This is a genomic window from Neisseria sp. RH3002v2g, assembly GCF_014596425.2.
GTDB lineage: Bacteria > Pseudomonadota > Gammaproteobacteria > Burkholderiales > Neisseriaceae > Neisseria.
This window is the reverse complement of the sequence record NZ_CP110721.1, coordinates 230,507-691,879: the sequence shown is the minus strand read 5'-3', so window position 1 is coordinate 691,879 and position 461,373 is coordinate 230,507. Positions and strand designations below refer to the sequence as shown.

Here is a 461,373-nt window from a genome sequence, read left to right as displayed (position 1 = left end):
GTCGCCACCCAACGCCCAAGCGTTGATGTGGTTACCGGTTTGATTAAAGCCAACATCCCGACACGCATGGCCTTTACCGTACAAAGCAAAATCGACAGCCGCACCATTCTTGACCAAATGGGTGCAGACGAATTACTCAAATACGGCGACTCATTGTTCCTGCAACCGGGCAGCGCAGAACCGACACGCCTACAAGGTGCGTTTGTTTCCGATGATGAAGTGCATCAAGTCGTCAATTTCATTAAAGAACAAGCGCCGACCAATTATGTGGAAGGCTTGCTCAGCGGTGAAGCGGCCATCGAAACCACCAATATTGTCAATCCGAACGCCAATAGCGATGAACTGTTTGACCAAGCCGTTGCCTTCGTATTGGAAAGCAGGAAGACTTCCATCTCCTCCCTACAACGCCAATTGCGCATCGGCTACAACCGCGCCGCCAATTTGGTAGATGCGCTTGAAAATGCCGGCGTACTTTCTCCGGCAGATGTCAACGGCAGCCGACGGATTCTGGCGCAAAAAGACCAGCTTTAAAAACAATGTCAAAGCAAAAAGGCCGTCTGAAAAGAATTTCCCACTTTTCAGACGGCCTTTTTATGTTATTCGTGAAACATTGTGTTATACTAAGCAGCTAAATTTTGACCTTATGCATATTCCCGGAATCCTTCGGGGGATTAAGCAGAAGGATAACCGTTTAACACAACAAATTTAAGGGCTTACGATGAGCGTAACTGTTGAAACTTTAGAAAATCTGGAACGCAAAGTAGTATTGTCTCTGCCTTGGTCCAAAATCAACGCAGAAACTGAGAAAAAACTGAAACAAACCCAACGCCGCGCAAAAATTGACGGCTTCCGTCCGGGTAAAGCACCGTTCAAAATGATTGCCCAAATGTACGGCGCAAGCGCACAAAACGACGTTATCAACGAATTGGTACAACGCGAATTCTACGATGTTGCCGTTGCTCAAGAATTGAAAGTTGCCGGTTACCCACGCTTTGAAGCCGTTGAAGAACAAGACGATCAAGAGTCTTTCAAAGTTGCCGCTATTTTTGAAGTCTTCCCCGAAGTAACCATCGGCGACCTGTCTGCCCAAGAAGTAGAAAAAGTAACTGCAACCGTTGGCGATGCCGAAGTTGACCAAACCGTAGAAATCCTGCGCAAACAACGCACCCGTTTCAACCATGTTGACCGCGAAGCCCAAAACGGCGACCGCGTCATCATCGACTTCGAAGGCAAAATCGACGGCGAACCTTTCGCCGGCGGCTCGTCTAAAAACTACGCTTTCGTATTGGGTGCAGGTCAAATGTTGCCTGAATTCGAAGCCGGTGTTGTCGGCATGAAAGCCGGCGAAAGCAAAGACGTTACCGTAAACTTCCCTGAAGATTACCACGGTAAAGATGTTGCTGGTAAATCTGCCGTATTCACCATCACCCTGAACAACGTTTCTGAAGCTACTTTGCCTGAAGTTGACGCTGACTTTGCCAAAGCTCTGGGCATTGAAGACGGCGACGTTGCCAAAATGCGTGAAGAAGTGAAGAAAAACGTCGGCCGCGAAGTTGAGCGCCGCATCGGTGAACAAACCAAAGAATCCGTTATGAACGCCCTGCTCAAAGCGACTGACTTGCAAGTTCCTGTTGCTTTGGTCAACGAAGAAGCGGCCCGCCTGGCAAACGAAATGAAACAAAACTTCGTTAACCAAGGTATGGCTGACGCTGCCAACTTGGATCTGCCTTTGGATATGTTCAAAGAACAAGCAGAACGCCGCGTTGCTTTGGGTCTGATTTTGGCTAAATTGGTTGAAGAAAATAAACTTGAGCCAACTGAAGACCAAATCAAAGCCATTGTTGCCAACTTCGCAGAAAGCTACGAAGATCCTCAAGAAGTTATCGACTGGTACTATGCAGAGCCTTCCCGCCTGCAAGGCCCGACTTCTTTGGCCGTAGAAAGCAACGTTGTTGATTTCGTTCTGAGCAAAGCCAAAGTTACTGAAAAAGCGCTTTCTTTTGACGAAGTAATGGGCGCACAAGCTTAATTGCTCTAAGGCCGTCTGAAACAGACAATCAAAAGCACCGAAGCGCTTTAAATGGCTTTGGTGCTTTTCCATCATTAACAGGAGACAAAAATGTCCTTCGATTTCAATAACTACCTTGTCCCTACCGTTATCGAACAAAGCGGTCGCGGCGAGCGCGCATTCGACATCTACTCACGCCTTTTGAAAGAGCGCATCGTTTTCTTGGTCGGCCCGGTAACAGACGAATCTGCCAATCTGGTTGTCGCGCAACTGCTGTTTTTGGAAAGTGAAAATCCAGATAAAGACATCTTCTTCTATATCAACTCACCGGGTGGTTCGGTTACTGCCGGGATGTCGATTTATGACACCATGAACTTCATCAAGCCTCATGTTTCTACCTTATGCTTGGGCCAAGCGGCAAGCATGGGCGCATTCTTGTTGTCTGCCGGTGAAAAAGGCAAACGCTTTGCCCTGCCAAACAGCCGCATCATGATTCACCAACCGCTCATCAGCGGCGGCTTGGCCGGTCAGGCTTCCGATATTGAAATTCACGCTAAAGAGCTGCTGAAAATCAAAGAGAAACTGAACCGCTTGCTTGCCAAACATTGTGATCGTGATTTAGCCGACTTGGAACGCGATACCGACCGCGACAATTATATGTCTGCCGATGAAGCCAAAGAATACGGTTTGATTGACCAAGTTTTGGAAAACCGCGAATCTCTACAAGCCTAATCTTTATCGGTTTAAATCAAAGGCCGTCTGAACGTATATATTCAGACGGCCTTTCTTCAATCCTACTTCGTATTGTCTTTATTATTCACTTGAACCGGATACAGCAAAATCAAAGGGTTGGCTTTTACTTGGTTCCAAAAGCTTTTCAGCAGATTGCGTATACTGCCCAAACGCGTACCGCGGGAACGGAGCGCAACAGCCAAAGCCAAAGAAAAGCTGACCACTAAATTTACCATACCGATTGCCAATACGCTTGCCAAGCCGAGTATAAACGTGAATACATCTGCATGGCCGCTGATCGCGGCATAACCTAAGTTTGCCGAAGAAAACGCCACATGTCGAATATCCAGCGGCAAGCCGAAAAGATGGCCAAAATAGCCGGTCATGCCTAAAAGCATACCGAAAATAAAATTACCCATAAGCGAACCATAATGCTTATGAATATAAGCGGCCAACCGACGGCGCGGCTCCGGAGGCATGATTTTTCGTAACAACGGATTAAACGGCAGGCGCTGACGCAGGTTCAGATAATCGGAACGGTTATCAAAGAAACCGGCAATAATACCCGAACAAAACAACCATACGCCGGCAATAGCAGCGTACCATAAGGTCGGTTGGGTAAAAATCTCAATGGATTTGAACTGATAGGCCGTAACTGCCTCATTCAGCAAGGGCTGACCATGCGTATGGGCATAGCCCAAAGCAATCCCTGCCGCCAACAATACCGCAATCGATACATTGCCAAACACGGCGACACTTTGCGAACGGCACACGTCAATCAGCAGTTTAGCCAATTTATTATCCACTGCTTTGCTGCCTTCATTCGAATCCACCTGTTCGGCAAAGCTTGCCGCCGTCATGGCAGGCTGCTTGGTTGCAACAGTGCAATGCAGCATATGAATCAGCATAAAGCCCAAACCATAATTCAGCCCGGCTAAGAATGCAGTAGTAAATTCGCCGAACCCCAAAGATGCAATATGGATTTTATTCAATGCCATCAAAGCAATAATTACGCCGCCGCCTGCTGCGGAATAAAACATTTTGAAATATTCGCTACGGTTGCGCGTAATGTAATGCTCGCCATGATGACTTTTGTTTTCCGTAATACTGCGTGCCAGCATTCGGATACTGCTTTTACGCAAGTGGCTGGTGCTGTATTGCTCCACCGCCGCATAAATCATCGCATTCATCAGATTGACAGTTAAGCGGGTGCGGCTGGTTTCGATTTGAATATTGGTCAATAATTTCAGGCGGTCTATGGTTTGTTGCAGGCGTTCGAGCAAATGGGCAACTTTTACTGACGAACCAGACCCTGCTCCGGTGCCACGACGGCGCAAATAGTCAATTTGCTTTTCACACTGGTCAAACATAACCTCCAAGTGCGCCGTGTCATAAGTTTCTTCACTATGGCGATAGTGTTCAACCATCTTCGCAACTTCGCGCTGTAAAGCGACAAATGCAGAATCCGCTTCCAACAAACGGGGGGCAATCCGTATTAAATCCGGCTCAATCGCTTCGGAAGCAATCCAGATGGACAACATTTCTACCGCACGCAAACGTGCATCTGTCAATTGTCGGCTGGCCGTCTGAAGCAAAGCGGGATCCGCCTTAGCCAACAACAATTCATACATACCCAGCCATTGTCGCAAACTCAGTGTTTGCAACCATTTATCATCGTTTTCAGAATGAAAAAGATACAAAAATACTTCGCGTAAGTTGGAAAAATCTTTATAAGACGGACTGAACCGCTCATAAATCCGTATGCCCATTTCTCGGGTAAAACTATGGCGCGAGAAAATACCCAGTTTAATCAGCGCAGGATAAATGTGAACTTTAGACAGCCAAGTATAAAAGCGCATGCTGAATTGACGGCATAAAGCATCGTCTTGTTTTAACGTAGATAAAATCAAATCAAAACGTTCGGAGGCCTTCTTTTTGCCTCCCCGGCGCAAAAATTTGATTAAGGCATTGAGGATAAGAACAAAGTCGGTATCGTTTAAGCGTTCCGACAAAATAATGTGAAGATTTTGATTAGTCAGTTTTTGCATTGTAGTATTATTACATTAAATTAGGTATTTAGCAAGAACCTTGGTAAACAAGTCGGATTATAGCGCATTCTTTATCAAACTAAGGCATAGGAATTTGATCAATTTCCCTAAAATTCAAAGAATAATCAAATTACATAACAATTATATAATATGAATCAATAATCAAGAAAGGCCGTCTGAATTCTTTCAGACGGCCTGTTACAACAAAATACTACATTAATTTAATCCTATGCAAACAAGAGTTTACCACCCTCTTCTTTAACATGGATTGTACTATCGGGCGCATATTTGCCTTCAAGCAAGGCTTTTGCCAGCGGGTTTTCGATTTCCGACTGGATGGCGCGTTTGAGCGGACGGGCACCATACACAGGGTCGAAACCGGCTTTGGCAATCAGATCCAAGGCAGCATCATCGACTTTCAGATGCAGATGTTGCGCTTCCAAACGTTTTTCCAAACCTTTAAGCTGGATCTTCGCAATGCTGCGGATATTGGCCTGATCCAAACCGTGGAACACGACGACTTCGTCAATACGGTTGATCATTTCAGGACGGAAATGTTCTTTCACATCCTCCATCACGACTTCTTTTACTGCTTCGTAGTCTTGAGTACCCATTTGTTGGATATGTTGGCTACCGATGTTGGAAGTCATGACGATAACAGTATTTTTAAAGTCCACTGTACGACCTTGTCCGTCGGTCAAACGGCCGTCATCCAAAACTTGCAGCAAGATGTTGAACACGTCTGGATGGGCTTTTTCCACTTCGTCCAAAAGAATCACGCTGTACGGTTTGCGGCGGACTTGTTCGGTCAGGTAACCGCCTTCTTCGTAGCCGACATAGCCCGGAGGCGCACCGATGAGGCGTGCAACGGCATGTTTTTCCATGTATTCGGACATGTCGATGCGGATGAGGTGGTCTTCGCTGTCGAATAGGAAGCCTGCCAAGGCTTTGCACAACTCTGTTTTACCCACGCCGGTCGGGCCTAGGAACAGGAAGCTGCCATAAGGCTTGTTCGGATCGGCAAGGCCGGAGCGGCTGCGGCGGATGGCATCGGACACGGCGCGCACAGCTTCGTCTTGACCAACCACACGGCGGTGCAATACTTCTTCCATTTTCAACAGCTTGTCGCGTTCGCCTTCCATCATTTTGGACACAGGGATGCCGGTCATGCGCGATACGATTTCGGCTACTTCGTCCGCACCAACTTCGGTACGGAAGAGTTTGTTTTGTTTTTTGCCCTCAGGATTGCTTTCCGCCGCCTGCAACTGTGCGCCTAATTTCGGCAACTCGCCGTATTCGAGTTCGGACGCGCGGGCAAAATCGCCTTGGCGTTTGGCCTGCTCGATTTTGACTTTGATGTCGTCCATCTGTTTCTTGATGTCGGCGGTGCTGGAAGATGCGGCTTTTTCGGCTTTCCAGATTTCGTCCAGATCGGCGTATTCTTTTTGCAGACCGTCGATTTCCTCGTCTATCAGTTCCAAACGTTTTTTGCTGGCGTCGTCGCTCTCTTTGGCAACGTGCATTTTTTCCATTTTGAGCTGAATGATGCGGCGGTCAAGTTTGTCCATCTGCTCGGGTTTGCTGTCCAGCTCCATTTTGATGCGACTGGCAGCTTCATCAATCAAATCAATCGCTTTATCGGGCAGGAAGCGGTCAGTGATGTAGCGGTCGCTCAACTCCGCTGCGGCAACGATAGCAGGGTCGGTGATGTCGATGCCGTGGTGGATTTCATAGCGTTCCTGCAAACCGCGCAAGATGGCGATGGTATCTTCCACACTTGGCTCGCCGACCAATACTTTTTGGAAGCGGCGTTCAAGTGCTGCGTCTTTTTCGATGTATTGGCGGTATTCGTCCAAAGTGGTCGCGCCGATGCAGTGCAGTTCGCCGCGCGCCAAAGCCGGTTTCAACATATTACCCGCATCCATCGCGCCGTCGGTTTTACCTGCGCCGACCAAAGTATGGATTTCGTCGATGAAAATCAGGGTGTTGCCGTCGTCTTTCGCCAAATCGTTCAACACGCCTTTCAGGCGTTCTTCAAATTCGCCGCGGTATTTCGCACCGGCAATCAATGCCGCCAAATCCAAAACCAGCAGGCGTTTGTTGCGCAGGGATTCGGGCACTTCGCCGTTGACGATACGTTGCGCCAAGCCTTCAACAATAGCGGTTTTACCCACACCAGGCTCACCAATCAGCACAGGGTTGTTTTTGGTACGGCGTTGCAGCACCTGAATCGCACGGCGGATTTCGTCGTCGCGGCCGATAACGGGGTCAAGTTTACCGTCACGGGCGCGTTGCGTCAGGTCGAGCGTATATTTTTTCAGCGCATCGCGTTGGTCTTCAGCATTGGCATCATTCACGTTTTGTCCTCCTCGTACCGCGTCAATTGCGGCATTGATGTTTTGTTCGGTTGCACCGGCATCTTTCAAGATTTTGCCGGTAGCGTCATTCTGCTGCACCAAAGCAAGCAGGAAAAGTTCGCTGGCAATATAGGCATCGCCACGTTTGGTTGCAGCCTTGTCCATCAAGTTCAATACAGCTTGCAGCTCACGGCTGGGCATAATATCGCCACCTTGACCGGAAACTTTTGGCAAGCTGCTCAAATGTTGCTGCAAATGCTGTTTCACCTGCGGCACATTCACGCCCGCATGGGCCAGTAACGCAGCAGCTCCGCTGTTTTGATCATCAAGCAATGCTTTTAAGATAAAGCCTGCCTCGAGATAGCTGCTGTCCGCAGCCAAAGCCAGGCTTTGACCTTCTTGCAGAGCTTGCTGAAATTTAGCAGTCAATTTATCAAATCTCATTTTACGTTCCTCTACAAATATATTTCCGCTGAAGCCTATATAGGCGCAAATGTGGATAACTCAAGAGTTATTTTTTCATTAAATAGTAAATTTAATTTATATTATTGTTTTACAATGATTAATTTTTATGATTTTATGTGTATAACTTTTCTTTTCCATTTGCTCCATACGTAAAAGGCCGTCTGAAAAATCAAGAAGAATCAGGTATAATCGGCAACATATTAATTTTCAGACGGCCTTTGTGCCGAAGGATACTTTCATGAGTAAAAAACGAGTTTTAACAGGCGTTACCACAACAGGTATTCCGCACTTGGGCAACTACGTCGGCGCCATCCGCCCGGCTATCCGTGCGGCGCAGGATGCCAATACCGAATCATTCCTCTTTTTGGCCGACTATCACGGCATCATCAAATGTCATGAGCCGGAAATGATTCATCAATCTACTCAAGCTGTTGCCGCCACATGGCTCGCCTGCGGACTCAATCCGGAACAGACCACTTTCTACCGTCAAAGCGATATTCCCGAAGTCATGGAATTGAACTGGATTCTGACCTGTATTACTGCAAAGGGTCTGATGAACCGCGCCCACGCTTACAAAGCCGCAGTACAGGCAAATACCGAAAACGGTCAGGAAGATCCGGATCACGGCGTGGAAATGGGCCTGTACAGCTACCCTATCCTCATGACTGCCGACATCCTTATGTTCAATGCCCATGAAGTACCTGTCGGTCGCGACCAAATCCAGCACGTCGAAATGGCGCGCGATATTGCCGGACGCTTCAACCACCGCTTCCAAGAGCTCTTTACCCTGCCCGAAGTAAAAATCGATGAAAATGTCGAACTTTTGGTCGGCCTGGACGGACGTAAAATGTCCAAATCCTACGGCAACACCATTCCGCTTTGGGAAAACGACAAGAAAACCCAAAAATCGGTTAACAAAATTATCACCAACATGAAAGAGCCCGGTGAACCAAAACAGCCTGATGAAAGTCCTCTGTTTGAAATCTACAAAGCCTTTTCCACGCCGTCTGAAACTGCCGAGTTCACACAAATGCTGGCCGAAGGCCTTGCTTGGGGCGAAGCCAAAAAACTCTTGGGCGCAAAAATCAATGCCGAACTTGCAGAACCGCGCGAGCGTTATAATGAATTGACAGCAAAACCCTCTCAAATTGAAGATATTTTGCAGGCCGGCGCACAAAAAGCGCGTAAAGAAGCACGCGAATTATTGGATAAAGTCCGCGATGCAGTAGGTATTCGTCCGTTGAAATAATAATAGTAAGGCCGTCTGAAAATTTCAGACGGCCATAATATCGTTTATTATTTGAAATATAATCATTTTTCTAGGGTTTCTCATATGAAAAAAACCTTTCCTCTTATCTTGCTCAGCCTTTCATTGGCTGCCTGCGGCGGCAAGTCTGAAGATACTGCCGCCAATGATGCTGCTTCAGGCAAAGCGCCTAAACCTACCTTCAAAGTCAAATACATCGATGAACAAGCCATAGCCGGTTTGGATTTAGGTACAGCTCAAGAAGGCGAAACTAAAGAAGGTAAAAAACAACGCACCTATCCGATTAACGGCATAGAGGGCGGCGTTATCAATCTGATTGGCAAGCACCCTAACGACTTAGAAGTCATCAGCGGCCAATGCATGGAAAAAAATGAAAAAGGCGTTTCAGCCGGATGGTCAGCCAACGGCGTCTGCCACACTGCCTTTGCAAAAATGGTGGACAATATTGCCCAAGACGGCGGCAAACTGACCGACTATCTGATTTCACACGCTGCTTTACAGCCTTATACCGAAGGCAAAAGCGGTTATGCCGCCGTCCAAAACGGCCGCTATATTTTGGAAATTGACAGCGAAGGCATGTTCTATTTCCGCCGCCGTCATTACTAAAACCCTGCCCACCCTATTTTCCCCTGACACAAGGACTGAATCATGGCTCAAGTTACTTTCCAAGGCTCTCCTATTTCCACAAACGGCAATTTGCCTGCCATCGGCCAAGTTGCACCTGATTTCACATTGGTAGCAGCAGACCTATCTGAGAAATCATTGGCTGACTTTGCAGGCAAACGCAAAGTGCTGAATATTTTCCCTAGCATTGACACCGGCGTATGTGCCCAGTCCGTCCGTACTTTCAACAAACGTGCCTCTTCGTTAGAAAATACCGTCGTCTTGTGCATTTCTGCCGATTTACCGTTTGCACAAGCCCGTTTCTGCGGCGCAGAAGGTTTGGAAAATGTAGTGACACTTTCTACATTCCGCAGCAGCTTTTCTAACGATTACGGTGTTACACTGACAGAAAGCCCATTACGCGGCCTGACTGCCCGCGCAGTTGTGGTTTTGAACGAGCAAAACCAAGTTCTCCACGCTGAGCTGGTTTCTGAAATTGCGAATGAACCTGACTACGAAGCAGCTTTGGCTGTTTTGTAATTAACCAAATAAAATCAGGCCGTCTGAAAATTTTCAGACGGCCTTTAGCTTATCTTCAAAATAAAAACGGTAGCTTAAAAGCTACCGTTTTCTGTTTCAAACCTTATACAGATTTATCTGTTTTGTCTGCTTCTACTGACTCAGTATTTTGAACCTCATTTTGCTCAACAGGTCCAGCAGCTTCAGCAACAGGCGCTTCAGGCTCTTCTACTTTGTCATCACGGACATTGTGGCTGTAATCTTTAGGCGGGCTAGGTTGTTTACCGGCCATAATTTCCAAAACTTGGTCTCGATCGATGGTTTCCCAATCCATCAGCGCTTTGCACATGGTTTCCATCTTATCGCGATTTTCATCCAAGATTTTGTAAGCGACTTGATATTGCTCATCCAAAATACGGCGGATTTCCGCATCGATATCTTGTTGGGTTTTCTCGGAAATATTTTGAGAACGAGTTACGCTGCGACCCAAGAATACTTCACCTTCGTTCTCAGCATAAACCATCACACCCATTTTGTCGCTCATACCATAACGCGTTACCATCTCGCGTGCCATTTGAGTTGCACGCTCAAAGTCGTTAGATGCGCCGGTAGAAATACGACCGACAAAAATATCTTCAGCAATACGACCACCAAACAAGATTGAGAGCTGGCTCAGCATTTGGTCTTTGTACATACTGATGCGGTCACGCTCAGGCAGTTGCCAAGTCAAACCTAAGGCACGGCCGCGCGGCATAATGGTTACCTTGTGAACCGGATCGGTAAACGGCAAGCTTTCCGCTACGATTGCATGGCCAGCCTCATGATAGGCTGTCGCACGTTTTTCATCTTCGTGCATTACCATGCTACGACGTTCCGGACCCATGTAGATTTTGTCTTTCGCATCTTCAAAGTCACTTTGATCGACCTTAACTTTATTACGACGGCCGGCAAACAAAGCTGCTTCATTGACCAAGTTTGCCAAATCCGCACCTGAAAAACCAGGTGTACCGCGTGCTAAAGAAGTCAAATCTACGGATGCATCCAAAGGTACTTTTTTAGCGTGTACTTTCAAGATTTGCTCACGGCCACGGATATCAGGCAATGGAACAACGACTTGACGGTCAAAACGGCCCGGACGCTGCAACGCAGGGTCAAGTACATCAGGACGGTTGGTTGCTGCGATCACAATAACGGTTTGGTTGCTTTCAAAACCATCCATTTCAACCAACAATTGGTTCAATGTTTGCTCACGCTCATCATTACCACCACCCAAACCGGCACCGCGTTGACGGCCGACCGCATCAATTTCATCGATAAAGATAATACATGGCGCGTTTTTCTTGGCCTGCTCGAACATATCGCGGACACGGCTCGCACCGACACCGACAAACATTTCTACAAAATCAGAACCTGAAATACTGAAGAATGGTACACCTGCCTCACCGGCAATCGCTTTGGCCAGTAATGTTTTACCCGTACCGGGGCTGCCTGCCAACAAAATACCGCGTGGCACACGACCGCCTAAGCTTTGATAGCGATTGGGGGCTTTCAAATAATCTACGATTTCTTGTACTTCTTCTTTTGCCTCATCACAACCGGCAACATCGGCAAAAGTCACTTTATTGGAATCTTTATCCAACAAACGCGCACGGCTTTTACCAAAAGAGAAGGCACCGCCTTTACCGCCACCGCCGCTTTGCATGCGCATGAAGTAGAACCATGCACCAATCAACAACAAAACAGGCAGCAGGCTGTAAAACAGACTGGCCAGCATGCTTGGTTTTTCTTCCGGAGTTACTTTGACGCGTACTTTGTTGTCCAACAGTGTTTTAACCAAGTTGTCATCCAAAGGCGCATTGGTATAGAAGGCAGTTTTATCGGTGCGCTCACCTTTAATCAGATAGCCGCTGACAACAGATCCTTCGATATTGACATTGGATACTTCGCCACTATTAACTTGCTGAATAAATTGAGAATATTCGATTTGCTGTTTATCTTCCTGCTTATCGCTGAGTGCATTGAATGCTGCTAAAAGCATAGCACCACCCACTACCCAGACTAATATGTTTTTAATGGTATTCCCCACTGAACAGGCTCCATGGTTACAAAATAAATAAAATCAAGGGAAAGAATTTTAAAGCACCCACCCTACATTGTCAGCGTTTATTTTTGCCTAATAGGTAAATCTCACTGGAACGATTGCGGGAAGCATCCGGCTTTCGAGTTTGCACACTGGCAAAAATTTCGCGCATTGCCGCCGTATATTTCTGATAGCCCGCGCCTTGAAACACCTTCACCAAAAAACTGCCTCCGGGTTTCAAATGCTGCGAGGCAAAATCCAAAGCCAGTTCACACAGGTAAAAACTGCGTGCCTGGTCTGTTACGGCATTGCCTGACATATTGGGTGCCATATCACAGATTACAAGGTCTAACGGGCGATTATCCAATAAGGCTTCAAACTGCTCCAAAACAGCATCTTCCCTAAAGTCTCCCTGAATAAACGACACGCCTTCAATAGCATCCATCGGTAAAATATCCAAAGCAAATACCGCCCCTGTTTTACCGACCAGCTTAGCCGCCACCTGCGACCAACTACCCGGCGCACTACCCAAATCCGCCAAGACCGTACCCGGCTTGATCAATTTATCTTTCTGATTGATTTCCAATAATTTATAAGCCGCCCGGGCACGATATCCATCCTTTTGTGCCATATGGACATAATGATCGTTGACATGCTCATGCAGCCATGCTTTTGAAGATTTTGAGCGTACAGCCATCTTGGTTTGAAATGCTTAAGTTAAAAACCAGTATTGTACGTTATTTCCCCCGTAAATGTTCTAAATCGCGTACAATATAGCCATTATTCTTTTTAATTGGATACTTACCAAAATGAGCGACAACAAACTAAGCACCAAAGAAATTTTGGCCTTGAAAGCCCAAGCACACCACCTCCATCCCGTTGTTATGGTTGGCCAACAAGGTTTGACTGACTCTGTCATTAAAGAAACCGACGCCGCATTGACAGCACACGAATTGATTAAAGTCCGCGTTTTTGGCGATGACCGTGCCGAACGTATTGAAATTTGCAATGCCTTGTGTGAGACACTGGGTGCCCAACTGGTTCAACACATTGGTAAATTACTTGTTTTATGGCGTAAAAAACCGGACGAAGAGTAATTCGAACTGAACAAACAGCAGAAGTATTTTCTCAACCCACTTTATTCCATCTTCTGTTGTATTTATGCAGCATAAAACAATTTATTCCATCATTCTAAGTATAAAAATACAAATACGGTTGCCTGTTTTTGTAAATAACCCCAAAATTACAAAATCATAACGGCCGCACCCTGTCGGCCGATTATTTTATCCTTGAATCCTTCATAAATATAAAAAACGATGAATGCTCAACAATATGAAGAATCTTTTCTTCTGGCAAAAAAATTAATTACTCAAGACCCGCCTGACTTTGCGCAAGCTATTCCATTGCTCTGCGAGGCCGCAGAGGCAGGACATATTGAGGCTGCATTTCAGCTGGCAGGATGCCTGTTTGAAAACCACGAAAACGAACAAGATTTGGCAATTGCAGTTGAATATTTAAAACAAGCGGCAAGAGCCGGTCATCCCTATGCCCGCTACAATCTTCTCCAATTACAAGAAAATAACGGCGCAGAAGTAGAAACGCTTATTTCAGCCTATCAAGAGCTTGCCGAAGAAGGCTTGGTCCCGGCCCAGCTGCGCCTGATGCGTTTATATGCGGATAGCGGCAATGAACAGCAAGCAGTCAAATGGGCATTGAAAGCTGCCGAGCAACAAAACCCTCAGGCGCAATATTTCTTAGCCCAACACTACCAATACTCAAGCACCCCCGATTTAGAATATTCCCATAAACTCTACCAGCAATCTGCCGCACAGGGATTTATTGCAGCACACTGGCAACTTGGTCTTCAATATAAATTGGGGCAAGGTGTCGCACAAAATCCTGAAAAAGCAATCGAACATTTACGCATTGCCGCCCATTACGACATTGTTCCGGCGCAAACTTCTCTTGCAGAACTCTTGGCGGCATCAAATCCTGCCGAGGCATTAGAATGGTTTGAAAAAGCGGCAGAACAAGGAGACAGCAATGCGCATGTAGCGCTTGCCGAAATCTATCTTTTGGGAAAAAACACCGAGCGAGACCCTCAAAAGGCCTATCAACACGCCAAGTTTGCTGCGGATCAAAATGACCCGGAAGGCTTGCGCCTTTTGGGAGATATCCATCGCTACGGATTGGGACGAGCAGTTGATGCAGACACAGCCCGTCAGTATTATCAACGCGCAGCCGACTTAGGCAATCTTGTTGCTTACCAAAAACTTCTATCTGACAGCGCGTTGAATAACCAGCAAAACTACGAGCTGACCAAAGAAATCGCCCTCCAACGCCAAGAGGCCGAGCGCCTATACAAACTGGCATTTGCGGCTCACTATGGTTTAAAACGCCAACAAAATTATGCCGAAGCACTGGAGCTATACCTTCAGTCTGCAGAACGAGGACACAGCAAATCACAAACCAATCTTGGCATGATGTATTACAGCGGACAAGGCGTACCTGTCGATTATGCCCAAGCGGCGAAATGGTTTGAAGCGGCAGCCAAACAAAGGGATACAATGGCTCAATATAATCTTGCCTGTCTGTATTACCACGGCCTAGGTGTAGAGAAAGACATCAATAACGCATGTTTTTGGCTGCAAGAAGCCATCCAACATGGACATGAGCAGCAAGATGTTCTCAAAGAGCTTTTAGCTCAATGGAAGCAATTTGCTCAAAAATCCTCTGCAGTTTAAAGGCCGTCTGAAATTCTCAGACTACTAATAAATGACATGCCCAGCTATTCAACTAGCCTGTGCGTGTCATTTTTTTTAATTTTCCCTTCCTCAATCATCGTCCTCTTAGAATTTCACTCTTTCTTAACCTCTTCCAAAATCTTCAGACGGCCCATTCGCTTGTAAAAAATGACACAGTCTAATTTTCTTTTCCAAACTCAAAGTTTAAATTTAATTTTCGATTTTAGACAAATTTTGAAAATTAATTTTCGTATTCGAATTTATTCATCAAAACAACAGAGTTTTTTTACCGTGTCTGTTTAATATTTCAATTTAAAAACCATCATAAGGGCACTCTCAAAAAATCATCAATTCAACCTCTACCCTCCTATTAATATCAACAGCGCGATTTGCCAGTTTGCCCAATTACTGATAGCATTTGCAGGTTAGCCAGTTTGCAAAAAATTTTAATTTTTCAGAATTTTCATTGCTTCATATAACGTATTGAAAATATTTAAATAATTAAAATTTTTTCGAATTTGACTCTTGGAATTTTCGTTTATAAGCCGTATTTGTTCACAAACGAAAATATCGGGGTACTACTCCGTCATTGAAAAACACTCAACACAAGGATAGATATTATGTCCACCCAATTACACGATGTTGACCCAATTGAAACCAAAGAATGGTTAGACGCGTTAAGCTCTGTTTTAGAATATGAAGGCAGCGAGCGCGCCCAATACCTGCTGGAAAGTTTGGTCAAATACAGCCGTGACAAAGGCATCCGTATGCCTCACGGCACCACTACTCCATACTTGAACACTGTTTCCGTTGAAGACGAAAAAGGCATCCCCGGCGACCAAAACATCGAACACCGCATCCGTGCATTCGTTCGTTGGAACGCTGCCGCTATCGTTTTGCGCGCGGGTAAAAAAGATTTGGAATTGGGTGGACACATTGCATCTTTCCAATCTGCTGCGACCATGTACGAAGTCGGCTTCAACCACTTCTGGAAAGCCAAAGGCGAAGGCGAAGAAGGCGATTTGGTATTCTTCCAAGGTCATGCTGCTCCTGGCATTTATGCACGTGCTTTCGTTGAAGGCCGTCTGACTGAAGACCAATTGAACAACTTCCGTCAAGAAGTTGCCGGTCATGGCCTGCCTTCCTATCCTCACCCTCACCTGTTGCCTGACTTCTGGCAATTCCCAACCGTATCTATGGGTCTTGGCCCATTGATGGCGATTTACCAAGCCCGTTTCCTGAAATACTTGGAATCTCGCGGCCTGGCTAAAACCAAAGGCCGTAAAGTATGGGTATTCTGCGGTGACGGCGAAATGGACGAACCTGAAAGCCAAGGTGCTATTGCTCTGGCTTCACGCGAAGGCTTGGACAACTTGGTATTCGTCATCAACTGTAACCTGCAACGTTTGGACGGTCCAGTACGCGGTAACGGCAAAATCATTCAAGAGCTGGAAGGCAACTTTGCCGGCGCCGGCTGGAATGTTGTGAAAGTCATCTGGGGTCGTCGTTGGGACCGCCTCTTGGCAAAAGACAAAGATGGCATTCTGCGCAAACGCATGGAAGAATGCTTGGACGGTGACTACCAAACTTACAAATCCAAAGACGGCGCATACGTCCGTGAACACTTCTTCAATACCCCTGAACTGAAAGCATTGGTTGCCGATATGACCGATGATGAAATTTGGGCATTGAACCGCGGCGGCCACGACCCTCAAAAAGTGTACAACGCTTACGACCGCGCAGTGAACCACGCTGACGGCAAACCTACTGTCATTTTGGCTAAAACCATTAAAGGTTACGGCATGGGTGCATCCGGCGAAGGCCAAAACGTTGCCCACCAAGCCAAAAAAATGGACAAAGCTTCTCTGAAACAATTCCGTGACCGCTTTGACATTCCTGTTACCGACGAGCAAATCGACAGCGGCGACCTGCCTTACCTGACTTTTGCTCCCGACAGCGAAGAATACAAATACCTGCATGCACGCCGTGAAGCTTTGGGTGGCTACCTGCCTCAACGCAAACCTACCCAAGAAGTTCTGGAAGTGCCTGAACTGTCAGCATTTGAGACTCAACTGAAATCCAGCGGCGACCGTGAATTCTCAACCACCATGGCTTTCGTCCGCATCCTGTCTACTTTGCTGAAAGATAAAAAAATCGGCAAACGCGTGGTGCCTATCGTTCCTGATGAAAGCCGTACGTTCGGTATGGAAGGTATGTTCCGCCAATACGGTATTTGGAACCCTAAAGGCCAACAATATACCCCGCAAGACAAAGACCAACTGATGTTCTATAAAGAGTCTGTTGACGGTCAAATCTTGCAAGAAGGTATTAACGAACCAGGCGCCATGGCTGACTGGATTGCTGCTGCGACCAGCTACGCAAACAACGACTTTGCCATGATTCCTTTCTACATCTACTACTCTATGTTCGGTTTCCAACGCGTTGGCGACTTGGCATGGGCAGCAGGCGATATGCATGCACGCGGTTTCCTGTTGGGTGGTACTGCCGGTCGTACAACACTGAATGGCGAAGGTTTGCAACACGAAGACGGCCACAGCCACATTCAAGCAGACTTGATTCCAAACTGTGTAACTTACGATCCGACATTCCAATATGAAGTAGCCGTTATCGTACACGATGGCTTGCGCCGTATGTATGTTAACCACGAAGACGTGTTCTACTACATCACCCTGATGAATGAAAACTACACCCATCCGGACATGCCTGAAGGCGTAGAGCAAGACATCCTGAAAGGTATGTACTTGCTGAAAGCCGGCGGCAAAGGCGACAAAAAAGTCCAATTGATGGGTTCCGGTACCATCCTGCAAGAAGTGATTGCTGGTGCCGAATTGTTGAAAGCCGACTTCGGCGTAGAAGCAGACATCTGGTCTTGCCCATCATTCAACCAGCTGCACCGCGATGCCATCGAAGTGGAACGCTTCAATCGTCTGAACCCATTGGAAACTGCAAAAGTACCGTTTGTTACTTCTCAACTTCAAGGTCATGACGGTCCGGTTATTGCCGCTACCGACTACATCCGCAGCTATGCTGACCGTATCCGCGCCTACATCCCTAACGACTACCACGTCTTGGGTACCGATGGCTTTGGTCGCTCCGACAGCCGTGCCAACCTGCGTAGCTTCTTCGAAGTTGACCGCTACAACGTTGCCGTTGCTGCATTGAGCGCCTTGGCCGAACAAGGCAAAGTCAGCAAAGAAACCGTTCAACAAGCCATTGAAAAATATGGCATCAAAGCCGATGCAGCTCCTAGCTGGAAACGCTAATTGATGTTTCAGACGGCCTGTTTGCTTCATGCCGACATTAGGCCGTCTGAAAACCAAATGCTTGAATGGTTTGAACAGACAAACTGTACCGATGCCGTATGAAACAGTTTTCAGACGGCATCAAACTGAAAATATTAAAGGAACTCAAATGAGTATCGTAGAAATCAAAGTCCCTGATATCGGCGGTCATGAAAACGTCGACATCATCGCTGTAGAAGTTAAAGCAGGCGACACCATTGCCGTTGACGACACCCTGATTACTTTAGAAACCGACAAAGCCACTATGGACGTACCTGCCGATGCAGCAGGTGTAGTAAAAGAAGTGAAAGTTAAAGTCGGTGATAAAATTTCCGAAGGCGGTGTAATTCTGACCGTTGAAACCGGTGCCGCCGCTGCCGATGCAGCTCCGGCTCCTGCAGCTGAAGCTCCTGCGGCTCCGGCTGCCGCTCCTGCCGCAGCCCCTGCAGGCGGTGCAACTGTAAAAGTCGTTGTACCGGATATTGGCGGTCATACAGATGTAGACATTATTGCCGTTGAAATCAAAGTTGGCGACACTGTTGCCGTTGACGACACTCTGATTACTCTGGAAACCGACAAAGCCACTATGGACGTACCATGTACAGAAGCCGGTGTGGTTAAAGCCGTATTTGTAAAAGTTGGCGACAAAGTATCTGAAGGTTCTGCCATTATCGAAGTAGAAACTGCCGGTTCCGCCGCAGCTGCTCCTGCTCCTGCCGCTCAAGCTGCCGCACCTGCACCAGCCGCTGCTCCGGCTCCTGCTGCTCCGGCTCCTGCTGCTCCCGCACCAGCCGCTGCACCTGCACCTTCTGCACCTGCAGCTGCCAAAATCGACGAAGCTGCTTTTGCCAAAGCTCATGCCGGTCCTTCCGCACGCAAACTGGCACGCGAATTGGGCGTAGATTTGGGTCAAGTTAAAGGTACCGGTCTGAAAGGCCGTATCATGGGCGAAGACGTTAAAGCCTTCGTTAAATCCGTTATGCAAAGCGGTGCTGGCAAACCTGCCGCTGCCTCTTTGGGCGGTGGTCTGGACTTGTTGCCATGGCCTAAAGTTGACTTCTCTAAATTCGGCAGCGTCGAAGTTAAAGAGTTGTCTCGCATTAAGAAAATCTCCGGTCAAAACCTGTCCCGCAACTGGGTTGTGATTCCTCACGTTACCGTACACGAAGAAGCGGACATGACCGAATTGGAAGAATTCCGCAAACAGCTGAACAAAGAATGGGAACGCGAAGGCGTGAAACTGTCTCCGTTAGCGTTCATCATCAAAGCCTCTGTTTCTGCGCTGAAAGCCTTCCCTGAGTTCAACGCTTCTCTGGATGGCGACAACCTGGTGCTGAAAAACTACTTCAATATCGGTTTCGCAGCCGACACACCAAACGGCTTGGTTGTTCCAGTGATCAAAGACGTGGATCAAAAAGGCTTGAAACAAATCAGCCAAGAGCTGACCGAATTGTCTAAAAAAGCCCGCGAAGGCAAGCTCAAACCGCAAGAAATGCAAGGCGCATGCTTTACCATTTCCAGCTTGGGCGGTATCGGCGGTACAGGCTTCACGCCAATCGTGAATGCTCCTGAAGTTGCTATCTTGGGCGTGTGCAAATCCCAAATCAAACCGGTTTGGAACGGCAAAGAATTCGCTCCTCGCCTGATGTGTCCGTTGAGCCTGTCCTTCGACCACCGCGTCATCGACGGTGCCGCCGGTATGCGCTTTACCGTATTCCTGGCTAACCTGTTGAAAGACTTCCGCCGCATTACTCTGTAATCCGAGCATTTTCAGACGGCCTTTTTACTCAGGCCGTCTGAAAAAAAGAAGTCCGAACATCATTCAGAAAGATTAGACATGAGCTTAGTTGAATTAAAAGTGCCCGACATTGGCGGTCACGAAAATGTAGATATTATTGCGGTTGAAGTAAATGTAGGCGATACCATTGCCGTGGACGATACCCTGATTACTTTGGAAACCGATAAAGCGACTATGGACGTACCTGCCGAAGTTGCGGGTGTCGTTAAAGAAGTTAAAGTTAAAGTCGGCGATAAAATCTCCGAAGGCGGCTTGATTGCAGTCGTTGAAGCCGAAGGTGCGGCTGCCGCTCCTAAAGCCGAAGCACCAGCTGCTCCTGCACAAGAAGCCCCTAAAGCTGCTGCTCCTGCTCCTCAAGCTGCACAATTTGGCGGTTCTGCCGATGCCGAGTACGACGTAGTCGTATTGGGTGGCGGCCCCGGCGGTTATTCCGCTGCATTTGCCGCAGCCGATGAAGGCTTGAAAGTTGCCATCGTCGAGCGTTACAAAACTTTGGGCGGCGTTTGCTTGAACGTCGGCTGTATCCCTTCTAAAGCCTTGTTGCACAACGCTGCCGTTATCGATGAAGTACGTCACTTGGCTGCCAACGGTATCAAATACCCAGAGCCAGAACTCGACATCGACATGCTTCGTGCCTACAAAGACGGCGTAGTTTCCCGTCTGACCACCGGTTTGGCAGGTATGGCCAAAGGCCGTAAAGTAGACGTTATCCAAGGCGACGGCCAATTCTTAGATCCGCACCACTTGGAAGTGTCGCTGACCACCGGCGACGTGTACGAGCAAGCGACTCCTACCGGCGAGAAAAAAATCGTTGCCTTCAAAAACTGTATCATTGCAGCAGGCAGCCGCGTAACCAAACTGCCTTTCATTCCTGAAGATCCGCGCATCATCGATTCCAGCGGCGCTTTGGCTCTGAAAGAAGTACCGGGCAAACTGTTGATCATCGGTGGCGGTATTATCGGTCTCGAAATGGGTACGGTTTACAGCACTCTGGGTTCTCGCCTGGATGTTGTTGAAATGATGGACGGCCTGATGCAAGGCGCAGACCGCGACTTGGTGAAAGTATGGCAAAAACAAAACGAATACCGTTTTGACAACATCATGATCAACACCAAAACCGTTGCTGTCGAACCTAAAGAAGACGGCGTTTACGTTACCTTCGAAGGTGCAAATGCACCTAAAGAGCCACAACGTTACGATGCCGTATTGGTGGCTGCCGGTCGTGCGCCTAACGGCAAACTCATCAGCGCCGAAAAAGCCGGTGTTGCCGTAACTGACCGCGGCTTCATCGAAGTGGACAAACAAATGCGCACCAACGTGCCACACATCTACGCTATCGGCGACATCGTCGGTCAACCGATGTTGGCACACAAAGCCGTTCACGAAGGCCACGTTGCTGCTGAAAACTGTGCCGGCCACAAAGCCTACTTTGACGCGCGCGTTATTCCGGGCGTTGCCTACACTTCTCCTGAAGTGGCATGGGTGGGCGAAACCGAGTTGTCTGCCAAAGCCTCCGGTCGCAAAATCACCAAAGCCAACTTCCCATGGGCAGCTTCCGGTCGTGCGATTGCCAACGGTTGCGACAATGGTTTCACTAAGCTGATTTTTGATGCTGAAACCGGCCGCATCATCGGCGGCGGTATCGTTGGTCCTAACGGCGGCGATATGATCGGCGAAGTCTGCTTGGCCATCGAAATGGGTTGCGATGCAACCGACATCGGCAAAACCATCCACCCACACCCAACCTTGGGCGAATCCATCGGTATGGCTGCGGAAGTAGCATTGGGTGTATGTACCGACCTGCCGGCTCAGAAAAAGAAATAAGTTCACTCAAATAAAGTTTGAACGAACTTAATGGAACAAAGGCCGTCTGAATGTTTCAGACGGCCTTTTCTCAAATAAGGAGATTTAATATGAAAAAAATCGAAGCCATTATCAAACCTTTTAAACTCGACGATGTGCGCGAAGTCTTGACCGAAATCGGCATTACCGGCATGACCGTCAGCGAAGTCAAAGGCTTTGGCCGCCAAAAAGGTCATACGGAAATTTATCGCGGTGCAGAATACGCGGTTGATTTCCTGCCCAAAGTGAAAATCGAATTGGTATTGGCTGACGACAAAGTCGATCAGGCTGTTGATGCCATTTTGGAAACCGCACATTCCGGCAAAATCGGGGACGGTAAAATCTTCATTTATCCAGTTGAAGAAGCTATCCGCATCCGTACCGGCGAACGTTCGGATGCTGCGCTTTAATAGAAATCACAAGATACAGAAACAAATGCCGTCTGAAAAAAGCCATGACTTGTTTTAATCAGGGCTTATTTTTCAGACGGCATTATTTAAATACCCCCCATTTTCTAAAATTTATCCAAGTAAACCTATTACCGAAAACCTCACGCTATCAAGCATGGATAAATTCAAGGCAATGCTTCCCTTGACCTTCATGAACGACTTTACCGTATTAAATAACTCTTTTCAAAGTAATACTTACCCAATCAAAACCTCAACGCCCTCCCTTTAAAATCAAATCCCTTATATTTTTTTCCTATTCTTATTGTTGTCTAACTTTTCAGACGACCCCTTTATCCAAACTCCGTTATAATGACGGCTTTACAATTAATTTATCCAAAGACAGTCTTATCATGAAACACATCCACATTATCGGTATCGGCGGCACATTTATGGGCGGCGTAGCAGCTATTGCCAAAGAAGCAGGTTTTAAAGTCAGCGGTTGCGACGCCAAGATGTATCCGCCGATGAGCACCCAGCTTGAAGCCTTGGGCATTGACGTACACGAAGGTTTTGATGCCGCTCAATTGGACGAATTTAAAGCCGATATTTATGTTATCGGTAATGTTGCCAAACGCGGCATGGATGTGATTGAAGCCATTTTAAACAAAGGCCTGCCTTATACTTCCGGCCCGCAATGGCTGGCTGAAAACGTATTGCATCGGCACTGGGTGCTCGGCGTAGCCGGAACACACGGCAAAACAACCACAGCCTCCATGCTGGCATGGGTCTTAGAATATGCCGGACTCGCACCGGGCTTCCTCATCGGCGGAGTACCGGAAAACTTCAGCGTTTCCGCCCGCCTGCCACAAACGCCGCGCCAAGACCCGAACAGCAAATCGCCGTTTTTCGTTATCGAAGCCGACGAATACGACACCGCCTTTTTTGACAAACGCTCCAAATTTGTACACTACCGTCCGCGTACTGCCATTTTGAACAATCTGGAATTCGACCACGCCGACATTTTTGCCGATTTGGGCGCCATTCAAACCCAATTCCATCATTTGGTACGCACCGTGCCGTCTGAAGGCCTTATCGTCTGCAACGGACAACAACAAAGCCTGCAAGACACTTTGGACAAAGGCTGCTGGACGCCGGTGGAAAAATTCGGTACCGAACAAGGCTGGCAGGTTGGTACCGTCCATGCCGACGGCTCGTTTGACATATGCCATCATGGCGAAACGGTCGGACACGTCGCTTGGGAACTGATGGGCGAACACAACCGCATGAACGCCCTCGCCGTTATCGCTGCCGCGCGTCATGCCGGCGTCGATATTCAGACCGCCTGCGAAGCCTTGAGCGCGTTTAAAAACGTCAAACGCCGCATGGAAATCAAAGGCACGGTGAACGGCATCACCGTTTACGACGATTTCGCCCACCACCCGACCGCCATCGAAACCACCATCGAAGGCCTGCGCCAGCGCGTCGGCAACGCCCGCATCCTCGCCGTCCTCGAGCCGCGCTCCAACACCATGAAACTCGGCACCATGAAAGCCGCCCTGCCCGCAAGCCTCAAAGGTGCCGACCAAGTGTTCTGCTACGCCGGCGGCGTGGACTGGGACGTTGCCGAAGCCCTCGCGCCTTTGGGTGGCAAGCTGCACGTCGGCAAAGACTTCGATGCCTTTGTTGCCGAAATCGTGAAAAATGCCGAGGCAGGCGACCATATTTTAGTCATGAGCAACGGCGGCTTCGGCGGAATACACGGAAAGCTGTTGGAAGCATTGAAATAAGCCTTCTCCAATAACCAAGGCCGTCTGAAACAGTTTCAGACGGCCTTTTACTTATCTAACCCTCTTTATTTAACCGCAACCACCGCATTTGCCGCAGCCACTGCTGCAGTCGCGTTTTTTCGGTTTGAACACGAATTTTCGCAAGAGGAAGAATACGCAGGCGAGCATAATCAAGCCGACGATAATATATTGAGTCATGACGATAGTATCCTTGAAGAAAGTTGGTAAACCACAAATGCGGCAAAATAAGCCATCAGGAACAAATAGCCTGTAATCATAAGCATATTTTTCGTGGATTTGGTTTCGCGTCTAATCACGGTCAAAGTCGCGGCACACATCGGAGCATACACATACCAAGCCAAGAAGGCAAAGGCGGTCGGCAAGCCCCAGTTGTTGTGTATGATGGGAATTAATGCGTTTTGTACGGCATCTTCAGACGACGCGCTGACGGCATAAACGGTACCCAATGCGGCAACGACCACTTCGCGCGCGGCAATACCCGGAATCATGGCGATACACATTTCCCAAGTAAAACCCAAAGGTGCAAAAAACGGCTGAATAGCATGACCAAGCGTACCTGCCAAGCTGTAATCGATGGCGGCACCGGTTGCGCCTTCAGGCGGTTGCGGCCAGCTTACCAAGCCCCACAGAACCACGGCCAACGCAAAAATGATGGTACCCGCGCGTTTCAGGAAGGCTTTTACCCTATCCCACAAGCTGGTCATGATGTGTTTGAAGTTAGGCGTACGGAAAGTCGGCAATTCCATCAAAAGTGGGAATTGTTGCACATTGCCTTTCATCCGCGCCAAGCGTTTCATGATATACGCTGCCAATGCGGCCGACAGAATGCCTACGATATAAAGAATAAACAATGTCAGGCCTTGCAGGTTGAAAATCCCACCCACTGTACGGTCAGGAATAACAGCGGCGATAATCAGCGCATACACCGGCAAACGTGCGGAACAAGTCAGCAACGGCGCAACCGCGATGGTAACAAGGCGTTCGCGCGGGTCGTTAATGGTACGCGCCGACATCACGGCAGGAACGGCACAGGCAAAGCTGGACAAAAGGGGAATAAACGAACGGCCGGACAAACCGCTTTTTGCCATGATGTTATCCAGCAGGAAGGCTGCACGCGGCAGATAGCCTGAGTCTTCCAATAGCAGGATAAAGGCAAACAAAATCGTAATCTGAGGCAGGAACACCAACACGCTGCCCAAACCGGCAATGACGCCGTTGACCAGCAAATCGTTGAGGATGCCCGGCTCCATGTTGGCGCCTATCCATTCGCCCAGCGCGGTAAAGCCACCTTCGATGGCGTCCATAATCGGCGCCGCCCATGTGTAAACCGCTTGGAACACCATAAACAGGATGACCAGCAGCATAATCATGCCCCAGACGGGGTGCAGCACGATGTCGTCGAGTTTTTTGTGCCATGCGGGCAGCGTCATCTGGGTGCGTACCACTTGTGCCAAAATCGATTCGACTTCTTGATAAAGTTTGTCGCTATCCAGCGCATCGAGCGTGCGTTCGGCAGAGGCGGGGTTTGCGGGGAAAGAGCGTTTGCGCGGCAGCTTCGCCACGGCTTCGCGTACAGCCTGTACACCCGACGCGCTCACTGCAACTGTTTCCAAAACAGGTGCATCCAACAACTCGCTCAGTTTGGCCGCGTCGATATTCAAGCCCCTTTTGCGGGCCACGTCGCTCAAATTCAGCGACACCACCATAGGCAGTCCCAGCGTTTTCAGTTCCAAAATCATGCGCAGGGTCATACGCAGGTTGGTCGCGTCGGCAACGGCAATAATGGCATCGGGCGGAATGCCCATCTTGCCTACCATTACATCTTTCGCCACCGCTTCGTCGGGGCTGGTCGTGCGTAGGCTGTATGTGCCCGGCAGGTCGATAATGCGGACGGCCTCGTCGTCGAGGAAGGCGCCCTCGCGCTTATCGACAGTTACGCCCGGATAATTGGCAACCTTGGCATGTGAGCCGGTCAAACCGTTGAACAAAACGGTTTTGCCGCAGTTTGGCGCGCCAATCAAGGCAAAATAGCTTAGTTCCATCATTTTTCCTTATTCTTTCAGACGGCCTTAAACGGCCTCAACGATACGACACATAATCTTCCCGGCCTCTTCCGAACGCAGGGAAAATTGGGATTGGTTACCCAAGCGTACTGCAAACGGTCCTCTTCCAAAACCGCCGACTGCAATCACTTGCAACGGCATTCCGCTGGAAAAACCCAAATCTGCAAGACGACGGGTTACCAAGGTATCCAAATCACCAAAAACAGGATTGGGAGCAATGGAATCAATATGTACGACTGCGCCTTTTTTCAGGCGCGACAAAGGAACAGCAGACATAAGTCTCTCTTTTCTTTTTGTTTTAAAAATAGATTATTGAAAAAACGTGAGAAGTATGATGAATGTGTAGCACATTTGAAAGATTGTTTACGAATGGCTATTTGCCCCTTCTTTCGATAAGTGCGGTTTGTTTTGAATACTGTTATTGTTTCCCTTAATGATAAGGTATATCAATATAAAAATCAAATGTAACAAGATAAACTAAAAAGGCTAAAATCCTTTTATCATTAGGATTTCAGCCTTTTTATGCACTCAACAAACTAAAGGCCGTCTGAAAGGTTTCAGACGGCCTTCAAAATAAAAAACCGAATCAAATCGGTTTTTTATTCCCATTCAGGGAAAGACTCTAAATTACAGAGCGTCTTTCAATGCTTTACCGGCACGGAATTTAGGAGTTTTAGCAGCAGCAATAGTCAAAGGCTCGCCAGTTTTTGGGTTGCGGCCTTGACGTTCGGCGCGTTCGCCGACGTAGAAAGTACCGAAACCGACCAGAGTAACAGTGTCGCCGTTTTTCAATGCGTTGGTTACGGCATTAGTAGTAGCATCCAAAGCTTTTTGCGCAGCAGATTTGGAAATGCCGGCTTCTTGAGCAATTGCTTCGATCAATTCAGACTTGTTCACAATTAGTCCCTTCCTATCGTATAAAGATGATGAAATGCCCGAATACTCGGGGCTTGAGCGCTTTCAAAGCACATACGCACTTTATAGCAATTCTGAAATTATCATGTCAAGTAAAAAATGTGGAATTGCCCTATTTTTGGGGCATTCAGGGCAAAACCACATTTTTTGCAACATCAGACAGCCAACTTAATGCTTGGTTGCTTTTGTTCTTGACTTTGTCTTAGGAGTTTGCACGGTCTCGGCAACTGCTAATTCGGCAACCCATTGCTCAGGCTGAGTTTCCAGACCCAAAGCCAACACTTCATCAATCCATTTGACCGGATGGATGGTCAGACCGGTTTTGACATTTTCAGGGATTTCTTCCAAATCTTTGACGTTGTCTTTCGGAATCAATACATGCTTGATGCCGCCGCGCAAAGCAGCCAGCAGTTTTTCTTTCAAACCGCCGATCGGCAACACTTCGCCACGCAAAGTGATTTCACCGGTCATCGCTACATCCGCACGCACCGGAATTTTAGTAAAGGCAGAAACCATCGCCAAAGTCATGGCAATACCTGCGCTCGGACCGTCTTTCGGCGTCGCACCTTCCGGTACATGGATGTGAATGTCTTTCTTCTCGTAAAAATCAGGAGCCAGACCCACTGATTCGGCACGGGAACGGACAACCGACCATGCGGCCGATACCGATTCTTTCATCACGTCGCCCAGTTGGCCGGTACATTGAATTGTACCCTTGCCCGGCAAGGCAACCGCCTCAACAGTCAACAACTCGCCACCAACTTCGGTCCAAGCCAGACCGGTTACCTGACCGATGCGGTTTTCGCTTTCGGCCACGCCATAGTCGAAACGGCGCACGCCTAGATAGTCATGCAGATTTCTCTCTGTAACTTTAATTGCTTTAGGCTTGGCCTTGCTTGCTGTTTTGGATTTGGACGCTTTTTTCTTGTCCTCATTCAAGGTAACCTGCATTACTACTTTGCGGCAGATTTTGGCAATTTCGCGATCCAACGAGCGAACACCTGCCTCGCGGGTGTAGTAACGGATAATATCGCGCACCGCACTTTCATCAACCACCAACTCACCCTCTTTCACACCATTGCGCTTCATTTGTTTCGGCACAAGGTATTGCATGGCAATATTGATTTTTTCATCTTCTGTATAACCGGACAGACGGATGATTTCCATACGGTCAAGCAGCGGAGTCGGGATATTCAAGCTGTTTGAAGTGGCAATAAACATCACATCGCTCAAATCGTAATCGACTTCGGCATAGTGGTCGGCGAACTTATTGTTTTGCTCAGGATCGAGCACCTCGAGCAATGCACTGGCCGGATCGCCACGAAAATCGCTGCCCATTTTGTCGATTTCATCAAGCAGGAACAATGGATTTTTCACACCCGCTTTTGCCATGTTTTGCAGGATTTTGCCCGGCATAGAGCCGATATAGGTACGGCGGTGGCCGCGGATTTCGCTTTCATCACGCACGCCGCCTAATGCCATACGCACATATTGACGGCCTGTGGCTTTGGCAATTGATTCGCCCAAGGAAGTTTTACCCACCCCCGGAGGGCCGACCAAACACAAAATCGGGCCTTTGAGCTTGTCCATACGTTTCTGAACGGCCAAATATTCCAAAATGCGCTCTTTGACTTTTTCTAAACCATAATGGTCGGCATTCAAAATCAAATCAGCCTTGGCAATATCTTTGCTGACACGGGATTTTTTCTTCCACGGCAACTCAAGCAAAGTATCGATGTAGTTGCGCACGACGGTAGATTCCGCAGACATCGGCGGCATCATTTTCAGTTTTTTCAATTCAGACAGACATTTTTCTTCAGCCTCTTTGCTCATGCCTGCTTCTTTGATTTTTGCTTCCAACGCGTCCAGCTCGCCGCGCTCGTCTTCTTCGCCCAATTCTTTCTGAATCGCTTTCACTTGCTCATTCAAGTAATACTCGCGTTGGGATTTTTCCATTTGACGTTTTACACGGCCACGGATACGTTTCTCGACCTGCATGATGTCGAGTTCGGCTTCCAACTGAGCCAGCAGAAATTCCAAACGTTCGACAATGCCGGCGGTCTCCAGCACATATTGACGCTGCTCCAACTTCAGCTGCAAATGGGCGGCAATCGTATCGGCAAGACGGCTGTTGTCATCGATACTGCTGATGGTACTGATGACTTCTGCAGGGATTTTTTTGTTCAATTTCGCATATTGCTCAAATTGAGTCAGCAAGGTACGGCGCAAGGCTTCAATTTCGGGATTGTCCTTGTCGCTGTTTTCATCAATCGCCTCAACATGGGATAAAAACAGTCCGCCTGTTTCGTCAACTGTCAACGCACGCGCACGACGGATACCTTCTACCAATACTTTAACGGTGCCATCAGGCAGCTTCAAAACCTGCAAAACTTGGGCAACCGTACCGGTTTGGTGCAAATCTTCAGCTTTAGGGTCTTCTGTATTAGGGTCAAGCTGGGCCAACAGGAAAACCGGATCATCATTAGCCATTGCCGCCTCAAGGGCTGCAATCGATTTAGGACGACCGACGAACAGCGGCAATACCATATGCGGATACACCACGACATCGCGTAAAGGCAAAGTAGCCAGCGCACTGTATTCCTCGAAATATTTGTCTTTTGTCGGCATAGTTAATAATCTCAATCATTGTTAAATCAGAATGTAGCTCAAAATTGGGCTGAAGCGCTCCATTTCAAGACTTGAAAACAGCTTATCCGCACCTATTTTCGAAAACATCATTTTTAATAGCCCGATATGGACGTTTACGATAAAATATATCGGATTTTGGGCCGTCTGAAAACTTTTCAGACGGCCCTGGCAAACCAAACAAGGTAGTAAACCATGACAGACTCAACCGAAAAAAAATCATTAATTGAATTCCCTTGCACCTTTCCTGTAAAAGTCATGGGCGCGGTTCATCCGGAATTTGAATCCGCCATCTTGGAAACTGTGCGCAAACATGCTCCCGATACCGAGCCGCACCACATCACTACGCGCCCAAGCAGCAAAGGCAACTATACCGGCGCGACTGTCCATGTAAATGTTGAAAATCAAGAGCAGCTCGACAATATCTACCGCGACCTGACTTCCCACGAATTGGTTAAAGTGGTGTTGTAATGAAAATCGTGCACAAAGGCTTGGTCGATTACCTGCCGACTTTCGAAGCCATGAAGGCATTCAATGCCTCGCGTGACGAAAATACCGAAGACGAATTATGGGTGGTCGAACATCCGCCCGTATTTACCCAAGGCTTGGCCGGCAAACCCGAACACCTCCTCATCCGCGACGATATACCCGTTGTCCAAATTGACAGAGGCGGTCAAATTACTTATCACGGTCCCGGTCAATTAGTCGTCTATACGATGATCAATTTCAAACGCCGTAAGACCAGCGTCCGCCATATCGTTTCCGCACTTGAAAACAGCATTATCGCCACATTGGCAGAATACGGCATTGAAGCAGCCGCCGATCCCAAACGCCCCGGCGTTTATGTCGGCGCGCGTAAAATCGCTTCCCTGGGCCTGCGTATTAAAGACGGCTCCGTTTACCACGGTTTGGCGCTCAACGTGAACATGGATTTAAGTCCGTTTACCTACATCAACCCCTGCGGTTATGCCGGTATGGAAATGACCCAAATTGCCGACTATGTCTCTCCGGCACCCAGTTTGGCAGAAGTTGCAGACAAACTGACCAAGCATTTACAAAAAGAGCTGGCATAAGGCCGTCTGAAAAAATCCGTCACACTGCCATCTTTTAACCGCCCTCTGAACTTGCCCATAAACTTTTAGGTACAAATCCTCCTATAAGCTTTTCAGACGGCCTTTATAACGACAGAAAGAACACATCACCATGAGTGAAGAAGTAAAAAACGACCCCAAACGCGGCATCAAACTGAAAGGCGCAGACAAAACTGCACGCATTCCGATTAAAGTGGTTCCATTGGAACAAAAATTGAAAAAGCCCGAATGGATCCGCGCCAAACTACCGGGCAAGAAATTCTTTGAAATCAAAAATATTCTTCGCGAACAAAAAATGCATACCGTGTGCGAAGAAGCATCTTGTCCCAATATCAGCGAATGCTTTACCAAGGGTACGGCCACATTCATGATTATGGGCGATATTTGTACCCGCCGCTGCCCATTCTGCGACGTTGGCCACGGCCGCCCGAATATGCTGGATCCTGATGAGCCTAAACATTTGGCAGAATCCGTCAAAGCCATGAACCTGCGCTATGTCGTCATTACATCTGTCGACCGCGACGATTTGCGCGATGGCGGCGCACAACACTTCGCTGACTGCATCAAAGCCATCCGCGAAACCAGCCCGAATACCAAAATCGAGATCCTCGTTCCCGACTTCCGCGGCCGCTTGGACATCGCATTGAAAATCTTGGCAGAAACACCGCCTGACGTGATGAACCACAATTTGGAAACCCATCCGCGCCTGTATAAAAAAGCCCGTCCGGGTGCCAACTACCAGCACTCCCTCGACCTTCTGCGCCGCTACAAAGAAATGATGCCGCATATCCCGACCAAATCCGGCATCATGGTCGGCTTGGGCGAAACAGACGAGGACGTGCGCGAAATCATGCGCGATATGCGTGCCAACAATATCGAGATGATTACCATCGGCCAATATCTGCAACCTTCAGACGGCCACCTGCCTGTCCTACGCTATGTAACGCCCGACCAATTCAAAGTTTTTGAAAAAGAAGCATACGAATTGGGCTTTACCAATGCCGCCATCGGTGCAATGGTCCGCTCCAGCTACCACGCAGACGAACAAGCAGCCGAAGCATTGCGTGAAACCCACGGCGGTTGCAGCCATCACTAAAGTTTAAATCATATAAGGCCATCTGAAAAATAAGAAAACTGTTTTTTCAGACGGCCTTTATTTGGTCATAACTTACTATACAAAATTTTTTAGATTTTCAAAGTATAAACCTTAGTTGGGCTCTATTGAGCCAATCTTAAGTAATACAAAAAAGCGGCAAAACAGGATAAACACTGTTTGCCGCTTTTTAATTTATTTCTTTATTTTACTTCTTCAACAATTTTGCCGCTTCAATCGCATAGTAAGTCAAAATACCATCGGCACCGGCGCGTTTGAATGCCAATAGGCTTTCCAAAATGGTTTTCTCACCATCCAACCAGCCATTTTGAATGGCAGCCTGAAGCATGGCATATTCACCGGAAACTTGGTAAGCATAAGTCGGTACGCCGAACTCATCTTTAACTCGGCGGACGACATCCAGATACGGCAAACCCGGTTTTACCATGACCATATCTGCACCCTCTTGAATATCCAATGCGACTTCGTGCAAGGCTTCGTTAGTGTTTGCAGGGTCCATTTGGTAGGTTTTCTTGTCTGCCTTACCCAAATTGCCGGAGCTGCCGACGGCATCGCGGAACGGGCCGTAGAATGCTGAAGCATATTTTGCCGAATACGCCATAATGCGTGTATGGATATGTCCGGCATCTTCCAAGGCTTCACGGATGGCAAGAATGCGTCCGTCCATCATGTCTGACGGGGCAATGACTTGTGCGCCTGCATCGGCATGACACAAAGCCTGTTTTACCAAAACTTCAATGGTTTCATCGTTAAGGACATAGCCATTTGCATCAGTTAAACCGTCTTGGCCGTGAATGGTATAGGGGTCCAAGGCAACGTCAGTCATGATACCCAGCTCTGGAAATTTCTCGCGCAGGGTTCGTACTATTGTCGGCACCAAGCCTTCAGGGTTATAAGCTTCCTCCGCAAACTCGGTCTTGTTTTGTGTTACCACGGGAAACAAAGCCAGCATAGGAATACCGAGATTCAGCGCCTCTTCAGCGGTAAACAACAATTTATCCAAACTTTGGCGTTTGACGCCGGGCATAGACGGCACTGCCTCTTCCTGGTTCTGACCTTCCAATACAAAAACCGGATAGATTAAATCATCTGCCGTCAAAGTATGCTCGCGCATCAGACGGCGTGAAAAATCGTCTTTACGCATACGGCGCATACGGGTGTTTGAGACATAACGCGGAGGGAAATTCATAACAATTGCCTTTCAATAATGAAGTCTTAAAATCAGTCTTCGACTTGACGTATGGCTTTGACCGAACGTTTGATTTCGCTGAGCGTACCGGTTTTATAACTATTACGTTCCTGCTCGGTCATACCGTTTTGATCCAATTTGGCGATATTTTTCAATGCCTCGGCATATTGGCCGTCTGAAAGTTTTTCCTGTTTGATGTGCCAACGGTTTTTCACTTCGGAAGCCGTCCACAAGCCTACTTTGTTGTAGTAGAACAAAATGCTTGCCGCCAGCGTCTTCATATCGCTGTCGGGTTTGGCACTGCCGATACTGCGGCCGATACGGTTGTTACGTTGATCGACCGCCTGGTCGGCAAGGTAACGGCTGAAATAATCGTCTTTACCTTCTCGCAACTCCATATCCGTCAGGCGTGCATTACCTGCTTTTTCGGCAATAATGCTGTCGAATTTAGAAGCAATCGCCGCCTGCCATAATGCTTGGCGTACGGCATTGACCTGTGTTCCCCTGCTGTCGCCGTTTGCTTTGTCATCCAAACCTGTACGCTCGGCAAAGCGTGTGGCATTACTGGTCATATTGATTAAGCCTTCATCCTCCATCCCGATGACTTGGGCGGCCACGGGATGGTTAAGTGCAAATTGTGCCATTTTACTGCGGCGGCTTTGATCTTCCTGATACGATTGGCAACCGGACAATACCAGCATGCCGAGAACGGCGCATTGAATGTGTTTTTTAATATGTTTCATGATGTAACTATCGATATTATTGTGTGAGTTCAACTTATTGTTTAACATAGAAACGCCCGTAAGCGCAAAATAATTCCCATACGGCCAAATCGGCGCATGAATGGCTATTTTATAATAAAAATAAGGCCGTCTGAAAATTTTCAGACGGCATAAGTATTTTTAACCTACCAAGCTTCGAATTTGCGGCCAATAAAACAGACAGGCTATCGAGCAAATAGCAATACTGATACCGGCTGCATTAATGCTGCTGATTTTTTCTTTAAACATTGCCGCACCAATCAGCGTACCCAAAACAATCACGCCGATGTTCATACCGGCAAACACCAAGGTCGGATTATCCTTCATGATTTGGTGTGCCGAGATGTAGGTAACAATATTCAAAAAGTTCAGGCAGCCTAAAATCATACCGCCCAAGATGCCTTCTTTAGTCCACTTGCTCCCTTTGGCAAACAGGTAGCCAAACATCAAGATACCGGCCAAACAAAATGCCACCAGCAAATTGCCGGCAAACGCGGTACCGCTCTTTGCCACTTGTTTGAACAAAATATCAATGACGCCATAGCCGCACCAAACGCCCAAAAGCAGCATCACTTGCGTACTGAGACCGCCGGATTTCTTACCGCCATCGCTTTTCCAAAGTAAGAAAAACAATGCTGTAAATGCCAATACCAAACCAATCAGACGGCCTTCGGTCAACTGCTCATGGAAAAGCGTGAATGAAGCTATAATGGGCAAAAACAGCGATAAGCGTTGTGCCGCGTCCGATTTGACGATACCTGCCGCATCGACGGATTTGCCCATAATGACAAACACGCTTGGCAACAAGATACCCAAAGCCGCAAAGAGCCACCAAGTCGGTAAAAACACCTGCGGACTACTCAAATCGGGTTTTAACACCAGCATGGTCAAAGTGACGGCAACGATATAGTTCACCGCCACCGCCTGCTCAATATTGATTTTTTGCTTGCGCGCCACTTTCAGCAATACGGAAACCAACACGCTGCAAACGATACTTGCCAATAAATATGCCATGCTTTAAAACCATCCTTGAGTAGGAACAGGCTTATCTTCATTCAGTTTAATCAGTCCGACGACTACGCGATAAATGAGCCAAATACCGGTTGCCACCAAAATCAGCCAACCGATTAAGATAAGTATGGTCAACATCCCGAAAAGCATACCCACCAAAGACACCCAAAATGTCTTGGTCAAATAGTCAATATGGCTGGCATAAATACTGCCTTGCGCCTCATCGCGTTTGACATATGCCAAAATCACACCGACAACGGGTGCAAACCAGATAAACAGGCCCAACGCATAGGTAATATAGGCGATAAAAACATAGTTTTTCACTTCAGAATTAGACGTATTGGCCATATTGGCCTCCGTATTATTGTTCCCTGTATTATGGTTTTCCGTATGATTGACCACCGTATTATTGAAGCCGTTGTCTTGAGCTTCCTGAGGCTCGTACTGCATCGCCGCATCATAAGCCAGACGTTTTTCCGGATGGGACAACACTTCAAACGCCTGTCCGATGGCTTTGAAACGCTCCGCATCTTTCTGAATATCCGGATTGGCAACCAATTTGCCGTAAGCCTCGCGGATAACGTTAATATCCGCATCCTGAGACACACCCAAGATTTCGTATAAATTTAATTGTTCCATCTTTATTCCTATCCTTTATGCATCCACTGCAACATGAACATCTTGCGGGTTGAGCGTACGCAGGTTTTCAGGCTTCATGCCCACGATAAAACCGCGTTTGCCGCCATTGATAAAAATCTCGTCCAAAGCCCAAATGCTTTCTTCCACATAAACCGGCAACGCGGTTTTCATACCGAACGGCGATGTCCCGCCGACCAAATAGCCCGTCCATTTCGCCGCCTGATCCGCCGTTGCCGGCTCGATGTGTTTCAAGCCCAGTTCACGCGCCAGATTGCGGGTGGAAATATGTTTGTCGCCATGCATTAAAACAACCAAGCCTTTTTTATGCTCATCCTGCAAAACAATCGTTTTGATGACCTGATGCTCGGGCTTGCCCGTGCACTCGGCAAAACGCGCCGTACCGCCATGTTCTTCATACGCATAAACATAAGGGACAAAATCGATTTTCTTACTGCGTAAAAAGCGCACTGCCTGCGTAACCGGATATTCTGCTTTACTCATGGTTGTTTGCCGCCACCCTTTTCAGACGGCCCCTCTTAAATGTGGAACGTAAACAACTGCAATGTTACCATACCTTCTTTTTGAAATCAGGAGACAACATGGACATCCGCTATCTTGGCACAAGCAAACGCTATTCGGAAGCCGTCGTAGCCAACGGCTTGGTTTTCCTATCCGGCATGGTTCCCGAAAATCCTGAAGCCGATGCCAAAGCGCAAACTGAAAATGTTTTGGCGCAAATCGATTCATGGCTCGCCCAATGCCAATCCGACAAAGCACACATTTTAGAAGCCACCATCTATCTGCCCGATATGAACGACTACGCCGCCATGAACGAAGCCTGGGACGCATGGACAGCCCCCGAGCGCGCTCCGGCCCGCGCCTGCGTGGAAGCAAAACTGGCCTCACCCGACTGGAAGGTTGAAATCAAAATTACCGCCCTTCAAATCAAATAAAGCGCAAATATCAGGCCGTCTGAAAATGCCGCATTGACCAAGCAAGCGCAGTTTTTCAGACGGCCTTTATTCTTTTGCGGTACAATACCGCCCTTAAATTTTTCTATTATTTCAAAGCACAAACAGCCATGTCCAAAAAAACCAAACAAGAATTAGAAAACAACAAACTCAGCAAACGCCTGCGCCACGCCGTCGGCGATGCCATTAACGATTTCAACATGATCGAGCCGGGCGACAAAATCATGGTCTGCCTCTCCGGCGGCAAAGACAGCTACGCCCTATTAGACATTCTGCGCCAGCTTCAAGCCAGCGCGCCGATTGATTTCGAGCTGGTTGCCGTCAATCTTGACCAAAAGCAGCCTGGCTTCCCCGAAGAAGTATTGCCGACCTATCTCGAAAGCATCGGCGTTCCCTACAAAATCGTTGAAGAAGACACCTACTCCACCGTCAAACGTGTGTTGGACGAAGGCAAAACGACTTGTTCGCTGTGCAGCCGCCTGCGCCGCGGCATCCTCTACCGCACCGCAAAAGAATTGGGCTGCACCAAAATCGCCTTGGGACACCACCGCGACGACATCCTCGCCACCATGTTCCTGAATATGTTCTACGGCGGCAAACTCAAAGCCATGCCGCCCAAACTGGTCAGCGACAACGGCGAACACATCGTCATCCGTCCTCTCGCATATGTCAAAGAGAAGGAATTGATCAAATATGCCGAGCTGAAACAATTCCCAATTATTCCATGCAACCTCTGCGGCTCTCAGCCCAACTTGCAACGCCAAGTCATCGGCGATATGCTGCGCGATTGGGACAAACGTTTTCCCGGCCGTATCGAGTCCATGTTCTCCGCCCTACAAAACGTCGTTCCTTCGCATTTGGCCGATACCGAACTCTTCGACTTTGTCGGCCTGGAACGCGGTCAAAACCTGAAACATGGTGGCGACTTGGCGTTTGACAGCGAAAAAATGCCGGAACGTTTCTCCGACGGCAGCGAAGAAGACGAAAGTGAAATCAAAATCGAGCCGCAAAAAGCCGAACGCAAAGTCATCAATATTCTGGCAAACAAACCTAAAACCTGCGGTTTATAATTCCATTTAATATTCAGACGGCCTTTCGGTAGCTATTTACCGAAAGGCCGTCTGAATATTCATATTTGAAATTTTTGCTATTCTTTTTTATCTATTCTTTCCCTGACAAACCGTGCAGCAGCAATCCCAATACGTCTTGCGGCAACTTTTGCGGCGCGGCGGCATAAAGCGCGGTCAGTTGCGGATGGCGCATCAATATATCCGCCTGACGGATGAACAGGTCGATGAGTTCCACCGACAAATCGGGCTGAATCAGGCGGCGTTGTTGCAGCGTGTGGAAGAATCCGCGCATAAAGGCGTATTTTTCTTCGTTCAACCCATGGAAAAACCGCTCCAACTCTAAATCGGTATTCTCTTCGATGTCGCGCAGGAAAGCGGCGGAATAAAGTTCTTCAAACGATTGTTTTTGCAGGGCAAACACAGCCTCAGCGGCTTCGCGCAGGCTGCATTGCCGTGCAAGCAGATTTTCAAATTCGGCACGGACGCGGTTTTTCTGCTCGGTAACAATTTCCTGCAAGAGTGCGTTTTTACCGCTGTAATATTTGTAAAAAGTGACGCGGCTGACGCTGGCCTCGGCGCAGATACTGCCTACGGATACGGCGGAAAAACCGTGTTCGCGGAACAGGCGGCGGGCGGTGTCGGCTATAGTTTGTTGTTTGCTGGCAGTCATGACGGTAGGAAGGTTTTGATTTTGTTTATAAAGGGTTCTCACTAAAGTTATCCGCAAATCGGATACTCATCATAATAGTGGATTAACTTTAAACCAGTACGGCGTTGCCTCGCCTTAGCTCAAAGAGAACGATTCTCTAAGGTGCTGAAGCACCAAGTGAATCGGTTCCGTACTATCTGTACTGTCTGCGGCTTCGTCGCCTTGTCCTGATTTTTGTTAATCCACTATATTTTCCCACGGCGGCAATGGCAATATGGTGGCGTTTCAGACGGCCTCTTTCCTTGTCCCTCGCTCCGCCCTACGGATGAGGACTGTCGGAAGTTTAACAGGCCAAATTCATGAAGATTACAGAATCTCCCTCCTCCAACCTCTCCCCCAAAATAGGAGAGGGATTTTTTTGGACGATTCACAAGATAAGAGGGGAAGTAAAGTGAATGATAAACACTTGCATTCCTGTTTCTTATTTCTTATACTTTACATTAATAGTTTGTTTTATGTAAATGTGTAAACACAAATATTTGCATACTGACGGAGCAATTGGATTGCCTGATGTTCAATCCGCCCCGATATATGCCGTCTGAAAGGATAAGAAATGCAGAAACACACCCTCCGCCGCCTCCCCCTATTGATTGCCGCCGCCTTTGCCTCCGAATGGATTTATGCCGTCGATGCGGCGCAAGACGCGGAACAGGTGCAGTTGGAAGAAGTCGTCGTCACCGGTGAACGCACCAATCGCAGCGGCTTTGAAACCGCCACGTCCAACCGCGTTTTCTCGACGCCGAACATCGACCGCAGCGGCCACAACCTTTCCGCAACCGACCTGCTCAAACAGACTGTGAACACGGTGGACTTGGGCAGCGGCAACGATTTGCCGACCGTGCGCGGCGTTGACGGCTCAGGCCCCGCCGTCGGCGCGGTGGCGTTTTTCGCAGGCACTCGGCCGCGCCTGAACCTGTCCATAGACGGCCGCTCCGCCACTTACAACGAATACGCCTTCGGCACGCAGTCGCTGTGGGACATGCAGCAGGTGGAAGTCTTGCGCGGGCCGCAAAGCCATGTGCGCGGGCAGAACGCGGTGGCGGGCGCGGTGGTGATGCGTTCCAAAGACCCAACTGACGAATGGGAAGGCGCGCTGCGCTTGGGTTTGGGCAACCAGAAAACGCGCAATGTCGCCGGCGTAGTGTCTGGCCCGATTGTGAAAAACAACCTTACCTTCCGCCTGAGTGCGGAGCGGCAGCAGCGCGAAAGCTACGAACCGTTCGTGTCCTACGAGCCGACCGGCAACCCACGCCGCGTAGAAAACACCAACGTACGCTTCAAACTCCTGCTCACGCCCGAAAACCATCCCGATTTTTACAGCCGCCTGACGCTGAACCACATCCGTTCGCGCGCACCGCAAAACGAAATCATGGGCAACACCGCCAGTCGCCGTTTTTTAAAGGAAAAGCCCGTGTTCGTAACCGGCTCGACATCGGGCATCTGGGACGTCTCGTGGCAGCTTAACGACTATCTGAAACTGGAAAACAAACTGGTTTACGGCCGCTACCACAACGAGCGGCTGCACCTGCCGATGACCGTCAGCCCGCAAGGCGTGCCTGCCGAACTCAAAGGCCGCGAACTGCAATGGGAGCCGGTATTGCATTTTTCCAACAAAGGCCGTCTGAAAGGCCTTGCCGGGCTGCACTACTTCCGAAGCAAACAAGACGAATGGGTAGATATCCGCAACGTTGGCGGCCGCAACACCTTTGACGACCGCAACAGCGTACGCGCCCTGTTTGCCGAAACCACATACAGCCCCAGCGAAAAATGGGACATCACGGCCGCCGCCCGCATTGAAAAAGAAACGCACAAACGAAGCGGCGGCAGCGGCGCACTGCACCTCGATTTAGACAAAGGCCAGACCGTCTTCCTGCCCAAAATCGACATCGCCTTCAAACCCACCGACCAATGGGTCAGCGGCATCAAAGCCGCGCGCGGCTACAATCCCGGCGGCGCGGGCATCACCTTCGACCGCCCCGTCGTAACCTACACTTATGAACCCGAATATGTGAATAACTACGAGTGGTACACCCGCTGGCGCAGCGCAGACCGCCGCCTGCAACTCTCCGGCAACCTGTTCCTGAACCACTACCGCGACATGCAGCTCCCCTTCTATCTCGGCACCAACTCCGTCGTCATCCGCAACGCCCAAAAAGTCCACACCTACGGCGCGGAACTCGCCGCCGACTGGCAGGCGACCGACAGCCTGAAACTCACCACCGGACTGGGGCTGCTCAACACCAAAATCAAAAGCTATCCCGACAGCAGCATCGAAGGCAACAAACTCGGCCGCGCGCCCAAATACACCGCCAACATCGGCGTGAAATACCTGAACGACAAAGGTTGGGAAGCCGGCGGCGACGTGCGCTTCTACGGCGGCTACTACTCCGCCGCCGACAATGCCGAATCAGGCAAAATCGGCGCATACAACCAAGTCAACCTCTACACTGCCTACAACTTCAAACAAGGCCGCGTCTCGCTCTACGCCGACAACGTGTTCAACCGCCGCCGACCCATATTCATTTCCAGCGCCGACCGCCAAGACGCACTCTACCAACGCCCCAGAAGCGTGGGTGTGAGCGCGGAATGGAAGTTTTAAATGAAACTGAAATGATCGAGGCCGTCTGAAAAAACATAGGTCGGACATTTATGCCCGACCTACTGTTTATTCCTCCAAAATACCCAAAGGAATCCCATGCACTACTTCACCCCCGCCAAAACCCTGCCCGAAGGTACCATCTACCTGACAGACCTGACCCACGTCGCCGACTTCGCCGACTGGCTGGCCGAATTCGAAACCCTGTTAAACCAAAACCCCCGCTTCGCCACCGTCTGCACCCCGATGCGGCGGCAGGTGAGCGACGAACAGCGCATTGCCGACCGCAAAACCTACATCGAATGGATAAAGGCACATCGGCCGCAACTGTCCGAACGCTGCGCCGCCATGCTCCTCATCGAACCCAACGCGGCGCAACTGGCATTTTTCCGCGAACAATCGTCCAAACTCGGCCCCGCGCTGGGCGTGAACTACATCGTCGAAGCAGATGAAACAACCGCCCTGCTTCGCGCAGAAGAAGCATTGAAGGCCGTCTGAAAAGATACTAAACCTATTTAAATACAAATCAAGTATTGCCACCCAATATGTTCAGACGGCCTTGTCCCTTTATTCGCCTCATCTTCAAAAGAATCATGTGATGTCCGACAATCAGACTTCTCCAAACTCACGCGACTGGCTGCTGCTTATCGGCGGCAGCACTTACAAATTCACGCTGACCGGTTTTTATCTGGTCGCACTGGTGGCCATTTTGAAAAATCACGGTTACAGCCTGAACCAACTAAGCTGGATTCATTTAATCGGCAGTATCGAAGCGGCGAAGGTGTTGTTTGCCGCGCTGATGGAGCGGCGGCCGGCGAGGCGGTTCGGGCGGTTTCGCGACTGGCTGCTGGCGGCGACGCTGGGGCTTTCGGCAGTGTTCGGGCTGATGGTCTGCACCAACATCACACAAAACTTCCCGCTACTTTTGACCTGCTGCGTACTGCTCTCGGCGATGTCGGCAGTGTACGGCTGCGCAATGTTGGGCTTGTCATGTATCGTCCTGCCGCACCGCGAACGCGGCTTCGGCGGCGCGATTCAAACGATGGCGGCACGCGGCGGCAAGATGATCGGCGGCGCGCTGGTGTTGTGGCTGTATCAGGAATACGGACAAACGGCGGCGGCCGGCTTTATGCTGGCGTTCAGCCTGTTGATGTTGCTGCAACTCTTGTACTACCGCGAGCCGGAAAGCCCGACCGCGCAAGGCAGTTGGACGGCGTTGGCAGCGCGGCTGGTTTCTTTTTGGCAACAACCTGAAACGGGCTGGCGGTGGCTGGTTTTGCTGTTTGCCGTTGCCGCGCCGTATGCGTTTATGGCGGCAACTTTTGTGCCCAAGCTGGCGGATTTGGGCTTCACTCCGAAACAGACGGGCGGAATTTTGGCGGTGGGTATTCCTGTTGCCTGCCTGATTGTGACGCCGCTGTCGGGCTGGTTTTCGCGCAATTATCCGCGCCGCAAACTCGTGTTCCTGCTCTACGCGCTGCAACTGCCGCTTTTGGCGTCCATGACCGCCATCAATGCGCTCGCCCGCATCCATCCTTGGCTGCCACCCACGCAAATCATCGCCCTGAGCCTGAGCTACACGCTTCTGCTGCCGGTGATACTGGCGTTGGTGATGGACAAATCAGACCGTGCCACCGCCGCACTCGACAGCAGCCTGCAATTTTCCGTCGTCCTGCTCGGCAGTTACGCGGCTGGTTTCGCCGCCCTGCGGCTGGCAAAGGCTATTGGTTATACAGATGCGTATTGGGTTGCAGTGTACTTGGCCGTATTGGTAGGCCTGCTTTTATATTTGAATAGAAATTTATTCAATCATTCAGAATGTGACTCACAATAATTCGCTCAGATATTTATCCATCGATTTTAATTGAGTGCGCCTCCGGATAATTTTTCATTTTATTGCACAATCCCTCATGAAAATATAACAAAACGTGCCCATAATACTGCCGTTATTACACTCTTACATTCAAAAGGAACCTCATGACTGCTGTTCTCATCGTTCTCGGCTTGATTGCCATTGTCGTCGGCATCTTAGGCACTATTTATCCCGCCCTGCCCGGATTGGGTTTGATGTTTGGTGGCGCATGGTTGTTGGGTTATGCCGGAGATTATCAAGTGTTTGGCTCGGGTACGCTGACCTTTTTGGCCATCGTTGCCGTATTCGGTACTGCGATGGACTATGTGGCAGGCGCATTGGGTGCAAAATATACCGGCGCAAGTAAAACTGCGGTTTGGGGCGCGTTTATCGGCGGCATCGTCGGCGCATTCTTCTCTATTCCCGGCCTGTTGCTCGGCCCGTTGACCGGTGCGGCCATCGGCGAATTTATCGCACGCAAAGACACTTGGCAGGCAGGCAAAGTCGGTATCGGTACGTTTATCGGCTTCATCATCGGCACCGTGGCCAAAATCGGCTGCGCCTTGACCATTGCACTGACCATTCTGTTTGTTTGGTTGGCCTCGTTGTTCTAAGACAAAACATTAAAGGCCGTCTGAATTTCAAGCATTCAGACGGCCTTTTCATTGCACTATTTATTTTTCTTATTTGCCGCAGCAGGCTTTGTATTTTTTACCGCTGCCACACGGGCAAGGATCGTTGCGGCCCACTTTTTCGCCTTCGCGGCGGACGGTTTGCGGTTTATTGATGATGGCCTGCCAGTACCAGTAAATATCTAGCAGGACGTGCGGCAAATCAGATTCCAGCTGGGTTAGCTCTTTTTCATTCAGATGCAAGATGACTTCGCCGTTTTCCTCGTCGTCATAGATGCCGCCCAAAGCCATAATCGGATAGAACAAATCTTCAAACTCTTCCTGATCGACTGCCTCAAACCAATCGGTAGGCACAATATCCAGTGAGTAAAGATAGGCGTTACACCAAGTGTAGAAATCCGGATTGCCGGCTTCGTCTTCATAAAACCACAAATCAGGCAGGATTTTCTCATTGAGCTTCATGCGCATATCGGCGGCCATTGCCATGACCAAACGCTCGATTTCGGTACGCTCTTTGGCATCAAACAAGGATTCTTCACCCAAAATTTCAGGCAGCCAGTTGGTCGGATTCAAAGCATCTGGACCGCTCAATAAAGCCATCATAAAACCCTGAACTTCATCACAACGCATGGTGTTGTGGGCTTCGGATTTGGCATCCAGCAATTCCATCAATCGGCTGCGTGCCGCTTCATCAAAAGTCAGTATTTGCATTTTCGTTCCTTAAAATAAAATCATATTATGGTTTTCAGACGGCCTGGGCATGGATACGTTGCCGCATTTGTTCAAACAGACAAACCGTTGCCGCCATCGCGACATTCAAGGATTCGGTTTGCCCCAACATGGGAATTTTGACACAGGCTTCAGCCTTCTCTTTCGTCGTTTCACTCACGCCGCTGCCTTCGTTGCCAAACACCCAAGCGCAGGGTTGACTGAGGTTCATCTCATACAACCCGATATTGCGGCCGCCCAAAGCTGTTGCCCAAATTGGATGCTGATACTTTTCCATCCAAGCGGATAATTCCACCCGGCTGAAAATAGACAGCAAAAAATGCGCACCCATCCCCGCTCGTAACACTTTGGGCGACCAGATATCCACGGAATCATTGCTGCACACGATTTGCTTGACTCCGGCCGCCGCCGCGCTGCGCAAAATCGTCCCTGCATTACCGGGGTCTTGTACCCGCTCCAATACCACGCAATCGCCGTCTGAAGGCAAGCCTGCCTGTTTCGGAATATCAATCCAAGTCATCACATCATCGGCATCGGTCAGACTGGTGATTTTAGACAGCGCTTCGTTACCAACCCATGTAATCAGCCCTTCGTCCAACTGCGCCGTAATCTCTTGAATTTCAGAATGCTGCTGTTTCTTTTCAGGCAGATAAACCTGTTTGGGCGTACCGCCGCTTTGCAAATAAGTTTGCAGCAGATGTACGCCTTCCAATACGGTTTCACCGCTTTCGCGCCTTGCTTTGGCCTGCGTCAAAAGACGGAATAAATGTTTGAGCTGTTCGTTTTGAGCAGAGGTAATCAGTTTCATGGAGCGCATTATAACTGTTTTGACTTCTTTGAAGCTATGCTTTCAGACGGCCTGACGGTTTTACTGCAAAAATAAAAACCCTTGCCATAAAGCAAGGGTTTTGCATGATTTCATTTTTTACTGAACAACAGTCTGCTGCTCATTTTTCTGCTCGGTACGGACAGTCGGACGGTTTTCAATTTTGCCGTCTTTTGCCGCATTCGGCACAACGGTCTCGCCAGGCTCGGAAGCCGCTTTATCGTCAGGCGTACCGCTTACCGGAATGATATCTTGTGCAGGCTGAACATTAGACTTCTCGGCAACCGGCATAGCGTCACGAGAAGTTTGCGGCGTAAACTGCCATGCCGTCACAGCAATGGCACACACACTGGCAGCAGCTGCAAAGAATTTAAAGAAGCCGTTATTGGCCGCTTCGCGATGAGTATATTTTTTCTGCTTGCCGGCAATCTCAGCTTGAGGCACTGTAAATGCTTTGCTTTGCATGGTTTCATCAGCCACCTTCGCCGCCGCACCCTGACGGATACAGTCGCCGATAATGTGGTACTCATGCCAAGCGCGCAATGCTTCCTCGTCTGCCAATACGGCATCCAGCATCTCATCAGTCAATGCTTCACCGTCCATCAATGCGGACACATACTCCAATGCTTTATTTGTTTTGTCGTTCATTCTATTACCACCTTTGATCTTCAGAAGTATCCAACAGCGGCCGCAAATCTTTTGCAATCAGTTCACGCGCTCTGAAAATACGCGAACGTACTGTACCTATCGGACAATCCACTACCCGAGCTATTTCTTCGTAAGACAAGCCGTCCATTTCCCTAAGCGTAATGGCTTGACGCATATCGTCTGGCAGTTGCGCAATGCTTGCTTCGACGGTCTGCAAGATTTCCCGATTCATCATCTCAGCTTCCGGCGTATGGTAATCCGCAATCTGATCAGTTAAATCAAGAACATCTCCTTCCTCATTGGCTGCTTCCGAACTGACAAAAAACTGACGACCCGAAGTAGTCAGGAAATTCTTTGCCGTATTGATACCGATACGGTACAGCCATGTATAAAATGCACTCTCACCTCGAAAATTAACCAGCGCACGATAAGCCCTAATCATTGCCTCTTGGGTTACATCGTGCACTTCATGCTCATCCTGAATAAAACGGGAAATCAGTCTGTTTAGCCGACGCTGATATTTGGACATCAGCATCTCGAATGCCTTATGGTCACCTTTCTGCGCGCGCTCCACCAAAACTTGATCTATTTGGCGATCGTTCATACTCACCCTTTAATCGTTTTACTGCTTTAAACCAAAAAATAGTAAAGCGTGCTGTGCACAATAAAGACAACACTGCTTTGAAATAGTTCCATAAGATTACATTTAATGGCAAAAATTTATTCGTGTAGGTACTCTAATATAAGCTGTATTGCTTAATATCCCTACACTTAGCACAAGTAGTTAAATTACTGATACTTACCAAATTTAGAGTTATTTACTTTACTTTTGCCATATATTCGACCAACTTTCTATGAACTGGCAGATAGCCTTGCTCTATTTGAACATCGCTTCCAACCCTAAGGTTAGCAACAGCAAGGCACTTGTTGCCCATACTTATGATAATCGGCCAATATTTACGCACGAGTGGCATGATATGACACTCTTGCAATAGTTTTTCGACTGATTTTTCCCTCTGCCCAGACTGAATCACGTCGCCCTCGGATACAGTTCTAAGCACAGCCGGCTTCTCCAACTCCTCTTCCGGCAAACCGCCTTGAAACGGTAATAAAACAAAACCGTTTTCCAGCAAAATATCTTTCAGACGGCCTCGAACTTCCCTACCATTACACCAAGGCAGCTGTTGAAATTCACTTTCTTGCCAAATAAACAACTGATCCCGATAGGCGACCAATTCGCCGTTTGGCAAACTCAACTGCGCCTGTTCTGCGGTTTCCAATACTCGGGCGAAATCGGCAATGCTGTGATAAGAAGGCAATGATTCTGTTTGCTTTTTCAAAAAATACCAAAGCAACCGACGACGTAAGAGCGGCGTACATTGCCGCCACAGACTGATATTGAATATTCCGTCCGGACTGATGCGCTGATATTCAGACTCAACCAATTCATCTAAAAGCTGCAAATCTTCCTGCAATAATCGGATATTGGCACAAATTTGCTGCTCAAAATTCGGAATACGCTGCTGCCATTGCGGCAAGGCCTGATTTCTCATCCAATTACGTAAATAGCCGGAGTCTTCATTACTCTCGTCTTCGACAAAAGACAACCTCCATTGTTGCGCATACTCAGCCAGTTCCTGACGGGAAAATGCCAAAAGCGGCCGCCAGATTTGGATCTCTTCATTTAGATCACGCCATACCGGCATGGCTGCCATACCGCGCACCCCCCCCCCGCGCACGGCCGACAACATAAATGTTTCGATTTGATCATTGCGGTGATGGGCCAAAACAATAATTTTCTTCAGGCCGTCTGAAAATGCCTGATATCGTGCAGCCCTGGCCGCTGCTTCCAAACCTTTTCCTTGTTTTTCCACATTGACACGGCATACCCTCAGGGCAACATTCAAACCCCAACAATAATCCTGACAAAATTTTGCCCAACTGTCGGCATTGGTGCTTAAACCATGATGAACATGGACGGCACGCAAATCAAAACGGCGGAATTCACGCATCCGGTGCAAAAGATGCAGCAGGACAACGGAATCCAATCCGCCACTCAAACCGACTTCAAAAACAGTATGGTTCGGCAAATCAGGAAAAGCTGCTTGAAAACTTTTAAATAGGGAATCAGGGGATAGTTGCGACATTTCAGACGGCCTGAAATTATGAATGACTCAAAAATAGAATACAAAAAAAGCAAGCAGCGCCATCTGCTTGCTTTTTCAGCAGTCAAACTTATTTATCGGTAAATTTACCGTAAGCCATGATGCGGTCGAAACGGCGGGAAAGCAAATCAGGCATGGTCATGCTTTGCGCTTCGCTTAATTGCTGTTCCAAAACGGTTTTAACGTTTTTCATCGTGGTTTCGTAATCACGGTGTGCGCCGCCCAACGGCTCGTCAATGACTTTATCGATGAGATCCAATTCTTGCAGGCGTTTGGCGGTAATGCCCAATGCTTGCGCGGCGTCTGCTGCTTTTTCGGCAGTTTTCCAAAGAATAGAGGCGCAACCTTCGGGAGAAATCACCGAATAGGTCGAGTATTGCAGCATATTGATGTAGTCACCGACAGCTACTGCCAACGCACCGCCCGAACCGCCTTCGCCGATGATGGTGCACAATACCGGTACATGCAGGCGGGTCAGTTCGTACAAATTACGGCCGATGGCTTCGGACTGGCCGCGCTCTTCCGCGCCAATGCCCGGATACGCGCCCGGAGTATCGACAAAGGTCATGACCGGAATATTGAATTTTTCGGCAGTCTGCATCAAGCGCAGCGCTTTACGGTAACCTTCGGGACGCGGCATACCGAAATTGCGGCGGATTTTTTCTTTGGTATCGCGGCCTTTTTGATGGCCGATGACCATCACACTTTGACCGTTGAAACGTGCCAAACCGCCGATAATGGCATGATCGTCAGAATAATGGCGGTCGCCGTGCAACTCTTCAAAATCGGTAAAAATACCATTGATGTAGTCCAAAGTATAAGGACGCTGCGGATGGCGGGACACTTGTGAAATTTGAGCCGGAGTCAGCTTGCTGAAAATTGACTTGGTCAACTCGTTGCTTTTCTTTTGCAGTCTGGCAATCTCGTCGGAAATATCGACGGCAGATTCATCTTGTACGAATCGCAACTCGTCGATTTTATTGGTTAATTCGGCGATGGGTTGTTCAAAGTCCAAAAAAACGGGTTTCATAAAACGAAGCTCTCGGTAATGGTTGCTGACATGATACGCTAATCAGACGTATTTGACAGCATTTCTCAAAGGGAAACTGCCATCTTTTGCAATAAAAAACTTTCAGACGGCCTTTAACAAAGAAATAGTATATCTGCACTAAACTCATGGAGTGCCGTATCTTATGATAAACTTCAATTCAGTTCAATCATTTCAAACAGGCTATGAAAAACGATCATGACAATTCGTCCATGCGCTTGGACAAATGGCTGTGGGCCGCGCGCTTTTTCAAGACCCGCGCGCTGGCACAAAAACACATTGAGCTGGGCAGGGTTTTGGTAAACGGCTCGAAGGTGAAAAACAGCAAAAATATTTCTGCCGGCGACACCATCGACATGACTTTGAACTCCCTGCCCTACAAATTCAAAGTTGCCGCGCTCAATCATCAACGCCGCCCGGCACCGGAAGCGCGTTTATTGTACGAAGAAGACATGAAAACGGCTGCTGAACGCGAAGCTCAAAAACAACTCGACCAAGCCAGCCGCATCAGTGCCGCTTATCCGGACGGACGCCCGACCAAACGCGACCGCCGCCAGCTTGACCGCATGAAGCGCGATAGCTGGTAAAGCGCTTTATCCATTTTTTCAGACGGCCCTATATTCATGCCGTCTGAAAACCAAAAACAGGCAGGACATCCTGCCTGTTTTTTATTTGTGATGATTAAAATTTATATTCTAACTGACCACGAATAACGTTCACGTCCTGCTTATCCGTACCAACGGTAGGCGTAACCTGTTTGCCGACCAAATAGAAGCCTTTGAGTTTCCAGTTTTTCCAAGGAATATAGGTTGCACCGATTTGCACGCCTTGGACGTTTTTGCTGTAATCCTCAACAGAAGAGACACCGGACAACGAGCCGACACGGCGGTAGTTCAAGAATACGTCGTAAGAATTACGGACGTTCCAGTCGGCCGATTTATAGCGCACTTCAGTGAACACGCCGTCATTTTTGATTTTTTGTCCGGCATCATTATAAGCTTTGATATTGGACTTGCTGACCGCGGCCATCCAACGCCAATCGTCATTAAATTTGATGTCCGTACCGATTTCCCCGAAGACCGCGTTTTTCTTCGCGCCGCGTACATCGATGTCTTTCATGTAGCTGACGGTTGCGCCAACGTTGATATTCTCATTCACAGGCAACACGCTTTGAATCGCGGCAAAATGTCTGCGGCGGCCGCCGATGCCCCATGCGTTGTCGTTCAGATTGCCTGTACGGCGGCCCGCATAGATTTTGGTCGGCAGGGTTTTATTGTCAAAGAAGATTTCACCGCCGGTAACTTCGGTATCCCATACGCGGCCGTATGAAGAGAATGCGCCAAATTTACCGACACGCGCTTTGATGTTGTTGTACACAGTCCCTTCGGCATACAGTTTATTGACCGGCACATCATGATCGCCGTTAAATTTACCGGTTTCCAAATCGATATTCGGCTCGATTTGCGCTACCAATTTCCAATCTTTGTACAGTTTTGCGCGTAACCAAAACTCCGCGTTGAAGTTGGCATTGGTGTCTTCAGGCGTCGGGTTAATGCTGCTGTTGTTGGCATTGATGTCTTTGGTATCCACACGTACGCGCAAACCGCCGTTCACAGTCAACAAATCATTGAAAATGCTGATTTTATCGTCATCTTTGCGAATGATGCTGCCGGAATTGACATAATCGTTGGTGGTGGCCAAAGCCGCCGCATCACGCCCGCCATCAGCGTTCTCTGCCAATGAATAAGATGATGAAGCCAATAAAATACAGGTTGCAATCAGTTTGGTTTGAAATTTCATGCCGACTCTCCAAAAGAAGGTATTGAAAGTGAAGTATTCGATAAAGCGTACAAAATCGTGGATTTTGTAAAAATTATTCATTTTGTTTACTAATTATTTTCATCGTATGTAAATTAGTGTAATCAGTCAAGCAGATTTAAACGCTTTATCCGCTTTCAGACGGCCTCTTGATTCAGGTCAAACAGAAGCCTGCATATCAGGCTGTTCAAACTGCCATTTCAAGGCATCGGCCAATGCCGTCCTGCGTTTTTGATGGCATCCCACAGCCTGACACAATTCCTCTGCATTTCCCCAAAACACAAAACGTTCACGCGCGCGGGTAATGGCTGTGTAAAGCAAAGCCTTATCCAAACCTCGGGCTTCCTCTTCGCTTTCCGTTGTTGCGGGCACTGACGGGGGCAACAGCCATACTTCCCGATATTCCGAACCTTGGCTCTTATGCACCGTCATGGCAAAAGCCGATTCAAAATCGGGCAAACGGCTGATGGCAATTTTTTTAAATCCATCTTTCTCAGGAAAATAGGCAGACAAACCATTCAACGATTCTTCATCTTTCATAATCAGCCCGATGTCGCCGTTAAACACTTCCAGCATGTAATCATTGTGGGTAATCATGATGATTTGTCCGGCAAACCAAGGCGTTTCGCCCGAAACCTTGCCTTGTCGTTGCAAATATTCTTGATAAGCCTGATTCAAATCATCCGCATCCTGCCGCCAAGCCGCCAATACCACCACATCGGCAGCATGACCGTAGGCGAGTGCAACATTATTCTCTGCCACAGCCTGCCAATAATCCTGTTGCTTTTGATACAGCAAAGCAACCTGCTCTTTCAGACGGCCTGATTTCATTTCCAACTCTTTGGGGAACTTGTCAAACTGTTCGACCGCAGTTTGCTTTTCCCCGGACACCACCGCCCTTGCCAAACAACCAATACCGCTGTCTGCGCCAAAACGATGGCTGAACGTCAATTTGGCATTGTTTTGCGATAAAGCCTGAGGCCGCTCTTTAATCTCAAAGCCATGATTGGGCAGGTACACTTCCAACTTTTCAGCAGTTTCTTTATCCAAAGCTGTCGGACGCGACAACGCCGCCAATACGGCACCCAAGCCAACCGACGGCAACTGGTTTTCATCGCCAAGCAACACCAGACGACAACCGGTCGGCACGGCGCGCAATAAATCCAACACCAGCGGCAAATCCAACATCGAAGCCTCATCCACCACCAAAACATCCAAAGCAAGCGGATGTTCATGATTGAACGCAGGGCGCATTTGTGGCGGCCGCAATTTCAACAATCGATGGACAGTCTGCCCTTCCAAGTTTTCCAAATGCACTTTAATGCTCGGAGACAAATCAAAACCGTCTAAAGCCCGCTGCAAAGCCCGTGCCATATGTGCAGCCGCCTTGCCCGTCGGCGCAGCCAACGCAATACGGGGCAGCTTCGTACTGTTATTGCAAATCAGGCCCAAAAGCTTTGCGACGGTCGTGGTCTTACCCGTGCCCGGCCCGCCGGTAATCAGCATAAAGTTTTGCAGCAAGGCCAACGCCGCAGCATCTCGTTGCTCTTTACTGTCTTTAGGGTCAAACCAGTCGCTCAGGCTTTTTGAAGCCGCCATGAAATTCACTTCTTCTGCCTCGGCACTGGCCAGCCGTTTGATTTCGACAGCCAAATCATGCTCCAACTGCCACATCCGCCCTAAAAACAATTTCCGACCTTGCAGGATAAGCGGTTTATCCGCATTGCCGACCAAATTCGGCAAGTTGCTTAATGCATCAACATCTGCTTTATCCAAGTAAATAAACGAATGCCCGTTTTGCAAGGCTGCAAACAGTCGAACCACATAAGGCTCAATAACGGATGCGCCCTGTACTTCACGGCGGCGGAAAAACACTATGGCCGCATCTGCGGCAGAGGAAAGGATAGAGTCGGTCGGATTCATGGCTCAGGATTGATGGATACGGAAAAAGAAAGGCCGTCTGAAAAACAGCGTTTCCATAAAGGAAAACCTATTTTTCAGACGGTCTCTATTATACCGTTCAAAGCATAAAATATTTTCCTGAAATAATAACCTTATTGCAGCACTTGCAGGCTGCCGTCTTTCATGGTCATTACCCGGTCGAAACGCTCAGCCAGCTCGTCATCATGGGTTACCACAATCAGGCTGGTGTTCAATTCGCGTTTCAAATCCAGCATCATATCCAGCACATTTTGCGCATTTTTACGGTCAAGGTTCCCTGTCGGTTCATCTGCCAACAGGCATTTCGGCTCATTAACCAAAGCACGGGCAATCGCCGCCCGCTGACGCTCGCCGCCGGAAAGTTCGCTTGGACGGTGCAGCATACGCTTATCCAAGCCGACCTTTTTCAGCATCTTGACAGCCTTCTCTTCAGCCATCGCCTTGGGCATTTTGCCGATTAAAAGCGGCATCATGACATTTTCCAAAGCAGAAAACTCAGGCAATAGATGGTGAAACTGATACACAAAGCCCAAATAACGGTTGCGCAATTCACCCAACTGTTTTTGGCTCAGACCGCCCAAATCCTGATCCATCAGTATTACCTTGCCTTCAGACGGCATATCCAAGCCACCAAGAAGGTGCAGCAACGTAGATTTACCGCTGCCTGATGAACCGATAATACTCACGCTTTCCGCTTCGGCAACTTCAAAATCCAAATGATTCAACACTTGTACATTCAATGCGCCGTCATTATAGCTTTTGCCAACGCCGATACATTTCAAAATTGTCTTACTCATAACGCAAAGCCTCCGCAGGTTGGGTTTTTGCAGCACGCCAGCTCGGATACAGTGTGGCGATAAATGCCAAGCCAAGCGAAATGCAGGCAATAACGGCGACGTCCTTCAAGTTCACATCACTAGGCAGGTAATCGATGAAATAAACTTGAGAGTTAATCAAATGCACGCCAAACAGGTCTTCAAAAAACGCGACAATCTTGCCGACATTCCAACCCAGCAATACACCGCATACCACGCCCACAAGCGTACCGAAGAACCCCGCGAAAGCACCCTGCACCAGGAAAATCTTCATGACGCCGCCCGGGGACAAACCCAACGTGCGCAAAATCGCAATATCGGCTTGTTTTTCCGTTACCGCCATTACCAAAGACGAGACGAGGTTAAACGCAGCAACCGCGATAATCAGCGTCAAAATGATGAACATCATGCGTTTTTCCAACTCAACGGCTTCAAAATAGCTGCGGTTATTAAACGTCCAGTCGCGCACCCATACTTCATCTTTTTTAGCATCGGGAATCAAATTGGCAATAAAAGACGGCGCATTCTGAGGATCAGCCAACCGCAAACGCAGCCCACCGACATTTTCACCCAGTCGATACAAGACTTGCGCATCCTTGATATGCGTCATGGCCAATGTGTTATCGACTTCATAGACACCGGTTTTTACCACACCGACCACATTAAACTGCTTCAATCGCGGCACTACGCCGGCAGGAGTGACATTACCCTCCGGCGTAATCACAGTAACTTTGCCGCCAAGCTCCGTACCCAATGCCTCAGCCAGCCCTTGACCTAAAATAATATCAAATTCGCCCGGCTTTAAATCGTCAAAACTGCCGGCCGGCATATCCTTGCCGTAATCGACGACATTTTTTTCTTCAGACGGCAAGATACCGCGTATCTGCACACCGCGCACTTCGCCGGCATTGGCAAGCAAAGCCTGATCGGAAACATAAGGCGCGCTGGCCAATACTTCCTTTTTGCCTTTTACAAATTCGCGCAAATTCTGCCAACCCGGCGCACTGCCGACATCGTAATAGCCGATTTCTGCATGGGGTGCGACGTTCAATAATTGACCGCGTATCTCTTTCTGAAATCCGTTCATTACTGATAACACCACAATCAGCGCCGTTACGCCCAAGGCGATACCGGCGATTGAAATCATGGTAATAAATGACATAAAGCCGTTGCGTTTTTTCGCACGCAAATAACGCAGGCCTATCCAAGTTTCTAAAGAAGCCATTCAAAAATGCCTCATTCGTTTGTCAAAAAAGACTTATTGTACCGTAAAACCGACAGGTCGTCCGATTGCCCGACTGATGTGGCATTCAGGGATAAATTGTATGTAAAACCATGTATCTTCCCGTAAATTCCGCCGAAAAACTTGCACAATCGTCCAATCGCCCTTATTCTGAAGCTGTGACTCGTTTTGTCACCATCAAAAAGGAAATACACTAATGAACAGCAAAAAATTCTTGGCCCTCGTATCCGTAGCTGTAGGTTTGTCATTCAGCTTCAATGCATATGCCGCCAAAGAAATCAAAATCAGTTCAAACAATACCGCTTACTCCGACGCCGATGTTCAAAAACTGGCAGCCACTGCTGTCGGCATGGGCGTAAAAGAACCTGTCAGCCTCAACAGCGGAAACGGTGTTGTTACCGTATCCGGCAGCAGCGCAACCAAATGCGCATTCAAAGTCGGCAACGGCGATACGCCTCAAATTCAAGGCGTGAGCTGCAAATAATCTGATTTCATCAATGAAAAGGCCGTCTGAAAAACATTCAGACGGCCTTTTTATATTGGCATTTAAGATTGGATGTTTCGTCTATCGTAAACGGCCTGAGCCAAAGTACCGGCATCCACATATTCCATCTCGCCGCCCAAAGGGATTCCCCTTGCCAACCGGCTGACTTTATAGGGAAGATTTTTAAACAATTCCGCCAATACATACGCTGTCGCGTCGCCTTCGGCTGTGAAGTTGGTTGCAATGATAATTTCCTCAATATCACTCGCCTGCAGACGCGCCACCAGCTTATCTAATGCGACTGCCGAAATATCCATCCCCTGCGCTGGGCTGACTTGCCCCATCAAAACAAAATACAGGCCATCATGGCAATTGGCCGCCTCCATGCTGGAGACATCCGCCGGCATATGCACAATCATCAAACGGCTTTTATCGCGTTTTTCGTCTGCGCAAATTTCACACAAATCGCCTTCGCAAAATGTGTTGCACATCCGACAATGCTGCACCTGCCTCAAAGCAAACTGCAAAGCGTCCACCAATTCTTGCGCTTCTTCGCGTTTGTACTGCAAAAGCTGGTAAGCCATACGTTGTGCGGATTTCGGTCCGACATTGGGCAGGATTTTTAATGCATTAATCAAGCGGACAAAGGCATCAGGATTTTTACTCATGATTTCAGACGGCCTTTAAAAAGATGGCTAAAAATAAGAAAACAGCCGGAATTCATCCGGCTGCCCTACTCTAATATTCTGCTTATTCGGCAGCATTATTAACTTGTTGTGCACCTTGCGTACGATCGATTTTCTTATCCAAATACTGGAGCAAGGCATCGAAAACATTGGCGGAAAGCTGCTGAACCAAAGCCTGTTTGGCAGCCGGAATCTGTGAATCTGCATTTTCAGGAGCAGAAACGCTCTGAACTTCCATAATCACCGGCGCAGGCATACCTTCCAACAATGTATACGCAGGTTTGCCGCCGACAGGACGCGCTTTCAACAAAGCCGCATAAGCCTCCGGAGACATGGTTTTACGTGCATCTTGCGCGCTCAATTGAGAAACAGGCGACCATTGAACATCGGCAGCTTTACCGGCTTTCAATGCGGCCAAAGTTTCCTGGGCTTTTTTCTCTGCCAGTTTGGCGGCTTCAGAGCGCTGATATGCTGCACGGACAGTATCTTTGACTTCCGCAAATGGTGCGATTTTCTCTTCGCGCACTTCTTTCGCACGAATGACCCAAACGGTATCGTTGTTGATGGCGATCACTTCAGAATTGTGTTTTTTCTTCAGTACATCATCACTAAACGCGGCATTAATCAACGCTTCAGGCAAGCCGGCTTCCTTCGCGCCCGCTTTGGTCACCCATTCATCCAGGCTTTCTACTTTCAAACCTGAATTGGCGGCTGCTTTTGCCAGAGAAGACGGATCATTGAAGGTATCTTCACCCAGTTTTTCTTTAGCGGCATTAAAGGCAGAAGCTGCTTTTTTCAGTTTCAAGGCTGCTTCGATACGCGCTTTGGCTTGTTCCAAAGTCGGCTCAGCTTCGACATTCAAAACTTTAATGACGTGATAACCCAAAGACGATTTAACGGTATCGCTGACTTCGCCTTTGCCCAATGCAAATGCCGCTTTATCAAATTCCGGCCCGAAGCCACTGCCGCCGCTTTTGCTCAGATAACCCAAGTTGCCGCCTTTATTGCTGCTGGACAAGTCTTTAGAATACTTGGCCGCCAGCTCGGCAAACGAATCCGGATGTGCTTTAAGCTCCGCAGCCATTTTGTCTACTTCGGCTTTAATTTCCGCATTGCTTGCTTCATCTCCGTTAGGCATAACCGGAATGAAAATATGCGCAATTTCGGCTCTTGGCGACAAATCTACGCTTTTGCTGTCGTAAGCTTTTTGTACTTCTTCCGCACTGACGGTTTGCTTGTCAGCCAAATCTTTGATGCTTAAAGCCACATATTCCAGCTTAACGGCTTGAGGAATCAAGTAATCTTTCTTATGCGCTTCATAATATTTTTGCAAAGCCGCATCATCTACTTTGACTTGTGCCACAAATGCTTCAGGGCTGAACGTAAATGAACGGATGGTACGGGTGGCTTGAGTCAGGTTAATCAACTGACGCGCTTGCGCATCGCTGACCACGGCACCGTTTTGCACCAAATTCAACAGATTTTGCAACTGGAACTGTTCGCGGATATCTTCAACGAACTGATCCTCGGTCATCCTGCGTTGATCCAAATATTTCTTGAGCAAATCCTGGCTAAATTTACCGGAAGCATCATGAAAATTCGGATCATCCACAATAACTTGCTTGATTTGTTCCTGAGACACAGCGATGCCCATCAGCTTGGCACCCTGCTTCAGATAAGCACGTTGCAATAACGATTGGAATACCGCATCACGCGAAGGCGCATTATTGCCGGCAGCCTGCTCGTTTTGTATCGCAATCTGTAAAGCGTGTTCGCTGACTTTCTCATCCCCGACTTTAACAATGTAATCAGAACCCGGCGAAGACAAATTATTGGCACCGAATCCGATAAAGGTCAGACCGATGATACCTAAAACAATCTGGGCGGGTGTTTTATATTTTTCAACAATATGGAACATATTTATCCGAAAGAAAAGTTTGGCGCGGCAGCCGGAAAATGCTGCCGCAAAAATCTTAAAATCCTGAAAACAGGCTCAAAGCGCGTATTGTAACGTATTTTTTCGAGGCTTGCTTTTTCAGACGGCCTAAAAATCTAAAAATGCCTTATCCGAAAATTTCCTGATACGCTTCTACTGAAAAACCGACATGAACCTGCCCTTCTTTGACCAATACAGGCCGCTTGATGATACTGGGATTCTTCACCATTAAAGCAATTGCACCTTCTTTTGTGGCAGCTGATTCTTGTGCATTTTTATCCAGCTTGCGCCAAGTCGTACCTCTTTTATTGAGCAAAATCTCCAAAGCCGCCTGATCCAGCCAGCCATCAATCAATTCAGCAGTCGGGGCGTTTTTCTTAAAATCTACAAACTCAAACTCGATACCGTTTTCCGCCAACCAACTGCGCGCTTTTTTAACCGTATCGCAATTAGGAATACCGTATAGTTTTATCATCTTATTTATCCTTGTTTTCATTCATGAAATCACAAACTCAGGCCGTCTGAAACCTTTCAGACGGCCTGAGTTGAATGCTGCTTATTTCTTAGCAGCTTTCTTCACTTTAATCTTCACGCTTTTGCCTTGGGCGTTATTTTTACGTCCTGCTTTGACAGAAGCTATTTTCGCCTGCGCCTTTTTCTTGCTTGCGGCTTTAGGTTTGCTTGGCTTGGCCGGCTTGGAAGCAGGTTTGCCTTTTACCTTACCCTTCTTTGCCTTCGCGGGAGCAGACAACGCTTCATCAATTTCTTTAGCCGAAAGTTTACGCTTACGTTTTTCGACAGGCTTGTCAGCAGCTATAGGCTTACTCGCAGGTTTTGCTTTTCTGGTGTCGCGTTTCTTACCGACTGAACCGCCGCTGATTAAGGTCAAATCAATCTTGCTGGTATCCAAATCGGCACGCGCGACTTTTACAGTAACCGTATCGCCCATATTGAAACGGACACCGCTGCGTTCGCCCTCAATCGCCATAATTTCAGGACGGAAGTTGAAATAATCCTCTCCCAAATCGCTGATGTGAACCAAGCCATCGATATGAATATCGTCCAGAGTTACAAAAATACCGAAGCTGGTCATGCCTGAAATCTTGCCGCTGAAAACTTCGCCGACTTTGTCGCGCATATAATAAGTTTTCAGCCAATTTTCCACATCGCGGCTGGCATCATCCGCTCGGCGCTCGCAGAAAGAGGTATGTACGCCCAAAGCCTGCCAGGTTTTATTGGGTTGGTAAGTTTGTCCGTTCAATACAGCTTTGATGGCACGATGGACCGTCAAATCCGGATAACGGCGGATAGGCGATGTAAAGTGTGCATATGCGCTATAAGCCAAACCAAAGTGACCGTCGCAATGCGGCTCATAAACCGCCTGTTGCATAGAACGCAACATCATCACTTGCAACAGTTCCGCGTCCGGACGGTTTTTAAATTGCTCGGCAAGCGCAGCATAGTCTTTCGGCGTCGGATTATCGCCGCCGCCCAAACTCAACCCCAGCAAACCAAGCTGCTCGCGTAAAGTGGCCAGTTTTTCGGGAGTCGGGCCCAAGTGATTGCGGAACAAAGCCGTATGTTTGTTTTTCAGCAAAAATTCTGCCGCGCAAACATTCGCCGCCAACATACATTCTTCAATCAGCTTGTGCGCATCATTGCGGACAACAGGAACAATCTTGTCGATTTTACCGTTGTCGTCAAAAATCATCTGGGTTTCAACGCTCTCAAATTCAACCGCGCCACGCTCGAAACGTTTTTTCTGCAAGATTTTAAATAATTTATACAGAGTATCGATTTGCGGTTTAAACGGATGATCCCGGCCGTCTGAAATCCAATCCCAAACTTGATTATAAGTCAGTCGCGCATGAGAGCGCATTACTGCCGGATAGAAACGGTATTCCTTGATATTGCCGGCATAAGTAATCACCATATCGCACACCATACACAGGCGTTCGACATCAGGATTGAGCGAGCAGATGCCGTTGGACAAATTCTCCGGCAGCATTGGAATCACACGGCGCGGGAAATACACGCTGGTACTGCGTTCTTGAGCATCTACATCAATCGCGTCATCCGGGCGGACATAATGGCTGACATCGGCTATCGCCACCACCAAACGGTAATTGCGGCCGATTTTTTCGGCAAAAACCGCATCGTCAAAGTCCCGCGCAGTTTCGCCGTCAATGGTTACTAGAGGCAAATCGCGTAGGTCCACGCGCCCTTTCAAGTCGGTTTTACGCACATGATCGGGAATTTTCTTCGCAGCTTTGGCACATGCTTCGCTGAATTGATGAGGCAAATGGTGCTTGCGCACGGCGATTTCAATTTCCATACCGCTGTCGGCATAATCACCCAACACTTCAATGATTTTCGCTACGGCAGGGCGGTTTTGCTCGGGGTAAGTCTCAATTTCACCGACAATGACTTGACCGGATTGCGGTTTAAAGTGCGCTACGCTTTCAGGTTCCAAAACAATGCTTTGATTCAAGCGTTTGTCTTCGGCCTCCAAAATCGCCACGCCGCGATCCATATAAAAACGGCCGACCACTTTAGACTGCGCACGCTCCACTACATCTAAAACCGTACCTTCGCGACGGCCTCTGCGGTCGATACCGGCAGGGCGCACGGTAACAATATCCCCATGCATCACGCCGCGCATCTGACGCTCATACAAGACGAAATCGCCCTCGCCTGTCGGCGTAAGCGGCACGGCAAAACCAAAGCCGTCTTTATGCGCTTCGACACGGCATTTAACCAATGCCAATTTTTCTGCCGCACATACTGCGCCACGTCGGTTGATCAACACCTGACCATCACGTGCCATCGCTTTCAGACGGCGTTCGAAGAATTCATATTCATCTTCTGCAATCGACAATTCATGCGCCAAAGCTTCGATTTTTGTCGGCACACCTTTTTGTTCCAATAATTCAATGACCCATTCACGACTGGGCAACGGATGAGCGTAACGTTGTTTCTCCCGCTCCAAATACGGGTCTTTTTCTCGTAAATTTAAAGATTTAGTATTTTTGTTCATTTTGATGGTTGACATTCTTTTTTTAAAATATATAATAGCTGCTTCTTCGCAGTTCAGATAGTCAACTCTACCTGAAATTGAAGAATAAAGCAAAGCCCAGGTGGCGGAATTGGTAGACGCGCTAGCTTCAGGTGCTAGTGTCCTCACGGGCGTGGAAGTTCGAGTCTTCTCCTGGGCACCAAATAATTTGGTGCTTCTTTGCTTAAGAAAATTTAAATTGCCCAGGTGGCGGAATTGGTAGACGCGCTAGCTTCAGGTGCTAGTATCCTCACGGGTGTGGAAGTTCGAGTCTTCTCCTGGGCACCATTGATAAATCAATCAGTCAAGTTTTCACATTATTCTGAATAACAATTCAGGATAATAGTCCACAGAGAGGTGGATGAGTGGTTTAAGTCGCACGCCTGGAAAGCGTGTATACGTGAATAGCGTATCGAGGGTTCGAATCCCTTCCTCTCTGCCATTTTCATTTTTATAAGTTTTTCATTACTTCTAAAACCGCATATTAAAGGCTAAGTTATCAACAACTTAGCCTTTTTTGTTATTCATCTTCTTTAAATTCATTTCGGGTATATTTCAATTCTTTTATCTTTTTTGTGGTATTTTATGTGTTATTACCCAAGGAGTAACACTTCATGCCAAAAATTGTAACGCCATTAAGTCTGTCTCAAATTAAAACAGCAAAACCTAAAGAGAAGGTTTACAAGTTACCAGATGGAGGTGGGCTTGCCCTATGGATTTTGCCTTCAGGTTCTAAGTCTTGGAGGCTACAATACCGCCGCCCTGATGGGAAAATGAACACATTGACGCTGGGTTTATTTCCACGTTTCGGACTAGCAGATGCGCGGGCATGGCGAAAGGAGATGTTAGAAAAAATCAGAAATGGAACTGATCCGAAGGCAATTTCTGCGGACGTAGGAGCAGAGTTTCGTTTTGAAAATTGCTTGGTACTTTGGTTTGAAAAATGGAAGAAATCGGGTGGCAAACAAGGGATGGGTAAAAATCCGCGTTATGCAGGGCAAGTACTGTCGGCTTTAGAATTGAATGTACTACCTTTTTTTAAGGGAAAGGATATTCGTTCGATCAAGACGGCAGATATAGTAGCAGTTTTAAGGAAAATGGAAGAACGCGGGGCGCTTGAATATTTACGTCGGGTTAAAGGTGCATTGGGATTGATGTTTGATTATTTTGTAGCAGATGGATCTATCACTATAAATCCAGTCAGTGTTATTGGAAAACAAGTATTCGATAGGCCACCTGAACGTCATTTCGATACACTGCGCTTTGATGAGCTACCACTCTTAGTGGAGAAGTTAGAAACATCGAAGGGAATTGGGGAACGAGCGCGGCTATTAATTTATTGGCAACTTTTGAGTATGACGCGGCCGTCGGAAGCAGCAGGGACTCGTCTGGATGAAATTAACTTAAAGGCAGGAACTTGGGAAATTCCAATTGAAAGGATGAAAACAAGGCCGCATGTTGTCCCATTAAGTTCCGCTTTGACGCGAATCTATTTTGAGGCATTAAGATTAAATGTGAATGGAGTATTCTTATTTGAAGGTTCAGGGTTTACCAAGCCATTGTCGTCCGAGACAGTCAGATTAAAGCTTCGTACTAAAATGGGGCTGGATACGACGGCACACGGTTTGCGGAGTCTAGCACGGACTTATTTGAGGGAGGTTTATAAGGTTCGCAGAGATGTGGGTGAATTACTGCTTTCGCATGGCATTACGGATAAGACAGAACGCGCTTATGACCGATCAGAGCTTTTAGAGGAGCGACGAGAAATGCTGGAAAACCTTGGTCGAGATGTGATGGCATTACGGGAAAAGTATCGGATAAAATAGTTTTGAGGTCGTCTGAAAAGTTTTCAGACGACCTTTTTCTATATCCAAAACTTAAAAAACCCACCTAAAACCCCATCTGCTTGCCCACATATTCACTCTTTGCCAAAATCAAATCGTCATCTGAAGTGATATGTTCCTTGTGATTGTTGAGTAATGACAGCCGGAAAGACGGCATCCCAAAAAGCCGCCGTTGCCACTCCACAACGGCGGCTTTCCAAAAACAGCAAAACCAAGACCATGTTCAAAGAACCCTGCCAAGTCATAGCAATCCACAGCCGCCCCTTATTTTTTTGCGGCTTATGGTTCATTACCGTCAGACTAAAAAATGAATACGGCTGGAAATTCGACCGCAAAGCCATGTTTGAAAGCAAAAAAGCAGCTGAAAGCCTAAAAATCGGAGACTACATCATCCCATGACCAGTCGCAACATTGAAAACCTCATAAAAATCGGCACAGTTTCCCAAACCGACCCTGTTGCCAACAGAATCCGCGCACAACACGGCGGTCTCATTACAGACTGGTTGCCATACTTTGTTCCTGCAGCGGGTGGCGTATCAATTTGGCGTTTACCTTCCATCGGCGAAGGTTGCATCATACTTTCTCCCAGCGGAGAACCCGAAAACGGAATTATTATTTGCGGCTTCTCAACCTCCCAACATCCTGCCCCATCCCAAAACCCAGACGAAACCATCATCCTCATGCCTGACGGAGCAGAGTTTAAATACAACCACGCAAAAAGCCATCTGCAAATCAAAGGCATCAAAACTGCCGATATTACCGTCAAAGAAAAAGCCACCGTACACACCAAACACCTGACTATCGACAGTCCCGAGACAGACATCAAAGGCAAACTAAACGTTGTCGGACTGCTTACATATCAGGGCGGCATGGCAGGAAGTGGTGGCGAAGGTGGAGCGGCAGCAGTTATCAAAGGCACAATACGCCAAGAAGAAGGCAGCATCATCAGTAACGGGGTCAACCTAACCACCCACACCCACCAGGGCGACAGCGGCGGCACAACAGGACAGCCTAGATGACCAACGACCAAACAGGACGCAACATCGGCTTAAAAGAACACATTGCCCAATCCATAAAGAACATACTCTTCACTCGCATCGGTAGCCGCCTCATGCGAGAAGACTACGGTAGCCTTCTGCCAGAGCTGATAGACATGCCGATGACCCAGACCGTTATAGCACTCTGCCATCAGGCTGCCGTCACTGCCATAGCGGCATGGGAACCGCGCATTACCGTCCGCAGCATACACTTTGACCCTACCGCCGCCGCCAACGGACAACTAGCCATTACCATAGTCACAACCCTGACCGACGGCACAGAACAAACATTCCAAATACAATAACGCAGAAACATGGCAGAAATTGACCTAACCCGCCTACCAGCCCCCAAAGTCATCGAAGAACTCGACTTTGAGACCATATTTGAGCGCAAAAAAGCGAACCTCATCGCCCTCGTCCCGGCTGGCATACGTCCAACCATTGCAGCCACCTTGAAACTCGAATCAGAGCCACTGACCATCGACCTTCAACAACAGGCATATCAAGAAATCATCCTGCGTCAACGCATAAACCAAGCAGCTGCAGCAACACTTTTAGCCTTCGCGCAAGGAAGTGATCTTGACCACCTTGCCGCAGCCAAAGGCATAGAGCGGAAAACCATCATCTCTGCCGATCCAACCACCAATCCCCCTACAGAAGCCGTTTACGAAACCGACGATGACCTCCGCCGGCGCGTCCAGTTATATCCAGAGAAACTCGCAGCGGCAGGGCCTCGTGCAGCATACGAAGCCCATGCCCTTGATGCCGCCCCCGATATTACCGATGCCCGCGCCGTCAGAGTGTCTCCAGGAACAGTCGCTGTTTATATCCAAACATCCAGCAACCAAGGCATACCTAGTGGCCGTACCCTTGAAACCGTCAATGCCTATCTTAGCGACGAAAGCCGCCGCCCACTCTGCGATACCGTAACCGTCCACGCCGGCACCCCGAAAGAAATACGCATATCCGCCCGTATTACCTATGAAGACGGCCCAGACAAAGAAATCGTCAAAGCCCGCCAGCTTCAAGACCTCAATCAAATGCTAGAGCAGCATAAAAGACTCGGCGCACAAATTGCCTTGTCAAAAATCATTGGCGCACTTGATACAGATGGCGTCAAAAAAGTAGAGCTGACAGAGCCAAGACAAGACATCCTGTGTACAGACGGCGAATTTATAAAAATTACAGAAACCATTCTGACAGAAGCCTAAGCCATGCCGACAGTCATCCCAACCAACAACACCGACCTCCTGCAAGCCCTTGCACGCCTGACATCGCAAGAACTGGCAACTGTCTTCGACCTCGCAGTCATTACCAAAAGCCGCATTCCCGACAGTTGCCCTCCAGAATTCATACCATGGCTTGCATGGGAACGCTCCATAGGCAGTGATGAAGGCTGGAATATTACCGACACCGAAATCGCACGCCGAAAACTGATAGAAAACTATATTCAAAAGCATCAGCACAAAGGGACCCCATCCGTTATCCGGCGCCTTTTCCGTGACCTAGGATACGGAGAAATACAAATCATCGAAAATACCGCCAATCTTTACTGGAACGGAAACGCCGTCTTTGACGGCACACACCTATTCGGAGGCAGCAACGGAGAATGGGCGAAATACAGCATTAAATTAAGCCGCCCGGTTACCAATAATGAAGCCCAAAAACTTCGAGAATGGTTGGAACGAATTGTCCCTCTCCGTTGCGAACTGCACAGCCTCGACTACCGGGACCACCCTATCTATTGGAACGGAGAAATAACATTCGACGGTAGTTACAACTTCGGCATAGCCTGACCCTAAAGGATAAAAAATGGCCAACGCAAAAGAACTCAACCAATACACCCAAAACGTCCGCCTCATCGAACCAGGCGACCGCGTTATAGGCGGCACTGATGCCCCAATCAATCAACCCCTGCAAGCACTAGCTAACCGCACCTTATACCTTAAAACCCAAGTCGAATCCAAGATTGGCAATAAAGGTACGCAAGTTATAGAAGGTCAGCTCAACATTCAAACCAACGCATGGGAAAAAATCCGTTTTACCAATGGCGACGGCAGCTACTGGCGTTTTGAGACCGCCCCCGTATCTGAAGGAGAAAACGGCGCACGCTTCAATTATGTTTTTACATCGGGAAGTCGAGAAATCGGGCGCGTACACTTCCCGCGCGTATCCGGATCGGAAAGCGTCGCCTATCAAAGTTGGGTCGAAGCCAATGCCGCCCGACTTGCTACTGACAAAATGAATGTCGCCACCACCAACTACTATGCAGACCAGTCCGGAGGCTATACCAAAAGCGGATTTTACCGATCCAATGGCCGTCAGCTTGACGGAAATGCTCTGCCAACAATGGAAATCCACATTGCCCATCCGGAAGTAGTGAACGGCGCACACGCCCGCGGCATCGGCTTCTCATACGGCTCGTCGTCCAATCCGTATCATCTCGTTACCTCTGCTTGGGATGCCAACGGTCGTTATATCGGCATGAGAACCGTCTTGACCGAAGAAAACGGCGTCATGCTATCAAATGACCAAACCGTCGGCGGTGTCAAAACCTTTACATCAAAAGCCGTATTTAATGCGGGATTGTCCGTATCCGGCAATGGAAAATCTGCCGACATCAATACTGGGGCAAAAGACGTTTATTTGCGCAACACGGCAAGCAATAAATACCTGCAACTTAAGGACGACGGCACCTTGACATACAGTGGCGTCAAAATTGCCCTTATGTCCGATAAATCTGATGCCGTCAATCTGGACAGTACCGACAGTCTTGCCACATCCAAGGCCGTCAAAACCGCCTACGACAACAGTATCCGACGCGGAGGTGCAGTAGGTTTGGGCGGGCAGAATCATCAAATTGCCATCGGTTGGGACACGCCCGGACTGATTGCGCGTGTCGATAACAACGTGATGAATGTAGGCGTCCCCGTTGGTGCCGTCGCCTACTTTGCCCAAGATGTCCCACCATTTGGATGGTTAAAAGCAAACGGTGCGGCAGTATCCCGTACCGTCTATGCCAACCTGTTCGCCGCCATCGGCGAACGTTACGGCCGTGGTGACGGACGCACCACTTTCAACTTGCCCGACTTGCGCGGCGAATTTATCCGATCATGGGATGACGGCAGAGCCATTGATAGAAATCGTGCATTAGGCTCATGGCAGGCGGATGAATTCCGCAGCCACAGCCACGGCATCGGCGTCAACCGCATGTCCGACACCGACAGGGGTAGTAATCCGTCAACCGTATCGGTTGACACTGTCGGCCAAACCGACCCGGCTGGCGGCATTGAAACCCGCCCTCGAAATATCGCCCTGCTGGCATGCATCAAGGCATAAGCCGCCTTAAACCACTTAGAAAGGTAAAAAAATGACCCAAAACATCCAATGGACAAAGCCCGTTTGCCAACTTGACGCCGACCATCTCTACATCGGCCAAACCACAGCCGATCTGGACATCATGGCACGCGACGGCAGCTATCTGATTCCCGCCGGTTGCATCGACACCGACCCGCCTCAAATCAGCGCAGGCAAAGCTGCCCGCTGGAACGGCGAAGGATGGGACTTCATCGAAGACCATCGCGGCAAAACTGCCTACCGAAAAACTGATCGCACAGCCGTTATCATCGACCAAATCGGCAGCCTTTCAGACGACCTGACATTTTTAAAACCTTCCTCACGGTTTGACGAATGGAATGGAGAAAAATGGATGGAAAACCAAGACAAAAAAGCACAAATTGAAGCCGAATTTTTAAACGCGTCCAAGGCTACTTTAATCCGTGCCATCAACCGTCAAGCCCAAAACATTGTTGCCCAAAAATCAGGAATGGACGACCTCCCCGCCTTTGAAGTGCAGAGCTGGCCTATCCAAGCGGTCGAAGCCCGCGCATGGTCGGTAGATAAAAGCGCGGCCACGCCCGTTTTAGATCAAATTGCCCAATCGCGCGGAATAGACGCAGACAAACTCAAAGCCGCCGCCCTGCGCAAAACCGTTGCCTATGAGTCCCTCTGCGCTACCGTTGCAGGCAAACGCCAAGCCATCGAGAAACAAATCGAAGCCGCCCAAAACTTAGACGAACTCAACGTCATCAACACCGAAATCAATATCTGATTTACAAGGCCGTCTGAAAATGAAATCAAGCATCAAAGCCTACTTCAAGAATCTTGCCATTGCTGCCGACCAAACAATTAATGCCGTATTTGGCGGCTACCCGGACGAGACCCTGTCCAGCCGCCTCTACCGCAAAGATGTCGAAGCAAACAAAAGTCACTGGACAGCCATCCGAAAAGCAGTTGACGCACTATTTTTCTGGCAGAAGAGCCACTGCCGAGCCGCCTATTTTCGCGAAAAACATAAAGCCCACTTCCCTGAAAGTCTCAAATGACCATCCAGACAAAAAACCTGACCTTATACAAAGGCGATACCCGTATTTTCAGAATCGGCTTTGACGGTGGAGGCCTGCCATTCGAGCCTAAATCCGCGCAATGGGCAATGACCGTACGCGGGCAGACAGGCGAAGAGCTGCGCCCTCAAATCAGTGTCAGCGGACAAGAAATAATTATTACTTTCCCCGCCCACTTGACTCAAAACACCGCATGGACATTAGGCCAATACGACCTACGCGCCGTTTTTGGGGGCATCGTCTGTACCGTCCTGCGCGGAGAAATCTACATTGCACCCTCCATTACCAACGTCAGCGGCATTATCGGCGAGAGTACCGAACCCATCCGCGTCAGCATCATGGAGCAGGGGCTAGTCGTCGTATCCCCTGCCGAAGGCACACCAACCGCCGGCGTATCTCCTGAAAAAATACGGGAAATCGTAAAAGAGGTCATTAAAGAAACACAAAACGGCAACGGCAACGGCACGGAGCACATACCGTCCACGCGACCTGAACAACCGGTTGCCCCTACTCCGAATCCAGCTGCATCCACTGACCTGACCGACGAAACACTGGCAGAAGTGTATAAAAAATTAGGAAATAAATAATGACATCAAAATTAGATCAAGCCGTATTAGCAATTGCCGATGCAGTAGTGGCAGCAAAAGAAGAATCCGCAAAAGCCAAAAAACTTGCAGAAAATCCAAACGTGACCGCCTCTCTTGACGAAGAAGGCCGTCTGAAACTAAACGACAATACGTCCGACATCCACCTCATTACACCCGCCAAAGTATCAGAAGCAGTAGGCAATGCCTTTGCCGATGTCAAAACACCATCACTGATTATTACCGAGCAGGCCAAGTTCGAGGGCGAACAAATCGAGGCTGCCGCCAAGATTGCCATTGAAAAAGGTAAGTTCTATATCGAGGACGCCTTGACACCCGAACTGCGTAAAAAAGTTTACGACGGTTGGTACAAAAACAATCCTTCTAAAGAAGACGCATTGAATATTGTCCGTCTGATTCAGGCATGGTACGACCGTCTGCCGTCTAACGTCTTTATTTCTTCGCGCGGCGGCTTTTTCCCGGTAACGAAGAACACAGGTTACAAGCCGGAATACTACGGCGCGGACGGACGGCAAATTTCCGTCGGCGGCATGGTGCTGACAGTCAACGGCCAACAGCCGTGTATTACCTTTCATCATTCCGTTTTTAATGTGTACGACTTCTCGTTGGCAGAATTTTGCGTGGAAGAAATGGGGCAGGACGTGTTCCACTTGTGCGGCAAATCAGAGGGCAACACCATTCTGCACGGCGGCAAAATTACCACACGCGCCTATAAGGACTATGGCTACACATCAGGCATGGCCGACCCTGACAAACGATGGATTCCGCATATCGACGGCTGGACGCGCGAAAAACCGCACATCGGCACAGGTATGGCGCTGAAAGGTACGGCGGAGGCAGGTTTCAATACCACCACACTGTCCCACGATGTTGCCCGTTACATGAACAATTCGGCTGATACATCAGGTGTACAACAACCTGAAGGATATACCCGCGAAAAAATCCGCCAACTGCACATTGACGAATCGAGCCAACGCTACCGCAGCGTCGGCGGCTACTGGAATTCAGACGGCCTGTCGCAATTCCCGCAAGATGACGGCACGGTTGCACCCACATTCGGCCTCTGGCGCGGTGGTCAGGTATGGAGTCGCGGTTACGGTTGGCGACTGTTCGACTGCAGAGGCACAGAAATCCGCTACTTCGACGTACGGGGATTTACTGGCGGCGCAGTGATTGCAGGTTTACATGGTTCTCCGTCCGGAGAGGATGTAGGCGGCGGCGAAGTCGCCAAGGCCTACGAAAAAGGCATGGTTGCCGTCAATACCCGCATCACGGGCGGATACTTTACCCACAACTATACCTGCGGTGTGGAAGCAGTCCGCGTATCAGGCTACGAACTTTGCGGCATCTTTGCCCCTGATTCTGTAGTCGGACACCCCGATGCACATCTGGAACATGTGCGTGGCTGGAATAATTCTATCGTCAGTCTCGATCCGGGTTATCAGCAATGCACATCCCGATACCTGCCAATGGACAACCTATTCATCCACGACAACGTGTTCGGTTTTGGCAAGCGCAAGGTAATGGATATTCATACCGGCAACAACGTCAAAATCGTAAACAACAGTGGCCGTGCCATGTACTACGGCATTTCCACCGTAATCGAAGAAGTATTTGCCGCGACGGATGGACGCGCCTCCAAAATTGCAGACCCGTACAGTTTCTATTACCAAGACAGCAATATCGAAATTACGGGGAATACCATTGTCAGCGGCAACATCGGCATTCATCCGATTAATGGTGCATTGGGAGTGCTTTCTCGCCGCAATCAGAAGAAATGGTGGCTGCGTTGCCGTCAACTGATTAACGACAATACGGTCTATGCCCCGCGCGGTTTGCAATGCAACTACGGGCACAACCACTTTCTGATTGAACGCAACCAGTTTACATTTGCCCTGCCGTTCGGCGATTTTTACGGCATGCGCTACGTTTCAGGATTTGCCGTTACCAATGGCGGCAGCGGCTATACCACCGCCCCTAAAGTCATCATCACAGGAGGCGGTGCGGAAGCCTTCGGTGCAGAAGGCGAAGCAGTAGTGAAAGACGGTAAAGTTACCGAAATCAAGCTGCGCCGCATCGGCAGCCGCTACGACACACCGCCAACCGTAACCCTCGAAGGAGGCGGTGGTACAGGTGCGACGGCTACCGCAACCGTCAACACATCGACATACGGCATGAGCGTGGGCGCAGAAGCGCGTTACGGCACAATGTTGGCTGCACAAATCCGTGGGAACTACATTCAAAATTCACCCGACGGCAACTTCATGCGCCAGATGATAATTGGTAAGTTGCGCGGCGCGTCCATTGTCGGCAATCACTGCGACATTACCCCGTACAAAAACGCCGAGCAGGGCAAAACCGAAGTAGGACAACCCTATACCGTTGACACAGTTAAATACCGAAACGGCCTACTAAGTGCAGGCTTCTACCCTATCGGCGAATTAGACAACTGCACCGTTGCCGAAAATTACATGCACAACCAACTGACCGATACAGTAGAAGTATGGACAGGTGCGCGTAACCACAAAAATACACAGACTACTGACTATGCCGCCACCCTGCTGCAGGCGAAGCTGACAGATTTAGAGGCCGAAATCACTAAACTCAAAGCATCGACAGCAGGCAAAGCATCTGAAACAGTCACACAGCCGACACCAGAAACGGTAGTACCAAAAGCTGATTCAGCAACGCCTAAAGCAGAACCTGAACAACCGACCTCCACTGCTAACGAACAGCCCGCACCTGCCGCCACAGAAACATCCATTAAATTCACATTTAACGGCCTCGAACCCAGCGCCACCGAAGCTGTTGGCAGCAATAGTGAGGCTCGTCTGAAGAGCGTCATCAATGCACTCCGCGCAGGAGAGCCTGAAGGATGGACAGGCGCATTCGGAGAAGAGGGCAACATCCGTTACATGAAGGCACAGGCCGGCGAAAACGGTAAAGGCCACCGCTATATCGAGAGTAGCGGAATTAGTGCCGCAACCGGTACTCCGACCACAGTCATTATGCCGTTTAAACTTGAAAAAGGAGGCACACCAGGGGCAGCGTTTATCCTGCTGCCGATGGCGGGCGAAAGTCCTGCCGTTGGCGGCGTGACAGCCACCCATGGCGAAAACGGTTTTACCCTACGCATGCCGGAAAATGCCACAGTGAATGGCAAAGTCAACCGAGCAGGCAATACCTATTCCTACGGTGAATGGCATATAGCCGTTGTACCTTGGAATACCGCTTTCGACAAAATCCGTATCGGTACCAGCCACGTTGCCAATACAGGCCGTACAATTCGAATCGGTGCAGGGTTTGAAATCGTACAAGGGAATGTGTCCAAAGCCGCCGACAAAGGCGCGGCATTGATGACAGGATTTGGCATCGCCGCCGCTTAAGACAAACAAAGGCCGTCTGAAAACTTCAGACGGCCTGAAAATCCCACTCAAAACCTCCACCGCTTGCCACCGATAAAAAGCAAAGCAACAATCAGACCATCCCCAAAGAAACGGACAGCCACATGACCGCAAAACGCATGCACGGCGTAACAGCCAACGAATTCACACACGGCGCGCGCCATATTTCCGATATCGCCACCAACATTATCGGCATCGTTGCCACCGCAGACGACGCTGATGCCACAGTCTTTCCCGCTACCAAACCCATATTTTCAACATCCGTCTCTGCCCTGATTGATAAAGCAGGCAGCAAAGGAACCTTGGCAAAATCCCTAGACGCAATTGCAGATCAGGCAGATGCCCAAATCGTTGTAGTCCGCGTTCCTGGCTCAACCAAAGCACCGGAGCAGAAAGCAAACGTTATCGCAGGTATCAAAGCACTGGCGAAAGCTCCCGCACATACCGGTTACAAACCAAAAATCATCGGTGCGCCCGAACTTGACGACGCTGACGTAACCGCCGAGCTGGTTGTAACCGCCAACGCTCTTGAAGGCTTCGTATATGCATCCGCCGGCGGCGCAGAAAATATTACCGCCCTGACCCAATATAAGAACGGGTTTGGGCAAAAAAACCTCATGCTGATTGACAACGAATTCATGACATTCGGCGCTTCCAAAACCCAAGAAACTGCCGCTACCGTTGCCCGCATCCTCGGCGCACGCGCCATGCTTGACCAAAAAATCGGTCCGCATAAATCCATTTCAAATACCGAAATTCAAGGCGTATCCGCCCTTAAATACCCACGCAGCTTCGGACTTCTGGACATCAACAGCGACGCCAATACCATCAACAACCTCAACATTACCACCCTCATCCGTGAAAACGGCTTCCGCGTTTGGGGCAACCGCACATGTTCTGCAGATCCTGCCTGGGCATTCGAACCGACAGTCCGTGTCTCTTCCGTAATTAAAGAGACCATCGCCGAAAGCTTTCTCTGGGCAATGGACAAACCAATGCACCCGAGCCTTATGATTGACATCATCAACAGCATCAATGCCAAGCTCGCCGAAAAAGTCTATCAAGGCTGGTTATTGGGTGCGCAAGTCTTCATCGACCCCAAAAAAATCGAAAAAGAACGCGTAGCTGGCGGTATCTTTGCCTTCGACTACGAATTTACCGTAGCCCCGCCTTTAGAGAATATCGAACTCAACCAACATGTATCAGACCGCTTTATCGTCAACCTGACCGACCGAGTTATCGAATTCGCATCCAACCTCAAACCGACCACCGTCTAAACTACCTTGCCTCCCAATAATTCCCCTCTCCCAACAAAGAGGGGTTAGGGATAGGTACCCCAAACACAAGTAATAAAGGACACCCCAATGCAGCTGCCACGCATCTTGAAAAGTTTTAACGTCTTTACCGACGGACTCAACAAAGACGGCGTCCTCATGACCGTCAAACGCCCGGACATCAAATTCAAAACCGAAGACTATACCCCGGGCGGCGGTATGGGCGAATTTACAGTTATTCATGGTATTGAAAAATTAGAGCTGGAGCTGACCAGCAAAGGTTTTGATCTTGAGCTGTTCAAATCCATCAGCCACAAAATCAATGGCAACCTCTTACGCTATCAAGGCGCATTGCACAAAGAAGACGAAGAAACCTACCAAACACTGGTCGGCGAAGCGCGTGGCCGAATTATCGAAACCACACGCAGCGAAGACAAAGCAGCCGAAGGTGGAGAGCAGACATTCAAATATGCCCTAACCTACTGGAAAGAAACCGTCGATGGAGAAGTCGTTTTTGAAGCAGACCTCATGGCGAACAAACTCATCATCGGCGACAAAGACGTTCGTGCCGGCATTCGCGCCGCATTAGGCCTCTAAACACATACAACAGGAACAAGTAAATGCAAGAACCAAAAATCAAAATCAACCCAGACGATACCCTGACCGTAACCCTGACCGACGGCAAAGCCTACACTCTGCGCGAACCGCTGGCCAAAGACATGGCAGGCATGGGACAAGACCTCATCAAAATCAAACACACCGAAACTGTTCAAAAGCTCCTCTCAAAAATCAGCACCCCAAAAATCGGCATGGCGCAATATGGCGTATTAGGTATGGCAGATGTACAAGCCCTCAATGCCGCTATTGATTTTTTTTCAGCCGCACCTTCGGCGAAAGCAGAGATTCAGGAAGCCTTTGCCGATTTGGGCTATACCCATGCTTCCGATACCGAGCCGGCCAGTTCGCCGACCTTATAAAAGCAGCGCCCGACATCTGGCAGGCTGAAGAAGATGAAGACGTTCCTGCGTTTTACCCAATAGACGACGCCCTTGCCCTCTGCGCCATTACTTTCAAAGGAGGTATCGGCTGGTTCGCAGGACTAAATCTTTTTACCCTTAACCGCTGGGCAGCCAAAGCCGCCGAAATCCAACGCGCACGCCAAGGAGACGGACAATAAAAAAGGTCGTCTGAAATCAATTCAGACGACCTTTTCAATCGACAAAATAATCAAGGAAGCATCCATACCATAAGGGCAATGACGGCAACAAAAAGCCAAAATAATGCGCCATACCACCAAATGACAGAATCGACTGCATTCAAAACCGAATCTGCCAAGATTTGATTTTTCATTTTCCGTTTCATCTTAAAGCTCGAGCCATGACAGACAAGACAATTAATATTATCCTCAAAGCCGCCGACAAAGCAAGCAAAACGTTTGACAGAATTAAAAAAAGTAGTAGCGGGCTGTCGGGCGAATTGGCGAAAAACAAAAAAGAAATGCGTGATCTTGAGCGCGCCCAAACCGCACTGGTAAAAATCGGCAAGGCAGAACAATATTTCAACCGTCTGAATGAGCAAATCATCCGTAATTCTGCCGCCACAAGCCGTCTTACTGCCGAAATCGACAAAACGGGCGTTGCCACAAAAAAACAGGCGGCAGAACTCAAAAAGCTGACCCGTGAAGGCGAAAGGCTGAATAACGAATACGAAAAACAATCCGCGCAGCTAAAACGCTACAAAGACCACATGGAAAAAGTCGGCGTATCCGGACAAAACCTTGAAAAAGAGCAGGCAGAGATTGCCGCCCGAATGCAAAAGACTACTGCCCAAATCGAAAAGCAGTCCACCGCCTTAGAAAAGCTGGAAAAACGGCAACAGAGTCGAATCAAGGCCGCCGCCATCGCAGGTATTGCATCGGGTGTCTCATCATGGACAAGTAGCAAGGCTGCCACCATGAGGCAAGGTGCAGGGCATGCCATCAATACAGCCATGTCAGAAGAAGATGCAATGCAGGGACTGATTCGCCAAGTCGGCAGCCTTAAAAACGCAGATGGCAGCCTCAATCATGCAGAAATCGCCAGAATGCGCACCGAAGTCCAAAAACTAAGCGATGGATTGCCTATGGCTACCGTCGAAATCATGAAAATGATGACTGCCGGCGCGAAGATGAATATCCCACGCCAAGAGCTTGCTGCCTATGTGACCGAAGCCGTCAAAGCTGCAAATGCCTTTGAAGCAGCAGATCCGGAGGCTCTTGCCGAAGAGTTGGGGCGCATTCGCCAAAACTTCAAATTATCCAAAGAAGCCGCTTCTGAACTAGTCAACGTCATGAACTATCTCGATGACAACGCACTGGTTTCAGGCGACCAGCTCATCAGCTACATGAACGAAGTATCAGGCAGTATGGGTTTGGCGAAGATGGGCGAAAAACACGTTGCTGCCTTGGGTTCCGCCCTTATTAGTACGGGCGTTGAGTCGAGTACAGCAGCAAAGGCCGTCGGCAGCCTCATGACAAGGCTGGGTACCGCGCCTGATATGAAACCCGTACGGGAAGCCCTGAAAAGCATAGGTATGGACGCAAAATCCGTCCAAAAAGGCATGGTCGAAGACGCGCAAGGTACGCTTGAAAAAATCATTGCCGCCGTCCAAAAAATGCCGAAAGAGCAACAAGCAGGCATCCTCAAAGGCTTGGCAGGCGGCGAATATAACCGCGTATTTGCCCAACTTGTCGCTAATACAGAGCTTTGGCGCGAGCAAATCCGCCTTGCCACCTCCCCGGACGCTTTAGGCAGCCTCGACAAAGAGTTCGAAATTCGTGTCAATACCATGTCGTCCAAATGGCAGATGTTCAAAAATAAGCTCTTCAATACCGAATCAGGCTTTGGGCGCAGTATGTTTTCAGGCTTAGAGTACGGCATGAATGTCATTTCAGGCTTATTGGATAAATTCAACGAATGGTCGGCAAAAAATCCAGAGGCCGCCGCCAAACTTGGAAAAATCGCATTTTATGCAACCGCAGCAATGACCGCCTTAGCAGGGCTGGCCGCAGTTATTGCCGCAGTTGCCGTCCCCTTTGCCGCCGTCCGCATTGCCTTTGGCGGATTCGGCATGAGTATTCTTAAAGTATTAGGCATTGCCCTACGTTTCATGACATTAAATCCCATAGGCCTTGCGCTGACTGCCCTAATCGGCATCATCTATCTCGTTTACACCAATTGGGATACATTGACTGCCGCCTTCATCAGAGGCTGGGAATGGATTAAAAAAACATTCGCCCAAAATCCCATCCTATACGCCCTGACCGGGCCGATTGGCGCAATCGTTGCACTGGCCACACACTGGGACCGCATCAAAAACGCCCTCATCATAGGCTGGGGATGGATAAAAAAAACATTCAGCGGCAACAACCCCATATCCTACGCCCTCTCCGCCGCACTAGGCCCAATCGGTATCCTCATCAAAAACTTCCAAATCCTCAAAAACGTCGCTACTAGTGCATGGGAATGGATGAAAAAAGCCTTTTCCACCAAACCGACCGCACCGGGAGGCAGCGCAGCCGGTTATGGCGTAGGCGCATACATTCCCAACAAAGGATATTCCACAGGCGGTTACACAGGAGCGGGAGGTGTCAACCAAGCGGCCGGTATCGTGCATAAAGGCGAGGTTGTCTTCAATCAACAAGATGTAGCCCGCTTCGGAGGATGGAGGGTTCTGGAAAAAATCCGCAAAGCAGGCTTGGGCGCATTGCAGAGCATTATCCCCGCCGCAGCTGAAGAACCGCGCCCTTCCCTTGTCGGAGCAGTTCCCGTATCGGCAGGATTCAATCACACAAACGCAGGCGGTATGACCGTCAACATTACCATCAACGGAGGCAGCCAAAGCCCAGCCGACATCGCCCGCGAAGTTGCCCGTCAGATTAAGCAGATTGCAGACCAAGCCGCACGTCGTGCCCGTAGCGCATTTTCAGATGACTGACACCAAAAAAGGACACTACCATGCTTGCCACATTAGGATTCTTCCCCTTTCTCATCCGTACCATCCCCTTTCAAACCATCAACCGCCAAAGCGGCTGGAAGCACCCAAATCAATCCACCGTCGGCGGCGGTATTAATCCCACCCAATACCTAGGGCCGGAAACTGACACCCTGACCCTGTCAGCCGAAATGAGGCCGGAAATCACAGGGGGAGACACCTCCCTGGCCATGCTCCACCTTATGGCAGAGCGTGGAAAACCATACAATCTCATCCTCGGCACAGGTCAAATAATGGGCGCATACGTCATCACATCCATTAAAGAAGACAGAAGCCAACTCATGCACGATGGCAAAGCCCGTTCCATCAGCTTCAGCATAGAATTAAAAAAAGTATCCGACAGCCCGCTGGGACTAAAAGGCAAAGCCCTTCAGCTTGGCGTATCCATCGCCCGCAGCATTGCAGGAATCTGACATGACCTCACTTACCCAAATCAAAGACCAAGCCGTCAAAATCTTCAACGCCATTACCGACACCGGCGGCAACCATCTAACCCCAGTCGCCAAGCTGTCCATAAACGGCAAGCCGTTCAATACCGCCGCCCTCTCCCGCATCATCTCCATCAGCCTGACCGACAAAAGCGGCTTCGAGGCGGACGAACTGACCGTCAGCCTGTCCGACCACGACGGCAAGCTCGCCCTGCCCCCGAAGTCTGCCGAGATAACCATCTCCCTGGGCTACATCGAAACAGGCATTGTCGATAAAGGCAGCTACAAAATTACTGAAGTAAGCTGGAGCGGCGCGCCCGACACCCTGCACATCACCGCCCAATCCGCCGACACATCAGACCGATTTTCAGAGGCAAAAGAAAAAAGCTGGCACAAAACCAGCCTGAAAGAAATCATCGAATCCATTGCCGCCGCCAACGGCTACACCCCAATCATCGGCAAAGCCTACCAAGACGAAAAAATAGACCACATCGACCAGAGCAACGAATCCGACGCCGCCTTCTTGTCGCGCCTTGCCGAACGCTACGACGCCATCGCAACAGTCAAACACGGCCGCCTCCTGTTTGTTTCATCAGGCGAAGCCACGACCGCCGGCGGGCAGCCGTTGCCTACAATCAGGATTACCCGCAACAGTGGTGACCAATATGCATTCAGATACAGCAATACCGAAAGCTACAACGCCGTCCGCGCCTACTACATCGACAAACAGACAGGTAAAAAGCACGAAGTCGTCATTACCGAAGACAACTACGACCCCGTCAAAAAAACCGTTACCACCACCAAAAAATACAAGACCAAACGCAAAGACGGCAAAACCCACAAAACCACCACCAAAGAAGTAACCGAAATCAAACAGGTGGATACTGCCGGCAAAAAAATCAAAACCCTGCGCCATACCTACCAAAGCCCCAAAACCGCCGCCACCGGAGCGCGCGCCGCGTACAAAAAACTAAAACGCGGCGCAATGGAATTCGATATTTCCCTAGCCATCGGCCGTCCCGACGTCGCCCCCGAAAGCCCCGTAACCCTGCAAGGATTCAAGCCCGAAATCGACGCAGAGAAATGGGTGGGTAAGGAAACCGTCCACACCCTCGACAGCAACGGACTGACGACAGCCGTCAAACTCCAAAGCCTGATAGACGTACCGATCGTCCTCTACGAAGGCGAAGTCAGCCCAAACTTTGCCGCCGCAGTTTCCAAACCCTGACCAAAACAAAAGGCCGTCTGAAAAAATTCAGACGGCCTTTTAAAATTTCAGCTTACATAGCGATAAACTTAAGGGAATTTCCAGTTGCCACAACATCCCCTACTACAAGTCGCGCATAAATTTTATCTCCGACTGATACAGGAAGATGATCCAAACTATGATGCACCAGCCCACTGAATACTTCAGGATTTTCCGATACTACAGGAGCATTATCGACAGGTGGCATTTCGAATACTGACAAAACATCGGCATTCCTAAGAATCTCCAAGCGCAAAGGCGCAAAACTTAAATCCTTTCTAGAAGTCGGAATCTCGAAATTCAGAGAAAGATTTAATTGAGCCAATACAAAATCACGCGACGGTAGCGGGCAGACCCCCGGATAAATGCCAATCAGACTGTAACGGAAATCGTCCGCATGGCGGATAATACTATCGCAATATTGAATATGCAGCGATACAGGCATCATGATTTGAGTCCTTCCACAAAATCCCATTGACGGTCAAAAGCCGCCCGTACATCAAGAGGGCCGATACCGAAAACCGTTGCCAGCTTATCGACTGTTTCATTACTCAAAGTACAGCGGTTGTTTTCAATGCGCGAAAGATAAGACTGTTTCAGACCAGTTTTTTCAGCAAGCGAAGATTGCGTCAAACCGTGTTTCAGACGCAATGATGCAAACGTTGCCCCCGAAGTATCCGCATCAAGTCTTGCTGCCAGCTTTTTAGCGGCTCTATCCATCGCCGCCGCACGGCGAGGATTTTTGCGAACACGTTCCACATAGCAGCAAGCGTCTGAAGCATCAGAAAGCGGCAAAACTTGGCCGCCTGCAACAAATACCGCAGAAGCTCTGACAGTCGCAGCAGCGGCAGGCACAGACAAAGACACCGCTGAAGCCGTAAACAGACAGACCGCCCCGAAGGCAGTCCAATTTTCAATATTCGATTTTTGCATAGTCATTTTGGATTCTCCGCATAATCGGATGATCGGGCTGATAATCGAAGCCCTCGGATTTGTCGGCAACCGCCAAAATATAGATTTTCCGGATAAACGTCCGGTTCGGCTGCATCTCATTTCGAACGCAGTACAAAATACGCAGCGAAAGCGCAGATTCCTCATCAAGCCGTAGCCGCATCACGCGTATATCCGCCCGCCACAACACCGCCACACGTTTGCATTCCATACCCAAAAGGCCGATGGGCTGATCGTAATCGCGACAGTTTTTTTCAGAAAAGAGCTTATCAAAAAGCGCAGGCGTATCATCGATAAGCGCAATCACACTATCGATATAACCGACCGCCTTCTCATTACTCTCGAAAAGGCGTCCCAAATCCGCTTCCGCATGATCGTGAACAATAAGTTGCATAATATATCTTTTTAGTTATATTCCGCAAGCGGCCACCCTGCCACTTGTCTCAAAATACCGACAAATACCAAATTAAAACGTACACCCTTATCAGAAAGGTCGTCTGAAACATTTCAGACGACCTTTTGTTGTTTTAGGAATGAAACTATAAATTGACCTCGAAAGCCGCCAAAGGATAGCGGGTGCGGATACCGAACTGATTCAGGATAGTGCTGATTTTGAAACGGACGGCTTGTTCGGTAAAGTCGAGCAAAATCCGCATTTTTTCCGGATTGTTTCCCATTTCAATCAAATCCACAAGGGGATCGGAAATCACATCAAAAGCCGCCAGGTAAGACATATTAATATCAATTAAAGGTCGTCTGACTTCATCATATTTGAGCAGATATTGATAGACCGCCAAGCATCTGACTTCGATGGCCGGTGCATTGACTGCCACCCTGAAGCCGTCCGCCTGAAGTTCAAGGCGTTCTTCAATATCAAAAGCTGGCGCATCAGGGACAGAACGCAAACCGTCAGCATCAATTTTCAGATTCAGTGGCGTGATGTCGGTTAGAACGATTTTCATACACCCTCCGCTTCTAAAGAGACTGAAATTTCCCTAAACTCACCGAATTTGGGTAAATCATTGACACCATCTAGGACAGTATTAAAAAGCACTCTTGTTTCACGGTAACTGATAAACTCTTTTTTGATAGCGGCAGGTGTAGCGGAACAATGCGGATCAAGTTCAAGGATCAGAGAAAAGCGCATATCCATAGCCGTCGCAAAATCCGCGATAGTGTTCAATTCAAGATTTTTTTCAGACATTGACAGCGTTTTAGATACGGCGGCGGGAGAAATACCCAGCTTTTCCGCAATATCTTTCTGTCTGATTCCTTTGCTTTCCATGGCTTCGCGCAGCTGGTCAACAGCTTGGATATTCAAGTCGGTACGGTTATGTTTTTTGCGGAAGTCGAAACGTCCGAGCAATTTATTGAGTATCGGCATATTCATATCAAAAGCCTCCATTACGATTGTAAGAATCCATAATCAAGCGCATTTTAAGATGGTCTTCACGGGTGAGTTTTTGAGTGGTTTTCTTGATGAAATGGCTGATGACCATATTGTTTCCGTCATGCCAAAAATAAGCCCGCAGGCTTTCGGGTCGGGCGGTTTTGACTGCCCAAAAAGGGAGTCCTTCGCAGTTGAGCTCAAAAGGCTCTTTCAGCGGCACCCCATCGCAATAACGGATGATGCGAACCCAAAGCTCTTCCGAGTCTTCATCGCAAATACGCTCCGGCAGGTTTTCCCCGTCGAATCCGATTTGTTCGACAGCCTCGTCAGACAGGACGCAGCCGTACACCGAACCCTTATAAATCAATTCCGCCATAATAGTTAACTTTTAAGTTAATTACAATTGTTTTTTACCATTACCAAATAATAAATATCCAAAAAATCCAACGGCCGCACCTTCCAAAACTTACCGTGAATTGAGCCGATTCACAAAATTCAAATCAAAATCCCGACAAATGCCATGCGCCGCGGACTTTGCCGCAGATGGTTAATTTTTCCAGTCCATCGCCTTCGATGGTTTCCGTTCTGTATAACGGGTTGTCGCTGATGACCAGCAGGCCGCCGCCAACGGAGGCTTGCAGGCGTTTGGCTTTTAGGCCGTCTGCGAAGGACAGGAGGTAAATGCCCTCTCCTTCGAATGAGTGGACGGAGGTATCGACGAAGAGTACGTCGCCGTCCTCGATGGTGCCTTGCATGGAATCGCCGCGTGCCGTGATGACTTGGATACGGGATAGGTTGCCGCCGAGTTTTTCGCGCGCCCATGCTTTATCGACATGGACGAAATCGACCACCTCCACTGCTTCGTTGTTGATGTAGCCGTCTCCAAGCGCGGCAACCACGTCCAACCGCTCAAAACGTATGCGGTCGTCAGCGAGGCTGTCTGAATCTTCAGACAGTACTTTTGTTTGGGAGACTTCCTGATAAGGCAAAGGGAATCCTGAAATTTTAGATATTTTTACCATCGTTTCAAAAGTTGGCTTGTTTCGTCCTTTTTCTATTGCATTAACGCTGGCTTTAGTTGAGAAGCCAAGCTCAAGTGCAAAGTCCTCTTGAGTCATCCCAGCTGCTTTTCTTGCCTCAGTAGCCCATTTTGCCAAATCGTAAGTCATAAAATTCTCCATGTTTTCAGCATTGTAAATTTTAAATAGACAAAAAACGGCTACTAAAAGTTTACTTTTCAGGTTATTTAAAATATACTTTCTCAAAATTAAGGAGATGTTATGAATTACCTAGAAAAAGCAATCAAAGCTGCTGGCGGTCAAGCAGCATTAGCCGAAAAACTTGGAAAAAAACGTTCCACTGTAAATAGTTGGGTAAAGGGTCGCAATAAAATGCCAGCTGAAATTGCAGTTGAAATTGAGAAGCTTGGGTATGGAGTTCGGCGGGAAGATTTAAGACCAGACGTATTTTTATAATTTACTTTTGAAAGACTGAATAATTTCAGACGGCATCAACCCCAACCAAGGAGTAGAAAAATGAAACATGTTGCAAATGTTATGAGAATGAATGATTGGAATACAAATCAGGAAAGCACGGTAGGGCGAATCTTTGTCAAAGGGCGCGGGAAAACCAAAAAGCACCTGATTGTATGGCTGAACGGTAACGAAGAAGTGTTTGGCGGTAACTATTACGACGCATGCGCTTCCGGACTGAGTGCCCATCCGTGGAATTTCATCCGCCCCGTCTAATATTTAACCTGAACGGTGTAACGGAGTGATGACAAAGCGGAAAGACGCTTGACCCGCCGGACAGTCGGCATCAACCCAAAAAGGAAACGTCATGTGTCAAAACTGTATTCACAAAATCGAAGGCAGACTGTCTCTCAAACAACACGTCCACGCCGAACCCTGCCCCAAAACAAGCGCGCCGGAAGAACTAGCCACTGCCGCCGTCGAGGTCAAATTTTTCGGCGAAGAGCTTGACCTGATGGAATCGGCGGCCTGCGCGGCGAATAAGTCATTGAGCGAATTTGCCGCCGAAGCTGCCTTGGAATATGCGGAAATGTATCTGCGTGCCTTTGAAGACGCATCGGCAGACCTGAAACGGAGAAATGAAAATGGCGCAGCGCAACATCAGTAAGGCGGAACACGGAAATATGCGGGTACAGATTACCTGCCCTTGCTGCGGCAGCCGCTGCAAGGTAACGGCGAGTCGGAAGATGACAGACCGCCTCCGTTATAGCTCGATTCAATGCCTGAATGCTTCGTGCGGCTGGTCGGGCGTGGCATCGACGGAAGTCATCAAAACCATTTCCCCGCCCAGCCCGCTGCATCAAAACCCCGCCTTGGTGCCACCGCAGATGACGGCAGACGAAATCATCGAACAACACGGCGGCAGCAGTCAGAGAAATTTGTTGTAAAGGGAAAGAAAAATGAACGGCGAAATCGTCCCGACGTGGAAGTCGGCACCGCAGCGGGTTCGCTTTTTTAGAACCAAAGCCCAAGCCCGCGCCATGTGGAATATCGGCAAAAAGCTGGCAAGCAGTAAAACTGAAAACGCAAAAATCATGAACGGCTTGGAGCGCGACGCGCTCTTGGAACGAAATACAGGCCGTCAGCCGTTGGCGGCTTACAACGATGCCGAAGTCGTCAGAAGTTGGCTGGTTACACCGGAGCAAAGCAAGGCTCTGGAAGATAGCCAGCGGTTGATAAAGGAAATCGCCCGACTGGGCAATATGTTGAATCAGCAAAACGTAGTGTACAGCTTGGGCTTGCCGGTTCTCCAGCTTTCCGAAGCCGCCAGACAGCTTGAAGGCATAGACGAAAAAATAGCCCGCGCGGTATATGCCGGCAGAAAAATGAAAGTAAACCCAGTTTCAGACGACCTTAAGGCTGCCTGAACCCGACCAAACAAGGAAACATCATGAAAATCAAAATCCGCTACATCATCCTCGCCCTGATGCTCGCCGCATCTTATTTTATGCTTGGTTCGACAGACGGAAACATACCGAATCCGCCGCAAACGCTGCCTGAAACGGACGTTGTACGTGCTTACGAATCGCCGACATTCGACCACATGGGCGGCGACGCTGAAATTCCGCAGGAGGTGGGGCAATGAGCATCATCGCAGTCATCGGCATTGTTTTTGCCGCCGCGCTCGCTGCTTGGCTCTATGTAGATTACAAAATTGAGCAGAAGAAGCTGGACGCGGAAATCGAAGAAAGAATTCAGGACTATTTTAAGCATTGAGATGAAACCATGCAGATATATGAAGCCGACCAGTACATATGGTGCGATACCGGTAATCGACTGATGGTATCCGAGCCTGAATGTTCAGACCGCACGATTGAAGAATTTGATATGGAGTTGGGCGAAGTCGGAAGCATCCGATTTCGCCACTTGGCAACGATTAGAGGCCGCCGGATATATCAAGCAGTTTCACTAAATCCGCGCCCTTGTCCAAAGCGAACTCAATCAATCGGGACGATAACCGCTTTAACCCCTCCTCCGGCAGAGAGCGAATAATTTTAAGCAGAGTTTCTTTTTGACCGGTCGGAATGTCTGCCTTGTCTATTTTCAAGGCGACCAATTCCCGCAGGGTTTCCGCATCCAGTCTGACCGTAACTACCCCTAAAACCGCAGAAAGACCGCCGTCTTCGGCAAGGAAATCAAAAGCCTTTTCGGTCGGTTTCACATAATCGATGGAATACGCCCCGCTTACGAAGTGGGTAAGTTTGACGTTGACCAGTCCGTGCATTTCCAAATACATCAGATTGCCGTCTGTTTCATCCTCGCCGTATTCAGCGCGTAAGGTATGAAGGAAATTCGGTGGAGGGTCTTGGGGGAAGCATTCTGTCAGGACAGACAATATTTTTCTTTGAAGTTCGCGATTGAGCTTCATTTCATTTCTCCGGGAAGGTTGTTTAGGAGCTTCCATTCTAACGGAGCAAAGACAAAGCGGACAGACGCTTGACCACCTGGACAGACAGGTATTTCAGACGACCTTTTCACTTAGGACAAATCATGGGCATATCAATTCAAACAGCAAATGCAAAGGCGGCGCAGCAAGACTACGCCGCCCAAGCCTTTTTGCTGATTCCGCCTGTGTTGCGCGAAGGATTTGAAAGCCTGAAACCTGCCGAGGCATCAAAAGCGCGTTCGTTCTTTACCGATTTAGTCGTCCGTCAATTGGACGGCGGCATTCAGCCTGCCGCTGCGCGTGTTCGCGCCGAAGATGGTCTGAAAACCCTGCTCGACAATCTGACCATTTTGCCGCCTGCCGTCCGTTCGGCAGGTTTGGATGCTTCGGACGACGACATCCGCGTCCTTGCTGATAGCGCAGCCAAGGACATCTATTTTAAAAAACGTATCGGCTGGAGCCTCGCCGGTCTGATCCACTATGTCGCCGCCGAATACGGCATCGATACCCAAAAAGTATTCAAGGACAAAATCCCCGAAGCCATCGAAGCCCGCCTGCAAGCCCCTAAATTCTGGCGTCGCCAGCTTCGCCGCATTTTCGCGCGCGCTGCCGAACGCTACCGCCGCGAGGCGGGCTTTGTATCCCGTAAAACGGGGCTTTATGCCTCTGATGAAGCGGTTTTCCGCCGCTTGTCTCAAAAGCGTCGCAATCTTGCCATGTTGCAAACCATGATTGCCATCAATGAGCTGGGGCAAGAGTTCACGCTTGAGGCCTTGTCTGAAGTCTCTGTATCCAATCCCGCCCTGCGTCGCGCCGAATTGATGGTGCGTATTCGCGGCTTCGAGGAAATCGCCCGTCTGAAAAACCACGTCGGCGAATTTTTTACGATTACCTGCCCTTCCCGCATGCACCGTATGCACCACTTCGGCAAGCCAAACGAGAAATTCAGCGGCGAAACGCCGACGCAGGCGCAGGAATACTTAAATAAAGTATGGGCGCGTGTCTGTGCGGAATTAGGCCGTCTGAAAATCAAAATCTACGGTTTCCGCGTTGCTGAGCCGCATCATGACGGTACGCCGCACTGGCACGGCCTTGTCTTCATGGAAGAGCAACACCGCCTTACCTTCCGCCGCGTCGTGGCAAAACACGCTTGCCGAGAAAACCGCGAAGAGCTGGGTTTGAAATACTTGGCGACTGCGAAAGAAGCGGACGCGGAAGCCCGCCGAATCCAATCGAAAATCCGTGAAGAACAAGGCAGCGCGCCTACGCTCGCTGCCATCCGCGCCGGTCTGAAAACCGAGAAGAAATTCTGGGAATCCAAATATTTTAAATTTTGGAAGGAAACCCCTGCCTCTGCCCGCGTTGACTTCGAAGCCATCAACTGGGCGCGCGGCTCGGCTGCCGGTTATATCGCCAAATATATCGCCAAAAACATCGACGGCAAAAGTCAAAGCGGCGATGGCTTGGGCGTTGACTATGAGTCTGACGCGCTGTTGAGCATGGCGGAAACCGCCGTCCGCGTAGACGCATGGGCAAGTCATCACGGTATCCGCCAGTTCCAGCAAATCGGCGGCTGCCCCGTTACCATTTGGCGCGAGCTGCGCCGAATCAACCCCGACGCTTCAGACGACCTTTTAATGCTTGCCCAACAGGCTGCCGACATGGGCGACTGGATGCGTTTTACCGTCCTTTTGGGCGGCGAGTCCGTATCGCGCAAAAACGTCCGTCTCGGACTATACCGCGAAGAGGCGAAAGAGCCGAACTGCTACGGTGAAATCCCTGCCGACCGCATCATGGGCGTTTACGAAAAAGCCACCGGACGCGTCGAAATTTCGCGCGTCCATTCGTGGGTTTTGAAAAAAAACGGCGGCACCGCCGCCGCTTGGACTTGTGTCAATAACTCTACGAAAATGAAATTCGACCCCGAATCTGCGCAAAATTTAATCAATCGCCCAGCAGCTGCAACCCTGGCCGACCTAGAAAAAACCGAGCCTGTAGAATGGCTTATTTGGAAACACGGATTTTCGGTGCAAACCGCCGTTGATTTAGTTCAGACAGGTTTAAGTCCTGAATTGGCGAAAGAATATAAAAAAGACATGCTCGATTTAGACAATATCGAAGAGCTGAGATACATGAGCCGTGAAACCCGCGAAAAAATCGAAAAAGCGGCGAAAGATAATGCCTTCCATAGCGAATCAGCCCGCAAAAAACAAAGAAACTACCGCGAATACATCCGCAGTATTGAAAAACTACGCCGTCCGCTCGCCAGCGGACTGACTCCGCAAGAACCTATTTTTGACTTCGCCGCCATCAAGGCCGCAAACGAAGCCAATATCCGCGCCAAAACCGTCCGCTACACCAAGCCGCAGTACGACACCGTTGAAAGCGCCATCGAATCTGCCCGCGCCGCCATTAAAGCGTCGCAGGCGATGAATGACAAATTGATTAACCGAAACTGACCAACAGGAAAGGAACAAAAATGGGTGAATACATCACGTTGGATGAAGTGAAAAAACTATGGACAATACCGGGCAAAAAGCCGCCGTCCACGACAACCATTTGGGCGCGCCGCCGGGCGGGGCTGATACCGCAGCCGAAGCTGCTAGGGCGGGACAACCTCTATAAGAAGGATGATGTTATCAGAATGAGGGATGAGTACTTCGCCAAATAAAAAAGGCCGTCTGAAAAGTTTCAGACGGCCTTATCCTATTTCTCCACCTTGGCCGTTGCCAAAGTGTACGGCTTAAATTTAAAAACCTCCGCGCCGAATGCGTCGTTTGCTTCGAGAAACGCCGCCTGTATCGGCTCGATTTCATTCGCGGCGAATACTTCCGCCGCCGTCCGGGCATCACCCAAGCCGCCCGCCGCCGTCGGGACGACCCCCATCAATGAAGGAGGCACGCGGTGTATTGTCAGCATATCTTGAGAGGTTACTCCTTTAATATTTAAAAATTCATCCTTGGCGGCGACCTCTGAAATCGGAATCAATTTGATACCTTCAGGTTTACCGTCAGGCGAGCGCAAAAAGACATTGCGGAAATTGCCTTCGCGTTGCGCTTTTTTAAATTGGTCCTTGAGATTATTCCAGTCATCGTTATTCATATTGTTGTCGGTTGCGTACACGATAAAGCCTGCATGGCTGCCGTTGTCGTAGTAGCGCCGTCTGAATGTCGTGGCCGAGTGGTTAAGCTCTGCCGAACTTAAACCCGCTAAATAATCGGGGATGCCGTAAATCTCCTGCACCAAATCCGGTTGCATCAAATGAATAATATCCGATTTCGGGATAAAGTCCGCAGTCTCAAAAACATGGTCGCGCAGGTAGAAATAGCCGTCTCTGTCGTAATTTTTCGAAGAGCGGCGCATATAGACGGACAGTCGGTTTTTAAATCCCAAGACCTTGCCGAATCGGTTGCGCTCCGCCGCCAGATAGCCGTTGCCGGTCACGAGGAAATTAAATGCCAGCTTTTTAAATTCGGCGCGGTTCAAAAGCGCGGTCGGTTCGAATGTGGAAGTTAGGACGTTCAGTTTGCAGTGCAGCGCAGACGAATGATGTACGCCTACTCGGAGTAAACTGATCAAGTCCTCCTGATTGACGGGCAGTTCATAATAATGGCCGTTGTCGGCGCATTCCCACGCCGCGCCGAGCCAAGACAAACGCTCGTCGTAGCCCCAACTGAAAATCTCTAAATCTGTGCGTGGTTCATTGCCTGTCGAATTTAAATCAGACATAAAAATCCTTTAACTATCAATCTCAAATCGTCCGCTGACAACATTGTCCAGCGGCTCTTGATAAAACAACATCATCGCTGCCCAAGCCAAGTCGCCATGACTGGCGGCTTTGCTGCGCGTCGATTCGTAAGTGATGTTCCGTCCGCTGGCGGTAATTGCGCGTCGGACGGACATAAACGCCATCTGCAAATCAATTTTGCCCGCGTCCCACTCGATACGTTTGTTTTTGAGCAGGTTCTGCGTTTTTAAAACCATCATCCCTTTAATGTCGGGCGTGTAGGTCATGCCGATGGCGGGCGGGTAGAATTTTTTAACAAGGTCGTACACCGCCGCGCCGATACCGTTTGCGTCGATGACGATTTTGGTAACGTTGAATTTCTCCGTCATGCCGCGAATGATTTGGGCCTGTGATTCGAAATCCGCCCCGTTAATCATGTGTGTTTCTAAAATTCGGAATGGTTCGCCGTTGCGTTGCGGCGGGACGGCGACCACCAAGCCGGACGCGTCGCCGGTATAGCTCGGGTCGTAGCCTATCCATACGGGGATATTCCCCGCCGGACGCATCATGTCAGGTTTGTACCAAGTCCAATCCCACGATTCGACACCGCAGGCTTGCAGGTCGGCAAAGTGAAACACGCCCTCGCCGTCCGGGACGAATTGACACTCAAAGAGCTGTGCGAACTTGTCGGGCGAGTTGCGCTGGCGCAGATAATCAATATCGAAGAGGTTGCAGCCCGACTCCTGCGCATCATGAATCGTAACGATTTGCCGCCATTGCGCGTCGGCATCCTGACGACCGTTTTTTAAAGCGGCATGACTCAAATCGAGCTTGATATGCTCGCTTCGAGGGCGGCCTTCGTTAAACATCGCGCCCGACCAAAAACCATAAGCGGGGTGGCCTTCGGATGACGGCGTGGAGAAATAGGTCGTCTTCAGGTGCTTTTGACTCGCCATCGGCTCGGCCAGTGTTTGCAACCGCTCGAAATCGGGAATCCAGAAGTATTCGTCGACGTACAAGTTACCGTTGCGACCTTGTGCCGTCCGTGAATTGGTGCCTAAAAAATGCAGTTCCGCGCCATTGTGCAAAGAAATCACATCCCCGCCTTTAAGCTCGACATCGACCATCTTGCAGAGGTTGAGGATGTATTGCTTGAACTGATAGGCCTGCGCGCGGGACGCAGACAGAAAAATGGAGTTGATGCCCGTTTTTAAGCTGGTCAGGAAGGCTTCGCGGGCAAAATAGAAAGTCGCGCCGATTTGGCGGCTTTTTAAGATATTTCGAAAACGGTGCGTCCGATAAATCTCGCCCCAATACCGCTGATAATCGAAACACTGCTCTTCAAAAATCTCTACCATGCGCTGCTGCTGCTCGGGTGCGATATAGTTTTTCGGCGGTTTTTCGACGGAGCGGGTGCGGCTGCGTTCGGTGCGCTCGGTACGTTCACGCGGTGGGCGGTCTATGGTCGGCACGCTGTCAAAAGGCGGCTTGTCTGCGCCGTCAAATCGGTTGTTTTTCGGCGTTTCCGATTTTTCAGACGGCCTTTTGCCTTCGCCGCCCATTAATGCGGAAAGTTGGCGCATTTCTTTGTAAACGCCGTCTGATTTGTTCGGCAGGTTGACGAGTTGGATCAGGCGCGCTTCAATAGATGAGGCAACACGCTGCATCGGTGTTCCGCCATCCCAGTTTTCCCGTTGCTTCCAAGAATGTACCGTGGCGGGCTTCAGTCCCAAATGCCGCCCGATGGCGGTAATTTTCCATCCCTGCCAGTAAAGAGACCGCGCAACAAGGCGCGGGTCGATATTTTGGGCAATTTCAATATTCTGACGTTTTTCCATGTCTTCAAAAAATAGCGGCAATACCCGATTTTCGGGCAAAAATGCCAATCCTACCCGCTCCGCATGACTTGAAAAACCCACCTAAAACCCCTGTCGCTTGCCGTCTTTTCCGTAAATGCCAAAATAAAACGGACAAACACCCGAGCGCATACGCATGAATAAATCCGCCAAAAATTCCACTGAAAAATTCAGCGACCGATGGTTCTGCATCGGCAAATCCGGTGCAACTGCCGACGGTCGAACGATCGAATCAGCCGACCTCATCGCCGCCGCAGAAGCTTACGACCCACAAATCTACGGCGCACGCATCAACCTTGAGCATTACCGCCCATATTCTCCCAAAAACGACTATTCAGGCCTGGGGGACGTCCTCGAGCTGAAAGCAGAGACTTCAGACGGTATTACCCGCCTTTACGCTCGTATCGACCCTACTGAAAAAATGTTGGGCTACATCAAAGAGCGCGAAAAAGTCTATACATCCATGGAAATCATGAAGCCATTCGCCGACACCGGCAAAGCTTATCTGGTCGGCCTTGCGATGACGGATAGCCCTGCATCTCTCGGTACGACCATGCTCAAGTTCCGTCAACTCAATCCTGAAGATACCAACTACACCGCCGCCTATACCGAAATGGAAAGCCTGCCAATGACCCAACCTGCCAACCAACCCCAACATGAGAAAAAAGGCTTTTTTGCCGCCCTCCACGACAAAATGTTCAATAAGAAATCAGATCCCGCCCCTGTCGAAACAGAAAAAAACGACTACACCCAAGCCTTTGCCGACCTGAACAAAGAATTGGAGCAGTCTGCCCAAATTACCCAAAAACTCGCCGATGACTACACTGCCCTGCGCAAAGAATTCGATGCCTTTAAGGCCGCTATTGAGTCCGCCCCGATCAATCAGGCAGAGCCACATACCGGCGCGAATACAAACCCTGCTTCCGAATTTTAAGAAAAGGTAAGCCATGCACCCGTATATCCAGCAATACATCAACGCCGTCGCCAAAGCCAACGGTACAACTGCCGAAGGCGTATCCCGCCATTTCAGTGTAACGCCCGCCGTTTCTCAAAAAATGCGCGAAGCCGTCCGCCTGGAGTCAACATTCCTGCAAAAAATCAACATCATCAGCAAAACCGAAATTGCCGGCTCAATCATTGGTTTATCAACAGGTCTGAATGCCTCGCGAACTGATACTAAAAACGGCGACGGTACTGTACGCCGTCAGCCCAAGCCATATCACAACCTGACCGACCGCCAGTATTTGTGTAAAAAAGTAAATTTTGACACTCAAGTCAGCTACGACGATATGGACTCTTGGAGCAGTCAACCTGAATACGTCAAGTTGATCAATAACCAGCTCGTAAAATCCAAAGCTTTGAGCCTGATTGCCATCGGTTTCAACGGTACGTCTGCCGCCGCCACATCCGACTTTTCGGCAAATCCTCTCTTGCAGGACGTACAAACCGGCTGGTTGCAGCATATGCGTACCAATGCAGCATCCAACGTCATGGGCAGCGCAACCAATGCCGTAGAAATCGGCGAAGGCAAATCCTATACCTCTCTCGACCACTTGGTTACGGACGTTGCCGAAAGCTTGATTGACGAAGAGTTCCACGACATGCCGGGCATGACCGTTATCTGCCATCAATCTTTGCTGTCTGAAAAATACTTTGCCGTTATCAAAGAAGCAGGCAACAAGGCAAGTGAGCTGCGTCCTGCCGACATCATCATGTCTGAAAAACGCTTGGGCGGTCTGCCGGTCGTAACTGCACCGTATTTCCCCAAAAATACGATTTTGGTTACTCCGCTGAAAAACCTGTCCATCTACTTCCACAAAGGCGGCCATCGCCGCAAGCTGGCGGACGAACCTGAATTCGACCGCATCGCCGACTACCAGTCAGAAAATATCTGCTATGTCGTCGAAGAGTACGGCGCAGCAGCTTTGGTCGAAAACATCAAAATCGTGAAGTAGAAAAAAAGGCCATCTGAAATTTCAGACGGCCTAATGAAAGGGATCCAATGACTCCAGCCCAGGCACACAAACAACAGGTTTTAGCAGAGAAGGCAGCAAAAAACGGCGAAAACATCCATGTCGCCGAACCCTACCGCCGACTGTTGGCAAGCCTTAACACCGATCGCGCCTTCCTACACCAAATTAAATCCGTATCCGACAAAATCCAAGCCAAAAAAGGAATGGTAGAAAAATATCTTCCATGGCTGGAAGACGTCTATCTCTCCGGTTCGGCCGCTGAAACCGATCCGATCTTCACTACCGCCCTGCTTTGGTTGATTGACATTGGCGAGCTTGACCAAGCCGTGCCATACATCCTATTTGCCATCGAGCATGACATGAAAGTCAAAGATGACTACCGTCGTGACCTGCCCGACCTCTTAATTGAAGAGCTGGCTGAACAGTATGGATACGGTGCTGACTTGAGTAAAGCCAACCATACTGATCTGCTCACACTCATCAGCACCGTCAACCCAGACACGGGTATGCATACCTTAAATCTGACAGACATCATCCGCGCCAAGTTCTACAAAGCCTCTGGAGAACGTGCGGAAGAAGCCGAAGACCTCGAAAGTGCGGCGAGTTACTACGAAAACGCACTGAAGTATTCTGAAAAAATCGGTGTCAAATCCCGCCTTGCAGCCATCAAAAAACAGCTTAAAGGCTGACCTAGCTCCCCTCGCCGGGCGCAAGCCTGCGGCAAGTCCTCCAGAAATATCATGGACGGCCTTAGCATGCAAAGCCTCTGCGCCTCCTTTCCAAAGCCCGCCTAAATATCGGGCAGGCTTCTTCCGTAAGGAAATGAATCATGACTATTGTTTTCGCCGACACCCCCGATCAAGGGCGGCAAGCATTAGACCAATCTGAAGTTCGCAGTATTCCTTTTTTCCCAATCATCGACCTTGCCAACTTTCGCGAAGTAATGAGGATTGAAGCGAACATTTCAAGCAGCCGTGTTTACCATGCCGTCCTCGAAGCCGTCGCACACGTCAACGGCCAGCTTAAGAAATACCGCATTGCCGCCGTACAGGTTGGCAGGGGCACTCTTGCCGAAACAGGCGATTCAGACGACGTCATTAATGGCGAATCGGTTAAAACCATCCATTACCGCCGCGCCGTCTATTGCTATGCCAAATCACTTCTGCTGGAAAAATACGCAGATACAGAACCATCGGGAAAAGCAGGCGAGCGTGCCGAAATGAAACAACATCAAGCCGAAGACTTCCGCCGTGAAGCACACTATGCCACCGCGGCAGTCATGGGCGAGCGCCGCTGCGATTCGGAATTAATTTGATGGAATACACGACCCGTGAAGGCGATACCGTCGCCAATATCGCTTGTAACCATTACGGGACGTCCGCAGGCTACACCGAACAAATCCTGACCGCCCCTGAAAATTACGGCTTATCGAAATATCCTGCCCTCCTACCTGCCGGTTTGACTATCCGACTGCCTCAAGCCAACCACGAAGAAGCACAACAAAAATCCACCCTGAATCTATGGGACTGAAAACGTCATGACCCAAGACAAAACTACCACTGCTGTCAACGCCGCCGTAATTATCATCGGCAGCTACCACGTCCACGCCTCCGTAGCCTTCGGTGCACTCATAGGCGCATCGCTGTTCGTATTAAGCCAAAAGGCAGAGCGACCGATTAATAAGGCATGGCTTTTTGCTGTGTCTTTCATCGGCGGCATTTTCGGTTACGACGGCGCAGAAGGCCTAATCAACTGGCTGCTGCCGGGTGAAACACTGACCATCAATAGCTTTACCGCCGCTGCCATTTTTTCTGCCGGACTGGTTTTAGGTTTACAGCGTGTCATGCGCCTGATTGAAAAAGGCCGTCTGAAAACCCTGGAAGAGGAAAAAGAATCATGAATACAGTCCAATCTGCTGCCGTCATTGCCCTGTCCCTGACCGCGGCCGTTCGTATCATCCTTTTTGACACCCGCGGGAAAAAACATAAGCCGTTAAGTGCGGCAATCGCCTATTTATCTATCGTATGGTTTTGCAGTCTCGCCCTGGCCGCTGCCTTTTCCATTAAATCACTGACTATATGGTTGCTTATCTTCGGACTGGCCCTGCACACGGGCGCAGTGCTATGGAGTGGCGGCAATATCAGCAAAATCCACCCAAAGAAAACACGCCCAAGCACAGAAAATCAAGGTTTTTTGAACCGCGTATCAAAAAAAATACCGCAAGAAAATATTTAAACACACGAATAAAAAAGGAAGAAAGCATGACTGAATTGCCCTGGATGGCAGAAGCCCGCCGACACGTCGGATTGAAAGAAATCGTCGGCGCGAAACATAACCCGATTATCCAATCTTGGCTCAAAGAAATGGGAAACTTTCCCAATGCGGCCAAAGCATGGTATGCGGACGATGAGACGCCATGGTGCGGCCTATTTGTCGGTTACTGCCTCGGTAAAAGCGGCCGCGGCGTTATAAAAGATTGGTATCGCGCCAAGGCATGGGCAGAGGCTGGTCTGACTAAGCTGGCTAAACCCGCCTATGGCTGTATCGCCGTGAAATCCCGTAAAGGTGGCGGCCATGTGTTTTTCGTCGGCGGCAAAAACGCTAAAGGGCAAATTATGGGATGGGGCGGTAATCAGGGCAATGCCGTATCTGTTGTGCCGTTTAACGGTGCAGACATTGATGGCTACTATTGGCCGTCTAAATTGGTTGATGGCAAGCCGGTTAAATCGTACCCATCCGCAGAGCGTTACAACCTGCCTATTGTTACCGGCACTGCCGCCGCAGGCGTGAGCGAAGCCTAAAAAGGAGGATGGTATGAAAACAGCTATTGTTGTTGTCGTGTCTTATATCCTGACCGTTGCCGTCCTCGGATATGGCTTGATACACATGCGAAAAAGCAATAAGGCACTGACACAAACAGTCGCCGAGCAAGAAGCCGCCATCAAATCAAAAGACGCCGCGATCAGGCTTTATAAAGAACGCGCCAAAAGTTTGCAGGAGCAGGTAAACCAAATCATGAAGGTTCAGGCTGAAAAAAACAGCCAAGTCGAAGCGGCACTGACTAAGCATCATGAATGGTCGTCTGAAAAACTGCCCGAAGATGTAGCCAAAACCATCAATAAAAAATAACAGCGGGGCGCATGATTGCGCCCTTTTAAACATCAAACTATGAAAGATAAAACATGAAACGTCTCTCTGTTCTCGTTGCCGCCGTTGCCCTTACTGCCTGCACCCATAATCCGCCGGTATCTGTACAGGCTGCCGAGTCATGCCCGCCGGTGCCGAAGTGTGAAGCCTACCCGCCCGAAGAGATTACAACCAATGCGGACATGGTTCGCGCATTGATTGCCTATCGCTCGGCGTTTGAACAATGCCGCCTCTATCGCGACGCTTTGTCCGCCTGCCTCAAAGGCGATGAAGAAGGGAAAGCCACACCATGACCGACATCATCGACCAAGCCTGCGACTTAGAGCAAAAAATGCGCGAATTCTGGCTGTTGCGCCAAAAGGAACAAGAATCCGCCGCCCCATCAGCCCAAGAGTGTGAAGAGTGCGGTGAAATCATCCCCGAAGCGCGTCGAGAAGCAGTACCGGGTTGCCGATTGTGTATTGACTGCCAACGTATCGAAGAGCAGCGGCAGCGGTTTAAAAAATAAGGTCGTCTGATAATGGAAAAGCCCAAAAGCCTGCGTCTTGCCATACAAGAAACGCTGCCGGAGTTTAAAGCCGCCCCTGACCGTCTGCGTCTGACGGTTTTGTCGGGGCAGATTATTCCGAAACGCAATACATTGAGTTATGAAGCGAAGTACACGCTCAATATTTTTATTCAGGAGTTCCATCGAGATCCAGCGTATCTCTTTTTGATTGTGAATAAGTGGCTGCAAGAAAATCAGCCGGATATTTTGTGCCCGGGCACAGACGCATCATCAAGAGCCTTTGTTTTCGAGGCAGAGCCGATAGAGTCGGATGTCTGGGATGTAATGATCGAATTAAAATTGACAGAAACAGTCATTGCCGGTTTGGATGAAAACGGCTTAGTCTCCTACAAAACAAAATCCGAGCCGCCGCGCCCCGTTTTTTAAACAGATAAAGGACGCATAATGCGTCCTTTACTTCAAGTGCAGGAGGAAATATGGAAGAACTGGAAGCACTCGTTGCCCAAATTGAACATTTAGCGCTAAAGATTCAGCCGTCTGCCCGTGCCAAACTTATGCGTAATATCGCGACGGAGCTACGCCGCCGCAACCGAAACCGCATTAAAGCAAATATCGAGCCTGACGGAAATCCGATGGCAAAACGTCAAGGCGACCGTTTTGCTTTCCGACGCCTACGGGATGGAGAGGAACTACACCGCCGCCCGTTTCGTTTTTTTGGAGAGAAATACGGAGATAGCTACACCGGCCGTATTGCATATAGTCGCACAGAAAACGGGAATGAATTAGTACGGTTCGAGGGCGAACGCAGGCTTTTGGGATTTCGGCGAGAATATTTGTACCTGAAAACGCCGACAATATCCCGTATGGTAATGTTCCGCCGTATCGGTGCCGCCCGCTGGCTGCGTCAAAAAGCAGATGAAAACCATGCAAAAATCGGATGGTTCGGCGGTAAAGCCGCGCAAATTGCAACAGAACACGAAGACGGTAGCACGGCAAAAAACCTGCCATCCCGCCTGCTATTGGGCTTACCGAAAGAAGACTTGGAGTACATTACAGACCAAATACTAAACGCCATAAAAATGGAGTAAAAAAGGCCGTCTGATTTATTTCGGACGGCTTTATTATTATATTTTACAAGTAGCGCATAAATCAGCATAAAAATGTCAAATCTTGCATAAAAACGCATAAAAAACCAGTGTTCGAAAATCGCCGAAAACCCTATGAAATATAAGGATTGCAGTAGGAGCCGCTGCTGCATAAAAAAACGCACCCCCACAGAGTCCCCGCGGAGGGAGGGGGAGCGCGCGCTACCTGCTGTCAGTGTAGAACAGAGAGACCTTCCTAAATTCAGTAAGGCTGGTTTAATCCATATCGTGGGAAATAAGATTTTATGTGTTACCTTATGTGTTACTTATACTTTTCAAAAAAATAATCATCAATAAATCATATAGGTATGATTAAATTTTAATCCCTTCCTCTCTGCCAGATACTAAAGACACCAGCTAACGGTGTCTTTTTTTATATCTGCTCTTTTTGAATATGGTTGATCCCGTCTATCCGAACAGGGTGTAATGTCTTATCAAGTATCTTTCCCTAGCAACATTTTGATGAAAATTCGTGATTTATCCTAAAATCCCGATACTATTTTCCCCTGATATAAAATCTGCCCTATACGTTTATTTCATCATAATGAAAGGCCGTCTGAAAGTTTTCAGACGGCCTCTTTCTTAAAACCTACCAAATCCCGAACCATTGTTTATCAGACTGCTTTTTATTGGTATTCTGCTGCTCGTGGTTTTGACGGCGAAATTGCCAAGGCGCTTGCGGATTGCCTTTTTTCCATAAGCCCTTACGTTTTTCCTTGGCTTGCTTTTGTGCGGCCGAATAGTCGGTGTAGGCGGTTTTACTTTGTTGTTTCTTGGCATAACTTTCATAATGCCATGCCGCACCATCCCGTATCTGCATTAAATTCAAGTCAATCGTGCCGACTGATACTTGGGCAACTTCGCGCTGATAGCGGTCGCTTTCAAACACGCGCACTTTGGCTTTTTTATTTAGTGCGGCATCAATCAGATTGTCTCGTGATTGCGTACCATAGGCCTGATTGATTTCCGGTGCATCGATATAGGCCATGCGAATTTTGTGTTTTCGGCCGTCGCTATCGATAATGTGCATGGTATCGCCATCATGGATTTTGATGATTTTTCCATTGTATGTGTAAGTTTGTCGCGATGACTTTTGTTTTTGTTTCTGTTCTTGCTTGGGTTCGGCTTCGGTTTTGGTGTCAGATGTGGCTTTGATGACATTTTCTCCCAGCCATTCATTGACCTTTTCCAAACCGATATTGTCGTTTTGTGCCAATGTTGCGGCAACGCTTACCCCGGTACGAATCAACTCGGTATCGCGTGAACTGTAACCAAGCGCGCCCAACACGGATAAAACAACAGGCAGCCATTTGATAATTTTACTGATTTGCATATTTTGCCAAATTGAAGGCCGTCTGAAAGACCTGATACGCTTTCAGACGGCCTTTTAAGATTGATTAATCTTCATTAATCCTGACAAGGCAGGATGACTTTTGCGCCTTCTGCCGTACCCAAAACCAACACATCGGCGGCATAGCGGGCAAAAATACCGTTTTCGACTACGCCGGTGATTTTGTTGATTTCGTCTTCCATTTTCAGGGCTTGGTCGATATTGAGGCCGTGAACATCAACGATTTGGTTGCCATAGAAAGTAGTATAGCCGACACGCAACTCAGGCTGTCCGCCCATGGCAAGCAGTTTGCGCGACACCAGCGAACGGGCATTTTCAACCACTTCGACCGGCAAGGGAAATTTGCCCAAACGGGAAACATATTTGCTTTCATCGGCGATACAGACAAATTTATCCGATGCGCTGGCCACGATTTTTTCATTCAAATGCGCACCGCCGCCGCCTTTAATCATTTGCAGCGCGTGGTTGACTTCGTCTGCGCCGTCAACATAAACCGCCAAACCCATCACATCATTCAGTGAAACTTCTGGAATTTCGTATTTTGCCAAAAGCTCGCTGGATTTTTTGGAAGTAGATACGGCGCCCTTGATTTTCTTACCGCTTTTACCCAAAGCTTCAATAAAAAAGTTAATGGTAGAGCCAGTGCCAATACCGATGTATTCGTTTTCAGGAACAAATTCCACCGCTTTCTCGGCGGCAATGCGTTTGAGTTCGTCTTGAGTTGCCATGTTGTCAGTCTTTCGGTTTGAATGATGAAACGATTTTAAGCCCTTAGGCTTTAATCAGCAATACTGCCGCTTGCGCTTCAATGGCTTCCATACGTCCCAGATAGCCAAGTTTTTCGTTGGTTTTGCCCTTGATGTTGACGCAGTTTTCAGACAAGCCCAAATCGGCGGCAATGTTGGCGCGCATGGCCGGAATATGTGGCGCGAGTTTGGGTTTTTGCGCAATTACGGTCGTATCGACATTAACCACCTTCCAACCCAATTCCTGCACGCTTTGATAAGCCTCGCGCAACAGCACACGGCTGTCTGCATCTTTGAACTCGACGGCAGTATCGGGAAAATGGCTGCCGATATCGCCCAAACCGGCCGCGCCCAACAGGGCATCGGTAATCGCATGCAAAAGCGCATCGGCATCGGAATGGCCCAGCAAGCCTTTTTCAAACGGAATGTTGACGCCGCCGAGTATCAAATCTCGCCCTTCAACCAACTGATGGACATCGTAGCCCTGTCCGACACGGATATTCATGTTTGTTTCCTTAAAATAATGGGTTTTGATTGTTCAGACGGCCTTGAGCAACAACCTGACAATGTATTCGTCTTGCGGCAGCGTCAATTTTAAATTACGCGTATCGCCCCGCACCAAGCGCGGCCGGATACCCAGTTTTTCAACCGCTGACGCTTCATCCGTAATTTCACTCAAATCATCAACAGATAAGGCGCGATTTAATAAGGCCGTCTGAAAAAGCTGCGGCGTTTGCGCCTGCCATAATCCTGCGCGCGCAACAGTTTCATCAATATGATGATTGCCGTCTGCCCGCTTGAGCGTATCGGCCACCGGTATGGCCAAAATACCGCCTTCATCATTCTCGCCTGCCTCATCAAGCAAACGCGTTAACGCTTCGGCAGACAGGCAACAGCGCGCGGCATCATGAACCAAAATGTTATCTTGCGCCTCGGCCAAACCTTGCTCCAATAAAACGGACACACCATTGCGTACCGTTTCGGCGCGACTTGCTCCACCTACTCGAAAGACGCGTACTTTCTCAGACAGGGCCGTCTGAAAAACCGAATCTTCCGGCGAAAGAATAACGGCAATTAAATCTATGCGTGAGTGTTGCTCAAAAATTTCTATGGTGTGTTGCAATACGGTTTTACCATTGATTTCAACATATTGTTTGGGTTTTCCCGCGCCAAATCGCGCCCCGACACCGGCAGCAGGAATCAAAGCGATATTGCGGCGCATCATGCTGACGCTCCGGCATCGGCCTCATCCGGCGTTTCAGCCTTGCGCCATACGCACGCTTCGCCCAAATCGTCCAAATATTTTTCATGTGCGGCCAGCTCGTCCGCATCGGCTTTGATGACTTTCAACTGCGACGTACGTTTGGTTTCGGCAATAATGGTTGGTTTGACTTCGCCCTCTTCTTCCGCCTCGCCGCCCATCAGGTCGAACTGCTGACGCGTCATGGCAAGATAGACTTCACCCAAAAGCTCGCAGTCGATTAACGCTCCGTGCAAGACACGTTTGCTGCGGTCAACGGAAAAGCGGTTACACAAGGCATCCAAGCTTGCCTTTTGCCCCGGAAACATTTCACGCGCCATAGCCAGCGTGTCGGTGACTTTACAACCCAGTTCCTCAATAGAAGGCAAACCCATGCGGCGGAATTCCATATTCAGGAAGCCGACGTCAAACTTGGCGTTATGGATAATCAGCTCTGCGCCACGAATAAAGTCGGCAATCTGTTTACCCACTTGGGCAAACGGCGGCGCATTCTTCGCTTCCAATACTTCAATCGTCAAACCATGCACCTTCGCCGCTTCCTCCGGCATATCGCGTTCGGGGTGGACATATAAATGAAGGTTGGAGTCGGTCATTTGGCGGTTGATCATTTCCAAGCCGGCAAATTCGACCAGACGGTCACCGTTTTCAGGATAAAGGCCCGTGGTTTCCGTATCGAGGATAATCTGACGTTGGCTCATGGTTGGTGGTTTCTGCAATTATCAAAACGTCCTGAATCATACTGAAGGCCGTCTGAAATGTATAGTCAGCAAAACTTTAGCTGCTTTTCAAATACCCTTTTAACGCTGGATTTGTTCAGACGGCCTTTATTATTTTTTCATCTATTGGCCGGCTATTACTCCAATTTTGAGTAGAAAACCCAATTTCTACAAAATTTTTTAAATTTAATTTCTTTAATAATGAATACCTTACTTATTATTTAAATAATAGGAACAATTATCATTTGCAAATTTAAAAAATCTCCGTATAATACAACCCATCGAAACGAAACAACCGCACCACAGAATAAAAGGAGAAGAAAATGCCCGAAAGTATTTTTAAGCAAGTCTCCCTTGACATTCTGAGACTGCACCAACAAGCCATCCGCTCTTTAATCGCCACCAAATGTTGCGATGAGTGCGAAGTACACGACGCAGTATTCATTACTTTAGATGGCCGCTATTATGTTTGGCTTCCTTGCATGGGCAAATCGCCCCAATCAGAAACCGGCATCCTGCTGATTGAAGATGAAGACGGCAATACGCGCTTAAGCTGGGTGGCCGACACACGCGAAGTCAAGCAAAAAGACAGTCTGTACAACCGCGTTGTTTCTGCCCTGCAACGAAAAATGCAGCGCACGAAAAACAAGTTCATCCAGTCGGCAAACGCCCGATTGCTCGAACTCACGCCTCAGCAAGGCCGTCTGACGACAAACAGCGAAGATTTCTCGCTTTCACCACATGACTTGATGAAAGCTCTTTATCCGGCAACACATCAAATAGGAGAATTTGCCCTGTAACAGTTTTTGGTAGTGGTTTGTGTTCCTTTTGCGCCCCTTAACATTTTAAAGGGGCGATTTTTTTGCCTCTGCTTTTCAGACGGCCTCAAAACCGGTTTTCCAGTACAATAAAGGCCGTCTGAACATTTCCTACTTTTTAACCATGCAACTGCTCAAATACATCCAATCGCAAGGCCTCGGCAGCCGCAAGCAATGCCAGTGGCTGATAGACAATGACTGTATCGCCATAAACGGCGAAATTCATAATCGTGCCAAAGACGATATCGATCCGTCTCAAGTGCACACCCTGTCTGTTGACGGCGAAGAGATTGCCGCCGTACCCATGCCCTATTTCTACATTTTGCTTCATAAGCCTGCGGATTACGAAACTTCGCACAAACCCCAGCAATATCCGAGCATCTTCAGCCTTTTTCCCGACCACATGCGCAATATCAATATGCAGGCAGTCGGCCGCTTGGATGCAGACACAACCGGCATTATTCTGATTACCAACGACGGGCAATTTAACCACCGCGTTACTTCGCCCAAACACAAAGTTCCGAAGCTCTACCGCGTTACCTTGAAGCATCCTGCCGACGATACCCTTTGCGCTACGTTGAAAAACGGCGTCCTCCTGCATGACGATAATGAAACCGTCGCTGCCGCCGAAGCAGTGTTGGCCGACCCAAACACATTGATGATGACCATTACCGAGGGCAAATATCATCAGGTCAAGCGCATGGTCGCAGCCGCAGGCAACCGTGTCGAGCAGCTCCACCGTGAAAAATTCGGCGACTGGAATGTCGACGATTTGGCCGCCGGAGAATGGAAATTCATCCAAATCTAAAAAAATTCCAAAATTTTGAGATATTTTTTTAAACAAAATGGATTTTTAATTTATTTAAAATCAACCATCTAAACCTTATTATTTTTATTTAACAGAATTTAACACTAGAAGGACTGAACTATTGTATAATTCGCCTGTCTGAGTAACACTTGCTTCGAGAGAAGTGAGTAAGTGAGTAAGACGTTTTCCCCGTAATGTGTTTGGCCATCTATACTTTCCCCTTAGTATAGATGGTTTTTTTTATCTAAAATTCGGCAGGTCTGCAAACGTACTTTCAGACGGCCTCTCCTTATCAAAGCCCATCATTTCCAAACCGTGCAACCCTATTCATTGCTTGCCATTATTCCCACTTAATTTCCGATTTCTTCTGCACCCATCCAAACCCGTTCAACTTCAAATGAATCGTTTCATAAAAAGAGCGCTGTCGGCTATCCAAACAGGTATAAACGTATGCCATTCAGACGGCCTCTGCTGATGCCGTTTATTCAATATTACCTTAGCAGAATTCTCTGTTTGCACGTTTCCATATCAAGTAGACTAGAAAGACTCACTAAAAATTCTTCATTAAATAGTTTTTTTACCTAACATTCTTTTCAGACTTTAGTCAAGATTCGTTAAATCTTTGCGGTAAAATGTTGTCTTTATTTTCATGTATCTGAGTTTTTATGTCTTCCAATCAACCCCGTCAAACTTGGTCCAACCGTTTGACTTACATCCTTACCGTTGCCGGCGCGACTGTCGGCTTTGGCGCAACGTGGCGTTTCCCGTATTTAGTCGGTGAAAACGGCGGCGGCGCATATGTGTTTTTATTCTGTATCGCCATGTTGGTCATCGGTATTCCGATGATTTTGGTGGAAAACGTCATCGGCCGCCGTAAAGGCGTGAACGCGCTGGATGCGTTCGGCGGCTCAATGAACGGCAAACCCGTTGCCAAAATTTGGAAATTGGTCGGCTGGATGGGTCTGCTTGGCGCATTCGGCATCATGGCCTATTACATGGTGCTCGGCGGCTGGGTCATCAGTTACATCGTCAACATCATCGGCGGCAATTTGGACATTTCCAACCCTGTCAGCGGCGAAATAACGAAAAGCTTCTTTACCGAACACATCGAAAACAGCCCTTGGGAAATTGCCTTTTACACCTTCCTATTTGTCGTTGTGAACCAATGGATTTTGGTCAAAGGCGTCATCGGCGGTATTGAAAAAGCGGCGAAATACCTGATGCCTTTGCTGTTTTTGTTCCTGATTGCCATGGTCGTGCGCAACGTTACCCTGCCGGGCGCAATGGAAGGGATTACTTTCTATCTGAAGCCTGATTTCAGCAAAATTACCGCCGAACTGTTCGTCTTCGTTTTAGGTCAAGTATTCTTCGCCTTGAGCTTGGGTTTCGGCGTGATGATTACCTTGTCCAGCTATCTGGATAAAAACGAAAATTTGGTGCAAACCGCAGTCATTACCGCCATTACCAATACCATCATCGCGGTGTTGGCGGGCTTTATGATTTTCCCGTCGCTCTTCAGCTTCGGCGTTGCCCCTAATTCCGGCCCGACTTTGGTATTCCAAAGCCTGCCGATTGTGTTCTCGAATATGTGGGCAGGCCCTGTGTTCGCCGTTATTTTCTTCTCGCTGCTCCTGATTGCCGCACTGACGACCTCGCTGACGATTTATGAAGTATTGATTACGACGATTCAGGAGAAAACCAAAATCCGCCGTACCGCCGCGATTACAATTGTCTTGGCTGCCATCTTCATTTTCGGCAACATTCCGTCTATTTTGAGCTATGGCCCGTGGAAAGACGTTTCCGTGTTCGGCAAAAATATTTTTGATGCCTTTGACTACATCAGCGGCAATATCCTGTTTATGCTGACCGCGCTCGGCTCCGCGCTGTTTGTCGGTTTCGTGATGAAGGACGAGGCGAAGGATGAATTGCTTTATAAAGGCAACCATACGACAGTCAATATCTGGTTTGCCTATGTGAAATACCTTGTGCCTTTGGTGATTTTGCTGATTTTTGTCAGCAACTTGTTCTGATAAACAGCATACAAAAAGGCCGTCTGAAATATTCAGACGGCCTTTATTTTAACTATGATTTATTCTGCCCAGTTTTTCTTCTTACTGGTTTTACCGATACCGGGGTTGAAACTATTGGTCGGGTCGAGTTTTTTATAGAACTGTTTCAACTCGGGCTTGGCTTCATACAGATGACCGACATTATGCTCGGCAGGATATTGCGCACCGCGTTGGTCAAGCAGATGGAGCATTTCATGTTCCAAAGCCATACAGTCGTTGCCTTTTTTAATGATGTAGTCCTGATGAAACACATGACACATAAAATGTCCGTAATACAATTTATGGATGATTTTATTGTCGATTTCGGGTGGCAGGGTTTCAAACCAATCACGATCATCACGGCGCAAGGCGATATCGAGTGCGACCAAATCCTCTACTTCATCATCATGTACAGAACGGTAACGGATCGCGGCAGAAGCTACAGCAAAGCGATGCAGCATGGCCGCCTGCGTTTCTTCGGCATTACATTCGAAGAATGCGCCGCCATGGGTTGCAAAATATTCCTTCAAGAAAGCACGCGCTTCTTCTACGCCCTCTCCACCCATTTTTAAAATCAGGTGATGTTCATATTTATCCCGATAGTTGCGCATAGATTTCGGCAAGTGATCAGGCAAAATTTTACTGATCAGTTGCATGAATTTATCAGAGAAGTGTTTTGGTAAGAAACTTATCTTTTTGCTGAATCTATCCACACGGGCTTTCAGATCAAACAGTTTCGGAAGTTGGTGGGTACCGAACGTCTTGATGATATAAAAAGTATCTTTGCCATAAACGGCAGCAATATCAAAAGCATGACGATGGATATATTCACCGGAAATAGGCAGGTTTTTAAACTCGCTCAAAGCGGCACGACGAATATCGGTCAGCTCATTAATATCATTGGTGCCGATATAAAAAACGGCAGTCTGTTTTTCTTGCGGGAAAGTATCCAAGCGTACGGCAAACACCATCAGCTTGCCCGCGCAACCTGATGCTTCGTAGTGACGCGCAGGGTCGGCATTAAAACGGGCGGCAGTCGGTTCATTCACTTGGCGGACATGATCGCAATAAGCATGGTCATGCCCTTTGCCTGCATTTTGAACAATATCTTTTTTCTGATAATGGAAACCTTGCAGATTGGTCAGAATTTCTTCAGGGGTTTCGCCCAAATCAATGCCCAAATGGTTGACCAGCTCCAGTTTGCCCTCATCGTTGATTTGCGCAAACAGGGCCATTTCCGTATAAGCCGGGCCACGCTGTACCAAAGCGCCGCCGGAGTTATTACATACGCCGCCCAATACGGATGCGCCGATGCAGGACGAGCCGATCACGGAATGCGGCTCACGGCCTAAAGGTTTCAGCAGCAGCTCCAATTGATTCAGGGTAGAACCGGGCAGGCAGACAACTTGTTCATTATTATTAATCGGCTGAATGATGTTCAGACGCATGGTATTCACAATCACGATATCGCGGTCGTAATCATTGCCGTCAGGAGTCGAGCCGCCGGTCAGACCAGTATTGGCAGCCTGCGTAATCACAATGACATCAGCCTCAACACACGCCTGCAAAATTTGCCACATTTCCAAAACCGTACCTGGACGGACAACCGCCAATGCCTTGCCTTCGCCAAAACGGTAGCCTTGGCGGTATTGCTCGGTTTTTGCCGGGTCTGTGATGATGTATTTTTCGCCGACGGTTTGCGTCAGCCGGCTGATTAATTGTGTAGCATTCATTGCATACTCCTTGAGAGATTAATATATTTATTAGATTGCAAACATTGTAGTAATCCCTTTTATCAAAGTAAAGGCAAAACCCATTTTTAAATATCATTCAAATAAACAAAAGGCCGTCTAAAATTTTCAGACGGCCTTTTTTTCAAGCTTGAACAATCAAATTATTCAGCTGCTTTCTCTTCGCGAGCAGGCGCTTCCAGCAAAGCTTTGATGGACAGACGTACGCGGCCGCGGTCGTCTACTTCCAATGCTTTCACGTTCACAACCTGACCCACTTGCAGGTAGTCGCTGACATTACGTACGCGCTCGTGGGCGATTTGGCTGATATGTACCAAACCGTCTTTGCCCGGCATTACGCTGACAATCGCGCCAACGTTGTTGTCGAGGATTTTAACCACAGTACCTTCGTACACTTTGCCCACTTCCACTTCGGCAGTGATTTCTTCGATGCGTTTTTTCGCCGCATCGCCTGCTTCTTGAGTAGTTGCAGCGATAGTGATGGTACCGTCTTCCGCGATATTGATTTCAGTACCGGTTTCAGCGGTAATCGAACGAATGGTCTCGCCGCCTTTACCAATCACATCACGGATTTTGTCTTGGTTGATTTTCATGGTGAACAAGCGTGGCGCGTGTGCAGACAGCTCTTGCGGGCCTGCAACGGCAGCTTTCATCTGATCCAAGATGTGCAAACGTGCTTCTTTGGCTTGAGCCAAGGCAATCTGCATGATTTCTTTGGTAATCCCTTGGATTTTGATGTCCATTTGCAGCGCGGTTACGCCTTCGGTTGTACCGGCTACTTTAAAGTCCATATCGCCCAAGTGGTCTTCGTCGCCCAAGATGTCGGTCAGAACGGCAAATTTGTTGTTGTCCAAAATCAGACCCATGGCGATACCGGCAACGTGTGCTTTCAAAGGCACACCGGCAGACAGCAGGCTCAAGCAGCCGCCGCAGACGGAAGCCATAGAGGAAGAGCCGTTGGATTCGGTAATTTCAGAAACCACGCGCATGGTGTAGCTGAAATCTTCAGGTTCTGGCAATACGGCCAACAACGCACGTTTAGCCAAGCGGCCGTGACCGATTTCACGACGTTTTGGCGCACCTACGCGACCCACTTCACCGGTAGAGTATGGCGGGAAGTTGTAGTGCAACATGAAGCGGTCGGTGTATTCGCCGGACAGCGCATCAATGATTTGTTCGTCGCGTGAAGTACCCAAAGTTGCAACCGCCAAAGCTTGGGTTTCGCCACGGGTAAACAATGCAGAACCATGTGTGCGCGGCAATACGCCGGTTTGAATGTTCAACGGACGGACGGTGCGGGTGTCGCGACCGTCGATGCGCGGTTGGCCGTCCAAAATTTGGCTGCGGACAACATCGGCTTCCAAGTGTTTGAAAATGCCTTTGATTTCGTTGGCTGCCAAAGTGTTGGTTTCTTCGGTAATCAACGCTTCTTTTACCGCATTCCAAGCTTCGTCCAATTTGGCAGAACGCGCTTGTTTTTGACGGATTTTGAATGCTTCTTTAATGGTTTCGCCGGCAATTTCGCGTACTTTGGCCACCAATTCTTCATTGGTTTCAGGTGCTTTCCAATCCCAAACTTCCGGATTGGCTTCATCGGCAAACTCATTGATGGCATTAATGGCCACTTGCATTTGATCGTGACCATAAACAACCGCACCCAGCATCACTTCTTCAGACAAGATGTCGGCTTCGGATTCCACCATCAACACGGCTTTGGAAGTACCGGCAACCACCAAGTCCAATTGTGATTTCGCCAATTCGGCTTTAGTCGGGTTCAAAACGTACACGCCGTTTACATAACCCACGCGTGCCGCGCCAATCGGACCGGCAAACGGTACGCCGCTCAACACCAGCGCGGCAGATGCACCCAGCATTGCAGGAATGTCAGAATCGATTTCAGGGTCAACAGACACGACCATCGCTACGATTTGGATGTCGTGGTAGAAACCTTCGGGGAACAGAGGACGAATCGGACGGTCGATCAGACGGCTGGTCAGGATTTCTTTTTCGCTTTGTTTACCTTCACGTTTGAAGAAACCGCCGGGGATTTTACCTGCTGCGTAAGTACGCTCGAGGTAATCGACAGTCAGAGGGAAGAAGTCTTGGCCTTCTTTCACTTCTTTGTTGGTGGTAACGGCAACCAAAACAACGGTGTCGCCCATGGATACTTTAACGGCAGCAGCGGCTTGGCGGGCAATTTCGCCGGTTTCCAAAGTAACGGTTTGATTACCGTATTGGAAGGTCTTAACGTGTTTATTGAACATCATTGTTCCTTTCAAAATACCGCACTGCTAAAACACTAATAATGCACACTAAAATCCGAATGTGCATAGTTAGGGTTTCAGACCGTGCGGCAGGTTATAAACAAGCTTTCAGACGGCCTTTTCGGACGCTGAAAACAATTGCGGATTATAAAGGCAACCATCCTTAAAATCCAGTATTGATACAATAAAAAGGCCGTCTGAAACATATCCTTTTCAGACGGCCTTCAGTCTTCAAAATCAATCCTGAGTCAGTAAAGTCAATGCTTCCTGATATTTCTCAACCGTTTTCTGAATCACATCGGCAGGCACTTTAGGCGCAGGCGCTTTTTTGTTCCAACCGCTTTGCTCCAGCCAGTCGCGGACAAATTGTTTGTCAAAAGACGGCGGATTGGTGCCGACTTTGTATTGATCGGCAGGCCAAAAACGGCTGGAGTCAGGCGTCAACACTTCGTCCATCAAAGTCAACGTACCTTCTTCATCCAAACCAAACTCAAACTTGGTGTCGCAAATAATGATACCGTGGGATTTGGCATATTCAGCCGCTTCCGTATAAAGCTGAATCGCCTTGGCGCGTACTTCCGCCGCCAGCTCTTTGCCAATGATGCGTTCGCATTCTTCAAAGCTGATGTTTTCATCATGATCGCCGACTGCGGCTTTGGTCGACGGCGTAAAAATTACTTCGGGCAACTGCTGCGCTTCCTGCATACCTTCAGGCAGTTGAATACCGCAGACAGAACCGGTTTTTTGATAATCTTTCCAACCGCTGCCTGCCAGATAACCGCGCACAATGGCCTCTACTTTCACCGGAGTGAGTTTTTTAGCCACAACGGCGCGTTTCTCCAAAGCTTTGGCTTCGTTTTCAGGCAAAACATCGTAAACCGTCTGACCGGTAAAATGGTTAGGCATGATATGAGCCAGTTTTTTAAACCAGAAATTGGAAATCTGCGTCAGAATCTCCCCTTTACCCGGAATCGGATCATCCAAAATCACATCGAATGCAGACAGACGGTCGGAAGCAACCATCAACATACGTTTATCGTCAATTTCGTACAAATCGCGGACTTTGCCGGAGTAGATTTTTTTCAAGCTGATTTCAGACATTTCGGGTATCTCTTTGGTAAACAGAAGAATTTGGTATTTTAGCCCAATTTGGCATCTTTCGTCAGATTGTTTACAAAATAAAGGCCGTCTGAAACCTTATAGCTCGGTTTCAGACGGCCTTAGCCTTTGATTTTAGGGATAAACCCTAAAAACCATCATCCTATCAGATGGCAGGAGCCTGAGTCTGATCTTGGATTTGGTTCACAGCAGACAGAGAGTAGTAGTCGCCGTGGCCGGTTACTTGGTAAGTGCTACCGTCAGCAAACTTGAAGTTTTCAACTTTGTGATCGTTACCGGTGAACCAGTCATCGATGGTAATGCTATCGTTAGTACCGACAGAAACAGTCAGGTTAGCACCTGATTTACTCAGCAATACGTCAGAAGCTGCAACGCCTTTACCGAACAACAAGGTGTCATTACCGCTTTCTTCACGGATAGTGTCGTGACCGTAACCTTTGTCGAAGAAGTAAGTATCGTTACCGGTACCGCCGATCAGGATGTCGTTGCCGACACCGCCGTCGAGGTAGTCGTTACCGTCTTTACCCACCAGGCAGTCGTCGCCGGCCAAACCGTACAGATGGTTGTCGCCGCCGTTACCTTCGATGTTGTTGTTCAAAGAGTTACCGGTACCGTTCAGGTTTTGCATACCTTGCAAAATCAGGTTTTCAACGTGATCGGTCAAGGTGTAGTCGATAACGGTACGGACAGTATCGATACCGGCGTGTGCATTGCCGTACTCGATAACTTGGTCGTTAACGTTATCAACGAAGTAAACGTCGTTACCGTCGCCACCGCGCATAATGTCTGCACCGGAACCACCGTTCAGGTAGTCGTTACCGGCACCGCCTTGCAGGTAGTCTTTACCGTCTTCACCGTACAGAGAGTCGCCGTCGGCATCGCCGTAAATGGTGTCGTTACCGGCACCGGCGTAGATTACGTCTGTACCGTTGCCACCGTAGATGATGTCTTCGCAAGCAGTACCGTAAATGGTATCTTTCTCATCAGTACCGCGGATAACATTGCCGTCTTTGCAGTCTTCGGCTCGGATGACATTACCAGGGTTTTTATCTTCGTGACCGTATGAATTGTCTTGATTGTGATCGTCTTTACAATCTTTGCAATCCGGTTTGGGTTCTGGTTTAGGCTCAGGTTTTGGCTCTGGCTTAGGTTCTGGTTTCGGCTCAGGTTTTGGTTCTGGTTTCGGCTCAGGTTTTGGTTCTGGCTTAGGCTCAGGTTTTGGTTGTGGTTTTGGTTCTGGTTGAGGTTCTGGTTGTGGCTCAGGTTTAGGCTCAGGTTTTGGTTGAGGCTTAGGCTGAGGTTTAGGTTGTGGTTTTGGACATGGGATCGGTTTGATTGGATCGCAGTTATAAGGTGGGCAAACCGGAACACATTTGTAGTTAGGCGTTTTTGCCGGTGGGCAGAAAGCCGCAATAGCAGAAACCAAACCGGTTACCGCATTAACTACTGACACGCCGACGCTGGCAATGCTAGCGATGCTGCCGATAGAAACAGAAGATTTTGCTGCAGGAGCGCAGTAGTAAGAAGAGTAGGAAGCCTTAGGCGCAGGAGCGCAGTAAGAACTAACCAGGGGTCTAGTATAATACCCCCCGTAACAGTATGCCATAATAATTACTCCCAAAAGTTAATAAAATATTGGGTTGACGGAACGAGCAAATCCGCCCTTGCCCAATTATTATTTTAGTAATATTTTGCAAAATATTTACTCAAAAATATCAAACGGTAGAATTTACCGACAAAAGGACAGAAGCTTCCCCATTTTTAAATACCATTATCCTAACAATCATAAAAACATTAACATTGATTCACAATCTCTTAACTAATATAACTGCTTAATCCGTCTAGTTAAAACCTATATTTTAACTATAGTTATAGTATATTATTAAAATATTGATAAATAGTTACATTATAGGTAGATAATATCGACTACTTACTCAAATACAGCCCTGTTTGTATTTTGTTCGATGCTAATAATGTGAATTTGCCGTACTTACACTATAATGACGCAGACACCTATTTAACAGCCATCAGAGGAGATACTCAACCATGCGTACTTTATTGACCGGAGCCAAAGGCCAGCTTGCCCGTTGTCTGCGCGACCGCCTGCCCGAAGATTGGGAACTGATTGCTACCGATTCGACTTCGCTGGACATTACCGATACTGAAGCTGTGCATCATATGATCAAAAATTTCCAACCCGATGCCATCGTTAATGCCGCAGCTTACACTGCCGTCGATAAAGCAGAAGAAAACGCTGAAGCTGCTTTTGCCGTCAACGCAAGCGCTGTTCACAACTTAGCCGCAGCCGCCCGCGCCGCGCATGCCCGCTTTATCCATATTTCCACCGACTATGTATTCGACGGCGAAGGCAAACGCCCTTACCGCGAAACCGACTACACCAATCCGCGCAGCACTTACGGTCAATCCAAAGTAGCGGGCGAACTTTTGGCTTTAGCCGCGCATCCGGAAAGCATTATTATTCGCACCTCATGGCTATTTAGCGAATACGGCAGCAATTTCGTCAAAACCATGTTGCGCCTTGCCAAAGAACGCGATTCCCTCTCCATCGTTCACGACCAAACCGGCTGTCCGACTTATGCAGGCGATTTGGCACACGCCATTATCGAATTATTACAACAACCCACCTCCCCACGCGGCATCTTCCATTACTGTGGCAATAAATCGGCAACATGGTACGAATTTACCAAAGCCATCTTTCAGACGGCCCACCAATTAGACGACAGCTTCCGCATTCCGGAACTGAACGCGATTACTACCGAACAATACCCCCTGCCCGCCCCACGTCCGGCATACAGCATCATGGATTGCTCACGCCTAGAGACCGAATTCGGTATCAAACCGTCCGACTGGCAAAAAGCCCTGCGCGAAATTCTCCGCAAAATCGACTGATAAGCTGATCCATCTATATCAAGGCCGTCTGAAAACACATTTTCAGACGGCCTTTTTGTTTCTTTTATATATATCAAAAGCTTTATCTATCCAGTCTGTCATTTGAAAAGTGCTACAATAGCCGTTTATTTTATTTTTTCAGACGGCCTGACAATATGTGCAACCATCATCCCAAACATTCACACGACAACGACACCATCCGCATCCGCGGCGCACGCACACATAATTTGAAAAACGTCGACTTGGATATTCCGCGCCACAAGCTCGTGGTGATAACAGGATTGTCAGGCAGCGGCAAATCGTCACTGGCATTTGATACTTTATATGCCGAAGGCCAACGCCGTTATGTTGAAAGCCTTTCTGCCTATGCCCGTCAGTTTTTGCAGATGATGGACAAACCCGATGTCGATTTGATCGAAGGCCTGTCGCCCGCGATTTCCATCGAGCAGAAATCCACCAGCCATAATCCGCGTTCCACCGTCGGCACAGTAACGGAAATCCACGATTACCTGCGCCTTTTATACGCCCGCGTCGGCACGCCGTATTGCCCCGAACACAATCTGCCGCTGTCCAGCCAGACCGTGTCTCAGATGGTTGATGCCGTATTGAAGCTGCCGGAAGACACGCGCGTGATGATTCTTGCACCGGCAGTGCGCGAGCGTAAGGGCGAGTTTGTCGATTTCTTTGCCGACTTGCAGGCGCAGGGTTTTGCGCGGGTGCGCGTGGACGGCGAGGTCTATCAGCTCGACGAAGTGCCGAAGCTGGAAAAAAACATCAAGCACAATATCGACGTCGTCATCGACCGTGTAAAAGTGAAGGCGGACATCAAGCAGCGGCTGGCGGAAAGTTTTGAAACCGCGCTGCGCTACGGCAACGAGCGCGCGCTGGCAATGGAAATGGACAGCGGCGAAGAGCATTGGTTTTCTGCGCGTTTTGCCTGCCCCGTATGTTCATACAGCCTGCCTGAATTAGAGCCGCGCCTGTTTTCGTTCAACAACCCTATGGGTTCCTGCCCGACTTGCGACGGCTTGGGCAACACCAACTTTTTCGACCCCGAAAAAGTGGTCGCCCATCCCGAATTATCCTTAGCCGCAGGCGCGATTGACGGCTGGGACAAACGCAACCAATTCTATTTCCAAATGATTCAATCGCTGGCGCATCATTATAAATTTGATGTCAACGCCGCTTGGGAAAGCCTACCGGAAAAAGTGAAAAAAGTCGTATTGCACGGCTCAGGCAAAGAAGTCATTGATTTCACATACCTGTCCGAACGCGGCACTACCTTCAACCGCAGCCACGCCTTCGAGGGCATTATCCCCAATCTCGAACGCCGCTACCGCGAAACCGACAGCGAAACCGTGCGCGAAAAACTGCGCGAATACCAAAACCACCGCGCCTGCCCAAGCTGCGGCGGCGCACGTTTGCGCAAAGAAGCCCGCTACGTTTACGTCAGCGGCGAACCGCTGCACGAAGTTTCCGCCTGGCCGCTGACCAAAACCCACCAATTCTTTGAAACGCTAGATTTGGACGGCAACAAAAAACAAATCGCCGAAAAAATCCTCAAAGAAATCACCGAACGGCTCGGCTTCCTGATTAACGTCGGGCTGGATTACCTGAATTTAAGCCGCTCCGCCGAAACCCTCTCCGGCGGCGAAGCCCAGCGCATACGCCTTGCTAGCCAAATCGGCAGTGGCTTAACCGGCGTGATGTACGTTTTGGACGAGCCCTCCATCGGCCTGCACCAGCGCGACAACGACCGCCTGCTCGCCACCCTCAAACGCTTGCGCGATTTGGGCAACAGCGTGATTGTGGTCGAACACGACGAAGACGCCATCCGCGAAGCCGATTTCGTCGTCGATATGGGCCCGGGCGCAGGCGAACACGGCGGCAACGTACTGATTGCCGACACACCCGAAAACGTCGCCAAATGCGAAAAATCCGTTACCGGACAATACCTCAGCGGCAAAAAATCCATTGCCGTGCCGTCTGAACGCACGCCCGTCAATCCCGACCGAATGCTCATCCTCAAAGGCGCACACGGCAACAACCTCAAAAACGTTACCCTCGAACTGCCGCTCGGTTTGATTACCTGCATCACCGGTGTATCCGGCAGCGGCAAGTCTACCCTGATTAACGACACCCTCGCCAAAATCACCGCCCGCGAACTCAACCGTGCCCAAGAAGAACCCGCCCCATACGACGACATCCACGGCCTCGAACACCTCGACAAAGTCATCAACGTCGACCAATCCCCCATCGGCCGCACCCCGCGCTCCAACCCCGCCACCTACACCGGCCTGTTCACCCCCATCCGCGAACTCTTCGCCGGCGTCCCCCTCTCGCGCGAACGCGGCTACAACGTCGGCAGATTCTCCTTCAACGTCAAAGGCGGCCGCTGCGAAGCCTGCCAAGGCGACGGCGTGATTAAAGTCGAAATGCACTTCCTGCCCGACGTGTACGTCCCCTGCGAAGTCTGCCACGGCAAACGCTACAACCGCGAAACCCTCGAAATCCAATACAAAGGCAAAAACATCAGCCAAGTCCTCGACATGACCGTCGAAGAAGCCCGCGAATTTTTCGACGCCGTCCCCACCGTATCGCGCAAACTACAAACCCTGATGGATGTCGGCCTGGGCTACATCCGCCTCGGCCAGTCCGCCACCACCCTCTCCGGCGGCGAAGCCCAACGTGTCAAACTCGCCTTGGAGCTATCCAAACGCGACACCGGCAGAACGCTCTACATCCTCGACGAACCCACCACCGGCCTGCACTTCGCCGACATTGCCCTACTGCTGGAAGTCATAGGCCGTCTGAAAGGCAAAGGCAACTCGATTGTGATTATCGAGCATAATCTGGATGTGATTAAAACCGCGGATTGGATTGTGGATTTAGGGCCGGAAGGCGGCGATGGTGGGGGGAGAATTATTGCTTCAGGTAGTCCTGAGAAGGTGGCGAAGGTTAAGGGGAGTTATACTGGGAAGTATTTGAAGGGTATACTTTAAAAAACGGGATGGTTTAAACCATCCCGTTTTTTTATTCCTTCTGTTTTTGATTTTGTTTGGCTTTGAAGCTATCAAAAATAATGCTGAATCCCAAACATGTGAACATTAAAGGTATCCCCCATTTCACATCTGAAGAAATAACATTAAACATTTCTAATAATGTAAGAATGCCTGATAAAGCTATAAAAATACCTAAAAACATTAGAACTATCCTTATTATCTGGAACTATCTGGAGTTCTTTTAATTTGAATCCATGAGCTTCCTGGATTTTGAGTGGGTGGTGCTTTTTGATAATCTTTAATGGTTGCGTAATTATCTTTTCGACCACCTCGTGAACCAATTTCTTGATAAATTCCACCGTTATTTCCTGTATTTTGACCAGGTTTGATTTTGTTCGTCATTATCATCTCCATAATTTAAATAGTTAAAGTATGAGTCCATTGTGGATACCAATTTGCAGATAAAAAATCTACTAGATTTTTGTCTCCATAGAATTGTGTACGCCCATGTTGTTCAAATATTAACGCAGATTGATCAATTTTTAATCCATTTCTACGAGCTTCAGCGGTCAATTCCTTCAGTACGACACTATGGTTACCATTAGTTGATTTGGCATCAAAAACAGCAAAGTTAATATATCCTCCACCTACGGCTGGATGTCTTAAGTGAGCAAATTTTATTTTCATAAATAAATCCTATAGAAAATTACATAACAGAAATTTTAAGTCAGAGAGCTACTGTGAAGTAGCTTTTTGCATTATATGTAATCTTTTTGATTGCGTCAAGCGATTCTTTTGAATTCATATTGCCATAAAAAAGATTGATGTAATATAATGCAGTTATGAACACAATCGCTCCTTCCCATATAAAGCCCCTTATGCCAGAGTTGAACCAATCTCAACGCAATAGGATTATATTTATTGATTTCTATCTATGCTTTCTAGGAAAGATAAATAGAAAAGATTTGATGCAGGCATTTCAAATTTCCCCAGCCGTTGCTACTAGGGATTTTGCGCTATATTGCTCTAGTTTTTCGAAAAATCTCCGTTTTGATACCAAAAGTAAATTTTACCTCTCTACTGAAGACTTTGAACCTCAATTTCCCCATTCGTTTGAAAATGCAATTAAAATTCTTAACGGTAGTTTAATATTTGATATTAATTCCAAACATCAACCTCTTCTTCCGTTTGATTTACCTCCTGTTTTAATAAATCCTGACGTTTTAATCTTTTCTAAAATATCGAAAGCATTATCCTTAAAAAAACCTTTAAAAATCTCATATCATTCAATTTCATCTGGATTATCTGAGAAAGTTGTTGTGCCTCTTGCTCTAGTTAATGACGGATTTCGATGGCATTTACGGGCATTCGATAGAACAAAAAACCGATTTGCAGATTTTGTCCTAACACGAATAATTCAAGCAAATATTTTATTAGCTGAAAATATTGAAGAAAATGAAACGATTAACAATGATATTGATTGGAATAGAATTGTTAAAATCGAGTTGGTTCCCCATCCTAATCATGATGAAGCTAAAAAAGTGATTGAAATGGACTTTGGAATGACAAATGGAAAATTAGAATTAGCGCTTAGAGCTTCAAATATCGGATATGTTTTACAGCAATGGCGAGTCGATTGTTCGTCAGATCATCATATCGATGATCCTGCTTTTAGATTATGGCTGTTAGATAATTTAGTTTTATACGGTATCAACAATGCTGAACACTTAGCGCCTGCCTTTGATAAAAAACGTAGCAAGCCGTAGCCTGCATATCCAACCGACTGCGTGTGTGGTGTAGCCACGCACGCGGTTGTTTGATTGATGGCTTTCTGTTGTAAATTTTAACTTAGTCGAAATTAACGCTTTCAGACGGCATGAGTAATGGCTGTCTGAAAATTGAAAAATGCCTTATCCCAGACACTCTGATTCACAAAACAAAAAACGGATTCCAAATCATTGGAATCCGTTTTTCTGTAAAGCTATCCGAATTATTTAGCTTCTTCTTTAGCGTCTTCAGCAGCTTCTTTGGCATCTTCTGCTGCGTCTTTTGCGTCTTCTTTAGCCTCTTCAGCAGCATCTTTAGCTTCTTCGGCTTTCTCTTCAGGAGTTTCGGCAGCAGGTACGCCTTTCAAAGCGTCCAAAGAAGTTTTACAAGTTGCATCGCGTTGGTCGGCAGGCAGGTTTTTCAATGCTTCTTTGGTTTGTTCGAAAGATTTTTGCATCATGTCTTTGGTTGCGGCATCTACGTCTTTAGTTGCTTCGGCAAATGCTTTTTCGTACTCGTCACAAACGGCAGAAGAAGATGAGCCTGAACCGCCTCCGCATGCTGACAGGGACAGGGCTGCCAATAAAGCTGCCAATAAAGCTGATGTTTTCATGTGTCTCTCGCTTTTTTAAATTTAGGTTAAAGGATGTTATATGTTAATTCATTATATGAAGACGTCAAGAGTTTTTGTTTATTTTAATCAAAACTATATCATTGAAAGAGCCTGCCTATCTCAACATAATCAAGGCCGTCTGAAGTTTCAGACGGCCTTATGCTTGAAGCAATCTTTTTTTCAACGATTACGCCGCTTTACGATGATAATGTCTGAGCGCATGCTCTTTGCGTCGTCCGCTTGAGAAGGCGGATACGCGCTTCAGATAACCGATCACTCGGGTGCCGTAGTCGATGTCGTGGCTGCCGCAGGCAGAACAGGCGTGCAGAGTGCGTTTGTCAATATGGCCACATTCGTTGCAGATGGTGATGCGCACGTTCACGCAGAAGTAGTTGCAGCCGGTTTGTGCAGCAATGTCCAAGAGGGAGCGGTAGCCGGATTCGGGCAGGGCTTCGTCAAAGTTCAGGTGCAGCGCGGAGCCGCCGTCGAGCCAGTCCACCAGTTCTTTGCCGTGCAGCAGGAATTTGTCGAGCGCGTTGATTTCTTCGTCTTCGACGACGTAGAAATAGGAGTTGTAGCATTCACGGCTGACTTTATAGCCGTCGGCTTTGTCCCATTTGGCGTTTTTCACGCCGAGGTTTTCGGCGGGGACGAACTCAGTGTTGAACTTCACGCCGTAGTGTTTGCTGGCGGCTTGATTGGCTTCAAATATGGTTTTCAGACGGCCTTGGACAAAGTTGATGTAGTCATCGTTGTAGCCGACTTTAATGCCTTGTGATTCGGCGGCTTCCGCCATGCCGTTGATGCCGATGGTGAGGAACTGTTTGTCCAGCGTGATGAAGCCTGCATCGTAAACGGGCAACATGCCGGCGGCTTGGTATTCTTCCATCAGTTTGCGGTAGGCGTATTGGTATTTGTGGATTTTGGCCACTTCGGCGGCAAGGTCGCGCCCGTCTTGCTCCAATCGGTTCATATTGATGGTGATGACGTTGATGGAACCGGTCGCCACGCCGCCTGCGCCGAGGGTATAGCTGAAAGTGCGGTCTTCGATGGCGTTACGCAGACGGCAGCAGGAAGCCAACGAGTCGGGGTTGTCGGAAAGATAAACGAAGAAGGAATTGCCTTCCGCCAACTCTTCCGCCATTTCGTCGGCAAACACGGTGTCTTTGCATTTGCCGCCGTCGGTCAGCATCGCGGCGGTAACGACGGGGAAGGTCAAAACGGCTTTGGTGCGCTCCTGATTGAACCATTTGAGGAAGAAGTTTTGCAGCTTCGCTACGCTCGCCCACACCGGTTTGCTGAAATCGGGGAAGACGAAATCGCCGAACATCGCGTCGAAATAGTATTGATCGTAAACGGAAATATTCCAGAATACGCTCTGATAACCGCGCGCGGCGGCGGGCTGGTTGATGCTGTACACCACCTGCTGCATGTGGTTGGCAATTTCTTTGCCGTGGGTTTCCAAATAATCGTCGCCGTAGTCTTTGCGGGCGAAGTAGTCGAAATAAGTCAGAAATTCCACCGTTGCCACCGCGCCGGCAAATTGCGCGCTGATGGCAAACACCAAGTTGATAAACGAACCGCAAAACGAAGCCAGATGTTGTGGCGCCTTAGATTCGCCGCCGAGTTTGCTTAAGCCGTCGAGCAGGAAGGGATACAGCGTAACCGACACACAATAAGGCTTGAGGCTGGTTTCGTCGTGCACATAAATCTCGTGCGCCTCAATCTGGCGGATGTATTCGTCGGCAACGTATTGGTCGAAAATTTCGGCGATTTTGCGCGACACTTGGGCGCGGTTAATCTGCACGAAAAAGTCTTTCATGATTTCCGCTTCCATCGTAGCGATGTTTTTTTGCGTTACGTTGGCATTGGCGTCCATTTTCGAGCCGTCCGCCGCGTTTTGCGCGCTGATGTAGTCACGCATGAATTGTAGTTTTCCGTTTAACTGTTCGGGATGCAGCCGAATCATGTTAATTCTCCTGTATGGTTTGGTTGATTTATTAAACAATGACGGTTGGGCCGTCTGAAACATCGCTGTCAGCGAATACAATAAATTCAATTTAAATCAGTGCAATACAGCACCGGGCTAAATTGAAGCCACTGGGAAAACTTTAGGCGCAGGTTTGTCTTTGATAAACAAGCGGTTCAACACTTCGCCCGTGTGCAAATTGATAAACTTCTGATTGGTGGCCGGACTTTCCAAACCACCCAACTCCATCTGCCAGCGGCCGGTTTTCAGATATGTCAGATAAGGCAGGATGCCGTCTGAAACCGCCTCCAGCTCCTCACGCTCCAGGCCGGTGTACAAACAGGCTTTCAAACCCGCCTGCGTCACGATGGCCAGCATTTTCTGCAAGGCTTCCGGCTGCCATTCTCCGCCCATAAACAACACGCATGTAATCAATCCGCGATAGCGTTTCAGACGGCCTTTTAAGTAATCCTCGGTCAATTCCGTGCCGATGCCCTCTTTCCATGTATCGGCACTATGGCAACCTTTGCAACGCAGCGGACAACCGGAAAACAGAAACGCCAGCGACACTTCGCCTGGCACTTCCTGCCATACAATTTGCTCGATTGTGAATTTCAAACCACTCATTGCAATGCCATAAAACACAAGATATGGTGTACATTAAAACACAATACTACTAGATATGGTATTTTATTTAACAATCCATCTTTATTTTGTAATAGGTTTTTATAATTTGATAGATTGTAAATTTCAATAATTACATCTACACGGCTCCTTTGATAAAGGCCGTCTGAAAACAATTTCAGTGCATTAATATAAACAAACTCCGTTATAACAAAGACGGTTTTAACAAATCAAAAAAGGCCGTCTGAAATCATCTTTCAGACGGCCTTAATTTCAGGTTTTATCCCCGATTCGAACCTTTCACCATATCCATCAAAAACAATCGGCAATCCAAATTACCGTTAAACAAAGGAATTTTACGCTTCGGAGAAAGGCGCATAAATTTCGGCATATCGCGATCACCGGTAAACATTCCTACCAGCCAGCCGGCGTAATATTGTTTCAACCATGTACCGAGTTGCGGATATAAAGCCTGCAAAGCTTGAACCTCCGCAAGGCGCACGCCATAAGGTGGATTGGAAATCATAATGCCGTGTTCGCCGTTCGGTCGCGCGGTTTGCGCATCTTGCACGTCAAAGCGGATGAAATTATCCACTTCGGCGGCTTGGGCATTGGCCAATGCGGCGCGAATCATATAACGGTCGTTATCGCTGCCGGAAATGGGCGCGACGGCCGGTTTGATTTGTTTTTCAGCTTCACGGCGCAGGGCTTGCCATTTTTCTTTGTCGAAGTTTTGCAGTTTTTCAAAACCGAAACGGCGCATCAAGCCCGGCGCACGGTGTGTCGCAATCCATGCAGCTTCAATGGCAATCGTGCCGCTGCCGCAAAACGGGTCTTGGAAAGGCTGGGTACCGTCGTAGCCTGCCAAAAGCAGCAAACCTGCCGCCAAGTTTTCCCTCAATGGCGCTTCGCCGGTATCCTGACGATAGCCGCGTTTGAAGAGTGCTTCGCCGGAAGTATCGATAAAGATTTCCACATTGCGCTCATCGATAAAAGCATGAATGCGGATATCGGGGTTGATTTTACCCACGCTCGGACGCGCATCATAAATATCGCGGAAAGCATCGCAGACGGCATCTTTGATTTTCAAACCAACAAAATCCAAGCTTTTCACATTGGCACGCTTGCCTTCGACTTTGACTTTAAAGGTCTGCTCCAGCTTAAACCAACCTGTCCAATGCAGATTTCGTGCCAGTTTGTAGATATCGTGTTCGTTGCGATAACCGCCTTTGGTCAAGCGCAACAAAACACGGCTGGCAACGCGCGAATGCAGGTTGATGCGATAAACCTGCTCCATCGTGCCTTTACATGCCACTCCGCCGTCAACAGCGCGGATATCCTGACATGCCATGCTGTCGAGTTCCTGCGTTAAAGGCGCTTCCAAACCGCGAGGACAAGTGATAAAAAGTGAATAAACCGTCATATAAAACCTTTCCGGGTAGGGCTATCCGAACCACTCGGATAACAAATAAAAACAATATTATAGCCGAAAAACCAAAAGGCCGTCTGAAACTTCAGACGGCCTTTGAATAAAGCTTGCTTAGTGATCCAAACTGTCGGTTTCCACCTTAACCGCTTTATCGGTTTTGTCTTCCGGCAAAACCAGGTTCAACAATACCGCCATAATACCGCCTGCGGAAATTGAGTTTTGGAACAATACCGGCAGGTTTTTGAACACTTCCGGCTCAAACGCCACGCCCAAACCCAAACCGACAGAAGTCGCCGCGATAACCGCTTCACGGCGGCGAATACCGTGGCTGACCAAAATCCGCACGCCGGCAATCGCAATCAGGCCAAACATCAATACCATCGCGCCACCCAAAACCGGACTCGGAATTGTGGTAAACGCGCGGCCGATAACAGGGAACAAGCCCAACAATACCAAAATCGCCGCAATATATTTGCCCACATGACGCGAAGCCACGCCGGTCATTTGAATCACGCCGTTGTTTTGTGCAAAAGTGGTCAAAGGCAAAGAGCCCAACGCAGTCGCAATCACAGACACCAAACCATCCGCCAACACACCGCCGCGCAGACGTTTGGTGTATTCCTCACCCTCAATCGGCTGCTCGGAGACCATCGCAGTCGCCGTCAAATCGCCCACTGCTTCAAATACGCTCAACAGGAAAATCGCACCGGCGACAATAAACGCGTGCCAATCAAATGCGAAACCATATTTAAACGGAACCGGCAGGGTAATCAGCGGCAGGTTTTGCAGAGCGGAAAAATCCACTTTGCCCAAAAATAGCGCAACGATATAACCGACAATCAAACCCACCGCGATGCCGCTCATGCGCAGCAACGGATTTTTTAAGCAGTTGAAAACCAAAACAATCAGCAACACCAGCGATGCCAGACCCAAGTTTTCCATCGAGCCGAACGTACCGTCTGCTTTCGCACCGAAGCCGCCGCCAAAGTCAGTAATGCCGACATGCACCAAGCTCAAGCCGATCAGCATCACGACCACGCCGCTTACAGTCGGCGTAATCACTTTTTTCAGATAAGGCAAAAGCCAAGCGGAGAAGCACACCAAAAACGCGCCGACAAAGGACACGCCCAAAAGCGTTGAAATCATTACATCTTCAGTCAAACCGCCCTCTTTCATGCCGGTACCGAGCGCAATCATCACGGTTACAAAAGAGAAATTAACCGACTGAATCGACAACATGCCCGAACCGACCGGCCCGAAACGGTTGACCTGCAAATAAGTACCGACACCAGAAGCCACCATCGCCATTGACACCAAATAAGCCGTCATTTCAACCGGCAGCTCCAACGCCCCGCCGACAATCAGCGCCGGTGTAATCATCGGGACAAAAATAGCCAAAAGGTGCGTAACCGCACTCAACAACGCATTCCCAAACGGCGGCTTGTCTTCCAAACCGTAAACCAAATCAGGCGAACCGGCCTGTTTATCTGTCATTTCGGCCATAATGACCCTTTCTTAAGAATCGTTAAAAAATATTAAGATGCGCATTTTAACTAATTTAAAATGTATCAGCAAATTCAAAATCATCAGGCCGTATGAAAGTTTTGCCCAATCATTTTCAGACGGCCTCAAACAGCCTTAACACATTTTAATCCTTGACAGTATTTTTCCATCTTAAAACAAACAAACTAATGATTTAAAAATGTATTATTCATTAAGATAATGACAAATCACGATTAAACGGCCCGGCCTCATAGCGGATATGTTTCACACAAACAACAAAGTAAGCTACAATCCGATGAATAATCCACCCACATTATAAAATTAAAGGTTTCCGTATGTTAAAAGGCAGTCTGGTTGCCCTGATTACCCCGATGAATCAAGACGGCAGCATCAACTACGAACAACTTCGCGACTTAATCGACTGGCACATTGAAAACGGCACCGACGGCATCGTCGCAGTCGGCACCACCGGCGAGTCAGCCACCCTGCCTGTCGAAGAACATTTGGCCGTTATTGAAGCCACCGTCAAACACGTCAACAAGCGCATTCCCGTTATCGCCGGCACAGGCGCCAACAATACTGTCGAAGCCATCGCCCTTTCCAAAGCCGCCGAGCAAGCCGGTGCGGACTACACCTTATCTGTTGTTCCCTACTACAACAAACCTTCGCAAGAAGGCATTTACCAACATTTCAAAGCCATCGCCGAAGCCACTTCGATTCCGATGATTATTTATAATGTTCCCGGCCGCACCGTCGTCAGCATGAGCAACGACACTATTTTGCGCTTGGCCGAAATTCCCAATATCGTGGGTGTCAAAGAAGCCAGCGGCAAAATCGGCAGCAACATCGAATTGATCAACAGCGTTCCCGAAGGTTTTGCCGTGTTCTCCGGCGATGATCCTACCGGCCTGCCTTTCATGCTGTGCGGCGGTCATGGCGTGGTAACCGTCGCAGCCAACGTTGCACCGAAACTCTTCGCCGACATGTGCCGAGCCGCCCTTGAGGGCGATATTGCGACCGCCCGTCGTCTAAACGAGCAACTTATCCCAATTTATAACACCATGTTCTGCGAGCCCAGCCCGGCCGCGCCCAAATGGGGCCTGAGCTTATTGGGCAAATGCGAACCCCATGTTCGTCTGCCTTTGGTAGCACTGACCGAAGCCGGTCAAGCCAAAGTCCGAGCCGCTCTGGAAAAATCAGGACAAATCTGATCCGGAAATAAGGCCGTCTGAATCCCAAACACCTTTTCAGACGGCCTCCCTGTTAAGAACTTCATCCACAGGAAAACAAGATGACCTATATCAAACCCATCGTAGTAGCCCTCGCCCTGATTAGCATGACTGCCTGTTCCGGCAGCAAAAAAGAACAACCCAAACTCGACTATCAAAGTCAATCGCACCGCCTGGTCAAATTGGAAGTACCACCTGATTTGAACAACCCGGACCAAGGCAACCTCTATCAATTACCGGCAGGCAGCGGCGCCGTCCGCGCCAGCGACTTCAACAAACGCCGCACTCAAGCCGTACAACAACCTGCCAATGCAGAAGTTTTGAAATCCGTTAAAGGCGTACGCCTTGAGCGTGACGGCAACCAACGCTGGTTAGTTGTCGATGGCAAATCGCCTCGCGAAATTTGGCCGTTGCTGAAAGTATTCTGGCAAGAAAACGGTTTCGACATCAAATCTGAAGAACCGGCCATCGGCCAAATGGAAACCGAGTGGGCGGAAAACCGAGCCAAAATCCCTCAAGACAGCCTGCGCCGCCTGTTGGATAAAGTCGGCTTGGGCGGCATCTACTCCACCAGCGAACGCGACAAGTTCATCATCCGCATCGAACAAGGCAAAAACGGTTCGACCGACATCTTCTTCGCCCATAAAGGTATGAAAGAAGTTTATGCCGACCGTAAAAAAGACACTACCATGTGGCAACCAAGCGAGAGTGACCCTAATCTTGAAGCCGCATTCCTCGCCCGCTTTATGCAATACTTGGGCGTTGACGGCCAACAAGCCGAACAGGCCCTGACCCAAAGCGTTGCCGCCCGCAGCAATGCCTCCGAGTTGGCCCGTGTGGACAACGGCACTCTGCTGCTGGCAGGCGATTACGGCCGCAACTGGCGCCGTACCGCCCTTGCGCTCGACCGCATCGGCCTGACTGTTATCGGTCAAAATGCCGAACGTCGCGCTTTCTTGGTTCAACAAGCCCCAACCGAAGGTGAAGCAGTTGCCAATAAAAAACCCGGCCTGTTCAAACGTGTGTTTGGCAAAGGCAAAGCAGAAGCGCCAAAAACTTATCCTGAAATCATTGTCTATGTTGAGCCAATCAACAATGGCGCACGCCTCCATCTGTTGAACAAAGACGGCAGCCCATACAAAGGCAGCGATGCCTCCACATTGTTGAGCCGCCTGCACACAGAATTGCGTTAATCCGTTATTCGACTTAAGGCCGTCTGAAATATTCAGACGGCCTTTTTAACGAATCCGATATGGTTTCAAATTCTCAATCTGACGTTATAATCAAAACATTTTCCCCTTACCCAAGCTGCCATGACCCGACAAAAAGCCTATCTGCTCCTGACCGCTCTGTTTACCCTGATGTTTATCGTCCTGATTCTGTTGGGTGCTTATCTTCTGAGCATTCACAGCAAACAATTCGCCGTTGCCGCCTTTCTGTTTGCCTTTGCCGCCGTTTTTGCCCAAATCGGCAGCCTTGCCCTTTACATCCGCCACAAAGCACGCGCACAAATGGCCCGTATGCAGCAAACCGAAACCCATTAAGGAAAAACCATGTTTGAAAAAATCGTCCTTGCCAGTGGCAACGCAGGCAAACTCAAAGAATTTTCCCGCCTCTTCGCCGACTTAAATATCGAAGTCCTGCCGCAATCGCAGTTCAATACGCCCGAATGTCCCGAGCCGTACCATACCTTTGTTGAAAATGCCCTGGCTAAAGCACGTCATGCCGCCAAATACAGCGGCTTACCGGCACTTGCCGACGATTCCGGCATCTGCACCACCGCCTTAAACGGCGCACCCGGCATTTTCTCCGCACGTTATGCAGGCGAAAACCCCAAATCCGATGCCGCAAACAACGCCAAACTGTCTGCCGATCTTGCCGATAAAGACGACAAAAGCTGCTACTACGTCTGCGTGCTCGTCCTCGTCCGCCACGAAAACGACCCACAACCCATCATCGCCGAAGGCATCTGGCGCGGCCAATGGCAGGCAGAAGCAGCCGGCACAAACGGCTTCGGCTACGACCCGCATTTCTATCTGGCCGAACACGGTTGCACTGCCGCCGAGCTTGATCCCGAAATCAAAAACGCCGAAAGCCACCGCGCTCAAGCATTGCGTGAATTGTTAAGAAAAATTAAATCCTTATAAACCAAAGGCCGTCTGAAACCTTCAGACGGCCTACCTCACATTCATTCCCATGCCCAAACCCTCTCCTGAAGAATTGGCAGCCTTTGCAAAACACGTTGCTGCCTTCATCCCAACCACACCTGACGAACTTCTGCAACTCATTGACAGTCAAAAAACTGCTATTGTCTTTTTAGGCAAACCAAGTTGTTCATACTGTCGCCGTTTTGTTGCAAAACTGTCTACCGTTTCCTTAAATAAGCAGCTTATCATCCGCTTTACAGACAGCAGCAACAAAGCGGCTTTAAAAACTTTTCGTGAACAACACGGCATCAAAACTGTTCCCGCATTACTCAACATCTCACAAGGCAAAATAAAATTTGTCTGCAATTCCAAATTATCAGAAGAAGAAATTGAAGCTTTTTTGAGCGCTTAGACTGCGCAAATTTCCTACTGATTACTTTCCCGGCCGACATTTCAGTTAAAATAAGGCCCTAAAAATTTCAGACGGCCTCGAGCCTCAACACATATCATGACCCAAATCACCTTCCAACGCCCCGGCCAACTAACCGCCCTGCCTCCTTTATCACTCTATATCCATATTCCTTGGTGCATCAAAAAATGCCCGTATTGCGACTTTAATTCCCACAGCCTGAAAAACGGCCTGCCGGAAGAAGTCTATATCGATGCCCTATTAACCGACTTGCAGCTTGAGTTGCCGAATATTTGGGGCAGACCGGTGGAAACCATATTCTTCGGCGGCGGTACGCCCAGCCTGTTTCAAGCGAAATCGATTGACCGTTTGTTAAGCGGTGTGCGTTCGCTGTTGCGCTTGCAACCCGAAGCGGAAATTACTTTGGAAGCCAATCCGGGCACATTTGAAATTGAGAAGTTTCAAGGATTTAAAGACGCAGGCATTACTCGCCTGTCTATCGGCGTACAAAGTTTTAACGACGATATGCTTGCTCGATTGGGACGCGTTCACAACGGCAAAGAAGCCCTGACAGCCATTGATACTGCCTTGAAATTATTTGAAAAAGTCAATATCGATTTGATGTATGCCCTGCCAAACCAAACGGTTCAGACGGCCTCAAACGATGTGCAAACCGCTATTGCAACAGGCGTATCGCATATCAGCGCATATCATCTGACCATGGAGCCGAACACGCCTTTTGGTCATACGCCGCCAAAAGGTTTGCCGCAAGATGAAGCAGCATTGGATATTGAAGATGCCGTACACGGCACATTGGAAAACGCAGGCTTTATCCACTACGAAACATCGGCTTTTGCAAAACCAAGTATGCAGTGTCGCCATAATTTGAACTACTGGCAGTTTGGCGATTACTTGGGCATAGGTGCAGGCGCGCACGGCAAAATTTCCTATCCCGACCGCATCGAGCGCACCGTCCGCCGCCGTCATCCCAACGACTATCTTGCCGCCATGCAGAGCAATCCGCATGAAGCAGTTGAACGCAAAACCGTTGCCGCTGAAGATCTTCCATTTGAATTCATGATGAACGCCCTGCGCCTGACCGACGGCGTACCTGCTTCAACGCTGCAAGAACGTACCGGCGTACCTACTGCAAAAATTATGACACAAATCGAAACCGCCAGACAAAAAGGCCTGCTTGATTCAGACCCGACCGTGTTCCGCCCGACCGAGCAAGGCCGTTTGTTCTTAAACGACTTGTTACAGTGTTTTTTATAAGTGCAGTTTTACAACAGTTGAAACATTTTTAGATTTGCTTAATTTACGACAAGAAAATACAATCAGAATAATTGTTGGGAACGACCAACCCCGGCGATTATCCACTACTTCTAATCCTACATTAAGGACAAAATCATGAAAAAAGTTCTGGTAACACTGATTGCTCTTTCCCTGCCTACATTTGCATTGGCTGATGCAACCAAAGGTTTTTATGTTCAAGCAGATGCTGGTTATGCTTCTGTTAACTTAAAAGACAACTCTGGTAGTGCTACATTCGACGAAAAAGTTAAAGGTTTTAGCCCACGTTTGTCTGTAGGTTATGACTTTGGTGATTTCCGTCTTGGTGCTGATTACACTCACTACAAATCTTTGGAAGAAAACTTCTCAAAAGGCTCTTTCCATTCAAAAAATAAAGCTAAATTCCAAAGTGTTGGCGTTTCAGCAATCTATGACTTCAATACAAATACACCTGTTAAGCCTTATGTTGGTGCTCGTTTAGGTATCAACCGCGTATCAGCTGATTTTACTGATACAGCTCCAGGTTACTACTACGAAGAAAATTATCGTAAAACTAAAACCGGTATTGGTGCATTGGCTGGTGTAAGCTACGAAGTAACGCCTAATATTGCTTTAGATGCTGGCTACCGCTACAACTACTGGGGCAAATTTGAAGATGACAGAGTACACTCTCACGAAGTATCTGCCGGTGTACGCGTAAAATTCTAATTTTTAAATACTTGGCATGAAGCAATCATGGCTTCATACATCAAGTAACAAAAGGCCGTCTGAAACCTGTTTCTCAGGATTTCAGACGGCCTTCAAGTTTTTTTAAATATATCTAACTTTTTGCTGCTTTTACTTTTGCTGCAAACCATAGCGCCGCAGCCGTACCTGCCATATCGGCAATACCATCCGCGACCGAACCTTGGCGCGTAGCAGTCAGAAATGCCTGAGCCAGCTCACTGCCTACTGCGAATAATAAAGCAGCAAACAGAATGCCTTTATAGGGAATATTCCTATTGTCTTGAATAAATATTTTTGCACACAACCATGCCTGACCGAAAAACAGTCCGAAATGGCCGACTTTATCAAAATGGGGGAATGGCGGAGCGCTATTGCCGCCCTCTTTGAAAAGTAAGGCATAAATGGCGGCGGCAAACCAGATTAAGGCAGCGGCAGTAAATTTGTTTAACGGCAAGGCTTTCATTTTTCGGCCTCTTCATCCAGCCATGTTTGACAGATGCCTGCCAAGCGGACAAATTTCCCACCCCGCGCCTTCAAAATATCACGCCATTGTGCCACTTCTTCTGCATCCGGTGCATCTTCAATACTGCATTCGTAAAGGCAAAAGTCTAATGTTTCTCCAACAATGCCTGGGGCTTCGGTCTGCATCAGGCTGGTCAGTTCGTTCATATTTACTGTTTCTTTAATTAGTTTATCGCTAGCCAGACCACGCCGTCTGTTTTCAGGCCGTCTGAACTAATGTGCAAGGCTGCCCGTTTGATTTGGGCACGCTTACTTACTGTGTAAAAAACGCGTTGCCTCTTCCCATTCGCCATTTAACACGGCCGGCAATCCTTGCAGGGATTTGGCGATGGAATCATCAATTTGCTGTCTGTGTTCCGCCGACGGTTTATTCAACACATAACCGACAACCAGATTACGGTCGCCCGGATGATCAATACCCAAGCGCAGGCGGTAGAAATTAGGCGTACCCAAACGAGCCTGAATGTCTTTGAGGCCGTTGTGTCCGCCGTTGCCGCCGCCAAGTTTGAATTTGATACGGCCGCATGGAATATCCAGCTCGTCATGAACCACTAAGATTTCCTCCGGCTTGATTTTGTAAAACTGAGCCAAAGCGGCAACAGCCTGACCGGAGCGGTTCATAAAAGTCATGGGTTTGAGCAGCCAAACATCGCCGTCAGGCGTAGTGGCGCGCGCTACTTCGCCGTAAAATTTCTTTTCGTCTTTAAAATTGACTTTCCATTTCCATGCCAGTTCGTCCAACAGCCAAAAGCCGACATTGTGGCGTGTTTGTTCGTATTCTTGGCCGGGATTGCCCAAACCGACAATTAATTTAATTTTCAAGCTCATTACTGTTCTTTCAGTTTGACAGGCCGTCTGAAAAAGTTTCAGACGGCCTTGGATTTATTCTTGCCCGGCGCGTTTACGTCGCGCTTCTTTCGGATCAATCAACAATGGACGATAAACCTCAATCCGATCGCCATCTCGCAACACCGTCTCGTCTTTCACGGCCTTGCCGAAAATACCCAAAGGCGCTTGCCGCAAATCCAACTCTGGAAACTCTACCTCCAAACCGCTTTTCAATGCGGCTTCGCGTACGGTTGTCCCTTCGGCAACGGTCATACCCTTCAACACTTGCCTATCGGCCAGTCCGTAAACAATTTCAATCTCAAGCATAGCGGCGGTCGGCCTCTTTAATAAAAGCATCCACCAGCGTACCGGCGAGATGGCCGAACACCGGGGAAATCATGGCAGAGAGTACGGCATTGGAGAAATCGTATTCTAATCTGAATTCGACTTTACACATATCATCGCCCAAGTCGATAAATTTCCAAGTGCCGCGCAGGGTTTTAAACGGCCCTTCGAGCAAATCCATGCGGATTTCCTGCCCCGGGATATTGTGGTTGTGCGTCGCAAACGACTGTTTGACGCGCATATAGTCCATAAACAGGCGCGCTTTGAGCTCATTGCCTTTGCGTTCGATGACTTCGGTCTTGCTGTACCACGGCAAAAATTTTGGATAGTCCTCGACCTTGTCCACCAGCTCAAACATTTCCTTAGCGCTATGCAGCACCAATACATTTTTCTCGACTTTTTTCATGTTGGTTGTAGACCTTGTTTTTGAATATTCGGGGTTCAGACGGCATAATTTAGAAAAATATCCGCCCTACTTTGGGACAAAATTCCCAATTTAAACCGCTTCGCCATTTTGTTTCGCTTCCAGCCATTCCCAGCGTTCCAGCTTTTCCAAAAGCAGCATTTCGATTTCTTCAGCCCTGCTTTGCAATGCACCTGCTTTTTCGTAATCTTTGAAAATTTCAGGATCGGAAAGCTGGGTATTGATTTCAGCCTGCTCGGTTTCCAAAGCGGCGATTTCATCAGGCAGGGCATCGAGTTCGCGTTGCTCTTTATAGGAAAGTTTGACTGTGCGGTTGGCTTTGGGTTTGACTTTTTCAGGCTCGGCAACCGCTTTAGGCGCAGAGGCCGTCTGAATTTTCTCTTCCCGCGATTTTGCGTCGATATAATCCTGATAGCCGCCGATGTATTCTTTCAGACGGCCTTGTCCTTCGAAAACAATGCTTTGGGTAATCACATTATCCAAGAACATACGGTCGTGCGAGACAAGGAATACCGTGCCTTGATAATCGCGCAGCAAATCTTCAAGCAGCTCTTGGGTGTCGATGTCCAAGTCGTTAGTCGGTTCGTCCAAGACCAGAATATTAGCAGGACGGGTAAAGAGTTTTGCCAGCAAAAGGCGGTTGCGTTCACCACCGGAGAGCGATGAAACGGGACTTTGTGCGCGGGCTGGATGGAACAGGAAATCTTCCAAATAGCTCATCACATGCTTTTTCTTACCACCGACTTCAACGTAATCATTGCCCTGTCCGAGCGTGTAAAACACGGTGTCGTTTTCGTTCAAGGCGCTGCGGAACTGGTCGAAATAGGCAACTTCCTGCTTGCTGCCGATACGGATTCTGCCGTAAATTGGCTGCAATTCGCCCAAAATCAGCTTAAGGAAGGTGGTTTTACCGATACCGTTTGGACCGATTAAGCCGATTTTGTCGCCGCGCTGCAAAATGGCGGAGAATTTGTCCATGATGACTTTGTCGCCATAGGCAAACGAAGCGTGTTCCAATTCGGCGATGATTTTGCCGCTTTTTTCGCCGCTGTCGAGCTTGAAGTTGACCTGTCCTTGTACGTTGCGGCGTTCGGCGCGCTGGCGGCGCAGCTCTTCCAAACGGCGCACGCGACCTTCATTACGGGTACGGCGCGCTTCGATGCCTTTGCGTATCCATGCTTCTTCCTGAGCATGAAATTTGTCAAACAGGCGGTTGTGTTCTGCTTCGACTGCCAACTCTTGCGCTTTTTTCTCGCTGTATTTGGAGAACGAGCCGGGATAGGAGCGCAGAATACCGCGGTCGAGTTCGACGATGCGCGTAGCAATATTGTCCAAAAAACGGCGGTCGTGGGTAATCACAACCAAGCTGCCTTCAAACGCTTTGAGCAGGTTTTCCAACCAAATAATCGCGTCAATATCCAAATGGTTGGTCGGTTCGTCCAGTAGCAATACGTCAGGCTTTTGCACCCAAGCCTGCGCCAAGGCGACACGCTTTTTCTGCCCGCCGGAGAGGTTGCCGATTTTTTCGTTTTCCGGCAAACCGAGTTCCCCCAAAGTCTGCTTGACTGCCGCATCCAGTTTCCAGCCGTCCTTCGCTTCGATTTCAAGTTGCAATTCGTTGAGTTCTTTCAATAAAGCCTCACTCGAACCATTTTCCAACTCATGGCTGACATGATGATAACGGCGCAATAAATTGCGAATTTCTCCCAATCCTTCGGCAACGGTATCAAATACGGTTGCGTCCTTATCAAAAAAGGATTCCTGCGGCACATAAACGATTTTAAGGTTGTTTTGAACAATAATTTGCCCATCGTCAAGCTTTTGTACGCCGGCCAGAATTTTTAAAAACGAAGACTTACCCGCACCATTGCGGCCGATTAAACCGATTTTCTCGCCGCTGTCGAGTTGAAAAGAAGTTTTGTCGAGCAAGGCGACATGGCCGACGGCAAAAGAAGCATTTTCTACGGATAAGATATTCATGGGGAAACTTCAAAAAAGAAAAAGGGGAACATTTTAACCGATTATCGGCAGATATTTACCGACAATCATATGAAATTGAAAGTATCAGGCCGTCTGAAAGCAGTTTTCAGACGGCCTTCATTATTATTCTTGGATCTTTAAACCGAAATGCAGATAAGCTCTTTCGGTTGCCACGCGTCCACGCGGTGTACGCTGTAAAAAGCCCTGCTGAATCAGATAAGGTTCAATCACATCTTCGATGGTATCGGTCGATTCGCCAATCGCAGCGGCCACGTTTTCCAAACCAACAGGGCCGCCGCTGAATTTGTGCAGAATCGCCTCAAGGAATTTTCTGTCCATCACATCCAAACCCTGCCCGTCCACATCCAGCATACTCAAGGCAGCATCGGCAATTTCCGCATCAATCACGCCGTTGTTTTTCACATCTGCGTAATCGCGTACACGTCGTAAAAGGCGGTTGGCAATACGCGGCGTACCGCGGCTGCGCTTGGCCACTTCCATCGCACCCTCTTCACCCATTTCCAACTGCAACAATTGAGCAGAACGGGCAACAATAGTCGCCAAGTCTTTGTTTTGATAAAACTCCAATCGGGACACAATACCGAAACGGTCGCGCAACGGATTGGTCAACATACCGGCACGGGTCGTCGCGCCCACCAATGTAAACGGCGGCAAATCGATTTTGACCGAACGCGCAGCCGGTCCCTCTCCAATCATGATGTCCAACTGATAATCTTCGAGCGCAGGATAAAGGATTTCTTCAACCACGGGGCTTAAGCGGTGAATTTCATCGATAAACAGCACATCATGCGGCTCGAGGTTGGTCAATAAAGCAGCAAGGTCGCCGGCGCGCTCCAAAACCGGGCCGCTGGTTTGACGCAAATTAACGCCCAACTCTTTGGCGATAATATGCGCCAAAGTAGTTTTGCCCAAACCCGGTGGGCCAAATAGCAAAGTGTGGTCAAGCGCTTCGCCACGTTTTTTCGCCGCCTGAATAAAAATAGCCAGCTGCTCTTTGGCCTTATCCTGCCCGATATAGTCATCCAAAGTTTTCGGACGTAAAGCGCGTTCAAGCAATTCTTCCTGAGCTGAAATATTTTGAGCAGTGATAATGCGCTGAGGTTGTGCAGAAGTAAGATTATCGGTTTGTAACATAATGTTTCTAAATTCTAAGACCGTTCCCGACCCGTTGTTTCAGACGGCCCGAACAATCAGATAAAGCGGTTAAATTATGATTTTGGCCATTATACCCGATAAGGCCGAGCCACTTTTCCCTCAAATTTAAATCACACAAAAATTTTCGTTTTCAGACGGCCAAAGCAACGTATAATAAACGGTTAATTCAAATACCTATCGCATTCAGGAGAACACATGAGCCTCAAGCAAAAAGTCATTGCCATCGACGGCCCCAGCGCATCCGGCAAAGGGACGGTTGCCTCACGCGTAGCCGAAGCCTTGGGTTTTCTTTACCTCGACTCCGGTGCGCTTTACCGCCTGACCGCGCTTTACGCACAAAAACAAAATGTTGCCTGGACAGATGAAGACGCCGTCAGCACACTGGCAGAAACTTTGCCCGCACAATTTGAAGGCAGCGTCGTGTTATTAAACGGCGAAGATGTATCCGAGCAAATCCGTACCGAAGCGATTGGTATGGGCGCATCTGCCGTCGCGCAGTTGCCTAAAGTGCGTACCGCCCTTTTGCAGCGCCAACGCGATTTCCTGACCGAAAAAGGTTTGGTCGCCGACGGCCGCGATATCGGCTCGGTTATTTTCCCTGATGCCGCATTAAAAATCTTCCTGACTGCAAGTGCCAATGTCCGCGCCCAACGTCGCGCCAAACAACTCGGTATCCCATGCGAAGGGGTTGCATTCGAGCGTATTTTGTCGGACATTGAAGCGCGCGACGAAGCGGACCGCCGCCGCCCTGTTGCTCCGTTGAAACAGCTGCCCGACGCCCTGCTTTTAGATACTGACAACCTTTCTATCGAAGAAGCTGTAAAAAAAGTGCTTGATTGGTATCATAAAGTTTAAAATTTGGAGTATAATCGCGAAGTTTTCATTTCAGACGGCCTGTTAACCCTAATAACAAGGCCGTCTGAAAACATTTCCCAACCTGCCGCGCCAAGGACGGCAGGTCATTTCAAACCTAACCCGCACCCCTTGGCGGTGTACCGAAAAGAGTATATATGACTATGGAAAATTTTGCCCAGCTGCTGGAAGAAAGCTTTACCCTGCAAGAGATGAACCCAGGTGAAGTGATTACTGCCGAAGTAGTCGGCATCGATCAAAACTTCGTTACCGTTAACGCAGGTCTGAAATCAGAATCTCTGATTGATGTTGCTGAATTCAAAAACGCTCAGGGCGAGATTGAAGTTAAAGTTGGCGATTTCGTTACCGTTACCATCGAATCTGTTGAAAACGGCTTCGGCGAAACCAAACTGTCCCGCGAAAAAGCCAAACGCGCTGCCGACTGGATCGCTTTGGAAGAAGCTATGGAAAACGGCGACATCCTGTCCGGCGTTATCAATGGCAAAGTCAAAGGCGGCCTGACTGTTATGATCAACAGCATCCGCGCATTCCTACCGGGTTCTTTGGTTGACGTACGTCCTGTAAAAGACACTTCTCACTTCGAAGGCAAAGAAATTGAATTCAAAGTGATCAAACTGGACAAAAAACGCAACAACGTCGTTGTGTCCCGCCGCGCTGTTCTGGAAGCTACTTTGGGCGAAGAACGCAAAGCCTTGCTGGAAAACCTGCAAGAAGGTTCAGTTATCAAAGGTATCGTTAAAAACATCACCGATTACGGTGCATTCGTTGACTTGGGCGGCATCGACGGTCTGTTGCACATCACCGACTTGGCATGGCGCCGTGTGAAACACCCAAGCGAAGTTTTGGAAGTTGGTCAAGAAGTAGAAGCCAAAGTCCTGAAATTCGACCAAGACAAACAACGCGTTTCTCTGGGCATGAAACAACTGGGCGAAGATCCTTGGAGCGGCCTGACCCGTCGTTACCCACAAGGTACCCGCCTGTTCGGTAAAGTATCCAACCTGACCGACTACGGTGCATTCGTTGAAATCGAACAAGGCATCGAAGGTTTGGTACACGTTTCCGAAATGGATTGGACCAACAAAAACGTACACCCAAGCAAAGTTGTTCAACTGGGTGACGAAGTTGAAGTCATGATTCTGGAAATCGACGAAGACCGCCGCCGTATCTCTTTGGGCATGAAACAATGCCAAGCTAACCCTTGGGAAGAGTTTGCCGCCAACCACAACAAAGGCGACAAAATCTCCGGCGCAGTTAAATCTATCACTGACTTCGGCGTATTCGTAGGTCTGCCTGGCGGTATCGACGGCCTGGTTCACTTGTCTGACCTGTCTTGGACTGAAGCCGGCGAAGAAGCTGTACGCAAATACAAAAAAGGCGAAGAAGTTGAAGCCGTTGTATTGGCCATCGACGTTGAAAAAGAACGCATCTCTTTGGGCATCAAACAACTGGAAGGTGATCCGTTCGGCAACTTCATCAGCGTAAACGACAAAGGTTCTTTGGTTAAAGGTTCTGTGAAATCTGTTGACGCCAAAGGTGCCGTAGTTGCTCTGTCTGAAGAAGTTGAAGGCTACCTGCCTGCTTCTGAATTCGCCGCTGACCGCGTTGAAGACCTGACTACCAAACTGAAAGAAGGCGACGAAGTTGAAGCCGTTATCGTTACCGTTGACCGCAAAAACCGCAGCATCCGTCTGTCTGTTAAAGCGAAAGACGCTAAAGAAAACCGCGAAGCGCTAAATTCAGTTAATGCCGCTGCAACTGCCAATGCCGGTACTACCAGCTTGGGCGACTTGCTGAAAGCCAAACTGTCCGGCGACCAAGAATAAGGTTGCAGACATGACGAAGTCTGAATTGATGGTTCGCCTTGCAGAAGTGTTTGCCGAAAAAAATGGCAACCAACTGCTGGCTAAAGATGTCGAATACAGTGTAAAAGTCTTGGTTGATACCATGACCCGCTCACTGGCTCGTGGACAACGTATCGAAATCCGCGGCTTCGGCAGCTTCGACTTGAACCACCGCCCTGCCCGTATCGGGCGCAACCCTAAAACCGGCGAACGTGTGGAAGTGCCTGAAAAACATGTTCCCCACTTCAAACCGGGTAAAGAGTTGCGTGAGCGTGTAGACTTGGCATTGCAAGAAAGTGCTCATTAATACTTAGTAGCAAAACGCCGCAGAAATGCGGCGTTTTTTTGTTTTTTCAAAAAATACTAAAGCCAGCCCTTTTTACTTGCACCTTAATCGCACACTTTTCCAACTATATTGACAACAAAGCCTTTGCAAAAAACGCAGGCCGTCTGAAATCATTTATAATAGACCGACCATTCCATAATGAGAACATCATTCCGACTACTGTCCAAATTATTGCGGAAGATGTTTCGACTATCGCCAGCAAAACATAATAAAGGTTATACATGAGCAATAGAGACCAACTATTTACGCCACCGCCATTTGAAAACCACAGCCCATTAACTTGGTATCAGGCCGCCGCCGAACAACCCAACTTCATCCGTGACGAAGCACAAGCACGAGCCATTGAATATTTGGATCGCTTGTGGACCGAGCTGATGATGTTCAAACGCAAACGCAACCGTTTTCTCGGCCGCAGCCTGCGTTCCCCTCAAGTACCTAAAGGACTCTATTTTTATGGCGGCGTAGGACGCGGTAAAAGTTTCCTGATGGACGCTTTTTTTGGCTGCCTCCCTTATCGCCGTAAGCGCCGCGTGCATTTCCATGCCTTTATGGCCGAAATTCATCAACGGCTGAAAGCTTTAAAGAGTGAAGCGAATCCTTTAAAAGCCGTTGCAGCAGAAATTGCCAAAGAAACACGCGTATTATGCTTTGATGAATTTCACGTCAGCGACATTGCCGATGCGATGATTTTAGGCCGTTTGTTGGAAAACCTGCTGAGCGAAGGTGTTGTTTTGGTGGCTACTTCTAACTACGCCCCATCCGAACTCTATCCTCAAGGCCAAAACCGCAGCAGCTTTCTGCCAACCATCGCCCTTATCGAATCTAACCTGACCGTTTTAAATGTAGATGGCGGCGAAGATTACCGATTGCGCACATTACGCCCTGCCGAAATTTTCTTTGTGCCCAATAATGAAGAAAACGAGCAAAAACTGGCTGCTTTATTTAAAGAAATGAGCGGAATCTCTGAATTAAATCCGGGAATCAGCATTATTCATGGACGGGAAATTCCTCATAAAGCCCAGTCGGAACGCGCCATCTGGTTTGATTTCCGTGCATTGTGTTTCGGTCCGCGCTCACAAGCCGACTATCTTTATTTGGCCGAACATTACGAGATGGTTTTTCTATCAGGATTGGAACGCCTGACCCCTCAAGAAAAAGCAGAAGCACGCCGTCTGACATGGTTGATTGACGTTTTATATGACTTCCGCGTGAAATTGTGCGCCACCAGTGCCGTTGGCGTAAATGATATTTATGTCGAAGGCGATTTTGCCGAAGAATTTACCCGTACAGCCAGCCGTATGGTCGAAATGCAGTCCGAAGTCTATTTGGAGCAACCGCACCTGACTTTAAGCAAATAATGCCTTTCCCAAAAAAGGGCGAAATTTGGTAAAATACACTCCCCTTGCCTTTGGGTTACGACAACTTACCTTTCAATAAAAACAAGGACATAATATGGCCATCGAACGTACGATTTCCATCATCAAACCCGATGCGGTAGAAAAAAACGTCATCGGCAAGATTTACAGCCGCTTTGAAGAAAACGGCCTGCGCATTATTGCGGCAAAAATGAAACAGCTGTCTGAGCGCGAAGCAAAAGAGTTTTATGCCGTACATAAAGGCCGCCCTTTTTACGAAGACCTAGTTAAATTCATGACACGCAATCCCGTCATGATTCAAGTATTGGAAGGTGAAAACGCCGTTGCTAAAAATCGTGAATTGATGGGCGCAACCAATCCGGCTGATGCCGCTCCAGGCACAATCCGCGCCGACTTTGCAGAATCTGTCAGCGTCAATGCAGTGCACGGTTCTGACAGCGTGGAAAACGCTGCGATTGAAATTGCCTACTTCTTCAGCCAAAGCGAAATCTGCCCACGATAAAAGCAAAAATCCTGTAGCCGCTTTACGGCCGTCCGATTCCATATCGGACGGCAAAAGTGCTTTGTATACACTGCAAATGACAGGCCGTCTGAAACCCCCTAAAGGCTTTTAAAGCAAAGCTGACCGATAAGCCTCTTTACTTTAAAAGCTTTATTGAGAAACATAAAAATACATGAAAACCAATCTACTGAATTACGATTTAAACGGACTGACGCAACACTTTGCCGAAATGGGTGAAAAACCTTTCCGCGCCAAGCAAGTCATGCGTTGGATGCATCAAGCCGGTGCACAAAACTTTGAAGAAATGACTGACTTGGCCAAATCATTGCGCGCCAAGCTGAATGAACAAGCCACAATCGAAGTGCCTAAATTAATGATGGCGCAAGAATCTACGGATGGCACACGCAAATGGTTGCTGGATGTCGGCACGGGCAACGGTGTAGAAACCGTCTTCATCCCCGAAGCCGAACGCGGCACTTTGTGCATCTCTTCCCAGGTTGGTTGCGCATTGGAATGCACCTTCTGCTCTACCGGACGACAAGGTTTCAACCGCAATCTGACTGCCGCAGAAATTATCGGCCAGCTTTGGTGGGCCAATAAAGCCATGGGCGTTACCCCTAAAAATGAACGCGTTATCTCCAACGTGGTGATGATGGGTATGGGCGAACCCATGGCAAACTTTGATAATGTTGTTACCGCTTTGAGCATTATGCTGGATGATCACGGCTATGGCTTGAGCCGCCGCCGCGTGACCGTTTCCACTTCGGGCATGGTTCCGCAAATGGACAGACTGCGTGATGCAATGCCTGTTGCTTTAGCCGTATCTTTACACGCTTCCAATGACGAAGTGCGCGATCAAATCGTTCCGCTGAATAAGAAATATCCGTTGAAAGAATTGATGGCGGCCTGTCAACGTTATCTGGTCAAAGCCCCCCGCGACTTTATTACCTTTGAATACGTTATGCTCGACGGCATCAACGACAAGGCCCAACACGCGCGCGAATTGATTGAATTGGTTAAAGACGTACCGTGCAAATTCAATCTGATTCCGTTCAACCCTTTCCCGAATTCCGGCTACGAACGTTCTACCAATGAAAATATCCGCGTCTTCCGCGATATTCTGCAACAAGCCGGCTTTGTCGTTACTGTCCGCAAAACCCGCGGCGACGATATTGATGCCGCTTGCGGACAATTGGCCGGACAAGTACAAGATAAAACACGCCGCCAACAAAAATGGCAACAAATTTTGGTCGAACAATAAGGTTAATTATGAAAATCAAGTTCGGATTCGCTTTACTTACCGCACTGACTCTTTCTGCCTGCGCATCCTCTTCCGGACCAAGCCCCAAAGAACGTGCCATTCAGGTTTCTAATATCAAAACCCAGCTTGCCGTGGAATATATGCGCGGCCAAAACTACCGCCAAGCTACTGAAAGTATCGAAGAGGCGCTTAAATTCAATTCAAAAAACGATATTGCTTGGCTGGTACGCGCTGAAATATATCAGTATCTGAAGGTCCGCGATAAAGCTCAGGAAAGTTTTCTTAAAGCATTATCTTTAAAACCGGATAGTGCGGAAGTTAACAACAATTACGGTTGGTTCTTATGCAATCAAATGAATGCACCTGCCGAATCTATGGCTTATTTTGATAAAGCACTGGCCGACCCGACCTACCCGAGCCCCTTTATTGCCAATATGAATAAAGGCATTTGCAGCGCAAGATTAGGCCAATACTCTTTGGCTCAAGCCTATTTGGAAAGGTCTTTGGCAGCCAATCCACAATTCTTCCCTGCTTTCAAAGAGCTTGCCCGAACCAAAATGATGGCAGGCAATCTGAACGATGCCGACTATTATTTCCGTCAATACCAAAGCAAAGTCGATGTCCTGCAGGCTGACGATTTGCTTTTAGGCTGGCGCTTGGCCACTGCCTTGGGCAATAAACACGCCGCATACGAATACGAAGCCCAGCTTAGGGCAAACTTCCCTTATTCTGACGAACTACAAACTGTTACAACAGGCCACTAAATGGAAAATAACGATAAAATCAACTACGACACACAAGCCGCCAAAACACTGGGGGATGAATTACGCAAACACAGAACTGATGCCAAAATCGATATTGAAGATGTTGCTTCACGTTTAAAACTGTCTGCCGAACAAATTGATGCCTTGGAAAAAGGGGAATATTCAAATTTTCCGGGCCTTGTCTTCGTCTCAGGCTATCTTCGTTCATATGCACGATTCCTCAAAATCGATGAACAAACCATCACCAAACATTTGCACTCGATTACTCCGCAACTTGAAGACCATGTATATGCAGTAACACGCAGCACCAACAGCGGCTTAAGCTACGAAGATGCTGAAAAACAGGGTTTCCCTAAATGGATATTGGGTGCAGCCGCATTGGCTTTAGCAATAGGCGGTGTTTACTTTTGGCAAAGTAAATCCAGCTATGAAAACGAACAGGCAAATATTCAAAACAGCAAAGATGTTGCCGATACGATGAAAACGCCTGCTTTGAAAACGGATAATGTCGCCGTTAGCGAAATGACCGAAGAGGGCAAAAAAGAAATTACCAATAAGCCTGAAGCAGCCAATGAACAAGCAGCTTCAGCAGCTTCTGCCGTTGTAGAAGAAAAACCTGCCGTCAAAGTCGAAAAAGACGAACTGTGGATTAAAGTCCAATACCGGAGCAATCTGATTATTACAGACAAAGATGGAAAAGTAGTATTCAGCCGCATTGTTCCGGCCGGAAGCGAACATCGTCTGAGAGGCGGCGCACCTTATAATGTTTGGATCGGTATTGCAGCCGGTTCGGAAGCCAATTACGGCGGCACACCAATCGAACCTTTAAAACACCGTGTTGCCGGTGAAAAATCCGCCTCTTTTGTTGCAGGAAAAAACTAAAATGACCACACCTAAACGCCGTCTGACACATCAAGTACAAATTGATCATCTCATCGTCGGTTCGGATGCGCCCGTTGTTGTGCAATCTATGACCAATACCGACACCGCAGATGCAGAAGCAACCGCCCGACAGGTCAAAGAGTTGAGCGATGCCGGCTCGGAAATGGTACGCATCACGGTTAATACTCCGGAAGCGGCTTCCAAAGTCGCCGAAATCCGCAGCCGCTTAGACGATATGGGTTACACCACGCCCCTGATCGGCGACTTCCATTTCAATGGCGAACGCTTATTGGCTGAATTTCCCGAATGCGGCAAAGCCCTGTCTAAATACCGCATCAACCCGGGCAATGTCGGCAAAGGCGCAAAAGGTGATGAGAAATTTGCCTTTATGATTCGTACGGCGGCAGAAAACAATAAAGCCGTACGCATCGGTGTGAACTGGGGTTCGCTTGATCAAAGCCTTGCCAAGCGCATGATGGATGCTAACTTGGCCTCTGCCACACCAAAACCGCCTGAAGAAATCATGAAAGAAGCTTTGATTGTTTCGGCGCTGGAGTCGGCAGAAAAAGCCGTGGCTTTGGGCTTGCCTGAAGATAAAATCATTTTGTCGTGCAAGGTCAGCGCCGTACAAGACTTGATTCATGTTTACCGCGAATTGGGCAGCCGTTGCCGCTATCCGCTCCATCTCGGTCTGACTGAGGCCGGCATGGGCAGCAAAGGTATTGTGGCATCTACCGCTGCCTTGGCTGTATTGCTGCAAGAAGGCATCGGCGACACCATTCGAATCTCCCTAACCCCCGAGCCCGGCAGTTCGCGTACTCAGGAAGTCATTGTCGGTCAGGAAATCCTGCAAACCATGGGCTTGCGTTCCTTCACACCAATGGTTACAGCCTGCCCAGGCTGCGGCCGTACCACCAGTACCGTATTCCAAGAATTGGCGCAAGACGTACAAAACTATTTACGTCAAAAAATGACTGTTTGGCGCACTGAGTATCCAGGCGTTGAATCATTGAACGTTGCCGTAATGGGTTGCGTAGTCAATGGCCCGGGCGAAAGCAAGCTTGCTGATATCGGTATCAGTCTGCCAGGCACTGGAGAGACACCGGTTGCGCCGGTTTATGTAGACGGCGAACGCAAAGTGACCCTCAAAGGCGACAATATCGCTGCCGAGTTTTTGCAAATCGTTGAAGATTATGTCAAAACCAACTATTGTGAAGGTGGCGCAAAACGTAAGCAAAACCGTGTCATTCCAATTCAGTCTGCCTAAAACATTATCAAGCTAAAGAGGCCGTCTGAAAATATGTTGGGCAAACTGGATACTTGGCTGACTGAGCATCCCAAACGCAAGGATTTGCATGGTTGGCGACGCTTTATCGTTGAATTTTGGTTTTTCGGTTTGAAAGAAGCACGAGCCTGCTTATTTGCAGGCTTGTTTTTCATTGCTATGTTTCTTATTCCGAAAACAGGTTGGCTGGGAATTTCGCGCTATGACCTACTGCTGATTTTTGCCGTCTCCGTGCAAGCAGCCATGCTGTATTTCAAGCTGGAAACTTGGGACGAAGTAAAATCGATTACGCTGTTTCACTTGGTCGGCTTTGCTTTAGAGTGGTTCAAAACATCGGGCGGTATCCAATCCTGGAGCTATCCGGAAGAAGCATATACCAAAATCGGCGGCGTACCGCTGTTTGCTGGCTTTATGTATGCCGCGGTCGGTAGCTATATTATCCAAGCATGGCGGCTGTTTAATCTCAAAATCAAAAGCCATCCGCCATATTGGTTGGGCACTTTGTGCGCGCTGGCGATTTATATCAATTTTTTCACCCATCACTATATCGGCGACTATCGCTGGTATCTCGCAGCCTTTGCCCTCGGCCTATACGCCCGGACGACAGTCTTGTACACGCCCTATGACACCACTCGCAAAATGCCGCTCCTGCTCGCTTTCGTCCTGATTGGATTTTTCATTTGGCTGGCGGAAAATTTAGGAACTTTATTCGGCGTTTGGCGCTATCCCAACCAAATCGGCGCGTGGGCATCGGTACACATCAGCAAATGGAGCTCATGGGCTTTACTGGTGATGATGACTTTTACCATCGTTGCGAATTTAAAACATATCAAGCATACCATCAGCGTATCAAAAGATTAATTGTTCAACATTTAAAAAGGCCGTCTGAAACTTTCAGACGGCCTTTCATTTTCAACAATCAATTAAACAAACTTAAGGCTTTCACAAACACCATAATGACGCCGTAGCCCAAAGGAATGCAGACCAAAGCCCAGCGCCACCATACACCGATACCACCCGCTGATACTTTTTTGCTAATCAGATAGGCATCGGATACAGCGGTTTCATCATCGGGATTGCGGCTATGTGCCGCTACTTTAATGTCTTTCTCGTGATGCTTTTCATGAACCGAACGGACACTCAAGTTACACAGCAAACCGACAATCAACAAACCCGCCATGATGTACATGGTAATGCTATAAGCCTCGGCAGCCGGAACACCGCTTTCAATTTGACTTTGGCGGATATAGTTAACCAACACCGGGCCAATAACGGCCGCAGTTGACCATGCGAGCAAAATCCTACCGTGGATTGCACCGACTTGATAAGTGCCGAACAAATCCTTCAAATACGCCGGAATCGCTGCAAAACCACCGCCATACATGGAAATAATGACGCAGAAACCAATGACAAACAAAGCCTTGTTACCGCTCCCGCCAATAGACGGAATGGCAAAATACAACAGCGAGCCGAGCACGAAGAAAATGGTATAAGTGTTTTTACGGCCGATTTTATCGGACACGCTGGACCACAAAAAGCGGCCGCCCATATTAAACAGGCTCAACAGGCTCACAAAACCTGCCGCCGCGCCCGCACCAATGGCCGCTTGTTTTCCCACAGACGCCTCGGAAAACAGCTCCTGAATCATGACGGAAGCCTGTCCTAACACACCAATACCGGCCGTTACATTCAAACACAACACCCAGAACAAGAGCCAGAATTGCGGCGTTTTCATGGCTTGTGAGACATTGACATGATTGCTGCTGACCAATTTGCTTTTGTTTTTCGGCGCAACATAACCTTTAGGTTTCCAGCCATCGGCAGGTACTCGGATCGTAAACGCGCCGAACATCATCAACACCAAATAAAACAACCCTAAAACCACAAAAGTCTGCGCGACGCCAACCGAAGTTTCACTGGAGAAAAAACTCATCAGCGATACCGACAAAGGCGAGGCCAACATCGCGCCACCGCCAAAACCCATAATCGCCAAGCCTGTTGCCATGCCAGGTTTATCGGGAAACCATTTCATCAATGTCGATACAGGCCCGATATAGCCCAAGCCCAAACCAATCCCGCCAATCACGCCGTTGCCCAAATAAAGCAAAAACAGATTGTGCGTATGGACGCCGATTGCCGACACAAAAAAGCCCAAACTAAAACAGCAGGCGGCAACAAACATCGCCTTACGCGGCCCAACGCGTTCCATCCAAGTACCGAACATGGCCGCAGACGCGCCCAACATCGCCAAGGCGATACTGAAAATCCAACCCACCGTGGTCAGCTTCCAATCTCCGGCAGCCGACTCAGTGATACCGATAAGCTTGGTTAAAGGCGCATTAAACACGGAATAAGCGTATATCTGCCCGATGGCAAGATGCACGGCCAAAGCGGCAGGCGGTACCAGCCAACGATTAAAGCCGGGTTGGGCAATGGTCGCCTCACGGTCTAAAAACTTCATAAAATCCTCTTATCTTATGTATGTCAAACGCTGATTCCATATCATGTGGAATCGAAAAATTGTTAACAATATTGTAACATTAATCTCCCATTTTCCTTTTTGTCCGCTCCATGATAATTTTGCGCATCAGGCAGAAAAAACATTCATCTAAACCATTTTCCTCATCCAATATCAACAAAAAGGCCGTCTGAAAATCTTTCAGACGGCCTTTTCATTCATATCGTTTTATGCGGCGAAGCGTTTGGCAACTTCATCCCAGTTAACGATTTCCCAAAAACCTTTCAGGTAGTTAGGACGGCTGTTGCGGTAGTCGATGTAGTAGGCGTGTTCCCATACGTCGCAAGTCAACAGCGGAGTATTTTCAGTAGTCAGCGGAGTACCTGCATTGGAAGTAGAAACCAGATCCAATTCGCCGGCAGGCGTTTTCACCAACCATGCCCAACCAGAACCGAAAGTACCGGCCGCACAGGCATTGAACGCTTCTTGGAATTTCTCGAAGCTGCCCCATTTGGCATCGATGGCCGCAGCCAATTCGCCGGCAGGTTTGCCTTGGCCTTTAGGAGTAAAGCCCAGCCAGTAGAAAGTGTGATTCCAAGTTTGGGCAGCGTTGTTGAACATACCGCCGGAAGATTTTTTCACGATTTCTTCCAAAGGCATTTCTTCAAACTCAGTGCCTTTGATTTGATTATTCAAGTTGGTGATGTAGGTTTGATGGTGTTTGCCGTAGTGGAACTCCAAAGTTTCTTTGGTCAGATGTGGGGACAATGCGTCCAGTTCATAAGGCAGTTGTGGCAGCTTATGTTCCATTTTTGTGCTCCTGATTGTTGATATTTATATTTTGGTAGTGTGCGTCGTCATATTGACAACATGACTATTTTACCTGCTTTAGCCTAAACAAACCAATTGAACTTACACTGCGTTATAATAGCGGATTACAATTTTCCAGCCAGAGATGCCCGTCATGAGCAATTATTCCGATATGCCGTCTGAAGACCGTGAAATCAGCGCATTATCACTGCCGCCGCATTCCACAGAAGCGGAGCAATCCGTTTTGGGCGGCCTGATGCTGGAAAATTCTGCCTGGGACCGTATTGCCGATGTCGTTTCCGGCGAGGATTTCTACCGCCACGAACACCGCCTAATTTTTCGTGCGATTGCCAACCTGATTAATGAAAGCCGCCCTGCCGACGTCATTACCGTTCAAGAAAGTTTGAAACGAAATGAAGAATTGGAAGCGGCAGGTGGATTCAACTATCTGATTACACTGGCGCAAAACACGCCATCCGCAGCCAATATCCGCCGCTACGCCGAAATCGTGCGTGAGCGTTCCATCATGCGCCAGCTTGCCGAAGTCGGCACGGAAATTGCACGCAGCGCATACAATCCGCAAGGGCGCGATGCAGGCCAGCTTTTGGACGAGGCAGAAAACAAAGTATTCCAAATCGCCGAAAGTACCGCCAAATCCAAACAAGGCTTCCTTGAGATGCCCGACCTGTTGAAAGAAGTGGTCGAGCGCATCGATATGCTTTATTCGCGCGACAATCCTGACGAAGTAACCGGCATATCGACAGGTTTTATCGACCTCGACAAAAAAACATCAGGCCTCCAACCGGGCGATTTGATTATCGTCGCAGGCCGTCCGTCTATGGGTAAAACCGCCTTTTCGATCAACATCGCCGAACACGTTGCCGTAGAAAACAAATTGCCTGTCGCTGTATTCTCAATGGAGATGGGCGGTGCGCAGCTGGTTATGCGTATGCTGGGTTCAGTCGGACGTTTGGATCAAAGCGTTTTAAAAACCGGCAGATTGCAAGACGAACACTGGGGCCGTCTGAACGAAGCGGTCGTTAAACTCTCCGATGCACCCATGTATATCGATGAAACTCCGGGCTTGACTGCGCTCGAATTGCGCGCCCGCGCCCGTCGCCTTGCGCGCCAGTTCAACGGCAAATTGGGTTTGATCGTCATTGACTACCTGCAATTAATGTCCGGCTCCGGCCGTTCTGACAACCGCGCTTCCGAACTTGGCGAAATTTCCCGCTCCCTCAAAGCATTGGCTAAAGAGTTGCAAGTTCCCGTCATTGCCCTGTCGCAGTTGAGCCGTACCGTTGAGCAGCGTACCGACAAACGCCCGATGATGTCCGACTTGCGTGAATCCGGCGCAATCGAACAAGATGCCGACTTGATTATGTTCATGTATCGTGATGAATACTACAACTCAGAATCACCCACAAAAGGCTTGGCGGAATGTATTATCGGCAAACACCGTAACGGTCCTGTCGGGAAAGTATTCCTCACTTGGATGGGTCAATTTACCAAATTTGATAATGCTGCCTATGTTCCAGAATCTATGTTGATGGAAGATTGAGACAGATTATCTGAAAAACTAACCAAATTTCATATTTCATTAGTCACGCATTACAAAATCGTTTAAAATAAATCTAATAAAAGCAAAAGCATTGCCGCAGGCAAATGCAAAAAGAGAAAACGTCAGTTACCCCAACACATTACTACCAAAAAATCACTCATGTATCAGACACAAAAAGGCTTCACCCTAATTGAGTTGCTGATCGTCATTACTATTGCAGCAGTAATGGCCGTCATCGCACTTCCCAATATGAATCAATGGATTGCCTCCAGACGTGCGGCATCGCAAGCAGAGCAAATTGCCAATCTGCTGCGCTTCGCGCGTAATGAGGCCGTCCGTCTCAATCTTCCCGTTTACATCTGCCCGGCCAAAATCAAATCCGATGGCTCGCATAATGGTTGCATTCACAAAAAAAACAGTACCAGTACCAGTATTGGTATGTTGGCCTACGCCGATAAAAACGAAAATTCCAGCTATCAAAATGATGAAGACGATTTATCTATCCGCTACATCATTCTCAATGGCGACACTGAAAAAGTGGAATACCGCTTCGACTATATTCCCATCGGTACTTCACGTTCCCCCCTCTCCTCTTCCGATCCAAAAGAAGTCTGGTGGAAATTCCTGCGCAATGGTACATTTGAATATTCAAACAATAAGGGCGAGAGTTATCAATTTTCAGACGGCTACATCAAAATCAGCCTAACAGATAAATCCGCTGCCGATCCTGAAACCAAAAAAGCCCGTGCTACCGTACTTTTAATTAATGGCAATGGGCATGTCGAAATCTGTGCTAAAAACGATGATCGCGAAATATGCGAATACACTTCCGAATAATAACAACGGTATCTTATGAACATTACTAATCCTACTCATCTCAGATCATTTAAAGGCCGTCTGAAAACGAGATCAACAAGCTTTACCCCAAAACTCCAATCAGGCATGACCCTGATTGAAGTTTTGATTGCCATGTTTGTCCTTGCTATCGGCGTACTCGCCCTGCTGGCTGTTCAATTGCGTACCGTAACCAACGTACGTGAGTCTGAAAATCAAACCACAGTCGCCCAAATTACACAAAATCTGATTGAAGGCATGCTCATTAATCCGACGCTTTCTGAAGAGGCCGATACTGCAGGCAATAAAACCTCCCGTTATAAAAAATCCTACGATGCTTACATCACATCAAGCTCTGAACAGCTGAAAGACTCAAAGCAAACTAATGAATTTAAAGATAAAATGACAAAAGCGCAACTTGCGCAAGCTCAAATTACCCAGTTTAAAGCCGATTTAGCCAAAGCCCTTCCCGAAGCCCAAGTCTTCTCGACCATCTGCAAAGATTCTTCCGGTGCAGAGCCGACTTATGAAAATGGGTTTAACGCAAAATGCGATGGTAAAGGCGACACGACCATCGTGAAAGTTTTATGGTTGCAAGATGTCGAAGAAGAAAATACCGCAAAAAATCTCAATACATCGGGACATCACGTTGTCTATACCTACCAATCACGCGTAAGAGACTAACAATGAACAATAAACGCTTACTCAACCATATTCCCAATAAAACCACGATGCGCGGTTTCAGCATCCTTGAATTTCTGGTTGCCAGCCTGCTCAGCATGATTGTCTTAATGGCTGTCAGCTCCACCTACTTTACTGCACGCGGATTGAACAAATCTGCCAACACCCGTATCGGTATCCAACAAGATTTGCGCAACGCCGCCAATATGATCGTCCGTGATGCACGTATGGCAGGCAATTTCGGCTGCTTCAATATGTCTAATTTTCCTGCCTCTGCAGTAACAGAAGAAAAAAGCTCGGATGAATACACATTGAAAACGGCTGGTGTGAATAATCTGTTACCGATTAAAGAAATCAATAAATTAGGCTATGCAGGCTTTGCTCAAACCGGCAAAGCCCTGCTGTTTCAATATGGAATCGACAAAGCAAACCCTGCTGCAAAAACTGCTATTGTCAGCAGCTGTTTCGGCATTGCCAAACCTCAAACAGAAATTAAAGATTTGGATGCGGCAAAAACGGCTTTGAAAATTACCGACTCTGATCAAAACGGCAGTATCGCCATTATGAAGCATGAAATGATTGCCTATGCCGTCGGTAAACTTGGTGAAGAGAGTGGCTTATTCCGTTTCCAATTATCAGATGATGGCTCATGGGGTAATCCGCAGCTACTGATTAAAGGCATCACTGCTATGGATATTCACTATATCTATGCAGAATGTCCTCATTCTGAAAATGCTTCTGCCAGCGGCGTAAATACAGAATCATTTGAATACAAAAACGCATTGGATAGCTCAGCTGAAGCCAAGTCTCCTGCCTCAATCCAAATCGTACTGAATAACGGCAGTATCGACTCATCGAAAGAACAAGACAATAAAGTCGATATCTACAATATTAATGCCACCATCCGCGGAGGAAACGTATGCGCCGACCGATCACTCTAATAAAACCTGACCGGCAACAAGGCTATGCTTTGTTTATCGTATTAATGATGATGATCGTCATCGCCCTGCTCGTGGTTACAGCCACCCAGTCCTACAATACCGAACAGCGTATCAGCACCAACGATGCCGACCGCAAACTGGCAACCTCCTTGGCCGAAGCCGCATTGCGTGAAGGTGAAAATCAAATTTTTGATATTGAAGGGAAAAAGACTAATTTTACCAAAGAGTGTAAAGATGGTTTTTGCGCCACACCTAACGTGAAATCTGACAGCGAAGCCATCGAAGAAACCGCTACTGAAGATGCCTGGAAAAGAAAATGTGATAAAAATCAAAATCTTTGCATCGATGCCAACGGTAAAGAATACTCTCTAGGTAAAAATAGCGGCATTGCAAAAAATCCACGCTACATCATTGAATATTTAGGTAAAACTACTGAAGGCCGAATCACCTACCGCGTTACCGCCAAAGCATGGGGTAAGAATGCCAATACCCAAGTCGTCCTTCAGTCTTACATTGCCAGCGAATAATATAATGAATACCACCTCTACCCAACAACTAGGCTTTACGCTGGTTGAGATGATGATTGCCGTCGCCATCTTAGCCATCCTAAGCATCATTGCCATTCCCTCTTACAACCGCTACATTGAACGCGGCTACCAATCACAAGCGCATGCCGAGTTAGTCGCCATCAATTCTGCTTTTAAAAACCAGATAGTTAAAAATCCAAAGTGGAAAACTGATGAAATTAAAACCAAGTTGGATGACTTTATCTCCTCATATAAAGGTCATAAAGATTTGGTAGACAAATACCAATACTCTGCCGAAATGATTGATGCCAATAAAAGCCGAGCCTATCGTTTGAAAGCCATACCCATCAAAACAGGCTATACCCTTTCCGTTTGGATGGATAGTTTGGGCAATGCTTACAAATGTACTGATATTGACTCTGCCGATAAGTTCAAAACTACAATGACAAATGGCAAAGGTTGCGAATCGGTTTCCAAAAAGAAATCTTCTTAGTCTGACAAACATAAAAAGCAGTGTCATCTTACTGACACTGCTTTTTTTTATTTTACTGCTTCCAATCATCGTCTCGGCGTTGGCGTTTCAACAAAATCCTGACTGCGCCATCATTGCCTTGTCGGGGCTCGACATAAGCCAACACATCAGGATGCTGCATCAACCAGCGGCGCGTCATATTTTTCAAAACCGGTTTATAGCCTGAAGAACCCAAGCCGCTGCCGTGGACAATCTCGCCGCAAACGCCGCGTTTTTTCGTAAACTCAATAAATTCGTTCAATACCTGCTGCGCTTCCTCCTGCGTATAGCCGTGCAAATCTACATCCGCTACCACGGGATAATGGCCGTTTCGCAAACGCATCAAATCATTTTTACCCTGCCCATTTTTACTGAACGAAGCCGGCGGTTCTTCCCAGCCGCCGCTGCCTACATAAAAATAATCTTCCTGCTCCAAAGTCGCCATTTCTTTGGGGCGCGGCTTCATAGGTGATTTATCGCGGGGCTGTTCATAATAGTTGCCGGCATTTTTCAACGGCGTAACCTTACCAACTGCCTTGCTGAAATCCACATCCTCTACCTGCTTTTTAGCCTTCGCTTCCGCCTCCCGCTCCGCAGCTTCCTTTTTCGCCTGTTTGCCCAAAGCCTTCAGCGTTTCTTGAAAGTTTGCCGTCATGGTTTGTCCTTTCCAAAAAATTGATTGCATACATTATAGCAAACCCGATTACAAGGCCATCTGAAAGACTCTTATCATCGCACCTTGTTTAGGGTATAGTATTGTCGCCTTGTCAGTCTTACAAAGAGAAAAATCATGTTTAAACGCCCGGAAGAAATTATTGTTTTGGTACTTGCCCTATTATGGGTCGCACTCAGCTACTACTTTGCCGCCATCCTGATTTCAGATGCCTACACCATCCTCCTGATTACCGTACTGACTTTCGTTTGGGCGGCCATCTGTTTCCTTTTATGGCAACGCAACTTAAGCCGTCATATTTGGCCGCTGTTCCTCGGCAGCCTGGTTGCCTGCTGGTGGCCGTACTTCACTTGGCTTGCAAGCGATGTTCCCGAAGGCACATGGTATTCAGGCTGGACATTCAAATCCATTATTGCCCTGATTCCCGTTGTTGCCGCTTATGTTTTCAAGTGGAAACGGAGCCGAAAAAACAAAATCTCCAATACCCTTGCCTGATACCTCGCGCCGTCTTTTTCAGACGGCGTTTTCCATATCTGACATAACGCTCAGACTGTCAACAATTCCAATAAAATGCTATACTCTTCACACGATTTAACACCCTAAAACAGGCCGTCTGAAAGACTTATCAAGATGATCAGCAAACAAGAATACCAAGCACAAGCCGCACAAGGTTACAACCGCATTCCACTCGTTCAAGAGCTGCTTGCCGATTTGGATACACCGCTCTCAATCTACCTCAAACTAGCCAACAAGCCTTTCACCTACCTGCTCGAATCCGTTGTCGGTGGCGAACGCTTCGGCCGCTATTCCTTCATCGGCCTGCCTTGCAGCCATTATCTCAAAACCAGCGGCAAACATGTCGATGTGTATCAAAACGGCGAAATCGTCGAACAACACGACGGCAATCCCCTGCCCTTTATCGAAGCCTTCCACAACCGCTTCAAAACGCCCGAAATCCCAAGCCTGCCGCGCTTTACCGGCGGCCTGGTCGGCTACTTCGGTTATGAAACCATCTACAATTTCGAACATTTTGCCCACCGCCTGAAACATACGGCTAAAGCCGATCCGCTCGGTACGCCCGACATCCTCCTGATGCTCTCGCAAGAGCTTGCCGTAGTGGATAACCTAAGCGGCAAAATCTACCTGATTGTTTATGCCGATCCCTCTCAAGCCAACGGCTACGAACGCGCGCGCGAACGTCTTGAAGACATCCGTACCCAGCTACGCCAAAGTTGCGCCATCCCGCTCTCGCTCGGCAGCAAGCAAACGCAAGCAGTCAGCGAATTTGGCGAAGAACCTTTCAAAGCCTGCGTCAACAAAATCAAAGACTACATCTTTGCAGGCGACTGCATGCAGGTTGTCCCCAGCCAACGCATGAGCATGGAATTTACCGACAATCCGCTTGCCCTCTACCGCGCCCTGCGTACGCTGAACCCATCGCCATATATGTTCTACTACGATTTCAGCGATTTCCATATTGTCGGCTCTTCGCCCGAAATCCTCGTCCGCCGCGAACGCGACGATGTCATCGTCCGCCCTATCGCCGGCACGCGCCTGCGCGGCAAAACACCAGCCGAAGACCTAGCCAACGAACAAGACCTGTTGAGCGATGCCAAAGAAATTGCCGAACACGTCATGTTGATTGACTTGGGACGCAACGACGTCGGCCGCATCAGCAAAACCGGCGAAGTCAAAGTCACCGACAAAATGGTGATTGAAAAATACTCTCATGTAATGCACATCGTTTCCAACGTCGAAGGCCGTCTGAAAGAGGGCATCACCAACATGGACATCCTCGCCGCCACCTTCCCCGCAGGCACACTTTCCGGCGCTCCTAAAGTCCGCGCCATGGAAATCATCGAAGAAGTCGAACCGAGCAAACGCGGCATCTACGGCGGCGCAGTCGGCGTATGGAGTTTCAACAACGACATGGACCTGGCCATTGCCATCCGCACTGCCGTGATTAAAAACAATACCCTATTCGTCCAAAGCGGCGCAGGCGTAGTTGCCGACTCCGACCCAACTTCCGAATGGCAGGAAACCCAAAACAAAGCCCGCGCAGTAATACGCGCAGCGCAAATGGTGCAAGAAGGATTGGATAAATAGTTTTCAGACGGCCTACGCTCTGAAATAACTAAACAACAAGATTATGATACTAAAAGAAAAACAACTAAAATCCATCAGCAAATTCCTCAGCTTTATCTTGCGTCATCATCCCGAGCAAATCGGTATTACTTTGGATAAAGACGGCTGGGTGGATATTGATACCCTACTGACGCAGGTAAACCATCCCGAGCGCGGCTTTACGGGTAATCCGCTGACCTACGAAGTATTGTTGGAAGTGGTCGAAAACAACGACAAAAAACGATTTACAATTTCCGAAGACGGTAAACGTATCCGCGCTGCGCAAGGTCATTCGACGGCACAAGTTCAGGTCGAACACAAAGTGGCAACGCCTCCTCAGATTTTGTATCACGGTACGGCTGAGCGCTCTGTTCCGTCTATTTTGGAGCAAGGCCTGCATTCTGCCTCGCGCCATTTTGTCCATCTGTCTGCCGATGCCGCAACAGCCGTCAACGTCGGTTCCCGACACGGCAAGCCGGTTGTATTAACCATCGACACTGTCGCCATGCTTGCGGCAGGACACCAATTTTATCTGGCGGACAACGGCGTATGGTTAACTGAAAACGTTCCGCCGCAATTTATCGGCAAGCTTTAAAACATCAGGCCGTCTGAAGCCGTAAAACCATGTTCAGACGGCCTGCAAACACCCTACCCAATTTCTTCATAAAGCGATTATCCATGAACACATCCCCCATCCTCCCTCCTGCTATGCTCGGCATTCTTGGCGGCGGACAATTAGGCAGAATGTTTACTGTTGCTGCCAAAACCATGGGCTACAAAGTAACCGTACTCGATCCCGATCCGAATGCGCCGGCAGCGGAATTTGCCGACCGCCATTTGTGCGCGCCGTTTGACGATGAAGCAGCTTTGGAAGAATTGGCAAAATGCGTGGCGGTTACGACCGAGTTTGAAAACGTCAATGCCGACGCGATGCGTTTTCTCGCCAAACACACCAATGTTTCCCCCAGCGGCGACTGCGTTGCCATCGCGCAAAACCGCATTCAGGAAAAGGCATGGATACGCAAAGCAGGCCTGCAAACCGCGCCGTATCAAGCAGTTTGCAAGGCCGAAGACATCACTGAAGAAAGCGTACAATTTCTGCCCGGCATCCTGAAAACTGCCACTTTGGGCTACGACGGCAAAGGCCAAATCCGCGTCAAAACATTGGATGAACTCAAAGCCGCATTTGCCGAACACGGCGGCGTGGATTGCGTTTTGGAAAAAATGGTGGACTTACGCGGCGAGATTTCCGTTATCGTATGCCGTCTGAACAATGACAACGTGCAAACCTTCGACCCTGCCGAAAACATTCACGAAAACGGTATCCTCGCCTACTCCATCGTCCCTGCGCGACTGAGTGCCGACGTGCAGCAACAGGCGCGGCAGATGGCGCAGCGTTTGGCCGATGAATTGAACTACGTCGGCGTATTGGCGGTAGAAATGTTTGTTGTCGGCGATACACATGAATTGGTCGTCAACGAAATCGCGCCGCGTCCGCACAATTCCGGCCACCATACCATCGATGCCTGCGCGGCAGACCAATTCCAGCAACAGGTTCGCCTGATGTGCAACCTATCTCCGGCTGACACCAAATTGCTGAGCTCTTGCTGTATGGCGAATATTTTGGGCGACGTTTGGAAGGAAGACTGCGGCGAACCCGAATGGTTGCCGCTGCAAAGCAACCCGAATGCACATCTGCATCTTTACGGTAAAAAAGCCGCGCGCAAAGGCCGAAAAATGGGCCACTTTACCGTCTTGGCCAACGATGCGGACAACGCGTTCCAAACCGCACAAACCTTACATCAAAGCCTGTAACCTTACCCACTTTTTTCAGACGGCCTTTGATTGCCAAAGGCCGTCTGAAATCAATTTTTCCGACCATCCGCCATGAGCCTTCTGACCATCCTCCGTCCAGCAACCGAAAAAGACTGCCAAGACATACACAACGCCCATCTACACGCCGTTCAATACGCCTGCATCCGCAGTTACGATGAAACCATTATGCACACATGGGAAAGTCTGCTCGACATCAACAGCTATTTGGAAACCATCTCTGATAAAAACAAAGCTTTGTGGGTGGTCGAATACAAAGGGCTGATTCAAGGCTTCTTCCAAGTCGATTTCAAAGAAGCGCAACTGGACGCCTTATACGTCCATCCGCTCTTCCACAATCTCGGCTTGGGTACGGCCCTGCTCAGCCGCGCTGAAGAAATGGCACGAAATGCAGGCCTCAGCTTTCTCAAACTGTATGCCTCGCTCAATTCCGTGCCTTTCTATCGGCTCAACCGTTATGAATCGCTCGGTACTGCCGTATTGCAGCTGAACAAAACCGTCCGCGTCGAATGCGAATTGATGCGCAAATACCTGTAATTTCCCCTTCCGCCGTTGCTTTTTTGAAAGAAACCGATGTCCCGAATTGCCGCCCTGCCCGACCATCTCGTCAACCAAATCGCCGCCGGCGAAGTGGTCGAACGCCCTGCCAACGCCTTGAAAGAAATTGTTGAAAACAGTATCGATGCAGGCGCGACAGCGATTGATGTCGAGCTGGCCGGCGGCGGCATCCGCCTCATCCGCGTCAGCGACAACGGCGGCGGCATCCACCCCGACGACATCGAACTCGCGCTCCACCGCCACGCCACCAGCAAAATCAAAACCTTAAACGATTTGGAACACGTTGCCAGCATGGGCTTTCGCGGCGAAGGCTTGGCCAGTATTGCCTCCGTCAGCCGCCTGACCCTGACCAGCCGTCAAGACGGCAGCGCGCACGCTACCCAAGTCAAAGCAGAAGACGGCAAACTCAGCAACCCAACCGCCGCCGCCCACCCCGTCGGCACCTCCATCGAAGCCGCCGAACTTTTCTTCAATACCCCCGCGCGGCGCAAGTTCCTCAAATCCGAAAACACCGAATACGCCCACTGCGCCACCATGCTCGAGCGCCTCGCGCTGGCGCATCCGCACATCGCCTTCTCGCTCAAACGCGACGGCAAACAAGTGTTCAAACTTCCAGCCCAAAGCCTGCATGAACGTATTGCCGCCATTGTCGGCGATGATTTTCAGACGGCCTCATTGGAAATTGACAGCGGCAATGGCGCGCTAAGGCTCTATGGCGCGATTGCCAAGCCGACTTTCGCCAAAGGCAAAACCGACAAACAATACTGCTTCGTCAATCATCGTTTTGTCCGCGACAAAGTCATGCTCCATGCCGTCAAGCAGGCATACCGCGATGTATTGCACAACGCGCTGACGCCTGCTTTCGTCCTCTTCCTCGACCTGCCGCCCGAAGCCGTGGACGTCAACGTCCACCCGACCAAAACCGAAATCCGCTTCCGCGACAGCCAGCAAGTACACCAACTCGTGTTCCACACGCTCAACAAAGCCCTTGCCGACACGCGTGCCGACTTGACCGAAAGCGTCAGCAACGCAGGCGAAGTGTTGCATGACATTACCGGCGTTGTTTCCACCCCAATGCCGTCTGAAAACGACAGCGAAAATCTGTTTGATGGTGCATCCAGCTACCCGACAGACAACAAATCCGACACACGCAATGCCTTTGTTTCATCAGGCAAAACCGCGCCCATGCCTTACCAAGCTGCACGCGCGCCGCAACAACGCAGCCTGTCCCTGCGCGAAAGCCGCGCGGCCATGAATACTTATGCCGAACTCTACAAAAAAACCGACGATATCGACCTTGAGTTGAGCCAATTCGAGCAGGCACGTTTCGGCAATATGCCGTCTGAAATGCCTACCCAAAAAACAGATACGCCGCTTTCAGACGGCCTTCCATCACAATCCGAACTGCCGCCGCTCGGCTTTGCCATTGCCCAATTACTAGGCATCTATATCCTTGCCCAAGCCGAAGACAGCCTGTTGCTCATCGATATGCACGCCGCCGCCGAACGCGTCAACTACGAAAAAATGAAACGCCAACGTCAGGAAAACGGCAACCTGCAAAGCCAGCGCCTGCTTATTCCCGTAACCTTTGCCGCGTCCCACGAAGAATGCGCCGCCCTTGCCGATCATGCAGAAACGCTGGCAGGCTTTGGCTTGGAATTGTCCGACATGGGCGGCAATACCCTTGCCGTCCGCGCCGTCCCCGCCATGCTCGGCAAAGCCGACGTCGTCTCGCTGGCCAAAGATGTATTAGGCGAACTCGCCCAAGTCGGCAGCAGCCAAACCATCGAAGAACACGAAAACCACATCCTCGCCACCATGTCCTGCCACGGTTCCGTCCGCGCCGGCCGCCAACTTACCCTGCCGGAAATGAACGCCCTCCTGCGCGATATGGAAAATACGCCGCGCAGCAACCAGTGTAATCACGGCCGTCCGACTTGGGTCAAACTGACTTTAAAAGAATTGGATGCGTTGTTTTTACGCGGACAGTAACGCCGATAAAAAGGCCGTCTGAAACTGCTTTCAGACGGCCTTTTAAATTATTTGCCTTTAACGAATATCCATAGGCGCAAACGATTTCACGGTTTCATCGATTGCTTTAACACGGGTCAGGAAATCTTCCAATTGCGCAAGCGGCAATGCGCTTGGGCCATCGCATTTGGCTTGGTCGGGATTGGCATGGGATTCGAGGAACAAACCGGCCAATCGGGTTGCCATACCGGCAAGCGCCAAGTCCAATACTTGGGCGCGACGACCGCCTGATGCTGCTGCACCGGATTCGCGCGTTTGCAGGGAATGGGTTACGTCAAAAATAACGGGCAGGTTGTGACACGTTTTTTTCATCACGCCAAAACCGAGCATATCGACCACCAAGTTGTCGTAGCCGAAGTTCGCACCGCGTTCGCACAAAATAATTTGCTCGTTGCCTGCTTCTTGGAATTTCTCGACAATGTTTTTCATTTGAGACGGGCTGAGGAATTGCGGCTTTTTGATGTTGATGACATTGCCGGTTTTCGCCATAGCCACCACCAAATCGGTTTGGCGTGCCAAGAAGGCAGGAAGCTGGATGACATCGCAGACTTCGGCAACCGGCTGGCATTGGTAAGGCTCGTGAACGTCGGTAATCACGGGAACGTTAAACTCGCGCTTCACCGCTTGAAAAATCTTCATGCCTTCGTCCAAACCCACACCGCGGAAAGAGTGGATGGAAGAGCGGTTTGCCTTGTCGAAAGAGGCTTTGAACACGTAAGGGATGCCGAGTTTATCGGTTACTTTAACGTATTGCTCACAGGCTTTCAGCGTAGAGTCGAGGTCTTCAAGGACATTGATGCCGCCGAAAAGGGTAAAGGGCGCATCGTTGCTGACGGTGATGTTGTTGATTTGGATATTCACGGCAAAGCCTTTCAGATAAGTTGAATTTGGGAAACAGGCCGTCTGAAACGTTTCAGACGGCCTTTGTTTGAATATTACAACACGGTGTGCGGCGGCTCATAAGAAATCACGTCGCGGATTTTGTTGTTCTCATCAACGAGGACGACTTTCGGCTCATGCGCTGCAATTTCGGGTTCAGACAACATGACGTAAGACATGATAATCACGATGTCGCCTTTTTGAACCAAACGCGCGGCCGCGCCATTGAGGCACACGACGCCGCTGCCGCGTTCGCCGGGGATGGTGTAGGTTTCAAGACGTTCGCCGTTGTTGTTGTTGACGATGGCGACTTTTTCGTTCACGCAAATACCTGCCGCATCCAGCAGGTCTTGGTCAATGGTAATGCTGCCGACGTAGTTGAGATCGGCTTCGGTAACGGTGGCACGGTGGATTTTGCCGCCGAGCATGGTACGGAACATGGGTTTCCTTTTTGATTGTGGGTTGATTTGCGGTTTTAACTTCAGTGAAGCTAAAACCGCTGTTTGTGTGATTGAGGATTAGTTATTGGGAAAGTCTGATTCGTCAAACTCGGGTTCCGGGTCGCTTTGAAGGACTTTTCCGTTTAATTTCAACTCGCTGTTTTGCAGAGTCAGATGGGTTTTGACATTATCGTCTTCTAAGGTCAAATATTTTTCTCTTGCCATGCTTTTAATGGTGCTGTCTACCATCAGGCGCAAGGTCTCGTTGATATCGTCGATGCTGGCGCGGCCTGCGGCTTCATCTTCGGCATTGACGCTAAACAGGCTGCTGGCTTGGTTGACGGCGAGCTGCTCCAACAATTTTTGCGGTACGCTCATGTTGAAGTCGGCTTCGGTTTTCTTCAGCATATCGCCCAGGCTGTTGAGGTCTTTGGCTGTCAAACCTTTAAAGGCAAGCTTGCCGCTGACATCGACATCACCATTAGGCATGGTAAATTTGAAAGTTTTGACGTTTAAAACCGGATTGTTGGTAAACAGACCCGAAGCCTCGTTTTTGGCCGTCTGAAGCAAAGAAGCCTGAATTTCCTCTTCGCTCATTTTCTTCACAGACACTTCGGCAATTTTGTTTTTCAACGCCAAAAGCGATGCGGCGTCCAAATGCTCGGCAGCGACGTTGATGTCCAGAGGGCCGTATTTGTCTTCGCCATAGGTCAGGCTTTCAAATTGGAAGCGGCCTTCGCTGTTGATGAATTTATCGACTTCGCCGGTCTGGGTATCGAAACGCAGTTTGTTGACTTCGATTTTAGACGGAGCAATCGTGCCGGTCGGATTGATGAATGCACCGATTTGCAGATTGGTTACGAGGTTGACCAACTCATTCAACTTAACGTTGTAATCGATGTTTTCTTTCCATTGCAGCAGGAATTTATCCAGCGTAATGCTGCTCTTGCCCAAAGCAAGCTTGGTCAGGCCGTCTTCCGTTTCGGATTGGAAGCGCAGGTTTTCCAAAGACACATCGCCTTTGTCGGCCAATTTGACTTGTAAAGACGGCGCAAGGTAATCGTGGCGATAGCTTTTGAAGCCTTGGCTGTAATCGGTATTGCCGCCAAAACCTTTCCAGTTGAGCTTGATACCGGAAAGCTCTTCATAATCGAAGGCGGGAATATTGAGGCTGAGTTTGCCGTCGCCGGAAAGATAAACCGTATTGGTCATGGTCAACGGCGTTTGCTGGCCGAAGAAGCGGTCCAAAACTTTTTTGGTTTCCGGATGGTATTGGAACTCGGTTTCCACGTGGGCGCGCGTGCCGAAACCTCCGGCAAACGGGCCGTGTGTCACGTGGTTGATGACCGTAATCGGCTCTTGCAGGACGGTTTTCAAATTGTCCGGCAGATATTTTTGCGTATTTTGAAGCAGGGTCGGCTTGAGGCGGATGACGGTCGTCTCGGTTGAACTGAACCAGCCGCGATCGTATTGGTGGGACTCAACGGTCAGGAAACCGGATTCCTGCAACAGCTTTTGTTGCTCGGTCAGGCTTTCTTCCGCTTTGACACCAAGATAATAAGGCGTGCCGAGCGCAGCGGCGACAACAACGGCGGCAGTCGGGATAAGATACTTTTTCATCACTTCAAACAGATTAGGTTCAAAGCGTAAAGCATAGCATTTTTTAGCTGTTTTGTCTTATCCGCCGTTTCAGACGGCCTTTAGGTAAAGATTGTGATATTATGCAAACATAAACGATTTTTACACTTTTGGCAGACCTTACCCTGTCTGCCAAAATGTCATTAAAGGTTTGCAAATGCTTTTATTTATCGACAATTACGACAGCTTCACCTACAACATCGTCCAATACTTTGCCGAATTGGGGCAGGAAGTTTTGGTTCGCTGCAACGATGAAATCACCATCGAAGAAATCGAAGCCGTGAAACCTCAATATCTGGTCATCGGCCCCGGCCCTTGTTCCCCGAAAGAAGCAGGCATTTCTGTTGCGGCCATGCAGCACTTTGCCGGCAGGCTGCCCGTCATGGGCGTGTGCCTCGGCCATCAAACCATGGGCGAAGCGTTCGGCGGCAATGTCGTGCGCGCGCAAACAATGATGCACGGCAAAGTCTCCCCTGTTTTCCATCACGGCACAGGCATGTTTAAAGACCTGCCCAATCCGGTCAACTGCACGCGCTACCACAGCCTCGCCATCGACCGCGCCACCCTGCCCGACTGCCTCGAAATTACCGCATGGACGGAAGACGGCGAAATCATGGGCGTACGCCATAAAGAATATGCCGTCGAAGGCGTACAGTTCCACCCCGAAGCCCTGCTGACCGAACACGGCCACGATATGCTGAAAAACTTCTTGGAAGAATTCAAAAACTATCGCCCGCAAAAATCTTAATGAAAGGCCGTCTGAAAGGTGTTTGACAGTGTTCAAACCGCATTTTCAGACGGCCTGAATCACACCGGACACGAACAAAGGAAAATCATGATTACCCCTCAACAAGCGATTGAACGCCTCATCAGCAACAACGAACTTTTCTACGATGAAATGACCGACCTCATGCGCCAAATCATGAGCGGCCAAGTTCCGCCCGAGCAAATCGCCGCTATCCTGACCGGCCTGCGGATTAAAGTTGAAACCGTTTCCGAGATTACCGCCGCAGCCAGCGTGATGCGCGAATTTGCCACCAAAGTGCCGCTAGAAAACGCCGATGACTTGGTCGATATTGTCGGCACGGGCGGCGACGGTGCCAAAACCTTCAATATTTCCACGACTTCCATGTTTGTCGCGGCTGCGGCAGGCGCGAAAGTCGCCAAACACGGCGGACGCTCTGTTTCTTCATCCAGCGGCGCTGCCGATGTCATGGAACAAATGGGCGCCAACCTCAACCTCAACCCCGAACAGGTTGCCCAAAGCATCCAGCAAACCGGTATCGGCTTTATGTTCGCGCCCAACCATCACAGCGCCATGCGCTATGTTGCCCCTGTCCGTCGTTCGCTCGGTTTCCGTAGCATCTTCAATATCTTGGGCCCGCTGACCAATCCGGCCGGTGCGGCAAACCAACTTTTGGGCGTGTTCCACATCGACTTGTGCGGCATTCTTTCCCGCGTATTGCAACAGCTTGGCTCCAAACATGTTTTGGTCGTGTGCGGCGAAGGCGGTTTGGATGAAATCACGCTGACCGGCAAAACCCGTGTTGCCGAACTGAAAGACGGCAAAATTACCGAATACGACATCAGCCCAGCCGATTTTGGCATGGAAATCCGCCGCAATTTAGACGAAATCAAAGTCGAAAATGCGCAAGAATCCCTGCAAAAAATGAACGAAGTGCTGGACGGCAAAGCCGGTGCCGCACGCGATATCGTCGTCCTCAATGCCGCTGCCGCGCTCTATGCAGGAAATGTGGTTGCTTCGCTGGCAGACGGTGTCAAAGCCGCTCAAGAAGCCATCGACTCCGGCAAGGCCAAAGCCAAAAAAGACGAATTTATCGAATTTGGCAAACAGTTTGCCTAAGCTTTAAAACCATAAACAAAGGCCGTCTGAAAAATCTTTCAGACGGCCTTTTATTCTTTAAATATTAAAATTTGCTTTTAATATCATTAATCAAGCCTTCAGCTTTTTCTTTGGCTTCTTCAGCCAAGTGTGCTACTTTCTCTTTGGCTTCATCGGCTAAAGCAGTTGCTTTTTCTTTAGCTTCTTCAAACAATTGCGAACCTTTTGCTTTACCTTCTTCTAAAGCGTCACTGGCTTTGCTTTCAATATCTGATGCTGCTTCTTTTACTTTGCCAACGCCTTGTTGAACCAAGCCTTCAGCTTCAAGTTTAGCATTGCTGGATACATCGCCAGCCACTTCTTTTACTTTACCGCTGATTTTATCTAATTCGCCGCTCATGGTTATACTCCTGGATTAATGTTGATAAGATTAGTGCTGCATTACCTTATGTCGGGGGCTTCGTTTCAACTTTAAAGGCCGTCTGAAAGACAAAACATGATAAAACGAGTTAAGTCAGGTTAATCCATCTGTTTCAATATCGCTTCGGCTACTGCCTCGCCTATCATCTTACTGCCAAACTCGTTGAAATGAAGCCCGTCACACAGCATCACATCGGTCAAATCCTGCTCAAACATCAGGCTGTATAAATCATTGATGGAAAAGCCATATTGCCTTGCCAAATCCTCCGCCACACGGTTATAGGCCTTCAAATCAGCCAGATAGCGGCGCGAGGGTTTGACGATATTGTGTACGCTTTCCAAAAACGGCGTACTGCTCGCCCAAATAATTTTTGCACCTGTCTGTTTCAGATAATCGAAAATTTGGATCAGGTTGTTGCGGTAGGTTTCTATATCGGCCCCCGGCCCGTTACAGCCTTGATTGTGGCGGATGTCGTGCAAACCGCAGTTGATGTGGATAATGTCTCCCACAGTCGCGCCCTCTGTCCATTGCCCGATATGCTCTAATACATCATGCGACGAACGGCAGTTTTCCGATGGAGAAACAATATCCGCCTCAGGCAAAGCGGCGCGCGTGTAAGGCTCCGATGCAAGCCGCACGGAGTCGCCGATTAAGTAAACGGTCATTTTTGTTCTCCTCCCTTTATTTGAACCAACAGTAAGGCCGTCTGAAATATCACTTATATTATTATAAGAGTGCTATTTCAGACGGCCTTAACTTCAGTCAAGTTCTATCGTTAAATCATCAATTAACGCTGACTGTTTTTATAAAAATCAATTAATTGCTTGGCCTGCAACATGGGCAGCCCAAAACGGTCGCTTACGACTTTCAAATCCTTCCATTCCTGACCGGTCAGATTTTTCCCAACCCATTTGAGGTTTTCCGGATTGCTTTTGATTTTCTCAAAATACGCCTGCTTGCGTTTCCAGTTACGTGACCACACCAGCAACATGGTAAAAATACATAAAACAATCAATACAATATTGGTAAACAACATCATGTCCATACGACATACTCCCGCTTGAGTCTCGAAATCAGAAAATATGGATTAAAGGCCGTCTGAAAAACAGTCTTCAAACGGACTCAGCGTGACGCTCAACGTTGCATTTCCATCATTAACGCCTGACAAGCGGATTCGTTTTCCAAAGCACAAGATTCGCTCAGTTGGTTTAAACGGCTGTCGCGGTCTGGTGTATTGCCTTGCGCCATCTCTGCTTTAGTTTCTTCAAAATTGGTACAGGCATTGTCATAACCGCCTTTACAGGCTCGCTCGTAGAGCTTGACCGCTGCGGCATAATCCATGCCCAAACCGCTGGACGGATTGAGATACAGATTACCCAAAACATTGCAGCCGCGCATATTGCCGCCATCGCAGGCTTTTTTCAGAAACGGATACGCATGAGCAGGCGCTTCAAGATAATCGCGCATCCAAATGGCCGCAGTGACGCAACTCTCCAGATTGTTCCGATTGCATTCCCGTATCAGCTTATCGTGCTGCTTCTCGCTGTAATCCTCAGCCTGCACGCTAAATGCAGTGGCAACCAATGCTAAACCAAACAATAAACGAAGTGTTTTCATCTGATTATTTCTCCAAAAATATTTGATGACAGGCCATCTGAAAAAACAGTCTTCAGACGGCCTTTATATTATCACTCAATATTCACCCGTTTCAGGCGCAAGGCATTGCCCAACACCGAAACCGAGCTTGCCGCCATTGCCGCGCCTGCGATGACGGGGTTTAAAAAGCCGAGCGCGGCGAGCGGAATGCCCAAAATATTGTAGAAGAAGGCGAAAAACAGGTTTTGCTTGATGTTTTTCAAAGTCGCCTGCGATACCAGCAAGGCATCGGCGAGTTGGTTGACCGAATGCTGCATCAACGTCGCAGATGCGGTGTGTTCGGCAACATCCGCACCGCCTTTCATCGCAAAGCTGACGTTGGCGGCAGCGAGCGCGGGCGCGTCGTTGATGCCGTCGCCGACCATAGCTACAGTTTTGCCGGCAGCTTTGAGTTTCTGCACTTCGGCGGCTTTATCGCGCGGACTCATATTACCAAAGGCGTGTGCGATGCCCAGTTGTTTGGCGACATATTCGACCGTGCCTTGGTTGTCGCCGCTCATAATATAGACATCGATATTGTGTTTTTTCAGACGGCCTACGGCTTCGGCGGTATCGGCTTTCAACGCGTCTGCAAGTGCGAATGCGCCGATAGGTTTGTTATCGACTGAGACTGCAACAATGCTTGCAATGTCCCAAACGCCGTCTGAAAACTTCGGCAAGGTCAGTTCGGCAAATTCGGCTTTGCCTGCTTTCACCAAGCCCACGCCTTCCACTTCGGCGGTAATGCCTGCGCCGACAACGGTTTGCGCGTTTTGTGCGGTGGGAATGTCCAAACCGCGCGCTTGGGCGGCAGAAACGATGGCGCGAGCAAGCGGGTGGGCGGCGTTTTGTTCAACAGCAGCTGCGATGCGGTACAAAGCGTCTTCGTCAAAGCCGCTGTCGGGAACACAATAAACGGCGGCAACTTGCGGCTTGCCTTCTGTCAGCGTGCCGGTTTTGTCCAACACGACGGCATCGACGTGGGCGGCTTCTTCCATTGCCGCCGCATCTTTAAACCAAATACCGTGTTTCACTGCTTTGCCCATGCCGACCATAATCGCGGCAGGGGTTGCCAGACCGAGCGCGCACGGGCAGGCAATCACCAAAACGGCAACGGCGTGCATCAGCGCAACCGTCCAATCGCCTTTAATCAGCCAAGTAACAATAAAAGTCAAAAGCGCGATGCCCACGACGGCAGGCACGAATACCGCCGCCGCCTTATCCGCCACGCGCGCAATCGGTGCTTTACTGCCTTGTGCTTCAGAGAGCGCGTTCATCATGTCGCCGAGCAATGTTTGGCTGCCGAGTTGTGTGGCGCGGTACACCACGCTGCCTTCGGTCATCAGCGCGCCGGCCAACACTTTGCCGCCTGCTTTTTTCTCTTCGGGATTGGATTCGCCGGTAAGATGACTCTCGTCCGCCCAGCCGCTGCCGCTTTCGATGATGCCGTCGGCGGCAATGCGTTCGCCGTGGTTGGCGCGGATAAGGTCGCCGATTTGCACTTGGTCGATGGGCAGTTGTTTCCATTCGCCATCGCGTTGCACGTTGACTTGGGTCGGCGTGAGCTTGAGCAGCAAGCCCAAGCTGTTCAGGCTGGATTTTTTGGTGCGGTGTTCCAAAAATTTGCCCAGCGACACAAAACCAATCACCATCACGCCTACTTCAAAATACACGTGTGCCATGCCGTGCGCCGCGTGCGGGCTGAAAAACAGCATATAGACGGAATACAGGTAAATCGACACCGTACCGATGGTAACCAACACGTCCATATTCGCCAGTCCGCCCTTAATGCTCGCCCACGCGCTTTTGTAAAACGGGATGGCCAGCCAAAGTTGCACTATGCTTGCCAGCACAAATTGCCACATCGGCGGAATCATCCAATCGTGCCGCCCGATCATCATGCCTGCCATGCCGATTAAGAACGGAATATTGATGACCAGCAAAAGCCACAGCCTCCAGCTTACATGCGCTGTTTCTTCGGGCTGCGGCAGCGCGTCTTCCGTTTTTTCCTTCGCGCCGTAACCGGTTTTCTCAATGATTTTGGCAATGTCTGCGGCGGAGGTTTTGCTGTCGTCAAACGTAACCTGCGCCTCCTCGCTGGCGAAGTTCACCCCCGCCGATTCGACAAAATCTTTTTTGTTCAACACTTTTTCAATACGCGAAGCGCAGGCCTGACAGGTCATGCCTTCGATTTGGAAACGGACTTTTTGTTGCATGGTTTCTTCCTTCTGAATGTGGTTGGGCTACCTGAAAAAAGCGGAGCAGGGTTTTCAGGTAGCCTTTGGGGTGTTGCAGTCGATTTGTTGCGATTCGATTTACAAAGCCGCATCAAAGCCGCCGTCTTCCACCGCTTCTATCAGCGCGGCGGGGTTGGTTTGGGCGGGGTTGAATTCCACGACGGCATTCTTGTTTTCCAGGCTCACTTCGGCCTTGTCCACGCCGTTTACGCCTTCGAGGATGCTGGTAACGCTTTTCACGCAGCCGCCGCAGGTCATGCCTTCGATGTTTAATGTGATGGTTTGCATAGGGTTTCCTTTCTGTTGGAATGAGGCTGAGGTTTTAAAGCCCGTTGCAGCCAAAGCTTTCAGGTAACCTGAAATGATGGGTCTGCTCTTGCTTTCCCGCTAAGTGCCGCCACTATAAAGCTTTACCCGAAGTAAAGGTCAAGCATCATGATGAACATCAGCCAGGCCGCGGCCGAGAGCGGCCTTTCCGCCAAACAAATCCGCGACTACGAAAAGCACGGCCTAATCGCCCCGGCTGCGCGCAGCGAAGCGGGCTACCGCCGCTACGGACAGGCCGACCTTGTCCGGCTGCGCTTTATCCGCCATGCGCGGGAAGTGGGCTTTTCGCTGCCGCAGATCGGGCAGCTTTTGAGCCTGCAACACAACCCGCAGCGCACCAGCCGCGAAGTGAAAACGCTCACCGCGCGGCACATCACCGAGCTGGAAGCCAAAATCGAACGCTTGCAGGGCATGGTGGCCGAGCTGCAACGTTGGCACGATGCCTGCGCGGGAGACGACTGCCCGGATTGTGCGATTTTGGCCGGGCTGGAGGAGCGTTAGGCGGCTTGGGCAGAATAGAAACAGGCTACCTGAAAAGTTTCAGGTAGCCTTAGTCGGCCGCTAACGGTTTGGTACAGGCCTCGTCGTAATACGGCAGCCACTTGCCGCCGCTTTGCTTCAGATATGCGCGAAAACTTTTGTTTACCCGTGTGGCGGTGTAATCCAAATAATGGCAAAAAGTAAGTTATCAAGAGACAGAGGCCGTCTGAAGCGTTTCAGACGGCCTTTTCAAAATACGCTTATCGGTTACAAAGCCACATCGTAGCCGCCATCTTCTACGGCATCAATCAGCGCATCGGTATCTGTCTTGCTTTCATCAAAAGTAATCACTGCATTTTTGTTTTCCAAGCTGACTTCTGCTTTTTCCACGCCTTCTACGCCTTCCAAAAGACGGGTTACGCTTTTCACGCAGCCGCCACAGGTCATGCCATCGATGTTGAGGGTAACAGTTTGCATTTGTATTTCCTTTCATTCACACAAATCAAATATGGTTGCCAAATACTTTACTCCTTACACAAACAGCTTGCAAATTCTTCATTAAGGCCGTCTGAAAAATGCAGATAGGTGTACAATAACGCCTTTTGCTTCATCAAACGGACATAATAATGACTTCAACATTCAAACAATGGGTTAGCGTATGCGCTCTGGCGGTGGGGGCGTTTATTTTCAATACCACCGAATACATTCCGATTGCGCTTTTGAGCGATATTGGCCAAAGCTTCAAAATGCAGGCAACGGAAGTAGGCATGATGATCACGGTGTATGCGTGGATTGTGGCGTTGCTGTCTCTGCCGCTAATGCTGATGACGAAAAACATCGAACGGCGCAAATTATTGCTGGCGTTGTTTGCATTATTCGTCGTATTCCACGCGCTGTCGTTCTTTTCTTGGAACTTCAACATCCTCTTGATCAGCCGTATTGGTATTGCGCTGACACACGCTGTCTTTTGGTCGATTACGGCTTCTTTGGCGGTACGGCTTGCACCCACCGGCAAAACCAATCAGGCTTTGGGCTTGCTCAGTACGGGTACGGTTTTGGCGATGGTGTTGGGCATTCCGCTCGGACGCGTGGTCGGGCAATACTTCGGCTGGCAGCTCAGCTTCCTGCTGATCGGAGTCTGCGCTGCCGGCGTAATGCTGGTGTTGGCCAAAAACCTGCCTGCTTTACCCAGCCAAAATACCGGCTCTTTAAGCAGCCTGCCGAGTTTGTTCAAACGCCGCAACCTGATGTTGCTTTATGCCATGACGGTGTTGATTATTACGGCACACTTCACGGCATACAGCTATATCGAGCCTTTCGTTTTGCAAATCGGCCATTTTAAAGCCGAACAAGTAACAATAGTCTTGAGCCTGTACGGTTTGGCAGGATTTGCCGCGTCTTATCTGTTCGGCAAATGGTTTGCCAAAGCGCAACGTTTGTTTATGCTCGGCGCAGTGGCGGTCATCCTGCTCTCCGCCCTGCTGCTTCTGCCGCTTGCCTCTTTCCCGTATGCGGTATATGCGCTGGTGTTTATTTGGGGCGTGGCCATCGTCATCGTCAGCTTGGGCATGGTCTCCAAAGTATTGACGTTTGCTTCCGATGCGACAGATGTAGCCAACTCGATTTATTCAGGTTTGTACAATGTCGGTATCGGCGGCGGTGCGCTTTTGGGGCATTACGTGACCACTTGGTTCGGCCTTTCCAATATCGGCATTGCAGGCGTGCTCTTGGCTGCGGCTGCTTTGGCCGTGTGCAGCCTGCTGGTTAAAGCACAAGGCAACCCGCCACAAAACGTTTAAAATCCAATTACTTTCCTAATCGAACGGACAAACAGCCCTCCTGCTGCTTGTCCGTTTTTTATTTTATTTTAAAAAATAATTTACAATTTATTTACACTACATTAAATTACAAATATACTGTCGCTGTCAGGCCGTCTGAAAACGGCCGGCACAAGCGTAAAAGAAAAACCAGCAAACTTCAGAGGAACATTCTATGGATCTGCACGCAAAGGACAAAACCCAGCATCCGGAAAACGTCGAGCTACTCAGTGCACAAAAGCCGATTACCGACTTTAAAGGCCTACTGACCACCATCATCTCCGCCGTCGTCTGTTTCGGCATTTACAGCATCCTGCCCTACAGCACCGATGCCAACAAAGGCATCGCGTTGTTGATTTTCGTTGCCGCGCTTTGGTTTACCGAAGCCGTCCACATCACGGTAACTGCATTGATGGTACCGATTCTCGCCGTCGTACTCGGCTTCCCCGACATGGACATCAAAAAGGCGATGGCGGGCTTTGCCGATCCGACGATTTACATCTTCTTCGGCGGCTTCGCGCTTGCCACAGCCCTGCATATGCAGCGCCTCGACCGTAAAATCGCCGTCAGCCTGTTGCGCCTGTCGCGCGGCAATATGAAAGTGGCCGTGTTGATGCTGTTTGCCGTTACCGCCTTCCTGTCCATGTGGATCAGCAATACTGCGACCGCCGCGATGATGTTGCCTTTGGCCATGGGTATGATGAGCCACCTCGACCAAGAAAAAGAACGCAAAACCTACGTTTTCGTCCTGCTCGGCATCGCCTACTGCGCCAGTATCGGCGGTTTGGGTACCGTGGTCGGTTCTCCGCCGAACATGATCGCCGCCAAAGCGCTGAACTTGGACTTCGTCGGCTGGATGAAGCTCGGCCTGCCGATGATGCTGTTGATTCTGCCGCTGATGCTGTTCTCCATGTATGTCATCCTCAAACCTAATTTGAACGAGCGCGTGGAAGTTAAAGAGGAATCTATCCCGTGGACGCTGCACCGCGTGATCGCATTGTTGATTTTCTTGGCTGCCGCCGTGGCTTGGGTATTCAGCTCCAAAATCAAAGCTGCATTCGGTATTTCCAACCCCGACACCGTCATTGCCCTGATTGCCGCCGTTGCTGTCGTCGTATTCGGCGTGGCGCAATGGAAAGAAGTCGCGCGCAATACCGACTGGGGTGTGTTAATGCTCTTCGGCGGCGGTATCAGCTTGAGCGCGCTGTTGCAATCTTCCGGCGCGTCCGAAGCATTGGGTCAACAGGTTGCCTCCACCTTCTCCCATTCTCCTGCATTGCTGGTGATTTTCGTGGTTGCCACCTTCATCATCTTCCTGACCGAGTTCACCAGTAACACCGCCTCCGCCGCGCTGCTCGTGCCTATTTTCGCCAGCATCGCCACGCAAATGGGGCTGCCCGAACAAGTCTTGGTATTCGTTATCGGCATCGGCGCGTCTTGTGCCTTCATGCTGCCGGTTGCCACGCCGCCTAACGCGATTGTGTTCGGTACGGGCTTAATCAAACAACGCGAAATGATGAATGTCGGCTTATTGCTGAACGTCCTCTGTATCGTATTGGTTGCGCTGTGGGCTTATTTCGTCCTGATGCCGTAAACCCGTAAACATAGTCCAGGCCGTCTGAAAGAATATTTTTCAGACGGCCTTGAAGTTTGTCGTTCAGACACAATTTAACGAATGATTAAAACTGGATTCTAACGAAAGGAAACCCATGATTATCCTGCACACCAACAAAGGCGACATCAAAATCGAACTCGATTTCGACAAAGCCCCCGTTACAGCTAAAAACTTCGAGCAATACGTTAAAGACGGCTTCTACGACGGCGTAATCTTCCACCGCGTCATCAAAGGCTTCATGATTCAAGGCGGCGGCATGGATGAAAACATGAACGAAAAAGAAACCCGCGATCCGATTCAAAACGAAGCGTCCAACGGTTTGCCTAACGAAAAATACACCATCGCCATGGCGCGTACTTCCGATCCGCACTCTGCCAGCGCACAATTCTTCATCAACACTGCCGACAACGCTTTCCTGAACTTCCGTTCTAAAGAGCTGTACGGCAAAACCGTTGTCCAAGACTGGGGCTACGCCGTATTCGGTAAAGTCGTTGACGGTTTTGACGTGGTCGATGCCATCGAAGGCGTTTCTACCAAACGCCACGGCTACCACGACGATGTACCGACCGAGCCCATCATCATCACCAAAGCCGAAGTGGTTTAATTGATTGATTTCCCATAAAAACAGCCTGTCCGAATTCAAAACGGACAGGCTGTTTTTCAATCATTAATGACGATACCTTCACACATCATAAGTACCGACCACGCATGCCGAATCCAACACATGACCCTGCATGGCAAAATACAGCTCATTAAAGCGGAAACCGCGCGGCAAATCCAAAACGGTATCCAGCGCGTACACAATCAGCTCGTAACGATGGCGGTTGTTTGGTGGCGCCATACCGCCGTAAAACGAAGCCTCTTCAATTTCAAATTTACCCAACGCGCTCGCCCAAGTGTTCGCACCCTGCGTAAAATCTGTTGCAGAAATACTTTCATTTTCTGCCACGGAAGTACGTTTCAAATCCGAAATCAACCAATGCGTCCATACGAAGCCCGATGCTGAAATGGCATCTTTGTCTTCCAACACCACGGCAAACGATTTTGTTCCTTCAGGCGCATCTTCGATCTCAAAAGGAATCGAATAAGTAGGCATACCGTTCGGGCTGAACTGGCTGCCGCGCTTGCCGTATTTGTCTTCAAATTCACCGTTGACAATAGCTTTACTGCTGACTTTCATCTTATATCTCCCAATAGTAGGTTGGCTCATTCTAACAAACCCCAAGGCCGTCTGAAAGATACTGCCGTTTTCACTTTCCCAATGTCGCATTTTCAGACGGCCTCAAGCAATATTCGCAATTCGATCAAACACATTTGACATTCCATAGTATAATCCGCCGCATGAAAACTACACAGGATACGCATTATGGATTGGAAAGGCCGTGAACAAAGCCAAAACGTCGAAGACCGCCGCGGAAGCCGTGGCGGCGGTGGCGGCAAAACACCGGGCATACTCGGCATTATCGTGGTTTTGGTCGGCGCATATTACGGCGTGGATTTGAGCGGTTTGGTCGGCGGCTCATCTTCGATGGGTATCCCTACCCAGCAAGCTTCCCGACTCGACAGCCAACAAGAAGCCGAATTGGACGAACTGTCCCACGTTGTCCTTGCCGATACGGAAAAAGCATGGAGCAAATATTTCCAACAACACGGCCAACGCTACACGCCGACAACCATGGTGTTGTACGAAGGCAGTACGTCCACCGCCTGCGGTACGGGCCAATCTGCCATGGGTCCGTTTTACTGCCCGGGCGACCAAAGAGTTTATTTAGATTTGAGTTTCTACGAAGACATGCGCACCAAGCTCGAATCGGCCAACGATGCCGCGTTTGCCTACGTTATTGCCCATGAAGTCGGCCATCACGTTCAAAACCTGCTCGGCATTCTGCCTAAAGTCCACAAAATGCAACAACAAGTCGGCAAAAAAGAGGCCAATGCCCTTTCCGTCAAACTCGAATTGCAGGCCGACTGCTTCGCCGGTATTTGGGGACACTACGCCGTCAACAACAACATCTTCAAAGCAGAAGACATTCAAAAAGCGATGCTGGCTGCCGAATCCGTCGGCGATGACCGCTTGCAGAAACAGGCTCAGGGCTATGTCGTTCCCGACAGCTTTACCCACGGCTCGTCCGAAGAACGCATGGCTTGGCTCAAGCGTGGTTTGGAAAGCGGCGACATCAACCAGTGCAACACTTTCAACAATTGATTCGTCCAAACAACACTGTTCTTTGATGTAACAACAAAAGGCCGTCTGATTTTTTCAGACGGCCTTTTAGCCGTGTTAGAATAAGCCTCATTATTTCCCCTTAAATTTAAAGGAAATCCACATGGCAAATATCGCCCGCGACATTTTCAAAGCCTACGACATCCGAGGCATCGTCGGCAAAACCCTGACCGACGAAGCTGCCTATTTAATCGGCAAAGCCATTGCCACCAAAGCCTCCGAAAAAGGCATTACCCGTATCGCACTCGGCCGCGACGGACGTTTGAGCGGTGCCGGCCTGATGGCGCAGATTCAACGCGGTTTCACAGATAGCGGCATCGACGTCCTCAACGTCGGCATGGTTGCCACCCCTATGCTCTACTTCGCAGCCATCAACGAATGCGGCGGCAGCGGCGTGATGATTACCGGTAGCCACAATCCGCCCGATTACAACGGTTTCAAAATGATGCTCGGCGGCGACACGCTCGCAGGCGAAGCCATTCAAGAACTTTTAGCCATTGTTGAAAAAGACGGTTTTGTTGTCGCCAACAAACAAGGCAGCGTAACCGAAAAAGACATCTCCGGCGAATACCACAACAACATCGTCGGCCACATCAAGCTCAAACGCCCGATGAAAATCGCCATCGACGCGGGCAACGGTGTCGGCGGCGCATTCGCGGGCAAACTCTACAAAGGCTTGGGCAACGAAGTAACCGAACTTTTCTGCGAAGTAGACGGCAACTTCCCTAATCACCACCCCGACCCTTCCAAACCGAAAAACCTGCAAGACCTCATTGTCGAACTCAAAAACGGCGATGCCGAAATTGGCTTGGCATTTGACGGCGATGCCGACCGCTTGGGCGTGGTTACCAAAGACGGCAACATCATCTATCCGGACCGCCAACTGATGCTTTTCGCGCAAGACGTGTTGAGCCGCAATCCTAAAGCCAAAGTGATTTTCGACGTCAAATCCACCCGCCTGCTCTCGCCTTGGATTAAAGAACACGGCGGTGATCCTGTCATGGAGAAAACCGGCCACAGCTTCATCAAATCCACCATGAAAAAAACCGGCGCACTGGTTGCCGGCGAAATGAGTGGACACATCTTCTTTAAAGAACGCTGGTTCGGCTTCGACGACGGTATGTATGCCGGCGCACGCCTCTTGGAAATCCTGTCTGCCTTCGACAATCCGTCCGAAGTATTGAACAAGCTGCCGCAAAGCATTTCCACTCCGGAACTCAACATCGACCTACCCGAAGGCAGCAACGGCCACAAAGTGATTGAAGAGCTGGCTGCCAATGCCAAGTTTGAAGGTGCGACCGAAATCATCACCATCGACGGCTTGCGCGTTGAATTCCCCGACGGCTTCGGCCTGATGCGTGCTTCCAATACCACGCCGATTTTGGTGTTGCGTTTTGAAGCGGATACACAAGAAGCGATTGAACGTATTCAAAACCAATTCAAAGCAGTCATTGAAAGCAATCCTGCATTGAAATGGCCGCTGTAAGGGTTTAGGCTAAAACAAAAGGCCGTCTGAAAATTATTTCAGACGGCCTTTAATATTAAACATTGATTATTTAAAGTTTGGAAACCAAAAATATCCTGGCTTGGTTATCCGACTTGCGCCAACTGTTGACGCATTTCATCGATAACGGCTTTGTAATCCGGTTTGCCAAAAATCGCCGAACCAGCCACAAATGTATCCGCACCTGCCGCCGCAATTTCAGCAATATTGTCTGTCTTCACGCCGCCATCGACTTCCAATGCGATATGGCGGCCGCTTTGCCGTTCATACTCGTCCAACATCTCGCGCACTTTGCGGATTTTCACCAGCGTATTCGGGATAAAACTTTGTCCGCCGAAGCCCGGGTTAACCGACATCAACAACACCATATCCAGTTTGTCCAAAACGTTTTCCAAAATATTGACCGGCGTGGCAGGATTCAATACCAAGCCTGCCTGACAGCCGTATTCTTTAATCAAACCCAAGCTGCGGTCGATGTGGCGGCTGGCTTCCGGATGAAAAGTAATGATATTGGCACCGGCTTTGGCAAACGCATGAATCAAATCGTCCACCGGCTCAACCATCAAATGCACATCGACCGGCACGGTTGCATACGGTTTCAAAGCCGCGCAAACCATAGGGCCAAAAGTCAGATTCGGTACATAATGATTGTCCATCACGTCAAAATGAATCAAATCCGCACCGGCGCGGATAACTTCGGCAACCTCTTCGCCCAGGCGGGCAAAATCGGCAGACAAAATACTGGGGGCGATACGGTAGTCGGTCATGTTTGTTCTCCTAAAGTGTGTTCCTTTGTCATTATCGCATTTTTGCCCCTATGTTGTATGCTGCCGACAACGTCTCTACTGTCATTTTTATGAATTTACATTTCACATACATTAATGAAACTTAAAATCAAATTGTAAGGCTTTGAAAATAAATTATTTGAATACATACACGTGCAGAAAAATCTAACATCATTAACAAAAGTTAACTGCTTTGATACTGCCTTTCACACGCTAATCGGTTATATTTCCAAACCTGATGAAACATTAGGAAAACACCGTGTCTGTCGCACTTTCCCGCTATCCGACTTTTACTTTCTTAGCACTCGCCCTACTCTGTTCCAGCCTGCCTGCACATGCCGGTCCGTTTCTGGCTACTTTGGACGACTTCCACCCAAATTGCGATATCCGACAGCTTAATCTATCCGCCGACCAACACGCCGCCCTGCGCCGCCTGCGTACCGACTTCAAACAAATCAACGATAAAGCCTACCGCAAAACCGTACGCTCCGACCGCAACCGCCGTCAAACCATCATCAAAATCCTCTCCGGCGACTCATTCGACTCAAACGCCGCCCGCGACTATGTTGAAAGCCGCTACCTCTCCAGCATGGACTATGCAGTGGATGAAATGGAAATCCAATACCGCCTCTATCATCTGCTCAATCCGCGCCAACGCCAGCAGTGGTTGTCTTCATGCTTGCGCTGATGGATAAATAAAAATACAAAAGGCCGTCTGAAACCATATTCAGACGGCCTTTGCTTTTTTCAGCCTTAATCCAACACTCTTTCTTCCGGCAAGCGTCCTGCCCAGTCGCAGGCAAACTGCCATGCCGAGCGGCCTGAACGGCTGCCGCGCATTTGCGCCCATTGCAACGCGGCTTGGCGCGCGGTATCGTCAAAAGGCACATTGAAATCGTCCAACCAGTTGGCTACGGCGGTCAAATAATCGTTTTGGTCGAAAGGATAAAAACTCAGCCATAAGCCGAAGCGGTCGGAAAGGGAAATTTTTTCCTCGACGGCCTCTTTCTGATGGATTTCGCCGCGAGTGCCCGTAGTACCGCCGTTTTCATCCATGTATTCTGGAATCAGGTGGCGGCGATTGGAAGTGGCATAAACCAAAACATTGGTGCAACGTTGCGACAGTCCGCCATCCAAAGCGGTTTTCAAGGCTTTATAGGTTTCATCGCCGGTTTCAAACGACAAATCATCGCAGAAGACGATAAATTTCTCAGGACGGCCGGATAACAGCGTCAACAAAGCCGGCAAGCTGACCAAATCGCTTTTATCCACTTCAATCAGTCGCAGGCCACGCTCGGCATATTCGTGCAACAACGCTTTAACCAAGGAGGATTTACCCGTACCGCGTGCGCCGGTCATCAAAACATTATTGGCCGGACGGCCTGCCAAAAATTGCTCGGTATTGCGTTTCAGCCTGTCGGTTTGCGAACCGACTGCCGCCAATCTGCTCAAAGGAAACGTATGCGGACGCGGCAGGCTTTCCAAAATGCCTTTTTTGCCCACGCTGTGCCAACGGTAGGCCAAAGCGCTCCAGTCGGTTTTACCGGCTTCGTCAGGCAGGATTAAATCCAGACGGTTTAAAACGGAATTAGCTTTTTTCAAAAAATTGGATAATTTCATTTCGGCTTTCTTTTTTCAGACGGCCTTTTGTGCCAATACTCGCATCACGGTATCGACAACGGCTTGGGTTTGCGGATCAATTTCAATATTGATGAGGTCGCCTTCTTTGCGGCTGCCAAACAGGGTACGCTCCAAAGTCTCCGGAATCAGGTGTACGCAAAATTCGCTGTCGCTGACTTCGCCTATGGTCAGGCTGCAACCGTCCAAACCGACAAAGCCTTTGGTCAGGATGTAGGGCTTAAGATTTTCCGGCAGCTCAAACCAAACTGTACGGTTGAACTCGCTGGATTCGATACGTGAAATTCGGGTAACCGCCATCACATGGCCGCTCATCACATGACCACCGATTTCGTCACCAAACCGCGCCGCGCGTTCCAAATTAACACTGTCGCCGACTTTCAAGCTGCCGAGATTGGTTTTGCGTAAGGTTTCGTCCATCAAATCAAAGCTGACTTTGTTGCCGTCGATTCGGGTAATGGTCAGGCAGCAGCCGTTGTTGGCGACAGAGGCGCCAGTTTGCAGATTGTCGGCGATTTCGGGGGGCAACTCAACTGTGTGGGTACGAAAGTCGGGCGAAGGTTGGACGATATCTGTAATTTTGCCCATGCCTTGTACGATGCCTGTAAACATGATGTCTTCTTTCCGATGGTACGATAAGGCGGATATTGTAGCATTTTCCAGGCACAAAGGCCGTCTGAAAGCAGTGATGGCGATGGTTTGGGGTATAATCGGATTTTTATTTCCGCAGCCCGATCATGCTCAGCTACCGCCACGCCTTCCATGCCGGCAACCATGCCGATATGCTCAAGCACTTCACCCTCTTCCTTGTCCTCGAATATTTCAACCGCAAAGACAAGCCCTATTGGTATATCGATACGCATAGCGGTGCCGGTTTGTATGATTTGAGCGGCGATGAAGCGCAAAAAGTCGGCGAATACAAACAAGGCATTGTGCTCTTGGAACAAGCTGACAAGCTGCCTGCCGAATTGGCCGAATTTGTAGGCCGTCTGAAACAAATACTGCCGCAAGACAACCTTTACTGCGGCTCGCCTTGGCTGGCACAGGCGCTCACGCGCGACAGCGACAAAATGCGCCTCTTTGAGCTGCATCCTGCCGATTTTGTCCATTTGCAAAACAATATGGGTGAAGTCCGTCCTGCGCGTAAAGTGCAAGTCAGCCAAGCGGACGGTTATCAAGGTTTGATTTCACTGTTACCTCCTCCGCCCCGCCGCGCCGCCGTCTTGATTGATCCGCCCTACGAAGAAAAACAAGACTACCGCCGTGTCGTCCAAGTCTTGAAAGATGCTTTAAAACACTTTGAAACCGGCTGCTACATGGTTTGGTATCCCTGCTTGAGCCGTGAAGAAAGCCGCAAACTGCCGGACGAACTCAAAAAAATCGCTCCCGACAATTATCTGCACGCCGAGCTTCATGTCCATACGCCGCGCAGCGACGGCTTCGGTATGCACGGCAGCGGCATGTTCGTCATCAACCCGCCCTATATGCTTGCCGAACAGTTGCAAAACAATCTGCCCGAACTTTCCAAAATTTTGGCGCAAGATGCCGGCGCGCATTATGTATTGGAAAGCAAAACGAAATAAACGCCGCCGTCTGAATGTATACCCAAGCGCTTCAACTTTGCCGCCATACCCGTTCAGACGGCCTTAACCCTTTATACTTAAGCCTTTTTCCACTACAATTCACAACATAACAATTAACGGCCGTCCACTCATGAATATACGCACACCCCTAGCCTGCACACTCCTGCTCTGCGCGTGCAGCGAATCAGTAAAAAACGAATTTAAAGAAGAATTTACCCAAAGTTTCCGCACCGAATTTATCCGCTCGGCAACCGAAGCCTGCGTAGAAAAAGCTGCAGGAAAAAGCCCGTTTGATTCCGCGACCACTGAAAAAATCTGCCGCTGCATCGGCGAAAAAACAGTCGACCAAATCAATCCTGAAGAAGCGACCTCGCTTTTGGGCGGCAGCGACTCCATGAGCGACGAGCTGAAAAAACGCATCAAAGACACCAGCATCGCCTGCACTAAAGAAGTTTTAGGCATGGCCGACAGCAAAACCAAATGAACACGCCGTTTTCAGACGGCCTGAAATTGAAAATACCCGATTCAAACTTAGGAAAAGAGTGAAACCATGAAGACACTGAACCAATTCTTAGCCCAACACCTGCCCGAACACAAACTGCCGCAAGAGCTGGCCGGCGTACTGGAATCCGTAGCCGCCGCCTGTTTGGACATCAACGCCAAAGTCCGCCTCGGCGCGCTTTCCGGCGTTTTGGGCATGGCAGGTACCGGCAACATCCAAGGCGAAGACCAAAAGAAACTTGACGTCATTGCCAACAACATCATGATTGATGTTTTAAAAGCCAATGCCAACATCGCAGGCCTTGCCAGCGAAGAAGAAGACACCTATGTCGCCACACACGAAAACGGCGGCTATTTGGTATTGTTTGACCCGTTGGACGGCTCTTCCAATATCGACGTCAACATCTCCGTCGGCACCATCTTCTCCATCTTGGCGAAACCAGAAGGCGCATTAACTACCGAGTCCTTCCTGCAAAAAGGCCGCGACCAAGTGGCCGCAGGTTATGTTTTATACGGTCCGCAAACACAACTGGTACTGACTGTCGGTCACGGCGTGTTCGTCTTCACTCTGGACGATGCCAACCAATTCCTGCTGACCAAAGAAAATCCGCGCGTTCCCGAGTCTACTAAAGAATTCGCCATCAATATGTCCAACCAAAGACATTGGTTCGCCCCTGTTCAACAATACATTGACGAATTGCTGGCAGGCGAAACCGGCGTACGCGGCAAAAACTACAATATGCGCTGGGTAGCCAGCATGGTTGCCGAAATCCACCGCATCCTGATGCGCGGCGGCGTATTCATGTATCCGCAAGACAAACGCGACCCATCCAAACCGGGCAAACTGCGCCTGATGTACGAAGCCAACCCGATGAGCCTGCTTATGGAACAAGCCGGCGGCGCATCAAACAACGCCATCGAAGCCATGCTCGACATCCAACCTACCGGCCTGCACCAACGTGTTGCCGTATTCATGGGCAGCCGCGAAGAAGTAGAATACGTTTATAATCTGCATCAAAAATAATCAGATGTATTGATTTCAAACCAAAAAAGGCCGTCTGAAATATGATTTTCAGACGGCCTTTTGTTAAAAAATAAAAGAAACGAAAGATTAAAAAGACAGACTCAAATCTGTCCTTTACTGTTTTCCATCTAACCTTTATTAGATTACGCCGAACGAGCCAGCGCTTCCGCTGCTTTTTGCACCATATCCGGCGTCAGCTTGTTCAAACAATCCGTATGCCCCAACGGACATTCACGTTTGAAACAAGGTGAACAATCCAAATTCAAGCTGACGATTTTTGCCTTTTGGCTGAGAGGCGGCGTATGGTCAGGGCTGGATGAGCCGTAAACCGCAACCAATTTCCGATCAAGCGCGGCCGCAAGGTGCATCAGACCGCTGTCGTTGCACACAACCGTATCGGCGCAAGACAACAAATCAATGGCTTCAGAAAGATTGGTTTTGCCACAAAGATTGGTGCAAAGGCCGTCTGAAAGTCGGTTGATTTCATCTGCAATATCAAAATCTTTTTGCGAACCAAACAGCCAAACCTGCCAACCCTCTGCCAAATATCGGCGACCGAGTTCGGCAAAATGACGCGCAGGCCAACGCTTGGCCGGGCCATACTCCGCACCGGGACAAAATGCCAAAATCGGCTTATCCGTCGCCAAACCATGTTTTGCCAAAGCGGCTTGACGGCTTTCGGGATCAATCTTAAAACACGGATTATCGGAATGCCCGTTAAAATCCGCTTGGGTCGGATGCGCCAGCGCAGTATAGCGGTCGACCATCAGGGGCAACGCGACCTTATCCAACTTGCGGATATCGTTCAGTAAAAAATAGCGCGACTCGCCGACGTAGCCCGTACGTTGCTTGATGCCCGTAGCCAAGGCAATAATGGCGGATTTGAGCGAACCGGGCAAAACAATCACTTGATCATAGCCTTCTTTTCCCAATTCGCGACCGATATGCCAGCGTTTTTTCAATTCCAACGCACCATGTCCAAACGGGTTTTCCATCACACGGCTAATTTCAGGCATACGCTCAAATACGGCCATCGACCATTTGGGCGCAAAAGCATCAATAGTGCAGCCGGGATGCAGCTCATGCAAACGGCGATAAAGCGGTTGGGTCATGACGCAGTCGCCAATCCAGCTTGGGGTAATAATCAGGATTTTTTTGGACATAATGGAATGTGTTTTTAATTTTGGCTTATTGTAATACGATTTTTAAAAGGCCGTCTGAAACTCGGTTTAATCTCTCAGTTCAAAACGTACTAGTTGATACATGTCATTTCAGCGCATGAAGCGTTCGTCTTCCCAATTATTCGGCAAATTCTGCAAATACCCAACCTGAAACACCAGGCTAAACGGCGGCAAACAATATTTGCTTCATTTTTAAAACCTTATAAAAACAGAAAGGCCGTCTGAAATATTTTCAGACGACCTTTTTATACTGGTTTAACGATGGTAGTTAGGCGCTTCTTTAGTGATTTGTACGTCGTGAACGTGGGATTCGCTCATACCGGCAGAAGTGATTTCCACAAATTCTGCTTTCTCGTGCATTTCAGCAATATTGGCACAACCCAAGTAACCCATGCTGGAGCGCAGGCCGCCGGTCAGCTGGTGGATGATGTTCACAATCGGACCTTTGTAAGGCACGCGGCCTTCAATGCCTTCAGGAACATATTTGTCTGTACTGTCGGTTTTGTCTTGGAAGTAGCGGTCGGCAGAGCCTTGGCTCATCGCACCCAACGAACCCATGCCGCGGTAAGACTTGTAAGAGCGGCCTTGGTAGAGTTCGATTTCGCCCGGTGCTTCTTCCGTACCGGCAAACATACCGCCCAGCATGACGCTGTATGCGCCGGCAGCAAGTGCTTTGGCAATATCGCCGGAGAAGCGGATACCGCCGTCGGCAATCAGGGGAACGCCGGTACCTTTCAAGGCTTCGGAAACATTGTGAATCGCAGTCAGTTGAGGCACGCCCACGCCTGCCACGATACGAGTCGTACAAATCGAGCCCGGGCCGATACCGACTTTAACGGCATCCGCACCTGCGGCCACCAAATCCAAAGCGGCTTTAGCAGTCGCGATGTTGCCGCCGATGACTTGGATGTGCGGATAAGTTTCTTTTACCCAGCGCACGCGATCGATAACGCCTTGGCTATGACCGTGGGCAGTATCGACCACAATTACGTCCACGCCTGCTTCTACCAATGCTTTGACGCGCTCCTCGGTATCGCCGCCGGTACCCACCGCGGCACCAACGCGCAGACGGCCTTCGGCATCTTTGTTGGCATTAGGGAATTCAGTTGTTTTCAGAATATCTTTAACTGTAATCAGACCTTTGAGTTCGTCTTGGTCGTTCAACACCAAAACGCGCTCAACTTTATGCGCATGCATGATTTCACGGGCTTCATCGATGCTGGTACCTTCGGGAACGGTAACCAAACGGTCGCGGGGAGTCATGATGGCAGAAACCGGCAGATCGACACGGTTTTCAAAACGTAGGTCGCGGTTGGTCACGATACCGACCACTTTGCCGTTTTCAACAACAGGCAAACCGGACATTTTACGTTTGCGTTGTGCGCGCATTTCCAAAACTTCGCGGATCAATGCGGTCGGCGCAACGGTAACAGGATCTTTCACCACGCCGCTCTCATGGCGCTTCACTTTGGAAACGGCACGCGCTTGCAACTCCGGCGTCATGTTTTTATGGATAATGCCGATGCCGCCTTCTTGAGCCATAGAGATGGCCAGACGCGCTTCGGTAACGGTATCCATTGCAGCAGAAAGTAGAGGGAGGTTGAGCGTGATATCGCGGGTGAGTTTGGTTTGAAGTTTGACATCTCGAGGCAGCACGTTTGAGTGCGCTGGAACCAACAAAACGTCGTCGAAAGTATAGGCTTTTTCTACAATACGCATGATGCTCGGTCTTTCAGTTTGTGCAAGATGCACGGCATTATATCACACCGGCTTGATGCTAACATTGGCAATACACGTTTTAACGTTATTTTTTTACATGATTTGATTTGGCGTACAAAAATATGCCAACGCATTGCAGTTTCAAGTAAAATAAGCCGCATGAGAACATCATTTACATAAGGGAAACCCATGAAATCTTCCGTACTCAAAACCTGTCTGACAGCAGCCCTTCTCTCTTCCGCCGCCCTGACCGGCGCGGCCGAGGTTTACACTTGGAAAGGCACATCGGGCAACAGCTATTCCGATACGCCAAACCGCCTGCAACCGAAGCGTTCCGGCGTGGTCAACATCCGCACGCACAACGTCAAACCTGCCGTTGCGCCTACTGTTGCGGCATCTGAGCCGGTTGCCGAGCAGCCCAACGAACAGGTTGCGGAACAAAACAAACAAATTGAAGAGCGCAATAAAAAAATCGAAGAGCAAAACCGCCAAAACAAGCTGGAAAACTGCAAAATCGCCAAAATCAACCGCCAAGTCGCCGAAAGCGCACGCTTGGCCAATCGCGACAGCCTGATTAAGCAATACCAAAACGACGTTAATAAATACTGCAATTAAGCTCCCAAATAACAATATCAAAAAGGCCGTCTGAAATTTAATTTCAGACGGCCTTATTTTTTTAGCCTATCAATAATACACCTGAACCAACAACAAACCGATGGCTAAACTGAATGCCATGCTCAACAGGCCCGGAATCATGAAGCTGTGGTTGAAGATGAATTTGCCGATTTTGGTTGAGCCGGTTGTATCGAAGTCGATAGCGGCAATAATCGGACCGTAGTTCGGAATGAAGAAATAGCCGTTTACCGCGACAAATGTGCCGATAATGATGGGCGCAGGAATACCTAGTTTGATGGCGATTGGGAACAGCGTCGCCACTGTCGCGCCTTGACTGTTGACCAATACCGACAAGACAAACAGGGCAAAGGCAAAAGTCCATGGTGCAGATTCAACCAAATGGCTGACGGTCGATTCCACTTCTGTTAAGTGGCCGTTCATCAAGGTATCGCCCAACCAAGCCACGCCAAACACCGCAATCACGGCACGCATACCAGCATGGAATACCGAACCTCGGGTAATCGCATCGCCATTGGGTTTACACGCCAGAATAATCAGCGCAGAAGCAGACAACATCACGATTTCAATCGTATGCGCCATGCCCATAGGCTTGATCGTGCCATCGTGTTCAAAAGCCGGACGCAACTCAGGTAGCGCCCCCATCACCACCACCAGCAATGCCGCAGTCAAGAAAATACCGACCGACAATTTGGCTTTCGGCGAAATGGTGACATCGGTTTTTTGTTCCTCTACATCGATGTATTCTTTCACATAATTCGGATCTTGCAGCAAAGCCTGATAATGCGGATCGTCTTTCAACTCTTTGCCCAGTTTGTTTACGAACACGCAAGCCAAACCGATACCCAAAATCGTGGAGGGAACGGTAACTTTCAACACATCCGCCATCGTGATGTGTTGCGGCTCAAGCATGGTGACGCAGGCAACGACGGCTGCGGCAATCGGGCTGGCGACAATCGCAAATTGGGAAGCGATAACCGCCATCGTCAGCGGACGGGAGGGACGGATGCCATTGCGACGGCTGACTTCGGCAATCACGGGCAAGACCGAGTAAGCCACATGGCCCGTACCTGCCAAGACGGTAAAGGTATAAGTTACCGCCGGCGCGATAAAGGTGATGTATTTCGGATTGCGGTGCAACACGCGCGTGGCAATCTTAATCATATAGTCCAAACCGCCGCTGGCCTGCATGGCCGCCGCGGCAGAGACTACCGCCATAATCATCAGCATCACATCAATCGGCGGGCTGGTCGGCTGAAGATGGAAACCAAAAGACAATACGGCCAAGCCGATACCGCCGAGCACGCCCAAACCAATACCGCCAACCTGCGCGCCAATCAGGATACACAGCAGCACGACGGCAAACTGGATAAAAAACATAGTTGACATAACAACTCCCAAAATCCGGCCTTCGCCGAAATAAAATTACAAACGGTTGGATTATAGAGTAAACCCTCTTCCCTAACCATACTTTACCTAATTATACATACTGATCTACATCAAATAAATAATATTCTCATTTAAGCGCTAGGTTTTTAAAAATACAAAAGAGGCCGTCTGAAAATTTTCAGACGGCCTCTATGATTTAAAAAGATGATAAGGCTATTTTCCGGCTACTTCTTCATCTTTTATAAAATCCGATACGCCATGAACACAGCGGATTTTGCGTTCCGACAAAGTTGCCTCCAACAAGGCATCGTTTTGTGGCAAGGAATCGCGTTCTGCCTCATTGTGCCAGAGGTGATACGCAATGCCGGCAAATTTCAAATTATGGCGTTTCATCCCGTTATGATAGCAACGGGCGACAAATTCGCTGTCTTCCCTGCCCCAACCGACAAAGCTATTGTCAAACCCGTTGACGGCCAGCGCATCGCTGCGGAAAAAGCCCATATTGCAAGTTTTGATGCCTTTGTGTTTGCGGTTGCCTTTTCGGCCTGCCAATTTGGCCAAACAACGGCAGCGCAGGGCGGACAGCCGTTTTTCTATTCCCGAACTGAACATAGACAAAGCAGGCAAATCGCCTTCGTCCAAAATATCCTGAGTTTTATCCTCAGTCAAAATCACGCGGGAACCCTGTATCAGACGGCCTTTGCGGGCAACCTTCAAATGATCGGCAATAAAAGACGGATCCAAAACCATATCGCCGTCAATCAACACAATATAATCGTTTTTTGCCTGCGCCAACGCACGGTTGCGCGATTCGGCGGCACGAAAGCCTCTATCCGGCTGCCATGAGTGCTTAACGGGAATGCTTGTCCTACGGCGGATAAAATCAACCACTTCGGCGGTTTCCTGCCTTGAGCCATCATCCGCGACAATAATCTCATCCGGCAGACGGGTTTGCGATAAAGCCGATTTCAACACCAGCTCCAAAGCATCGGGGCGATTGTAAGTGGTGATGATGAGGGAGACGGTTATCGTACGATTGCGCTCGTAGAGTTTGACATATTTGTAATACGAACCTTGTGCATTGGACACCGAAATCGTCAGGCCGTCTGCACCATAGGCAAAACCGCGCTTGAGCAGGTAATTTTTCACAAACGATACGCCGCCATGCAGCAAAGCCTTAAACGGCGAACTGTCTTTCTTAAAACGATTTTCTTCCGCATACAGTGAGCTGTACTGCTGCATTTTCTGAATCAGCCCTTCGGCGTTTTCAAAAGAATAATGTTTCAGACGGCCATCGAGTTGTTTAACCTTGGCTTCCCGCGGCAACACCAAAGACTCATGCACCTGACGGTCGGAAAAACGGGTAAATCTGCGATGATAAAGGCGTGGAATAATATCCGGATACCAGCCGCAGCCTTTAATCAGTCTGCCGTGGTAATGGTTCAGACGGGAAAGCGAAAAAATATGCTCCTTCTCATTTTCCAAAACGGCTGCACGAATGGATTCGATTAAAGCCTCATCCGCCACTTCATCGCTGTCTATACTGAAAATCCAATCGTTTTGTGCCAGTCTGGCCGCCAGACTTTTCATCGGGCCAAACCCGATAAAGTCATGCTTGTAATAGCTGACATTCGGAAAGCCCTTGGCAATTTCAAAAGTACGGTCGGTCGAGCCGTTGTCCAACAACAGGACCTCGTCAAAGTCTTTCAGCGCATTCAAAACTTCTGAAAGATAACGTTCTGAATTTTTTACCAACATGGCGGCGGTTGCCGGAATTGTGTGCATCATAAAAAGGCCGTCTGAAAAAGGAAGCTGTATTTTAACCGATATACCGCTACAATATGTCCTCCTTTTTTCAGACGGCCTGACTCATGCAGCTTATTCTCGCCCCCATGCAGGGGCTGGTGGATGATGTGATGCGCGACCTGTTGACGCGCATTGGCGGATTTGACGAATGCGTCAGCGAATTTGTCCGCATTACGCACACGGTCCACTCACGCGCCACTTGGCTTAAATATGTTCCCGAAATCGCCCATGCCAACCGCACGCCGGCCGGCACGCCCTGTACTGTCCAACTTTTGGGCAGTGATGCGGAAAACATGGCCGTCAATGCTTTGGAAGCCGTGCGTTTCGGTGCGGACAAAATCGACCTCAACTTCGGCTGCCCCGCGCCGACGGTCAATAAACACAAAGGCGGTGCGGTCTTGCTCAAAGAGCCGGACTTGATTTACCACATCGTCCGCACCCTGCGCCAACGCCTGCCGCAACACATTCCGCTGACTGCCAAGATGCGGCTCGGTTATGAAGACAAAAGTCTGGCATTGGAATGCGCGTCCGCAATTGAAAACGGCGGCGCATGCGCGTTGACCGTCCATGCGCGCACCAAAGTCGAAGGCTACGAACCGCCGGCACATTGGGAATGGGTGCGCAAAATCCGCGATGCTGTCAGTATTCCCGTTACCGCCAACGGCGATGTGTTCAGCCTTCAAGACTATCTCGACATTAAAACCGTCAGCGGCTGCGACAGCGTGATGCTCGGGCGCGGCGCGGTTATCCGTCCAGACTTGGCGCGGCAAATCAAGCAATATGAAAACGGCAAAACAGTGAAAGACACCGACTTTGCCGAAGTCTCCTCATGGATAGTCCAATTCTTCGACTTATGCCTTGCCAAAGAGGCCAACAACAAATATCCGGTTGCCCGTTTGAAACAATGGCTGGGCATGATGAAAAAAGAGTTTGAACAGGCGCAGATATTGTTCGACCGTATCCGCGCCGTCAAAGAAGCGGATGAAGTAAAACAGATTCTGCTGTCGTTTGAACAAGAGATGCATTCATGATTCAAAAAGGCCGTCTGAATTTCAGACGGCCTTTAATATGATTACTGACAGATATAATCAGCCAACAGTCTGCCTTTTTCCGCACTGGCTGCATTGGCCATATTCACATGCCTAGTCTCAGGGCCATTCTTGGATTTCAGGGCTTCGCCATATTTTTTGGCAAACTCTTTATTGGCACTGGTCACTCTTGACTCAGTGGCATCCAATATAAACCCGTCTTGCTCATATTTGCCTTGCGCAGTAATAATCAAGATATTTTCAGGCGAAGGATAATCCGGAAAATTAACATAGTTGGTAACCAGCTTATAGGAAACGCCTTTGCCGTGTTTCATATCCTGACAGATGCCGTTAGGCGCGGTAAAGACTGCGTGGCCGATACGACCGTGGCCGAAATCGTAAAAATCGATTCTCTTCGCAGAAGCCAATTGTTTTTTATCGTTGCCGTCATTTACATTTAATGACTTGCCGTTTACCAGAAACAGGGTTGGCAACAAGGGGCTGCCATGAGAGGCTTCCAAATTATATGCTTCGCCCAACAGCTTGCCCTGGCGATACACCGTCAAGACAGGCTTTTTCAAACCATTTTCCGGATTGCCGGTTTTCTTAAAAGAAATCTTCTGAACCACATTGCCAAATTCATAATAAGGTCGCGACTGCACACCTGTTTTCGTATCCTTCAGGGCACTCCAGCTACCGTCCGTCGCTTGGGCGCATGCAGTCACGGCAGCAAACAGAATACCCGATAGTAAAACTTTAGAATGTTTCATTCATAAACTCCTTCTCAAGTAAACAAAAAAACGGATGTGTGCCTTTACTGCTTATTTTTGTTTCTTTATTAAAATTTTAGAACTATTGTACTAACTTAGCAAGGGATTAAAGAACAGGCCGTCTGAACATTCAGACGGCCTTGATTAACATCAATTCTTAAGAAGCCAAAACGCGGGGGAACAAAATCTCATTTTCCAAGTGGATGTGGTCTTTCAAATCGTCCACCATCTCTTTGGCCAATGCGTACAAACGGGTCCAGCTGCCGCAAGCGCCTTCGGGAAGCTCAAAATTATTGGTCAATTCTTCCAAACGCGCGATGGCTTGGTCGTGGTCTTCATGCTCGTGCATCATCACGCTGATGGGCATGGCCGCGCCGCGACCCACGCCCTGATTAATCATTGGGAACAACATGCGCTCCTCTTTCATCATGTGCATCAACAGCTCGTTTTGCATATAGGCCAACAAATCAGGAACTTCGGCAGGGAAAGTATCGGCATGAACCTGAGCCACTTTTTGCGCCAGCGGTACCAACTCTTCAAACTGGGCGCGGTGAACGTTGTGATAACGTTGCAGAATATGGTCAATCGTAGAATTGAAAGGTGCGGTTTCCCAAAGGGTAAAGTCGGTCATGGCTGTGTTCCTTTAAAGATTTATATTGAATGAATGTTAGGCGTAAGGATACACGCAGCAATCAGCTTTGTATAGTTTTTTAATTGTTTAATTAATTGATAATAAAAGTTATTTTCAAATTTGAAATAACAAACAGGCCGTCTGAAACATAAAGTCAAAGTTTCAGACGGCCTGCCCTTTTCTTAAATAATCCAACGATATAAGGCAATCATTACCGGCATGGTTACCACACAAAGCAAGGTCGTCAGCCCATAAATCGCACTGGCTTTTTGGGCATTTTTGCCGTAAACAACCGCCATTTGGGTAACTGTCGAAGCGGCAGGCGAAGTCGTTGCCAAAAAGCTGATTAAAACAACCGTATCCGCATGCGCATCATGATGAGCAAAACCGCAGACTTTGACGGCAAAAAGCAATAATATCGGAATCAAAATCAGCCTTAAAAAAGCAACAAGATACAGCCTCGGCGTCCACATAATCGAGCGCAACGGCAAAGAAGCCAAAAGCATGCCTGCCACCAACATGGCAACCGGGCCAATCATGCCGCCCACCGTCGCCAACGTATTATCGATAATATGCGGCAGCTTGATTTGAAAGGTAAACATCAGTAGCCCGACCAACATGGATAAAATGTTGATATTGGTGAAAATGGTTTTCCAAGCCACATTGCCTCGGCCGCAAATCAACAGGCGCAGATGCGTCCAAAACAAAAACGTCTGCACCATGATAAAACCGCTGGTGTAAATCACCCATTCCGCACCAAAGACCGACATTACCAAAGGAATAATCAGGTTGCCCGAATTGCTGTACACCGTCGCCGCATGTTCAAGCGCATCGAGTTTGAACAAGTGTTTAAACACCCTGCCCAAAACAATCAACACCACATGAAAAAACACCGCCAGCATAACGGAAAGCTTCAGCCCTTCGATAATCTGCGGCGTATTGTCCATCTGAAAAGCATGAATCATGACGGACGGGCTGATCAAATAAAGCGCGATGACGGAGAGCGTGTAGCTGTTTTCCGATTTCAACAGCCCGGCCTTCACCAAAGCCACGCCCATCAAAACAATCAGCGTCAGCTCGGTAATTTTTCCGGCAAGCAGAAAAGAGGTTTCCATAACAAAAAAAGCGGCAAAAACGTTGATTTTACGCTTCTACCGCTTGGCATGCCAAATTCAGACGGCCTGAAGCCTTTTTCCAACAACCCGACATAATTTGCCCTACCGCAAAGCAAACCAATATAAATCTGTCCGTATATCCGCTATAATCAGCCATTTTCTTCAAACAGGAAACATCATGTCCCCCAGCCGTTTCAATCAAACGGGCCCCAAAATCGGCCTGAGCGTACGCCTTGCAGAAACCCAAGCTGAAATCGAAGCCGCCCAAAGATTGCGCTATCAGATTTTTGCCCAAGAATTGGGTGCGGAAATCGAAAGCAATGACGGCCGCGATGTCGATCCTTATGATGAGCATTGCCACCACCTGCTCGCGTTTGACGATGCAACCGGAGAAGTTATCGGCTGCTACCGCCTGATTACCGAAGAAACCGCAAAAAAAGTCGGCGGCTGGTACAGCGAGCATGAATTCGACCTTGAGCCTTTGAAAGACATCCTGCCGCAAACCGTTGAACTCGGCCGTGCCTGCACCCACCCGGACTACCGTAACGGCGGCTTGGTCATGCTGTTGTGGACGGGCTTGGTCAAATTCATGAAAGACGAAAACCTGCGCTTTATGATTGGTTGCGGCAGTATCGAAATGCGCGACGGCGGCAGCGATGCGGCCGGTCTGTATCATGCTTTAAAAGGCAAATACCTTGCTCCGGAACAATGGCGCGTCAAACCACTCAATCCGCTCAAATGGGACAGCATCACGCCGTCTGAAAATCCGCCCGTGCCCGCACTGATCAAAGGCTATCTCAAAGCAGGCGCGTGGTTTTGCGGCGAGCCTTGCGTCGATGAAGCATTCAACTGCGCGGATGTGCTGATCATGATGGACATCAGCCATCTTTCCGACCGCTACTTGCAACGTTTTGCCCCTAAAACCGATTCATAATAAAAGGCCGTCTGAAACTTCAGACGGCCTGCCTCATCTTTTATAAAAACACACACAATGACCGCCAAAATCCGTTTTATCTTCCGCCTCCTTTGCATTGCCGGCTGCCTTTTGTACGGCATGGCCGAAATGTTTTTTCTGTTTCCCTTTTACAGCAGCAAACGCAAACTGCGCGCGATTCAATTATGGTCGCTGCGCGTGCTTGCTTCCTGCGGCATGAAACTGCAAACTTTCGGCACGCCGCCGCAAGAAGGCCGCGGCCAAATGCTTATCAGCAACCATATTTCATGGTTGGATATTATGGCGGTCAACGGCGCATTCCCCGGCCGTTTCGTGGCTAAAGACGATGTAGCCAAATGGCCGGTGGTCGGTTATCTCGCCACACAGGCGCAAACGGTTTACGTCTCGCGCAACCGCGGCATCAAAGGCAACTCCGCCAAAATCGCCGGCGTGACCGAAGCGCTGAAAAACGGCGATACCGTCACCATTTTCCCCGAAGGCACTAGTACCGAAGGCCGTGAAATCCTGCCGTTCAAACCCAGCTTTTTTCAGACGGCCTACGATGCAGGCGTACCGATTATTCCGGCACTCTGCCGCTATCCGAATCCGGACGGCACCAGCCCCAATCCGCACACCGCCTACTACGGCGACATCAGCCTCTGGCAATCCATCTGCATGGTCATCAGTCAGCCTTCCAGCACGGTCGAGCTGCATTTCCTTGATCCGATTGAAGCGGGAGAAGACCGCTACGCTACCGCGCTTCACGTACACGCCCTGTTGAGCGAAAAGCAAAAACAGTTGGGCTGAGACCTTTGCAAAATTCCCCAAAATCCCCTAAATTCCTACCAAGACATTTAGGGGATTTTCCATGAGCACCTTCTTCCAGCAAACCGCACAAGCCATGATTGCCAAACACATTGACCGTTCCCCACTATTGAAATTGGATCAGGTGATTGATTGGCAACCGATCGAACAGTACCTGAATCGTCAAAGAACCCGTTACCTTAGAGACCACCGCGGCCGTCCCGCCTATCCCCTGTTGTCCATGTTCAAAGCCGTCCTGCTCGGACAATGGCACAGCCTCTCCGACCCCGAACTCGAACACAGCCTCATCACCCGCATTGATTTCAACCTGTTTTGCCGTTTTGACGAACTGAGCATCCCCGATTACAGCACCTTATGCCGCTACCGCAACTGGCTGGCGCAAGACGACACCCTGTCCGAATTATTGGAACTGATCAACCGCCAACTGACCAAAAAAGGCCTAAAAGTAGAGAAAGCATCCGCCGCCGTCATTGACGCCACCATTATTCAAACCGCCGGCAGCAAACAGCGCCAGGCCATAGAAGTCGATGAAGAAGGACAAGTCAGCGGACAAACCACACCGAGTAAGGACAAAGATGCCCGTTGGACAAAGAAAAACGGCCTCTACAAACTCGGTTACAAACAACATACCCGTACCGATGAGGAAGGCTATATCGAGAAACTGCACATCACTCCTGCCAATACCCATGAGTGCAACCATCTGTCCCCTTTGTTGGAAGGCATTGCCGAAGGTACGACCGTCTATGCCGACAAAGGCTACGACAGTAAGGAAAACCGGCAACATCTGAAAGAGCATCAGTTGTTAGACGGCATTATGCGAAAGCCTGCCGCAACCGTCCGCTGACGGAAGCGCAAACCAAACGCAACCGATATTTGTTGAAGACCCGTTATGTGGTCGAACAAAGCTTCGGTACGCTGCACCGTAAATTCCGCTACGCCCGGGCAGCCTATTTCGGACTGATTAAAGTAAGTGCACAAAGCCATCTGAAGACAATGTGTTTGAACCTGTTGAAAGCCGCCAACAGGCTAAGTGCGCCTGTTGCTGCCTAAAAGGCGGTCCGGATGCCTTATTATCAGGTATCCGGGGAGGATTAAGGGGGTATTTGGGTAGAATCAGTGGATATTTGAAACAAAAACAGCCGAAAACCTGTGTTTAGGTTTCGGCTGTTGGGGGGGAAAGGAATTTTGCAAAGGTCTCGGGCTGATCAAACAAAAGGCCGTCTGAATGTTCAGACGGCCTTTTCCATTATCTTATGTCTTAAGATGAATATTGCACCGAATCGCTACCGCTTTTCTTTTGAATAAATTCGATTTTGTAGCCGTCCGGATCTTCGACAAACGCAATCACAGTCGTACCGTGTTTCATCGGACCGGCTTCGCGTACCACTTTGCCGCCCATTTCTTTGACACGTTCGCACGCCGAATAAGCATTATCGACTTCAATCGCAATGTGGCCGTAAGCATTGCCCAAGTCGTAAGACTCGGTATCCCAGTTGTGGGTCAGTTCCAAAACAGTATGGTCCGCCTCATCGCCATAACCGACAAAAGCCAAAGTAAAACGGCCTTCAGGATAATCGCGGCGGCGCAGCAGTTGCATATTCAATACGTTTTGATAGAACTCCAAAGAGCGTTCGAGATTGCCGACACGCAGCATAGTATGAAGCAAGCGCATGATTTTGTTCCTTTCTGAATTATGTTTGGTCATGAATTATAACACATCGGGCCCCACCCTCTTCAGCCTCAAAATACCGACACTGAAACTGCATAAAAATGAAGCACACACCCTGCCATCATTTGAATTTCATGTATTAACAAGCACACCAACCGACTAAATTGCTATAATCGCCACACTTACAACACAACACTTCAAACCGTCATGAAAACCTTTGTTCTTCCCGATACCCGCCCTTATCCGCAAAGCCCTATCAAAAACCACCTTCTGCTCAATGCCTATCAGCTGGCGCACAACTCCTCCTCCGCATCACGCAAACTTTCGGCCGGTCAACTGCAAACCGAAATCCGCACCATGCTCAGCCAAAACCATTACATCAACCTTTCATTGGCAATGACCATGGCGCCCGATGTCGGTACTTACACCAGCCTGATTCAAAGCGTGGGCGAAGTCCTGAAGGCAGAAAACGATAACGAAGCCCAATGGTTTGCCCTGCCTGTGGTTTTGGTTGCCGGTTGCAAAAAAGAACAAACCCTGCCGCTCACGCTGCCTACCGAAGCCCTCTTCGCCTGCCTGCAAAACTACCCCAACCTGCGCGCCCTCACGCAAAACACGCAATGGCTGCCCTACCTCGTCCAATCGACCGATTTGAGCAGCGTTACCCCGGGCGAATGGTTCCAAGCCAAGCAAAACGATGAAGCGGCAGGCGCATTCCTGCAAAAATTCGAATACAAACCATTGGTGCTGCCCGAAGGCCAATCCGTCCATGTTGTTTACGCGCTGGGCTACGGCAATAAAAGCATTCAGACGGCCTTGGGCCTCAACCTGCAACAGGCAGGCCTGCCGCTGATGCAGGTTTGGCAAGAGCATCTCGCCCTCGACGGCGTTACCCTCTTTACCAACCCGCTCTCGCCCAATACGCCGCTTGACGCGCTGACCGAAGGCAGCCATACCCGCCAACGCATGGCCATGGACGTTTTTGCCACCAACGCCATCCGCGCCATCCGTATGCAAAGCCCGCGCGTCGGTGTTGTTGCCGCAGCCAAGGCGGACGGCAAGCTCCAGTTTAGCTTCAACGCGACAGACAGCGCATTTGAAATCGTTCCGCAGACCTTCACTTGGGAACTGGCCTCAACCGACAATATCGCCATCGTGCAGCAAAACTTCCTCGACCTGATGGCCGAATGCCGCATCGAGCACCTTTACCTGCTGCACAACCCACTGGGCGAAAACGAGAACATCCCTACTTATGCCCAAGCGTTGAAACTGGAAGGCCACAATCCTTTCTTCAGCAATGTAAACTAAATTGAAAATGCAACACGCAAGGCCGTCTGAAAACGGTTCAGCGTGTTGCATGGATTTTCAAACCTTACCGCTCATTTTCACAAACATGAAAACCCACAAAATCCTTTTCGTCTGCCTCGGCAACATCTGCCGCTCCCCCATGGCCGAATACGTCCTGCGCCACCGCGCCCGCGAAGCAGGCATGGGCAATGCCGTCATCACAGCCAGCGCAGGCACATCAGGCTGGCACGACGGCGAAAACATGCACGAAGGCACACGCCGCGTGCTCAAACAACACGGCATCGACCCGTCAGGCTTTACCAGCAGCAAAATCAAACCCAGCGATGCCGAACATTTCGACTACATCATCGTGATGGACGACAACAACCTCAGAGAAGCCGAAAAACAGCTCGGTTTCCATCCCGGCAAAATCTTCAAACTGACCGACCTTATCCCCAACTCAGGCTACAACCACGTTCCCGATCCGTGGTACACAGGCGACTTTGACGAAACCTACCGCCTGGTCGATGCCGGCAGTTTGGCCTTGTTGGAAAAATTGAAACAGGCTTAAACCGGCTGGAACAATAAAAGGCCGTCTGAACAGGTATCCGCAAAAGCCATGCTTTCGTGATGACCTGTTCAGACGGCCTTTATTAATCACCGCATCAACCCACGCGGTAAAACGCCAGGCTGCCCAATAAGTTCGGCAGATGTTTGACCTGTCGGTTGCCCGTCATGACCGCACGCTCAAGCACGCGGATTTTGTTTTTGGCACACAGCAAATCAAAGTCTTTGAGGGTACACCAATGGATATTGGGCGTATCGTACCAATGATACGGCATGCGCTCGGAAACCGGCATATGGCCGCCGACGGCGATTTGAAAACGGTTGCGCCAGTAACCGAAGTTAGGAAAGCTGACGATGGCCTGTTTGGCCACGCGCATCAGGCAGCGCAGAATTTTTTCCGTGTTCTGCATGGCTTGAATGGTTTGGCTCAAGACAATCACATCAAAGCTTTGATCGCCAAACGCCGCCAAGCCCTCTTCCAAGTCGGCCTGAATAACGTTTACACCGCGTGTCATGGCGGCAATCACGCTGTCGGTATCGATTTCAATGCCGTAACCGGCACAGTTTTTATGCGCCACCAACGCGGCCAGTAGCTCGCCGTCGCCGCAGCCTAAATCGAGTACGCGGCTGCCTTCGGGTATCCAATCGTAAATGAGTTGCAAATCGTCGCGCAGATTCATTGTTGGCAGTCCTTGTAAACGTTGTTCATGTAAGCGGTAACCGCACGGATATAGGCTTCGTCCTCCATCAAGAAGGCATCGTGTCCGTGATTGGATTTGACTTCAATGTACTGCACAGATTTTTGTGCGGCGATTAATGCCTTGACCAATTCATGCGAACGTTGCGGCGAGAAGCGCCAGTCAGTGCTAAAGCTGGCAACAAAAAATTTGGCCTGCACATTCTCTACGGCACGCGTGAGGTTGTGGCCGTAATCGGCGGCCGGGTCGAAGTAGTCGAGCGCCTTGGTCATCAGCAGATAAGTGTTGGCATCAAAACGGCCGACAAACTTGTCGCCTTGATAGCGCAGATAAGATTCCACTTCAAATTCAACGCCGTAGCCGTACTGATAGCCGTCTGATTTTAAAATGCGGCCGAATTTTTTACCCAAACCGTCTTCGGCAAGATAGGTGATGTGTCCCATCATGCGCGCAATACGCAAACCGCGTGAAGGAACGGTATGATGGCTGCGGTAATTACCTTCGTAAAAATCAGGATCGGTCAAAATCGCCTGACGGGCAACATCGTTAAACGCGATGTTTTGGGTGGAAAGTTTAGGCGCGGAAGCGATAACGAGCGCGTGGGCAACGCGTTCGGGCAAAGAAATCGTCCATTGCAATGCCTGCATGCCGCCCAAGCTGCCGCCGACAACGGCCGCCCATTTTTGAATGCCGAGATAATCGGCAAGCATGGCTTGGGACTTCACCCAGTCTTTGACGGTTACAACCGGAAAATCCGCACCATATTCGCGGCCGGTTTCAGGATTCTCGGACAAAGGGCCGGTGCTGCCGTCGCAACCGCCCAAGTTGTTCAAACCAACCACAAAAAAGCGTTCGGTATCGATGGGTTTGCCGGGGCCGACCATATTGTCCCACCAACCGGCGTATTTATCCTCCGCACTGTGCTTGCCGGCAACATGATGATTGCCTGATAAGGCGTGGCAGATAAGGACGGCATTGCTTTTGTCGGCATTGAGCGTGCCGTAGGTTTCAATCATCAGGTCGAAACGGGGTAAGGTTTTGCCGTTTTCCAGAGCAAGCGGTGTGTCAAACGGAATTTTCCGGGGCGTTACAATGCCCACTGAGGCATTTGTTGTCATTTGTAATTTCCAAGTGATGCGGCAAAAGGGGTATTATAACGTTTCGTTTTTGTTTTGTGCATGAGGCTTCAAACGGCCTGCCCTAATTAGAGGCAATATTTTTGGGAGGATGTGGAATGATAGGCAGGCTTTTGCGATTTTTTTTCTTTTGCGCCATCGCGGCATTGATTGTGAACCGTCTGTTCAGCCACCAACAAAAGCGCACCATTCGGGAAATCGCCAAAATCAGCGCGTGGGTATTGCTGGGCGCGGCAGTCGCTACGCTGTTTTGGTATTTGATGATGCTGTTTTTCAAGCATATTCCCAATTCTTATTGAAATAAAATATAAAAGGCCGTCTGAAAACCTTAATCCAGCGTTTTCAGACGGCCTTTTGATATTCAAACTTAAAACAGCTCTTCCGGAATCTTGCAAACCGGAATCGGATTGACTTTGTGCTGCATGGCTTTGTGCAACCGGGTATAGATTGCCAAAACTTCGCGCTGCCTGCCCTCAAAATCTTCAGGCTTGTGGCTGCCGTACACGCTCATCGCCCATTCGAGTTCGGGATAAGATGCGCCCATTTGCTCTTCATCGGTACGCTCGGTATCCCAAAGTCCGTCTGTCGGTACGGCTTTTTGAATGTCTTCCGATACGTCCAGCTCGGCAGCCAACCCGTACACTTGAGTTTTGGTCAAATCGGCAATCGGGCTGATGTCCACGCCGCCGTCTCCGTATTTGGTGAAGAAACCGACGCCGAAATCTTCAATTTTATTGCCCGTCCCCGCCACCAGCAAACCATGCAGCTGGCCGTAATAATAAAGCGTCGTCATACGCAGGCGGCTGCGTGCATTAGCCAGTGCCAGCTGTTTATTGGGAAATTCGGTTTCGCTGACGTCAACGGTATCGGCAAACGTATCGAACGCCGGGGTCAAATCAACGCTTTGCGCTTTTACATTGGGATAACGCTGTTTCAGACGGCCCATGTGTTCTTGTGCGCGGTTGACTTGGTCGGATTTCTGACGAATCGGCATTTCCAACAACAAAACCGACAAACCGGTTTGCGCGGCAAGTGTGGAAACCACGGCAGAATCGATGCCGCCGGATACGCCGACGACAAAACCTTTGGCACGCGCCTGCTCGGCGTAATCTTTGAGCCATTGAACGATATGGCGGATGATGGCTTGGGTTTGCATAGGGATAAATGTTCGCTTCAAATAAACCGAATGATAGCCTGATTTGCACTTGTCTGAAAGACGACAGGGTATAATGTTTCTTTTATTTCTTGCACACACGCCATGTCCAAACCCATCCTTCTGCGCTGGCTCGCCGTCTGCCTGATTCCGCTTGCCACCCTTTTGTGGTTTGCCCTCAACCCGCCCGAAGACAAAACGCAACACCTCATCAACGGCATCATCCTTGCCTGCGAAGCCACGTTCCTATTCAAATTCGTCCTTTTTGACGTCATCAAACACCACCTCAAACAAGAGCCTGAATTGAAACGGCAAAGCATATGGATGTTTATTCCCATTGTTTTGCTGATTGTTTATTTGTTCCACTATTTCGGCGCATTCTGATGTTTTCAGACGGCCTTGGGCATATTTTTCCATGAACACAACTCTACCTTATACCTGCTGGATTTTCTGCAACGTCATCGACAACTTCGGCGACATCGGCGTTTCATGGCGGCTTGCGCGTATTTTGCAACGGGAACTCGGCTGGCAAGTGCATTTATGGACAGACGATTTCCCGTCCCTTCAAGCACTTTGCCCTGATTTGGCCTCGATTCCCAATATTCATCAAGGCATCGGCATTCACGCCTGGCAAGCCGACCATGCCGACGATACCGATACAGCCCCTACTCCCGACATCGTCATCGAAACCTTCGCCTGCGAACTGCCTGATAACGTTCAATCCATCATCCGCCAACACCAACCGCTTTGGCTCAACTGGGAATACCTCAGCGCAGAAGACAGCAACGAGAGGCTGCACTTAATGCCCTCACTCCAAGCCGGCGGCATACAGAAATATTTTTGGTTTATGGGTTTCAGCGAAAAAAGCGGCGGCCTGCTGCGCGAACGTGATTACGCCGAATTTGCCCGCTTTGATACGGAAACCTTACGCCGACAACTCAAACTTCCCGCAAAAAACGCGTCCGAATGGCTGCTTTTCGGCTATCAAAGCGATATTTGGGCAAAATGGCTAACCATGTGGCAACAGGCCGGCCAACCCATTACCTTGCTGCTTGCAGGTACACAAATCATCGCCAGCCTGAAAAACAGCGGCCTAGTGCCGCAAAACGCCCTCCTTGAAGACGGCGATGTGTATCAGAGCGAACACGTTACCCTAATCAAAATCCCTTTCGTTGCCCAACAAGATTTCGACAAACTGCTCAACCTTGCCGACGGCGCCGTCATACGCGGCGAAGACAGCTTTATTCGCGCCCAGCTCGCTGGAAAACCTTTCTTTTGGCACATCTACCCGCAAGAAGAAAATATCCATCTCGACAAGCTGCACGCTTTTTGGGACAAAGCGCATCAAGTTTATCCGGATGTTGTCGCCACGGCACACCGCCTCCTTTCCGACGAACTCAACAACGGCGAAGCACTCAGCGACAACCAACGCCTGCAGGCATGGCAAACCCTGACGGCACATCAAAACGAATGGCGCCAAAGCGCGGCAAAATGGCGGGACGGACTTTTTGCCCAAAAAAGTGCTGTCGAAAAACTTGCCGCCTTTATTTCAAAGCACAAAAAAATACGCTAAAATAGCGCGTTTTATTACAACCGATTTGATTGGAAAACCACAATGAAAACAGCACAAGAACTGCGCGCCGGCAACGTATTCATGGTCGGCAACGATCCTATGGTCGTTCAAAAAACCGAATACATCAAAGGCGGCCGCTCTTCCGCCAAAGTCAGCATGAAACTGAAAAACCTGCTGACCGGTGCCGCTACTGAAACCATTTACAAAGCCGACGACAAATTCGACGTCGTGATCCTGTCCCGCAAAAACTGTACTTACAGCTACTTTGCCGACCCAATGTACGTCTTCATGGACGAAGAATTCAACCAATACGAAATCGAAGCCGACAACATCGGCGATGCGTTGAAATTCATCGTTGACGGCATGGAAGACGTATGCGAAGTCACTTTCTACGAAGGCAACCCAATCTCCGTAGAATTGCCTACCATCATCGTTCGCGAAGTTGAATACACCGAGCCTGCCGTTAAAGGCGATACCTCCGGTAAAGTGATGAAAACCGCGCGTCTGGTCGGCGGCACTGAAATCCAAGTGATGTCTTACATCGAAAACGGCGACAAAGTCGAAATCGATACCCGTACCGGCGAATTCCGCAAACGTGCTTAATCAGCCCGTAACACAAAAAGGCCGTCTGGATATTCAGACGGCCTTTTTATCAATCTGCCTTATTGTTTCTTCAAGCCCTTGGCAGCGACAGTCACAATCGTACCGTCAATGCCTTTGCTCTTAATCAGCTCGCCAAATTGGTTGCGGTATACCGTTACCAAGCTGGTACCGTCCACGCGGATGTTGTAAATCTTATACACGCCGCCGCTTTGGTAAAGTTGGTAAGCCACTTCATACTTCGTGCCTTTTTTGGTTTGAATTTCCGAGAAAACATCAAACTTATTGCCGTTTGCCGTCATCTTCGGCAACAGGCGCACATTTGCATCCGCCGCACCAATTAACGCGGAATGCGAGTACATCGCAATGACCATGTCTTTGAATGCACGGATAAAATCGGTTTTCTGTTTGGCAGAAAATTCACGCCATGGCGCACCGACCGCCAAAGCCGAAATACGCTCATAATCCAAATAACGGTTGGCATACTGCTCAACCTGTTTCACGCGTTGCGCCTCTGTCAAAGACGTATTGCGTGCGATTTTCAACACAGAATCAATATTCTGCTGCATCTGCTTTTGTGCCGGATGCGTTTCCGCCGCCACATAAGGCGCGGCAATCACCATCGGAGCGGTCACAATCAAAGTCTGAAGAAAACGGTTCATGATAATATCCATCCAAAATAAAACCGCATTGTAAAAACAATCCATTCCAAAAAACTTAATTCTTTGTAAAAGCAGACATGAGCAATGAAAAATCCTGCAATTAAATTTCAGACGGCCTGATAAAAATAAGATAACATATAAACATTATTTTCAAAGGAGGAAACCATGCCCTACGTCAACATTAAAGTAACCGGCGGCAGCGAAGCCCCGAGCGCGGAGCAAAAAGCCGAATTAATCCGCGGCGTCACCGAATTACTCTCACGCGTTCTCAACAAAAATCCTGAGACGACCGTCGTCGTCATCGACGAAATCGATATGGACAACTGGGGCATAGGCGGTAAAAGCGTGACGGTTCGCCGTGCCGAAGCGCGCAATAAGTAAGCCTTGGCCGTCTGAAGCCCTTTTAATTTACCCGCAAAAAGAGTACATTTATCCCATTGTTAACAATTTTACGGAACACACATCATGGAGAAATTCCCCAAATCATCCAAACTGGACCACGTTTGCTACGACATCCGCGGCCCAGTTCACAAAAAAGCCCTGCAACTGGAAGAAGAAGGCAACAAAATCCTCAAGCTCAATATCGGCAATCCGGCTCCGTTCGGCTTTGAAGCGCCTGACGAAATCTTGGTTGACGTCATCCGCAACCTGCCGACTTCGCAAGGCTATTGCGACTCCAAAGGCCTTTACTCCGCACGCAAAGCCATCGTCCACTACTACCAAACCAAAGGACTGCTCGACGTTACCGTCAACGACGTTTACATTGGCAACGGCGTCTCCGAATTGATTACCATGTCCATGCAGGCGCTGCTCAACGACGGTGACGAAATCCTAATTCCCGCACCGGACTATCCTTTGTGGACCGCCGCCGCGACACTGGCAGGCGGTACCGTCCGCCATTATCTATGCGACGAAGAAAACAACTGGTTTCCCAACCTGGCCGACATAGAAGCCAAAATTACGCCTAAAACCAAAGCCATCGTCGTCATCAACCCCAACAACCCGACAGGCGCGGTGTACAGCAAAGAAATCCTGCTCGAAATCGCCGAATTGGCGCGCAAACACGGCCTGATTATTTTTGCCGACGAAATTTACGACAAAATCCTCTACGACGACGCCGTACACCACCATATCGCCGCACTTGCCCCCGACCTCCTGACCGTGACATTCAACGGCCTCTCGAAAGCCTACCGCGTTGCCGGTTTCCGTCAAGGCTGGATGATACTCAACGGCCCGAAACATCATGCAAAAGGCTATATCGAAGGCTTGGACATGCTCTCGTCTATGCGCCTTTGCGCCACCACACCCATGCAACACGCCATTCAGACGGCCTTGGGCGGATACCAAAGCATCAACGAATTCCTCCTCCCCGGCGGCCGCCTGCTCGAGCAACGCAACAAAGCATGGGAACTGGTCAACCAGATTCCGGGCATATCCTGCGTCAAACCCATGGGCGCATTGTATATGTTCCCTAAAATCGATACCGAAATGTACAGCATCCACGACGACATGAAATTCATCTACGATTTGCTCGTGCGTGAAAAAGTCCTGTTCGTCCAAGGCACAGGCTTCAACTGGATACGCCCCGACCACTTCCGTATCGTTACCCTGCCGCCCGTTCATCAAATTGAAGAGGCCATGTGCAAACTCGAACGCTTCCTGCAAAACTACCGTCAATAAACCTAAACAAAGAGGCCGTCTGAAAAAGCAAACCGCTGTTCAGACGGCCTTTTTCATCAAACAGCAACTTGGCAAAGCCCGCCGACATGCGTATAATCGACCTTTCCTATCTGGGGGCGATCTTGGTTTCGACGGGGGTTGCAAAGCAGATGCGGGCATACCGGGGTCTCAGATTTCCCGTTAAACACTGAATCAAAATAGTCGCAAACGACGAAACTTACGCACTGGCCGCTTAAGGCCTGCCGTTGCAGCAGTTGGTCAATGGGCTGTGTAGCGCAAGCTACCGCAACGTCATTCTACATTGACTGGTTTTCTGTCGGGTTACTTGGCAGGAAACGAGATTTAAGGTAACTGGTTCCCTGAAGGCCTGTTGGTCGGCATGATGGGGACGAGATTCTAAATAGACACAACTAAGTATGTAGAACGCTCTGTAGAGGATTTTCGGACGGGGGTTCGATTCCCCCCGCCTCCACCAGATTTAAAGTGCAAACTTTTGATTTAAAAAGGTTTGCGCTTTTTTATGAACTTAAAACAGGCCGTCTGAAACGTTTCAGACGGCCTTATTTTCTTCTCAAATATCTGAGTGAAAAACACTTTTTCTTTCAATACATTGCCAATGGTGCTTAAGAAAGATTTCAACCTTATATTTTTCTATCGAACTTCATATCCATTTTACGATGCGGTCTAACTGTTACACTCAATGGCAGATGATCTGATAAATGCTGCCAGTCTTTAGTGTTGTGAATTTCAGAATCGATGACATCAAGATTGCGCGTATAAATCCGGTCGAGGCTGAGGATAGGCAGGCGCGAAGGGAAGGTTTTGGGGCGTTTGCCTGTATTATCGACAAATACTTCGTTCAAATCTAATGCCCTGCCCAATTCATGCGCTGATTTTTGCCGCCAGTCATTGAAATCGCCGGCAATAATCAAGGGGCTGTCAGGGTTGATGTGGCGGTCGACATAGTCGCTGATGGCGCGGTATTGTTTGAGGCGGTCTGGCTCGCGCAGATTGAGGTGGACACACAGACACACCAGCGGGTCTTCCCAACCTTCGGGCACGACTTCGCAATGCAACAAGCCACGCTGTTCGAGTTTGTTGACGCTGATGTTGAGATTGTTTTCCGTTTTCAGCGGCAGGCGGCTGAGAATGGCGTTGCCGTGGTGTCGTTTGGGATAGACGGCATTTTTGCCGTAGCTGCGATGATAATCAAGGCTGTCGCCGATGATGTCGTAATGCGGCGCATCGGGGAAGTCGGTACGGCGGCTTCTGTTGAGATGTTGTCCTTGGACTTCTTGTAAAAACAAAACATCCGAACCCAATGCACCCAGCGCATCAGCCATGCGGTTGACCTGCACTTTGCGGTTGAGCGCAGACATGCCTTTGTGCATATTGTAGGAAGTAATGGTAACTGGACGGGGAGACATGATGTGTGATGAAGCGGTTTATTTGTTTCAGTATAGCACCGGAGCGTGTGGTTTTACGGCAATTTTGGTTATACTTGTTTAACGAATAAAACGGCGTTTTGACAGGGAATTTCCCAATCAAAACGCCTTCTGTTTTTCAGACGGCCTTGCGTCCGAATCAGTTGTTGATTACTTCAACATTGGTTTCAAAAGTAACGGTGTGTTGGTATTTAGATGCGGTTTTGCGTTTCGGATAAGGATATTTGGAAACGCTTTTCACTGCGCGTTCGTCCATTTCAGGATTGCCGCTGGATTGAATGATATTCACGCGGTCAACGTTGCCGGCAGGAGTCGTGAAGACATCCATCAAAACGGTTTTAACGCTGCCGTTTTGCGCTTTCATGGCTTCCAAGGTTTCGGTATCGGCTGCTTGTGCAGTACCGAATACAGCGGCAAACAACAGGGCTGAGGCGAGGAGTTTAGTCGTTTTCATGTTTTAGTCCTTATTAGGGTTGTGGTTAGGTTAAATATTTCAGACGGCCTGATTGATCGTTATTTGAAATTCAAAATCGGCCAACCTTTTGCTTTGGCTTCTTTTTCCAGCTCGGCATCTGGATTGACGGCGACAGGTTCGTCCACGATACGCAGCAATGGCAAATCGTTTTTGGAGTCGCTGTAAAAATAAACCTTGCCGTAGCTTTCAAAGGTCTCGCCGCGCTCGGCAAGCCATTGGTTCAATCGGGTAATTTTGCCTTCTTTCAGGCTGGGCGTACCGACATAGTTGCCGGTATATCGGCCGTCTTCGCCGGTTTCAAGCTGCGTGCCGATAACGTTGTGAATACCGAAAAGATGGCAGATTGGAGTAATGATAAATTCATTGGTCGAAGAAATAACCAACATTTCGTCGCCCGCCATTTGATGGCTTTGCACCAGCATACGCTGCATCGGAGAAATATGCGGAACAATATATTCGGCCATAAACTCGCGATGAAACTCAGCCAATTCTTCCTTGCTGAATCGGGCCAAAGGCGCGAGATGGAATTTAAGGAAGGCATCAATATCAAGACAACCGTTTTGATAGTCTTGGTAAAACTTTTCATTTTGCGCCTCGGTTTCAGCCGCATCGACTATGCCTTTTTTAATCAGGTATTGCGGCCAGGAGTGATCTGAATCGGTATTGATCAAGGTATTGTCGAGGTCGAAAATGGCAAGGTTTTTCATTGGGTTTCCTGTTGTTTTAAAAGCTGGCGCAAAAGCGGCAAAGTAATGCGCTTGCCCATCATAACGGCGTAGTTGTCGAGGGTATCGAGCATTTGCATCAGGCTGTCCATATCGCGCCGCCAATGGTTCAGCAGGTATTCGAAGATTTCCGGGTCGATGGTTACCTGACGGGCAGCCGCCATGCTGACGAGCGCATCGATTTTTTCCCGGTCGGTCAACGGTTTGACTTCGTAAACCAAACAATACGCCATGCGTGTGCGCAGGTCTTCGCGGATAACGAGCTGCTGCGGCGTATATTCGGAACTCAAAAGCAAAAAGCCTTTGCCGCTGTTGCGGAAGCGGTTGAAGATGGCAAACAGTAAAGCCTGTTCTTCATTATTAAGCTTTTCGATTTGGTCAATGGCGAGATATTCTGCATCCAGCGCAGCTTCTGTCAGCGGCGTGGCGGCGGCGTCAATATAGAGGGCATTTCGTCCGGCATCGAGCGCCTGGGCGACCCATGCCTGCAAGAGATGGCTTTTGCCTGCGCCCTCTTCGCCCCAAACATAGATAAATTGCCCATGTTTGTGCTGCAACACATACACCAGCTCGGCATTTTCTGTTCCCAGAAATTTGTCGAAGCCGGGATAATCATGGCTGGCAAAATCGAAGATGAGCTGGTTCACAAAGGCGCACCGGTTAGGTTGAAATCGGCTTTATTTTACGTTGTTTTGCCGTCCACCATCAAGGACAAAGGCCGTCTGAAGCCTATACCTGCAACATATCTGCACTTCTAAACATATCTTGACGCGCTCACGGCATTGGTTTTATTCCGCTTTGGTTTTACAATGTCGAACTTCTCGCCGAAACATTTGTCTGTTCTTTTTCAGACGGCCTTTTTATTTGGGAACCCTAGTGATTTCTACCATTATCGATTTCATCCTCCATATCGACCAACACCTTGTCCACCTCTCCGCCCAATACGGCCCGTGGATTTACGCGATTTTGTTTGTTGTGATTTTCTGCGAAACCGGTTTGGTCGTGACTCCATTTTTACCTGGCGACTCGCTGCTGTTTGCTGCCGGCGGTATTGCGGCCATCGGCGGCATGAACATCCACGTCATGGTATTGCTGCTCTTAGCAGCCGCCATTTTAGGCGATGCGGCCAATTTTATGATCGGCAAGTATTTTGGACAAAAACTGTTTGCCAATCCTGATTCCAAAATTTTCCGCCGTTCGTATTTGGAAAAAACCCATGCGTTCTATGAAAAACACGGCGGCAAAACCATTATCATTGCTCGCTTTGTGCCGATTGTGCGGACGTTTGCTCCATTTGTCGCCGGCATGGGCGATATGCACTACGCGACGTTTATCCGTTACAACATTATCGGCGCGGTGTTGTGGGTATTGTTATTTTCCTATGCAGGCTACTTCTTCGCCAATATCCCCGTCGTCAAAAACAATCTGGGCTTAGTCATGGCGGCAATCATCGTGATTTCGATTCTACCCGCGGTAGTCGAAATTATCCGTGCCAAACTTAACGCCAAAAAATAACAATCAATCGAAAAGTTTGAAAGTTTAAACACATCAAGGAATTGTCATGCCGTTGCTGTCTATTGAGTTTGCGGTATTCTTTATCGTATTTTTGCCGCTGTACTGGGCATTTGCACGTTTGCCGCAAGTTCAAAACGTTTTACTTTTGGTTGCCGGTCTGGGCTGGCTTTACCGTATCGACCCCATTTTTGCCGCACTGATTTTGGTTTACTCGTCTGTGGTTTACCTGATCAGCGTGCTGATGTTTTCTGAAAACGAGAATATCCGCAAATTTTGGCTGGGTTGCGGTATTTCGGCGGCATTGACTGTTTTGTGTTTCTTCAAATATTTCGACTTTTTCCGCCCGATTATTCAGCAATATACGGGGCAAAGCGCCGTCATCGACATCCTTTTGCCTCTGGGCTTGTCTTATTACACCTTCCAATCGCTGGCTTACTTGGTGTATTGCTACCGCGAGCCTAAGGGAGAGCGTTTTGAATGGCACGAGCTCCTACTGCATCTGAGCTTCTTCCCCACCATCACATCCGGCCCGATTATCCGTGCGGCCGCTTTTAAAAGCATAGACGGCGAACAAGCGGGCGCATTGGCGCAAATCCGCACCAAGCAGGCACGCCAGCTGATTTATCCGGCGTTGGCGGTCGGCCTGATTGTGTTGGGCATTGCCAAAAAGTGGTGGCTTGCCGGCGTATTGGCGGAAGGCTGGGTATCGCCTGTTTTTGAAAATCCGACCCAGTTCGACGGCTGGGGCGTGTTGTCTGCGATTTATGGCTACACCTTCCAACTCTTTTTCGACTTTTCCGGCTACTCGGATTTGGTCATCGGCTTGGCCATGCTGCTCGGCTTCCAGCTGCCGAAAAACTTTGCCGCGCCGCTTCGCGCCATCAACATCCGCGACTTCTGGGACAGATGGCACATCAGCCTGTCCACTTGGATTCGCGACTATATCTATATCCCTTTGGGCGGCAGCAAAAAAGGCTTCGGACGCACCCAGCTCAATCTGATGATTGCCATGTTGCTTTCCGGCATTTGGCATGGCTACGGCTGGAGCTTTTTGATTTGGGGCGCGCTGCACGGTGCAGCTTTGGTATTGCTTAACTGCGGCGACAAAATCGTCGGCCGCAATGCCTTAGGCCGTCTGAAAATCGGCAAACCGCTCGCCTGGCTGTTTACCTTCCATTTCGTTTGTTTCGCGTTTGTCGTATTCAACAGCGCAACGCTTGCTGATACGGAAATGCTGTTCAGCGCATTATTTGCCAATGATAAAGGCTGGAACACGCCTCTGCCGACCGACCTCATGTTGCTGGGTACATTTGCGATGATGCTTTTGCTGTACCCGTATTTGCTTCGCTTATTTGAAGCATCGGTAAAAGGCTTGGACAAACTGCCTGCATGGCTGTGGTTTATCCCCATCACGCTGATCCTCGCCCTGATTATCGTCTTCGCCCCGTCCGGCATTCCCGGCTTTATTTACGCCAATTTCTAAGGAGCAGAACATGAAACGCTTTATCTCCCTGTTTGTTTCGATTCTGCTCAGTGCGGTTGCACTGACGTGGTTTGCCCAAAACTCCATCAATGCCTATTGGCAGCAGACCTATCATGAAAACAGTCCGCTTGAGCCTTTATCCGAATACGCTTGGTGGCGTATCGGTGCGGATTGGCAACAAAAAGCCTACGAATTTTCAGACGGCCTGAAAGCTTCGCTGGAAGCAGAAGACGCTTTGGTTTCGGAAGACTCTGGCATTGAAACAACAAGGCCGTCTGAAAATACGGAAGACATTGAAACATCGGACAATCAAAAAGAGACTGCTGCTTCTGATGCGGCTAACAATACGGATACCGCCGCCAGCGAGCCAAGCAATCAGGCTGATCAGTCGGCAATGCAGGTTGTATTGAAAAAAGGCAACAAAGTTTTCTTTGCCGGCGACTCGCTGATGCAGGGCGTTGCACCTTTCGTACAAAAACACCTCAAGCAAGAATATGGCGTACAATCGGTCAACCTCAGCAAACAAAGCACCGGCTTGTCCTACCCCAACTTCTTCGACTGGCCGAAAACCATCGAACAAACTTTGCAAAAAGAACCCGACATCCGCGTTTTGGTTGTATTCTTAGGCCCTAACGACCCATGGGATTTCCCGATGGGTAAAAAATACCTGAAGTTCGCCACCCCCGAATGGGAAGCGGAATACCTCAACCGCGTCCGCCGTATTCTTAATGCAGCCTCCACACATGATGTCCAAGTCATTTGGCTGGGCATTCCTTACATGAAAAAAGCCAAGCTCAACGAACAGATGCGCTACCTCGACAAAATCCTGTCGGGTACGGTCTCGCCTCAAGCCATCTGGCTGCCGACCGACAAACTGTTGAGCAATGGCGCAGAAGAATATGCCGACTCTGTCAAAGTCAACGGAAAAATCATCCGTTACCGCAGCAAGGACGGCATTCACTTTTCCGCAGAAGGCCAAAAACTACTGGCCGAAAAAATTATGGAAAAAATTAATTTTACACACGATACACAACCATGAAATTGAATAAAACCTTACTCCTCACGCTTCTTGCACTCCCTATGACCGCCTGTGCCGCCGATGACGGCCTGTTAAGCAACTACGGCTCCAACCGCCCTGCCTGGCTGAACAAACTGCAACAGCTCAACAATACTTCAGACGGCAAGTTCCGCATTATCCAAGTTGGCGACTCACACACCGCCGGCGACTATTTCACCGACCGCCTGCGCCGCCGTTTGCAACAAAAATGGGGCAACGGCGGCATCGGTTGGGTTTACCCCAACACCGTCAAAGGCCAGCGCATGGCAACCGTCCGTTACAGCGGCAGCGGTTGGAACACCATCAGCAGCCGCAAATCACACAGCGATTTCTCTTTCGGCGGCATTGAAGCACGCGCCGACGGCGGCAGCGTTACCTTAAGCGCGGCCGACGGCAGCATGGATACGCAACAAATCTCCATCTTCGGCAAACCGGTTTGGTCCGAGCAAACCCTGATTGTCAACGGCCGCGAAATTCCGGCCAAACAAAACGGCTGGCAACTGTTGCATACCAACGCCTCCCTGCCGATAACCCTCAGCAGCAGCATGCCTTGGCAAATCGGTTTCATTAATATCGAACGCCCCGGACGCGGCGTAACCGTTTCCGCCATGGGCATCAACGGCGCGCAATTGTCCCAATGGTCAAAATGGCGGCCGGGCATGTGGGAAGATTTGGCACAAACCAAAGCCGATTTAATCATCCTTGCCTACGGTACCAACGAAGCCTTTTCCGGCAACCTCGATATTTCCTCTACCGAGCGGACATGGCGCAACTATATCCGTCAAATCAAAAACACCCTGCCCAACGCAGGCATTCTGATCCTCGGCGCTCCGGAATCTTTGAAAACCGCCTACGGCAGCTGCGGCAACCGCCCTGTCTTGCTCAGCGAAGTACAACAAATGCAGCAACGTGTTGCCCGTGACGAAAAAATCATGTTCTGGTCTTGGCAGGATGCAATGGGCGGCGCATGCAGCATGAAAAACTGGATGGCACAAGGTTTGGCAGCCAAAGACGGCGTTCACTTCTCTGCACAAGGCTATGAAACTGCAGCCGATAAGCTTGCCGACAGCCTGATTCGCTTTGCCCAATAAATTGGCAAACGCCTAAGTATTTTTCTCATTCATAGCACACAAAAGGCCGTCTGAAATTCATATTTCAGACGGCCTTTTATTTATGGCTTATTCAATAAACTGTTTTATTTTCAAGCCAATATATTGCTGCTTATTCGTTGCGTTTGATTTTCTGTAAAACGAACCAATCCTGCCTGCTTGTCAAAGCCTAATGGCTTGGCAACAAGGCGGTTGGGCAATTTGTTTAAATGGTGGTTGTAGCTTCCGGCTCTACGGTTGTAAGTGCGGCGTGCCGATGCGACTTCTGCTTCTGCGGCACCCAGCATTTCCATCAAACCGGCCAATTTTTCATCAGGATGTTGTTTCAAAAGGCTGTTGACGGCGGTTTGTAATTTTTTCAGCGCATGATTCAATGCTGTTTCGGTTTCGCACAGATGTTTGATCTTGGATTCGGAAAATGTTTTGGCAGTTTGCGCCAATGCGGTTTCAACTTCGGCACACATCTGCTGAACGTTTTGATCCGATGCAATGCCCTGCTCTTGCAGGTGTTTGCTGTATGCATCCAATACATGACGGACGGCCTGATGTCGGCAGTGGAGCGCAATGCGCAAAGAGACAAAGGATTCGCGACAGTCTTTTTTGCGGTCTTTCAACTGTTGTTTGAAATACAATAAGACAGCGGCGATTGATACGAAGATAAGTGCAAGACTGATAATGCCCATAGTGAGTTCCCTAGTTATGATGCCACTCATATCGGTGGCTGATTTTATTAACATCGATTATAATCCAATTTCAATATTTTTTCCCAATTTTCATAAAAAAGGCCGTCTGAAATTCAGACGGCCTGAAGTTTATATTTCTATTTCAATGCTTTGACTTGATGTCAATAACCCACACTTCTGATTGCGAACCCAAACGCAGGGGAATGCCCCAGAAGCCGTAGCCCGAAGTAGTGAAGAAATGACCGTTGCCGATCGCCTCATAGCCGTAAGCAAGACGATAAAGCGTACGGACGATAAGGTTGGCAGGTGCGACTTGGCCGTTGTGGACATGGCCGGAAACCTGCACATCAATCGGCAGCCGTGCATGGGTTTCGATTGAAGTAGGACGGTGATCCATCAATAAAACCGGTAATTGGGTATTTTGACCTTCCAAAAGCTGTTCCGCACTAGGACGCTTGCGATCTAAATCATCGCTCCGCCCTACCAGCAACACACCATTCACTTCCAAAACCTGATTGGCCAACACCGTCAAGCCTGCCGCTTCCAATTCATGTTTGATGCGTTTCTGATCACGGAACCAGTCATGATTGCCCAAAGTGGCATAAACGCCCATCGGCGCAGTCAGCTTCTGCAAATGCGGTTTCATGTTTTCTTTCAGGTACGCATCGACGGTATCGTCCATCAAATCGCCCGGCAGCAACACCATGTCGACTTGTTCCTGCTTCATAATATCCGTCAGCTTGTCCAATTGACGCGTGCCGAACAAAATCCCCAAGTGCAAATCGCTGGCCACGCCGATACGCAGCGGCTTATCCATCTTCTTATTGATGAATACAGTCTGATGGCGGACCACGGGCGTATAAGCGTTATACATCCCCAAACCGAGCAAACCGATCACAAACAAAGGCGCAAACAGACGCAGGCTTCGAGAAAGCGGTTGGCGTGCCACAAAACGGCGCAGCAAAAGATACAGGATAAATGTCGCCAACGCGGCATACATCACAAATAGCAAGATCACCATCCAAAACGCCACCACGCGGAACATCATATGCCCCAACTCCAGCAGCAAGCCGATCAACAAGCCGTTTGTAATGAAATAGGAAATACCCATCAGCCAACGCCTGCCGACTTTGCCGATCCAAGGCGCAAACAGCCATTGCAGCGAACGCCCAAGCCCGAATGTAAACACTTGCAACAGAATGACGCTCACAAAAAACATCTTGCCAAACATGCCTTTCCACCCTAAAAAATCACAAGGCAGATTTTAGGCCGTCTGAAACTTTCAGTGTATAATCCCCCGCGTAAAAACCCATAATATTTTGAAAGGAATCATCATGAGCCACCCTCAATCAGCTATTATTCCTGATCACGCACAAGCCGGTATTTTTATCGAAGCAGATATTTCAGACGGCCGCAACGAAGACATCAAATCTGCCTGCCGCCTTTCTTTGGAATCCTTGGCCAAACTGAAAACCCGTTTTCCAAATGATATTTTGGGTTTGACCATTGCCTTCGGCAGCCGCGCATGGCAATCGTTCGGCCATACTGAAGAAGGCAGCGAAATCAAACCTTTCCCTGAATTGGGCAACGGCCTCGCTCCTTCCACCCAACACGACCTCTATATCCACATTCAAGCCACCGAGCAAAAAGCCGCCTATGCTTTGGCTCAATCTGTTTTCAGCGCATTCGGAGACAGCATCCGCGTAGCTACTGAAGAACACGGCCTGCGCCTGTATGAAGACCGCGGCTTGGACGGTTTTGTCGATGGTACGGAAAATCCGCAGGGCGATGACAATGTACGCAATGTCGCCATTATTCCCGAAGGCAAACCGGATGCCGGCGGCAGCTATGTTTTGCTGCAAAAATACCTGCATGATTTGAAAAAATGGGATGCCGTTCCTACTGCCGAACAAGAAGCCAGCGTTGGCCGCAGCAAAGAAGCCAATGACGAATTCAGCAAAGACGTGCGCCTGCCCGACTCACATCTCGGCCGCGTCAACGTCAAAGAAAACGGCGTTGGCTTGAAAATTGTCCGCCGCAGCCTGCCCTTCGGCAAAATCAGCGGCGAACATGGTTTGATGTTTACTTCCTATTGCAACACGCTGCACAATATCGAAGTTCAACTGCTCAATATGTTCGGCGATGCAGACGGCAAAACCGACTTACTGCTGAAATATTTGTCTAAAGCCGTATCAGGCGCTTACTACTACGCGCCTTCTGTCGAACGTTTGCAAAATCTTTAATGGCTCACATGCCGTCTGAAAAACCTGCCTTTTCAAAGGCAGGTTTTTGTTATTTAAATTCCCTTAACATTTTTATGGTATTATCATAGAAATTGATCCCATTATTGCTTAATAAACCCTGATTGCAGACAACAATAAAAACTGATACGCCCCAAGCAGCTATTTTCGATAAAATAAACCCAATTATTATCCCTATAAAATTACGACACCATGTATAAATCCCGCCTTCTTCCCCTGCCCGTATTGATTCTTTCCGCGCTAAACACCTATGCGGCCAATACGCCGAATCCGCTCGATCAAATCGATAAAAACGTACCCAACCAATTCGACAAAGACTTCCGCGACAATCTCGACCAGATTCATTCGGTCGAAATCCAAAAACGCGAGCAGTCGGCATGGGATTTACAGAAAAAACAAGATAACGACGCCGTTGCACAAGAAGGGCCGTCTGAAAACAATACCGAATGCTTGGATTACACCGGTATCGAACTTTCCGGCATTACCCTTATCGATTCCAAAAAGATTGAAGCCAAACTCCCCAAATGCATCAATCAAAACAACATCAACCAACTGAACCGGGACATCGTTGCCGAGTATATTGCTCAAGGCTATCCGCACACGCAAATCAAATTTGAAACCACGCCAGAGCGTGTTTTGAAATTGGCCGTCATCGAAGGCAAAATCCGTGAGATTACCGGCGGCTCCCGTACGGTCAACGTCAATACCCTCTTCCCCAATCATCAAGGCAAACCGCTAAACATCCAATACCTCGACCAAGGTATCGAACAGGCAAACCATGTTGTCGGCAACAACGTCAGCATCGATGTTTATCCGCATGATGACGGCACCGCCTCCATCCAACTCAACAACGATGCCGAAAAACATTGGGGCGGCAGCATTACCATCGATAATAAAGGCAGCAAACCCAATACCACGACACTGCGCGGCAGCCTGAATATCGGCAGCCCGTTGGGATTGAGCGACTCCCTTTATCTAAACGGCTACACCAATCTAAACAACCACGACAGCCATTACAGTCGCGGCGGCAGCCTGTTCTACCAAGTTCCTTATGGCGCATGGACATTCAGCACTTACGCCGCCGCGTCGCAATCGCAAAGCATCCTAACGCCCAGCGTTACGCGCTACGCCTACCGCTCCCAATCCAAAGCGGCAGGAATCAAAGCAGACCGCGTATTCTCACGCAGTCAAAAACACATTGCCTCCGCCTATGTCGGCATCGACTATGTGAAACAGACTGCAAAATTTGCCGACAGCAAACTGGAATTGCAAAGCCCGGAAATTTATTCGGCACAAGTCGGCCTGTCGCACACGGCCATCCTGCCAAACGGCATTTGGCTCAACAATATCGGCGTGGAACAAGGGTTTGCGAAAAATACCGAACACACGCCGTTTGACAAGCGCTATACCTCTGTATCCTTGCAAAGCAATTTGATTCAAAACCGTCCATTGGGCAAATGGATCGTGCGCAACCATCACCAAATCGATGCCCAATATAGCCCGCATGATTTGTTTGCCGCCAAAGAAATGGACATCGTCGGTTATCAAAATGTACGCGGTTTCCGTTCGACTTCTTTGAGCGCAAGCAGCGCAGTCCTGTTGAGCAATACCGTTTATTTCCGCCGCAATACGCCCCACGGCATCTATATCGAACCTTATCTGGGCGCAGACATCGGCGTTGCCAAAAATCATCACGAAGGTTCGCAACGCGCCATGGGCTTAGTGGCAGGTTTGAATTTGGGCAAGGCGGACAAATGGCAGCTTTCTGCCGACTACGACAAAGGTTTTGCGCGTATGCCCAACCAATCAAACAGCGAAAAACAGGATCATGTGACCGTTTCTTTGCGCATTCCATTTTAAAATTATGTAAATATATATCCTTTTATCCAATATATAAACCGCTCATCTTAACGTTATTAATTTTCCATTAATATCAATGAGATGAGCGGTTTTTATTTGCATTTGAAATAGTGCACACAAGGTCATACTGGTGGTATGATTGTAAAAATTTCCATACCAATGTTAATACATTCAAAAGTTTTCTCAACAGAAATCCGATACCCGATATGGGATTTCTGATTCACTCTCCATCACGATAAATAAGGATTAAAATCCATGAAAATCGACACTTTATATCAGCCTAAGCTCTCAGCTTCCGGCAAAGTGACTGTCGCCGTGTGCTTTGCATTCCTGGGAAATGCAGCGGTAGCCGCCAATATCGAAGCCATCGGCCAAACTTCGGTACAGCAGCAAAACAATGTCGACATCGTCAACATTGCCGCACCGACGGCCCAAGGTCTTTCTCACAACCAATACAACAAGTACAACGTTTCCCAACACGGCGCCGTTTTGAATAACGCCCTGTCCGCCGGTAAATCCCAACTGGCCGGAAACCTGTCTGCCAACAAAAACTTCCAAGGTCAGGCCGCATCTGTGATCTTGAACGAAGTGGTCAGCAAAAACCCTTCCCTGATTTTGGGTCAGCAAGAGATCTTCGGTATTGCCGCAGACTATGTTTTGGCAAACCCTAACGGCATTACCCACAACGGCGGCAGCATCCTGAATGCCAACCGCGCATCCTTGGTTGTCGGTACGCCAACCGTTTCAGACGGCGCGTTGAAATCTTTCCATATCAGCGACAATGGCAAACAGCTGCAAGTAAACGGAAATTTGAGCGGCAACCGCGTGGTTGACCTGCTCGCGCCGCAAGTTGTGGTCGGCAAATCAGCCAACGTCAATGCCACCGACGCCATCAACGTTTCTTCAGGCAAAAGCAACTTCGACTACAAAACCGCACAAATCGAAGCCTTGGACGCAGCTTCAAATGCGCCGGTTCTTGACGGCCATATCTTCGGCAGTATGCGCGCCGGTACCATCCGCATCCACGCGACCGACAAACGCGCCAAACAAAACATTCAAAATGCCGCCATTACCGGCACCCGCTACCTGAATATCGACAGCAAAGGCAACCTGAGCATCCAGTCCGCCAACCTGACCGGTGCACAAATGGAATTGTTTGCCCGCGATACCGACATCAAAGGCACGGTTACCAGCCATTCCGCCAACAAATCTTCCAGCGGCAAAGAAGCGCAAAATGTTCAGCACTTCCGTTCAGACCGCAACAAAACGGAAACCTTTACCGCCAGCAACATCAATGCATCCGAGTCATTGACTTTGAACAATAGCGGCAGCCTCAACTTAAGCGCGGCCAACATCAATGCCGGTGCGCTGACCGCCTCTGCCACAGGCAACATTAATTCTAACGCGGTAAAAACCACCAACCGTACAGAATCCGACCACACTCAAAGCAAAGGCCTTTGGTACAACAACAACCTGAGTTCTTCTGTTGACGAAAGCCTGCATCAAACCAAAATCAATGCCGGCTCTGTCAATATTGCGACCACCGGCAAAGTCCAATTAGACGCAACCGAACTGAACTCGGCTGCCGATGCACGCATTGCCGCCCAACAAGGCATCGTATTGAGCAGCAACAGCGAAACCGACAGCAGCTCGACTTATGTCAGCTTCAAAAACGAAACTGCTGCCCTGAAAACCGGTATCGCAACAAAATCTTCCAAAAACTCTACCGCCCATCAAACCAAAATCTCCGCAGCCGGTGATATCGGTTTGATTTCCGAAGGCGATTTGAGCACTTACGGCGCAAGCATTGCAGCAAACGGCAATGTCGTTACCGATGTCAACAACATCAACTTGGGTACTCAAACCACCATCAATACCAGCAGCCTCGACGACCAGAAAAAATACTGGGGCGGCCTGTTCGGCGGTGAAAGCCAAGTTCAAAACAACCGTACCGAAAACCTGCACGGCAGCAGCATTACTGCCAACTCAAACGTAGTTTTGGGTGCAAAAAACGGCGTCAACGTTTACGGCAGTACCGTTGAAGGCCAAGCCGGTACATTCGTCAGCTCCAAAGCAGGCAATGTCGATATTAAAAACGCCACCAGCACCGACACTTCCGCACAAAGCGCGCGTAAAGGTACGATTTTCAATATCACGACCTCCAAAACCAGCAGCAACAGCAGCATTGAAAAAGTAACCGGTTCTACCCTGGTTTCCAATGCCGACCTGACCGTTGTTTCTAACAAAGACATCAATGTGATCGGTTCTGCATTGTTTGCGGCACAAAAACTGCAACTGGCTTCCGCAGGCGATTTGACCATCGATGCTGCCAAAGCGGTAGAAAACAAACAGGTCAACGAGTATTCCATCAAAGGCTACTCCGGTACTGAAACCAATAAAGAAAACGGCAGCGTGACTGCCAAAGCCGGTATCAAATTCACCGATACCCACACCGACACCCATTCTGTCGGCCTGAGCGGCAGCATTTTGACCGGTAAAAACACCCAGTTGTCTTCCAACTCAAACGTTACCGTCAGCGGCAGCCAAGTCAACGGCGAAGAATCCGTCAACATTTCCGCAGCCAATGACGTCAATATTGTTGCCTCCAAAGGCAGCAGCACTGTGACCGAATCCGGCCGCGTAACCGATTTGGGCGTATCTGCCACCGCATACGGAAAAAATAACGCCGCAGGCGTCGGCGTATCTGTCGGCATTACCAGCACCAAAACGGATGCAACGACCGTAACGGACACATCTCATGTATCCAACATCAACACCGGCGGCAACACCACCATCACTGCCAACGGCAATATTAATCAAGAAGGTACCGTGATTAATGCGACCGGCAATGTGATTGAGTCTGCCAAAAACGTTACCCATGCAGCGGCACACAGCGGCGCAAAATCCGATGTGAAACAAAACGGCGGCGGTTTGGTCGTTTCTGCCGGCATCAGCACCAACAAAGGCATCGGCGGTGAAATCACTGCGCAAGGTCAAGGCAACTCTTCGACCCACAATGAATCCACTGCAACCGTCACCACCATCAACGCAGGCAATGCCATCGTTTTGGCAAATGACAAAGTGTCTGATGAAGGTACAAAATACGATGTGACCGGTGCGATCAACATTGACGCAGGTTCATACCACAATACTGCCGCTCACAACACCAGCAACAGCAGCAGCAAACAAGGCGGCGCTTCTTTGACTGTCGGCGCATACACCAAAGACGGTTCAAACGTTGATGTGAATGCCAACCTGAACGTCAACTACGCTGATGAAAACAAAAAAGAATCTACCGCTATCAAAGGCGATATGAATGCGACCAATGTTGTCATCAACGCCAAAGACTCTGCTGAAATCGCATCCAACATTACCGCCAACAACAACGTCAACATTACCGCAGGCAACGGCGTAACCTTCACCGAGTCAGCCAATACTGCCTCCAACCAAGGTACAGCCGTTAATGTCGGTATCGGCGCTGGTGCGACAATCAATGTTGAAACCGGTGTGGCCGTTCCTCACGTCAACGGCTCTGTCGGCGTCAACAAAACCGATAACGCTTCTTCTACCGCCGCAGGCGCGAATGTAGCGGCCGGCAACGATATTAAAATCAATGCCAACAACGGCGATGTCAACCTGCACGGTACCAACTTGGTATCCAACAACTCCGTTGAAGTAGAAGGCAACAAAGTCAATACTTCCGGCGCGATCAGCAGCGTTAACGAAAAAAATCTGACCGTCAATGTCAACGGCAGCTACGCTTCAGGCAAACCAAACGGCGGCATCAACGCCAAAGGTAAAAACGACGCCAACGTAACCAATACGGCAAACGTCATCCAAAGCGACAATGTTGTTATTACTACCGGCTCTCCAACCGGTTTGAGCGTCAACAATACGGCCATCAACGGTAATAATGTTGTGCACTACTATGACAACACTAAAGCTTCTGCGGCGAACCGTTATACCTATCGTCCCCGCCAACCAAGCTACGCCAAACGCCGTTTGCGTTACTAAGATGCGCTATTGAAGTCATTTGAATAGCCATTAAGACATGCCGTCTGAAAACAGAAAGTTTTCAGACGGCATTTTTATCATCAATGCAAAACCACACACTATCTCTGTTATGATAATGCCTCGCTAATATTATTCCGTTCCAACCATGTCTTCCGCCCTTCCTTTTGACGCGCTCACCCTTTCCATCGACGGCACCAACCTCATCGAAGCCTCCGCCGGTACAGGTAAAACCTACGGCATTGCCGCGCTCTTTACCCGACTGATTGTTTTAGAAAAAAAAGACATCGAGAAAATTCTGGTCGTTACCTTTACCAAAGCGGCAACGGCAGAACTGAAAACCCGTTTACGCGCGCGTTTGGACGAAGTGTTGCAGGTTTTAAACGAAATCCAAACCTTGGGCGGCGAGCCGGAACATATTTCAGACGGCCTGAACAAATATTACGAAAAAGAGAAAAAATCACCCGATGACTTTCTCAATCGATTGATTCCTTTGGCTTTAGGCGAGCAAGACGGTCAGGAAAGCTGCCATCGCCTGATTCTCCGCCTCAAAGCCGCGCTGAGCCAGTTTGATAACGCCTCGATTTACACCATCCACGGCTTCTGTCAGCGCGTCTTGCGCGATTACGCGTTTTTGTGCGGCGCACCTTTGGATGTCGAGCTGTCGGACGACTCACGCGAGAGGCTGCTGATTCCAGCGCAGGACTTTTGGCGGCAGAAAGTGGCAACCGATACCACATTGGCACAATTGGTTTTTGACCGAAAATGCACGCCCGAAGAAATGCTTGCCGAAATCAAAAGCTATACCGGCCGCCCCTATCTGAAATTCAGACGGCCTGAAGGCGATTTGCAAGAAGCTCAAGCCAAGCTTCAAGAAACATGGCAAAAAATTTGCGTCCACTTGGAAGACTTGGAAAAAGCGTTTTGGGCAATTTTTCCCAAACTGAACGGCCAAACCTACAAACGAAAAACCTTTGAAAATGTTTTTACCGATTTAAAAACAAACGCCGAATCCAACCGTCTGCCCCGCCTGAGCAAACAAACGCTGGAAAAATTAAGCCTCTTCAGTATCGACACGCTCAACAGCAAACTGAAAAAAGAATATAAAGCCGATGCCGATGCGGCGGAAATTATTCAGCTGCAAGCCTTGGCTAATCTCAATCGTGATTTGCAGGCAATGAAAAGCGCGGAAGAAGCAGTCTTCATCTGCCTGCAACTCGACCTACTTTCCTACATCAACCAATCCATTGCCGAACAAAAAAAATCACGCTGCGAGCGTGTGTTTGATGATTTGCTGCTGGATGTCCATCAGGCATTGACCACCAATGAACACGGCAACGCATTGGCAAAAGCGGCGGCAAACTGGGAAATCGCGCTGATTGACGAATTCCAAGATACCGACCCGTTGCAATACGAAATTTTCCGCCAAATTTTTATCGAGCAAGGCTGCCCGCTGTTTCTCGTCGGCGACCCCAAGCAGGCGATTTACAGCTTTCGCGGTGCGGACATTTACGCCTATCTGCAAGCCGCGCAAGATGCGGACAGGCATTACACCCTCGCCGTCAACTACCGCAGCCATGCCAAGCTGATTAACGGCATCAGTGCCTTGTTCAAACAAAAAAAACATCCATTTGTATTGGAAAACATCGATTACAGCGAGGTCTCTGCCAGCCGCGCCGAAAGCCGGCTGTCTCCACACCGCCCCGCCATTCAAGTGCGCTGGCTCAATACGGACGACCAAACCGGCAAAGAGATTTTGCGCGGCCGAGCCGCCGAATACTGTGCCGATGAAATTGCCTTTGCGCTCAATGAAGCAGCCGAAGGCCGTCTGAATTTCAAAGGCCGCGCGTTGGAATCCGGCGACATTGCCGTCTTGGTGCGTACCAACAACGAAGCGGCGATGATTGCCGGAAAACTGAAACAGCGCCGTATCCAAAGCGTGTTGCTGTCGCGCCAGTCCGTTTTCGATTCTGCCGAGGCAGACTCGCTGTCCGCGCTGATCGGCTTTTGGCTCAACCCAAGGCAAACCGACTGGCTGCGCTTTGTCTTGACCGGCATTTTGTTCGGCTATACCGCCAAAGAGATTTACGAGCTCAACCATAACGAACATCAGCTGCTCAAATGGCTGGAGTCGTCTGCCGAAGCCATGGAAAAATGGCGGAAAGGCGGCATTTTTGCCGCCGTGCAGCAGTTTGCCGCCCGACATGACATCGAAACGCGCCTGCTCAAAGGCGGCAACGAACGCAGCCTGACCAATTACTACCAAATTTTGGAGCTTTTGGCCGAAGAAGACAGCCAAAGCCGAAACCCCGCCGCCCTGCATAAATGGTTAAACGAGCAAATCAGCCGCGCTCGCAGCGGCCATTTCCCGTCAGACGCGCAAACCATCCGTCTTGAAAGCGACGAAAAACTGGTCAAAATCGTTACCATGCACGCGTCGAAAGGTTTGCAATATCCTTTGGTTTACTGCCCCTTCGCATGGGATACCAAAGACAATTCCAAAGAAAACTGGAAAATCCTGCATACGGACAACCACGAAACCGAGCTGTTGGCCAAATCGCAAACCTCGGAAGCAGAACTAAGCCACCTTGCTGACGAAAAGACGGCAGAAGATTTGCGTCTGCTCTATGTCGCCCTTACCCGCGCCGAAGAACAGCTCAACATCTACGCCGCCGCCAATAAAAACTGTACGCCGAACAATCCTTTTGCCTATCTACTCGAAAGTTTGCCAGAGGCCGGCCGAGAAAGCGTCAGCCAAAGCTATCAAAGCACGACAGACGTTGTAGAAATGCTCAAAACCAACTGGCAACGCTTTATCAAAAACGCGCCTGAAAATACGGAGTTTGTCTTCACGGAAGAAGCCCCGCCGGAAACCGTCTACCAATACAGCCGCCAGCAAGACCAAGCCTTGAGCGCACAGAGCATTAAACGCCGCGATTTTGACTTTATCCGCCACACCAGCTTTACCGGTTTGAGCAGGCACACCAAGTCAAGCGACGAACAACACGAGCCTTTGCAACCTGCCATCGATCCGGCAGAAAGCGCAGACCGTGCCATGCCGTCTGAAAACCTGCCGTCCCCGCTTTCAGACGGCCTCGATATCCACCATTTCCCCCGCGGCACCAATGCCGGCGTATGTTTGCATGAGATGTTGGAAAAACTCGACTTCGCCGCCTCTGCCGAGAGCCAATCCGAAATGATTGCCGAAGTTCTGCAACGCCACAGCTTTGAAGACAAATGGCTGCCGACGGTGAGCGCCATGCTCGATACCTGCCGCCTGACGCCTTTAATCAATGAGAGCCTGTCGCAGATTCCGCCGACCCGACGCCTGCCCGAAATGGGGTTCACCCTGTACATGGACGATTTCAAATTGGACGACTTGCGCCGTTGGTTTGCCTCAAGCGAAGCAAACCTGCCGCCCGAATGCGTCCAAGCCGCGCAACTGCTTGATTTTCATGATTTGCAAGGCTATTTAAACGGCTTCATCGATATGGTTTGCCAAGATTCAGACGGCAATGTCGTTTTAATCGACTACAAATCCAACCATTTAGGCAACGATGCAAGCGCGTATACGCAACAGGCGATGAACGAAGCAGTGGCGCATCATCACTACTACCTGCAAGCCCTGATCTACGCCGTTGCCATCGCACGCTACTATGCCCTGCGCGGCAAGCCGTTGCCTAAAATCGCCATCCGCTACCTCTTCCTGCGCGGCATGGACGGCTCGGAACGAGGCATTTGGAAATGGGACATCGATACCGCCCTGCTTTCCACTTTTGTTGAGCGAAAAGCAAATACTTGATTAATCAATTGTTAAACCGTCAAAAAGGCCGTCTGAAACGTTTTCAGACGGCCTTTGATTATTTGTGCAAACCGCATTCCTTACTGTCTTTGCTTTCCCACCACCATCGTCCGGCGCGGATATTTTCGCCCAGCTTGACCGGACGCGTGCAGGGTTCGCACCCGATACTGGGATAGCCTTGATGATACAGCGCATTGAGCGGAACTTGGTGCTCGTGCGCATATGCCCAAACGTCCTGCTCTTCCCAATCGAAAATAGGATTGAATTTGGCGATGTTGCGGCCTGTATCCTGCTCTTCAAAATTCAATTCGCTGCGCGTTTCGGACTGGCTGCGGCGTTGTCCGGTCAGCCATGCGGGGGCGTTGTGCAAAGCGCGGTTGAGCGGTTCGATTTTGCGGATATGGCAGCAACGGCGGCGCAACTCGACGCTGTCGTACATGGCGGTCGTGCCGAATTCCGCTTCAAATTCATCGGCGGTTTGCCGGTTGGGATAAAACACTTCCAATTCGGTTTGATAACGCGCATTGGTTTCGGCAATCAGCGCGACGGTTTCGGGATTGAGTTTGCCCGTATTGAGCGTAATGATGCGGATGGGCAGTTTCAGACGGCAAACGGCATCGGTAATGACCATATCTTCAACCGCAAGGCTGGATGCGAACACGGCTTGCGGATAGCGCGCGGCAATGTCTTGCAAACGGCGCTCCAAAGCAGCCGCCAACTCAGGCAGGCGGCGGCGTTCGGCATCATTGGTTTCGGGGATTTTCCAAAATTGAGGACGGAATAAAGACATGGCTGGTTGTTCCTAATAATTTTCAGACGGCCTGTTGAAACAGCTGCCGATATAGTTATGGAACGATATTGTCCTGCGCCCTATCTTCAAACGGAAAGAATGCTTTTCTATTTCTTTATAACCAAAGCGTCTGCTGCTGGTTTTTCGGCAGCAAATGGCTCACGCCGATGCCGATCAGGCGGAAGGCGTCTTCGCGTTGCGGCGGTATGCGTTGCAGCAAAGTATGCGCCGCCTGAAGCAGCGAGGCGCTGTCGGGCAGGACGGAAGAATACGTCAGCGAACGCGTGATAATGCGGAAATCGTGGGTTTTAAGCTTGAGGGTAACGCCTTTGGCTTCGACGTTTTTTCGCTCAATCTGCCGCCAAAGGTCTTCGGCAAGGTGCGGCAAATGGCTTGAAGCCTGCTCTAAAGACAAATCTTCGGGCAAAGTGATTTCGGTTGAGATTTGCAGGCGTTCGCGTTCGGCTTTGACAGGCCGCTCGTCGATACCGCGTGCCAAATCGTAAAGGCGGTAGCCGTAGCAGCCGAAATGGTTTAAAAGTTCACCGCGCTCAAAACGGCGCAAATCGCCGGCAGTCTGCATACCGAGGGCGTTCATTTTTTTCAGCGTAACTTTGCCGACACCGGGAATCTTACCCAACGGCAAGCTCTCCAAAAACGCCATGATTTTGGGCGGCGGCAGCACAAACTGTCCGTTTGGCTTGCGCCAGTCGGACGCGATTTTTGCCAAAAACTTATTGGGCGCGATACCTGCGGAAGCAGTCAAACCGGTTTCTTCAAAAATTTCGGCACGAATGCGTTTGGCTACCTCGCTGGCGTACGGGATATTTTTAAAATTTCGGGTAACATCCAAATAGGCTTCGTCCAAAGACAAAGGCTCGATCAAATCGGTATAACGCCGAAACACGGCATGAATCTGCGCCGACACTTGGCGGTACAAATCAAAATGCGGCGGCACAAACACCGCCTGCGGACACAGCCTTTTTGCCGTCGCTACCGACATGGCCGAGTGCAAACCGAATTTGCGCGCTTCGTAAGACGCGGCACAAATGACCGAGCGAGTGCCGTCCCATGCCACAACGACGGGCAGCCCTTTTAAGTGCGGCTTCTCGCGCAGTTCTACCGAAGCGTAGAATGCGTCCATATCGATATGGATGATTTTGCGTTGGGACATGGGAAAAGGTGGATAAGAAAAAGACTTATTGTAACAAAAGGCCGTCTGAAATTTCAGACGGCCTCCATGTTCACACCTTATTTTTTACCGGAAAGCTGATCAAACAATCCGCCGTCGGCAAAGAATTTTTTCATGATGTCCGACCAAGCGCCGAACTTCTCATTCGGATTGAAGGTTTCAATATCGGGGAAATCGGCTTTGTGTTTGGCCAACACTTCGGCATTGCGCGGACGCAGATAAAGATTGGCGGCCAACTCTTGAGCCGGTTCGCTCCAGAGGTTTTTCAAGTAAGCTTCGGCAGCGGCGCGCGTACCTTTTTTATCGACCACGCTGTCCACGACGGCAACCGGTGCTTCCGAAATAATGGTGTAGCTCGGATAGACGATTTCAAATTGGTCTTGGGTCAGCTTTTTGCTGACGTAGTTGGCCTCGTTTTCAAAGGTAACCAAGACATCGCCAATATTGCGTTGGCTGAATGTCGTCGTTGCCGCGCGGCCGCCGTTTTCAAATACAGGCGTATTTTTCAGCAATGCGGCCACAAAATCTTGGGTTTTGCCTTCATCGCCGTTGTTGACTTTCATGCCGTAACCGTACGCGCCCAAAAATGCGTAGCGGCCGTTACCTGTGGTTTTCGGGTTGGCCAAAACGATTTGCACGCCGTCTTTGGCCAAATCGCCCCAGTCTTGAATGTGTTTCGGATTGCCTTTGCGCACCAAGAAAACGACGTTGCTGGTATAAGGCACGGCATTGTCCGGCAGGCGCGTGTTCCAATCGTCTTTAATCAGGCCTTTTTTCACCAAAAGCTCGATATCGGAAGTCTGGTTCATGGTGACCACATCGGCGGCCAAACCGTTGGCCACGGCCAAAGCCTGCTTGCTGGAGCCGCCGTGCGACTGTTGGATTTCAACCGTTGCACCGCCGTTTTTAGCAGCATATTCTTTGACAAACAAAGGATTGTATTCTTTATAAAAATCTCGTGCGACATCATAAGAGACGTTCAACAGCTTCACATTACCGGCCTTGCCTGCGGAAGCGGCATTGTCGGCAGACTGTTCGTTTTTGGGAGAGCAGGCACTCAACGCCAGCGCGGCGGTCAATGCGGCAAAAGAAAGGGTACGGATATTCATGGTCGGCTCCTATTAAAAGTATGGCGATACTTTATCGGGTTCGGAGGCAAACGGGAAATAATGTTTGCTTTTGGGTTTATCAGTTTTGGTTATATAAACCGAGGCCGTCTGAAATCAAAAAATAATTATTTATAACTATAAAATCTAAACCATATTATTTACAAAGTTAATAAAAAAGAGTACCGTTCGTATTCGCCGAATCATTAGGCGTTTTGTTCAATAATCGAAAAATGGAGTGTAGAAACGATGAAACAGTGGATGCTTTTAGGATTGCTGGGATTGGGCGCAGCGGCACAGGCGCACGATGTTTGGGTGGCCGCACCGGCACATCAGCCTGCCGGCAAAATCCTGCATGCGGATTTGGGTTACAGCCACGACTTCCCCAATGTCGAAAAAATCGCCGACGACCGCGTGCATATTTTCAAACCGCTGCAATTGACCGACAGCTCAAAGAAAACCGTTGATTTGGTAAATAAGGGCGAAAACTATCAATACGTTTCCAAAGCCGCCCTGCCCGCAGGCTCCTACTGGGTCAGCGCAACCTACCAACCGACTTTCTGGTCGAAAAACCAAGACGGCTGGAAACAGCAAACCTTGAAACAGCTGGCCGGTGCCACCTATTGCGAACAATCGCAAATGTTCGGCAAGAGTTTTGTCCAAGTGGGCAACGGCGCAGTCGATGAAGCGGTATTGACCCGCCCTATCGGCCAAGAGCTGGAACTGGTTCCGCTGAACAATCCGAACGCAGTCAAAGCCGGCGGTATTTTGCCGGTCAAAGTCCTGTACAAAGGCGAGCCTTTGGTTAAAGCCACCGTTACCGCCAGCTCCGACACTTTGGCCGAAATGGACTTGGAATCAACCCATGACCACCGCGAACCTCAAGGCTTCTCCGGCAAAACCGATAAAAACGGCGTGGTCAATGTGATTACGCTGATTGACGGTTTGTGGAAAATCAAAGTCGTGAATGAGACCGATTACGGCGATAAAAGCGTATGTCAGAAAGACAATACTTACGCAACGCTGATTGTGCCTGTCGGTACCAAACGCGCAGCCGCACGCCATGCCCACCATCATCATTAACAGCCATTAAAAAAGGCCGTCTGAACTTTCAGACGGCCTTTTTTATTCTAATTCATAACCCAAATTTCTAAAAAAACGGGATAATGTTTCCAACTCATCACCATTTAATTGGGCAAAACGGACACGGTTGCAGCCGGTCAAGACTACATTGCCCATCCAGTGCGCCCCAAAGACGCGCTCTAAAGGGACATTCCTCATTCGATTGATAAACGGTACTTCTGAAGAAAATTGTGTCGCAATATTCGGAGGCGCAAATTTCAGACCCAAGTCCTGCAATCTATAACGGTGTTGCGCCGTCAAAAACATATCCTCGTGGTGCAGCCGCACCAGCCATTCCATACCGGCAATTTTTCCGTCTTTCGGCGGCAAAGGTGGCCGGATTTCTACATTTAAGCCCAGTTGCCGCGGCATGGTTAAAAGCCGCTTGCTGCGCAGGCTGAAACCGCCGTTCTGCGGCTCGTCCAAATTCGGGGAAGTCTGAATCAGATGCTGTTTGGCCAAATATTGGTCGGTCCCCTTCAGGAAAAACTGCCCGTCGGCTTCGGTTTCCAACAAAATCGGCAAAGGTGCGCCGATGTAGTCATATTCCCGATAGGCATCCTGCCAGTTTTGACCGTTCAACACCCATCCGTCATTTTGAACAATCAGACAATAATCGGTTTCGATGTAATACATCAGTTGGTACAAAACAAACAGATTGTATTCCAGATAACCGAATGGCCGGCAAGGCTGATGCAGGATATTTTCCGGCAAACCTTGCGGACGGCTTGGGCTGATTAGCAATCCGCGGCTTCCAGGCAATTCGGCGCAGCTGCGGGCAACGGCGTACATCGTGCCCTCGGTATAAGAATCTGCGCCGGTAATACCCACCACGGTAATGTCAGCAAAACTCATTATATGTTTCCCCTGTTTCAGACGGCCTTTGCGTTGTTTACGACACCTTGTTGCAGATTTCTTTCAAACGGTACAAGGCATCCAAGGCTTCGCGCGGCGTGAGGTTGTCGGGCTGGATTTGCGCCAACGCTTCGGCCAACTCATCGGTCTGGGCATGGCAAACCGGTTCAATGTCCGGCTCTTCCTCATCCGCCCTATTTTCAGACGGCATGGCGCTGAAAATATCCAACTGCGGACGGTTGGCGGCGGCTTGGGCTTCAAGTTCGTCCAGATGTTTTTGGGCGGCTTTGAGGGCGCGGTTGGGCAGGCCGGCGAGTTTGGCGACGGCTATACCGTAGCTTTTGCTGGCAGGACCTGGCTCGATGTGGTGGAGGAAGACGATGTCTTGTCCTTGTTCGAGCGCGGAGAGATGCATATTGACCGCCGTCGCGTGGGCTTCGGGCAGGCGGGTCAGCTCGAAATAGTGGGTGGCGAAGAGGCTGAAGGATTTGTTTTTTTGCAGCAGGTGTTCGGCGATGGCGTGTGCTAGGGCGAGGCCGTCGAAGGTGGAGGTGCCGCGTCCGACTTCGTCCATGAGGACGAGGGATTGGTCGGTGGCGTGGTGGAGGATGTAGGCGGTTTCGCTCATTTCGACCATGAAGGTAGAGCGGTTGGAAGCTAGGTCGTCCGATGCACCGATACGGGTGAAGATTTGGTCGATGGGGCCGATTTGAGCTGAATCGGCAGGCACGAAGCTGCCGGTGTGCGCCATGAGGACGATGTGGGCGACTTGGCGCATGTAGGTGGATTTGCCGCCCATGTTGGGGCCGGTCAGGAGCATGAGGCGGTGTTTGTGGTCGAGGCGGGTGTGGTTGGCGGTGAAGTGGCGCACTTGTTGCTCGACGACGGGATGGCGGCCGTTTTCGATATGGATGACGGGGTAGTCGGCGAACTCGGGGCAGACGAAGCCGCGTTCGGCGGCGGTAGCGGCAAAGGTGGAAAGTACGTCCAGCGCAGCGACGGCTTTGGCGGCTTTTTGAAGCTGGGGCAGGGTCGTCTGAATGTCTTTGAGAAGGGCTTCAAACAGGCGTTTTTCCAATGCCAATGCCTGATCTTGCGCGGTCAGGACTTTGTCTTCGAAGGTTTTGAGTTCGGGGGTAATGAAGCGTTCGGCGTTTTTCAGGGTCTGGCGGCGTTGGTAATCGGCAGGGGCTTGTTCGGCTTGGACTTTGGATAGCTCGATGTAGAAGCCGTGGACGCGGTTGAACTCGACTTTGAGGGTGGAGAGGCCGGTGCGTTCGCGTTCGCGCGCTTCGAGGTCGAGCAGGAATTCGTCGCCGTGGTTTTGGATGTGGCGCAACTCGTCGAGTTCTGCGGAATAGCCTTGGTTGATGACGCCGCCGTCTTTGAGCCAGACGGCGGGTTCGGGCATCACGGCGGCTTTGAGGGTTTCGGCGACGGGCAGGGTTTCGGGGAAAACGGATTTGAGGGTTTCCAACAGGCTGCTGCCCTCGGCGGACAGTTCGATTTCATTCAGGGCAAACAGGCTGTCGCGCAGGGCAGCGAGGTCGCGCGGGCGGGCGTTGCCGACAGCGATGCGGGCGGCGATGCGTTCGATGTCCGCGATGTTTTTCAGACGGCCTTGCAGGATTTCGTATTGCGAACCCAACGCGGCAACGGCTTCTTGGCGGGCGCGGATGTGGGCGCGGCTGCGTAAGGGGTGGTGCAGCCAGAGTGCCAAGAGGCGGCTGCCCATGTGGGTGGCGCAGCCGTCGAGTATGGAAAACAGGGTCGGCGATTTTTTGCCGGAGAGGGTTTGCGTGATTTCGAGATTGCGGCGCGTGGCGGCGTCCATGCCGATATATTGGCTGTCGGTTTCGAGCGAAATGCCGTCCAAGTGTTGCGGCATCAGGTTTTGCGTCAGGCGGATGTAGTTCAACAGCGCGCCCACCGCACCGACGGCGGCTTCGTGTTCTTTGCCGTCCAAACCGAAGCCGTGCAGGTCTTGGCAGCCAAAGTATTCGGTCAACAATTTCGCGCCCGCGTCGGCGGCAAACTGCCACGAGTTCAGGCGCGTGATGTTGGCAGAGGTCGTCTGAAAACCATTAGGCAGGCTTTTGCCTTCGGGCAACAGGATTTCCGCCGCCTGCAAACGTGCCAGCTCGTCGGCGAGTTTGTCCGCCGTCGTCAGTTTGGTTTTGAATTCGCCGCTTTGCAAAGATGCCCACGCGATGGCGATGTGTTTTTTATCCGCGTTCACCGCCGCGATGCGGTTGGTTTCCTTGTCTTCCAAAAACGCCGCGTCGGTCAGCGTGCCGGGCGTAACGATGCGTACGACTTTACGCTCCACCGGTCCTTTGCCCGCGCCAACTTCGCCCACTTGCTCACACACTGCCACGCTTTTTCCCATCTTCACCAGCCGCGCCAGATACTGCTCCGCCGCGTGAAACGGCACGCCCGCCATCTTAATCGGCACGCCGTCCATCTGCCCGCGCGTGGTCAGGGTGATGTCCAACAGCTTCGCCGCTTCCACCGCGTCATCCAAAAACAGCTCGTAAAAATCACCCATGCGGTAAAACACCAGCTTGTCGGCGTGTTGCGATTTGATGTCGAGATACTGCTGCATCATCGGGGAAACAGTGGGTTTGGACATGGAAAAACCTTAGAAACGCAAAAGCCTTATTGTAACAAAAGGCCGTCTGAAAAACAGGTTTCAGACGGCCTTTAACAGCAGCTTGGTTTTAAGCCAAAGCCACTTCCAAATTATCAATCAGGCGCGTGGTACCCAAACGGGCGGCGGCAAGCACCACCAATTCTTTATCGCCGACATGGGCCACTGCCAAGCTGTGTGCATGGCGGATTTCAACGTAATCAACCACCCAGCCGACGTCGGTCAAACGGCGGATACATTCGGCCTCGAGCTGGGCGTAATCCAGATTGCCGTTTTTCAAGGCGGCGGCAATGTTTTGCAATTCTTGATAGAGGCGGGGTGCTTCTGCGCGCTCTGCTTCGCTCAAATATTGGTTGCGGCTGGAAAGTGCCAGGCCGTCTGAAGCGCGGCCGGTATCGACCGGGACGATTTCGATATTGAAATTCAAGTCTTCGACAAAGCCTTTGATAATTGCCAGCTGCTGATAGTCTTTTTTTCCGAAACAGGCGGTATCGGGTTGAACAATGTTGAACAACTTGGTCACAACGGTCGCAACGCCGCGGAAATGGCCCGGACGGAATTTGCCGCACAACTCGTTTTGCAGGTGCGGAGGCTCGACATTGAAACGCTGTTCCACATTCGGATACAGCTCTTTTTCATCAGGCGCAAACACGACGGCAACGCCCTCGCCTGCCAATTTATCGGCATCTTGCTGCAAAGTGCGCGGATATTTGTCGAAATCCTCACCTTGTCCGAATTGCAGGCGGTTGACAAAAATACTGACTACAACGTTATCGGCACGTTTTTTCGCTTCGCGCACCAGTGCAAGATGGCCTTCGTGCAGATTGCCCATGGTCGGCACAAATGCCACTTTTCCGGCAGTTTTGCGCCACTCGCGCAATTCTTTAATCGTATGAATGATTTGCATGGTTTGAAAAATCCTTTATCTTTTCCGCCGTTTCATCAACGGAAATCACGCGCCGATTATACGCTTTTATTCATTAAAAAGGCCGTCTGAAATAAGTTTCAGACGGCCTGGAGTTTATTTTATCCGGCAAACGTATGTTCGACAGATGGGAACGTTTTTGCTTTGACTTCGTCCACATAGGCTTTGACCGCAGCTTGAACGCTGTCTTTGCCCTGCATAAAGTTCTTCACGAATTTGGCGGTTTTACCGGGGAAAATGCCAAGCATATCGTGCATCACCAAAACCTGACCGTCGCAATCCACGCCTGCGCCAATACCGATGGTCGGGCAAGAAACGGTCTCGGTCACTTTTTTCGCCAATTCCGCAGGAACGCACTCCATCAATACAATTGCCGCACCTGCCGCATCATGCGCTTTGGCATCGTTGAGCAACGCTTCCGCCTTATCGCCGCGGCCTTGAACTTTATAGCCACCGAATGCAAACACGGATTGCGGGGTCAGGCCGATGTGGGCGCAAACAGGGATACCGCGCATTTGCAGAAATTCAGTGGTCTCCGCCATCCAGACGCCGCCTTCGAGTTTGACCATATGCGCGCCGGCCGCCATCAATTCGGCCGCCGCCGCAAATGCCTGCTCTTTGCTCTGCTGATACGCACCAAACGGCAAGTCGCTGACAATCATGGCATTTTGAGTGCCGCGAGCCACGCATTCAGTGTGGTAGCACATATCCTGCAAGCTCACCGGCAAAGTGGACTGACGACCTTGCACCGCCATGCCCAAAGAATCGCCGACCAGCAATACATCTACGCCGGCATTGTCCATCAGCGCGGCAAAGCTGGATTCATAAGCGGTCAGCATGGCGATTTTCTCGCCCTCTGCTTTCATTTTTTGCAAAGTGTTTACGGTAATCATGGTGTTGTGTGTTCTGCCCGACGGGCAGCCCTTTGTTATAAATGGAAACGCGGTATTATAAGGTCTGCTTTTAAAATATCAAAGCATAAGCAAAAAGCCCGACTGCTTTCACAATCGGGCTTTTAATTGGTGCCGGCACCAAGAGTCGAACTCGGGACCCCCTGATTACAAGTCAGGTGCTCTACCAACTGAGCTATACCGGCTTACTGAAATGCCTTGCGGCACAATCAGTCTTTAACTGGTGCCGGCACCAAGAGTCGAACTCGGGACCCCCTGATTACAAGTCAGGTGCTCTACCAACTGAGCTATACCGGCAAGGAAGTCGGCATTATGCCGATAAGTTCCCATCTTGGCAAGTATTTTAAAACAAAGTTACTCACGAAATTATAAAAACCAATGATTTTAAAGAAAATTAAATATATGCTTTATCTTCCAATCCAACATACTCAAAGGCCGTCTGAAAACCGCCGCAGCGCAAAACATCATCGTTTTCTGTTAAAATAACGCCTTTTATATCTTTCCGTCTTTGCCCATGCCGCCCCGCCATCCTTACCGCCGCCTGCGCCCTGCCAAGTCTCATCTGCCCGAAGTCGGCATTTCCGAAGAAGGCAATATCCGTTCCCTGCACTTGGGCAGCGACACCATCCAAAGCTCTATGAATGTCGATCATCCGTCCGAGCTGGTGTTGTCGTACAGCCGCGCCATGATGGGTTGGCTGCTGTTTGCAGAAACCCCGCCCAAACACATCACCCAAATCGGCTTGGGCGGCGGCTCGTTTTCCCGTTGGATAGACAGCTACCTGCCCGATACCAAGCAAACCGCCATTGATATCAATCCGCAAGTCATCGCCGTGGCGCGCAGCTTGTTTGAATTGCCGCACGAAGGCGAACATTTTGAAATTATAGAGGCAGATGGCGCGGAATATATTAAAGTGTTCCGCCACAATACCGATGTAATTTTGGTAGATGGTTTTGACGGCGAACAGATTATCGATGCTTTAGTGGAAGAACCTTTCTTCCAAGACTGCCGCAACGCCCTCTCTCCCGACGGCGTATTTGTGACCAACTGGTGGAGCGGCGATCAGCGTTATCAACGCTTTGTCGAACGCCTTCTCAACGTCTTTGACGGCCGCGTACTCGAGCTGCCGGCCGAGAGCCACGGCAACGTAGCGGTTATGGCGTTCCAAAGCAGCCCTAAAGAACAAAATATCGACAACCTGAAAAAACGCGCCGAAAAATTAAGCGAAAAATACGGTTTGGACTTCAAACGGATGCTTGCCGATTTGAAAGCCAACAATCAAAACAACGGCAAGAATTTTTATCTGTAAACCGCTTCAGGCCGTCTGAAAAAACAAACAAGGACACACCCATGCTCAAACCCGACATCATTCAAATCCCCGGCCCGGCCGGTTTGCTGGAAACCATCTACCTGCCAAGCACACAAGAGTCCGCCCGCGGCGTCGCCGTCATCAACCACCCCAATCCCCTGCAAGGCGGCACCAACACCAACAAAGTCATCCAAACCGCCGCTAAAGCCTTATCGCAACTCGGTTTTCACTGCTATCTGCCAAACCTGCGCGGCGTAGGCAACAGTGAAGGCGAACACGACTACGGCCGCGGCGAAACGCAAGATTGCATTGCCGTTATCGACTACGCCCGCGCGCAACATCCAGACGCACCGCAATTCGCCCTGGCCGGCTTCTCATTCGGCGGCTACGTTTCCACCTTTGCCGCTCAAGAACGCACGCCTGATTTTCTGTTGCTGATGGGCGCAGCCGTCCATCACTACAAAGACCGCCCGGAACCATCCGACGTTCCCGATGTCGCCAAAACATTGATGATCCATGGCGCGGAAGACGAAGTCGTCGAAATCAACAAAGCCCTGACATGGGCAGAACCCCAAGGCCTGCCTGTTGTGACCATTGCCGGTTCGTCCCACTTCTTCCACGGCAAACTCATTGTTTTACGCGACACGATCATACGGTTCGCACCGGCTTTATTAGGTTAAAATCCGGCTACAAAATAAAACAAGGCCGTCTGAAAGCTTTTTCAGACGGCCTTGTTTGTATGAAAACCTTATTATCAAATATTAGGCTCAAGTATTCAGAAATCTATCAAGGATTTTCTGCTTATCATATCAATTCTGAGTCAACCAATACTGCAAACCAATCAAAGTCTTACCATCTTTGATTTCATCGTTTGCCAATGCAGCGTGCACCTCTTCCTTGCTCATCAAGACGGTTTCAGTAATTTCATCTTCATCATTGCTCAACTTGCTGCCCAGACGCACGCCTTGCGCTTGGTAGAGATACATTTTCTCATCACAAAAACCGACTGCCGTGTAAAAGCTGTACAACAATTTAACACTGTCGGCAACGTATGGCGTTTCTTCCGCCAACTCACGCAAAGCGCATTCGGCAGGATCTTCACCTGCAATATCCAATTTACCCGCCGGCAATTCCAATGTCGCCTGATCGGCGGCATAACGCCATTGGCGCACCAAAACAACTTTGCCGTCTTCCGTTTCTGCCACTACACACGCGGCACCCGGATGACGGATCACAACCCGTTGGCTTTCATTGCCATTGGGCAGGCGAACCCGATCGCGGCTGATGGTAACAAAAGAACCTTCGTAGATTGGCTCGCTGCTTAATTTAGTTTCTTTCAAATCCATTTTTTACCTCATTTCCAAATTATTAAATATTAAAGGCCGTCTGAAATTTTACAGAAATAAACTCAGAGGATGACTTTTCTAATAGTTACCGCTGATGTCGTTGTTGCAAACGCTCCGTATGTGTTCGCAGCTTCTCACTATTTGCTTGGTAGTCACTTGAAGACAATACAGCAACTATTGCCTCTACCTCATGAGGAAGTAATAAGGCCGTCTGAAAATTCTTAATATAAGCCGCCGCCTGCCTAATACGGCAAACATTGGGTGGCATTTTCGATTTCAACTCACAATCACCTAAGAAAACTACCATTGAATGAAACTTCTCCTCAGGAAATTGCAATAGTTCTGACAATGCTTTGATATGAGCATAATTCTGACGCAACGGGTTTTGGAAATAATGTTTCTGTTTATAGATGATTTGCGTCCATTTAGATTGCTTTTCACTACCAAAAATCCAACCTGTGTAATTTTTAGTTTCTATCACAAATATCCCAAAAATTGAGACATAAATATGATCAATTTGTGTCGTACCATCTCGAGATGGAATAATTAAATCGTGAAACTCAAAATAAGTTTTCTCATCTAAATTTTTTCCAATTACAGAACGAACTGCTATTTCCCCCATGCTTCCCTTTATTTTAGGATTTCTCAACAGTGCTTTGAATAAAAGCAAAGGAATAATGATTAGAAAAATCCAAAATATACCTGACATACTTCCCAATATTTGTTCAATCATGACGTTTTCTTTTTTATTTAAAACTAAAAATTTATATATTTATGGTTTATTCCCGAGTACGTTCAATTTCAATACCAACCTGCGCCACATCAGGCAAGATGCCCGGTTTCACAATACGGACGCGCACTTTGACTGCACCAAAATCATTTAAAATCAATTGGGCGATATGTTCCGCCAAAGTTTCCAGCAGTAAAAAATCCTGTTCGGCAAGGCTGCTGCGTACGACTTCGCATACTTCGCCATAATGGATGGTGTCACCGATATCGTCGCTCGTGCCGGTACGCTCGGGAACACTGATTTCCAAATCCAAAATCAAAGTCTGTTTACGCTCGCGTTCCCAATCATATACGCCGATTAAAGTATCGGCTTTCATGCCGTACAAAAAGATTTTATCCATTTGCCTGTCCGTTTTTTTGATAGAATAACCATTCCCATTTTAAGTAAAGCACCCAAAATGTTCAATGTACTCGCCATTATTGCCGCCTATCTTATCGGCTCCCTGTCTTTTGCCGTCATCGTATCAAAATATTACGGCATGGACGATCCGCGCACTTACGGCTCCGGCAATCCCGGTGCCACCAACGTCTTGCGCAGCGGCAAGAAAAAAGCGGCCGCACTGACCCTGCTCGGCGATGCAGTAAAAGGCTTGGTTGCCGTCATCTTGGCGCGCTGTCTGCAAAATGCTTTAGGTTTGTCTGATGCAACAATAGCCTTGGTCGCCATTGCCGCACTGGTCGGCCATATGTGGCCAATATTTTTCAATTTTAAAGGCGGCAAAGGCGTAGCCACCGCATTGGGCGTCTTGCTCGCCCTCTCCCCCGCAACCGCCCTGCTCTGCACCTTGATTTGGCTGGTCATGGCGTTCGGTTTCAAAGTTTCCTCCCTTGCTGCCCTGATCGCCACCGTCTGCGCACCCATTTTCGCCTTCTTTATGATGCCACACGCCTCTTGGGCATGGGCAACCGTATTCATTGCCGCATTGGTGTTGTACCGCCATAAAAGCAATATTCAAAATCTGCTTCAAGGCAAAGAAAGCAAAATCGGGGATAAAGCCGGAAAATCTTAAAAGTGTAGATACAATCAATAAAAGGCCGTCTGAAATCTATTTTCAGACGGCCTTAATAGCTTTTATTCACACATAATCATTCAATCTTAATATACTCTACTGACAAAATCTCTATAACCTCCTGTCCTTCCGGCGTATTCAAGACAACTTCGTCGCCTTCGCGTGCTTTAATCAGGCTGCGTGCCAAAGGGGAAATCCATGAGATTTTGTTTTTAGCGGTATCGATTTCATCTACGCCGACGATTTTGACGGTTTGTTCTCGACCGTCTCCGCGCAGTAAGCCAACGGTTGCGCCGAAGAAAATCTGGTCCGTGGCTTCGCGCGCTTCTGGATCGACGACGACGGCGGCTTCCAAGCGTTTGGTTAGGAAGCGGATACGGCGGTCAATTTCGCGCATGCGGCGTTTGCCGTAAAGATAGTCGCCGTTTTCGCTGCGGTCGCCATTGCTTGCCGCCCAGTTAACGATTTGGACGATTTCCGGGCGTTCTTTGTTAACCAGGTGATAAAGTTCGTCTTTCAATGCCTGCCAGCCGGTAGGCGTGATGTAATTTTTGGTTTCGGTACTCATGATGCGTTTAAAACATAATTAAAGGCCGTCTGAACGTTAATTTTCAGACGGCCTTTATTGTAAGTCAATTTACTTTATTCTTCATCATCGCTATCGCTGATACTGATGCTGTGTTCCATTTTGCTTGGATGTACTTTTAAGCCGCCGCAGCCTGATTTTTCGGCAGAGAGGCGGTTTAGGTATGCTTCATCGATATCGCCGGTTTGATAAACACCGTTGAAGCATGAAGAATCAAAGGATTCGATTTTTGGGTTGAGTGCTTTGACTACTGCTTCCAAGTCTTCTAAGTTTTGGAAGACGATACCGTCCGCGCCAATCTCGGCTGCGATTTCTGCCGCGCTGCGGCCGTTTGCAATCAGTTCTTCACGGGTCGGCATATCGATGCCGTATACATTTGGATAGCGTACTTCGGGAGCGGCAGAAGCAATGTAGACTTTGCGTGCGCCTGCCGCGCGTACCATTTCGACGATTTCACGGCTGGTCGTACCGCGTACGATGGAATCATCCACCAATAAAACGCTCTTGCCGTTAAACTCGGTTTCCATCGGGCTGAGCTTTTGGCGTACTGATTTTTTGCGTGTTGCCTGGCCGGGCATAATAAAGGTGCGGCCGATGTAGCGGTTTTTAATCAGACCTTCGCGGTAAGGTTTTTCGAGATGGACGGCAAGCTCCATCGCGCTGGGCCGGCTGGTATCGGGAATAGGCATCACGACATCGATATCGTCGACAGGCAGCTCGCGTTTGATTTTTTCTGCCAAAGATACGCCCATATCCATACGGGACTGATAAACGGAAACGCCATCGATGACGGAGTCCGGGCGGGCAAAATAAACATATTCGAAAAGACAAGGGCTTAATTTGGCTTTATCGCTGCATTGACGGGAAATAATCGTACCGTCAAAACCAATAAATACGGCTTCGCCCGGATGGATATCGCGTTCCAAATCATAGGCAAGCGCATTGAAGGCAACGGATTCGGAGGCAACGGCATAAGATTTTTTGCCGGATTCGTCAATTTGCGAACCCAAAACCAACGGACGGATACCGAAAGGATCCCGGAAAGCCAGCATGCCGTATCCTGCAATCATGGCTACTACGCCGTATGCGCCGCGCACCAAACGTTGTACTTCGGAAACGGCGTTGAAAATATTGTCGATGGTGAGTTGGTAAGGAACTGTATTTTTAGAGACTTCGCGGCGCAATTCATGCGCGAATACATTGAGTAATACTTCGGAATCGGAGCTGGTATTAACATGGCGCAGGTGTTTGTTGCACACATTCTCATACAGCTCTTCGGTATTGGTCAGATTACCATTATGTGCCAAAACAATGCCAAACGGAGAGCTGACATAGAAAGGCTGGGCCTCTGCGCTGCTGCCTGCATTGCCGGCGGTCGGATAGCGGACATGTGCAATGCCGGCATTACCTACCAAGTCTCGCATGTTTCGGGTACGGAACACTTCACGCACCATGCCTTTGCCTTTGTGCATATGAAACGTGCTGCCCTCTGCAGTCACAATGCCTGCCGCATCCTGACCACGATGCTGCAGCATCTGCAGACCATCATACAGCAGCTGATTGACCGGCTCATGACTGACCAAACCTAATACACCACACATATCGAGACTCTCCGAGTTTTAGGGTTAAATGGGTAAGGCGTCATTATAAAATAATTTAGAGGAGTTTGCCCAAATTGTTGACAATATAATACTACCTTCAGACAAATAAAAAACGGTTTCAAACGACCTTCAAGCCGTCTGAAACCGTTAACATCAATCATCCGCTTCCTCATGCGTATCTTCTTTTCCCGGCAGATACGGCATTGCGGCATCGGCAAGCGATTCAAAATACGGAATCGTATGAGAACTTTGCCACTCTTCCGTTTTCGGCAAATCGGTATGCGAAAAAACCATCACAGCCAGCGTTACCAAAATCACACCTTTCACTGCACCGAATACACCGCCAAGCAAACGGTTGATGCTTCCCAGACCAACGGCAGACACCAAACTGCTTAACAGCGACCGTGCCAGTTTCTGCAACAGCCACGCCAGAAAAAACGCAGCGGCAAAACCCATGGCAACCGCCAAAGCATGCGGCTCAACCGATTTAAAGACCACATCGGCAAACGGCACGGCAAGCGTTCTGGCAGCAATAAACGACACGACCCACGCCACCATCGCCCCTGCTTCAGCAATAATCCCCCGTGTCAGCGAGATAATGATGCAGATAACGATAACGGCGGCAACCAACAAATCGGCGACAGGCAAATTACTCACTGGTTACCTGACCGGCAATGCCATGTACACGCAATTTGTTCAAATCACGCTCGGCATCGCGTGCATTTTTATAACTGGCTGATTTCACGCGATACACCTTACCTTTATCGGTCATCACTTCAGTAATGGTCGAATCGATACCTGCGGCTTTCATTTTACGTTGCAGGCTTTGTGCGCGTTCTTTTTCAGCATAACCAGCCTGAATGGCGGCTTTTTTCGCAGGTTTGGCTTCTGCTTTTTCTTTTTCAGCTTTCGGTTTGGCTTTTTCAGACAGCTTCTCGGCAGTTTTTACCTTATCTGCTTTTTCAGCTTTGGCTGTTTCCGGTTTAGCCTTTTCATTTTTTGGTTTTTCAACTTTGGCTTCTGCTTTCTTAGCAGGTTCGGCCTTGTCTTTTACGCTGTCTTTGCTATTTTTGGCAGATTTACGCTCGGCAATGGCTTTCTCTGCCTTTTCCAATTGAGCCAATTTATTGCGCTCGGCAGCGGCTTCACGCTCTGCTTTTTCAGCGCGCGCTTGAAGTGCGCGTTTTTTAGCGGCCAATGCGTTTTCTTTTTCATCCGCTTCCTGTTGGGCTTGTGCCTTGCGTGCCGCAGCACGTTGTTCAGCCTGACGTTGGCGGCGTTCCTCGGCTCGGCGTTCGGCAGCTTCGCGTTTGGCGGCTTCTGCTCGTTGAATACGCTCAGACTCTTCCAAACCTTTAATATTGCCGTCATCCAAAGTATCGTTAATCAAAACCAACGGCTCGCCGACATCTTCGGGAGCAGATTCACGGCTCGGCTTCAGCACTTCGACCGGTGCATTGTCTTCTTCGTCGCCGGCATTTTGAGGTTTGCTTTGCGCTTCGGCATCCGCATGGCGGGCTGCCTCTTCAGCCATCGCGACATCCTCTTTATTCGGCTCTAGGACAACAGCCTTGCTGGACTCATCAGCCGTTTTGACTTGAGTCTGACCGACAGGGGCTTCTTTAAACGGTGAATTTTTATCGTCGCCCGATGTCAGCGCCAGACCGAACAGCATACCTGAAGCCACCACCAAGCCGGAGGCCAAAACCAAGCGGCGGCGATTGCGGCGTTTGAGTTGTTCGTAACCGTCTAAATCGTATCCGTTTGGAGTTTCTTTTTGTTTATTGTCGGACATGATAATTTCCTCGTTAGTGTTCTTTCAAAACAGCCATTACATCGGCAACAGTATGGAATGAGCCGAAAACAACGATTCTATCATTTTCGGTTGCTTTCGCCAAAGCAGCGCGGTAGGCTGCGGCGACGGTTTCAAAAACATTTACATTGTCAATGCCGTGTTCTGCCAATTTGGCCTGCAAAGCCTCCACAGTCATGCCGCGCGGTACATCTAAAGGCGCAATATTCCACTCGTCAAACTGGTCTTTAACGATTTCCAGCACGCCGTCAATATCTTTGTCGGACAACATACTGAATACGGCGGTCCGTTTTTGGGCAAAGGCAAGGTTAATCAGACTGCGGCGCAAAGCACGGGCTGCGTGCGGATTATGGCCGACATCCAAGACCACCAGCGGACGGCCGGGCAAAACTTGGAAACGTCCAGGATTCTCAACCAACAGCAAACCGCGTTTAATCGCGCCGATGTCAACGGGCAGCTGATTGTTCAGACACTCTAAAACAGTCAGTGCGCACGCGGCATTGGACAACTGATACGCGCCGCGCAAAGCAGGAAACGGCAAAGAATTGCGGTTACGGCTTTGGCCGTCTGAAGATTGCGGATGGAAGCGGTAGTTCCACTGTACGCTTTCCATTGACGCAAAATCAAAATCTCGCTGAACCATCAACAGTTTTGCGCCAATTTCTTCTGCGTGTTTGACCAATGATTCAGGCGCAGGGTTTTGGCCGCACACTGCTGGTTTGCCGCTACGGAACACCCCGGCTTTTTCAAAACCGACCTGCTCGACGGTATCTCCCAAAAATGCCTGATGGTCCAAATCCACGCTGGTAACGACCGAGCAGTCGCCGTCAAATACATTCACGGCATCCAACCGTCCGCCCAAACCGACTTCCAAAATCATGACGTCCACATTTTCACGCATGAAAATATCGACGGCGGCCAAAGCATTAAACTCAAAATACGTCAGCGAAATTTCACCGCGTGCCGCTTCGATGCGCTCAAATGAGGAAACAATCAGGTCGTCTGAAACCGGTTGAGTGTTGATGGCGATTCGTTCGTTGTAACGCAGAAGGTGCGGACTGGTCAGCGTACCGACTTTAAAACCGGCTTCTTTATAAATATGCGACAAATAGGCGCATACAGAGCCTTTGCCATTGGTACCCGCCACCACGATGACAGGACACTGCGGCACCAAATTCATGCGTTTTTTCACTTCTCCCACGCGTTCCAAACCCATATCGATCAGGCCGGAACTATGGGCAGTCTCCAAATGAGAAAGCCAGTCTTGTAATGTTTTCATTGTATTGATCGCTTCAAAAGGCCGTCTGAAACAGCCGTTTAATCCATATCTGCCGCAAGTTCTACTTTGTCTTCTTTTTCCCGACACCAGCGCGCCCATACTTTCAGACGGCGGTAGGCATCGCGGTCGGCCATATCGGGCAGGATGCAGTGTTTGACCATTTTTCCGTCAACATTCCATTGCAAAAACAAAGCGTAAACCGTCAACATACTGCTGTCTTGTAAAACCGCGCTTCTTCCCTCTTCCTCGCCATTCAAGTAAACCGTCGCACGGTATTGGCGGTCGATGATGATTTTTCTGACCGCATTTCGAGTCTTAAAATTAACGCTGTGCCAAGCATAGGCAAAACTGCCGGCCAATGCCGCCAAACCCAGCCACATCATCCAGCCGTAAAACTCTGCAAGGCATAAGGCCAACGCCGAAAAGTGTAAGAAGACAATCAGAATTTTCAAAGAACGCGAGGGCTTTAAGGTCGTCTGAAAACTTCGCACGGCTTTACATCATATTGTCGAAAACAGGCGTAATGTTCAATTCCGCCTCTTCCATATCCAAAACCATATCATGGATTTCGGTATCGAAAAATTCCCAAAAAGCCTTCAGGCTCATGTCTTGCGGCCATTTGCTTTTATCGATGTCCCAGCCTGCCAATTCGGCTTCAAAAATCTGCTGGTAGCGTTCGTCAAAATAGGAAATGACGGATTCCGGCTCGTCAAATTGCGGCACCAGGAATACGGAGCAGTTGGTGCGCAGTTGCTCGATGGTCAAATCGGGCATATTCTCATCGGAGGATTTCAACCATTCTAAAAAACGGGCGGTCGGCTTCAGCACGACAGCAGTACGGTCAACAAAATACATAATGTTCAACTTTCAAAATCATTCAAACCGATCATGCCGTCTGAAATTTCAGACGGCCTGAGTTTAATGTGTCATCACCTGTTGCAGGAATTGTTTGGCACGCTCGTGTTTCGGATTGGTAAAAAACTCTTCCGGCGTTTCATCTTCCAGAATCTGGCCTTTATCGACAAAAATCACACGGTCGGCAACTTCGCGTGCAAAACCCATCTCATGGGTCACACACATCATGGTCATACCGCTTTCCGCCAAGTCTTTCATCACTTTCAATACTTCGCCAACCATTTCAGGGTCAAGCGCGGAAGTCGGCTCGTCAAACAACATCACGCGCGGCTCCATCGCCAAACCGCGTGCAATCGCCACACGCTGCTGCTGACCGCCGGAAAGCTGGCCGGGCAGCGCGTCTTTTTTATGTGCCAAGCCGACACGCTCCAAAAGCTCCATTGCTTTCTTTTCCGCCTCTTCACGGCTTTGGTTTTTCACTTTCATCGGAGAAAGAATAATGTTTTCCAAGACAGTCAAATGCGGATACAGATTGAACCCTTGGAACACAAAGCCCACTTCTTCGCGCACTTTGTTCAAATCGGTTTTCGGATCGGCAACATTGATGCCGTCCACCCAAATCTCGCCGCTTTCAATGCGCTCGAGTTGGTTTACCGTACGAATCAGCGTCGATTTGCCACTGCCCGAAGGGCCGCATACAACGACCACTTCGCCTTGTTTGACTTCCAGATTCACGCCGTTGATAACGTGCAAATCTTTAAAATGTTTGTGTACATTTTTGAATTTAATCATTATTTCTTTCCAAACTGCCAAAATTTTCGGGGCTTGAGTTGCGCTTGCCGCTACCAAAGTAAAGGAATGGCCATTTCCAGCCAAAAGCGGCAACTGACTATGCCGCCTGAGATTTCGCCTTTATTGTACCGATTGACTTTAAATTGCTCTTCCCTATCGAGACGATGTTCGGTCAATACCCAAACTGCGCCGATAATTGCCGCTTCAAAACGGTGCCGCTCAGGCGGCATATCCTTACTGGAAAAATACTGCGCCAACTTGCACCACAAATATGAATCACCCAGAAACCCCCATTGAATAGGAGGTTGCTTAAAAATTGCCATCACTGTTTCAGACGACCTTTTGAACCAGATAATTGCTCAATTCCACATATTTCTCAGCGGCAATGTGTTCTGCCCTGTCCTGCGGATTGATACCGACTGCCTGCAAGTCATCATCGTCGGCAAGTTCCTTCAAATTATTGCGTATGGTTTTGCGGCGTTGATGGAAAGCCAGTTTCACCAGTTTGGCGAAGTGTTCAAAATTTTCTGCTTTACCGATACGGTGTTTCACCGGAATCATGCGCACGACGGCCGAGTCAACCTTCGGCGCAGGATCAAAGGACTCTGGCGGTACTTCAATCAACATTTCCATATCGAAGAAATATTGCAGCATGACGCCCAGACGGCCATAGTCGTTGGTTTTCGGCTGTGCCACCATGCGTTCGACCACTTCTTTTTGCAGCATAAAGTGCATATCGATCACATCGTCTGCCACTTCGCTCAATCGGAACAAAAGCGGCGTGGAAATATTGTACGGCAGGTTGCCGACAATTTTTTTCTTGCCTTCAATGCTGTTGAAATCAAACTGCAATACATCGCCTTCGTGTATCACCAATTTATCTGCAAACGGCAAGGTTTTCAGACGGCGTACGATGTCGCGGTCGATTTCGCAAACATGCAGGCAGTTGAGTTTTTTCGCCAAAGGCTCGGTAATGGCGGCCAAGCCCGGGCCGATTTCAATCACGATATCATCAGGCTGCGGTCTGACTGCGTTGACAATATCGCTAATAATCCGCGTATCCTGCAAAAAATTCTGCCCGAAGCGTTTCCGGGCCTTATGTTCTTTCATATCTTTCTTCAAGCAAGCTGTTTAAGGCAGTATTGTAACTGAAACAAGCGTTTTTGTCGGCACGCTTTCAGACGGCATTTGTCTAATTTTAAGCAAACGGCGGCGCTTCCAAACCCAAAGATTTCAGTAGTTGTGCGGTCTCATAAACCGGCAAACCCATCACGCCGGTAAAACTGCCCTGCAAATGCTCGACAAATACGCCGCCCAAGCCCTGAATCCCATACGCACCGGCTTTATCCATCGGCTCGCCGCTGGCAACATAGGCTGCGACTTCCTCAGCCGTCAACGTCTTAAAGCGTACTTCGCTCGTCTGCACCACATCATGGCGCACGCCTTGCCAATAAACGCATACAGCCGTCAGCACTTGATGCGTCCGTCCGGACAAGCGTTCCAGCATATCGACCGCATCCGCCTCGGATTCCGGCTTACCCAAAATAGCCGCACCATCCGCCACCGTCGTATCCGCCGTCAATACAGCAAACTCAGGCTCTTGATCATGAGCTGCAAACCATTGCGCCACTGCCGCCTGATTTTTCTCGCAGGCCATACGGCGCACATACTCTAGCGCGGCTTCGCCTTCTTTAGGGGTTTCATCAATATCCGCTGGGAGGCGGTGTACCGTGAAACCCAAATTTTCCAAAATCTCACGGCGGCGCGGACTGCCCGAAGCCAGATAAATTGCGTTCATTGGATTGGTTTTCCTTATTTTGAAATTTTATGCTGTCCGGACAGGCGGACATAATGCGCAGCCGAATACGTCAAAAATGCCTTTTCCTCATCCGTCAGCGGACGCACTTGTTTCACAGGCGAGCCGACGTATAAAAAACCGCTTTCCAAACGCTTGCGCGGCGGTACCAAACTGCCCGCGCCTATCATCACATCATCTTCGACAACCGTATCATCCAAAATAATCGAGCCCATACCCACCAACACACGATTCCCAATTCGGCAGCCATGCAGCATGACCTTATGCCCAATCGTCACATCATCACCGATAATCAGAGGCGAACCGTCAGGCTTCGCCGCATTCTTATGCGACACATGCAAAACGCTGCCGTCCTGCACATTGCTGCGCTTACCGATAGAAATGCTGTTCACATCGCCACGCAATACGGCATAAGGCCAAACGGATACATCTTCCGCCAGCGACACTTCGCCAATCACAACCGAAGTCTCATCTATAAAACAAGACTCATCAACCGACGGCACATAATCCAGAAACGCACGAATAGGGTTTGCCATTTCCAATATCCTTTTCTCAAAACCAAAACTGATCAGGCCGTCTGAAAACACGGCGTAAAACGATTTTATACTACAACCATACTAAATCAAGCCAAAAAATCATCAAAAGGCCGTCTGAAACAGCTTTCAGACGGCCTTTCATCATAAACCTTTATCTTGGCTCACCATTATTTATCATTAGCGCCTCATCCATCTTTTATGGAATAATCGTCTTCATTTGATTGATGGAGAAGCCGATGGAGACACGTTCGGGAAATTATGCAGCGCCCCTATTGGTCGTTGGCTGCGTCGTCTTCGGCTTGGGCAGTTTGATCGTCAAATTTGTCGATGTCGGCTCTTACGCCATCGCATTCTGGCGTTTACTGATTGCCGCCCCCATATTCTTCCTGCTCGGGCGTTTTTTCAGACAAAAAATGCCCGTAAAAAGAAAAACAGTTGGCTACGCGCTCTTATCCGGCGTTTTCCTCGCATTCGACCTCGCCCTTTGGCACGAAAGCATTCACGCCGTAGGCCCCGGCATTTCTACCTTGCTCAACAGCCTGCAGATTTTCTTTTTAGCCGCCATCGGCTTCTTCTTTTATTCGGAACGCCTAAGTACCTTACAAATTTTAAGTTTGATATTGGCCACCATAGGCGTAGCCTTGATCGGCAGCCCGGAGTTCGGTCATAACGACAACGCCGCATGGGGATTTGTCAGCGGCGTAGTATCCGGCGCCATGCTGGCCCTGTCTATGGTCTTCGTACGCAAAACCCATGAGCAGGAAAAAGTCGGTTTGTTTCCACTGATGATGATTTTAAGCTTAGGCGGTGCAATAGCTTTGGTCATCCCATCGCTGCTATTCGATAATGCCCATCTATACCCCAAAACTTTAAACGATGTGATTTTAGTCTCTATCTACGGCATCGTTATGCAATGTTTTGCTTGGGCATTGATTGCTTACGCCATCCCGCTTTTATCCTTGTCACTGACCGGCCTACTACTGCTCTCCGAACCAGTCGCCGCTATGTTAATCGATTATTTCTGGCTGGATAAACCGATTAATATCGTCCAATGGGGTGGCGCCACTTTGACTTTATTGGCGATTTATTTGGGTTCGTTAAAAGACAAAAAATAGATACAAAAAAGGCCGTCTGAAAAATTTCAGACGGCCTTTTAATCTGTTTATTACTTATTGGATGCTGGTACCAATACGGCTGAGTTCGCCAAAGTTCATCCAAACAAAGAAGGCTTTACCGACAATCAACTTATCATCGACAAATCCCCAGTAACGAGAGTCGGCGCTGTTGTCGCGGTTGTCACCCATCGCGAAATAACGGCCTTCGGGAACTTTACAGATAAAGCCATTGCCGTCTTCTGCGTATTCGCAATTTTCCAAACCGCTTTTTTCAAGCGAGTAATTGCTTTCAGGTATCACTTCGGAGGTGTATTTGTTCAATACAGCAATGGATACGGAAGGTTGACCGGCTTCTTTGACCACATCAAAGTTTTTGCCGTTCAAGGCCGTCTGAAAACGCTCAAGCGTATGAATCATAGACGGATCGGTATCATCTGCGTATTGATAATTACCATTTGGTTTTTCGGGAATAATTTCACCGTTAACAGTCAAAACCTTATCACGGTATTCCACAACATCGCCCGGAATACCGACGATACGTTTGATGTAATTCATCTCTGGCTGAAGCGGGTAATTGAACACCACGACATCGCCTCGGGCAATATTGCCGACAGGAATAATGACCTTATTCAAAATCGGCAGGCGGATACCGTAAGAGAATTTATTCACCAAGATAAAATCGCCTTTGACCAAGCCCGGACGCATGGAACTGGACGGAATTTGAAACGGCTCGGCAATAAAGCTGCGCAATACAAAGATAACCAAGATGATGGGAAAAAAGCCGCCCATGTAGTCGGTAAAATGCGCATTGTCTTCGCCGGTCTCGCTTTTTTTCAGACGGCCTTTATGGATTGCCCAAACAATGCCGGTGAACACGACAAACACCAGCAATACGGCGGTAAAGCTCATAAATTCAGACAAAATGCCGAATACACCAACCATGCACAAGAGGTAACTCCATTGCAGGCCGGAGCTCCATTCGCCGTTTTCCTGACGCTCTTTGCTGCTTTTGAAGTTGAGAACCAAGCCGGCCAGCAGTACAACGATTGCGCCTAAAGTCAGATTTATACTCATTATTTATCACTCACTTGCAGAATCGCCAAAAATGCGCTTTGCGGAATTTCCACGTTGCCCACTTGTTTCATGCGGCGCTTACCTGCTTTTTGTTTTTCGAGAAGTTTTTTCTTACGCGTAATATCACCGCCGTAACATTTCGCCAAAACGTTTTTACGCAGGGCTTTGACGTTTTCGCGGGCGATAATCTGGCTGCCGATGGCGGCCTGGACGGCGATGTCGAACATTTGGCGCGGAATCAGCTCGCGCATTTTCGCTGCCAGTTCGCGGCCTCGGTGAACCGCGCTTTGACGGTGCACAATCAGGCTCAAGGCATCGACTTTTTCGCCGTTGACCATAATGTCAAGCTTAATCAAATCAGAAGGTTGGAACTCTTTGAAATGGTAGTCCAACGAGGCATAGCCGCGCGAAGTGGATTTAAGCTTGTCGAAGAAATCCATTACGACTTCGTTCATCGGCAAATCATAAGTCAGCATAACTTGACGGCCCATGTACTGCATATTGACCTGCACGCCGCGCTTTTGATTACACAAAGTCATGACGTTACCGACATATTCCTGCGGCACGAGGATGGTTGCAGTAATAATCGGCTCGAGAATGGTTTCGATGCTGCCGATGTCGGGCAGTTTAGACGGGTTTTCGACTTCGATTTTTTCGCCGCTTTTCAACACGACTTCGTAAACCACCGTCGGCGCGGTGGTAATCAAATCCATGTCAAACTCGCGCTCCAAGCGTTCCTGCACGATTTCCAAGTGCAGCAGGCCCAAGAAACCGCAGCGGAAGCCAAATCCCAATGCTTGGGAAACTTCAGGCTCAAATTTCAACGAAGCATCGTTCAGCTGCAATTTTTCCAAAGCGTCGCGCAAGGCTTCGTAGTCGTGGCTTTCTACCGGATAGAGACCGGCAAATACTTGGCTTTGCACTTCTTGGAAGCCGGGCAGCGGCTCAGAGGCAGGGTTGGCAACTAACGTAACCGTATCGCCGACTTTTGCCTGTCCCAATTCTTTCACGCCGGTAATCAAAAAGCCCACTTCGCCGGCTTTGAGTTCTTGTTTTTGAACCGATTTCGGCGTGAATACACCCAGTTGCTCGACCTGCGTTTCTGCCTTGGTGCTCATAAAGCGCACTTTGTCTTTCAGCTTGATGGTGCCGTTTTTCACACGAATCAACATGACCACGCCGACGTAGTTGTCAAACCACGAATCGACAATCACCGCTTGCAACGGCGCATTTTCATCGCCGGTCGGCGCAGGGATTTTGGCAACGATTTCTTCCAAAACGTCTTCCACACCAATGCCGCTTTTGGCGGAACATTGCACCGCGCCGACGGCATCGATGCCGATGATGTCTTCGATTTCCTGTTCCACGCGTTCGGGGTCGGCGGCGGGCAGGTCGATTTTGTTCAAAACGGGCACGACTTCCACGCCCAAATCAATCGCGGTATAGCAGTTCGCCACGGTTTGCGCTTCTACGCCTTGAGACGCGTCAACGACCAACAGCGCGCCTTCACAGGCAGACAAGGAGCGGGAGACTTCGTAAGAAAAGTCGACGTGTCCCGGCGTGTCAATCAGATTGAGCTGATACACCTGCCCGTCGCGTGCTTTATAGCTGAGTGCGGCGGTTTGCGCTTTGATGGTGATGCCGCGCTCTTTTTCGATGTCCATGGAGTCGAGCACCTGCGTACTCATTTCGCGCAAATCCAAACCGCCGCAGTATTGGATAAAACGGTCGGCAAGCGTAGATTTACCGTGGTCGATGTGGGCAATAATGGAGAAATTCCGTATGTTTTTCATATTGTTATTAAGATAAATACAATTAAAGGCTGAAAGGCCGTCTGAAAAAACAGGGATTCGGTTTTCAGACGGCCTTAGAATAAGGTTGAATCGTTCCGTATTCTAACGGAAATTCAACGTTTCTGCATGATTTTATAGCGATTTGACAATCTCGGTCACCATCTTCGCCGAGCTGACGGCCGCCGTTTTCAAAAACTCTTCAAAGCTGATGTCCGCTTTCTCATCTGCCGAATCGGATACGGCGCGAATAATCACAAAAGGCACTTCCAATTGATGACAGGTTTGCGCAATCGCCGCAGCTTCCATTTCCACTGCTTTGACTTTTGGGAAATGACTGCGGATTTCCGCAACACCTTCGCTGCTGTGTACAAAACGGTCGCCACTGACGATCAAACCTTGCGTTACGGCCGCACCTTCAAACACTTGCGCCGCCTTTTCTGCTTGGCGAATCAAGTTTGAATCCGATGCAAACACGGCAGGAAGTTGCGGCACTTGCCCCCAAACATAACCAAAAGCCGTTACATCAACATCATGATGCGCCACAGTTTCGCCGATGACCACATCGCCAACCTTCAGCCCTTTGCCCAAACCGCCTGCGCTGCCGGTATTGATGACGCAATCCGGTGCAAACTGATGAATAACCCAAGACGTCGAAACCGCCGCATTGACCTTACCGATACCGCTCAAAACCAATACTGTGCGTTTTCCGGCCAATTCGCCTTCATAAGCCGAAAATTTACCGAAGGACACATGCTTGACATTGTCCATGCTTTCACGCAAAAGCTCGATTTCCTGTTCCATTGCGCCGACCACGGCAATTGTTTGTACTGACATCTTGTTTCCTTTCCGTTCACTAATCGGGCAACATTATAACAGCAGAATTTAAAATCACAGGGATGCTGAAAAATCTGCTATATTCCCAGCACGACACTCAATTTAAAACAGATAGCCACTCTAGCTGGCAAACAGCAAATAATGATTGCTTCTGTTATAATTATTCTCAATAAAATAACTCTATTTTAAATACCTAAATTCTTATGTTTGACGAAAATACTCCGGGCGCAAAAGAAGAATTGTTCGCTTGGCTACGCCATATGAACAAATACAAAGGCTCCGACCTTTTCATTACCACCAACTTCCCGCCGGCCATGAAAGTGGACGGCAAAATCATACGGCTGACCGATGAGCCGTTAAGCGCTGAAAAATGTATGGAAATCGCTTTTTCGATTATGTCTTCCAAACAAATCGAAGAATTTTCTACCACCAATGAATGCAATTTCGCCATCAGCCTGCCCGACACCAGCCGCTTCCGTGTCAATGCAATGGTTCAACGCGGCTCAACTGCATTAGTGTTCCGCTCCATTACCAGCAATATCCCTAAATTTGAAACGCTCAATCTGCCACCGATTCTGAAAGACATCGCCCTCAGAAAACGCGGTTTGGTTATTTTTGTCGGCGGTACAGGTTCGGGCAAGTCCACTTCCCTCGCCTCCCTTATCGACTATCGAAACGAAAACAGCTTCGACCACATTATTACCATCGAAGACCCGATTGAGTTTATCCACCAACACAAAAACTGCATCATCACCCAACGTGAAATCGGTGTAGATACAGAAAATTGGCCGATTGCATTGAAAAATACCCTGCGCCAAGCGCCGGATGTTATCCTGATTGGTGAAATCCGAGACCGCGAGACCATGGACTACGCCATTTCCTTTGCGGAAACCGGCCATTTGTGTATGGCGACACTGCACGCCAACAGTACCAACCAAGCGCTGGACCGCATCATCAACTTCTTCCCCGAAGAGCGCCGTAACCAGTTGCTAACCGATTTATCGCTCAACCTGCAAGCCTTTATTTCGCAACGCCTGATTCCCCGCGAAGGCGGACGGGGACGCGTAGCGGCTGTCGAGGTTTTGCTCAATTCGCCCATTATTGCCGACTTAATCCGAAAAGGCGAAGTCCACAACATCAAAGAAATGATGAAAAAATCAACCGGCATGGGCATGATTACTTTTGACCAAGCCTTGTATGATTTGTATGAGAACGGCGATATCAGCTATCAAGACGCTATTAAAAATGCCGACTCCGCACACGATTTGCGCCTAGACATTCAATTAAGAAGCCGTCGCGCACAAAATGCCGGTCCGGATTTAGAATTGATTTAAAAGTAAAAGCTTCAAAGCATAGAAAAGGCCGTCTGAAACCTTACTACGAGTTTCAGACGGCCTTTATTCCATCAAATAATCAAGCCTGTTTCAATTTTACATCGGCATCACGCAATGCAGTGCGCAAACCTTCCTCGATAACCGGATGGTAGAACGGCATATCCAGCATTTGCGGAATCGTCATCTTCATTTGATGCGCCCAAGCCATCAAGTGTGCCAAATGTTCGGCAGCAGGGCCGACAACTTCCGCACCAATGAAACGGCCGGTTGCTTTCTCAGCATACAAACGCATATGGCCTTTGTTTACCAACATAACGCGACTTCGGCCTTGGTTTCGGAAGGAAACTTCGCCGATTACAAACTCGTCAGGTTGATATTTCGCTGCAACTTGCGCGTATTTCAAACCGATAGTGGCAATTTGCGGACTGGTAAATACCACGCCGATTACGCTACGGCGCAAACCGCCCTCAATATTCGGGAAAATAGCGGCATTGTGACCGGCAATTTTGCCTTGGTCGGAAGCTTCGTGCAGCAGAGGCAATTGATTGGACGCATCGCCTGCGATAAAGATGTGCGGAATGCTGGTTTGCATGGTCAGCGGATCGGCAACAGGCACGCCACGCGCATCTTTTTCGATATTCAGGTTTTCCAAACCGATATTGTCCACATTCGGCCGGCGGCCGGCGGCAGCCAAAGCATATTCAGCATGGAACACACCTTTTTCGCCATCTTGTTCCCAATGAACTTCAACATTACCTTCTGCATCCAATTTGACTTCAGTTTTGGCATCCAAATGCAAAGTCAACTCTTCACCAAAAACAGTTTTGGCTTCTTCAGCGACAACAGGGTCGGAAATACCGCCAATCGCACCGGCCACGCCAAAAATTTCAACTTTTACGCCCAAACGGTGCAAAGCCTGACCCAACTCTAAGCCGATTACGCCAGGGCCGAATACGGCCACACTCTTAGGCAGGGTATCCCAAGAGAAAACATCATCGTTCACAATCAAGCGATCGCCCAAAACTTCCCACTGAGGGAAAATCACAGGGCGCGAACCTGTAGCAATCACAAAACTTTTTGCAGTGATTTGAGTGTGGTCATCGATTTGGACGGTGTGTTCGTCAACAAATTTTGCCGTACCCATGATGCGCTTATCGGCAGGCCACTCTTCTACATCGCTAACTACAAAACCGACAAAACGGTCGCGTTCGGACTTCACGCGGTGCATGACTTCTTCGCCATTTACCGTTACGCTGTCTTTATCCAAATGCACGCCAAACGGATCGGTATGCAGAGCATGATGGCGCGCCTCCGCAGCCGCAATCAGCAATTTGGACGGCATGCAGCCGACACGTGCACAAGTTGTTCCGAATACATTGTTTTCAATCAGGTAAACATTGTCTGTATGAAGTCGGGCATTGCGAAATGCGCCCATACCGGCTGTACCGCCACCCAGTACTACCACATCTGCTTGAATCTTTTTCATATTTTATCCTTACTGTCTATATCCAAACCGATATTGCCATCAGGTTATCCGTTTTCAGACGGCCTAAACTTCACAAACTATCAAAATTTAAAAATCAATAGCTAATACCTAAATATCGATTTAAAACAATAATCTCAAATTCTACTTGTAAATATAGAGTTATTCAGAACGCCGATTTGCAAACGTCGTCTGAATAACTCTATATTTGGGTCTTTCAGACGGCCTTTTCAAGCCGTCTCAAGCATACAGGCAATTAGTTTTTAGCCAAGTAAGCTTCCAAGTCTTCGCTGCCGCCGATGTATTTGCCGCCGATGAATACTTGAGGAGCAGTCATCTTGCCGGTAATAGCACGTACGGAAGTAACAGTTGCATCTTTGCCCAATACGATTTCTTCGTAAGACAAGCCTTTGTCTTGCAGAGCTTTTTTAGCTTTAGCACAGAATTGGCAGCCAGGTTTGGTGAAGATGGCAACAGACTCTTGAGCTTTCCACTCAGGAGCAATGTATTTCAACATAGTGTCAGCGTCAGACACTTTGAAAGGATCGCCTGGTTCTTCAGGTTCGATAAACATTTTTTCAACCACGCCGTCGTTAACCAGCATGGAGTAACGCCAAGAGCGTTTGCCGAAGCCCAAGTCTTCTTTGCCAACCAACATGCCCATGCCTTCAGTGAATTCACCGTTGCCATCAGGGATCATGTAGATGTTGTCGGCTTCTTCTTCAGCAGCCCAAGCGTTCATTACGAAAGTGTCGTTTACAGATACACAGTAGATTGCGTCAACACCGTTTTCTTTGAACGCGCCAAACAATTCGTTGTAGCGTGGCAGGTGAGAAGAAGAGCAAGTTGGAGTAAATGCGCCAGGCAGAGAGAACACGACTACTTTTTTGCCTTTGAACAAATCATCAGTAGAAACATCTTTCCAAGTGTCGCCAACGCGAGTGCGGAATACTACGGAAGGTACTTTTTGACCGGTACGATCTTGCAAAGCCATTTTTAAGCTCCTTAAAAATTCGGGTTTGAGAAATGAATCAATGCTTGCATTTTAATGCAGGCCTATCGATTTGTATAATTTATAGTTCAAATAATATTAATTACATCAAACTATCAATTTAATTAAATCGAAAACAGCTGTTCTTCTAAATGAAGGCCATCTGAAATAAAACAAGTACCTGACTGAAATTATTTTTTAGGTAAGGGCTGAACAGGCGAATCCGAAGCCACAATTTCGCCGATGGCTGTTTCCGCAATATCCTTCAAAGCATAGCGGTCTTTATCCGGCATATCTGTCGGTTTGTATTGAGGCGAGAAATCCAAACGGATACGGATTTTCTTCATAGAAACAATACGCCACAAAGACTGAAACAGGTTTACCTCCGCATAGGATGGCAGTTCCGTCCGTTGTCCTTCGTCATCATAATATCGCAAAGTTACCGCCTGAATCGGCGCTTTCGCATCAATAGCCGATTGGAACAGGGCAGCTTTAAACGGCAAAATACCCAAGCCGGAAGAAGTGCGCGCCTCAGGGAAAAAGCTGACATTCTGACCTGCTTTCAATGCTGCACAAATCGCCTGATTAATCGGTTCAACATCACGGCGGGAATTGCGGTTGATAAACACCGTACCGGCATTTTTACCCATTTTTCCCAAAACCGGCCAACCGCTGATTTCCTGTTTCGCAATAAAACTACTTGGATAAACGGCACTCATGGCAAAAATATCCAACCAAGATACATGATTGGCTACCACCAAAGTACCGCTTACATTTCCTTGAGGCGGTACGCCGATTTCCAATTCAATATCCAAAGCATCCAATGCGCCTTTTCCCAAAACAACCACCGCATGATTGCGTTCCTCTGCATTATTGCCATCGATGGCACGCAAATTCCGACCGGTTCTGAATAACCAAGCTGCCAAACGGCAAAGTCGGCTCAGACGTTTAAAAAAAGGAGCTTTTTGTTTAGACATAAAATTTCTTCTGTATTGTGTTCATTATGTTCAGACGGCCTCTGACATTTAAGGCCGTCTGAAACTATTTCTGGCAATTTGGACAATAAAATGTTCCACGCTGCCCCAAAGTTTCTTTAAAAATCAACCCGCCACACTGAACGCAAGGCTCGTTATGACGGCCATAGACCGTATATTCCTGCTGGAAATAGCCACTTTTGCCATCGCTATTGACAAAGTCCCGCAGCGTACTACCGCCGGTTTCAATCGCCCTTTGCAGAACCGCTTTAACGGTTTCCACCAATAATGCGCATTCTTTCTTGGTCAGCTTATTCGCCGGACGCAATGGCGAAATACCCGCCTTAAACAGGCTTTCATTCGCATAAATATTGCCAACGCCAACCACCACCGCATTATCCATCAGTGCTAATTTAACTGCACGCTTTTGGGTTTTCAATTTCTGATACAGGTAATTTGCATCAAAATCATCCGAGAGTGGCTCCGGTCCTGACTTTTCCAACAGCGGATGATGTTCGGCAATACCCTCATACCACAATACCGCACCAAATTTACGCGGATCGTGATAACGCAATACGGTACCGTCATTAAATACAAAATCCAAATGATCATGTTTATCCGGCGTGGTGATACGCTCATCATCGGCGGTAAAAATCCGCAAACTGCCGGACATACCCAAATGAATAAGTAAAATACCCGTTTCAAAAGTAATAATCAAATACTTCGCACGCCGACTGCATGCCAAAACTTTACGCCCGGCCAAAATTTGCGCCAAGTTTGGATGAATAGGCCATCTCAATTTAAACTGGCGAATAATGACTTTTTCTATCTTCTTGCCATCAATATGAGGCGCGATTCCGCGTAAAGTCGTTTCCACTTCAGGTAATTCAGGCATCGTTATTCTCCAAATTCATCATTAATATACAGGCCGTCTGAAAACTATTCGGCCAAACGTGCCGTACTTAAAGCAACCGTATTGCCATCGAATGCAGTTTCCAATTCAGGCAAAGGGTGGACACCAATCAAATGTTTCGTTAAAACCACACCATATACCGCCGCACACTGCGGCCACCACCTATCCCCTGCCTTTTCCATAAACTGCCAAAACTTCAAAGTAGATGATGAATTTACCGCTGGCAGATAATCCATAAACTGCCCATATTCTATTTCAAAACCAATATCCGCAATTTTTCGTTTCAACTCAGCCAGAGCCAAGCATTGAGATTTCAAAGGCAGCTTTTCCCCATCAAACCAAGAGCTCAACCCCCACAAAGATTTAGGGTTAAACCCCGTCAAAATCAATCTGCCTTCAGGTTTTAATATCCTAAACGCCTCTTGCAACACCAAATCTGCAGATGAAACTTCCAAAAGATGGGGCATCAATAACACATCCACGGAATGCGTTTCAAATGCCAACATTTCAGCATCCATCCGCACATCGCGAGGCACCACAATCATATTTTCAGATGGCCTCTGCCATATACCGCCTAATTGAACCGCCACTTGCCTATTCAAATACTGCAAATGCCGTCTGAAAAAATCCGCCTCTTTTTGAGCGAGATATTGTCCCATTGGCATTTGCATAAAAAAAGTTTCCATTAAATGCTCCCCTATGCATTCCGACTTGTGTGACAGAATTTTAACACCACGGCCACATCACACAAGCAAATTCCCTGCTCGACTTGACGTTTAAATGCTGAAACGATACTATCAAAAAGACGAAATTTTATTATATATTTGATAACTTTATTTACTATGGCAAAACTAAAAACCATCGCTCTGACCGTTTCAAGCCTGTCGGCGGTTTCCGCCACAGCCTATGCGCAAAACGCTACACCTAACCAAGTCGGCATGGCCATGATGCGCCTCAACTCCGCCCTGCTCGACCAAGCCAAAGCACAAACTTTTGGCTCCGGCAGCTTATGGGCATCGTTGCGTAAAGACTTCCGCATCAACGAAGTCAACACAGAACTGGTTCGCCGCCATGAAAACAAATTTGCTGCAAACAGCGCATATTTCGACCGCACCATCTCCCGCAGCAAACCTTATATGTACCATATTGCCAATGAAGTTAAAAAACGCAATATGCCCGCCGAAATTGCTTTGCTGCCTTTCATTGAAAGCGCATTCGTAACCAAAGCCAAATCACACGTCGGCGCATCCGGCCTGTGGCAATTTATGCCGGCTACCGGCCGCCACTTCGGCTTGGAAAAAACGCCTTTGTATGACGGCCGCCACGATATTTACGCCGCTACCGATGCTGCATTGAACTACCTGCAATACTTGCACGGTATGTTCGGCGACTGGTCTTTGGCCCTTGCCGCTTACAACTGGGGGGAAGGTAACGTCGGTCGCGCCGTAAACCGTGCCCGCGCGCAAGGTTTGGAGCCGACATACGAAAACCTGCGTATGCCGAACGAAACACGCAACTACGTTCCAAAACTCTTGGCTGTCCGTAATATCGTTGCCAATCCACAAACTTTTGGCATGAATATCAGTGAAATCAGCAATCAGCCGTATTTCAAATCTGTCAGCATCGACAAACCTATCGATAACAGCACAATTGCTCGCTTTGCAAATATCAGCGAAAGCGAACTGTTGGCACTCAACCCAGGTTTCAATGCTCCAGTATTCATCCCTAAAAATAACCGTCGCCTGTTGTTACCGGTTTCTGCGGTTTCCACATTTGAAAAGAACTACCGCAATGCTAACCCGGATACCCTGATGTCTTGGGATATTTATACTTCTTTGGGCAACAAAAAACTGAATGCCATTGCCAACGATACCGGTATGAGCGTAGCCGAACTCAAACGCCTCAATGGCCTTAGCGGTAGCGCCGTTTCTGAAGGCCGTAGCATTTTGGTGGCTAAAAATTCAGCAAGCCAAAGCCAGGACATCATTAACTTCATCGATAAAGACAATACGCCGGATACTTACCAATCCAATATGCCGGCCATGTCTCCGATTATTGCTTCTAACGCAGTAGAACCGGTTAAAGTTGCCCAAACCAAGGTTACCGATATTGTTGCACCTGTTGTTCCACAATCCAGCAAACCGGTTGACTTTATTGCACGTAGCAAAGCTGAAAACGTTACTTCAGTAGCGGTAACAGAAACTAAAGCCCAACCTCAAGTTGCAAATGCGGAAGTGGCCGCTCCAGTTGCAGCCATGACCCATGCGACTACTGAGACCGTTGCTAAAAATATTGCAGAAGCGCCCAAATCAGCCATCCCTGCAGACTTGACCGTACCGACTGTTGCCGCAAACGATGCAGCCCCTGCTCCAGCAGTTGAATCTGTTGCTGCTGCGCCGGTTCAAGAAGAGCATGATGACCTGATGGCTTTAGTACAAAGCCAACCTGCGGAGGAACCTGCAGCGACTGTTGCTGAAGCCACACCGGAGAACAAACAAGTTCAAACTGTTGTTACCGCCGAAAGCGCACGCACGGCACGCATCGCAGCCAATATGGCTAAACAACAACACCGTATCAATGCACGCCTTGCCCGTATAGGCGGTCAGCAAAACACACAAACTGTAGCACTTGAAGCAGGTACACACCGTGTGGAAGATGGCGATACGTTGTTTAACATCTCAAAACGCTATAACCTGAGCGTAGCCGATTTGATTATTGCCAACAATATCAAAGGCAACAATATCAAAAAAGGCCAAATCCTCCGTGTTACAGCCGCTCCGGCAAAAGTCCGCAGCAACCCGGTTCAAAACGTTTCCTACACTGTACGTAAAGGCGATACCCTGAACACCATCGCCAGCCGTTTCAATGTTGATATTAACGATATCCGCCGTTGGAACCGTAATACTCGTACCGTATCTCCCGGTCAACGTTTGAAACTGATTGGTAGCTAATATTAGCTTTAAAACAAAGGCCGTCTGAAAGATTCAGACGGCCTTTTTCTTGATGATAGATAATCAAGTTAATGTTTGATGACAAACAGAATGGTCTTTACTTAAAGATAAAAATATTTTTTTGAAAATTACTATATAGAAAAGAGAGTGTGTAAAAACACCCTCTTTCTCAAATGGATTACCGTCAGACTCTACTCTTAACATCCATATTCAAACATATGAATTCCGTAAAATATATTCCTATGCCGGTGAAAAAGCATCACAGAAAAAGGCATCTTCCGGTAAAGCGCATTTTTGAGTCAGTAAACCATGTGCACTTTCGGTCATCTCTGGTGATCCGCAAGCATAAACTTCATATTGGCCCAAATCAGGATAATTTTGTGCAGCAACATCTTGCACATAGCCATTCTCCCCTTTCCACTCGGAATCAGGCTTAGAAAGAACCGGCGAGAATTTCGCATTTTTCAGACGGCCTATTAATGCTTCGACTTCTTCCAATGCGTACAGATCCGCCTGTTGACGTGCCCCCCAGTAAAAATGAACCTGACGCTCGCTATTCTGACGAATCAAATCAAGTAAAATACTGCGAATAGGGGCATAACCTGTACCCGTTGCCAACAAAATCATCGGTTTATTGCTGTCTTGTTGCAAAGTGAATGTACCCAATGGCCCTTTGACACGGACAATGCCTTTCTCTTTGATTTTAGGCTCTGCACCAAAAATCATTTCTGAGCATACGCCGTTTTCACGTTTGCGGATATGCAGTTCCAAAATGCCTTCTTGATCAGGCGAATTGGCAATTGAATAGCTGCGGCTGATATTACCGGGAAGCAGCAAATCAATATATTGCCCGGCATAAAATGCAAATGGCGGCGCTTTAGGCAAAGCCAGTTTGAGTAAAGCAACATCGTGTTTGATTTCAATGTTTTCAATACGTGCCGGCAATGTGCGTACCGGCAAAGCATTTTGATTAAAACCCGGCACATTAATTTTGAGGTCGCTCTTCGCAGTGGTACAGCACAATAACACTTTGCCCTGCGCTTTTTCTTCTTCACTGATGGCTTTATCAATATGCTTGCCCATTTCAAATTCGCCACTAATCAACTCGGCCTTACACTGCCCGCAGGCACCGCTTTTGCAAGAATGAGGCAAATTTAAATTCTGACGGGTTGCGGCAGCAAGAACCGTTTCGTCCTCATTCGCCGTAAATGTAGTTTGATCTGGTAAGGTAATGGTATGTGTCATGGTATTTTTAGAATAGTTTTAGAATAGTTTTAGAATCAAAAATAAAGGCCGTCTGAAAAATAAGACCTATTTTTCAGACGGCCTGTCCTATCTATCAAGCTAATTTAGCTTTAATCAACTCTTGAACTTGAGCCGGATTAGCCTTGCCTTTACTTGCTTTCATCACTTGACCGACAATCGCATTCAAGGCTTTTTCATTGCCGGAACGGAATTGCTCAATGGCTTTCGCATTGTTTGCCAACACTTCGTCCACCATTGCTTCAATTGCACCAGTGTCAGTAATTTGTTGCAAACCATGTTTTTCGATGATTTCGGCAATACCTGCTTCAGGCTCGGCCCACATTGCTTCAAAAGCTTTTTTCGCCAATTTGCTGCTTAATGTTCCGTCTGCAACTTTAGCAACCAACTCGGCAAGGCGTGAAGCTGTAATAGGGCTTTCAGCCAATTCCAAGCCTTCTTTGTTCAAAGTAGCAGCAAGCTCGCCGTTCATCCAGTTCGCCGTTAATTTACCTTGGCCGCAGGCTTTGGCTGCTTCTTCAAAATAGGCAGCTTGGGCGCGGCTGGCAGTCAACAGGCGCGCATCATAGTCAGACACACCGTAATCGGCAACAAAACGCGCCGCCATTTCATGCGGCAATTCAGGCATTTGCTCTTTGGCTTTTTGCAATTGGCCGTCTGAAATAATGACCGGCAGCAAATCTGGATCTGGGAAATAGCGGTAATCGTGCGCATCTTCTTTCAAACGCATCACACGGGTTTCACCTTTTTCAGGGTCAAACAGCATGGTTGCCTGCTGTACTTTACCGCCGTCTTCCAAAATTTCGATTTGAGCTTCCACTTCATAATTGATGGCTTGTTCCAAGAAGCGGAAAGAATTGAGGTTTTTGATTTCACGGCGTGTACCGAACTCAGCCTGACCTTTTGGACGTACAGAAACGTTGGCATCAACGCGGAACGAGCCTTCCGCCATATTGCCGTCGCAAATATCCAGCCAAGTTACCAAACCGTGCAATGCTTTAGCATATGCCACGGCTTCGGCTGCGGAACGCATTTCAGGCTCGGAGACAACTTCCAATAAAGGCGTACCGGCGCGGTTTAAGTCGATACCGGTTGCACCGTTCAAACCTTCATGTACGGATTTACCCGCATCTTCTTCCATGTGCGCACGGGTAACATTGATGGTTTTAACCTCGTCGCCTACTACGATTTCCAATTTGCCATGTTCAACAATCGGTAAATCCAACTGACTGATTTGATAGCCTTTCGGCAAATCAGGATAGAAATAGTTTTTACGGTCGAACACGTTTTTCTGATTGATTTTCGCATCCAAAGCCAAACCGAGTTTGATGGCTTTTTCGACGACTTCGCGGTTCATTACCGGCAATACGCCCGGCAACGCACACTCAACCACGCTGGCATGGGCATTAGGTTCGGCACCGAATGCAGTGGATGCGCCGCTGAAGATTTTGGATTGGGTGTTGAGTTGGACGTGGATTTCCAGTCCGATTACGGTTTCCCAAGTCATAAGGGTCTTTCTGTCGAAAAAAAAGTTAATCGGTTAAATGAATGATTCGTTTTTCAGACGGCCTGAATAAAAAACATAACAGGCCGTCTGTAAGATAAGTTTATTTCCTGCGGCGTTGGAAACCGGGCAGTTGCCAATGGAACCGGTATGCAGTCAGGCGAAACAACAAGCCGCCGGCAAAGAGCAGGTTTAACGTAAAAATATTAATCCAGCCCAAACGCCCGAACAGATAAATCAGTCCGCCAATCAAAATGGCCACGCTGCCGTAAAGGTCGGTACGCAAAATCATCGGCACGTCATTGACCAAAATATCGCGCGCAATACCGCCTCCAACAGCAGTCACAAAAGCCAAAGAAATAACGCCGAACAGATTAAGCTGCAAAGCCATACCGATTTGTGCGCCGGTAATACTGAACGCTGCCAAACCGACGGCATCGGCAATAATAAAGGCAGCGGCCAAGTAGGTGCTGCGATAGCGTTGCACCCTGACCAACCATGCAATGGCCAGTGTGGCAAACACAACAATCAGCGCATCGGTTTGCAAAAACACCTGCGGAATCCGGCCGACCAAGCCGTCGCGTATCATGCCGCCGCCGACAGCCGTCAGTAACGCGGTAATGACGACACCGAGCACATCCAATCGCTTGTTGTAGCCGACCAAATAGCCGGAAATAGCAAACGCGGCTGTCCCAATGATTTGGATGAAGTCGGTGGTTGTCATGTTTTTTAAATATCTATAATTTGCAGCGCCTAAATGATTCAGGCGCTTTTTATGGTTTATTTTCAGACGGCCTTGAATCCATCAAGGCTCTAAAACATTATTCCGGTGCTTTAGTATGCCAATCGCTGTTCAGTTGAACTTGATGTGCGGCACCCAAAATTTTGGCTTCGGAGAAATAGTTACCGATAAATTGCACACCAATCGGCAGACCGTTTGCGCTGAAACCGGCAGGCAAGGTCAGCGCAGGCAAACCGGCAAGGTTCACGGCGATGGTGTAAATATCGGACAAGTACATTTGCACAGGGTCGTGAATGTCGCTGCCGAGTTTCGGCGCGGCAGTCGGTGCAGTCGGTGCCAAAATGAAATCACATTGACCAAAGGCCGTCTGAAAATCATTGGCAACCAGACGGCGCAGTTTTTGCGCTTTCAGGTAATAAGCATCGTAGTAACCATGGCTCAATACATAAGTACCGATCATGATACGGCGTTTGACCTCGCTGCCGAAACCTTCGGCACGGGTGTTGCTGTACATTTCTTCCAAATCGCCGAATTGCGCTGCACGATGACCATAACGTACGCCGTCGAAACGGGACAAGTTGGTACTTGCTTCAGCGGAGGCGAGAACGTAATAAGCGGGAATCGACAATGATGTTTGCGGCAGGGAAACTTCAACAGTCTCCGCTCCTTGTACTTTGAGCAAATCAATCACGTTTTGCAAGGCCGTCTGAACATCGGCATCCGCGCCTTCGCCAAAATACTCTTTAGGCAAACCGATTTTCAACCCTTTGAGCGGCTTGTCCAAATCACGGGTGTAGTCTTCTTTGTCGCGCTCCAAACTGGTGGAATCGCGCTCGTCAAAGCTGGCCATGGCATTCAACAAAATCGCGCAGTCTTCGGCTGTTTGCGCCATAGGGCCGGCTTGGTCGAAGCTGGAAGCATAAGCAACCATACCGAAACGTGAAACCGTACCGTAAGTCGGCTTGATACCGGTAATACCGCAATGCGATGCAGGCTGACGGATAGAACCGCCGGTATCCGAACCCAACGCAGCCGGTGCCAAACGCGCAGCAATTACAGCAGCCGAACCGCCTGACGAACCGCCGGGAACATGCTCAAGATTCCATGGGTTTTTGGTTGCGCCGTAGAACGAAGTCTCATTGGTCGAGCCCATGGCAAATTCGTCCATATTGGTACGGCCGAGAGTAACCATGCCGGCATCCAACAGATTTTGCACCACAGTGGCAGTATAAGGGGAAACAAAGTTATCCAACATTTTGGAACTGCATGCACTGCGCCAACCTGTTTGACAGAAAATATCTTTGTAAGCAACCGGCACACCGGTCAAAGCCGTTGCATTACCGGCCGCGATACGCGCATCGGCTGCTTTGGCTTCAGCAAGGGTCTTATCTTGATCGATGGTTACATAGCCGTTGATGGCAGGGTTTTTCGCAGCAATAGCGGCCAAATATTCGGTCGCCAATTCGACTGCGGAAATTTGTTTGGATTGCAGCAGGCTGCTGGCTTGTTTGAGCGTGTAAGCGGTCATTGTGCCGTACTTTCTATAAAACAGTTTTTGCTTTCAAAACAGATATTGAAAACATCCGTTTAAATCAATAAATCGGGCCGTCTGAACAAAGTATCCTTTCAGACGGCCTTGCAATAGGGGCTTGCCGATAAGCAAAGGCCGTCTGAAACCTTATTCTTCAATCACTTGAGGAACGATATACAGACGATTGCGCACTTCGGGGGCAACCGCCTGATATTCTGCAGCATGATCGGTTTCAGTCACTTTATCTTCGCGCAGGCGTAAAGCGGCTTCGTGCGGATGCGCCATGGGTTCGATGCCGTCGGTATTGACGCTTTGCATGTTTTCAACCATGGCGAAAATGTCGTTCAACTCGGCAAGCGTTTTGTTTTTTTCTTCGTCCGTTAAAGTGAGGCGCGAGAGTTTTGCGATTTTTTCCACATCATTTAAGCTTAAAGCCATAAAAAATCCTTGTCTGATAGCAATGCACCTTGGGTTTGGGGTATCATTGCATTTCGTCTTCTATGAAGCGAAGAATTATAACCGAAAACCAAACAGGTTGGCATGGTGTTTTGATTCAGACGGCCTTTTCAGTGCGCATTTATCCGTCTTAAACCGTGTACCTGTTTTTCTTATTTTAAATAACGCTAAACACATCCGGGCTGGGCCGGAATTTCAGGTATCCTATGTTTCGTCTTTTATCTCGTTTTCTTTCTAATGATATTGCCATCGACTTGGGCACGGCCAACACGTTGATTTTTGTACGCGGCAAAGGGATTGTTTTGGATGAGCCGTCCATGGTTGCGATTCAATCCGGAGCGGGCAATAAAAGTAAAATCATGGCGGTTGGTACGGAAGCCAAAAAAATGCAGGGCCGTGCGCCGCGCAATATTGAAATCGTCCGTCCGATGAGGGACGGCGTGATTGCCGATTTTGTGATTACCGAGCGTATGCTGGGTATGTTGATTAAAAAAGCCACCGAAGGACGGTCTTTGGTTCCGCCCCGTGTGGTTATCTGTGTTCCGGGCGGCTCTACCCAAGTGGAACGTAAAGCGATTTTGGATTCTGCGTTTGCTGCCGGCGCGGCAAGCGTGCATTTGATTGAAGAACCTATGGCCGCCGCTTTGGGCGCAGGCTTGCCGATTGAAGATGCGGCAGGTTCGATGATTGTCGATATTGGCGGCGGTACGACTGAAATCGGTATTCTTTCACTGGGCGGTATGGCCTATTCCGCTTCTGTCCGCGCAGCCGGCGACGAATTCGATAAAAGCATCATCCATTACCTACGCCGTCATCGCGGTGTCTTAATCGGTGAAGCGACGGCAGAAGAATTGAAGAAACAAATCGGCTCGGCCTCGGGCTTTGAAACCGAAACAGCCATGCGCATTAAAGGCCGCGATCTGGCCGAAGGTACGCCCAAATCCTTGGCGGTTACGTCAAATGAAATCCGTGAAGCATTGAGTGAAACGGTAAATCAAATCATCCGCGCCGTCCGTCTGGCTTTGGAACAAGCTCCGCCCGAACTGGCCGGCGACATCGCCGACCGCGGCATTATGCTGACCGGCGGCGGTGCACTTCTGCACGGTATCGATACCGTCTTGGCCGATGCAACCGGACTGCCCGTCGGCATTGCCGACCAGCCTCTGAACTGCGTCGCCTATGGTGCCGGTAAGGCTTTGGACTATATCGGCAAATGGGATACCGTGTTTACGGAAAACCCATAAGGTAGATGGCTATGGAACGCTCTTCTTTGCGCTTTGACGAGGCAAAAGGCCCTAAGCTGTTGCCTCGTTTTGTCGTTTATGTCGCCCTGGCGGCCGGTCTGATGGTGGCCGATTATCGCTTTTCATTGATGCAGCCCGTGCGCGCGGCAGTAATGCCTATGCTCTATCCTGTTCAATGGCTGGCCAATCAACCCGTTCAACTTTATCAATATTTTGCCGACCTCTCCCAGTCCAAATCCGAGCTTTTGGAACAAAACCGCCGGCTTTTGGAAGAAAATGGCCGTCTGAAAATCGATTTGCAGCGGAATAAAGTCAATACCGATGAATTGCGCGAATTGAAAAAACTGTACAGTTTGCAACAAAAAGGCATCCACAATGTTATCGGCGCGGAAGTCATTTCCAATGGCAAAGATCCGCTTTCCGAAAGACTGATTATCGGCAAAGGCAGTCAAGACGGCTTGAAAGTTGGCGATGCGGTCATCGATCAAAGCGGTTTGATCGGCCTGTTGACACAAGTCCATACACAAAGCGCGGAAATCGAGCTGATCTCAAGCGGACAAAGCATTGTCCCCATAGCCGTCGGCCGCACCGGCGAACGTAATTTGGCATACGGCAATGGCAGCGGTTTGGATTTACGCTATTTCCCAACCGGCTCGGACTTGAAACCCGGCGATGTTCTGCTGACTTCCGGCTTGGACGGTACTTATCCGGCGGGGATTCCCGTTGCAAACGTCAGCAAGGTTGTCCGTGCATCGGGAACGCCTTATTACGATACGCAACTGACGCCTTTGGCCGCTTTACGCAGCAGCCGTTTTGTCTTGGTACTTTCTTCCGCCCCTTCTTCCCCACGCTGATTTCATGAACGATTTTGACGATTCTTACCGTGCAGTACCGCTGCACATCATGGCGGCCAGTCTCATCGTGATGATGATACTGGACTTTATGCCATTTTCCTTTGACGGATTCTTCTGGCTGCCTGAAATGACGGCACTGATGTTGCTGTATTGGACATTACACCAGCCGCAACGCGCAGGCATGGGAATGGCTTTTGCCATCGGTCTGATTGTCGATGCCGCAACCGCCGCGACTTTGGGCTTGCACGCCCTGTCTTACGTTGTGATGACTTATTTCATCTTAAACCGACGCCGCCAAATCATGCTGTACGGCCACATTATACAATTGGCCGCTGTCTTGGCTGCGTTGTTGCTCAATCAGGCCGTTTTAACTGCTGCCCGTCTGTTCCTCAATCATCAGGTCATCACTTTGCAAGGCTTTGTTGCCCCATTTGTCGGCGCACTGCTTTGGCCGATACTCAGCCAGCTGATGCTGATCGTGACCCGTATTTACCGCTCCCACTGAAAAGATGAAACCGATTCTTCCACGCCGTCTTTCCGGTGGTCAACATACCCAAAAACCTTCCGCTCAGGCAGCACAAGCCGATGCCCTATTACGCCTGCTCGTTGCTTTTATCCTGATTGTCATCTTCTTTTCCATCTTGCTGGCGCGGTTCTTCTACCTGCAAGTGACTCAACACAATGAGTTTTCCGGTCAGGCGTCGAGCAACCGCATCACCCTGATTCCAACACCGCCCGTACGCGGCGAAATCGTCGACATCAACGGCGTTCCTTTGGCCAAAAACTATCCTGTCTTTTCGCTTGAAGTTATTCCCAGCCGCATCGAAGGCAAGATGGAAGATGTCATTGAAGCATTGAAAAAATACGTCGATATCACGCCGACAGATTTAAAACGCTTCAAAAAATACCGCGAAAGCTATCGAAAATTTGAAAACATCCCGCTCAAGCTCAGGCTGACCGATGAAGAGGCTGCGCGTTTGTCCGTGCATCTGCGCGAATTCAAAGGCGTAGAGGTCAATTCACGCACATTCCGCGAATATCCTTACGGCAAGCTGACTTCCCATTTTTTAGGCTACATCGGCCGTATAAGCGATAAAGACAAAGAAATGCTGGAAGAAGAAGGCCTGACCGCCCTCTACCGCGGCAGTACGCATATCGGCAAATCCGGCTTGGAAAAATATTACGAACACCAGCTTCATGGCGTTCCAGGCTATCAAGAAGTCGAAAAAGACGCTTACGGCAATATCGTCCGTGTATTGAAAAATGTCCCGTCCAAAATGGGGCAAACCTTGCGCCTAGGAATGGATATCCGTATGCAGCAGGAAGCCGACCGAATCTTGGGCGACCGCCGTGGCGCATTGGTGGCCATCAATCCGCAAGACGGTACCGTATTGGCTTTTGTTTCCAAGCCTTCCTTCGATCCCAACCTCTTTATTGACGGCATCGACAGCGATACTTGGAAAATGCTGAATGACGATTGGAAAAAGCCTTTGATCAACCGCGTTACCCAAGGTCTCTATCCGCCTGGCTCTACATTCAAACCCTTTATGGGCATGGCTTTGTTGGAAAGCGGTAAGATCACTCAAAGCACCATCGTCCCCGCTCCCGGCGCATGGAGCATACCCGGCAGCCGCCATATTTTCCGCGACTCTGTCCGCAGCGGTCACGGCTCGGCCAACTTGAGCAAAGCCATTCAAGTATCCTCAGATACCTTCTTCTACCGCTTGGGTTACGAAATGGGTATCGACAAAGCCTCTCCGTATCTGGCGCAATTCGGTTTCGGTCAAAAAACCGGTATTGACCTGCCTAGTGAATATGTAGGCGTTTTGCCCAGCCGTGAATGGAAAGCCAAACGCTTTGCCAAATCTTCCGACCCGACTGCCAAAGAATGGCGTGCCGGCGAGATGGTTTCCGTCAGTATCGGCCAAGGCTACAATGCCTACACGCCTTTGCAAATGGCACATGCGACAGCATCTCTGGCCAACAACGGTGTTGTCCATCAGCCGCATTTGGTCAAAGAAATATTGGATTTCGGCGCGCGCAAAATTACCCGTATCAATCCTAATCCCGAGCGTCAAATTCCGTTTAAAACCGACAACTTCGAATACGTCAAACGCGCAATGGAGAAAGTATTGAAACCGGGCGGTACGGCACACCGTATCGGTGGCGGACTCGCTTACACAATGGGCGGTAAAACCGGTACGGCCCAAGTCGTACAAATCAAACAGGGCGGCCGCTACAATGCCGCAGCCCTGCGCGAACAACACCGCGACCACGCATGGTTTATCTCGTTTGCGCCATTGGAAAAACCTGAAATCGCCATTGCCGTTATTTTGGAAAACGGCGGCTGGGGTGCGTATGCCGCGCCATTGGCCCGTGAAATGACTGATTTTTATATGCTTCACGTCAAGCCGCAACAGTTTTCAGACGGCCTTGAAACAGATTTGACCCAAACTGAAAAAACTGATAAACATCAGCCTATTACCAACATTTTCCAATCTGCCTACGGACTGACGCCGACAAACCCTGCCTCACAGCCGGAGGTTCACCATGAATAACACATCAGCGTGGAAAACGTTCAAATCCACCATTGCAGCCCCGATTGACCCTTGGCTGTTTTTTGCCATGCTCGCCATCTACATCATGAGCCTATTCCTGCTCTATTCTGCAGACGGGCAAGAGTTCGGCCAATTGGAAAACAAAACCATCCATACCGTTTTGGGCTTTGCCCTGTTATGGATTATTGCCGTATTCAAGCCGCAAACGGCCGCCAGAGTTGCCCTGCCTGTTTATATCGTCGGCGTATTGCTGCTGATTGGCGTCGAAGTTGCCGGCGTTACCGTAAACGGTTCGACCCGTTGGCTGAGCCTCGGCTTTACCCGTATCCAACCTTCCGAAATCATGAAAATCGGTATTCCCATGACTGTCGCGTGGTATTTCCAACGCTATGAAGGCCGTCTGAAATGGATACATTATATTGTCGCCCTCGTACTGATTCTTGTTCCTGTCGCCCTGATTTTGAAGCAGCCCGACCTCGGTACGGCCGCGCTGATTATGGCTTCGGGCATTTTTGTCATCTTTTTTGCCGGATTGCCCTGGAAAGCCATTTTTGCCGCCATTATTGCCTTTGTGGCCGCCCTGCCTCTCTTATGGAACTACGGTATGCACGACTACCAGAAAACCCGCGTCCTCACCCTGCTTGACCCAACCAAAGACCCATTAGGCGCAGGCTACCACATCATCCAATCCATGATTGCCATCGGCTCGGGCGGCGTATGGGGTAAGGGCTGGCTCAACGGCACGCAAACCCATTTGGACTACATTCCCGAATCAACGACTGACTTTATTTTCGCAGTATTCGGCGAAGAGTTCGGCCTGATCGGCAATATCCTTTTACTGCTGGTTTACCTTATCATTTTGGCACGCGGATTGTGGATTGCCGCACAAGCGCAATCCCTTTACAGCCGTACTTTGTCAGGCGCATTGACCATGACCTTTTTCTGCTACGCCTTTGTAAACATGGGCATGGTCAGCGGTATTTTACCCGTTGTCGGCGTCCCCCTTCCCTTGGTCAGCTACGGCGGTACGGCTACGCTTTCCATCATGGTGGTGCTCGCCCTGTTGATGGGTATCGCCAACGAACATAAAAACCTCCGCCGCCGTAATATGGACAACGACGACCTGACTGAAAGCAAGGAATAATATGGAATTAGGTGTAGAAATCGGCAAACTTCTCGTTGCACTTCTTGTATTGATCAACCCCTTCAGCGCGCTCTCGATTTATCTTGACCTGACGCAAGACCACAGCACCAAAGAAAAACGCAGAATTGCGCGTACTGCCGCACTGGCCGTTTTTATCGTGATTGTCGTCTTTGCACTGAGCGGCGGTATCTTATTGAAAGTACTCGGCATCAGCGTAGGCTCTTTCCAAGTCGGCGGCGGCATTTTGGTTTTACTGATTGCCATCTCCTTGATGAACGGCAACGACAATCCGGCCAAGCCCAAAATCGACCCCAATTCAGAAGAGCATCACCATGCGCAACAAGTCCGCCGCAATGAAAAAGCCATTGCCGTCGTCCCCATTGCCATTCCGATTACCATCGGTCCCGGCGGTATTTCTACTGTTATCATTTACTCCTCTGCCGCCAAAAATTACAGCGATATTGCCCTGATTATCATCTCCGGCTTTCTGGTCAGCCTGATTTGCTATCTCATCCTGATCGTTGCCGGACGCATCAGCAAACGCTTGGGCACGACCGGCCTGACCATCCTCAACCGCATCATGGGCATGATGCTTGCCGCCATTTCCGTAGAGATTATTGTTGCCGGCTTAAAATCTATTTTTCCCCAACTGGTCGCTTGAAGTACAATCATCACAATAAAAGGCCGTCTGAAACATTTTCAGACGGCCTCATAAAAACATAAAAACAAAGGAGCCCAACCATGTTTCACAGCACCCATGTCTTTACCGGTGAAACCATTTGCCACCGACCGGCACAAAGCTACACCAAATTTACCGACGAATTAAACCGCCTCCAAACCCTTCAGCAAACCTTCTCACAATCAAGCATTATCGAGCGCACCGCCCTCTTACAGCAATTTGCCGACAGCCTGACCCAAAACCAAGAACGCCTCGCCGAAATGGTGTGCGAAGAAGTCGGCCGCTGCCTGCACGAATGCCGCGCCGAAATCAGCAAATCCATCGAGCTTATCCGCTACTACGTCCGCCTTGCGCCCGAACTTCTCTCCCATAAAACCATTGCTACCCAAGCCAGCCTCAGCCAAGTCCGCTTTGAGCCTTTGGGTGTTGTTTTGGCAGTCATGCCGTGGAACTATCCTGTTTGGCAGATTTTACGATTTGCCATCCCTGCCCTGTGCGCCGGCAATGCCTGTGCGGTCAAACCTGCGCCCAGTGTCGCCCGCGTCAGCGAAACCCTCTTCAGCCTCGTCCCCAAAGGTTTGCCGCTTATCGACGCATGGTTAAACCATGAAGACACGCTTAAAGCCATCGAAGATACCGATGCCATGGCATTCACCGGTTCGACCCATACCGGCCGCCTGCTGGCCGCCCATGCAGGCAAACATCTGAAAAAAACCGTCCTTGAACTGGGCGGCAGCAATCCGTTTATCATCCTGCCCGATGCCGATCTCCAACGCGCCGCCATCGACGCCTGCTATTCACGCTTCCGTGATGCCGGACAATCCTGCAACGCCGCCAAACGCATCATTATTACCCAAGATATTGCCGAACAATTTATCCCGCTCTTCCTTGCCGAGTGCGCCAAACTGCAAACCGGCAATCCTAAAGACCCAAATACCACCCTTGCCCCGCTTCACCGCCAAGACCTGCGCCAAAACGTGCATGAGCAGGTTCAAGATGCGGTTGCACACGGCGCGCAATGTTTGATCGGCGGCTATATTCCTGATGGACAAAGCTGGTTTTACCCGGCTACCGTCTTGGATCGAGTCAATCCAAACTGCCGCGTTTGGCATGAAGAAGTCTTCGGCCCGGTTGCCATGATCTTACGCGCCGACAATCCGGATCACGCCGTTGCGCTTGCCAATGACACACCTTTCGGCCTCGGCGCCTGTATCTACACAGCCGACACGGCAAGTGCATGGAAATACGCCGAAAAAATCCAAGCAGGCTCTGTCTTTATCAACCGCCACACCAGCAGCGACTTGCGCCTCCCCTTTGGCGGCGTCAAAGCTTCAGGCTACGGACGGGAGCTATCCGAATTCGGACTGTACGAATTCGTCAACGTCAAAACCTATTGGCAAAAATAAACCGTTTCATTCACTCAGGCCGTATAAAAACCCAATTTCAGACGGCCTGATGTTTTTTTAAAGACTGGCAAAAATGTTGTATTTAAAACCCATACCAATTCTGCAAAATCAAAGCAGCTCAAAAATAAGCAACCTATCTTAGAAAGCAATTTATATTTCCACGCCCATTTTGAATCGGCAGCTTACCATGTTCATCATTCCAGCCGTTTCATTAAACCCTCTATAAAATACCCAATAAACAAAAATGCCGTCTGAAATACAACTTTCAGACGGCATTTTCAATCAAATACTACTTACCGGATTACAATTTCAAACCGGCCAGTTTAGCAGCATACGCATCCAAATCAGCGATTGGACGGGTAGCCACGCCGCTTTCCATTGCCGCTTTAGCAGTAGCCGTAGCAACGCGAGGCAACAGGCGGGAATCGAATGGGGTAGGAATCAGGTATTCCGCACCGAATTCAAATTTCTTACCGTAAGCGGCAACCACTTCTTCAGTTACCTCTTCCATCGCCAAATCAGCCAAAGCATACACGCACGCGCGTTTCATTTCTTCGTTGATGGTGGTCGCGCCGACATCCAATGCGCCACGGAAGATGAATGGGAAGCACAATACGTTGTTCACTTGGTTCGGGAAGTCTGAACGGCCTGTACCGATGACCACATCCGGACGGGTTTCTTTTGCCAATGGAGGCAGGATTTCCGGATTCGGGTTTGCCATGGCGAACACGATTGGTTTTTCGTTCATGGTGTTCAGCATTTCAGGCGTCAGCAGGTTTGCACCGGACAGACCCAAGAAGATGTCTTTACCTTTAACGGCATCGGCCAATACGCGTTGGCCGTTGTCTTCAATGGCATAGAACTGTTTGGACTCGTCCATACGGTCTTTGTCTTCACGGGTTTTGTAAATCACGCCTTTGGAGTCGCAAACGGTCACGTTTTCGCGTTTCAGACCCAAATCCAGCAATTGGTTCAAGCAGGCAATCGCGGCCGCACCTGCGCCGGAGCACACCAAAGTCGCTTCTTCGATTTTACGGCCGGTATGACGCAAAGCGTTCAACACAGCGGCGGCAGTGATGATGGCGGTACCGTGTTGGTCGTCGTGGAATACGGGGATTTTGCAGCGTTTGCGCAATTCGCGTTCGATGTAGAAGCACTCGGGCGCTTTGATGTCTTCAAGGTTGATACCGCCGAAAGTCGGTTCCAAAGAAGCGATGATGTCCACCAGTTTTTGCGGGTCTTTTTCATCGATTTCGATGTCAAATACGTCAACACCGGCGAATTTTTTGAACAATACGCCTTTGCCTTCCATAACAGGTTTGCCGGCCAATGCGCCGATGTTGCCCAAACCCAACACTGCGGTACCGTTGGAAATCACGGCAACCAAATTGCCTTTGGCAGTGTATTTGTAGGCAGTTTGCGGATCGGCATGGATTTCCATACAAGGAGCGGCTACGCCCGGAGAGTACGCCAACGCCAAGTCTTTAGAAGTAGCCAGAGATTTGGTTGGGGTAACGGAGATTTTGCCCGGCACGGGGAATTCGTGGAACTGCAGGGCGGCTTCTTTTAATGAATTTTCCATTTGTCGATCCTGTTTGCGAGAGAGAGATTTTACAGCGAACAAGTCTGAAACGGGCTGCTTCAGACATTTAAACTTCTAAAGTCGGTTTGTTAACAGACAGACTTTGTAAGAGGCCGTAATTTTATCATGTTCTTTCGGTGGCGCATACCGATATTTATTACATTTGTTTTGATATTTCGTTTTATTTGGTTTTATGTCTAAAAACTTCTGTAATAATATTTCTTCGCCACACTACCCTTCTTTCAGACGGCATTTTATTTAAACTTAAACATTCAATCCAAAATGACTGTCTAGCACGGTTTCAATCTGATTTTTTACCGCGTCCAGACTTTGGCTGCTGTCGATGACGGCATAGCGTTCCGGCTGTTCGTTAGCATGTTGCAGATATACTTCGCGCACCCGATTGAAAAACTCGGCTTCTTCTTGTTCAAAGCGGTCTTTCTCGCGCGTTTGGTTGATGCGCGCCATTGACACTTCCAAAGGCACATCCAACAGCAAGGTTAAATCTGGGCGGAAATCGCCCTGCACCCAATGCTCAAGCGTGGCAATATCTTGCAAGGGAACGCCTCGTCCGCCGCCTTGATAGGCAAACGTTGCATCGGTAAAGCGGTCGGAAACGACATGCGTGCCGTTTTTCAGGGCAGGCAGAATGACAGTTTCCAAGTGTTGCTGTCTGGCGGCAAACATCAGCAGGGTTTCGGTGCGCAGGCTGACTTGGGTGGCAGGGTTGAGCAGGATTTCGCGCAATGCTTCTCCGGCAGGCGTGCCTCCCGGTTCGCGCGTAAACAATACGGGCAGCTTGTGTTTTTCAAACCATGCTTTCATTACGGCGAGGTTGGTGGATTTGCCTGCGCCGTCTATGCCGTCAAGGGTAATAAATCTGGGTTTCATATGGATATCGTTAATCTAAAGGCCGTCTGAAACTGGGATTATAAATGTTTCAGACGGCCTATTCGGTTTATTTCTTCAAAATATATTTGCGTACGGCGGCGTTATGCTCAGAAAGATTATGGCTGAACTCGCTCAGGCCCGTACCATCCATTTTTGAGACGAAATACAGATATTTTTCATTAGACGGATGACCCGCCGCCTCAAGCGCGGCCTTGCCGGGAAGCGCAATCGGTGTCGGCGTCAAACCGCTGCGCGTATAAGTATTGTAAGGTGTATCGCGTTGCAGGTCGGCTTTGCGGATTCTGCCCTTATACGCATCACCCATACCATAGATGACAGTCGGGTCGGTTTGCAGGCGCATGCCGATATTCAGGCGGTTGACGAATACGGCGGCCACATGGGCGCGGTCGTCTTCGTGCGCGGTTTCTTTTTCAATCAGACTCGCCATAATCAGCATTTCATACGGATTTTTATAAGGCAGGCCGCTTTGACGGTCGTCCCATGCTTCTTGCAGGTTTTCCCGCATTTTACGGTAGGCGATTTTGTAAATTTGAAGATCGCTGCCGCCGGCATCAATTTCGTAACTATCCGGGAAAAACTGTCCTTCGGGATTGCTGCTCAAGGCGTCGGGCGCCACTTCGGCCATCAGTTTTTCATCGCTCCAACCGCGCGTATCATGGGCAATATCGGCAGTGTTGTCGATAATACGGCGCATTTGGGCAAACCGCGCGCCCTCTAGAATTTGCACGCTGACTGAATCAGGGCGGCCTTTTTTAATGCGTTTTAAAATGTCCCAAGCCGATACTTTGGCAGACAGGCGGTAAGAGCCGGCATTGAGTTGGTTGTGCACGCCCATCACATATGCGGCGGCTACCAGCACATAACGGTTATAAACAATGCCGTCTTGAGCCAGTTTACGGCTGACGGAAGAGATACCTTGATTCTTAGCAACGGTAATACGGTATGGTTTGCCGTTGTTTTTCGGAACAAACAACAATGCGGCAACCACGGCGGCAAATGCCGTCAAAAATACGGCCAGCCATTTCAACAATTTTTTCAACATGGTAGGATTCTTGGTTTGTGAACGTGTCGGGCGACAGTATAACCGAAAACAAGCGCATTAAGCCTGCCGCATTCCCAAACGTATGTTTTCCTATCCCGAAAGGCCGTCTGAAACCATGAATTCTCCTTCCAAAAACACTTGGCAAAACGGCCGTTGGCTGAATGCACGCCAAACTCATTCGCCCAATTTCAGCCCGCGCGAACCGGATGAAAACGTCTCATTGGTTGTCCTCCACAATATCTCCCTTCCTCCTTTTGAGTACAACACAGGTGCGGTGGAAAAATTGTTTACCAACCAAATCAACCCTGACGAGCATCCTTTCTTCAGCATCATCCACGCCTTGCGCGTTTCCAGCCATTTTTTCATCAGCCGTGAGGGTGAAACCGTCCAATTCGTTTCCTGCGACGATATGGCCTATCATGCAGGTATATCGTCGTTTCAAGGCAGAGAAAAATGCAATGCCTTTTCCATCGGTATCGAACTGGAAGGCTGCGATTTCGAGCCTTTTACCGAAGCACAATACACCAGCCTGCAAGCCTTGCTGACCGCCATTTCCGAACATTACCCAATTCAGGCCGTTACCGGTCATCAGGACATCGCTCCGGACAGGAAAACCGATCCCGGACATTTCTTCGATTGGCCACGCCTTCAAAAAGCAGGTTTTCCCGTCCGGCGCGGATAACTTTCAGACGGCCTGAACACTGATTGGCAGACATAATGCTGTCACAACCGTTTATTTTCGTTATAATTCAGCTATTCATTCGGACGCATAAAGTCCGGCTCCAACGAACTGCCCGCGCAGCAAGATTCCGCACCCTGAAAAAGACGGAATGCTGCCTTTTTAAAAAGTGATTACTCCATGATTTTCATCGTCTTAGCCCTCGCCGCCCTTTTGGCGGTCATCGGTTACAACATGTACCAGGAAAACCAATACCGCAAACAAGTGCGCGAACAATTCGGCCATTCCGATAAAGACGCACTTTTGACCAGCAAAACCAAACACGTCCGCGACAGCAAAGAAACCGGCGGCCAAGGTTTGTTTATCAAGAAAAACAAAAAAAACGAAGAGGCATTGCGCAACCTGCAGGAACAAGATGAAATCTACGCGGCCAAAGCCAAACTGGCCCACCCTGCCCAGCTTAAAACCGATGTTGAGCTGACTGTGGAAGACGACTTCTCCGCAGAAGAAAAAGTCCAACACACCGTTATCGGCTTGAACAACGAAATTACCGTAAGCCCTGCCGAAGCCGCTTCCACTCCGGTAGAAACCGCAGCCGAACCTGTGGCACAAGTACCATTGATCAGCTTGGACGAATTGTCTCAAGTCGAGCTGCCTTGGTTTGACCCGCGCTTCGACTACATGGCCTACATCTCCCTGAAACAAGCCCAAGAATTGCATGCCCTGCCGCGCCTTTCCGCTACCCACCGCTTCCAAATCATCGGTTGCACCATGGACGACCATTTCCGCGTTGCCGAGCCGATTCCGGGCGTTTACTACCAAGGCTTCGTCATGGGCCTGCAAGCTGTCAGCCGCAATGGTTTGGCCGCGCGTGAAGAGCTGCAACACTTCGACCAACAGGTTGATGCCTTTGCCCAACTGATGGACGGCAAAGTTTTGCATACCGACTTGGACGCGTTCACCGAAGTCGCACAAGCCCTCGACCAATTCTGTGCGCGTGTTGACCAAACCATCGCCATTCACTTGGTTTCCCATTCCAACATCAGCGGCGTAGAATTGCGTGCCGCCGTGGAAGAAACCGGTTTCAAATTGGGTGAAGACGGCGCGTTCCACTTCGGCGACCACAACAATCCTCAATTGTTCTCCATCCATACTTTGGACAACAAACCGTTTACCAATCCTTTGCTGGACAACCAAGCCTACCGTGGCTTCAGCATGCTGCTGGATATTCCGCACGTTCCGGCCGGCGAAAAAACTTTCGACAAATTTATGGACTTGGCAGTCAAACTTTCCGGCCAACTCAGCTTGGATTTGGTTAACGACCAAATGGAAGAAGTTTCCACCCAATGGCTCAAAGACGTACGCAACTACGTTTTGGCCCGTCAGGAAGAAATGCTTAAAGTCGGCCTCAAACCCGGCAGCAAACAAGCCCTGCGCCTGTTCTCCTAAATTTCCCCAATCAAAAAGCGGATATGCAATGACGGCATATCCGCTTTTTTCAGGTAAAATCCCTTCATCTTCAATCTTCATCGATTTTCAGACGGCCTCTCTATCATCAGGCCGTCTGAAAACTCTATTCCGATTACACAATGAATCCGACTGAACAACGTATCAAATACCTGACCGACCTCCTCAACCACTACGCCTACGAATACTACACCCTAGATGCGCCCAGCGTACCCGACGCCGAATACGACAAATTGTTCCGCGAGCTTGAAGCATTGGAACGAAACTACCCCGAGCTCAAACTGCCCGACAGCCCAACCCAGCGCGTCGGCGGCGAACCTCTGGCAGGCTTTGCCGAAGTGCGCCACGAAGTACCGATGCTGTCGCTGACCAACGCCTTCTCGCCACAAGATGAAAACGGCGTATTCGACCATGCCGAAATGTATGCTTTCGATGAGCGCGTGCGTGGCGGTTTGAACGGCGAAAAACCGGAATACGTTATCGAACCTAAATTTGACGGTCTGGCCATCAGCCTGCTCTACCGCGACGGCGTATTGATTCAAGCGGCAACCCGTGGCGACGGTACCACAGGCGAAGACGTTACCCAAAACGTCAAAACCGTATCCAACATTCCCCTGCGCCTGCATGGAGAAAATATTCCCGAACTTATCGAAATTCGCGGCGAAGTATTGATGCTCAAAGCCGATTTTGCCACTTTAAACGCACGACAGGCTGAAAACGGACAAAAACCTTTCGCCAATCCGCGCAATGCCGCCGCCGGTAGCCTGCGCCAACTCGATTCGCGCATTACGGCACAGCGCAAACTGCATTTCTTCCCCTATTCCATCGCCCGACAACAAGGTGGTTTTGTCGCGGAAGAACATCTGCAAGAGCTGAACTATTGTAAAGAACTCGGCTTCAGCCTACCTGACGGTAATTTCGGCTGCTTCCCAAATATCGACGAAGTATTGGCGTTTTACGAGCAAATGCAGCAAAAACGCCCTACTCTGCCCTACGAAATCGACGGCATGGTGGTCAAAGTCAACAGTTTGGCGCAACAGCGCGAACTCGGCTTCATCTCCCGTGCGCCGCGCTGGGCCATTGCCCACAAATTCCCTGCCGAAGAAGCATTGACCATTGTCGAAGCCATTGATGTACAAATCGGGCGCACCGGCGCAGTAACCCCGGTTGCCCGCCTGCAACCTGTATTCGTCGGCGGCGTTACCGTAACCAACGCCACCCTGCACAATCAGGACGAAGTGTCTCGAAAAGACGTACGCGTTGGCGATACCGTTGTCGTACGCCGCGCCGGAGACGTGATTCCCGAGGTGGTGCGCGTGATTTTCGAACGCCGCCCAATGCAAGAGGCTAACGTTACCGTTTCAGACGGCCTGCAAGACGATTTGTTTGCCGAAACACCTTCTAAAACCCAAGCCGAACCGTTGCACAAACCCTACCGCCTGCCCACTCATTGCCCTATCTGCCGCAGCGAAATCGAACGTGAAGAAGGCGAAGCAGTTGCTCGATGCAGCGGAGGTATGCTTTGCCAAGCACAACGCGCGCAAGGTTTAATCCACTTCGCCTCACGCAAAGCCATGGACATTGACGGACTCGGTCAAAAACAAATCGAGCAGCTTGTCGCCCAAAACCTCGTCCGCCATTTTGCCGACCTCTACCGCCTCGATATTCCGACCCTGCAAAAAATGAAGGAAATGGCAGACAAAGCATCGGCTAATGAGGAAGAACCATCAAACAGTGAAATTGGAGACTTTGAAGGCGAGACTGGCATTACCCTGCTTAGCAAAACCAGTAAAAAACAGCCGACCAAATGGGCAGAAAACATCCTTGCAGGCATAGAAGCCAGCAAAACGCCCGAACTTGCGCGCTTCCTTTTTGCCCTCGGCATCCGTCACGTCGGCGAACGTACCGCTAAAACACTGGCGCAGGCATTCGGTACGCTCGAACACGTCCGCCACGCACCCGAACCCATCCTCGCCTGCCTGCCCGATATCGGCACGGTGGTTGCCCACTCCATCGCCCACTTTTTTGCCCAAGAAGCGCAGCAGGCGATGATAGACGAGCTGCTGGCAGTAGGTGTTGCCCCGCAAAGCCAGGCTGTCACCATCCCGCCGCTGCGCCATGCCGAGCCGCAACGCTGGATTGCCCGTCTGTCCGATTTTAAAATCAGCGAAACCAAAGCACTAGCCTTGTGGGAACTTGCCGGCAAAAGCATAGAAGGTTTGCAAAGCGATAAAGCGTTGCCTGCCGATTGGCAAACCTGGCGCAGCAAACCGCAAAACGCAGCCCTGCTTGAAAATATGAAAACTTTTTTTGCACAAACACTGTCTAATCTTCAAGATGAAACTATTTCAGACGGCATTAACGAGGCCGTAGCAGGTAAAACCTTTGTATTGACAGGGACTTTACTCACGCTCAAACGCGACCAAGCCCAAGCTATAATCGAAGCCGCAGGCGGTAAAGTTTCCGGCAGCGTATCCAAAAAAACCGACTACGTTGTCGCCGGAGAAGCAGCAGGCAGTAAATTGGAAAAAGCCCAAACACTGGGCATAGCCGTATTGAGCGAAGAAGAATTGCTGTCGTTGCTGGGATAAGACAGTATCTATGAGCAATCCGCCTTTTAAACCGACTGATACTTTATCATGTGGTATCATCACTACATACGACTACACCTTTACACTTTTGGGGTATAACCCTTAATCAAATAGGATAATAATATGAAACCCATTAAAAAATGCGTCTTCCCTGTTGCCGGTATGGGCACCCGTTTCCTGCCTGCAACCAAAGCCAGCCCCAAAGAAATGCTGCCTATCGTGGACAAACCTCTGATTCAATATGCAGTCGAAGAAGCGGTTGAAGCCGGCTGTACCGAAATGGTATTCATCACCGGCCGTAACAAACGCAGCATCGAAGACCACTTTGACAAAGCATACGAGTTGGAAACCGAATTGGAATTGCGTCAAAAAGACAAACTACTGGCGCACGTTCGCGATATTCTGCCTCCCAACATTACCTGCATGTACATCCGTCAAACCGAAGCATTGGGTTTAGGTCATGCCGTATTGTGCGCGCAGGCAGCCGTTGGTAACGAGCCTTTTGCCGTTATTTTGGCAGACGATTTGATTGATACGCCTAAAGGTGCGCTAAAACAAATGGTTGACGTGTACAACCAAAGCGGCAACAGCGTTTTAGGCGTTGAAACCATCGATCCTTCCCAAACCGGTTCTTACGGTATCGTCGAAGTCGAGCAGCTGAAAAACTATCAACGTATTATCAACATCGTTGAAAAACCCAAACCCGAAGAAGCACCTTCCAACCTTGCTGTTGTCGGCCGCTACATCCTGACTCCGCGTATTTTTGACTTGTTGACCAACCTGCCCCGCGGTGCCGGCGGTGAAATCCAATTGACTGATGGTATCGCCCGCCTGCTTGATCATGAGTTTGTCTTGGCTCACGCATTTGAAGGCAAGCGCTATGACTGCGGCAGCAAATTGGGTTACCTTGAAGCGACTGTAGCTTACGGTTTGAAACACCCTGAAACCGGCGAACAATTTAAAGAACTGCTCAAGCAATACGCTTAAATTTAGCTATTTATAAAAAGGCCGTCTGAAATTTCAGACGGCCTTTTTCTACACTTATTTCTTCCAATATGCCGGAGTAAACAAAATTAAAACGGTAAAAATTTCCAAACGTCCCAACAGCATCACTGCCGCACACAGCCATTTCTGCACATCGCTCAGCGCGGCATAATTATGCGACGGACCGACTGCACCCAAGCCCGGGCCGGCATTGGTAATACAGGCAATGACTGCCGTGAAGGCGGATAAAAAGTCCAAGCCTGCGGCCATCAGTAAAAAGCTGAATACGATGACCGTCATAAAGTAAATAAAAATGAACGACATAACGGTCAGCGCCATACGGTCCGGAATGGAGTTGTTGTTGACCTTTACCGTACGAACCGCACGCGGGTGCAGCAAAATCAACATCTCGCGCAAGCTGAATTTGAACAACACCAAAGCGCGCACATTTTTAATACCGCCGCCCATAGAGCCTGAGCTTGCCAAGACGTTCGACAGGAAAAACATCCACAACGACACAATCAGCGGCCATTGTGCAAAGTCGGCATTGGAGAAACCGCTGGCCAATCCGATGGACACAAAGTTGAAGCTGACAAAACGCAAAGCTTCGCCAAGGCTTTGGTACACGTCCTGCTGCCACAGATACAATGCCGAAATCAAAATACTGCCCGACAAAACCAGCAACATGGTGCGGCATTCTTCATCCTTCCAATACACCCGCCAAGAGCGGTTGCCCAGCGCAGTAAAATGGCTGGCAAAATTAATACCGCCCCAGACAGTAAAAAACATCAACGTCCATTCGACTGCCACAGAATCAAAATAGGCAACGCTGTCATCATGTGTCGAAAAACCGCCCAAGGCCACAGCCGACATTGCATGACACAAGGCATCAAACCAGCCCATACCGGCAATATGCAAGGATACAAAGGCTGCAGCAGTTGTCAGCGCATAGGCAAACCACAGCCGTTTGGCCACTTGCGAAATACGGGGAGCCATCTTGCTTTCCTTATCCATACCCGGAATTTCCGCTTTGAAGAGCTGCGTCCCCCCCACGCCCAACATCGGCAAAATCGCCACAGCCAGCACGATAATACCCATGCCGCCGAGCCAGTTGAGCATGTGCCGCCAAAAGTTTACAGATGGTGCCAGCGTATCCAAGCCGGAAATCACTGTCGCACCCGTCGTCGTCAGCCCTGACATCGCTTCAAAAAATGCATCGGTAAAACTCATGGACGGCATATAGAAATAAATCGGCATCGCCGCCACGACAGCAAAAGCCAGCCACAGCATCAGTACCAAGGTAAATCCGTCGCGCGGCCGCAATTCACGGTTGAAACGCAGCGTCAGCACCCAAGTTACGCACGACACCAGCAATACGGTCAACGCCGTATAGGCAAATACGAAAAACGCGCTGTCGTGATAAAAATACGACATCAGCGTCGGCACGGCCAACAGCAATGAAAACAACAGCCCCAGCTTGGACAATACATGGACAATCGGCATCACCTTGCTTACCGCACCGCCCAATCTGAAACCCTTATGCAGATACATCATATTCCTATCATCAGAAAACAAAATGTTTCAGACGGCCTCATAAAAAAGGCCGTCTGAAACCGCATATTTTATCAAAATGCCGCAATCCCGTGATAAAGAAAAACAAAAAACACTTGCCTGCTCTTTTTCTAGGAGTATAATGTTATACCATAACATTCACTGGAGAAAGAAATGAAACCCGATATTCACCCGGACAACTATCGTACCGTCCTGTTTTACGACAGCGGCGCAGACCAAGGATGGCTCATCCGTTCATGCGCCAATACCCACGGCAAAACCATGGTTTGGAAAGACGGCATAGAGTATCCCCTCTTTTCGCTTGATACTTCTTCCGCGTCCCACCCCGTGTACACAGGCAAACAACGCAACGTCAATATCGAAGGCCGCGCCAGTAAGTTCAACCAACGTTACCAATCCATGATGTCTTCCTTCAGAAAGGATAAATGATGCAAGTCCTCTCATCCCTGAAAACTGCAAAAAAACGACACCGCGACTGTCAAATTGTCCGCCGAAAAGGCAAAGTGTACGTTATTTGCAAGAGCAACCCCCGCTTTAAAGCACGCCAGCGTTAAGCGGCCCAACCCATATTTCAATGTAACTCTCTGAATTTTCCGCACTTTCGTTTACCTCTAGCGCAAGTGCGGCTTTTTTTTCAAACGGCATTAATCATTCATATCAAAACTACAACGAATCCTGCCATACTCCCGGAAACAGGAAGAAAAAGTAAATAATGGTTATCCCTATTGTGAAGCCATAAAGATATTTATAACATGCCGCTACATTCTCCCTTCAACACTGACCATAGGAGTCAAAAATGAAAGTAAAAGCCCTGCTTGCAATTGCCGCCGCCATGAGCCTCGCTGCTTGCGCTGCACCCGAAGCCCATCAACATGACCATGGTCACCGTCACGAGCACAATCATGACCACGGCCGTGCACACGATCATGATGCCCGTGTTCAATCATTCAGCTGCGAAAACGGCCTGTCTGTACAAATCCGCAACCTGAGCACCGATCAAGTTGAATTGCGCCTTGACGACAAAGTTGCCACCCTGTCTTCTGCCGTTGCAGGTTCAGGCGAACGCTATGTTGCCAACCAAGGCTTGTTCGGCAAAGGTGCCGAATGGCATCAAAAAGGCAGCGAAGCATTCTTCGGCTTCACTGACCCATACGGCAACAAAGTAGAAACTTCTTGCTCTGTCCGCTAATTTCTACTTAGCAATAGAATAGCTAAAAGCCGTCTGAAAACTTGTTTCAGACGGCTTTTTATATCAGATAAAACGAAAGTTTGTTTAAGGATAAAAATGTAAATATGAGGCTATTTGAAGGTTCAAAATACATCGAATAAGTAAGACCCTTTGAAAGGTTTCTTCTCCGACAAAACATTATTTCAAAATCATTAAATATGTATCTAACTTAATTTAAAACTTTTTCCAAGATTTCTTTAAGGTTCTCATCATCTTCATCCAAAGTTAATTTTTCTGAAATATTATGAAGACAATGTTCCAAATCAATAGCTAAGGTTACTTGGTTTTGATAGGATAATTTTGGATAAAGTTCAAGTAAAACCCAATAAATGCATATACTATCATTCGAGTAAAAAATATTAGAAATGAAAGGGAGTAATGTATCTTGTCTTTCTATAAAAATTTCAACAATTTCACTAAAAATAGGAAAGTTGGCATCTCCCAACCACCCAGAGAGCCATTCTCCCATCTCAATTAATTCTTCATCGTTGCACTCCTTGATCCTTTTGCAAGCCTTGATGTCAAACTTATCTTTAGGGCGCATATGATACCTCATTGTTTTATTAAAGACTTTCAAACAAAGAATTGTAATGATTGATCTTAATTATAGACACATAATTATGAGTCATTCCTATATCCTCAACAAATTCTCCCTGACGTAAGAGTTATTTTATGCAATTAAACTTCAACCTTTAGTAACTTAAAGTCCCTTCCGGCGGTTTACCCAAGGAACAAACCCTAATTACCTTCCAAAGTCTATTCGCTATACGAAACAGATTCAATAAACAAAGGCCGTCTGAAAACCTATTTTCAAAGTTTTCAGACGGCCTTTATCTTAGACCAAACAATTAAGCGTAATGTCTGTCTTCGCCTTTACCGTCAACGTTGTCGGCACAACGTTTACAGATGGTTTCATGGCCTGCAACTGCGCCCACATCGTGGGTGTAGTGCCAGCAGCGTTCGCATTTTTCGCCGTCGCTGGCTTTGGCGGTAACGGCAAGTTCATCACCGACTTTCACTTCAGCTTTAGACACCAGCAAAGCAAAACGTAATTCTTCGCCCAAAGTGTTCAGATAGTCGGCAATTTCTTCCGGAGCCGTAATTTTGGCTTCTGCTTGCAATGAAGAACCAACGGTTTTGTCCGTACGCAAAGGCTCGATGGCGGCGGTTACCGCTTCGCGGGCTTCGCGGATTGCCGTCCATTTTTTCACCAGTTCGGCTTCAGCTTTTTCGTTGATGGGTGGGAACTCATGCCAGGTGTGGAAGAGGACGCTGTCTTCTTCGCCGCCGCCGATGATGTCCCACGCTTCTTCGCCGGTGAAGCACAAAATCGGTGCAATCAAGAGAACCAGGCTACGCGTGATGTGGTACAGGGCGGTTTGCGCGCTGCGGCGGGCGTGGCTGTCGGCTTTGGTGGTGTAGAGGCGGTCTTTCAGGATGTCGAGGTAGAACGCGCCCAAATCTTCCGAGCAGAAAGAAACAATGTCTTTTACAGCAAAGTGGAAGGCGTAGCGAGGATAGAAGTCGCCTGCCAGACGCTCTTGCAGCTGACGTGCCAATACCAAGGCATAGCGGTCGATTTCCACCATGTCTGCCTGTTGCACGGCATCTTCAATAGGATTGAAGTCGCTGAGATTGGCAAACAGGAAGCTCAAGGTGTTGCGGATACGACGGTAGCTTTCAGTTACGCGTTTGAGGATTTCTTTGGAAATCGCCAATTCGCCGCTGTAATCGGTGGATGCCGCCCACAGGCGCAGGATGTCGGCACCGAATTCGTTATAGACTTCTTGCGGCGCAACAACGTTGCCGATAGATTTCGACATTTTGCGGCCGTTTTGGTCAACCACGAAACCGTGGGTCAGAAGCTGTTTGTACGGGGCGCGACCCATTGATGAGGCGCAACCGGTCAGCATGGAGGATTGGAACCAGCCGCGGTGTTGGTCGCTGCCTTCGAGGTAGAGGTCGGCGGGCCAATCCAATTCTTCGCGCTGTTTTAAGACGGAATAATGGGTCGAGCCGGAGTCGAACCATACGTCCATCGTATCGGAAAGTTTGTCGTAGTTTTCGCAATCTTCCGCGCTCAACAATTCGCTTTTATCGAGTGAGAACCATGCTTCGATGCCTTTTTCTTCGATTTTCAGGGCAACTTTTTCCAAAAGCTCGGCAGAGTTCGGATGCAGTTCACCGGTTTCTTTATGAACAAAGAAAGTCATCGGCGTACCCCAATAGCGTTGGCGTGAAACCACCCAGTCAGGACGGCCTTCAATCATGGCTTCCAAACGCGCACGCCCCCATGATGGGAAGAATTCGGTGTCGTCCACGGCTTTGATGGCTTTGTCGCGCAGGGTTTTGCCGTCGCTTCCGGCTTTGTCCATGCCGATAAACCATTGGCCTGTAGCACGGTAAATCAGCGGGGTTTTGTGGCGCCAGCAGTGGGCATAGCTGTGTTCGATTTTGTTGCTTGCCAAAAGGTTGCCGGTTTCTTCCAGCCATTGCAGGATGACGGGATTCGCTTCCCAAACGCTCATGCCTGCGACGCGCGGCGTTTCGCTGATGTATCGGCCTTCGGCGTTAACAGGGTTGTAAAGCTCGATGCCGTATTTGTTGCAGACAGCGTAGTCTTCCAAACCGTGCGCAGGGGCAGTGTGCACCAAGCCCGTACCGGCATCGGTGGTAACGTGTTCGCCGTTGAGCAAGAGGATATCGCGTTCGAGGAACGGATGATTCATGTGCAGGTTTTCCAGCTTGTCGCCGGTGGTTTCGGCAAGAATAGAAATGCCGTCTGAAAAACCGTAGCGTTTGAGCGCGTCTTCTGCCAAATCTTTCGCCAATACCAATTTGCCTTTCGGCGTATCAATCAGTTGATACACCACGTCTGCGCCGGCTGAAACAGCTTGGCTCGCAGGCAGCGTCCAAGGCGTGGTTGTCCAAATGACGGCAAACGCATTGCCTTCGATACCTGCCAAACCGAATGCGGCGGCAAGCGCGGCATTGTCTTTAAACGGATAGGCAACGTCAATCGCAGGCGATACTTTGTCTTTGTATTCCACTTCCGCTTCCGCCAGCGAAGAACCGCAGTCTAAGCAGAACTGAACCGGTTTCGCGCCGCGGTAGAGATAGCCGGACTTGTAGATTTCGCCGAGCATACGCACGGTATCGGCTTCAGTTTTGAAATCCATGGTCAGGTAGGGATTGTCCCAATCGCCCAACACGCCCAGGCGGATAAAGTCTTTTTTCTGACGGGCAATCTGTTCGGCGGCGTATTCGCGGCACAATTCGCGGAAACGGGCTTTGGGCATGTCTTTGCCGTGCAGCTTTTCTACCATCACTTCGATGGGCAGGCCGTGGCAGTCCCAGCCCGGCACATAAGGCGCATCAAAACCGGCTTGGGTTTTGCTGCGGATAATGATGTCTTTGAGGATTTTGTTGACGGCATGACCGATGTGGATGTCGCCGTTGGCATACGGAGGACCGTCGTGCAGAATAAATTTCGGACGGCCTTTGGCGATTTCGCGCAGTTTTTGGTAGCGTTTTTGCTCGTACCAGCTTTTCAGCCATGCAGGCTCGCGCTTGGCAAGATTGCCGCGCATTGGAAACGGGCTTTCGAGCAGGTTTACGGTTTTACTGTAATCGGTCATTTTCTAATCTCTATTGTTGCGGTATTTCGGTTTCAGACGGCCTGATTGCTCATTTTAAAAAGAACAGGCCGTCTGAAAGAATTCAAAGGACTTATTGTAGCCCAATTGTCTTGATTTTATAAGCGTATAGAAGCGTTTCTATGGTTTCCAAACCTTTGCATCTTCCATATCTTGCAAAATTTGGGTTTTCAATGCTTCGATACTTTCAAATTTTTTCTCGTCACGCAGTTTGTGCAGGAAGCGGACGAAGATGCGCTGGCCGTACAAATCGCCGCTGAAATCGAACAGGTGGACTTCCAACTTTTGCGAACGGTTGTTGCTGACAGTGGGGTTAAAACCAAAGCTGGCCACGCCCCGGCGCGTACCGAATGCGCCGTCAGCTTCGACGACAAATACGCCGCTTAGCGCATAATGATATGGGGGAAGCTGGACGTTGGCGGTAGGCGCGTTGATGGTGCGGCCGAGCTTTTGCCCGTGCTTGACCTTGCCGCTTAACACGTAATCGTGTCCCAACAGTTTTTTGGCGTATTCCAACTTGCCGTCTGAAAGGGCTTGGCGGACGGCGGTACTGCTGGTGCGGATGTCTTCAACGATAACGGACGGTGTGCACTCGGTTTGCATATCGGGCTGTTGTGCCAAAAGTTCAAAACAGCCTTCCCGACCCGCACCGAAACGGAAATCATCGCCAATCAGCAGATAACGCGTATTGAGCGTTTTTCGCAAAAGCCGGTCGATAAACGCTTGTGCGCTCATCTCGGAGAAAGTTTGGTTAAAGCGCAAAACCCAAACGGCATCCACGCAGCCGGTTTCACGCAAAAGGCGCAATTTGGTACGCAGCGGACTGATGCGGTAAGGCAGCTTTTTCCCGGCTTTACGCGCAAAAAACTCTTTGGGCTGAGGCTCAAAAATAACAACGACAACAGGCAGACCGCGCCGGTCTGCCTCTCGTTTGAGTTTTTGCAGGATATGTTTGTGCCCGAGGTGTACGCCGTCGAAGTTGCCGATGGTTACGGCGGCTCCTTGCGGAAATTGGGGCGGGTGTCGCTGTCCAAGCCAGATGTTCATGGGTGGTGGGTAGTGTGTTTGAATAGGCGGCTATTGTAAACGTTATTGCCGTTTCAATAAACCTTAGGCCGTCTGAAACCAATAAATATATGCTTTCAGACGGCCCTAAAGTTTGTTAATACCTTACCACCACCAAGGATAACGGCCAAACGGATAACCCCAATCGTCGTAATAGCGATAGTAGCGGGCTTCGCGCAGCTGCTCTTGGGAAATATAGTTTTGCCATGCCATTTTGTAGCAGGCTTGGAACATCGGGTCGGAAACTTTGTCGATATATTTGAGGCGGAAGGCTTTTTGTTCCGCAGTTGCTACACCGGGTTTGCCTTCTTCTTCAAATTTGCGGCGAATCAGCGCGGCTGTTTCCTGATCACATTGTGCGGCAAGATTGACTTGAAGATCCTGCTCATAGCGTTTCTGCGCTTGGGCGCGTGCGGCTTTTTGCTCGGGCGTGGTGGCGCAGGCGGCCAGCAATGTAACGGCGCCAAACAATAAGGTCAGACGGATAGGATTCATCGGATGTTTCCTTATGTTTATATCTTTCTATTAATGTACGCCCTCATTGTGTAATGGGCAAGTGTGGCAACTTGGGAACACTTTAGATTATTTGTTCTTATCGGCAGACAGTTGCATATAAAATACACCCTGTATGAATGTTTAACTCCAAACCCACTCGATGAACGCTGACAAACCGCCCCACTCCTACCGATTGCGCCACCATAGGCAACACACGCCGCCGTTTTGGCAGGCGGACCGTCCGTATCTGCACGAACACAATATTTCCGATGCCCGTTTCAGACGGCTGGGCTACATCATGGCCTTTCTTGCCGGTGCGATTAATGCAGGGGGATTCTTTGCTTTTGCGCGCTATATTTCCCACGTAACCGGCTCCATGTCTCTTTTGGCTGATGTGCTGTATCTCCAAGACTGGTGGTCTGCCGCAGTAACTTTCATCAGCGTGTTGTGTTTTGTTGCCGGTGCCGCGCATTCGGGTTGGGTGATTTTATGGACGCAACAAATGCGTTTCCGTGGCAGCTTTGGGTTTTCCATGTGGCTGGAAGCAGTTTATCTGTTGATATTCGGTTGGTTCGGTATTGCTGCGATGGAGTGGGATTTTGGCGGCTCTGATTTTATTATGCCGTCTTTAGCATTGTTTTTATTATGTTTTATTATGGGTATGCACAATACGGTTATCACGCTTCTTTCCGGCGGCGCCATCCGTTCCACCCACATGACCGGCACGGCGACCGACTTGGGCATTGAAATCTCACGCGCGCTTTATTACTCTAAACAGCATCATCCGCGCCTGCCGCACGTCCGCGTCAACAAACCGAAAATGTGGCTTTTAAGCGGCTTGATGCTGTCGTTTTTGCTGGGCGGCGTGGTTGGCGCATGGGGTTATCATCTGGTCGGCCATCATTTCGCCCTGCCCGTTTCCGCCGTTTTGCTCATACTGGGTGCAGGTTCGGTGGGATATGACGTCAAGGTCAGATTGAAATGGGCATTCGTCAACTGGTATCGCCGCAAGCAGAAAAAACGGAAGAAACTGTAAAAAACTTTGCTGGTTATTTCACGGCAAAACGGCCAAGCTGCCAGAAAAATGCAGAAATGCTTCAGAATTATGTTAACTGGCAAATATTTTCGTAATATCGGGTTAAACCCATTCTTTTGCGTTTCGGATATTGGGTATCATAAATCCGTAATGACCCACGCGGTTTTTATTCATTTTTTTCAGACGGCCCGAGCCGTCATCTAAAAAGAGGATACGACATGAAATTCTTGAAACCCCTGACCGTTATTGCTACTGCAATTCCTTTGGCGCTCACCGGCTGTGTGACCGATCCTGTTACCGGCCAACAATCCGCCAGCAAAACCGCCATGTACGGCTTGGGCGGTGCGGCCGTTTGCGGCATCGTCGGTGCGCTGACCCACGGCGGCAAAGGCGCGCGTAACTCCGCATTGGCTTGTGGTGCAGTAGGTGCCGGTATCGGCGGTTACATGGACTACCAAGAGAAAAAACTGCGTCAAAGCCTGGCCAACACCAATATCGAAGTCGAACGCCAAGGCAACCAAATCAAGCTGGTTATGCCTGAAAACGTAACCTTCGCCACCGGCAGCGCGGCCCTGAGCGGCCAAGCTCAAAGCGCTTTGTCTGCCGCTGCACAAACTTTGGTTCAATATCCTGATACGACTTTGACCATCAACGGCCACACCGACAACACCGGTAACGACGCCATCAACGAGCCATTGTCTCGCAACCGCGCCGAATCTGTTGCCACCTTCCTGCAATCCCGCGGCGTAAGCAGCACCCGTTTGAGCACTTTCGGTTACGGTTCCCGTCAACCCATCGCTTCTAACGCCACTGTTGAAGGCCGTGCACAAAACCGCCGCGTTGAAATCTTGATCAACCCTGACCAACGCGCCATCGATGCCGCTAAAAAACAAATGTAATCCGACCTCTGTCTGATTTACTTACTTAATTTAAGGCCGTCTGAAATTTACGTTTCAGACGGCCTTTTTATTTGCCGTATTTATCAGCCGATTTTTCTTGCTCATCCGACTCAATATAAGATTTATTCCTTTATTAACAAGACTTTTCAATTTTTTCTTTAAAAAAACTGTATTAATACTCTAATTTTTACATTAACTTAGAGTATAATTCCTAAAATTTTAAAAACACGCCTCATGCCGTCTGAAAAACGACGGCGAAAAACACACTTATTTATATACACATCAGTCCGTTATCCAATCCATTTCATAGGATTTCAGACGGCACCATCCAGAATCTATGAAGGAGCATTCATGCAAAACAACTTTGACCCATTGATTATCCGTGACAAATCACTGATTCCCGTCGTACAGGGCGGCATGGGTGTAGGCGTTTCCGCATCAAAACTCTCCAGCGCGGTTGCACGAGAAAACGGCGTGGGTACCATCGCCAGCGTCGATTTGCGCCACTTGCATGAAGATTTGCTGGCCGAATCGAAAATCAATTCCAGCGAAGAAAAATACACCCGCCTCAACTGCATCGCGCTTGACCGCGAAATCAAAAAAGCCAAAGCCGATTCAGAAGGCAAAGGCATGATTGCCGTCAACGTCATGAAAGCCGTCAAAGACCATGCCGCCTATGTCCGCCAGGCCTGCGAATCCGGTGCGGACGCGATTGTAATGGGCGCAGGTTTGCCTTTGGACTTGCCGGAAATGGCCGAAGGCTACCACAAAGATGTCGCCCTTTTCCCTATCTTGTCCGAATCACGCGGTATCAATATCGTTTTGAAACGTTGGATGAAAAAAGGCGTTTTGCCCGATGCCATCGTTATCGAACACCCTGCCCACGCGGCCGGCCACTTGGGCGCGGCAACCGTTGACGGCGTGAACGATGCCAAATTCGAGTTCAAACGCGTCATTGAAGAGACATTTGAAGTATTCAAAAACTTAGGTTTGGAAAGCGAAAAAATCCCGTTGGTACTCGCCGGCGGTATGGCAAACTTTGAAAAAGTCAAAACAGCCTTGAAAAACTGGGGCGCATCTGCCGTCCAAATCGGTACCGCATTTGCCGTAACCGAAGAAGGCGATGCCCACATCAACTTCAAAAAAACGCTGGCCGGTGCGGAAACCGAAAAAGTGGTTGAATTCATGTCTGTCGCCGGTTTGCCTGCACGCGGCGTGCGCACCAAATTCCTCGACAGCTACATCAAACGCGAAGCCAAATTGCAAGCCAACGCCAAAAACGATCCGCGCCGTTGCACCCAAGGCCTGAACTGCCTAACCAGCTGCGGTTTGCGCGATGGTTTGGCCAAAGCCGGTCAATTCTGTATCGACATCCAACTTTCCGCCGCATTCCGCGGTGAAGTCGATAAAGGCCTGTTTTTCCGCGGTAAAGACCCACTGCCTTTTGGCAATGCCATCCGTACGGTTCAAGAAACCATTCAATATCTCTTAAACGGTTCCTTGCCTGCCGTCCTTGCCAAATAAACGTATCAACACTCAAAAGGCCGTCTGAAAAACATCCAAACCCTGTTTTCAGACGGCCTTTTTGTCCCAATCCATCTAAAAAATGCTAAGATTATCGCCTGAATTTATCCAGCAGAAACATCATGAATCCATTATTGAACCACCTCAAACCCTATCCTTTCGCCCGCTTGCGTGAAGCCATGCAAGGCATTGACGCACCCGCAGGCGTAACGCCCATTCATCTGCAAATCGGCGAGCCGAAACACCCGATGCCCAAAGTCATCACCGATGCGCTGACCGCCTCCCTGCACGAACTGGAAAAATATCCGCTGACCGCAGGCCTGCCCGAACTGCGCCAAGCCTGCGCCGAATGGGTTGCCCGCCGTTATGATGGTTTGAGCCTCAATCCCGACAATGAAATCCTGCCCGTATTGGGCAGCCGGGAAGCATTGTTCTCCTTCATCCAAACCGTTTTAAATCCGGCTTCAGACGGCCCCAAACCGGTCGTTATCAGCCCTAATCCGTTCTATCAAATTTATGAAGGCGCGACTATATTGGGCGGCGGCGAAATCTATTTTGCCAACTGCCCGGCACCCAGCTTCAATCCCGATTGGAGCAGCCTGCCCGAAGACGTATGGCAGCGCACCAAAGTTCTGATTGTCTGCTCGCCCAACAACCCGAGCGGCAGCGTCCTGCAATTAGAAGACTGGAAAGAAATTTTTGATTTGCAAGACAAATACGGCTTCGTTATTGCCTCTGACGAATGCTATTCAGAAATCTATTTTGACGGCAACAAGCCGATCGGCGGTCTGCAGGCTGCGGCGCAATTAGGTCGCGGCACGCACAACATTATTATGTTCACCAGCCTGTCCAAACGCTCCAACGTCCCCGGTTTGCGTTCCGGCTTTGTCGCAGGCGATGCCGAGTTGCTCAAAAACTTCCTGCTCTACCGCACCTACCACGGCAGCGCGATGAGCATTCCTGTCCAACGTGCCAGCATTGCCGCTTGGAACGACGAAGAACACGTCATCGCCAACCGCCGCCTCTACCAAGAAAAATTCGACCGCGTCATTCCGATTTTGCAACAGGTATTCGATGTCAAACTGCCTGACGCATCGTTCTACATTTGGCTGAAAGTTCCCGACGGCGACGACTTGGCATTCACGCGCAACCTGTGGCAGAAAGCCGCCATCCAAGTGTTACCCGGCCGCTTCCTTGCCCGCGATACCGAGCAAGGCAATCCGGGCGAAGGCTACGTCCGCATCGCTTTGGTTGCCGACGTGGAAAGCTGTGTCAAAGCGGCTGAAACCATTGTTTCGCTCTACCGCTGACAATTAAGCAAACAAAGGCCGTCTGAAACTTCAGACGGCCTTTTTATTAAATAATCGGATAATTTATATGGTAAAGTCCAGAAGGTAGAAATCTTCTTTACCTACGCCGCATTCAGGGCATTTCCAGTCGTCGGGGATGTCTTCGAACTTGGTACCTGCCGGCAGGCCGTGTTCGGGGTCGCCGACATCTTCATCGTAAATCCAGCCGCAAGGGCCGCACATATATTGTGCCATTTGGTGTTCCTTCCATTTTAAAAGGCCGTCTGAAACCGTATTTTCAGACGGCCTTTCGTGTGTCTTATTGTTGATATTTTGAATTTATTGCGCTGCTTCCAAAGCGGCGATTTCTTTGCGCAGGTGTTTGATGGCCGGTGTTACGATGGCGACGAACATGGCCTCGCGGACGCGGCGTTGCGCCGGGCTGCGCATCAGATAACCTTTCGCGCCTGCATGCAATGCGGCAGATTGAGTGGCGTTCAGTGCCAATACGGCAGCCGCTTCACGCAGTTTCAAGGTTGCCAGCGTGTCAGGTTTGTTGTTCCACGCATCATCGGCAAGGCGTTCGGTTTCCGCCCATGCGCCGTCCAAAGTGGCTTTCAATTCATCGTAGCTGTGGTCGAGGTATGAGTTTACTTCCGCGTTCACCACATTGGCCATGCGGATAATGCCGAGCGCACCGTCAATCACACCGGCACCGATACCCATTTGCAGCAGAATGAAACCGGCTTTAATGGTCGGGATATAAGACTGGAACTGATCAGGCGCAGCAATCACATCTTCATCGGGAATAAACACGTCTTTAAAATTCAGGCTGTAAGTGCGCGTGCCTTCCAAACCGCAGAACTCAGGGCAGTTTTGCAGGGTAACGCCTTCCCATTGGCCGCCGGTGATAAACATCACATAGCTGTCGCCGATTTGGGCGGTATTTGCCCAAATGTGGTCTTCGCCAATATTGGATACCCAAGGCAAAGCGCCGTTGATTTTGTAGCCGCCTTCGACGCGCTCGGCTTGCAGATTGTGTTTTTCAATACCGGCAAGGTGTTTGACGGTATTGGACATGCCCGTACCAGCCAAAACTTTGCCCTGCAGAATATCGGCCAAATATTTGTCTTTAACCGCTTGGTTGGGGGATTGGTGCAGATACCACGCGCAAGCCGCCTGACACCATGCACTGAACGAAGTCGCGCCGCATTCTTTACCGATTTCGCGCAATACGGCGATTTGCGTTGCCAAACCCAAACCGTTACCACCTTCTTCAACCGTACCGGTCGCGGCAAAACCGCCGATTTTGCCCAATTCCAGCATAAATTCTTTCGGGTACAGGCCTTTGCGGTCGATGTCGTCCACCAATGGTTTTAATTTGCTTTTAACGAGTTCGGCAACATTGTTCAGTAAAGCTTCGCGTGTCATTTTTTTTCCTCTGGATATTTTGGCGATATTGAGTTCTTTTAAGAAAGGCCGTCTGAATTTTCAGACGGCCTTTGATGGGATTAGGCAAATGCCTGCAATTCAGGGTTGATTTCGGTTTTGGCAAGGTTGTTGACGTAGTTGCACAAGGTTGCCAAAGCAACGCCCATAACGACTTCAACGGCTTGCTGTTGGTTGTAACCGGCATCAAAGAAAGCTTTCAACTCGTCGTCGGATACCGCACCTTTTTTCGCCATAACGGCTTGGGTGAATGTCGCCAAAGCACTCAGTTTGGCATCGTCAAACTCGCCCGCAGCCAACGCGCGTGCGGCTTTAATGGATTGTTCGGAAAGCAGTTTTTTCAAGGTTGCCAGTTTAGTGTGGCCGGCAACGCAGAAGCCGCATTCATTGGTACGCGCGGCAATGATTTGAATAACTTCGACTTCGCCGGCAGTCAGGCTGTTGGCACCATTCATTTTGCCGACTTCTTGATAAAACGCCAAAGCCTCCGGCGCATTGGCCAAAACGCCGATCAGGTTAGGAATAAAGCCGTTGTTTTTCAATACGGCTTCAACGCGTGGTTTGGCGGCTTCAGGAGCGGTTTCGACTGTGTGTATGGTTAAACGTGACATCTTTATGACCTTTTTTGTAATAAAACGAAGTGGGCATGATAAGCCATTCGTTTTTGTTAGAAAAAGATTAATTGGTTATTTACCGTAAACCAAAAGTTATAAGGCCGTCCGAACGGATTCAGACGGCCTTATCATAAGGATTCAACTCATTATTTCATAAAGTTTTTCAGCAGCATAGAAGCGATGTCGTCCAAGCCGAAGCCATCCGCATCTTGAGCCGTGCCGTTAGGCGTCGCTTTATCGACCAAGTCTGGCAACACTTTTGCCAACAAATCGCCTGCTTGGCCGGCATCCACGCCGAATTTTTGCGCGATTTGGTTTACGGTATCGCTGCCCAACGCATTTTGCAGGTCGCTGCCGGATACAGGCAGGTTGCTGGATTGATTGGACACCCAGCTGCTCAGGGCATCACCCAAACCGCCTTGTTGCAGTTGGTTGATCAGGTTGCCCACGCCGCCTTGCTGTTTAACCAAATCCATTGCCATATCGGTCAGAGAACCTTGTGCGCCGTTTTCGCTGTTGCCACCCAACATTTGGGTAGCTGCATTCAAAAGATTGTCCATGAGAGCCATGACTTTTTCCTTGTGTGTGTTTATGTCTAAAAAAAGAAAGCGGAGTGTAGCAAAATTTATACCGGAAAAAATCAGGCTTAACCAAACTAAACTTCTTTTATCCCAAAGTCGTAACAAAACCAAGGCCGTCTGAAATCCGGTTTCAGACGGCCTAATAATCAATAACGTTATTCTTCGCGGCCATTGAAATACTCGGCCGCTCCACCTTCAAAAAAGCCTTGCAAAATCGCCTGTGCCGCCACTTGGTCAAGCACGGATTTTTGTTTTCGGCCAAATACTTGGGCTTCCGCAAGCAGGCTTTCCGCGTATAGGGAAGACATCCTTTCGTCCACCCAATAAACCGGCAAGTTAAAACGTCCGTGCAAACGGCGGCCAAACTTGCGGCTCAAACGGGTCAGCTCATGCTCCATGCCGTCAGTATGCGTCGGCAGGCCGACCACAAAATACTTGGGTTGCCATTCTTTGACCAGCTTGGCAATGGCCTCGAATTTTTCATCGTTGCTGTTGCCGGTTACCGTCGCCAGCGGATGAGTCATACCCAACTCAGCGTCGCCCTGCGCCACGCCGATACGCGCCTCGCCGAAATCAAAGGCCAAAACCGTACCTTTTGGTGCATCAGGCATGGCCGACTCCTGAAACCAAGGCGTTCGGATTGACACCCAATTTTTCAAAAGCGGCGGCATAACGGAGTTCGTAAGGCACATCAAAAAGAATATGCTCGTCCGCAGGGACGGTCAGCCAAACATTTTCTGCCAGCTCGCGCTCCAACTGCCCTTTGCCCCATTTCGAATAACCAATACTGATCAAAGCCTTATCCACCGCACCTTCTTTAGACAAGTTTTCAATCACATCGCGCGAAGAAGTCAGCGCGACGTTATCGGTAACCACCATGCTGTTTTGCCAGCTGCCGATCGGCGTATGCACGACATAGCCGCGCTCAATCTGAACCGGCCCGCCCATCATCACGTTTTCATGTTGCAGGCGCAACGGGATATTGCGGTCGGCGGCGGCAAAAATCATGTCCATTGTAATCGGCGAAGGCTTGTTGATGATGATGCCCAGCGCACCTTCTTCATCGTGTTCGCACACATAAATGACCGTATCCGTAAAAAACGGATCGTCCATATGAGGCATGGCAATCAGGAAATGGTTGGCTAAATTCATATTCTTCTTAATCTATTAAGCTGATTTTATTATTTTTGGCCGTCAGAAATCGGCGCGTCCACCACGCATGCACCGTAAACCGCGCCGCCTGCCGGTACCGGCGTATCGGTTTTCGCATGGGCAAAACACGATACCGCACTCAAAGAGTTCTTCGGCGAACCTTGAACGATTTTATCGCTGTACACCAAATAAGCGAAAGACTTACGTTTCGGATCGTAGTAGCGGATAATCTGCTGGCTCTTAAATGCTATGCTAGCACTGCGTTTGAACACTTGTCGCGGTTTCAAAACCGCAGCCTCGTTATAACGGATGACTTCCGCACTTTGCACGCAGGAAACCGATGCATCGCTGGCATCTTCTTCCAGATTGACCGTTTCTTTCAAACCGCCTTTTTTCGCGTACGAAATATAGCAGGCAACCCCCTGCACATCAGGATCATCAAAACCTTCCACTTCAATACGGTCGTTTTTACCCAACATATGAAACACCGTACTGGCGCGTCCGATTTTATCGGTATCGTTACCGCAAGCCGCCAAAATCATGGCGCCCAACACTACTAATAAATATTTTTTCATAATATCCTGTCAATGCAGACTGTTAGTTTTCAGGCAGGCAGAATCATATCCGCCTACTCCATCATTACTATATAAGACCGTTCGTTCATATTGCAACCCAATATTATTTTCAGACGGCCTGACAGACAGTATAATCCGTCCTATTGTTCCTACTTTAATAGCAAGATCGAACCATGCGTTACAAACCCCTCATCCTCGCCCTGCTGCTCAGCTTCTCCCTGCCAACCTATGCTGCCAAAGACGCGCCGAAAGAAAAAGCGGCCGCCGTCAAAAAAGCTGCGCCCGTGAAAAAAGAGAAAGAAGCCGCCAAGGCGGATGTCAAAAAAGAAACCCCAAAAAAACAAGTAGTAAAAGAAAAAGAGGAAGACAAAAAAGCGGTTAAAGTTAAAGCCTCCAAAGAGAAGGAAACCGCCGACAAGAACGAACGCGCTTCATCCAAAAATAAACCGGCTAAAGCCGCCGAAGCCGCTGCCGACAATAAAAAGGCCAACCGCAAAGCCGAAGAGCCTAAAGAAACGGTAAAAGACAAAAAAGCCGCAGCTGCAAAATCCGGCAAAGCCAAAGAACAAGACAAAAAATCTGTTGAAGATAAAAAAGACAGTAAAGCCAAAGAACCCATAAAAAAAGCAGAACCTAAAGAAACCAAAACCAAAGAGCCTGCTAAAAAAGCGGCTGAGGATAAAAAAGAGCGTCAATCCAAAGAACCAGTAAAAAAAGCAGCCGAAGACAAAAAGGCCGATACCAAAGAAACCAAAGCCAAAGAGCCTGCCAAAAAAGCTGTTGAAGATAAAAAAGACGCTAAAAAAGACACAAAAGCTAAAGAGCAAAACAAAAAAGACGAGCCTAAAGCTGAGCCTAAAGCCGTCTCTTCAGCCGACAATGATTTCAAAGCAGCCGTGACTGCCGCTGCCAACGAAATGGAAAGCAAGAAATCCTTTGCCAAACGCAACGAGGGCTTCATTATCCATGTCAATGCCACGCTCAAACAGCTGCAACAAACACGCAACAACCTCTCCGGCATCAACCGCAAACAACGCGATGCATGGGAAAAATTCCAAAAACTCAATGCTGATGCCAACCAGTTGAAAGCCGAAGTTTCCAACACGCGCGCCCAAATTTCGCGCTTTGTGTCCGGCAACTATAAAAACAGCCAACCCAACGCGGTTGCCCTCTTCCTGAAAAACGCCGATGCCGGTCAAAAAACCCGCTTCCTGCGTTACACGCGTTATATCAACAACGCCAACGACCAAGTCATGAGAGACTTGGAAAAACAACAAAAAGAGCTGGCAGCGCAAGAGCAAAAAATCAACAATGAATTGGCTTATCTGAAAAAACTGCAAGCCAACATCCAAGCCTCGTTGCGTCAACAAGGCGTGACCAATACCGCCGAACAAGCCGAAAGCCGCCGTCAAAACGCGCAGATGGCCAAAGAAGCACAAAAGAAAATCAACCACAGAGAAAACGAGCAACGCCTCAACAATCTCTTGAAAGATTTGGAAAAACGCAAAGCCGAGCAACGCAAAGCCGAAGCCGAAGCGCGTAAAAAAGCCGCCGAAGCCCGTTTGGCCGCTGCTGAAAAAGCCCGCAAAGAGCAGGCTGCCGCCCAACAAAAAGCCGAAGCCGAACGCGCCGCCATGTCCACGCTGACTGACGAAGACATGAAACTGCAAGCCCCAAATACCCAAGGCTTGACCGTCAGCAACGCCAACAGCTTCAGCCGTATGCAAGGCCGTCTGAAAAAACCGGTCAACGGCACATTGGCAGGCCTGTTCGGTCAAGACCGCGGCGATGGCGAAGTTTGGAAAGGCGTGTTCTACAATACCGTTCCGGCCCCGGTCAGCAGCATTGCCTCAGGCACGGTTACTTTTGCCGGCGAGCTTGAAGGCTACGGCAAAGTAGTCGTTCTCGACCACGGCGACGGCTATGTCAGCATTTACTCTGGCCTGAGCGAAATTGACATCGCCCAAAACTACGCCGTCAATGCCGACAGCAAGATTGGCACCAGCGGCACTTTGCCGTCGGGCGAAACCGGCCTTTACCTTGAAGTCCGCTACAACGGACAAGTCATGAATCCGCTTTCATGGATTAACTGATGCTTCAGACGGCCTGAGTGAATTTTCCCTCCAGACCGTCTGAATTTTCATCATAAACTACAATAAAACACGATTTTCACGCCTGTTCAGCACATTAAACAACAAACTTTTACCTTAAACTTATTGTTCCGAGCGTTTAAATCACATAAAGTCAACGGGTTCAGAGAAAACAAAAACCACTTTGCTTACCGTACACAAAAAGAAAGTCAAACGAATGTCAACAAAATCCACTTTGAAAAAAGTTGCAATCTACACTCTCGGCGCATTTAGCGGCATCGCCCTCAGTCTGAGTGTACAAAGTTTTGCCGCCGAAAAAGACAAAAAAGACAACGAGGCCCTGCCCGTGCAGACCATCCGCACCATGGCAGAAGTGTACGGCCAAATCAAAGCCAACTATTACCAAGACAAACCCGACGCCGAGCTCTTTGAAGGCGCAATGAAAGGCATGGTGTCCGATCTCGATCCGCATTCCGAGTATATGGACAAAAAAGGCTATGCCGAAATGAAAGAATCCACCAGCGGCGAATTCGGCGGCCTGGGCATGGAAATCGGACAAGAAGACGGCTTCGTCAAAGTCGTTGCCCCGATTGAAGATACGCCTGCAGAACGCGCCGGCGTGAAAAGCGGCGACTTCATCATCAAAATCGACAATACCTCTACGCGCGGCCTGACCGTCAGTGAAGCCGTCAAAAAAATGCGCGGCAAACCGGGTACCAAAATCACCCTGACCCTTTCACGCAAAAATGCCGACAAACCCATCGTCGTCAACCTGACCCGCGCCATCATCAAAGTCAAAAGCGTGCGCCATCACCTGCTTGAAAAAGACTACGGCTACATCCGCGTCTCCCAATTCCAAGAGCGCACCGTTGCCGCACTCAACGAAGCCGCACAAGCCCTTGTCAAAGAAAACAAAGGTCCGCTCAAAGGCATCATCCTCGACTTGCGCGACGACCCGGGCGGCCTGCTCAACGGTGCAGTCGGCGTATCCGCAGCCTTCCTGCAACCTGACGTAACCGTTGTCAGCACCAAAGGCCGCAACAAAAAAGAAGGCATGGTTCTCAAAGCAACAGCCGAAGACTACATCACCACCAGCGGCAAAGACCCGTTGGCCGGATTGCCTGCCGAGCTGAAAACCATTCCTATGACCGTCCTGATTAACGCAGGCTCTGCTTCCGCTTCCGAAATCGTTGCCGGCGCATTGCAAGACCACAAACGCGCCGTCGTCGTCGGCACACAAAGTTTCGGCAAAGGCTCAGTGCAAACCCTGATTCCGCTTTCCGGCGGCAGCGCAGTCAAACTGACCACCGCCCTTTACTACACGCCAAACGACCGCTCGATTCAGGCGCAAGGCATTGTCCCTGACGTTGAAGTTAAAGACAAAGACCGCGCCTTTGAAAGCCGCGAAGCCGATTTGGTCGGCCATATCGGTAATCCGCTGGGCGGCCAAGACGTCAACAGCAGCAACGAAACGCCTGCCAACACAGAAACCAAAGCCGATAAAGATAAGTCTAAAAAAGACAAAGACGAAGATATCTCCAGCCGCCGCATTCCCAATCCGGCCAAAGACGATCAGCTCCGCAAAGCCTTGGACTTAGTGAAAAATCCAGCCGAATGGCAAAAATCTTTGGGCTTGGCAGCGAAAAAACCTGCACCGAAAAAAGATGCAGATAAAGACAGTAAGAAATAAACCTGTTATTTCTCAATAAAAAAGGTCGTCTGAAAACGATATGATTGTTTTCAGACGACCTTTTCACACATCAAATATTCCACAGGGAAAACACCATGGCAAAAGCCCCCAAAACCATCTACCAATGTTCCGAATGCGGCGGTACTTCCCCGAAATGGCAGGGTAAATGCCCGCATTGCGGCGAGTGGAACACGCTTCAGGAAAGCCTGGCCGCACCCGAGCCGAAAAACGCCCGCTTCCAATCTTGGGCGGCGGATACCTCGACCGTCCAATCCCTCTCCGCCGTTACCGCGACCGAAGTGCCACGCAATCCGACCGGCATGGGAGAACTTGACCGCGTATTGGGCGGCGGTTTGGTCGATGGCGCGGTCATCCTGCTTGGCGGCGACCCCGGTATCGGCAAATCCACGCTGCTGTTGCAAACCATCGCCAAAATGGCGCAAAGCCGCAAAGTGCTGTACGTTTCCGGTGAAGAATCCGCCCAACAGGTCGCCCTGCGCGCACAACGTTTGGAACTGCCCACCGAAGGCGTGAACCTGCTTGCCGAAATCCGCATGGAAGCGATTCAGACGGCCTTGAAACAGCATCAGCCCGAAGTCGTCGTTATCGACTCCATCCAAACCATGTATTCCGACCAAATCACTTCCGCCCCCGGCTCCGTGTCGCAGGTGCGCGAATGCGCCGCCCAACTGACGCGCATGGCGAAACAAATGGGCATCGCCATGATACTGGTCGGACACGTTACCAAAGACGGCGCGATTGCCGGCCCGCGCGTGCTGGAGCACATGGTCGATACCGTGCTGTATTTCGAGGGCGACCAACATTCCAACTACCGCATGATACGCGCCATCAAAAACCGCTTCGGTGCGGCAAACGAACTGGGCGTATTCGCCATGACCGAAAACGGTTTAAAAGGCGTATCCAATCCGTCCGCCATCTTCCTCGCCAGCTACCGAGACGACACGCCTGGCTCGTGCGTTTTGGTCACGCAGGAAGGCAGCCGCCCGCTTTTGGTCGAAATTCAGGCATTGGTCGATGATGCGCACGGCTTCACCCCCAAACGCCTCACCGTCGGCCTCGAACAAAACCGCCTCGCCATGCTGCTCGCCGTCCTCAACCGCCACGGCGGCATCGCCTGCTTCGACCAAGACGTGTTCCTCAACGCCGTCGGCGGCGTCAAAATCGGCGAACCCGCCGCCGACCTCGCCGTCATCCTCGCCATGCTCTCCAGCTTCCGCAACCGCCCGCTGCCCGAAAAAATGGTTGCCTTCGGCGAAATCGGCTTAAGCGGCGAAGTCCGCCCCGTCGCACGCGGACAAGAGCGGCTCAAAGAAGCGGAAAAACTCGGCTTCAAACGCGCCATCGTCCCCAAAGCCAATATGCCGCGCAATGCCAAAGAGTTTCCAAACCTGAAAATCTACGGCGTCAGCAGTTTGCAGGAAGCGATTGACGTCTGTCGTGACGGGGACTAAACCGTTTTGATAATCCGATTCAAAAAACAATCAGCTAAAAGGCCGTCTGAAAGTTTTCAGACGGCCTCTCTTTAAATTTAAATAATTTTGTTATATTATAACGAACTACTTTATTCTATCTTTTCTACACATCGAAAATCGGAGAGAAATCATGAAAAAAACCGCTTTGCTTATCGCATCCGCCTTCCTGTTCAGCACTGCCGCACACGCCCATCGCGTTTGGGTTGAAACCGCCCACACACATGGCGGCGAATACCTTGAAGCCGAATTGGGCTACGGCGAATTCCCGGAGCTTGAGCCCATCGCCAAAGACCGCCTGCACATTTTCAGCAAACCCATGCAACTGGTGACTGAAAAAGGTAAAGAAAACATGATTCAAAAAGGCACATACAATTACCAATACCGCAGCAAACTGCCGGTCAAAGACGGCAGCTATTTGGTAACCGCCGAATACCAACCGACTTTCTGGTCTAAAAACAGCGCAGGTTGGAAGCAGGCAAGCATCAAAGAAATGCCTGATGCAAGCTATTGCGAACAAACCCGTATGTTCGGTAAAAACATCGTCAATGTCGGCCACGAAAGCGCAGATACCGCCATCATCACCAAACAAGTCGGCCAACATTTGGAAATCGTACCTTTGGACAACCCTGCCAACGTCCATGTCGGCGAACGCTTCAAAGTCCGTGTCCTCTTCAATGGCGAGCCGCTGCCTAACGCTACCGTTACTGCTACATTTGACGGCTTCGACACCAGCGACCGCAGCAAAACCCATAAAACCGAAGCCCAAGCTTTCTCCGATACCACCGATGACAAAGGCGAAGTCAGCATCATTCCATTGCGCCAAGGTTTCTGGAAAGCCAGCGTAGAACACAAAGCCGATTTCCCCGATCAAAGCGTGTGCCAAAAGCAGGCGAACTACACCACTTTGACCTTCCAAATCGGTCATTCACATCATTGATTTTTCCATAACAAAAGGCCGTCTGAATAGTTCAGACGGCCTTTATTCATCCTATTTAAGGACGATGCGGCGCAAACCGCCATCGTCCCAATTCCAAATTCAAATCAAACAGATTCAGACGGCCTATTGCCACGCGGACCAAGCGTAAACATGGAAAGCCTGCTTTCGCCGTCATCCTTCGCACTTGGCGGTTTTTCCCTTCCGAAATTTTGATTTCCACCCAAAAATCAGGTACGGATTTACGCACGCGAATCGGCGGCACGCGCGGCCATAAAACATCTGCCTCCCCCTCTTCCAATACCCTGACCTCGGCTGGACGGGTCACAAAATCGCCCAAATCTACGCCACGGCGCAACAAATCCAATTTGGCTTCATCAGGAGAACCCTCCAACTGCGCCCAATAAGTTTTGACCTGCTTGAATTTCGGGTCGGCAATCTGCGCCTGCAAACGGCCATTATTGGTCAGCAGCAGCAAACCCTCGCTGTCCGTATCCAAACGTCCGGCCGGATAGAATCCCGGTTTCTCGACAAAATCCTTAAGGCACGGATGTTTTTCATGTGCAGAAAACTGGCAAATCACGCCATAAGGCTTGTTTAGAATAATCAAATCGTTCATTTCACACTTTCAGACGGCCTTAGATTTCAAGAAATTCCGGATAATAAAAAAGACACCGTATAAACGGTGTCTTTCATATTTGGCGGAGTAAGAGGGATTCGAACCCTCGATGCAGGTTGACCCCACATGCTTCCTTAGCAGGGAAGTGCCTTCAGCCTCTCAGCCATTACTCCTAAGGAAGACCGCAATATACGCTTTCTGCCCTCCTCCGTCAAGCATTACCGCCCTAAACTTTCTTAACACCATGAAATCATTTAAATAAAAATATAATATTTTTTGCATCATCCTATTTTTATACGGCTTTCATATATGTTAAAATGATTTTGTTTTCTGTAAACCTTTTTTCACACCCCTTATTATAAAGGAGTCCGTATGTTACGTTTTTCTGCTTTGGTTGCCGTATCCGCCCTGATGCTTGCCGCTTGCTCACAATCCGGCAATTCTCAACCATCTACCTCCTCTTCTCAAACTTCTACTCAAAAAACAACTGCCGCCGGTTCTGCCTGCCGCAGCATGGGTGAAGGACATAAAGTCAATGGCAAAGGTCAAAACGATATTTATATGTGTAAAGTCGATGTGGCTTTGAACTCTGCCGAAGCCAAATCCGCTTTGGATCCTAGCATCCGCGTTCACTACGGCAGCACATCCGGCGCGACTTTGACTTCCCGTCAAATCTCCAACTCAGTCGGCAAAACCCCTGATGAAACCTGCCAACGCGCATTCTTGAGCGCGGTTAAACGCTTCCAAAGCACTGCGCATCGCAAAAAAGCCAAATCCGTTCATCTGGTTAGCTACTTTGACAAAGTAACCAAAGGCGGTAACGAGTACGAATGCCACATCGCTACATTCAACAGCCGTGTGGTTTTGAAAGGCAGCTTCCACTAAGCAATGTCAAAAATGCCGGACTTCAAGATGAAGTTTGGCATTTTTCTATTTTATGGATACGACACCCCTTCACTGTCTGCTGGCCGATCCATCTTTTGCCGCCTGCTACGACCATGCTTCTCTAAACGTAGCCGATTCACAACGTTTGGCTGCCACGCCGCAACTGGCGCAGCGTCAGGACTGGCAAGTCAGCCGCGCATTAAAACAGCAAACCGATTTACCGACTGTATCGCTGAGCCACAGCCAAGGCTTTGCCGCTTTATTGTGTGCGCCTCATCCCTTAACAGCCGGTATCGATATCGAATGTATCCGCCCGCGTGATTTCAAAGCGCTGTCGGCTTTGGTCTGCACGCAGGAAGAACAAGACTTTTTGGAAACGGCAAACTGGCCGTCTGAAACGTTTTACCGATTGTGGTGTTTCAAAGAAGCCTTGATTAAAGCGGCAAATTTGGATTTCCCGTCAGACATGAAATCGGTCGGCTATATTTTCGATTCAGGACAACCCGTCGGTTTACGTGCCGGAAAGCAAACCGATTGGCGCGGCACAAGCGCGATTTTGGCGGATACGATGGCACTTGCCTGCGTTTGGCAGGGAAAAGCCCCCGCTCCGCAATGGCAGTTTTTCGGCTCGCTCAAGCCCAATGATTTAACAGACCGACAAACTATCTAATAACTGACAAAATAATAATAATCTGATTTAATTTACTGTACTTTTACTGATTCCACACACCAACAGCAGCATTTGCAAAAGGCCGTCTGAACGATGAATCTTCGCCTCCTAAACCGCCTCTATACTGCCCTTATCCTGTTTCTTACCCTGTTTTTGGTTTATGCCTTTGCTTCACAAGCGCGCATTCAAACCGATTTGACCGCGTTGTTGCCAAGCGAGCAGCAACCCGATGCCTTACTGACGGCCGCGGATAAAGCCGCAGAAGCACAGCTCAATTCGCAAGTCATTTTGCTTGCCGGCAGTACCGATGCCGAAACCGCTTTTCAGACGGCCTCACAAATTACCGACGCATGGCGCAAGAGCGGCGTATTTGAACAAGTCGACAGCAGCATGACGCCGAATTTGGACAAAGTGCGGGCGGATATGCAGAAACTGGGCTTGGCGGTTTTGCCGCAAGACGAAATCCGCCTGCTGTTTGAGCAGCCGCAAGCCTATTTTCAAGCGCGCGCAGAAGCCGCTGCCAATCCGTTTGCCGCCCCCTCCCCTTTGTCTTTAGAACAAGACTGGCTGGGCTTCGGACGCTTTGTTGCCGACAAAGCCAATCCGCAAAGCCGTTTGCAGTGGGATATGGACAACGGCATGCTGTTTGCCGAAGACCAAGGCAAAACTTGGGTATTTTTGCGCGGACGGCTCGCCGGCGGCGATCAATTTTCCGGCAACGATGCCCTCTTGCCGCTGATGGCGCAAAGCCGTCAAATCGCTTCGGAAAACGGCGCGGAAACCTTAAGCGCAGGCGGCGCATTGTTCGCCGCCGTATCCAAAGCAGCCGCAGAAAAAGAAAGCCGGCTGATGAGCATGGTCGGGCTTGGGCTGACCTTTACGCTGCTGTTGTGGGTCTTCCGCAGCGGCCGCTTGTTTTTGCTGTCCTTGCCGCTGGCAGCCGGTATGTTGACCGGATTGGCAGTTGCATTATTAACCTTCGGCGAAGTGCATATCCTGACCATCGTCATCGGCACCAGCTTGGTGGGCATGTTGGTGGATTTCCCGTTGCACTGGCTTGCGCCGTCGGTATTCGGGCCGTCTGAAAAGACCGTTTGGCAGGCCGAATCGGCAATAAAACATGTCTTGCCGAGCTTTGCCGTCAGCCTGACGATTACCGTCTTGGGCTACGCGCTGCTGTGGTTCACCCCTTTGCCTGTACTGCGCCAAACCGCCGTATTTTCAGGCTTTGCCTTATTTGGCGCGTTTGGTGCCACCGTTTTATGGCTGCCGCCGCTGTTTCGCCGCTACCGTGCCAAAACCGTGCCTTTTGCCGCATTAACCGAAAAGCTCTATTCCTTGTCAGGCCGTCTGAAAAACCGCCTGCACAAACGCGGATGGTTAATCGTGGGCGGAATTTTGCTGGCAGTCGGACTGTGGCGCAGCGACTGGCGTGACGACATCCGTCAATGGGTCAATATGCCGACCGCGATGTTGGCCGAAGTACAACAAATCGGCCAGTTGAGCGGCACGGATTTTGGCGGCAAATATTTGGTGGCCGAAGCACAAAGCGAAGATGCCCTGTTGAAGAAAACCGCCGAACTCGGTCGCGCCCTGCAGCCCTTAATCGCGCAAGGCAAACTTTCCGGCATCCAATCGCCCGACCAATTCATCCTGCCGACAACGGAACAGCAAAAACTGCAAAACCGCCTGCGTGAATTGACCAAATTGCCTGATAGCTGGAAACCACTCACAGAAATCGGTATTCCGCGCAAAACAGTACGCGATGCCCTGCTGCAAGCTGCCGACACACAACCATTATCGCTTTCAGACGGCCTGAATACCGATTTGGCAGAGGCTTGGCGTTCCTTGTATTTGGGCGAAGTGGAACCAGGCCGTTTTGCTGCTGTCGTGCGTTTGAACGGCATGACCGATGAAGCCGCCGTACGCTCCGTGGCGCAACACGTCTCCGGCATACATTGGGCAGACAAACGCGCCCACTTAAACGAGCTTTTCCACCACACGCGCAATCAGGCCGCATGGTTGAAACTGGCTTCCTATGCGTTGGCATGGCTGCTTTTGTGGAAAATGTTTGGCTTCAAACGCGGCAGCAAAATCCTTGCCGTACCGCTGGCCGCAGCCATCTGCACCGTTGCTGTACTCGGTTTGGCCGGCATTCCCGTCAGCCTGTTTGCCATGTTCGGCCTGCTTTTAGTGTCCGCCATCGGCGTGGACTATGCCGTCTATGCCGCCACCGCACACCACAGCGCGCCGGCAAAATTAGGCGGTATGCTGCTTGCTGCTGCGACAACAGCCATTTCCTTTGCCCTGCTCGCCATCAGCAGCACGCCCGCTGTTGCCGCGTTCGGCATGACGGTTACCATCGGTGTGGCATTCAATATTTGGCTGGCAGGCACATTGTTGAAAAATTAGACAAAAGATGAAGGCGATTGAAGTTGAAGCGATATTTTTTTCAACTTCTATCGTCACGTTGTAAGAGGTCGTCTGAAAAACTTCAGACGCTAGTTTAAACATTTTTTATCATTAAAATCAAAGGTATTTTCAAATGTCCGTAGAATTTGACGTTGCCGTTATCGGCGCAGGCCCTTCAGGTTCGGTTGCTTCCGCTTTGCTGAACAAACAAGGCTTTAAAGTTTGCGTATTGGAAAAACAACATTTCCCGCGCTTTGTCATCGGCGAAAGCCTGTTGCCGCATTGCATGGAAATGTTGGAAGAAGCCGGTTTTGCCGATGCCGTGCATGCCGAGCCCAGCTTTCAATTTAAAGACGGTGCTGCGTTTTCATGGGGCAGCCGTTACACAGATTTCAACTTTACTGAAAAATTTTCAGACGGCCCCGGTACTATTTATCAAGTGCGCCGCGGCATCTTCGACAAAATCCTGATTGATGAAGCGGCAAAACAAGGCGTCGATGTCCGCTTCGGACACGGCGTAACCGCGTTTGACAACAGTGACAATGTGGCACGTTTGAGCGTTGCGACCGATACAGGCGAAAACTATGAACTGACTGCCAAATTCGTTTTGGATGCCAGCGGTTACGGTCGCGTCCTGCCCCGCCTTTTAGATTTGGAAAGTCCGTCCGAGCTGCCTCCGCGCCAAGCCCACTTCACGCATATCGACGACAACATCACCAGCCCGAAATTCGACCGCAATAAAATCCTGATCAACACGCACCCTGAACATCGCGATGTCTGGATTTGGCTGATTCCTTTCGGCGACAACCGTTGCTCCATCGGCGTTGTCGGCACGCCCGACAAACTGGCCGGCGAATCAGAAGCCGTGTTGAAAAAATTTGTGTACGAATGCCCGATGCTGGCGGAAATTTTAGATAAAGCCGTTTGGGAAAACGACTTTCCGTTCCGCTCTATCCAAGGCTATTCCGCCAACGTGAAAACCTTATACGGCAAACATTTTGCTCTTTTGGGCAACGCCGCCGAATTCCTCGACCCAGTCTTCTCCTCCGGAGTAACCATTGCCCTGCACTCTGCCAAACTGGCTGCCGATTTGTTGGGCAAGCAGCTCAAAGGCGAAGCTGCCGATTGGCAAACCGAATTTGCCGACCAACTGATGATCGGCGTGAACGCGTTCCGCACTTATGTAAACGGTTGGTACGATTTCCGCTTCCAAAATGCCATCTACGCGCCCAACCGCAGTCCTGAAATCAGCCGCATGATTTCGTCTATTTTGGCAGGCTACGCTTGGGATACGGATAATCCATTCGTGGAAAAATCCGAGCAACGCTTGTCCACACTTGCCGCATTGGTGGGCGATTTGAAGGTAGAATAAGGACGAATGTATTTCAGACGGCCTAGACTGAAAACAGAACAGGCCGTCTGAAACTTCATCCATACCATTAAATATTTTGACCGATAGATAAAACCTTATGCGATTTATCCCTTTGCTTGCTGCACTGCTGCTCTCCGCATGCGCGACCTCGCTCCCCCATCCGCAAACGCTGCCGCCGCTTTCCAAAGAAGGCCAATGGTTCAAACTTGAACAAACTAATGCGGCGGGGCAAACCGTTCAAACCAATCTCTTGGCAGTCGAGCCTCATTCAGACGGCATCCGATTTGTCCAAACCGATGCACTGGGTGCGCCGGTATCTCGTCAATCAGTCAGCACCAAAGGCTGGAAAAATGACGGCTTTGTGATGCCCAATGCTAGTTCGCGCCGACTGTTTGCCGCCTTGTTGCCGCTTTTGGCCGCCGAACACGCCGCCACGCTTTACCCTGAAGCACGCCAACAAAACGCCTCCCATCAAGGCTTCTGCCCTGACGGCAAAGGCGCGGTGTTCAGCTACCGCGAGCGTGATTTGTGGTGTGTCGCCCACCATTCCGAACAATTCCTCATCGGCTTCCCCGACCAAACTTTCTGGACGGTCAGCCCGATTGCAGAAGACTAATTCATGAATACTCCTGTTTATCTCAGCCGTCCGGCACTGACCAGCGCATTGGGCAGCGGCTTGCAAGTTCATGCCGATGCCTTACTCACTCCGTCTGAAAACACCCCCCTGACTTTTTCAGACCAATGGGTAAAAGGCAAAACGCATGCTTTCGGTGCAGTTAAAGAAACCCTGATGCCTCTGCCTAACAGCATCCCCGAAGCGCATCGCAGCCGCAACAACCAGCTTATCCTGCACGCGCTTTCGCAAATAGACGGACTGATTCAGACGGCCATTGCCCGTTACGGCAAAGAAAGGGTCGCTGTCGTAACCGGTACGTCCACCAGTGGCGCAGACGAAAATATCCCTTTGTTCCAACACGTTGTCCAAGGTGGTGCATGGACGGATGTTCCATTCAAACAGCTGCAACACACCATGGCTTCGCCCTCCGAATTTATCGCCCAAGTTTACGGTTTGGACGGCTTGCGCTATACCGTCTCCACCGCCTGCACTTCCGGCGCACGCGCCCTCATTAGCGCAGCCCGATTGCTTCGTGCCGGATTGTGTGATGCCGTGATTTGCGGCGGCGCGGATACGCTTTCTCCGCTGACGATCAATGGTTTTGCTTCTTTGGAAGTGCTTTCAGACGGCATCGCCAAGCCTTTTTCTGCCAACCGCAACGGCATCAATATCGGCGAAGCGGCCGCATTTTTTGTAATGACGCGCGATGCCGATTTTGACGGCGAAATGCAGTTGCTCGGCTACGGTGCAAGCAGCGATGCCTACCATATGTCTTCGCCCCGCCCCGACGGTTTGGGTGCAGCCCAATCCTTTCAGGCCGCTTTGGATAAAGCCGGCTTGAAAGCGAAAGACATCGGCTGGATCAATCTGCACGGCACCGGCACGCAGCACAACGACAGCATGGAAAGCCGGGCCGTTGCCGAAGTATTTGGCAGCCACACCTTTTGCACCTCAACCAAGCCGTCCACCGGCCATACTTTGGGCGCAGCCGGTGCAATCGAAGCCGCGTTTGCCTGGTTGATGGTCAACCGCCAATACAATCCGGAAGGCAAACTGCCACCCCAACAATGGGACAATGTACCCGATTCTGAGCTACCCAACATCGCTTTGACCGACGGCGACAGCCGCTGGCCGTCTGAAAAACGCATTGCCGCCAGCTCGTCTTTTGCCTTCGGCGGCAGCAATGCCGTTTTGATTATCGGATAAGTCCTTATATTTAGGCTGTCTTTTCAGACGGCCTTTTTCTTTTCCGCAACTTAAAAAACAATAACATCAAAACAACAACCAAATCCGCCGAAATATGCCATAATAGGCTTAGCACATTTCATCTCGCGATGTGCCCGAAAAGAAAAACTTAACCTACATAGAGAATGAACCCATGACTAAATCCACCATTATCTATACCTACACCGACGAAGCTCCTGCATTGGCCACCCAATCCCTGTTGCCGATTGTGCAGGCGTTTACCCGCCACGCCGACATTGATGTCAAAACCAGCGACATTTCTCTCTCCGGCCGTATTTTGGCGGCGTTCCCCGAATACCTGACTGAAGCGCAGCGCGTACCCGATGCGCTTGCTGAGTTGGGCGAACTGGTGAAACAGCCCGATGCAAACGTGATCAAACTGCCGAACATCAGCGCGTCCGTACCGCAACTGACTGCCGCGATTAAAGAATTGCAGGCAAAAGGCTTTGCCGTCCCCGACTATCCCGCCGACCCGCAAACCGATGAAGAAAAAGCCGTACGCGAACGCTACGACCGCATCAAAGGCAGCGCGGTCAACCCCGTTTTGCGTGAAGGCAACTCCGACCGCCGCGCGCCGAAAGCGGTGAAAAACTTTGCGAAAAAAAATCCGCACAGCATGGGCGCATGGACGAAAGACTCCAAAACCCACGTTGCCACCATGCAAAGCGGCGACTTTTTCCATAACGAACAATCCGTTACCGTACCCGATGCAACTTCCGTATCCATCGTGTTCACCGATAAACAAGGCAACAAAAAAGAGTTGCGCGAGCCCGTCGCCCTGAAAGCCGGCGAAATCATCGACGCGACCGTAATGAGCAAAAAAGCCCTGCTCGCCTTCCTTGCCGAACAAGTGAAAGACGCAAAAGCAAAAGGCGTATTGTTCTCGCTGCACATGAAAGCCACCATGATGAAAGTGTCCGACCCGATTATCTTCGGACACGCCGTCAAAGTATTTTTCGCGCCCGTCTTTGAAAAATTCGGCGACAAACTGGCTGCAGCAGGCGTCAACGTCAACAACGGCTTCGGTAACCTGCTTGCCAACCTCGACAAACTGGATCCGGACACTCGCGCTGCCGTCGAAGCCGAAATCGCCGCCGTTTACGCTGCCAACCCTGATTTGGCGATGGTCGATTCCGACAAAGGCATCACCAACCTGCACGTTCCCAGCGATGTCATCGTCGATGCTTCCATGCCCGCGATGATCCGCAATTCCGGCCGTATGTGGGACAAAGACGGCAAAGCGCAAGACACCAAAGCCGTGATTCCCGACAGCAGCTACGCAGGCGTTTATCAAGCAACCATCGACTTCTGCCGCGAACACGGCGCGTTCGATCCGACAACCATGGGTACCGTGCCCAACGTCGGTCTGATGGCGCAGGCAGCCGAAGAATACGGCTCGCACAATAAAACCTTCGAAATCGAAGCCGACGGTCAGGTTGAAGTCATTGATGCAGCGGGCAAAGTCCTGATGCAGCACGACGTTGAAGCAGGCGACATCTGGCGTATGTGCCAAACCAAAGACGCGCCCGTCAAAGACTGGGTACAACTCGCCGTCAACCGCGCCCGCTTGAGCAACACACCCGCCGTGTTCTGGCTCGACGAAAACCGTCCGCACGATAAAAGCCTGCTTGCCAAAGTCAACGCCTATCTTGACGAACTGGATACCAACGGCCTCGACATCCGCGTCCTCGCGCCTGAAGAAGCCGCCAAGTTCAGCTTGGGTCGTCTGAAAAACGGCGAAGACACCATTTCCGTAACCGGCAACGTCTTGCGCGATTATCTGACCGACCTGTTCCCGATTTTGGAACTCGGCACCAGCGCGAAAATGCTGTCTATCGTTCCATTGATGAACGGCGGCGGCATGTTTGAAACCGGCGCGGGCGGCTCCGCACCGAAACACGTCCAACAATTCCTCGAAGAAAACCACTTGCGTTGGGACTCTTTGGGCGAATTCCTCGCACTCGCCGTATCGTTTGAACATCTGGCGCAAAAAACTGGCAACGCCAAAGCCCAAGTCCTCGCCGACACTTTGGATGCAGCCACCGAAAAACTGCTGTTGAACGACAAATCGCCCAAACGCAAAGCAGGCGAACTCGACAACCGCGGCAGCCATTTCTACCTCACCCTCTACTGGGCGCAAGAATTGGCAGCGCAAGACAAAGATGCCGAACTGAAAGCCGCATTTGCACCGTTGGCGGCCGCTTTGACTGCCGACGAAGCCAAAATCGTTGAAGAACTCTCTGCCGTACAAGGCAAAGCGGTCGACATCGGCGGCTACTACGCGGCCAATCCTGAAAAAGCTGCACAAGCGATGCGTCCAAGCGCAACCTTTAATCAGGCCTTGTCAGCCTTATAATTAAAGCAATAAAAGGCCGTCTGAACTTTCAGACGGCCTCAGACCTTATGGAAATACAATGAAAAAAACCATTCTTTCTCTTACTCTCCTCATCAGCGCTCCGGCTTTGTGGGCATTTTCCCCTGCCGAATTGGCACAAACCTTGCAAAAACCGCAAAACGTGCAAGGCAATTTTGTCCAACAACGCCAGCTCAAATCCCTCAGCAAACCCATGACCACCAGCGGCAGCTTTACCCTTGTCCCGCAAAAAGGCCTGCTCTGGAAAATGCAAAAACCATTTGAAACTACCCTGCGCGTGCGTTCAGACGGCATCATGCAGTGGAACGGCAGCCAATGGGTCAACCCAAATGCCAGCAAACTCAACGGCCAAAGCCGCCAAATTAAACTCTTCCTCGACCTTTTGGGCGGCAATACCCAAGGTTTGGAAAAACAATTTGATTTGAAATTAAACGGCAACGAAAAAAAATGGACGTTGACCCTGACTCCGAAAACCGCCATTACCCGCCAAATCTTCAACCGTATCGAAATCAACGGCGATACACTGGTGCGTAAAATCGAATTGGATGAAAAGCAAGGCGACAAAACTACCATGCAGTTCAACCAAATCCAAACCGATAAAGCTCTGGACAGCTTCAGCCGTACCGCCCTCTAAATTGTCTATCCCAACAAAAGGCCGTCTGAAAATAGATTTCAGACGGCCTGAGACCTTTGCAATAACATAGGTTACTAAAATTTTATGCTCAATCTCATTTTCAAAATACAAAACTTTTCTGATTTTTCCTAATTTTTGTTCAATATTAGGAAGGTTTTAGGCAATTGAAAATTTTTTGGCGCATTTTTATGCGTCAAATTTCGTTAACAGACTATTTTTGCAAAGGTCTCGGCCTTTTGTATTAATCGGCTGAAGGCTGCTGCCCTTTTCGTTCCGCCTTTCTGGCTTCGCGAATGGCTTTGAGTTCGGCCTCTTTCTGTCTGGCTTTTTTCAGCCAAGCCTCCCATTGGTTTGGCGTTTCCAGCGTGATTCTGCCGATTTTGCCTTCGCGGAAATCGGTCAGGATATTTTCAGCGGCCTTTTGGTAGTTGACCCGTCCGCCGCTCAAAACCGCACCGCGTTTTTTGGCAATCCACTCCAACCAAGAAGTATCGTCCCAATGGCTGCTTGGATCTTTGTCGGATTGATAGCGCTCTTGCAACAGGGCCAGATAATGGCGGCGGAGGTAATCCAAAAGCTCAAGCGCCACTTCTTCTTCGTCCAGCGCGTTGCGTCCGACTGCACCGCCGGCTGCAAGGTTATAGCCGCCTTCTTCAACAATAATTTTCGGCCACAACATACCGGGGGTATCGTAAAGCCAGAAATCGTCGGCAAGGAAAAGGCGTTGTTCGGCTTTGGTAATACCAGGTTCGTTACCGGTTTTGGCAGATTTTTTGCCGATCATGCCGTTAATCAAGGTGGATTTGCCGACGTTGGGGATACCACAAATCAGGACACGCAACGGCTTCTCGATACCTTGGCGATGCGGAATCATCGCGCGGCAGGCTTGGGTGATTTTGCCATGCGCGCCGGTTTCGGAAGAATCCAGCGCAATGGCGCGGGTATCTTGGCGGCTGTTGTAGTGTTCGAGCCAAACTTTGGTGCGCTCAGGATCAGCAAGGTCTTGCTTGTTTAAGATTTTGAGTTTGGGCTTGCCTTTGGACAACTGGGCAAGCAAGGGGTTTTCGCTGGAAGCAGGCATACGCGCGTCCAACATCTCAATCACCATATCAACGCTTTTAATACGTTCGGCAATGGCTTTTTTTGCCTTGTTCATGTGGCCGGGAAACCATTGGATAGCCATGTCTTTTTGTTCTTTCTATTCGTATCTGAGGCCGTCTGAACAATCATTTTTTTCAGACGGCCTCGATATTGGGATAATCGGTTAATCAGGATTTAGAGATTGCCATGCTCGTAGCTGTAATAACCTGCTTCATCCATACATTGTTCAAACGTCTTGGATGTATTGCCACGTTTGGTTCCATTTTGAACTTGCGATTTGCAGGTATTGATTTGGCGGGAAACTTCAGCTTCGCTCGCGCCGGTACGGTGCCAACGGTAAGCAGTAACAGGCTCTGTTGCACAAGCGGTCAAGATAAGCAGGGATAATGCGGTCAGACTGATTTTTTTCATGGTTTCTTCCTTTGAGGCCGTCTGAAACGGCAAGTTAGCGTCCTGCCAAGCTTTGTGCCTGACGGTGGCGGACAAGGAGTTCATAACGGCCTTTGAGGCGCTCGGCCAGTTTTTCTACAACATAAACGGAGCGGTGCTGACCGCCGGTACAACCGATGGCAATCGTCACATAACTGCGGCTCTCTTGCTGCAGGCGCGGTAGCCAGCGGTTTAAGAAATGCTCAATATCATCAACCATTTCTTGAACCAAAGGCTGCTGGTCCAAATAATCTTGAATGGGTTTGTCCATGCCGGTAAAGGGGCGCAATTCGGGGTCGTAATACGGATTAGGCAGGCTGCGCATGTCAAACATAAAGTCGGCATTATTGGGAACGCCGTATTTGAAACCAAAGGACTCAAGAATAACCAGCAAACCGATGCGTTCAATGTTGAGCCATTGTTGAACGGCATAACGCAGCTGCTGCGCGTTCATTTTGGACGTATCGATGCAATATGCAATGTCTTTGAGCGGAAAGAGCCATTCGCGTTCTTTTTGCAGGCTTTCCAACAAGGTCAGATTATGGCCTGACAAAGGATGGCCGCGGCGGGTTTCCGAGAAGCGGCGTACCAACACGCCCTCTTCCGCTTCAATAAAGAGGACTTCGACTTGATGCCCTTCATGACGCAAATATTGGATTTGCTCTTGCGCTTCCTGAATATTGATACCGGAACGGATGTCAACGCTGACACCGAGTTTGGTTTCATCGGCACGTTCGATGTGGAGTGAAACCAACGACGGAAGCATTTCCAAGGGAAGATTATCGACACAGTAATAGCCCAAATCTTCGAGCTGCTTGAGGGCTACGGATTTTCCTGAGCCGGATAAGCCGCTAATCAGGACGATTTTCATGGTTTTGTTCGTTTTCTTTGAGTTGTGTTTGATGGCGTTCGAGGAATTCTTTGGTGCTGTCTTTGCCGCGCAATTGAAGGATGTAATTGCGCACCGCAGCTTCAACCAATACTGCTAAGTTTCGACCGATTGCAACAGGCAGGGTAACGGAACGGACGCTGACGTTGAGGATAGATTCTGTTTCGGTACGGATGCTCAATCGATCGAGTTGTTTCATGTATCCGTCGTCGGCAGGAACCAAATTGATAATCAGCTGGAGGATTTTTTTCGGACGGATGGAGGTTTCGCCAAAAATATGGCGGATATTGAGTATGCCCAAACCGCGTACTTCGAGGAAATCACGCAGCATAGGCGGACAACGGCCTTCCAGCATTTCCGGGCCGGTACGGAAGAGTTCGACCGCATCATCGGCAATCAGGCTGTGGCCACGCGAAATCAGCTCCAATGCCAATTCGCTCTTACCCAAGCCGGACTGCCCGGTAATGAGTACGCCCACTTCAAATACATCCAAAAATACGCCGTGCTTGATGGTGGAAGTCGCCAATGTGCGTTGCAGATAAATCCGCAAAACGTCCATCAAGTGCGGGCTTTCCTGTTTGGATGTCAGCAGGGGGATACTGTTGGTATGGCAATAATCGCGCAATTTGGGCGAAACCGGCAAACCGTTGGCAACAATGACCAAAGACATGGGAATGTCGAAAAGCTCGCCGAAATCATAGTTGAGTTCGCCCGATTCCAGACGGCGTAAATATTCGGCTTCGGCTACGCCGACAACTTGAATTTGGTTTGGATGGATAAAGTTTAAGTGGCCGACCAAGGCCAAGACGGGTTTATCGGCTTCGACACCGATACGGTTGTCCGCGCCGGAATTGCCGGCAGCCCAAGCAAGTTCGAGTTTGTGCTGATTGTCGGAAAACAGGCGGCGGACGGATATGCTGGGCATGAATTACTCTTCAGTCAGGAGTGTACGCACTTCTTCGGCAGAAGTCGCGGCCATCAATGCTTCACGGACGGCTTTTTGAGAGAATCTGCCGGCCAGTTTGGACAAGACTTCCAAATGTTCGCCGGTAGCGTTTTCAGGCACAAGCAGGATGAAAATCAGGGAAACGGGTTTGCCGTCGGGCGCATCAAAGGCGACCGGCTCTTTGGTGCGGATAAACGCACCGGTGGCTTTTTTCACGCATGCGTGACGGCCATGGGGAATCGCCACCCCCTGCCCCAAACCGGTCGAACCGAGTTTTTCACGAGCAAACAGGCAGTCGAACACGTTGGCATTCGGTAATTCTGCTTCATTCTCCAGCAGCTGTGCGGCCTCTTCAAACAGACGCTTTTTGCTGCTGACTTCCAAATCCAAAACGATATGGGACAAAGGTAAAATTTCGCCGATCAGGCTCATATGTATCTCTTTTAAATGTCGCAAAACAATGGGATTGTACCGATTGTCGGTGCAAATCTCAATCCTGAGGGCGTAATTTACACTCGTCCCGCTAACATTTTCCATGTTGTTTTTGATATTTTTTAACGAGCCGAAAATAATCCAACCATTTGATTATGATTGATTTAAAGTAAAAATTCCATCATTGGCTAAATCACGGTTTAAATAAAAAGGAGTATGTCCGGCATACTCCTTTTCCCTTTCTTTTCAGACGGCCCCAACCTCATTTTTTAAAACAATTTGGAAACCAAAAACAACCAGAAATAATGGCAGACCAATCCGCAAAACCACGCCAAGCCGATGCGGTTGTTGGCCAAAAACGTTTGGAAGCACAACTGACGGTCGCGTGTACGGATGGCGGCATATTGCTGGCACTGCCAATACGCGGTTATCGGCAATACCAGCCAATACGGCCAAGTTGCGCCGATTTTGATACCCAGCACCGCCATCAATACCGTAAACCAAAAATGGCAAAGCATGGTTGCGCTAATGTCGTGATGGCCAAATGTGATTGCCGAAGTTTTAATGCCGATTTTCAAATCGTCTTCTTTGTCCGCCATAGCATAAATCGTGTCGTAAGCCAGCGTCCATAAGGCATTGGCGGTAAACATCAGCCACGCTTCGGGAGGCACTCGGCCTTGCACGGCGGCAAAGGCCATGGGGATGCCGAACGAAAATGCCAGTCCCAAATAAAACTGCGGCAACGGGAAAAAGCGTTTGGTAAAGGGATATGTGACGGCCAGAAACAAGGCCGGAAGGCTCATCAGCCAAGTAAATCGGTTGAGCGGCACCAGACACAAGGCCGCCATCAGACACAGCATGACGGTCAAAAGCAGCGCTTCGGTTTTGGAAACCAAACCTTTGGCAAACGGGCGGTTTTTGGTGCGCTCTACTGCGCCGTCAAAATTGCGGTCGGCAAAGTCGTTCACGACGCAACCTGCGCTGCGCATCAGAAATGTACCTGCGGTAAAGGCAATAAAAATATCCGCGTCGGGAACGCCTTTAGACGCAATCCACAATGCCCAATAAGTCGGCCACAGCAAAAGCAGTGTGCCGATGGGTTTGTCGATGCGCATCAGTTTGGCGTATATCACCATCCGTCCGACAGCGTAACGCGGTAAAAATTGTAGGAAAAAGCGCCGTATGTTCATTGGTGTAATGTGTCGTTGTATATGTATTGATACTGAATGAAAGGCATTTTTAGAGCCTTAGCTCTTATTATAATTTATTGCCGTCTGAAATCAAACGAATCTTAATGATTTAATTTGTTGTATTATAACAGAATTATGACAAACATCGGCAATCGGTTTTCTTTTCAAACGGCCTTATCGGTATAAATCCATTAATTTCAATAAGAAATATTCTGTTAATTCCAATATTTCGCCGTTCCAATCGAAATACGAACGGCGCGCGGTAACAGGCCGTCTGAAAGACGGATGGTCGGCATCTTCAAAACGAAGAAACTCAAAATCCGAACGTTTCAACGGCAATGTACCGTCAAACAGACGCTCGCCCAAAGGCTGCGTTCCACAATCCAATAATTCAGTCCATAGACGGCTATCCGGCCGGCACGCGCTTCTGGCTTGTATCACTGTTTCGCCGTCCAATTTGAGCAAAACATCGCGCACAAAGATTTCATCTCCGTTTTCCTCCTCCTTCGTCAAACCCAAATACACCGGCTCGACTGAAAAATCCTTACCTGAAGCGCGCAACGCAGCGGTTAGCGAAGAAACGGTCAGCAAATGTCCGACCTTATACGGCAGAAGACTTGAAGCTTCGGCATGTGAACAAAGCGTGCTACGCGGTATATCAAACGCCATTGAACACCTCTGCTTTAGCCAACTCCTGCCATTTGGCTTCAGGAAATTCATCTTTCAGACGGCCTTTAAGATATTCCAAGGTGTCGCTGGCAACGGTTTCATCTTTGCTGTCGTGGATATGGTTGAAAATCAGGCTATGCAAGCTGATGCCGTATTGTTTGAGCGCGGCGAAGCTGAGCAGGGTGTGGTTGATGCTGCCGAGCCGCCCGCTGGTAACGAGAATGACGGGATAAGCCTGTTGCTGAATATAATCAATGGTCAACAAATCTTCCGTCAGCGGAACCATCAATCCGCCCGCGCCTTCGACCAAGACGATTTCGTATTGCGCCGCCAGTTGCTGCGTGGCGGTGCGGATTTTGTTCAAGTCCAAAGCCCTGCCGTCCAGACGGGCGGCGAGATGGGGCGAGGCCGGATAGCTGAAAATTTCAGGCATGGTCAGCCGCTGTTTGTCGGCTTCTTGCATGGGTATGCCCATGATGTTGCGGTGGACGGCGATATCGTCGGCGATGTTTTGGCAACCGGTTTGCACGGGCTTTTGCGTGATCACGCTTTTGCCCTGCTGCAACAATTGTTTTGCCAACACGCCGGTGGCGACGGTTTTGCCGATGTCCGTGTCTATGCCGCTGACGAAGTAAACGCCTTTCATTTGCTGTGTTCCTTCAAGATTTGTACGGTTTTGTCGGCAAGTTCGGTCAAGAGGTCGTCTGAAATGATGTAAGGCGGCATGAGGTACACCAGCCTGCCGAACGGGCGCACCCAAATGCCCTGCGCCACGCAGTCCGCTTGAAAACGCGCCATATCCACGCCTTTTTCCAGTTCGATCACGCCGATGGCACCCAAAACGCGCACGTCTTTCACGCCGCAGATGTCCCATGCGGTTTTCAGACGGCCTTTTAAAATGCTTTCGATGCGGCAGATATTTGCCTGCCAATCTTGGGACAAAAGCAGTTTGACCGAAGCGCAGGCAACGGCACACGCCAGCGGGTTTGCCATAAATGTCGGCCCGTGCATGAACACGCCCGCTTCGCCGCACGAAATCGTTTCGGTGACTTTTTGCGAAGTGATTGCCGCCGCCAGCGTCATATAGCCGCCGCTCAAGCCCTTGCCGATACACATAATATCCGGTACGACCTCCGCGTGTTCACAGGCAAACATCTTGCCCGTGCGCCCGAATCCGGTGGCGATTTCGTCAAAAATCAACACGATATCAAATTCATCGCACAAATCGCGCAAACCGCGAAGATACTGCGGATGATAAAAATACATACCGCCCGCGCCCTGCACGACCGGTTCCAAAATAAAGGCGGCTATATCTGCATGATGCGCTTCAAACAAGGCGTGGACAGGCTGCAAATCTGCCCCGTCCCACTCATCGTCGAAACGGCTTTTCGGATTATCGACAAAATAACGCTGTGGCAGAGCGCTGCCGAAAATATGGTGCATCCCCGTTTCCGGATCGCAGACGGACATCGCGTTCCAAGTATCACCGTGATACCCGCGCCGCACCGTCGCGATATTCTGCTTCGCGGTCAAACCCCGCGCCTGCTGGTATTGCACCGCCATCTTCAGCGCGACTTCGACCGAAACCGAACCCGAATCCGCATAAAAAATACGGTCCAAACCCTGCGGCAAAATCCCGACCAATAATTTGCCCAGTTCCACCGCCGGTTCATGCGTCAAACCGCCAAACATCACATGCGACATTTGCTTAATCTGCGCCTCAACCGCCTGATTCAAAACAGGATGATTATAGCCGTGTATCGCACACCACCAAGACGACATCCCGTCAATCAGCCGCGTGCCGTCCGCCAATTCGATGTGCACGCCCTCCGCACGGCGCACCGGATAAACAGGCAATGGGTCGGTCATGGACGTATAAGGATGGAGCAGATGGGTGCGGTCGAAATCGAGCAGTGAGGACGGTTCGGACATATTCTTTTTAAAGACTGATTGACAATTTTCGTTATTATATAACATCTTTACCTTTTCAGACGGCGCGTCTTCCATATTGCATCAGCGCCAATCCGATTACGGCCGCCAAACAGCCGGCAACCAAGGAAACATGCAATGCCTCGCCCAAAAACCAAGCGGAACACAAAATACCGAATACCGGCACCAAAGTGATGTACGCCGCCGCGCTGCCTGCGCCCAAAGTCTTCACGCCTTCAAAATACCACGCATAGCTCAAGACCGTTGCACCGACAGACAGGCCAATCAAAGCAAACCAGCCCCTGCCGTCCATTTCGGCAAGCATACCAAACGGCAGGCCGTCTGAAATCAGCGCAGGCGGCAGCAACATCATTGCACCCAGCCAAGCGGTGGCCACGGTAACCGTCAGCGCATCAATTCCCTGCAACACCGCCCGGCCTATCATCGTATAAGTAACCAAGCAGCAAAGGCTGAAAAACACCAGCACTTCGCCCCACCCTACGCCGCCGCCCGACAAAAACGCCGCAATCTCGCCATGCGTAACCGCCCATATCGAGCCTGCCACTGCCAACAGCATACCCGACACAATCTTGCCGTTGAGCTTCTCACCAAACAGCAAAGCTGCAAAAAACATCGTCAACACAGGATTAAACGTAACCAACACCGTTGCCCTTGAAGCAGGAATCCGCTGCAAACCCAACATAGACAATACGGTAAAACCAAATACGCCGAATGCCGCCGCCAGCGCCAATCCAAGCCATTGCTTACGCGACAAAACCGCCAAAGTACGCAACCGATACCGTGCAAACAGCCAACCCAAAAGCAAGATCGCCGCCGTCAAAAAGCGCAGCATACCGCCCGTTAAAGGCGGCAGTGCCTGTCCCAGCATCCGCCCCATCGGCCAAGATGCGCCCCAAAACGCCGCCATGCCCAATAGTTTTAGATGGATTGCAAAATGTTTCATGGTGATGGATAACTTGAATAATCGGTTTAGAAAGCGTACACGCGCGGTTTGGAAGGATAAATTTCCTTAGCCGCCGATACTTGATAAAGTTTGCGCAGATAAAATACTACGCTGTTCATTACGGAAACAAAGGCCGTCTGAAAGACTGAAATCCAGCTTTTTCAGACGGCCTTTACTGTTCAATCAATCAGGCTTACAACTCAATGCCTTTGAGTTTCGCCACGGTATTAATGTCTTTATCGCCGCGACCGGAGAGGTTGACCAAAATCACTTGGTCTTTGCCCATTTTCGGCGCGTTTTTCACCGCCCAAGCAACGGCGTGGCTGGATTCCAGCGCAGGAATAATGCCCTCGAAACGGCAGAGCAAATCAAAGGCTTCGAGTGCTTCGTCGTCTTTGGCAACGGTGTATTCCACGCGGTTGATGTCGTTCAAATAGCTGTGTTCCGGGCCAATGCCTGGGTAGTCCAAGCCTGCGGAAACAGAGTGCGTACCCAAGACTTGACCGTTTTCGTCCTGCATCAAATAGCTGCGGAAACCGTGCAATACGCCGATAGGGGCTTTGCTGGTAATCGGTGCGGCGTGATCGGGGGTATCCACGCCCAAACCGCCGGCTTCTACGCCGACCAAACGCACGTTTTCTTCTTCGATATAAGGATGGAACAAACCGATGGCGTTCGAGCCGCCGCCCACGCAGGCAACGGCAACGTCAGGTTGGCGGCCGATGGCTTCCAACATTTGTTCTTTGGCTTCATTGCCGATCACGCATTGAAAATCGCGTACCATTTCGGGATACGGCGCCGGCCCTGCGGCAGTGCCGATGATGTAGAACGTATCGTCCACGCGCGCCACCCATTCGCGCATGGCTTCGTTCATCGCGTCTTTCAATGTACGGCTGCCGCTGTCGACGCTGACCACGTTCGCACCCAATAATTTCATGCGGAACACGTTGGGCATTTGACGTTGGATGTCGTCCGCGCCCATGTACACGTCGCAAGTCATGCCGAAGCGTGCGGCGACGGTAGCAGAGGCCACACCGTGCTGACCCGCGCCGGTTTCGGCAATCACGCGCTTTTTGCCCATGCGGCGGGCGAGCAATGCCTGACCGATGGTGTTGTTGACTTTGTGTGCGCCGGTGTGGTTCAAATCTTCACGCTTCAGCCAAATTTGTGCGCCGCCCAAATGCTCGGACAATCGTGCGGCATGGTAAACAGGGCTGGGACGGCCGACATAGTGTTTCAAATCATGGCTGAACTCTTCCCAAAATGAAGGATCTTCTTTCGCCGCTTTATAGGCTTCTGCCAATTCTTGCAAAGCCGGAATCAGGGTTTCGGAAACATACAGACCGCCGTGTTCGCCGAAAAAGCCGTTCTCGTCGGGAGCGTGATAGTTTTTCATGGAATTTTTCCTTGTTCGTTTTCTGGTTTCAGACGGCCCGATTCAGTAAAAGGTCGTCTGAAAGTAAAAATTGTCAGCAATTATAGCCGTTTTCCATTCATCTTGTCGGCAACTAATTGAATAATAATATCAGCAGACAAAATAGGAACAACAGCGTACAGCTCGATGTTGCAAGCAATGCCGCACCCAATGGCGGCGCAATATATTTTTCTTCGTTTTTGTTTCTCAGGCATAGTTTTAATACCAACATCCCCAGCCACAGTGCCAGCAACCAACAACCCAGAAAGTTAAGCGCAAGCAAAGCAATAATCAACGAATCGGTATTTATGGTACTTGTGTTCAAAAATATCCAATTAAGGCCATTAACAGACATAATGACTGCAGATATTTGTATCACATACAAAAGCGTTCCGCCCAACAATATCTTGATCTGCCATTGTTTGGCCTTCAACCACACTGAGACGACATTAAAAAGCCACCACAAAGCCATAAACGTCATTAAAGAAATTTCATAACGGTCCATCGCCCTACTCCTGAAAAACAGTCAATCCAGCCATTTCAAAAAAAGCCCGATATGCCGCCGCTTTTTTCGCCAAACTCAAAGGATAGGCGCGCGAAGTCGAAGGCAGGCGCGTCAGGGTCAAATCACGCCCCGCATAGGGAAACAGCACTGTTTCGCCTGTCTTCGGCATTTTCATGCCACTGCCTTGAATCTCCAACAAAACTTCGGTTGCCTTGCCGCCGGTGGTGCAAAGATGGCGGCACTTAGGCATTTGCGCCAATACTGCCGCCAAATCGACGGTTTCTATCACTTTCAAAAACTTATCCGAAGCATTGCCATGCTCGCGTATTGCCTTTAATACGGTCGGACAGGATGCAATCCCCTTCTCACTTAAAAACGCTTTGATTTTATCGGCATCAAACGCTTTCTCGCCCTGCTTTTGAAAATGCGCCGCATCACCGAAAAACACCTGCCCATACACGCGCCACATATCGTTTTGAAAATTCGGATAATGAAACTGCATCGCGTGTTTTTCTTCTTTAGGCGGAAACGTCCCCATCATCATGACCGTTGCCTGCGGCGGCAACAAGGCTGCGAAGGGGTGGGACTCAACGATTGGCTCTTGCATAGCTGTATTCCGGTTGCTTTTCATTCAAACAAATTTTCAGACGGCCTTTACCGCCTGAATAAACGCCGCCATTTTCTCCCTGCTCTTAACCCCACCAGAGATTTCCACGCCGCCGGACACATCCACCGCCGCCGCGCCACTGATTTTTACCGCTTCGGCAACGTTTTCCGCAGTCAACCCGCCGGCAAGTATCCACGGTTTGCCGATATTGCCATGCAACATAGTCCAGTCGAAACTTTGTCCCGTACCGCCGTATTCGGTCGGATGATAGGCATCAAACAGCAAGGCGCGGGCATTCGGAAATTTGGCACAGGCCGTCTGAATATCGGCAGCGGACTGTACACGCACGGCCTTCAAATACGGACGGTCAAACCGACGGCAAAAATCATCGTCTTCATCGCCGTGAAACTGAATCACATCTATCGGCACCTGACGCAAAATCTCACGGATGGCTTGCTCGTTTTCATTCACAAACAAGGCCACCACCGATACAAACGGCGGCAAATTTCTCAAAACCGCCTGCGCCTGCTCAATATTCACAGCCCGTTTACTCTTGGCGTAAAACACCAGCCCGATGGCATCCGCGCCCAATTCGGCCGCAGCCAGCGCGTCTTCAGGTCGGGTAATACCGCAAATTTTGGTGCGTATGGTGTTCATGGCGATGGCCTTTTTAAACAGATGGGTCGGATATTATATAGTTAACAAACACAAAGTTTAAGGCCGTCTGAACATGAAATATCAAGTTCAGACGGCCTTAAACTTCAAAACAACCATCAGCCGATAATATTGGCGGCCGTCAGCTGCGCAGCATCTTCATTGTAGAAACGTGCAAACCTTGTGCTGGCCTTAGGCTCTGCTTGATATACAGAATATCATACCGATAATTACTAATAACTTTGTGATTATTTTTCTCTTTTCTATTTGCCTATTTTTTCATCAAAATCAATTTATTCTTTATTATCAATAATCAAACCAAACTATCCACAATTGGATTCACACAAAATTTGGATAATGCCCGTCAATGAAAAATATCAAGGCCGTCTGAAAAAGTCTTTCAGACGGCCTTTTATCCTTTTTACTCAAACGGTTTCTTCTGCCAATAAAACTTGTCCTTTTTCAGACGGCCTCGGAACACATCGTCTTGCCCTAAAACAAACACCAATGCGCCTGACAAATCCGTTCTCAACAAAGTAATGCCGTGCGCGCGGACACGATTTTGCACGGCAACGGTCGGATGTTTGTAGGCATTGGCATAGCCGCTGGATGCCACGGCATATTGCGGCGAAACCGTATGTAAAAAGCTACCTGACGAAGCCGTGCTGCTGCCGTGATGTCCCAATACCAACACTTGGCTATACAACGCATTGCCGTATTTCTCAATCAAACCGGCCTCGCCCTTCACGCCCAAATCGCCGGTTATCAACAAGGCTTTGCCGTTTGCCACGACACGCAATACGCAGCTCTGATCGTTATCTTCCTTACCCGTATTTTCAGACGGCCTGAGCAACTCGAAATCTACGCCGTCCCATTGCCATTTGTCTTCTTGGCAAAACTTTGCATTCGGATAAAACTCAGGTTGTCCGGCAAGCAATTTATCGGCACCGACAGCCGCTACACTTTGAAAACCGCCGTCATGGTCAATGTCATGGTGCGATAAAATCAGGCTGTCCAAACGGCGCACACCCATCGCGTTCAAACTCGGCACAATACCTGTTTGCGCCACTTGCTCCGTTCCCGTATCAAACAAAAGATTGCGGTTACGCGTTTGTATCAACACCGACAAACCTTGCCCTGCATCCATTACGGTAACTCTTGCTACCCCCTCCTCCAACTTGGCAGGACGGTAAAACACAAAACCCAATAAAACCAAACATGCCCAAGGTTTCAAGCCCATTCCTTTAGGCAGCAATAACAGCAAAGCCGCCATCATCGCCAACACTAGCAAAGGCACAGGCGCCGCTGCGACGGCAAATTCAGGCGATACCGTAGCCAGCCATACCAAACCGCGTAAAGTATATTCCGCCAAAAATGCCGCTACCAACTGGACAAGTTCAAACGGGAAAACCGAACCCAGCAAAGCCAACGGCGTCAATACCCAAGAAAACCAAGGAATAGCCAGCGCATTGACCAAGGGACTGAACAAAGGTAACGAAGCAAACAAATAGCCCAGCAATACCACCGACAATACCGTCGCCGCCCATTGCCCCCGTACAGCCAAACGCCAGCCCGATTCTTTCAGACGGCCTGATGAAGCCCAAATCAAAGCAGCAACCAAACCGAAAGACAACCACGTTCCCACGCCCAATACGGCCAACGGGTCCAACAACAAAACAACGGCCAAAGCCTGCCACCATGCCGTCCAGCCCGAGCCGCCACTGCCGCGCCACCATGCCCACGCAAACGCAGCCAACATCAACACACTGCGTTGCGTCGGTACAGAAAAACCGGCCAAAAGCGCATAAAACAAAGCCCCGGCAACACCGCCGGCCAATATCCACACACGCGGTTGCGCCGGAATCCACGGCAAATAACGAAAAATTCGCTTGATTATCCAGGCAAACAATACCGCCACCATCGTTACATGCAAGCCCGAAATACTGACCAAGTGCGTCAGTCCCAAAGGCCGGAATGCCTGCCACAAAGGCGGTCGCAACGCCGATTGCTCACCAATACTCAAAGCACGCATCAACCCTATGCCGTCTGAAAACTCAGGATATTTGTCCGCCGTTCCCTGCCAACTTCGGCTTACCGCATCACGCATATTAGCCAAACCGAAAGCACCGCCTTGCCGCACAAGTTTCCTGTCGCGCCCCAAAGTACCCATGCCGTCGATACCATTGGCCAAAGCCCATGTTTCACGGTTCAAACCGCGCACATTCACTTCGCCAATCACCGGCTTTACCCGCGCCGACACAGACCACCGACTACCCACCATCCAATCGCGCCGCTGATAATCTGACAACATCAAATCAAAAGCCTGACCGCGCTCATCCCAAGCCCTTGCCGCAAACTGCACGCGCCGACCATCATCACGCGGCATATCCGCCACTTCAATCGTCAAAACTTTAGCCGCCACCTCCCCTACAGGCCATTGACCGGCCAACACCAGCCCTGTCCGCCACACACCAAACGCCATGCCCATGCAGGCGGCCAGAGCCAACCAAGCCATATCAAATCTTCGGCACAACACAAACATGCCCATCATTACAGACAACCAAACCCACCATGGCGGCACAAACGGCAACACAAACGAAAGCACTACCCCAACCACCCAAGTAGGCAACACAAACCGCCACGCCATGAACGTTTTCCCTTAAATTATGATTATTGGATATGTAATAATAAATGCTTTTAGTAGATTATTAAAGAACCAATATTTCAGACGGCCTCAAAGAGGTATTGAGGCCGTCTAATAAACCAAAAAACCTCGTACGTACGTACCGCACACACTCTACGTCATGACTGAAGATTTTGTGCAGGTTATGACTTACTTTACATCGGAATTGGAAGCTTCATTGGCTACAGTTCGATTACACCTCGATAAAACATTCAAAAAAATCAAAGTGATTTTTATCAAATGCAATTAATAACTTGCCTTCAGGAATTTTTTTCCCTGTCATACCTCCTATACAAATCCCGAGATTCTTAAAAAGAATATATTTTTTTCCTTCGATAAATTCTGAATCGATAGCTTTAAGGTCTTCGATTGAATTTTTAAATATATCAATATCTCCTAATATGGGATTAGAATCTTTTAAGCAATATCCATAAACCAATTTATCGTTTTCATAAACTAACTCACAAGCATTCCTATATTCCACCTTATTATTCATAATATTATCTTCAACCATTCTTGCTGGTTTTCCATGTTTTTCTTGTATTTCCTCAAGAGAAGTACCAAATACAAAATCACCAATTGATTCATATGGCTTAATCAAGTATGTCATATTAACCCTTTCCAATATATTTACATTAATAAAATTAGGAACATTTACCAATAATTCTACGCAGTCTTGCTGCCTGTTTCCTAGAAATTAATCCCTGCCGTTTAGTATCTGAAATCATTCTCTCACATGATTTTATATACGCCTTTTATTCTATTTCAAAGGCAGCAGTATGATATAAAAACCCTTTCGTACGCACATTTTTGACAAAATAAGATGAAGGTCGCCTGAAAGTTAGTTTTCAGACGACCTCTATGTTAACTGCTAATAAATTGTTAAAGAACAAATGATTCAGACGACCTCAAAAAAGGTATTGAGGTCGTCTGAAAAACAGAAACCGCGTGCGTACCGCACATATCCTACATCAGAAATGAAGGTTTTGTGCGGGGCTGCGGTTTGTTTAATAAATTCATTGAATATTCCAATTAAAAATACTTAAATGGATAAACATTAAACAAATTATTACTTATACTATTTACTGAATTTATAAACTCAGTTTTTATATTATCCGTAAGTGTCTCTCCTTCATCCAATAGGTGTTCTAAATCTCGGTATAATAAAGCCAACTGGATAAATTGTGGGAAACCTATCCCTAAATTTGTAAATCCAGATTTGGTATACTCTCCAGCATCATGATTATAATGAAAAATGGTATTATCTATTTTATTTAAAAACCATCCATCTCCCTGTCCTGCTTGTCCAATACCCCAAAAACACCTTGATATTTCTGAATAATTGCACTCTAAGTATCTATTTTCATTTAAAGCCTCTTCATAATTAAAAAGAGAAATATCAGGTATTATCTCTACCTCCTGATACTTAGAAATAAATAACAAATAGTTATTATCTAGCTTGGGAAGTTTATCTAACTTTTTAATTTCTACTTTACGTTTAATACATATATTAAAAAAACCCTCGGGAAATAATTTTAATTTAAACATAAAAGTATACTCCATAATTTTTTTGATAGAAAGATATTTCCTTCAATATTTTCCTAATCCCTTTATTATTGTTTTTTTAGATATTGTAGCCTTACCGTCATTATTTTTTAAACTTAGCAAATTACAACTTCACAATCAGATTCTCCAAAAATATACTCAATATATTCATTTAATTTTTTATCAGGTTGATATGTAATAATTAGATTTTTAATACTATTTTGATAAATTTTTTGATTTTCTTGAAAATAAATAACTAATTTATCAGAATAAATTTCTACCTTTTTGAAGCCACCTACCCCTGAATATTGTTGACTATTAATTTCATAATAATAGTATTCTAAGTCATCAACTTCTCTTTGCAAAATTAAGTAATTGTCAGGATTAGGTTTTTCACTATCTGCAAATGCAATGGTAAGAATATCATCTTCTATTTTGTAATATGTATTTCTTGAAATAATTTCCATAAAAAATTCCTTATCATATTGTTTCTTAACATTTTCCAGGTAGAGGTGTTTGTCGTTTTTTTCCAGCTGGGCGAGGTGCTTTACGAGTTCTTTTTTTACTTTTTCCTGCTTCCCATGGTTCAGTCCCTGGAGCTTCATAAATTATCCTGGCCCCTGTTTTTTCATGTGCTCTATTCATAGCCCCTTTACAACTAGGACATGCTGGGTACTCTCCTTTAATTCTCACTGTATCTCCAGGCTTCAAGTCCGGCGTTAAATCTCGCATCGCTCTATTTTCTGTATGAGTGGCCAAAGTTGATCTAGGAAAACCTAATGCCCTTTCCTCTGGAGTCATACCTCCACTTTGATAGGAACGTGGCTGCCCCACAAGATTACCCTTACTATCAAAATGACTAACAATTGCATTATGTGTACCTTTCCCAGAACCGAATTTTGCTAACCCCCAAGGGTCAAGCCACATAGCCGCATTAGGCGCAAACTGATATAGATTATCTCCACCAATTAATTTAATCGGGTCCTGATTCACAAACCGCCCGGCCTCAGGCTCGTAATAGCGCATCAGGTTGTAATGCAGCCCGGTCTCTTCATCGAAGTATTGGTTTTGCAATCTAAACGGCTGATGCGCGTTCCGATAGACGCGTTCATCCTTTTTCAGACGACCCCAGGCGGTATATTCGCCGTACCACAACAGATTGCCGTGGATGTCGGTCATCTCGCGCGGGATGCCGACTTGGTCGTTGTGGAAATAGGCGAGGTATTGTTTGCCGTCTTTGGCGTTGTCAAAGACTTGCGCCAGCGGTTCGTAGCTGTCTTGGCCGGTGTAGATATAGGTGTAACTGCCTTTGTAGGTGTACTCCTGCAATAGGCGGCTGCCGTCCCAGACGAAGTGGGTACGTTTGGGGTCGGTACTCGTCCAGGCGAGTTTGTCTTGGCGCTCTTTGGAGAGCCTTCGACCGAACGGGTCGTAGGCGTATTCCCAAATCTCGGTATTGCCGGCGGGCTTTTTGATTTCGGCGCGGACGAGTTGGTTTTCGAGGTCGTATTGATAATATTGGTTTTCGCCATTAGGCAGCTGGCGGTAGATCAGGTTGCCCAGTGCGTCGTAGGTGTATTCGATGCCGTTGTATTCTTTGAGGCGGTTGCCGCTGCTAATGTTACTGCCTTTGCCCTTCCCTTCGGCCGCTTTGTCGGAAAGGATGTTGTGGGCGGGGTCAAAGGCAAAGATTTCGCTGCGACCGGTTTGGCTGTTGCGGGCTTCCTGAATGCGTCCGATTTTGTCGTAAACGTAATTGAGTACGCCGCTTCTTTGGTCGGCACTTTGAATCAGGTTGCCGGCTTTGTCGTAGGCGTAGCGGCGGTTGACGGCGCCGCCGGCCAGCGGTTTTTGTTTGCCGCTGAGTGTTTGTGTGCCGTTCTGGACGGTACGCTGGCTTTTCAGACGGCCCATGGGGTCGTAGTCGTACAGGCTGCTGATGCTGCCCTGTGTCCTTTGGATTTCGCGGTGCAGTTTGTCGCGCTCGATGTCGCTGACGACTTCGCCGTCGAGGCTGATTTGGTGCAGGTGTCCGCTGCCGTAGTACAGGTAATCAATATGGCGGCCGTCGGGAAGGATGGTGCGGATGCGGTTGCCCAACGGGTCGTATCGGTAGCCTACAGTGGCGCTTTGGCCGTTGTGGACGGTGGTTTCGCCGATGAGGCGGTCGAGTTCGTCGTAGACGAGTTCGACGCTGCTGTGATGGTTGCGGGCTTTGGTCAGGTTGCCGGTAATCAGGTCGTATTCGAAACGGGTGCGGCTGATGCCTTCGTCTTTGCTTTGTCCGTTGCGGCTGGAGACTTTGCGGCTCTGCTTTTCGATCAGTTGGCCGAGGATGTTGCGTTTGAAATGATGGATGTGCCAAGTCTCGGGGCGGTCTTTCAGACGACCTTGATCGGTGCTTTGGCCGTATTCGGTCTGTTGAACCAGTTGTCCGGCGGCATCGTAGCCGTAGGCGGTAATTTTGCCGTCCCAGCCGGTTTCTTGGATCAGGTTGTCGGTTTGGTCGTAATCGAGACGGTAGGTTTCGCCGTTTTCGTTGGTAAGGACGGTCAGACGGCGGGCTTTGTCGTAGGCATAGGCAAAGGTATGGCCCAGCGCGTTGATGCGTTTGAGCGGCAGTCCGTCCACTGCGAGTTCGTAGGCGGTTTTGGCACCGAGTCCATCGATGTAGGCGGTCAGACGGTTGAGGCGGTCGTATTCGAAGGTTTCGTGACTGCCGTCGGGATAGTCGGTACGGACGGGGTTGCCCGCTGCGTCGTAGTGGTGTCGGGTGGTATGGCCCAGCGCATCGGTAACGGTTTCGAGATCGCCGTATTCGGTGTAACCGAAACGGGTGGTTTCGCCGGTACAGTCGGTGAAGCTGACGAGCTGGTCGAGGGTGTCGTAGTGTAGGCGTCGGGTTTTGCCTAAGGCGTCGGTAATGGTTTCGGGCAGCCATTGGGCGTTGTAGCCGTAGCTGGTGGTGTAACCGGCGGAGTCGGTGATACTGATGAGGTTGCCGCGTCCGTCGTAATCGTAGGCGGTAATCCTGCCTGCGGGATCGTTGACGGCAACCGGCAGGTTGAGGGTTTCGTGGTAGTCGATCTGGGTGCTGCTGCCGTCCGGCGCGGTGATGGCGATAACGTTGCCTTCGGTATCGTAGAGATAGCGGGTTTCGCGTCCGAGGGGGTCGCGTTCTACGGTAATGCGGCCGTAGTCGTCGCGTTCGCTGTCGTTGCGTTGTCCGTCGGCATCGATGCGGTAGACGAGTTCGCGGTTTTCATCGAAACCGTATACTTCCGTCCGTCCCAATGCGTCGGTAACGACGGTATGGCCTTTGCGGTAGTCGAACGTCCATTCTTCGCCGAGGTTGTTGCTGCTTTTAAGCACTTTGCCGTCGGTGTCGTAACGGTCGTATTCGTAGCGGGACACCAGTCCGTCGGGCTGGCTGTGTTCGACCATGATGTGGTTTCGGTAGGCGAAACCGCGCAGTTTTTTGCCGTCGCGTCCGTAAACGGCGGTCAAATCGCCGTAGCCGTCGTAGTCGTAGCGCACCAATTCCTTGCCGTTGAAGGTGATGGAAGTAAGGCGGTTGACGTAGAAACGTTCGTCCTCGGAAACGAAGACGTCCCTTTCTCCGGCCGGGTCGAAGTCGGGATCGTTGTCGTGCAGCCGGATAGAGGAGAATACGGGTTGGAAGTGTCGGCCGCTGCCGTCGTAAATGCTGTGCGGCAGCCCGTTGTCGTCGTAGCAGAGGCGGATATGGCGGCCGTTGCGGTCGAGTTGTGCGACCAGTTGGTAAATGCCGCAACCGGAATCGACTTCGGCAAACAGCAGCCGTGCGCCGCCGTCGGGGGAGGCGATTTGATAGAGGCCGTCTGAAAGCTGCTTCTCAGACAACCTCTATGTCAATCGGTTTGTCAACCGATAAATAATGAGATTATTAAAGAACAAAAGTTCAGACGACTTCAAAGAGAATATTGAGGTCGTCTGAAAACTGAAAAGCCCGCGTGTGTGTGTTTTACACACACGCTAATTAGAATTGGAGGATTTTGTGTACTACTCTGCTTGCTTCAAGCATAACGATTCTTAAAAAGAAGAAATTTTTCTGATGAATTTAATTTCTTGGCTGAATAATTTTCCATAATTTCAGCATTATCACTATCTGCAAGAGAAACATAAAATATTATATTTTTTATCTTATTTTTATCCATCTCAGTTAATGCTAATTTAAATCCTTCGATAATAGCATCATATACATTTGCTTGAACAACTTCAAAATCTTCATCTAATAATTTTTGAATATTATCTAAAATTTCTTGAATATTTTGGTTAAATATTTTATCAATTTCTTCGGGGACTTCACCTGTGCCTATTTCAAATTCTGAATAATACCATTTTACAAAAGAATGTTCTTCAACTGGCAAATTCTTCTTTAATTCTTTGTAATGAGAGATAGTATTTGCAGCCCATCCTAAATACTGACAATAGTCATCGATATATAACACATATGCAAAAATATCATTTTCTTCATATTTCGATAGAACAAAACCTAATGAAGTTAACACTCCATTTTTAACATCATTAATTAAATTATTAGTCAAATTTTCATTTAAAGCTTTCATAACCAATCCTTATATCCAATACACTTAATAAATTAGCATTTTTTACTATGAGAACCATACTTGCCAAAAACTTTCCCACCAATTCTTGTCAATTGCTTACTCATATATTTATCTGCTTGTGCTTTATTCATAACTCCGCGTTTCATCCATTGTGTCACACGCTTATCAGCTTGTTCAAGTAGAGTAGCTACTTTTTCTGCATTTTTAACCGTATGAACACCTTTAATATTTGACGCAATCATTAGATTGGAACGCCCAGTAGTAGTTCGATAGTTAAAATTTAATGGAATATTATATTTATGTGCAATATTTCTGGAACGAGTTAACGCATCCTTCATTGCAGGAGAACGGTCGAACTTTCCTTTAAATATAATATGATGACCATGTGCATTACTTATATGCGGTTTAGCTGTTACTCCATGATTTTTTGGAATATCAAGCCAAGATAAACCTAAGGGATCGCCCCACCCCTGCGCATTAGGCGCAAACGAATAAAGGTTATCCCCGCCCAGCAACCCAATCGGGTCTTGGTTCACAAACCGTCCCGTATCAGATTCATAGTAACGGAAGAAATTGTAATGCAACCCCGTCTCCGCATCAAAATACTGGTTCTGCAACCGGAACGGCTGGTGCGCGTTTGGGTAAACCTTCATCTCCGATTTCAGACGACCCCAGGCGGTATATTCGCCGTACCACAACAGATTGCCGTGGATGTCGGTCATCTCGCGCGGGATGCCGACTTGGTCGTTGTGGAAATAGGCGAGGTATTGTTTGCCGTCTTTGGCGTTGTCAAAGACTTGCGCCAGCGGTTCGTAGCTGTCTTGGCCGGTGTAGATATAGGTGTAACTGCCTTTGTAGGTGTACTCCTGCAATAGGCGGCTGCCGTCCCAGACGAAGTGGGTACGTTTGGGGTCGGTACTCGTCCAGGCGAGTTTGTCTTGGCGCTCTTTGGAGAGCCTTCGACCGAACGGGTCGTAGGCGTATTCCCAAATCTCGGTATTGCCGGCGGGCTTTTTGATTTCGGCGCGGACGAGTTGGTTTTCGAGGTCGTATTGATAATATTGGTTTTCGCCATTAGGCAGCTGGCGGTAGATCAGGTTGCCCAGTGCGTCGTAGGTGTATTCGATGCCGTTGTATTCTTTGAGGCGGTTGCCGCTGCTAATGTTACTGCCTTTGCCCTTCCCTTCGGCCGCTTTGTCGGAAAGGATGTTGTGGGCGGGGTCAAAGGCAAAGATTTCGCTGCGACCGGTTTGGCTGTTGCGGGCTTCCTGAATGCGTCCGATTTTGTCGTAAACGTAATTGAGTACGCCGCTTCTTTGGTCGGCACTTTGAATCAGGTTGCCGGCTTTGTCGTAGGCGTAGCGGCGGTTGACGGCGCCGCCGGCCAGCGGTTTTTGTTTGCCGCTGAGTGTTTGTGTGCCGTTCTGGACGGTACGCTGGCTTTTCAGACGGCCCATGGGGTCGTAGTCGTACAGGCTGCTGATGCTGCCCTGTGTCCTTTGGATTTCGCGGTGCAGTTTGTCGCGCTCGATGTCGCTGACGACTTCGCCGTCGAGGCTGATTTGGTGCAGGTGTCCGCTGCCGTAGTACAGGTAATCAATATGGCGGCCGTCGGGAAGGATGGTGCGGATGCGGTTGCCCAACGGGTCGTATCGGTAGCCTACAGTGGCGCTTTGGCCGTTGTGGACGGTGGTTTCGCCGATGAGGCGGTCGAGTTCGTCGTAGACGAGTTCGACGCTGCTGTGATGGTTGCGGGCTTTGGTCAGGTTGCCGGTAATCAGGTCGTATTCGAAACGGGTGCGGCTGATGCCTTCGTCTTTGCTTTGTCCGTTGCGGCTGGAGACTTTGCGGCTCTGCTTTTCGATCAGTTGGCCGAGGATGTTGCGTTTGAAATGATGGATGTGCCAAGTCTCGGGGCGGTCTTTCAGACGACCTTGATCGGTGCTTTGGCCGTATTCGGTCTGTTGAACCAGTTGTCCGGCGGCATCGTAGCCGTAGGCGGTAATTTTGCCGTCCCAGCCGGTTTCTTGGATCAGGTTGTCGGTTTGGTCGTAATCGAGACGGTAGGTTTCGCCGTTTTCGTTGGTAAGGACGGTCAGACGGCGGGCTTTGTCGTAGGCATAGGCAAAGGTATGGCCCAGCGCGTTGATGCGTTTGAGCGGCAGTCCGTCCACTGCGAGTTCGTAGGCGGTTTTGGCACCGAGTCCATCGATGTAGGCGGTCAGACGGTTGAGGCGGTCGTATTCGAAGGTTTCGTGACTGCCGTCGGGATAGTCGGTACGGACGGGGTTGCCCGCTGCGTCGTAGTGGTGTCGGGTGGTATGGCCCAGCGCATCGGTAACGGTTTCGAGATCGCCGTATTCGGTGTAACCGAAACGGGTGGTTTCGCCGGTACAGTCGGTGAAGCTGACGAGCTGGTCGAGGGTGTCGTAGTGTAGGCGTCGGGTTTTGCCTAAGGCGTCGGTAATGGTTTCGGGCAGCCATTGGGCGTTGTAGCCGTAGCTGGTGGTGTAACCGGCGGAGTCGGTGATACTGATGAGGTTGCCGCGTCCGTCGTAATCGTAGGCGGTAATCCTGCCTGCGGGATCGTTGACGGCAACCGGCAGGTTGAGGGTTTCGTGGTAGTCGATCTGGGTGCTGCTGCCGTCCGGCGCGGTGATGGCGATAACGTTGCCTTCGGTATCGTAGAGATAGCGGGTTTCGCGTCCGAGGGGGTCGCGTTCTACGGTAATGCGGCCGTAGTCGTCGCGTTCGCTGTCGTTGCGTTGTCCGTCGGCATCGATGCGGTAGACGAGTTCGCGGTTTTCATCGAAACCGTATACTTCCGTCCGTCCCAATGCGTCGGTAACGACGGTATGGCCTTTGCGGTAGTCGAACGTCCATTCTTCGCCGAGGTTGTTGCTGCTTTTAAGCACTTTGCCGTCGGTGTCGTAACGGTCGTATTCGTAGCGGGACACCAGTCCGTCGGGCTGGCTGTGTTCGACCATGATGTGGTTTCGGTAGGCGAAACCGCGCAGTTTTTTGCCGTCGCGTCCGTAAACGGCGGTCAAATCGCCGTAGCCGTCGTAGTCGTAGCGCACCAATTCCTTGCCGTTGAAGGTGATGGAAGTAAGGCGGTTGACGTAGAAACGTTCGTCCTCGGAAACGAAGACGTCCCTTTCTCCGGCCGGGTCGAAGTCGGGATCGTTGTCGTGCAGCCGGATAGAGGAGAATACGGGTTGGAAGTGTCGGCCGCTGCCGTCGTAAATGCTGTGCGGCAGCCCGTTGTCGTCGTAGCAGAGGCGGATATGGCGGCCGTTGCGGTCGAGTTGTGCGACCAGTTGGTAAATGCCGCAACCGGAATCGACTTCGGCAAACAGCAGCCGTGCGCCGCCGTCGGGGGAGGCGATTTGGTAGAGGTCGTCTGAAATCTGTGAAAAGTAGATTTGTTCGTAAGGATCAAAATAGGCGTCATCTAGACCGTAGGGATCTTCTTCGGCAGAAGCAGGTCGCGGCGCAGCCTCTTCTTCATATAAATTGTCTTCACCATCGTCGGTTGCGGAATAAGGCTCTTCTGCTTCGTCGCTGATATCCGGCAACGAAATTTCCCTGCCCTGCTCATCAATATAGAGAAAACCGTCGGCAGTACGGACAAGACGCATGGAGAACGGCAGCGACCAACCTTGTCCCAGCCAGCCGTTGCCTATTTGGTCGGAATAATAGCTGCGCTGCCAAACAAGGGGAAGCGGGGAATCAAAGCCAAAGTCAACCTCTGTTTCATCAAATAAGACTTTGATACCAAGTACGGCATTAACAGGATTACCGATAGCTGCTGCAACTTTACAGGGGATACAGTGACCATGACCAGAAGTAACCACCCCGCCATCAGAACCTGCTCCGCTGCCCCCGCCAAAACCACTGACCATCTTTCGTGAAGGCAGTCTAACACTAGGCAAACCTGGGACCATTGAAGCAAGGGAAACCACATCAGATACAGCATCAGCTACATTAGCTGCAGCAGAGTCAGGAGCAACCAAAGAAAGGGCGCTAGAGGCAACATCAGCCACCATCTCTATCACATCCACCGGACCGGCTGCATTAGTCAGCGGCTCAGGCGGATTGGCAGATCCTTTGGACACCATGGCAGGTGCAGAAGGCTGAGGAACAAGAATACCTATGGTGTTACCGGAAGAGGACATGCGATTACTCCGTCGAAATCCTAATTAATCTACAAGTAGAAACCTCAAAACAAGGAACGCCAATCACTTTCTGAGGACTTGGGCACGTTATTTTGCAAAAATTATAACAAACAATAAGCTATAAATAAAACTGTATTTAATAAACTTTATTATTAAAATATCATATAGTAAGCGCATATTTTTAAAGATTATTTACATTTCTTAAGTTATTATTTCAAGCGGTTTAAATTTATATTTATCAACACATCGAATTATGCTAGAGTACGAGTCTTAGCAGTTGTATCTAATTAGCAACTTGGGAATCTAAAACCTCTTCTCTTGTGATGACTACTCATGCTTAAGCAAAATGAAGTCTATTTTTTTGGCAAACTGAATCAATCCCGTGATTTTATTTTCTCCGAGAATCTTCAAACTCACGATAAAATCTTTTGGGATAACTGGTTTAACCGATGCTCCGACCAAAACAAATTAATTTCATTCACTCGAAAAACATATTCCCCTTTGCAAATTTGGCTATTTTGCATCAAATTACCTGATGATCTTATTTATACTGGTATGACTGCTGGTAGTTCTGATAAAATTGGCAGAAAATACCCATTTGTGTTATTTTATAAACCTAGCTCTATTCCCGAATCACTTGATTCTCTTTTTTTTCTTTTAAAGAAAAAAAATTCCTTTCGCGAGATATTAAAAGAAGGGGAATGTTGTATCGAAGATTTTTACAGTAGTGATACAACAGAGAACTCTATCCTCTCTGAATCCTTTCACAAATTTTTATCTGATTCAGACGGCATTGGTAGTTTTTGGCAAGAGATTGGAAGCGGTTACCACATAAAACATGAAGGCCTCCCCTCATGCTCACTGTTTAATAAGTTATTTGGATTATAAGTAGATGAACACATTTCCTCGATGGGACGAGCCTATCTCTATCGACAGTCCCGAAGGTGTAAATATCGAATACGATAGCCGCTTTTTAGAACTACAAAGCGTAGCTGAAGGCAAACCAGAACAACAATATGGTGACACGATTATTCCTGCAGAAGAGGCCGACTGGGCAACAGTAGAAAAGTTGTGCAATCAATTGCTAGCCGAGTCTAAAGATTTACATGTCTTGGCTTATTATGCACAAGCTCTTACTGCCAAACATGGACTCGTAGGGTTCTGCGCTGGCTGCGAAGCAATTAGAGCTAATATAGACTTATATTGGGAATCCATTTACCCCAAACTTGAAGATGAAGACGGTGAATTTGATCCCTTTTACAGGATCAATGCTCTTAGCTCCTTTACTACACTTGATGGCATTATCAAAGAGATTCTTTCATCTAAATTATTGATAAATGGGTTAACCCAACAGCCTATTACTGTAAAAGAAGCTGTTTCTATCCTACAAGGGAATGATCCACAAAATTATCCAGGAGGTAAAGAGCGGCTAATGCTCGATATTAGAGTAAATGCCGATACGGGAAAACCTGAATTAACCGCATTAATTCAAGCATTGGACTGTCTGAAAGACATCCAACGCATTTTCTCGTCTAATTTACAGGATGAACACTCACTTGATTTTGATGTTATTCAAAAACCTCTTACCCTAATTCACAAAGCCATCAACTATAATGATGGGAGCGCTCCCTCAGTACAACAGACAGAACAGCCTGAGTTCCCCTCTGAAACTAACAGCTTGGCTATTACGCAAGAACAATCTATTCAAGAGGCTGACGCATGGCGCCGTCTGAATATTAAAAACCGTGCTGATGTTGATTTAGCTTTAGAGAAAATCTGCATTTATTTTGAAACTCTTGAGCCCAGCCACCCTGCACCACTGTTTATCCGCAGAGTGCAACGACAAATGAATATGAACTTTTATGACATCATGAAAGATATTAGCCCAGAAAGTATTGCCAATTTAGAAGTTTTAATTGGCAAACCAGATGAAGATACAGCAAATTCCTAAAATCAGTACACCTCATCCACAATTTCGTAAATATCTTTTAGATATACAACATTATTAATTATCCTAAGGTTATAACCATGTCACGAAATAAATCATCAGGTCAAAAGTTTATTGCCCGCAATCGAGCTCCTCGCGTGCAAATTGAGTATGACGTAGAGTTGTATGGCTCAGAGAAAAAGATTGAACTGCCTTTCGTTATGGGTGTTATGGCAGATTTGGTTGGTAAACCTGTCGAACCACTGCCTGACTTGGCCGAACGAAAATTCTTAGAAATTGATGTAGACAATTTCGACGAACGCATGAAAGCCCTTAAACCTCGTGTCGCCTTCAACGTAAAAAACACATTGACAGGTGAAGGAAATTTGAATGTAGAACTCGAATTGGAAAGCATGGATGACTTCTCACCAGCTGCGATAGCTAAAAAAGTAGCACCTCTAAATGAACTTTTACAGGCGCGTACAGAACTATCTAATTTACTCTCATATATGGATGGTAAAAGTGGGGCTGAAGAATTAATTGGAAAAGTCTTAGGGGACAGCGAATTACTAAAAAGTCTTGCAGCTGCACCTAAATCAACATCCAAAGATGAACAATAGTCTCTAATAAAACTAGAAGTGAAAGTAAATCATGGCTGAAAAACAATTAGATACCCTAGGAAATGGCAGTTCGCAACATGTGTTTGCAACCAATGAATTTGAACAGCTGCTTCAAAAAGAATTCAAACCTAAAACGGAAGAAGCTAAAAGCGCTGTAAATAATGCAGTCGCAACATTGGCTCAGCAGGCCTTACAAAATGCCGTCACCATTTCAGATGATACCTATCAAACCATTGAAGCAATTATTGCCGAAATTGACAGAAAGCTTTCTGAACAAATCAACTTAATCTTGCATCATGAGGACTTTCAAAAGCTTGAAGGTGAATGGCGCGGCCTGCATCATTTAGTGACCAACACCGAAACAGATACTTTACTGAAAATCAAAGTATTACCTATTTCTAAAAAAGAGGTTGCTCGTAATTTAAAACGCTTTAAAGGTACAGCTTGGGATCAAAGTCCACTCTTTAAACGTATTTATGAGGAAGAATACGGCCAATTTGGCGGTGAACCCTTTGGTTGTTTAGTAGGTGACTATTATTTTGATCACTCTGCCCCTGATGTAGAAATGCTCAATAGTCTTGAGAAGATTGCAGCGGCTGCACACTGTCCATTTATTGCTGGTGCATCTCCCAAATTAATGCAAATGGAGTCTTGGCAAGAGTTAGCTAATCCGCGTGACTTAAGTAAAATTTTCCAAAATGCCGAATATGCTCCATGGCGAAGCCTGCGTGAATCCGAAGATTCACGTTATATCGGTTTAGCCCTACCTCGTTTTCTGTCTCGCCTGCCTTATGGTGCCACAACAAATCCTGTAGACGAATTTGACTTCGAAGAAGAAACAGAAGGTGCAGATCACAATAAATATACTTGGGCCAATGCTGCTTATGCAATGGCAGTAAATATTAACCGCTCATTTAAATACTATGGCTGGTGTACCGCTATTCGCGGTGTGGAATCAGGCGGTATCGTTGAAAATCTTCCCTGCCACACATTCCCAACCGATGATGGTGGTGTAGACATGAAATGCCCAACAGAAATCGCTATTAGTGACCGCCGTGAGGCGGAATTGGCTGCATTGGGCTTTATGCCATTAATCCATCGTAAGAACACGGATTTAGCTGCATTTATCGGTGCGCAATCTTTGCATAAACCATCTGAATATTACGATCCAGATGCTACCGCCAATGCACGTTTATCAGCTCGCTTGCCTTATTTATTCGCATGCTGCCGTTTCGCACACTATTTAAAATGTATTGTTCGTGACAAAGTTGGCTCATTCCGTGAACGTGATGACATGGAACGTTGGTTAAACGAATGGATTATGAATTATGTAGATGGAGACCCTGCCAACTCTACGCAAGAAACGAAAGCACGCAAACCATTGGCTGCTGCTGAGGTAGTTGTAGAAGAAGTAGAAGATAATCCAGGATACTATACTTCTAAATTCTTCCTGCGTCCTCACTACCAACTTGAGGGACTTACTGTTTCTCTACGCTTAGTTTCCAAATTGCCTTCGACTAAACAAGAATAGTCAGGCTTAGTTTATTTAGTTGGGTATATTAGTGCCCTGTTGTTAAATCACTTATATTTTTTAACTAGGAGAGTAAAAAATGGCTATTGATATGTTCATGAAAGTCGAAGGTGTAAATGGCGAGTCAAAAGATTCTAACCATAAAGACTGGACTAACATCGAAAGTTTTGACTGGGGTGCTGAGCAACCTGGTTCAATGACCAGCGGTGGTGGCGGTGGTGCCGGTAAAGTCAATTTCAATGACTTAACTGTAATTGCTGCTATCGATAAAGCAGCTCCAACCATTTTGAAAAACTGCGCTACCGGCCAACACTTGAGCAAAGTAGAAATTTCTGTATGTAAAGCTGGTGGCGAACAAATTGAATACTCACGCACTACATTAGAAGATGTCTTAGTAACCGGTGTGAAATTCATTGGCGTACAAGACAATGATGCGCTGAAAATGCGTTATTCATTCCAAGCTGCAAAAGTGAAAAACCAATATTGGGAACAAACCGATAAAGGTTCTAAAGGTGCTGAAGTTCAAATGGCCTTCAATATCAAAGAAAACAAATCTGCATAATTGATATGTAGATTTAAGTAAAAAAGCCTGACTTAAAAGGCGTTTGTTTTTAAGTCAGGCTTTATACATAAATTTTTTCACTTTTCAGACGGCACTACTTAACTGAAAAATTAATCTTGTTTTTAACTTCTATTATTCATCTTTATAAATTAAATAAGGAATCATTGAAATGGATTTGAAGACTAAATTATCAGAGATGATTGAGCTTGTACGTTCAAATCCTGACAACCAAGAACATCGTTTAGCACTGATTCAATATCAGTGTCTATGCGCAAAATGGGAACAGGCTTTAAAACAAATCGGACAATACCAAAAACTTTTTCCCGATACTCAAAAGCCCCTGATGCTCTACCTTATTGAAAATATTTCTGCTGAAATACGTCGCCAAGCAGTCTTTAAAACACAGCAAAAACCCAAAACTCTAGAACAGCACGCAAGTAAACTTGATATTCTTCAAAAGCAACTCTCTTTAGTTGCCCATGTTTCAGAACAGAAAAACAAGGCTCTTGTCGATGATTATACTGTGTTATCTGAGAATATAGACGGCTCCCCAGTACATATTACTTACCTTTTAGCAGATAAATCAGTTTCTGAAATGGATAGCGACTGGATTATGGATGGAGACGTACGTACTGCTTTCGTTTATGAATATTTCTATCAAGGTCACTATTACTGGCAAACATGGGATTCTATTGAAAATATTTCTTTTAAGGCTCCAAGTTCCTTACTGGACATCATTTGGAGAGCGTCTGAAATTAAATTTACTAATGGTGAGTGTATTCAATGTACTAGTCCTGCCCGCTATACTGTTATGCCTGGTGAGGAAACAGCATGGTCAGATCTGCTAATGAAGTGCTCACAAACTGACTGGATTGAAATAGCAGAGCAACTCTTTACAGGGGTTGGTCAAAAAACTTTGTATACCGATAACCATGATTTTGGCCTTTTAGATATTCGTAATATTAGATTTGAACAAAATCATTAAAATCTATCCATCCTTCAAACTCAGCAATTAAACATGTCGCAATTCAAAAATCAACTGTTACCCTCTTTATTTGACAGACTAACAGATGAAGAACCGCGCAGAAAAAAAGAGGCACGATCCGATCAGGTCATTAATCTTGATCAATATCGGCAAGCAGTACTGCGTGATATTCTTTATCTACTGAATACATGCAACATGCAAGCAGAAACTATGGGGATTGACCTAACTGAAAATGCACGCTCTTCTACATTAAATTATGGTATCCCTCCCCTTTCTGGTATTAATTTTTCCGATATTGAATGGCAAGATGTGGAACAGAACATCAAACAAGCCATCATCGATTTTGAACCGCGTCTTGAAAATAAGACTCTACAAGTGATCGTAAATACCTCAGACGATGATGACGATGCTTTACATAATAAACTCATTATTGAAATCAAAGGTTACCTGAAACTCAATCCTTATCCTAAAGAATTCTTGCTCCGAACCAGCATGGATGTTGAAACAGGATTGTTTGACTTATTAGATGGGGGAAATGGGGCTTGAATAATAAATTACTGTCTTACTACAACAAAGAGCTAACTTTTCTAAAGGAAATGGGTAAAGAGTTTGCAGCCCAATATCCTAAGATAGCCTCAAGATTAGCTTTAGATACAACCGATATTCCTGACCCCTATGTTGAAAGACTCTTGGAGGGGGTAAGTTTTCTTACTGCACGCACCCAACTTAAACTGGATGCGGAGTATCCTCGTTTTGTCCAAAGAATCTTAGAAGTTGTTTATCCTGACTTCATCAATCAAAAACCGGCTGCAGCTATTGTCAATCTAGAGCCTACTAATCAATATAACGCTGATGTGATCAATCTACTGGAACGAGGTAAAATATTAAGGTCTCTGCCTATTGATGAATTTAAAGTAAGTTGTCCATTTTCTGTAACTAAAACTACTGAAATTCTGCCACTTCATATTGAAAAAGCCAAATACACTGACTCAATAGGTTATTTGCCAAACACACTCCCTGCACTCAAACAATCCTCTAGTAAGAAAGTACAATCTGCCTTGCGTTTGGATTTTTCATTGAGCGTACCAGGTGCATGTTCAGAGATGTTGCCAGATGAATTATCTATATTTTTGGGTACAGAGCTTTCTAAATCATCTTCATTGCTGTTTCTATTGGCTTCTGAATGTGTGGGTGTTGTTTGCCACAGTTACGAAAATCCAAAACAATGGTATTACCCATTACCTACTACACCAGAACATCGTGGTTTTCGAGAAGATGAAGCCTTATCATTTAATTTAGATAAATCGGTGAGTGCATTCCGAATTATGCAGGAGTATTCACGCCTACCGGAAAAGTTTCTATTTATTTCTCAAAAAAATATTAAACAAGCCGTCCAACAAGCCGAGAAAAAAGGACACTTACCTAAAGTACCTGAACATTTAGAGGAAATCGTAAACGATAAGGGAGTCAATAAAAAAATTATTACTTATCGTAAACGCTATTTTAGTCTTTCATTTTTATTCAGTAATAAAATACCTGAATTAACTGAGCTGATCGGTGTAGATGATTTTTCTGTAAATGCCGTACCAGTCGTCAACTTATTCAGAAAAAAAAGCTCACGCTTTCCGGTAAATATTCAAGATCAGGAGCACCATGTCGTTATCGACCGTACCCAGCCCCTGAATTATGAAGTTTACGCTATCGAGCAAGTAAAAGGCTTTGATACCAACAACCTTCAAACCGTAGTATTTTCACCGATGTACAAAGCACCGGATATAGGACTCTTTCCAGAAGCCCAAACTCAGCATGCTTATTTTTCTGCTCGTCGTGCTGATAGAGTACCATCCGAAAACTCAGCTAAAAATGGTTTTCGCTCTTCCTATTTAGGTAGTGAGGTATTTTTATCTCTTGCTAATAATCAGAATTACGCCTTTAATTCAAACGTACAGCACCTTTCTGTCGACGCTTGGTGTACAAGCAGAGATTTGCCTCTAATCATGCCTCGAGACGGAGAATCTGACTTTCTTATTGAGGGATTTTTGCCAGTCAAATCGATTAAACTGATTTCTAAATTAACAAGACCTCAAGAAGCAGTAAGTGAAGATAGGACTCTTTGGTCATTTTTAAATCAATTAAGTTTAAATTACCTGTCTCTTTTAAATACTGATAAAGAAGATGCACCTGTTGCTTTAAAAGAGCTTTTAACAGTATTTGTTTCTTCTGAAAGTGATTTACTGAAAAAACAGATTGAGTCAATTATACGAGTTGAAACCTCAATTATTAACAAAGTAGTCCGTCATTATGGAGTTGCCGCCCCTATCCGAGGAATCAACATTACCGTTACACTGGATGAAGCTCAATTAGGCGGCGTTCATCCTTTCCTATTTGGATCAGTTTTAAACCATTATTTCCGACGTTTGGTGTCTATTAACTCATTTGTACAACTGCGAATTGACACGCTCCAGCAAGGTCATATTGCTACTTGGCCGTCTGAAATTGGGGAGAGGATGATTATATGAGTCCAGTCAACCCAAAAACAGATTTTGGTGACTCATTAGACAATGCTTGGGATGAAAAACTTACAATCTTTTTAAATAAAGTTTCCTCTCAACCATATAAGTATGATTATTTTTCACTCTTGCGCCAGCTTGAGTCCGTTAAATTTATTACTGGTGGGCAAATATTAGGCAAAGCTATTAGCCCAAAAATGGAGAAAATAAGGATCCGCCAAAATCCTTTGCTTACTTTTGCCCCACGCAATCTCCAATCGGTAACCTTATCACCACATTATGTAGAAATTTCCATTAATGGATTTGGTCTGTTTGGCCCATCTGGTCCACTACCTCTACATTTAACCGAATATGCTTATGAACGCCAACATCAACACGGAGACCGGGCATGGACAGGTTTTGCAAATATGTTGCAACACCGCCTGGCTATCTTATTCTATCGGGCGTGGGCCAATGCCCAAAGCATTACATCGTTAGATAAAAATGCCGAAGACCGCTTCGGAAAATATATTGCCAGTTTTAATGGCCTTAATATTCCGACCACACATAACAAAGGTTTAATTCACGAATTTGCTAAACGTTATTTTTCTGGTCTATTAATAAAACAAAGCCGATCTGCAGTCAACCTGCAACAACTGCTCACTCGCTATTTCCAAGTTCCTGTCAACATTCAAACTAACGTAGGGTACTGGGTTGAAGTCGAAGAAGAGAAAACGCAAATTGGGATTATGGGCAACTACACACTTGGGGACGGTTTACTACTAGGTGACAAACTCTATGATATGCAAAGTAAATTCCGGATTATTATTGGCCCCCTTACTCTACCAGCCTACCAATCATTCTTTAAAGACGGTATTAATGCAGCCCGTTTACGCGAATGGGTTCGTTTATTTGCCGCAGAAGAATATGAATGGGACATCCAACCTATTCTGATGCAAAAAGAAGTTCCACTGATGGTTTTAGGAGGGAACACTCAACTCGGCTTATCAACTTGGCTGGGGAATGTTTCCCGAGATGCAAAAGACTTGATCGTCAGCAATCATTAATCAGCTTTTCAGACGGCCATCGTCGATAAAAGCTTTAAAAAACTATTTTGGACATATTTGAAATAATTTAATTAAGGACGTCTTATGTCAAACATCAGCCGCAGCGTATTATTTGGTAAGTTAAATACTACTTTGTATAAAACTTTGGAAAATGCCTATACTTTCTGCCGTCTTCGAGAAAACAGCTATGTTGAATTGGTACACTGGCTACACTCTCTGCTTCAAACTGAAAAAACAGATATCTTCTGCCTGATCAATCATTTTAATTTGGATGAAGCCAAAGTACGAAAAGATGTATTGGCTGCAATAGAAAAACTGCCTGTTGGTGCTACTGCCGTTATTGACTTCTCCGAACATATCCAAACCCTTGTCGAACAAACTTGGACATACAGTTCACTTAAATTTGGTACAGACAAAATCCGTACAGCTCATATTTTCTATACCATGCTGCAAAATAAAACTTTGCAGGGTATTTTGGCCAATATTTCATCTGAATTCCTGAAAATCAAACCAGAGACATTGGCAAACAATATTATTGCTATTACTGCTAACTCTGAAGAAAATCTTGATGTTACCCAAAATGCCTTATCTTCAGAGCCTAATGCTACTCACAAAGAAAGTGCCTTAGCTAAATACGGCAGCAATCTTACCGAAAAGGCTAAAAATGGCGAAATAGATCCAATCACAGGACGCGACACTGAAATCAGACAAATGATTGATATCCTAATGCGTCGCCGTCAAAACAACCCGATTCTCACCGGTGAAGCCGGTGTTGGTAAGACTGCTGTGGTTGAAGCTTTGGCATTACGTTTAGCTGCTGGGGATGTCCCTCCTGGATTAAAAGATGTTCAATTAATTTTATTGGATATCGGTTTGCTCAAAGCTGGCGCCAGTGTTAGTGGAGAATTTGAATCACGCCTCAGAGCAGTGATGGATGAAGTAGAATCCAGCCCAACCCCAATCGTGCTATTCATCGACGAAATCCATACTTTAATTGGTGCTGGTGGTGCTGCCGGTACTGGTGATGCTGCCAACTTACTCAAACCTGCATTGGCTCGTGGCAAACTTCGTACTATCGGTGCAACTACATGGGCAGAATACAAAAAATATTTTGAAAAAGATCCTGCCCTAACTCGTCGCTTCCAAGTGGTACAAGTAGATGAACCCGATGAAGAAAAAGCCATCAACATGCTTAGGGCATTGAATGCTTCTCTAGAAAAACACCATAAAGTGATCATTCTTGATGAAGCAATCCAGGCTGCTGTAAAACTTTCCCACCGCTATATTCCAGCACGTCAGCTCCCCGATAAAGCTGTAGGCCTGATTGATACTGCCTGCGCACGCGTTGCAGTCAGCCAACATGCTGTGCCTGGCAGCATTGAATATCTACGTAAGAAATCTGAAGCATTAAAACTCGAGCAAGCAAATTTAGAACGTGAGAAGAAACTCAGTTTCGATTCTGAAGCTCGGATCACAAACATTGGTAAAGAATTAACTGAGGTTGAAGGCCGTCTGAAAAAATTAGAAGACAGATGGAAATCTGAAGCAGACTTGGTTGTAGAGCTATTGGCTGTACGTGAACAAATCATGCAGGTTGAACAAGAGACAACTGATGAAGAAAACAAACAGTTACGCACCCGCCAAAAAGAGCTGGTTACTAAATTGAAAAAACTGCAAGGTGTTCAACCCTTAGTTATGCCGTTAGTAGACAGTCGTACGGTTGCCGACGTTGTAGCAGACTGGACTGGAATTCCTGTCGGGAAAATGATGAAAGACGAGGTTGAGGCTGTATTACAGCTTGCTGACACCTTAAATAAACGCATCATCGGCCAACGCCACGGTTTGGATGCGATTGCCCGCCGTATTCAAACTTCACGCGCCAATCTAGACAATCCCAACAAGCCTATTGGTGTTTTCATGCTTGCTGGTCCTTCCGGCGTGGGTAAAACCGAAACTGCACTGGCTCTAGCCGATACATTATATGGTGGTGAACAAAATGTGATTACTATCAACATGAGTGAATATCAAGAAGCTCATACTGTATCCACTTTGAAGGGAGCACCTCCAGGCTATGTCGGCTATGGTGAAGGTGGTGTATTAACTGAAGCTGTCCGTCGTAAACCTTACAGTGTTGTTTTGCTCGATGAAGTAGAAAAAGCACATCCAGATGTGCATGAAATCTTTTTTCAAGTATTTGACAAAGGCTGGATGGAAGATGGCGAGGGTCGCTATATCGACTTTAAAAATACCATTATCATTCTCACCACCAATGTTGGTACAGATTTAATTATGGATATGTGCGATGACCCCGAAATGTTGCCTACCCCAGAAGGCCTAACTAAAGCCCTGCGTACTCCCCTGCTGAAAACTTTCCCAGCTGCTTTATTAGGCCGGATGCAAGTTATTCCTTACTATCCGCTATCTGATGATATGCTCTCAAAAATTGTTGAATTGCAATTAGACCGTATCGTAAAACGCATTAAAGATAATCATGGCATCGACCTACACTATACCCCTGAAGTGTTAAAACTAATCACTTCACGTTGTACAGAAGTTGAATCAGGTGGCCGCATGATCGATGCAATTCTTACCAATACTGTTCTACCACAAATCAGCCAAGAACTACTTACTTGCGCAACACAGGGTAAACAAGTTTTGAGCGTAAATATCAACACAAGCAATCATGACTTCAATTACCAATATAAATATAAACTTAGAAAGAAAAATACTTTATAATTCTAAGCAAAATAAGAAATCTTAGTATTCGATCGACAGTCATAGACCAACTAGTTCCTAAAGTCTAGGCTGTCGATTGATTTAAAATTTCTATCATTAAATGCAATCACTATTGATGTATCTAGGTAACCAAAATGCATGGAAAACTGATAAAATATATATCATTTGCAATGATATCTTTGATGGTAAGCGCATGCGCATCCAACCATAAACCACCAAAAGAATCTGACGAAAGTGGAGAAAAAATTGATGTACAAATCATAGTTTCTCCCGATGTCAATCCAAATTTAGTTGATCAACCTTCCCCCATAAGATTGGATTTATATCAACTGTCATCTGATGGTGAATTTAAAAAAGCAAACTATTTTGATCTTACTAATAATGCTAAAGAAACTTTAGGAGACAAATTAATTCAACAAAACCAATTCATGTTACACCCTGATACGGTTTCTGTATTACCTATCAAGATGGATTCTCATCTGAAATACCTAGGTGTTATTGCCAGTTATCGTGATTTGGATAATAGTCAATGGAGATTAATTTTATTAAAACAAAAACAACGATGGTATCAGTTTGGGAAACACTATTTCTACGTGAATATTGGGAAAAATGAATTATATCAATTATCGAAATCAGAGATGCAAGAAATGCTAAAAGAATATAAAGAGCGCCATCCTGATGATCCGCTTATCAAAGAAAATGGGAAAACTCGTAAGAATAATAGTGACCTGAGCAAAGGCATTTTCCGTGAGGAATAAATACTTATATATAAATAATTTGAGGTTGAATGCATGTCAATTGAAGCAAAAGTAGTTTGGTCAGAGGGAATCTTTATTACCCCACAGCATTTTCAGCAATTTGAACGTTATCTTGAGTCTGGATTACGTCAACTAGCTGTTTCTAAAGAAGGTTATTTTTGGGGGTTTTCATCTTTAGTACTGGATTCAGACGGCCTCAAACATGGTGTTCTCGGTATTCGTGAAGCAGAAGGTATTTTTCCTGATGGTTCTATATTTGTGTTTTCCCAAAAACAACTTGAAAATTTAAGCTTAAAAGTACCTGCAAACATAAAAGATACCAAAGTTTGCTTAGCCATTACTCTGCCATCCTCTGTCAATAATGAGATTGACTTTCTAAATCAAAATTCTGCTCACTCTTACCGATATAAAGCATTTGAGAAAACCCTTGCGGATACAACAAACTCCGAATTAGACGGTCGCCAAATTACACTAGCAGATCTTAATCCTACATTGATTTTAGAAAATGATTTAACTAGCAATCAAACTGCCCTTCCTATTGCAGTTATCCGATCCAGTTCAGCAGACTTTGAAATCATTCTAGACGAATCATATATTCCACCTTCCCTAGGAAGCCAAAAGCAACAACACCTAAAAGCTTACATTTCAGAAATATATGGCTTATTAATGCAAAAAAGCAATAGTCTAGCTAACGCTGTAAACGACCCGAATACCGGAGGTTCTGTTGAAGTAATGGACTTTATGATGCTTCAGACCATCAATCGGTATCTGGCTTATTTGCATCATGAAAATGAAGGCGCTCGTCAAACTCATCCAGAACAATTATTTGTCAACTTATCAAAATTATGTGCTGATTTAATGACTTTCCTTCCTTCACGCAAGGTAGGAGATGTTCCTATTTATGAACACAATGATCTAGCATCATGTTTTGGTAAATTATTTTTTAACTTGCGCAAATCACTGTCTATTGTACTTGAACAAAGAGCAATTAGAATTCCATTAGATCTGCGTGATGAAGCAACCCGAGTCGCCCAAACTCCTGATCAAAGCTTACTGGATAAAGCTTCATTTGTCCTAGCCATCAAAGCTGATATGCCTAACGAAGCCTTACGCCAAAAAATTCCAAGTGTAGTAAAAATAGGTACTGTAGAAAAAGTTAAGGAATTGGTTGCTTACCATTTACCTGGAATTAAAGTTCATGCGTTATCCGTGGCACCAAGAGAATTACCATACCATAGTGGTTATGTTTATTTTGAATTAGATAAAAAACATGAATTATGGGATATGTTTGATACTTCCTCAGGTATGGCTTTCCATTTGGCTGGTAATTTCCCTAATTTAGATGTTGAATTTTGGGCGATTAAGTCTTTAAGTTAATTTGATTTAATTTGGAATTTCATTATGAATAACCAGAATAATACTGCAAACAACGCAGTAAATGTTTATAACCCTTTAATTGAAGCTGCTAAACCTGTTCTTATCTTAGCTAACTCTATGCAGCAAACTACTAGTCAATTATCTACTGACAGCCTAATTAATAAATTCTCTCTCTTAATTAATAATTTTGAAGAGAATGCTGAAAAAAATGGAGCTAAATATGATGCTATTCAGGCTGCAAAATACTGTCTTTGTACATTTGTAGATGAATTAGCAGTCCGTGCAGGCTGGGCTGATGAAACTTGGTCAAAGAATAGCTTATTAGTATCTTTTTATGATGAAACTTGGGGTGGAGAACGTTTTTTTGAAATCATTCAAAATTTGAAACAAGATTCTGATAAGAATATTGATTTATTAGAGTTTATGTATTTATGCCTGCAATTTGGTTACAAAGGTAAGTACCAGGTTCTAAACAATGGGGAACTTGAGATCGATAAAATTAAAAGGGACTTACTTGCCTTAATTCACAGTAAACGACCTGACCAAACTGCTAATCTTTTTAAACATAACCCGATTATTACAAATAATATTCAAAGGAAACGCAGGCTTGCTATTCCTTTATGGGTAGTAGGCGTATTAGGAGCTGTTGCATTAGGTGTAGGCTATTTTACAATGCAATGGTCATTAGGAGATAAATTCAATACAGCCAGTACAAAAGTAAACAGCCTCAAACTCCCTTCAGTAATCACCAAACAACAAGATACACAAAAAACAGTCCGACTACGGCCTTTATTGGAAAATGAGATCGCTAGAAAATTAGTATCTGTGGAAGATTTTCAAGACAGAAGCACTGTTACTATTTTAGGTGATGGCTTATTTGAATCCGGCTCTGCACAAATTCAAGACCAATATTATCCTGTTTTGGCTGCGGTTAGCCAAGCCTTAGATAGTGTGGAAGGACAAATTATTGTTACGGGATACACTGACAATCAGCCAATTCAGAGCTTAAATTTTCCATCCAACTGGCATTTGTCACAGGCTCGGGCAGATGCAGTAAAAGAAATTTTATTGAATTACGTTAAAAATGGTGGAACACGCATCCGTTCTGAAGGGCGAGGCTCAACCGATCCTGTCGCACCAAACGATACTTTGGAAAACAGGGCTAAAAACCGAAGGGTTGAAATTACATTATTTACTACAGGAACTGGACCCAAACTAGGTAGCACAGTCGAAATAAAAAACAATACCTCCAATCCTTAACAAAACGGTAGTGCAAACACACAATAATCTATTTTAGATTGATACGGAAAAAATAGACATGAAAAAAATTATTTATTTTCTAGGTTCTCGCTCTTTATGGGTGATGTTGGGTATTACTGGCCTAATTATATTAGTATGGTTTATTGGCCCATTAATCTCCATAGGTGAAGTTCGCCCCTTAGTAAGCAAAACTATTCGTTTTGCAGTGTGTGCCACTATTATTGGTATTTGGTTGGCTAAAGCTGTATTTCGCCAATATCGTGAATCCCGACGAAACGCTGCTTTATTGAAAGAAATTCGAGCAGCCCAAGAACCTATTTTAAAAAGTGCAAATGATGTTAGCTCTATGAGCCGCCAGTTTGCTGAAATGGACAAAGTATTAAAGAATGCTAAATTTTCTAAATCTAAAAACAGTTTGTTGGCTAGACTAGAAGAAGGTCAATACCTCTATCAAATGCCATGGTATGTTGTCCTAGGGGCAGCAGGTTCTGGTAAAACGACTGCACTCAAACGTTCTGGCCTTAACTTCCCCTTAGAAAGCACTTTGGGGACATCTGTAAGTGGCCTAGCAGGTACACGAGATTGTGATTGGTTCCTATCGGATGAAATAGTATTTCTCGATACAGCTGGTAGATTATCTTTACATGACAATCATAGCAGTAAAGATTCTAGTGACTGGGAAGAATTTGTAACGCTGCTGCAACGTTACCGACCTAAACAGCCAATAAACGGGGTATTGGTTACTGTAGGCGTAGATGATTTATTGGGCGGAAAAACCAATATAACAGAAATCTCAGTAGAACTGCGTAAAAGAATCCATGAAATGCATACTAAATTAGGTATACATTTTCCAGTTTATCTTATGATAACCAAATTAGATTTATTGCATGGTTTTAATGAATTCTTTAACCATCTAACTGAAGAACAAAGAAATCAATATTTAGGGATTCCTCTATCTAATACGGAAGGAATGGAAACCCCTATCGCTACTGCTTCTAATGCCTTAGCAGATATTGTAGATAAATTACGCTCCTCTATGTTGGGTACTGTTCACCAATTAGAATCCACTGAAGACAAGGCTGCGGCTTTTGCATTCCCTGAGGAGTTCGAGCGTCTTAATCAGGCCGTACTTTCCCTATTTAAAGAACTGTCTAAATCTTCAAAATTTGAGCAACCTATCGCATGGAGAGGTGTTTATTTTTCAAGCTCAACTCAAACAGGACAACATCTCAACCCTATACTGGAAGGTTTGCAAAGTGATTTCCAATTATCTAAAAAATACTTGGATTCAAACCAGGCCTCTACTCAGAACAACGAACATAGCTTTTTCTTAAATAGACTATTTGCTGACGTTATTTTAAGCGAGGCAAATTTGGCTGGTGAGAATAAATCTTGGTTTGTCAAAAAACAAATCTTGTATTGGCTAGGTATTGGAGCTATTGCAACTGTAGTAATCGCATGTTTGACAATGATGTTGAATAGTTACTCCAATAACCAATCATATCTTGAACAGGTTGATAAAAAAGCAACTGACTTAGCTTCAGATGTAAAAAAATATACAGACGGCCCTGATTTACTTAAGGCTGTCACATTTGCTGAACAAGTTAGAGATACAACTACCAGTAAAGAAATTCCAGATTTATTATCCCCTCCGCTCAGCTATCGTATGGGCCTTTATCAAGGCAGCCAAATGAAAGATGTTGGGGAGTCAGCCTATTATAGAATTCTTCAAGACAACGTAATGCCATTAATCAGCTATAAGTTGGATGAACTTCTACGCACAGCTAATGGCTCCAACAATATTAATAGCTATGATGCATTAAAAGCTTATCTTATGATGTTCCACAAAGAACATTTTGATGCTGCTTTTATGCAAAACTGGTTAATGTCCAATTTGTCTAAAACAGAATCATCAGGCATGAGTGACCAACAAAAAAAATCTGTTGAAAAAGCTCTAAATCAGATTCTTTCTAAACAAAGCATTACACCAAGCGTTCCCTATGATGAAGAATTAGTAGAACGTCGTAGACAGGAAATTGCGCAAAGAGACATTGCAACCATGGTATTAGAAGATACCATAAATACAGTTACTCTCTCTGGAAAGGGAGGAGTTACACCTGTATCCTTTTCAAGTATGGGTGGAGTGCAAAGTCACTTGTTATTCCGACGTAAGACTGGTGGAACCCTGAAAGAACCTATTAACTTTATTTATACTAAAGAAGCCTACATTACTAAAGTTTTGCCTGCTATGGTTAAATCTGCAGAGCAGTTTTTTAATGAAGACAACTGGGTATTAGGTGACTATGCTTCTTTAAGTCAAAGCAAGGCATCTGTCCTTTCTGATGCCCAAAGAATCTATTTCAGTAATTACATCAAAGTTTGGAATAGTTATTTATCTGATTTGTCATTAGTAACACCAAAGTCATCACGAGAGAGTACTCAAATTGCTAAGCTGCTATCTGAAAAGAACTCACCTTTAGTCAATATTATTAAAGGAATTAGTGATAACACGACTTTGGCTATTGACAAACGAATAACAGAAAAAGCTGGCAGCAAAATTACTGATTGGTTAAATAGAGCCGGGCTCTCAAAACTCTTAGAGAGTGAAGAAGGGAATAATACAAAAAATGAATTAGCCGCATTAAAACAAGCAACTCCAGTTGATGATGCTTTTGCAGATTTCCATATATTAACAGAAACCACAAATGATCAACCTCCAGCTATTAACAACGTCACAGAAGCTATAAATGATTTATATGTTTATTTAGTTGCCGTTAATGTTGCTGTAGAAAAAGGAGTGGACTTACCACCTGATGATCCTTTCGTAAAATACAAGGCTGAAGTAAATAGACTGCCACCTCCCTTTCGCCAAATGTTAGATAACTTTTCTGAAATTATTCTGAAAAACACTAACAAAATTGTTGATGAAAAAATTTTATCTACTTTAGAAAAACAAATGGCCACATTGACTAATAGTTGTCAAGAAATACATCAACAAGGATACCCTTTCGATAAAGGATCGGAGGACAATGTTGCATTAGAGAGTTTCACCAGTATATTTGGTCCCAATGGTATCTACAGCAAATTTACCAACTTGACTGGTGAAGCTGCCGTATTGGCACGCTCAGAAAAACTGGAAACTTTAACTGCTAAAAATGATGCATTTAAAGATCGTTTTGCAAAGCTAAACGATATAGCAGATATTCGACAAGGGTATTTTGATAAAGGATCAGAAACTCCTACATTCGACTTTTCGATTAAAGTTTTAATTCTCGATACCAGTTTAGAAAGTGTAAATATTTCATATGCAGGTAAGAGCTATGTATACAGCCACGGTCCTGTAAATCCTGTAACCTTTACTTGGCCATCCAAGAGTGAAAATGCTTTAGCCAAAATAGATATCTCGTCTCCCCAAATCAACAGCGCAGGTATTAGTTCAACTGGGCCGTGGTCAATCTTCCGCCTTATTGAAAAAGGTAAAATTATTCGCCAAACAGGAAATACTACCGTTGTCGAATACAACATCAAAGGAAAAAATGTTGTCCTTGAATTTACTACTTCTACTGCTTTTAACCCCTTTAATTTAAGTAAATTAAGGAATTTTCAGTGTATTTGAAAGTCTCAATAGAGATGTAAATAATATTACCTAAAATATCAACCTCAATATATTTCTCATATTGATACCTTATCCATATTAAAAATATAGGATAAAAACGCTTATAAACTGAATGCTGGTTTAAGATTGACAAGGAGTTTCCCGAAATGAATAGAACTATCGTTGCTCATACGCCTTTGGGATCACAACTATTATTTAAAAAAATGCTTGGAACGGAATCCGTTTCAAATCTGTTTGAGTTCAATATTACATTGGTCTCCCAAAACCCAAATTTACAAGGCAAAGATATTATTGGTCAGTCTGTAACATTGGAAATTGATACTGAAGCAAGCAGTCCTCGTTACCTAAATGGTCTGGTTACCGATTTCGGTTATATTGGGGAAGATGAGGACGAGGAAGGTTATCATGCCTATACTTGTACCACTCGCCCATTCATGTGGTACCTCACTCAAAATACAGACAGCAGGGTTTTCGTTGATAAGTCCGTATTAGATATCGCTAATGAAGTCTTAGCACCATTCGGATTCCCATACCAGATAAAATGTCAAAAAGGGTATCGAACAAGAGGTTTTTGTGTTCAATATCAAGAAAATAGCTTTGATTTCTTAAACCGCCTATTTGAACAAGAAGGTATCTACTATTATTTTGCCCACAGTAATGGTTCACATGAGCTAGTTATTACTGATGATGTTGGTGTTTTAGAAGCTATTTCATCCCCTAACATCCCCTACCACTCTCGAAATACTGCACCAGGGGCACCAAATATTGCCTATATTGATATTTGGGAAGAACGAGATGCTTTAAAATCTAGTCAGTTTGTTACTCAAGAATACAACTATAAAAATGCCAAAGTACCAATGATGTCTTCAGACTTAGTTCATGACTTCAATTCGGTATCTATGGAACACTATGACTTCTACACGGGCTTTAGTGATGTATCGGAAGCACAAAATTATAGCCAGGTCCGTAGTGAAGATTTGAAAAGCCAAACTAAGATTATTACTGGCTCAGGTACTGCACTGACACTTGCTCCGGGTTATACGTTTATCTTGAGCAAACACCCTCATGCATCTTCCAATACCGAATATACTATTCTAAAAGCTGATTATGATTTTGAAGAGGCAGGCTATACGTCTGGAGACCGTATTGGTAAATTTAGAATTTCATTCCGCGTATTACCGAAATCTTATCCATACCGCCCTCCTCTTAAAACTCCCAAGCCAAAAGTTTTAGGGACACAAGCAGCTACGGTAACAGGACCTGCTGGTGAAGAGGTTTACACTAATGAATATGGTGATATTAAAGTCCAGTTTCACTGGGATCGCTATGGAAAAATGGATGAAAACAGTTCCAACTGGGTACGAGTAACTCAAGGCTCTGCTGGTGCTGGCTATGGCTCTATTAATACACCACGCATTGGCGAAGAAGTACTGGTTGATTTTATTAATGGTGATGCTGATCGACCTATTGTATTAGGCCGTCTGTATAACAGCGCAATGTCGCCACCATGGGGATTTCCTGCTGCAGCTAAGCAATCCGGTATCAAGAGTAAAAGTTTTAACTCCCCATTAGCCAACTTTAACGAACTGATGTTCAATGATACTGCTGGATCTGAAATGGTCAACTTCCAGGCACAGAAAGACTTGACCTCACTTGTTAAGAACAATGAAACCCGTAACGTCAACAACGACCGAACCACTACAATTGGTAATAACGAAACTGTAACGGTAGTAGGTGATCGAGCTAAAACCGTTCAAAAAAACGAAACCGCCTCAATTACCCAAAACCGTACTAAATCAGTCGGCCAAAACGAAACTGCCAGTATCACCCAAAACCAAAGCATTAGTGTCGGCCAAAACCAAAGTACTTCTGTGGGTAAAGATCAAAGCGTTTCTGTCGCTAAAAATCGAACCCATTCTGTCGGCCTCGATGAAAACATTGGTATTGGAAAAAATCAGGCTTTGACAGTGGGCTTGGATCAAAACGTTTCTATTGGTAAAAATCAAGCGTTGACCGTTGGTGCCAATCGTAACAAAACTATTGTATCCAACGAAGTAAGCAGTATTGGTGGTAATAAGCAGGAAACCGTCAGCCTAAATGGTATGAGCAACGTTGGTATCGGACAAATGACCAACATTGGAGCTGGCTATATGTTAAATGTCGGAGGTGGTTGGATGACCAACGTTGGTGGAGCAGAAATGCATAGTGTTGGTGGAGTTATGGGGCTTAATGCTCTAGGTAACATCGGCCTTAATGCTGGTGTTAACATCACTTTATCTGCACGAAACAAAATTACCCTTCAAGTTGGTAGCTCTATGATTGTAATAGATAAAAATAAAATCTCTATCGTTAGTAAAAAAGTTAAGATCGTTGGCACTAGTGTAGTAGATATGGACGGCAAAAAAGTCGATATCAACTAAAAGAAAAGGTATATCAATGTTCGAATTGGAGAACTTTACCTGCTTTCATACTCAGCAATTTAAAAACATCGACCAGTTAGATCGAACGTATGATGTTGTAGTTGCTAAAGTCAGTTATGAGTTTGAAATCGATCCTGTAATAGGGAAAACTGTACTTGAGTTTGCCCAAACGCAGACTCCTCTTACATTTGCAGATACGTTTTACGGTGAACCATCTCAAACTTCAACGCAGTTTGAAAGCGACTTTTGCCTTTATAAACCTAAAACTGATTTAGTGGTCAATGCAATCGCCTATGCACCTGATGACACTCCCGCTCGACAACTTGCCGTAGCGGTGAGTGTTGGCGATTACCAAAAGAGTCTGGCTCTTACTGGCGAGCGCTACTGGGTAAGAGAGATAGCCGGATGGTCTCTAAGCGAACCAGATCCTATTCTCTCCTTACCTATCCGCTATGAATTTGCCTTTGGCGGTGGTGCAGTTGAAGACGATCATGAGGGGCATCAGCAAAATCCTGTCGGCATTGGTTATTATCCCAAATCCCAACTCAAACAAAATGGGTTCAAACGGATATTAAAGGCTCACCAGATTTATGACCCAAGCCATCCGGTACGAGATCCTGCTGAAAATGTTGCTCCTGAAGGATTTGGCTTTATGCCCCGTTATTTTGCGCAACGGGCACAACATTCAGGTACTGCCGATGCAGAATGGATAGCTACCCGTGCACCTTTATTACCAAAAGATTTTTCTATGGCTTATTGGAACGGTGCTCATCCTTCCCTTCAATTGCCACATCTAAAGCCTAACCATATCTATACACTAGGATTTACCGGCATGGTACATTCCTTTCAAGCACCTAATCAGTACTTTACTGTCGAACTACCGGTAGAGACTGTATTTGTACATGCCCATACCGCATCTAATATGTCTTTGTGTAAAGACATGGTGTTGGATACCGTACTCGTTGATGTAGAACAACGCCGCATTGACTGTACATACCGGACTTCTTTTGCAGAAGAGCTGGAAATTTCTGCATGTCAACTCAGGTTTATTGCTCGACATGAACGGGCAGAACAAATCGCAGCCGCAGTTGCATGCCATACTTCACAAGACAAATTTATCCCGATACCGCCTTCTCTTGCGGCACTCGCGTAAACAACCCAAAGGCCGTCTGATTCCCAACCAATTGCAGCCAACTTTTCAGACGGCCTCTATCCCCCCAACAGGAGCACCCCATGGCCGTCAATAAAATCGCCCGTAAAAGCAGCAAGTTCCGCGTTGTCTTTACCGTTCCCGATTTCTGTTGGCCGCCTCCGCCCGCTCCCCCTTCCGTTCCACCCATTCCCTTCCCGCTCTTTGCAGACCTCGGCGGTGCCAAAACCGTCGCCAAAGACGTACGCCTCAACCGCAAGCCTGCTTTTGTCTTTAAAGCCAGTAAGACGGATAAAACTTATGGCGACGAAATCGCCCTTCCGGGCCGTAAAGGGGTAAAGAGCCGCACCGCCACCAAACCTGCCTGGCCGATGCGCCATTCTTCCTCGGTTAAAATCCGCAAACGCTATATCGTGCGTACCGGCGATATGTTCCATATGAACGGCAAGTTCAGCAAAAGACTCCCCCCTAAAACCTGTCTGTCCTGCAAGGGTGCGGTAGGTGCCGGCCGTCCGGTCAATCCGATACATGGTTTGAAGTTTTTGACAAATGAAACCGACTTTGCCTTTGAAGGCATCCTGCCGCTGGTTTGGAGCCGCAGTTATTATTCCGACCAGGACGGTACCGGCTGGCTCGGTGAGGGCTGGAGCGTACCGGGCTGCCAACGCATCATCCGCGATGCGGCCGGATTGGCCTATATCGACGATCAGGGCCGTCTGTTCCCTTTGCCGGAAGTGGATGAAGATGACGAAGAGCCGGTATTGTTCGAGAGCGAACAGATTTGGTTCAGCAAGAATCCGGACGGCCATTACGTCATTGCTTCGCTGGACGGTTCGATAGCACTGCGTTTTGCCCCTTTAACCGTAGCGGAAGACGGTTCGGACGAAGATGCCACCCTCTTCCCTTTGGTCGCGGTAGAAGACACCAACGGCAACCATCAGCGTTTCGTCTATCATCCGCTGACCGGTCTGCCGCAATACATTATTGACGGCAACGGCCGGGTATTCTCACTGAACTTCGGCAATGTGGCCGATGAGCAGTCACCCAAAATGCGGCTGCTGTCGGTGTCGCTGTTGGAAGGTTTGCCATCCTTCGGCGAAACCATTCGGGTCGGCAATCCACTGGTCCGCTACGAATACAACGGCAGCGGTGACTTAATCCACGTCATCGGTCGCGACGGCAACGTCAAACGCAGCTTCGGCTATAAAAACAATCTGATGGTGTCGCATACGGATGCGGCCGGATTGGTATCGGAATACGAATATGACCATTACACCCCAACCGGCAAAGTCATCCGCAACTGGACTTCTTTGGGCGAGGAATGGCGTTTTACCTATCACGAAGGTTACACCGAGGTAACCGACATACTGGGCCGTACCGAGCAATACCATTACGATTACAACAACGAGCTGACCAAACGGGTGTTTGCCGACGGCAGCACCAACCTGATGGAACGCGACGACTTGGGCCGTCTGCTCAGCCATACCGATGCAATGGGACGCGTTACCCGTTATCAGTACAGTAATGAAGGCCAGGTAGAAAGTATTACCCGTCCGGACGGCGTTATCCTGCATTTCGACTATGACGACAGCTACCGTCTGATCCGTAAAAGTGATGCCGAAAGCCGTTACCACGGCTATACCTATGACGAAGCGGGCAACCTGCTGACCCATACCGACCCGCTGAAACACATCACCCGTTTCGAATATGCCGGCAACGGTCTGTTGCTGTCGGTAACCGATCCGAACGGCAGCAGTACCGCCTACCACTATAACGAAAACCATCAGCCCGACCGGATTACCGACTGTTCGGGTTACGAAACCAAACTCTCTTATACCCCCGAAGGACAGCTGGCGCGTATTACCGATGCGCTGGGACAGCACACCGAATACCACTACGATGCCGATCAAAACCTTACCCTCGCCCTCTATCCCGACGGTAGCAAAGAGACCTTCGGCTACGATGGTGCAGGTCGTCTGACCACCCATACCGACGGCGAAGGTCATACCACCGCCTACGAATACGGCCAAGACGGTCTGCCGACCCAACGCACCAACGCCTTGGGCCATACTTTCGGCTACCACTACGACCAAGCCCGCCGCTTAGTCGGCCTCACCAATGAAAACGGTGCGCGCTACCGCTTTGCCTACGACGTCCTCGACCGCCTGATTGCCGAAAGCGGTTTCGACCATAAACTGACCGGCTACCGCTACAACGCCGGCAACGAGCTGGTCGAGCAGCGCGAATTCGGCGACGACGCCTCCCTCGCCGCCAAACTGATGGCGCAGCTGGGCGGACAGCCCGTCCCCAAAAAAGACGCCGCCCCGCTTTCAGACGGCCTCGACAGCCAAACCCCGCTGCGGATTACCGAGTTCAAACGCGATATATTGGGACGCTTAATCCATACCCTCGCCCGCAACAACGACAAGGTTCAGGAAACCGTTTACCAATACGATTTGGACGGCAACCTCGTCCGTGCCGCCAACCGCCACAGCATCACCTGCTTCGACTACAACGGCAACGGCCAAATCATCGGCCAGCACCAATGGAAAGTACCGACTAAGGAAGAGAACGCCCGAAACGGATTGCCCGAAACCGACTGGCGCGATGCGCAGTACGATATGCTGTATCTGCCCGTTACCGAAACCGTCCGCTACCACTACGACTTCAACGGCAACCGTACCGCCACCGTCCTGCCCGACGGTAGACAAATCAACTACCTGTATTACGGCAGCGGCCACCTGCACCAAATCAGCCTCGACGACGAAGTCATCTCCGACATCGAACGCGATCGGCTGCACCGTGAAATCTACCGCACACAGGGTAAACTCGCCAGCCGTTACGAACTCGATCCCTTAGGCCGTCTGAAAAAGCAAATTGCCGCACTCAACGAGCTGACGCAGACCGAGACAGCTAAAAATGCAGTAACATCGGCTTATGCCGTCAAACGCAGCTACGGCTACGACCGTACCGGCAACCTGACCCACAGTACCGACCAACGGACGGGAACGACCCGGTTCGAATACGACAAACTGGGCCGGATTACCAAAGCCGGAAACGAGCTGTTCGCCTTTGACCCCGCGCACAATATCCTGTCCGATCACAACAGCCCTACCGTCCCCGACAACCGCCTGAAAACCTACAACGGCAGCAGCTATTACTACGACCACTTCGGCAACCTCATCCACCGAGAACTGGCCGACGGCGAAGTACAGAACTACTTCTACGACCTGCATGACCAACTGGTTAAGGCGGAAATCTTCAAAAAAGACGGCACGAAAGAGACTTGGGCCTACACCTACGACGCCTTGGGCAGGAGGATAGGCAAAGGCCGTCTGAAAAACGAAGAAGTTTCAGACGGCCTCGAAGAGGAAACCCGCTTCGTTTGGGACGGCAGCCACCTCTTGCAGGAAATCCAACCGGACGGCAGGTATACCTATATCTACACCGATCCCGACAGCTACGAACCCTTGGCACAGGTACGCAATTGGACCAACGAAGACAGCGAAAGCAAACAGGAAATCCACTACTTCCACTGCGACCAAATCGGCATCCCGAGAGAGATGACCGATAGCGACGGCAACCTGGTTTGGTTTGGCAACTACACCGGTTGGGGCTGTCTGAAAGAGGAAACCAAGGTAACGTATAACGCATACCAACCCTTCCGTTTACAGAATCAGTATTGCGATGAAGAAACAGGGTTGCATTACAACTTCTTCAGGTATTACGAGCCTGATGCGGGGCGGTTTGTGAATCAGGATCCGATTGAGTTGTTGGGTGGGGAGAATTTGTATGCTTTTGGACTGAATACGAAGGCGTGGGTGGACCCATTAGGCCTTGCTTCAAAAGCAACTGCAAAAATGCAACCATATAGATTTTCGGATGTTAGTGTAAAAGGACCTCATGCTGATATTTTTGTAGGAAATAAAAAAGTAACAGAAGCCCTTTTAACCTTAGATGATAAAGGAGAATTAATATGGAAACGTTTTGGTGATATGAAAAGTGCTACTTCCAAAGAATTGAAAGCTGCTGATAAATTAATTTCTGAACTGAAAGACAACTCACAAATTATGTCATCAGCAAAAGATCAGCTTAAAAAGGCTCTGACTGATTTTGAAGGTGATTTAAATGACCCAAAAAGTAGCACTAGGAGAAAAGATATAGCTAAAAGAGGAATTAAAAAATTTAGGAAAATGCTAGGAAAATGTTAATGAGGTTATTATGGATATCACATCTTTCTTAAAAACAGGCAGATTTAAAGATTTGTCTGTGGGTATGTCATATAGTAATTTTCAAAAGCGGAAACAATTCAAACATTCGTCTAAATGGTTATACGATGACGATAATATAGAAAGTGGTTTTTCTATTTTTTGGAAGGGATTAGAAATTGGTTTTAGGGATGAAGTTATTTATTTGCTATCAATAGATCCTTATTTCAAAGGTGTAACTATTGCTAAAAAATATAAAATTAATAGGAAATTAACTATTGAAAAATTTGTACAATATTTGTTTTTTGCCGATATTAAATGGAAATTTGTATCAAGGGAGGAGTGGGAACATGAGTGTGAGATAAAAACAGAAGGAGGAGTTTCTATTATTTTCACATTTGAATTAGATGGTTTAAGAATCTCTAAATTTTCAGTCTCATAAAAAGAAATGTAATTAGGTCGAGCCTTCCCCACAAGGTCCCCTTTTTTCAAATACAAAAAACTCTAAAATCTAAATCTTTCAAATATTTAGACGTTTTATATTGCTCATTAATTTATGCAAAACTAACAACAGGCGTAGGTTGGGTCTAGCAAGCAGTAGCCCGCATGAAACCTACAATCCTGACATAGGGTCTTGTGTTTTTTGCTTTTCAGACGACCTCAATCCTTTTTCGAGGTCGTCTAAAATATTTTTTCCATAACAATCCAAGCCAAAACCGCAACCGACAACCGCCTAAAAACCTACAACGGCAGCAGCTATTACTACGACCACTTCGGCAACCTCATCCACCGCGAACTGGCAAACGGCGAAGTACAGAACTACTTCTACGACCTGCATGACCAACTGGTTAAGGCGGAAATCTTCAAAAAAGACGGTACGAAAGAGACTTGGGCCTACACCTATGACGCCTTGGGCAGAAGGATAGGCAAAGGCCGTCTGAAAAACGAAGAAGTTTCAGACGGCCTCGAAGAAGAAACCCGCTTCGTTTGGGACGGCAGCCACCTCTTGCAGGAAGTCCAACCGGACGGCAGATATACCTATCTCTACACCGATCCCGACAGCTACGAACCTTTGGCACAGGTACGCAATTGGACCAACGAAGACGGCGAAAGCAAACAGGAAATCCACTACTTCCACTGCGACCAAATCGGCATTCCGAGAGAGATGACCGATAAAGACGGCAACCTGGTTTGGTTTGGCAACTACACCGGTTGGGGCCGTCTGAAAGAGGAAACCAAGGTAACGGATAGCGCATATCAGCCCTTCCGCCTGCAAAACCAATACGCCGACCGCGAGACGGGATTGCATTACAACTTCTTCAGGTATTACGAGCCTGATGCGGGTCGGTTTGTGAATCAGGATCCGATTGGGTTGTTGGGTGGGGAGAATCTGTATGCGTTTGCGCCTAATACAAGTAAGTGGCTTGATGTCCTAGGTTTAAATAAAAATCTGCCCACACCATATTGGCCTCCTAATAGAGGCGCTTTAGGAGAAGTAAGGAGTATTACACTTCCGGTTGGCACTCTTGTTGATAGGTATGGTTATCCAGGAGGAACATTTGTGTCACCAATAGGAACACCATACCCTATGAGAGCCTTACCTCCTGGTTCTAATCAAAAGCCTTATACCATATATAGGGTACTGAAACCAATTGATAATGTAGCTGCAAGTAAAATTATGCCGTGGTTTGGAGAAATTGGATTAGGGATACAGTATGAATTGCCAAAATCTGTTAAATCATATATAGAATCTGGGCATCTGGAAGAGGTGAAAATAGGAAAATGTTAAAAATTAATGAATTAAATTCATATCTCAAAAGTAAAGGAGTACCAGAAGATAGTTACTCAATCAATGAAATAAATGATGAATCATTATGTATTGTTGAAGAAAATAAAAAATGGCATATATTCTATTCTGAAAGAGGATTGAGAACCGAAGAATATTGTTACCAAGATGAACATTTGGCAATTCTATATTTTATAAATCGGTTATCAAAAATGTTAAATTTTTCTTTCGAATGAAAAAAAGCAAACCGTAGCCTGTAGGAAACTTTTAATTTCGGTATGGGGTATGTGCGGAACATACACGCGGCTTCTACTTTTTAGGCAACCTCTAAATCTTCTTTGAAGGCATCTGAGCTATCAATTCTTTAACAATTTCATTACTGATTGATGTAGAGTTCGTCTGAAAACTTACTTTCAGGCGGCCTCTACCAAATTTCTCTCTTGTCGGTTACACCACAAGCTACGGCTACAACACGCCCTCACCACTAAACTGATGGCGCAGCTGGGCGGACAACCCGTCCCCAAAAAAGACACCGCCCCGCTTTCAGACGGCCTCGACAGCCAAACCCCGCTGCGGATTACCGAGTTCAAACGCGATATATTGGGACGCTTAATCCATACCCTCGCCCGCAACAACGACAAGGTTCAGGAAACCGTTTACCAATACGATTTGGACGGCAACCTCGTCCGTGCCGCCAACCGCCACAGCATCACCTGCTTCGACTACAACGGCAACGGCCAAATCATCGGCCAGCACCAATGGAAAGTACCGACTAAGGAAGAGAGCGCCCGAAACGGTTTGCCCGACACTGACTGGCGCGATGCGCAGTACGATATGCTGTATCTGCCCGTTACCGAAACCGTCCGCTACCACTACGACTTCAACGGCAACCGTACCGCCACCGTCCTGCCCGACGGTAGACAAATCAACTACCTGTATTACGGCAGCGGCCATCTGCACCAAATCAGCCTCGACGACGAAGTCATCTCCGACATCGAACGCGATAAGCTGCACCGCGAAATCTACCGTACTCAGGGTAAACTCGCCAGCCGTTACGAACTCGATCCCTTAGGCCGTCTGAAAAAGCAAATTGCCGCACTCAACGAGCTGACGCAGACCGAGACAGCTAAAAATGCAGTAACATCGGCTTATGCCGTCAAACGCAGCTACGGCTACGACCGTACCGGCAACCTGACCCACAGTACTGACCAGCGGACGGGTACGACCCGGTTCGAGTACGACAAACTGGGCCGGATTACCCAAGCGGGCAACGAACTGTTCGCCTTCGACACCGCGCACAATATCCTGTCCGATCACAACAGCCCTACCGTCCCCGACAACCGCCTAAAAACCTACAACGGCAGCAGCTATTACTACGACCACTTCGGCAACCTCATCCACCGCGAACTGGCCAACGGCGAAGTGCAGAACTATTTCTACGATCTGCATGACCAACTGGTTAAAGCCGAAATCTTCAAAAAAGACGGTACGAAAGAGACTTGGGCCTACACCTACGACGCCTTGGGCAGAAGGATAGGCAAAGGCTTTCTGAACAGCTAAAAAAGTTATTTAAAAAATTAAATAACTATAAACTTTTAAATGTGAAATAAATGTGAAAAAATAAGCCATCACTATTCTTTAGTGATGGCTTATTTCAAAGTAACTGGCACGCCCACGGGGAATCGAACCCCGGTTACCGCCGTGAAAGGGCGATGTCCTAACCGCTAGACGATGGGCGCGGAGATTTTCTGTGGCGCACCCGGAGCGATTCGAACGCCCGACCCTCTGGTTCGTAGCCAGATACTCTATCCAACTGAGCTACGGGTGCATCAAGAAAGATTTGAATTATAGGGAGTGGACTGTTTCCTGTCAAGCGTTTTATTTGGAAAACTTGCAGACAGCGTGTAAAATGCGCATTTGCTATTGAATTTACAGAGAATAAAATGTCAGATTTCGCACGCTGGCCGCTCTTATCCGAAGCATTTTCCCGTTTGAGACGGCCTGTGGTCGTGGTGGATTTGGAGACGACCGGTGGAAATTTCTATCAAGACAGGATAACGGAAGTCGCCCTTGTTCGTTTTGAGCAAGGACGCGCCACACATTACGAGCAATTGGTCAATCCTTGTCGCAGTATTCCCGAATTTGTTGCCAGACTGACCGGGATTCATGATGAAACAGTGAAAGACGCGCCTGTCTTTGCCGATATTGCGGCCGATTTATTGCCGCTGTTGCAAGGTGCTGTGGTTGTTGCCCACAACAGCCGCTTTGACTACACCTTCCTGCGCCACGAGTTTGCCCGTATCCATACTGACTTTGCCGCACCCTCGCTCTGTACGGTTCAACTGTCGCGCCGCCTGTATCCTGAGTTTTACAAACACAGCCTCGACAGCATTATCGAACGCACCGGCATTCAGACGGCCAACCGCCACCGCGCCATGACCGATGTTGTCGCATTGTGTGATTATCTCGAATTAAGTTTGACAGAAAAAAATCACCAACAATGGGATGAACATGTCCGTGTGTTGATGAATCCGAAAATGTTGCCCACTTGGCTGTCTGATTCGCTCGCCCAACAGCTCTATACCCTGCCCGACAGTTACGGCGTATTGGTTTGGTTTGACCATTTCGGCAAAGCCCAGGCCATTGAAGCACACGAACGTGCATACAGTGAAACTGCCACCCTGCTGCACAGCAAAAAACTGCCGCCGCACATCAAAGCCGCGGCCTCCATCCGTTTTATTCCGGCAGTCGGACAGCTCCATACATTATGGCTCAAAGCCCAGACCATGCAGGAATACCAACTGATGCCGTCTGAAAAATCCACATCGTTTTCTACCATCCGTTTTATCGCTGACGAACACGGCAGCCTTCAAGCACGCATTGTCTTGTTAAACAGCGGCACCAGAAACTGGCGTCCATACGGTTTGTTTGCCCACAAAAAAGCAGCCAAACGCGCTTTGGCACAATGGTCGCAAGAACACAGGCTCTGCCCGGATTCGCTCAATATTTTGCCGACCGGCTACGCAAAAGGCGAACCCTGCCCTATTGAGGCCGTCGGAAAATGCAACGGCGACTGCCGCCAACCTGAAGGCATCAAACATCAAAACCAACGCATTACCGAGCTTGCCGCCCTACTCCCCGTAACCGATTGGGGCAAAGCGCATGAAATTGAAATTACCGAAACCGATCCCCTGACCGGAAACAGCATTACCCTGCTCTGCGCCGGCGGCGCGTTGGCATTACCTGACGGTAGCTGGTATTTCGACAGCAGCCTGCCTCTCGTGATCAAAAACAAATTCAGGCAAGACAAAGAAAATATCCGTCTGATTGCTTAAAACAGGGCCATAAATTTTCAGACGGCCTGATGTGGATAACTTTCCGCTTTATTCTCAATACAAAAACTGCCTAAATTTTAATCAGAACTTATTTTTATAATAGTAATCAAATACTAAACCAATTTATACACAAGCTGTTCACATAATTTTCAATGAAAGCTGTGTATACCCGGCCCGACGAGTAAACCATGAACAATCCTGCAATCATCTTCTTTGACATCGACGACACCCTCTACCGCAAATACACGGATACCTTACGCCCTTCGGTTGCCCAAGCCATGCGCGCATTGAAAGCCAAAGGCATTTTGACTGCCATTGCCACCGGCCGTCCGGAAGCTGCCATTCCCGCCAAAGTCAAAGCCTTGATTCAAGAATGCGGCATCGACATGCTTGTTACCATCAACGGCCAATATATTTCCTTTCGCGGCGAACCCCTGCAAAGCTACCCCTTGGATATTGCCGACATCGAAACCGCCATCCACCTGCTTGAGCAACACAAAATAGACTACGCATTCGTCAACAACCAAGAAATTGCAGTTTCCTCCAGCTCTCCGCGCGTTGTCGAAGGTTTATCGCATATCCTGCCCAACTTTTTAACCGACAAAGAATATTTCCACAAACAACCCGTCTATCAAATGTTAGTCTTTGTGGATGAGGAAGAAGAAAAAATCCTGCAACCGCTAACCCAGCAACACGGCTTCAAATCCGTCCGCTGGCACAAACATGCCATGGATCTACTCAAACAGGAAGGTTCAAAAGCACGGGGTATCGCCCACGCAGTGGAAAAACTAGGCATTAATATGAGCAAAGTAATGGCGTTCGGCGACAGCTTCAACGACTTGGAAATGCTGTCAACCGTCGGCTTCGGCGTTGCCATGGGCAATGGCGAAGAAGCGGCCAAAGCCGCCGCACAATTCGTCTGCCCAAGCGTCGATGAAGACGGCGTATTGCACGGCTTGCAAGAGTTGGGTGTAATTTAATTATCAAATCAAAAGGCCGTCTGAAAAAATGTTCAGACGGCCTTGTTCTATCTATAAACTTCCTGCTTATTTCGGCAATACCAAAAAGCTAATCAGCAATTCTTTGAATACAAATCCAAACACGCCCAAGCCCAAAACCAAGAAGAGCATGGCAATGCCGAATTTGCCGGCTTTGGATTCTTTACCCAAGTTCCAAACGATAAAGCCCAAAAAGATAATCAGGCCGGTGAGGAGGATTTTCATTGCCCACGAGGCGAATTCTGCTTCAGACATTATTTTTTTCCTTTTATTCTTAAGATGTGTGTTTGATTGCTTTCAGACGGCCTATTAAATTTTAAGGCCGTCTGAAATTTGTTTTTAGATTATTTGTTCAATGCTTGTTGCAAATCATCAATCAAATCGTCGATGTGTTCCAAACCGACAGAGAGGCGGATCAAGCCCGGGCGGATATTGGCGGCGAGTTTTTCTTCAGGCTGCATCCGGCCGTGCGTAGTTGTCCACGGATGGGTGATGGTCGAGCGCACGTCGCCGAGGTTGGCAGTACGGGAGAAAAGCGCCACACCGTCCACAACTTTCCATGCGGCTTCTTGGTCGACAACTTCAAAACCGATGACGATGCCGCCGCCGTTTTGTTGCTTGCGGATAAGCTCTGCCTGCGGATGGTCGGGCAAACCGGTGTAGTACACGGCTTGGACTTGCGGCTGTTGTTGCAGCCATTGGGCGATTTTCAGGGCGTTGTCGAATTGTTTTTCCATACGCAGCGACAGGGTTTCCACGCCGCTCAACAACTGCCATGCGTTAAACGGAGACATTGCCAAACCGCAAGAGTTGCAATATATGGCAACTTGCGTCATCAGCTCTTCCGAACCGGCCAATACGCCGCCCATCACGCGGCCATGGCCGTCGATGGCTTTGGTTGCGGAAGAAACAGAAATATCCGCACCGTGTTTCAAAGGCTGCGAACCGACGGGCGACAAGAGGCTGTTGTCCACCACCAAAAGCGCGCCGATGCTGTGCGCCAGTTCAGCCAGCGCTTCCAAATCGGCAACTTCGCCCAATGGGTTTGACGGAGTTTCCAAGAAAAACAGTTTGGTATTGGGCTTGATGGCCGCTTTCCATTCATCTACATCAACCGGCGATACATGGCTGACTTCGATGCCGAACTTGGTAACGATGTTGTTGATGAAACCGACGGTCGTGCCGAACAGGCTACGGCTGGAAACAACGTGGTCGCCTGCTTGCAAGAAGGTAAAAAACGCTGCCTGAATTGCGGACATACCGGTCGAAGTGGCTACCGCGCGTTCTGCGCCTTCCAATGCGGCAATGCGTTTTTCAAAAGCGGCAGTAGTCGGATTGGCTGTACGGGTATAGGTAAAGCCTTTAATTTTTTTGGAAAACAAATCTGCCGCATGTTGCGCGCTTTCCCACATGAAGCTGCTGGTCAAAAACAGCGCCTGATTGTGTTCGCGATATTCGGTCTGCTCTTTGCCGCCCCGGATGGCCAGCGTTTGCGGATGAAGTTTTTTGTTCATTTATTCTCCAATCTACTGTGTATTCCAATGGACGGAACAATATTTTTCCGTCTGTTTAACTTGTTAACATTTTGCGCCGATTTCTACCATCTTTCAAGCCGAAGGCCGTGTTTCAGGCCGTCTGAAAAAACAGAAAAACCGTTTTTACTGATAAAGGCGGCCGTCGTGTTTCAACCAGCCGTCAGTATGCCGGCCTGACGGGTCATGGTGCGTCCAATGGATAACGCCGCCCTGCTCCGACCATTCATATTCTCCGTAAAACGCTACTTTATCGCCTTTTTTCAAACCCTTAATCTTATCGGCAAGGTCGATATTGTGGGCCACCAAAAGCGTCTGGCCGCTGGAGAGCTTCAAGATAAAGCGTTGGTGGCGCGTGCCTTTGTTGTCATCCGGCAGGGTTTTCCATACCGTGCCCTCGCCCTCAACCTGAATATCGCTTTGTTCGTTTTCAAACGCCTGTTTCAAAACCGCTTCTGCCGATTGTTTGTCCGAACCGGTTTGCTGTTGAGCCGTATCGGCGTTTTCTCTGCCCGCATTGTTTTGTTTTTGAACGGTTTCTATTTTCTGCTGATGCTGCGATTGTAGCGGCTGCTTGTTTTGCATTTTTTGATAGGCAAATACGGCAACCAGAGCAATCAGCAATACAATGATTTTGTTTTTATTCATAACAATCTCAAAAAAAATGCCCGATTCTGCATCGGGCATATCAACTATTTAGAAAGGATATTTATCACGAAAACGTGAGCCGCCATTATACACGCTTCGCAAAATTTTAAGGGAAATTTATGCCAAAGGCCGTCTGAAACTTTTCAGACGGCCCGGATACTCAGCGGCGGTATTTCATTTCAACCTTCATATCGTCCAGAATACGTTTGACGTTGTGTTCCAATACATCTTCCACCAAACCCGGCGCCTGATCGTTGAGCATTTGCTGCAACTGGTAAGTGAACACGGCCATTTGTTTTTGCACGGCAATCCGAATCATGCCGTTGACCGCATCGGCCACATGGGGGCGCAAACGTTTAATCAGACGCTCGGTCAAATCTTTTTCAGAAACGCAGAATACTTCCCGACGGCCAATCGCCTGCGGGTTCAAAACATTGATATGGACATTGACGGCCGGTTCTTTTTCAGGTTCAAGGCCGTCTGAAACTGCTCCTTCAGCCGCTTCCTCATTATCATTTTCCGATTTTTCAGTTTCTTCCACTTCAGGCACATCAAAATCTACGGCACCCGATTTCGGATTCAGTCTGACGGTGCGCGTCGATTCGATATAGCGGTCTGAAGCCGCAGCCTGCAACGCCGATTGCGCGCTCAACCAGTTGTCCTGCAAGACCACCATCGCATCGGTTTCCACTGCTTCGCCATCTTCGGCAAGGGCGGTATTGTGTTCCAGCTGCCAACGGTACAAATACTCCTGCAGCACTTTTTCGCGATTGTCGGCATCCAGTTTATATTCTTTTTTAGGCGCGGTTTTAGGCGCGACATCGACAGCCTCTTCCGATTTTTTGACCAACGGCGCATGGGTCGGCGCGGTATTGAATTGTCGTGCCTGACGCAATCTTTCCAAGCGTTTTTCCCAATTCAGGTCTTCTTCCTCGAGGGCTGTGGGGTCAAGACGGTTGTTTTCCATAATAATCTCGTTTTTTCATTTTTATTGTGAACCGCATTCAAACAAAAAACGCTTGAACTGCGGCCGATGGTTGGACATATCCGGCAAGCCGGCGCAAGCGTCACATTTTAATATTAATTCACTATATAATCACTATTTTATTTAATAAACCCTCAAGGATACATCATGAGCAGCATCGAACAACGCCTCGAATACTTGGAAGAAGCCAACGACGTTTTGCGTATGCAAAACCATGTCCTCGCCACCGCCCTCAAAGGCCTTATCCGTTCCCTGCCCTCCGACATGGCCAACGATGCCGTAGAATCCATCCAGCTTGCCTTTGAAGACGCGTTGGCGGAATTGAGCTACGAAGACAGCCCGCAAACCGACCTCTTCCATGACGTAACCTACGCATTTTTCCGAGAAAAAGACCACTGATTCAGACGGCACAAACCATCAGTTTGCCGTCAAAATATGCTAAACTTAAACCTTTACCCATTAATATCTTATTAAGAAAGCACATCCCATGAACATGAAAAAATGGCTGGCCACTGCCCTCGCTTGTTCCGCCCTTGCCCTGACTGCCTGCGGTGGTCAAAGCAACAATGCCTCTGCTCCTGCCGATAAAGTGTACCGCGTCGGCTCCAATGCCGAGTTTGCCCCATTCGAATCTTTGGATTCTGCCGGCAAAGTGGAAGGTTTTGACGTTGACTTGATGAATGCCATGGCCAAAGCCGGCAACTTCAAAGTCGAATTCAAACACCAGCCTTGGGAAAGCCTCTTCCCTTCTCTGAACAACGGCGACGTGGACATCGTTATGTCCGGCGTAACCATCACTGACGACCGCAAACAAAGCATGCTCTTCAGCGACCCATACTTTGAAATCACCCAAGTTGTCCTCGTTCCGAAAGGCAAAAAAGTAGCTTCTTCCGAAGACCTGAAAAACATGGCCAAAGTCGGCGTGGTAACCGGCTACACCGGCGACTTCTCCGTTTCCAAACTCTTGGGCAACGACAATCCGAAAATCGCCCGCTTTGAAAGCGTTCCCCTGATTATCAAAGAATTGGAAAACGGCGGTCTGGACTCCGTAGTCAGCGATAGCGCGGTCATTGCCAACTATGTAAAAAACAACCCGACCAAAGGCTTGGATTTCATCTCCCTGCCTGACTTCACCATCGAAAACTACGGTATCGCTGCACGCAAAGGCGATGAAGCCACCATCAAAATGTTGAACGATGCGCTGAAAAAAGTACGCGAAAGTGGCGAATACGACAAAATTTACGCCAAATACTTTGCTAAAGAAGGCGAAAAAACCGAAGCAGCCAAATAATCCGGTTTGACTTCTTAAACTCAAGGCCGTCTGAAAAGTTTTCAGACGGCCTTTAATCTGGTTAACGCCATTAAACGCAAGCCTCCCCTATAATCCGCTGGTTTTCACCCTTCAAATGAAAGATACGTCATGATCAAACCCCTTATCCTCAGCCTCGCTGCCGCCACTGCTTTGGCCGCCTGCTCCGCTTCTGAAAAACAAGAACCCTCCAACGTCAACGTAGCCAATCCGGCTTCCGAGTTCTGCGTCAAACAAGGCGGCAAATTCGAAATCAAAAAAGACAAAGACGGCAACGAATACGGCGTGTGCCACTTGCCTGACGGTAAAGTCGTTGAAGAATGGGAATATTTCCGTCAACACAACAAATAATTGCCCAATCATATAAAAGGCCGTCTGAACCCAAGTTTCAGACGGCCTTTTCATTTAAACAGCGATTATTTTACTTCCAGTTTGGTCACGCCGCCCATATACGGTTGCAACGCGGCAGGAACATTAATGCTGCCATCGGCATTTTGATGGTTTTCCAAAACAGCCACCAAAGTACGGCCGACTGCCAAGCCGGAGCCGTTCAAAGTATGTACCAAACGGTTTTTACCGTTTTCATCTTTGAAACGCGCTTTCATGCGGCGAGCTTGGAAATCTTCGCAGTTGGAGCAGCTGGAAATTTCGCGGTAGGTGTTTTGCGCAGGAACCCAGACTTCCAAGTCATACGTTTTGGTTGCGCCAAAGCCCATGTCGCCGGTACACAAAGTAATCACGCGGTAGGGCAGTTCCAAAGCCTTCAGGATGTTTTCGGCATGGCCGACCATTTCTTCCAGCGCTTCGTATGATTTTTCGGGATGAACGATTTGCACCATTTCTACTTTATCGAATTGGTGTTGGCGAATCAGACCGCGCACGTCTTTGCCGTATGCGCCCGCTTCGGAGCGGAAACATGGGGAATGGGCGGTCAGTTTTAGCGGCAAATCGCTGCCTGCCACGATGCTGTCGGCAACGGTATTGGTCAGCGTTACTTCAGCGGTCGGAATCAGATATTGCGTTTTCTTGCTCTCGTCACCGCCGCGGGTAACGTGGAACAAATCTTCTGCAAATTTAGGCAGTTGGCCTGTGCCTTGCAGGGTGGTGTCATCCACAATGTAAGGCGTGTAATGTTCGGTGTAGCCGTGTTTCAGCGTGTGCGTATCGAGCATGAATTGCGCCAGCGCTCGGTGCAGGCGGGCGATTTGGCCTCTCATCACGGTAAAGCGCGCGCCGGAAAGTTTTGCACCGCCTTCAAAATCCAAGCCCAAAGGCTCGCCCAAATCAACATGGTCTTTAATTTCAAAGTCAAATTCGCGCGGCGTGCCGACTTTGCGGACTTCAACGTTTTCAGTTTCGTCTTTACCGACGGGCACGCTTTCGTGCGGCAGGTTGGGAATACTCAACAACCAAGCATCCAATTCCTTCTGAACGGCATCCAAATCAGCGGCAGCCTGCTCCAAATCCGCTTTGATTTGGGCAACCTGATCCATCGCAGCTTGAGCCTCTTCGTGTTTGCCTTGGCCTTTCAACGCGCCGATCTGCTTGGAAATACTGTTGCGCGAAGCCTGCAACTCTTCTGTTTTCACTTGAACGGCTTTGCGTTGCTCTTCCAAAGCATTAAAACGCGCGGTATCAAACTCATAACCGCGTGCGGCCAAACGTTCGGCGACGGCTGCGGTGTGGCTGCGGAGCAATTGGATGTCTAACATTGTTTTCTCTCGTTTAGATTCAGAATGGCATTATTGTAAACCAATTTAAAGATATTTTCACAGCGACAGGCCGTCTGAGAACAAAAAACGCCCCTGCAAAAGCAGGAGCGTTTTTAAGAATTCTGGCACGCCCACGGGGATTCGAACCCCGGTTGCCGCCGTGAAAGGGCAGTGTCCTAGGCCTCTAGACGATGGGCGCGTAACCGAAGCGCGAACTATACAGAAAGCCTTTTCTTCTGTCAACGCCTTTACTGCTTTTTTAAAGATGTTGCCGATTTCCGTATGTTATTTTCCCTGTATAATGCCGGTTTTAATAAAAAGGAAAACTCGCCATGTGGTTTAAGCAAATCAGTTTTTATCCGCTCAACAAAGACAAATTGCCCGAATTGGAAGTCCTTGCCGACAAATTGGCGCAATCCGAATTTGCCCATTGTCAGGGTTTGGACTGGTTTAGCGAAGGCTTTGCCACGCCGGTTTCCTTTTCGCCCGAGTTGGTTTTCCCTGCCGATTACACTTGGCGCGTTGCTCTGAAAAAAGAAGAAAAAGTCCTGCCTGCCGGCGTGATCCGCGATATTTTGGATGATAAGGTTTTGGAAATCCAAAACAACGAAGCGCGCAATGTCGGCCGCAAGGAAAAACAAGAGCTGAAAGAGCAGATTACCGACGACCTGCTGCCCCGTGCTTTTACGCGCAGCAGCCGCACACAGGCGATTTTCGACACGCGCCACGGGTATCTTTTGGTCAACAATGCCGCCTCTGCCAAAGCGGAAAACATCCTGACCAAGCTGCGCGAAGCCTTGGGCGGCTTGGAAGCCTCGTTGCCAAATACCAAACAATCGCCCTCTTCCCTGATGACCAGCTGGCTGCTGCAAGGCCACTGCGAGGGCGGTTTTGAATTGGACAGTGATTGCGAACTCAAAGGCGTAGGCGATGTTGTTCCTGTCGTCAAAGTTTCCAAACAAGACCTGACCGCCGACGAAGTGGTACAACACGTCAAAAACGGCAAAACCGTTACCCAGTTGGGCTTGGTATGGCGCGAACAAATCGCGTTTATCCTTACCCAAGACTTTACGCTCAAACGCATCCAGTATCTGGACGTTTTGCAAGAAGAAGCGGAAAGCAACGGCGACGATGCCGCCAGCCTCGCCTTTGCCTCGCAAATCCTGATGACCGAAGCCATCAGCACCATGTTGGAAGAACTGGTTTCTTATTTAGGCGGCTGGCAAGAGTAATTTTTCAGACGGCCTTTCGATTGGAAAATATCAAAGGCCGTCTGAAATATAAATAGAAGTATCAGAAAGGATGTCATGATGTTGGGGGCAATCATCGGCGATATTGCCGGTTCACGATTTGAGTTTAACAACTACCGTCACACCGATTTCGATATTTTCAGCCCCGACAGCGACTTTACCGATGACACGATTTGCACTGTTGCCATTGCCGATTGGGTTTTACAAGGCTGCAACGATCATTTGGCCTCTATTTTGCAAGGCTGGTGTAGGGCATATCCCTGCCCTAAAGGCGCATATGGCGGCCGCTTCTCACAATGGATAGAATGGAAAGATCCTGCACCTTATAATAGCTGGGGCAACGGCTCTGCCATGCGTGTTTCTGCCGTTGGCTGGGCATTTGCCACATTGGAAGAAACCCTGCATTTTGCCGAACAATCCGCCACCGTAACGCACAACCACCCGGAAGGCATTAAAGGCGCGCAAGCCGTAGCCGCCGCCGTCTTTTGGGCGCGTACCGGTATGGGCAAAGTGCAAATCAAAGAAAACATTACACGACAATTCAGCTATGATTTGAGCCAAAGTTGCGACCAAATCCGCCCGCATTATCATTTCAACGAAAGCTGCCAGGAAACCGTACCTCAAGCGATTACCGCCTTTCTTGAAAGCGATGATTTTGAACACGCCATCTGACTGGCGGTTTCCCTGGGCGGAGACAGCGATACCTTGGCGGCCATTACCGGCAGCATCGCCGAAGCCTACTACGGTATCCCTGCATCCATGCGCGAACACGCTTTAGCCATATTGCCACGCCGCATTGCTGAAACCCTGCTGACTTTTGAATCCCAATATCAGGCCGTCTGAAACCGCCTGCCAAAAGGAACAATCATGATGAAATACCTCGCCCTACTTCCCGTCGCCTTCATGCTGGGTACGCCTGCCATTGCAGAAACCATCAATCCTTATCAGGAAAAAGGTTGCGTTTACGATGGCGATGTCGGCAAAGACGGTAAACCATCCGGCAAAGGCACATGGAAATGCCAAGACGGCCGCAGCTATGTCGGCGCCTTTAAAAACGGCAAATTTGACGGCAAAGGCGTATATACCGTTTCCGGCAACAGCGAAACCTTTATCGAACCTTTCTCCTCAAACAGCGCCAAATTACGCAATATGACGCTGGAGGGCGTGTTCAAAAAAGGCAGGGCGCACGGAAACTTTACCGCCTCCCAAAACGGCACACCCGTCTTCATCATGAAATGCGAAGACGGTATGATTAAAGAAGTCAAACTGGCTAAGAAATCTGCTTCCAAAACCAAATAAACAGCCTTTCAGACGGCCTTATCCGGCTTTTAGGCCGTCTGAAACATCAATTGACAAGCCTGTCTAAAGGCTGTTGTGTTGATTTCAAAGAATTTCCAAACAACCCTTACCCCAGGACAACCACCATGAGCATTAAATCCGACAAATGGATACGCCGCATGGCCGAAGAACACGGCATGATTGAGCCGTTCGAGCCCAACCAAATCAAAGAGGCCAACGGCCAACGCATCATTTCCTACGGCACATCCAGCTACGGCTACGACATCCGTTGTGCCAATGAATTTAAAATCTTCACCAATATCAACAGCACCATCGTCGACCCGAAAAATTTCGACCCGAAAAACTTCGTCACCGTCGAAGACGACTGCTGCATCATTCCGCCCAACTCCTTTGCCCTGGCGCGCACAGTCGAATATTTCCGCATCCCGCGCAACGTCCTGACCGTCTGCTTGGGCAAGTCCACCTACGCACGCTGCGGCATCATCGTCAACGTTACCCCGTTCGAGCCGGAATGGGAAGGCTACGTTACGCTTGAATTTTCCAACACCACGCCGCTACCGGCAAAAATCTACGCAGGCGAAGGCGTGGCCCAAGTCTTGTTCTTTGAAAGCGATGAAGTCTGCGAAACCTCATACAAAGACCGCAACGGCAAATACATGGGGCAAACCGGTGTTACCCTGCCCAAAACCTAATATCAAAGACCAAACAAAAGGCCGTCTGAAACTTTCAGACGGCCTTTTATCATTTCAGTTAAAAACGGCGTTTCAGCTTGCAAGCCTGCAAGATATGAACGGCGAGTTCTTCCACAGATTTATCCGTAGTATTGGTAAACGGAATACCGTGGCGTTTAAACATATTTTGCGCATCGGCAATCTCACTGCGGCAAGTATCGATTTTGGCATAAGTCGAATTAGGGCGGCGTTCCTGACGGATTGCCTGCAAGCGTTCAGGCTGAATGGTCAAACCAAACAGCTTGTCTTTATAAGGCTTGACCATACGCGGCAAATCGGTCGATTCCAAATCATCGGGAATCAGCGGATAGTTGGCGGCTCGGATACCGTATTGCAAGGCCAGATAGAGACAAGTCGGCGTTTTACCGGAACGGGAAACCCCCATCAAAATCACATCGGCTTCTTTCAAATTCTTATCACTGACACCGTCATCATGATTCAGTGAAAAATTGACCGCCTCCATACGCGCATCATAGCGTTGGGTATTGCCGATACTGTGGTGCCCCTGCTGGGCGGCAACCGCCTCCGTATTGAGTTCCTTTTCCAAAAGGCCGAGAAAGGTTTCAAAGAAATTAATATGGAACGCATTGGCTTTCTTGATGATTTCACGGATTTCGTCATTGACCACACTGACAAAAGCAATCGGGCGCACGCCGAATTTTTCGGCGGACTGGTTGACTTTGTCTACAACAGCACGCGCTTTTTCAGGCGTATCGATAAACGGATAGGTATGGCGTTTGAACTCAACATTGCCAAATTGGTTCAGCAAGGCTTCACCGATATTTTCGGCGGTCAGGCCGGTTCGGTCGGAAATATAGAAGACTTGGCGTGGATCAGTCATAATGAATCCTCTTGAGGGTAACGTTTCAGACGGCAATCATAGCAGTTACAGCCTTTGCAATAAAGCGACTCCCGGCAGATTACACAGGATTACAACAAATTTGAACAATTTTTAGATTAGCATAATATTTTATTTTTTAATTTTTTGTAGAATTTTATTCTAAAATTGCAAAATAAATCTTGTTTATCAAATTTATTAACTTATTTTGTTTTCCATATTTAACAATAGGATAACTCACAAAAACATGAATCTGATATTCACATTTCAGAAGACTACACGCTTGAAAAGCACAGTATCACAGACGAATTTGTGATTTTAAAAAAGATAAAACACATGACAGCCATCAAACGAATGGCTACAATAAGCAGGCGGATTTGTTTCTTTTTTAACATTTTTGGATTGGATTGGACACACAAATGGCCGAAAACTACGTTATTTGGTTTGAAAACCTGCGTATGACTGACGTTGAGCGAGTGGGCGGTAAAAATGCCTCTTTGGGCGAAATGATCAGCCAACTGACTGAAAAAGGCGTACGCGTTCCCGGTGGTTTTGCGACCACTGCCGAAGCCTATCGCGCTTTCCTGGCTCACAATGGTCTGAGCGAGCGTATTTCCGAAGCCCTGAAACAACTGGATGTTGAAGACGTTGCCGAGTTGGCGCGCGTGGGTAAAGAAATCCGTCAATGGATTTTGGATACTCCGTTCCCTGAACAGTTGGATGCTGAAATCGAAACAGCTTGGAACAAAATGGTTGCCGATGCCGGCGGTGCGGACATTTCCGTTGCCGTACGTTCTTCCGCAACAGCAGAAGACCTGCCGGACGCTTCTTTTGCCGGTCAACAAGAAACCTTCTTGAACATCAACGGCTTGGAAAACGTTAAAGAAGCCATGCGCCATGTATTCGCTTCCCTGTACAACGACCGTGCCATTTCTTACCGTGTCCACAAAGGCTTCGAACACGACATCGTCGCCCTTTCCGCAGGCGTACAACGCATGGTGCGCTCCGACAGCGGCGCGTCCGGTGTGATGTTCACCATCGATACCGAGTCCGGTTACGACCAAGTCGTTTTCGTTACCTCTTCTTACGGCCTGGGCGAAAACGTCGTACAAGGCGCGGTCAACCCTGACGAATTCTATGTATTCAAACCTACTTTGAAAGCAGGCAAACCAGCTATCCTGCGTAAAACCATGGGTTCGAAACAAATCAAAATGATCTTTACCGACAAAGCTGAAGCCGGTAAATCTGTAACCAACATCGATGTACCTGAAGAAGACCGTCAACGCTTCTCCATTACCGACGCTGAAGTAACCGAGTTGGCCCATTACGCGCTGACTATCGAAAAACACTACGGCCGCCCAATGGACATCGAATGGGGCCGCGACGGTTTGGACGGCAAACTCTACATCTTGCAAGCCCGTCCTGAGACTGTAAAATCCCAAGAAGACAGCAGCCGCAACCTGCGCCGCTTCTCCATCAACGGCGAAAAAGTTGTCTTGTGCGAAGGCCGTGCCATCGGTCAAAAAGTCGGCCAAGGCAAAGTACGCCTGGTGAAAGATGCCTCCGAGATGGATTCCGTTGAAGCAGGCGACGTACTCGTTACCGACATGACCGACCCGGATTGGGAACCGGTGATGAAACGTGCTTCCGCCATCGTGACCAACCGCGGCGGCCGTACCTGTCACGCAGCGATTATCGCGCGTGAATTGGGTATTCCTGCCGTAGTCGGCTGCGGCGACGCAACCGATCTGCTTTCAGACGGCCAAGAAGTTACCGTATCTTGTGCCGAAGGCGATACCGGCTTCATCTACTCCGGCCTGCTGGACGTACAAATTACCGATGTTGCTTTGGACAACATGCCTAAAGCACCTGTCAAAGTGATGATGAACGTTGGCAACCCTGAATTGGCATTCAGCTTCGCCAACCTGCCTAGCGAAGGCATCGGCTTGGCACGTATGGAATTCATCATCAACCGTCAAATCGGTATCCACCCTAAAGCCTTATTGGAATTTGACAAACAAGACGACGAATTGAAAGCGGAAATTACCCGCCGCATCGCCGGCTATGCCTCCCCTGTCGACTTCTATGTCGATAAAATCGCAGAAGGCGTAGCAACTTTGGCTGCTTCGGTTTACCCACGCAAAACCATCGTCCGTATGTCTGACTTCAAATCCAACGAGTACGCCAACTTGGTGGGCGGCAGCATTTACGAACCGCACGAAGAAAACCCAATGTTGGGCTTCCGCGGCGCGGCGCGTTATGTCGCTGAAAGCTTCAAAGACTGCTTCGCACTCGAGTGCAAAGCCTTGAAACGCGTCCGTGACGAAATGGGTTTGACCAACGTCGAAATCATGATTCCATTCGTCCGCACTTTGGGTGAAGCCGAAGCTGTTGTCAAAGCCCTGAAAGAAAACGGTTTGGAACGCGGCAAAAACGGCCTGCGCCTGATCATGATGTGCGAGTTGCCGAGCAACGCTGTATTGGCAGAACAATTCCTGCAATACTTCGACGGCTTCTCCATCGGCTCTAACGACATGACCCAGCTGACCCTCGGCCTCGACCGTGACAGCGGTTTGGTATCCGACTCCTTCGACGAACGCAATCCTGCCGTTAAAGTGATGTTGCACTTGGCAATCTCTGCCTGCCGCAAACAAAACAAATACGTCGGTATTTGCGGTCAAGGCCCGTCAGACCATCCGGACTTTGCCAAATGGCTGGTTCAAGAAGGTATCGAGAGCGTATCGCTCAACCCTGATACCGTGATTGAAACTTGGCTGTATCTGGCTAACGAATTGAACAAATAAGTTCGATAATACAAAAATCCCCTGCCCGTTTATCTCGGCAGGGGATTTTTATTGCCTTATTCAATGCCGTCTGAAAGAACTTTCACGTTCTTTTACCTTTTCAAAAAAGTCCCTTTGCATCAAAAAGATATAAAAATATTCAGCCATACCCACAAATTCTCAATGGTACTATATTGCCTCTCCGCATTTTATCCCATGCCTTTTGAGTGAACCTTTTTTCACTCTTCCTATCTATCATACACAGCATAACGATACCTTTAGAAACAACCCATGAATACAACCTTTATTTCCACCTTTCAGACGGCCTTGAAACGTCTGGCCTTCATCAGCACCATTGCCGTCTTAGCAGCCTGCGCCGGCAACAACACTTCTTCCAACCGCGCCGTACCCGACGGTTACTACAAAGTCCGCCCCGGCGATACCCTGACCCAAATCGCCAAACGCTACGGACAAAACGTCAATACACTGGTTGCATGGAATAACCTTCCCAACGCCTCACAAATCGAAGTCGGCCAAGTATTGCGCGTCCGCCGTCATGTTGCCTCCCGCAATACTGCTACGCAGCAACGCCAAGCAACCGCCGTTACCCCGATCAACCGGTTAAGCTTGCAATGGCCGACCGATAACGCCTCATCTTCCATTATCCAACGCTACAACGGCACAACCAGCAAAGGCATAGATATTGCAGGCACACAAGGCCAACAAATCCGTTCTGCCGCAGCCGGTACCGTCATCTACGTTGGCGAAGAAGTCCGCGGCTACGGCAAGCTGATTTTGATCAGCCACAACGACTACACCATTACCGCCTACGCCCACAACGACACGCTTTTAGTACAAAAAGATCAAAAAGTCCAAGCAGGCCAAGTTATCGCCACCATGGGCAGCAGCGATACAGACAGCGTCAAGCTGCATTTTGAAGTTCGTCTGAACGGCAAAGCAGTCGATCCCCTGCCTTATTTGACCAGAACGAATTAATGCCCCAATCAAAAGGCCGTCTGAAATACTGTTATTTCAGACGGCCTTTTGATTATCTTGCTATAACAGCCATTTCAACAAAATCTTTTCCTATTTAACTTATGTTGATTGAGTGTAAACGCCGTTATACAATAACAACTCTTTTTAACATTCTATTTTAGGTGCTCTACTATGTCTCCTAACCGCATCCTTGCAACCGCATTCTTGTTTGCTTCTGCATTTGCCAGCGCAGATGTCCATATTGATGAAAGCATCCCTTACCGTCATGCAGAAGAAATCGATACCCGTATCGTTTCCGAGTGTTTACAAATTGGCAACGTCATGTCCAAATCTTTGCAAGAAACTGCAGCCAAAAGTGATGTAACTATTGTCCGTGACGGTAAAAAACAAGGCACATACGCAGATATCTCCATTACTTCCGCCATGAGCGCAGGCGTAGCCTTTGTCGGCCACGCCAAAAGTATTACAGCCGTTGCCACTTTGTATGTTGATGGCGAAGAAGTCAATAAAAAAACCTTTACCCGCAATTCTTCCGGCGGCATGCTCGGTGTTTATAAAAGCTCTTGCGCCGTCTTAAATCGCACTTCTAAAGTCTTGGGTTCAGATATTGCCCAATGGATTGTTAGCGAACAAAAAACGCTCAAGACAAATAAAACCCCAATTTGATAAAGGCCGTCTGAAAAACCGTATTTCAGACGGCCTTTATATTTTCTATTTCTCTAGAAACAAAGAAATAAATTATCCATTAATCATTGTCAGAGATAGAGAATTTTATTTCCAACGCCCTTGATTTTAGAATATCCACCCTCAATTATTAAAACTATAAGAATTTTGTATATGAGCAGTCAAAGGAATAACATGGCAGAAAAAAACTATTATGAAATACTGGGCGTTGCCAAAGATGCGGATGAGGCCGAAATCAAAAAAGCCTACCGAAAACTGGTGCGCAAATACCACCCCGATGTCAGCAAAGAACCTGACGCAGCCGAACGTACGGTAGAAATCAACCGTGCCTACGAAACGCTTTCCGACAAAGAAAAGCGGGCCGAATACGATGAAATGTTGGCTAATCCTTACGGACGCAGCGCCGGAGGCAATCCGTTCGGTCAAGGCGGCAATCCGTTTGGCAATGGATTTAACGGCGGCGGCTTCCGCTATGAACGTCATGAAGGCGAGCCGTTCGGAGCGGGAGACTTCAATTTTGAAGATCTGTTTTCATCATTCCGCCAATCCCACACTCGTTCCGAGCAACCCCGCGGCCCAATAAAAGGCGAGGATCAACATGCTGAATTGAGTATTGATATTTACGCAGCGTATGTTGGCGCAGAACGTAGCATGACTTTGAATGTGCCGACTCTAGACGAATACGGACGTGCGGTTTATCAAAATAAAACCCTCAACGTCAAAATCCCCAAAGGCATTGCAGAAGGCCAACAAATCCGTTTGGCCGGTCAAGGTTTGCCGGGATATAACGGCGGTGAAAACGGTGACTTGTACTTAAAAATCAAGTTCCACAACCAACCTGATTTATACGTCAAAAACAGGAAAGACGTATATCAAACAATAGATGTCAAACCTTGGGAAGCCGTATTGGGCGGCAAAATCATCGTCCCTACCGCATCAGGCCGCTTGCAGGTCAATCTGCCTGCCAACAGCCAAAGCGGTAAAAGCATCCGCCTTAAAGGCAAAGGTATTCCTGCCAAAGAAGCCGGAGACCTTTATCTCAATATCCGCATTAATGTTCCGCCAGTAGAGAGCGAAGCCGACCGTGCCGCATGGGAAAAATTGGCTGAACACTTTGCCGCGAAACAAGCATAAGAGAAAGGATAAATTATGATTCAGTCCTCCGATGTTACCCTTACTTTTGAAGAAATTGTTGCCGCCAGCAGCTGCCGTCGCGATTGGCTGTTGGAACTTATAGCAGAAGACATCATCAGCATCGATGGTGCGCCCGAAAAAAGCACCTTCAGTGGTTTTCATCTTGCCCGCATCCGTCGCGCACAACGCTTAAGCCGTGATTTTGAAGCCGGCATTCCCGCATTGGGGCTGATTATGCGGCTGTTGGACGAGGTGGAAGAGCTCAGAAAAATACAGCGTCCGCTGGTACTGCTCGAAGATGAGTAAATATTGGCAAGTTGTTCGCTTAAATATTGATGGCAAGACAAAATCTTTGATGTTTATTGATATTCCATAATAAAAGGCCGTCTGAAAATATTTTCAGACGGCCTTTTTATACCTTCATTAACAACAGCGTCCGCCGTTGCTGCCGCAACGGCGTTTGCGGCAGTAGTCTTGGAATTGCAGCTCGGTCATGACCGGCGCGTTGGGATTATGTTTGCGCTGACGGGCAACGTAGTTTTCATAATCCGGGACACCGGCCATCAAGTTTGCTGTCAGCTTGATGGTTTTCCACCAAGATGCGAGCTTATGCTTCACTCTGAGCCTCCGGCTGTTTGCTGTCGCGGTACACTGCCGGAATTTCTTTAGCAGTTGGCCAACCGACTTTGCGGGCTTTCATGGCGGTACGGAAACCGTACACGGCGACAATCACGACAACTGCCAAGAACAAAGCGGTCAGACCGGCATTGATTTGGTCATTGAAGATGATTTGTGACATTTCGCCAATGTCTTTAGCCGGAGCAAGGACTTCGCCTGAAGCCAAGGCATCGCGGTATTTGCCTGCGTGAGCCAAGAAGCTGACGCGCGGGTCGCTGTGGAACAGTTTTTGCAAACCGGCATAGCAGGTTACGAACAATACGCCGACAGCAGGAACCAAAGTTACCCATACATAGCGGTCGCGTTTCATTTTCACCAAGACAACGGTACACATAATCAACGCTACGCCTGCCAGCATTTGGTTGGCGATACCGAACAGAGGCCAGAGCGAGTTGATGCCGCCCAGAGGGTCGGTTACGCCGGTATAGAGGAAGTAACCCCACAATGCCACGGCAAAGAATGTGGCAACCAGGTTGGCAGGGATAGAGTCGGTGTTACCGAAAGGTTTGTAGAAAATACTGCCCAAGTCTTGGATCATGAAACGGGCTACGCGCGTACCGGCATCAACCGCGGTCAGGATGAACAAGGCTTCAAACAGCAAGGCAAAGTGATACCAGAACGCCATCATGGCTTCGCCCGGAATCAGACGGCTCATGATGTGCGCCATACCGACTGCGAGGGTTGGCGCGCCGCCTGCACGGGACAGAATGGTGTTTTCGCCCACTTCTTTAGCAGTATGCAACAAGGTTGCGGCATCAACAGAGAAATTCAGTTTAGTGGTGATGACTTCGGCAGCAGTGTTGGCATCTGTGCCAATCAGCGCAGCCGGGCTGTTCATCGCGAAGTACACGCCTGGATCAAGCGAAGCGGCGGCGGCCAGAGCCATAATGGCCACAAAGCTTTCCATAATCATGCCGCCGTAACCGATCATGCGGACGTGGGTTTCGTTTTCCACCATTTTTGGCGTAGTACCGGAAGAAATCAGCGCATGGAAGCCTGAAACCGCACCACAAGCAATGGTAATGAACAAGAATGGGAACAACGCACCGGAGAATACCGGGCCTGAACCATCGATAAAGTGGGTAACTGCAGGCATTTGCAGGGTTGGGTTAACAATAACGATACCCAAAGCCAAAGCTGCAATCGTACCGATTTTCAGGAAGGTGGACAGATAGTCGCGCGGAGTCAGCAAGAGCCAAACCGGCAATACGGAAGCCACGAAACCGTAAATCATAATCGCCCAAGTCAGCTGAATGCCGTCAAGGTCGAACCAGTGACCGAAGGAGCTGCGGGCAACATCTTCACCGTAAATCACGGCCAACATCAGCAAAATAAAGCCGACGATGGAAATCTCGCCGATTTTGCCCGGACGGATATAACGGGTGTAAATACCCATAAACAGGGCAATCGGCATAGTCGCTGCGATGGTGAACGTACCCCAAGGGCTGTGAACCAATGCTTTCACAACAATCAGCGCCAACACCGCCATAATGATGACCATAATCATCAAAATACCGATGGATGCAATCACGCCGGGAACGGTACCGAGTTCTTGTTTCACGATATCGCCCAAAGACTTACCGTCACGGCGCATGGAGACGAACAAGACCATCATATCCTGTACGGCACCGGCAAACACCACGCCGAAGATAATCCACAAAGTACCGGGCAGATAACCCATTTGCGCTGCCAATACAGGACCGACCAAAGGACCTGCGCCGGCAATAGCGGCAAAGTGGTGGCCGAACAGTACGCCTTTATGTGTGGGAACATAGTCCAAGCCGTCATTGTGGCGTTCTGCCGGAGTCAGACGGTTAGGATCAAGCTGCATCACACGGTTGGCAATGTAAAGACTGTAAAAACGGTAGGCAATACAGTATACCGAAATGGCGGCCGTAACCATCCAAATCGCACTGACCTGCTCGCCGCGACTGAGGGCCAAAGTGGTAAAGGAGGCCAGGCCGACCAAAACCACAATGCCCCAAATCAAAAATGATTTGAGCGATTTCATTGATTTATCCTTAAAACGTGATACACGAAAGCTGGTTTTAGCGACAAACTGCCTTCATGCTCTTTAGAAAGACCAATCATTTTAGTCTTTATAGATTTTATGAGTGAAATGTCATTTCAACCCGAATTCGACAAAAAACAAAATAATTAGTTCGCCCGTAAGGTTAACACAAACAGACAATATACCCTTCATTTTTTACTTCAAATCCAAATATTCCTTAACATATAGCAAACGCAAGGCCGTCTGAAAACCCAAAAATTCAGTTTTCAGACGGCCTGACAAACGGTCAATGCTATAATCCGACATTCCCATTTCTTCTATATTGCCATACCATGCAAAACAACGATTCCGAAACCATGCGCCTCTCCAAACGCATGGCGCAATTGGGCTTATGCTCGCGCCGCGAGGCAGACAGCTACATCGAGCAAGGCTGGGTCAAAGTCAACGGCCAAACCGCCGTACTCGGTCAAAAAGTCACCGAGCGTGACCGCATCGACTTCAACAAACAAGCCCATGAAAAACAAGCAGCGCGCGTAACCATCCTGCTGAATAAGCCCGTCGGCTACGTCAGCGCGCAGGCAGAAAAAGGCTATAAATCCGCCGCCGAACTCATTACCGCCGACAACCATTGGGAAGGCGACGACAGCCGTATCCCTTTCAATGAAAAACACAAATTCGGCTTAGCCCCGGCCGGCCGCCTGGACATCGACTCTGTCGGATTATTGGTGCTTACCCAGGACGGCCGCATTGCCAAACAACTGATTGGCGAAAACAGCAGCAGCGAAAAAGAATACCTCGTCCGCGTCCGCGGCAAACTGGACGACAAAGGCCTCGCCCTACTCAACCACGGCTTGAGTTTGGACGGAGAAAAATTGCGCCCCGCCAAAGTCGAATGGCAAAACGAAGACCAATTGCGCTTTATTTTGCGGCAAGGCAAAAAACGCCAAATCCGCCGCATGTGCGAGCTGGTCGGCCTGCGCGTTGTCGGCTTGAAACGCATCCGCATGGGCAAAGTCAAACTCGGCAGACTGCCGCCGGGCAAATGGCGTTATTTACGCGCTGACGAATCGTTTTAATTGCAGATAACAAAAAGGCCGTCTGAAAACATATTTCAGACGGCCTGATCTTTGACTGCTTACTCGATATAAGTGAACTTCGCACGTTTAATATTGCAGAGGATTTCGTACGGAATCATACCGGCAACTTCGGCAACTTCATTAATATTAATCACATCACCCCAAAGCTCGACTTCCGCGCCCAAACCCTCTTTCGAGGCTTCCAGCTCAACCGTAATCATATCCATAGACACCCTGCCGATAATACGGCTGCGTTTGCCATTGATGGCAACCGGAGAATTAGTGGAAGCGCGACGCGGATAACCGTCTGCATAACCGCAGGCAATCAAACCGACACGGGTGGATTTGCTGGTGTAGAACGTTGCGCCGTAACCAATCGGAGAATGCGGCTGCAACACACGCTCGCCGAAAACGCGGGAAATCAGACGCATAACAGGTTTCAAACGCTCATCCACGCCGCCGAAAGGCGAAATACCATACAAGGCCAGACCGGCACGGCCCCAATCGCGGCGCGCTTCAGGCACGTTCAAAATCGCGGCGGAATTGGCCAGGCTCTCCTCTCCTTCCAAACCCTCGCAGGCCAAATCAAATGCTTCAAGCTGCATTTCGGTCATGCCGTTTTCCGGCTCATCCGCGCAAGCAAAATGGCTGAATTTCACAATGTTTTCAACCGATTCGGATTGTTTCAATGCCGTATAGGCGGCGGCATAGTTATGCGGAAAGAAACCGGCACGGTGCATACCAGAGTCCATTTTCAGCCATACGGTTGTCGGACGTTGCCACTCATGATGTGCAAACGCCTCCAGCTGCCATTGGCTGCCGATTGCCGGCCATAAATCATAACGGTCAACATCCGCATACTCTGCAGCCTCAAACACGCCTTCCAATAAAACAATCGGATTTTTAATGCCGTTTTGACGCAATTCCACGCCTTCATCTACCGTTGCCACCGCAAAACCGTCGGCAATATCCGCCAACGCATGTGCACATCTGACCGCACCATGCCCGTAAGCATCGGCCTTAATCACAGCCAACAATTTATTGCCGTGCAACTCTTTAAGAAGACGATAATTTTGACGTAAATTATCCAAACGGATTTGCGCATTGAGCGGACGCATAATGTATTCCTCTTATCGGCATCCGTTTCAGACGGCCTGCCCTATTACTTTGAAGCGAATATTATAGGTCAAAAACCATACAGGATTCCATGAAATACACAAGATTAATATCTTCCTTTCGCCTTACCTTTAGGATTTATGCTTCTTCTGAGCCTGTTTTAAGGTTATGATGTCATCCAAATTGAAAATGACAGATATCAAAGCCATGAAAGAACTCGACAAAACCGACTTAAAAATTCTCAAGCTCCTGCAACAAAACGCACGCATCCCCATGACCGAATTGGCTGAAAAAGTCGGCCTCTCCACTACGCCGGTAACCGAACGCGTCCGCCGCTTGGAACGCGACAACCTCATCACCGGCTATCACGCCCATCTGAATCCACATGCCTTAGGTCAAAGCCTCTTGGTCTTTGTCGAACTGAAACTGCGTTCAAAATCCGGCAATATTTTTGAAGACTTCAAACGCGAAGTGCTGAAGATTCCGCAAATTTTGGAATGCCACTTGGTCTCCGGCGAATACGACTACCTCATCAAAGTCCGCCTGCCCAATATGTCCGCCTATCGCGATATGCTCGGCAATATCCTACTGCAACTGCCGGCTGCAGCCGAAAGCCGCAGCTATGTTGTCATGGAAGAAGTCAAAGAAGAAGTAGTATTAGACATCTAATTCCATTCAACCAACAAAGGCCGTCTGAAAGATTACAACATTCAGACGACCTTTGTTTTAAACAGGCAAAAAAAATGCACACATCCGATAGAATGTGTGCCAAGTCTACAAAGGAGAAATAGAGGAGAAACTATTAACTGACTACTCGAACCAGCTAACGAAACGAATTATGCAACAAGAGATTCAACCGTGCAAGTATTTTTCTTGTAAAGTTTCTTAATTATCCAATTTACAGAACTTAAATGTAATCATGTTTCAATGCAGATAAAAAAATGCGCATACCGTTTCGATATGCGCCAAGTCTACAAAGGAGAAATAGAGGAGAAAAATCAAGCTGCATCAAGCAACTCAACGGCGCGAATTATCCTAGCCTTCTACCCGACTGTCAACTGTTTTCCTACCTATTTTCAAGCATTTTGCCAAAAAACAACAAATCCGCTATTCCCCTCTTTTTCTGGCTATTTTCGCCCATATATAAAGAAAATTTAGGGCCGTCTGAAACACATATTGCCACTGCAGGCAAACAGCCCCATACTCACACATCCATAGCCCATATCCGTCCCAACCCACGACCATGACCACCCCACTTTCCCTTGCCGTCGTCGGCCATACCAACACAGGCAAAACCTCACTCTTACGCACGCTTTTGCGCGACAGCACCTTCGGCGAAGTAAAAAATGCGCCCTCGACCACGCGCCATGTCGAAGAAGCCCTCATCAACGATGGCGACGACAGCTTGGTTTACCTCTACGACACACCTGGCCTCGAAGATGCCGGCGGCGTGTTGGACTGGCTGGAAACCCACACATCCGCACGCGATGACGGCATCGAGCGCATTCAGCAATTCCTTAACAACCATGAAGCGCATCACGAATTCAACCAAGAGGCCAAAGTGCTGCGCCAAGTCATGCAAAGCGACATGGCCATGTATGTCATCGATGCGCGGGAGCCCGTCCTTAACAAATACAAAGACGAGCTGACCATTTTGTCTTGGTGCGCCAAGCCCATCATGCCTGTGTTCAACTTTACCCAAAATCAAGACCTGACCGCTTGGACCAATATGCTCGCCCGCAGAAACCTGCATGTTTACGCCGGTTTCGATACCGTTGCGTTTGACTTTGAAGGCGAAATCCGATTGTGGGACAACCTTGCCACCATGTTACCGAAACGCGACATCCTCGACCGCCTTATCAATATGCGCCGTCGCGAGTGGCAACGGCTGGATACGGAAGCGCGCCGTGAAATTGCCGATTTTCTACTGGATGCTGCCGCATTCACCCAAGAAATTGCCGAAAACGATGACCCTGCCCCGACTTTGGAAGTCATGCAATCGGAAATCCGCCAACTTGAGCGGCAAATGCAACAACGCCTGTTCACACTTTACCGCTTCTATCACGACGAAGTCGGCAGCGACAGCACATGGATGCCCAAAGCCTTCAAACAAGATCCGTTTGACAGCGAATTGCTCAAACATTACGGCATCCGTACCGGTACCGGCGCAACCGCAGGCGCACTCATCGGCCTAGGCTTGGACATTGCCACGCTTGGCGGTTCGCTTGGTTTGGGTACGGCCATCGGCGGACTGTTGGGCGGCATTTTGCCCAATGCCCAAGACATCACCGACAAAATCAACGGCCGACAAACCCTGCATACCGATCCGGAAACCCTTACCCTGCTCGCCGCGCGTGCGCTGGATTTGTTGCACGTCTTGCAAACGCGCGGCCATGCCGCCCAATCTCATATCGAGCTAAACGAACGCAAAGCGCCATGGAATGCGGCCAAACTGCCAAGCGAACTCAACAAAGCACGCAGCAACCGCAAATGGTCTTCGCTCAACACACACCAGCCCGAACTCAGCCGTAACGAACGCGCAGCCTATGTCGGTTCTTTAAGCGAGAAATTAAAAGTTTAAAATCGCTGTTGAACAAAAAGGCCGTCTGAAACCCAAATGTTTCAGACGGCCTTTTAATCTTAGCAAATACTTATTCGGCAGCTTTGGTTTCGCGTTTCAAACCGCCGCCAAGTGCTTTATACAAGTCGGCAAGGTTTTCCAGACGGGTCAGCTGATTGGCTAAAAGAGCAGTTTCTGCGCTGTAACTGCTACGCTCGGCATCCAGCAAATCCAATGCGCTGGATACACCATGTTTGTAGCGCAGGCTGATGAGGCGCAGGCTGTCGTTGTAGGCGCGGCTTTGTTTGCTCAAAGCGTCATAGCTTTTATCCAGCTGTTCGCGTGCAATCAACGCATTGGAAACGTCTTTGAATGCAGATTGAACAGCGGCTTCATAAGCAACGATTTGTGCCTGTTGGCGCAGTTTGGCTACGTCAAGATTGGCTTTGTTTGTGCCCCAGTCAAAGATAGGCAGGGTGATGGACGGTGCAAAAGCCCAAATACCTGTGCCGCTCTTAAACAGGCCGCTCAACTCGCCGGAAGCGGTACCGACCGAACCGGTCAGGCTGATGCGCGGGAAAAACGCCGCACGTGCCGCACCGATATTGGCATTAGCTTGTCTGAGCGCGTGTTCGGCCGCACGGATATCTGGACGGTTGAGCAACACGTCCGAACTCAAACCGGCAGGCAGTTTGGTCATTTTGAACTGCTTGCTCAAAGGCAGACCGGCAGGCAAGTCTTCGGGTAAAGGTTGATTAATCAACATAGCCAAAGAATTGCGCGCTTGCTCGCGGTTCTTTACCGCGGATGCGTAATCAGCTTTGGCCGATTCGATCAGCGCTTCCTGTTGGCGCAAATCAACGGCGGAAATCACGCCGGCCTTATGGCGCAATTGCGAGAGCTTGTAAGTCGCTTCACGGGTTTGCAACACGCGTTGTGCCAATGCCATAGATTCCTCAGCGTAGCGTTCGTTAAAGTAGGCTTTGGCGACGGTAGAAATCAAGGTCAGATGGGCGGCATCTCGATTGGCAGCCACATTAAAATAACCTTGCAACGCGGCTTCGCTGGTGCTGCGGACACGGCCGAAGAGGTCAAGCTCATAAGAGGCTGCGCCCAAACCCACGCTGTATTGGCTGCTAACGCTGCCGCCACTCAAACTGCCTTGACGCGAACCTGTACCGCTGGCATTGACGGTTGGCAACAAATTATTACGCGCAATCATGTATTGCTTGCGGTAGATTTCCGCATTCAGCGCGGCTGTACGCAAATCGGTATTGCGTTCCAATGCGATGTCGATCAGGCGGTGAAGGCGAGGATCGGCAAAGTAATCTTGCCAACCCAATTCGGCTGCACGGATACCGTCGTCAACAGTGTCGTATTTAAACGTATCGGCCACGGCAACTTGAGGCTGCTCATATTTCGGCATCATGGTACAGGCCGACAAAGCCACGGCGGCGGCAACGGCGGTCAGTACAGGTTTGAATGTAATCTTCTTCATTTTAGAATCCTTTAGCATTTTGAGGCCGTCTGAAAAGTTTTCAGACGGCCTTTGCTTTAGTGCTTGTCTGAATCGTGTTTACCGTCTTCAATCATGCCGGCTTCAGCGGCGTGTTTGGCGGCCATCTCATGCTCGTGTGCAGTTTCTTTAAAGAATTTGCGCACAACCACATAGAACAAAGGCACAAGGAACACGGACAGAATCGTACCGATCAACATACCCCAGACCACGGTCGTACCAATCGCACGTTGGCTGGCGGAGCTGGCACCGCTGGCAACATAAAGCGGTACCACGCCCAAGATGAAGGCAAACGAAGTCATGATAATCGGACGGAAACGCAAGTGTGCGGCGGCAAGCGCAGCTTCAAGCGCGCTCTTGCCTTGCGCTTGCAGGTCTTTGGCAAACTCGATAATCAAAATCGCGTTTTTCGCACTCAAACCCATCACCGTAACGAAACCGACTTGGAAGTAGATATCGTTGGCGTATGCCGGAATACTGCCCAGCAGCGCTTCAAACATGTTGCGGCCGGTCACGCCCAATGCCGCGCCAATCAAGCCCAACGGAATCACAAGGATAACCGCCAACGGGATAGACCAGCTTTCGTACAAAGCAGCCAATACCAAGAATACAGCGGCAGCGGCCAATGCATACAACACGACAGTTTGCGAGCTGCCTTTGGCCTCTTCACGAGACTGGCCGCCCCATTCCAGGCTGTAACCGCCACCCATGTCATCAACCATTTGCTGTACCGCAGCCATGGCTTGACCGGAAGACACGCCATTAACAGGCGAGCCGGAAAGCTCCATTGCCGGATAACCATTGAAGCGGACGCTTTGTTCCATACCGTTTTCCCAAGAAACAGTAGCAATGGTAGAAAGCGGTACGGCAACGCCGGATTTATTCGGTACAGTCAGGTTCAGAATATCGGCAGGCTGCATACGGGCACTCGCATCAGCTTGTACCATCACGCGTTGCAGACGGCCTTGATTCGGGAAGTCGTTTACATAAGACGAACCCAAAGCAGAAGCCAAAGCAGTACGGATGTCAGAGAACGAAATACCTTGTGCTGCTGCGGCAGAGCGGTCGATGTCGATTTTCAACTGCGGCGCATCTTCCAAACCGCTCGCACGAACGGTACTTGGGTTAAACAAACCGCTTTTGCGCATTTTGTCAATCAACTCATTGCGCTTGGCCAATAATGCGGCATGGCCGCTGTTGTTACGGTCTTGCAGGTAAATCGTCAAGCCGGAGCCTGTACCCAATTCCATAATGGCAGGAGGCACAATCGCCAAACCGAAACCGTCTTTCAGCGTAGCCATCATCATGCCGGTCAACTTACCGGAAATAGAAGTCACATCGCTGCCCGGAGCAGTACGTTCGCTCCAGTCTTTCAGAATGACAAAGCCCAAAGCCATGTTTTGGCCGGAACCGCTAAAACTAAAGCCGGAAACGGTAACAATGTTCTCGATCTCAGGTACAGATTTCGCCAGTTGAGTGATTTGAGCCAAAGTTGCATCGGTACGCTCTTTGGTCGCGCCGGCAGGCAGCTGTACGCTCAACATCAAGTTACCTTGGTCTTCAGTCGGCAAGAAGGAAGTCGGCAGACGCATAAACAGGAATACGCCCACAACAGTCAAACCGATATAGACAACCATCATGCGCAAAGTCTTGCGCAAGACTTTGGCTACCCAGCCTTCGTAGCCGTGTGTCCAGTTGTCGAATTTCTTGTTAAACCAACCGAAGAAACCTTTTTTCTCTTCGTGATGACCCTTCTGAATCGGTTTGAGCATGGTGGCACACAATGCCGGAGTCAGCGTCAAGGCAAGAAATGCGGAGAAGCCGATCGATGCCACCATAGTCAAGGCAAACTGTTTGTAAATGTTACCGGTTGCACCGCTAAACATCGCCAGCGGCACAAATACGGACATCAACACGGCAGTAATACCGATCACCGCGCCGGAAATCTGACCCATCGCTTTTTTGGTTGCAGCCTTAGGCGACAGACCTTCGCTCGCCATAATACGCTCAACGTTTTCAACGACCACAATCGCATCATCGACCACAATACCAATTACCAATACCATCGCAAACATGGTCAATACGTTAATCGACATACCCATATATGAGATAAAGGCAAAACCGCCCAACAGGGAAATCGGCACGACAATAGTCGGAATCAGCGTATAGCGGATATTTTGCAGGAAGAGATACATCACCAAGAATACCAATACGATGGCTTCCAAAAGTGTATGGATCACTTTCTCAATCGAAATTTCCACAAATTTGGAAGTATCGTAAGGAATTTTCCAGCTCATGCCGTCTGGAAAATACTTCTGCAAAACCGCCATTTTTTCTTTCACGGCAGTCGCCGTTGCCAAAGCGTTACCGCTGTTAGACAACATCACTGCCATACCGGTGGTGTTCACACCGTTCAAGCGGGTGGAAGAAGAATAATCCTGCATACCCAAGCTGACTTTGGCAACGTCTTTCAGATAGACATTAGAACCATCGGTATTGGATACCAAAATGATGTTGCCAAACTCTTCAGCAGTGCTCAGCTGACCTTGCGCCGTCACAGTTGCTGAAATAGTCTGACCTGCAGCCGCCGGCAAAGAACCGATAGAGCCTGCAGAAATTTGGATATTTTGTGTCGCAAGCGCATTGGTTACCGTTGCAAAAGACAGGTTGTAGTTTTGCAGTTTTTTCGGGTCAACCCAAATACGCATGGCGCGTTGCGCACCAAACAATTGTACCTGCCCTACCCCGTCAATACGCTGCAGTTCAGGAATGATATTGCGCTGGGCGTAATCGTTCATTTCCTCAATGGATTGCTTTTCAGAAGAAAGCATGACCACTTGCAAGAAGTTGGAACGCGCTTTAGATACGGTTACACCATATTGCTGTACGGTAGACGGCAATGTGGACAACACTTCCGACAATTTGTTCTGCACGTCTACCTGCGCCAAATCTTCATTGGTTTCCGGTGTAAACGTCAGACTGACGCTGCCGCTGCCACTGGAATTGGCAGAAGTCGTCATATAGTCCAAACCTTCCACACCGTACATATTACGTTCGATAACGGCCAGTACGCTGTCTTCCATTACCTGAGCCGAAGCGCCCGGATAAGTAGCGCGCAAAGTAATAGTCGGTGCAGCAACGGACGGATATTGGGAAATCGGCAGTTTTTGAATGCCGAAAATACCCGCTGCGATGATAAAAATCGCAATAACCCATGCAAAGATGGGGCGGTCAATAAAAAACTTAGACATTCACGCGTTCCTTATTTGGCTTCAGATGCAGCTTTAGCTTCAGGCTTGGCCTCGGATGCAGCCTGGCCATCTGAAACTGCCGGTGCTGCTGCCGCAGCACTTGCAGGCGGCGTCCATTCTTTCGGCGTTACCTGTTTAGCACCCGACATAGCGGCAATGCTGATGCCTTCAACAATCACTTTGTCGCCGTCTTTCAGGCCGTCTGTAATCACCCAATTGCTACCTTGCTGTTGGGCAATGGTCACGACACGCGCTTCCATTTCGCTCTTGTCATTCACCACCATCACCGTATCTTGCGAACCGCGGGTAACTGCTTGTTGCGGCACTACAAATGCATTATCCACTGCCACTTGTTCCATCAACACGCGCACATACAAGCCCGGCATCAAGATATTTTTGTCATTAGGAATAGCGGCGCGCAATGTAATTTGGCCGGTCGTTTCGTTAACAGTCGGATCTGCAAACAGCAGACGGCCTTTTTCAGGATAAACCGCACCATCGTCAAATTTGATGCCCACTTCAATCGCGCCGTTTGCCGCCAACAATTTGCCTTCTGCAACCTGTTGACGCAGTTTCATAACCTCACTGGCAGATTGGGTAACGTTGACATACATCGGGTTGGTTTGTTGGATGGTGGCCAAAACAGTGGTATCGCCGGCATTCAACAGCGTACCTTCAGAAACTTTAGATTGACCGATAAAGCCGGAAATCGGCGCAGTAATGCGGGAGCGGTTCAGGCTGATACCGGCAGATTTGATGGCTGCTTGAGCGGATTTGACGCCTGCTTCGGCTGAGCGCTTGGCGGTTACGGCCGCATCGTATTCTTGTTGGCTGATGGCATCGGCGGCAACCAGCGGTTTGTAGCGGGCCAAGTCGGCATTCGCTTTAGCCAAAGTCGCTTGCGCACTCGCCAACTGGGCGCGTGCGCTTTCTAAGTTTGCTTCATAAGTTGAGCTGTCGATTTGGTACAAAGGCTGACCGGCTTGCACATAGCTGCCTTCTTGGAACAGGCGTTTTTGCAAAATACCGCCGACTTGGGCGCGAACTTCGGCAGTACGCAACGATTCCAGACGGCCCGGCAACTCGGTTGTCAATGCAACGGTTTCCGGATGCACGGTAACCACGCGGACTTCAGGCGCAGGTTGATTTTGCTGTTGCTGACTGCCTTGCGCCTGTTGGCCGGCTGCCTTCTCATCGCCTTTGCCGCAAGCAGAAAGCGCCAATGCAGTAGCCGCCGCAATCGCCGCGACACGCATCATTTTAGAAGCATAAAGAGCCATAATTTTCCTATCTCTATGATAAATAAGGGTTTGACTAATTAAAAATTGATTACTTTAATTTCATATTTCATAAGCAGAAATTGCCTGCTTTTGTGAAAAACAGGCTGATTATATAGTGTTGAGAAACACTATATAATATTAAATTGAATTATACATACATTCTTGCATGTTCAGAAGTAATTTTTTATAATCCGAACCATAAATTTACATTTCCTACAAAACAACTATGAGAAGAACCAAAACCGAAGCCTTAAAAACCAAAGAATATCTCATGCTTGCCACATTGGATACGTTTTATCAGAAAGGCATTGCCCGCACCTCGCTTAACGAAATTGCCCAAGCCGCAGGCGTAACGCGCGGCGCGCTGTATTGGCATTTCAAAAACAAAGAAGATTTGTTTGACGCCTTGTTCCAACGGATTTGCGACGACATCGAAAGCTGCATAAAAGAAGACTCGAACAACAATAACGAACAGGCTTGGTCAAGCTTCCGACTGACTCTGACCCGTTTTTTCGAGCGCCTGCAACACAACGAGCTTCACTATAAATTCCACAGCATTTTGTTTTTAAAATGCGAACACACCGAGCAAAACGAGACGGTCATTGCCATCGCTAAAAAACACCAAGCACTATGGCGTGAAAAAATCGTTGCTGTCCTGACTGATGCGGTACAACAAAAAGCATTGGCGGATAATTTGGATATCGATATGGCAGTCATCTTCATCAAGTCTTCATTAGACGGCTTGATTTGGCGCTGGCTTTCTTCAGGTCAAGGCTTCGATTTGGCGCAAACTGCCCCACGCATGATTGAAATCATCATTGATACATTGGAAAACCATCCGCAATTAAGAAAACAATCATAAACATCAAAAATAAAAGGCCGTCTGAAACATTAAAAGTTTCAGACGGCCTTTTGGTTCAAACCTGCTTAACGTGTTACCGGTTTATAACGGATACGTTTCGGTTTCGCGCCTTCTTCACCCAAACGGCGTTTCTTGTCGGCTTCGTATTCTTGATAGTTGCCGTCAAAGAACACCCATTTAGAGTCGCCTTCACAAGCCAAAATATGCGTAGCGATACGGTCGAGGAACCAGCGGTCGTGCGAAATCACCATCACGCTGCCGGCAAATTCCAGCAATGCATCTTCCAGCGCGCGCAGGGTTTCCACGTCGAGGTCGTTAGACGGTTCGTCCAGCAGCAACACATTACCGCCGCTCAACAAAGTTTTTGCCAAGTGCAGACGGCCGCGTTCGCCACCAGACAATTGACCTGCAATTTTGCTTTGGTCGCTGCCTTTGAAGTTGAAGCGTCCCAAATATTGGCGGGCTGGAATTTCAAACTGACCAACCTGCAAAATGTCGCGGCCTTCGGCGATGTTGTCGAACACGGTTTTGTCGTTTTGCAAACCTTCGCGACTTTGGTCAATCAAGCTCATTTTCACGGTTTGGCCGATTTTCACTTCGCCGGAATCAGGCTGCTCTTTGCCCGAAATCATTTTGAACAGCGTAGATTTACCCGCGCCGTTCGGGCCGATTATGCCGACAATCGCGCCAGCAGGTACTTTGAAGCTCAAATCGTCAATCAGCACTTTATCGCCAAACGATTTGGAAACGTTCACAAACTCAATCACTTCATTACCCAAACGCTCGGCAACAGGGATAAAGATTTCCTGAGTTTCGTTGCGTTTTTGGTATTCGTAGTTGCTCATTTCTTCAAAACGAGCCAAACGCGCTTTAGACTTGGCTTGGCGGCCTTTGGCATTTTGGCGCACCCATTCCAATTCCTGCTTCATCGCCTTCACGCGTGCAGCTTCAGACTTCGCCTCGTTTTCCAAGCGTTTTTCTTTCTGCTCCAGCCAAGACGAGTAATTGCCTTTCCACGGAATACCGTGTCCGCGGTCGAGTTCCAAAATCCATTCGGCGGCGTTGTCGAGGAAATAGCGGTCGTGCGTTACAGCAACGACTGTACCGGGGAAGCGGACCAAGAATTGCTCCAGCCATTCGACAGATTCCGCGTCCAAGTGGTTGGTCGGCTCGTCCAGCAAAAGCATATCAGGTTTACTCAACAAGAGTTTGCACAAAGCCACACGGCGTTTTTCACCGCCGGACAGATTGCCGATTTTGGCATCCCATTCCGGCAGGCGCAGCGCATCGGCGGCGATTTCCAATTCATGTTCCGCACCGCCGCCGGTAGATGAACCAGCCGCAATAATCGCTTCCAAGCGACCTTGTTCTTCCGCCAATGCGTCAAAATCCGCATCAGGATTGGCATACTCGGCATACACTTCTTCCAAGCGTTTCTGCGCAGCAGCTACTTCGCCCAAACCGCTTTCCACTTCCTCGCGCACGGTTTTCTCAGGATCAAGCTCAGGCTCTTGCGGCAGGTAGCCGATTTTAATGCCGCCCATCGGCACGGCTTCGCCCTCAAATTCTTTATCCACGCCCGCCATAATCCGCAGTACAGTAGATTTACCCGCACCGTTCAAACCGAGCAAACCGATTTTTGCACCAGGAAAGAATGAAAGGGAAATGTCTTTAATAATGGTTTTTTGCGGCGGCACAACCTTGCTCACGCGCAGCATAGAATAGACGTATTGTTGGGACATAGTTTTCTCGTTTCCGTCAAACAAATTTCAGACGGCCCATTTTAACCTATTGCCCCAATACTTGCTTGTTCAAATGCCGTCTGAAAATAGAAATAAGCATCAAAATATACACCGAGCCGAACCGATACCCTCATTGCCCGACGGTATCAATGCCAAACCGCAGAAAATTTGATTTAAGCCAGTTTATCCTTGAACTGGCATTGCCAATATCCGGCGCGCTTCATAAAATGCACCTAATATCCTTGAAAGTACGCACACAAACAATAACGACAGAGAACACCACACCAAGGAACCTTTCAGATTTCTCAATAAAAATACTTTTTAAAAAAAGGATTTACCTCATGTCGGAAAATACGCAAAAAACAGCAAAACAAGGTTTGCCGTCACTGGCAAAAAGTACGATTTGGATGCTGAGCTTCGGCTATCTCGGCGTTCAGACGGCCTTTACCCTGCAAAGCTCACAAATGAGCCGAATTTTTCAAACTTTAGGCGCCGACCCGCACAATTTGGGCTGGTTTTTCATTCTGCCCCCATTGGCCGGCATGTTGGTTCAGCCAATTGTGGGCTACTACTCAGACCGCACTTGGATGCCGCGCCTGGGCGGCCGCCGTCTGCCCTATCTGCTTTACGGTACGCTGATTGCGGTCATCGTCATGATTCTGATGCCGAACTCGGGCAGCTTCGGTTTTGGCTACGCTTCCTTGGCGGCTTTGTCGTTTGGTGCGCTGATGATTGCGCTGTTGGACGTATCCTCCAATATGGCAATGCAGCCGTTTAAAATGATGGTCGGCGACATGGTCAACGAGGAGCAGAAAAGCTACGCCTACGGGATTCAAAGTTTCTTAGCGAATACGGGCGCGGTTGTGGCGGCGATTCTGCCGTTTGTGTTTGCGTATATCGGTTTGGCGAACACGGCCGAAAAAGGCGTCGTGCCGCAGACCGTGGTCGTAGCATTCTATGTGGGCGCAGCGTTGCTGATTATTACCAGTGCGTTCACCATCTTCAAAGTCAAAGAATACGATCCGGAAACCTACGCCCGCTATCACGGCATCGATGTCGCCGCGAATCAGGAAAAAGCCAACTGGTTCGAACTTTTGAAAACTGCGCCTAAAGCGTTTTGGACGGTTACTTTGGTACAATTCTTCTGCTGGTTTGCCTTCCAATATATGTGGACTTACTCGGCAGGCGCGATTGCGGAAAACGTTTGGCAGACAACCGATGCCTCCTCCGTAGGCTACCAAGAAGCAGGCAACTGGTACGGCGTTTTGGCGGCGGTACAATCCATTGCTGCCGTTATCTGCTCGTTTATTCTGGCAAAAGTACCGAATCAATACCATAAAGTCGGTTATTTCGGTTGCTTGGCTTTGGGTGCGCTCGGTTTCTTCTCCGTTTTCTTCATCAGCAATCAATACGCGCTGGTGTTGTCTTACACCTTAATCGGTATTGCGTGGGCCGGTATCATTACCTATCCTCTGACGATTGTGACCAATGCCCTCTCAGGCAAACACATGGGTACTTATTTGGGCCTGTTCAACGGCTCTATCTGTATGCCTCAAATCGTCGCTTCGCTGCTGAGTTTCGTCCTCTTCCCTATGCTGGGCAGCCATCAGGCAACCATGTTCTTGGTTGCCGGCGCAGTCTTGCTGATGGGGGCTTTCTCAGTATGCCTGATTAAAGAGACACACGGCGAATAATCCGTTTCAACACCATCGGCAAAGGCCGTCTGAAACCTTTGCCGATCTGACAATTTTAATAACAGGAGCTTCATAAATGTACACGAGAATCATGGAAGTTAGCCCTTGGACACTGCGTTCGACAAAACTGGAAAAAGAGCACAAACGGCTGCAAGAGAGCCTGACCAGCTTGGGCAACGGCTATATGGGTATGCGCGGCAACTTTGAAGAAACCTACTCCGCCGACAGTCACTTGGGTACCTACATCGCCGGTGTGTGGTTCCCCGACAAAACCCGCGTCGGCTGGTGGAAAAACGGCTATCCCAAATATTTCGGCAAAGCCATCAATGCGCTCAATTTCAGCAAAGTCAAAATCTTTGTCGATGGTCAAGAAGTGGACTTGGCGAAAAACGACGTTGCCGACTTCTCCGTCGAACTCGATATGCAGCACGGCGTGTTGCGCCGCTCATTCACCGTATTCGGCGTGCGTTTCGATGTGTGCAAATTCCTGTCGGTCGCACAAAAAGAGCTGGCTCTCATCCGCTGGGAAGCCGTATCCGTTGACGGCAAAACCCACCAAGTCCGCATCGATTCCATCATCGATGCTGATGTGAAAAACGAAGACTCCAACTACGAAGAAAAATTCTGGCAGGTATTGGACAAAGGCGTTTCAGACGACCGCTCCTACATTGCCACCCAAACCGTCGCCAATCCTTTCTGCGTAGAGCAATTCATCGTCAACGCCGAGCAAACCTTCGCTAGCAGTTTCAAAGCCCTCGGCGGCAGCCAAACCGACTGGCAAGTTTCTAATTCTTTCGAGGCCGAAGTCGGCGGCACACCCAAAACCTTTGAAAAACGCGTGATTGTTACCACCAGCCGCGATTATCAGGGCTTGGAAGCGGTGAAAGCCGCAGGCCGCGCCTTGTCGGAAAAAATCGCAGGCGTTGCATTTGAAACCTTGTTGGACGCACACAAAGCAGGCTGGCTGCACCGTTGGGAAATCGCCGACGTGGTTATCGAAGGCAGCGATGAAGCGCAGCAAGGCATCCGCTTCAACCTGTTCCAACTGTTCTCCACCTACTACGGCGAAGACGCGCGCCTGAACATCGGCCCCAAAGGCTTTACCGGCGAAAAATACGGCGGCGCGACCTATTGGGACACCGAAGCCTACGCCGTGCCGCTCTACCTCGCACTGGCGGAACCCGAAGTTACCCGCAACCTGCTGCAATACCGCCGCAACCAACTGCCGCAGGCGCAGCACAACGCGCGCGAACAGGGCTTGGCGGGCGCACTCTATCCGATGGTGACGTTTACGGGCATCGAGTGCCACAACGAATGGGAAATCACCTTTGAGGAAATCCACCGCAACGGCGCAATTCCTTACGCCATCTATAACTACACCAACTACACCGGCGATGAAAGCTATCTTGCCAAAGAAGGCTTGGAAGTCTTGGTCGAAGTGTCCCGCTTCTGGGCGGACCGCGTCCACTTCTCCAAACGCAACGGCAAATACATGATTCACGGCGTAACCGGCCCGAACGAATACGAAAACAACATCAACAACAACTGGTACACCAACACCCTCGCCGCATGGGTATTGGACTACACCCGCGAAGCCTTGGCGAAATACCCGCGTCCGGATTTGAACGTGAGGGCCGCCGAGTTGGAAAAATGGGCGGACATCAGCGCGAATATGTACCGTCCGCATGACGAAGAACTCGGCGTATTCGTACAGCACGACGGCTTCCTCGACAAAGACATCCGCCCCGTGTCCGCGCTTTCGCCCGACGATTTGCCGCTCAACCAGAAATGGTCGTGGGACAAAATCCTGCGTTCGCCTTTCATCAAACAGGCGGACGTATTGCAAGGCATCTACTTCTTCGGCGACCGTTTCAATATGGACGAAAAACGCCGCAACTTCGACTTCTACGAACCGATGACCGTGCACGAAAGCTCGTTGTCGCCGTGTATCCACTCCATCCTTGCCGCCGAACTGGGCAAAGAAGAAAAAGCCGTGGAAATGTACCAGCGCACCGCCCGCCTGGACTTAGACAACTACAACAACGACACCGAAGACGGCCTGCACATCACCTCCATGACCGGCTCGTGGCTCGCCATCGTCCAAGGTTTCGCCCAAATGAAAACCTGGGGCGGCAAACTCAGCTTCGCACCGTTCCTGCCGAGTGCGTGGACAGGCTATGCCTTCCACATCAACTACCGCGGCCGTTTGATTAAAGTCGCCGTCGGCAAAGAAAACGTCGTCTTCACCCTGCTCAAAGGCGAACCGCTCGATTTGCAGGTGTACGGCAGAGACATCACGCTCAACGGCAGCCACACCGTCGCGTTGGAAAAATAAGGAGGGCGCAAAATGACTTTTACCGCAGTCCTGTTTGACCTCGACGGCGTCATCACCGACACCGCCGAATACCACTACCGCGCATGGAAAAAGCTTGCCGAAGAACTGGGCATCAGCATCGACCGCAAGTTTAACGAGCAGCTCAAAGGCGTGTCGCGCGACGATTCGCTCAAACGCATCCTCGCACACGGCGGCAAAACCGTCAGCGAAGCCGAGTTCTCCGAACTGACCAGCCGCAAAAACGACAACTACGTCGAAATGATTCAGGCAGTCAAACCCGAAGACGTGTACCCCGGCATTTTGCCGCTGCTGGAAGCATTGAGGGCAAACAGCAAAAAAATCGCCCTCGCGTCCGCCAGTAAAAACGGCCCGTTCCTGCTAGAACGCATGGGGCTGACCCACTTCTTCGACGCCGTCGCCGACCCTGCCGCCGTCGCGCATTCCAAACCCGCCCCCGACATCTTCCTTGCTGCCGCCGAGGGCGTGGGCGCGGACATCCGCCAATGCATCGGCATTGAAGATGCCGCCGCCGGCGTCGCCGCCATCAAAGCCGCCGGCGCCTTGCCCATCGGCGTGGGCAAAGCTGAAGACTTGGGCAGCGACATCGCGCTGGTGTCCGACACCGCCGACCTGACCTACGCCTACCTGCAAAACGTGTGGGAACAGTCAGGCAGATAAAATATTAAGGAAGTAAAAAGGCCGTCTGAAAAATATTTCAGACGGCCTTTCTGCTTTTAGAACAGAATGATAACCCAACTTACGCAACCATAAAAACTGAATGCCAATTTCTTAACTATGCCATTCAGATTTATTTGAACGATTTTCTCTTACCTGCCAACCTTAACAATCACTATTAAAATGCGCGCCGATGTTTTGCCGCCTTGCGTATGCGGCTTGGGCGACGGCGAGGCTGCATTCTATCAGGTTGCGGTTTTCGTATTCGGACGCGGTGTGCGGCGCGGTTTGGTTTTGCTTCCAAAGCCGCAGTTGGGCGATGGCGCGGCGCAGGCCGGTATCGTTGCGGAGGATGCCCAGATGGCGTTGATTGAACGCTTGCAGGACGGAGCGGCTGAAGGTGTTTTGAAGGTTGTCTGAAAAGATGCCTGCTTCGGCGGTGGAGTTTTCAGACGACCTTTGGGACGGCGCGGTTTGGAACGCTTGTCCGTCCGCGATGGTTTGGGCGGCAAGTCTGGCGGTCACGACGCATTCGAGCAGGGAGTTGCTGGCGAGGCGGTTGGCTCCGTGCAGCCCTGTGCAGGCGGTTTCACCTAAGGCGTAGAGCTGCGACAGGGAGGTTCTGCCGCAGGGGTCGGTTTGGATGCCGCCACAGGTGTAGTGTTGCACGGGGCGGACGGGGATGGCCTGGCGCGTGATGTCCAAGCCGCATTGGGACAGGCAGTATCGATGGATGGACGGAAAATGCTGACGGACGAATGCTGCGGATTGATGGCTGATGTCGAGCGAGACGAAGTCTTGCGTTTGCTTGGCGATTTCGGCGGCGATGGCGCGGGCAACGATGTCGCGCGGCGCGAGTTCGGCGCGGCGGTCGTAATGCGGCATAAACCGTTCGCCCGATTGGTTGGTCAGGATACCGCCTTCGCCGCGCACGGCTTCGGAAATCAGGAAGGTGCGGCCGTTTTCAGACGGCCTTGCCAAGCCTGTAGGGTGGAATTGGATAAATTCGAGGTTTTCAACTGTGCAGCCTGCGCGTATCGCCATGGCGATAGCGTCGCCCGTGCATTCGGGCGGCGTGGTGGTGGCGGCGTAAATCTGTCCCAAGCCGCCGCCTGCGAGTACGGTATGGCGGGCGCGGATGCGGTAGGTTTCTTGCGTTCGGCGGTCGAGGACGGTCAGTCCGCATGCCGCGCCTGATTCGGTTTGGACGTCCAACGCCATCTGCCGCTCGCAAACGCGGATGTTCGGGCGGCAGCGTATTTGAGCAATCAGGCTCTGCATGACGGCTTCGCCCGTGTAGTCGGCGACGTGGGCGATTCGGCGGCAGGTATGCCCGCCTTCGCGCGTCAGGTGCAGGTCGTTATTATTTTGGTCGAACGCCACGCCCTGCGCCAGCAGCCATTCGATTGCCGGTTTGCCCTGCGACAGGATGGTGCGGACGGCGGCTTCGTCGCACAAACCCGCGCCCGCTTCCAAAGTATCGGCAACATGTTTTCCGATGTCGTCCTCTCCCGACCACGCCGCCGCAATCCCACCTTGTGCATGACGGCTGGCGGTATCGTCCAGCCGGTTTTTGCACAAAATAATGATGCGGAACGATTCAGGCAGCGACAAGACGAGCGTCAGTGCCGCCAGCCCGTTTCCGGCAATCAATACGTCGCAATCGGTTTGCATGGTGTTGTCCTTGTTTGAGAGGTCGTCTGAAACGGCAATATGGACGGCAAATCAGGCGGGGCCCATGCCGTTGAACACATCTTTTTTCTTCAGCCCTGCCGCGAAGTCGAGCATACGCTGCAAAGGCAGTTTGGCGGCTTCGCCCAGCTTTCTGTCCAACAGGATTTCGTTGTGTCCGCCTGTCAGGGCGTGTTTGATGCCGCCCAGCGAATTCATCGCCATCCACGGGCAGAACGCGCAGCTTTTGCAGCTTCCACCGTTGCCCGCCGTCGGGGCGGCGATAAATTCTTTGTCGGGCGCCTGCTTTTGCATTTCGTGCAGGATGCCCAAGTCGGTCGCCACGATGAATTTTTTTTCGGGACGCGATACGGCGGCTTTCAGCAGCTTGCTGGTCGAGCCGACCACGTCGCCCAGTTCGATGACGCTTTGCGGCGATTCGGGATGAACCAGCACCACCGCGTCGGGGTGTTCCGCCTTCAACGCCGCCAGTTCCTGCCCCTTGAACTCGTTGTGGACGATGCACGAACCCTGCCACAACAGCATATCCGCGCCCGTTTCGCGGCGGATGTAGTCGCCGAGGTGGCGGTCGGGCCCCCAAATCAGCTTCTCGCCACGCGATTTCAAATACGACACGATTTCCAACGCCACCGAAGACGTGACCACCCAGTCGGCACGCGCTTTCACGGCGGCGGAAGTGTTGGCGTACACCACCACCGTGCGGTCGGGGTGTTGGTCGCAAAACGCTGAAAACGCCTCTTCCGGGCAACCCAAATCCAAGGAACATTCCGCTTCCAAATCAGGCATCAGCACTGTTTTTTCAGGGCAGAGGATTTTCGCACTCTCGCCCATGAAGCGCACACCTGCCACCACCAATGTATCGGCTTCGTGTTCCGCGCCGAAGCGCGCCATCTCCAGCGAATCGCCCACGCATCCGCCCATTTCCAAAGCCAAATCCTGAATCAGCGGATCAACGTAATAATGCGCCACCAAGACCGCGTTTTTCTCCTTCAGCAAGGCCTTGATTTCGTCTTTCAGACGACCTGCCGTTTCGCGGTCGGGCGTGTCGGCAACCTTCGCCCACGCCTGACGGATTTGGCAGGCGGAAGTCGGCGTCTGAATGAGGGGCATATCGTAGTCGAACGAGCGGCGGGCGGCGGTTTGCATGATGTTTCCTTGTGGCTGTTTTTCAGACGGCATAAAGGTTTGCCGTCTATGTTTCAAATAGTTTTTATATTATGCTCAACTTGAGTATAATATGCAAGGTCGTCTGAAAACCGCTTTGGTTTACAATAAGGTTTTCTCTTGAATGAAAGCCACGCATGGATGCCTATCCTGAAACAGCAGCCAATACGCAAAGTATCGTCGAACTGGTTCCTGTACTGATCGCCATTACAAACGGCAGCTTGAGGGTTTTGACCGTTGCCCAAGGAGCGCTGCTGCCCAACGGCCTGCTTGCTCCGCTTCGCCACTCCTTGCAGGCAGGGGTCAGGATGTGGGTCGCCAAGCAGACATCTCAGCCTATGGGTTATGTAGAACAGCTTTACACCTTTGTCGATACGCGCCGTCAAAACGAGCAAGGCCTGCCTGTCTTGTACGTCAGCTATCTGGGGCTGGTGCGCGAGGCCGCCGACAGCATCCTGCACCCGGATGCGAAATGGCAGGACTGCTACAGTTATTTCCCGTGGGAAGATTTGCGTACCGATGGCGGGCAGCGCGACGCCATCGTCAGCCGCCTGCGCATTTGGGCAAACTCGGCGGACACCGAGGAAGTGCGCCAAAAGCGGCTCAAGCGCATTCACTTGTGCTGGGGGGTCGAACCGGAAAACTGGTCGGAAGAATACGTTTTGCAACGCTATGAAATGCTGTATGAAAGCGGCCTGATAGCGGAAGCCGCCGAGCCGCAGGCAAACTTCGACTTCGCGCTCACGGGGCAGCACATGCGCCACGACCACCGCCGCGTGTTGGCGACCGCCCTGTCCCGCCTGCGCGCCAAAATCAAATACCGCCCCGTGATTTTCGAACTGATGCCGCCCGAATTCACGCTGCTGCAACTACAAAACAGCGTCGAAGCCATCAGCGGCAGATTGCTGCACAAGCAAAACTTCCGCCGCCAGATTCAGCAGCAAAACCTCATCGAGCCGTCGGATACCGGCGTATCGGGCAGCAAAGGCCGTCCCGCGCAGCTTTACCGCTTCCGCGACGACGTCCTGCCCGACAGGTTGATTTCGGACATCGGACTGCCGCTGGGCAGCCGTTAGCCCGTTTTCAGACGGCCTATAGTGGATTAACAAAAATCAGGACAAGACGACGAAGCCGCAGACAGTACAGATAGTACGGAACCGATTCACTTGGTGCTTCAGCACCTTAGAGAATCGTTCTCTTTGAGCTAAGGCGAGGCAACGCCGTACTGGTTTTTGTTAATCCACTATAAAATGAAGTTTTACCCCATCGGTGCAACACCAATATTTTTCAACAAAGGAAACCCCATGCCGTCTGAAAACACCCTCTTCCCCCTGCCCGACACCCTGTTGCGCTCCATGATCGAACAAGCCCTGAGCGAAGATTTGGGCAGGCGCGGCGACATTACGTCCGCCGCCGTTATCGCACCAGACAAAACCGCCAAACTCTTCCTCGTCAGCCGCGAAGACGGCGTCATCGCCGGCATGGACTTGGCGCGCCTCGCCTTTCAGACGATGGATCCGTCCGTCCGCTTTCAAGCTGAAATCCAAGACGGGCAAACCGTCCGCGCAGGTCAGACGCTGGCTGCCGTCGAAGGCAACGCCCGCGCACTGCTCGCCGCCGAACGCACCGCGCTCAACTACCTCACGCACTTAAGCGGCATCGCCACCGCCACTGCGCGTGCCGTTGCCGAAGTCGCCGAATACGGCACAGACATCGTATGCAGCCGCAAAACCATCCCCCTGCTGCGCGTCCTGCAAAAATACGCCGTCAGGGCAGGCGGCGGCGTAAACCACCGCATGGGCTTGGACGACGCCGTGCTCATCAAAGACAACCATCTTGCCTATTGCGACAGCATCGCCCAAGCCGTGCAGCAGGCAAAACAGGCGGTCGGACCGTTGACCTGCGTGGAAATCGAAGTGGACACGTTGGCACAACTGGACGAAGCCATCGCGGCGGGTGCGGAACGGATTTTGCTGGACAACATGGATGACGAAACCTTGAAAGAAGCCGCAAACCGCTGCCACACGCAAACCGCCCACCCCCACACCGTCTATTGCGAAGCATCGGGCGGCATCGGCTTCGACCGCCTGAAGCGCGTGGCGCAAACCGGCGTGAACGGCATCGCCCTCGGCTATCTGACCCACAGCAGCCGCTCGTTGGACATAGGCTTGGATTTCATGGCTTAAGTTCGAGTTGGCTATAAAGCAAAAAGGCCGTCTGAAATTTCAGACGGCCTTTAATATTACCCATCAACCCAATGTAACCATTTCAATTTGTTCCATACTTCTGCCCAAGAAACGTTCGCCGATGGTGCGGAAGCGTAGTGGGATGTCGCTGACGTAGAAGCGGTAATCCGGATTGTCGTTTTCCGTGTTCAGCAAACCTGCTTGCGCCAAGGCTTTGGCGGTGGCTTCGGCGGTGGTGATGGCGGAATCGACCAAGGTGACGTTTTGTGCTTCGCGGCCGATAAGCGGTTTGAGCAATGGGAAGTGGGTACAACCCAACACCAGCGTATCAATGTCGTCGGCCAAAAGCGGCTTCAGGTATTCGCGCACGGTCAGGCGGGTAACTTCGTGATCGAGCCAGCCCTCTTCCACCAATGGCACAAGCAGGGGCGCGGCTTGCGTGCGCACCAGCGTGTCGCTGTTTTTTGAATGGATGGCGCGCGCGTAGGCGTTGCTGTTGACGGTGGTATTGGTCGCGATAATGCCGATTCGGTTGTTTTTGGTGGTTTGCAAAGCGGCTTCCGCGCCGGCGGAGATGACGTCCAATACGGGCATATTGCCTGCTTTTTGACGGATTTTTTGTCCGGCAACAGCGGCAATGGTGTTGCACGCAATGACGAGCGCCTTGACATCGTTTTCCAGCAGAAAATCGACAATCTGCATGGCGAAGGTTTCGATGGTAGCGCGGGATTTGGTGCCGTAGGGAACGCGTGCGGTATCGCCAAAATAGATGATGTTTTCCATCGGCAGGCGTTCCATCAAGGCGCGGACGTTGGTCAAGCCGCCGACGCCGGAATCGAATACGCCGATGGGGCGTTGTTTGCTGGTACTCATGGTTAATTTCTTCAATATAAAGTCGAGGCCGTCTGAAACCGTTTTTCAGACGGCCTGAAGGTTAAACATATTCTTTTTTATCGTTTTCCATCCAAGCCTGATGCGAGCAAACCCACAACAGTACGATACCGCACACGGTCGAGCTCAACATCATACCGGCCATTACCAAGGCAGAACCATTATGCAGCCAAGTCGTGGCCATGCCGACCGATGCGCCGATGAGGGATTGGAACACGCCCAAAACGGCATTTGCGCTGCCGCCCTCTTCGCTGAAATAGCCCATAAAGCAGGCTTGAGTGTTCGCGCCGACCAAGCCTTGCGTACCGACTGAAAACATCACGCACAACACCAAAGCCCACAAAGGCGGCAAAGACAGCAACAACACCAAAACAGCCATCAGCAAATTGGCGACGAATTGGACGATAATGCCCCATTTGAGGATGTTTTGCGGATGCGTACCGGTTTTCAAACGCCATGCGGTAACGCGGTTAAACGACATCATGGTAATGATATTGAGCGCAAATATCCAAGCATATTGGTTTGGCGAAACATGATACAGTTGTTGGTACACGAACGACGATTCGGTCAAAAAGGCAAACATCGAACCAAAACTGAAAGCCTGGAAAAACAAATAGCCCATCGCGGCACGCGTCCTCAAAACACGTTTAAACCTACCGGCCACCACGCCGAACACGTCCATGCTGATTTTGCCTTTTTGGTGCGGCTTAGGCAGGAAATACCACATCAAACCCCAAAGCAGCAGCGAATAACAGGCCAGAAAACCAAAAATCATGCGCCAGCCGCCCAAATTCTGCAAGCCTGCACCAATCATCGGCGCCATCAGCGGCACAATCATCAGAATAATGCCGATTAAGGCAAACATCTGCGCGGCTTTGCGTCCGGAATAATAATCGCGCACCATCGCGCCGGAAATCACCACGGTCATCCCCGCGCCAAACGCCTGCAAGGCACGCAAGTTCAGCAGCTGCTCGACATTATTCACCATCGTCAAACCGATAACGGCGGCAAAGTAAATGCTCAAGCCCACCAAGGCCACCGGTTTGCGGCCTTTAATATCCGAAATCGAACCGCCGACCACCTGGCCAAACGCCACGCCAAACATAAAAAAGCTCAGGCTTTGCTCGATGCGGTGGATATCCGAACCCAGCGACTTTGCCATTTCGGGAATTGCAGGCAGATAAGCATCGACAGAAAACGGCATCAGCGCGACCAACATCGCCATCAGCACGGCCATGGTTTTTTCGCCCAAAGGGGCTTGTTGTGCAGTCATTCCGATTTTCGCTTTCGTAACAAATATTCAAAAAACAAAGAAAACAACCGCCTTGTCAGACGGTTGCGGATTGGATGGAATTATAGCAGATTTCAACCCCGTCCAATCACTGCACAAAAACCTTTGCAAAACTTAAGGCCGTCTGAAACTTCGTTTGGTTGAATCCCCCCGCGGCAAACGTTAAAATGCTTGTTTTTTAAGACAACACATTGTTTCACATCACGGATTCTAAGGAATAATCATGACTACATTTCAAATTGCGCGTGCCGACGGGAAAACGCTCGAAATCCAAGGCAAAATGGCCAACCGCCACGGCTTGATCGCCGGCGCGACCGGTACGGGTAAAACCGTGACCCTGCGCCGCATGGCGGAAGCCTTCAGCAGCGAAGGCGTCCCCGTATTCTTGGTCGATGTCAAAGGCGATTTGTCAGGCATCGCGCAAGCCGGTGCCAACAGCGGCAAAGTGGGCGAACGCATCGCCGAGTTTGATTTGGGCGAACAATGGCTGCAAAATTTCCCCGTGCGTTTTTGGGATGTTTACGGCGAAACCGGTATTCCCGTACGCGTAACTGTTTCAGAAATGGGCCCTATGCTTTTGGCCCGCCTGATGAACCTGAACGACACGCAGGAAGGCTTGTTGAACCTCGTGTTCAAAGTTGCCGATGACAGAGGCTGGCACATTCTGGACTTGAAAGACCTGCGCAGCATGCTGAAACACGTTTCCGACCACGCTTCGGAATACCGCACGCAATACGGCAACGTTTCTGCCGCCAGTATCGGCGCGATTCAACGCCAACTGCTGACTTTGGAAAACGAAGGCGCAGAAAAATTCTTCGGCGAACCTTCCCTCAACCTGCAAGACTGGATGCAAACCGACAACGGCAAAGGCATCATCAACATCCTTAACTCCGAAAAACTGATGCGCTCGCCGCGTATGTACAGCGCGTTTTTGCTGTGGATGCTGGCAGAATTGTTTGAAACCCTGCCCGAAGTCGGCGATTTGGACAAACCAAAATTCGTGATGTTCTTCGATGAAGCGCATTTGATGTTCGACAATGCCGCCAATGCGCTGGTCGAACAAATCGAACAAGTTGTACGCCTGATCCGTTCCAAAGGCGTGGGCGTATATTTCGTCACCCAAAACCCGCTCGACTTGCCCGATACCATCCTCGGACAATTGGGTAACCGCGTACAACACGCCCTGCGCGCCTTCACACCGCGCGACCAAAAAGCAGTTAAAGCTGCTGCCGAAACCTTCCGCAGCAACCCAAACATCAAAGTTGCCGAAGCGATTGCCGAACTCGGCGTCGGCGAAGCCCTCGTTTCTTTCCTTGATGAAAAAGGTATGCCCGATCCGGTAGAACGTGCCCTCATCCTGCCGCCTCAATCCGCCCTGACCCCGCTTGCCGCAGAAGAGCGCAACCGCTTGTTCCAAAACGACGATTTGTATCCAACCTATAAAGACATGGTGGACAACTACTCCGCTTTTGAAGCATTGGCCGAAGCAGACAGCCAAGCTGCCGCTGAAAAAGAAGCCGCAAATGCCGCCAAAGAGCAGGAAAAAGCGCAAAAAGCTGCAGAAAAAGAAGCTGCCAATGCCGATCCCGGCATCCTCGGCGGACTAATCGGCGGCTTGAGCGGCGGACGTAAAAAATCCGGCCAAGGTTTGGGCTACAACGTTGCCGACGCCATCGGCAGCCAAATCAACCGCCAAGTGACCAACGCTATTTCCCGCAGTGTAATGGGCATTATTAAAAATATGTTTAAATAATCAGCCTGCGAAAATAAAAGGCCGTCTGAAAATCAATTTCAGACGGCCTTTTTTATTCATCAATCCAATCAGTTTTTCATTGACTGAACCGGAGCCGGGATTCTGCCGCCTCGGTTGACGAATACTTCGCATGAGCCTTCTTTAACCGGCATTACAGGCGCGTAGCCCAACAGGCCGCCGAACTCAACGCTGTCGCCGACGGTTTTACCGGTTACCGGAATGATGCGCACGGCAGTGGTTTTGCTGTTGATCATGCCGATGGCGGCTTCATCGGCGATGATGCCGGAAATGGTATGAGCAGGCGTATCGCCGGGGACGGCAATCATGTCCAAACCAACGGAGCAGACGGCGGTCATGGCTTCGAGTTTATCCAGTGTCAACACACCGGCTTCGGCAGCAGCAATCATACCTTCGTCTTCCGAAACAGGGATAAACGCACCGCTCAAACCGCCGACCGCGCTGGAAGCCATCATGCCACCTTTTTTCACGGCATCATTCAGCAATGCCAAGGCAGCCGTCGTGCCGTGCGTACCGCAGACGCTCAAGCCCATCTCTTCAAGAATGCGCGCCACCGAGTCGCCAATAGCAGGGGTTGGTGCCAATGACAAGTCGAGAATACCGAATGGGATATTGAGCATTTTTGAGGCTTCGCGGCCGATGAGTTCGCCCACGCGGGTAATTTTGAAAGCAGTTTTCTTCACTACTTCCGCAACTTCGGTCAATGTCGTTGCATCTGAATTTTCCAACGCGGCTTTTACGACACCCGGGCCGGATACGCCGACATTGATAACGGCATCCGCTTCACCCGAACCATGAAACGCACCCGCCATAAACGGATTGTCTTCCACTGCATTGCAGAACACGACGATTTTAGCGCAGCCGAAACCTTCAGGCGTGATTTCAGCCGTGCGTTTGATGGTTTCGCCTGCCAGCTTGACCGCATCCATATTGATACCGGCACGCGTGCTGCCGATATTGATGGAGCTGCACACGATATCGGTAGTCTTCATCGCTTCGGGAATGGAACGGATCAGCACTTCGTCTGAAGGCGACATGCCTTTTTGCACCAGCGCGGAAAAACCGCCGATAAAAGACACGCCGATGGCTTTGGCTGCCTTGTCCAAAGTTTGCGCCACGCTGACGTAAGAATCAGCATGGGTGGCCGCGGCGATTTGGGCAATCGGCGTGACGGAAATGCGCTGATTCACAATCGGCACGCCATATTTGGCAGACAGATGTTTCGCCGTCGCGACCAAGTCTTTGCCGACCGTGGTGATTTTATTGTAAATGTTTTGGTTCAACACATTGATATCGCTGCTGATGCAGTCGTGCAAATCAATGCCGATGGTAATGGTGCGCACGTCAAAATTCTGGTCGGCCACCATTTTGACGGTTTCTAAAATCTCGCCGGATTGAATACTCATGACTCTCCCTCCGACTTAAATACGGTGCATGGCTTGGAAAATTTCTTCGTTTTGCATACGGATATCAAGCGCGAGTTTTTTGCTCTCTTCCGCAAACAAATCCAAAACTTCTTGACGCGATTTGGTGCATTTTGAAGTGTCCACCAAAATAATCATGGTAAAAAAATCATCCATCAGCTGTTGGCTGATGTTGAGAATATTGATTTGGTTTTCCGCTAAAATTTTGGAAACGTCGTACACAATGCCCACACGGTCTTTACCGATGACAGTGATGACTGAATTGTTCATAACGCTGTTTCTCCTGATAGGATATTTGAAAAGTGTTGACAATTATAACACTCAGGCCGTCTGAAAAACTGTTTCAGACGGCCTGAGTATTCAAATTTCAATGTTCATTATCGCCCTGCTTTCAAAGCCTGCCACAAGCGAACGCTGAGTTTGCTCACATCGGTTGATTTGGGAGAGACGATGAAGCTTTTTTCCATCAATTCCTTACTTGGGAAAATCGATTCGTCAGAGGTGTATTTTTTATCCATCAAATCCCGCGCCGGACGGCTGGCCGGAGCATAAGTTACATAGTTGCCGTTTTTGGCCGCTGTTTCCGGATTGAGTGTGTGATTGATGTATTTGTGTGCATTGGCCACATTTTGCGCATCACGCGGAATCATCAGCGAATCCACCCAAATACCGACGCCGCTTTTCGGCGTCAATACTTCGACTTCGACGCCGTTTCCGGCTTCTTTGGCACGGGTTTTGGCAATATTGAGGTCACCGCCATAGCCTACCGATACGCAAAGGTTGCCGGCAGCCATGTCATCGATATAGCCGGACGAGGTAAAGCGTTTGATGTCGGGACGCACTTTTTTCATCATATCGACGGCGGCTTTGATGTCCTCAGGGTTTTCGCTGTTCGGATCTTTGCCCAAATAATGCAAAGCCAAAGGAATCTGCTCGATGGCGCTGTCGAAATAGCTGATGCCGCAGGATTTCAGTTTTCGGGTGTATTCAGGGTTGAATACCAAATCCCATTCGTTTTCAGGCAGCTTGTCCGTACCCAAAGCCTTTTGAACCTGCTGCTTGTTAATCGCCAGCGTATTGATGCCCCAGAAATAAGGGACGGCATATTCGTTGCCCGGATCGACGGTTTCCATCATTTTCAACAAATCGGGATCGATATTGGCGTAATCGGGAATTTGCGATTTGTCGATTTTTTGATACGCGCCGGCTTTAATCTGACGGCCGACATTGGCAATAGACGGCGCAACCAGGTCATAACCCGACTTGCCGGTCAGCAGCTTGGCTTCCAGCGCTTCGTTGCTGTCGTAGTAATCGTAGCGGACGTTGATATGCGTTTTGTTTTCAAACGCAGACAACGTGGCCGGATCGACATAATCCGACCAGTTGTAGATATTGAGTTTATCGGTTTGGGAAGAGGAAGTTTGAGAAGCGGAAGATTCTGCGGCGGTTCCTTGTCCGCCGCTGCACGCAGTCAAGACGAGGCTCACGATTGCCGCCGCCATCAAAGATTTTTTCATGGTTTCAGACCTTTTGTTCGGGGGGTAAAAATATTGCAGCGGTGGCAGATGCCACTTACAAAAGGGAAACTGTGGGGGCGGCCGGCATGTGTCCTTTGCCCTTGATTCAGCAAGGTTCGCATTAAACGGCAAAAAGCTTTTGAATGCAAGACCTTAAAGCAGAAAAAATTCTCCCTTTTCAGACGGCCTGAAGCTATGGTTTTATTCATAAACAACATTTTTTCAGAAACGGTTTCATGCCGTCTGGAAAAAACTGTGTGCTTATTCAGACGGCCTCAAGATTTGTCAAAACCGCCCAATTTGTGGGAAAATTGCACGATTGAATTTAATGAAGGGCGACCCCGTGTTAGACAGAGAAGGCTATCGCCCCAATGTCGGTATTATCCTGATTAACGAACGTAACGAAGTCTTTTGGGGCAAACGCGTACGCGAACATTCTTGGCAGTTTCCGCAAGGCGGCATCAAGCCGGGCGAAAGCCCTGAGACCGCCATGTACCGCGAGTTGTACGAAGAAGTCGGCCTGCTGCCGCAACATGTCAAAATTATCGGCCGCACGCGCGACTGGCTGCGCTATGACGTACCCAGCCACTGGGTGCGCCGCGAATGGCGCGGTTCGTATCGCGGACAAAAACAGATTTGGTATCTTTTGCGTTTGGTCGGCCGCGACAGCGACGTCAACCTCCGCGCCTGCCATCATCCTGAATTCGACGGCTGGCGTTGGCATCAATATTGGGCGCCGGTTGACGAAGTCATCGACTTCAAGCGCGGCGTGTATTTGGGCGCATTGACCGAACTTTCCCGTTTCTTGCGCGGCATAGAAAGCTATGAAGAATTTATCCGTCGCAATCCAATAGAAAACCTATAACCCCAACGCTTTCAGGCCGTCTGAAAGCGTTGTTTTTCTTCCTTTCAGACGGCCTTTACATTATTCCTATGGCTAAAAACAATCAATACAGCGAATCCAGCATTACCGTCCTCAAAGGTTTGGAGCCGGTCAAAGAACGTCCCGGCATGTACACCCGTACCGACAGCCCGACCCATATCTGTCAGGAAGTGATTGATAACGCGGCGGACGAGGCGTTGGGCGGTTTCGCGACTGAAATTGACGTGCAAATTCATGAAGACGGTTCGCTTTCCGTGCGCGACAACGGCCGCGGTATTCCCGTCGGCCTGCACCCTGAAGAAGGCGTACCCGTAGTCGAACTCGTGTTCACCCGTCTGCACGCAGGCGGCAAATTCAACAAAAAAGACGGCGGCAGCGCGTATGCCTTTTCGGGCGGCCTGCACGGCGTCGGCGTATCCGTGACCAACGCCCTCTCCACCCGCCTTGAGGTAACGGTCAAGCGCGAAGGCAAAATCCACCGCATCGTCTTTTCCGGTGGCGACGTCATCGAGCCTTTGACTGAAGTGGGCAAATGCGCCGTCAAAGACAGCGGCACCGAAGTGCGCGTGTGGCCGGACGGCAAATATTTTGAAAGCCCGAATTACAGCATTCCCGAACTCGAGCGATTATTGCGTGCCAAAGCCGTGCTGCTGCCGGGCGTGCGCGTTTCCCTGACCCGTCCGGTTAAAGGCGAAAACGAGGCATACACCCAAACTTGGCACTACCCGGACGGCCTGAAAAGCTATCTGACCGACCTGATTGCCGACGCGCAAGAAGCCGTGCCTATCTTCTCTTGTGAAAACTACATTTCAGACGGCCACAACGGCGATTTCAGCATCGGCGAAGGCGCTGCGTTTGCCCTGACTTGGCTGGAAGAAGGCTCGTGCGCCAACGAAAGCTACGTCAACCTCATCCCTACTCCGTTGGGCGGCACGCACGAAGCAGGCTTGAAACAAGCCGTGTTCAACGCGGTCAACAACTTCATCAACCTGCACAACCTCTTGCCGCGCGGCGTAAAAGTGCAAAGCGACGATGTGTTCAGCAAAACTGCCTTCGTCCTCTCCGCTCGCGTCCTCGACCCGCAGTTCCAAGGTCAAACTAAAGATAAGCTGACCAACCGCGACGCGTTGAAACTCGTCGCCGCCGTATCGGGCGACCCTTTGGAATTGTGGTTGAACCAAAATGTGGACTTCGGTAAAAAAATCGCCGAACTCGCCATCCGTCAGGCACAGGTGCGGATGCGTTCGGTTAAGAAAATCGAAAAGAAAAAAGGCAGCGGCGTCGCCGTCCTGCCCGGCAAACTGACCGACTGTGAAAGCGAAGACATCCGCGAAAACGAACTCTTCCTCGTCGAAGGCGATTCCGCCGGCGGCTCCGCCAAACTCGCCCGCGACAAAGCCACACAGGCCATCCTGCCCCTGCGCGGCAAAGTGCTCAACAGCTTCGAAGTCCACCCCGACCAACTTTTCGGCAACGCCGAAATCCACGACATTTCTGTCGCCATCGGCGTCGATCCGCACGGTATCAACGACAATCCCGACTTAAGCGGCCTGCGCTACGGCAAAATCGCCATCTTGTCCGATGCCGACGTGGACGGCTCGCATATTCAAGTTTTGCTGTTGACCCTGTTCTACCGCCACTTCCCGAAACTGATTGCCGACGGACACATCTACGTCGCCCAACCGCCGCTGTTCCGCGTCGATGTCAACGCACAAGGCAAGAGCAAACCTGCCCGCAAATTCTACGCCCTCGACCAAAACGAACTCGACAGCATTTTGGAGCGGCTGCAAAAAGAAGGCGTTAAAGAAACTGCCTATTCCATCAGCCGTTTCAAAGGCTTGGGCGAGATGAACCCCGACCAGCTCAAAGACACCACCATGCACCCCGACACCCGCCGCCTGTTGCAGGTACAAATCCCGGAAGGCGCGGATGACGAAACACGCGACATCTTCGTCAAACTGATGGGCAAAGGCGAAGCCGCCGCCCGCCGCGCATGGATGGAAAAAGAAGGCGATACGGCAGAATTGGATATTTAATCCATTGTTTCAATAGACTAAAGGCCGTCTGAAACTTTAAAAGTTTCAGACGGCCTTTTTTAAAACATAAGAAAATTAAGATTAAACAGTATTTCAATTTCTATACACTGCTGTTATTTATCGGTTTCTATTTTCGCGGCTTAATTTTGCCTTTAACCTTTAATAAGACAAACAAAAAAGCACTGATATAATCAGTGCTTTTTAAATAATGGCGCGGCGGACGGGGCTCGAACCCGCGACCCCCGGCGTGACAGGCCGGTACTCTAACCAACTGAGCTACCACCGCGCATCCACTGTCAAAGACAATGAAAAGGAAACTTGGTGGGTGATGACGGAGTCGAACCGCCGACATTCTGCTTGTAAGGCAGACGCTCTACCAACTGAGCTAATCACCCGATAAGCCGACATTAAATCAAAAAATCAGATTACGCGCAAGGTTTTTATTTAAATAAAAACATATCCCATTGAAAGAATATAGAATATTTTATTTAACAATAAAAATAACCGTTATACCCATCTATCAATCAAAAATCAAATGCCCCAATTTATCCGCCTTGGTATGCAGATAACGCTCATTTTCCACATTTTCGCCGACATGTAATGCAATGCGTTCAACCACATTAATGCCGGAATCTTTCAACGTTTGAATTTTCTCAGGGTTATTAGTCAGCAACCTGACTTCACGAATATTCAGATAATCATAAATCTGCTTGGCCAAAGTAAAGTCGCGCGCATCAACAGGAAGGCCGAGCGCAACATTGGCCTCAACCGTATCCAAGCCTTGGTCTTGCAGTCGATAAGCACGGATTTTGTTTATCAAACCAATGCCCCTGCCTTCTTGGCGCAAATATACGATAACACCGCACCCTTCTTTCTGAACGGCCTGCATCGCTGCTTGAAGCTGAGGGCCGCAATCACATTTCACCGAAAATAAAGCATCGCCGGTCAAGCACTCGGAATGGATACGCGACAACACAGGCAGGCCGTCTGAAACATCGCCCATCGTCAATGCGACATGTTCCTGCCCGCCCTCTTCTTCAAAGCCGTGCATGGTAAATTCGCCCCATTCCGTAGGCAAACGGCATGACGCGACAAACTTCAACGCGTTACTCATTTTCCGCTTCCTCGTTTTCAGCCACGCCCAAGAGGTTTTTCAAAGGTTCCACCAAGGCTAATGCAAGGGCAATCCAAGCCACCAATACTTCGTCAGGCGCACCGTCCTTGACATCAAATTCAGCATGTACCACGCCTAAAACTGCACCGCTGGGCATACAGACAGGAACAGAAATCTGACTCAAACCGGGATGATTGCGTTCGTCCGACAATTCACCGATTTCCTGCCAATACGCCACATTCTGACAAACATTCATCCAGCCGCTTTGCGCCGTACGCACAGCCAAAAAAGCCTGCCCGGCCGGCTCATCAATTGGAATCACATTTTCCAACGGCACGCCCCAGCGGCACAGACGAACCAGCGACAACGCACCATCTTTCGGAAACGCAGTATAAACCGCTGCACTTTTCAAATGCTCGGTGCGCTCGGCAACCGAATCCAATGCCATAAAAATCTGTTTCAGCAACCATTCATGTTCGGCATCGACATAATCCGCCAATTGCCAACCATTTTCAGACGGCCACAAAATCGAACGCTCAACAGAAGCATTGCCCATTTTAATCACAGCCTGGGCAGTCAAATAAGCAACATGTATCTCATCCGCAGGCAACTTCAAACCTTGCGTCTGCAAAAAATCTTTAATCAATAAAGCAGGCATCAGCCCTTCCTCACCAAATGGAAAGTTGAGGCCGTCTGAAAACAAACCCTGCTTTCAGACGGCCGGAATAAGTCATTATATAAGGGATAAACCGACAAATTCAAGCAAACAAGACTTTGCGCCCCCATTAATCTTGTGTATAATCCACGATTCAAATTAGTGCGGACGTGGCGAAATTGGTAGACGCACCAGATTTAGGTTCTGGCGCCGCGAGGTGTGAGAGTTCGAGTCTCTCCGTCCGCACCACCCAACCCCTTTACGGGGCTTTTTTTTCGTCTAATCTCGCCCAACGCGGGCAACCAATCCCAGTAATATCAATGACTTAAGTCCAACCAACCGCTTTCTAATCGTCTAATACAAATAATGCCGTTTAATTGAGTAAACCACAAATTGTGGGTATGATTCAGGGAATCAGCCAAAACCACTGTAAAGCATACCCACAAATGCCACTAAACGACCGCCAAATCAAAGCTGCCAAACCGTCTAACACTGGAAAGAAAATCAAGTTATTTGACGGAAATAGCCTGTATCTTGAAGTTACACCAGCGGGCGGAAAAATATTCCGCATGAGATACCGCATGAATGGCAAAGATAAAGACTTCACTATCGGGAAATATCCAGCCGTTTCACTGGTAGAAGCCCGACAAGCCACCGAAAACGCCCGCCGCATGATTGCACAAGGGCAAGACCCTACCAAAGCCAAGCAAGAAGCCGAAGCAGCCCGACAAGCCGCCTTGTTAAATACTTTTGAGCATTTAGCCAAGCAATGGCACAAGGACAATTTGCCCCGCTGGAAAGAACACCACGCCGAGCGGATCATGCGTTATTTGAAAAATGACGTTTTCCCAGTCATTGGGGAAATTCCCGTTAATGAAATCAAGGTAACCCACATCAAAACCCTGCTTGATTCCGTGATGGCGCGGGGCGTTACTGATACCGCCGACAAAATCAGGGGCTGGATAGGGGCGATTTTTGACTATTCCGCCATGCTGGAAATTTCAGAAAACAACCCCGCCCGCCTGTTGAAAAATCACATTCCCAACTTACCCACCAAACACAAACCCGCCCTGCCCCGTGAAGAATTGCCGGAGTTTTACCGCCGCTTGATACTGGCAACCAACATAGAACGGCAAAACAAAATTGCCATCATGCTTGTCATGCTGGTGTTTGTGAGAAATAACGAATTACGCGGCGGCCAGTGGGAAGAAGTGGATTTTAAAAACAAGCGTTGGATCATCCCCGCCGAAAGAATGAAGCATGAAAAGATGAAGCCCAAGCCCGCTTTATGTGTTCCTCTTTCTGATTGGGCAATAGAGCTGCTACAAGAGTTACACACGCTGACAGGGCATAGCCGGTTTATGTTTCCAAGTAGAACCAGCGTAAACCGCCATATCAGCGAGAACACGCTAGGAAAAATCATTAACGAGAAACTAGGCTATAAAGGCAAGGCCACGCCGCATGGCTTCAGAGCAGTAGCAAGTAGTCTGCTTTATGAAAACAACTTCAACGGCGGCGCAATCGAAATACAGCTTGCCCACGTTGAAGAAGACAAGACAAAGGATTCATACGCCTACATGGCCGAGTATATGCCCCAGCGTATCGAGTTTATGCAATGGTATAGCGACTATTTACGGGAACGATACAACAGGGCATTACAGATGATTCAAGAGAGCAAGGCAGATTAAAAATTCCCTATGCGCGTGAGTAAATATACTGGTTACACTGGTTACCACAAAATTTAACAAATATAACTATATGAATATAAATATAAATACAAAGAAAAAGCGGTAACCAGTTAACGTAAATTTACTGGTTACCAACTGGTTACCACTGGTTACCATTTTATACAGAAAGAAATTAACCCTATGAAATACAGTGCATTAGATGTTTTGCTTTCTTTTGACCGCTTGGACGTGGGAAACATAGAGCTTGAGACCGGCACGGAGCAACACGCAACGGCGGCCGGTATTGAGCATATCGGCGCGAAACTTCTAAACCCTTTTGTGGTTACAACAAAGGAGATATAAGCAAATGACCGACTTTACAGATGACAAACCTATTGAGCAGATAACTGACGTAGTAGATGAATATCCTATTAATCATATGTTTTTTAGTACAGATAGCGATGATAAATCCTGTCTTGATCATGAAAAATACAACGCTATTTATCAAATAAAAAACTCAAAAATGTTCTATGAAGCATTGGGTGTATATTGGTTTAACGCTGAAAGAGTTTTAATAAGGGCTTTCCATGACTTCAAGCATTTAGAACAGCCTGAATTTTCCGGCTGGATAATAAAAGGCATAAAAGAAATTGAACGAACTGAACAAAAATGTTCGGAGGCTATTAAAGGATATGAGGAGGAATATAACCAGCCATATAATTATCTGGAGGAACTAAACCCTTTTGAAGCCTTTATATTTGATAATGCAGATTGGGAAACAGCCGTAAATATGCTTCATTTCTTTACAGCAAAAGCCATTTTTGATTATGTAACAGAATTTGATGGCCTTAGTTACGAAGATAGGTTTTATAAATTTCAAGGACTTGCAAACTTTATAACCGCTTCTTTGGGAGCGATAGAACTTGAAGCCAATCCAGATGGATCTCTTATAGAAGCTGCCCGAAAAGGAGGACGCACCAAGCGAAGCCCTTACGAAAAAGCAGGAACGATAGCGGCAGTGAATGAGCTACTAGAAGAAAAACAAGATATTCTGAAACAAAAGGGCGGCAAAACGACATTGTACAAATTGATAAGAGATTTAATTGCTTCAGAAGTTATCGACGCGCCTAGAGAACCATCAGAAAAAACGATACTTCGATGGATAGACAACTTTGAAAAGAGGACATCAGCTAGCTAGTACAGGACATCAGCTAGCTGACTACAGGAAATCAGCAAGTTATAGCCTTAACAGCCGCCCACATGGGCGGCTATTCTTTTATTTGTCATCTAACCCCGACTAAGAGAAAGGACAAGTAAATGAATAATACTGTATTGAGAGTAAACGATGCCGCCCGCGTTATGGGCGTTTCACGAGCGACTATCTGGAATTGGGCAAACCCTAAGAGCCGCCATCACCGCCCTGATTTTCCCAAGCCTATCAAACTTTCCGCAAACATTACCGGCTGGCTTTCCAGTGAGATTGAAGAGTATCTCAACAAACTGGCCGCCAAACGCGAAGAGTAGGAGTTTTCGGAGCAATACGCGCCCGCGCGAAGCATAAACGGGAATATATCCCTTTAGACAAAATAAAACCGCCTGAACGGCCATTCAGACGGCAGAAAGGATTACTTAGTATGGAAAGCAATTTTACCAGCGGCAGAGCAAAAACGCCAAGCCAAAGAGAGCGAGTTTTAGCCCGATTGAGAAAAGGAAGTGCCACGTCATGGGAGCTTTCACAGATGGGCATACTTAGCTACAACACACGCATTATGGAGCTTCGCAGAGCCGGGCATGAAATCATAACCGTGATGGAAGAAGTAACAAACCAATTTGGGGAAACCGTGAAGCGTGGACGGTTTGTATTAATCAATTAAATCAGGAGCTTTAAATATGAACATCAAATATATAAAAACAGTTTTTGCAACCCGTCAAAAATTACTGAAAGAGGAAGAGGATAAATGCAGTGAACTGACCGCCCAAATTGAAGCGGCTGAAGCCGGCGTTTCAGAGGCGGAAGCGGTGATCAATGAATTTGCGGGACTAAGAAGCAAGCGCAAAGGAATATTTGCCGATTTATTGAAGATGGGCAAACCCACAAACACCGAAGAAGCCAAAGAGCTTGATTCAGAGATTGCCGCCAAGCGAGAAGAGGCAGACCGCGCCGCCGATGTGCTGGAAGTACAAAAAGAACTGTTGGAAAGCCTTTTTAATGACCGCCGCCAACATCTGAACCGTATTTCAGAGCTTCGCAATTTGCTGGCCGTTTCCCGCTATGAAATGTTTATTGCCGGCATTGAAGAGACCTACTTGCCTGAATATTTGGAGGCAGCCCGCGCCTACGCCAAAGCCGCCGCGAAACTGGCAGGAATCGGCAAGGCCGCCATTGAAATGAGAACGAATCTTCAGGAAAACGGTTTGCGGCCTGATTGCCGAAACTATGGGGAATCTATGCCGAATCGAATAATTGACTTACGTTTGCCCGGCTTCTTCAACATGATGGACAACACCGGCGGGGAAGAAAACGCTATTTTCGACATCTTTAAAGACATGGAGAAAGAAAAAGAAGCGGTTTTCAATAGCTTGAAGTAGCAACACCCAAACAGCCGCCCAAAGGCAGAAAGCAGCTATTGGGCGGCTTTTTGAAAGGATTAAGACATGACACCAAAGCAAGAGCAGTTTGCCCGTCTGTATGTAGAAACGGGCAATGCAAGCGAAGCATACCGGCAAGCCTACAACACCAACAACATGAAGCCCGAAACGGTAACGAATGAAGCCTATAAGCTGCTTCAAGACCCCGATATTTCCGCGATGGTAGATAACCTCAAGGCAGAGGCACGGCAACGCCACGCGGTAACAGTGGACGACCTGTTACACGAACTGGAGCAAGCGCGGGAGGCGGCACTAACAGCCCCAACACCGCAAAGCAGCGCGGCAGTATCAGCAACGATGGGCAAGGCCAAAATGCTTGGCTTATTAGTGGATAAAGCGGAAATCAAGGCAGAGGCGGAAATACAGGAAAAGCCGAAAAGTTATGTATCTTCGATTGTGGAATCACTCACAGAGGAAGAGAAAAAGGCAATTTTGGATTTAGCCCTTAAGACACATAGGGGCAAATGGGAGGAAGTAACACTTGCAGACATTGCCGCTGTTACAGGTAAAGACCCTGACAAGACGTGCTATGCCGTCATTCTTATTACGGCACTGGACAGAATCTAATGTTAAATCGCCCAATCCTGTAAAAAACCATTTGACAGATTGAGCTTTGGGAAGCAGAATTAAGTTTCTCTCTCAAATACAGTTAGCCCAAATCAGCAGGGTAAACGCTGATTTTTTATCGCCATTTCCCCTATGGTGTTTGAAGCTTATTCACAGGCTTTGGACGGCATATCAAAGTTTATGGCGGTGTGTGGTAACGGTAACGTCCACGCCTGACTAACTGCAGGAGAGAGCACCGCCCCCTATTTCGGGCATTTCTCAAATCTCAAACAGTTAGGAGCATTTCAAATGCAATCTTGCACTTCTACCCAAATCCAAACCATTCAAAATCAAGCCGTTGTTATGGCTTCCTCTTGCCATGCTTCAGGCTTTGCCGCCATTGTTTACGAGCCTATCGCCTACTATGACGATTTAGAGGCTTGTTCATCTATTACCCGCCCTCTTGGTGTCTATCCATCACAAGGCGCGGCCATCTTAGCCTGTAAATCCTTTATCAATTCCCTTTCAGACAACCTGAAAGAATGGGCTTCTTACAGCGTAACCAAAGCAGATTAAGCCCACCTATTCCCTGAAATTTACCCGCCTTTATGCCGCCTATTTCAGACGGCATAGGGCAAACTTCGCCCTAGTGTTTTCATAACTAATTGATTTTATTAGATTCATGTTTTGAAACACTGGAGGCATAGCAAAGGATAAACCATGAAACAGACCAATAAATCAGACCGTTTCCGCCGGTATTTAAACCGCGCTTTGCTGGTGTTTTGGGTGTTGCTTTTGGCTTTGGTAGTCCGAGCCTGTAACCAGCCCGCCCACGCCGACACGGAGCAACTAGAGCAAGAAACGCCGGCAATATGGGAAACAGACCCGACGGCCGGAATCGTTTTAGAACCTGTATCAGAGGAGGCAGAGCAATGAAAACCATCATGGATAAGCTGGCAAACCAACTAAACAGCAAAGAGAAAGCAATCGCAGCGGTGGACGTTGTAAGCACTATCTTGCTGATTGTGAATGACGGAGCAAGCCAAAAAGAGGCGATTCATACTGTATCAGTCATAGCCCGCGAAGCTATGGACAGATTCGAGGAGGTAGGAAAATGAAACCAACATACAAAGAAATCAGAGCCGCCGCGCAATACCACTGGCCGGAAATCCACAGGGCAATCGGCATAGACCCTAAGTTTTTACGCGACAAACACCAGCCCTGCCCCGCGTGTAATGAAGGGCATAACCGTTTCAGATATGACGATGAAGACGGAAACGGCACATTTTATTGCACACATTGGAAAGATGGGAGTAGAGAGGGCGGCGGAAACGGTTTTGGGCTGGTTATGCATTTTCTGAATTGTAATTTTGATGAGGCATTACGCACCGTTGCTGGCATTTTAGGCATGGACAATGCAAACCCTTTGCCGATACCGCCCAAACGCCCACAAGCGCAACCACGCCCCGAAAAAGACCAAATCGAGAAACTGGCCGCATTGTGGGGAAGCACAGAGCCTATCCGCCCCGATTCCCCTGTTATCCAGTATTTGAAATCACGCGGTTTGGATATGGCGCATTTACCCGAAAACGTCCGTTTCCTACCTGAAAAAGACTATTGGACAACAGGCGAAGATAAGCCGCTTTTGCTTGGCCGTTTCCCCTGTATGGTTTGCGCTATCCGCGATATGGACGAGGAGCTACAAGGCTTGCACCTGACCTATTTGCAGGCGGGCTATGACAAGCCATGCGGAGAAGACGGACTACACGCCCCGCGCTATCAGAAACTGGCAATCAAAGACCCTGAAACAGGCGAAACATTACCGGCAAAGAAAATGAGAAGCCGCAAGAAAGGCAGCATATCGGGGCAAGCCGTCCACCTGTTCCCGATTCCTGAAAATGGCCGTCTTGTCATTGCAGAGGGCATAGAAACCGCCCTAGCCGCCCGTGAATTGTGCAAGGCTTACGATTGGGGCTTATACGCGGCCTTGAGCGCAAACAGCATGGCAAATTTTCACTTTCCGGACGGTATAAAAGAAATTGCAATTATTGCCGATAACGACACGCCCCGCCCTGTTGGTTACAGAGCCGCTTATGACTTGGCAATGCGAGCCATTAAGCAGGGGATCAAGGCGAGCATATGGCAAAGCAAAACGCCCGGCTATGACGCACTAGACGAACTGAACGAGAAGAAGCAATCAGACAATCATTTCGGAGGACAGACAGCATGAAAAATACCGAAACAGCGAAGCAGGAAAGCACCAACGATTACAACCTTGAAAATGCCGAGCCATTCCGCCCACACCCTCGCTTTGACACCAATAATCGGGGCGTATGGTGGATAAACGTTAGAACCGACAAAGACGGCGATATTATCGAAGCAGAGCCGCTATTGCTTTCCGATCCTATCGACATTATAGGCACAGGGCAAGACAATGACGGCGCGTATTATCGGATTATCAAGTTTAAAGACAAAATCACACGCCGGCATAAAACCGCCGCCCTACCACAAGCAGAAATTGCCGGTGGGAAATGCTGGGAGCGTTTGGGGTTTTACGGCTTATTCATTGAGAGCAACCCAACAAAAAGGCGAAAACTGGCAGACTATTTGCAGAAAGAGGGAAGCCAGACGGCCTTTACCATTACCGACCGCGCGGGCTGGAACGGGGAAGCCTACATACTGGCAGGCGGGGAAGCCGTTAACGCAGACGGCACAAACATTCTATACAACGGAGACACCAGCCAAAAAGACGGTTACACAGAAAAAGGCAGTCTCACGGAATGGCAGGAACAGGCCGCGCGATACGCAGAGAACAATAGCCGCCTATGCCTGGCACTAGGTTTAAGCATGGCCGCGCCATTCTTGGCACTTTTGAACGAAGAGGGAGGCGGTTTCCATTTGGCGGGCGATTCATCAAAAGGCAAAACAACCGCCGCGCGGCTTGCCTTGAGCGTATGGGGCGACCCTGAAACCACTAAAGGCAATTGGGATACTACCCCGCTTGGCTTGCAGAATTTAGCTTTAGCCCGTAATGATGGCTTGCTAGTGTTAGATGAAATCGGGCAAACAGCCGACCCACGAAAAATCCCACAAATGGTTTACAGCGTTATCAACGGCGTTTCAAAAACACAGGGCGCAAAAGATGGCGGCAACCGCAGACAGAAAACATGGCGCAATCTGATACTTTCAACCGGCGAAATAAACCCAGAGAGCCTGATAGGAGACCGCGCCCAATGGAAAGCGGGCAATCATGTTAGGTTACCTGACATACAGGCAGAGGCAAGATATGGCATTTACGACACGTTACACGGCTTCGCAGATGGCGCGAAACTGTCGGAGCATATCAACCAAGCCACAGCCAAGCAGCGAGGAACAGCAGGCCGCGCCCTTATCCGCCAAATCCTCAAAGACGGAAAAGAAGCCGCCGCCCAAGCCGTAGAAGCCAGCCGCGCCCGATTCCTTGAGACCTTGCCACCAATGGAGGGACAGGCGCGAAGAATTGCCCGCCGCTTTGCCCTTTTGGCCGCCGTCTTGGAATATGCCGCCCCTATTACCGGCATGAGACAAGGAGCAGGAGAAGCAGGAGTAAGACAGTGTTTCAATGAATGGCTTGAAGAAAACGGCACAGGAAACCGCGAAGACCGCCGGATTATTGAGCAAGCAATCGCCTTTATGGACGTTAACGCCCTGTCTATGCGCTTTTCAGACTGGAACAGCCAAACCGTAAACCGCGACCATGCAGGTTATCGGAAACAAGAGGGGAGCATAGATGAATACTGGATAATCCCCGTAGTCTTTGAAAATGAAGTCTGTAAAGGATACAGCCCGCGCAAAGTATGTGAAGTCCTACATAATCACGAATGGTTAAAAAAAGCCGAAAACGGCAGATGGCAACACCAGCGCAAAAGAAACGGCGTTGCAAGCCGATTCTATGTTTTGATGGAAGAAGCCCCGCCCGACTTTGACGAATAACCAAGAGCAAGCCCGCCATGACCAACACAGGCGGGCTTTTTTACGTCCAAACATTCAAGCAGACCTACCAATAAAGCATAAAATCGACAGGAAGCCCCTAAATCTCAAAAATTAGGACTATTTGACCCATTCCCTATACCTACCCATACCCAATCAACAAAACACGCTTACAGCGCAATTTTAGCCTATTTACGCCATGACCAACAAAGACAGACAAGGAATAAATAATTTCGACACCAATACGCGCGCGCCCGCGCGTAATAATGGTGTATTCATATGACTACACCCATGTTTTTTAATGTTTTTTATACCAATAAGCGCGTAATCATGCAGCCCATTGAATTTTGCGAGCCCATAAAAAAGGAAAGCAAAAACGGCAGGTAACCACTTAACCGGCACTAGTAACCAATGACAAAAGCATAACTGGTTACCGCATTATCGTTGATTTATAAAGGTTTTTAGGGGCTGGTAACCAGGTAACCAGAGTAACCAGTGCATTTTGTATATATATAGCGGTTTAAATTTGAGATGGAAGCCGCCGGCCTAATCACTCAAATAACAACACGCACCAAAAAAAGTTATAATGACCGGCACTAGACTGCTAAATTATTTTTTGACCTTTGCAAAATGTGGTGATATTTGTGGGGATATTTGAATTGCTTTATTATTTTTATAATATAAAACAATGAATTATTCCTTTAGTTCGTGTCCCTCCGTCCGCACCACACTCAAAATAAGCAGCTTTCGGGCTGCTTTTTTTACATCTATTCCACTATATACCCAAAATCAAAACTGCTTTTAATTTTTTGACCTTTGCAAAAAAGGGTTTATTTGTGGGTATAACAGACGTTTCCATTTTATCTTTCAGACGGCCTATCATTTATGTTGAATCCATCGCAAAAACTTGTCGAATTGGTCCGTATCCTTGAAGAACGTGCCTATATTTTTCCGGGAGATCCTGTGCAGGCGACGGAAGCGTTGCGACATATTGACGGCGGCAATGAGGAAAAACTGATACGCCGCGCTCAAATTATTGACCGCGACAAGCATTTGAAATATGTGTTGCAACAGGTGGAGACAGGCTCGTTTTGGCTTTGGATTGTTGCGGCGACGTTGTTATTTACGGTCGGTTTTTCCAGCACTTATCTTTTGATGGACAATCAGGGGCTGAATTTTTTTCTGGTATTGGCCGGGATTTTGGGCATGAATACAGTCATGCTGCTGGTGTGGCTGGCGACTTTATTCCTGCGTTTGAAAAATGTGCACTTTATCAGCAGTCCGGCAACTTGGTTCCGTGGAAAAGACCCGGTCAATCAGGCTATTTTGCGGCTTTATGTGGACGAATGGCGCAAGCCGCAAACGCGTTGGCTGATTGGCGCAACCTCACACAGTCTGTGGCTTTGTACGCTGTCGGGGATGTTGGTTTCTGTTTTGCTGCTGCTTTTGGTGCGTCAATATACGTTCAACTGGGAAAGTACGCTGTTAAGCAATACGGCATTGGTGAAAACGGTTGAGGCTTTGTCATGGCTGCCGGAACGTTTGGGCTTTCCTGTTCCCGACAGTCAGGCCGTAATTGCAGGCCGTTTGAACAATCATATCGAAGATGCGCGCGCTTGGGCGGGTTTACTCATCGGCAGCATTGTCTGCTATGGTATTCTGCCGCGCTTGCTTGCTTGGCTGGCTTGCAAAATTACTTTAAAAACCCTTCGCGAACATTTGGATTTGAATCGGCCCTACTATCAAAACATTCTCCGCACATGGCAGACGAAGATTGTTGATGCCGATGATTTTCAGGAAAACATCGTTCCCGTTTCATCCAAAATCACGCTGAACAATGCGCCTAAATGGGCTGTTACACTGGAAACGGAATGGCCTGAGCCGCTTTGGTTTTCCGGCGTTTTGGCGCAAGAGTGGATAGACAAAGGCGTAGTCGCCGGCAGAAAAGATTTGGAACAATTGGAAGCCGAATTGAAACAAACTCCGGCGCAACTTCTCATCGGCGTACGCACGCAAACTGTTCCCGACCGCGGCATTTTGCGTCAAATCAGCCGCTTGGCCGAAGCTACGGATGGCGGCGTTATCATTCAGCTTTTGAATCAAGACAGTTTCTCTGAAGATTTAGATACCAAACTGGATTATTGGCGCGATGCGCTGGCAGAAAGAAACATTGCCTGGCTGGAGCCGACCCGTTTGGCACAAGAAAAACGGCAAAGCGCTATTTGACAGATAAACCGAAGGCCGTCTGAAACCTGATGTTTGGGTTTCAGACGGCCTTATTTATTGTTGAGGATTCATCTTAATGAGGTTCGTGGCGATGCTCTTGATGATGTTTGGGCTTCGGTGCGTGGTGTCTGGCTTTAGGTGCAGGTTTTTTCATTTTTTGCGGTTTAGCTTTTTTGTGCATACGCTCTTGTTTCGGATGCATGTCGTGCTTGCCATGCGCAGAAGCGACTGGTGCCAAGACCAAACCGGCAGCGACAACCATCAAAGAGGTCATTTGAATCAGTTTTTTCATATTTATCTTCTTTCAAGAGGTTGATTTGAGGTAAAAATAAGCATTTATTCGCACTCAAGCGATGGACAAATATTAATGGCTTTGACTGTCAGCTGCTGTCAGCATTCGGCGAAATCTGTTCAAAATTCAGCAATAGAAGTATGGCAACACAATGATGTAGCAAGGTTTTGAAAGTTTACTGCCAATTTTGACAAAGCGTCTTTACACATTTTCCAAACAATAAAAAGCGCGAACCTTTCGATTCGCGCTTTTTCAGACGGCATCAATTATTTTTTGTCGTCTTTTACTTCTTCAAAGTCGGCATCTACAACGTCGTCGTCTTTCTTAGCAGAAGACTCGGCTTGTGCGCCCTCGCCTGCTTGTGCTTCGGCTTGCGCTTGAGCGTAAACCATTTCGCCCAGTTTTTGGCTGGCTGTACCCAAAGCTTCGGCTTTAGCATCGATAGCGGCTTTGTCGTCGCCTTTAACGGCTTCTTCAGCTTCTTTCAACGCAGCTTCGATTTTTTCTTTCTCGGCAGCGTCGAGTTTGTCGCCGTAGTCGGCCAAAGATTTTTTCACGGAGTGAATCAGAGCTTCGGCTTGGTTGCGTGAAGCGACCAATTCAGTCAGTTTTTTATCTTCTTCAGCGTTGGCTTCGGCATCTTTCACCATGCGTTCGATTTCTTCTTCGCTCAAACCTGAAGAACCTTGGATGGTGATGTTGGCGGCTTTGCCGGTGCCTTTGTCTTTGGCAGAAACGTGCAAGATACCGTTGGCGTCGATGTCGAAAGTAACTTCAATTTGAGGCATACCGCGTGGTGCAGGTGCAATGTCGGTCAAGTTGAACTGACCCAAAGACTTGTTGGCAGAAGCGCGTTCGCGTTCGCCTTGCAGCACATGGATGGTTACAGCGCTTTGGTTGTCTTCGGCAGTAGAGAACACTTGAGACGCTTTAGTCGGAATAGTAGTGTTCTTTTGAATCAACTTGGTCATCACGCCGCCCATGGTTTCGATACCCAAAGACAGAGGTGTTACGTCCAGCAGCAATACGTCGCTGCGGCCGCCGCTCAATACTTCGCCTTGAATTGCTGCGCCTACGGCAACGGCTTCGTCAGGGTTCACGTCTTTGCGAGGCTCTTTGCCGAAGAAGTCTCGAACGGCTTCTTGTACTTTCGGCATACGGGACTGACCGCCGACCAAAATCACGTCGTCGATGTCGCTGGTGCTCAAGCCGGCATCTTTCAATGCGATTTTGCAAGGCTCGATAGAACGTTGAATCAAATCTTCAACCAGGCTTTCGAATTTGGCACGGGTAATTTTCATGGCCAAGTGTTTCGGACCGGTTGCGTCCATAGTAATGTACGGCAGGTTGATTTCAGTTTGCTGACCGCTGGACAATTCGATTTTGGCTTTCTCGGCAGCTTCTTTCAGGCGTTGCAGAGCCATGACGTCTTGTTTCAAATCAATGCCTTGTTCTTTTTTGAACTCGTCAATGATGTAGTCGATCAAGCGTTGGTCGAAGTCTTCACCACCCAAGAAGGTGTCGCCGTTGGTTGCCAATACTTCGAATTGTTTGTCGCCGTCGATGTTAGCGATTTCGATGATGGAAATATCGAAAGTACCGCCACCCAAGTCATACACGGCAATTTTACGGTCTTTGCTGTCGCCTTTGTCCATACCGAATGCCAAAGCGGCTGCGGTCGGTTCATTGATGATGCGTTTTACTTCCAAACCTGCGATGCGGCCTGCGTCTTTAGTCGCTTGACGTTGGCTGTCGTTGAAGTAGGCAGGAACGGTAATCACGGCTTCGGTTACTTTTTCGCCCAAGTAAGCTTCGGCTGCTTCTTTCATTTTACGCAAAACTTCTGCGGAAATTTGAGGAGGAGACAGCTCTTTGCCTTGTGCTTTTACCCATGCGTCGCCGTTGTTGGCTTTGATGATTTCAAAAGGCATGGATTCAATGTCGCGTTGTACTTCTTTGTCTTCAAATTTGTGACCGATCAAACGTTTGGCCGCGTAAATAGTGTTTTTGGCGTTGGTTACCGCTTGGCGTTTTGCTGGCGCGCCGACGAGGATTTCGCCGCCGTCCAAATAAGCGATAACGGAAGGAGTGGTGCGTGCGCCTTCTGCGTTTTCGATTACTTTGGTTTGACCGTTTTCAGAAATGGCCAAACAAGAGTTGGTTGTACCTAAGTCAATACCGATTACTTTTGCCATATTATGTTGCTCCTAAATAAACTTTTCTTAATTAATAATCCTGTGGAACATTTCGTTCCGATGGCTTGTAAATAAGGTTGCTTCATTTTTTTTCAAGGCCTATTTTGAATTTTTTTTAAGATTAAATTCAAGTGCTTGATTTATTTATCCACAAGCCGTTTATTCTTTTTTTCAGACGGCCCGGTTTTCATTTTCCGATTCCGGTTTATCGGAATGATTTTCCAATAGCGGAACATCGGGTTTTGAAACCGGATAAGGCCGTCTGAAGATTTTATGCTTGATAAACTTTATCAAGCGATGCCTTCAATCTTCTTTTTTCGCCACGACAACCATTGCAGGACGCAGCACGCGGTCGGCCAATGTATAGCCTTTTTTCATTACGCTGACGATGGTATTCGGCTCTTGCTCGCTGACGACTGCCTGCATCGCTTGATGTTGGTGCGGATCGAGTTTGTCGCCCGGCTGCGGGTTGATTTCTTTAATGTGTGTGGCATCAAATGCTTTTTGCAGCTCGTTCAAAGTCATTTGCACGCCCATTTTCAGCGCATCGAAATTGCCGCTTTGGTCCAGCAGCGCCATTTCGAGATAATCTTTAACCGGCAGCATTTCTGCTGCAAATTTTTGTCCGGCGAATTTATGGGTATCGGCGATTTCTTGCTGATGGCGGCGGCGCAGGTTTTGCTCGTTTGCCAAACCGCGCAGCTCGCTGTCTTTGAGTTGGCCTTCCAACTCGGTGACACGCGCCTGAAGCTCTTCGTAAGTCGGTTCGGCTTGTTCGGTTTCAACGGTTTCGGCAGTTTCTACGGCTGCCGCTTCTTCTGCTTCGTGTTGATGTTGTTCGTTATGCTCCGTCATTTCTGACATCCTTTTAGCGTGTTGATATTCGATGTTTCATATATAAGGCCGTCTGAAAAAACTTCAAGCATTTGAATACCGATTATCAAATGCCTTGTTAAAAGACGTTGGAAAACGGTAAGATAGCCATCTGATTTTATTCTTCAGACGGCCTCGAATATGAAAAAAGACCATTTGAATTCAACCGATTTTAATCTGTGGCACACCATTCGCGAAGAAACCGAAGCGGCCGCCGCGGCCGAACCGATGCTGGCAAGCTTCCTGCATCAAACCGTGTTGCGCCACGATTCGCTTGATTCGGTACTTGCCTACCATCTTTCCAGCAAGCTCGGCAGCCCGATTATGGATGTGCGCGCGCTGTTTGAAATTTATCAGCAGGCCTTGAGCGTGGACACCCGTATCAGCAAATGTGTCGAGGCCGACTTAAAAGCCATTTACGAGCGCGACCCGGCTTGTGATGAATATTCGCTGCCGCTGTTGTATTTCAAAGGCTTCCACGCCGTACAGGCACACCGCATCAACCACTGGCTCTATCAAAACGGTCGTAAAACGCTGGCGTATTTCCTGCAAAACCGCATGTCGGAAGTCTTCGGTGTCGATATCCACCCGGCCGCCCGTTTCGGTCACGGTTTGATGCTCGACCATGCCACCGGTTTTGTGGCCGGTGAAACGGCTGTCTTGGGCAACAATATTTCCATCCTCCACGGCGTAACGCTGGGCGGTTCGGGCAAAGAAAGCGGCGACCGCCACCCGAAAATCGGCAATGGCGTGATGATTGGTGCGAACGCTTCGATTTTGGGCAACATCCGTATCGGCGAAAATGCCAAAATCGGCGCAGGCAGCGTGGTGGTTGCCGATGTACCGTCTTCGATTACCGTTGTCGGCGTACCGGCCAAACCGGTCGGCCGCTCTTCCAAAACTCCGTCTGCCGATATGGATCAAAGCATTCAATTATCGACTACGGATTTTGTGATTTAAGTTATCTGCCATTAAAAATGGCCGTCTGAAAAAATAAATCTTTCAGACGGCCTTTTATGATTTAAATCTTAGTATTAACCGCGTTTGCGCAAGGCTTCCAAGTGCATTTTAACCTGCTTGACTTTCTCTTCGGTAAACAGCTTGGCAATGTTTTTCCAAATGCTGTGATAACCGTAAGGCCCGTGTTGCATTTCGGCTTTTGCGTCATCCACCGACCAGCCTTGATAAATGATGCGGTACATTCCGGCAATCAAACCGGTACGGTCTGCGCCGTGATAACAATGGATAAGCACTGCGCCGTTTTGCTGTTGTTTTTCAATCAGGTATAAGATTTCCGCAATCTCTTTCGGCTTAATGCTCCATGACAGCAACGGACGGTTTAGCAAGGTCAAACCATGCGCTTTCAAATGGTCGTCATCGTTGCGGTCGAAAAAGCGCAGGTTGATCACGCTTTGAATACCCAGTTTGACGATGGCTTCGCCATCTTCGGCAACAGGCTGCTCGCTGCGGTAAAGCTTGTCGTCGATGCGATAAAGGTTGGCATCGTGTTTGACAGGCGTTGCCCAGCGTTCGGACTGAACGGCTTTGCTGCCGTTATCCGGCGGCGCGGACGAGCAAGCGATGGGCAAGCCGGAAGCGAGAAGGCACAATAAAAGACGGCGCATAAAATTCCTGTATGAAAATCAATTGGAAATCAAAATATCATGCGATTCTATCAAAACCCGTCCGGATATTCTATCCGCGCAAACCGCGTTACAATAAAGCCTCTTTTTTCAGACGGCCTTTCATCATGACCTGCCTTGCTTGGAACACCACACCCACCCTTGCTACCCTTTGCCGCGCCATCGAACAACATACCGCGCCGCTTTATTTGATTGTCTGCCTGCCTGAAAACAATATTCCCGATTTTCCGCTGTCCAATCATCCCTCCGAGCTTGAAGGCCGTCTAAACAACCGTCTCGCTCAAGCCATGAAATGCCTTCAGTTCAACAGCGTTAATGTTTTGGAAAACCTATTGCCTAATGTGCATCTCTGGATGGTTCCTCCACACCGTGCCGACCGCTTACACGAACATTTCCATCATATCGAATGGCAAACCGAAGCCATCCCCCAAGTACGCCCCTCTCCTCTGAAACCTTGGTTCAGACGGCCTGAACATCAAGCCGCGCCCGAACACGTCCTGATTATCGGCGCAGGCATTGCCGGCGCGGCAACCGCGCGCAAACTGGCGGAGCACGGCGTACGCGTTACGGTTTTGGAAGCAGGCAAAGCGGCGCAGGCAGGCAGCGGCAACCGCCAAGGCTTGCTCTACGCCAAAATCTCACCACACAATACCGAACAAACCGAGCTGCTGCTGACAGGCTACGGCTACACGCGCCGATTGTTGGAAGACTTGCTGCCTGATTCCGACGTATGGGGCGGCGACGGCGTATTGCATTTGAATTTTGACGACAGCGAACGCAAACGCAATCAGGCCTTGGGTTTGCAACACCAGCATAAACACCTCTACCGCAGAGTATCTGCCGAAGAGGCTGCGCACATTGCAGGCATAGACGTATTTTCAGACGGCCTTTACTGGCCGCAAGGCGTATGGCTGAATCCGCCTGCCGTCGTGCATGCCTTATTGAATCATCCGCTGATTGAGTTGCACGAACACTCGCCGCTGACTGCCGTATCGCATGACGGCACACAATGGACGGCTCACACACCGGATGCGCATTTCAATGCCAACCATATCGTTTACTGTATGGGCGCGCACAGCCCGACTGCTGCCGACACCAACGTCTCCGTCCTGCCTTTCCGCCAAATCCGCGGACAAACCGGCGTTGTGTCCGCCAGCCCGTTTTCACAAAAACTGCGTTGCGCCATTTCCGGCGAAAGCTACATCAGCCCGAGCTGGCAAGGCCGCCACTGCTATGGCGCGACATTTGTCCTCAACAGCAACGATGAAACTTGGTATCCGCACGAAGAAACCGACAACCGTGCCGCCCTGCAACAGCTCAATCCCCCATTGGCACAATCCCTATTTGAGCAAGATTCGTTTTCAGACGGCCTTCAAGACACACAAGGCCATGCCGCCCTACGTTGCGACAGCCTCGACCACTTGCCCGTTGTCGGCGCGCTCGGCGACATCACCGTCATGCAGTCCGCCTACGCCAAGCTGGCATTGGACAAAAACTACCGACTCGACAATATCCCCTGCCCTTACCTGCCCAATGCCTACATCAATACAGCACACGGCACGCGCGGACTGGCGACAGCTCCCATCTGCGCCGCCGCCATTGCAACCGAAATACTCGGCTTGCCCCATCCGCTATCGCAAAGGCTGAGAACCGCGCTACACCCCAACCGCACCATCATCCGCGCGATTGTTCGGCAGCAGCCGTTGTTATCCGTTTAAAGATTTCGTTTTAAATCAAAAAGGCCGTCTGAAAGTCATCAAAACTTTCAGACGGCCTTTAGCTATCCGTTAACTGCTTAGAATTTCCATTCCAGCGATACAGCGTAATTGCGGCCTGGGGCGCGGTAGCGGTCTAAGCCTTTGCCATCGCGGTCAACCCCGTTGGTGGTGCTGTAGCTGTACAGACCGCGCAGGGAGTCCCAAGTGGTGTATTTGCGGTTGAATACATTGTACACGCCGGCACGCAAAGTCAGGTTTTTAGCCGGTTTGTAGAAGCCGTACATATCAAACACATAAGCCGATTTGTTTAGCCATGGATAATCCACTACTTTTTCTTGCAAAGGCGTACCCCAACCGGTGTTTTCAAACACGGTGTACTGCGCATCTTTAGCTTTTTTCGCACCCAAATAAGTCAGGCGGGAGAATACACCCCATTTTTCGCTTGGGCTTTCATAGTCGACACCGGCAATCACTTTCAGAGGCTGAGTGGACAGCAGGCTGTTGTTGCCTGACAGTTTGCTCTTCGCGTAACCGACAGAACCAAACAATTTCCAGCCTTCAGGTACAAAAGAAACCACTTGACCTAAATTCAGACGGCCTGTCAGCTCAAGACCACGGATTCGGGCCTTGTCGATGTTTTGCATCTGCCATTCCAGTTTTTCGGAATAAGGATTGCTACACATACCGTAGTAGTAATTCATCTGTGTACAGCCGACATCGCCACTGGTGGTCAGCTTCTGCTCTTCAGACAAGAAGTTGCGGTAATTGCTTTGATACAGGTTGGCATCCAAAGTACCTTTTTCGCTGCGGCCTTGCAGAGAAAGGGTATGGGTGGTGCTGCGCTCGGCTTTCAGGTTCGGATTAGGCAACCAGGTACCTGAGCCGTGGTTGTAAGTGAAATACACTTCAGACGCATTCGGCACGCGGAAACCGGAAGTTACATCGTAACCCAAACGCCATGTCTGACTCAGCTGTGCAGCCAAGCCGACAAAACCGCTCCAGCCTTTATAAGTGTTGGCTGCAGGTGGTGTTTTGTCACAAGCATGACACTCGGCATTCAGTTGCTGCGGCGTCATTTTGGTGTAGTCGTAACGGATACCTGCGCGGCTGCTGAACACGTCGTTCCATTGGATTTGGTCAGACAGCGAGAAACCATAGTTAGTGGTTTTCACAGGGTGTTGAATCGAGCTGGTGGTACGGGATATCTGACCACTGAAGTAGTAATCGTCGCGGTTTAAGTTTTCAAAATCACGTTGGCTGGCAAACGTTTTGAGGGACAAACGATGTTGACCGCCGAATTGGAACGGCTGGCTGTCCATACGCAGGGTAATGCGTTTGAACGTAGTATCCATGCTGCGGTTATAGATTTCGCCGATCTCTTTTCTATCGTAGTCGGTTGTCCAAGTAGAATAATTGGTTGGGTACAAACCTTTGTAGTTGACCGCAGATACTTTGGTTTTCTGATAATCAAAATCCGCTTTCACCATAGACAACCAGTTGGATTCCGGTGTCCATTCGTAGAAGACGTTGGCATTGCGGCGTCTGTTGACATCGTCAGCTTCACGCCATGCGGAAGCAATCAGGTTGTAAGACTCTTCAGTCGTGTAATTGTGGCCCTGCTGACCGTTGAGCGATGCGCCGATACGGTGGTTATCGTTGATTTGGTAAGCAATCTTACCCAAGAAGCTGTGGTATTTATGTTTGGACGGATCAGGAATACCGCGCGCAGAACCACGGATATTCGCTCCGCTGCCGGCGCCCTCTACCGGATAACCACGCTCGCCCGCGCTTTCAGTCTCATGGCCGCGACGTTGCGAATACAGCAAAGCGGCATCCACGCGGTCGTTGTTCAAACCGAACCCAAGTGTATTTGTCCATTCGCGGTTGCGGCTGCTGTAACCGTTTTTCATCATCACGCCGAACTGACGCTCAGGCAACAGCAAATCATGACCTTGCAAGGTTTGGTAATTCACACCGCCACCCAATGCACCGCTACCGGTATTGAAAGAGTCTGCGCCCTTCACGATTTCGATGTTGCGCACGAGTTCGGGGTCGATAGACAGACGCGAGCTGTTGAAGTTGCCATAACGGGCATACAGCGAGTTTTCTTCAGAATCAGGCAGGTTTACGCCGTCAATGCTGACGCCGACACGGTTGCCTTCCACGCCGCGTACGGCAAAGCCTTTTTGATGGCGGCCACTGTCGCTCAAGCCAACGTCGGTGGAATAACGTACCAAGTCTTTGTTGTCACGTACCATTTCTTGTTGGATACGGCCAAGGTTGACACGTTCCACGGCTGCAGGCGCATTGCGTTGACCTTTAACGCGGACTTCTTTTATCTCTGCTTTAACGGGTGTGGTTTCAGTTGCAGCTTCATCTGCTGCTAATACTGGATTGCCAAAAATACTGCCGACCAGTGCGGCAATAGGAAGCATGTGTAATGGTTTCATATTATCAACTCAAGGTGTAATGGATTGTTCATCCATCAGTTAATGCATAATAAATTTTCTGATAATCATTAATATTTAATAAGACAGCAACCCGTACAAATAAATCTGTGTCGTGTAATTAAAGGTCTCTGCAAACATCCATGCCGAGACCTTGTTTGTTTCATTATTTTTAGTGTCTGTGCGGCATCATGCCTTCGGGGGCTTCTGTGCCTTCCGGCAAACCGAAGGTTTCACGCAGAATCACTTTATAGAAGGCAAACGCTTCCTGCGCGCCTTGAATGGCTTCTGCTTCGGCTTCCGGAGTTAAGTTCAGGGCATTCAGGTGCTCGACGAAGGCGCGCCAGTGTTTGCCTCGGCCGTTGGGATGCGGGGCCAGGTGGCGTGCGCCGTGTTCGCCGTTGTATTCGAGTTTTTGAGCGTGTTTGAACAAGAAAGCGGCACCCAAATTTGAACCTTCGGCGCAATAGAGCCAGCCGATGGCTTTATTGCCTGTTTCATGCGGCAATTCTTTGTCGAATTTGTAAGGCTCTTCGCCCAAGTCTTTTAGGTCTTGGGTTACGGCATCGTAACGCGCCATGTATTCGAGTTCGGGAATGGCTTTGTTCAATTCGGCATCTTTATAGATGTGGTCGACAGCTTTGTGGAAAACTGATTGGAGTTTCAAAAATTTGATGTAGTTTTCTTTGCTGACGAAAGGCTGGACAAACATAACCAAGTTATCAACGCTGTCGTGTGTAACTGTGGTTTGCTCTTTCAAGCGTTTGGCGAAAGTCAGCTCTTGTGTTTCACTCATGATGTTTCCTTTGAATAGGGGGCAAACGGCTTCAGACGGCCTCTATTGTTTTGAAATGCCGTCTTCTTTGAAAAAATCGTTTTAAAAATAAAGAATGTAACTTTTTAAATGCTTCCGGCTCAGTGTTGGCGTGCCTTTTGCAATTCAATAAGTCTCATCATTTTTTATAATTAGAATATATATCATTTTTATTTCAATGTCAATAAACTCAATTGGGTCTTATTAATAAAATCTAACGGCCCATAGCCAGCGTCTTCTGAAACCTTTGCTGCCTTTTCAGACGGCCTTCTTATGAAGCAGCCGCCATTCAACCAAATATCTGCTAAATTTGGGCTATCCTGCTGTTTTCCTTTATAATGCGACACTCTTTGCACCTTCTTTACCCCCTGCCGAACCATGAAACGGATTCCTGCCTACCATCGCTGGTGGCGCTACAAGTCTTATCTTCCTGATGCGACGCTGCCTGCACATACGGTGGAATGCCCGGATTGCGGCTGCCGTATGGATATTCCGCGCCTGCGTCAGGGGCAGGAAGCGCATTGTCCGGTATGCAACCATGAAATCGTGGAGGTGGAAAACAATCCGTATATCGCGCCGATCGCCTATGCGCTGACAACCTTGATTCTGATGGCGTTTGCGTACAATATGGTGTATATCCGTGTCGATTTGTTCGGCGTAACATCGATTTTGTCGCTACCACAAATGATGCGGCTTTTAATTTCGCTGGATTATGGTTTTCTGGCGGAAGTGATGTTTATCCTTACTTTCGGTGCGCCTTTACTGTTTTTACTGCTCTGTCTGTATGTTTATACGGCCTTGATACGCGAAAAAGCCTACCCTGCGCTGCGCTTTGCGACGCGTGTATTGGTGCGGCTGCGTCATTGGATTATGGTGGATGTGTTTTTCATTTCCACTTTGGTGGCGTATATCAAACTCTCGTCCGTTGCTACAGTGGAATTCGGCTCGGCGTTTTATCTGATGTTTCCGCTGTCGGTCATGCTGATTCGGACTTCGGTATCGATTCCGCAGCATTGGGTTTATTATAAGATTCACCGTTTAACCGGCGGCCATGCGGTTCAGACGGCCTCTGAAGACAAAATCTGTTGCAGCCGCTGCCTGTATTTCCGCAATAAAGACGAGCAGCCTTGCGGCGTATGCGGCGCAGACTTATACCGCCGCCGCCCGAAAAGCCTGAGCATTTCGCTGGCGTTTTTAGTGGCGGCGTTTATCCTGTATTTCCCTGCCAACATCCTGCCGATTATGATTTCGTCCAACCCGACGACTTTGGAGATCAATACGATTTTCAACGGCATTGTTTATATGTGGGACGAAGGCGACCGGTTGATTGCCGTGATTATCTTTAGTGCCAGTATTATGCTGCCGGTTTTGAAGATTATTGCGATGGTGGTTTTGATTTATTCCGCATACTTCAAACCTGTGATGAGCGCGGACAAAATGTCGGTTTTGTATCGGATTACCGAATCCATCGGCCGCTGGTCGATGATTGATATTTTTGTGATTATTCTTTTGATGAGTTCGTTCCACACCAATATGGCACGCGTCGTGCCGGGTGGTGCAGCGATTTACTTCTGCCTGGTCGTTATTTTGACCATGCTTTCTGCCTATTATTTCGATCCCCGTCTGATTTGGGACAAGCAACAGCAGCTTTCAGACGGCCTTGATTCTGACCAGACCTTAACACAATGAAAAAACACGATTCTTCACCCAATTATCACGCCCCGGCGCGTGTCAAGAAAACCAATGTCTTCACGTCTGTCGTGTGGCTGATTCCTCTGATTGCGCTGATTGCCGGCGGCTGGCTTTTGGTTAAAGACATCCGCAACCGCGGCCCTGTCGTTACGCTGTTGATGGACAGCGCCGAAGGCATCGAAGTCAACAACACCATTATTAAGGTGTTGAACGTCGATGTCGGACGCGTTACCCGCATCAAATTGCGCGACGACCAAAAAGGCGTGGAAGTCACTGCCCAGCTCAGCGCCGATGCCAAAGACCTTATCCGCAGCGATACCCAATTTTGGGTGGTCAAACCGCGTATCGACCAAAGCGGCGTTACCGGTTTGGGAACCTTGCTTTCCGGCTCATACATTTCATTCACTCCTGGAAAAAGCCAAGAAGTCAAAGATGTATTTGTCGTCCAAGACATTCCGCCGATTGCCGCCATCGGTAAAAGTGGCCTGCGCCTGAATTTGGTTGGCAAAAACGACCGCATCCTCAATGCCAGCAGCCCTGTTTTGTATGAAAACTTTATGGTCGGCCAAGTAGAAAGCGCGCATTTCGACCCATCCGACCAAAGCGTGCATTACACCATCTTCATCCAAAGCCCCAACGACAAACTGATTAATTCCGCCAGCCGTTTTTGGCTGGAAAGCGGCATCAATATCGAAACCACAGGCAGCGGTGTCAAACTCAATTCCGCCCCTCTGCCTGCCCTGTTGTCCGGTGCGATTTCGTTTGATTCGCCCAAAACAAGCGACAGCAAAAATGTCAAGAGCGAAGACAGCTTCACGCTTTACGACAGCCGCAGCGAAGTCGCCAACCTGCCTGACGACCGCTCGCTGTATTACACCGCATTCTTCAAACAATCCGTACGCGGCCTGTCTGCCGGTTCGCCTGTTGAATACAAAGGCCTGAATGTCGGTGTGGTTTCCGATGTTCCATATTTCGACCGCAACGACAGCCTGCACTTGTTTGAAAACGGTTGGATTCCCGTACGCATCCGCATTGAGCCTTCCCGTTTGGAAATCAATGCCGACGAGCAAAGCAAAGAACATTGGAAACAACAATTTCAGACGGCCTTAAACAAAGGCCTGACCGCCACCATCTCCAGCAACAACCTGCTGACCGGCAGCAAAATGATTGAGTTGAACGATCAACCTTCCGCATCGCCTAAGCTGCGACCGCATACCGTTTATGCAGGCGATACCGTTATCGCAACCCAAGGCGGCGGTTTGGACGATTTACAGGCAAAAGTGGCCGATTTGTTAGACAAGTTCAACAATCTGCCATTGGATAAAACCGTTGCCGGCTTGAACGGTTCGCTTGCCGAGCTCAAGTCCACACTCAAATCTGCCAATGCCGCCCTAAGCTCTATCGACAAACTGGTCGGCAAACCGCAGACACAAAACATCCCTAACGAGTTGAACCAAACCCTGAAAGAATTGCGTCAAACCCTGCAAGGCGTATCGCCTCAATCGCCTATCTACGGCGACGTACAAAATACGCTGCAAAGTTTGGACAAAACCTTAAAAGACGTCCAACCCGTAATTAATACTTTGAAAGAAAAACCCAACGCGCTGATTTTCAACAGTAGCAGCAAAGACCCTATCCCGAAAGGAAGCCGATAATGCGCCTCTTCCCGATTGCCGCCGCCCTGACGCTTGCCGCCTGCGGCACTGCGCAAAGCACACAATATTTCGTCCTGCCCGACAGCCAGTACATCCGTCCGGCTGCGCATGGCAACGAAATTGCGGTCAAAGTCAACCTTGCCGAACCGCTTGCCAACGGCGGCCTCGTTTACCAAACCGATGCCTATCATGTGAATCTGGCGAAAAACCACCTTTGGGCGGCGCCGCTCGATGGTGCACTGGCAGCCAACCTCAGTAACAAGCTCAACCGCCTCAATCCGCATCGCACCTTTGTGCCTGCTTCACGCAGCCAAAGCAGCCAAACCCTGAAAGTCTATATCGAAGCCTTCCAAGGCAGCTATCAGGGGCAGACCACCATCAGCGGTTATGCACAATGGCCGGACGGACGCAGTAAACCGTTTAACGCCGTCACGCCGCAACAAGGCGACGGCTATACCGCCATGCTTGAATCGTTGGAAAACGGTTTGTCACAGGTTGCCGATACGATTGCCTATTAAACCAAAAAGGCCATCTGAAAAACTTTCAGACGGCCTTTTTCATGTTTCAAACATTCATTACAACGCGCGGTCAAAATACAAAGCCACGCCGGAACGCTCGCTCATCGCCAACAAATAATCCATCAACTTTTGCGGCCATTGAATACCGCGCACAACGGTCAGGTTGCGCAAAATAGGGAACGTCAGGATATCTTCCAAACTGATTTCACCGCCCAAGCCCTCGCCTTCGCACACCAGCGCTTCCAGTTCGGCCAAGTCTTGATGCAGACGCTCCAGATATTGCGCCGTTTTGTTCAGATTAGTCTCGAAATTGCCGATACTTTTCTCTTTTTTGTCAATAAAGTATTTTTTCGCTTCATCGGTCTCAAATTCGGGCAGGCCGATTTTAACCATGCGTGGCTGTACCAATTTATTATTGTATTCGCCCACTTTGTCCAACCAAGCCTGCACTTCTGGACGAACTTCCTCTTTCAGACAGCCTTGATCGATATAGTGGACAATATCCAAACTTTCACCCATAAACGAACCGTCTTCTTTTTGCAAAATCGGCACTTGTTTTGAGCCAATCATGCCAATCGGCGTAGCTTCGTCATCGTTCGCCAAGACAACCTCTTCCACCGCCACATCGCGCAAGCCAAAAATCATCCGCGCACGAATGCAAAACGGGCAATGGTCGTAAATATACAGTTTCATCGAAATGCTCCTTAAAATTTCAAAACGGTTAACCATAACACCCAAGGCCGTCTGAAACAAGGCTTCCTGAAACATAGTGCCACCTTTGCATACAAATCTAGGGCTGCCGGCAATAAACTGTTACAATGGCAACGTTTTTATCAAAAAGAAAAAAACGCACGCCATGACCACTATTCGCCAAACGCCCCAAACATCGAGCGTAACGCTGGAAGGCCTCCTCGCATGGTTCGACGGCTATGTTGCCGCGCTGCCTGATCCCGATAAAAACCTGATTCAGACGGCCTTTGACCTGGCTAAAGAACATTATCCCGCCGATGCCCTAACGACTTACGGCGAGCCTTTAATGGAACATTTCCTCGGTTCGATGCAAATCGTCAGCGAACTCGACTTATTGCCCGATGCCGTGGCGGCTACGATTTTGTCCGACATCGGCAAATACGTTCCCACTTGGCAAGAATTGGTTACCGAACGCTGCAACAGCACCGTTTGCGAGCTGGTCAAAGGCGTAGACGAAGTACAAAAACTGACCCAATTCGCACGCGTGGACAGCCTTGCCACGCCGGAAGAGCGCGCCCAACAAGCCGAAACCATGCGTAAAATGCTGTTGGCGATGGTTACCGACATCCGCGTCGTCCTGATCAAACTGGCGATGCGCACGCGCACCCTGCAATTCTTAAGCAACGTTCCCGACAATCCTGAAAAACGTGCCGTTGCCAAAGAAACCCTCGACATTTTTGCCCCGCTCGCCAACCGCTTGGGCGTGTGGCAACTCAAATGGCAGCTCGAAGATTTAGGCTTCCGCCATCAAGAGCCGGAAAAATACCGCGAAATCGCCCTGCTTTTGGACGAAAAGCGCACCGAGCGCCTCGAATACATCGAAAACTTCCTCAATATCCTGCGTACGGAACTGAAAAAATACAATATTCATTTTGAAGTTGCCGGAAGACCGAAGCACATCTACTCCATTTACAAAAAAATGGTGAAGAAAAAGCTCACTTTCGACGGCCTGTTCGACATCCGCGCCGTACGGATTTTGGTCGACACCGTTCCCGAGTGTTACACCACGCTGGGTATTGTCCACAGCCTCTGGCAGCCGATTCCGGGCGAGTTCGACGACTACATCGCCAACCCGAAAGGCAACGGCTATAAAAGTTTGCACACCGTTATCGTCGGCCCGGAAGACAAAGGCGTGGAAGTCCAAATCCGCACCTTCGACATGCACCAATTCAACGAATTCGGTGTCGCCGCCCACTGGCGTTATAAAGAAGGCGGCAAGGGAGATTCCGCCTACGAACAGAAAATCGCCTGGTTGCGCCAACTCTTGGACTGGCGCGAAAACATGGCCGAAAGCGGCAAGGAAGACCTCGCCGCCGCCTTCAAAACCGAACTTTTCAACGACACGATTTATGTTTTGACCCCGCACGGCAAAGTCCTCTCCCTGCCTACGGGCGCCACCCCCATCGACTTTGCCTACGCCCTGCACAGCAGCGTAGGCGACCGTTGCCGCGGTGCAAAAGTCGAAGGACAAATCGTGCCGCTGTCCACGCCTTTGGAAAACGGACAACGCGTTGAAATCATTACTGCAAAAGAAGGCAATCCTTCCGTCAACTGGCTCTACGAAGGCTGGGTCAAATCCAACCGCGCCATTAGCAAAATCCGTGCCTTCATCCGCCAGCAAAATGCGGATACCGTTCGCGAAACAGGCCGGGCCCAACTGGACAAACAGTTGTCAAAAATCTTCCCCAAACCCAATCTGCAAGCATTGGCGGAAAAACTCGGCTTCAAAAAAACCGACGAACTCTATACGGCCATCGGTCAGGGCGAAATTTCCAACCGCGCCATCAGTAAGGCCTGCGGCGCTTTGATCGAACCAGCTCCCGTACCGGTTGACGAGACCAATATCGTCAAACAGTCCAAAATCAAAAAAGGCGGTAAAAACGGCATTCTGATTGACGGCGAAGACGGCCTGATGACCACGCTTGCCAAATGCTGCAAACCCGCGCCGCCCGATGATATTGTGGGCTTTGTTACCCGCGACCGCGGCATTTCCGTCCACCGCTGCACCTGCCCTTCTTTCCGCCACCTTGCCGAGCAGGCTCCGGAAAAAGTGTTGAACGCAAGCTGGGCAGCCCTGCAGGAAGGACAAGTGTTTGCCGTCGATGTTGAAATCCGCGCTCAAGACCGCTCCGGTTTGCTGCGCGACGTATCTGATGCGCTGGCGCGGCACAAGCTCAACGTTACCGCGGTGCAAACCCAATCACGCGATTTGGAAGCCAGCATGCGCTTTACCCTTGAAGTCCGCCAAGTCAACGACCTGCCGCGCGTATTGGCCAGTCTGGGCGACATCAAAGGCGTTTTAAGTGTAACGCGCTTATAATTCCCATTCCCCCATCTAAAGGCCGTCTGAAAGTATTGCTTTCAGACGGCCTTTCACACATCGGCTGCCAATATATAACCTACGCTTCTATCCTTACAATCAGCCGTTATTTCCTGTCCGCCATATTCTCAGGCAAACTCGCCATCCGCGTGATAAAGAAAGATATTTTTATTCTTATATTAACCTTAAGGAAACTTCATGGATACACGAGACCTGTTCCCTCATGAAATTTTGCAGGACGCCATCGGCAAGAGTTGCGCCAAATCTGAATTCAGCATCAAGATGTTGGTGATTTTGAGTTTCTTGGGCGGCGGTTATGTCGGCTTCGGCTATCTTGCCTGCCTGCGCGTCATCAGCGGCATTCCTGCCGAATGGAACGGTCTGGCCGCCCTGTTGGGCGCATCCGTGTTCCCTATCGCACTGATTTGTATCTTAATCGGCGGCGGCGAGTTGGCAACAGGAAATATGATGATTATGGCTTTGGGCAGATTGACCGGCCGAGTCAGCACCCACAAACTGGTGCGCAACTGGCTGATTGTCAGCTTGGGCAATCTGGCAGGCGCCGTAGCCATGGCCTATTTCCTCGGCCACTACGTCGGCCTTGCCGAAGGACCGGCCACAGCGAAAACCATTGCCATTGCCGAAGCCAAAGTCAATATGGACTTCGGCCGCGCATTCGTTTCCGCCATCGCATGTAACTGGATGGTGTGTATGGGCATCTGGTTTTATTTTGGCGCACGCCATACTTCAGGACGAATCTTGGCCATGTGGTTCCCGGTTATGATCTTCGTGTTAATCGGCTTTCAACACTTTGTTGCCAATATGTTCATCATCCCGGCCGGCATTTGGGCGGGCGCAAATGTCAGCTGGGGTCAATTTTTCTACAACATGATTCCCGTTTTCTTAGGCAACGTCCTGGGCGGATCATCCTTTGTCGCAGCCTCTTATCTCTTTGCTTACAAACACTTACTAAAAGACGATTTTTCTATTTGATGTAGCCTTTTTCTAAAAACCCCGTATCTGCCCGACACAGATACGAGGTTTCTGCACAAGGCCGTCTGAAAGTCCAAGTCGTTTAATTACTTTTTCTCTTTAATCCCCAAAAAACATCAGGAAAGATAGTTTCACACACTTTCCTTCGTCATCATCGGTAAAAATTTATATATTTTTATGTTTTTAAATGACTTAGCCAAAAGGCGGCATCAATTTCGAATAAAGGCTGAGTTCTTCGCTTTGCAAAAGCGACTTTTTACGGTATGCTGGTTTAAATTATTTACAATTTAATGCATTAAGATTTCGTATTTTATTGTATTTGAAAATAATTTATCCTGTCTCTCTCGCAAAAAACAGGATTTTTAAGCTGTATTTTTATTAGAAAAAAGTTTGGGTATGAATTGCTTGCAATTTCAAAACCCGTTTTAAAAGTTAGATGAGGAATAAGTACATGAATCCCATGTATATCACTTTCGCGATCTATTTGGTCGCCGTATTACTGATCGGCCTTGCCGCCTATTTTTCAACCCGCAACTTCGACGACTACATCCTCGGCGGCCGCAGCTTGGGCCCGTTCGTGACCGCGATGTCTGCCGGTGCTTCCGATATGTCAGGTTGGCTCTTGATGGGTTTGCCCGGTGCCATTTACCTGAGCGGTTTGAATGAAGCTTGGATTGCCATTGGTCTGATTGTAGGCGCATACTTCAACTGGCTTTTGGTTGCAGGCCGCCTGCGCGTGCATACCGAATACGCCAACAACGCACTGACGCTTCCTGACTACTTCTTCCACCGCTTCGGTGCCGGCGGTCACTTGATGAAAGTGGTTTCCGCACTGATTATCTTGTTCTTCTTCACTATTTACTGTGCTTCAGGCATTGTGGCCGGTGCTACCCTGTTCCAAAGCCTGTTCCACGGTATGTCTTACACTCAAGCCATGTGGCTGGGTGCCGGCGCAACCATCGCCTATACTTTCTTGGGCGGTTTCTTGGCCGTAAGCTGGACCGATACCCTGCAAGCTTCTTTGATGATTTTTGCATTGATCCTGACCCCTGTAATGGTGTACTTGGGCTTGGGCGGTGCAGATCAAATGAATGCCGCTATGCAACAAGTCGCTGCCTCTACCGGTAAAGAATACGGCAGCCTGTTTGCCGGTACGACCGTCATCGGCATTATCTCCACCGCGGCTTGGGGCTTGGGCTATTTCGGCCAACCGCACATCTTGGCCCGCTTCATGGCTGCCGAAAGTGCCAAATCCCTGGTTTCTGCACGCCGCATCGGTATGACTTGGATGATTCTGTGTATGGCCGGTGCCGTGGCTGTCGGCTACTTCGGTATCGCTTACTTCGGTGCCAACCCTGCCCACGTTGATGAAATGAACGGCAACCACGAGCGTATCTTCATCGCCTTGGCCACCCTGCTCTTCAACCCTTGGATTGCCGGTATCATCTTGAGCGCGATTCTCGCCGCCGTAATGTCCACTCTGTCTTGCCAATTGTTGGTTTGCTCCAGCGCGATTACCGAAGACTTCTACAAAGGCTTCCTGCGTAAAAAAGCACAACAAGCCGAGTTGGTATGGATTGGCCGTCTGATGGTTTTGGCGATTGCCGTGATTTCCATCCTGATTGCTTCTGACCCTAACAGCAAAGTATTGGGCTTGGTGGCTTACGCATGGGCAGGTTTTGGTGCCGCATTCGGCCCGGTCGTTATCCTGTCTGTACTGTGGAAACGCATTACTGCCTACGGCGCACTCTCCGGCATGATTGCAGGTGCACTGACTGTAGTGGTTTGGGCCGAGTGGATCAAAAAACCTGCTTTGGCCGCACAAGAAACAGGTTTCGCTACTGTCTATGAAATCGTTCCAGGCTTTATCATTTGCACACTCGTGATTGTTTTGGTGTCCCTGATCGACAAAAAACCTTCACACGAATTGCAAGAACGCT

432 protein-coding genes, 12 tRNA genes, 1 other RNA gene and 5 pseudogenes (2 of these 450 only partly in view) are annotated in these 461,373 nt (G+C 48.9%); 242 read left to right on the top strand and 208 right to left on the bottom strand.

Translation table 11 applies throughout. From position 1 onward, the window contains the following. The 3 genes and pseudogenes from BBP27_RS03365 to clpP form a co-directional block, all read left to right on the top strand. A pseudogene (locus BBP27_RS03365) lies at positions 1-531 on the top strand (DNA translocase FtsK) (its annotated part extends 1,110 nt beyond the left edge of the window); the annotation flags it as partial. Between the two features lie 187 nt (positions 532-718). Then, on the top strand, positions 719-2,029 hold the full coding sequence (gene tig, locus BBP27_RS03360) for a trigger factor (protein ID WP_188211699.1): 1,311 nt from the start codon (positions 719-721) through the stop codon (positions 2,027-2,029). A 90-nt stretch (positions 2,030-2,119) separates the two neighbouring features. Continuing rightward, positions 2,120-2,740 (top strand): ATP-dependent Clp endopeptidase proteolytic subunit ClpP, encoded by a 621-nt coding sequence (gene clpP, locus BBP27_RS03355; protein ID WP_049349799.1) that lies wholly within the window; start codon positions 2,120-2,122, stop codon positions 2,738-2,740. 62 nt (positions 2,741-2,802) lie between these two features. Here clpP and BBP27_RS03350 read toward each other — a convergent pair whose 3' ends face one another. Together BBP27_RS03350 and clpB are read right to left on the bottom strand one after the other, a co-directional pair. Beyond that, the gene (locus tag BBP27_RS03350) at positions 2,803-4,788 is read right to left on the bottom strand and encodes a site-specific recombinase (protein WP_188211698.1); all 1,986 of its coding nucleotides are present in this window, start codon (positions 4,786-4,788) and stop codon (positions 2,803-2,805) included. Between the two features lie 227 nt (positions 4,789-5,015). Beyond that, the gene (gene clpB, locus BBP27_RS03345; protein ID WP_188211697.1) at positions 5,016-7,589 is read right to left on the bottom strand and encodes an ATP-dependent chaperone ClpB; all 2,574 of its coding nucleotides are present in this window, start codon (positions 7,587-7,589) and stop codon (positions 5,016-5,018) included. A 259-nt stretch (positions 7,590-7,848) separates the two neighbouring features. Here clpB and trpS point away from each other — a divergent pair, with 259 nt between their 5' ends. The 3 genes from trpS (at position 7,849) to tpx (ending at position 10,020) form a co-directional block, all read left to right on the top strand. Next, on the top strand, positions 7,849-8,859 hold the full coding sequence (trpS, locus tag BBP27_RS03340; RefSeq protein WP_003746855.1) for a tryptophan--tRNA ligase: 1,011 nt from the start codon (positions 7,849-7,851) through the stop codon (positions 8,857-8,859). A gap of 84 nt (positions 8,860-8,943) precedes the next feature. Continuing rightward, complete coding sequence (locus BBP27_RS03335) at positions 8,944-9,483, top strand: hypothetical protein (RefSeq protein ID WP_188211696.1); 540 nt, start codon at positions 8,944-8,946, stop codon at positions 9,481-9,483. Positions 9,484-9,525: 42 nt separating this feature from the next. After that, entirely contained in the window at positions 9,526-10,020 is a 495-nt protein-coding gene (gene tpx / locus BBP27_RS03330) for a thiol peroxidase (protein WP_070631083.1), read from the top strand. A 103-nt stretch (positions 10,021-10,123) separates the two neighbouring features. Here the strand turns inward: tpx and ftsH are convergent, their stop codons facing one another. Further along, a complete protein-coding gene (ftsH, locus tag BBP27_RS03325; RefSeq protein WP_188211695.1) occupies positions 10,124-12,085 on the bottom strand; it encodes an ATP-dependent zinc metalloprotease FtsH in 1,962 nt (653 codons plus the stop codon). A gap of 70 nt (positions 12,086-12,155) precedes the next feature. Continuing rightward, on the bottom strand, positions 12,156-12,776 hold the full coding sequence (locus BBP27_RS03320) for an RlmE family RNA methyltransferase (RefSeq protein ID WP_188211694.1): 621 nt from the start codon (positions 12,774-12,776) through the stop codon (positions 12,156-12,158). A gap of 112 nt (positions 12,777-12,888) precedes the next feature. On the opposite strand from BBP27_RS03320, the gene yhbY reads away from it, so the two are divergent. From yhbY to mpl, 7 genes are all read left to right on the top strand, one after another. Continuing rightward, the gene (yhbY, locus tag BBP27_RS03315; RefSeq protein WP_049323205.1) at positions 12,889-13,176 is read left to right on the top strand and encodes a ribosome assembly RNA-binding protein YhbY; all 288 of its coding nucleotides are present in this window, start codon (positions 12,889-12,891) and stop codon (positions 13,174-13,176) included. Positions 13,177-13,395: 219 nt separating this feature from the next. Continuing rightward, entirely contained in the window at positions 13,396-14,823 is a 1,428-nt protein-coding gene (locus tag BBP27_RS03310; protein ID WP_188211693.1) for a tetratricopeptide repeat protein, read from the top strand. 620 nt (positions 14,824-15,443) lie between these two features. Further along, complete coding sequence (aceE, locus tag BBP27_RS03305) at positions 15,444-18,107, top strand: pyruvate dehydrogenase (acetyl-transferring), homodimeric type (protein ID WP_188211692.1); 2,664 nt, start codon at positions 15,444-15,446, stop codon at positions 18,105-18,107. A 148-nt stretch (positions 18,108-18,255) separates the two neighbouring features. Further along, a complete protein-coding gene (gene aceF, locus BBP27_RS03300) occupies positions 18,256-19,884 on the top strand; it encodes a dihydrolipoyllysine-residue acetyltransferase (RefSeq protein ID WP_188211691.1) in 1,629 nt (542 codons plus the stop codon). A 78-nt stretch (positions 19,885-19,962) separates the two neighbouring features. Then, positions 19,963-21,747, top strand: a complete 1,785-nt coding sequence (gene lpdA, locus BBP27_RS03295; protein ID WP_003746873.1) for a dihydrolipoyl dehydrogenase — start codon at positions 19,963-19,965, stop codon at positions 21,745-21,747. 89 nt (positions 21,748-21,836) lie between these two features. Further along, a complete protein-coding gene (locus BBP27_RS03290) occupies positions 21,837-22,175 on the top strand; it encodes a P-II family nitrogen regulator (protein ID WP_003746874.1) in 339 nt (112 codons plus the stop codon). Positions 22,176-22,564: 389 nt separating this feature from the next. Beyond that, positions 22,565-23,941, top strand: a complete 1,377-nt coding sequence (gene mpl / locus BBP27_RS03285; RefSeq protein WP_049323196.1) for a UDP-N-acetylmuramate:L-alanyl-gamma-D-glutamyl-meso-diaminopimelate ligase — start codon at positions 22,565-22,567, stop codon at positions 23,939-23,941. A 69-nt stretch (positions 23,942-24,010) separates the two neighbouring features. On the opposite strand, the gene BBP27_RS03280 is transcribed toward mpl, so the two are convergent. The 5 genes from BBP27_RS03280 to lon all read right to left on the bottom strand — a co-directional run bounded on the left by BBP27_RS03280 (position 24,011) and on the right by lon (position 29,568). Beyond that, entirely contained in the window at positions 24,011-24,139 is a 129-nt protein-coding gene (locus tag BBP27_RS03280; RefSeq protein ID WP_003683546.1) for a FeoB-associated Cys-rich membrane protein, read from the bottom strand. Beyond that, a complete protein-coding gene (gene feoB / locus BBP27_RS03275) occupies positions 24,136-26,004 on the bottom strand; it encodes a ferrous iron transporter B (RefSeq protein ID WP_049323195.1) in 1,869 nt (622 codons plus the stop codon). The genes BBP27_RS03280 and feoB overlap by 4 nt, the downstream gene beginning before the upstream one ends. A gap of 27 nt (positions 26,005-26,031) precedes the next feature. Next, positions 26,032-26,301 carry a FeoA family protein gene (locus BBP27_RS03270; RefSeq protein ID WP_003746882.1) on the bottom strand — a complete coding sequence of 90 codons (270 nt, stop codon included), beginning with the start codon at positions 26,299-26,301 and terminating at the stop codon, positions 26,032-26,034. Positions 26,302-26,652: 351 nt separating this feature from the next. Then, entirely contained in the window at positions 26,653-26,922 is a 270-nt protein-coding gene (locus BBP27_RS03265; protein WP_003683413.1) for an HU family DNA-binding protein, read from the bottom strand. Between the two features lie 186 nt (positions 26,923-27,108). Next, a complete protein-coding gene (gene lon / locus BBP27_RS03260) occupies positions 27,109-29,568 on the bottom strand; it encodes an endopeptidase La (RefSeq protein WP_188211690.1) in 2,460 nt (819 codons plus the stop codon). A gap of 213 nt (positions 29,569-29,781) precedes the next feature. On the opposite strand from lon, the gene BBP27_RS03255 reads away from it, so the two are divergent. The 3 genes from BBP27_RS03255 (at position 29,782) to lipA (ending at position 31,773) form a co-directional block, all read left to right on the top strand. Further along, positions 29,782-30,057: an HP0495 family protein gene (locus BBP27_RS03255; RefSeq protein ID WP_003746890.1), complete on the top strand. Its 276-nt coding sequence runs from the start codon at positions 29,782-29,784 to the stop codon at positions 30,055-30,057. Then, positions 30,057-30,659 carry a lipoyl(octanoyl) transferase LipB gene (gene lipB / locus BBP27_RS03250; protein ID WP_188211689.1) on the top strand — a complete coding sequence of 201 codons (603 nt, stop codon included), beginning with the start codon at positions 30,057-30,059 and terminating at the stop codon, positions 30,657-30,659. Before BBP27_RS03255 ends, lipB begins: the two co-directional genes overlap by 1 nt. 130 nt (positions 30,660-30,789) lie before the next feature. After that, positions 30,790-31,773 carry a lipoyl synthase gene (lipA, locus tag BBP27_RS03245; protein ID WP_049349829.1) on the top strand — a complete coding sequence of 328 codons (984 nt, stop codon included), beginning with the start codon at positions 30,790-30,792 and terminating at the stop codon, positions 31,771-31,773. Between the two features lie 205 nt (positions 31,774-31,978). On the opposite strand, the gene hemB is transcribed toward lipA, so the two are convergent. From hemB to ybaK, 5 genes are all read right to left on the bottom strand, one after another. Next, positions 31,979-32,980 (bottom strand): porphobilinogen synthase, encoded by a 1,002-nt coding sequence (gene hemB / locus BBP27_RS03240; protein WP_188211688.1) that lies wholly within the window; start codon positions 32,978-32,980, stop codon positions 31,979-31,981. Between the two features lie 32 nt (positions 32,981-33,012). Continuing rightward, a complete protein-coding gene (locus BBP27_RS03235) occupies positions 33,013-33,723 on the bottom strand; it encodes a DUF6973 domain-containing protein (protein ID WP_036491232.1) in 711 nt (236 codons plus the stop codon). Between the two features lie 159 nt (positions 33,724-33,882). Continuing rightward, positions 33,883-34,755 carry a DMT family transporter gene (locus BBP27_RS03230; protein WP_188211687.1) on the bottom strand — a complete coding sequence of 291 codons (873 nt, stop codon included), beginning with the start codon at positions 34,753-34,755 and terminating at the stop codon, positions 33,883-33,885. 3 nt (positions 34,756-34,758) lie between these two features. After that, positions 34,759-35,391: a DnaJ domain-containing protein gene (locus tag BBP27_RS03225; protein ID WP_188211686.1), complete on the bottom strand. Its 633-nt coding sequence runs from the start codon at positions 35,389-35,391 to the stop codon at positions 34,759-34,761. Positions 35,392-35,406: 15 nt separating this feature from the next. Further along, positions 35,407-35,892: a Cys-tRNA(Pro) deacylase gene (ybaK, locus tag BBP27_RS03220; protein ID WP_004519716.1), complete on the bottom strand. Its 486-nt coding sequence runs from the start codon at positions 35,890-35,892 to the stop codon at positions 35,407-35,409. A 98-nt stretch (positions 35,893-35,990) separates the two neighbouring features. Between ybaK and BBP27_RS03215 the strand changes: the two genes are divergently transcribed. Both BBP27_RS03215 and ttcA read left to right on the top strand, forming a co-directional pair. Continuing rightward, positions 35,991-36,344: a RidA family protein gene (locus BBP27_RS03215; RefSeq protein ID WP_049349838.1), complete on the top strand. Its 354-nt coding sequence runs from the start codon at positions 35,991-35,993 to the stop codon at positions 36,342-36,344. A gap of 128 nt (positions 36,345-36,472) precedes the next feature. After that, positions 36,473-37,432 (top strand): tRNA 2-thiocytidine(32) synthetase TtcA, encoded by a 960-nt coding sequence (gene ttcA / locus BBP27_RS03210; RefSeq protein ID WP_188211685.1) that lies wholly within the window; start codon positions 36,473-36,475, stop codon positions 37,430-37,432. A gap of 91 nt (positions 37,433-37,523) precedes the next feature. Here ttcA and BBP27_RS03205 read toward each other — a convergent pair whose 3' ends face one another. Next, positions 37,524-38,144, bottom strand: coding sequence for a TetR/AcrR family transcriptional regulator (locus tag BBP27_RS03205; protein WP_188211684.1), 621 nt, complete (start codon positions 38,142-38,144; stop codon positions 37,524-37,526). Between the two features lie 550 nt (positions 38,145-38,694). Here BBP27_RS03205 and BBP27_RS03200 point away from each other — a divergent pair. From BBP27_RS03200 to BBP27_RS03185, 4 genes are all read left to right on the top strand, one after another. Then, on the top strand, positions 38,695-40,740 hold the full coding sequence (locus tag BBP27_RS03200) for a TonB-dependent receptor (RefSeq protein WP_188211683.1): 2,046 nt from the start codon (positions 38,695-38,697) through the stop codon (positions 40,738-40,740). A 96-nt stretch (positions 40,741-40,836) separates the two neighbouring features. Further along, positions 40,837-41,235: an extensin gene (locus BBP27_RS03195; protein ID WP_188211682.1), complete on the top strand. Its 399-nt coding sequence runs from the start codon at positions 40,837-40,839 to the stop codon at positions 41,233-41,235. A 100-nt stretch (positions 41,236-41,335) separates the two neighbouring features. Further along, entirely contained in the window at positions 41,336-42,571 is a 1,236-nt protein-coding gene (locus tag BBP27_RS03190; protein ID WP_188211681.1) for an MFS transporter, read from the top strand. Positions 42,572-42,714: 143 nt separating this feature from the next. Further along, positions 42,715-43,203, top strand: coding sequence for a DUF456 domain-containing protein (locus tag BBP27_RS03185; RefSeq protein WP_049333782.1), 489 nt, complete (start codon positions 42,715-42,717; stop codon positions 43,201-43,203). 69 nt (positions 43,204-43,272) lie between these two features. On the opposite strand, the gene BBP27_RS03180 is transcribed toward BBP27_RS03185, so the two are convergent. The 6 genes from BBP27_RS03180 to BBP27_RS03155 form a co-directional block, all read right to left on the bottom strand. Next, positions 43,273-43,932: a YecA family protein gene (locus BBP27_RS03180; RefSeq protein WP_188211680.1), complete on the bottom strand. Its 660-nt coding sequence runs from the start codon at positions 43,930-43,932 to the stop codon at positions 43,273-43,275. Positions 43,933-43,966: 34 nt separating this feature from the next. Beyond that, positions 43,967-44,758, bottom strand: coding sequence for a TrmH family RNA methyltransferase (locus BBP27_RS03175; RefSeq protein WP_188211679.1), 792 nt, complete (start codon positions 44,756-44,758; stop codon positions 43,967-43,969). A 117-nt stretch (positions 44,759-44,875) separates the two neighbouring features. After that, positions 44,876-45,424: a sigma-E factor negative regulatory protein gene (locus BBP27_RS03170; protein WP_003746920.1), complete on the bottom strand. Its 549-nt coding sequence runs from the start codon at positions 45,422-45,424 to the stop codon at positions 44,876-44,878. A 4-nt stretch (positions 45,425-45,428) separates the two neighbouring features. Then, the gene (rpoE, locus tag BBP27_RS03165) at positions 45,429-46,028 is read right to left on the bottom strand and encodes an RNA polymerase sigma factor RpoE (RefSeq protein ID WP_004519728.1); all 600 of its coding nucleotides are present in this window, start codon (positions 46,026-46,028) and stop codon (positions 45,429-45,431) included. Between the two features lie 214 nt (positions 46,029-46,242). Next, the gene (gene tilS / locus BBP27_RS03160) at positions 46,243-47,571 is read right to left on the bottom strand and encodes a tRNA lysidine(34) synthetase TilS (protein ID WP_188211678.1); all 1,329 of its coding nucleotides are present in this window, start codon (positions 47,569-47,571) and stop codon (positions 46,243-46,245) included. 88 nt (positions 47,572-47,659) lie between these two features. Next, positions 47,660-48,619, bottom strand: a complete 960-nt coding sequence (locus tag BBP27_RS03155; RefSeq protein WP_049322761.1) for an acetyl-CoA carboxylase carboxyltransferase subunit alpha — start codon at positions 48,617-48,619, stop codon at positions 47,660-47,662. Between the two features lie 203 nt (positions 48,620-48,822). On the opposite strand from BBP27_RS03155, the gene BBP27_RS03150 reads away from it, so the two are divergent. Next, positions 48,823-49,224: an RNA-binding S4 domain-containing protein gene (locus BBP27_RS03150; protein WP_003679090.1), complete on the top strand. Its 402-nt coding sequence runs from the start codon at positions 48,823-48,825 to the stop codon at positions 49,222-49,224. Between the two features lie 94 nt (positions 49,225-49,318). On the opposite strand, the gene BBP27_RS03145 is transcribed toward BBP27_RS03150, so the two are convergent. From BBP27_RS03145 to BBP27_RS03130, 4 genes are all read right to left on the bottom strand, one after another. Continuing rightward, positions 49,319-50,518, bottom strand: coding sequence for a hypothetical protein (locus BBP27_RS03145; RefSeq protein WP_188211677.1), 1,200 nt, complete (start codon positions 50,516-50,518; stop codon positions 49,319-49,321). 96 nt (positions 50,519-50,614) lie between these two features. Then, positions 50,615-52,378 (bottom strand): exodeoxyribonuclease V subunit alpha, encoded by a 1,764-nt coding sequence (gene recD, locus BBP27_RS03140; protein ID WP_188211676.1) that lies wholly within the window; start codon positions 52,376-52,378, stop codon positions 50,615-50,617. Positions 52,379-52,509: 131 nt separating this feature from the next. Beyond that, positions 52,510-53,193 (bottom strand): lipoprotein-releasing ABC transporter ATP-binding protein LolD, encoded by a 684-nt coding sequence (gene lolD, locus BBP27_RS03135; RefSeq protein WP_003679081.1) that lies wholly within the window; start codon positions 53,191-53,193, stop codon positions 52,510-52,512. Then, a complete protein-coding gene (locus BBP27_RS03130; protein ID WP_070837813.1) occupies positions 53,186-54,436 on the bottom strand; it encodes a lipoprotein-releasing ABC transporter permease subunit in 1,251 nt (416 codons plus the stop codon). Before BBP27_RS03130 ends, lolD begins: the two co-directional genes overlap by 8 nt. Positions 54,437-54,650: 214 nt before the next feature. Between BBP27_RS03130 and BBP27_RS03125 the strand changes: the two genes are divergently transcribed. Further along, a complete protein-coding gene (locus BBP27_RS03125; RefSeq protein ID WP_003683377.1) occupies positions 54,651-54,938 on the top strand; it encodes a hypothetical protein in 288 nt (95 codons plus the stop codon). A 62-nt stretch (positions 54,939-55,000) separates the two neighbouring features. Here BBP27_RS03125 and recR read toward each other — a convergent pair whose 3' ends face one another. The 4 genes from recR to rnr all read right to left on the bottom strand — a co-directional run bounded on the left by recR (position 55,001) and on the right by rnr (position 60,597). Beyond that, positions 55,001-55,606: a recombination mediator RecR gene (gene recR / locus BBP27_RS03120; protein ID WP_070814021.1), complete on the bottom strand. Its 606-nt coding sequence runs from the start codon at positions 55,604-55,606 to the stop codon at positions 55,001-55,003. An 82-nt stretch (positions 55,607-55,688) separates the two neighbouring features. After that, positions 55,689-57,542, bottom strand: coding sequence for a SurA N-terminal domain-containing protein (locus BBP27_RS03115; RefSeq protein ID WP_188211675.1), 1,854 nt, complete (start codon positions 57,540-57,542; stop codon positions 55,689-55,691). A 145-nt stretch (positions 57,543-57,687) separates the two neighbouring features. Then, positions 57,688-58,035: an ArsC family reductase gene (locus tag BBP27_RS03110; protein WP_188211674.1), complete on the bottom strand. Its 348-nt coding sequence runs from the start codon at positions 58,033-58,035 to the stop codon at positions 57,688-57,690. A gap of 81 nt (positions 58,036-58,116) precedes the next feature. Continuing rightward, positions 58,117-60,597 (bottom strand): ribonuclease R, encoded by a 2,481-nt coding sequence (gene rnr, locus BBP27_RS03105; RefSeq protein ID WP_188211673.1) that lies wholly within the window; start codon positions 60,595-60,597, stop codon positions 58,117-58,119. Positions 60,598-60,691: 94 nt separating this feature from the next. On the opposite strand from rnr, the gene BBP27_RS03100 reads away from it, so the two are divergent. From BBP27_RS03100 to BBP27_RS03020, 17 genes are all read left to right on the top strand, one after another. Next, positions 60,692-60,778, top strand: a tRNA-Leu gene (locus BBP27_RS03100). Positions 60,779-60,816: 38 nt separating this feature from the next. Continuing rightward, positions 60,817-60,903 (top strand) — tRNA-Leu (locus BBP27_RS03095). A 63-nt stretch (positions 60,904-60,966) separates the two neighbouring features. After that, positions 60,967-61,057: transfer RNA gene (locus tag BBP27_RS03090), tRNA-Ser, on the top strand. Positions 61,058-61,229: 172 nt separating this feature from the next. Further along, positions 61,230-62,441 (top strand): tyrosine-type recombinase/integrase, encoded by a 1,212-nt coding sequence (locus BBP27_RS03085; protein ID WP_107792038.1) that lies wholly within the window; start codon positions 61,230-61,232, stop codon positions 62,439-62,441. Between the two features lie 153 nt (positions 62,442-62,594). Continuing rightward, positions 62,595-62,858, top strand: coding sequence for a hypothetical protein (locus tag BBP27_RS03080; RefSeq protein ID WP_063075578.1), 264 nt, complete (start codon positions 62,595-62,597; stop codon positions 62,856-62,858). Next, positions 62,855-63,478 (top strand): phage baseplate assembly protein V, encoded by a 624-nt coding sequence (locus BBP27_RS03075; RefSeq protein WP_063075577.1) that lies wholly within the window; start codon positions 62,855-62,857, stop codon positions 63,476-63,478. Before BBP27_RS03080 ends, BBP27_RS03075 begins: the two co-directional genes overlap by 4 nt. Then, complete coding sequence (locus BBP27_RS03070; RefSeq protein WP_063075576.1) at positions 63,475-63,801, top strand: GPW/gp25 family protein; 327 nt, start codon at positions 63,475-63,477, stop codon at positions 63,799-63,801. The genes BBP27_RS03075 and BBP27_RS03070 overlap by 4 nt, the downstream gene beginning before the upstream one ends. Positions 63,802-63,810: 9 nt before the next feature. Next, positions 63,811-64,707, top strand: coding sequence for a baseplate assembly protein (locus tag BBP27_RS03065; protein WP_070814017.1), 897 nt, complete (start codon positions 63,811-63,813; stop codon positions 64,705-64,707). A gap of 3 nt (positions 64,708-64,710) precedes the next feature. Further along, positions 64,711-65,292, top strand: a complete 582-nt coding sequence (locus BBP27_RS03060) for a phage tail protein I (protein WP_070814016.1) — start codon at positions 64,711-64,713, stop codon at positions 65,290-65,292. 16 nt (positions 65,293-65,308) lie between these two features. After that, a complete protein-coding gene (locus BBP27_RS03055; protein ID WP_223168915.1) occupies positions 65,309-66,835 on the top strand; it encodes a tail fiber protein in 1,527 nt (508 codons plus the stop codon). Positions 66,836-66,866: 31 nt separating this feature from the next. Continuing rightward, positions 66,867-67,607 carry an HI_1402-related protein gene (locus BBP27_RS03050; protein WP_188211672.1) on the top strand — a complete coding sequence of 247 codons (741 nt, stop codon included), beginning with the start codon at positions 66,867-66,869 and terminating at the stop codon, positions 67,605-67,607. 19 nt (positions 67,608-67,626) lie between these two features. Then, positions 67,627-67,881: a hypothetical protein gene (locus BBP27_RS03045; protein ID WP_188211671.1), complete on the top strand. Its 255-nt coding sequence runs from the start codon at positions 67,627-67,629 to the stop codon at positions 67,879-67,881. After that, entirely contained in the window at positions 67,878-68,486 is a 609-nt protein-coding gene (locus tag BBP27_RS03040) for a hypothetical protein (protein WP_188211670.1), read from the top strand. Before BBP27_RS03045 ends, BBP27_RS03040 begins: the two co-directional genes overlap by 4 nt. Then, a complete protein-coding gene (locus BBP27_RS03035) occupies positions 68,486-71,890 on the top strand; it encodes a hypothetical protein (RefSeq protein ID WP_188211669.1) in 3,405 nt (1,134 codons plus the stop codon). Before BBP27_RS03040 ends, BBP27_RS03035 begins: the two co-directional genes overlap by 1 nt. 122 nt (positions 71,891-72,012) lie before the next feature. After that, a complete protein-coding gene (locus BBP27_RS03030) occupies positions 72,013-73,185 on the top strand; it encodes a phage tail sheath subtilisin-like domain-containing protein (RefSeq protein WP_188211668.1) in 1,173 nt (390 codons plus the stop codon). A gap of 87 nt (positions 73,186-73,272) precedes the next feature. Then, positions 73,273-73,779 carry a phage major tail tube protein gene (locus tag BBP27_RS03025; protein WP_188211667.1) on the top strand — a complete coding sequence of 169 codons (507 nt, stop codon included), beginning with the start codon at positions 73,273-73,275 and terminating at the stop codon, positions 73,777-73,779. Positions 73,780-73,802: 23 nt separating this feature from the next. Continuing rightward, entirely contained in the window at positions 73,803-74,159 is a 357-nt protein-coding gene (locus tag BBP27_RS03020; RefSeq protein ID WP_070647002.1) for a hypothetical protein, read from the top strand. Between the two features lie 250 nt (positions 74,160-74,409). On the opposite strand, the gene BBP27_RS03015 is transcribed toward BBP27_RS03020, so the two are convergent. Continuing rightward, entirely contained in the window at positions 74,410-74,532 is a 123-nt protein-coding gene (locus BBP27_RS03015; RefSeq protein WP_265511155.1) for a hypothetical protein, read from the bottom strand. A gap of 27 nt (positions 74,533-74,559) precedes the next feature. Between BBP27_RS03015 and BBP27_RS03010 the strand changes: the two genes are divergently transcribed. Genes BBP27_RS03010 through BBP27_RS03000 form a run of 3 tightly spaced genes read left to right on the top strand, consistent with a single transcriptional unit; the run spans position 74,560 to position 78,870 of the window. Continuing rightward, on the top strand, positions 74,560-77,157 hold the full coding sequence (locus tag BBP27_RS03010) for a phage tail tape measure protein (RefSeq protein WP_188211666.1): 2,598 nt from the start codon (positions 74,560-74,562) through the stop codon (positions 77,155-77,157). A 20-nt stretch (positions 77,158-77,177) separates the two neighbouring features. Continuing rightward, complete coding sequence (locus BBP27_RS03005; protein ID WP_063075563.1) at positions 77,178-77,627, top strand: phage tail protein; 450 nt, start codon at positions 77,178-77,180, stop codon at positions 77,625-77,627. A 1-nt stretch (position 77,628) separates the two neighbouring features. Further along, entirely contained in the window at positions 77,629-78,870 is a 1,242-nt protein-coding gene (locus tag BBP27_RS03000; protein ID WP_188211665.1) for a contractile injection system protein, VgrG/Pvc8 family, read from the top strand. Between the two features lie 52 nt (positions 78,871-78,922). Here BBP27_RS03000 and BBP27_RS02995 read toward each other — a convergent pair whose 3' ends face one another. The 7 genes from BBP27_RS02995 to BBP27_RS02965 all read right to left on the bottom strand — a co-directional run bounded on the left by BBP27_RS02995 (position 78,923) and on the right by BBP27_RS02965 (position 82,398). Continuing rightward, on the bottom strand, positions 78,923-79,336 hold the full coding sequence (locus BBP27_RS02995) for a hypothetical protein (RefSeq protein WP_188211664.1): 414 nt from the start codon (positions 79,334-79,336) through the stop codon (positions 78,923-78,925). Beyond that, positions 79,333-79,827 carry a helix-turn-helix domain-containing protein gene (locus tag BBP27_RS02990; protein ID WP_223168914.1) on the bottom strand — a complete coding sequence of 165 codons (495 nt, stop codon included), beginning with the start codon at positions 79,825-79,827 and terminating at the stop codon, positions 79,333-79,335. Before BBP27_RS02990 ends, BBP27_RS02995 begins: the two co-directional genes overlap by 4 nt. Continuing rightward, the gene (locus tag BBP27_RS02985; protein ID WP_188211663.1) at positions 79,802-80,233 is read right to left on the bottom strand and encodes a hypothetical protein; all 432 of its coding nucleotides are present in this window, start codon (positions 80,231-80,233) and stop codon (positions 79,802-79,804) included. Before BBP27_RS02985 ends, BBP27_RS02990 begins: the two co-directional genes overlap by 26 nt. Before the next feature lie 145 nt (positions 80,234-80,378). Beyond that, positions 80,379-80,801 (bottom strand): hypothetical protein, encoded by a 423-nt coding sequence (locus BBP27_RS02980; RefSeq protein ID WP_188211662.1) that lies wholly within the window; start codon positions 80,799-80,801, stop codon positions 80,379-80,381. After that, positions 80,798-81,229 carry a helix-turn-helix domain-containing protein gene (locus BBP27_RS02975; RefSeq protein WP_188211661.1) on the bottom strand — a complete coding sequence of 144 codons (432 nt, stop codon included), beginning with the start codon at positions 81,227-81,229 and terminating at the stop codon, positions 80,798-80,800. Before BBP27_RS02975 ends, BBP27_RS02980 begins: the two co-directional genes overlap by 4 nt. Before the next feature lies 1 nt (position 81,230). Further along, positions 81,231-81,605: a hypothetical protein gene (locus tag BBP27_RS02970; protein ID WP_070646980.1), complete on the bottom strand. Its 375-nt coding sequence runs from the start codon at positions 81,603-81,605 to the stop codon at positions 81,231-81,233. Between the two features lie 124 nt (positions 81,606-81,729). Beyond that, positions 81,730-82,398 carry a S24 family peptidase gene (locus BBP27_RS02965; protein WP_107792098.1) on the bottom strand — a complete coding sequence of 223 codons (669 nt, stop codon included), beginning with the start codon at positions 82,396-82,398 and terminating at the stop codon, positions 81,730-81,732. A gap of 111 nt (positions 82,399-82,509) precedes the next feature. Between BBP27_RS02965 and BBP27_RS02960 the strand changes: the two genes are divergently transcribed. The 7 genes from BBP27_RS02960 (at position 82,510) to BBP27_RS02930 (ending at position 84,477) form a co-directional block, all read left to right on the top strand. Next, entirely contained in the window at positions 82,510-82,704 is a 195-nt protein-coding gene (locus BBP27_RS02960) for a transcriptional regulator (RefSeq protein ID WP_063075557.1), read from the top strand. A 60-nt stretch (positions 82,705-82,764) separates the two neighbouring features. Next, positions 82,765-82,977, top strand: a complete 213-nt coding sequence (locus BBP27_RS02955) for a hypothetical protein (protein ID WP_063075556.1) — start codon at positions 82,765-82,767, stop codon at positions 82,975-82,977. A gap of 91 nt (positions 82,978-83,068) precedes the next feature. Then, on the top strand, positions 83,069-83,368 hold the full coding sequence (locus BBP27_RS02950; RefSeq protein ID WP_063075555.1) for a hypothetical protein: 300 nt from the start codon (positions 83,069-83,071) through the stop codon (positions 83,366-83,368). Beyond that, positions 83,346-83,648, top strand: a complete 303-nt coding sequence (locus BBP27_RS02945; RefSeq protein ID WP_159068341.1) for an ogr/Delta-like zinc finger family protein — start codon at positions 83,346-83,348, stop codon at positions 83,646-83,648. The genes BBP27_RS02950 and BBP27_RS02945 overlap by 23 nt, the downstream gene beginning before the upstream one ends. Before the next feature lie 12 nt (positions 83,649-83,660). After that, a complete protein-coding gene (locus tag BBP27_RS02940; protein WP_063075553.1) occupies positions 83,661-84,128 on the top strand; it encodes a hypothetical protein in 468 nt (155 codons plus the stop codon). Between the two features lie 23 nt (positions 84,129-84,151). Continuing rightward, positions 84,152-84,346: a hypothetical protein gene (locus BBP27_RS02935; RefSeq protein WP_188211659.1), complete on the top strand. Its 195-nt coding sequence runs from the start codon at positions 84,152-84,154 to the stop codon at positions 84,344-84,346. Then, positions 84,343-84,477, top strand: coding sequence for a hypothetical protein (locus BBP27_RS02930; protein ID WP_265511154.1), 135 nt, complete (start codon positions 84,343-84,345; stop codon positions 84,475-84,477). Before BBP27_RS02935 ends, BBP27_RS02930 begins: the two co-directional genes overlap by 4 nt. A 160-nt stretch (positions 84,478-84,637) precedes the next feature. Here BBP27_RS02930 and BBP27_RS02925 read toward each other — a convergent pair whose 3' ends face one another. Further along, positions 84,638-85,129 (bottom strand): hypothetical protein, encoded by a 492-nt coding sequence (locus tag BBP27_RS02925; RefSeq protein ID WP_045074463.1) that lies wholly within the window; start codon positions 85,127-85,129, stop codon positions 84,638-84,640. A 122-nt stretch (positions 85,130-85,251) separates the two neighbouring features. Here BBP27_RS02925 and BBP27_RS02920 point away from each other — a divergent pair, with 122 nt between their 5' ends. Together BBP27_RS02920 and BBP27_RS02915 are read left to right on the top strand one after the other, a co-directional pair. Next, the gene (locus BBP27_RS02920) at positions 85,252-87,606 is read left to right on the top strand and encodes a replication endonuclease (RefSeq protein ID WP_188211658.1); all 2,355 of its coding nucleotides are present in this window, start codon (positions 85,252-85,254) and stop codon (positions 87,604-87,606) included. 20 nt (positions 87,607-87,626) lie between these two features. Next, positions 87,627-87,818 carry a hypothetical protein gene (locus BBP27_RS02915; RefSeq protein WP_063075550.1) on the top strand — a complete coding sequence of 64 codons (192 nt, stop codon included), beginning with the start codon at positions 87,627-87,629 and terminating at the stop codon, positions 87,816-87,818. Positions 87,819-87,853: 35 nt separating this feature from the next. Here the strand turns inward: BBP27_RS02915 and BBP27_RS02910 are convergent, their stop codons facing one another. After that, positions 87,854-88,876 carry a phage portal protein gene (locus tag BBP27_RS02910; protein ID WP_188211657.1) on the bottom strand — a complete coding sequence of 341 codons (1,023 nt, stop codon included), beginning with the start codon at positions 88,874-88,876 and terminating at the stop codon, positions 87,854-87,856. 9 nt (positions 88,877-88,885) lie between these two features. Continuing rightward, positions 88,886-90,751, bottom strand: a complete 1,866-nt coding sequence (locus tag BBP27_RS02905; RefSeq protein WP_223168913.1) for a terminase large subunit domain-containing protein — start codon at positions 90,749-90,751, stop codon at positions 88,886-88,888. 115 nt (positions 90,752-90,866) lie between these two features. Here BBP27_RS02905 and BBP27_RS02900 point away from each other — a divergent pair, with 115 nt between their 5' ends. The 13 genes from BBP27_RS02900 to BBP27_RS02840 all read left to right on the top strand — a co-directional run bounded on the left by BBP27_RS02900 (position 90,867) and on the right by BBP27_RS02840 (position 97,446). Beyond that, entirely contained in the window at positions 90,867-91,664 is a 798-nt protein-coding gene (locus tag BBP27_RS02900; protein WP_188211656.1) for a GPO family capsid scaffolding protein, read from the top strand. A 13-nt stretch (positions 91,665-91,677) separates the two neighbouring features. Continuing rightward, positions 91,678-92,685 carry a phage major capsid protein, P2 family gene (locus tag BBP27_RS02895; protein ID WP_070646910.1) on the top strand — a complete coding sequence of 336 codons (1,008 nt, stop codon included), beginning with the start codon at positions 91,678-91,680 and terminating at the stop codon, positions 92,683-92,685. A 47-nt stretch (positions 92,686-92,732) separates the two neighbouring features. Further along, positions 92,733-93,392, top strand: a complete 660-nt coding sequence (gene gpM, locus BBP27_RS02890; protein WP_188211655.1) for a phage terminase small subunit — start codon at positions 92,733-92,735, stop codon at positions 93,390-93,392. 140 nt (positions 93,393-93,532) lie between these two features. After that, a complete protein-coding gene (locus tag BBP27_RS02885) occupies positions 93,533-94,018 on the top strand; it encodes a head completion/stabilization protein (RefSeq protein WP_150540460.1) in 486 nt (161 codons plus the stop codon). Next, positions 94,018-94,233, top strand: coding sequence for a tail protein X (locus tag BBP27_RS02880; protein ID WP_188211654.1), 216 nt, complete (start codon positions 94,018-94,020; stop codon positions 94,231-94,233). The genes BBP27_RS02885 and BBP27_RS02880 overlap by 1 nt, the downstream gene beginning before the upstream one ends. Before the next feature lie 7 nt (positions 94,234-94,240). Beyond that, the gene (locus BBP27_RS02875; RefSeq protein WP_063075543.1) at positions 94,241-94,603 is read left to right on the top strand and encodes a putative holin; all 363 of its coding nucleotides are present in this window, start codon (positions 94,241-94,243) and stop codon (positions 94,601-94,603) included. After that, on the top strand, positions 94,600-94,938 hold the full coding sequence (locus tag BBP27_RS02870; protein ID WP_188211653.1) for a phage holin family protein: 339 nt from the start codon (positions 94,600-94,602) through the stop codon (positions 94,936-94,938). The genes BBP27_RS02875 and BBP27_RS02870 overlap by 4 nt, the downstream gene beginning before the upstream one ends. A gap of 26 nt (positions 94,939-94,964) precedes the next feature. Beyond that, entirely contained in the window at positions 94,965-95,504 is a 540-nt protein-coding gene (locus BBP27_RS02865; RefSeq protein WP_150540458.1) for a TIGR02594 family protein, read from the top strand. A 13-nt stretch (positions 95,505-95,517) separates the two neighbouring features. Beyond that, on the top strand, positions 95,518-95,832 hold the full coding sequence (locus BBP27_RS02860) for a twin transmembrane helix small protein (RefSeq protein ID WP_188211652.1): 315 nt from the start codon (positions 95,518-95,520) through the stop codon (positions 95,830-95,832). Between the two features lie 53 nt (positions 95,833-95,885). Further along, complete coding sequence (gene lysC, locus BBP27_RS02855) at positions 95,886-96,143, top strand: Rz1-like lysis system protein LysC (protein ID WP_188211651.1); 258 nt, start codon at positions 95,886-95,888, stop codon at positions 96,141-96,143. Continuing rightward, positions 96,140-96,358, top strand: coding sequence for a TraR/DksA C4-type zinc finger protein (locus BBP27_RS02850; RefSeq protein ID WP_070860426.1), 219 nt, complete (start codon positions 96,140-96,142; stop codon positions 96,356-96,358). Before lysC ends, BBP27_RS02850 begins: the two co-directional genes overlap by 4 nt. Positions 96,359-96,370: 12 nt before the next feature. Next, on the top strand, positions 96,371-96,784 hold the full coding sequence (locus tag BBP27_RS02845; protein ID WP_188211650.1) for a phage tail protein: 414 nt from the start codon (positions 96,371-96,373) through the stop codon (positions 96,782-96,784). Between the two features lie 50 nt (positions 96,785-96,834). Next, positions 96,835-97,446, top strand: a complete 612-nt coding sequence (locus BBP27_RS02840; protein ID WP_188211649.1) for a phage virion morphogenesis family protein — start codon at positions 96,835-96,837, stop codon at positions 97,444-97,446. Between the two features lie 646 nt (positions 97,447-98,092). Here the strand turns inward: BBP27_RS02840 and BBP27_RS02835 are convergent. The 5 genes from BBP27_RS02835 to dnaQ all read right to left on the bottom strand — a co-directional run bounded on the left by BBP27_RS02835 (position 98,093) and on the right by dnaQ (position 101,559). Then, positions 98,093-98,836, bottom strand: a complete 744-nt coding sequence (locus tag BBP27_RS02835) for a thermonuclease family protein (RefSeq protein WP_188211648.1) — start codon at positions 98,834-98,836, stop codon at positions 98,093-98,095. 74 nt (positions 98,837-98,910) lie between these two features. Beyond that, entirely contained in the window at positions 98,911-99,582 is a 672-nt protein-coding gene (gene rpiA, locus BBP27_RS02830; protein WP_188211647.1) for a ribose-5-phosphate isomerase RpiA, read from the bottom strand. 43 nt (positions 99,583-99,625) lie between these two features. Further along, the gene (ispF, locus tag BBP27_RS02825; RefSeq protein WP_188211646.1) at positions 99,626-100,105 is read right to left on the bottom strand and encodes a 2-C-methyl-D-erythritol 2,4-cyclodiphosphate synthase; all 480 of its coding nucleotides are present in this window, start codon (positions 100,103-100,105) and stop codon (positions 99,626-99,628) included. A gap of 33 nt (positions 100,106-100,138) precedes the next feature. Continuing rightward, complete coding sequence (ispD, locus tag BBP27_RS02820) at positions 100,139-100,825, bottom strand: 2-C-methyl-D-erythritol 4-phosphate cytidylyltransferase (protein ID WP_188211645.1); 687 nt, start codon at positions 100,823-100,825, stop codon at positions 100,139-100,141. Then, positions 100,822-101,559, bottom strand: a complete 738-nt coding sequence (dnaQ, locus tag BBP27_RS02815) for a DNA polymerase III subunit epsilon (RefSeq protein ID WP_188211737.1) — start codon at positions 101,557-101,559, stop codon at positions 100,822-100,824. Before dnaQ ends, ispD begins: the two co-directional genes overlap by 4 nt. Before the next feature lie 341 nt (positions 101,560-101,900). Between dnaQ and BBP27_RS02810 the strand changes: the two genes are divergently transcribed. The 3 genes from BBP27_RS02810 (at position 101,901) to BBP27_RS02800 (ending at position 105,233) form a co-directional block, all read left to right on the top strand. Further along, positions 101,901-102,377, top strand: coding sequence for an NGO0322 family iron-responsive protein (locus BBP27_RS02810; RefSeq protein WP_003746951.1), 477 nt, complete (start codon positions 101,901-101,903; stop codon positions 102,375-102,377). A gap of 142 nt (positions 102,378-102,519) precedes the next feature. Continuing rightward, positions 102,520-103,203: a 16S rRNA pseudouridine(516) synthase gene (locus tag BBP27_RS02805; protein WP_188211644.1), complete on the top strand. Its 684-nt coding sequence runs from the start codon at positions 102,520-102,522 to the stop codon at positions 103,201-103,203. Positions 103,204-103,868: 665 nt separating this feature from the next. Continuing rightward, positions 103,869-105,233 (top strand): sodium-dependent transporter, encoded by a 1,365-nt coding sequence (locus BBP27_RS02800; protein ID WP_188211643.1) that lies wholly within the window; start codon positions 103,869-103,871, stop codon positions 105,231-105,233. Between the two features lie 59 nt (positions 105,234-105,292). On the opposite strand, the gene dld is transcribed toward BBP27_RS02800, so the two are convergent. From dld to BBP27_RS02780, 4 genes are all read right to left on the bottom strand, one after another. Continuing rightward, complete coding sequence (gene dld / locus BBP27_RS02795; RefSeq protein ID WP_107811007.1) at positions 105,293-106,984, bottom strand: D-lactate dehydrogenase; 1,692 nt, start codon at positions 106,982-106,984, stop codon at positions 105,293-105,295. A 161-nt stretch (positions 106,985-107,145) separates the two neighbouring features. Beyond that, the gene (gene pnp, locus BBP27_RS02790; protein ID WP_188211642.1) at positions 107,146-109,269 is read right to left on the bottom strand and encodes a polyribonucleotide nucleotidyltransferase; all 2,124 of its coding nucleotides are present in this window, start codon (positions 109,267-109,269) and stop codon (positions 107,146-107,148) included. A 234-nt stretch (positions 109,270-109,503) separates the two neighbouring features. Next, positions 109,504-110,367: a phosphoribosylaminoimidazolesuccinocarboxamide synthase gene (locus BBP27_RS02785; protein ID WP_188211641.1), complete on the bottom strand. Its 864-nt coding sequence runs from the start codon at positions 110,365-110,367 to the stop codon at positions 109,504-109,506. Between the two features lie 163 nt (positions 110,368-110,530). Continuing rightward, positions 110,531-111,991 (bottom strand): calcium-binding protein, encoded by a 1,461-nt coding sequence (locus BBP27_RS02780; protein WP_223168912.1) that lies wholly within the window; start codon positions 111,989-111,991, stop codon positions 110,531-110,533. Between the two features lie 440 nt (positions 111,992-112,431). Here BBP27_RS02780 and rfbD point away from each other — a divergent pair, with 440 nt between their 5' ends. Both rfbD and uvrA read left to right on the top strand, forming a co-directional pair. Further along, entirely contained in the window at positions 112,432-113,295 is an 864-nt protein-coding gene (gene rfbD, locus BBP27_RS02775) for a dTDP-4-dehydrorhamnose reductase (RefSeq protein ID WP_188211640.1), read from the top strand. A 155-nt stretch (positions 113,296-113,450) separates the two neighbouring features. Next, on the top strand, positions 113,451-116,297 hold the full coding sequence (uvrA, locus tag BBP27_RS02770; RefSeq protein WP_265511153.1) for an excinuclease ABC subunit UvrA: 2,847 nt from the start codon (positions 113,451-113,453) through the stop codon (positions 116,295-116,297). A 31-nt stretch (positions 116,298-116,328) separates the two neighbouring features. Here uvrA and BBP27_RS02765 read toward each other — a convergent pair whose 3' ends face one another. From BBP27_RS02765 to BBP27_RS02755, 3 genes are read right to left on the bottom strand one after another with little or no spacing between them, the layout of a single operon-like run. Continuing rightward, the gene (locus BBP27_RS02765; RefSeq protein ID WP_167740533.1) at positions 116,329-116,499 is read right to left on the bottom strand and encodes a hypothetical protein; all 171 of its coding nucleotides are present in this window, start codon (positions 116,497-116,499) and stop codon (positions 116,329-116,331) included. A 14-nt stretch (positions 116,500-116,513) separates the two neighbouring features. After that, on the bottom strand, positions 116,514-116,699 hold the full coding sequence (locus BBP27_RS02760) for a hypothetical protein (protein WP_223168911.1): 186 nt from the start codon (positions 116,697-116,699) through the stop codon (positions 116,514-116,516). A 15-nt stretch (positions 116,700-116,714) separates the two neighbouring features. Next, complete coding sequence (locus tag BBP27_RS02755) at positions 116,715-116,984, bottom strand: hypothetical protein (protein ID WP_188211638.1); 270 nt, start codon at positions 116,982-116,984, stop codon at positions 116,715-116,717. A 155-nt stretch (positions 116,985-117,139) separates the two neighbouring features. On the opposite strand from BBP27_RS02755, the gene BBP27_RS02750 reads away from it, so the two are divergent. Continuing rightward, entirely contained in the window at positions 117,140-118,063 is a 924-nt protein-coding gene (locus BBP27_RS02750) for a WYL domain-containing protein (RefSeq protein WP_188211637.1), read from the top strand. 224 nt (positions 118,064-118,287) lie between these two features. Here BBP27_RS02750 and BBP27_RS02745 read toward each other — a convergent pair whose 3' ends face one another. The 5 genes from BBP27_RS02745 to BBP27_RS02725 all read right to left on the bottom strand — a co-directional run bounded on the left by BBP27_RS02745 (position 118,288) and on the right by BBP27_RS02725 (position 124,202). Next, positions 118,288-118,677 carry a DUF5339 family protein gene (locus BBP27_RS02745; protein WP_049344783.1) on the bottom strand — a complete coding sequence of 130 codons (390 nt, stop codon included), beginning with the start codon at positions 118,675-118,677 and terminating at the stop codon, positions 118,288-118,290. A 187-nt stretch (positions 118,678-118,864) separates the two neighbouring features. After that, entirely contained in the window at positions 118,865-120,646 is a 1,782-nt protein-coding gene (gene nrdD / locus BBP27_RS02740; protein WP_265511152.1) for an anaerobic ribonucleoside-triphosphate reductase, read from the bottom strand. A gap of 117 nt (positions 120,647-120,763) precedes the next feature. Continuing rightward, a complete protein-coding gene (nrdG, locus tag BBP27_RS02735; protein WP_003746981.1) occupies positions 120,764-121,273 on the bottom strand; it encodes an anaerobic ribonucleoside-triphosphate reductase activating protein in 510 nt (169 codons plus the stop codon). Between the two features lie 277 nt (positions 121,274-121,550). Then, positions 121,551-122,693: a THUMP domain-containing class I SAM-dependent RNA methyltransferase gene (locus BBP27_RS02730; protein ID WP_188211636.1), complete on the bottom strand. Its 1,143-nt coding sequence runs from the start codon at positions 122,691-122,693 to the stop codon at positions 121,551-121,553. 117 nt (positions 122,694-122,810) lie between these two features. Then, positions 122,811-124,202 carry a nucleobase:cation symporter-2 family protein gene (locus tag BBP27_RS02725; RefSeq protein ID WP_070850563.1) on the bottom strand — a complete coding sequence of 464 codons (1,392 nt, stop codon included), beginning with the start codon at positions 124,200-124,202 and terminating at the stop codon, positions 122,811-122,813. Between the two features lie 335 nt (positions 124,203-124,537). Here BBP27_RS02725 and dapA point away from each other — a divergent pair, with 335 nt between their 5' ends. From dapA to BBP27_RS02690, 7 genes are all read left to right on the top strand, one after another. Beyond that, positions 124,538-125,413: a 4-hydroxy-tetrahydrodipicolinate synthase gene (dapA, locus tag BBP27_RS02720; RefSeq protein ID WP_188211635.1), complete on the top strand. Its 876-nt coding sequence runs from the start codon at positions 124,538-124,540 to the stop codon at positions 125,411-125,413. A gap of 80 nt (positions 125,414-125,493) precedes the next feature. Next, positions 125,494-126,624: an NlpB/DapX family lipoprotein gene (locus BBP27_RS02715; RefSeq protein WP_003746991.1), complete on the top strand. Its 1,131-nt coding sequence runs from the start codon at positions 125,494-125,496 to the stop codon at positions 126,622-126,624. 120 nt (positions 126,625-126,744) lie between these two features. Beyond that, a complete protein-coding gene (locus tag BBP27_RS02710; RefSeq protein ID WP_036490655.1) occupies positions 126,745-126,975 on the top strand; it encodes an NGO_0222 family membrane protein in 231 nt (76 codons plus the stop codon). Positions 126,976-126,984: 9 nt separating this feature from the next. Continuing rightward, positions 126,985-127,578 (top strand): RdgB/HAM1 family non-canonical purine NTP pyrophosphatase, encoded by a 594-nt coding sequence (gene rdgB / locus BBP27_RS02705; protein WP_188211634.1) that lies wholly within the window; start codon positions 126,985-126,987, stop codon positions 127,576-127,578. Between the two features lie 49 nt (positions 127,579-127,627). After that, positions 127,628-127,990 (top strand): thioredoxin family protein, encoded by a 363-nt coding sequence (locus BBP27_RS02700; protein ID WP_188211633.1) that lies wholly within the window; start codon positions 127,628-127,630, stop codon positions 127,988-127,990. 96 nt (positions 127,991-128,086) lie between these two features. Further along, complete coding sequence (gene hemW / locus BBP27_RS02695) at positions 128,087-129,262, top strand: radical SAM family heme chaperone HemW (RefSeq protein WP_188211632.1); 1,176 nt, start codon at positions 128,087-128,089, stop codon at positions 129,260-129,262. A gap of 135 nt (positions 129,263-129,397) precedes the next feature. Then, positions 129,398-129,988, top strand: coding sequence for an opacity family porin (locus BBP27_RS02690; protein ID WP_188211631.1), 591 nt, complete (start codon positions 129,398-129,400; stop codon positions 129,986-129,988). 112 nt (positions 129,989-130,100) lie between these two features. Here the strand turns inward: BBP27_RS02690 and BBP27_RS02685 are convergent, their stop codons facing one another. From BBP27_RS02685 to ruvB, 7 genes are all read right to left on the bottom strand, one after another. Then, positions 130,101-130,469, bottom strand: a complete 369-nt coding sequence (locus tag BBP27_RS02685) for a VanZ family protein (RefSeq protein ID WP_188211630.1) — start codon at positions 130,467-130,469, stop codon at positions 130,101-130,103. After that, entirely contained in the window at positions 130,466-130,675 is a 210-nt protein-coding gene (locus BBP27_RS02680) for a dioxygenase (RefSeq protein WP_188211629.1), read from the bottom strand. Before BBP27_RS02680 ends, BBP27_RS02685 begins: the two co-directional genes overlap by 4 nt. 102 nt (positions 130,676-130,777) lie before the next feature. Next, entirely contained in the window at positions 130,778-131,356 is a 579-nt protein-coding gene (gene pth / locus BBP27_RS02675; protein WP_003683307.1) for an aminoacyl-tRNA hydrolase, read from the bottom strand. A 54-nt stretch (positions 131,357-131,410) separates the two neighbouring features. Then, complete coding sequence (locus tag BBP27_RS02670; RefSeq protein WP_070824250.1) at positions 131,411-131,683, bottom strand: RnfH family protein; 273 nt, start codon at positions 131,681-131,683, stop codon at positions 131,411-131,413. Further along, the gene (locus tag BBP27_RS02665; RefSeq protein ID WP_003683270.1) at positions 131,676-132,107 is read right to left on the bottom strand and encodes a type II toxin-antitoxin system RatA family toxin; all 432 of its coding nucleotides are present in this window, start codon (positions 132,105-132,107) and stop codon (positions 131,676-131,678) included. Before BBP27_RS02665 ends, BBP27_RS02670 begins: the two co-directional genes overlap by 8 nt. Before the next feature lie 90 nt (positions 132,108-132,197). Continuing rightward, complete coding sequence (locus BBP27_RS02660; RefSeq protein ID WP_188211628.1) at positions 132,198-134,105, bottom strand: ATP-binding cassette domain-containing protein; 1,908 nt, start codon at positions 134,103-134,105, stop codon at positions 132,198-132,200. A gap of 123 nt (positions 134,106-134,228) precedes the next feature. Further along, positions 134,229-135,260 carry a Holliday junction branch migration DNA helicase RuvB gene (gene ruvB, locus BBP27_RS02655; RefSeq protein WP_188211627.1) on the bottom strand — a complete coding sequence of 344 codons (1,032 nt, stop codon included), beginning with the start codon at positions 135,258-135,260 and terminating at the stop codon, positions 134,229-134,231. A gap of 216 nt (positions 135,261-135,476) precedes the next feature. On the opposite strand from ruvB, the gene cmk reads away from it, so the two are divergent. The 10 genes from cmk (at position 135,477) to BBP27_RS02605 (ending at position 145,272) form a co-directional block, all read left to right on the top strand. Next, complete coding sequence (cmk, locus tag BBP27_RS02650) at positions 135,477-136,136, top strand: (d)CMP kinase (protein ID WP_036490635.1); 660 nt, start codon at positions 135,477-135,479, stop codon at positions 136,134-136,136. A 155-nt stretch (positions 136,137-136,291) separates the two neighbouring features. Beyond that, positions 136,292-137,977, top strand: a complete 1,686-nt coding sequence (gene rpsA, locus BBP27_RS02645; RefSeq protein ID WP_003678994.1) for a 30S ribosomal protein S1 — start codon at positions 136,292-136,294, stop codon at positions 137,975-137,977. A gap of 10 nt (positions 137,978-137,987) precedes the next feature. After that, a complete protein-coding gene (locus BBP27_RS02640) occupies positions 137,988-138,302 on the top strand; it encodes an integration host factor subunit beta (RefSeq protein ID WP_003678992.1) in 315 nt (104 codons plus the stop codon). Positions 138,303-138,562: 260 nt separating this feature from the next. Next, entirely contained in the window at positions 138,563-139,699 is a 1,137-nt protein-coding gene (gene zapE / locus BBP27_RS02635; RefSeq protein WP_003747022.1) for a cell division protein ZapE, read from the top strand. 94 nt (positions 139,700-139,793) lie between these two features. Next, entirely contained in the window at positions 139,794-140,219 is a 426-nt protein-coding gene (gene ndk, locus BBP27_RS02630; protein WP_003747024.1) for a nucleoside-diphosphate kinase, read from the top strand. A 172-nt stretch (positions 140,220-140,391) separates the two neighbouring features. After that, on the top strand, positions 140,392-141,480 hold the full coding sequence (gene rlmN, locus BBP27_RS02625) for a dual-specificity RNA methyltransferase RlmN (protein ID WP_003683577.1): 1,089 nt from the start codon (positions 140,392-140,394) through the stop codon (positions 141,478-141,480). A gap of 8 nt (positions 141,481-141,488) precedes the next feature. Next, positions 141,489-142,244 (top strand): type IV pilus biogenesis/stability protein PilW, encoded by a 756-nt coding sequence (gene pilW / locus BBP27_RS02620; protein WP_003683469.1) that lies wholly within the window; start codon positions 141,489-141,491, stop codon positions 142,242-142,244. Then, positions 142,245-143,126: a helix-turn-helix domain-containing protein gene (locus BBP27_RS02615; RefSeq protein WP_188211626.1), complete on the top strand. Its 882-nt coding sequence runs from the start codon at positions 142,245-142,247 to the stop codon at positions 143,124-143,126. A 1-nt stretch (position 143,127) separates the two neighbouring features. Further along, a complete protein-coding gene (gene ispG / locus BBP27_RS02610) occupies positions 143,128-144,393 on the top strand; it encodes a flavodoxin-dependent (E)-4-hydroxy-3-methylbut-2-enyl-diphosphate synthase (protein WP_188211625.1) in 1,266 nt (421 codons plus the stop codon). A 33-nt stretch (positions 144,394-144,426) separates the two neighbouring features. After that, positions 144,427-145,272, top strand: coding sequence for a DUF817 domain-containing protein (locus BBP27_RS02605; RefSeq protein ID WP_188211624.1), 846 nt, complete (start codon positions 144,427-144,429; stop codon positions 145,270-145,272). Between the two features lie 58 nt (positions 145,273-145,330). Here the strand turns inward: BBP27_RS02605 and BBP27_RS02600 are convergent, their stop codons facing one another. Both BBP27_RS02600 and BBP27_RS02595 read right to left on the bottom strand, forming a co-directional pair. Then, entirely contained in the window at positions 145,331-146,872 is a 1,542-nt protein-coding gene (locus BBP27_RS02600; protein ID WP_049322676.1) for an L-lactate MFS transporter, read from the bottom strand. A 225-nt stretch (positions 146,873-147,097) separates the two neighbouring features. Then, positions 147,098-147,679: a superoxide dismutase gene (locus tag BBP27_RS02595; protein ID WP_003683473.1), complete on the bottom strand. Its 582-nt coding sequence runs from the start codon at positions 147,677-147,679 to the stop codon at positions 147,098-147,100. A 154-nt stretch (positions 147,680-147,833) separates the two neighbouring features. Here BBP27_RS02595 and dnaB point away from each other — a divergent pair, with 154 nt between their 5' ends. The 6 genes from dnaB (at position 147,834) to BBP27_RS02565 (ending at position 152,716) form a co-directional block, all read left to right on the top strand. Next, entirely contained in the window at positions 147,834-149,240 is a 1,407-nt protein-coding gene (gene dnaB, locus BBP27_RS02590) for a replicative DNA helicase (RefSeq protein WP_188211623.1), read from the top strand. Between the two features lie 159 nt (positions 149,241-149,399). Further along, positions 149,400-150,077, top strand: coding sequence for a pilus assembly FimT family protein (locus tag BBP27_RS02585; protein ID WP_188211622.1), 678 nt, complete (start codon positions 149,400-149,402; stop codon positions 150,075-150,077). A gap of 15 nt (positions 150,078-150,092) precedes the next feature. Continuing rightward, on the top strand, positions 150,093-150,758 hold the full coding sequence (pilV, locus tag BBP27_RS02580; protein ID WP_188211621.1) for a type IV pilus modification protein PilV: 666 nt from the start codon (positions 150,093-150,095) through the stop codon (positions 150,756-150,758). A 2-nt stretch (positions 150,759-150,760) separates the two neighbouring features. After that, positions 150,761-151,696: a PilW family protein gene (locus tag BBP27_RS02575; protein WP_188211620.1), complete on the top strand. Its 936-nt coding sequence runs from the start codon at positions 150,761-150,763 to the stop codon at positions 151,694-151,696. After that, on the top strand, positions 151,675-152,223 hold the full coding sequence (locus BBP27_RS02570) for a pilus assembly PilX family protein (RefSeq protein WP_188211619.1): 549 nt from the start codon (positions 151,675-151,677) through the stop codon (positions 152,221-152,223). The genes BBP27_RS02575 and BBP27_RS02570 overlap by 22 nt, the downstream gene beginning before the upstream one ends. Before the next feature lie 4 nt (positions 152,224-152,227). Next, positions 152,228-152,716: a PilX family type IV pilin gene (locus BBP27_RS02565; protein ID WP_188211618.1), complete on the top strand. Its 489-nt coding sequence runs from the start codon at positions 152,228-152,230 to the stop codon at positions 152,714-152,716. A gap of 52 nt (positions 152,717-152,768) precedes the next feature. Here BBP27_RS02565 and BBP27_RS02560 read toward each other — a convergent pair whose 3' ends face one another. After that, on the bottom strand, positions 152,769-153,389 hold the full coding sequence (locus BBP27_RS02560; protein WP_070583413.1) for a Smr/MutS family protein: 621 nt from the start codon (positions 153,387-153,389) through the stop codon (positions 152,769-152,771). Between the two features lie 135 nt (positions 153,390-153,524). Between BBP27_RS02560 and BBP27_RS02555 the strand changes: the two genes are divergently transcribed. The 6 genes from BBP27_RS02555 (at position 153,525) to mutL (ending at position 159,914) form a co-directional block, all read left to right on the top strand. Continuing rightward, positions 153,525-153,902: a hypothetical protein gene (locus BBP27_RS02555; RefSeq protein ID WP_036490612.1), complete on the top strand. Its 378-nt coding sequence runs from the start codon at positions 153,525-153,527 to the stop codon at positions 153,900-153,902. Between the two features lie 135 nt (positions 153,903-154,037). After that, on the top strand, positions 154,038-155,513 hold the full coding sequence (gene trpE, locus BBP27_RS02550) for an anthranilate synthase component I (protein ID WP_070583410.1): 1,476 nt from the start codon (positions 154,038-154,040) through the stop codon (positions 155,511-155,513). 43 nt (positions 155,514-155,556) lie between these two features. After that, positions 155,557-156,126 (top strand): RNA 2'-phosphotransferase, encoded by a 570-nt coding sequence (locus BBP27_RS02545; protein ID WP_070583408.1) that lies wholly within the window; start codon positions 155,557-155,559, stop codon positions 156,124-156,126. A gap of 83 nt (positions 156,127-156,209) precedes the next feature. Further along, positions 156,210-157,346: a 5-(carboxyamino)imidazole ribonucleotide synthase gene (locus tag BBP27_RS02540; protein WP_070583406.1), complete on the top strand. Its 1,137-nt coding sequence runs from the start codon at positions 156,210-156,212 to the stop codon at positions 157,344-157,346. Between the two features lie 72 nt (positions 157,347-157,418). Next, positions 157,419-157,901 carry a GNAT family N-acetyltransferase gene (locus BBP27_RS02535; protein ID WP_070583404.1) on the top strand — a complete coding sequence of 161 codons (483 nt, stop codon included), beginning with the start codon at positions 157,419-157,421 and terminating at the stop codon, positions 157,899-157,901. A gap of 36 nt (positions 157,902-157,937) precedes the next feature. After that, positions 157,938-159,914: a DNA mismatch repair endonuclease MutL gene (mutL, locus tag BBP27_RS02530; protein WP_070583402.1), complete on the top strand. Its 1,977-nt coding sequence runs from the start codon at positions 157,938-157,940 to the stop codon at positions 159,912-159,914. 57 nt (positions 159,915-159,971) lie between these two features. On the opposite strand, the gene kdsA is transcribed toward mutL, so the two are convergent. From kdsA to BBP27_RS02515, 3 genes are all read right to left on the bottom strand, one after another. Continuing rightward, positions 159,972-160,814 carry a 3-deoxy-8-phosphooctulonate synthase gene (gene kdsA / locus BBP27_RS02525; protein ID WP_003747068.1) on the bottom strand — a complete coding sequence of 281 codons (843 nt, stop codon included), beginning with the start codon at positions 160,812-160,814 and terminating at the stop codon, positions 159,972-159,974. Positions 160,815-160,888: 74 nt separating this feature from the next. Continuing rightward, the gene (panD, locus tag BBP27_RS02520; RefSeq protein ID WP_036490602.1) at positions 160,889-161,272 is read right to left on the bottom strand and encodes an aspartate 1-decarboxylase; all 384 of its coding nucleotides are present in this window, start codon (positions 161,270-161,272) and stop codon (positions 160,889-160,891) included. Positions 161,273-161,350: 78 nt separating this feature from the next. Further along, the gene (locus tag BBP27_RS02515) at positions 161,351-162,892 is read right to left on the bottom strand and encodes a YdgA family protein (RefSeq protein ID WP_188211617.1); all 1,542 of its coding nucleotides are present in this window, start codon (positions 162,890-162,892) and stop codon (positions 161,351-161,353) included. Between the two features lie 175 nt (positions 162,893-163,067). Here BBP27_RS02515 and BBP27_RS02510 point away from each other — a divergent pair, with 175 nt between their 5' ends. Together BBP27_RS02510 and trpD are read left to right on the top strand one after the other, a co-directional pair. Then, positions 163,068-163,658 (top strand): aminodeoxychorismate/anthranilate synthase component II, encoded by a 591-nt coding sequence (locus tag BBP27_RS02510; RefSeq protein ID WP_188211616.1) that lies wholly within the window; start codon positions 163,068-163,070, stop codon positions 163,656-163,658. Positions 163,659-163,745: 87 nt separating this feature from the next. Further along, positions 163,746-164,774 (top strand): anthranilate phosphoribosyltransferase, encoded by a 1,029-nt coding sequence (gene trpD / locus BBP27_RS02505; RefSeq protein ID WP_049322694.1) that lies wholly within the window; start codon positions 163,746-163,748, stop codon positions 164,772-164,774. A gap of 64 nt (positions 164,775-164,838) precedes the next feature. Here the strand turns inward: trpD and BBP27_RS02500 are convergent, their stop codons facing one another. The 6 genes from BBP27_RS02500 to BBP27_RS02475 form a co-directional block, all read right to left on the bottom strand. Beyond that, complete coding sequence (locus BBP27_RS02500; RefSeq protein WP_063068178.1) at positions 164,839-165,153, bottom strand: CsbD family protein; 315 nt, start codon at positions 165,151-165,153, stop codon at positions 164,839-164,841. 119 nt (positions 165,154-165,272) lie between these two features. Next, entirely contained in the window at positions 165,273-165,839 is a 567-nt protein-coding gene (locus BBP27_RS02495; protein WP_188211615.1) for an SGNH/GDSL hydrolase family protein, read from the bottom strand. 122 nt (positions 165,840-165,961) lie between these two features. After that, positions 165,962-166,219 carry a hypothetical protein gene (locus BBP27_RS02490; RefSeq protein WP_188211614.1) on the bottom strand — a complete coding sequence of 86 codons (258 nt, stop codon included), beginning with the start codon at positions 166,217-166,219 and terminating at the stop codon, positions 165,962-165,964. An 89-nt stretch (positions 166,220-166,308) separates the two neighbouring features. Next, positions 166,309-166,791 (bottom strand): SEL1-like repeat protein, encoded by a 483-nt coding sequence (locus tag BBP27_RS02485; RefSeq protein WP_188211613.1) that lies wholly within the window; start codon positions 166,789-166,791, stop codon positions 166,309-166,311. Between the two features lie 71 nt (positions 166,792-166,862). Further along, positions 166,863-169,025 (bottom strand): heavy metal translocating P-type ATPase, encoded by a 2,163-nt coding sequence (locus BBP27_RS02480; protein WP_188211612.1) that lies wholly within the window; start codon positions 169,023-169,025, stop codon positions 166,863-166,865. A 99-nt stretch (positions 169,026-169,124) separates the two neighbouring features. Next, a complete protein-coding gene (locus BBP27_RS02475) occupies positions 169,125-169,334 on the bottom strand; it encodes a heavy-metal-associated domain-containing protein (protein ID WP_004565749.1) in 210 nt (69 codons plus the stop codon). 147 nt (positions 169,335-169,481) lie between these two features. On the opposite strand from BBP27_RS02475, the gene cueR reads away from it, so the two are divergent. Further along, positions 169,482-169,874: a Cu(I)-responsive transcriptional regulator gene (cueR, locus tag BBP27_RS02470; protein WP_223168910.1), complete on the top strand. Its 393-nt coding sequence runs from the start codon at positions 169,482-169,484 to the stop codon at positions 169,872-169,874. Between the two features lie 246 nt (positions 169,875-170,120). On the opposite strand, the gene BBP27_RS02465 is transcribed toward cueR, so the two are convergent. Next, complete coding sequence (locus BBP27_RS02465; RefSeq protein ID WP_004519826.1) at positions 170,121-170,330, bottom strand: heavy-metal-associated domain-containing protein; 210 nt, start codon at positions 170,328-170,330, stop codon at positions 170,121-170,123. Positions 170,331-170,479: 149 nt separating this feature from the next. On the opposite strand from BBP27_RS02465, the gene BBP27_RS02460 reads away from it, so the two are divergent. From BBP27_RS02460 to BBP27_RS02450, 3 genes are all read left to right on the top strand, one after another. After that, positions 170,480-171,652, top strand: a complete 1,173-nt coding sequence (locus tag BBP27_RS02460; RefSeq protein ID WP_188211611.1) for a sugar transporter — start codon at positions 170,480-170,482, stop codon at positions 171,650-171,652. A gap of 193 nt (positions 171,653-171,845) precedes the next feature. After that, positions 171,846-173,264 (top strand): SLC13 family permease, encoded by a 1,419-nt coding sequence (locus BBP27_RS02455; protein ID WP_188211610.1) that lies wholly within the window; start codon positions 171,846-171,848, stop codon positions 173,262-173,264. Between the two features lie 115 nt (positions 173,265-173,379). Beyond that, entirely contained in the window at positions 173,380-173,889 is a 510-nt protein-coding gene (locus tag BBP27_RS02450) for a peptidylprolyl isomerase (protein WP_188211609.1), read from the top strand. Between the two features lie 78 nt (positions 173,890-173,967). Here the strand turns inward: BBP27_RS02450 and BBP27_RS02445 are convergent, their stop codons facing one another. Next, a complete protein-coding gene (locus tag BBP27_RS02445; protein WP_188211733.1) occupies positions 173,968-174,465 on the bottom strand; it encodes a YbhB/YbcL family Raf kinase inhibitor-like protein in 498 nt (165 codons plus the stop codon). 186 nt (positions 174,466-174,651) lie between these two features. On the opposite strand from BBP27_RS02445, the gene ypfJ reads away from it, so the two are divergent. After that, the gene (gene ypfJ / locus BBP27_RS02440; RefSeq protein ID WP_188211608.1) at positions 174,652-175,491 is read left to right on the top strand and encodes a KPN_02809 family neutral zinc metallopeptidase; all 840 of its coding nucleotides are present in this window, start codon (positions 174,652-174,654) and stop codon (positions 175,489-175,491) included. Positions 175,492-175,612: 121 nt separating this feature from the next. Continuing rightward, positions 175,613-176,995 carry a phosphomannomutase/phosphoglucomutase gene (locus tag BBP27_RS02435; RefSeq protein WP_188211607.1) on the top strand — a complete coding sequence of 461 codons (1,383 nt, stop codon included), beginning with the start codon at positions 175,613-175,615 and terminating at the stop codon, positions 176,993-176,995. Positions 176,996-177,099: 104 nt separating this feature from the next. Here BBP27_RS02435 and rpe read toward each other — a convergent pair whose 3' ends face one another. After that, positions 177,100-177,780 carry a ribulose-phosphate 3-epimerase gene (gene rpe / locus BBP27_RS02430; protein WP_036490579.1) on the bottom strand — a complete coding sequence of 227 codons (681 nt, stop codon included), beginning with the start codon at positions 177,778-177,780 and terminating at the stop codon, positions 177,100-177,102. Between the two features lie 277 nt (positions 177,781-178,057). Here rpe and BBP27_RS02425 point away from each other — a divergent pair, with 277 nt between their 5' ends. After that, entirely contained in the window at positions 178,058-178,486 is a 429-nt protein-coding gene (locus BBP27_RS02425; RefSeq protein WP_036490577.1) for a Spy/CpxP family protein refolding chaperone, read from the top strand. A 65-nt stretch (positions 178,487-178,551) separates the two neighbouring features. Here the strand turns inward: BBP27_RS02425 and BBP27_RS02420 are convergent, their stop codons facing one another. Further along, the gene (locus BBP27_RS02420) at positions 178,552-179,418 is read right to left on the bottom strand and encodes an ATP-binding protein (RefSeq protein ID WP_188211606.1); all 867 of its coding nucleotides are present in this window, start codon (positions 179,416-179,418) and stop codon (positions 178,552-178,554) included. Positions 179,419-179,433: 15 nt separating this feature from the next. Then, the gene (locus tag BBP27_RS02415) at positions 179,434-180,048 is read right to left on the bottom strand and encodes a riboflavin synthase (protein ID WP_003747104.1); all 615 of its coding nucleotides are present in this window, start codon (positions 180,046-180,048) and stop codon (positions 179,434-179,436) included. Positions 180,049-180,173: 125 nt separating this feature from the next. Here BBP27_RS02415 and BBP27_RS02410 point away from each other — a divergent pair, with 125 nt between their 5' ends. The 3 genes from BBP27_RS02410 (at position 180,174) to BBP27_RS02400 (ending at position 182,544) form a co-directional block, all read left to right on the top strand. Then, complete coding sequence (locus BBP27_RS02410; RefSeq protein ID WP_188211605.1) at positions 180,174-181,019, top strand: 23S rRNA (adenine(2030)-N(6))-methyltransferase RlmJ; 846 nt, start codon at positions 180,174-180,176, stop codon at positions 181,017-181,019. Between the two features lie 130 nt (positions 181,020-181,149). Continuing rightward, positions 181,150-181,503 carry a hypothetical protein gene (locus BBP27_RS02405; protein WP_188211604.1) on the top strand — a complete coding sequence of 118 codons (354 nt, stop codon included), beginning with the start codon at positions 181,150-181,152 and terminating at the stop codon, positions 181,501-181,503. Between the two features lie 66 nt (positions 181,504-181,569). Then, on the top strand, positions 181,570-182,544 hold the full coding sequence (locus tag BBP27_RS02400; RefSeq protein WP_188211603.1) for a class 1 fructose-bisphosphatase: 975 nt from the start codon (positions 181,570-181,572) through the stop codon (positions 182,542-182,544). Between the two features lie 143 nt (positions 182,545-182,687). Here BBP27_RS02400 and waaF read toward each other — a convergent pair whose 3' ends face one another. Both waaF and guaB read right to left on the bottom strand, forming a co-directional pair. Next, entirely contained in the window at positions 182,688-183,707 is a 1,020-nt protein-coding gene (waaF, locus tag BBP27_RS02395) for a lipopolysaccharide heptosyltransferase II (RefSeq protein WP_107723114.1), read from the bottom strand. Between the two features lie 273 nt (positions 183,708-183,980). Further along, positions 183,981-185,444 carry an IMP dehydrogenase gene (gene guaB / locus BBP27_RS02390; RefSeq protein ID WP_003678893.1) on the bottom strand — a complete coding sequence of 488 codons (1,464 nt, stop codon included), beginning with the start codon at positions 185,442-185,444 and terminating at the stop codon, positions 183,981-183,983. A gap of 189 nt (positions 185,445-185,633) precedes the next feature. Between guaB and BBP27_RS02385 the strand changes: the two genes are divergently transcribed. Continuing rightward, positions 185,634-186,059 carry a DUF4124 domain-containing protein gene (locus BBP27_RS02385; RefSeq protein WP_188211602.1) on the top strand — a complete coding sequence of 142 codons (426 nt, stop codon included), beginning with the start codon at positions 185,634-185,636 and terminating at the stop codon, positions 186,057-186,059. A gap of 69 nt (positions 186,060-186,128) precedes the next feature. Here BBP27_RS02385 and BBP27_RS02380 read toward each other — a convergent pair whose 3' ends face one another. Both BBP27_RS02380 and BBP27_RS02375 read right to left on the bottom strand, forming a co-directional pair. After that, positions 186,129-187,457 carry an anaerobic C4-dicarboxylate transporter family protein gene (locus tag BBP27_RS02380; RefSeq protein ID WP_188211732.1) on the bottom strand — a complete coding sequence of 443 codons (1,329 nt, stop codon included), beginning with the start codon at positions 187,455-187,457 and terminating at the stop codon, positions 186,129-186,131. Between the two features lie 222 nt (positions 187,458-187,679). Continuing rightward, positions 187,680-189,254, bottom strand: a complete 1,575-nt coding sequence (locus BBP27_RS02375) for a glycosyltransferase family 2 protein (RefSeq protein WP_188211601.1) — start codon at positions 189,252-189,254, stop codon at positions 187,680-187,682. 83 nt (positions 189,255-189,337) lie between these two features. Here BBP27_RS02375 and BBP27_RS02370 point away from each other — a divergent pair, with 83 nt between their 5' ends. Continuing rightward, positions 189,338-190,303: a tRNA dihydrouridine synthase gene (locus tag BBP27_RS02370; protein ID WP_188211600.1), complete on the top strand. Its 966-nt coding sequence runs from the start codon at positions 189,338-189,340 to the stop codon at positions 190,301-190,303. A gap of 41 nt (positions 190,304-190,344) precedes the next feature. On the opposite strand, the gene BBP27_RS02365 is transcribed toward BBP27_RS02370, so the two are convergent. The 3 genes from BBP27_RS02365 to BBP27_RS02355 all read right to left on the bottom strand — a co-directional run bounded on the left by BBP27_RS02365 (position 190,345) and on the right by BBP27_RS02355 (position 192,816). Next, the gene (locus BBP27_RS02365) at positions 190,345-191,070 is read right to left on the bottom strand and encodes a DUF8095 domain-containing protein (RefSeq protein WP_188211599.1); all 726 of its coding nucleotides are present in this window, start codon (positions 191,068-191,070) and stop codon (positions 190,345-190,347) included. A gap of 157 nt (positions 191,071-191,227) precedes the next feature. Next, entirely contained in the window at positions 191,228-191,701 is a 474-nt protein-coding gene (gene dnrN / locus BBP27_RS02360; protein WP_070608214.1) for an iron-sulfur cluster repair protein DnrN, read from the bottom strand. 182 nt (positions 191,702-191,883) lie between these two features. Next, a complete protein-coding gene (locus BBP27_RS02355) occupies positions 191,884-192,816 on the bottom strand; it encodes an AEC family transporter (protein ID WP_107769335.1) in 933 nt (310 codons plus the stop codon). 178 nt (positions 192,817-192,994) lie between these two features. Here BBP27_RS02355 and BBP27_RS02350 point away from each other — a divergent pair, with 178 nt between their 5' ends. The 3 genes and pseudogenes from BBP27_RS02350 (at position 192,995) to BBP27_RS02340 (ending at position 195,625) form a co-directional block, all read left to right on the top strand. Next, on the top strand, positions 192,995-193,750 hold the full coding sequence (locus BBP27_RS02350; protein ID WP_188211598.1) for a GNAT family N-acetyltransferase: 756 nt from the start codon (positions 192,995-192,997) through the stop codon (positions 193,748-193,750). Positions 193,751-193,807: 57 nt separating this feature from the next. Continuing rightward, complete coding sequence (locus BBP27_RS02345) at positions 193,808-194,557, top strand: lysophospholipid acyltransferase family protein (RefSeq protein ID WP_188211597.1); 750 nt, start codon at positions 193,808-193,810, stop codon at positions 194,555-194,557. 61 nt (positions 194,558-194,618) lie between these two features. Beyond that, positions 194,619-195,625, top strand: a pseudogene (locus tag BBP27_RS02340) (IS5 family transposase). 208 nt (positions 195,626-195,833) lie between these two features. On the opposite strand, the gene gloA reads toward BBP27_RS02340, so the two are convergent. Continuing rightward, positions 195,834-196,247, bottom strand: a complete 414-nt coding sequence (gene gloA, locus BBP27_RS02335) for a lactoylglutathione lyase (RefSeq protein WP_223168961.1) — start codon at positions 196,245-196,247, stop codon at positions 195,834-195,836. 204 nt (positions 196,248-196,451) lie between these two features. On the opposite strand from gloA, the gene BBP27_RS02330 reads away from it, so the two are divergent. Next, positions 196,452-197,552, top strand: a complete 1,101-nt coding sequence (locus tag BBP27_RS02330) for a conjugal transfer protein (protein ID WP_188212125.1) — start codon at positions 196,452-196,454, stop codon at positions 197,550-197,552. Between the two features lie 85 nt (positions 197,553-197,637). Continuing rightward, positions 197,638-198,102: a low molecular weight protein-tyrosine-phosphatase gene (locus tag BBP27_RS02325; RefSeq protein ID WP_188212126.1), complete on the top strand. Its 465-nt coding sequence runs from the start codon at positions 197,638-197,640 to the stop codon at positions 198,100-198,102. Positions 198,103-198,196: 94 nt separating this feature from the next. Here BBP27_RS02325 and metW read toward each other — a convergent pair whose 3' ends face one another. Continuing rightward, positions 198,197-198,778, bottom strand: coding sequence for a methionine biosynthesis protein MetW (metW, locus tag BBP27_RS02320; RefSeq protein WP_049322294.1), 582 nt, complete (start codon positions 198,776-198,778; stop codon positions 198,197-198,199). Next, complete coding sequence (gene metX / locus BBP27_RS02315) at positions 198,775-199,914, bottom strand: homoserine O-succinyltransferase MetX (protein WP_188212127.1); 1,140 nt, start codon at positions 199,912-199,914, stop codon at positions 198,775-198,777. Before metX ends, metW begins: the two co-directional genes overlap by 4 nt. A gap of 116 nt (positions 199,915-200,030) precedes the next feature. Here metX and BBP27_RS02310 point away from each other — a divergent pair, with 116 nt between their 5' ends. Next, entirely contained in the window at positions 200,031-200,231 is a 201-nt protein-coding gene (locus BBP27_RS02310) for a protein MIGRI (RefSeq protein WP_188212128.1), read from the top strand. Between the two features lie 68 nt (positions 200,232-200,299). On the opposite strand, the gene nadE is transcribed toward BBP27_RS02310, so the two are convergent. Beyond that, a complete protein-coding gene (nadE, locus tag BBP27_RS02305; protein WP_188212129.1) occupies positions 200,300-201,088 on the bottom strand; it encodes an NAD(+) synthase in 789 nt (262 codons plus the stop codon). A 102-nt stretch (positions 201,089-201,190) separates the two neighbouring features. On the opposite strand from nadE, the gene BBP27_RS02300 reads away from it, so the two are divergent. Genes BBP27_RS02300 through efp form a run of 3 tightly spaced genes read left to right on the top strand, consistent with a single transcriptional unit; the run spans position 201,191 to position 203,261 of the window. Next, entirely contained in the window at positions 201,191-201,469 is a 279-nt protein-coding gene (locus BBP27_RS02300; RefSeq protein ID WP_003747149.1) for a hypothetical protein, read from the top strand. 31 nt (positions 201,470-201,500) lie between these two features. Continuing rightward, positions 201,501-202,658, top strand: a complete 1,158-nt coding sequence (earP, locus tag BBP27_RS02295) for an elongation factor P maturation arginine rhamnosyltransferase EarP (protein WP_188212130.1) — start codon at positions 201,501-201,503, stop codon at positions 202,656-202,658. 42 nt (positions 202,659-202,700) lie between these two features. Then, a complete protein-coding gene (efp, locus tag BBP27_RS02290; RefSeq protein WP_003747153.1) occupies positions 202,701-203,261 on the top strand; it encodes an elongation factor P in 561 nt (186 codons plus the stop codon). Between the two features lie 59 nt (positions 203,262-203,320). On the opposite strand, the gene BBP27_RS02285 is transcribed toward efp, so the two are convergent. Further along, a complete protein-coding gene (locus BBP27_RS02285) occupies positions 203,321-203,920 on the bottom strand; it encodes an MlaC/ttg2D family ABC transporter substrate-binding protein (protein ID WP_188212131.1) in 600 nt (199 codons plus the stop codon). Between the two features lie 165 nt (positions 203,921-204,085). On the opposite strand from BBP27_RS02285, the gene BBP27_RS02280 reads away from it, so the two are divergent. From BBP27_RS02280 to ssrA, 3 genes are all read left to right on the top strand, one after another. Beyond that, on the top strand, positions 204,086-204,301 hold the full coding sequence (locus tag BBP27_RS02280) for a tautomerase family protein (protein ID WP_003682441.1): 216 nt from the start codon (positions 204,086-204,088) through the stop codon (positions 204,299-204,301). Between the two features lie 84 nt (positions 204,302-204,385). Further along, the gene (locus BBP27_RS02275) at positions 204,386-205,600 is read left to right on the top strand and encodes a pyridoxal phosphate-dependent aminotransferase (protein WP_188212132.1); all 1,215 of its coding nucleotides are present in this window, start codon (positions 204,386-204,388) and stop codon (positions 205,598-205,600) included. 112 nt (positions 205,601-205,712) lie between these two features. Continuing rightward, positions 205,713-206,075: a transfer-messenger RNA gene (ssrA, locus tag BBP27_RS02270) on the top strand. A gap of 166 nt (positions 206,076-206,241) precedes the next feature. Here the strand turns inward: ssrA and BBP27_RS02265 are convergent. The 4 genes from BBP27_RS02265 to hda form a co-directional block, all read right to left on the bottom strand. Continuing rightward, on the bottom strand, positions 206,242-207,027 hold the full coding sequence (locus BBP27_RS02265; protein WP_188212133.1) for an endonuclease/exonuclease/phosphatase family protein: 786 nt from the start codon (positions 207,025-207,027) through the stop codon (positions 206,242-206,244). Positions 207,028-207,184: 157 nt separating this feature from the next. Further along, positions 207,185-207,499, bottom strand: a complete 315-nt coding sequence (locus tag BBP27_RS02260; protein WP_003747161.1) for a TonB family protein — start codon at positions 207,497-207,499, stop codon at positions 207,185-207,187. Positions 207,500-207,558: 59 nt separating this feature from the next. Continuing rightward, a complete protein-coding gene (locus BBP27_RS02255; protein WP_070646826.1) occupies positions 207,559-208,227 on the bottom strand; it encodes a histidinol-phosphatase in 669 nt (222 codons plus the stop codon). After that, entirely contained in the window at positions 208,224-208,892 is a 669-nt protein-coding gene (gene hda / locus BBP27_RS02250; protein ID WP_003682428.1) for a DnaA regulatory inactivator Hda, read from the bottom strand. The genes BBP27_RS02255 and hda overlap by 4 nt, the downstream gene beginning before the upstream one ends. A gap of 229 nt (positions 208,893-209,121) precedes the next feature. Here hda and BBP27_RS02245 point away from each other — a divergent pair, with 229 nt between their 5' ends. From BBP27_RS02245 to BBP27_RS02230, 4 genes are read left to right on the top strand one after another with little or no spacing between them, the layout of a single operon-like run. Then, the gene (locus BBP27_RS02245; RefSeq protein ID WP_003747165.1) at positions 209,122-209,760 is read left to right on the top strand and encodes a DedA family protein; all 639 of its coding nucleotides are present in this window, start codon (positions 209,122-209,124) and stop codon (positions 209,758-209,760) included. Between the two features lie 46 nt (positions 209,761-209,806). Beyond that, on the top strand, positions 209,807-211,243 hold the full coding sequence (locus BBP27_RS02240; protein ID WP_188212134.1) for an MBOAT family O-acyltransferase: 1,437 nt from the start codon (positions 209,807-209,809) through the stop codon (positions 211,241-211,243). Positions 211,244-211,253: 10 nt separating this feature from the next. Then, positions 211,254-212,282, top strand: a complete 1,029-nt coding sequence (gene patB / locus BBP27_RS02235; protein ID WP_188212135.1) for a peptidoglycan O-acetyltransferase PatB — start codon at positions 211,254-211,256, stop codon at positions 212,280-212,282. Further along, complete coding sequence (locus BBP27_RS02230) at positions 212,279-213,391, top strand: SGNH/GDSL hydrolase family protein (RefSeq protein ID WP_188212136.1); 1,113 nt, start codon at positions 212,279-212,281, stop codon at positions 213,389-213,391. Before patB ends, BBP27_RS02230 begins: the two co-directional genes overlap by 4 nt. 110 nt (positions 213,392-213,501) lie before the next feature. Here the strand turns inward: BBP27_RS02230 and BBP27_RS02225 are convergent, their stop codons facing one another. Next, complete coding sequence (locus BBP27_RS02225; RefSeq protein ID WP_265511151.1) at positions 213,502-214,122, bottom strand: LemA family protein; 621 nt, start codon at positions 214,120-214,122, stop codon at positions 213,502-213,504. Between the two features lie 112 nt (positions 214,123-214,234). Continuing rightward, positions 214,235-215,323: a metallophosphoesterase gene (locus tag BBP27_RS02220; RefSeq protein WP_188212137.1), complete on the bottom strand. Its 1,089-nt coding sequence runs from the start codon at positions 215,321-215,323 to the stop codon at positions 214,235-214,237. Between the two features lie 103 nt (positions 215,324-215,426). Between BBP27_RS02220 and BBP27_RS02215 the strand changes: the two genes are divergently transcribed. The 4 genes from BBP27_RS02215 (at position 215,427) to recB (ending at position 226,026) form a co-directional block, all read left to right on the top strand. Beyond that, complete coding sequence (locus BBP27_RS02215) at positions 215,427-216,335, top strand: Dyp-type peroxidase (RefSeq protein ID WP_188212138.1); 909 nt, start codon at positions 215,427-215,429, stop codon at positions 216,333-216,335. Between the two features lie 210 nt (positions 216,336-216,545). Continuing rightward, on the top strand, positions 216,546-218,213 hold the full coding sequence (locus BBP27_RS02210) for a ShlB/FhaC/HecB family hemolysin secretion/activation protein (RefSeq protein WP_188212139.1): 1,668 nt from the start codon (positions 216,546-216,548) through the stop codon (positions 218,211-218,213). A 255-nt stretch (positions 218,214-218,468) separates the two neighbouring features. Next, complete coding sequence (locus tag BBP27_RS02205) at positions 218,469-222,227, top strand: two-partner secretion domain-containing protein (RefSeq protein WP_188212140.1); 3,759 nt, start codon at positions 218,469-218,471, stop codon at positions 222,225-222,227. Between the two features lie 145 nt (positions 222,228-222,372). After that, positions 222,373-226,026: an exodeoxyribonuclease V subunit beta gene (gene recB / locus BBP27_RS02200; RefSeq protein WP_188212141.1), complete on the top strand. Its 3,654-nt coding sequence runs from the start codon at positions 222,373-222,375 to the stop codon at positions 226,024-226,026. Between the two features lie 58 nt (positions 226,027-226,084). On the opposite strand, the gene BBP27_RS02195 is transcribed toward recB, so the two are convergent. The 3 genes from BBP27_RS02195 to BBP27_RS02185 form a co-directional block, all read right to left on the bottom strand. Continuing rightward, on the bottom strand, positions 226,085-226,816 hold the full coding sequence (locus BBP27_RS02195) for a phosphoadenylyl-sulfate reductase (RefSeq protein WP_188212142.1): 732 nt from the start codon (positions 226,814-226,816) through the stop codon (positions 226,085-226,087). A gap of 115 nt (positions 226,817-226,931) precedes the next feature. Continuing rightward, positions 226,932-227,990, bottom strand: coding sequence for a DNA polymerase IV (dinB, locus tag BBP27_RS02190; RefSeq protein ID WP_188212143.1), 1,059 nt, complete (start codon positions 227,988-227,990; stop codon positions 226,932-226,934). Positions 227,991-228,067: 77 nt separating this feature from the next. Then, a complete protein-coding gene (locus BBP27_RS02185; protein ID WP_188212210.1) occupies positions 228,068-229,111 on the bottom strand; it encodes a sulfate ABC transporter substrate-binding protein in 1,044 nt (347 codons plus the stop codon). Between the two features lie 252 nt (positions 229,112-229,363). On the opposite strand from BBP27_RS02185, the gene BBP27_RS02180 reads away from it, so the two are divergent. After that, a complete protein-coding gene (locus tag BBP27_RS02180) occupies positions 229,364-230,197 on the top strand; it encodes a DUF4198 domain-containing protein (protein ID WP_188212144.1) in 834 nt (277 codons plus the stop codon). Positions 230,198-230,239: 42 nt separating this feature from the next. On the opposite strand, the gene BBP27_RS02175 is transcribed toward BBP27_RS02180, so the two are convergent. The 6 genes from BBP27_RS02175 to BBP27_RS02150 form a co-directional block, all read right to left on the bottom strand. Then, a complete protein-coding gene (locus tag BBP27_RS02175) occupies positions 230,240-231,091 on the bottom strand; it encodes a DUF5672 family protein (protein WP_188212145.1) in 852 nt (283 codons plus the stop codon). Between the two features lie 37 nt (positions 231,092-231,128). Then, positions 231,129-233,723 carry a DNA mismatch repair protein MutS gene (gene mutS / locus BBP27_RS02170; protein WP_188212146.1) on the bottom strand — a complete coding sequence of 865 codons (2,595 nt, stop codon included), beginning with the start codon at positions 233,721-233,723 and terminating at the stop codon, positions 231,129-231,131. Positions 233,724-233,811: 88 nt separating this feature from the next. Beyond that, a complete protein-coding gene (gene panC, locus BBP27_RS02165; RefSeq protein WP_188212147.1) occupies positions 233,812-234,648 on the bottom strand; it encodes a pantoate--beta-alanine ligase in 837 nt (278 codons plus the stop codon). A 119-nt stretch (positions 234,649-234,767) separates the two neighbouring features. Further along, positions 234,768-235,559 (bottom strand): 3-methyl-2-oxobutanoate hydroxymethyltransferase, encoded by a 792-nt coding sequence (gene panB, locus BBP27_RS02160; RefSeq protein WP_004521070.1) that lies wholly within the window; start codon positions 235,557-235,559, stop codon positions 234,768-234,770. A gap of 127 nt (positions 235,560-235,686) precedes the next feature. Further along, a tRNA-Thr gene (locus BBP27_RS02155) sits at positions 235,687-235,762 on the bottom strand. Between the two features lie 36 nt (positions 235,763-235,798). Further along, positions 235,799-235,874: transfer RNA gene (locus tag BBP27_RS02150), tRNA-Thr, on the bottom strand. A gap of 217 nt (positions 235,875-236,091) precedes the next feature. Here BBP27_RS02150 and BBP27_RS02145 point away from each other — a divergent pair. Next, positions 236,092-236,886 (top strand): polyamine aminopropyltransferase, encoded by a 795-nt coding sequence (locus BBP27_RS02145; protein ID WP_188212148.1) that lies wholly within the window; start codon positions 236,092-236,094, stop codon positions 236,884-236,886. Positions 236,887-236,927: 41 nt separating this feature from the next. Then, complete coding sequence (locus BBP27_RS02140; RefSeq protein ID WP_188212149.1) at positions 236,928-237,566, top strand: alpha/beta hydrolase; 639 nt, start codon at positions 236,928-236,930, stop codon at positions 237,564-237,566. Positions 237,567-237,695: 129 nt separating this feature from the next. On the opposite strand, the gene BBP27_RS02135 is transcribed toward BBP27_RS02140, so the two are convergent. The 3 genes from BBP27_RS02135 to folB form a co-directional block, all read right to left on the bottom strand. After that, complete coding sequence (locus BBP27_RS02135) at positions 237,696-238,232, bottom strand: NUDIX hydrolase (RefSeq protein WP_188212150.1); 537 nt, start codon at positions 238,230-238,232, stop codon at positions 237,696-237,698. 85 nt (positions 238,233-238,317) lie between these two features. Beyond that, on the bottom strand, positions 238,318-238,965 hold the full coding sequence (locus BBP27_RS02130; protein WP_070592052.1) for a nuclease-related domain-containing protein: 648 nt from the start codon (positions 238,963-238,965) through the stop codon (positions 238,318-238,320). Positions 238,966-239,011: 46 nt separating this feature from the next. Then, entirely contained in the window at positions 239,012-239,362 is a 351-nt protein-coding gene (gene folB / locus BBP27_RS02125; protein WP_188212151.1) for a dihydroneopterin aldolase, read from the bottom strand. Between the two features lie 57 nt (positions 239,363-239,419). Here folB and plsY point away from each other — a divergent pair, with 57 nt between their 5' ends. Then, on the top strand, positions 239,420-240,031 hold the full coding sequence (gene plsY, locus BBP27_RS02120; protein ID WP_188212152.1) for a glycerol-3-phosphate 1-O-acyltransferase PlsY: 612 nt from the start codon (positions 239,420-239,422) through the stop codon (positions 240,029-240,031). Between the two features lie 76 nt (positions 240,032-240,107). On the opposite strand, the gene greB is transcribed toward plsY, so the two are convergent. From greB to BBP27_RS02060, 12 genes are all read right to left on the bottom strand, one after another. Beyond that, a complete protein-coding gene (gene greB, locus BBP27_RS02115; RefSeq protein ID WP_049322920.1) occupies positions 240,108-240,599 on the bottom strand; it encodes a transcription elongation factor GreB in 492 nt (163 codons plus the stop codon). Between the two features lie 74 nt (positions 240,600-240,673). Beyond that, positions 240,674-242,218 (bottom strand): amidophosphoribosyltransferase, encoded by a 1,545-nt coding sequence (gene purF, locus BBP27_RS02110; protein WP_188212153.1) that lies wholly within the window; start codon positions 242,216-242,218, stop codon positions 240,674-240,676. A gap of 153 nt (positions 242,219-242,371) precedes the next feature. After that, positions 242,372-242,875 (bottom strand): CvpA family protein, encoded by a 504-nt coding sequence (locus BBP27_RS02105; RefSeq protein WP_188212154.1) that lies wholly within the window; start codon positions 242,873-242,875, stop codon positions 242,372-242,374. Then, positions 242,868-244,013: a cell division protein FtsN gene (ftsN, locus tag BBP27_RS02100; RefSeq protein WP_188212155.1), complete on the bottom strand. Its 1,146-nt coding sequence runs from the start codon at positions 244,011-244,013 to the stop codon at positions 242,868-242,870. The genes BBP27_RS02105 and ftsN overlap by 8 nt, the downstream gene beginning before the upstream one ends. 13 nt (positions 244,014-244,026) lie before the next feature. Then, positions 244,027-245,310, bottom strand: a complete 1,284-nt coding sequence (gene folC / locus BBP27_RS02095; protein ID WP_188212156.1) for a bifunctional tetrahydrofolate synthase/dihydrofolate synthase — start codon at positions 245,308-245,310, stop codon at positions 244,027-244,029. A gap of 38 nt (positions 245,311-245,348) precedes the next feature. Beyond that, positions 245,349-245,801: a protein YgfX gene (locus BBP27_RS02090; protein WP_188212157.1), complete on the bottom strand. Its 453-nt coding sequence runs from the start codon at positions 245,799-245,801 to the stop codon at positions 245,349-245,351. Between the two features lie 4 nt (positions 245,802-245,805). After that, a complete protein-coding gene (locus tag BBP27_RS02085) occupies positions 245,806-246,165 on the bottom strand; it encodes a hypothetical protein (RefSeq protein ID WP_049322913.1) in 360 nt (119 codons plus the stop codon). Between the two features lie 63 nt (positions 246,166-246,228). Further along, the gene (locus tag BBP27_RS02080; RefSeq protein ID WP_003747231.1) at positions 246,229-246,957 is read right to left on the bottom strand and encodes an amino acid ABC transporter ATP-binding protein; all 729 of its coding nucleotides are present in this window, start codon (positions 246,955-246,957) and stop codon (positions 246,229-246,231) included. 50 nt (positions 246,958-247,007) lie between these two features. Beyond that, positions 247,008-247,280, bottom strand: coding sequence for a hypothetical protein (locus BBP27_RS02075; RefSeq protein ID WP_188212158.1), 273 nt, complete (start codon positions 247,278-247,280; stop codon positions 247,008-247,010). 7 nt (positions 247,281-247,287) lie between these two features. Next, positions 247,288-248,067, bottom strand: a complete 780-nt coding sequence (gene rsmA, locus BBP27_RS02070; protein WP_188212159.1) for a 16S rRNA (adenine(1518)-N(6)/adenine(1519)-N(6))-dimethyltransferase RsmA — start codon at positions 248,065-248,067, stop codon at positions 247,288-247,290. A gap of 88 nt (positions 248,068-248,155) precedes the next feature. Then, positions 248,156-248,755 carry a Maf family protein gene (locus BBP27_RS02065; protein WP_188212160.1) on the bottom strand — a complete coding sequence of 200 codons (600 nt, stop codon included), beginning with the start codon at positions 248,753-248,755 and terminating at the stop codon, positions 248,156-248,158. A 14-nt stretch (positions 248,756-248,769) separates the two neighbouring features. Beyond that, positions 248,770-249,309, bottom strand: a complete 540-nt coding sequence (locus tag BBP27_RS02060) for a gamma carbonic anhydrase family protein (protein ID WP_049348370.1) — start codon at positions 249,307-249,309, stop codon at positions 248,770-248,772. 236 nt (positions 249,310-249,545) lie between these two features. On the opposite strand from BBP27_RS02060, the gene BBP27_RS02055 reads away from it, so the two are divergent. After that, positions 249,546-250,424, top strand: coding sequence for a DMT family transporter (locus BBP27_RS02055; protein WP_188212161.1), 879 nt, complete (start codon positions 249,546-249,548; stop codon positions 250,422-250,424). A gap of 54 nt (positions 250,425-250,478) precedes the next feature. On the opposite strand, the gene lepB is transcribed toward BBP27_RS02055, so the two are convergent. The 3 genes from lepB to BBP27_RS02040 all read right to left on the bottom strand — a co-directional run bounded on the left by lepB (position 250,479) and on the right by BBP27_RS02040 (position 254,125). Further along, on the bottom strand, positions 250,479-251,498 hold the full coding sequence (gene lepB, locus BBP27_RS02050) for a signal peptidase I (RefSeq protein ID WP_188212162.1): 1,020 nt from the start codon (positions 251,496-251,498) through the stop codon (positions 250,479-250,481). After that, positions 251,498-253,291, bottom strand: coding sequence for a translation elongation factor 4 (gene lepA / locus BBP27_RS02045; RefSeq protein WP_049348368.1), 1,794 nt, complete (start codon positions 253,289-253,291; stop codon positions 251,498-251,500). Before lepA ends, lepB begins: the two co-directional genes overlap by 1 nt. A 132-nt stretch (positions 253,292-253,423) precedes the next feature. Beyond that, positions 253,424-254,125: a 5'-methylthioadenosine/adenosylhomocysteine nucleosidase gene (locus BBP27_RS02040; protein WP_188212163.1), complete on the bottom strand. Its 702-nt coding sequence runs from the start codon at positions 254,123-254,125 to the stop codon at positions 253,424-253,426. 203 nt (positions 254,126-254,328) lie between these two features. On the opposite strand from BBP27_RS02040, the gene BBP27_RS02035 reads away from it, so the two are divergent. Continuing rightward, positions 254,329-255,459, top strand: coding sequence for a PilT/PilU family type 4a pilus ATPase (locus BBP27_RS02035; RefSeq protein ID WP_188212164.1), 1,131 nt, complete (start codon positions 254,329-254,331; stop codon positions 255,457-255,459). A 79-nt stretch (positions 255,460-255,538) separates the two neighbouring features. Here the strand turns inward: BBP27_RS02035 and BBP27_RS02030 are convergent, their stop codons facing one another. From BBP27_RS02030 to BBP27_RS02010, 5 genes are all read right to left on the bottom strand, one after another. Next, a complete protein-coding gene (locus BBP27_RS02030; protein ID WP_188212165.1) occupies positions 255,539-256,945 on the bottom strand; it encodes a dihydrolipoyl dehydrogenase in 1,407 nt (468 codons plus the stop codon). Between the two features lie 253 nt (positions 256,946-257,198). Then, entirely contained in the window at positions 257,199-257,936 is a 738-nt protein-coding gene (locus tag BBP27_RS02025) for a redoxin family protein (RefSeq protein WP_137040954.1), read from the bottom strand. A 188-nt stretch (positions 257,937-258,124) separates the two neighbouring features. Beyond that, positions 258,125-258,910 carry a 1-acylglycerol-3-phosphate O-acyltransferase gene (locus tag BBP27_RS02020; RefSeq protein ID WP_188212166.1) on the bottom strand — a complete coding sequence of 262 codons (786 nt, stop codon included), beginning with the start codon at positions 258,908-258,910 and terminating at the stop codon, positions 258,125-258,127. Between the two features lie 64 nt (positions 258,911-258,974). Then, positions 258,975-259,802, bottom strand: coding sequence for a bifunctional DNA-formamidopyrimidine glycosylase/DNA-(apurinic or apyrimidinic site) lyase (mutM, locus tag BBP27_RS02015; RefSeq protein ID WP_188212167.1), 828 nt, complete (start codon positions 259,800-259,802; stop codon positions 258,975-258,977). Between the two features lie 44 nt (positions 259,803-259,846). Beyond that, complete coding sequence (locus BBP27_RS02010) at positions 259,847-260,506, bottom strand: class I SAM-dependent methyltransferase (RefSeq protein ID WP_188212168.1); 660 nt, start codon at positions 260,504-260,506, stop codon at positions 259,847-259,849. A gap of 156 nt (positions 260,507-260,662) precedes the next feature. Here BBP27_RS02010 and BBP27_RS02005 point away from each other — a divergent pair, with 156 nt between their 5' ends. Beyond that, a complete protein-coding gene (locus BBP27_RS02005) occupies positions 260,663-262,771 on the top strand; it encodes a LysM peptidoglycan-binding domain-containing protein (RefSeq protein ID WP_188212169.1) in 2,109 nt (702 codons plus the stop codon). A gap of 240 nt (positions 262,772-263,011) precedes the next feature. Here BBP27_RS02005 and BBP27_RS02000 read toward each other — a convergent pair whose 3' ends face one another. The 5 genes from BBP27_RS02000 to gatC all read right to left on the bottom strand — a co-directional run bounded on the left by BBP27_RS02000 (position 263,012) and on the right by gatC (position 268,249). Continuing rightward, positions 263,012-264,016, bottom strand: coding sequence for a 2Fe-2S iron-sulfur cluster-binding protein (locus BBP27_RS02000; protein ID WP_188212170.1), 1,005 nt, complete (start codon positions 264,014-264,016; stop codon positions 263,012-263,014). Positions 264,017-264,110: 94 nt separating this feature from the next. Next, the gene (gene gatB / locus BBP27_RS01995; RefSeq protein ID WP_049322898.1) at positions 264,111-265,541 is read right to left on the bottom strand and encodes an Asp-tRNA(Asn)/Glu-tRNA(Gln) amidotransferase subunit GatB; all 1,431 of its coding nucleotides are present in this window, start codon (positions 265,539-265,541) and stop codon (positions 264,111-264,113) included. Between the two features lie 100 nt (positions 265,542-265,641). Next, a complete protein-coding gene (locus BBP27_RS01990) occupies positions 265,642-266,262 on the bottom strand; it encodes a trimeric intracellular cation channel family protein (protein WP_188212171.1) in 621 nt (206 codons plus the stop codon). Positions 266,263-266,359: 97 nt separating this feature from the next. Continuing rightward, positions 266,360-267,808 (bottom strand): Asp-tRNA(Asn)/Glu-tRNA(Gln) amidotransferase subunit GatA, encoded by a 1,449-nt coding sequence (gene gatA / locus BBP27_RS01985; protein WP_188212172.1) that lies wholly within the window; start codon positions 267,806-267,808, stop codon positions 266,360-266,362. 150 nt (positions 267,809-267,958) lie between these two features. Then, positions 267,959-268,249 (bottom strand): Asp-tRNA(Asn)/Glu-tRNA(Gln) amidotransferase subunit GatC, encoded by a 291-nt coding sequence (gene gatC, locus BBP27_RS01980; protein ID WP_003685110.1) that lies wholly within the window; start codon positions 268,247-268,249, stop codon positions 267,959-267,961. A 224-nt stretch (positions 268,250-268,473) separates the two neighbouring features. Between gatC and BBP27_RS01975 the strand changes: the two genes are divergently transcribed. From BBP27_RS01975 to BBP27_RS01945, 7 genes are all read left to right on the top strand, one after another. Continuing rightward, on the top strand, positions 268,474-269,511 hold the full coding sequence (locus BBP27_RS01975) for a rod shape-determining protein (protein WP_039862245.1): 1,038 nt from the start codon (positions 268,474-268,476) through the stop codon (positions 269,509-269,511). An 11-nt stretch (positions 269,512-269,522) separates the two neighbouring features. Beyond that, complete coding sequence (gene mreC, locus BBP27_RS01970; protein WP_188212173.1) at positions 269,523-270,365, top strand: rod shape-determining protein MreC; 843 nt, start codon at positions 269,523-269,525, stop codon at positions 270,363-270,365. A gap of 4 nt (positions 270,366-270,369) precedes the next feature. Continuing rightward, on the top strand, positions 270,370-270,870 hold the full coding sequence (gene mreD, locus BBP27_RS01965) for a rod shape-determining protein MreD (protein ID WP_188212174.1): 501 nt from the start codon (positions 270,370-270,372) through the stop codon (positions 270,868-270,870). A gap of 4 nt (positions 270,871-270,874) precedes the next feature. After that, complete coding sequence (gene mrdA / locus BBP27_RS01960) at positions 270,875-272,923, top strand: penicillin-binding protein 2 (RefSeq protein ID WP_188212175.1); 2,049 nt, start codon at positions 270,875-270,877, stop codon at positions 272,921-272,923. Then, a complete protein-coding gene (gene rodA, locus BBP27_RS01955) occupies positions 272,916-274,067 on the top strand; it encodes a rod shape-determining protein RodA (RefSeq protein ID WP_188212176.1) in 1,152 nt (383 codons plus the stop codon). The genes mrdA and rodA overlap by 8 nt, the downstream gene beginning before the upstream one ends. A 1-nt stretch (position 274,068) precedes the next feature. Next, positions 274,069-274,728 carry a MarC family protein gene (locus tag BBP27_RS01950; protein ID WP_036490425.1) on the top strand — a complete coding sequence of 220 codons (660 nt, stop codon included), beginning with the start codon at positions 274,069-274,071 and terminating at the stop codon, positions 274,726-274,728. Positions 274,729-274,808: 80 nt separating this feature from the next. Then, positions 274,809-276,152 (top strand): aldehyde dehydrogenase family protein, encoded by a 1,344-nt coding sequence (locus tag BBP27_RS01945; protein WP_188212177.1) that lies wholly within the window; start codon positions 274,809-274,811, stop codon positions 276,150-276,152. A gap of 301 nt (positions 276,153-276,453) precedes the next feature. Here the strand turns inward: BBP27_RS01945 and BBP27_RS01940 are convergent, their stop codons facing one another. The 3 genes from BBP27_RS01940 to mltG all read right to left on the bottom strand — a co-directional run bounded on the left by BBP27_RS01940 (position 276,454) and on the right by mltG (position 279,688). After that, positions 276,454-277,734, bottom strand: a complete 1,281-nt coding sequence (locus BBP27_RS01940; RefSeq protein WP_188212178.1) for a malic enzyme-like NAD(P)-binding protein — start codon at positions 277,732-277,734, stop codon at positions 276,454-276,456. Positions 277,735-277,998: 264 nt separating this feature from the next. Then, complete coding sequence (gene tmk / locus BBP27_RS01935) at positions 277,999-278,625, bottom strand: dTMP kinase (protein WP_188212179.1); 627 nt, start codon at positions 278,623-278,625, stop codon at positions 277,999-278,001. A 67-nt stretch (positions 278,626-278,692) separates the two neighbouring features. Continuing rightward, complete coding sequence (gene mltG, locus BBP27_RS01930) at positions 278,693-279,688, bottom strand: endolytic transglycosylase MltG (RefSeq protein WP_003747285.1); 996 nt, start codon at positions 279,686-279,688, stop codon at positions 278,693-278,695. A 115-nt stretch (positions 279,689-279,803) separates the two neighbouring features. Here mltG and ampD point away from each other — a divergent pair, with 115 nt between their 5' ends. The 4 genes from ampD to galU all read left to right on the top strand — a co-directional run bounded on the left by ampD (position 279,804) and on the right by galU (position 285,412). Next, a complete protein-coding gene (ampD, locus tag BBP27_RS01925) occupies positions 279,804-280,370 on the top strand; it encodes a 1,6-anhydro-N-acetylmuramyl-L-alanine amidase AmpD (RefSeq protein WP_188212180.1) in 567 nt (188 codons plus the stop codon). 177 nt (positions 280,371-280,547) lie between these two features. Then, the gene (locus tag BBP27_RS01920; protein WP_188212181.1) at positions 280,548-281,816 is read left to right on the top strand and encodes a cell division protein ZipA C-terminal FtsZ-binding domain-containing protein; all 1,269 of its coding nucleotides are present in this window, start codon (positions 280,548-280,550) and stop codon (positions 281,814-281,816) included. A gap of 140 nt (positions 281,817-281,956) precedes the next feature. Beyond that, positions 281,957-284,425 (top strand): NAD-dependent DNA ligase LigA, encoded by a 2,469-nt coding sequence (gene ligA / locus BBP27_RS01915; protein ID WP_188212182.1) that lies wholly within the window; start codon positions 281,957-281,959, stop codon positions 284,423-284,425. A gap of 123 nt (positions 284,426-284,548) precedes the next feature. Continuing rightward, entirely contained in the window at positions 284,549-285,412 is an 864-nt protein-coding gene (gene galU, locus BBP27_RS01910) for a UTP--glucose-1-phosphate uridylyltransferase GalU (protein WP_003747291.1), read from the top strand. A gap of 54 nt (positions 285,413-285,466) precedes the next feature. Here galU and BBP27_RS01905 read toward each other — a convergent pair whose 3' ends face one another. Beyond that, a complete protein-coding gene (locus BBP27_RS01905) occupies positions 285,467-286,963 on the bottom strand; it encodes a TrkH family potassium uptake protein (protein WP_049348339.1) in 1,497 nt (498 codons plus the stop codon). 171 nt (positions 286,964-287,134) lie between these two features. Between BBP27_RS01905 and BBP27_RS01900 the strand changes: the two genes are divergently transcribed. The 3 genes from BBP27_RS01900 to BBP27_RS01890 all read left to right on the top strand — a co-directional run bounded on the left by BBP27_RS01900 (position 287,135) and on the right by BBP27_RS01890 (position 288,170). Then, complete coding sequence (locus tag BBP27_RS01900) at positions 287,135-287,410, top strand: type B 50S ribosomal protein L31 (protein WP_003747294.1); 276 nt, start codon at positions 287,135-287,137, stop codon at positions 287,408-287,410. After that, positions 287,410-287,535: a type B 50S ribosomal protein L36 gene (ykgO, locus tag BBP27_RS01895; protein WP_003685279.1), complete on the top strand. Its 126-nt coding sequence runs from the start codon at positions 287,410-287,412 to the stop codon at positions 287,533-287,535. Before BBP27_RS01900 ends, ykgO begins: the two co-directional genes overlap by 1 nt. A 242-nt stretch (positions 287,536-287,777) precedes the next feature. Beyond that, on the top strand, positions 287,778-288,170 hold the full coding sequence (locus tag BBP27_RS01890; RefSeq protein ID WP_070625468.1) for an MliC family protein: 393 nt from the start codon (positions 287,778-287,780) through the stop codon (positions 288,168-288,170). A gap of 208 nt (positions 288,171-288,378) precedes the next feature. Here the strand turns inward: BBP27_RS01890 and BBP27_RS01885 are convergent, their stop codons facing one another. The 4 genes from BBP27_RS01885 to BBP27_RS01870 form a co-directional block, all read right to left on the bottom strand. Continuing rightward, positions 288,379-288,753, bottom strand: coding sequence for a DUF5071 domain-containing protein (locus BBP27_RS01885; RefSeq protein ID WP_070625469.1), 375 nt, complete (start codon positions 288,751-288,753; stop codon positions 288,379-288,381). Between the two features lie 304 nt (positions 288,754-289,057). Continuing rightward, entirely contained in the window at positions 289,058-291,847 is a 2,790-nt protein-coding gene (gene ileS / locus BBP27_RS01880; RefSeq protein WP_188212183.1) for an isoleucine--tRNA ligase, read from the bottom strand. Between the two features lie 138 nt (positions 291,848-291,985). Beyond that, on the bottom strand, positions 291,986-292,912 hold the full coding sequence (gene ribF / locus BBP27_RS01875) for a bifunctional riboflavin kinase/FAD synthetase (RefSeq protein ID WP_003747302.1): 927 nt from the start codon (positions 292,910-292,912) through the stop codon (positions 291,986-291,988). Between the two features lie 123 nt (positions 292,913-293,035). After that, positions 293,036-293,425 carry a hypothetical protein gene (locus BBP27_RS01870; RefSeq protein WP_070625471.1) on the bottom strand — a complete coding sequence of 130 codons (390 nt, stop codon included), beginning with the start codon at positions 293,423-293,425 and terminating at the stop codon, positions 293,036-293,038. 160 nt (positions 293,426-293,585) lie between these two features. Here BBP27_RS01870 and BBP27_RS01865 point away from each other — a divergent pair, with 160 nt between their 5' ends. The 4 genes from BBP27_RS01865 (at position 293,586) to dapC (ending at position 298,194) form a co-directional block, all read left to right on the top strand. After that, a complete protein-coding gene (locus BBP27_RS01865; RefSeq protein ID WP_003747306.1) occupies positions 293,586-294,461 on the top strand; it encodes a YoaK family protein in 876 nt (291 codons plus the stop codon). A gap of 218 nt (positions 294,462-294,679) precedes the next feature. Then, positions 294,680-295,360 (top strand): YiaD family glycine zipper/OmpA-like lipoprotein, encoded by a 681-nt coding sequence (locus tag BBP27_RS01860; RefSeq protein WP_003747310.1) that lies wholly within the window; start codon positions 294,680-294,682, stop codon positions 295,358-295,360. A 351-nt stretch (positions 295,361-295,711) separates the two neighbouring features. Further along, entirely contained in the window at positions 295,712-296,884 is a 1,173-nt protein-coding gene (locus tag BBP27_RS01855) for an NAD(P)H-dependent flavin oxidoreductase (RefSeq protein WP_070625475.1), read from the top strand. Between the two features lie 122 nt (positions 296,885-297,006). Then, positions 297,007-298,194, top strand: coding sequence for a succinyldiaminopimelate transaminase (gene dapC / locus BBP27_RS01850; RefSeq protein ID WP_188212184.1), 1,188 nt, complete (start codon positions 297,007-297,009; stop codon positions 298,192-298,194). A gap of 63 nt (positions 298,195-298,257) precedes the next feature. Here the strand turns inward: dapC and BBP27_RS01845 are convergent, their stop codons facing one another. From BBP27_RS01845 to BBP27_RS01815, 7 genes are all read right to left on the bottom strand, one after another. Next, on the bottom strand, positions 298,258-298,428 hold the full coding sequence (locus BBP27_RS01845; protein ID WP_003747315.1) for a rubredoxin: 171 nt from the start codon (positions 298,426-298,428) through the stop codon (positions 298,258-298,260). A gap of 84 nt (positions 298,429-298,512) precedes the next feature. After that, on the bottom strand, positions 298,513-299,604 hold the full coding sequence (locus BBP27_RS01840; RefSeq protein ID WP_188212185.1) for an acyl-CoA dehydrogenase family protein: 1,092 nt from the start codon (positions 299,602-299,604) through the stop codon (positions 298,513-298,515). 80 nt (positions 299,605-299,684) lie between these two features. After that, positions 299,685-300,233 (bottom strand): carboxymuconolactone decarboxylase family protein, encoded by a 549-nt coding sequence (locus BBP27_RS01835; protein ID WP_003747319.1) that lies wholly within the window; start codon positions 300,231-300,233, stop codon positions 299,685-299,687. A 149-nt stretch (positions 300,234-300,382) separates the two neighbouring features. Then, entirely contained in the window at positions 300,383-300,805 is a 423-nt protein-coding gene (locus tag BBP27_RS01830) for a YidB family protein (protein WP_003684921.1), read from the bottom strand. 167 nt (positions 300,806-300,972) lie between these two features. Next, positions 300,973-301,428: a Holliday junction resolvase RuvX gene (ruvX, locus tag BBP27_RS01825; RefSeq protein ID WP_188212186.1), complete on the bottom strand. Its 456-nt coding sequence runs from the start codon at positions 301,426-301,428 to the stop codon at positions 300,973-300,975. After that, the gene (locus BBP27_RS01820; RefSeq protein WP_003747325.1) at positions 301,421-301,969 is read right to left on the bottom strand and encodes a YqgE/AlgH family protein; all 549 of its coding nucleotides are present in this window, start codon (positions 301,967-301,969) and stop codon (positions 301,421-301,423) included. The genes ruvX and BBP27_RS01820 overlap by 8 nt, the downstream gene beginning before the upstream one ends. A 29-nt stretch (positions 301,970-301,998) precedes the next feature. Further along, positions 301,999-302,544: a CreA family protein gene (locus BBP27_RS01815; RefSeq protein ID WP_188212187.1), complete on the bottom strand. Its 546-nt coding sequence runs from the start codon at positions 302,542-302,544 to the stop codon at positions 301,999-302,001. A 173-nt stretch (positions 302,545-302,717) separates the two neighbouring features. On the opposite strand from BBP27_RS01815, the gene BBP27_RS01810 reads away from it, so the two are divergent. The 4 genes from BBP27_RS01810 (at position 302,718) to BBP27_RS01795 (ending at position 308,754) form a co-directional block, all read left to right on the top strand. Beyond that, entirely contained in the window at positions 302,718-304,637 is a 1,920-nt protein-coding gene (locus BBP27_RS01810) for a murein hydrolase activator EnvC family protein (RefSeq protein WP_188212188.1), read from the top strand. 214 nt (positions 304,638-304,851) lie between these two features. After that, positions 304,852-306,324, top strand: a complete 1,473-nt coding sequence (locus BBP27_RS01805; protein WP_188212189.1) for a S41 family peptidase — start codon at positions 304,852-304,854, stop codon at positions 306,322-306,324. Between the two features lie 95 nt (positions 306,325-306,419). Next, complete coding sequence (radA, locus tag BBP27_RS01800) at positions 306,420-307,796, top strand: DNA repair protein RadA (protein ID WP_188212190.1); 1,377 nt, start codon at positions 306,420-306,422, stop codon at positions 307,794-307,796. A gap of 151 nt (positions 307,797-307,947) precedes the next feature. Further along, a complete protein-coding gene (locus tag BBP27_RS01795) occupies positions 307,948-308,754 on the top strand; it encodes a DUF4198 domain-containing protein (protein ID WP_003685136.1) in 807 nt (268 codons plus the stop codon). Positions 308,755-308,809: 55 nt separating this feature from the next. Here the strand turns inward: BBP27_RS01795 and BBP27_RS01790 are convergent, their stop codons facing one another. Both BBP27_RS01790 and BBP27_RS01785 read right to left on the bottom strand, forming a co-directional pair. Beyond that, positions 308,810-309,370, bottom strand: a complete 561-nt coding sequence (locus BBP27_RS01790; RefSeq protein WP_188212191.1) for a pseudouridine synthase — start codon at positions 309,368-309,370, stop codon at positions 308,810-308,812. 80 nt (positions 309,371-309,450) lie between these two features. Then, positions 309,451-309,543, bottom strand: a tRNA-Ser gene (locus tag BBP27_RS01785). A 199-nt stretch (positions 309,544-309,742) separates the two neighbouring features. Between BBP27_RS01785 and BBP27_RS01780 the strand changes: the two genes are divergently transcribed. From BBP27_RS01780 to BBP27_RS01745, 8 genes are all read left to right on the top strand, one after another. Then, the gene (locus BBP27_RS01780; protein ID WP_223168965.1) at positions 309,743-310,255 is read left to right on the top strand and encodes a hypothetical protein; all 513 of its coding nucleotides are present in this window, start codon (positions 309,743-309,745) and stop codon (positions 310,253-310,255) included. 52 nt (positions 310,256-310,307) lie between these two features. Continuing rightward, positions 310,308-310,925: a 4'-phosphopantetheinyl transferase family protein gene (locus BBP27_RS01775; protein ID WP_188212192.1), complete on the top strand. Its 618-nt coding sequence runs from the start codon at positions 310,308-310,310 to the stop codon at positions 310,923-310,925. A 93-nt stretch (positions 310,926-311,018) separates the two neighbouring features. Beyond that, entirely contained in the window at positions 311,019-313,337 is a 2,319-nt protein-coding gene (locus tag BBP27_RS01770; protein WP_188212193.1) for an MMPL family transporter, read from the top strand. Positions 313,338-313,470: 133 nt separating this feature from the next. After that, positions 313,471-314,709: an NAD(P)/FAD-dependent oxidoreductase gene (locus BBP27_RS01765; RefSeq protein ID WP_004520074.1), complete on the top strand. Its 1,239-nt coding sequence runs from the start codon at positions 313,471-313,473 to the stop codon at positions 314,707-314,709. A 97-nt stretch (positions 314,710-314,806) separates the two neighbouring features. Beyond that, positions 314,807-315,325 (top strand): hypothetical protein, encoded by a 519-nt coding sequence (locus tag BBP27_RS01760; protein ID WP_188212194.1) that lies wholly within the window; start codon positions 314,807-314,809, stop codon positions 315,323-315,325. Between the two features lie 3 nt (positions 315,326-315,328). Continuing rightward, positions 315,329-316,531, top strand: coding sequence for a beta-ketoacyl-ACP synthase (locus BBP27_RS01755; RefSeq protein WP_188212195.1), 1,203 nt, complete (start codon positions 315,329-315,331; stop codon positions 316,529-316,531). A 172-nt stretch (positions 316,532-316,703) separates the two neighbouring features. Next, entirely contained in the window at positions 316,704-318,926 is a 2,223-nt protein-coding gene (locus BBP27_RS01750) for an NADP-dependent isocitrate dehydrogenase (RefSeq protein ID WP_188212196.1), read from the top strand. A gap of 58 nt (positions 318,927-318,984) precedes the next feature. Beyond that, positions 318,985-319,578, top strand: coding sequence for a LolA family protein (locus BBP27_RS01745; RefSeq protein ID WP_003747363.1), 594 nt, complete (start codon positions 318,985-318,987; stop codon positions 319,576-319,578). 241 nt (positions 319,579-319,819) lie between these two features. On the opposite strand, the gene ylqF is transcribed toward BBP27_RS01745, so the two are convergent. The 15 genes from ylqF to BBP27_RS01670 all read right to left on the bottom strand — a co-directional run bounded on the left by ylqF (position 319,820) and on the right by BBP27_RS01670 (position 333,822). Beyond that, positions 319,820-320,761, bottom strand: a complete 942-nt coding sequence (ylqF, locus tag BBP27_RS01740) for a ribosome biogenesis GTPase YlqF (RefSeq protein ID WP_188212197.1) — start codon at positions 320,759-320,761, stop codon at positions 319,820-319,822. A 92-nt stretch (positions 320,762-320,853) separates the two neighbouring features. Further along, positions 320,854-321,090: a lipoprotein gene (locus tag BBP27_RS01735; protein ID WP_003684875.1), complete on the bottom strand. Its 237-nt coding sequence runs from the start codon at positions 321,088-321,090 to the stop codon at positions 320,854-320,856. A gap of 34 nt (positions 321,091-321,124) precedes the next feature. Beyond that, a complete protein-coding gene (gene rapZ / locus BBP27_RS01730) occupies positions 321,125-321,979 on the bottom strand; it encodes an RNase adapter RapZ (protein ID WP_003747370.1) in 855 nt (284 codons plus the stop codon). Continuing rightward, positions 321,960-322,922, bottom strand: coding sequence for an HPr(Ser) kinase/phosphatase (gene hprK / locus BBP27_RS01725; protein WP_003747372.1), 963 nt, complete (start codon positions 322,920-322,922; stop codon positions 321,960-321,962). Before hprK ends, rapZ begins: the two co-directional genes overlap by 20 nt. A 3-nt stretch (positions 322,923-322,925) precedes the next feature. After that, on the bottom strand, positions 322,926-323,375 hold the full coding sequence (gene ptsN, locus BBP27_RS01720) for a PTS IIA-like nitrogen regulatory protein PtsN (protein ID WP_003747374.1): 450 nt from the start codon (positions 323,373-323,375) through the stop codon (positions 322,926-322,928). 269 nt (positions 323,376-323,644) lie between these two features. After that, positions 323,645-324,511: a 4-hydroxybenzoate octaprenyltransferase gene (gene ubiA, locus BBP27_RS01715; protein ID WP_410505885.1), complete on the bottom strand. Its 867-nt coding sequence runs from the start codon at positions 324,509-324,511 to the stop codon at positions 323,645-323,647. A gap of 228 nt (positions 324,512-324,739) precedes the next feature. Then, positions 324,740-325,234 (bottom strand): chorismate--pyruvate lyase family protein, encoded by a 495-nt coding sequence (locus BBP27_RS01710; RefSeq protein ID WP_188212198.1) that lies wholly within the window; start codon positions 325,232-325,234, stop codon positions 324,740-324,742. Continuing rightward, entirely contained in the window at positions 325,224-325,880 is a 657-nt protein-coding gene (bioD, locus tag BBP27_RS01705) for a dethiobiotin synthase (protein WP_188212199.1), read from the bottom strand. Before bioD ends, BBP27_RS01710 begins: the two co-directional genes overlap by 11 nt. After that, positions 325,877-327,166, bottom strand: a complete 1,290-nt coding sequence (bioA, locus tag BBP27_RS01700) for an adenosylmethionine--8-amino-7-oxononanoate transaminase (RefSeq protein WP_188212200.1) — start codon at positions 327,164-327,166, stop codon at positions 325,877-325,879. Before bioA ends, bioD begins: the two co-directional genes overlap by 4 nt. A gap of 55 nt (positions 327,167-327,221) precedes the next feature. Beyond that, a complete protein-coding gene (locus BBP27_RS01695) occupies positions 327,222-328,127 on the bottom strand; it encodes a DMT family transporter (RefSeq protein WP_188212201.1) in 906 nt (301 codons plus the stop codon). Positions 328,128-328,320: 193 nt separating this feature from the next. After that, the gene (gene trpB, locus BBP27_RS01690; RefSeq protein WP_188212202.1) at positions 328,321-329,523 is read right to left on the bottom strand and encodes a tryptophan synthase subunit beta; all 1,203 of its coding nucleotides are present in this window, start codon (positions 329,521-329,523) and stop codon (positions 328,321-328,323) included. Between the two features lie 112 nt (positions 329,524-329,635). Continuing rightward, a complete protein-coding gene (locus BBP27_RS01685) occupies positions 329,636-330,046 on the bottom strand; it encodes a hypothetical protein (protein WP_188212203.1) in 411 nt (136 codons plus the stop codon). Positions 330,047-330,050: 4 nt separating this feature from the next. After that, entirely contained in the window at positions 330,051-330,653 is a 603-nt protein-coding gene (locus BBP27_RS01680; protein ID WP_188212204.1) for a DNA glycosylase, read from the bottom strand. 36 nt (positions 330,654-330,689) lie between these two features. Then, positions 330,690-331,310 (bottom strand): phosphoribosylanthranilate isomerase, encoded by a 621-nt coding sequence (locus tag BBP27_RS01675; RefSeq protein ID WP_188212205.1) that lies wholly within the window; start codon positions 331,308-331,310, stop codon positions 330,690-330,692. A gap of 418 nt (positions 331,311-331,728) precedes the next feature. Then, entirely contained in the window at positions 331,729-333,822 is a 2,094-nt protein-coding gene (locus BBP27_RS01670; RefSeq protein WP_223168966.1) for a DNA internalization-related competence protein ComEC/Rec2, read from the bottom strand. 25 nt (positions 333,823-333,847) lie between these two features. On the opposite strand from BBP27_RS01670, the gene BBP27_RS01665 reads away from it, so the two are divergent. Beyond that, entirely contained in the window at positions 333,848-333,970 is a 123-nt protein-coding gene (locus tag BBP27_RS01665; RefSeq protein WP_265511150.1) for a hypothetical protein, read from the top strand. 213 nt (positions 333,971-334,183) lie between these two features. Here BBP27_RS01665 and BBP27_RS01660 read toward each other — a convergent pair whose 3' ends face one another. The 6 genes from BBP27_RS01660 to BBP27_RS01635 form a co-directional block, all read right to left on the bottom strand. Further along, positions 334,184-334,600 (bottom strand): CTP synthase, encoded by a 417-nt coding sequence (locus tag BBP27_RS01660; RefSeq protein ID WP_188212207.1) that lies wholly within the window; start codon positions 334,598-334,600, stop codon positions 334,184-334,186. Between the two features lie 422 nt (positions 334,601-335,022). Further along, positions 335,023-335,538 (bottom strand): hypothetical protein, encoded by a 516-nt coding sequence (locus BBP27_RS01655; RefSeq protein ID WP_265511149.1) that lies wholly within the window; start codon positions 335,536-335,538, stop codon positions 335,023-335,025. A gap of 113 nt (positions 335,539-335,651) precedes the next feature. Then, positions 335,652-336,002 carry an Imm10 family immunity protein gene (locus tag BBP27_RS01650; RefSeq protein WP_265511148.1) on the bottom strand — a complete coding sequence of 117 codons (351 nt, stop codon included), beginning with the start codon at positions 336,000-336,002 and terminating at the stop codon, positions 335,652-335,654. Between the two features lie 25 nt (positions 336,003-336,027). Then, positions 336,028-339,417: an RHS repeat-associated core domain-containing protein gene (locus BBP27_RS01645; RefSeq protein WP_265511147.1), complete on the bottom strand. Its 3,390-nt coding sequence runs from the start codon at positions 339,415-339,417 to the stop codon at positions 336,028-336,030. A 173-nt stretch (positions 339,418-339,590) separates the two neighbouring features. Continuing rightward, the gene (locus tag BBP27_RS01640) at positions 339,591-340,142 is read right to left on the bottom strand and encodes a DUF4303 domain-containing protein (RefSeq protein ID WP_070849608.1); all 552 of its coding nucleotides are present in this window, start codon (positions 340,140-340,142) and stop codon (positions 339,591-339,593) included. A gap of 32 nt (positions 340,143-340,174) precedes the next feature. After that, positions 340,175-344,320 (bottom strand): DUF6531 domain-containing protein, encoded by a 4,146-nt coding sequence (locus BBP27_RS01635; RefSeq protein WP_265511146.1) that lies wholly within the window; start codon positions 344,318-344,320, stop codon positions 340,175-340,177. 333 nt (positions 344,321-344,653) lie between these two features. Here BBP27_RS01635 and tagF point away from each other — a divergent pair, with 333 nt between their 5' ends. The 21 genes and pseudogenes from tagF to BBP27_RS01530 all read left to right on the top strand — a co-directional run. Beyond that, positions 344,654-345,208 carry a type VI secretion system-associated protein TagF gene (gene tagF / locus BBP27_RS01630; RefSeq protein WP_188211786.1) on the top strand — a complete coding sequence of 185 codons (555 nt, stop codon included), beginning with the start codon at positions 344,654-344,656 and terminating at the stop codon, positions 345,206-345,208. 4 nt (positions 345,209-345,212) lie between these two features. Further along, on the top strand, positions 345,213-346,271 hold the full coding sequence (tssA, locus tag BBP27_RS01625) for a type VI secretion system protein TssA (RefSeq protein WP_188211787.1): 1,059 nt from the start codon (positions 345,213-345,215) through the stop codon (positions 346,269-346,271). Between the two features lie 77 nt (positions 346,272-346,348). Then, a complete protein-coding gene (gene tssB, locus BBP27_RS01620) occupies positions 346,349-346,867 on the top strand; it encodes a type VI secretion system contractile sheath small subunit (RefSeq protein ID WP_070606732.1) in 519 nt (172 codons plus the stop codon). Between the two features lie 31 nt (positions 346,868-346,898). Next, positions 346,899-348,398 (top strand): type VI secretion system contractile sheath large subunit, encoded by a 1,500-nt coding sequence (gene tssC / locus BBP27_RS01615; protein WP_070850814.1) that lies wholly within the window; start codon positions 346,899-346,901, stop codon positions 348,396-348,398. 79 nt (positions 348,399-348,477) lie between these two features. Continuing rightward, positions 348,478-348,960: an Hcp family type VI secretion system effector gene (locus BBP27_RS01610; protein WP_188211788.1), complete on the top strand. Its 483-nt coding sequence runs from the start codon at positions 348,478-348,480 to the stop codon at positions 348,958-348,960. 169 nt (positions 348,961-349,129) lie between these two features. Further along, positions 349,130-349,945: a type VI secretion system accessory protein TagJ gene (locus BBP27_RS01605; protein ID WP_188211789.1), complete on the top strand. Its 816-nt coding sequence runs from the start codon at positions 349,130-349,132 to the stop codon at positions 349,943-349,945. A 33-nt stretch (positions 349,946-349,978) separates the two neighbouring features. Further along, positions 349,979-350,491 (top strand): type VI secretion system baseplate subunit TssE, encoded by a 513-nt coding sequence (tssE, locus tag BBP27_RS01600; RefSeq protein WP_188211790.1) that lies wholly within the window; start codon positions 349,979-349,981, stop codon positions 350,489-350,491. Beyond that, positions 350,488-352,464: a type VI secretion system baseplate subunit TssF gene (locus BBP27_RS01595; RefSeq protein ID WP_188211791.1), complete on the top strand. Its 1,977-nt coding sequence runs from the start codon at positions 350,488-350,490 to the stop codon at positions 352,462-352,464. The genes tssE and BBP27_RS01595 overlap by 4 nt, the downstream gene beginning before the upstream one ends. Continuing rightward, entirely contained in the window at positions 352,461-353,501 is a 1,041-nt protein-coding gene (gene tssG, locus BBP27_RS01590; RefSeq protein WP_188211792.1) for a type VI secretion system baseplate subunit TssG, read from the top strand. The genes BBP27_RS01595 and tssG overlap by 4 nt, the downstream gene beginning before the upstream one ends. Before the next feature lie 84 nt (positions 353,502-353,585). Then, positions 353,586-356,237: a type VI secretion system ATPase TssH gene (gene tssH, locus BBP27_RS01585; protein ID WP_188211793.1), complete on the top strand. Its 2,652-nt coding sequence runs from the start codon at positions 353,586-353,588 to the stop codon at positions 356,235-356,237. 134 nt (positions 356,238-356,371) lie between these two features. Continuing rightward, complete coding sequence (gene tssJ / locus BBP27_RS01580) at positions 356,372-356,995, top strand: type VI secretion system lipoprotein TssJ (protein ID WP_188211794.1); 624 nt, start codon at positions 356,372-356,374, stop codon at positions 356,993-356,995. Positions 356,996-357,028: 33 nt separating this feature from the next. Continuing rightward, a complete protein-coding gene (gene tssK / locus BBP27_RS01575) occupies positions 357,029-358,372 on the top strand; it encodes a type VI secretion system baseplate subunit TssK (protein WP_070624732.1) in 1,344 nt (447 codons plus the stop codon). A 24-nt stretch (positions 358,373-358,396) separates the two neighbouring features. After that, positions 358,397-359,632, top strand: coding sequence for a type VI secretion system protein TssL, long form (gene tssL / locus BBP27_RS01570; RefSeq protein ID WP_070624734.1), 1,236 nt, complete (start codon positions 358,397-358,399; stop codon positions 359,630-359,632). Between the two features lie 58 nt (positions 359,633-359,690). Further along, positions 359,691-363,248 (top strand): type VI secretion system membrane subunit TssM, encoded by a 3,558-nt coding sequence (gene tssM / locus BBP27_RS01565; protein ID WP_070624736.1) that lies wholly within the window; start codon positions 359,691-359,693, stop codon positions 363,246-363,248. Positions 363,249-363,394: 146 nt separating this feature from the next. Beyond that, positions 363,395-365,668: a type VI secretion system Vgr family protein gene (locus tag BBP27_RS01560; protein WP_070624738.1), complete on the top strand. Its 2,274-nt coding sequence runs from the start codon at positions 363,395-363,397 to the stop codon at positions 365,666-365,668. 16 nt (positions 365,669-365,684) lie between these two features. After that, positions 365,685-366,821 (top strand): DUF2169 family type VI secretion system accessory protein, encoded by a 1,137-nt coding sequence (locus BBP27_RS01555; RefSeq protein WP_188211795.1) that lies wholly within the window; start codon positions 365,685-365,687, stop codon positions 366,819-366,821. An 80-nt stretch (positions 366,822-366,901) separates the two neighbouring features. Further along, positions 366,902-371,029: a DUF6531 domain-containing protein gene (locus BBP27_RS01550; protein WP_265511144.1), complete on the top strand. Its 4,128-nt coding sequence runs from the start codon at positions 366,902-366,904 to the stop codon at positions 371,027-371,029. Positions 371,030-371,039: 10 nt separating this feature from the next. After that, positions 371,040-371,468, top strand: a complete 429-nt coding sequence (locus BBP27_RS01545) for a hypothetical protein (RefSeq protein ID WP_003744796.1) — start codon at positions 371,040-371,042, stop codon at positions 371,466-371,468. Positions 371,469-371,747: 279 nt separating this feature from the next. Then, a pseudogene (locus BBP27_RS10625) lies at positions 371,748-372,473 on the top strand (RHS repeat domain-containing protein); the annotation flags it as partial. A 114-nt stretch (positions 372,474-372,587) separates the two neighbouring features. After that, positions 372,588-372,815 carry a glycohydrolase toxin TNT-related protein gene (locus BBP27_RS10620; RefSeq protein WP_239652033.1) on the top strand — a complete coding sequence of 76 codons (228 nt, stop codon included), beginning with the start codon at positions 372,588-372,590 and terminating at the stop codon, positions 372,813-372,815. Positions 372,816-373,301: 486 nt separating this feature from the next. After that, positions 373,302-374,363: pseudogene (locus BBP27_RS01530) on the top strand (RHS repeat protein); the annotation flags it as partial. A gap of 113 nt (positions 374,364-374,476) precedes the next feature. Here BBP27_RS01530 and BBP27_RS01525 read toward each other — a convergent pair. Next, positions 374,477-374,551 (bottom strand) — tRNA-Glu (locus tag BBP27_RS01525). A gap of 12 nt (positions 374,552-374,563) precedes the next feature. Beyond that, positions 374,564-374,640 (bottom strand) — tRNA-Arg (locus BBP27_RS01520). 115 nt (positions 374,641-374,755) lie between these two features. On the opposite strand from BBP27_RS01520, the gene BBP27_RS01515 reads away from it, so the two are divergent. Both BBP27_RS01515 and BBP27_RS01510 read left to right on the top strand, forming a co-directional pair. Next, complete coding sequence (locus BBP27_RS01515; RefSeq protein WP_188211477.1) at positions 374,756-376,147, top strand: 3'-5' exonuclease family protein; 1,392 nt, start codon at positions 374,756-374,758, stop codon at positions 376,145-376,147. A 188-nt stretch (positions 376,148-376,335) separates the two neighbouring features. After that, on the top strand, positions 376,336-377,127 hold the full coding sequence (locus tag BBP27_RS01510) for a Cof-type HAD-IIB family hydrolase (RefSeq protein ID WP_188211478.1): 792 nt from the start codon (positions 376,336-376,338) through the stop codon (positions 377,125-377,127). A 66-nt stretch (positions 377,128-377,193) separates the two neighbouring features. Here BBP27_RS01510 and BBP27_RS01505 read toward each other — a convergent pair whose 3' ends face one another. The 4 genes from BBP27_RS01505 to BBP27_RS01490 all read right to left on the bottom strand — a co-directional run bounded on the left by BBP27_RS01505 (position 377,194) and on the right by BBP27_RS01490 (position 380,292). Beyond that, a complete protein-coding gene (locus BBP27_RS01505; protein ID WP_003747401.1) occupies positions 377,194-377,400 on the bottom strand; it encodes a DUF2788 domain-containing protein in 207 nt (68 codons plus the stop codon). A gap of 89 nt (positions 377,401-377,489) precedes the next feature. Then, a complete protein-coding gene (gene metZ / locus BBP27_RS01500) occupies positions 377,490-378,659 on the bottom strand; it encodes an O-succinylhomoserine sulfhydrylase (protein WP_188211479.1) in 1,170 nt (389 codons plus the stop codon). Between the two features lie 144 nt (positions 378,660-378,803). Further along, complete coding sequence (locus tag BBP27_RS01495; protein WP_188211480.1) at positions 378,804-379,364, bottom strand: DUF3465 domain-containing protein; 561 nt, start codon at positions 379,362-379,364, stop codon at positions 378,804-378,806. Between the two features lie 121 nt (positions 379,365-379,485). Then, the gene (locus tag BBP27_RS01490) at positions 379,486-380,292 is read right to left on the bottom strand and encodes a hypothetical protein (protein ID WP_188211481.1); all 807 of its coding nucleotides are present in this window, start codon (positions 380,290-380,292) and stop codon (positions 379,486-379,488) included. A gap of 165 nt (positions 380,293-380,457) precedes the next feature. On the opposite strand from BBP27_RS01490, the gene BBP27_RS01485 reads away from it, so the two are divergent. The 3 genes from BBP27_RS01485 (at position 380,458) to BBP27_RS01475 (ending at position 381,970) form a co-directional block, all read left to right on the top strand. Then, on the top strand, positions 380,458-380,709 hold the full coding sequence (locus BBP27_RS01485; RefSeq protein WP_188211482.1) for an NGO1151 family protein: 252 nt from the start codon (positions 380,458-380,460) through the stop codon (positions 380,707-380,709). Positions 380,710-380,797: 88 nt separating this feature from the next. After that, positions 380,798-381,601 carry a basic amino acid ABC transporter substrate-binding protein gene (locus tag BBP27_RS01480; RefSeq protein WP_049347925.1) on the top strand — a complete coding sequence of 268 codons (804 nt, stop codon included), beginning with the start codon at positions 380,798-380,800 and terminating at the stop codon, positions 381,599-381,601. Between the two features lie 129 nt (positions 381,602-381,730). Further along, positions 381,731-381,970 (top strand): putative hemolysin, encoded by a 240-nt coding sequence (locus BBP27_RS01475; RefSeq protein ID WP_188211483.1) that lies wholly within the window; start codon positions 381,731-381,733, stop codon positions 381,968-381,970. A 65-nt stretch (positions 381,971-382,035) separates the two neighbouring features. On the opposite strand, the gene serS is transcribed toward BBP27_RS01475, so the two are convergent. After that, positions 382,036-383,331 carry a serine--tRNA ligase gene (gene serS / locus BBP27_RS01470; RefSeq protein ID WP_188211484.1) on the bottom strand — a complete coding sequence of 432 codons (1,296 nt, stop codon included), beginning with the start codon at positions 383,329-383,331 and terminating at the stop codon, positions 382,036-382,038. A 123-nt stretch (positions 383,332-383,454) separates the two neighbouring features. Then, positions 383,455-383,530 (bottom strand) — tRNA-Glu (locus tag BBP27_RS01465). 133 nt (positions 383,531-383,663) lie between these two features. Here BBP27_RS01465 and BBP27_RS01460 point away from each other — a divergent pair. The 4 genes and pseudogenes from BBP27_RS01460 to dcd all read left to right on the top strand — a co-directional run bounded on the left by BBP27_RS01460 (position 383,664) and on the right by dcd (position 386,572). Continuing rightward, positions 383,664-384,563, top strand: a complete 900-nt coding sequence (locus BBP27_RS01460; RefSeq protein WP_188211485.1) for a recombination-associated protein RdgC — start codon at positions 383,664-383,666, stop codon at positions 384,561-384,563. A gap of 78 nt (positions 384,564-384,641) precedes the next feature. Continuing rightward, positions 384,642-385,424 (top strand): annotated as a pseudogene (locus BBP27_RS01455) (ADP-ribosylglycohydrolase family protein). A 24-nt stretch (positions 385,425-385,448) separates the two neighbouring features. Continuing rightward, a complete protein-coding gene (locus BBP27_RS01445; RefSeq protein WP_036491305.1) occupies positions 385,449-385,880 on the top strand; it encodes an MORN repeat-containing protein in 432 nt (143 codons plus the stop codon). 125 nt (positions 385,881-386,005) lie between these two features. Beyond that, positions 386,006-386,572, top strand: a complete 567-nt coding sequence (gene dcd, locus BBP27_RS01440) for a dCTP deaminase (RefSeq protein WP_003680541.1) — start codon at positions 386,006-386,008, stop codon at positions 386,570-386,572. 58 nt (positions 386,573-386,630) lie between these two features. Here dcd and ppsR read toward each other — a convergent pair whose 3' ends face one another. Beyond that, positions 386,631-387,452 (bottom strand): posphoenolpyruvate synthetase regulatory kinase/phosphorylase PpsR, encoded by an 822-nt coding sequence (gene ppsR, locus BBP27_RS01435; RefSeq protein WP_049323052.1) that lies wholly within the window; start codon positions 387,450-387,452, stop codon positions 386,631-386,633. A gap of 416 nt (positions 387,453-387,868) precedes the next feature. On the opposite strand from ppsR, the gene ppsA reads away from it, so the two are divergent. The 5 genes from ppsA (at position 387,869) to BBP27_RS01410 (ending at position 393,352) form a co-directional block, all read left to right on the top strand. After that, positions 387,869-390,253, top strand: coding sequence for a phosphoenolpyruvate synthase (gene ppsA, locus BBP27_RS01430; RefSeq protein ID WP_188211486.1), 2,385 nt, complete (start codon positions 387,869-387,871; stop codon positions 390,251-390,253). 270 nt (positions 390,254-390,523) lie between these two features. After that, positions 390,524-391,228, top strand: coding sequence for a peptidoglycan DD-metalloendopeptidase family protein (locus BBP27_RS01425; RefSeq protein WP_188211487.1), 705 nt, complete (start codon positions 390,524-390,526; stop codon positions 391,226-391,228). Between the two features lie 171 nt (positions 391,229-391,399). Continuing rightward, entirely contained in the window at positions 391,400-391,894 is a 495-nt protein-coding gene (locus BBP27_RS01420) for a hypothetical protein (RefSeq protein WP_036491298.1), read from the top strand. A gap of 192 nt (positions 391,895-392,086) precedes the next feature. Further along, positions 392,087-393,046 (top strand): DnaJ C-terminal domain-containing protein, encoded by a 960-nt coding sequence (locus BBP27_RS01415; RefSeq protein WP_188211488.1) that lies wholly within the window; start codon positions 392,087-392,089, stop codon positions 393,044-393,046. A gap of 15 nt (positions 393,047-393,061) precedes the next feature. Beyond that, positions 393,062-393,352 (top strand): chaperone modulator CbpM, encoded by a 291-nt coding sequence (locus tag BBP27_RS01410; RefSeq protein ID WP_188211489.1) that lies wholly within the window; start codon positions 393,062-393,064, stop codon positions 393,350-393,352. A 117-nt stretch (positions 393,353-393,469) separates the two neighbouring features. On the opposite strand, the gene BBP27_RS01405 is transcribed toward BBP27_RS01410, so the two are convergent. Further along, complete coding sequence (locus tag BBP27_RS01405; protein WP_049343946.1) at positions 393,470-393,664, bottom strand: YbdD/YjiX family protein; 195 nt, start codon at positions 393,662-393,664, stop codon at positions 393,470-393,472. Beyond that, positions 393,654-395,735 (bottom strand): carbon starvation CstA family protein, encoded by a 2,082-nt coding sequence (locus tag BBP27_RS01400; RefSeq protein ID WP_188211490.1) that lies wholly within the window; start codon positions 395,733-395,735, stop codon positions 393,654-393,656. Before BBP27_RS01400 ends, BBP27_RS01405 begins: the two co-directional genes overlap by 11 nt. A 332-nt stretch (positions 395,736-396,067) precedes the next feature. Between BBP27_RS01400 and BBP27_RS01395 the strand changes: the two genes are divergently transcribed. Beyond that, positions 396,068-396,811, top strand: coding sequence for a pseudouridine synthase (locus BBP27_RS01395; RefSeq protein ID WP_188211491.1), 744 nt, complete (start codon positions 396,068-396,070; stop codon positions 396,809-396,811). A 59-nt stretch (positions 396,812-396,870) separates the two neighbouring features. On the opposite strand, the gene alr is transcribed toward BBP27_RS01395, so the two are convergent. After that, positions 396,871-397,929, bottom strand: a complete 1,059-nt coding sequence (alr, locus tag BBP27_RS01390) for an alanine racemase (RefSeq protein ID WP_188211492.1) — start codon at positions 397,927-397,929, stop codon at positions 396,871-396,873. A gap of 205 nt (positions 397,930-398,134) precedes the next feature. On the opposite strand from alr, the gene BBP27_RS01385 reads away from it, so the two are divergent. Beyond that, positions 398,135-398,596, top strand: coding sequence for an Lrp/AsnC ligand binding domain-containing protein (locus tag BBP27_RS01385; RefSeq protein ID WP_003747450.1), 462 nt, complete (start codon positions 398,135-398,137; stop codon positions 398,594-398,596). Between the two features lie 574 nt (positions 398,597-399,170). Further along, positions 399,171-400,508, top strand: coding sequence for a GTPase/DUF3482 domain-containing protein (locus tag BBP27_RS01380; protein ID WP_188211493.1), 1,338 nt, complete (start codon positions 399,171-399,173; stop codon positions 400,506-400,508). Between the two features lie 70 nt (positions 400,509-400,578). Here BBP27_RS01380 and BBP27_RS01375 read toward each other — a convergent pair whose 3' ends face one another. The 3 genes from BBP27_RS01375 to BBP27_RS01365 are packed head-to-tail and all read right to left on the bottom strand — an operon-like array spanning position 400,579 to position 406,534. After that, positions 400,579-401,985, bottom strand: coding sequence for an efflux transporter outer membrane subunit (locus BBP27_RS01375; protein WP_188211494.1), 1,407 nt, complete (start codon positions 401,983-401,985; stop codon positions 400,579-400,581). 56 nt (positions 401,986-402,041) lie between these two features. Next, the gene (locus BBP27_RS01370; RefSeq protein ID WP_188211495.1) at positions 402,042-405,254 is read right to left on the bottom strand and encodes an efflux RND transporter permease subunit; all 3,213 of its coding nucleotides are present in this window, start codon (positions 405,252-405,254) and stop codon (positions 402,042-402,044) included. 11 nt (positions 405,255-405,265) lie between these two features. Further along, complete coding sequence (locus tag BBP27_RS01365) at positions 405,266-406,534, bottom strand: efflux RND transporter periplasmic adaptor subunit (RefSeq protein ID WP_070462002.1); 1,269 nt, start codon at positions 406,532-406,534, stop codon at positions 405,266-405,268. Between the two features lie 226 nt (positions 406,535-406,760). On the opposite strand from BBP27_RS01365, the gene mtrR reads away from it, so the two are divergent. After that, a complete protein-coding gene (gene mtrR, locus BBP27_RS01360) occupies positions 406,761-407,396 on the top strand; it encodes a multidrug efflux system transcriptional repressor MtrR (RefSeq protein ID WP_188211496.1) in 636 nt (211 codons plus the stop codon). A gap of 65 nt (positions 407,397-407,461) precedes the next feature. Here the strand turns inward: mtrR and ettA are convergent, their stop codons facing one another. Next, positions 407,462-409,138 carry an energy-dependent translational throttle protein EttA gene (gene ettA, locus BBP27_RS01355; RefSeq protein ID WP_107769254.1) on the bottom strand — a complete coding sequence of 559 codons (1,677 nt, stop codon included), beginning with the start codon at positions 409,136-409,138 and terminating at the stop codon, positions 407,462-407,464. Positions 409,139-409,479: 341 nt separating this feature from the next. Here ettA and BBP27_RS01350 point away from each other — a divergent pair, with 341 nt between their 5' ends. The 3 genes from BBP27_RS01350 (at position 409,480) to pgmB (ending at position 413,845) form a co-directional block, all read left to right on the top strand. Beyond that, a complete protein-coding gene (locus tag BBP27_RS01350; RefSeq protein WP_188211497.1) occupies positions 409,480-410,832 on the top strand; it encodes an SLC45 family MFS transporter in 1,353 nt (450 codons plus the stop codon). Positions 410,833-410,908: 76 nt separating this feature from the next. Beyond that, positions 410,909-413,167 carry a glycoside hydrolase family 65 protein gene (locus tag BBP27_RS01345; protein WP_188211498.1) on the top strand — a complete coding sequence of 753 codons (2,259 nt, stop codon included), beginning with the start codon at positions 410,909-410,911 and terminating at the stop codon, positions 413,165-413,167. Between the two features lie 12 nt (positions 413,168-413,179). After that, positions 413,180-413,845 carry a beta-phosphoglucomutase gene (pgmB, locus tag BBP27_RS01340; protein ID WP_188211499.1) on the top strand — a complete coding sequence of 222 codons (666 nt, stop codon included), beginning with the start codon at positions 413,180-413,182 and terminating at the stop codon, positions 413,843-413,845. 162 nt (positions 413,846-414,007) lie between these two features. On the opposite strand, the gene nadB is transcribed toward pgmB, so the two are convergent. Further along, a complete protein-coding gene (gene nadB / locus BBP27_RS01335) occupies positions 414,008-415,516 on the bottom strand; it encodes an L-aspartate oxidase (RefSeq protein ID WP_188211500.1) in 1,509 nt (502 codons plus the stop codon). A gap of 51 nt (positions 415,517-415,567) precedes the next feature. Then, positions 415,568-416,680: a quinolinate synthase NadA gene (gene nadA, locus BBP27_RS01330; RefSeq protein ID WP_188211501.1), complete on the bottom strand. Its 1,113-nt coding sequence runs from the start codon at positions 416,678-416,680 to the stop codon at positions 415,568-415,570. Between the two features lie 155 nt (positions 416,681-416,835). On the opposite strand from nadA, the gene BBP27_RS01325 reads away from it, so the two are divergent. Further along, complete coding sequence (locus BBP27_RS01325) at positions 416,836-417,774, top strand: NUDIX hydrolase (protein WP_188211502.1); 939 nt, start codon at positions 416,836-416,838, stop codon at positions 417,772-417,774. A 228-nt stretch (positions 417,775-418,002) separates the two neighbouring features. Continuing rightward, positions 418,003-418,884, top strand: a complete 882-nt coding sequence (gene nadC, locus BBP27_RS01320) for a carboxylating nicotinate-nucleotide diphosphorylase (RefSeq protein ID WP_188211503.1) — start codon at positions 418,003-418,005, stop codon at positions 418,882-418,884. 63 nt (positions 418,885-418,947) lie between these two features. Here the strand turns inward: nadC and murI are convergent, their stop codons facing one another. Beyond that, the gene (gene murI, locus BBP27_RS01315) at positions 418,948-419,757 is read right to left on the bottom strand and encodes a glutamate racemase (protein ID WP_188211504.1); all 810 of its coding nucleotides are present in this window, start codon (positions 419,755-419,757) and stop codon (positions 418,948-418,950) included. A gap of 61 nt (positions 419,758-419,818) precedes the next feature. Further along, positions 419,819-421,048, bottom strand: coding sequence for a multidrug effflux MFS transporter (locus BBP27_RS01310; protein ID WP_188211505.1), 1,230 nt, complete (start codon positions 421,046-421,048; stop codon positions 419,819-419,821). A 241-nt stretch (positions 421,049-421,289) separates the two neighbouring features. Here BBP27_RS01310 and BBP27_RS01305 point away from each other — a divergent pair, with 241 nt between their 5' ends. After that, a complete protein-coding gene (locus tag BBP27_RS01305; RefSeq protein WP_188211506.1) occupies positions 421,290-422,819 on the top strand; it encodes a helicase HerA-like domain-containing protein in 1,530 nt (509 codons plus the stop codon). A gap of 68 nt (positions 422,820-422,887) precedes the next feature. On the opposite strand, the gene BBP27_RS01300 is transcribed toward BBP27_RS01305, so the two are convergent. The 3 genes from BBP27_RS01300 to BBP27_RS01290 all read right to left on the bottom strand — a co-directional run bounded on the left by BBP27_RS01300 (position 422,888) and on the right by BBP27_RS01290 (position 425,778). After that, on the bottom strand, positions 422,888-424,243 hold the full coding sequence (locus BBP27_RS01300; RefSeq protein ID WP_188211507.1) for a PFL family protein: 1,356 nt from the start codon (positions 424,241-424,243) through the stop codon (positions 422,888-422,890). A 15-nt stretch (positions 424,244-424,258) separates the two neighbouring features. Then, complete coding sequence (locus BBP27_RS01295) at positions 424,259-424,531, bottom strand: ACT domain-containing protein (RefSeq protein ID WP_003680574.1); 273 nt, start codon at positions 424,529-424,531, stop codon at positions 424,259-424,261. A 107-nt stretch (positions 424,532-424,638) separates the two neighbouring features. After that, positions 424,639-425,778 carry a polyamine ABC transporter substrate-binding protein gene (locus BBP27_RS01290; RefSeq protein WP_188211508.1) on the bottom strand — a complete coding sequence of 380 codons (1,140 nt, stop codon included), beginning with the start codon at positions 425,776-425,778 and terminating at the stop codon, positions 424,639-424,641. A 328-nt stretch (positions 425,779-426,106) separates the two neighbouring features. Here BBP27_RS01290 and BBP27_RS01285 point away from each other — a divergent pair, with 328 nt between their 5' ends. Next, the gene (locus BBP27_RS01285) at positions 426,107-426,643 is read left to right on the top strand and encodes an RNA pyrophosphohydrolase (protein WP_003747493.1); all 537 of its coding nucleotides are present in this window, start codon (positions 426,107-426,109) and stop codon (positions 426,641-426,643) included. Positions 426,644-426,711: 68 nt separating this feature from the next. Further along, positions 426,712-428,697 carry a DNA topoisomerase IV subunit B gene (gene parE, locus BBP27_RS01280; protein ID WP_188211509.1) on the top strand — a complete coding sequence of 662 codons (1,986 nt, stop codon included), beginning with the start codon at positions 426,712-426,714 and terminating at the stop codon, positions 428,695-428,697. 209 nt (positions 428,698-428,906) lie between these two features. Here parE and BBP27_RS01275 read toward each other — a convergent pair. The 4 genes from BBP27_RS01275 to BBP27_RS01260 form a co-directional block, all read right to left on the bottom strand. Further along, positions 428,907-428,983, bottom strand: a tRNA-Asp gene (locus tag BBP27_RS01275). A 33-nt stretch (positions 428,984-429,016) separates the two neighbouring features. Beyond that, positions 429,017-429,092, bottom strand: a tRNA-Val gene (locus BBP27_RS01270). 125 nt (positions 429,093-429,217) lie between these two features. Beyond that, positions 429,218-429,811, bottom strand: coding sequence for a GTP cyclohydrolase II (gene ribA, locus BBP27_RS01265; RefSeq protein ID WP_188211448.1), 594 nt, complete (start codon positions 429,809-429,811; stop codon positions 429,218-429,220). Further along, complete coding sequence (locus BBP27_RS01260) at positions 429,804-430,469, bottom strand: hypothetical protein (protein ID WP_188211447.1); 666 nt, start codon at positions 430,467-430,469, stop codon at positions 429,804-429,806. The genes ribA and BBP27_RS01260 overlap by 8 nt, the downstream gene beginning before the upstream one ends. A gap of 161 nt (positions 430,470-430,630) precedes the next feature. On the opposite strand from BBP27_RS01260, the gene BBP27_RS01255 reads away from it, so the two are divergent. The 14 genes from BBP27_RS01255 to BBP27_RS01190 all read left to right on the top strand — a co-directional run bounded on the left by BBP27_RS01255 (position 430,631) and on the right by BBP27_RS01190 (position 441,523). Then, positions 430,631-430,715 (top strand) — tRNA-Leu (locus BBP27_RS01255). Positions 430,716-430,912: 197 nt separating this feature from the next. Continuing rightward, on the top strand, positions 430,913-432,154 hold the full coding sequence (locus BBP27_RS01250) for a tyrosine-type recombinase/integrase (protein ID WP_188211449.1): 1,242 nt from the start codon (positions 430,913-430,915) through the stop codon (positions 432,152-432,154). A gap of 180 nt (positions 432,155-432,334) precedes the next feature. Continuing rightward, positions 432,335-432,496, top strand: a complete 162-nt coding sequence (locus tag BBP27_RS01245) for a hypothetical protein (protein ID WP_188211446.1) — start codon at positions 432,335-432,337, stop codon at positions 432,494-432,496. Positions 432,497-432,500: 4 nt separating this feature from the next. After that, the gene (locus BBP27_RS01240; protein ID WP_188211445.1) at positions 432,501-433,331 is read left to right on the top strand and encodes a hypothetical protein; all 831 of its coding nucleotides are present in this window, start codon (positions 432,501-432,503) and stop codon (positions 433,329-433,331) included. 119 nt (positions 433,332-433,450) lie between these two features. Next, positions 433,451-433,657, top strand: coding sequence for a helix-turn-helix transcriptional regulator (locus BBP27_RS01235; RefSeq protein WP_188211444.1), 207 nt, complete (start codon positions 433,451-433,453; stop codon positions 433,655-433,657). Between the two features lie 110 nt (positions 433,658-433,767). Further along, entirely contained in the window at positions 433,768-434,007 is a 240-nt protein-coding gene (locus BBP27_RS01230; protein ID WP_049344854.1) for a helix-turn-helix domain-containing protein, read from the top strand. A 16-nt stretch (positions 434,008-434,023) separates the two neighbouring features. Continuing rightward, complete coding sequence (locus BBP27_RS01225) at positions 434,024-434,722, top strand: hypothetical protein (protein WP_188211443.1); 699 nt, start codon at positions 434,024-434,026, stop codon at positions 434,720-434,722. A gap of 66 nt (positions 434,723-434,788) precedes the next feature. Next, on the top strand, positions 434,789-435,349 hold the full coding sequence (locus BBP27_RS01220) for a terminase small subunit (protein WP_188211442.1): 561 nt from the start codon (positions 434,789-434,791) through the stop codon (positions 435,347-435,349). A gap of 288 nt (positions 435,350-435,637) precedes the next feature. Beyond that, positions 435,638-435,904, top strand: coding sequence for a hypothetical protein (locus tag BBP27_RS01215; RefSeq protein WP_188211441.1), 267 nt, complete (start codon positions 435,638-435,640; stop codon positions 435,902-435,904). A 144-nt stretch (positions 435,905-436,048) separates the two neighbouring features. Next, positions 436,049-436,264 (top strand): hypothetical protein, encoded by a 216-nt coding sequence (locus BBP27_RS01210; RefSeq protein ID WP_049351938.1) that lies wholly within the window; start codon positions 436,049-436,051, stop codon positions 436,262-436,264. After that, positions 436,261-436,446, top strand: a complete 186-nt coding sequence (locus BBP27_RS01205) for a polyribonucleotide nucleotidyltransferase (RefSeq protein ID WP_070440650.1) — start codon at positions 436,261-436,263, stop codon at positions 436,444-436,446. The genes BBP27_RS01210 and BBP27_RS01205 overlap by 4 nt, the downstream gene beginning before the upstream one ends. Continuing rightward, positions 436,443-437,558, top strand: coding sequence for a DUF7146 domain-containing protein (locus BBP27_RS01200; protein WP_188211440.1), 1,116 nt, complete (start codon positions 436,443-436,445; stop codon positions 437,556-437,558). Before BBP27_RS01205 ends, BBP27_RS01200 begins: the two co-directional genes overlap by 4 nt. Then, the gene (locus tag BBP27_RS01195) at positions 437,555-439,300 is read left to right on the top strand and encodes a DUF927 domain-containing protein (RefSeq protein ID WP_188211439.1); all 1,746 of its coding nucleotides are present in this window, start codon (positions 437,555-437,557) and stop codon (positions 439,298-439,300) included. The genes BBP27_RS01200 and BBP27_RS01195 overlap by 4 nt, the downstream gene beginning before the upstream one ends. 882 nt (positions 439,301-440,182) lie before the next feature. After that, positions 440,183-441,523, top strand: a complete 1,341-nt coding sequence (locus BBP27_RS01190; RefSeq protein WP_188211438.1) for a DUF2868 domain-containing protein — start codon at positions 440,183-440,185, stop codon at positions 441,521-441,523. 73 nt (positions 441,524-441,596) lie between these two features. Here BBP27_RS01190 and BBP27_RS01185 read toward each other — a convergent pair whose 3' ends face one another. The 3 genes from BBP27_RS01185 to grpE all read right to left on the bottom strand — a co-directional run bounded on the left by BBP27_RS01185 (position 441,597) and on the right by grpE (position 444,874). Then, the gene (locus tag BBP27_RS01185) at positions 441,597-441,815 is read right to left on the bottom strand and encodes a hypothetical protein (protein ID WP_188211437.1); all 219 of its coding nucleotides are present in this window, start codon (positions 441,813-441,815) and stop codon (positions 441,597-441,599) included. A gap of 266 nt (positions 441,816-442,081) precedes the next feature. Further along, a complete protein-coding gene (dnaK, locus tag BBP27_RS01180) occupies positions 442,082-444,010 on the bottom strand; it encodes a molecular chaperone DnaK (protein WP_049348822.1) in 1,929 nt (642 codons plus the stop codon). Between the two features lie 303 nt (positions 444,011-444,313). Continuing rightward, positions 444,314-444,874: a nucleotide exchange factor GrpE gene (grpE, locus tag BBP27_RS01175; RefSeq protein WP_128581313.1), complete on the bottom strand. Its 561-nt coding sequence runs from the start codon at positions 444,872-444,874 to the stop codon at positions 444,314-444,316. 150 nt (positions 444,875-445,024) lie between these two features. Here grpE and cysE point away from each other — a divergent pair, with 150 nt between their 5' ends. Then, positions 445,025-445,843, top strand: a complete 819-nt coding sequence (gene cysE, locus BBP27_RS01170) for a serine O-acetyltransferase (RefSeq protein WP_004520667.1) — start codon at positions 445,025-445,027, stop codon at positions 445,841-445,843. 74 nt (positions 445,844-445,917) lie between these two features. On the opposite strand, the gene BBP27_RS01165 is transcribed toward cysE, so the two are convergent. Further along, positions 445,918-446,508, bottom strand: coding sequence for a tyrosine-protein phosphatase (locus tag BBP27_RS01165; RefSeq protein ID WP_004520666.1), 591 nt, complete (start codon positions 446,506-446,508; stop codon positions 445,918-445,920). 125 nt (positions 446,509-446,633) lie between these two features. Here BBP27_RS01165 and mnmC1 point away from each other — a divergent pair, with 125 nt between their 5' ends. After that, the gene (mnmC1, locus tag BBP27_RS01160) at positions 446,634-448,244 is read left to right on the top strand and encodes an FAD-dependent 5-carboxymethylaminomethyl-2-thiouridine(34) oxidoreductase MnmC1 (protein WP_188211436.1); all 1,611 of its coding nucleotides are present in this window, start codon (positions 446,634-446,636) and stop codon (positions 448,242-448,244) included. 77 nt (positions 448,245-448,321) lie between these two features. Here mnmC1 and BBP27_RS01155 read toward each other — a convergent pair whose 3' ends face one another. Next, positions 448,322-450,694 (bottom strand): TonB-dependent hemoglobin/transferrin/lactoferrin family receptor, encoded by a 2,373-nt coding sequence (locus tag BBP27_RS01155; RefSeq protein WP_188211435.1) that lies wholly within the window; start codon positions 450,692-450,694, stop codon positions 448,322-448,324. A 169-nt stretch (positions 450,695-450,863) separates the two neighbouring features. After that, positions 450,864-451,487 (bottom strand): biliverdin-producing heme oxygenase, encoded by a 624-nt coding sequence (locus BBP27_RS01150; RefSeq protein WP_036493824.1) that lies wholly within the window; start codon positions 451,485-451,487, stop codon positions 450,864-450,866. A 396-nt stretch (positions 451,488-451,883) separates the two neighbouring features. On the opposite strand from BBP27_RS01150, the gene BBP27_RS01145 reads away from it, so the two are divergent. The 3 genes from BBP27_RS01145 to BBP27_RS01135 are packed head-to-tail and all read left to right on the top strand — an operon-like array spanning position 451,884 to position 455,370. Continuing rightward, on the top strand, positions 451,884-453,194 hold the full coding sequence (locus BBP27_RS01145; protein WP_188211434.1) for a paraquat-inducible protein A: 1,311 nt from the start codon (positions 451,884-451,886) through the stop codon (positions 453,192-453,194). Next, positions 453,191-454,852 carry an intermembrane transport protein PqiB gene (pqiB, locus tag BBP27_RS01140; RefSeq protein WP_188211433.1) on the top strand — a complete coding sequence of 554 codons (1,662 nt, stop codon included), beginning with the start codon at positions 453,191-453,193 and terminating at the stop codon, positions 454,850-454,852. The genes BBP27_RS01145 and pqiB overlap by 4 nt, the downstream gene beginning before the upstream one ends. Beyond that, positions 454,852-455,370, top strand: a complete 519-nt coding sequence (locus BBP27_RS01135; RefSeq protein ID WP_070646708.1) for a PqiC family protein — start codon at positions 454,852-454,854, stop codon at positions 455,368-455,370. The genes pqiB and BBP27_RS01135 overlap by 1 nt, the downstream gene beginning before the upstream one ends. A 57-nt stretch (positions 455,371-455,427) precedes the next feature. On the opposite strand, the gene grxB is transcribed toward BBP27_RS01135, so the two are convergent. Continuing rightward, positions 455,428-456,138: a glutaredoxin 2 gene (gene grxB / locus BBP27_RS01130; protein WP_188211432.1), complete on the bottom strand. Its 711-nt coding sequence runs from the start codon at positions 456,136-456,138 to the stop codon at positions 455,428-455,430. An 88-nt stretch (positions 456,139-456,226) separates the two neighbouring features. Between grxB and BBP27_RS01125 the strand changes: the two genes are divergently transcribed. From BBP27_RS01125 to putP, 3 genes are all read left to right on the top strand, one after another. Further along, complete coding sequence (locus tag BBP27_RS01125) at positions 456,227-458,440, top strand: RelA/SpoT family protein (RefSeq protein WP_188211431.1); 2,214 nt, start codon at positions 456,227-456,229, stop codon at positions 458,438-458,440. A 198-nt stretch (positions 458,441-458,638) separates the two neighbouring features. Further along, positions 458,639-459,433 carry a formate/nitrite transporter family protein gene (locus tag BBP27_RS01120; protein ID WP_036493807.1) on the top strand — a complete coding sequence of 265 codons (795 nt, stop codon included), beginning with the start codon at positions 458,639-458,641 and terminating at the stop codon, positions 459,431-459,433. Positions 459,434-459,884: 451 nt separating this feature from the next. Next, positions 459,885-461,373, top strand: partial view of a sodium/proline symporter PutP gene (gene putP, locus BBP27_RS01115; protein ID WP_188211430.1) — the 5' portion only. It continues 38 nt past the right edge of the window; the window shows 1,489 of its 1,527 coding nt (coding positions 1-1,489); it begins with the start codon at positions 459,885-459,887; its stop codon lies beyond the right edge, outside the window.

What these genes read in the sequence shown, in the direction of transcription:
- tig (WP_188211699.1), top strand. Translation starts at nt 719, where the DNA reads ATGAGCGTAACTGTTGAAACTTTAGAAAATCTGGAACGCAAAGTAGTA.
- clpP (WP_049349799.1), top strand. Translation starts at nt 2,120, where the DNA reads ATGTCCTTCGATTTCAATAACTACCTTGTCCCTACCGTTATCGAACAA.
- BBP27_RS03350 (WP_188211698.1), bottom strand. Translation starts at nt 4,788, where the DNA reads ATGCAAAAACTGACTAATCAAAATCTTCACATTATTTTGTCGGAACGC.
- clpB (WP_188211697.1), bottom strand. Translation starts at nt 7,589, where the DNA reads ATGAGATTTGATAAATTGACTGCTAAATTTCAGCAAGCTCTGCAAGAA.
- trpS (WP_003746855.1), top strand. Translation starts at nt 7,849, where the DNA reads ATGAGTAAAAAACGAGTTTTAACAGGCGTTACCACAACAGGTATTCCG.
- BBP27_RS03335 (WP_188211696.1), top strand. Translation starts at nt 8,944, where the DNA reads ATGAAAAAAACCTTTCCTCTTATCTTGCTCAGCCTTTCATTGGCTGCC.
- tpx (WP_070631083.1), top strand. Translation starts at nt 9,526, where the DNA reads ATGGCTCAAGTTACTTTCCAAGGCTCTCCTATTTCCACAAACGGCAAT.
- BBP27_RS03320 (WP_188211694.1), bottom strand. Translation starts at nt 12,776, where the DNA reads ATGGCTGTACGCTCAAAATCTTCAAAAGCATGGCTGCATGAGCATGTC.
- yhbY (WP_049323205.1), top strand. Translation starts at nt 12,889, where the DNA reads ATGAGCGACAACAAACTAAGCACCAAAGAAATTTTGGCCTTGAAAGCC.
- BBP27_RS03310 (WP_188211693.1), top strand. Translation starts at nt 13,396, where the DNA reads ATGAATGCTCAACAATATGAAGAATCTTTTCTTCTGGCAAAAAAATTA.
- aceE (WP_188211692.1), top strand. Translation starts at nt 15,444, where the DNA reads ATGTCCACCCAATTACACGATGTTGACCCAATTGAAACCAAAGAATGG.
- aceF (WP_188211691.1), top strand. Translation starts at nt 18,256, where the DNA reads ATGAGTATCGTAGAAATCAAAGTCCCTGATATCGGCGGTCATGAAAAC.
- lpdA (WP_003746873.1), top strand. Translation starts at nt 19,963, where the DNA reads ATGAGCTTAGTTGAATTAAAAGTGCCCGACATTGGCGGTCACGAAAAT.
- BBP27_RS03290 (WP_003746874.1), top strand. Translation starts at nt 21,837, where the DNA reads ATGAAAAAAATCGAAGCCATTATCAAACCTTTTAAACTCGACGATGTG.
- mpl (WP_049323196.1), top strand. Translation starts at nt 22,565, where the DNA reads ATGAAACACATCCACATTATCGGTATCGGCGGCACATTTATGGGCGGC.
- BBP27_RS03280 (WP_003683546.1), bottom strand. Translation starts at nt 24,139, where the DNA reads ATGACTCAATATATTATCGTCGGCTTGATTATGCTCGCCTGCGTATTC.
- feoB (WP_049323195.1), bottom strand. Translation starts at nt 26,004, where the DNA reads ATGGAACTAAGCTATTTTGCCTTGATTGGCGCGCCAAACTGCGGCAAA.
- BBP27_RS03270 (WP_003746882.1), bottom strand. Translation starts at nt 26,301, where the DNA reads ATGTCTGCTGTTCCTTTGTCGCGCCTGAAAAAAGGCGCAGTCGTACAT.
- lon (WP_188211690.1), bottom strand. Translation starts at nt 29,568, where the DNA reads ATGCCGACAAAAGACAAATATTTCGAGGAATACAGTGCGCTGGCTACT.
- BBP27_RS03255 (WP_003746890.1), top strand. Translation starts at nt 29,782, where the DNA reads ATGACAGACTCAACCGAAAAAAAATCATTAATTGAATTCCCTTGCACC.
- lipB (WP_188211689.1), top strand. Translation starts at nt 30,057, where the DNA reads ATGAAAATCGTGCACAAAGGCTTGGTCGATTACCTGCCGACTTTCGAA.
- lipA (WP_049349829.1), top strand. Translation starts at nt 30,790, where the DNA reads ATGAGTGAAGAAGTAAAAAACGACCCCAAACGCGGCATCAAACTGAAA.
- hemB (WP_188211688.1), bottom strand. Translation starts at nt 32,980, where the DNA reads ATGAATTTCCCTCCGCGTTATGTCTCAAACACCCGTATGCGCCGTATG.
- BBP27_RS03235 (WP_036491232.1), bottom strand. Translation starts at nt 33,723, where the DNA reads ATGAAACATATTAAAAAACACATTCAATGCGCCGTTCTCGGCATGCTG.
- BBP27_RS03230 (WP_188211687.1), bottom strand. Translation starts at nt 34,755, where the DNA reads ATGGCATATTTATTGGCAAGTATCGTTTGCAGCGTGTTGGTTTCCGTA.
- BBP27_RS03225 (WP_188211686.1), bottom strand. Translation starts at nt 35,391, where the DNA reads ATGGAACAATTAAATTTATACGAAATCTTGGGTGTGTCTCAGGATGCG.
- ybaK (WP_004519716.1), bottom strand. Translation starts at nt 35,892, where the DNA reads ATGAGTAAAGCAGAATATCCGGTTACGCAGGCAGTGCGCTTTTTACGC.
- BBP27_RS03215 (WP_049349838.1), top strand. Translation starts at nt 35,991, where the DNA reads ATGGACATCCGCTATCTTGGCACAAGCAAACGCTATTCGGAAGCCGTC.
- ttcA (WP_188211685.1), top strand. Translation starts at nt 36,473, where the DNA reads ATGTCCAAAAAAACCAAACAAGAATTAGAAAACAACAAACTCAGCAAA.
- BBP27_RS03200 (WP_188211683.1), top strand. Translation starts at nt 38,695, where the DNA reads ATGCAGAAACACACCCTCCGCCGCCTCCCCCTATTGATTGCCGCCGCC.
- BBP27_RS03195 (WP_188211682.1), top strand. Translation starts at nt 40,837, where the DNA reads ATGCACTACTTCACCCCCGCCAAAACCCTGCCCGAAGGTACCATCTAC.
- BBP27_RS03190 (WP_188211681.1), top strand. Translation starts at nt 41,336, where the DNA reads ATGTCCGACAATCAGACTTCTCCAAACTCACGCGACTGGCTGCTGCTT.
- BBP27_RS03185 (WP_049333782.1), top strand. Translation starts at nt 42,715, where the DNA reads ATGACTGCTGTTCTCATCGTTCTCGGCTTGATTGCCATTGTCGTCGGC.
- BBP27_RS03180 (WP_188211680.1), bottom strand. Translation starts at nt 43,932, where the DNA reads ATGCAAATACTGACTTTTGATGAAGCGGCACGCAGCCGATTGATGGAA.
- BBP27_RS03175 (WP_188211679.1), bottom strand. Translation starts at nt 44,758, where the DNA reads ATGAAACTGATTACCTCTGCTCAAAACGAACAGCTCAAACATTTATTC.
- BBP27_RS03170 (WP_003746920.1), bottom strand. Translation starts at nt 45,424, where the DNA reads ATGAACGACAAAACAAATAAAGCATTGGAGTATGTGTCCGCATTGATG.
- rpoE (WP_004519728.1), bottom strand. Translation starts at nt 46,028, where the DNA reads ATGAACGATCGCCAAATAGATCAAGTTTTGGTGGAGCGCGCGCAGAAA.
- tilS (WP_188211678.1), bottom strand. Translation starts at nt 47,571, where the DNA reads ATGTCGCAACTATCCCCTGATTCCCTATTTAAAAGTTTTCAAGCAGCT.
- BBP27_RS03155 (WP_049322761.1), bottom strand. Translation starts at nt 48,619, where the DNA reads ATGAAACCCGTTTTTTTGGACTTTGAACAACCCATCGCCGAATTAACC.
- BBP27_RS03150 (WP_003679090.1), top strand. Translation starts at nt 48,823, where the DNA reads ATGAAAAACGATCATGACAATTCGTCCATGCGCTTGGACAAATGGCTG.
- BBP27_RS03145 (WP_188211677.1), bottom strand. Translation starts at nt 50,518, where the DNA reads ATGAATAATTTTTACAAAATCCACGATTTTGTACGCTTTATCGAATAC.
- recD (WP_188211676.1), bottom strand. Translation starts at nt 52,378, where the DNA reads ATGAATCCGACCGACTCTATCCTTTCCTCTGCCGCAGATGCGGCCATA.
- lolD (WP_003679081.1), bottom strand. Translation starts at nt 53,193, where the DNA reads ATGAGTAAGACAATTTTGAAATGTATCGGCGTTGGCAAAAGCTATAAT.
- BBP27_RS03130 (WP_070837813.1), bottom strand. Translation starts at nt 54,436, where the DNA reads ATGGCTTCTTTAGAAACTTGGATAGGCCTGCGTTATTTGCGTGCGAAA.
- BBP27_RS03125 (WP_003683377.1), top strand. Translation starts at nt 54,651, where the DNA reads ATGAACAGCAAAAAATTCTTGGCCCTCGTATCCGTAGCTGTAGGTTTG.
- recR (WP_070814021.1), bottom strand. Translation starts at nt 55,606, where the DNA reads ATGAGTAAAAATCCTGATGCCTTTGTCCGCTTGATTAATGCATTAAAA.
- BBP27_RS03115 (WP_188211675.1), bottom strand. Translation starts at nt 57,542, where the DNA reads ATGTTCCATATTGTTGAAAAATATAAAACACCCGCCCAGATTGTTTTA.
- BBP27_RS03110 (WP_188211674.1), bottom strand. Translation starts at nt 58,035, where the DNA reads ATGATAAAACTATACGGTATTCCTAATTGCGATACGGTTAAAAAAGCG.
- rnr (WP_188211673.1), bottom strand. Translation starts at nt 60,597, where the DNA reads ATGAACAAAAATACTAAATCTTTAAATTTACGAGAAAAAGACCCGTAT.
- BBP27_RS03085 (WP_107792038.1), top strand. Translation starts at nt 61,230, where the DNA reads ATGCCAAAAATTGTAACGCCATTAAGTCTGTCTCAAATTAAAACAGCA.
- BBP27_RS03080 (WP_063075578.1), top strand. Translation starts at nt 62,595, where the DNA reads ATGACAGCCGGAAAGACGGCATCCCAAAAAGCCGCCGTTGCCACTCCA.
- BBP27_RS03075 (WP_063075577.1), top strand. Translation starts at nt 62,855, where the DNA reads ATGACCAGTCGCAACATTGAAAACCTCATAAAAATCGGCACAGTTTCC.
- BBP27_RS03070 (WP_063075576.1), top strand. Translation starts at nt 63,475, where the DNA reads ATGACCAACGACCAAACAGGACGCAACATCGGCTTAAAAGAACACATT.
- BBP27_RS03065 (WP_070814017.1), top strand. Translation starts at nt 63,811, where the DNA reads ATGGCAGAAATTGACCTAACCCGCCTACCAGCCCCCAAAGTCATCGAA.
- BBP27_RS03060 (WP_070814016.1), top strand. Translation starts at nt 64,711, where the DNA reads ATGCCGACAGTCATCCCAACCAACAACACCGACCTCCTGCAAGCCCTT.
- BBP27_RS03055 (WP_223168915.1), top strand. Translation starts at nt 65,309, where the DNA reads ATGGCCAACGCAAAAGAACTCAACCAATACACCCAAAACGTCCGCCTC.
- BBP27_RS03050 (WP_188211672.1), top strand. Translation starts at nt 66,867, where the DNA reads ATGACCCAAAACATCCAATGGACAAAGCCCGTTTGCCAACTTGACGCC.
- BBP27_RS03045 (WP_188211671.1), top strand. Translation starts at nt 67,627, where the DNA reads ATGAAATCAAGCATCAAAGCCTACTTCAAGAATCTTGCCATTGCTGCC.
- BBP27_RS03040 (WP_188211670.1), top strand. Translation starts at nt 67,878, where the DNA reads ATGACCATCCAGACAAAAAACCTGACCTTATACAAAGGCGATACCCGT.
- BBP27_RS03035 (WP_188211669.1), top strand. Translation starts at nt 68,486, where the DNA reads ATGACATCAAAATTAGATCAAGCCGTATTAGCAATTGCCGATGCAGTA.
- BBP27_RS03030 (WP_188211668.1), top strand. Translation starts at nt 72,013, where the DNA reads ATGACCGCAAAACGCATGCACGGCGTAACAGCCAACGAATTCACACAC.
- BBP27_RS03025 (WP_188211667.1), top strand. Translation starts at nt 73,273, where the DNA reads ATGCAGCTGCCACGCATCTTGAAAAGTTTTAACGTCTTTACCGACGGA.
- BBP27_RS03020 (WP_070647002.1), top strand. Translation starts at nt 73,803, where the DNA reads ATGCAAGAACCAAAAATCAAAATCAACCCAGACGATACCCTGACCGTA.
- BBP27_RS03015 (WP_265511155.1), bottom strand. Translation starts at nt 74,532, where the DNA reads ATGAAAAATCAAATCTTGGCAGATTCGGTTTTGAATGCAGTCGATTCT.
- BBP27_RS03010 (WP_188211666.1), top strand. Translation starts at nt 74,560, where the DNA reads ATGACAGACAAGACAATTAATATTATCCTCAAAGCCGCCGACAAAGCA.
- BBP27_RS03005 (WP_063075563.1), top strand. Translation starts at nt 77,178, where the DNA reads ATGCTTGCCACATTAGGATTCTTCCCCTTTCTCATCCGTACCATCCCC.
- BBP27_RS03000 (WP_188211665.1), top strand. Translation starts at nt 77,629, where the DNA reads ATGACCTCACTTACCCAAATCAAAGACCAAGCCGTCAAAATCTTCAAC.
- BBP27_RS02995 (WP_188211664.1), bottom strand. Translation starts at nt 79,336, where the DNA reads ATGATGCCTGTATCGCTGCATATTCAATATTGCGATAGTATTATCCGC.
- BBP27_RS02990 (WP_223168914.1), bottom strand. Translation starts at nt 79,827, where the DNA reads ATGACTATGCAAAAATCGAATATTGAAAATTGGACTGCCTTCGGGGCG.
- BBP27_RS02985 (WP_188211663.1), bottom strand. Translation starts at nt 80,233, where the DNA reads ATGCAACTTATTGTTCACGATCATGCGGAAGCGGATTTGGGACGCCTT.
- BBP27_RS02980 (WP_188211662.1), bottom strand. Translation starts at nt 80,801, where the DNA reads ATGAAAATCGTTCTAACCGACATCACGCCACTGAATCTGAAAATTGAT.
- BBP27_RS02975 (WP_188211661.1), bottom strand. Translation starts at nt 81,229, where the DNA reads ATGAATATGCCGATACTCAATAAATTGCTCGGACGTTTCGACTTCCGC.
- BBP27_RS02970 (WP_070646980.1), bottom strand. Translation starts at nt 81,605, where the DNA reads ATGGCGGAATTGATTTATAAGGGTTCGGTGTACGGCTGCGTCCTGTCT.
- BBP27_RS02965 (WP_107792098.1), bottom strand. Translation starts at nt 82,398, where the DNA reads ATGACTTACGATTTGGCAAAATGGGCTACTGAGGCAAGAAAAGCAGCT.
- BBP27_RS02960 (WP_063075557.1), top strand. Translation starts at nt 82,510, where the DNA reads ATGAATTACCTAGAAAAAGCAATCAAAGCTGCTGGCGGTCAAGCAGCA.
- BBP27_RS02955 (WP_063075556.1), top strand. Translation starts at nt 82,765, where the DNA reads ATGAAACATGTTGCAAATGTTATGAGAATGAATGATTGGAATACAAAT.
- BBP27_RS02950 (WP_063075555.1), top strand. Translation starts at nt 83,069, where the DNA reads ATGTGTCAAAACTGTATTCACAAAATCGAAGGCAGACTGTCTCTCAAA.
- BBP27_RS02945 (WP_159068341.1), top strand. Translation starts at nt 83,346, where the DNA reads ATGGCGCAGCGCAACATCAGTAAGGCGGAACACGGAAATATGCGGGTA.
- BBP27_RS02940 (WP_063075553.1), top strand. Translation starts at nt 83,661, where the DNA reads ATGAACGGCGAAATCGTCCCGACGTGGAAGTCGGCACCGCAGCGGGTT.
- BBP27_RS02935 (WP_188211659.1), top strand. Translation starts at nt 84,152, where the DNA reads ATGAAAATCAAAATCCGCTACATCATCCTCGCCCTGATGCTCGCCGCA.
- BBP27_RS02930 (WP_265511154.1), top strand. Translation starts at nt 84,343, where the DNA reads ATGAGCATCATCGCAGTCATCGGCATTGTTTTTGCCGCCGCGCTCGCT.
- BBP27_RS02925 (WP_045074463.1), bottom strand. Translation starts at nt 85,129, where the DNA reads ATGAAGCTCAATCGCGAACTTCAAAGAAAAATATTGTCTGTCCTGACA.
- BBP27_RS02920 (WP_188211658.1), top strand. Translation starts at nt 85,252, where the DNA reads ATGGGCATATCAATTCAAACAGCAAATGCAAAGGCGGCGCAGCAAGAC.
- BBP27_RS02915 (WP_063075550.1), top strand. Translation starts at nt 87,627, where the DNA reads ATGGGTGAATACATCACGTTGGATGAAGTGAAAAAACTATGGACAATA.
- BBP27_RS02910 (WP_188211657.1), bottom strand. Translation starts at nt 88,876, where the DNA reads ATGTCTGATTTAAATTCGACAGGCAATGAACCACGCACAGATTTAGAG.
- BBP27_RS02900 (WP_188211656.1), top strand. Translation starts at nt 90,867, where the DNA reads ATGAATAAATCCGCCAAAAATTCCACTGAAAAATTCAGCGACCGATGG.
- BBP27_RS02895 (WP_070646910.1), top strand. Translation starts at nt 91,678, where the DNA reads ATGCACCCGTATATCCAGCAATACATCAACGCCGTCGCCAAAGCCAAC.
- gpM (WP_188211655.1), top strand. Translation starts at nt 92,733, where the DNA reads ATGACTCCAGCCCAGGCACACAAACAACAGGTTTTAGCAGAGAAGGCA.
- BBP27_RS02885 (WP_150540460.1), top strand. Translation starts at nt 93,533, where the DNA reads ATGACTATTGTTTTCGCCGACACCCCCGATCAAGGGCGGCAAGCATTA.
- BBP27_RS02880 (WP_188211654.1), top strand. Translation starts at nt 94,018, where the DNA reads ATGGAATACACGACCCGTGAAGGCGATACCGTCGCCAATATCGCTTGT.
- BBP27_RS02875 (WP_063075543.1), top strand. Translation starts at nt 94,241, where the DNA reads ATGACCCAAGACAAAACTACCACTGCTGTCAACGCCGCCGTAATTATC.
- BBP27_RS02870 (WP_188211653.1), top strand. Translation starts at nt 94,600, where the DNA reads ATGAATACAGTCCAATCTGCTGCCGTCATTGCCCTGTCCCTGACCGCG.
- BBP27_RS02865 (WP_150540458.1), top strand. Translation starts at nt 94,965, where the DNA reads ATGACTGAATTGCCCTGGATGGCAGAAGCCCGCCGACACGTCGGATTG.
- BBP27_RS02860 (WP_188211652.1), top strand. Translation starts at nt 95,518, where the DNA reads ATGAAAACAGCTATTGTTGTTGTCGTGTCTTATATCCTGACCGTTGCC.
- lysC (WP_188211651.1), top strand. Translation starts at nt 95,886, where the DNA reads ATGAAACGTCTCTCTGTTCTCGTTGCCGCCGTTGCCCTTACTGCCTGC.
- BBP27_RS02850 (WP_070860426.1), top strand. Translation starts at nt 96,140, where the DNA reads ATGACCGACATCATCGACCAAGCCTGCGACTTAGAGCAAAAAATGCGC.
- BBP27_RS02845 (WP_188211650.1), top strand. Translation starts at nt 96,371, where the DNA reads ATGGAAAAGCCCAAAAGCCTGCGTCTTGCCATACAAGAAACGCTGCCG.
- BBP27_RS02840 (WP_188211649.1), top strand. Translation starts at nt 96,835, where the DNA reads ATGGAAGAACTGGAAGCACTCGTTGCCCAAATTGAACATTTAGCGCTA.
- BBP27_RS02835 (WP_188211648.1), bottom strand. Translation starts at nt 98,836, where the DNA reads ATGCAAATCAGTAAAATTATCAAATGGCTGCCTGTTGTTTTATCCGTG.
- rpiA (WP_188211647.1), bottom strand. Translation starts at nt 99,582, where the DNA reads ATGGCAACTCAAGACGAACTCAAACGCATTGCCGCCGAGAAAGCGGTG.
- ispF (WP_188211646.1), bottom strand. Translation starts at nt 100,105, where the DNA reads ATGAATATCCGTGTCGGACAGGGCTACGATGTCCATCAGTTGGTTGAA.
- ispD (WP_188211645.1), bottom strand. Translation starts at nt 100,825, where the DNA reads ATGATGCGCCGCAATATCGCTTTGATTCCTGCTGCCGGTGTCGGGGCG.
- dnaQ (WP_188211737.1), bottom strand. Translation starts at nt 101,559, where the DNA reads ATGAGCCAACGTCAGATTATCCTCGATACGGAAACCACGGGCCTTTAT.
- BBP27_RS02810 (WP_003746951.1), top strand. Translation starts at nt 101,901, where the DNA reads ATGCCCGAAAGTATTTTTAAGCAAGTCTCCCTTGACATTCTGAGACTG.
- BBP27_RS02805 (WP_188211644.1), top strand. Translation starts at nt 102,520, where the DNA reads ATGCAACTGCTCAAATACATCCAATCGCAAGGCCTCGGCAGCCGCAAG.
- BBP27_RS02800 (WP_188211643.1), top strand. Translation starts at nt 103,869, where the DNA reads ATGTCTTCCAATCAACCCCGTCAAACTTGGTCCAACCGTTTGACTTAC.
- dld (WP_107811007.1), bottom strand. Translation starts at nt 106,984, where the DNA reads ATGAATGCTACACAATTAATCAGCCGGCTGACGCAAACCGTCGGCGAA.
- pnp (WP_188211642.1), bottom strand. Translation starts at nt 109,269, where the DNA reads ATGATGTTCAATAAACACGTTAAGACCTTCCAATACGGTAATCAAACC.
- BBP27_RS02785 (WP_188211641.1), bottom strand. Translation starts at nt 110,367, where the DNA reads ATGTCTGAAATCAGCTTGAAAAAAATCTACTCCGGCAAAGTCCGCGAT.
- BBP27_RS02780 (WP_223168912.1), bottom strand. Translation starts at nt 111,991, where the DNA reads ATGGCATACTGTTACGGGGGGTATTATACTAGACCCCTGGTTAGTTCT.
- rfbD (WP_188211640.1), top strand. Translation starts at nt 112,432, where the DNA reads ATGCGTACTTTATTGACCGGAGCCAAAGGCCAGCTTGCCCGTTGTCTG.
- uvrA (WP_265511153.1), top strand. Translation starts at nt 113,451, where the DNA reads ATGTGCAACCATCATCCCAAACATTCACACGACAACGACACCATCCGC.
- BBP27_RS02765 (WP_167740533.1), bottom strand. Translation starts at nt 116,499, where the DNA reads ATGTTTTTAGGTATTTTTATAGCTTTATCAGGCATTCTTACATTATTA.
- BBP27_RS02760 (WP_223168911.1), bottom strand. Translation starts at nt 116,699, where the DNA reads ATGACGAACAAAATCAAACCTGGTCAAAATACAGGAAATAACGGTGGA.
- BBP27_RS02755 (WP_188211638.1), bottom strand. Translation starts at nt 116,984, where the DNA reads ATGAAAATAAAATTTGCTCACTTAAGACATCCAGCCGTAGGTGGAGGA.
- BBP27_RS02750 (WP_188211637.1), top strand. Translation starts at nt 117,140, where the DNA reads ATGAACACAATCGCTCCTTCCCATATAAAGCCCCTTATGCCAGAGTTG.
- BBP27_RS02745 (WP_049344783.1), bottom strand. Translation starts at nt 118,677, where the DNA reads ATGAAAACATCAGCTTTATTGGCAGCTTTATTGGCAGCCCTGTCCCTG.
- nrdD (WP_265511152.1), bottom strand. Translation starts at nt 120,646, where the DNA reads ATGATTCGGCTGCATCCCGAACAGTTAAACGGAAAACTACAATTCATG.
- nrdG (WP_003746981.1), bottom strand. Translation starts at nt 121,273, where the DNA reads ATGAGTGGTTTGAAATTCACAATCGAGCAAATTGTATGGCAGGAAGTG.
- BBP27_RS02730 (WP_188211636.1), bottom strand. Translation starts at nt 122,693, where the DNA reads ATGACGGTTTATTCACTTTTTATCACTTGTCCTCGCGGTTTGGAAGCG.
- BBP27_RS02725 (WP_070850563.1), bottom strand. Translation starts at nt 124,202, where the DNA reads ATGGCCGAAATGACAGATAAACAGGCCGGTTCGCCTGATTTGGTTTAC.
- dapA (WP_188211635.1), top strand. Translation starts at nt 124,538, where the DNA reads ATGTTAAAAGGCAGTCTGGTTGCCCTGATTACCCCGATGAATCAAGAC.
- BBP27_RS02715 (WP_003746991.1), top strand. Translation starts at nt 125,494, where the DNA reads ATGACCTATATCAAACCCATCGTAGTAGCCCTCGCCCTGATTAGCATG.
- BBP27_RS02710 (WP_036490655.1), top strand. Translation starts at nt 126,745, where the DNA reads ATGACCCGACAAAAAGCCTATCTGCTCCTGACCGCTCTGTTTACCCTG.
- rdgB (WP_188211634.1), top strand. Translation starts at nt 126,985, where the DNA reads ATGTTTGAAAAAATCGTCCTTGCCAGTGGCAACGCAGGCAAACTCAAA.
- BBP27_RS02700 (WP_188211633.1), top strand. Translation starts at nt 127,628, where the DNA reads ATGCCCAAACCCTCTCCTGAAGAATTGGCAGCCTTTGCAAAACACGTT.
- hemW (WP_188211632.1), top strand. Translation starts at nt 128,087, where the DNA reads ATGACCCAAATCACCTTCCAACGCCCCGGCCAACTAACCGCCCTGCCT.
- BBP27_RS02690 (WP_188211631.1), top strand. Translation starts at nt 129,398, where the DNA reads ATGAAAAAAGTTCTGGTAACACTGATTGCTCTTTCCCTGCCTACATTT.
- BBP27_RS02685 (WP_188211630.1), bottom strand. Translation starts at nt 130,469, where the DNA reads ATGAAAGCCTTGCCGTTAAACAAATTTACTGCCGCTGCCTTAATCTGG.
- BBP27_RS02680 (WP_188211629.1), bottom strand. Translation starts at nt 130,675, where the DNA reads ATGAACGAACTGACCAGCCTGATGCAGACCGAAGCCCCAGGCATTGTT.
- pth (WP_003683307.1), bottom strand. Translation starts at nt 131,356, where the DNA reads ATGAGCTTGAAAATTAAATTAATTGTCGGTTTGGGCAATCCCGGCCAA.
- BBP27_RS02670 (WP_070824250.1), bottom strand. Translation starts at nt 131,683, where the DNA reads ATGCTTGAGATTGAAATTGTTTACGGACTGGCCGATAGGCAAGTGTTG.
- BBP27_RS02665 (WP_003683270.1), bottom strand. Translation starts at nt 132,107, where the DNA reads ATGAAAAAAGTCGAGAAAAATGTATTGGTGCTGCATAGCGCTAAGGAA.
- BBP27_RS02660 (WP_188211628.1), bottom strand. Translation starts at nt 134,105, where the DNA reads ATGAATATCTTATCCGTAGAAAATGCTTCTTTTGCCGTCGGCCATGTC.
- ruvB (WP_188211627.1), bottom strand. Translation starts at nt 135,260, where the DNA reads ATGTTACAAACCGATAATCTTACTTCTGCACAACCTCAGCGCATTATC.
- cmk (WP_036490635.1), top strand. Translation starts at nt 135,477, where the DNA reads ATGAGCCTCAAGCAAAAAGTCATTGCCATCGACGGCCCCAGCGCATCC.
- rpsA (WP_003678994.1), top strand. Translation starts at nt 136,292, where the DNA reads ATGACTATGGAAAATTTTGCCCAGCTGCTGGAAGAAAGCTTTACCCTG.
- BBP27_RS02640 (WP_003678992.1), top strand. Translation starts at nt 137,988, where the DNA reads ATGACGAAGTCTGAATTGATGGTTCGCCTTGCAGAAGTGTTTGCCGAA.
- zapE (WP_003747022.1), top strand. Translation starts at nt 138,563, where the DNA reads ATGAGCAATAGAGACCAACTATTTACGCCACCGCCATTTGAAAACCAC.
- ndk (WP_003747024.1), top strand. Translation starts at nt 139,794, where the DNA reads ATGGCCATCGAACGTACGATTTCCATCATCAAACCCGATGCGGTAGAA.
- rlmN (WP_003683577.1), top strand. Translation starts at nt 140,392, where the DNA reads ATGAAAACCAATCTACTGAATTACGATTTAAACGGACTGACGCAACAC.
- pilW (WP_003683469.1), top strand. Translation starts at nt 141,489, where the DNA reads ATGAAAATCAAGTTCGGATTCGCTTTACTTACCGCACTGACTCTTTCT.
- BBP27_RS02615 (WP_188211626.1), top strand. Translation starts at nt 142,245, where the DNA reads ATGGAAAATAACGATAAAATCAACTACGACACACAAGCCGCCAAAACA.
- ispG (WP_188211625.1), top strand. Translation starts at nt 143,128, where the DNA reads ATGACCACACCTAAACGCCGTCTGACACATCAAGTACAAATTGATCAT.
- BBP27_RS02605 (WP_188211624.1), top strand. Translation starts at nt 144,427, where the DNA reads ATGTTGGGCAAACTGGATACTTGGCTGACTGAGCATCCCAAACGCAAG.
- BBP27_RS02600 (WP_049322676.1), bottom strand. Translation starts at nt 146,872, where the DNA reads ATGAAGTTTTTAGACCGTGAGGCGACCATTGCCCAACCCGGCTTTAAT.
- BBP27_RS02595 (WP_003683473.1), bottom strand. Translation starts at nt 147,679, where the DNA reads ATGGAACATAAGCTGCCACAACTGCCTTATGAACTGGACGCATTGTCC.
- dnaB (WP_188211623.1), top strand. Translation starts at nt 147,834, where the DNA reads ATGAGCAATTATTCCGATATGCCGTCTGAAGACCGTGAAATCAGCGCA.
- BBP27_RS02585 (WP_188211622.1), top strand. Translation starts at nt 149,400, where the DNA reads ATGTATCAGACACAAAAAGGCTTCACCCTAATTGAGTTGCTGATCGTC.
- pilV (WP_188211621.1), top strand. Translation starts at nt 150,093, where the DNA reads ATGAACATTACTAATCCTACTCATCTCAGATCATTTAAAGGCCGTCTG.
- BBP27_RS02575 (WP_188211620.1), top strand. Translation starts at nt 150,761, where the DNA reads ATGAACAATAAACGCTTACTCAACCATATTCCCAATAAAACCACGATG.
- BBP27_RS02570 (WP_188211619.1), top strand. Translation starts at nt 151,675, where the DNA reads ATGCGCCGACCGATCACTCTAATAAAACCTGACCGGCAACAAGGCTAT.
- BBP27_RS02565 (WP_188211618.1), top strand. Translation starts at nt 152,228, where the DNA reads ATGAATACCACCTCTACCCAACAACTAGGCTTTACGCTGGTTGAGATG.
- BBP27_RS02560 (WP_070583413.1), bottom strand. Translation starts at nt 153,389, where the DNA reads ATGACGGCAAACTTTCAAGAAACGCTGAAGGCTTTGGGCAAACAGGCG.
- BBP27_RS02555 (WP_036490612.1), top strand. Translation starts at nt 153,525, where the DNA reads ATGTTTAAACGCCCGGAAGAAATTATTGTTTTGGTACTTGCCCTATTA.
- trpE (WP_070583410.1), top strand. Translation starts at nt 154,038, where the DNA reads ATGATCAGCAAACAAGAATACCAAGCACAAGCCGCACAAGGTTACAAC.
- BBP27_RS02545 (WP_070583408.1), top strand. Translation starts at nt 155,557, where the DNA reads ATGATACTAAAAGAAAAACAACTAAAATCCATCAGCAAATTCCTCAGC.
- BBP27_RS02540 (WP_070583406.1), top strand. Translation starts at nt 156,210, where the DNA reads ATGAACACATCCCCCATCCTCCCTCCTGCTATGCTCGGCATTCTTGGC.
- BBP27_RS02535 (WP_070583404.1), top strand. Translation starts at nt 157,419, where the DNA reads ATGAGCCTTCTGACCATCCTCCGTCCAGCAACCGAAAAAGACTGCCAA.
- mutL (WP_070583402.1), top strand. Translation starts at nt 157,938, where the DNA reads ATGTCCCGAATTGCCGCCCTGCCCGACCATCTCGTCAACCAAATCGCC.
- panD (WP_036490602.1), bottom strand. Translation starts at nt 161,272, where the DNA reads ATGTTCCGTACCATGCTCGGCGGCAAAATCCACCGTGCCACCGTTACC.
- BBP27_RS02515 (WP_188211617.1), bottom strand. Translation starts at nt 162,892, where the DNA reads ATGAAAAAGTATCTTATCCCGACTGCCGCCGTTGTTGTCGCCGCTGCG.
- BBP27_RS02510 (WP_188211616.1), top strand. Translation starts at nt 163,068, where the DNA reads ATGCTTTTATTTATCGACAATTACGACAGCTTCACCTACAACATCGTC.
- trpD (WP_049322694.1), top strand. Translation starts at nt 163,746, where the DNA reads ATGATTACCCCTCAACAAGCGATTGAACGCCTCATCAGCAACAACGAA.
- BBP27_RS02500 (WP_063068178.1), bottom strand. Translation starts at nt 165,153, where the DNA reads ATGAGCGGCGAATTAGATAAAATCAGCGGTAAAGTAAAAGAAGTGGCT.
- BBP27_RS02495 (WP_188211615.1), bottom strand. Translation starts at nt 165,839, where the DNA reads ATGACCGTTTACTTAATCGGCGACTCCGTGCGGCTTGCATCGGAGCCT.
- BBP27_RS02490 (WP_188211614.1), bottom strand. Translation starts at nt 166,219, where the DNA reads ATGGACATGATGTTGTTTACCAATATTGTATTGATTGTTTTATGTATT.
- BBP27_RS02485 (WP_188211613.1), bottom strand. Translation starts at nt 166,791, where the DNA reads ATGAAAACACTTCGTTTATTGTTTGGTTTAGCATTGGTTGCCACTGCA.
- BBP27_RS02480 (WP_188211612.1), bottom strand. Translation starts at nt 169,025, where the DNA reads ATGCAACAAAAAGTCCGTTTCCAAATCGAAGGCATGACCTGTCAGGCC.
- BBP27_RS02475 (WP_004565749.1), bottom strand. Translation starts at nt 169,334, where the DNA reads ATGCAAACCATCACATTAAACATCGAAGGCATGACCTGCGGCGGCTGC.
- cueR (WP_223168910.1), top strand. Translation starts at nt 169,482, where the DNA reads ATGATGAACATCAGCCAGGCCGCGGCCGAGAGCGGCCTTTCCGCCAAA.
- BBP27_RS02465 (WP_004519826.1), bottom strand. Translation starts at nt 170,330, where the DNA reads ATGCAAACTGTTACCCTCAACATCGATGGCATGACCTGTGGCGGCTGC.
- BBP27_RS02460 (WP_188211611.1), top strand. Translation starts at nt 170,480, where the DNA reads ATGACTTCAACATTCAAACAATGGGTTAGCGTATGCGCTCTGGCGGTG.
- BBP27_RS02455 (WP_188211610.1), top strand. Translation starts at nt 171,846, where the DNA reads ATGGATCTGCACGCAAAGGACAAAACCCAGCATCCGGAAAACGTCGAG.
- BBP27_RS02450 (WP_188211609.1), top strand. Translation starts at nt 173,380, where the DNA reads ATGATTATCCTGCACACCAACAAAGGCGACATCAAAATCGAACTCGAT.
- BBP27_RS02445 (WP_188211733.1), bottom strand. Translation starts at nt 174,465, where the DNA reads ATGAAAGTCAGCAGTAAAGCTATTGTCAACGGTGAATTTGAAGACAAA.
- ypfJ (WP_188211608.1), top strand. Translation starts at nt 174,652, where the DNA reads ATGGATTGGAAAGGCCGTGAACAAAGCCAAAACGTCGAAGACCGCCGC.
- BBP27_RS02435 (WP_188211607.1), top strand. Translation starts at nt 175,613, where the DNA reads ATGGCAAATATCGCCCGCGACATTTTCAAAGCCTACGACATCCGAGGC.
- rpe (WP_036490579.1), bottom strand. Translation starts at nt 177,780, where the DNA reads ATGACCGACTACCGTATCGCCCCCAGTATTTTGTCTGCCGATTTTGCC.
- BBP27_RS02420 (WP_188211606.1), bottom strand. Translation starts at nt 179,418, where the DNA reads ATGAAATTATCCAATTTTTTGAAAAAAGCTAATTCCGTTTTAAACCGT.
- BBP27_RS02415 (WP_003747104.1), bottom strand. Translation starts at nt 180,048, where the DNA reads ATGTTTACAGGCATCGTACAAGGCATGGGCAAAATTACAGATATCGTC.
- BBP27_RS02410 (WP_188211605.1), top strand. Translation starts at nt 180,174, where the DNA reads ATGCTCAGCTACCGCCACGCCTTCCATGCCGGCAACCATGCCGATATG.
- BBP27_RS02405 (WP_188211604.1), top strand. Translation starts at nt 181,150, where the DNA reads ATGAATATACGCACACCCCTAGCCTGCACACTCCTGCTCTGCGCGTGC.
- BBP27_RS02400 (WP_188211603.1), top strand. Translation starts at nt 181,570, where the DNA reads ATGAAGACACTGAACCAATTCTTAGCCCAACACCTGCCCGAACACAAA.
- waaF (WP_107723114.1), bottom strand. Translation starts at nt 183,707, where the DNA reads ATGTCCAAAAAAATCCTGATTATTACCCCAAGCTGGATTGGCGACTGC.
- guaB (WP_003678893.1), bottom strand. Translation starts at nt 185,444, where the DNA reads ATGCGTATTGTAGAAAAAGCCTATACTTTCGACGACGTTTTGTTGGTT.
- BBP27_RS02385 (WP_188211602.1), top strand. Translation starts at nt 185,634, where the DNA reads ATGAAATCTTCCGTACTCAAAACCTGTCTGACAGCAGCCCTTCTCTCT.
- BBP27_RS02380 (WP_188211732.1), bottom strand. Translation starts at nt 187,457, where the DNA reads ATGTTTTTTATCCAGTTTGCCGTCGTGCTGCTGTGTATCCTGATTGGC.
- BBP27_RS02375 (WP_188211601.1), bottom strand. Translation starts at nt 189,254, where the DNA reads ATGATGCACACAATTCCGGCAACCGCCGCCATGTTGGTAAAAAATTCA.
- BBP27_RS02370 (WP_188211600.1), top strand. Translation starts at nt 189,338, where the DNA reads ATGCAGCTTATTCTCGCCCCCATGCAGGGGCTGGTGGATGATGTGATG.
- BBP27_RS02365 (WP_188211599.1), bottom strand. Translation starts at nt 191,070, where the DNA reads ATGAAACATTCTAAAGTTTTACTATCGGGTATTCTGTTTGCTGCCGTG.
- dnrN (WP_070608214.1), bottom strand. Translation starts at nt 191,701, where the DNA reads ATGACCGACTTTACCCTTTGGGAAACCGCACCTTTCAATTCTACGATT.
- BBP27_RS02355 (WP_107769335.1), bottom strand. Translation starts at nt 192,816, where the DNA reads ATGGAAACCTCTTTTCTGCTTGCCGGAAAAATTACCGAGCTGACGCTG.
- BBP27_RS02350 (WP_188211598.1), top strand. Translation starts at nt 192,995, where the DNA reads ATGTCCCCCAGCCGTTTCAATCAAACGGGCCCCAAAATCGGCCTGAGC.
- BBP27_RS02345 (WP_188211597.1), top strand. Translation starts at nt 193,808, where the DNA reads ATGACCGCCAAAATCCGTTTTATCTTCCGCCTCCTTTGCATTGCCGGC.
- gloA (WP_223168961.1), bottom strand. Translation starts at nt 196,247, where the DNA reads ATGCGCTTGCTTCATACTATGCTGCGTGTCGGCAATCTCGAACGCTCT.
- BBP27_RS02330 (WP_188212125.1), top strand. Translation starts at nt 196,452, where the DNA reads ATGAAAACCTTTGTTCTTCCCGATACCCGCCCTTATCCGCAAAGCCCT.
- BBP27_RS02325 (WP_188212126.1), top strand. Translation starts at nt 197,638, where the DNA reads ATGAAAACCCACAAAATCCTTTTCGTCTGCCTCGGCAACATCTGCCGC.
- metW (WP_049322294.1), bottom strand. Translation starts at nt 198,778, where the DNA reads ATGAATCTGCGCGACGATTTGCAACTCATTTACGATTGGATACCCGAA.
- metX (WP_188212127.1), bottom strand. Translation starts at nt 199,914, where the DNA reads ATGACAACAAATGCCTCAGTGGGCATTGTAACGCCCCGGAAAATTCCG.
- BBP27_RS02310 (WP_188212128.1), top strand. Translation starts at nt 200,031, where the DNA reads ATGATAGGCAGGCTTTTGCGATTTTTTTTCTTTTGCGCCATCGCGGCA.
- nadE (WP_188212129.1), bottom strand. Translation starts at nt 201,088, where the DNA reads ATGCAAACCCAAGCCATCATCCGCCATATCGTTCAATGGCTCAAAGAT.
- BBP27_RS02300 (WP_003747149.1), top strand. Translation starts at nt 201,191, where the DNA reads ATGTCCAAACCCATCCTTCTGCGCTGGCTCGCCGTCTGCCTGATTCCG.
- earP (WP_188212130.1), top strand. Translation starts at nt 201,501, where the DNA reads ATGAACACAACTCTACCTTATACCTGCTGGATTTTCTGCAACGTCATC.
- efp (WP_003747153.1), top strand. Translation starts at nt 202,701, where the DNA reads ATGAAAACAGCACAAGAACTGCGCGCCGGCAACGTATTCATGGTCGGC.
- BBP27_RS02285 (WP_188212131.1), bottom strand. Translation starts at nt 203,920, where the DNA reads ATGAACCGTTTTCTTCAGACTTTGATTGTGACCGCTCCGATGGTGATT.
- BBP27_RS02280 (WP_003682441.1), top strand. Translation starts at nt 204,086, where the DNA reads ATGCCCTACGTCAACATTAAAGTAACCGGCGGCAGCGAAGCCCCGAGC.
- BBP27_RS02275 (WP_188212132.1), top strand. Translation starts at nt 204,386, where the DNA reads ATGGAGAAATTCCCCAAATCATCCAAACTGGACCACGTTTGCTACGAC.
- BBP27_RS02265 (WP_188212133.1), bottom strand. Translation starts at nt 207,027, where the DNA reads ATGTCTCCCCGTCCAGTTACCATTACTTCCTACAATATGCACAAAGGC.
- BBP27_RS02260 (WP_003747161.1), bottom strand. Translation starts at nt 207,499, where the DNA reads ATGAAAACGACTAAACTCCTCGCCTCAGCCCTGTTGTTTGCCGCTGTA.
- BBP27_RS02255 (WP_070646826.1), bottom strand. Translation starts at nt 208,227, where the DNA reads ATGAAAAACCTTGCCATTTTCGACCTCGACAATACCTTGATCAATACC.
- BBP27_RS02240 (WP_188212134.1), top strand. Translation starts at nt 209,807, where the DNA reads ATGCCGTTGCTGTCTATTGAGTTTGCGGTATTCTTTATCGTATTTTTG.
- patB (WP_188212135.1), top strand. Translation starts at nt 211,254, where the DNA reads ATGAAACGCTTTATCTCCCTGTTTGTTTCGATTCTGCTCAGTGCGGTT.
- BBP27_RS02230 (WP_188212136.1), top strand. Translation starts at nt 212,279, where the DNA reads ATGAAATTGAATAAAACCTTACTCCTCACGCTTCTTGCACTCCCTATG.
- BBP27_RS02225 (WP_265511151.1), bottom strand. Translation starts at nt 214,122, where the DNA reads ATGAGTGGCATCATAACTAGGGAACTCACTATGGGCATTATCAGTCTT.
- BBP27_RS02220 (WP_188212137.1), bottom strand. Translation starts at nt 215,323, where the DNA reads ATGTTTGGCAAGATGTTTTTTGTGAGCGTCATTCTGTTGCAAGTGTTT.
- BBP27_RS02215 (WP_188212138.1), top strand. Translation starts at nt 215,427, where the DNA reads ATGAGCCACCCTCAATCAGCTATTATTCCTGATCACGCACAAGCCGGT.
- BBP27_RS02210 (WP_188212139.1), top strand. Translation starts at nt 216,546, where the DNA reads ATGTATAAATCCCGCCTTCTTCCCCTGCCCGTATTGATTCTTTCCGCG.
- BBP27_RS02205 (WP_188212140.1), top strand. Translation starts at nt 218,469, where the DNA reads ATGAAAATCGACACTTTATATCAGCCTAAGCTCTCAGCTTCCGGCAAA.
- recB (WP_188212141.1), top strand. Translation starts at nt 222,373, where the DNA reads ATGTCTTCCGCCCTTCCTTTTGACGCGCTCACCCTTTCCATCGACGGC.
- BBP27_RS02195 (WP_188212142.1), bottom strand. Translation starts at nt 226,816, where the DNA reads ATGTCTTTATTCCGTCCTCAATTTTGGAAAATCCCCGAAACCAATGAT.
- dinB (WP_188212143.1), bottom strand. Translation starts at nt 227,990, where the DNA reads ATGTCCCAACGCAAAATCATCCATATCGATATGGACGCATTCTACGCT.
- BBP27_RS02180 (WP_188212144.1), top strand. Translation starts at nt 229,364, where the DNA reads ATGAAACAGTGGATGCTTTTAGGATTGCTGGGATTGGGCGCAGCGGCA.
- BBP27_RS02175 (WP_188212145.1), bottom strand. Translation starts at nt 231,091, where the DNA reads ATGAGTTTTGCTGACATTACCGTGGTGGGTATTACCGGCGCAGATTCT.
- mutS (WP_188212146.1), bottom strand. Translation starts at nt 233,723, where the DNA reads ATGTCCAAACCCACTGTTTCCCCGATGATGCAGCAGTATCTCGACATC.
- panC (WP_188212147.1), bottom strand. Translation starts at nt 234,648, where the DNA reads ATGCAAATCATTCATACGATTAAAGAATTGCGCGAGTGGCGCAAAACT.
- panB (WP_004521070.1), bottom strand. Translation starts at nt 235,559, where the DNA reads ATGATTACCGTAAACACTTTGCAAAAAATGAAAGCAGAGGGCGAGAAA.
- BBP27_RS02145 (WP_188212148.1), top strand. Translation starts at nt 236,092, where the DNA reads ATGCCGCCCCGCCATCCTTACCGCCGCCTGCGCCCTGCCAAGTCTCAT.
- BBP27_RS02140 (WP_188212149.1), top strand. Translation starts at nt 236,928, where the DNA reads ATGCTCAAACCCGACATCATTCAAATCCCCGGCCCGGCCGGTTTGCTG.
- BBP27_RS02135 (WP_188212150.1), bottom strand. Translation starts at nt 238,232, where the DNA reads ATGGATTTGAAAGAAACTAAATTAAGCAGCGAGCCAATCTACGAAGGT.
- BBP27_RS02130 (WP_070592052.1), bottom strand. Translation starts at nt 238,965, where the DNA reads ATGATTGAACAAATATTGGGAAGTATGTCAGGTATATTTTGGATTTTT.
- folB (WP_188212151.1), bottom strand. Translation starts at nt 239,362, where the DNA reads ATGGATAAAATCTTTTTGTACGGCATGAAAGCCGATACTTTAATCGGC.
- plsY (WP_188212152.1), top strand. Translation starts at nt 239,420, where the DNA reads ATGTTCAATGTACTCGCCATTATTGCCGCCTATCTTATCGGCTCCCTG.
- greB (WP_049322920.1), bottom strand. Translation starts at nt 240,599, where the DNA reads ATGAGTACCGAAACCAAAAATTACATCACGCCTACCGGCTGGCAGGCA.
- purF (WP_188212153.1), bottom strand. Translation starts at nt 242,218, where the DNA reads ATGTGTGGTGTATTAGGTTTGGTCAGTCATGAGCCGGTCAATCAGCTG.
- ftsN (WP_188212155.1), bottom strand. Translation starts at nt 244,013, where the DNA reads ATGTCCGACAATAAACAAAAAGAAACTCCAAACGGATACGATTTAGAC.
- folC (WP_188212156.1), bottom strand. Translation starts at nt 245,310, where the DNA reads ATGAAAACATTACAAGACTGGCTTTCTCATTTGGAGACTGCCCATAGT.
- BBP27_RS02085 (WP_049322913.1), bottom strand. Translation starts at nt 246,165, where the DNA reads ATGTATTTTGTTGACCGTACTGCTGTCGTGCTGAAGCCGACCGCCCGT.
- BBP27_RS02080 (WP_003747231.1), bottom strand. Translation starts at nt 246,957, where the DNA reads ATGATTAAATTCAAAAATGTACACAAACATTTTAAAGATTTGCACGTT.
- BBP27_RS02075 (WP_188212158.1), bottom strand. Translation starts at nt 247,280, where the DNA reads ATGGCAATTTTTAAGCAACCTCCTATTCAATGGGGGTTTCTGGGTGAT.
- rsmA (WP_188212159.1), bottom strand. Translation starts at nt 248,067, where the DNA reads ATGAAAGAACATAAGGCCCGGAAACGCTTCGGGCAGAATTTTTTGCAG.
- BBP27_RS02065 (WP_188212160.1), bottom strand. Translation starts at nt 248,755, where the DNA reads ATGAACGCAATTTATCTGGCTTCGGGCAGTCCGCGCCGCCGTGAGATT.
- BBP27_RS02060 (WP_049348370.1), bottom strand. Translation starts at nt 249,309, where the DNA reads ATGGCAAACCCTATTCGTGCGTTTCTGGATTATGTGCCGTCGGTTGAT.
- BBP27_RS02055 (WP_188212161.1), top strand. Translation starts at nt 249,546, where the DNA reads ATGGAGACACGTTCGGGAAATTATGCAGCGCCCCTATTGGTCGTTGGC.
- lepB (WP_188212162.1), bottom strand. Translation starts at nt 251,498, where the DNA reads ATGAGTATAAATCTGACTTTAGGCGCAATCGTTGTACTGCTGGCCGGC.
- lepA (WP_049348368.1), bottom strand. Translation starts at nt 253,291, where the DNA reads ATGAAAAACATACGGAATTTCTCCATTATTGCCCACATCGACCACGGT.
- BBP27_RS02040 (WP_188212163.1), bottom strand. Translation starts at nt 254,125, where the DNA reads ATGTCAGTACAAACAATTGCCGTGGTCGGCGCAATGGAACAGGAAATC.
- BBP27_RS02035 (WP_188212164.1), top strand. Translation starts at nt 254,329, where the DNA reads ATGTTTGACGAAAATACTCCGGGCGCAAAAGAAGAATTGTTCGCTTGG.
- BBP27_RS02030 (WP_188212165.1), bottom strand. Translation starts at nt 256,945, where the DNA reads ATGAAAAAGATTCAAGCAGATGTGGTAGTACTGGGTGGCGGTACAGCC.
- BBP27_RS02025 (WP_137040954.1), bottom strand. Translation starts at nt 257,936, where the DNA reads ATGGCTTTGCAAGATCGTACCGGTCAAAAAGTACCTTCCGTAGTATTC.
- BBP27_RS02020 (WP_188212166.1), bottom strand. Translation starts at nt 258,910, where the DNA reads ATGTCTAAACAAAAAGCTCCTTTTTTTAAACGTCTGAGCCGACTTTGC.
- mutM (WP_188212167.1), bottom strand. Translation starts at nt 259,802, where the DNA reads ATGCCTGAATTACCTGAAGTGGAAACGACTTTACGCGGAATCGCGCCT.
- BBP27_RS02010 (WP_188212168.1), bottom strand. Translation starts at nt 260,506, where the DNA reads ATGGAAACTTTTTTTATGCAAATGCCAATGGGACAATATCTCGCTCAA.
- BBP27_RS02005 (WP_188212169.1), top strand. Translation starts at nt 260,663, where the DNA reads ATGGCAAAACTAAAAACCATCGCTCTGACCGTTTCAAGCCTGTCGGCG.
- BBP27_RS02000 (WP_188212170.1), bottom strand. Translation starts at nt 264,016, where the DNA reads ATGACACATACCATTACCTTACCAGATCAAACTACATTTACGGCGAAT.
- gatB (WP_049322898.1), bottom strand. Translation starts at nt 265,541, where the DNA reads ATGACTTGGGAAACCGTAATCGGACTGGAAATCCACGTCCAACTCAAC.
- BBP27_RS01990 (WP_188212171.1), bottom strand. Translation starts at nt 266,262, where the DNA reads ATGACAACCACCGACTTCATCCAAATCATTGGGACAGCCGCGTTTGCT.
- gatA (WP_188212172.1), bottom strand. Translation starts at nt 267,808, where the DNA reads ATGACCGCTTACACGCTCAAACAAGCCAGCAGCCTGCTGCAATCCAAA.
- gatC (WP_003685110.1), bottom strand. Translation starts at nt 268,249, where the DNA reads ATGGCTTTAAGCTTAAATGATGTGGAAAAAATCGCAAAACTCTCGCGC.
- BBP27_RS01975 (WP_039862245.1), top strand. Translation starts at nt 268,474, where the DNA reads ATGTTTCGTCTTTTATCTCGTTTTCTTTCTAATGATATTGCCATCGAC.
- mreC (WP_188212173.1), top strand. Translation starts at nt 269,523, where the DNA reads ATGGAACGCTCTTCTTTGCGCTTTGACGAGGCAAAAGGCCCTAAGCTG.
- mreD (WP_188212174.1), top strand. Translation starts at nt 270,370, where the DNA reads ATGAACGATTTTGACGATTCTTACCGTGCAGTACCGCTGCACATCATG.
- mrdA (WP_188212175.1), top strand. Translation starts at nt 270,875, where the DNA reads ATGAAACCGATTCTTCCACGCCGTCTTTCCGGTGGTCAACATACCCAA.
- rodA (WP_188212176.1), top strand. Translation starts at nt 272,916, where the DNA reads ATGAATAACACATCAGCGTGGAAAACGTTCAAATCCACCATTGCAGCC.
- BBP27_RS01950 (WP_036490425.1), top strand. Translation starts at nt 274,069, where the DNA reads ATGGAATTAGGTGTAGAAATCGGCAAACTTCTCGTTGCACTTCTTGTA.
- BBP27_RS01945 (WP_188212177.1), top strand. Translation starts at nt 274,809, where the DNA reads ATGTTTCACAGCACCCATGTCTTTACCGGTGAAACCATTTGCCACCGA.
- BBP27_RS01940 (WP_188212178.1), bottom strand. Translation starts at nt 277,734, where the DNA reads ATGGAAAATTCATTAAAAGAAGCCGCCCTGCAGTTCCACGAATTCCCC.
- tmk (WP_188212179.1), bottom strand. Translation starts at nt 278,625, where the DNA reads ATGAAACCCAGATTTATTACCCTTGACGGCATAGACGGCGCAGGCAAA.
- mltG (WP_003747285.1), bottom strand. Translation starts at nt 279,688, where the DNA reads ATGTTGAAAAAATTGTTGAAATGGCTGGCCGTATTTTTGACGGCATTT.
- ampD (WP_188212180.1), top strand. Translation starts at nt 279,804, where the DNA reads ATGAATTCTCCTTCCAAAAACACTTGGCAAAACGGCCGTTGGCTGAAT.
- BBP27_RS01920 (WP_188212181.1), top strand. Translation starts at nt 280,548, where the DNA reads ATGATTTTCATCGTCTTAGCCCTCGCCGCCCTTTTGGCGGTCATCGGT.
- ligA (WP_188212182.1), top strand. Translation starts at nt 281,957, where the DNA reads ATGAATCCGACTGAACAACGTATCAAATACCTGACCGACCTCCTCAAC.
- galU (WP_003747291.1), top strand. Translation starts at nt 284,549, where the DNA reads ATGAAACCCATTAAAAAATGCGTCTTCCCTGTTGCCGGTATGGGCACC.
- BBP27_RS01905 (WP_049348339.1), bottom strand. Translation starts at nt 286,963, where the DNA reads ATGATGTATCTGCATAAGGGTTTCAGATTGGGCGGTGCGGTAAGCAAG.
- BBP27_RS01900 (WP_003747294.1), top strand. Translation starts at nt 287,135, where the DNA reads ATGAAACCCGATATTCACCCGGACAACTATCGTACCGTCCTGTTTTAC.
- ykgO (WP_003685279.1), top strand. Translation starts at nt 287,410, where the DNA reads ATGCAAGTCCTCTCATCCCTGAAAACTGCAAAAAAACGACACCGCGAC.
- BBP27_RS01890 (WP_070625468.1), top strand. Translation starts at nt 287,778, where the DNA reads ATGAAAGTAAAAGCCCTGCTTGCAATTGCCGCCGCCATGAGCCTCGCT.
- BBP27_RS01885 (WP_070625469.1), bottom strand. Translation starts at nt 288,753, where the DNA reads ATGCGCCCTAAAGATAAGTTTGACATCAAGGCTTGCAAAAGGATCAAG.
- ileS (WP_188212183.1), bottom strand. Translation starts at nt 291,847, where the DNA reads ATGACCGATTACAGTAAAACCGTAAACCTGCTCGAAAGCCCGTTTCCA.
- ribF (WP_003747302.1), bottom strand. Translation starts at nt 292,912, where the DNA reads ATGAACATCTGGCTTGGACAGCGACACCCGCCCCAATTTCCGCAAGGA.
- BBP27_RS01870 (WP_070625471.1), bottom strand. Translation starts at nt 293,425, where the DNA reads ATGAATCCTATCCGTCTGACCTTATTGTTTGGCGCCGTTACATTGCTG.
- BBP27_RS01865 (WP_003747306.1), top strand. Translation starts at nt 293,586, where the DNA reads ATGAACGCTGACAAACCGCCCCACTCCTACCGATTGCGCCACCATAGG.
- BBP27_RS01860 (WP_003747310.1), top strand. Translation starts at nt 294,680, where the DNA reads ATGAAATTCTTGAAACCCCTGACCGTTATTGCTACTGCAATTCCTTTG.
- BBP27_RS01855 (WP_070625475.1), top strand. Translation starts at nt 295,712, where the DNA reads ATGCAAAACAACTTTGACCCATTGATTATCCGTGACAAATCACTGATT.
- dapC (WP_188212184.1), top strand. Translation starts at nt 297,007, where the DNA reads ATGAATCCATTATTGAACCACCTCAAACCCTATCCTTTCGCCCGCTTG.
- BBP27_RS01845 (WP_003747315.1), bottom strand. Translation starts at nt 298,428, where the DNA reads ATGGCACAATATATGTGCGGCCCTTGCGGCTGGATTTACGATGAAGAT.
- BBP27_RS01840 (WP_188212185.1), bottom strand. Translation starts at nt 299,604, where the DNA reads ATGACACGCGAAGCTTTACTGAACAATGTTGCCGAACTCGTTAAAAGC.
- BBP27_RS01835 (WP_003747319.1), bottom strand. Translation starts at nt 300,233, where the DNA reads ATGTCACGTTTAACCATACACACAGTCGAAACCGCTCCTGAAGCCGCC.
- BBP27_RS01830 (WP_003684921.1), bottom strand. Translation starts at nt 300,805, where the DNA reads ATGGCTCTCATGGACAATCTTTTGAATGCAGCTACCCAAATGTTGGGT.
- ruvX (WP_188212186.1), bottom strand. Translation starts at nt 301,428, where the DNA reads ATGCCTGATGCACCAAAAGGTACGGTTTTGGCCTTTGATTTCGGCGAG.
- BBP27_RS01820 (WP_003747325.1), bottom strand. Translation starts at nt 301,969, where the DNA reads ATGAATTTAGCCAACCATTTCCTGATTGCCATGCCTCATATGGACGAT.
- BBP27_RS01815 (WP_188212187.1), bottom strand. Translation starts at nt 302,544, where the DNA reads ATGAAAAAATATTTATTAGTAGTGTTGGGCGCCATGATTTTGGCGGCT.
- BBP27_RS01810 (WP_188212188.1), top strand. Translation starts at nt 302,718, where the DNA reads ATGCGTTACAAACCCCTCATCCTCGCCCTGCTGCTCAGCTTCTCCCTG.
- BBP27_RS01805 (WP_188212189.1), top strand. Translation starts at nt 304,852, where the DNA reads ATGTCAACAAAATCCACTTTGAAAAAAGTTGCAATCTACACTCTCGGC.
- radA (WP_188212190.1), top strand. Translation starts at nt 306,420, where the DNA reads ATGGCAAAAGCCCCCAAAACCATCTACCAATGTTCCGAATGCGGCGGT.
- BBP27_RS01795 (WP_003685136.1), top strand. Translation starts at nt 307,948, where the DNA reads ATGAAAAAAACCGCTTTGCTTATCGCATCCGCCTTCCTGTTCAGCACT.
- BBP27_RS01790 (WP_188212191.1), bottom strand. Translation starts at nt 309,370, where the DNA reads ATGAACGATTTGATTATTCTAAACAAGCCTTATGGCGTGATTTGCCAG.
- BBP27_RS01780 (WP_223168965.1), top strand. Translation starts at nt 309,743, where the DNA reads ATGTTACGTTTTTCTGCTTTGGTTGCCGTATCCGCCCTGATGCTTGCC.
- BBP27_RS01775 (WP_188212192.1), top strand. Translation starts at nt 310,308, where the DNA reads ATGGATACGACACCCCTTCACTGTCTGCTGGCCGATCCATCTTTTGCC.
- BBP27_RS01770 (WP_188212193.1), top strand. Translation starts at nt 311,019, where the DNA reads ATGAATCTTCGCCTCCTAAACCGCCTCTATACTGCCCTTATCCTGTTT.
- BBP27_RS01765 (WP_004520074.1), top strand. Translation starts at nt 313,471, where the DNA reads ATGTCCGTAGAATTTGACGTTGCCGTTATCGGCGCAGGCCCTTCAGGT.
- BBP27_RS01760 (WP_188212194.1), top strand. Translation starts at nt 314,807, where the DNA reads ATGCGATTTATCCCTTTGCTTGCTGCACTGCTGCTCTCCGCATGCGCG.
- BBP27_RS01755 (WP_188212195.1), top strand. Translation starts at nt 315,329, where the DNA reads ATGAATACTCCTGTTTATCTCAGCCGTCCGGCACTGACCAGCGCATTG.
- BBP27_RS01750 (WP_188212196.1), top strand. Translation starts at nt 316,704, where the DNA reads ATGACTAAATCCACCATTATCTATACCTACACCGACGAAGCTCCTGCA.
- BBP27_RS01745 (WP_003747363.1), top strand. Translation starts at nt 318,985, where the DNA reads ATGAAAAAAACCATTCTTTCTCTTACTCTCCTCATCAGCGCTCCGGCT.
- ylqF (WP_188212197.1), bottom strand. Translation starts at nt 320,761, where the DNA reads ATGGCTATCCAATGGTTTCCCGGCCACATGAACAAGGCAAAAAAAGCC.
- BBP27_RS01735 (WP_003684875.1), bottom strand. Translation starts at nt 321,090, where the DNA reads ATGAAAAAAATCAGTCTGACCGCATTATCCCTGCTTATCTTGACCGCT.
- rapZ (WP_003747370.1), bottom strand. Translation starts at nt 321,979, where the DNA reads ATGAAAATCGTCCTGATTAGCGGCTTATCCGGCTCAGGAAAATCCGTA.
- hprK (WP_003747372.1), bottom strand. Translation starts at nt 322,922, where the DNA reads ATGCCCAGCATATCCGTCCGCCGCCTGTTTTCCGACAATCAGCACAAA.
- ptsN (WP_003747374.1), bottom strand. Translation starts at nt 323,375, where the DNA reads ATGAGCCTGATCGGCGAAATTTTACCTTTGTCCCATATCGTTTTGGAT.
- ubiA (WP_410505885.1), bottom strand. Translation starts at nt 324,511, where the DNA reads ATGGTGATATACGCCAAACTGATGCGCATCGACAAACCCATCGGCACA.
- BBP27_RS01710 (WP_188212198.1), bottom strand. Translation starts at nt 325,234, where the DNA reads ATGGCGTTTGATATACCGCGTAGCACGCTTTGTTCACATGCCGAAGCT.
- bioD (WP_188212199.1), bottom strand. Translation starts at nt 325,880, where the DNA reads ATGAAAGGCGTTTACTTCGTCAGCGGCATAGACACGGACATCGGCAAA.
- bioA (WP_188212200.1), bottom strand. Translation starts at nt 327,166, where the DNA reads ATGTCCGAACCGTCCTCACTGCTCGATTTCGACCGCACCCATCTGCTC.
- BBP27_RS01695 (WP_188212201.1), bottom strand. Translation starts at nt 328,127, where the DNA reads ATGAAACATTTTGCAATCCATCTAAAACTATTGGGCATGGCGGCGTTT.
- trpB (WP_188212202.1), bottom strand. Translation starts at nt 329,523, where the DNA reads ATGAAAAACTATCACGCTCCCGACGAGAACGGCTTTTTCGGCGAACAC.
- BBP27_RS01685 (WP_188212203.1), bottom strand. Translation starts at nt 330,046, where the DNA reads ATGGACCGTTATGAAATTTCTTTAATGACGTTTATGGCTTTGTGGTGG.
- BBP27_RS01680 (WP_188212204.1), bottom strand. Translation starts at nt 330,653, where the DNA reads ATGCAAGAGCCAATCGTTGAGTCCCACCCCTTCGCAGCCTTGTTGCCG.
- BBP27_RS01675 (WP_188212205.1), bottom strand. Translation starts at nt 331,310, where the DNA reads ATGAACACCATACGCACCAAAATTTGCGGTATTACCCGACCTGAAGAC.
- BBP27_RS01670 (WP_223168966.1), bottom strand. Translation starts at nt 333,822, where the DNA reads ATGGCTTGGTTGGCTCTGGCCGCCTGCATGGGCATGGCGTTTGGTGTG.
- BBP27_RS01665 (WP_265511150.1), top strand. Translation starts at nt 333,848, where the DNA reads ATGCCCATCATTACAGACAACCAAACCCACCATGGCGGCACAAACGGC.
- BBP27_RS01660 (WP_188212207.1), bottom strand. Translation starts at nt 334,600, where the DNA reads ATGACATACTTGATTAAGCCATATGAATCAATTGGTGATTTTGTATTT.
- BBP27_RS01655 (WP_265511149.1), bottom strand. Translation starts at nt 335,538, where the DNA reads ATGTTTAAATTAAAATTATTTCCCGAGGGTTTTTTTAATATATGTATT.
- BBP27_RS01650 (WP_265511148.1), bottom strand. Translation starts at nt 336,002, where the DNA reads ATGGAAATTATTTCAAGAAATACATATTACAAAATAGAAGATGATATT.
- BBP27_RS01640 (WP_070849608.1), bottom strand. Translation starts at nt 340,142, where the DNA reads ATGAAAGCTTTAAATGAAAATTTGACTAATAATTTAATTAATGATGTT.
- BBP27_RS01635 (WP_265511146.1), bottom strand. Translation starts at nt 344,320, where the DNA reads ATGTCCTCTTCCGGTAACACCATAGGTATTCTTGTTCCTCAGCCTTCT.
- tagF (WP_188211786.1), top strand. Translation starts at nt 344,654, where the DNA reads ATGCTTAAGCAAAATGAAGTCTATTTTTTTGGCAAACTGAATCAATCC.
- tssA (WP_188211787.1), top strand. Translation starts at nt 345,213, where the DNA reads ATGAACACATTTCCTCGATGGGACGAGCCTATCTCTATCGACAGTCCC.
- tssB (WP_070606732.1), top strand. Translation starts at nt 346,349, where the DNA reads ATGTCACGAAATAAATCATCAGGTCAAAAGTTTATTGCCCGCAATCGA.
- tssC (WP_070850814.1), top strand. Translation starts at nt 346,899, where the DNA reads ATGGCTGAAAAACAATTAGATACCCTAGGAAATGGCAGTTCGCAACAT.
- BBP27_RS01610 (WP_188211788.1), top strand. Translation starts at nt 348,478, where the DNA reads ATGGCTATTGATATGTTCATGAAAGTCGAAGGTGTAAATGGCGAGTCA.
- BBP27_RS01605 (WP_188211789.1), top strand. Translation starts at nt 349,130, where the DNA reads ATGGATTTGAAGACTAAATTATCAGAGATGATTGAGCTTGTACGTTCA.
- tssE (WP_188211790.1), top strand. Translation starts at nt 349,979, where the DNA reads ATGTCGCAATTCAAAAATCAACTGTTACCCTCTTTATTTGACAGACTA.
- tssG (WP_188211792.1), top strand. Translation starts at nt 352,461, where the DNA reads ATGAGTCCAGTCAACCCAAAAACAGATTTTGGTGACTCATTAGACAAT.
- tssH (WP_188211793.1), top strand. Translation starts at nt 353,586, where the DNA reads ATGTCAAACATCAGCCGCAGCGTATTATTTGGTAAGTTAAATACTACT.
- tssJ (WP_188211794.1), top strand. Translation starts at nt 356,372, where the DNA reads ATGCATGGAAAACTGATAAAATATATATCATTTGCAATGATATCTTTG.
- tssK (WP_070624732.1), top strand. Translation starts at nt 357,029, where the DNA reads ATGTCAATTGAAGCAAAAGTAGTTTGGTCAGAGGGAATCTTTATTACC.
- tssL (WP_070624734.1), top strand. Translation starts at nt 358,397, where the DNA reads ATGAATAACCAGAATAATACTGCAAACAACGCAGTAAATGTTTATAAC.
- tssM (WP_070624736.1), top strand. Translation starts at nt 359,691, where the DNA reads ATGAAAAAAATTATTTATTTTCTAGGTTCTCGCTCTTTATGGGTGATG.
- BBP27_RS01560 (WP_070624738.1), top strand. Translation starts at nt 363,395, where the DNA reads ATGAATAGAACTATCGTTGCTCATACGCCTTTGGGATCACAACTATTA.
- BBP27_RS01555 (WP_188211795.1), top strand. Translation starts at nt 365,685, where the DNA reads ATGTTCGAATTGGAGAACTTTACCTGCTTTCATACTCAGCAATTTAAA.
- BBP27_RS01550 (WP_265511144.1), top strand. Translation starts at nt 366,902, where the DNA reads ATGGCCGTCAATAAAATCGCCCGTAAAAGCAGCAAGTTCCGCGTTGTC.
- BBP27_RS01545 (WP_003744796.1), top strand. Translation starts at nt 371,040, where the DNA reads ATGGATATCACATCTTTCTTAAAAACAGGCAGATTTAAAGATTTGTCT.
- BBP27_RS01515 (WP_188211477.1), top strand. Translation starts at nt 374,756, where the DNA reads ATGTCAGATTTCGCACGCTGGCCGCTCTTATCCGAAGCATTTTCCCGT.
- BBP27_RS01510 (WP_188211478.1), top strand. Translation starts at nt 376,336, where the DNA reads ATGAACAATCCTGCAATCATCTTCTTTGACATCGACGACACCCTCTAC.
- BBP27_RS01505 (WP_003747401.1), bottom strand. Translation starts at nt 377,400, where the DNA reads ATGTCTGAAGCAGAATTCGCCTCGTGGGCAATGAAAATCCTCCTCACC.
- metZ (WP_188211479.1), bottom strand. Translation starts at nt 378,659, where the DNA reads ATGAACAAAAAACTTCATCCGCAAACGCTGGCCATCCGGGGCGGCAAA.
- BBP27_RS01495 (WP_188211480.1), bottom strand. Translation starts at nt 379,364, where the DNA reads ATGCCCGATGCAGAATCGGGCATTTTTTTTGAGATTGTTATGAATAAA.
- BBP27_RS01490 (WP_188211481.1), bottom strand. Translation starts at nt 380,292, where the DNA reads ATGGAAAACAACCGTCTTGACCCCACAGCCCTCGAGGAAGAAGACCTG.
- BBP27_RS01485 (WP_188211482.1), top strand. Translation starts at nt 380,458, where the DNA reads ATGAGCAGCATCGAACAACGCCTCGAATACTTGGAAGAAGCCAACGAC.
- BBP27_RS01480 (WP_049347925.1), top strand. Translation starts at nt 380,798, where the DNA reads ATGAACATGAAAAAATGGCTGGCCACTGCCCTCGCTTGTTCCGCCCTT.
- BBP27_RS01475 (WP_188211483.1), top strand. Translation starts at nt 381,731, where the DNA reads ATGATCAAACCCCTTATCCTCAGCCTCGCTGCCGCCACTGCTTTGGCC.
- serS (WP_188211484.1), bottom strand. Translation starts at nt 383,331, where the DNA reads ATGTTAGACATCCAATTGCTCCGCAGCCACACCGCAGCCGTCGCCGAA.
- BBP27_RS01460 (WP_188211485.1), top strand. Translation starts at nt 383,664, where the DNA reads ATGTGGTTTAAGCAAATCAGTTTTTATCCGCTCAACAAAGACAAATTG.
- BBP27_RS01445 (WP_036491305.1), top strand. Translation starts at nt 385,449, where the DNA reads ATGATGAAATACCTCGCCCTACTTCCCGTCGCCTTCATGCTGGGTACG.
- dcd (WP_003680541.1), top strand. Translation starts at nt 386,006, where the DNA reads ATGAGCATTAAATCCGACAAATGGATACGCCGCATGGCCGAAGAACAC.
- ppsR (WP_049323052.1), bottom strand. Translation starts at nt 387,452, where the DNA reads ATGACTGATCCACGCCAAGTCTTCTATATTTCCGACCGAACCGGCCTG.
- ppsA (WP_188211486.1), top strand. Translation starts at nt 387,869, where the DNA reads ATGGCCGAAAACTACGTTATTTGGTTTGAAAACCTGCGTATGACTGAC.
- BBP27_RS01425 (WP_188211487.1), top strand. Translation starts at nt 390,524, where the DNA reads ATGAATACAACCTTTATTTCCACCTTTCAGACGGCCTTGAAACGTCTG.
- BBP27_RS01420 (WP_036491298.1), top strand. Translation starts at nt 391,400, where the DNA reads ATGTCTCCTAACCGCATCCTTGCAACCGCATTCTTGTTTGCTTCTGCA.
- BBP27_RS01415 (WP_188211488.1), top strand. Translation starts at nt 392,087, where the DNA reads ATGGCAGAAAAAAACTATTATGAAATACTGGGCGTTGCCAAAGATGCG.
- BBP27_RS01410 (WP_188211489.1), top strand. Translation starts at nt 393,062, where the DNA reads ATGATTCAGTCCTCCGATGTTACCCTTACTTTTGAAGAAATTGTTGCC.
- BBP27_RS01400 (WP_188211490.1), bottom strand. Translation starts at nt 395,735, where the DNA reads ATGAAATCGCTCAAATCATTTTTGATTTGGGGCATTGTGGTTTTGGTC.
- BBP27_RS01395 (WP_188211491.1), top strand. Translation starts at nt 396,068, where the DNA reads ATGCAAAACAACGATTCCGAAACCATGCGCCTCTCCAAACGCATGGCG.
- alr (WP_188211492.1), bottom strand. Translation starts at nt 397,929, where the DNA reads ATGCGTCCGCTCAATGCGCAAATCCGTTTGGATAATTTACGTCAAAAT.
- BBP27_RS01385 (WP_003747450.1), top strand. Translation starts at nt 398,135, where the DNA reads ATGAAAGAACTCGACAAAACCGACTTAAAAATTCTCAAGCTCCTGCAA.
- BBP27_RS01380 (WP_188211493.1), top strand. Translation starts at nt 399,171, where the DNA reads ATGACCACCCCACTTTCCCTTGCCGTCGTCGGCCATACCAACACAGGC.
- BBP27_RS01375 (WP_188211494.1), bottom strand. Translation starts at nt 401,985, where the DNA reads ATGAAGAAGATTACATTCAAACCTGTACTGACCGCCGTTGCCGCCGCC.
- BBP27_RS01370 (WP_188211495.1), bottom strand. Translation starts at nt 405,254, where the DNA reads ATGTCTAAGTTTTTTATTGACCGCCCCATCTTTGCATGGGTTATTGCG.
- BBP27_RS01365 (WP_070462002.1), bottom strand. Translation starts at nt 406,534, where the DNA reads ATGGCTCTTTATGCTTCTAAAATGATGCGTGTCGCGGCGATTGCGGCG.
- mtrR (WP_188211496.1), top strand. Translation starts at nt 406,761, where the DNA reads ATGAGAAGAACCAAAACCGAAGCCTTAAAAACCAAAGAATATCTCATG.
- ettA (WP_107769254.1), bottom strand. Translation starts at nt 409,138, where the DNA reads ATGTCCCAACAATACGTCTATTCTATGCTGCGCGTGAGCAAGGTTGTG.
- BBP27_RS01350 (WP_188211497.1), top strand. Translation starts at nt 409,480, where the DNA reads ATGTCGGAAAATACGCAAAAAACAGCAAAACAAGGTTTGCCGTCACTG.
- BBP27_RS01345 (WP_188211498.1), top strand. Translation starts at nt 410,909, where the DNA reads ATGTACACGAGAATCATGGAAGTTAGCCCTTGGACACTGCGTTCGACA.
- pgmB (WP_188211499.1), top strand. Translation starts at nt 413,180, where the DNA reads ATGACTTTTACCGCAGTCCTGTTTGACCTCGACGGCGTCATCACCGAC.
- nadB (WP_188211500.1), bottom strand. Translation starts at nt 415,516, where the DNA reads ATGCAAACCGATTGCGACGTATTGATTGCCGGAAACGGGCTGGCGGCA.
- nadA (WP_188211501.1), bottom strand. Translation starts at nt 416,680, where the DNA reads ATGCAAACCGCCGCCCGCCGCTCGTTCGACTACGATATGCCCCTCATT.
- BBP27_RS01325 (WP_188211502.1), top strand. Translation starts at nt 416,836, where the DNA reads ATGGATGCCTATCCTGAAACAGCAGCCAATACGCAAAGTATCGTCGAA.
- nadC (WP_188211503.1), top strand. Translation starts at nt 418,003, where the DNA reads ATGCCGTCTGAAAACACCCTCTTCCCCCTGCCCGACACCCTGTTGCGC.
- murI (WP_188211504.1), bottom strand. Translation starts at nt 419,757, where the DNA reads ATGAGTACCAGCAAACAACGCCCCATCGGCGTATTCGATTCCGGCGTC.
- BBP27_RS01310 (WP_188211505.1), bottom strand. Translation starts at nt 421,048, where the DNA reads ATGACTGCACAACAAGCCCCTTTGGGCGAAAAAACCATGGCCGTGCTG.
- BBP27_RS01305 (WP_188211506.1), top strand. Translation starts at nt 421,290, where the DNA reads ATGACTACATTTCAAATTGCGCGTGCCGACGGGAAAACGCTCGAAATC.
- BBP27_RS01300 (WP_188211507.1), bottom strand. Translation starts at nt 424,243, where the DNA reads ATGAGTATTCAATCCGGCGAGATTTTAGAAACCGTCAAAATGGTGGCC.
- BBP27_RS01295 (WP_003680574.1), bottom strand. Translation starts at nt 424,531, where the DNA reads ATGAACAATTCAGTCATCACTGTCATCGGTAAAGACCGTGTGGGCATT.
- BBP27_RS01290 (WP_188211508.1), bottom strand. Translation starts at nt 425,778, where the DNA reads ATGAAAAAATCTTTGATGGCGGCGGCAATCGTGAGCCTCGTCTTGACT.
- BBP27_RS01285 (WP_003747493.1), top strand. Translation starts at nt 426,107, where the DNA reads ATGAAGGGCGACCCCGTGTTAGACAGAGAAGGCTATCGCCCCAATGTC.
- parE (WP_188211509.1), top strand. Translation starts at nt 426,712, where the DNA reads ATGGCTAAAAACAATCAATACAGCGAATCCAGCATTACCGTCCTCAAA.
- ribA (WP_188211448.1), bottom strand. Translation starts at nt 429,811, where the DNA reads ATGAGTAACGCGTTGAAGTTTGTCGCGTCATGCCGTTTGCCTACGGAA.
- BBP27_RS01260 (WP_188211447.1), bottom strand. Translation starts at nt 430,469, where the DNA reads ATGCCTGCTTTATTGATTAAAGATTTTTTGCAGACGCAAGGTTTGAAG.
- BBP27_RS01250 (WP_188211449.1), top strand. Translation starts at nt 430,913, where the DNA reads ATGCCACTAAACGACCGCCAAATCAAAGCTGCCAAACCGTCTAACACT.
- BBP27_RS01245 (WP_188211446.1), top strand. Translation starts at nt 432,335, where the DNA reads ATGAAATACAGTGCATTAGATGTTTTGCTTTCTTTTGACCGCTTGGAC.
- BBP27_RS01240 (WP_188211445.1), top strand. Translation starts at nt 432,501, where the DNA reads ATGACCGACTTTACAGATGACAAACCTATTGAGCAGATAACTGACGTA.
- BBP27_RS01235 (WP_188211444.1), top strand. Translation starts at nt 433,451, where the DNA reads ATGAATAATACTGTATTGAGAGTAAACGATGCCGCCCGCGTTATGGGC.
- BBP27_RS01230 (WP_049344854.1), top strand. Translation starts at nt 433,768, where the DNA reads ATGGAAAGCAATTTTACCAGCGGCAGAGCAAAAACGCCAAGCCAAAGA.
- BBP27_RS01225 (WP_188211443.1), top strand. Translation starts at nt 434,024, where the DNA reads ATGAACATCAAATATATAAAAACAGTTTTTGCAACCCGTCAAAAATTA.
- BBP27_RS01220 (WP_188211442.1), top strand. Translation starts at nt 434,789, where the DNA reads ATGACACCAAAGCAAGAGCAGTTTGCCCGTCTGTATGTAGAAACGGGC.
- BBP27_RS01215 (WP_188211441.1), top strand. Translation starts at nt 435,638, where the DNA reads ATGCAATCTTGCACTTCTACCCAAATCCAAACCATTCAAAATCAAGCC.
- BBP27_RS01210 (WP_049351938.1), top strand. Translation starts at nt 436,049, where the DNA reads ATGAAACAGACCAATAAATCAGACCGTTTCCGCCGGTATTTAAACCGC.
- BBP27_RS01205 (WP_070440650.1), top strand. Translation starts at nt 436,261, where the DNA reads ATGAAAACCATCATGGATAAGCTGGCAAACCAACTAAACAGCAAAGAG.
- BBP27_RS01200 (WP_188211440.1), top strand. Translation starts at nt 436,443, where the DNA reads ATGAAACCAACATACAAAGAAATCAGAGCCGCCGCGCAATACCACTGG.
- BBP27_RS01195 (WP_188211439.1), top strand. Translation starts at nt 437,555, where the DNA reads ATGAAAAATACCGAAACAGCGAAGCAGGAAAGCACCAACGATTACAAC.
- BBP27_RS01190 (WP_188211438.1), top strand. Translation starts at nt 440,183, where the DNA reads ATGTTGAATCCATCGCAAAAACTTGTCGAATTGGTCCGTATCCTTGAA.
- BBP27_RS01185 (WP_188211437.1), bottom strand. Translation starts at nt 441,815, where the DNA reads ATGAAAAAACTGATTCAAATGACCTCTTTGATGGTTGTCGCTGCCGGT.
- dnaK (WP_049348822.1), bottom strand. Translation starts at nt 444,010, where the DNA reads ATGGCAAAAGTAATCGGTATTGACTTAGGTACAACCAACTCTTGTTTG.
- grpE (WP_128581313.1), bottom strand. Translation starts at nt 444,874, where the DNA reads ATGTCAGAAATGACGGAGCATAACGAACAACATCAACACGAAGCAGAA.
- cysE (WP_004520667.1), top strand. Translation starts at nt 445,025, where the DNA reads ATGAAAAAAGACCATTTGAATTCAACCGATTTTAATCTGTGGCACACC.
- BBP27_RS01165 (WP_004520666.1), bottom strand. Translation starts at nt 446,508, where the DNA reads ATGCGCCGTCTTTTATTGTGCCTTCTCGCTTCCGGCTTGCCCATCGCT.
- mnmC1 (WP_188211436.1), top strand. Translation starts at nt 446,634, where the DNA reads ATGACCTGCCTTGCTTGGAACACCACACCCACCCTTGCTACCCTTTGC.
- BBP27_RS01155 (WP_188211435.1), bottom strand. Translation starts at nt 450,694, where the DNA reads ATGAAACCATTACACATGCTTCCTATTGCCGCACTGGTCGGCAGTATT.
- BBP27_RS01150 (WP_036493824.1), bottom strand. Translation starts at nt 451,487, where the DNA reads ATGAGTGAAACACAAGAGCTGACTTTCGCCAAACGCTTGAAAGAGCAA.
- BBP27_RS01145 (WP_188211434.1), top strand. Translation starts at nt 451,884, where the DNA reads ATGAAACGGATTCCTGCCTACCATCGCTGGTGGCGCTACAAGTCTTAT.
- pqiB (WP_188211433.1), top strand. Translation starts at nt 453,191, where the DNA reads ATGAAAAAACACGATTCTTCACCCAATTATCACGCCCCGGCGCGTGTC.
- BBP27_RS01135 (WP_070646708.1), top strand. Translation starts at nt 454,852, where the DNA reads ATGCGCCTCTTCCCGATTGCCGCCGCCCTGACGCTTGCCGCCTGCGGC.
- grxB (WP_188211432.1), bottom strand. Translation starts at nt 456,138, where the DNA reads ATGTTTCAGGAAGCCTTGTTTCAGACGGCCTTGGGTGTTATGGTTAAC.
- BBP27_RS01125 (WP_188211431.1), top strand. Translation starts at nt 456,227, where the DNA reads ATGACCACTATTCGCCAAACGCCCCAAACATCGAGCGTAACGCTGGAA.
- BBP27_RS01120 (WP_036493807.1), top strand. Translation starts at nt 458,639, where the DNA reads ATGGATACACGAGACCTGTTCCCTCATGAAATTTTGCAGGACGCCATC.